The sequence below is a fragment of the Mesorhizobium sp. C372A genome (genome assembly GCF_030323245.1).
Taxonomy (GTDB): domain Bacteria; phylum Pseudomonadota; class Alphaproteobacteria; order Rhizobiales; family Rhizobiaceae; genus Mesorhizobium.
Window position 1 is genome coordinate 2,785,056 of record NZ_CP100475.1, and the last position, 450,866, is coordinate 3,235,921.

The following is a 450,866-nucleotide window of genomic DNA, read 5'->3' on the forward strand; positions in this document are numbered from 1 at the left end:
CGAGCAACAATCCCATGACAAGGGAGTGGCTTGAGGCTGGGTTCGAGACCGAATCCGTCAATATAGGGAGTGGGAAACTGGTATTTCGCCGCGTTCGCAAAGTACCCATTTCGGCGCCGCCCAGTGGTAGCGTGCCTGCCGCGCCAAAGGAGGCGCGCGCGGATCGCCACCCCGGTTTTGGTTTCATGAAGGGCCTGATAACAATCGAAGCCGGATTTGATATCACCAAACCTTTCGATGACGAGCCATGGGACCGGGGCTATCTGGGCGGTGAGGCTGACGCGCGTGACGGCAAACTTGCGGTGCGTAAATGAGCGAAGAGCCAAACCTGCTTCTGGATACATGTGCGATGATCTTTGTCGCCAACGATAGTCTGATCGATCCGCACGCAAGCCGGGAGATTTCGGAAGCGGCCTATGACGGCCGTCTGTATCTTTCGCCGATGTCGGCATGGGAGATCGGAATTGGCGTAGCCAAGGGCCGGCTCAATCTGCCATTGGCGCCACTCGACTTCGTGGAGAGATTCATCGAGCGAATGTCGGCAAAGCTCAGCGCTATCTCACCAGCCATTCTGATTGCGTCATCCAACCTGCCCGGTCCGCCCCATAGTGATCCCATGGATCGGATACTGATGGCAAGTGCGAGAGCGTTGGACATGGTTCTGGTGACGCGTGACGAGCCCATCCTTCGCTATGGCCGCAATGGCCATCTGCGCACCCTAGCCTGCTAACTTGGAGTATCCTTTGGAAACCGTAAAACTCAAATCGCCCATCGATGGTTCGATTTACGCCGAGCGGCCGATCGCGACCGACCAGGCGATCAATGCCGCGGTCGAGCGCGCCAAGGCGGCGCAGGAGAAGTGGGCGCTGACACCGATCGTCGAGCGCGGCAAATTTATGCTGGCGATGCTCGAAGCGCTGGTCGCGATGACCGACGAGATCGTGCCGGAGATCGCCTGGCAGATGGGGCGACCGGTGCGCTATGGCGGCGAGTTCGGCGGCGTCAGGGAACGCACCAATTACATGGTCGAGATCGCTGAAGCCGCGCTGAAATCCGTGCCGGCATCCAACCCGAAGGACGGCTTCCGACGCTATGTGAAGAAGGATCCGCTCGGCGTCGTCATGGTGATCGCGCCGTGGAACTATCCCTATCTGACCGCCGTCAACACCATCGTGCCGGCACTGATGGCCGGCAATACCGTTATCCTCAAACATGCGGCGCAGACGCTGCTGGTCGGCGAACGGTTCCAGCAGGCGTTCGACAAGGTTGGGCTGCCCAAGGGCGTGTTCCAGAATGTCGTGCTGAACCATGCCCAGACCGAGAAGCTGCTCGGCTCGGGCAAGATCGACCATGTCAATTTCACCGGTTCGGTCGGCGGCGGCCGCGCCATCGAGAAGGCGGCGGCCGGCACCTTCATGACGCTCGGGCTCGAACTCGGCGGCAAGGATCCGGCCTATGTGCTGCCCGACGCCAAGCTCGACCATGCGGTGGCCAATCTGGTCGACGGCGCCTTCTACAATTCCGGCCAGTGCTGCTGCGGCATCGAGCGCGTCTATGTGCATGAGAAGGTCTACGACCAGTTCGTCGAAGGTTTCATCGCCGAGACGAAGAATTATGTCGTCGGCAATCCGCTGGAACAGGAGACGACAATGGGGCCGATGGCGCAGGCGCGCTTTGCCGACCTGATCCGCGAGCAGAAGGCCGAGGCGCTGCGCAAGGGTGCAATCGCACACATCAATATGAAGGTGGCTAACGACAAGGCCGGCTCGCCCTATCTGGCGCCGGAAGTGCTGACCGGCGTCGACCACCAGATGAGCGTCATGCGCGAGGAAAGTTTTGGCCCGATCGTCGGCATCATGAAGGTGCGTAACGACGAGGAGGCTATCGCGCTGATGAACGACAGCCCCTACGGGCTGACCGCTTCGATCTGGACCGGCGATATCGAGCATGCGGTGGCGATCGGCGACCGCGTCGAGACCGGCACCGTGTTCATGAACCGCTGCGACTACCTCGATCCGGCGCTGGTCTGGACCGGCGTCAAGGACACCGGCAAAGGCGTCGCCCTTTCGGCGCTCGGCTACGACAATCTGACCCGGCCGAAATCCTTCCATCTGCGCGAAGCCATCTGATTTTTTGAAAGACAAGACATGTCCAAGCTGATCTCCAAATGGAACTACCCGACCACCGTCCGCTTCGGTGCCGGGCGCATCAAGGAACTGCCTGAGGTGCTCGCGGCCACCGGCATTAAGCGGCCGCTTTTCGTCACCGATCCGGGGTTGGCGAAACTGCCGGTCGTCGCTTCGACGCTGAAAATCCTCGACGACGCCAAGGTATCCTATGGCGTGTTCTCCGAGGTGAAGCCGAACCCGGTCGATTCCAACCTCACCGCCGGGATCGCCGTGTTCAAGAAGGGCAAGCATGACGGCGTCATCGCCTTCGGCGGCGGTTCAGCGCTCGATCTCGGCAAGCTGATCGCGTTCCAGGCTGGCCAGACGCGGCCGATCTGGGACTTTGAGGATGTCGGCGACTGGTGGACGCGCGCCAATTCGGATGCCATCGCGCCGATCATAGCCGTGCCGACCACTGCCGGCACAGGCTCGGAAGTCGGGCGTGCCGGCGTCATCACCAATGAGGCGACGCACACCAAGAAGGTGATCTTCCATCCGAAGCTTTTGCCGGCAATCGTCATTGCCGATCCGGAACTGTCGGTCGGCATGCCCGGCTTCATCACCGCCGGCACCGGCATGGATGCGCTGGCGCACTGCCTCGAAGCCTATTGCGCGCCGGGCTATCACCCGATGGCCGACGGCATTGCGGTGGAAGGTGTGCGCCTGGTGTTCGAGAACCTGCCCAAGGCCTACGCCAACGGCAAGGACCTTGTCGCGCGCGCCCACATGATGAGTGCGGCCGCCATGGGTGCTGCCGCCTTCCAGAAGGGTCTTGGCGCCATCCACTCGCTGTCGCATCCGATCGGCGCGCTCTACGACACCCATCACGGCATGACGAATGCGGTGTTCATGCCCTATGTCTTGGCCTTCAATCGCGACTCCATCGAGGAGCGGATTGCCCGGCTCGCTGCCTATTGCGGCATCAAGGGCGGGTTCAACGGTTTTGCCAAAGCGATCGTCAAGCTGCGCAAGGAATTGAAGGTGCCGCATGCACTGCCCGGCCTGATCAAGGGGCTCGACATGGACAAGAAGCGCAAGGGGCTGATCGCCGACATGGCGGTGGTCGATCCGACAGCCGGCGGCAACCCGGTCAAGCTGACCAAGAAAGCAGCGCTGACGCTGCTCGAAAACTCTATCGCCGGTACGGTCTGAGGCGGTTTCCTGTGCCGGAATTGATCTGGAAACGAGGGGAAAGGAAAGGGCAAAGGGGCAAGAGACAAGGCTATAAACCATTAGCCGGGAAATTAAGTGCAGGCTAATTGCTACAGCCTGTTAAAAAGAGTTAACTTTTCGTGCCGCCGGGCGCCTGTTTCAAAAAGCTTTCATCTGGCTGTCACACGAAATCGATACCGCATCGCAGGCGTCCAGGACGCCAGTTCAACGGAGAGAACACATGTTCAAGTTCACAGGGAAAGTGCTTTCCCTTTCGGCCGTCGCCCTCATGGCGACCTCTGCTATCTCGTCGGCCCAGTCCATGGATGAACTGGTTGCCGCAGCGAAGAAGGAAGGCCAGCTCACGACCATCGCGCTGCCCCATGACTGGTGCGGCTACGGCGCCGTCATCGACGGCTTCAAGGCAAAGTATCCTGAGATCACCATCAACGAACTCAACCCCGATGCCGGCTCCGGCGACGAGGTCGAGGCGATCAAGGCCAACAAGGACAACAAGGGCCCGCAGGCGCCCGACGTCATCGACGTTGGCCTGTCCTTCGGCCCGACCGCCAAGGCTGACGGCCTGATCCAGCCCTACAAAGTGTCGACCTGGGACTCGATCCCCGACAGCGCCAAGGATGCCGATGGTTACTGGACCGGCGACTACTATGGCGTGCTATCCTTCCTGGTGAACAAGGACCTCGTCAAGGAAGCGCCGGCTGACTGGGCTGACCTGCTGAAGCCGGAATTCGCCAACACCGTGGCGCTTGCCGGCGACCCGCGCGCCTCGAACCAGGCCATCCAGGCCGTCTACGCGGCCGGCATTTCCGGTGGTGCGGCTGCCGGCGAAGCTGCTGGCACTGCTGGTCTCGACTTCTTCAAGAAGCTTAACGCCGCCGGCAATTTCGTGCCGGTCATCGGCAAACCGGCGACCCTGGCACAAGGCCAGACGCCGATCCTGGTGACCTGGGATTACAATGCACTTGCCGGTCGCGACACGCTGAAGGGCAATCCGCCCGTCGACGTCGTCGTGCCGAAGACCGGTGTCGTTGCCGGCGTCTATGTGCAGGCGATCAGTGCTTTCGCACCGCATCCGAACGCTGCCAAGCTCTGGCTGGAGTATCTCTACTCCGACGAAGGCCAGATCGGCTGGCTGAAGGGCTATTGCCACCCGATCCGCTTCAACGATCTTGCCAAGAACGGCAAGCTCCCGGCGGACGTGATGGCCAAGCTGCCGCCGGCCGAGGCTTACGCTGCCGCGGTGTTCCCGACGCTGGACGAGCAGGGCAAGGCAAAGGAAGCCGTCACCAAGAACTGGGATGCCGTCGTCGGCGCCAACGTCAAGTAAGGCTTGAAACCAACCGGGCGGCCTCGCGGCCGCCCGGTGTTCCTCGGAGACGGTAGCCGGCGCATGACAGATATCTCGCTTTCCGATCACGCAGTTGCCGGGAAGACCGCGCCCCCCAGCGAGGCGCGTGCAATGCGACTGCCGACGCAGTGGCTCGGCGTTGCGCCATTCTTCATCTTCGCCATCATGTTCCTGATCCTACCCACGCTCTATCTGATGCTGGGTGCATTCCAGAACGATGCCGGCGAATTCACGTTCGAAAACATAGCAGCACTGGCGCAGCCATCGATTGTCGCCGCCTACTGGATCTCGCTCAAGGTCAGCCTTTCCTCGTCGCTGATCGGCGCCTTCGCAGGTCTCGGCATCGCCATCGCCATCGTGCGCGGCGGCCTGCCGGAGTGGATACGTTCGGCGACGCTGACATTCTCCGGCGTGGCTTCCAATTTCGCCGGCGTACCGCTGGCCTTCGCCTTCATCGCCACGCTCGGACGCCTCGGTCTCGCCACGGTGCTGCTCAACACCGTGTTCGGCCTCAACATTTATGCGCACGGCTTCAACATCCTATCGTTCTGGGGCCTGACGCTGACCTATGTCTATTTCCAGATTCCCCTAATGGTGGTCATCATCACGCCGGCGATCGACGGCTTGAAGAAGGAGTGGGGCGAGGCTGCGGCGACGCTTGGCGCCACCCAGACGCAATACTGGCGCATGGTGGTCATCCCGGTGATCTGGCCGAGTTTCCTCGGCACGGTCATCCTGCTCTTCGCCAATGCCTTCGGCGCCATCGCCACCGCCTATGCGCTGACCGGCTCTTCACTCAACATCGTACCGATCCTGCTCTATGCGCAGATACGCGGTGACGTGCTGCACAATGCCCATCTCGGCTATGCGATCGCCTTCGGCATGATCGTCATCACCGGGCTGGCCAATGTCTTCTACATTTGGTTCCGGACGCGCTCGGAGAGGTGGCTGAAATGAAGTCCGGAAAATTCTGGGCCTGGGTCGTCTTCGGGCTGGGCGCGGCCTATTTCTTCATTCCGCTGATCGCGACGGTGGAATTTTCCTTGCGCATGCGGCGCGGCGCTTATTCCTTCGACGCCTATCAGATCGTGCTTGGCGACCCTCGTTTTCAGGCGACCTTTGGCTACTCAGTGCTTGCCGCAATCTTCACCATCATTCTGGGCGTGTTGATCGTGGTGCCCGCCGCCTACTGGATTCGACTGCGCCTGCCGCAACTGCGGCCGATCGTAGAGTTCATCACGCTGCTGCCGCTGGTCATTCCCGCCATCGTCATCGTCTTCGGCTATATCAGGATGTACGGTTCGAATTCGCCGCTGCCGTTCCTGGCGACCGACATGGGCACAAATGCCTTGCTGGTCATCGGCTATGCAATGCTGGCGCTGCCCTACATGTATCGCGCGGTCGATACCGGACTGCGCACCATCGACGTCAGGACGCTGACCGAAGCGGCGCAGATCCTTGGCGCCGGTTGGGGCACGATCATTGGTCGTGTGATCCTGCCCAATGTGCTGATCGCCGTGCTGTCGGGCGCCTTCCTTACCTTCGCCATCGTCATTGGCGAATTCACCATGGCCAGCTTGCTCAACCGGCCCGCCTTCGGCCCCTATCTGCAAAACGTTGGCGCCAACCGCGCCTATGAGCCGGCGGCGCTTGCCATCATCGCCTTCGCCATCACCTGGGGCTGTATGTCGCTGATCCAGATCCTGTCCCGTTTCGCGCCGAGATCGGCGAACCGCCCGAACTGATCGACAAAGTACTGATCGAAAGAAAAAGCCATGGCCGAACCATTCCTCTCCATCCAGCATGTGCGAAAATCCTTCGGCGCCACCACCGTGGTCGAAGATTTCAATCTTGATGTCGAGCCGGGCGAGTTCGTATCCTTCCTTGGGCCATCGGGTTGCGGCAAGACCACCGTGCTGCGCATGGTCGCCGGTTTCGAAGAGCCGTCGGCGGGCAAGATCGTCGTCGCAGGCAAGGACATCACGAGGCTAAAGCCCAACCAGCGCAATGTCGGCATGGTGTTCCAAGCCTATGCGCTGTTCCCCAACCTGACGGTGGCGCAAAACATCGGCTTTGGCCTGAAGGTCGCCGGCATGCCCAAGGCGGACATCGACAGACGCGTGGCCGAGATGCTCGACATCATCAAGCTGCCGCAGATGGCCGACCGCTATCCCTACCAGCTTTCCGGCGGCCAGCAGCAGCGCATCGCGCTGGCGCGTGCCATCGCGCCGAAGCCGAAGCTGCTTTTGCTCGACGAGCCGCTGTCGGCGCTCGACGCCAAGGTACGTGTGTCGTTGCGCGAGGAAATCCGCTCGATCCAGAAGAAGCTCGGCATCACCACCATCTTCGTCACCCATGACCAGGAAGAGGCGCTGTCGATCTCCGACCGCATCGCGGTGATGTATGGCGGCAAGGCCGAGCAGGTCGGCACGCCGTTCGAGATCTACAACCGGCCGGCGACCAAGTTCGTCGCCAACTTCGTCGGCACGCTGAACGTGCTCGAAGGCAAGGTCACTGACGCCGCGGCCGGCACGGTGCAAGTCAACACGCAGGAAGTCTCGCTCAAGGGCAAGCTCAACGGCTCGAAGTCGGGCGACACGCTGTCGCTGGCGCTGCGTCCCGAGGCGATCTCGCTCGGACGCCAGCCCGGTCGCGATTCAAGCCTGTCGGGCGAAATCTCCGAAGTGCACTTCCTCGGCTCGGTCATTCGCGTTCGCGTCGGCATCGGCGGCAACACGGTGTCGCTCGACACCTTCAACAGCCCGGCCACACCACCGCCGGCTGTTGGCGAGAAGGCGGAGATATCGTTTTCATCGAGCGACATGCTGGTGCTGCACTAGTAAAAGCAGCATCCCAAGGGAACCGAGACGGTCGAATCAGGCCAGCGCGATGAACGGCCGTATCCTGCCAAGGTCGGGCGTTTGCTGGACAATCAACAGCATCTTGCCATCCAGCCACTGCCCATGATGCCGCTTCGCCGCTACGATGGGCCATGGCGCTATTCGAACTTACCCTCATCCTGCTTCTGGCTGCCGTCGCGCTGACGGCGCTGTCGCGGCGGCTGGAAATTCCCTATCCGTCCCTGCTGGCTCTGGCCGGCGTCGCGATTGCCTTCGTACCCGGTGCGCCGACGATCGAGATCGATCCGGAGCTGGCGCTTGCCCTGTTCATCGCGCCGGTGCTTCTCGACGCCGCCTATGACACGTCGCTGCGCGACCTCAAGCGCTACCGGCTGTCGCTCGCGTTGCTCGCGCTAGGCGCCGTGGTCTTCACCACCGTGGTGGTTGCCTTGGTCGGCTGGAAGATGGCCGGCCTGCCGATCGCGGCGGCAATCGCGCTTGGCGCCATCGTCGCGCCACCGGATGCGGTGGCCGCATCCGCCGTGCTCAGCCAGTTCAAGGTACCGCACCGCATCACCGCCATCCTGCAGGGCGAGAGCCTGCTCAACGATGCCACGGCGCTGCTGATCTACCGGCTGGCGGTTTCGGCGGCGCTTGGCACGATCATGCTCAGCAACGCCGTTCCGGTGATCCTGCTGGCAACGATCGGCAGTGTGATCGCGGGCTATCTGTTTGGCCGCGTCTCGCTGCTGGCGCTCGGCCGCATCGAGGATGCGGCGAGCAGCACGGTGGTGCAGTTTGCCGGAACCTTCGCCGTGTGGATCATCGCCGACAGGCTCGGCCTTTCCGCCATCATCACCATCGTCGTCTATGCCATGACCATTGCGCGCAGGGCGCCGCGCCAGTCGTCGGCGAGACGCCGCGTCAGCACCTATTCGGTCTGGGAGTCGGCGGTGTTCGTGCTCAACGTGCTGGCTTTCGTGCTGATGGGCCTGCAGGCACGCACGATCGTTGGCAGGCTGGCCGGCGACGGGCAAGGCGAAGCATTCCTTTTCGCCGCAACGGTGCTGGTCGTCGTTATCGTCGCGCGCCTTGTCTGGGTGGCGAGTTACGTCGCGATCATCCGGTGGCTTGCCCGCTTCGGCAGCCAAGAGGCAAGGCGGGAATTGCCGACGTTCGGCGGCGCCGTCATTGTCGGCTGGTGCGGCATGCGTGGGTTGGTGACGCTGGTGGTGGCCATTGCGCTGCCGGCCGATTTTCCCGGCCGCGACCCGATAGTGCTTGCCGCCTTCGCGGTGGTGCTGGGCACGCTGGTGCTGCAAGGCATGACGCTGAAGCCGCTGCTGCGCTGGATCAACTTCGACCCCGATAGAACCGTCGACAATGAGGTGGCGCAGGCGCGCGTCGCCATCATGCAGGCAGCACTGGACGTGCTGAGCCGCAAGACATCTGCGGCCGCCGCCGTCGTGCGCGAACAGTATGAAGCGCAGCGCCTGATTGCGGAAAACCCGGAGGACGCTCAGGCCGCGACCGAATACGACCGGCTGCGCCTCTATGCCATCAACCGCCAGCGCGACACGCTCGAGGAGTTGCGCAGCAACGGCACGATCGGCGACGAAGCCTACCACCGGCTGGAGGAAGAGATCGACTGGGCCGAACTGGCGGCATCGCCGGCGGGCCGGTTCCAGCCGCTGACCACATCATAGACGCTGGCCCAGTTCCGCCGTCGTGCCGGTACATTGCAACCCGTCTGCCGAACCGCTACTGCCAAAGCGAAATTGAGCCGGATAAGCAATGAAGCTGGTCAGCTACAACATCCAGTACGGGTTCGGCGGCGATGGCCGTTACGATCTTTCGCGCTGCACCAAGCTGGTCGACGGCGCCGATATCATCGCGCTGCAGGAGGTCGAGCGGCATTGGCAGCGCACCAATGAGGACGACCAGCCGGAGGTCCTGTCCAAGCTGCTGCCTAGCTATTACTGGGTCTATGGCCCGGCCTTCGACATGGACGCCAGTGAGCAGCGCGACGGCCGGGTCGTCAACCGCCGCCGCCAGTTCGGCACCATGCTGCTGTCGAAGCTGCCGATCGCCTGGTCGCGGCTGCACGCGCTGCCCATGCGCCGCACGCTGCGGCCGCTCAACACGCGCAACGCCGCGCTCGAATGCATGATCCGCACGCCGGCCGGACCGGTAAGGGTCCTGTCGCTGCATCTCGCCCATATCGCGGCGGAGGAGCGTCTGGAGCAGATCGACTATCTCTTGGCCGAGCATCGCCGCGCGCCGTCCGAGGGCGGCCCGTGGAGCGGCGCGGACGATGAGCCTTCGCGCAACTGGACCAGTGGCGAGGCCGAGCCGGAAAACCCGACAGCTGCGATCTGGATGGGCGATTTCAACATGGAGCCGGGCAGCGCCGAATACAGCCGCATCGTCGGCAGCACGCCCTATCATCGCGGGGCAGCTTATCTCGACGGCTTTGTTGATGCCGCTGCCGTCGCTAGCGAGCCGGCTGCCGATTTCCACACCCATGTGAAAACGATCGACGGGAAAGTGGCAAAACGCCGGCTCGACCATTGCTTCGTCGGCGGTATGTTCGCGGACCGTGTGCGCTCGGTCAGTGCCGATATAGGCGAGATCGCTTCAGACCATTTTCCGGTCCGGATCGATATCGATCTCGAAACGCCTTTGAGCTCAGGAGATCGGTGAGCCCTCAATGACGCTTTTCGTCTTTTTCGCGGTGCTTGCCGCCGCCGCCATGCACGCGATCTGGAACGCGCTGGTCAAGGTGCATCTCGATCGCTTCCTGTCGATCACGCTGATGACACTGGGCATGGGGTTTGCCGCGCTTTTCGTGCTGCCCTTCGTCGAGTTTCCGAAGGCCGAAGTGTGGCCTTTCATCATCGCCTCGGTGATTTTCCACATGGGCTACCGGACTTTCCTGATCGGCGCCTACAAGGCCGGCGATTTCGCCCAGACCTATCCGCTGGCGCGCGGCACGGCGCCGCTTTTGACCGCCCTCGGCGGCGTTGTCGTGGTGCAGGAGATGCCGGCGCCTTTCGCCATCCTCGGCATCCTGCTGCTGTCGGCCGGCACGTTGGTGATGTCGTTTCGCGGCGGCGCGCATCTGGAGCGGATCAATGTGCGGGCGGTCGGCTTTGCGCTCGGCACTTCGATCTTCATATCCAGCTACACGCTCTCCGACGGCAGCGGCGCGCGGCTGGCCGCAACGGCAACGAGCTATGCCGCATGGCTGTTCATCTGCGATGCCACGTGGGCGCTGGTGCTGTGCCTCATCTTTCGCGGGCCCAAGGCGCTGCCCGTGCTGGCGCGCGACTGGAAGGCAGGCCTGTTCACCGGCGTGCTCAGCGGCGCGGCCTACTGGATCGTCATGTGGGCGATGACCAAGGCGCCGATCGCCTCGGTGGCGTCGTTGCGCGAGACGTCGATCCTGTTTGCCATGATGATCTCGGTTTTCGCGCTCGGCGAGAAGATGACAGGCTGGCGCGGCGCCGCCGCGCTCGGCATCGTCGCCGGTGTCGTGGCCCTCAGACTGGGCTGAGAGCCTGATACTTCAGCCGAGCACCGTCATCACCTGTCCGCGCCGTTCCGTACTGAAGCGGATGACGACGATGATGCAGACGGCGACCACGCCGGCAAACAGCGCCAGCGCGTAGCCACGAGATTGGGCGAGAAGGCAGCCAGCGCGCCGATCACCGAATAGCTTACGATGTTGAGCATCAGAATGGGCTTGCGGCCATATTTGTCGGCCAGCCTGCCGAAGAAGAAGGCGCCGATGAAGCGTGTCGCCAGCGTCAGGAACAACGCTTTGGAGACTGCCGGGACGTCAGTGTTGGATTCGGTTGCGATATCGGTGAGCAGGAACGTCAGAAGGAAGAAATCAAAAGCGTCGAGCGTCCAGCCGAGGAAGGAGGCAAGGACGGTTTTCTTCTTCTGCGCGGTGAGAGCCACGACGTTCCTCCTAAACGCCCCCGGGGAACGATATGTTCCTTGGGGCGCAAAAGAGAACAGGCGTCAGCCGGCTTTCGAAAGAAGCGCGGTCACTTTTTCGTAATGTCGAGATCGAACACCATCAGCCCGTCGGTGCCGCCTTCGAGCGCTGCGACCAATCGGGCGCCGGCGCGCTGATGCGCTTCATGCACGAGATAGGCGTCGCGGGCGGCGGCATCGCGGAAGTCGATGGTGAAGGCATGGCTGAAGCCGCGCGCGAACGGCTCCGGGCTGACATTGGTGCTGAAATGGACCGTGTCCATGCCGTCGACAACAGAGCGCAGTGCTTCGAGATCGGCGTGGATTGCCGTGCGCTCGGTGGCGGGCACATCGCTGCGGAAGCGTACGAAGACGCAGTGTCTGATCATTGGTTCGTTCTCCTAAGTGGCTATGCGGCCCGATTGCCGGAGAACACCGCCGGCGGAAGCGGCTCGCGGCCGAGGATGATGTCGGCGCCTTTTTCGCCGACCATGATGGTCGGCGCATTGGTGTTGGAGGAAGGCACGCGCGGCATCACCGAGGCATCGCAGACGCGCAGGCCCTCGATGCCGCGCAGGCGCAGGTCCGGTGTGACCACCGCCATATCGTCATGGCCCATGCGGCAGGTGCCCACGGGGTGATGGTCGGTCTTGGCGGTGCGGCAGGCATAGTCGATCAGCTCGTCGTCGCTGGCGAGCGATGGTCCGGGCAGCACCTCGCGCAACACGTAAGGTGCAAGCGCCTTCTGCCGCATGATCTCGCGCGCAAGCCTGAGGCCCTTGATCGACATGGCGCGGTCATAAGGGTCCGACCAATAGTTGGGATCGATCAGCGGGTGGTCGGCCGGGTCGGCGCTGCTCAGCCGCACCGTGCCGCGCGAGCGCGGGCGCAGGAAGGCCGAGTTCAAGGTCACGCCGGGGTTCTTCAACCTCTCGACGCCGGCCTCGATGCCGGAGCCGAGTCCCAGATGGAACTGGATGTCGGGCGAGGCGGCGGTCGGATCGGCGTACCAGAAGCCGCCGGTCTCGAACAGGCTGGAGGCGACCGGCCCTTTCTTCAGCAGCAGATACTGCAAGCCGGCCCACGCGGTGCGGTGCAGCTTGGCGTAGTTGTCATAGGTGTGGTCGCCGGTGCATTCGGCGATGACGAACAAATCGAGATGGTCCTGCATGTTGGAGCCGACACCGGGCAGATCATGCACCGGCGTCACGCCGACCGATTTCAGGTGATCAGCCGGGCCGATGCCCGACTGCATCAACAGCTTCGGCGAACCGATGGCGCCGGACGAGACGATCACTTCGCGCTCGGCGCGCATGATGGTCTTCTCGCCGCCGGGTTTGTCGACGATCTCGACGCCGGTGGCGCGGCCTTTCTCGACGACGATGCGGGTGACCAGCACATCGGTTCGGACCGTCAGGTTCTTGCGGGCGCGGATGGGCTTCAAATAGGCGACCGAAGCGGATGAGCGCCGGGCGTCCTTCTGGGTCAGCTGGTAGTAGCCGACGCCTTCCTGGCTAGCGCCGTTGAAATCCGGGTTGAAGGGGATGCCCATCTCTTGGCCGGCGCGGAAATAGGCTTCGCAAATCGGCAGCGGCGAAATAGGGTTCGACACGCCGAGCGGCCCCTGGTCGCCGTGAAAATCGTTGGCGAAGCGCTGGTTGTTCTCGGCGCGCTTGAAATAGGGCAGCACGTCGCGATAGCCCCAGCCCGCGAGGCCCTCTTCCTTCTCCCATGCGTCGTAGTCGCGAGCGTTGCCGCGCGTGTATATCTGGGCATTGATGGACGAGCCGCCGCCGACCACCTTCGCCTGCGTATACCAGAAGACGCGGTCCTGCATGTGCCTCTGCGGCACGGTCGACCAGCCCCAGGAAGCGATGCCCTTGGTCATCTTGGCAAAGCCCGCCGGCATGTGGATGTAGGGGTGCCAGTCCTTGCTGCCGGCCTCGAGCAGCAGCACGGAATTCGCTGGATCCTCGCTCAGCCGGTTGGCCAGAACGCAGCCGGCCGGGCCGGCACCTACGATGATGTAGTCGGTCATAACTCTATCCACCTACAGTCGAGGCACGGAGAGCGCGCCGTCGACATTGATAATCGAGCCTGTGGAAAAGCCGAGCTTGCCGGCGGCAAGCGTCGCCACCACGGCGCCGATGTCCGATGCTTCGCCCCAGCGTTTTGCCGGCACCAGGCCGCTGTCGATAAGCGCGTCGTATTTGGCTGATACGCTCGCGGTCATGTCGGTGCGAATGATGCCGGGCCGCAGTTCGAACACGCCGATGTTTTCCGGCGCAAGCCGTAGCGCCAGGTTCTTCACCCACATCGAAAGGCCGGCTTTCGAGATGCAGTAGTCGGCGCGTTCCGGCGAGGCCATATCGGCGCTGACCGAGGTGATGGTGATGATCGAGCGCGGATGATTGCTGGGAGCCGCCAGCATCGCCTTGGCGACGGCCTGGCTAAGGAATACGGTGCCGCGCAGATTGATGCCGAGCGCACGGTCGAAGTTTTCGGGCGTCAGCTCCAGCAGATCGCCGCGCACCACGGCGCCGACGCCGGCATTGTTGACGAGGCAATCGATTCGGCCGAAAGCGCGTGTGGCGGCGTCGATAAGTGATGCGTGATCGGGAAGGCTGGCAATGTCGCATCGGTGGTAAGCGAACTTTGCGCGGCGCGCGATGATGTTTTCAACAAGCCGTTTGGCGGGGTCGTTGGCCAGGTCAGCGACGAGAATGTCGAAGCCTGCATCGGCCAGCGCCTCGGCGCAGGCCAGTCCAATGCCGCGCGCGCCGCCGGTGACGATGGCTGCGGGGCGGATCATGCCGCGAGGTCCGTTCGGCGAATATGCTCGGCCACGCGCAACGCCTGGGCGGCAATCGACAGCGCCGGATTCACAGCAGCCGAGTTCGGCAGGAAGCTCCCGTCGACGACGAACAGGTTCTGGTGATCGAACGCACGGCAATACGGGTCGAGCGGCGACGTCGCCGGGTCATCGCCCATTTTCACCGTGCCGCACTGGTGCGAGGGCGTGCGCTTGTCGAAGGGACGCGACAGCACGATGGGATAACCGCAGGCGCGGAAGTTCTCACGCATCACCTTGGTCAGCCCGTCCAGCGACTGCATGTTGGAGCGCCGCCATTGCATGACGATGTCCTTGCCGTCGACCATGATGCGGCTGTCCGGATCGGGTAGATCCTCGCACATCAGATACCAGTCGACGGCGTGACCGGCCATGTAATCGAGCGCGAATTTCGGCACGCGTTTGACGTTGGCCTTCAACATGTTGCCGTCGATCTTGCCGAGCAGCTGGACGTTGCCGAGCGGCTTGCCGCCTTTGCCGTCGGAGAGATAGTAGTCATTCAGCATCAGCGTCTTCTGGTAGACGCTGTCGTTCCTGCGGCGCGGATCGATCGCCAGCATGGCGCTCGAATTATGGTTCATGAAATTGCGGCCGACCTGGTCGGAGCTGTTGGCGAGGCCTTTGCCGTCTGATGACGGCGAGCGCAGCAGGATGACGGCGGAATTGACCGCGCCGGCGGACAGGATGACCAGCTTCGGCGCGACTTTCTTCAGCTCGCCATTCTGACGGTAGTGAACGGCAGCGATGCTTTTGCCGTCGGACGACGCTTCGAGATATTCGACATGGCAGCCGGTTTCGAGTCGGATATTGCTGTCCTTGAGTGCAGCCGTCAGCGGTCCGGTCTGCGCATCGACCTTGCCCTGGGCGGTATTGGGGAATGCGTCCCAGCCGGTCTTGCCCTCTTTCAGCCAGGTGTCGATGTCGACGCCGAGCGGCAGCGAGGCCGGATGCAGGCCGAGGGCTTTCAACTCAGCGCGGGCGCGGGCAATCGGCGCTTCGTCGGGCACCGGCTTGAAAGCATAGGGGATCGAGTGGAACGGTTCGGTCGGGTCCTCGCCGAGCGAGCCGCGGACGCGAAACAGCTGCTCGGCTTTCGAATACCAAGGCTCGAATTCATCGTAGGAAAACGGCCATGCCGGCGAGACGCCACCGAAGTGCTCCATGGCGGCGAAATCCTCTTTGCGGTAGCGGATCAGCACCGCGCCGTAGAATTTCGAATTGCCGCCGACATAGTAGTAATTGCCGGGGTTGAAGGCCGCACCGCCGGCCTCGCGCCACATCTCCTTCGGACGGTAGTGGCCGTCGACGAAGATGGAGCGCGTGTCGCGGGCATGCGGCGTTGCCGTCAAGGGCTCACCGCGCTCCAGCATCAGGATCGAGGCACCGCTGCCCGCCAGACCGGAGGCGATCGTAGCGCCGCCGATACCGGAGCCGATGATGACGATATCGGGGCTGACCATCTCGATCAGCGGATGCGGTGTTCGGTCGCCGGATCGAAGAACACGGCCTTGGTCAGGTTGAAGGCGAGCGGCGTGCTGGTGCCCGGCTGGATGTTGGCGTCGGCCCGCAACCGCGCCACCACGCCCTTGCCGCCGAGGTTGGTCACCGCGAACGTGTCGGACCCTGCCGGCTCGACCACTTCGATGTGCAGGTCGGCAGTGGCAATGTTGGAGGCGTTGCGTTCCGCACCTTCCGGATCGGTCAGCGCTTCCGGGCGCACGCCGAAGATGATCGGCTTGCCCTGGAATGCCGAAAGACCCGCCGGCGCGTTGGCCATCGGCAGCGTGATCGGCTCGCGCGCCTCGCGCTCCAACACGACGGACAGCGCATTGCCCGACGTGGCAATGGTCGCCGGGATCAGGTTCATCGCTGGCGAACCCATGAAGTCGGCGACGAACAAATTGGTCGGGTTGTTGTAGATCTCGGCCGGGGTGCCGAACTGCTGCACCTCGCCGTCGCGCATGACGGCGATCTTGGTAGCCAGCGTCATCGCCTCGATCTGGTCGTGGGTGACGTAGACGATGGTTGTGCCGGTGGTGGCATGCAGGCGCTTGATCTCGATGCGCATGTCAACGCGCAATTTGGCGTCGAGGTTGGACAAAGGCTCGTCGAACAGGAACAGCTTGGGGTCGCGCACCAGCGCCCGGCCCATGGCGACGCGCTGGCGCTGGCCGCCGGAAAGCTGGCTCGGCTTGCGCTGCAGGAGGTGGCCGATCTGCAGGACCTTGGCCACCTTGTCGATCGCCTTTTGGCGTTCGTCGGCCGGCACGCCGCGCATCTCCATGCCGAAGGAGATGTTTCCGGCCACCGTCATGTTCGGATAGAGCGCATAGCTCTGGAACACCATGGCGATGTCGCGCTTGGATGGGTGCAGATCGTTGATGGCGCGGCCGTCGACGCGGATTTCGCCCTCGGTGATCTGCTCCAGGCCGGCAATCGTGTTGAGCAAGGTGGACTTGCCGCAGCCGGACGGGCCGACCAGCACCAGGAAGCCGCCCTTTTCGAGCTCGACATCGATGCCCTTCAGGATCTCGACATTCCCGAAGCGCTTCTTCAGCCCATCAATTTCCAGAAAAGCCATGGTCGTTCCTTCCGAATTGATCAGCCCTTGACCGCGCCAGCCATCAGCCCGCGCACGAAATAGCGGCCGGCGACGACATAGACGATCAGGGTGGGCAGAGCCGCGATCATCGCGGCCGCCATGTTGACGTTGTATTCGACGACGCCGGTCGAGGTGTTGACGACGTTGTTGAGCGCCACCGTCATCGGCATGGAGTCGCCTGTGCCGGCGTAAGCCGAAGCGAACAGGAAGTCGTTCCAGATGTTGGTGAACTGGTAGATGACGGTGACGACGAAGATCGGCATCGAGTTCGGCAGCATGATGCGGCGGAAGATCTGGAAGAAGGAGGCGCCGTCGACCTGTGCGGCCTTGATCAGCTCGTTCGGGAATGCCTCGTAATAGTTGCGGAAAAACAGTGTGGTGAAGCCGATGCCGTAGACGACATGGACGAAGACCAGGTTGACCGTCGGATTGCCGAGACCGAAACTCGTACCCGTCGCATTCTGCAGCTTCACGCCGAAACGTCCCAGGCTGCCGAGGATGGTCGCCATCGGCAGCAGCACCGACTGGAACGGAATGAAGCAGGCAAACAGCATCAGCCCGAACACCAGCGTGGCGCCGCGAAAACGCCATTTGGTCAAGACGTAGCCGTTGAGCGCGCCGAGCATGGTCGAGATCAGTACGGCTGGAGCCACCATCTTGATCGAGTTCCAGAAATAGCCCTTGATGCCGGCGCAGGTGAGGCCGACGCAGGTCTCGCCCCAGGCCTTCAGCCACGGGTCGAAGGTCGGCGCCGTGGGCAACGCCAGCATGTTGCCGTTCTGGATCTCGTCCATGGTCTTGAACGAGGTCACCAGCATGACGAACAGCGGCATCAGATAGAACAGCGCAAACAGCGCCAGAAGCCCGTAGATGACGATGCGGTTGAGGGTCTTGGTGCTGATGCCGCCGGAGGCCTGCCGGGAAGCAGCGGGGCGGGCAGGGGTGGCGACAGCGCTCATCGCGGCTTCTCCCGCAGTTCGGAATAGAGATAGGGCACGATGATGGCGACGATGGTCATCAGCATGATCACGGCACTGGCCGAGCCGACGGCCATTTCGTTGCGCTTGAAGGTGTACTCATACATGAAGTTGGACGGCAGCCAGGCCGAGCCACCGGGGCCGCCGCTGGTCAGCGCCACCACGAGATCGTAGGACTTGATGGCAAGGTGCGCGAGCACGATGAAGGCCGACAGGAAGATTGGCCGCAGCAGCGGAATGACGATGCGGCGGTAGAGCTGGAAGGTGGTGGCACCGTCGATCTGCGCCGCCTTCATGATCTCGCCGTCAATGCCACGCAGGCCGGCCAGGAACATCGCCATGATGAAGCCGGAGGCCTGCCAGACGCCGGCAATGACCACCGTGTAGATGACGAAATCCTTGTTCTTGATCCAGTCGAAATGGAAGCTCGTCCAGCCCCACTGATGCAAGGTCTGCTCAAGACCGAGGCCGGGGTCGAGGAACCATTTCCAGGCGACGCCGGTGACGATGAAGGACAGCGCCATCGGGTAGAGATAGATCGGCCGCAACACGCCTTCGCCGCGAATCTTCTGGTCGAGCAGGATGGCCAGGAACAGGCCGAGCGCCAGGCAGATGGCGATGTAGAGAAAGCCAAAAATGCCCATATTGACGATCGACGTGTACCAGCTCGATGGCGGGTCGGAGTCGAACGTCCAGCCCCACAGCCGTAGATACGCGCGTGGTCCGGTAATGACATAGGACGGGAAGGTCTTGGAATTGGTGAAGGACAGATAGACTGTCCACAGGATGAAGCCATAGACGAAGACGATGGTGATGGCGAAGCTCGGCGCCAGCACGATCTTCGGCAGCGCGTCCTGCAGTCGCGCGCGCACGGAGGGGCGAGACCGCTCGGGTGTCAGCTTGATCTGGGTCGTCGCTACACTGCTCATGAGGCTCCTCCCGTTCGGGTCGTCCGAGCTCTGCCGTCAGGCGGCAAGGCGGCCCCGTGCATACGGGTCTCTGGTCGGCATGGTGTTCAAGAGTGCTTTCACCGTTTCACGGAAACGGCGAACCTCTCTAACTCTTTCTTTTACGCAATTCCGGCCGGAAAACCGCTCACACTTTTCCTGGAATTGCGCCAGCTGGCCAATCCTTAGGTGACACCTTCCCCGCCGAAGCGGGGAAGGTGTATTTCTGGCCAGCGCTTACTTGGCGTCGTCGATTGCCTTGACCAGTTCGGTCACGGCTTCGTCCGAGGTCTTGATCTGACCGTGGACGAACTTCGAAACGACGTCCTTGTAGGCATTGGCGACCGCCGGAGGCGCGCCATAGCCCTGGGCAAGCGAGCCGAACAGTGTGCCGCCTTCGTTGGCAGCCTTCAGGTCGGCGATGCCCTTCTTGCCGCACGCGTCGAAGTCGGTGTCCGGAACGTCGGTACGGGCGGGAACCGAACCCTTGACGACGTTGAAGGCCGACTGGAAGCTCTTCGACAGGGTGGCGGTGGCCAACGCGACCTGGGCGGCCTTGCGGTCGTCCGGAACGTTGAACATGCCGAACATGTCGGAGTTGTAGACCACCGAGCCTTCCGTGCCCGGGAAGCGATAGCACAGGAAGTCGGTGCCCGGCGTTTTCTTGGCGGCGTTGAACTCGCCCTTGGCCCAGTCACCCATCACCTGCACCAGGGCATCGCCCTTGATGACCATGGCGGTGGCAAGGTTCCAGTCGCGGCCCGAGAAGTTCGGGTCGACATAGGTGACGAGCTTGGCGAGGTTATCGAACGACTTCTTCATCGTGTCCGACTTGAGGGACTCGTCGTCGAGGTCGTTGAAGGCCTTCTTGTAGAACTCAGGTCCGCCGGTCGACAGCACAACCGAGTCGAACATGGTGGCTTCCTGCCAGTTCTGGCCGCCAAGGGCGAGCGGAATGACGCCAGCCGCCTTGGCTTTGTCGAGCAGGGCGACGAAGTCGTCGAAGGTCTTTGGCTCGGTGCCGCCGATCTTGTCCATCACCGCCTTGTTGATCCACAGCCAGTTGACGGAGTGGACGTTGACTGGAGCAGCGACCCACTTGCCGTCATAGACGGAGAACTTCTGCAGGGCTGCCGGAACCGACTTGTCCCAGCCTTCCTTCTTCGCCGTCTCGGTCAGGTCGCCCATGACGCCGGCCGCCGCATAGTCGAGCACGGTGTAGCCGAGCATCTGCGACGCGGTCGGGTAATTGCCGGCCGCGACCATCGCCTTCAGCGCAGTCATGGCGGCGTCGCCGCCACCACCGGCCACCGGCACGTCCTTCCAGGCATAGCCTTCCTTGGCAAGGTCGCCCTTGAGGACGTTGAGAGCAGCCGCTTCGCCGCCCGACGTCCACCAATGCAGCATCTGCACTTCCTTGACGTCCTCGGCATGGGCCGAGAAAGCAAAGGCCGTCGCCAGAGCCGTTCCGATAAGCAGTTTGCGCAACATGTTCTACCTCCCTTGTTGCATTACACGACCGGTGGAAGCCCACCGGGTTCTTCCAAACTCAGCCGACCCACCAACCGGTGCGCTGGCCGCGATGAAACTGGATTGTCTTTTCCTCGGTATAATCCTCGACAGCGCGTTTGCCGAGTTCGCGTCCGATGCCGGACTGCTTGTAGCCCCCGAATGGCAACTCGGGAAAGCCTTCCATGAATGTGTTCACCCAAACGGTCCCCGAACGCACACCACGCGCCACCGACATACAAGTGTCGATGCTGGCGCTCCACACCCCTGCCGACAGACCATAGGGCGTGTTGTTGGCGATGTGCAATGCCTTTTCAATCGATCCAAAAGTCAGCACGGTGAGCACCGGGCCGAACACTTCCTCGCGCGCAATAGCCATGTCTTCGGTAACGCCGCGGATGATGGTCGGATCGAGATACTGGCCGGCATTGGACGCCAGCTGGCCGCCACCGCAATAGACATTGCTGCCGTCTTTTGCTGCCGCCACGACGTAATCCGCCACCTTGGTCAGATGGTCGGCGGAAATCATCGCGCCAACCTTGGTTCGGTCGTCGAGTGGGTCGCCGACCGTTACCTTGGCGGTCAGGGCCTTGACAGTGGAGAGGAAATCGTCGGCGATGGCTTCATGCACGATCAGCCGGCTGCCGGCATTGCAGCATTCGCCGGCGTTGAAGAAGCCGCCGAACACTGCTGCGTCAGCGGCCGCCTCGAGATCGGCATCGGGGAAGACGATCTGGCCGTTCTTGCCGCCGAGCTCCATCGAGACTTTCTTCAGCGACTGCGCGGCGGAAGCCATGGTCATCTTGCCGACGCGGGTAGAGCCGGTGAACGACACCATCTCGACCAGCGGATGGCTGACCATCGGCCCCCCGACATCGGCGCCGAGGCCGGCCAGGATGTTGACGACGCCCGCGGGCAGGCCGGCCTGCATCAGGATGTCGCCGAGCACGAAGGTCGAGGCCGAGGTCATTTCGCTCGGCTTGACCACCGCGGTGCAGCCGGCGGCGAGCGCGAAGGGCAGTTTCTGGCTGACGATCAGGAACGGGAAATTCCACGGGGTGATGATCGAGACGACGCCGATCGGCTCGCGCAGCACCACGCCCAGCATGGCGTCGCCGAGATTGGCGTAACTCTCGCCGTGCAGCGTGCGGGCGAGCGAGGCGGCATAGCGCCAGATGTCGACGGCGCCGCCGATCTCGCCGCGCGCCTGGGCGATCGGCTTGCCGGATTCCAGCGCATCGAGGCGGGCGATGTCTTCGAGCTGGGCCTCGATCAGGTCAGCCGTCTTGAGCAAGATCGCGGCGCGCTCGGCCGCCTTCGTGCGCGGCCACGGGCCGGTCTCGAATGCCTTGTGCGCGGCCTGCATGGCCGCCTCCACCTCGGCCTCGCCGGCCTGCGCATAGCGCGAAACGGTGAAGCCATGGCCGGGGCTGTTGCGCGCAATCGTGCGGCCGTCACGGGCATCGACATGCTTGCCGTCGATCAGGAGCTTGTAAGCCTTCGGCGCCTTGGACGCCTCGGCCGGCATGGAAATGTTGAGCGGTGCGTTCATCATGCTTTCTCTAGGATCTTGAAAAGGCCGGCTTCTGCTTGGCCTTGAAGGCGCTCACGCCGGCTTTGACGTCGCCGGTCAGCGCAACGAAGCCGCTCGCGAGCGCCTCGGTGGCGGCCGCACTTTCCTCGCCTTCGGCGACTGCGATCATCAGCTTGGCGGCTTCGGTTGCGAGCGGCCCGCGCCCGGCGATTTTTTCGGCCCAAGTCCTGGCCTCTGCCAGCGCCTGGCCGGTCTCGACCACGCGGTCAACGACGCCGAGGGCAAGCGCGTCGGAGGCGGCAAAGAGCTCGCCGCCGAGTGCCATGCGGCGCACGATCTGGGCCCCAAAGCGGCGCACGGCGCGCTGCGTGCCGGACCAACCGGGGACGACGCCGATCGATGTCTCGGGAAAGCCGAGCTTCACCTGCGTTTCGGCGACACGGAAGTCGCAGGCGACCGCCAGCTCCAGCCCGCCACCCAGCGCATGGCCGGAAAGCACCGCGATGGTCGGCTGCCGCAGCCGCGCCAGTCGGTCGAAGACACGGTGGCCGTAGCGCACCCATTGCACCTGAAAGTCGGCAGCGCTCATTTGTGCCCAGGCTTCGACGTCGCCGCCGGCGCAAAAGCCTTTGCCTTCGCCGCGGATCAGCACGACGCGCACGCCTTCAGCCATTTCGGCTTCGTCGAGCGCTGTCTCGAGCGCGCGCAGCATCGGAATGTCCAGCGCGTTGAACTTCTCCGGCCGGCGCAGCGTGACGATGCCGATGGCGCCGTCCTGCTCGAAGGTGACGAGGCGCTCAGCCATGCGCGCCTCCGAGCGAAGCGCCACCATTCAGCGACAGGCCGATCGGCCGGTCCTGATAGAGAGCCGCCGGCGTGACCTTGAGATCGTTGGCGATGCCGAGCGGAATCTCTGACTGCGCCAGCACATCGCGTTCGAGGTCGATGCCGGGCGCCAGTTCCGTCACCATCAGACCGTCCGGCGTCAGCTTCATCACGCAGCGCTCGGTGACGTAGGTGATGTCCTGCCCTTGCGCGACGGCGCGCTTGCCGGAGAAGGAGATGTGTTCGACCTCGTTGACCACCTTCTTGACCTTGCCTTCTGCATCGATGCGGATGCCGCCATCGGCGAGCGACAGTTTTGCGCCGGCATTGAAGAAGCCGGAGAAGACGATCTTTTTCGCCCGTGCCGTGATGTCGACAAAGCCGCCGGCCCCGGCGGTGACATGTGGCCGGGCCGAGAGTTTCGACACGTTGACGGAGCCATGGCGGTCGATCTGCAAGAAGGAGAGCAGCGAGGCATCGAAGCCGCCGGCCTGGAAATAGATGAACTGGTGCGGCGAGGGCATGATCGCCTCGGCATTGGAAGCGCAGCCGAACTTGAAGTCGAGCAGCGGCACGCCGCCGACGGCGCCCTGCTCGATCACCCAGGTGACTTTGCCGTGCTGGCCTTCCTCGAGAAGGATACGCGGCACGTTTGCCGAGATGCCGAAGCCGATATTGACCGCCATGCCGTCGCGCAATTCCATGGCGACGCGGCGCGCGATTACTTTCTGGACGTTCATCTCAGCGTTGCGGAAGCTGGACAACGGCCGGAAGATCTCGCCCGAAATCGCCGGGTCGTAAGGCGTCAACGTCGTCTGCAACTGGTCCGGCGCCACCACGATGTGGTCGACCAGGACGCCGGGCACGCGCACGTCATGCGGCTTCAGCGTGCCGTTCTCGACGACGCGCTTGACCTGCGCAATGACGATGCCGCCATTGTTGCGGGCGGCGAGCGCCTGTTCGAGGCCGCCCAAATAGGCGCCTTCATGCTCGTAAGTGAGGTTGCCGCGCTCGTCGGCGGTGGTGGCGCGGATGATCGAAACGTTGGGCACGATCGAGCGGAAATAGAGCCATTCCTCGCCGTCGAACTGCTGCACCGAGACGATCGGCTCGCTTGCCGCCGCGTTCATGGCGCAGCCCTGGTGGCGCGGGTCGGCAAAAGTGTCGAGGCCGACCTTGGTCAGCACGCCCGGCCGCTTGGCGGCGGCCTCGCGGTGCATGTCGAACAGGATGCCGGAGGGCACGTTGTAGGCGGCGACCGAATTGTCGCCGATCATCTTCCATATCTGCGGCGGCTCGGACGAGGAGGGGCCTGAGGGATAGGAGCCGCAGAGCGTGCGCTTCAACAAGCCGGGCTTGGCCAGATGGTCGATGCCCTTGATGCCATACATGTCGCCGGCGGCGATCGGATGCAGCGTGGTGATGTCTTTCGGATGGCCTTCGGCGTCGAAGCGCTCGCCGATGGCAGCCAGGACGGCGTCAGGGCAGCCAAGGCCGCTCGACGACGAGACGGAGACGGTCATGCCGTCCGTGATGAGGCTTGCTGCTTCAGCGGCGGAGACGAGCTTGCTCACACAACACCTTTCGGATCGATAGTGACGGCCTTGCCGGACTTTGCCGACTGCAACGCTGCTTCGGCTGAGGCCAGCGACCAGACGCCGTCCTCGCCGGTGGCGGAGGGCTGGCCTTCTCCACGCATGGCGGCATGGAACTGGCGCAGCGACCTGGCGTAGAGGTCTTCTCGGTCGAAGCTCAGTTCTTCCTCGCCTTTGGCGGTGCGTAGCAGCACCGAGCCGACTGGCTTCTGCGTCATCACATTTTTTGCGATCAGCGAACCTTCGGAACCATGCACCTCAAAGCCGGTATCGGCGAACTTGGTTGTGAAGCCTTCATGCGACTGGGCAATCAAACCGGACCTGAAGCGCCAGATGCACATGGCACCGTCTTCCAGCCCGCTGCCGGCCATGCCGGCCGACTGGGTGAAGGCCGAAATCTCGATCGGGTCGTCGCCGAGCACGAAGCGCAGCGTGTCGGCATCGTGCACGGTGATGTCGAGCACCACGCCGCCGCCGGCTTCCGGTCTGGTGATGCGCCAGCCCTGCAGGTTCTCCGGCAGATAGACGGCATGGAACACACGCGCGGCAATCGGCTTGCCGATGCGGCCGGCTGATATGGCGTCGCGCATGGCGTGGTGGGCGCCGGCATTGCGCAGATGATGGTTGGTGCCAAGCACCACGCCGGCTTCCTTGGCGGCGGCGACCATCGTGCGCGCATCAGTGCTGTTCAGCGCCAGCGGCTTTTCGCACAGAACATGCTTTCCCGCCTTTATCGCGGCCAGCGCCTGTTCGAGATGCAGTTCATTGGTGGTCGAGATGTAGACGACGTCGATGTCGGCGCCGAGCAAATCGTCAAGCGTCGAGACGGCGAGAGGAATGTTGTTTTCTGCGGCATAGGTCTTGGCGCGCTCCGGGTTGGAGCTCATCACCGCTGATATCTCGCCATCCTTTTGTGCGCGGATGGCGTTGATCATGAACTGTTTGGCGATCGTGCTGGCGCCGATCAGTCCCCATCTGACGCTCATGCCGCGTCTCCCATTCCTGCTGATGTGTTCTGGGCGCGGCGACCGGGACCGCAGCTGTCCCTGACGACCAGATTGACGGCGCCGATATGGTCCTCGGCATGCGTGGTGCGCGACTGGATCATCTTCAGCATGACGTGGGCGGCGCGTTCACCGAGGCCGGGTGTGTCGACCGAGACGCTGGTCAGCGCCGGCATATAATGCCCGGCCTCGACCACGTCGTCGAAGCCGACGACGGCAAAGTCCGCGCCGGGCTCCAGCCCGCGCTTGCGCAGCGCCAGCATGACGCCGAAGGCGACGGCATCGTTGAAGCACAGTGCCGCCGTCGGCGGCTCGGCCATGGCAAGGGCGGTTTCCAGGCACGCGATGCCGCCCCTGCGGCTGGTCTCGCCTTCGACGACAAGCACGTCGCGCCTGGCAATGCCCAATGTTTCGCAAGCTTCACGAAAACCGCCCAGGCGCTCCTGATAGACGACCAGGTCGGAGGTGCCGCCGAAGAAGGCCAGCCGGCGATGGCCCTTGCCGATCAGATGGGCGGCGGCGAGATACGCGCCGCGATGGTTGTCAGGAGCGATCACCGGGATGCGGCTGTCCGGCAGGCGGCGCATGGCGAAGACGACCGGCACGCCCGCCATCTCGAGGCGACGGAAGGCGCCCGGCGTGGTGCCGCGTGCCGGTGACACGATCAGGCCTGCGACGCCCTGTTCCATCAGCGACTTCAGCACTTCTTCCTGGCGCACCGGGTTCTCCGCCGTGTTGGCGATGAAGGGCACGATGCCGGCCGACTGGAAGACGCGCTCCATGCCGACCGCCAGCTCGGCGAAAAAGGGGTTGGTGAGATCGTTGATGACCATGCCGATGACGTTGGAATGGGCTTTGCGCAGATTGGCGGCGCCGCGGTTGTAGACATATCCGACATCCTCGATCGCCTTGCGAACCTTGACCGCGGTTTCAGGCCGGATCAGCCCTGAGCCTTGCAGCACAAGCGACACCGTCGATTTGGACACGCCAGCCTCGCGGGCGATGTCCAGGATCGTTGCCTTGGCCCGGCTGGCCATGTCGGTGGTTTCCTCCGCCTGAATGAGAAAATCTATTGGAACGTTCTAATCACTCTGCCAAACGAGAGTCAATCGGGATTCTTGCGGAGATCGAAAAGGTGATGAATGTGGTTCCTAGCAAGGACTCTTAGCCTTCTTCAACGTTTGGCCCAGTTCAATCGCCGGAATCATAAAGTTCCTTGATTTATTGGAACGTTCCATTTATAGGGTGCCGAAAACGGAGGTTGCCATGGATATCACCCTGCCTACGCAGAATGGCGGCCGCGTCAGCTACAAGCTCGCGGGCAGTCCGGTCGAGCCCGTAATCGGTGCAGTTTTCCCGCGCATCGCCTATGCCGCGGCCCATGTCGTCGCCGACCCTTTCGCGATGACCGACCCCTGGTCGAAGCCTGCGGTCGACTGGGACAAGACGATGGCGTTTCGGCATCATTTGTGGCGGCTTGGCTTCCGCATCGCCGAGGCGATGGACACCTCGCAGCGCGGCATGGGTTTCGACTGGGCGAATGCGCAGGAATTGATCCGGCGCTCGATCGCCGAGGCGCGCAGCGTCGAAGGCGCAGACCTCGCCTCGGGCGCCGGCACCGATCATCTGGCGCCGGCCAATTCGAGATCACTCGAAGATGTGATCGCCGCCTATGAGGAGCAGTTCGCTTTCATTGAAGGCGAGGGCGGCAAGGCGATCATGATGGCCAGCCGGGCGCTGGCAGCGGTCGCAAAGGGTCCGGACGACTATATCAGGGTCTACGATCGCATCCTCAGCCAGGCATCCGGCAAGGTCATCCTGCACTGGCTGGGCGACATGTTCGATCCTGCACTGAAAGGTTATTGGGGCAGCGGCAATTTCGAGGCCGCGCTCGACACCGTCGTCGCCATCATCGAGCGTCATGCCGGCAAGGTCGAGGGGATAAAGATTTCCCTGCTCCATGCCGGCAAGGAAGTTGCCTTGCGCAACCGGTTGCCGGAAGGCGTCGTCATGTTCACCGGCGACGATTTCAACTATCCCGAACTGATTGCCGGCGACGGGAAGCGGCACTCGCACGCCTTGCTCGGCATATTCGACGCCATCGCGCCGGTCGCCAGTGCGGCGCTCGCGAAACTGGCTGACGGCGACCGCGCCGGCTTTGACGCGCTGATGGCGCCGACAGTGCCGTTGTCGCGCAAGATCTTCGAGGCGCCGACGGAGTATTACAAGGCCGGCATCGTCTTCATTGCCTGGCTCAACGGCCATCAGGACCATTTCGCCATGGTCGGCGGCATGCAGTCGGCGCGCGGCATCCTGCACTATGCCGACATCTTCCGCCTTGCCGACCAGGCAGGGTTGCTCGCCGATCCCGAGCTTGCGCTGGCCAGGATGAAGCATTTCTGCGCGGTTGCAGGTGCCTGAGAACGACACAATCGCTGGCTGAAACCTGTCCCCCGTATGGGGGATTTGCGTTCTCGCGCCAAATCTGTATTCGGTTGCCGGGATTGGATGCGGACGGAGCGGCAATGACGGAAAAAGTGGCGCTCATCACCGGGGTTACCGGGCAGGACGGGGCCTATCTCGCAGAATTGCTTCTGCAGAAGGGCTATATTGTCCATGGCGTCAAACGCCGCTCGTCCTCGTTCAACACCGAGCGCGTTGACGACATCTATGTCGATCCGCACGAGCGCGGTGCGCGTTTCTTCCTGCATTATGGCGACCTGACCGACGCGACCAACCTTATTCGCCTGGTGCAGGAGACACAGCCCGGTGAGATCTACAATCTCGGCGCCCAGAGTCATGTCCAGGTGAGTTTCGAGACGCCGGAATACACCGGCAATGCCGATGCGCTGGGAACACTCAGGCTGCTCGAGGCGATCCGCATCCTGCGCCTGGAGAAGTCGGTGCGCTTCTATCAGGCATCGACGTCGGAGCTTTACGGCAAGGCGCGCGAGGTCCCGCAAAGCGAGGCGACGCCCTTCCATCCGCGCTCGCCCTATGCCGCGGCCAAGCTTTACGCCTACTGGATCACGGTCAACTACCGCGAGGCTTACGGCATGTTCGCCGCCAACGGAATCCTGTTCAACCACGAAAGCCCGACACGCGGCGAAACCTTCGTCACCCGCAAGATCACGCGGGCCGTCGCCTCGATCCATCACGGCCTTCAGGCCACGCTCTATCTCGGCAATCTCGACGCCAGGCGTGACTGGGGCCATGCGCGCGACTATGTGGAGGGCATGTGGCGCATTCTGCAGCACAGCGAAGCCGACGATTTCGTGCTGGCGACCGGTGAGGCGCATTCGGTGCGCGAATTCGTCGAACTGGCTTTTGCCGAGACCGGGCGCACCATCCGCTGGCAAGGCGAGGGTGTCGATGAAGTCGGTGTCGATGCCGGTTCGGGCACTGTCCTGGTGCGCATCGATCCGCGCTATTTCCGGCCGACCGAGGTCGACCTGCTGCTCGGCGACTCCGCCAAGGCCAAAGCCAGGCTGGGGTGGTCGCACACGACCGGCTTCAGGGATCTGGTGGCGGAAATGGTGCAGGCCGATCTGGCGCGCACCGCCGGCGGCACGCGGCAGAACAGCCGTTCTGCGTGAGGCAGGCCGATGGACGCGACATTTGAACTGAAGGGCAAGCGTGTCTTCGTCGCCGGGCATCGTGGCATGGTCGGTTCGGCCGTCGTGCGCCGGCTGGCGAGCGAGGACTGCGAGATACTCACCGTATCGCGCGACAGGCTCGACCTGCTCGACCAGGCAGGGGTGCGGCGCTGGATGGCCGAGCACAGGCCGGATGCGGTGGTGATGGCGGCCGCCAAAGTCGGCGGTATCCTGGCCAATGACCGGTTCCCTGTCGATTTCCTGCAGCAAAACCTGGTTATGCAGGGCAATGTCATTGACGGCGCCTTTCGCAGCGAGGTCGGCAAGCTTTTGTTTCTCGGCTCGTCCTGCATCTATCCAAAGCTCGCGCCGCAGCCGATCAGGGAAGACGCGCTGCTGACCGGTCCGCTCGAACCCACCAATGAATGGTATGCGATCGCCAAGATCGCCGGGCTCAAACTGTGCCAGGCCTATCGGCGCCAGCATGGCGTCGACTACATCTCGGCGATGCCGGCCAACCTTTACGGTCCTGGCGACAATTTCGATCTCCAGTCCAGCCATGTCGTGCCGGCCCTGATGCGAAAGGCGCATGCACTGGCGCTGAGCGGCGGCAACAGCCTCGAGGTCTGGGGCTCGGGCACGCCACGGCGTGAATTCCTGCATGTCGACGACGCCGCCGATGCCTTGGTCTGGCTGTTGAAGAATTATGCCGGCGACAGCCACGTCAATGTCGGTTCGGGCGAGGATGTCACCATTGCCGAGCTTGCCCAGACCGTCGCATCGGTCGCCGGCGTCGAGGCTGATATCGCCTTCGATACGACCAAGCCAGATGGCACGCCGCGCAAGTTGATGGATGTTTCGCGGCTGTTTGCGACGGGATGGCGCCCGCGCTACGCGCTTCGCGATGGATTGGAACAGACATATGCGTGGTTTCTCACCCATATTGAGAAGGGTGATGTCCGCCTCGGCGCGGCCTGATTCCAATTTTCCTTGAACCATTTCGCTGCCGCCCGCGACCAAGCGGTGTGTAGCAAACACGGTCCATCAAGGAGAACGTCAATGTTTATCACTTCAAGAAACGCATTTCTCGCCGCCATCGCGGTTTCGGTGCTGGCAGGGTGTCAGACGGCACCGCCGAGGGAATGCGAGAAGACCAAGCCCGGTGTCACCTACAACGGCAAATGCTGCGGCATCGGCACACCGTGCCGTGAAGGCAACAACACCCCTCATGACAAGCCCGACAGGCCCGATCCGCGGCCACAGTGATCCGCGAGCCAGAAACGTCCCGGCACGTGCCGGGACGTTTCGCCCCGACAGGGTGGATTTACGGATCGGAAGGCCGCTACCCGGTTCCTTGCTGGCCGGCATTTGAATACGAAACGGGACGGCGGGGCAGTAGACGATGCGGTCGCGCAGATCGCGCGAAAACTTCCCGCCGGATCTGTACTTCAAGGGGCTGTTCGACTGTTCGAAGGGAAGGTCCCGTAGAAACTCAGATTTCGCTTTCCGTCGATGCGAAGGATGCTACTAAAAAAAATTCGAGATGCTCTTGAACTCATTTGGGGCGCCTCCTAATTCGATTTCCGCCAAGGCCATAAGGCTCGGCAAAAAATGGCGGCGCCGCTGGGGCGGCGCCCTTGTACCCATGTTGCTTCAAGGAGGATGTGGCTATGAGAACCTTTGATACCCTCTATCGGACCACCGTCGGTTTCGACCGGCTTTTCGACATGCTCGACAGCGGCACGCGTCCAGACTGGCCGCCCTATAACATCGAGAAGGTCGACGAGAACGATTACCGTATCTCGATGGCCATCGCAGGCTTCAGCCAGGATGAGGTTGAGCTGACCCAGCATGGACCCGAACTGGTCGTGGTAGGCCAGAAAGCTGATGATCAGAGCGGACGCCAGCTGCTGCACCAGGGCATCGCCTATCGCAGTTTCAGGCAGACGTTCAAGCTTGCCGACCACATGAAGATCAAGGCAGCCAAACTGGAGAATGGCCTCCTCTCGATCGACATCGTCCGTGAGATTCCCGAAGAGCTGAAGCCGCGCCGCATTAGCATCGGCGTCGGCGACACGCCGACGGCCGCCACTCAGATCACGCAAGACACGGACCGCGCGCGTAAAGCCGCGTAATCCTGTCGAGATCTGTCACTTTGAACTGCGGGTCCGCCTCCCGGTTTCGGCCGGGAGGCCGTGATTGCGGAGAAACGAAGATGATCACTGCAGGACGTACTGGCGCGCCTCTGTAGCGCGCCCGCAGTTGGCCTAGACCGCGCAAACCATGAAACTCAATGGTTCGTTCGATTTGGAGGATCATATGAACGATCGGATGTTCGACAGCGCCGTGTTCGTGAAAAGCGGCGACAACCTTGTTCAGGAAATCACGTGTCTCGAGGATGCTCTGGAGTTCCTCTATGAATGGCCAAAGGACAGGCGCGGCCCCATTCACCAAACCGCATTGCGGGCCTGCCAGCGAGCTTTCGATAGCGATTATCCGCTTTCCGCAGCCAGAGAAGCGTTCAGCGGTTTTGCGAAAGCAGCCAGAATCCTTGAAGAAGTATCCACGACAATGCCGTGGATGATGGGCAGAGGTGGCGAAGGCGGAGGAGTGACTGCCTAAGCGCGTCGCGCTGAAACGGATTCATGCGACACGCTTTAAGTCTTTGTTTTGATGCATGTCGTTGTCCCAGAACCGCGGCACACTTCTGGGTGACATGCATTAGGAAAGGAGGTCATGATGCTATCGAAACCTTTTGAAAAGCCAGTCCGGGTGTGGGTGGGATTGGGCTTTCCCCGCCAACTCAACACGGTCGCGGATGCTTATCAATTCGCAGCCGAATGGTGTGGCAACAGCCCGGAGCAGAGAGCTGCTATTCGCGCTTGCAAAGCCGCTCTGATTGGTGATGTGGAACCCGAGACAGCACGAGGCGTCTTCGTCGCGTTCGCTCGCAAGAAGGATATTCTTATGGAGGACGGCATCGAGCCTGCGCCTTCAAGGACGCTAAGCCCGCACCACGTCTAAAGCGCGTCGCGTTTGAACGAGGCGGCTGCCACAAGCGGTGGCCGCCTTACCGGCTAAGTTGTCGAAGGGGTGCGCCAAGAACGGGCTTGGCCAAGTTATCGAAAGGATGGTGGGCGTGACAGGGATTGAACCTGTGACCCCTGCAATGTCAATGCAGTGCTCTCCCGCTGAGCTACACGCCCATCCGAAGCCGCGCATACACCATTTTTGGTCCAGCGCGTCAATAGCCGGAAAAGGGAAAGAAAGGCTCGTTTTGTCGCGCCGCCGACGAAGCGGCGAGATCACACTGTGCGCGCTTCAGGCGGCCTGCAGCATTTTTTCGACCTCGTTGACGAGATCGCGCAGGTGGAAGGGCTTGGACAGCACCTTGGCGTCTTTCGGCGCCTTGGAATCGGGGTTAAGCGCGACGGCCGCGAAACCGGTGATGAACATCACCTTGAGGTCGGGATCGATCTCGGTGGCGCGGCGGGCGAGTTCGATGCCGTCCATCTCCGGCATGACGATATCGGTCAGCAGCAGGGAGAAAGGTTCTTCGCGCAGCCGCTCGTAGGCGCTGGCGCCATTGTCGAAATCGCTGACGTGGTAGCCGGCCCGCTCCAGTGCCTTGACCAGGAACCGGCGCATGTCGTCGTCGTCTTCCGCCAGCAGAATGCGTGCCATCTTGTCCCGTCCGAATCACCCCAGCCAAGCCTGCCGTCCGGCAAGCCCGTTAACCATCCTGTATATGAGGAGCTGACGGTAAACATCAAGTGAACGTTGGCGGCATTAATCCTGATTTGACGCGGTTCCTGACATGCCGAAATGCTGGACATGCGGCCGATGAGGTGGCAGTTTCCCATCATGATGCATTGCTGTTTCCGGGTTCGTTCAAATTGACGACGGCAGCCGAAGATTTTTCGGTCGTTCCACCCTTCGAAATCCGATCGGGCGCCGAGCAGCGCGTTCCCTTCGTCTTCAACTCACCGCATAGCGGCCGCTATTATCCAGACCGCTTCCTGGCCATGGCGCGGCTCGACCGGAACGCCATCCGCCGCTCCGAGGATTGCTATGTCGACGAGCTGTTCGGCAGCGCGGTGGTGCTGGGCGCGCCGATGCTGGCGGCGAATTTTCCGCGCGCTTACCTCGACGTCAACCGCGAACCCTGGGAACTCGACCCGCGCATGTTCGCCGAGCCGGTGCCGTCCTTCTGCAACATCCGCTCGGCGCGTGTCGCCGGCGGGCTCGGCACCGTGCCCAAGCTGGTGGGCGAGGGGCTCGACATCTATTCCGGCCGTCTGCCGCTGGCGGAGGCCGTCCAGCGCATAGAGGCGGTCTACAAACCCTATCACGAGACGCTGAAGCGGCTATTGACCAGAACCCATGCCAGGTTCGGCTATGCCGTGCTGATCGACTGCCATTCGATGCCGGCGAGCATCAGGGTGGGCGACAGCGGCCTGCGGCCGGATTTCATCGTCGGCGACCGTTTCGGCATCTCGGCCACGGCGGCCCTGACCGAGACGGCGATCGGCCTGCTCATCGGCATGGGCTACACCGTCGCCCACAACAAACCCTATGCAGGCGGTTTCATCACCGAGCATTACGGCCGGCCGGCGCGCCATCTGCATGCGCTGCAGATCGAGGTCAATCGCGGCCTCTACATGAATGAGCGGACGTTCCAGAAATCGGCCGGCTTCGATGCGCTGGCCGACGATATGGCGCGCTTTTCGGCCGACCTGATGGCGATGCCCGACCACCACTTCATCGACCTGCCGCTGGCCGCCGAATGACGCCGGAGCGGCGGCTGTTCATGCAATCCCGCGCTGGCCATCCCGCAGCGTAAAAAAAGACCGCATCGTTTGCACGACACGGTCGAAGTCTAGGGAGGAAACGCCCAAGGAGGGCATGGACAGGAAAACCTGTCCGAGAACAAATTTATTGTGCGATGCACAAATGTCAATCGATCCCACGCTTTTTTAATTCACTCTGATGTGGAAATGCGTTTCGATGGTCCCGATGTGTGACATTTCGGCAACGCTGATGTCTCTGATAAATCGATAAACCGGCTTGTTTTGGCGGGAAAGTGCCGGCAGACCGGGTTGGCACTCTGTAATGCGGGAGAATCACGTGGACATCAGCATCGATTTCATGCGCCGGATCGCGCAAGCGGCGGCGGCTGAAACCTTGCCGCGTTTCCGCGTACAGGGCGCGGTGGCCAACAAGGAAAAAGGCAGTTTCGACCCGGTCACCGAGGCCGACCGCGAGGCCGAGCGCGCCATTCGGGCGCTGATCTCGGCTGAGTATCCCGATCACGGTATCCTTGGCGAAGAACATGGCAGCGAAAACATCTCCTCAAGGCATGTCTGGGTGATCGATCCGATCGATGGTACCCGCGCCTTCATCTCAGGCTTGCCGGTGTGGGGAACGCTGGTCGGATTGACGGTCGACGGTGACGCCGTCGCCGGCATGATGGCGCAGCCGTTCACCGGCGAGCTGTTCTACGCCAACGCTTCCGGCTCCCACTACGAAGGCCCCGGTGGGCCGCGGAAGCTGTCGACCCGCAAGAGGACGAAGCTTGACGAGGCGACCTTGTTCACCACCACGCCGGCGCTTTTCAAGGGCGAGGCGCGCACCCGCTACGACGCGTTCGAGAAACAGATCCAGCTCGCCCGCTACGGAGCCGATTGCTACGCCTTTGCCATGATCGCGTCCGGCAGCGTCGACATCGTCGCCGATCCCGGATTGAAACCCTACGACATCGTGGCGCTGATCCCGATCATCGAAAAGGCCGGCGGCGTCGTCACCACATTCGAGGGCGGTCCGGCGGAAAAGGGCGGCGACATCCTGGCCGCCGCAACGCCGGAGCTTCATGCGGCTGCAATGGCAGCCCTGCGGGGCTGATAGTCGACCCGATCAGCGCGGCTTGATCGAGCGCTGGAATTCCGCCGGCGTTCGCCCGTAGACCTGCCTGAACGCTGAGCTGAAATGGCTGTGGCTGGAGAAGCCGAGGTCCAGGCCGAGCGTGGTCAGATTGTCGTAGCGGCCAAGCAGGTCGAGCGCGCGCGCCAGCCGCAGGCGCAGATGGTAGCGATAGAGCGGCATCGCCTCGACCTGCTGGAAAACCTGCGTGAGATAAACCGGTGATACCCCGACTTCAGCGGCGATCTCGGCCAGCGTCCAGCGCCGCGAAAGATCCGAGGACAGGACGAGCTTGGCGCGATCGACCAGCTTCTGCCGGCCAGCGCTGGCGCCGGCGGCATGCGAGGTGCGCTCGCCGAGGGAGCGCCGCACCAGCGTCAGCGCCAGGGTTTCGGCCTCCAGCGTTTCGGCAATGTTGCGGCTCAGGCTGTGGCGCAGCACCGCCACCAGCGCCTGAGCCCGCGGGTCGATGCGGCGGCGCTGACGACGAAACGCCACGGCGCTGCCCGAGCGCAACTGCTCCTTCGGCGTCAACTCCTGCAGTTGCGCCTCCTCGATAACGAGATCGAGGCAGGAATCGCCACCCTCGACGGGATGGCTGATCCGGTAGCCTTCGGCGTTGTTGAAGAACAACAACTGGTTGGCTTCGGCGACCGCATCGTTGCGGCCGACATGGCGCACGAAGACGCCGCGATAGGGAAACACAAGATGCGTGGCAGCGGTGCACTCTTTTTCGCTCTTGTGCCGGCATTCGCCGCTGCAGAGGACATCCCTCACCCTGACGGTGCCGGTGTCCAGAAGCGTCTGTACCGTGAACTGCGACATGGTGAGCTGAGACATGGCCGTTGCATTCTACCCTTGCGCCGAAAGCTGCTCCGGCACATTAGGCGATTGGCTTGTCCAAACCTGTCAGGAGACTTCACCTGTCGGGCCCTTCGTAACGGCCATGGCTCAGTCCCACAAACGGCGCATGTATTCGCAGTGAGCGTCGCTGCGCGACAGGCCGATGTCCTTGAGCTGTTCGTCGGTCATTTCGAGCAAGGCAAGGCGGCTTCGGCGCCTTTCCAGTTGACGGCCGATCCAGTTGGCCGCCGCGATGCCTTGTGTCCGCAAGGACCGCCGGAACGTCGCGGTTTGAGTTGTCGGCTGATGTGCGAGGCATTGCGCCGCCGCTGCATGATCGGGGCGCATCGCTCAGGCTTCCCCGTTGCCGGCCACTGATGCGCCGGCCACTGAGGCGCCGGCTTCGTTCAGCGCAATCGCGCATTCCTCGCAGCAGACCTCGACGGTCTTGCCGCCGACCTTGACGCGGATCGGGTTGGCGTCCAGCTGGCAATCGCAGGCAGCGCAGGTTTTCTCGGTCATGACGTCATCCCCTTGGCGTTCAGTATGCGGAGAGATGAGCATTCCGGGGCGGCACCGGCTGTCAGAATCTTTAGCTCTTTGGGTGCTGCCGGCGCTGCTCCTGACAGAAGGCTGTCAGCAGGCGCAAGCTCAAGGCGCCGCAACATGCAGCGCCGGCGGCATCAGGCTGTTGGGTCGTCGTTGCCGGGTATGAAGGCGTCGAAGGCGGCGAGCAACTGCTCGCGATAGACATCGGCCTCCTGCAGGATCTCGTGTTTCGAGCCATCGATCATCAGCAGCGAGCCGAGGCGCAGACGCCTGGCATAGGCTTCCACGGCCTTGGTCGAGACGACCTGATCGGCGCCGGCGGCGATCATCAGCAGCGGCACCTGGATCCTGGCCATGAAGTCGGGCTCACTGATGGCTTCGCCTGCCTTGATTGCCGCCTGCAGCCAGCGGATCGTCGGCCCGCCGAGCGCCAGTTGCGGATAGTGCTCGTAGATTTTCGTGTTGCGCTGATAGCGCCCGGGGTCCGATGTCACCTTGTTGAGGGCGAAGGGCAGGGTTTCCCTGGGACGCGGACCCCAGGCGGCGTAGAGCCGGCCGAGGCCGAGAAAGCACAATATCGAGCAGACGCGGCGCGCGGTTTTTGCCGACACGGGCGAGTCGGGCACCGTCAGGAAAGGCGCAATCAGCACCATGCGACGCACCCGGTTGACCATCGACGGCGCCGCGAGCAGCGCGATCACGGCGCCCATCGAATGGGCGAGGATGTAATACGGGCCGCGGCAGTCGGGCAGCACGATATCCTCGAAGAACTGTTCGAGGTCGCCGGTGTAATCGTAGAAAGAGCGGACATAGCCGCGTTGCGGATCGGCGATCAGCCGGTCGGAATCGCCCTGGCCGCGCCAGTCGAGCGTGGCGACGCCGAGGCCGCGGTCGGTCAGGTTGCGGATGGTTTCGAAATACTTCTCGATGCACTCGTTGCGGCCGGGCAGCAGCACGACGGTGCCTTTCAGCGGCCGGGTGATCGCGGCAAACAGGCCGTAGCGGATCTTCTTGCCGTCGCGCGTGGTGAAAAAGCCGCCGGCGACATTTTGCGGCGGCGGATTGCCTGGCGTGGGATGGAAGAGATCCGTCATTAGGCGCTTGCGTCTTCGTGGTGTCTCACCCGGCAGGGCGTCGGCATGGTGATAGACGCCAATGGATGAAAAGCAAAGGGAGGACGCCAAGGGGGCGGACGAACGACAAGCAAGGCCGGAAGCAGCCTGCGGCGGCGTGCTTCCGGCCTCTGTCGATCCGGGAGGAAGGGACGTTACACCCGGTCGGCCTCGTCGCGGCGCTTTCATCCGGCGCCGCCTGGTTCTTTATCCTGGGGGCACTCTAGCGCCGGCCGGCTGAACGGGCGCCGAAGCAGCGGTTCATCTGCCGTTCATCGACGCCTCGATTGGCGCTCTTCAAAAATCCTTGAAATGCGCTTTTGCGCTCCCCAAATGTCGGATGCAGCCGCCGATGTCGGGGCTGCTGGTCCACCCGAAACGCCTTTCCAGGGTTTCGCACCGGCCACACGCAAACATGTTGCTCAACAGGAGAACACCTCATGCGTCACGTTGATTTTTCCCCGCTCTATCGCTCGACCGTCGGCTTCGACCGCCTGTTCACCATGCTCGACTCGCTGGCCCAGCCCGATGGCGCGCAGACCTATCCGCCCTACAACATCGAGCGCACCGGCGAGGACGCCTATCGCATCTCGATGGCGGTTGCCGGCTTCTCGGACGAAGAGATTTCGATCGAAGCCCACCGCAACGTGCTGACCGTCAAGGGTGAGCGCAAGGAAGAGGGCAATGGCGAAGGCTCCGAGCTGCTCTACCGCGGCATTGCCTCGCGTTCGTTCGAGCGCCGCTTCCAGCTTGCCGACCATGTCGAGGTCGTCGGCGCCACCCTGAAGAACGGCCTGCTTTTCGTCGACCTTAAGCGCAACATCCCCGAGGAGCTGAAGCCGCGCAAGATCGCGATTACCGCCTCTTCGGCCAACGCCAAGCAGATCGAGGCCAAGAACGCCGCGTGATCAAGACGGCGGCGTCACAACGCCCAAGGTTGAAAGCGTCTCCTCCCGAGACGAAAGCGGCGCCGCGAGGCGCCGCTTTTTTTCGCCGCAGCCTCTGTCACCCCAACCGAAGAGTTCTGGCTCTTTTGCGGCGGGCGCCGTCTTCCCATGAAGGGCGATGTCTGATCTTTCGGCTGATTTTTCCCTGGCCCTAACGGCAACCATTGCGGTGACCTTCCTGCTGGCCGGCATCGTCAAGGGCGTTACCGGTATGGGACTGCCGACGTTGGCGATGGGGCTGCTGGGCACAATCATGCCGCCGGTCGCCGCGGCTTCGCTGCTGATCGTGCCGTCCTTCGTCACCAATATCTGGCAGCTGTTTGCCGGCCCGAGCTTCGGATGGATCCTCAGGCGGCTGTGGCTGATGATGGTCGGCATCGTCGCCGGCACGCTGGCCGGCTCATGGCTGCTGGCCAGCGACAATGTCAAATGGACGACGGCCGGCCTCGGGGCGGCGCTGATCGTCTATGCCGTCTATACGCTGCTGGCGCGGCAGTTGACGGTTCCCGCGTCAGCCGAGCGCTGGTCGTCGCCCATCGTCGGTTTCCTTACCGGCATCGTCACCGGCGGCACCGGCGTGTTCGTCGTGCCCGCTGTACCTTACATTCAGGCGCTGGGCTTGAGCCGTGACGATCTGATCCAGGCGCTCGGCCTGTCCTTCACCGTGTCGACGATCGCGCTCGCTGCCGGCCTTGCCTCGCACGGCGCGTTCCAGGTCGGGCATGTCGCCATGTCGTCGCTGGCGGTTGCGCCGGCCTTGCTCGGCATGTGGCTCGGACAGTTGCTCCGGCAGCGGATCAGCCCGGCGACCTTCCGGCGCTGGTTTCTTGTTTTCCTGATCTTGCTTGGCCTCGAGCTTTTGGCGCGGCCTTTCCTTGCTTAGCGACCGGTGCCGGTTGCGAGAACGGCCTCGATGTTTTGCCGGTGGACGGGCTCGTACAGCGCGAAGTACTCGACCGCGCCCGTGGCGAATATGTCGGCGCCGAAGGTTTTCAGATCCTGCTTCGCAAGATCAGGCTCACGCCGGCAGCGAAGCAGTTTTTGAACGTAGGCTTGCGTGGCGGCGATGAGGCCTTTGTCGTAGCCGCCTCGCTCAATCGCTTCGAGCGAGCCGTGATTGGGCAAGATGCGGTCTATCGGCCACCCGCTCATGCGTTCGAGATCGACCAGATGTTGCGCCAGCCGATCCGCCTCGCTGACATAGGTGATCGGATCCTCGAGCGTGTCGCCCGCCAGGAGCAGGCCGGTTTCGGGCATGAACAGCACCGTGCCGTCATGGCTGTGGATTTCGACCTGACGCAGTTCGACGGCGATCGATCCAACGGCGAGGTCAAGACTGCCTGCGAAGGTCCTGTTCGGCAGCACGAGAGGCTTGATCGGTGGAACACCGCTTTCGATCTCAGCCCGGTTGTTCGCGAGCGCCGAGGCGGTGAGCGTGTTGGCGATAATCTCGCAATCCTGAAACACCTCATTGCCGGCAATATGATCGTCATGCCAGTGGCTGAGCACGACCCGGATCGATGTTGCGCCCATGTCTTCGAGCGTCTGCCTGATGAAGCGCGCGTGAGGCAGCGAAATATGCGTGTCGTAGACAAGCGCCTGCGAACCATCGACGATCGCATAGGTGCAGATGCCGAGGGCATAGGCGCCGTCGTCCAGCCAGTTCGGCTCGTCCGACCAGGCGCGAACGCCGTCAACGCGGCCATCGTAGAAGCCGAGCACGTTTGGCGCCGGGCGAACCAGCCGCATGGTTGAGCCGAGAGGTGGCTTTGTCATTGGCGCGGTCTCGCGGGTTCAGGCGATCATCTGGCCGAAGCGATCGACCTCATCTGAAGTCGTGGCAAAGCTGGTGACGAAGCGATAGAGCAACTCGTCCTCGCCGACATGGCCGTCGAAGCCGTGCGGCCTGTGCCAGTCGTAAAAGGCTGCGCCGACGGATTGCAGCCTTTCGGCTTCCGCCTTTTTCATCACCGCGAACACCTCGTTGGCCTGCGGCAACCAGGCGAGCTTCGCCGTTGCCGAATCCTCGATCGCAGCCGCCAGGCGCGCGGCCATGGCATTGGCATGACGGGCCGTGTCCAGCCACAGGCCGTCCGTGAAGTAGGCGTCGAACTGCGCTGCGATGAAGCGCGACTTGGAGAACAGCTGTGCGGCGCGCTTGCGCAGGAAGGACAACTCCTTGGCGCGGTCTAGATCGAACAGCACCACCGCTTCGGCGCACCAGCAGCCGTTCTTGGTGCCGCCGAACGAGACGATGTCGACGCCGCGCTTCCAGGTCATTTCGGCCGGCGTCGTCTCAAGCGCGACCAATGCGTTGGCAAAACGGGCGCCGTCCATATGCAGCGGCAGGGAAAAGCGTTTGGCGATCTCCGAAATGGTGGAAATGTCGTCGAGCCCGTACACTGTGCCGACTTCGGTCGATTGGGTGATCGAGACGGCCGTCGGGCGTCCCCAATGGACGATTTCGGGTGCGAAACGGGCGACGGCGCGTTCAAGGTTGTGCGGATCGATCTTGCCCAGGGCGCCGTCGACAGCATGGAGACGCGAGCCGCCGCTGAAATATTCCGGCGCGCCGCATTCGTCCTCGATGATGTGCGATTCGCGGTGCGCAAAGGAAATGCCGCCGGGCTTGTTGTAAGCGGCCAGGGACAGCGAGTTGGCCGCCGTGCCGGTAGCGACGAAGAACACCGCGACCTCGCGTTCGAAGATCTCGCTGAAACGCTGGTAGACGGCCCGGTCGAGATCGCCATCGCCATAGGCGGTCGAAAAGCCGCCAGCATTGGCTGACAGCCCGGCGGCAATGTTGGAATGGACGCCCGCCCAGTTGTCGGATGCAAAGAACATCAGGAAAGTCCCTGCCTGGTTGAGAAAGTCTGGTTGCGACAAGAGCGCGACCATGGCCGTTTCGGGGTTTGACGCGCAAGGGCCAAGGGCTGAAAAAGCGGTAAAGCCAAAGGCGATCACGAAGGAGTGCCGGGACCGAAATTTCGTTTCAACAGCGCCCGACGTAATTTTCTGTCGCCAAACGTCCAAGAATTTGGTGAATCGGTCTTGTGTGCGCCCAGGATTTCTGCCATAAAAATTTAGGACAGTAGTGCTGTCTTATTTTGTCGCACAAGTCAGGCTGGATTGGCGTATCATTTGGGCCACTCCGGCCGTTGCCGCGAGCGACGGGTAGACGGCTCGGCTGTGGCCTGTACGATACCGGATACGAACCGGCGGTGCACCGCACGGTCCGCCAAGGATTTCGAAAAGACGTGCCGCAAGAATGAGAGCGGAAGCCAGTCGCTTCCCAAGGTAGACCAGCGCCCCAAATGCTAGACGTGCAAGGGGCCGGATCGGAGGACAGGACGATGACGGAACTGACGCCATCTGCGATTATCGGCCAGGCCGCGCAGACGAAAGCGGCAGCCGTTAAAAATACCGTTCTGACCAAAGAAGGCCGAACCACCAACGGCCTGACCGGCAACGGTATGGCCGCGCAGGGTCTCTACGATCCGCGCAACGAGCATGACGCGTGCGGCGTCGGCTTCATCGTCAACATGAAGAACGTGAAGTCGCACCAGATCGTCAAGGACGGGCTCTTCGTGCTCGAAAACCTGACGCATCGCGGCGCTGTCGGCGCCGATCCGCTGATGGGCGACGGCGCCGGTGTGCTCGTGCAAATCCCCGATCGTTTCTTCCGCGAGGAGATGGCGGCCCAGGGCGTCGAACTGCCGGCGGCAGGCCAATACGGCGTCGGCCACTGGTTCATGCCGCAGGATGCGGCACTGCGCGCCCATATCGAAGAGATCATCGCCGAATCGGCGCTGTCAGAAGGGCTGCCGCTGCTCGGCTTTCGCGACGTGCCGGTCGACAATTCATCGCTGTCGAAGGCGCCCGATATTGCGGCCTCCGAACCGTTCCATCGCCAGGTCTTCATCGGCCGCACATCGGACATTCCAGATGACGAGGAATACGAGGCCAGGCTGTACCTGCTGCGCAAGGTGATTTCCGGCCGTATCTACGCCGAGAACAACAACAAGGATATCGGCGCCTACTGTGTGTCGCTATCGGCGCGTACCATCGTCTACAAGGGCATGTTCCTGGCCTACCAGGTCGGCGCCTATTACAAGGATTTGTCGGATCCGCGTTTCGAGACCGCGCTGATCCTCGTCCACCAGCGCTTCTCGACCAACACCTTCCCGTCATGGAAGCTCGCGCACCCCTACCGCATGGTCGCGCATAATGGCGAGATCAACACGGTGCGCGGCAACAACAACTGGATGGCGGCGCGCCAGGCCTCGGTCGATTCCGAACTGTTCGGCAACAACATCTCGAAGCTGTGGCCGATCTCCTATGACGGCCAGTCCGACACGGCGTGCTTCGACAATGCGCTCGAATTCCTGTTCCAGGGCGGCTACAGCCTCAGCCATGCCATGATGATGCTGATCCCCGAAGCGTGGGCCGGCAACAAGCTGATGGATGCCGACCGCAAGGCTTTCTACGAATACCATGCAGCGCTTATGGAGCCGTGGGACGGGCCGGCCGCGGTCGCCTTCACCGACGGCCGCCAGATCGGCGCCACGCTCGACCGCAACGGGCTGCGCCCGGCGCGCTACATCGTCACCGACGACGACCGCGTCATCATGGCGTCCGAAGCCGGCGTGCTGCCGGTGCCGGAGGAGAGGATCGTCAAGAAGTGGCGGCTGCAGCCCGGCCGCATGCTTCTGATCGACCTCGCCAAGGGCCGCATCATTTCCGACGAGGAGATCAAGTCGGAGATCGCCACCAGGCATCCCTACAAGACCTGGCTCAACAACACGCAGCTGATCCTCGAGGATCTGAAGCCGGTCGAGCCGCGCGCGCTGCGCAAGGATGTCAGCCTGCTCGATCGCCAGCAGGCTTTCGGCTACACGCAGGAAGACACCAAGCTGTTGATGTCGCCGATGGCGACCACCGGCCAGGAAGCCGTGGGTTCGATGGGCACCGACACGCCGATCTCGGCGATGTCGGACAAGTCGAAGCTGCTCTACACCTATTTCAAACAGAATTTCGCCCAGGTCACCAACCCACCGATCGACCCGATCCGCGAGGAGCTGGTGATGAGCCTGGTGTCGTTCATCGGGCCGCGGCCGAACATCTTCGACCTGGTCGGCAATTCGCGCCGCAAGCGGCTCGAAGTGCGCCAGCCGATCCTGACCAATGGCGATCTGGAAAAGATCCGCTCGATCGGCCACACCGAGGACCGTTTCGACACCAAGACCATCGACATCACCTACGGGTCGAGCGAGGGCGCGGCCGGCATGCAGGGCGCCCTCGAGCGTCTGTGCGAGCGGGCGGAAGCCGCTGTCGCCGGCGGCTACAACATCATCATCCTGTCCGACCGCCAGGTGGGTCCCGACCGTATCGCCATCCCGGCACTGCTGGCGACGGCTGCCGTGCACCACCACCTGATCCGCAAGGGTCTGCGCACCGCGGTCGGCCTGGTCGTGGAATCCGGCGAGCCGCGCGAAGTGCATCATTTCTGCTGTCTCGCCGGCTACGGCGCCGAGGCGATCAACCCCTACCTTGCCTTCGATACGCTGCTCGACATGCACAAGCGTGGCGAACTGCCGGCTGAGGTCGACGCCTACGAGGTGGTCTCGCGCTACATCAAGTCGATCGGCAAGGGCATCCTCAAGGTGATGTCGAAGATGGGCATCTCCACCTACCAGTCCTATTGCGGCGCGCAGATATTCGACGCCATCGGGCTGAAGTCAGATTTCGTCGAGAAGTACTTCACCGGCACAGCGACGCTGATCGAAGGTGTCGGCCTGGACGAGGTCGCGGCCGAGACGCTCAGCCGCCACACCGACGGTTTCGGCAACGATCCGGTGCTGCGCAACAGCCTCGAGGTCGGCGGCGAGTACATGTACCGCATGCGCGGCGAAGCCCATATGTGGTCGCCCGACGCCGTCGCCACCTTGCAGCACGCCGTGCGCCAGGGCTCGTGGGAGACGTTCAAGGAGTATTCCGCGCAGATCGACAGCGAGACGGCCCGTGCCCAGACCATACGCGGCCTGTTCAGGATCAAGCTTGCGGAAGAGACCGGCCGCAAGAAGGTCGTGATAGAGGACGTGATGTCGGCGGCCGATATCGTCAAGCGCTTCTCGACCGGGGCGATGTCGTTCGGCTCGATCTCGCGCGAGGCACACACGACGCTGGCGCGCGCCATGAACCAGATCGGCGGCAAGTCGAACACCGGCGAGGGCGGCGAAGAGGCAGACCGCTATCTGCCGCTGCCCGGCGGCGGCAAGAACCCCGAACGTTCGGCGATCAAGCAGGTCGCCTCGGGGCGGTTTGGCGTCACCGCCGAGTATCTCGTCAATTCCGATGTCATGCAGATCAAGGTCGCGCAGGGCGCCAAGCCCGGTGAGGGCGGCCAGCTGCCCGGCCACAAGGTCGACGCCACCATCGCCAAGGTCCGGCACTCGACGCCCGGCGTCGGCCTGATCTCGCCGCCGCCGCATCACGACATCTATTCGATCGAGGATCTGGCGCAGCTGATCTACGACCTGAAGAACGTCAACCCGGCGGCCGACGTATCGGTCAAGCTGGTGTCGGAAGTCGGTGTCGGTACGGTTGCGGCCGGCGTCGCCAAGGCACGCGCCGACCACATCACCATCTCCGGCTATGATGGCGGCACCGGCGCGTCGCCGCTGACCTCGCTCAAGCATGCCGGCAGTCCATGGGAAATGGGCCTTGCCGAGACGCACCAGACGCTGGTGCTGAACGGGCTGCGCTCGCGCGTTGCACTGCAGGTCGATGGTGGCTTGCGCACGGGGCGCGACGTCATCATCGGTGCGCTGCTCGGTGCCGACGAGTTCGGCTTCTCGACCGCGCCGCTGATCGCGGCCGGCTGCATCATGATGCGCAAGTGCCACTTGAACACCTGCCCGGTCGGCGTCGCGACGCAGGACCCGGTTCTGCGCAAGCGTTTCAAGGGCACGCCCGAGCATGTCGTCAACTTCTTCTTCTATGTTGCGGAAGAGGTGAGGGGGCTGCTGGCCGAGATGGGCTACACCCATATCGACCAGATCATCGGCGACAGCGACCTGCTGGAGAAGCGCGAGATGATCCAGCATTGGAAGGCGCGTGGGCTCGATTTCGGCAAGATGTTCTTCAAGCCGGACGCGCCGCATGAGGCGGTGCACTGGACCGAACGGCAGAAACACCCGATCGACGATGTACTCGATCGCAAGCTGATCGAACTGGCGAAGCCCGCGCTCGAAAGCAAGCAGCCGGTCAAGATCGAGGTCGACATCCGCAATGTCGATCGCTCCACGGGCGCCATGCTGTCGGGCGAAGTCGCCAAGCGCTTCAGGCACAAGGGCCTGCGCGAGGACACGATCCAGGTGAAGCTGACCGGCACCGCCGGCCAGTCGTTCGGCGCCTTCCTGGCGCGCGGCATCTCGTTCGATCTCGTCGGTGCGGCCAACGACTATGTCGGCAAGGGCCTGTCGGGCGGACGCATCGTCATCCGGCCGCCGGAGGAGTCCAGGATCGTCGCGGCGGAATCGATCATCGTCGGCAACACCGTCCTCTATGGCGCGACCGAGGGCGAGGCCTATTTCGCAGGTGTCGCCGGCGAGCGCTTCGCGGTGCGCAATTCGGGCGTCGCCGCCGTCGTTGAAGGCGTCGGCGATCATGGCTGCGAATACATGACCGGCGGCATCGTCGTCGTCATCGGCCAGACCGGTCGCAACTTCGCTGCCGGCATGTCGGGCGGCGTGGCCTATGTTCTGGATGAGGCCGGCGATTTCGCCGCGCGCTGCAACATGGCGATGGTCGAGCTGGAGCCGGTTCCGGAAGAAGACGATCTGATGGAAAGGCTGCTGCATCATGGCGGTGACCTCGACCACAAGGGTCGCGTCGACGTCTCGGGCGACATGACCACCCATGACGAGGAACGGCTTTACCAGCTTATCTCGAACCACGTCCATTTCACCGGTTCGGTACGCGGCCGCGAGATACTCGACGACTGGACGACCTTCCGGCCGAAATTCCGCAAGATCATGCCGGTCGAATACCGCCGCGCGCTGATCGAGATGGAACGCATGCGCATGGGCGTGGCGGCGGAATAGGTTTTTCGACTTGCCGGGAGGCGCAGGCTTCCCGGCGGAACTTTCAGCGACAGTTTGACCTCGGATGCAAGGTTGCCACGGCTGCCTCAAGGGGTTAACGGGTGCGAAAACCGCACCATCTGGACAGCAGGAACTGGACTATGGGCAAGGTAACAGGCTTTCTCGAAATCGACCGGCAGGTGCACAAGTACCAGCCGGCCTCCGACCGCATCCGGCATTTTCGTGAATTCACGCTGCCGATGTCGGACAAGGAGGTCGAGAAACAGGCGGCGCGCTGCATGGATTGCGGCATCCCGTTCTGCCACGGGCCGACCGGTTGCCCGATCCACAACCAGATCCCGGACTGGAACGACCTCGTCTACAATGGCGACTGGGACAATGCGATCCGCAACCTGCATTCGACCAACAATTTCCCCGAGTTCACCGGCCGCATCTGCCCCGCGCCCTGCGAGGAAGCCTGCACGCTGAACCTCGAGGACATTCCGGTTGCCATCAAGACTGTCGAACAGGCAATCGCCGACAAGGCTTATGAAACCGGCCATATCCGGCCTTATCCGCCAGAGAAGAAGACGGGCAAGCGGGTCGCTGTCATCGGCTCCGGCCCGGCAGGGATGGCGGCGGCGCAGCAGCTTGGCCGCGCCGGCCACGAGGTCAGCGTTTATGAGCGTGAGAGCCGTCCCGGCGGGCTGATGCGCTACGGCATTCCCGACTTCAAGATCGAGAAGCACTATATCGACCGCCGCATCGAGCAGATGCAGGGCGAGGGCGTGACCTTCCATTGCGGCGTCAATGTCGGCGTCGACAAGCCGGTGGCAGAGTTGCTCGCCGGATACGATGCGGTGCTCTATTGCGGCGGTTCGGAATCGCCGCGTCCGGCCAATATTCCGGGCGACGATCTCGGCGGCGTCTATGACGCCATGCCCTATCTGGTGCAGCAGAACCGTCGCGTCGGCGGCGAGCCGATCCAGTCGGTGGCCTGGCCGTCGCATCCGATCATCGCCGGCGGCCAGCATGTCGTCGTCGTCGGCGGCGGCGATACCGCGTCCGACTGCGTCGGCACCGCCTTCCGCCAGGGCGCGGTGCGCGTCACCCAGCTCGACATCCGCCCGCAGCCGCCGGAGAAGGAAGACAAGCTTTCGGTCTGGCCTTACTGGGCGACCAAGATGCGCACCTCGTCCTCACAGGCCGAAGGTGCGGAGCGCGAATTCCAGGTGGCGACGCTCGAATTCATCGGCGAGGACGGCCAGCTGACCGGCGTCAAATGCTGCGAAGTCGACGAGAAGCGCAAGCCTATCCCCGGCACCGAATTCGTCATCCGTGCAGACCTCGCCTTCATCGCCATCGGCTTTGCCGGACCGGCTGCCGCCGGCGTCGCGAAAGAGCTGGACGGTGAGATGAAAATCACCACCGACAGCCGCCGTTCCCGCAATGTCGAAGCCAACGATCGCGACTACAAGACCAGCGTCGACAAGCTCTACGCCGCAGGTGATGTGCGCCGCGGCCAGTCGCTGGTTGTGTGGGCGATCCGCGAAGGCCGCCAGGCCGCGCGCTCGATCGATGAAGCGCTGATGGGGTCGACGGTACTCCCCCGTTAACGGTTGATCGCCGTCGTCGTATCCGTCGCGGCAGCGGCCTTGGGCGGCCAGGAGAAGTCGTCGGCGCGACCGGGCGAGGCCTCGGGCGCCTTGCCTTCGAGGATTAGTTTTTCGCCGGGCAGATCCGGATTGGCTTTCGGCGCCGCCGCCGCACCGAGAAGCTCGGTCCCGCCGTCGAGCGCCGGATCGTTGAGCAGCATTGGAACGGTGCGGTCGACCACGATCGGGGCGGCGGGCAGCGACGGCGCCTCGACCGGGGCGCCGGCCGGTGCGGCAGCCGTCACCACGCTTCCCGGCGCTGCCAGGCCGAGGATCTTGGCCAGCGGCTTTTCGGTGTAGAAGGCGAGCTTTCGCTTGCCGGCTTTCGAGACGTTGATGCCGTCGTCGGAGCGCAGCCGCACGGCCTGGCCGTTAATGTCGGGGCCGGTCGAGACAAAGGCGCCGTTCTCGTCGACGAACCCATCCCAGACATCGACGAATTCGCCGCCGTTCTTCTCGGCAGCCGAGTGGTAGATGTCGTTGAATGCCAGCATGTCGGAGGTCATCTTCGGCGTCTTGAAGGCTGGCATGCCGACCCACAGATAAGGCACCTTGGTCGCCGCCAGTGCCTTTCCCAAGGCTTCGGTCCGGCGTTCGTATTCCTTGGTCCAGTTCTCGGAGCGCGGCTGCTCGCGCACATCGTTGACGCGCATCTGCTGGCGGTCGTTGGAGCCCAGCATGACGACCACGGCGGCGGGCTTCTCGGTCTCGACCAGCGATTTGACCTGTTCGGGCCAGTTGTAGACATCATCGCGCACGAAACCCGAAGAACCGTTGGCGCGCTCGACGATCCTGACGTTGGCATTGTCGGCAAAGGCTGTTTCGAGGCCTTCGGCCAGGCCGTTGGCCATGAAATCGCCGATCACCAGAACGACGCGGGCATCCGGTGTCTTCTCGACAATCGGAGCGGAAGGTTCAACGGGTGCACGGGGCTTCTTCTTGACCTTCGGCTTTGCCTTGCGGACGTCGAGCGGCGGCTCGATGCGTTCGCTGCGGCGCGGGAACAGAAGGTCGCGCAGCGACCAGCCGCGGTTCTGCGGTTGTTCCTGCGCCAAAGCCGGTGTGTGGAAAGTGCCGGCGAGTCCCGTCGCCAGGACAACGATGGCCAGAACGAGGATCGGCAAGCGGAAAACGATCACACGGATACGCGTTGCCGAAACCAAGCACCCTCTCCATCCCTTGGTGCATGGCCCTCGCAGGGGATCATGCACAGACCGATGCTACGGCATCCCCTGCGCGTCACAGATGCGCGCTGCCGTCGCCGGCTCTATTTCTTTCTGAGCCATTTGAGCACTTCCATGCTCGGATACCCGTCCTGGGTCAAGCCGACCGTTGCCTGATAGGTCATGATGGCGGTTTTCGTGCCGTCACCGATCTTGCCGTCGAACTTGCCGTCGTAAAGTCCGTGCTGCGAAAGCCGCTTCTGCAACTCCTGCCTTTCCTCGAAGGACAGTTTGGTGAAGGGCCGCTTCCAGTCCTGCACCAGACCATTAGAGCCGGCGATTTCGTCGGCAAGAAGGCCGACGGCCAGGGCATATTTGTCGGCGTTGTTGTAGGCCTTGATGACGGAGAAGTTCTTGATCATCAGGAAGGCCGGTCCGCCGCGGCCGTCCGGCACTTTCAGGGTCGCCTTGTCGGTTGCGTTCTTGAACGGCTTGCCATTGGCCCTGGCGACGCCGAGCGCCTGCCACTGCGCCAATGTCTTCGAGCCGGCCGGCAGTTTGCCCGCCGGAATGGTGACCTCGTAGCCCCAGGTCTTGCCGCCCTGCCAGCCATTCTTCTTCAGCAGATTGGCTGATGTCGCCAACGCATCGGGGATCGAATTCCAGATGTCGCGCTTGCCGTTGCCGTCCATGTCGACGGCATAATGCTGGTAGCTGGTCGGGATGAACTGGGTCTGGCCCATGGCGCCGGCCCAGGAGCCCATCAGGTGGCTTTCGTCGATGTCGCCGGTCTGCAGGATTTTCAGCGCGGCGACCAATTGGGTGCGGGCGAATTTCGAACGCTTGGCGTCGCCATAGGCGAGGGTTGCCAGCGAGCGGATGACATTGCGCATGATGTCGTCGCGCTTGAGGATCTCGCCATAATTCGATTCCATCGACCAGATGGCGAGCAGGATGTAGCGGTCGACGCCGAACCTGGCTTCGATCCGGTCCAGCCACGGCTTCCATTTCCTGGCCATCTGCTGGCCGACGGCAACGGACTGGTCATGGACGCGGTTGTCGAAATAGTCCCAGGCGGGCGCGGTGAACTCGGGCTGGGTGCGTGCCTTTTCCAGCACCACCGGGTCGGGCTCATTGATGCCCCGGAACGCTCGGTCGTAGACCGCGCCGGAAACGCCGCCCGCCACGGCCGTGGCGCGGAAGCCGGCGACCCATTGCCGAAAACCGGCATCGGCGAAGGCCGGTCCGGCCGGCATCAGCAAGGCGAGCGAGAGGCTGGCCGCCGTCAGCACGCTGGTAAAGAGTTTTGCGGCACTGCGAACGGACATATTTTCCCCTTTCTCTATCTCAGGAAAGACCATTCATCGCCGAACCGGGTTAGCAATTGGTTTACCATAGGCGGCGCCTGGAACGAAAAGACACCTGGATGCTTTACCGGTTGATGTTTCCCTCAATGGCCCGATAATCCACAATTCCGGCGCGAAAATGTCGCGAGGCGGGATTGCCGGGCACGCCCTCAAACGGATAATTGACGCATGAAGCGAGTTCGCAAGGCAGTTTTCCCGGTCGCCGGTCTCGGCACACGGTTTCTCCCGGCCACCAAGGCCATTCCCAAGGAGATGCTGACCGTCGTCGACCGGCCGGTCATCCAGTATGTCGTCGATGAGGCGCGCGAGGCCGGCATCGAACATTTCATCTTCGTCACCGGCCGCAACAAGGCGGTCATAGAAGACCATTTCGATATCCAGTTCGAGCTCTATGATACGCTGGCACAGCGCGGCAAGGACGACCAGCTGGCCCGCTTGCAGCGGCTGCAGCCGGCCCCGGGGCAGACCTCGTTCACCCGCCAGCAGGTGCCGATGGGTCTCGGCCACGCCGTCTGGTGCGCCCGCGAACTGGTCGGCGACGAACCCTTCGCGCTGTTGCTGCCCGACATGATCATGCAGTCGGAGAAGAGCTGCACGAAGGCCATGGTCGAGCTCTACGAGGAGACCGGCAACAACATCATCGCGGTGCAGGAATGCGATCCGGCCGAAACCCACAAATATGGCATTGTCGGCCGCGGCGAGGACACGCATCACGGCTTCCGCATCACCGAGATGGTCGAAAAGCCGAAGACCGGCACCGCGCCGTCCAATCTCTACATCAACGGCCGCTACATCCTGCAGCCCGAGATTTTCAAGATCCTCGAAAGCCAGGAAAAGGGCGCCGGCAACGAGATCCAGCTCACCGACGCGATGCTGAAGCTGGAAAAGCAGCAGCCCTTCTTTGGCTACCACTTTCAGGGCCGCACCTTCGATTGCGGCTCGCCGGAAGGCTTCGTCGAGGCCAATGTCGCCTTCGCGCTGTGGCGCAGCGACATGAACGAGAACATGGCCGGCGTCATCCGCACGCTGCTCGATGAGATGAAGCCGTCCGAGCGTCGCGGCGCTGCTTTTTAGCTACCGCTGCAGCTTCAGCCCCAAATAGATGCTGTTGGCGGTGTAGTTGCGCCCGGGCAGATTGCTGGTCAGCTTTTCGGTGCGGGCGCGGCTGGTGAGGCCGACATAGCGGTTCAGCCACCAGGTCAGCCCGGCCTCTGCACTCAGCGTCATGTCATGGCCGTCGGAGCCGGTGTAATTGCGCCAGTCGAGCCCAAGGGCTGCGTTGCCGGTCAGGTCGGCGCGGATCTGCCGCTCGCCGGTGAGGCGGCCGGAATAGAGGATGTCGCCGCTCTTACCGGCATTCGTCGTGCCTTCGACCGTGGTTCGCCCGGTGAGGCCGATGATGGTACCGCGCTCGGGCGACCATTTGAGGTCGGCATTGATGGTGGCTCCCGAAATCGCCTCCAGGTTCTTGTCGTCGATCGCCTCCCTCAGCCAGCCGGCCGAGAACTCACCCTTGAGCTTCTCGCCCATGTCGACTTCGATACCGGCGCGCGCGCCAAGCCGGGTCGAAGAGCGCTCGAAGCCCTTGTTGTCGATCCGTTGGTCATATACCCGGCGGCCGAGCTCAATCTCAGCAAAGGGCGTCAGAGCCGGGGAAATTTCATAGCCGGTCCGCAACGTTGCGGTGTAGAGCGTGTTGTCCTGGTCCTTCTGCGACAGCGAGGTGCCATCGGTAAGTTCGGCATCGCCATAGATGTCGTGGGAGACGGCGCCGGTCAGCGCAAAGCGCATCTTGCCGACGTCCTTCTCGACGCCGAGGCTGCCGTCGACCGTCTGGCGGATCGGCTGCGATTTGACGCCGGCAATGGCGTCGGGCGCGGAGGCCGATTCCGGTGCAATCTCGTAGCCGAGCTTGGCGATGGCGCGCAGTTCATTGTCGAGGTCGACATTGTACGTGCCTTGGATACGGCCGCGTGCCTCATTGATCTTCTGGCCCGAAATGGTGTTGCGGAAATTACCGTAGCCGTCGATGACCGCCGAATTCTCGCGCCAATCGGAGGCGGCGGAGAAACGCAGCGCCGTTTCGGACAGCACCGCCGACTTGCCGCCAGCGCTGGAATCGGCGTTCGACGTGACGGCAACGCCCTGCTCGAGCGCCGGCCGCAGCAGGAACGAGCCGACCTTGATGCCGGTTGCCGCGTACGGGTCGTCCTCGAGCTTCTTCTTCAGGCCCTCGATGGCGTCGGTGCGCTCGGCGCCGGGGTCGAGCTTTCGTCGGTCGACGCCGTCGACGGTGAGGACACGGCGGTTGGCTATGTCCTGATCGGCGTCGCCTGCCGCAGTGCCGTCCGGAGTCGTTCCGGTGGTGGTCTGGTCCGTGGCTTTGCCAGGCTTCTTCTTGTCGGCAGCCTTGGTTTTGTCCTTGGCCTTGTCTGCATCCGCGTCGGCGCGTTGCTTTGCCGTCGACGGGCGGCGTGGCAGGACGGTTGGCGGCTTGTCGGCGAACGAATCGTCGATGGTCGCCGGCGGGTCGAAAATGCTGTTTGCGCCGGCCTGTGACGGGTCGGTGTCATCAGGCAAGGCGCCATCGCTGGCCGGCACATAAGCGGTTGGCGTGTTTCCCGTGGGGGCGGTGTCGGCAGGGGCGGGCTTGACCTGCGTGTTGGCCTTGCTCAATTGCCTGGCCCGGCGCTGCTGGTCGGACAGGATCGCCGATTCCGAAACTTCGCCGCGCAGCTCGGTCTCCTGGGCATGAAGCGCAGTTGGCCGCAGCAAAGCGAGCACGCTCGTCGCCAGAAGCAGAGCGCAAAACGCTCTGCCCGTTCGACCTTTTTTCTCTTGAGGTTGGGCCCGCGACATCGTCACCACTGCTTGCGCGGCGCAAGCGCGCCATCCTTACCGAACCGTAAACGGGGATGGTTAACGGAGGGTTGAAGGGGTGCCTGTCGGACATGGCTGGACGGCAATTCTGTTGGACAGGCGAACGGCAAAGCGCTAATCGCATCAGCCATGCATGCGGGATCCCAAGAAAAGAAGCCTTTGGAGGCTTCGATCGCCTCGGCGCTGAGAACGGTAGCCACGGAACAGGCCGGCGTGGCGGCATTGGCCGCCGCGCTGGAGAACGAACTGGCCGAACCTTTCGCCCGCGCCGTCGACATGGTGTCGCGCATCAATGGCCGCGTCATAGTCACCGGCGTCGGCAAAAGCGGCCATATCGGCACTAAGATCGCGGCCAGTCTGGCTTCGACCGGCACGCCTGCCTTCTTCGTCCATCCGGCGGAGGCCAATCATGGCGACCTTGGCATGATCGCCAGAGACGATGCCATCATCGCCATGTCATGGTCCGGCGAGAGCAGAGAATTGATGGGCATCGTCGCCTATTCCAGGCGCTTCTCGATCCCGCTGATTGCGATTACCGCGGGCGCGGCCTCGGCGCTGGCGCGCGCGGCCGACGTGGTGCTGCTCCTGCCGTCCGTGCCGGAAGCCTGCCCGCACGGCCTGGCGCCGACGACATCGACCCTGCTGCAACTGGTGGTCGGCGATGCGCTGGCTATCGCGCTGCTCGAAGCGCGCGGCTTCACGCCCGACCATTTCCGCACATTCCACCCCGGCGGCCAGCTCGGCGCCAATCTCACGCAGATCCACGAGATCATGCATGTCGGCGAAAGGCTGCCGCTGGTGGCTTCCGGCACGGGCATGCGCGAGGCGATCCTCGAATTGTCGAACAAGGGCTTCGGCTGCGTGGCGATCGCGACGGCGGATGGCGCGTTGGTGGGCATCATCACCGATGGCGACATCAGGCGTCACATCGGCAGCAATCTCATGGAAATGAGCGTCGATCAGGTGATGACGAAAAAGCCGAAGACGGCCACACCGGACACGCTGGTGGCGACGGCGCTGCAGATTATCAACAATTCGGCCATTACGAGCCTGATGGTGGTCGAAGGCAGGCGGCTCGTGGGACTGGTTCATCTGCACGACCTGCTGCGCATCGGCGCCGCCTGAAAAAATCAAAGGACGCGTCGCGTTCGGGAAGCCCTAGGCGACGCGGCCTGATTTTCCGGATCGAAAGCGCCATGCGCTTTCGAAATGTCAAACTGCCTCGACGGTCAGTTCCAGATCGGTGTCGGCCGAACTGACGACGCGCACCTGCGTGCCGGCCGGCAGGTCGGGACCGGAGACGCGCCACAGTGTGTCGCCGAGTTTGATGCGGCCGCGACCGTCCTTGATCGGCTCGGCCAGCGTTGCCATCCTGCCGACCAACTGCGCGCCGCGCCGGTTGAGCAGCGGCTGGTCGCTAGGGGTATTACGCCCACCAACCAGCTTCTTTCCGGCAAAGGCCGAGACCAGCGACAGGGCCAGGAAGGCGAGGACCTGGACTTCCCAGGCCCAGAAGCTTGCGTCCCAGACGAGCAGGGAAATCACACCGATCACCAATGCGGCGATGCCGATCCACAGCATGAATATTCCTGGCGCGATGACCTCCATCACCAGGAGGACGAAGCCCAGAACCATCCAGTTCCACGGACCAAGTTCGGAAATGATGCGGTCGAACATGGGAGTGCGCTCCTACTTCCTGTGGAGCATGATCTTTTCCGAAAACCGGTTCCCACTTTTCGGGATCATGCTCGCGACCTCAGTTCTCGTCAGGTCTCAGTTCTCATTCGGGCGAACCACCGGAGGGCGGGCGGCTTGCCTGGCGGCGCCGGCGGTACCTTCGCTGCGGAACACCTCCCTGGCGATCTCGCTTATGCCGCCGAGCGTGCCGATCAGCGCCGAGGCTTCCATCGGCATCAGCACGACCTTGCTGTTGTTGGCGGTGCCGATCTTGCCCATCGCTTCAGTGTATTTCAGCGCCACGAAGTAGTTGAGTGCCTGCACGTCGCCCTTTGAGATGGCTTCCGATACAACCTGGGTGGCTCGCGCTTCGGCTTCGGCCGAGCGTTCGCGCGCCTCGGCGTCGCGGAAGGCGGCTTCCTTGCGGCCCTCGGCCTCGAGGATCTGCGACTGCTTGAGGCCTTCGGCGGCGAGGATCTGCGCACGCTTGTTGCGTTCGGCGGTCATCTGACGGCCCATCGATTCGATGAGGTTGGCCGGCGGATTGATGTCCTTGATCTCGACGCGGGTAATCTTGATGCCCCACGGATGCGCCGCTTCGTCGACGACGCGCAGCAGCCGTTCGTTGATGGCGTCGCGGTTCGACAGCAGTTCGTCGAGGTCCATCGAACCCATGACGGTACGGATGTTGGTCATCGTCAAATTGAGGATGGCGTTCTCCAGGCCGGCGACCTGGTAGGCGGCCTGGGCCGCATTGAGGATCTGGTAGAAGGCGATGCCGTCGACGCCCACAATGGCGTTGTCGCGCGTGATGATTTCCTGGCTCGGAACGTCGAGCACCTGCTCCATCATGTTCATCTTGGCGCCGATTCGGTCGACGAACGGCACGATGAGGTTGAGGCCGGGGCTTAGTGTTTTGGTGTAACGACCAAAGCGCTCCACCGTATAATTATAGCCTTGCGGGATTGTCCGGATGCCTTTGATAAGAAGCACCAATACCAGAAAGGCAAGCGCACCAATCGCAATACCGAAACCACTGAAGTCCATTTGAATCTCCCTCAGATGCCGGCCATGGCGTTGATTCCATGCAACCGACTTCACCAAACACTTAGGTGTGTTTCAATAATGTTACAATCAGGTGATCGTTGATTATTAGTGCATGGAATAGCGCAACTGCGGCGATCGATCGCCGCAACGTGGCGGCCTCAGACCCAGCCCGACAGCTCGCGCCGCACCATCGCCTCGATCACCGCCATGCCTTCTGCACTGTCGTTGAGGCACGGGATGTGGGCGAATTTCTCGCCGCCGGCGTGATGGAAGGTCTCGGCCGCCTCGCGGCCGATTTCGTCCAGCGTCTCGATGCAGTCGACGGAAAAGCCTGGGTTGACGATGGCGATCGATTTCACGCCGTCCTTCGCCAGTTTCTCGACCGTCTTGTCGGTGTAGGGCTGCAGCCATTCCTGGGCGCCGAAGCGCGACTGGAAGGTGATGATCAGCTTCTTTTCATCCCACCCCAGTCGTTCACGCAACAGCCGTGTCGTCTTCTGGCAGTGGCAGTGATAGGGATCGCCCTTCTCGAAATAGGGCTTCGGGATGCCGTGATAGGAGGTGATGACCACCTCGGGCTCGAAGTCTAGCGTTGCCAGATGCCGTTCGATCGAATGGGCGAGCGCCTCGATGTAGACCGGCTCGTCATAGTAGGGCGGAACACTGCGCACGGCAGGCGCGCGGCGCATCTTCATCAAGGCGCGAAACAGCTGGTCGTTGGCGGTCGCGGTGGTGGTCGCGGAGTATTGCGGGTAGAGTGGGAACGACAGGATGCGGTCGCAGCCTTGCTCGACCAGCCTTTGAGCGACGCTCGCGGTCGAGGGGTTGCCGTAGCGCATCGCCCAGTCGACCACGACATCGGGTAGGTCGATGAGCGCTGCGGCCAGCTTTTCGCCCTGCGCGCGGGTGTAGGTGCGCAGCGGCGACTCGTTCCTCTCGCGGTTCCATATCCTGGCGTAATTGGCGCCGGACTTCTTCGGTCTGGTGGTCAGCACCAAGCCGTAGAGGATCGGATACCAGATCGCCTTGTTGAGTTCGATGACGCGCGGATCGGACAGGAATTCGCGGAGATAGCGCCACATCGGCTTGAAATCGGTACCGTCCGGCGTGCCGAGATTGACCAACATGACGCCGATCTTGCCTGCCTTTACCGGCGGATGTCCGGCCGGCAGCGGGTCGAGCGCTTTCGCGGCTTTGGGGTCGACAGGCGTGGAAAGCGTCATGAAGGTCTCCCGACACCGCGAAACCGACGATGTCGGGCGAACCTAGCGATGTGGCGCGAGTTTTCAATGCCGCGTCTGGCCGCACCTTACCCTGAAAGCCAAAAACCCGTCCGGTTACCCGGACGGGTTTTGCTGGTCGCAAGTGCGAAGCGAGGTTACTTCGCCGGAATGGTCAAGGTCGCGCCGACAGGAAGCCGGCGTGGTTCGTAGCCTTTGTTGGCCTCGGAGATCACCTTCCACTTGGCGCCGTCGCCGTAGGCCTTCTTGGCGAGATCCCAATAGGTATCGCCGGCGACGATGACATGGCTGGCTTCGGCCGGGGCGGCGTCAGCCGGCTTTGCCGGAGCAGGTGCGGCTTCGGCCGGTTTTGCCGGTTCGGCCGGAGCCGGCGTTGCCGGGGCGGTTTCCGCCGGGACAGTCGGCGGCGTGGTGGTGATGTCGCCGGAGCCTGCCGGCAATGCGGGCATCGCCGGCTCCGCCGGTGCAGCCTCGGCCGGTTTTGCCGGTTCCGCTGGAGCAGGTGCCGGTTCGGCTGGTTTTGCCGGCTCGGCGGCCGGGGCAGCCGCTACGGTTGCCGCGACCTCGGTGATGCGGCCGTCGAGCTTCGGCGTATAGGGCCGGTGCGCCGCGAGATAGTCGGCAACCACCTGTTCGAGGCCGGGGCCGTAATCGTAGGCGTTCTTGGCCTTCTCGGCGAAGACCTTGTAGCCGTCGCCGCCCTGGCGGACGTAATTGTTGGTGGCGACCAGATAGTCCTTGTCCGGATTGATCGGCGCCCAGGCACCGTTCTGCATCACCTCGACCGACTTGACTCGGCCGGCATTGGGCGCGACCGACTTGTCGAAGGAGTATTTGAGACCTGCCACCTGCGGGAAGCGGCCGCCGCCGTCCTCGACCTGGCTGACGCCGTTTTCCAGCCCGGCAACCAGATCCTTGCCGGAAATCTGGAAGGTCGCCAGCGTGTTCTGGAAAGGCAGCACGGTCAGCACCTCGCCCATGGTGACGGTGCCCTTGTCGATCGAAGCACGCAGGCCGCCGCCATTGGAGACGACGATCTCGACGCCCTGTCCCTTGACGCGGTCGAGAATGGCGTCGGAGACGAGATTGCCCATCGCGCATTCCTTGGTGCGGCAGCTTTCGCGGCTGCCGTCGATGGCCTCGGTGGTCTCGGCCACTTCCTTGTTCTTCAGCGCCTCGATCGGCGCGCCGAGCTCCTTGATGCGGGCAAGAACGGCCGGATCGGGGATGATCGACTTGTCGAGGAAGATCGGGTCGCCGCTGGCTTCCTTGACGTTGCCGTTGTCGTCGAACACGACCTTGAATTCGCCGAGATATTTCGAATAGGACGCGGCCTGCACGACAGGCACCTTGGAGCCGTCGGGGTTGTCGACCATCGTCGGATAGGGGCCTTCCCCCTTCGGGTCGGTGTTGGACAGAAGCGAATGGCTGTGGCCGCCGACCACCACATCTATGCCCGGGATCTTGGCGATGACATCGCGCTCGCGCCTGTAGCCGATATGGGTGACGGCAATTATCTTGTTGACGCCTTGCGCCTTCAGCTTCTCGACCTCGGCGGTGATCGACTTGACGTCGTCCTCGATGGTAATGTTGGGGCCGGGAGAGGCGAGTTCCGGTGTGTCGTTGGTCACGGCGCCGACAATGCCGATCTTCTGGCCGCCGACCTCAAGCACAATCGACGGCTTGATCTTGCCTGCGGCGCCGGACTTGTCGTTGGGCACGACATTGGCGCTGACGATCGGGAACTTCGCCTTGTCGAGATAAGGCACCAGCGCGCTCTCGCCATCGTCGAATTCGTGGTTGCCGAGCGTCACCGCGTCGGGCTTGATCTGATTGAGGAATTCCTCCTCCGCCGTGCCCTTGTAGGTGATGTAGAACAGCGATCCCTGAAAGCTGTCGCCGGCATTGAGCAGCAGCACGTTCTGGCCTTCGAGCTTCTTGCGCTCCTGTGCGATCGCGGTGACCAGCCGGCCGGCGCCGCCGATGCACTCACCCTTGGTCTCTTCCTCGGCCGAGCAGGTCGACTCGTATTTGTTGTTGCCTTCGATGCGGCTGTGCCAATCGTTGAAATGCAGGATGTTCAACGTGTAGTCGGCAAAGGATGGTGCGGCCGACAGGCCGAGTGTCGAGGCAGAGAGGGCGGCAATGGCGGCGAGCTTCTTCATCTTCGTCTCCCGGATATGATCAAAGGCGTTTAACGCTCTTGCCCGACTGCAGGATAACAGCCAGCATTTCGGGTATGTTCACATCGCGGTTGTGGCGATGCAAGAAGAATCAGGGCGGATAACCGGCATCGGTTTGCCGGCATAAAAAAGGCGGCGGCATCGCGGCGCCGCCATCCGCAAAGCCGCATGGGAAAGGTTCAGCCGCGCCTGGTCAGCACGAAGTTCTGCCCGGCGGAGCTGGTGCAATTCAGCTGGTTTATGGACACCAGCAGGCAGTTGAAAGCGATTGGCTGCTGCCGGATCAGCGAGGTTCCGTTGATCTCGACCGAGGTGGCGCCGGTCTTGGTGTAGCTGCCGTCAGCGAATTTCTCACCGGTCTCCGCCGAAACGGTGGTGAAGACGCCGCCGTTCAATGTCGAGACCGCCTTGCCTTCGGCGTTCAGCCATGAGCCTTCGACGCCTCGCGCCTGCGATGAGATCGGTGGCCCGTCGGAGCCGCCGGTGGTGCAGGCGGCAAGCATCGTCGCAAGAACGCCCGCCGCGCCCGCAGAAAGAATTTTGCGCACAATCGTCATATCAAATCCTCTCCTGACGCATCGGCCCAATCGTCAAACGACGTTTTGGGGAACACGATGTGCGTGGCCTCAAGTTTCCAGAGCCGTCCCTCGTGCGTCCAAATGGATGCACACTGCTCTCGTCCGCATCCCTTCAATCGCCCGATTTCCGGGCGATTGCAAGGCAGTGAGGCAGGGGTATGGAACCGCTATCGAACGAGGATGTTGCGGAATTGCCACGGGTCGCTTTTGTCGAGGTCCTCGGGAAACAGGCCCGGACGGTTATCGAGCGGCGTCCAGTCGGTGTAGTAGCCCTTGACTGGTCCGAGATACTGGGACTGCACTTCCAGGCAGCGCTTGTAGTCCATCTCGTCGGCCTCGACGATGCCGGCTTCGGGGTTTTCCAGCGCCCAGACCATGCCGGCGAGCACGGCCGAGGTGACCTGCATGCCGGTAGCGTTCTGGTAGGGCGCCAGCTTGCGGGCTTCGGCCAGCGACAGCTGCGAACCGTACCAGTAGGCGTTCTTGGCATGGCCGTAGAGCAGCACGCCAAGCTCGTCCACGCCGTCGACCAGCTCGTTTTCGTCAAGCACATGGTGGACCGGCTGCGGCTTGCCGGCAGCGCCGAACATTTCGTGGAGTGACAGCACGGCGTCGTTGCAGGGGTGATAGGCATAGTGGCAGGTCGGGCGGTATTGCACCTTGCCCTTCTTCGACCGCACGGTGAAGAAGTCGGCGATCGAGATCGCCTCATTGTGCGTCACCAGGAAACCGTATTGCGCGCCCGGCGTCGGGCACCAAGAGCGCACGCGGGTGTTGGCGCCGGGCTGTTCGAGATAGATCGCAGCCTTGGAGCCATGCTTGTGCTCCTTGCCGTTCTTCGGCATCCATCTCTCATGCGTGCCCCAGCCGAGCTCGGCCGGCTGCAGCCCTTCCGAGATGAAACCTTCGACCGACCAGGTGTTCCAGAACACGTTCATCGGCTTCGGCTTCTTGGTGCGCTGGGTGTCGCGCTCGGCGATGTGGATGCCCTTGACGCCGGCCTTCTTCATCAGCTTCGCCCAGCCGTCACGGTCGTCCTGCGCGGGTTCGGAAAACTCGAGGCCGAGGTCGCCGGCAAGGTTCAGCAGCGCCTGCTTGACGAACCACGAGACCATGCCCGGATTGGCGCCACAGGTCGAAACCGCGGTAGCGCCGCCGGGCTTGTCGTGCTTCTCCTTGATCAAGGCTTCGCGCAGCGCGTAGTTGGTGCGGCTGGCATTGCCGGCCTTGGCGTCGAAATAGAAGCCGAGCCACGGCTCGACGACGGTGTCGATGTAGAGCACGCCGAGCTTGCGGCAGAGCCGCATCAGGTCGACCGAGCCGGTATCGACCGACAGATTGATGCAAAAGCCCTGGCCGCCACCATTGGTCAAAAGCGGCGTCAGCAGTTTCTTGTAGTTCTTCTCGGTCACGTGCTCCTGCACGAAGGCGATGCCGCGCTCGTCGAGCAGCTTGCGGTCGGTGTCGAGCGGGTCGATGACCGTCATGCGAGACTTGTCGAATTTGAAATGGCGCTCGATCAGAGGCAGCGTTCCCCGTCCGATCGAACCAAAGCCGATCATCACGACAGGGCCGGTGATTTCACCGTAAACGGGCCAGTTTTCATTCGCCATTTTATCGAGCACTCCTTCAAGCAACGCGCCAAAACGGCCGTTCGACCGCCGCGCGACAAACCATAGATCATTGTCACAATAAAGCGAAAAGCAGGGATAAGGTTAGTTCCCGACGGCGCAGATGCGCCTACGGTTCGAGCAGTTTCGCGAATTCCGGTGTGAACAGCGCTTGTGCTTCGGAGACCGGCATTTCAACGAGATCGTCGCCGCAAGCCTGGATGACGTTGGGCAAACCTTGCAGCCCGAAGACCAGAACCTGCCTGTCGCCATCGCGCTTCAGGCTGGCGCCGAGATAGTCGCTGATCAAATCGTCGATGCCGCATTCGGCCTCGTAATCCACCTCGGTCTGGTCGCTTGGCTTCTTGCGCTTCTCCTTGACGAAGGTGGCCAGCGAGGGGCCTGGCTTGCCGTCGACCGTATCGGAAAACATGTCCTGAAGGGTAAGCAAGGCGCCACGGCGCACGTCCATGACATAGGCGTCGGAATAGTTGTTCGGATGCGCACCGCCGCAATAGAGGCTGCCGGATTCCGACCAGCTCATCAGCTTCGGCGTCAATGACGTAACTTTGGACGTCGTGTCTTCATAGCCGCCAAGCGAATCGTCGTCCATGCCCTCCATCGGCGGCCCGTCGTGGAAACCGGCATATTGCAGCGCCGCGCACGTCAAGGCGCTGAGGCTGTCATGCCAATGGCGGTTCTGCAGCAAGGCATTGGCGGCTTCGATCGGCGCACTGCCGGCGAGATCGACGATGCGCGGCCTGGCGAATTTGGTGCGCGGATCGGTGACATAGTTGTAGGCTGCATCCGGCCAACCTTCCTTGGCGTCTGCCTTGGGCGCGAAATCCAGCTTGAGATAGTCGTAGGGCGATGCCGCCATGGTGATCGGCGCATCGTCACCCGAGAATGTCATGTCGGTGAAATCATAGAGATCGCGTGGCGTCGTCGCCGGCGTCTCCGTCTGGGCACGGCTGGCGATCCTTGTCAGCTTCAGCGGCAGGGTCTTTTTGGCCGTCCAGGTGCCTTCCAGCGTCTTGCCCTTGTCGGCGGAACTCAACCGCCAGACGGCGCCGATGGGTGGAGCCTGGCCGTCGCCGCACTTCTTGGCATCGCAGGCTTCTTCCTCGGCCAATTGAAAGGTGGCGCCCTTGCTCGACTTCGCCTGCAGAGGAATATCGACGCCCTTGGAGCGGTAGAAATAGCGCGCCGCCAGTGCCTCTCCAGCCGTCGCCGGATCACCGGTAAACTCGACGACGATGTCGATGTTGCCGAGCTTCCCCGCATAGGTCACCGGTTCCGCATGCGCTGTTGCCGGCAACGCCAGGAATGCACCGAGCAGGACGGCTAGCTTCAGAACATGTCGGACCATCGTCACTCCTGAGCCATGGTTTGCAGGCGTTGCACCAGCCGGTCACGGTCTGATGTCATCCCCTTGTAGTCGAGTTGAGCCTCATCCAGCGCCTGCAATTGCGCCGCGAAAGAGGCGGCAAGCGTTGCCCGGTCGGGATGCCGCGCCAGCACTTTCAGCGGGTCGAGATGGATGCGGATGGTGAACAGGATGTCGCGCGACAGAGGCAGTTTGCGCAGCGTCTGGCGCTCCACGCGGATGAAGGCGTGGGTGTTGACGTCGCCGTCGGGAAATCGCGAGGGGCGCCTGGTGGCGCGGTCGATGCGCTCGACATTGGAGAGCGGATGATAGAGCGCGTCGCCGGCCTGGATCGACCAGTTGAAGCGTTCGACGGCCTGGCCCTGCAGGCCGTCGAACATGCGGTTGATGAGCTCGGCCGGCCTGGTGCCCGGACCGAAGCCCGGCACCGGTGCGTGGATCTGCTGCAGCGGCCGGCCGAATTTTTCGACCAGCGACCAGGATGACGGGAAGCACAGCGAGCCGGCGGCGAGTCGCCAGCCCGTGTCGTCACGGCGCATCAGGATCAGGTCTTCCTGGACGAGCAGCGACGCTGCGACCAGCGGGGCATCGGGGAAGGTGGCGTCAGAGTCGGCTTTGGCGCCAATGACCTCAACCCCGGCATTGGTGCGCCGGTACATCCCGGGAAATGTCGACAGCAGATGTGCTTCGATGAGGCCGCGCACTTCGCGCTGGGTGTCGCGCGTGCCGTCTTCCTCGACAAACACCTTGTCGGGAATTTCGGCATAGAGCCGGCGCTTTTCGGCGAGATGGTCGAAGAGATACCGGTCGACCTCGATCCACTTGTCGAGCTCGAGCGGCTTCAGCCCGATGGTGAAGAGCTTTGAGGAGCCATCATAGGGCGTGTGCGTGGGCTGACGAGAATTCATGCTTCGCTAGAAAGTGTCCAATGCCGGCGGTTATTCTCGCAGCCGCTTCGTATCAGGCCAATGTTGCCGGGATCAAGCCGCGCAGAGAATTGCCGACGAACAGTGTTTTGGCGGATTTCAACTCGTCATAGCTGTAGATCGCCTCCTGGGCGCGGCCTTCGTCCAGCAGCTCGGCGCGCAATACGCCAGGCAGCAGGCCGCAGTCGAGCCTGGGTGTCATCAGCATGCCATCACCGAAATCGGCGAAGACGTTGGTGATGGTGCCTTCGCAGATTTCACTGCGCTCATTTGCGAGCAACACTTCGTCGGCCTGGGTGATCAGATATTCGGAGCGGGCGTGAGTGTAGACTTGCCGCCGGCCGGTCTTGTGGCGCAGCAGCGTGTCGGTGGAGGAGAGCCGCACCCGTGCCAGCTGCAGCCGCCAGACCTTGTCGGCGGCGAACGGCTCATAGGGCTGGACCGAGGCGGTCACTTCGCCATTGCGCTGCAGGACGAGCCGGGTGCGCAGCGCCGTCAGCTGCGCCCCGATAGTATTCGCCAGCACCTCGCCGATCCGCTGCGGATCGCAGGCAAAGCCGAGTTCTTCCGCCGAGCCGTAAAGGCGCGCGAGATGGCGTTCGAAGCGCAGAAAGCCCTGGCCGGGCTCCCAGCGCATGGTCTCGATCAGCTCGAAATCGGCGGTGTCCCCGTCGCGAAGCGCGCCTTCAGCAGACACTCCTGATACTCCTCTTGCGCCGTCGAATCGAAGACGACGCCGCCGCCGACATTGTAAACGGCCTCGCCACTGGAAAAGAGCGATATGGTGCGGATCGCCACCGAAAAGCGCATCATGCCGCCAGGCGCGATCCAGCCGATGGCGCCGCAATAGACGTCGCGCGGTGTGTCTTCCAGCTCGTGCAGGATTTCCATCGCGCGGATTTTCGGCGCGCCTGTGATCGAGCCGCAGGGAAACAGCGCGCCAAAGATTTGGCGGATGCCGAGATCAGGCAGAAGCTTCGCCCGCACACGGCTCACCATCTGGTGGACGGTCGGGTAGCTCTCGATGCGGAACAGTTCCGGGACTTCCAGCGTGCCGACCTCGCTGATCAGTGAGATGTCATTGCGCAGGAGATCGACGATCATCCGGTTCTCGGCCTGGTTCTTTTCGTCGCTGCGCAAGAAGGACTTCAACCGCGCGTCCTCGGCCTTGGTCGCGCCGCGCGGTGCGGTGCCCTTCATCGGATGGGTTTCGATCATGCCTTCGGCATTGATCTCGAAGAACAGCTCGGGCGAACGCGACAAGACGATGGGATCGCCGAGCGAAATCAGCGCGCCATACTTGACCGGCTGGCGTCCTGTCAGTGCGTCGAAGGCAGCAAGCGGATCGCCCGACCATTGGGCACGGACCGGAAAGGTCAGGTTGCCTTGGTAGCAATCGCCCTTGCGGATGTGGTCGTGAAGGCGCGCGAAGCGTTTGGCGTAGTCCTGAGCGGACCAACTGGCCCTGGCGTCGAAGATGGGGCCATTGGTGGCCGGCGCATCGTTGCGCGGCACGGCCTCTTCGGCCGGAGCATCGAAGACACCCAGACAAACCAATGGCGCGCGCCGGCCTTCAGGCAGCAGCGGCACCAGTTTCGGTTCGAGCAGATAGCCCGCTTCGTAGGAGAAATAGCCGGCCAGCCATTTGCCGGCATCGCTCGCCGCCTGCGCGGCCACCAGCGCTGGCAGAAAATCCTTGGCATCATAGGCAATGATGATGTCGGCCGGGTGGTCGAAGACCAACTGACGGCCGCTTTCATCATTGCGGAAAATGGCAGAGGGCAGGGGCATGGGGCTCGGGTACTGCGGTCGATGACGCCAGAACCGCTCTATATAGGGGCCGGGCGGCGTGCAATCGAGGGAGCGGCGTCGCAGGGCGCAAAGACAGTGGCGAATGCAAAAACAAAGACGGCGCCCGAGAGCGCCGCCTTCTGGTTATGTTGCCGATGACAGATCAGCTGTTGTTGGCGGTCCCGGCGCTCGGGAATTGGCGTGCGAACTCCTTTTCGTCGCCGGCGGCAAGTAGCTTGGCCTGCTCGACCCACTTTTCGCGAGCGATGCGGCCGTCGAAATTCAGCGTGTCCTCGATGCGCTTGACGTCGGCCGCGGTCCAGCCGGCGATCTGCGCGTAGGTCGTGACGCCAAGGCCCTTGAGCAGTTTGTCGTTGACCGGGCCGATACCGATCAGGCGACGCAAATTGTCGGCCTTCCCAGCTGCCGGGGCGGCCTTCTTCGGGACGGCGGCGGGCTTTGAAGCCGCGGCTTTGGGCGCGGCCTTGGCGGCGGCAGGTTTGCTGGCCGCTGGTTTTGCGGCCGCGGATTTGGCCGCAGCTGGTTTGGCCGCGGCGGGTTTGGCGGGGGCCGGTTTCGCGGCCCGGGCGGACTTGGCCGTTGCCGCTGTCGATACCAGCGCAGCCGGCGCCGAACTTGAAGGCTTGGTGGATGGAGCCGATGTTTCACGCAGCCGGCGTTCGAGATCGGTGCGGGTCTTGCCGCAGGCGTCGAGTTCGCCGGTCAGGCGATCGGCGTCGGCGCGCAGTCTGTCACGCTCGCTGCGGGTGCGGTCGAGATCACCCCGCAAGCTGTCGAGTTCGCCGCGCAGCCGGCCCCAGATAAACCAGCCAACCAACACGCCTACAAGGAACGCCAGGACAATGTAAAAGAAGGTCATCGTCTCTCTCCAGTCGGATCCGTCCGCCGCCGTCCCAAGTCATGACCTTGGCAGATCGGATCATCCAATGTGGTTCGGCGGCTCAGGGAACAGCCGGTCTGTCGTCGACTGTCGGCGTTCGGCTTTCCCGCCCATTGCCAACCGTCGCTGTCGCATTCGTCAGACCGCTGCCATGGGCCGGGATGCTGTCCGGCCTTAAGCCGCGCGCCCGGCTGAGCTTCGGTCGGAAAGCTATCATACGGCTTCGGGAAAGCTAACGGAAAATTTCGCCGGAGAGTTATTCAAGAACAGATATTTAGAACAAGAACAACGCTGCCGTCACATGCATTCCGGCTAAACTGTTCTGCGATTCCGCAAAGTCGAGACCGCTCCTGAACCTGTCACTCTGCGCCATCGGTCCAATGGGTGCGCGCATTAACTGTCGAGCGCTTCCAACTCGTCGATCAGGCCGCCGATCACGCCAAGCCCGATCTGCCAGAAGGCGGGGTCGGTGGCGTCGAGGCCGAAGGGGGCGAGAAGCTCCGAGTGATGCTTGGTGCCGCCGGCGCGCAACATCTCGAAATACTTGTCCTGGAAGCCATGCTCGGCGTTCTGGTAGACCGCGTACAGCGAGTTCACTAGGCAGTCGCCAAAGGCATAGGCGTAGACGTAGAAGGGGGAGTGGACGAAGTGCGGGATGTAGGTCCAGAAGACCTCATAGCCCTCGCGCAGCTTGATCGCCGGCCCCAAGCTTTCTGCTTGCACCTCGAGCCAGAACTGACCGAGCTTGTCGGAGGTCAGTTCGCCGTTCTTGCGCTCTGCATGCACCTTGCGCTCGAACTCGTAGAAGGCGATCTGGCGCACGACCGTGTTGATCATGTCCTCGACCTTCTGGGCGAGCATCGCCTTGCGCTCGCGCTTGTCGGTGGTCTGGTCGAGCAGCGAACGGAAGGTCAGCATCTCGCCGAACACCGAGGCCGTCTCGGCCAAAGTCAGCGGCGTCGAAGCCATCAGGGCGCCCTGGCCGCCGGCCAGCACCTGATGCACGCCGTGGCCGAGTTCATGCGCCAGCGTCATCACATCGCGCGGCTTTCCCATGTAGTTTAGCAGCACGTAAGGGTGCGCCGAAGGCACGGTCGGATGCGCGAAGGCGCCGGGCGACTTGCCGGGCCTGACCGGCGCGTCGATCCAGTTGCGGTCGAAGAAGACGCGGGCGATCTCCGCCATATCGGGGGAAAAGCGCTGATAGGCCGACAGCACGGTGTTCCTGGCGTCGTCCCAAGGGATCACGGCCTGCGGCGTCTCGGGCAAGGGGGCGTTGCGGTCCCAGTGGTTCATCACCTCCATGCCGAGCCAGCGCGCCTTCATCGCGTAGTAGCGATGCGACAGGCGCGGATAGGCTTCGCGCACGGCCGACGCCAGCGCATCGACCACGCTGCGCTCGACGCGGTTGGCGAGATGGCGTGAATCGGCGATGTCCTCGAAGCCGCGCCAGCGGTCGGAAATCTCCTTGTCCTTGGCCAGCGTGTTGGTGATCAGCGTGAAGGTGCGCAGGCTCTTGCGGAAGGTTGCGGCCAGCGCTTCGGAGGCGCGGCGGCGGACCTCCCCATCGGCGTCCTGCAGGCGGTTCAGCGCCGGCTCCAGCGTCAGTTCCTCGCCGTCTATGTCGAAGCGCAGATCGGTCATCGTCTCGTCGAACAGCCGGTTCCAGGCACCGCGTCCGGTGATCGATTTCTCATGGAACAGCTGCTCGACCCGGTCCTCGAGCTGGTAGGGCTTGTCCATTCTGAGGTCGAGCACCCAGGGGCGGTAATGGGCAAAGCCGGCGTCGGCGGCGAGGGCTGCTTCGAGCGCCTTGTCGTCGATCAGGTTCAGCTCCAGCGCGAAGAACAAAAGATGCGCGCTGGCGTCGGTCATCTTCTCCTGGATGTCGCCATAGAGCTTTGCGCGCTGCGGATCGGCGGTGTTGCCGGCATAGATCAGGCCGGCATAGGAGACGATGCGGCCGATCAGTTCCTCCAGCGCCTCATAGGCTGTCAGCGCCTCGCCAAGCCTGCCGGCGCTGCCGCGCTCGGCCTCCGCAGCCAGCGTGCCCTTCCAGCGGTTCTCGAAGGCGACGGCATCGGCCGCCGCCTTGGCAAGGTCGCGCTTCAGTTCGGGTGCTTCCATGCCGGAATAGAGGTCGGCGAGATTCCATTCCGGCAGGTCGCCGAGTTCCGCCGCGCCCTGACCGGACGCTACCGCCGTAAGCTGCCGACCGAGAATCCTGCTCATCAACAATTACCTTCTGGAATCAAGGGGAAAGGACAAGCCGGTCAAATCCTAAGGAATTCGTTCACCGGGTTTTTTGAAACATTGTTTAGAACCCTGTGCCAAGATGATCCATGGGAATTTCCCAGGCGGGCAACTCAAATCAGTCATGACAGGTTCCATTCTTATAGTCGATGACGATCCCGTGCAGCGCCGGCTGCTCGAGGCGGCGGTGACGAAATTCGGCCACAGCGCCATCGTTGCCCATGGCGGCGAGGCCGGTCTGAGCGCGCTTGACGGACCCAATGCGAGGGATATTTCGGCAGTCATCCTCGACCTTGTCATGCCGGGCCTCGACGGCATCGGCGTGCTGAAGGCGATGCGCGAGCGCGGCATCACTGTTCCCGTCATCGTGCAGACTGCGCAGGGCGGCATCGAAACGGTGGTTTCGGCGATGCGCCACGGCGCCTTCGATTTTGTCGTCAAGCCGGCGTCTCCCGACCGGCTGCAGACCGCGGTCGGCAACGCGCTCAAGGTCGAGGCGGTCGAGGACGAGGTCAAGCGCACGTCGCGGCGTCGCGGCGGCCACCTGACCTTCAAGGACATGATCACGCACAGCCCGGCGATGGACCGGGTGATCCGCCTCGGCCAGAAGGCTGCGGCCTCCAACATCCCGATCCTGATCGAGGGCGAATCGGGCGTCGGCAAGGAATTGGTGGCGCGCGCCATCCAGGGCAGCGGCGAACGCCGCACAAAGCCGTTCGTCACCGTCAATTGCGGCGCCATCCCCGACAATCTGGTCGAATCGATCCTGTTCGGTCACGAAAAAGGTTCGTTCACCGGCGCCACCGAAAAGCACACCGGCAAGTTCGTCGAGGCGCATTCGGGCACCCTGTTCCTGGATGAGATCGGCGACCTGCCGCTCGACGTGCAGGTCAAGCTGTTGCGCGCCGTGCAGGATGGCGAGGTCGATCCGGTCGGCGGCCGTTCCACCGTCAGGGTCGACATCAGGCTGATCTCGGCCACGCACCGCAACCTTCTGCAGCAGGTCAAGGACGGCAAGTTTCGCGAGGACCTGTTCTACCGGCTCAACGTTTACCCGATCGTCGTGCCGCCGCTGCGCGACCGCCGCGACGACATCCCCTATCTGGTCAAGCATTTCATGGACAAGGTGGCGCCGGCGGGCAATCGCCTGCACGGCATCTCGGATGCCGCACTGGCCATGCTGCAGGCCTATGATTGGCCGGGAAACATCAGGCAGCTGGAAAACGCCGTGTTCAGGGCCTCGGTGCTTGCCGAAGGCGATGTGCTCACGACTGACGAATTTCCGCAGATCCGGGCGCAGGTCGACGGCACCGTCAATCTCGACGCCGATGCGTCCTTGTCGGACCCCGGCATGGCCTTGAGCACCGGATCGCAAGGCGATGGCGCGCAGACTGATGATGCCGGTACTGCAGCTGCCGAGCTCGCCCCTCCGGCCAGGTTGCTTCAGCGTTTCGGCACATTGAGGGCGCTGGACGAGCGTGGCAATGTGCGTGCGCTGGCCGATGTCGAACTCGAAATGATCAAGCTCGCCATCGACCATTACAACGGCCAGATGAGCGAGGTCGCACGGCGTCTCGGCATCGGCCGCTCGACGCTCTACCGCAAGCTCAAGGAATACGGCATCGACCCGGAAACCGGCCGCCTCGACCGCCTTGCCTCCTGAACGCCGAATTCCACAGCTTGCCAACGCAAGGCCGGGACCAGCTTGCCATGCCACATCCGGCGCTGCATAAGGGTTGGGGCGGGAATATGGCTGATGCGGACAGCGTTGTTCACGCATTAAGGCCAGCGGTAACAGATCGTGTAGCGGGAAAAGGCTGAATCTTGATCTAAACCAGCAGTTTACCAAGAAATCCTGTGTATTATTTTTGACGGGATATCGCCACGGTGTTACCGCATTTCGGCTTCAATAAGCGATGATTAACCATTAGGATCGATATTCGGATGTGAGAACCACGCATCCGTTTGGACAAATCCGGGGACAAACGGCAGCCTGCAAGGCCTTTTGATTTGAACAAAGTCGAACGACACAGAAACGGGCGGCGCGATCACATGGGCGTCTGGCCGAGATGGCTGGCAGCGTTGATCGTTGCGTTCGCTTTCCTCGCCGCAACTGCTGCCGGCGCCAGCGCTGAAACGCGCTCGCTCAAGCTCTATCACCTCCACACGCACGAAAAGGCCGAGATCGTCTACAAGCGCAATGGCCGCTACGATCCGGCAGGCCTCAGGAAGATCAACATCATCCTGCGCGACTGGCGTCGCAACGAACCGACCAAGATGGATCCGCGCCTGCTCGATCTGGTGTGGGAAGCTTACCGGCAGGCCGGCGCCACCGACTACATCCAGGTCGTTTGCGGCTATCGCTCGCCGTCGACCAATTCGATGCTGCGCAGCCGCAGCCGCGGTGTCGCCAAGGAAAGCCAGCATATGCTGGGCAAGGCGATGGACTTCTACATTCCGGGTGTGCCGCTGAAAAAGCTGCGCAACATCGGCCTGAAGATGCAGGGCGGCGGCGTCGGCTACTATCCGTCGTCGGGTTCGCCCTTCGTCCACATGGACGTCGGCAATGTGCGGCATTGGCCAGGCATCAGCCGCCAGGAACTGGTCAGCCTGTTCCCCAATGGCAAGACGCTGCATGTGCCGAGCGACGGCAGGCCGTTGCCGGGTTATGACCAAGCGCTCGCCTCCTACAAGGCGCGCAAGGGCGCCGGTTCTCCTGCCATCATGATGGCCAGCGCAGGCGGCAGCACCAAGAAATCCGGTGGCTTCCTGTCCGCGTTCTTTGGCGGTGGCGGTGAAGACGAAGCCGACGACAGCGCCGATGTCGCTACCGCCGCGCCGCCGCCGAGAAGCGTGAAGCCGGTGCTGGCTGCCACGAGCAACAACAACAGCAATCTGCCTGGCATCGCGATCGTGTCGCCGCAGAACGCCAAGCGCGCCAACATTCCGCAGCTTGCCGACGACAGCGCTGACGATTCGGAGCCGCAGGACACGCCGGAGACGATCATCGCCGCGCTGCCCGCCAAGGAAGTGCCGCTGCCCGCTTTCGCACCGCGGCCGAAGGCCGATGTCGGCGCGCAACAACCTGAGACCGTGCCGTTCGGCGTGGCCGATGCCACCACCGAACAGACGGTGGCGACGGCGCAGGCGCCGGCCAATGTGCCGTTCGGCACGGCCGATGCGAGCAATGCCGACCAGGGGGCCGATCAAGCTGCCGCTCCGGCGCAGGTCGCGGTCAACGTCCCGTTGCCGACCTGGCGTCCCGACCGCTCTTCGCCGCCGGCTGAGCTTGCGCCGCAGGACAAGGGCGTTCTGCTGGCGCTGGCCGATACGGCTGCCCACAAGCAGACCGCAACCGACGCGTTCTCGGTGCTGCCGTCGCAGCGTCCGGACGAGGTCAAGGCGGTTCTCGAACAGGCCAGCGCCGCCGATACAGCCGGTGCTACCGACGACTATCAGGTTGCGTCGCTCGAGCCTCGCTCGGCGTTCAACGATCCGTCAGGTGTCGATGCCGCATCGCCGCGCGGTGCTATTGCTGCCCGTCCCGCCGGTACCGATCCAGCCTCGGTGATCGGCGCCGGCGTCAAGACGACACGCAAGGAAGCAAGGGCTTCGGCTCGCGACCTGAAGCCAGGACCGAAGGCAGTGGTGGTGGCGGCCGAACCGCAGGCGACGCGCTGGGCGCTGAGCAGCGGCGACAACATCGCCACCGTTTCCAGCCCGACGACTGCGCCGCGCTATGCCTACAACATCGTGCATACGCCGCCGAGCGAGGTCTACACCGCAGGCTTCCAGGCGGACAACCAGATGGCCGATGCCAACCGCTTCACCGGCAATGCCGTAAAATTCCTTTCGGTCGCCCGCTTCCAGACGAAGTAAGGGCGTGACCGGGGCGTTATCGACTCGAAGCCGCGCTGGGCAACCCGTGCGGCTTTTGTTTTTAGCGAGATCTCGAGCACTGGCTTCCATCGCCACAGAATGCTAACCACCAAGCTGCATTCCCGCTTCGTCTAATGGTAGGACAGCGCCCTTTGAAGGCGTGAATCGAGGTTCGAGCCCTTGAGCGGGAACCAAAATCTCAACGCGTAGCAAACCCGGTCGGCGCAGCTGGCGGGTTTTTGTGCCGAGTGCAATTCCGGGAACACTGTGATTTTCCCGGGAAAGCGCGGAGCGCTTCCCTTGGGATTGCGCAAAGATAAAGTAGCGGAGGTTATTTTCCGAGCTTGCTCGCGGTCTGTGCGAGCGCCTCGATCTCATCCCACTTGCCGGCCTTGACCAACTCGTCCGGCGCCACCCACGAGCCGCCGACGCAGATAACGTTGGACAGGCTGAGATAGTCGGCGGCGTTCTTGGCCGAGATGCCGCCGGTCGGGCAGAATTTCACGTCGGCCAGCGGCGAGGCAAAGGCCTTCAGCGAGGCGATGCCGCCGGATTGTTCGGCCGGGAAGAATTTCAGGAACCGCAGGCCGGCCTCGCGGGCAGCCATGATCTCGCCGGGCGTGATGGCGCCGGGCAGCAAGGGAACGTCGCTGTCCTTGGCCGCCGCCAGCAACTCGCGCGTGATGCCGGGGCTGACGATGAACTTCGAGCCAGCCGCCGCTGCCTGGTCGAACTGCTTGGCATCGAGAATTGTGCCGGCGCCGACAATGGCGCCCTCGACCTCACCGGCCACGCGGCGGATCGCTTCCAGCGCATCGGCGGTTCTCAACGTGATCTCGATCGCCGGCAGGCCGCCGGCGGCCAGCGCCCGGGCGAGCGGGACGGCGTCCGCGACATTGGCGATCTTCAGCACCGGAATGACCGGCTGGCCATTGAGCAGCGACAGGAGCTTTTCGGTCTTGCTGGGCATTGGCTTTTCTCTCCCTGGGTGATTTCAACCGATTAGCAGAAGGCCGATTCCGAGTCCACGAAACTCGGCCTGCCGCAATGTCACATGTCGGCCAACGAGCCTGCGGGCGAATACCGACGAAGTGTCTTTAGCTCTGCCTTGAATCCGCTTTGACCACGGTCTAGTGGCTTGGCGATGACCAACCATGAACCCGTGCGCGTCGCCGCGCTCTACAAATTTGCGAGGCTGGGCGACTTCGACGCGCTGCGGGTCTTGCGCACGCCGCTTGCCGCCTTCTGCTGCGGGCGCGGCATCAAGGGCACGCTGCTTCTGGCGCAGGAGGGCATTAACGGCACGGTCGCCGGCAGCGAAACCGACATAGCCGACCTGATCGCTTATCTCGAGGCCATCGAGGGTCTTGCCGATCTCGAGGTCAAATACAGCACTGCCGCCGAAATGCCGTTCCATCGCATGAAGGTGCGGCTGAAGCGCGAGATCGTCACCATGGGCGTCGAAGACCTCGACCCGGCGACGGGTGCGGGGACCTATGTCGCGCCGGCCGACTGGAACGCGCTGATCTCGGACCCCGGCACCATCGTCATCGACACACGCAACGCGTACGAAGTGTCGATCGGCACGTTCGAGGGCGCGGTGGACCCGCGCACGTCGAGCTTTCGCGAATTCCCGGCCTGGGTGGAAAAACACCGCGACCAACTCGACGGCCGCAAGGTTGCGATGTTCTGCACCGGCGGCATCCGCTGCGAAAAGGCGACGGCCTATGTGAAGTCGCTCGGCTTCGAGGATGTGTTCCATCTCAAGGGCGGCATCCTCAGATATCTCGAAGAGGTGCCGGCCGAAGACAGCCTGTGGCAGGGCGAGTGTTTCGTCTTCGACGAGCGGGTCTCGGTGTCGCATGGGTTGACCGAAGGCGAGGCCGAACTCTGCCGCGCCTGCCGGCATCCGCTGACGCCGGAGAACCGGCTGTCGCCGCATTTTTCCACCGGCGTGTCATGCCCGCATTGCTACGAGGCACGCTCGGATGAGGATCGCACCCGCTATGCCGAGCGCCAGCGCCAGGTCGAACTTGCGCAGGCGCAGGGCAGGGGACATATCGGCAGTTAAGTGCCGCCGACGCCCTGACTGGATCACCACACGACAGAATAGCGGTCGATCACCCACAGCCATGTGCCGTCGGCCTGCCGGCGCGCGACCTCTGAGGTTATCGAGCCGTCGGCAAGCCTGGTCGACGTCAACGCGAGTTCGCCGCTAATGGCCGCCGGGCGCTGCTCGCCGCGCTGGAATTTTCGCCAGCTCGCGGCAAAGGCTTCGAACAAAGCGCGGATCGCCTCATGGCCACGCGTCAATTCGGCTGCTCCGGTGTCGATGACGGCATCGGGTTCGAACAGCGCTACCATGCCCTCAATGTCTCCCGCCCATTGCCGATCAATTAGCAGGCGCTCCAGATCCTGGGGATCTCGTGCTTGGTCGCGGTCTGGCTGATCGGTCACGGCAAAACTCCTCCCTCGCCGACGTTGCGGCGACACTAACCGAAGCCGAGGCGGGTTTCGACACATCGAATTTGATTTGCGGCATTGCCGGCGCCGATAGCAAAGCGCCGGTCCGTCATTGTAATGTCAACAATCGGGACCTACGTCTGCAACGTCCAAAACCTGCCCGTCCACGTTGGCGCGGGCCCTTTTCTGGAGGCACCATGTTCGACCCCAAGAAGCTTCTCGACGATCTGCTCGGCTCGCAAGTTCCCGGCACAACCGGCACCGTTCGCGACAAGGCCGGGCAGGCTGTGCAGATGGCCAAGGACAATCCGCTGGCCGCCGGTGCGCTGGCCGCGGTGCTGCTTGGAACCGGCACGGGACGGCAGGTCACCGGCACGGCCGTGAAGCTCGGCGGACTGGCTGCGATCGGCGGTCTCGCCTACAAGGCCTACCAGAATTACAAGGCCGGCAATGCACCCGAGCAGGCGCCGGCGGCCGGCCAGCCGGAATTGCTGCCGCCGCCCGCCGACACCGGCTTTCATCCTTCACAGGCGCCACAGGGGGAGGACGAGTTCACGCTGACCCTGGTGCGGGCGATGATCTCGGCGGCCAAGGCCGATGGCCATGTCGATGACGCGGAACGCCAAAAGATCGCCGGCAAGCTCAGTCTGGCCGGCATCGGCACGGAAGCGGAAAAGTTTCTGATGGCCGAGCTGGACAGCCCGCTCGACCTCGATACGCTGGTCGCAGGCGCCAAGACCGATGAGCAGAGGCTCGAGCTCTACACGGCGTCCCGACTGACGATCGACCCCGATACGCGCGCCGAACGCGGCTATCTCGACCTGCTCGCCGGCCGGCTCGGCCTGCCGGATGCGCTCGTCGATCATGTCGAGGCGACGGTGTCGGCGGCCAAGGTGCCGGTTCCGTCAGGCACGGCGCCGAACCCGCGCTGGTAGACAACGCAGCCGCGCGCCTGGGGCAGGGGCGCCGAGGCCGGAAAAAATGCGTTAACGTCTCGTTTACCGAGGAAGCGCATGATTTTAGTCAGTCGGATCGGCTTTTCCTCCTCCCAAGCCCGGTTCAGATCAGGGGGCGGTCGCCAATGACCGCCCTTTTTGTCGGACCGATCACATAAAGCGCGTGGCGCTTCATGTTTTTGTCCTGATGCATGTCGTTCTCTCAGAACCGGGGCCACTTTTGAGCGACATACATTAGTGTCCGGCTTGCCATGATCGCCCTCATTTGCGATGGGTCGGTGCATTCGGATGCACCCCGATCTGTGCCGGGGATGCGCGGCGCGCAGGAGCAAAATCATGACAGTCCTCACAGAGAAAACCGCCATTGTTACCGGCGCCGGCACCGGCATCGGCAAGAGCGTCGCCACGGCGCTGCTCAAGGCGGGCTGGAACACGGTGTTTTGCGGCCGCCGCAAAGCGGTGCTCGATGCCGCCATTACCGAGGCCGGGAAAACGGACGCCAAGGCGCTGGCGGTTGCCTGCGACATCAGCAAGGCCGGCGAAGTCGATGACCTGTTCGAGACGGTGGCCGCAGCCTTCGGCCGCGTCGACCTGCTCTTCAACAATGCCGGCATGAGCTACAAGTCGACGCCGATCGACGAGATCCCGGTCGAGGTCTGGAACGATATTGTCGGCGTCAATCTCACCGGATCGTTCCTATGCGCCCGCGCCGCCTTCGGCGTCATGCGCAAGCAAAAGCCAATGGGCGGCCGCATCATCAACAATGGCTCTGTGTCGGCCTATGCGCCACGGCCGGGCTCGGTGCCCTACACCGCGACCAAGCACGCCATATCGGGGCTGACCAAGACGCTGGCGCTCGACGGCCGGCCCCATGACATCGCCTGCGGCCAGATCGACATAGGCAACGCGCTGACCGATATGGCGCACGCAATGACGGTCGGCGTGCCGCAGGCCAATGGCACCATCGCCGCCGAAGCGGTGATGGACGTCCAGCGCGTCGCCGACGCCGTCGTCCACATGGCCAGCCTGCCGCTCGATGCCAATGTGCTGTTCATGACGGTGATGGCGACCAAGATGCCGTTCGTGGGGCGTGGGTGAAGAGCCGAAGGCCTACCTCTTCAAAAACGACTCGATCCGCTCCAGCGCGCGCAAGATGTTCTCTTCGGAATTGGCGTAGGAGAGCCTGATGTAGCCTTCGCCGAGAATGCCGAAATCGGGGCCGCCGATCAGCGCCACGCCGGCCTCCTCGAGCAGTGCCGAGGCGAGCTTCTTGGCCTTCCAGCCGGTCTTCGAAACATTCGGGAAGGCATAGAATGCGCCCTTGGGCGTGATGCAGGAGACGCCGGGCAGCGCGTTCAGCCCCTCGACCACGATCTTCCTGCGGTTGTCGAAGGCGCGCATCATCTTGTCGACATCGTCCTGGGGGCCGTCGATGGCGGAGATGCCGGCGAACTGGCTCGGCGCGTTGACGCAGGACCAGCAATTGACCGCCAGCTTGCGCACCTTGTCGTAGAGATGCGCGCCCTTGTCGCCATTCGGCCAGATCGACCAGCCCATGCGCCAGCCGGTCATCGCCCATGTCTTCGACCAGCCGTTGAGCACGATCAGCCGGTCGCGAATTTCCGGAAAATTGAGCAGCGAAAAATGCGTCTCGCCGTCATAGGTCATGACGTCGTAGATTTCGTCGGAGAGGATAGCGACCTGCGGATGCGCTTGCAGTCCCTTCACCAGCTTCTCGATCTCGGCGCGCGGCGTGACGCCGCCGGTCGGGTTGGCCGGTGAGTTGAGGATCAGGAGCCTCGTCTTCGACGTGATCAGCGCCAGCGTCTCTTCTGCCGAGAAGGCAAAGCCGTTCTCCTCGCGGATCGGCACCGGAATGGGCGCGGCGCCGGTGAACTCGATCATCGAGCGGTAGATCGGAAAGCCTGGGTCTGGATAGAGGATCTCGGCGCCGGGTTCGCCGAACATCAAGATGGCCGCGAACATGGTCGGCTTGCCGCCGGGCAGGATCATCACATTTTCCGGCGAGACCTCGACGCCGGTGGTGGCCAGCGTGCGCCGCACCACCGCTTCGCGCGTCGCCAGCAGGCCGTTGGCCGGGGTGTAGCCATGGTGACCGTCGCGCAGCGCCTTTATCGCTGCGTCGACAATGTGCTGCGGCGTTTTGAAGTCGGGCTGGCCGATGCCGAGATTGACGATGTCGCGGCCCTGTTGAGCCAGTGCAGTGGCGCGCGCCAGCACGGCAAAGGCGTTTTCCTCGCCGAGGCGGTCGAAGGCCGAAATCGTGTGGAGCATTTTTCCCGTCCGTGTGGTTCTTGCTGTTAGGTCGCGTTTTTGTGAGCGTCTGCTCACAAAAGTCAAACGGATTGGAGTTTTGCGTGTCGGAAAATCTCAAAGATTGGCAAGCGCGTCCGCGGCCCGAGCGCAAGCCCATTGACGGCCGCTATGTCCGGCTCGAACCGCTGAGCGCCGACAAGCACGGCGATGGGTTGTACGAGGCGTCGTCCGTGCCCGACATCGATGGACGCTTTGCCTGGCTGCCCGACTACCCGCCGCAAACCCGCGCCGATTTCCAGCCATGGCTGGACAAGGTCGAGGCGAGCGAGGACCCGCTGTTCTTCACCGTCATCGACAAGGCCAGCGGCAAGGTCGCCGGGCGACAGACGCTGATGCGCATCGATCCCACCTATGGCGTCATCGAGATCGGCAACATCTATTGGGGGCCGCTGATCTCGCGCAAGCCGGCAGCGACCGAGGCGCAGTTCCTGTTCATGAAGTATATTTTCGACGGGCTCGGCTATCGCCGCTACGAGTGGAAATGCAACAACCGCAACGAGCCGTCAAAGCGCGCGGCGGAACGGTTCGGCTTCAAGTTCGAGGGCATTTTCCGCCAGCATCTTGTGGTCAAGGGTGAAAACCGCGATACCGCATGGTACTCGATCATCGACAAGCAATGGCCGGCGCTGCGCAAAGCCTATGAGGCATGGCTCGATCCCGCCAATTTCGATGGCGAAGGCCGGCAGAAGCGGCGGCTCGAGGATTTCCGCGCCGAGTTCGGCGCGTAACAGGAGTTTTTTCCGATGGCGCACAGCCATGATCATGGTTCGCTTGCTGGGCATGGCGCCAGCCACCTGCATGGCTCGACCGACAAGAAGCGTGTGCTGATCGCAGCCTGCCTGACCGCCGGCTTCATGGTGGCCGAAGTGCTTGGCGGCCTTTTGACGGGATCACTGGCGCTGCTGGCCGACGCCGGCCACATGCTCGCCGACTCGATCGCGCTTGGCCTTGCCTGGTACGCCTTCCATCTTGGCGGACGGCCGGCGACAGTGCGCCTGACCTATGGTTTCGGCCGGGTCAAGACGCTGGTCGCCTACACCAACGGCATCGCCATCTTCGCCATTGCTTTGTGGATCGTCTACGAAGCCTGGGGCCGGCTGATGACGCCGGCGCCGGTGCTGGGCGGGCCGATGCTGGTGGTGGCGATCGCCGGCCTTCTGGTAAACTTCGCCTCGTTCTTCGTGCTGCATGGCGGCGACCACGACAGCCTCAACATGCGCGGCGCCATCCTGCATGTGCTGGGCGACCTGCTCGGTTCGGCGGCGGCGATCGTGGCGGCGCTGGTCATCCTGGCCACCGGCTGGACGCCGATCGACCCGATTCTGTCGGTGCTGGTCTCGGTGTTGATCCTGTCCACCGCATGGTCGCTGATGCGCGAAGCCGCCCACGTCCTTCTCGAAGGCGTACCGGCAAGCCTCGACCGCGACATCATCGCCAAGGACATTGCCGGCACCGTCAAGGGCGTGCGCGAAGTGCACCATATGCATGTCTGGTCGCTGGACGGCTCCAGCAACATGGCGACGCTGCATGCCTGCCTCAACGATGGCGTCGATCCGCACCAGGCGGTCAGCGCCATCAAGAAGCGGCTCGCCGCCGAACACGGCATCAGCCACGCGACGGTCGAACCGGAATTCGGCCAGTGCGCCGACAGCCATGACGAGCACGATCATGACCACGACCATGGTGCGCCACCGCATCACGGCCATTATCACTGACAGGGAATTTCATGGCATTGGCATCCGAGTTGACGAGTTCCCGCTGTGGCGGGACGGCATGATGGATCGCGACACGCGAAACGCGCTGATTGCCGCAGCCTGGATCATGCTGCTGTTCGGCATCGCGGCGTTCTATCTGCCGACGGTGATGCTGGCTGTCGGCAATATCTCGACCGTACTTGCCGGCATCGTCGGCATCGCCTTCGTGCTGGCATTCTTTCTGGTGTTCTGGTTGCGGGGTCGCAGCCAGAACAAGGGCAAATAAGAGGCTTTGAAATGCGCATCCTGATTACTGGCGCCGCCGGCATGGTCGGCCGCAAACTTGTCGACCGGCTGGCCAAGGACGGCACGCTCAACGGCCGCAAGATCACCGGGCTCGACCTGCACGACATCGTGCCGCCGCAGGCGCCGGCGATGGACGGCGTCAGCATCGCCACGCATACCGGCGACCTTGCCGACGCCGGTGCTGCCGAGAGCCTGGTGGCGTCACGCCCCGACGTCATGTTCCATCTCGCCGGCATCGTGTCGGGTGAGGCGGAAGCCAATTTCGATCTCGGCTACCGCGTCAATCTCGACGGCACACGGGCTCTGTTCGATGCGGTCCGGCTGGCGGGCTTTTCGCCGCGCCTCGTCTTCACCTCGTCGATCGCGGTGTTTGGCGCGCCGTTCCCCGATGTGATCCCGGACGACTTTCATCCGACGCCGCTGACCTCCTACGGCACCCAGAAGCAGATGAGCGAGGCGCTGCTGGCCGACTATTCCAGGCGCGGCGTCTTCGACGGCATCGGCATAAGGCTGCCGACCATCTGCGTGCGGCCCGGCAAGCCGAACAAGGCGGCGTCAGGTTTCTTCTCCGGCATCATCCGCGAGCCGCTGAGCGGCCACGAGGCGATCCTGCCGGTGCCGCGCTCGGTGCTGCACACCCATGCCAGCCCGCGTTCGGCGGTGAACTTCCTGATCCATGCCGCCGGGCTCGACGGTGCCGCTGTCGGGCCGCGCCGCAACCTCACAATGCCCGGCGTTGCCGTCACCGTCGGCGAGCAGATCGAGGCGCTGGAGCGCATTGCAGGCGCCGACGTCGTGAAGCTGATCCGCGAACAGCCGGATGAGACCATCTGGGCGATCGTCAAGGGTTGGCCGACGCGCTTCGAGGCGCGCCGTGCAAGGGACCTCGGCTTCAGCGCCGAAAACAGTTTCGATGAAATCATCCGCGCTCATATCGAGGATGAGTTGGGCGGAAAGATCGCGGGTCAGGCCTGACCCGCCGAGGTCATACAGTTCCGGACAGGCTCGCCGACAACAGCAACAGCCCGAACAGGAAGACGAACGCGGCGCCGCCGATTTCGACGAATGTGTGGATACGGTTGCCCATGCGGCCATCGCCGGCGAAATAGACCGCCCAGTTCTTGGCTGTCGCAGCGATCGTCGCCAACGCCGAGACTGTGATGGCGGTGCCGATAGACATCGCCAGCACCGACAGCAGGCCGCCGAGCCACAGGCCGTTGAGCAGCGCGAAGCTGAGCACAATCAGCGCGCCGGAGCAGGGGCGGATGCCGACGGCGGCTACAGCCGACCAGGCCGTGCGCCAGTCGAAGCGGTCGCCCGACAGCAGCGCCGGATCAGGCGCATGCGAATGGCCGCACGTGTCGCAGACCTCGCCGGCCGGTTGATCGTGAGCGGCGTGATTGTGATGAGCGTGGTCGTGATGGGAATGATCGTGCGTGTCGTGGTCGTGCGCGGCGTGATCGTGATGATCATGCGAATGGTCGTGATGCACATGCAAGGCATGCGCCTGCGCCGCGTGGCTGTGACCGGCATGCGAATGGCCGCCATGGCCGGCGTGGGCTGCCGACAGGCTGTAGGCGGGCGCCCTGCCGAACCAGCGCTGGACCGTGGGCCCAAGCTTGCGCCACAGCAGCCAGGCGCCGAACAAAGTGACGAAGACATAGCTCATGATCTCCATGAACCAGGCTGCGTCGGTCATCGAGATGGCGGTGCCGCGCAGGACGAAATAGGCAAGCAGCATCACCAGGATCGCGGTCAGGCCCTGCAGCAGCGCCGAGACGAAGGACAGCAGGATACCGCGCCTGAGCGCCACTTCATTGGCCACCATGTAGGACGAGATCACCGCCTTGCCGTGGCCGGGGCCGGCGGCGTGGAAAATGCCATAGGCGAAGGACAGGCCGATCAGCAGCCACATCTTGCTGCCGTCCTCGCGCATTGCTTTCATCGCCGTGGCCAATGCGCGGTAGAATTCCTGCTGGCGCAGATTGATCCACATCAGGATGTGGGCGAACGGGCCGGTGGTGGGCGCCATGCCGTCATTGACACCGATGCCGAGTGAGCTCTGGGCATGGGCCTGCCCGAGAAAGTGCGTCATCAGCAGGGCAGCGGCCACGAGGCCGAATGCCAAACGCAGGGACGGTTTCATCACCGGATCTATCCTTCTGGCGGGCAATTCAGTTCGAGCTTGGTGGCGAAGATCTTGCTCATGTCGGTGCCTGTCGGGTCGTTGAAGAACGCGTCCGTCAGGGTCTTCTGGTTTTCCTTGATCGCCTCGTCTGGATCAGGCCGGATGACGCTCTTGGTGCAGCTCGAGGGCAGGCCTTCCACCGTGATGTTGCTATCCTCGGTGAAGTCGATCGCTGTGTAGAAGGTTGGATCGTAGACGCCGAAATCGATCTTGCCGGCGAGCTTGATCGGCACCTTGGGTTCGGATTCGAACAGGATGATCAGCTGGTCGTTTTCGAAATTGGCCATAAGATGCGGTGGCGGCGTCATCGGCACGTCCTTGCCGTCGACGGTGACGAGCTGGAAATAATTGAACTCGGCCAGCGAGGCATGAACGGTGTCGGCGACATCCTTCAGCTCCTTGTCGTCAAGCTTCAGGTCGGAGTTCTTGTCGAACTCCATCATCACCGTACTCGAAAACAGATCATCGAAACGCCAGAGGTGACGCAGCGCTTTCACACTTTGGTGATCCGGAGAGAGGATCACGTCGAGGCGGGCCTCGGCGAAGACATGAGGATGCGCGCCAGCCGCTCCGACGGAGGCAAAAGTCGTCGCCAGGGCCGAAGCCAGCATGATTGCGTGCCGTTTCAGATGCATTCTCGGTCGCTGTTCCATCGGCCTCGGAGAGATTTCGAGAGGTTACCAGAAACGGGGCGAAATTGGGACCGCGGCACGGCAGGACCGGCTCAAGCGCTCTCGCGGTTCTTGAACCATTGCACCAGGAAATCGACGAAGACACGGACCTTGGCCGGCAGATAGCGACGGTGCGGGTAGACGGCGAAAATGCCGCTGCCCGACTGGATGCGGTCGTCGAGCAACGACACCAGAAGCCCGGATGCGAGGTCGGGCGCGGCGATGAAATCCGGCAGGATGGTGAAGCCCAGACCGGACACGGCGGCGGCTCGCGCGGCCATCGGGCTGTTGACCTCGATGGGACCCGATACGTTGACACTGACTGACTCCTCGCCATCGCCCCTGAAGCGCCAGTTGGCGAGCGAGCGGCCATTGGTGTCGACGATGCAGGGCAAGTTGGCGAGATCCTGCGGGCGCGTCGGCTTGCCGTGCTTGGCGATCAGCTCCGGCGAGGCGCAAAGCTTGATCGAAAACGGCCCCAGGCGGCGGGCGATCAGCGATGAGTTCTCCAGGCGCGAGATGCGCACGGCAAGATCGAAACCTTCCTCGACCAGATCGACAAAACGGTCGTCGAGATGGATGTCGAGCACGATGTCGGGATGCTGTTTGGCGAAGTCGATGAGCGACTGGCCTATCGGCGCGTCGGCGAAGGTGCGCGCCGCGGAGAGCTTGATCCTGCCGCGCACGTCGCCGGAGGATTCGCGCACGGCGTCGGCTAGGCTGTCGACCTCGCGCACGATTTCCGAAGCGCGGCTGTAATAGGTATGGCCGGCCTCAGTCAACGAGAACTGCCGCGTGGTGCGGTTGAGCAGCAGCGCGCCGAGTTCGTCCTCGAGTTCGCGCACATATTTCGACAGCAGCGCCTTGGAGCGACCGATCTTGCGCGCGGCCGCCGAAAAGCCTTCGGCCTCGACGACGTCGATGAAGGCGCGCATGCGGGTCAGTGTATCCATCATCAGGCCTTTCGTGCCGCATCGAGAATTCGCCGGCCGAGCCGTATCAGGGCAATGTCGCTGCCGGGAGGGCCGAGCAGCGAGAGGCCGAAAGGGGCACCGTCGACCGAGCCCAGCGGCAGGGTGATTTGCGGAAAGCCTGAAAGACCCGAAAGGCACAAAAGATGCAAGGCCCTTTCGCGGTAGGCCTGGAGCTGCTGCGGCTCGCGTTTGACCAGAGGTGCGGGGCCTGGAACGGTGGGCAGGACAAGAAACCCGTCTTGGCCGAGCAAGGCAGCCAGCTCGGAGCGGAAGGTCAGGCGGCGCACCGCCTCGGCCCGCGCGGTCTTTTCGTCGATTGTCCTGCCAAAACCAAAGCGCTCCTCGACGCCCGGCCCGAGATTGCGCTCGCCCGAAATGATCCAGGCGCCATGTTGCTGCCAGGCCTCGGCGGCCTGGAGGCGGCGAAAGCACCAGTAGAGCTCGTCGGGGAAGGAGGCGAAGCTGTACTCTACCGGCGCCGGCTCACCGACAAGACTGGCGGCCAGCGCTCTCATCCTGGCATATTCGGCTGCCTCGGCCGGGCCGGCGACGAAGGCGTCCAGCCAGCGGATCGACAGCGGCCGGTTGAGCGGATGCTGATGCGGGTCGCGGCCAAGCAACAGCTTGCCGATCGTCTCATAGGTTTCGATGTCGTCGGCGAACCAGCCGAACGTATCGAAGCTCGGCGCCAGCTTCATCGTGCCTTCGAGCGAGATGCGGCCATGCGTGGTGCGCAGCCCGATCAATCCGCAAAAGCTCGCCGGGGCGCGGATCGAGCCGCCGGTGTCCGAGCCGGTGGCGATGTCGGCGAGCTTGCCGGCCACCGCCGCGGCCGATCCGGAGGACGAGCCGCCGGTGACGCGGTCGGGGGCAGCCGGGTTCACCGGAAACGGAAAATGCGCGTTCTGGCCCATCAGCGAGAAGGCGAACTCGTCGGTCTGCGTCTTGCCGATGAAGCGCGCGCCGGCATCGAGAATCACCTGTACGGCCGGTGCGGTGCTCGACGCGGCGTGGGACTCGGCGAACTTCACCGGATTGCCGCAACCGGTGCGATAGCCGGCGACGTCGTAAATGTCCTTTACCGCCAGTTTGAGCCCCGCCAGCGGCCCCAGTTCCGCATTGGCGACCGGCATGCGGCGCAGGTCGAGAAAGGCGTTGAGCGGGCCGTGTGTGCCTGGCATCGTTCGATATCCGTATACAGTAGGCCAGCATTGTTCGATGCCGGAAATTTTACAACCTGGGATACGATTTTTATTGATTGTGAAATCTTTCGATCTTATATCGCGCTTGCCCAAAGTCGCACGTGCCTGTGGGTGTCCGCCGATCCTCGAATGGTGAGGGAAATCGGTAAGGTAACTGGAGCTAACCCCTCCAGTCGGTCTAGCGGCCAACCGCCAGCCCGAGGACACCTTGAAGCAACGACGGTGCGGGCCTTTCTGGTGTTCTGCCGGTCGTCCAAAGACCGGGGTTACTGAAGAGGCACACCTTCATTGCCGGCAGTGCGGACGGGTCTCCCATCCAAGCCAAGGCAGACAAAGCGAACCGAGGCCGGGCAAGGCCAAGGTTCACCGCCGCGAGACGGCGTTTCATGGTTCCGGGGTCTCCACCGGCTGGTTCCATGGATTTCCGTCCCGCCTTTGTTTGACCGCGTGTTCGCGAGGCCGAAAGCCCGCGTCCCGCAGCCTTATTGCGCGCCGCAAGGCGTTAATGGAGAGACCCCGATGGCCACCCAGCGCATCCTCGACTTCCTCGCCACCCGACGTCCGTCCGGCCCCTGCCTCGTCGTCGACCTCGATGTCGTGCGCGACAATTTCCGTGCCTTCGAGAAGGCGCTGCCCGATTCCAGGATCTACTATGCGGTGAAAGCAAACCCTGCGCCGGAGATCCTGCGCCTGCTTGCTGCGATGGGCTCGTCCTTCGACACCGCTTCCGTTGCCGAGGTCGAGATGGCGATGGACGCCGGTGCGCCGGCGGACCGCATCTCCTTCGGCAACACCATCAAGAAGGAGCGTGACATTGCACGCGCCTACCAGCTCGGCATTCGGCTGTTTGCCGTCGACTGCGTCGAGGAGGTCGACAAGATCGCCCGCGTCGCTCCCGGCGCGCGCGTGTTCTGCCGCGTTTTGACCGACGGCGAAGGCGCCGAGTGGCCGCTGTCGCGCAAGTTCGGCTGCGTGCCGGCGATGGCCGTCGACGTGCTGCGCCATGCCAGGACGCTCGGCCTCGACGCCTATGGCGTGTCGTTCCATGTCGGCTCGCAGCAGACCGACCTGACGGCGTGGGACCGTGCGCTGGCCGACGCCAAGAAGGTGTTCGCCACGCTCGCCGACGAAGGCATCGTCCTCAAGATGGTCAATATGGGCGGCGGTTTCCCGACGCGCTATCTGCGTGACGTGCCGGCGGCCCAGGCCTATGGCCAGGCCATCTTCTCGGCGCTGCGCAAGCATTTCGGCAATGCGATCCCTGAGACCATCATCGAGCCGGGCCGCGGCATGGTCGGCAATGCCGGCGTCATCAAGTCGGAAGTCGTGCTGATCTCCAAGAAGGCCGAAAACGACAATGTGCGCTGGGTGTTCCTCGACATCGGCAAGTTCGGCGGTCTGGCCGAGACGATGGACGAGGCGATCCGCTATCCGATCGTCACCCGCCATGACGGCTCGGAGACAGCACCTTGCGTGCTCGCCGGCCCGACCTGCGATTCGGCCGACGTGATGTACGAGAAGACGCCGTATCCGCTGCCTCTGTCGCTGACCATCGGCGACGATGTGCTGATCGAAGGCACCGGCGCCTACACGACCACCTACTCGGCGGTCGCCTTCAACGGCTTCGAGCCTCTCCGATCCTACGTGATCTGACGGCTTCGGCCTTCAGATCACCTCAGGCGGACGTTTGCGTCCGCTCGGGTTCGCCTGTGGAACAAGCTCCGCTCGTGAAGGATCGCGGAAATGGACATTGTAAATTACATTGATGGTGCCGTGGGAATCTCCCCCCTTGAGGGGGAGATGGCAGGCAGGCCAGAGGGGGTCGTCTCGCGTGAAGCGCCGGCATCCCTCGTCCACGACGCGGTGTCGCGTCAGGTCGTGCCGACCCCCTCTGTCGCCTTCGGCGACATCTCCCCCTCGAGGGGGGAGAGTGCCCGCGCCATTCCCATCGTCGCCGAAACTGCGGCAGACATTGCATCGCGTGAAGCGTTGCTCGATCGCGCCATGGGGCCGATGCGGCGCAAGAAATCGTCGGAGAAGCTGCGGCGCGGCCGCCGGCCTTCCGAAGGCCTCGCTTTTGTCGTGCGGGATGCCGCCGGCGCGGTTGCCGGCACGGTGCGGCTGTGGGACGTGCGTCTTGGCGAGGGCGGCCCGGGAGCACTTCTGCTCGGACCGCTCGCCGTCGATCCTGCGCTGAAGAACGCCGGCATCGGCTCGGCGCTGATGCACCATGCTTTGGCCGAGGCCGCGCGTCTCGGCCATGCCGCGGTGCTGCTGGTCGGCGATGCGCCTTACTATGGCCGCTTCGGCTTCTCGGCGGAGAAGACCGGCGCGCTTGCCATGCCTGGTCCGTACGAGCGGCACCGCCTGCTGGCGCTGGAACTGATCGATGGTGCGCTCGACGGCGCGCGTGGCACGCTGAGGGCTGCAGGTCGCAAGCTCAAGGCGCAGAGGCTGTCGCTGGCCGCCTGATTGGTCAAAAACAAACGCCGCCGGTCCTTTGCATTTCAGCGAGGGCGGCGTTTTGTTTTTGCGAAGGGCTCAGCCGATCAGTTGGCTGAGCGCCATGGCGACCGACATATCGCCTTCGACCTTTATCTTGCCGGACATGAACGCCATGGTCGGGTTGAGGTCGCCGGCGATCAGCGAATCGAGATCGTCGAGCGACAGCTTGATGGTGCAGTCGGTCGGCGCATCGGTGGTCGAGACGGTCGCGCCGTCGATGACGATGACGCCGTTGCTGCCGGTATCGAACTTCACGGAATGTTCGAACCCGGCGCTCGCCACGCGCGACCTCATCTTCTCGGCAATGTCCTGAACGCTCATGACTGTTCTCCTGGTCTCGTTGCGTTTTGCCGCGCTTCAGTGACCGGCGTCCGCCGAGTCGCTGTCTCGCGCGTGCCGCGATCCTGGTCGCTTGGCGCATATAGCTTCGAGTTGACGTAAACGTCAACGCGCGATGCGTCATCTCGTTTCAGTCGGAAGGAATGCGGCAGAGAACATTCGCCCTGCGACGAAGGTTAGTGTTCAGCAGCGGGCTTCGCCGCCTCGGCCTGGGCCGATTCCGCCGGGGCCGGTTCGGTCGGCGTGGCCGGATCCTTGCGGCGGCGCATGGCGTTGTCGCGGATTTCGTCCTTGGTCAGGAAGTTGACCTGGTCGATCAGCACTTCATGCACCAGGTCGGCGCCGACGCGGGCGTTGACGGTGTCGCGTATGGCCTTGCGGAAGGCATCGAGATCGATGGTTTCCTTCTTGGTGAAGTCGATCTGAGGATTGGAGTAGAGATAGGAATAGACCTGATCGGTCATCAGCGCTTCGGCCGGAATCGACATCTTCTTTATCTCGGCCGGCTCGACCGTGTAGACGAGCTTGGTGAGGAAATAGCCGTCGATCTTGGAATCGCGGATCAGCGGCACCGAGATGATGTCGGTCTTGACGTAGTCGAGGCCACCCAGCATCGGTTTCGGCGTCTCGCCGACGCCGCGCTCACCGGCCGCCTGGAACGAATAGAACACCGCGCCAAGCGTGGCGGCGCAGATCCAGATCGCGGCAGCGATGAATTTGATCACCGGTTGTTCCCGCCTGTTGCCGAGATCATCAGCTCGCCCAACCGAATTCGCCGGCCGAATAGGTGCCGTCGGCTTCGGCGCGCTGAATGGCGTTCTTCAACAGCGTGGCGACTTCGTTGACCGCGTTGAGGTGGGCGAGGATTGCAGCCTCGTTTTTCGCGAGCTTCTGGCGCAGCCGCGCCAGACTGTCGCGATGCTGTTCCAGGAATTCGATCTCGTTGGCGCCCTTCATGGCGCGGGTCAGCTCATAGAGGTAGCGGCTCTTGCGGGCGTTGGAGGCCTTGAGGTCATAGCTGGTGTCGTTCTTCAAACCGGCCGTCTCTTCCTCGACCGCTTCCTCGATGCGGCCGATGATGGCGGCAAGGTTGCCCGGCCGTGCAAACGGGATCGGCGCTTCGGACGTACGCGCCGGCAGGTTGGAAGAGTATTTTGAAAAATCGGCCATTGAAAATCCTGGTCTAGATCTTGATTTCGGTTTTGATGGTCGTCTCGTCGCCGGTCATCGACCGTGCGGCCTTGCGCTGCAATTCCTCGACCAGCGAGGTGGACAGCCGGGTCTGCTGGTCGATCTCGGTCTTGTGCGGCCCGGTTGACACCGGGCCGATCGGCACGGTGCGCTTGCCGTCCTTGTAGTGGTCGGCGAGCAGCGATTTGGCGATGCCGATCCCGCCGCGCTCGGCCATGACGTCGGCGACACGCTCGGCAAGCTGCGATTTCCACATGTCGCCGGCCAGCCCCTTGCCGTAGACGCCCTCGGTGTCCTTGGGCAGCATGTTCTGGATGAAGGTCTGCAAGACCATCGCCTCGAACTTCTTGAACTTGCTGGCGGGATCGGCATTTGCGGCGGCCTTGTCGGCGGTAGCGCGCGACAGGATCGAGCCGGCATCGACCGAAGCAGCCATGTCGACAGAAAAATTACCGCCAACGCCGTTGGCCCGCTTGGCCAGCGCGGCACGGGCAGCCTCGATATCCGCCGGGTCGACGGCTCGGGCAACATCGAGAACGATGTCACTGGGTGGAGAAATCGCCAAGAAAGTCCGCCTCTTTGCCGGGTTTCCTGAGCGACCATGCCGCAACAAGCTTGTGGCAGGCTTGCCGGCTCGAAATCCTTCGCCGGATGCTAGGCCATTGCTATCAGCAGCGGCAACTCCGGCTGGGTCGATGCGATCTGGTCGTTTGCGGTGGGCGCTGCCGGCGTCGCCATGGTCAGATCGTAGGTGGCGTAGGCGCAGAGGCCGAACACGGCGCCGTACACCCAACACAGCCCGCCGCACGGAACGAAACCGAACGCCGTCCGCAGGTGACCCGGCTCTAACTTCCGATTATTCCTGCCCTCGCCTCTGCGCGATCAGATCGAGCCGGTCGCGGTCGGAGCGTTCGCGTTCGTCCTGTCGGCGCACGTCCTTGTAGGCACGTTCGACCATGTTGGTGCGCGCCGTCGCAGTGGCGATGAGCGTGATCTCCTGCCTGGCGCTTTCCAGGCTCGCTTCCTGCCGGACCAGCGCATTGGCGATGCGGCGATGGTAGAGGTCAGGGAACAGCACCGCCATCGACTGGTCGGCGTCGAAATGCTGGACAAGTTCCCTGGCCTCGGTTTCGGCGGTTGCCGCTGCCGCCAGGAAGGCCGCATGGCGCGTCTCGTGCAGGGCCTTCAGCTGCTCCTGCACCTTGACCAGTTTCTTCAGCCGTTCCTTGCGCGTGCTCATCTCACCTCGCCAGCGTCAGATCGACAAAGCCGTCGACGAACAGCGACAGCATGGTGCCGATGGCGAAGTAGAAGATGATCATGCCGCCGGCGATGACGAAAGGCAGTGAGATGAAGTAGACCGGAATCTGCGGCGTCAGCTTGTTGACGAAGCCGATCGTCAAATTGACCAGGATGGCATAGGCGATGAACGGGCTGCCGAGCCGGATGACCAGGAAGAAGGCGTCCGACACCGTGTCGGTGAGATCGACCAGGGCGGCCTGCGGATTGAAGAAGACGTTGACCGGCGCCACCGTGTAGGAGGCGACCAGAGCGCGGATGATCTCGTGGTCGAAATCGAAGACGAAGAGCAGCAGCAACGCTGAAAACGAGATGATGGCGGCGAGGGCCGCCTGCGGCTCTGGCTCCTCGATGGCGGGGCCGCCGGTGCCGCCATAGCCGATCAGCATGGCGATGGCCGAACCCATGAAGCGCAGCGCCTCCATGTAGAGCCTCGTCATCGCGCCGATCAGCCCGCCGACCAAAAGTTCGGAGATGATCATCGGCGCCAGCACCTGCGGACGCGCATCGACGAAGGGAAAGATCTTGTCCCACAGGAAGGCGAGCAGGCCACCGGTGGCGGCGATCGACACGAACAGCCGGACCTGGACCGGCACGCGGGCGCTGGACAGGCCCGGCATCAGCATGAAGCAGGCGCCGATGCGACAGAAGGCGAGGAAGGCGGCGATGACGACGCCTTGCGACAGTATGTTCACGAGATCGTCCCGAGCACCTTGATCTCGACGCCCTTGGCGATTTCGACATGGGAGAGAACGGGAAGCGTCGTGAACAGGCGCTCGATGATCATGCGCACATAGGGGCGAGCATCGGGCGCGGTGACGAGGACAAAACGCTCGCCGGCCTCGAGATGCTTGCGGATCGCCTTGGTCGCGTCCTGGCCGAATTCCTCCAGCTGGCGCGGGTCGATGTCGAATTCGCGCACCTCGCCCTTGGCGTCGCGCTTGAGGCTCTGGTGGAAGGCGAGGTCCCAGCGGTTGCCGAGGCGCAGCACCTTGAGCATGCCGCCCTCGGAGAGATCGCCGCAGATCTGCTGGGCCATGCGGATGCGGACATGCTCGACGATCTGCTCGGTGCGGCGCACATGCGGCGCGATCTCGGCGATAGCCTCGATGATCAAATGCAGGTTGCGGATCGATACGCGTTCGGCCAGCAGCAATTTCAGCACCGCCTGCAGGCCGGGATAGGAGATGTGCGAGGTGCAGATCTCGTCGGCGAGCTTGCGGTATTCCGGATCCTGGCGCTCGAGCAGCGCCTTCATGTCCTTGTAGGACAGAAGCTGCGGCAGGTTGTTGCGGATCACCTCGGACAAATGGGTGAGCAGCACCGACATGTTGTCGGCAAAGGTATAGTTCTCGCGCTTCAGATCCTCGGCGAAGGTTTCGAGCACCGAGAAGGCGCGCATGCCGAAGGCCGGCTCGCGGATTTCCTCGCCGGGAACGTCGGGCAAATCCCGGTTGCCGAGCAGCACCATGATCTCGCCGACGCGCATCTGGTATTCGGCGACGACGGTGCCGTGGACCTTGATCTGATAGCTTTTCGGCGGGATGCCGAAATCGTCAGCGACGCGCACTTCCGGCACGACGAAGCCATATTGCGTGGCAAATTTCTTGCGCATCTTGGCCATGCGGAACACCAGTTCCTGATGCGACACCAGCAGCCGCGTCGACAGCTGTTTGCCAATCAGAAGCTCGATCTCGGCGGTGGTCAGCGAAGCCTTGACCGAGTTCTTCTCTTCCTCGACCTTGTTCGCCTTCTCCAGATCCTTGATCGCTTCGGCGGCGGCAGCCTCTCGGTTGGCGCGCATCGGGATGACGTAGCCAAGGCCGGCCATGCCGGCGGCCAGCGTGAAGAACGGGAAGAACGGCAGGCCGGGCATCAGGCCGAGCAGGACGAGCAGCGAGGCCGCGACATAGAGCGCGCGCGGATGCGCACCGAGCTGGCCGAACACCGCCTGGTTGGTCGAGCCGCGCGTGCCGCCCTTGGACACAAGCAGGCCGGCGGCGAGCGAAACGATAAGCGCCGGGATCTGGGTGACGAGGCCGTCGCCGACCGACAGTTTGATGAAGACATCGGCGGCTTCGCCCATGCCCATGCCGTGCCTGATGTAACCGATGGCGATGCCGCCGACGATGTTGATGGCGGTGATGATAAGGCCGGCAATGGCGTCGCCGCGGACGAATTTCGAGGCGCCGTCCATCGAGCCGAAGAAGGAGGATTCCTCTTCTAGCTCGCGGCGGCGCAGTTGCGCTGTCTTGTCGTCGATCATGCCGGCGGACAGGTCGGCGTCGATCGACATCTGCTTGCCGGGGATGGCGTCGAGGGTGAAGCGGGCGCCGACTTCGGCAATACGGGTGGCGCCTTTGGTGATGACGATGAAGTTGACCACAATCAGGATCATGAAGACGATCAGGCCGATGACGAAATCGCTGGCCATCACAAGTTTGGAGAAGCCGGCGATGACATAGCCGGCGGCGTGCGTGCCCTCATTGCCGTGCGACAGGATCATGCGCGTGGTGGCGATGTTGAGCGATAGCCGTAGCATGGTGGCGATCAGCAGCACGGTCGGGAAGGACGAGAAATCGAGCGGCCGCTGGATCCACAGCGCCACCATCAGGATCAGCACCGACAGTGCGATCGAGAAGGCGAGGCCGATGTCGATGAGGAAGGCCGGGATCGGCAGGAACAGCACGGCCAGGATGATGACGATGCCGATGGCGAAGAAGACATCGCGGCCGTTCTTGGCCACTGTTCCTGTCGCTAAGCTTTCGCTGACGGCCATATCGTCCCCAATCACAAGCCTGCCGAGCACGCGACAGCCCTTCGAGCCTAACCGGTCAAGCTTGCGCGAGGGTGGGAGGACTGGTTACTTGCCAGGACGACAGAGGCCTTGAGGAGAGAGATCATGCTGGTGATCATCGGCACCATTCGCCTGCCTGCGCAACGGCTCGACGAGGCAAGGCCGGCCATGCGGCGCATGATACTGGGCAGCCGTGCGGAGCCCGGCTGCATCGAATACTCCTACGCGCAGGACGTGCTCGACGCCGGGCTCATCCATGTAACCGAGGTGTGGAGCGACAGGGCCGCGCTCGACGCGCATTTCCGCTCGCCTCACATCGCCGATTGGCGGGCGAGCTGGGCATCGCTCGGCATAGGCGAGCGCAACCTCATGCTCTATGAGGCCGGCGAGCCGAAGCCGATCTGAGGACCGGGCACAGTCAAGAAGGCGTGGGCCCAAGAAAGTCTAGCAGGCGTTGACCTGTCTGCAGGACCATCCGCCGCCATCGGTATCGTGGCAGTCTTCATAGCTGCCGTAGCAGGTGTTCGTCGAATTGCGATACCAAGGGTAGCCGCCAGGACAGCAAACATCTTGTTGTGCAGTCTGGATAAATTCCTTTGCCGGCCGGCTTTGGTTTTCCGGATTGCCTCCCGCCAAAAGAGACATCGGGTGCGACACAACAGACCCAAACGGCATATCCATGCTTGAATTGCTCACCGCAGACGAGCTCAAAAAAATCATGCCAACAGCTAATGAAAAAAGTCCCCGCGCACTCATCTTCTCCTCCTTGAGGGACGGGCAAAAATAACACAGCTGCGTCGATTGCGTAAGCGACCGCTCATATACCTCGACACGCTCGCGGGGAATTGAAGCGGGGCGGGAAGCCTGACTGCGCCTCAGCGCCAGAATGGCGCCGCAAGCAGCCGGCATTATGTCGGCGTGCTGATCGTCGCCGAACTGCACAGCGATCCGTCCGATGGTGAGACGCCGGTGCTGGCGCCGGCCAAATTCCGGCATGCGGTGCTGGTGCCGACCATGAACGTCCAGTCCACCGGCGAAACCATCCAGCGCGCCGTCGCCGAGGAACTGGCGGTGGTCGAGAATTTCGACAACCGGGCCGTTGTCGGGCTTTTGACCGAGGGCCATCTGATACGGCGCTACGCCGAGGAACTCGACAAGGCGCGGCGCGACCTGTCGGGCGAAGACTAGGCCTCGGCCCGCATCTTAAATGTCCCTACTCGGCGCTTGCCACGTCGACGGCAGCGATGCCAAGCTGCTGGCGGACGACGCAAGCGCCGACACCACACTCACCTGATTCCATCTGGCCTGATCCCATCTGGCCTGATCCCATCTGGCCTGATCCCATCTGAAAGTCATTCCATGCAAGCCAAGCGCAATGGCGACAAATCGTTCTGGTATGCGGATCTGGGGGCGGTTCCCGTTCCGCGCCCGCCCTTGCCTGGAAACATCGAGGCCGATGTCGCCATTGTCGGCGCCGGCTATACCGGCCTGTGGACCGCCTACTATCTGAAAAAGGCGAAGCCATCGCTGCGCGTCGTGATCGTCGAGCGCGAATTTGCCGGCTTCGGCGCTTCGGGGCGCAATGGCGGCTGGCTGTCGGGCGGCTTCAGCTGGTCGCGCGAAAAATATGTCAAGACATCGAGCCGGCAAGGCGTGATGGCGATGCAGGCTGCGATGGCAGGCTGCGTCGACGAAGTGATCCGGGTCGCGACCGAGGAAGGCATCGACGCCGACATTCGCCGCGTCGACAATCTGACGGTGGCCACCAACGCAGCGCAGTTGGAGCGTGTGCGCGAAGAATGCGAGACGATCCGTTCCTGGGATGTCGACCCGAACCGCGTCGAGATGCTGGACGCCGCCTCAACGCGCACGCGCATCAACATCCGTAACGTCATGGGCGGCTTCGTCGTGCATGGCCAGGCGCGGGTGCAGCCGGCCAAGCTGGTGCGTGGGCTTGCCGATGCCGCCGAGCGGCTGGGCGTGCCGATCTATGAGAAGACGACGGTGACAAGCATCGCCAAGGGCAGCGTGACGACAGACCGCGGTACGGTGCAGGCGGAGACGATCATCCGCGCGACCGAGGGTTTTACATCAGGCATCCCCGGCGAGGAGCGGACCTGGCTGGCGCTCAACAGCGCGCAGATCGTGACCGAGCCGCTGCCGCCCGACCTGTGGCGCGACATCGGTTGGGAAGGGCACGAACTGCTCGGCAATGCGGCGCATGCCTATTGCTATGCCCAGCGCACGCGTGAGGGACGCATCACGATGGGCGGACGCGGCGTGCCTTATCGCTACGGCTCGCGCACCGACGTCAACGGCCAGACGCAGCAGGCCACGATCGACCAGCTGCACACGATCCTGACGACGCTCTTGCCGCAGACCAAGGGATGCCGCATCGATCACGCCTGGTGCGGCGTGCTCGGCGTGCCGCGCGACTGGTGCACCACGGTCGGCCTCGACCCCGCGACCCGCATGGGCTGGGCCGGCGGCTATGTCGGCCTCGGCGTGTCCAGCTCCAACCTTTCGGGGCGCACGCTGGCTGACCTTGTTCTCGGGGCAAACACCGAGCTGACGAAGCTGCCCTGGGTCAACCGCAAGGTCAGGCCATGGGAACCGGAGCCCTTCCGCTGGCTGGGCGTGCATTCGATGTACCAGCTTTATCGCATTGCCGATGGCCGCGAGGCGGCAGGGCTTGCGCACACCTCGAAGCTGGCCGCGTTGGCCGACAGCATCACCGGCCACTAAAGCCATTTGTTCTCACGCAATTCCGGGGCAGACCGCTTTCCTGGAATTGCTCTTATCCATGGAGCTAGACTTGATCGATCTTTCGACCTTCCGCGATCTCGCCAAGGCCGAGATCGGCGCGTTCTCTCCTAAGCCAACCTCGATTGAAGGGGATCAGGTCGAGGCCGTGCGCTCGTTCTTTCAATCGCCGGACGGGACTGTCGATGTCGGCATCTGGGAATGCACGCCCGGCCGCTTCACCGCCGATCGTTCGGACTCGTCGGAGATCTGCCACATCATTTCGGGGCGCGTGGAACTGAGCCGCATCGATGGCGAGGTGCGGGAACTCGGTCCGGGCGATCTCCTCGTCCTGCCGCAGGGTTGGAAGGGCGAGTGGCTGATACGCGAGACCACGCGCAAGCTCTACATGATCCAGAGCGCCGGCTGACCGGCGCTACGGCTATGGCGAGCTCAGTGATCGATCGGCCCCTTCGGCGAGACCAGCGCGGTGCCGGCGGTCGTCGGGCGCTCGATCAGGCGGCGCACGCGCGGCGGTTCGTCGCCGCTGTGCAGCGCCCGCACCCGCTCGCCGACGACGGCGTCGGCATGGGTGGCGCGCCGGTTGTGGCGGATGTATTCCAGCCAGGTTGGCGTGTGGTAGTGTTCGATCCAGACTGCGGGATTTTCTAGGTCCCGAGCCAGCGTCCAGTTGCGGGCGCCGTCGCGGCGGCGGATGCGCCCGCGCTCGGCCATGGTGGCGAGGAATTCGGGCACATCTTCGTCGCGGATAATGTACTCTATCATGATGGCGATGGGGCCGCTGCGCGGCTTCAGGTCGAGGCCGAGATGCGGCTCCTTGAAGCGGTTGAGCGGGTCGAGGTTGAGAGTCGTCTGCTGCGGCAGCGGCAGGAACAGGCCGATGGCGCCGCCAACAAGCATCGCGATGGCCGCCGCAATCAGCGCGGTTTCGGCGCCATGCGCATCGGCAACGACGCCCCAGATCCAGCTGCCCAGCGCAATGCCGCCGAAGGTCGCCGTCTGGTAGACCGACAGCACCCGGCCGACGACCCAGCGCGGCGTCGACATCTGCACCGTGACGTTGAAATGCGACAGCGCGATCACCCAGCAGGCGCCGCCGATGAGCAAACCCGCCGCAGTCTGCCAGGCATTGAGGCTGATGGCGGCATTGAAGGCGCAGACGGCAAAGCCGGCGAAGGCCATCCGCACCATCGTCTCGCTGGACAGCAATTGTCTGAGACGCACGCTTATCAGCGCGCCGCCGACGGCGCCGATGCCGAAGGCGCCGAGCATGATGCCGTAGGTCAAGGCATCGCCCTTGACGACGTCGCGCGCCACCAGCGGCAGCAGCGCCAAAACCGCGCCGGCGCTGAAGCCGAAGGCGGAGCCCCTGACCAGCACCTTGCCGATGTTGGGCGACATGGCGACATAGCGCAGGCCGGCGCCCATGGCGGCGCCCAGCGTCTCGCGCGGCAGCGTCGAGACCGGCAGCTCCGGCTTCCAGCGGAAGAGCACGATGATAAGACCTATATAGCTCAGCGCATTGGCGGCGAACGCAGCAGCCGCACCAGCGGCGGCAACGATGATGCCGCCGATCGCCGGGCCGACGCTGCGTGTCAGGTTGAAGCCCAGTGAATTGAGTGCAACCGCGGCCGGCAGCTTGTTGCGCGGCACCATGTCGCCGACCGATGCCTGCCAGGACGGGTTGTTGAGCGCCGTGCCGCTGTCGATTAGGAAGGTGAAGGCAAGCAGCGTCCACGGCGTCATCCAGCCGTTCCAGGTGAACAGCGTTAGAAGTGCAGAGACGACCAGCATGAAGATTTGGGCGATCAGCATCACCTTGCGCCGGTTGAAGCTGTCGGCGATGGCGCCGGCGACGAGTGCAAACAGCATGATCGGCAGAGTGGCCGAGGCCTGGACCAGCGCCACCTGATAGGGCGACGTGGCGATGGTGGTCATCATCCAGGCGGCGCCGACGCCCTGGATCAGGCCACCGAAATTCGACACCAGGCTGGCCGACCAGACGGCGCGGAAGATGCCGTGCCGGAACGGCGCCAGCGCCGAAACGCGTTCGCTGTCCGGCTCGTCATCGATCATCAGACCTGTCCCACCTTAACGTGCTGGTTTCGTCCGCCGGGACGACAATCATGGCATCCGTTTGAGATAGAGCACGACATCCAAAAGGGCGAACGCGTCTTCGAAAAAGATCATGGTCCAACAACAGGATAGCAAGGCGAAAATACGTCAGCCGGGAAGGGTTCGCTACCCAGAGCGATGTTCTCATTGGTCCACTGCTCGGGGCTGTCGGCCGCGCGCGAAGTCAGCTTCTGTCCCGGGCAGCGGTATGCAAGGCTTCGGTCAGCGTGCCTGTCGTCTCGCCGCCGGCGTGAAGGCGCAGGAAAAGCTCCATGCCGACAAGCCGCAGCCTGGACGGTTGCTCGCGCCGCGCCAACTGGACCATGTCCTCCAAATTCGCGGCGGGCCATTTCAAGGCATCGCGCAGGAAACCGCCGCGTAGCAAAGTCTCCGTGCCGGCCGAAAATTGCGACGACATCTCGAAGCCGATCTTGCGCGCCTGGACGTTCTGGCGCGGAATATGCTTTTCAGCGACCTTTCGCAAAAGCCATTTTCCTGTCTTGTCGCGGTATTTCTGCCGCCTCGGCAAATGGATGGCGAAGTCGATCAGGCGGTTTTCCAGGAACGGGACCCGCAGTTCCACGGACGCCGCCATGCTCAGCCGGTCGTGCCGGTGCAGTATGTCCTGCAGATGCGAATAGAGGTCGTAGAGGCAACTACCGAGAAAGGCGCGATCCGCGGGCGGCATAACCGGCTCCAGGCGGTCGAAGATCTCGGTTTGCAGGAAATTCAGCTCCGGCGACAAAGCACGCAGGACCATGCTGCGATCCATTTGTGAGTGGCTTCCAGCCGAGACCTTGTAGGGGGCATGACGCTGTTGCTCGAATCTCCGGTCGAGCGAGCGTTTCGAATGGACCAGGCGCCGGGGCCACGACCAGGAACGCCACTTCTTCATGCTCAAGGCCTGCAATGGGTAGCCGCCAAACAATTCGTCTGCGCCTTCGCCGGTGAGCAGCACCTTGACGCCATCGGCCCGGCATCGTTCGGCAAGCGCCAGCAGCGCGACATGGCTGGCGTGCCAGCCATCGCTTTCAAGATGCCAGATTACCCTTGGCCAAAGTTCGAAAAACCGGTTCCTGTCGACCTGCACCCGGCGCAAGGGCACGCCCACATGGCGGCCGGTGCGTTCGGCGTCTTCGGCCTCGCTGTGACCGAGCTGCGGGTCGACGACATAACCATGGACTTCCGGCCTGAACCGCTTTGCCAGCGCCGTTATCAGGCCGGAATCGACACCGCTGCTGCAAGCGGTGGCAACGCTGGTATCGGCGATGCAGTGAAGCCCGACGCTGTCCTTGAGCAACGCCTCGAGCGTCGCCATGTGTTCAGCATCAGCGGATGCATCGCCGGTAATGCGCGCGGTCTCCAGCACGTCCAGCACATGCCAGAAGCGGCGCTTCTCGATAACGCCATCGGTGATCTTCCACAGGCCGGCGGGCGGCAGGCGCTCGATGCGGTCGAACAGGCTGTAGCTGGAATCGCGGCTCTGCCAGGCAAGCCGCAAGGTGATCTCGCGGCTGTCGATGTCGCGCGGAAAACCGTCGCAGGCGAGGATCGCCTTGTCCTCCGAGGCGAACAGGATTCGCTCCGGCGTGTCGGCCACCGACATCGGCTTGATTCCAAGACGGTCACGCGCAAGCCACAGCGCACTGCTGCGAGCGTCGAAATAGGCGAAGGAAAACATCCCGTCGAACAGCGGCACGGCTTTTTCGGGACCCCAGTGATGCAAGGCTTCGAGAACCACTTCGGCATCGCAGATGGTTCGAAAGACGACGCCTTGCGCCTGCAGCGTTTCGCGCAACGAGCGGTAATTGTAGACCTCGCCATTGTAGACGAGAACGCCATCGCCGGAAGAAGTCAGCATCGGCTCACGGGCGGCGGGCGAGGGATCGATGATGGTCAGTCGGCGGTGACCGAGGGCCAGCCGATTGTTGTGCCAGCTGTCATGATCGTCGGGGCCGCGATGTACCAGCGCCTGCATCATGCTGGCGACATCCGACAGGTCGTTGGCGTCGATCGGGTTTCGTTTGCGCCAGACGCCGGCTATTCCGCACATGGCCTGCCGGTGAGTTCTGCCTGAGTCATGGCCTGCAATCTAGCCGGAACACAGCCGCCTGCAAGCGCTGCCTAGAACCCGTTTTCAATGCGCTCGAAGATGACGTTGGTGAAGGCCGAGATCTGGCTGCCGATGAACGGACCGGTCAGCGCCACGACCAGCATGATGGCGACGATCTTGGGCACGAAGGTCAGGGTGATTTCCTGGATCTGGGTCAGGGCCTGGATCAGGGCGATGCCGATGCCGACCACCATGGCGACCAGCACCACCGGCGCGGAAGCAACAAGCACCGTCCATACCGCGTACTGGACGATGTCGAGTGCGTCGGCCTCGTTCATGTGAGCGCGCCTCTATGGAACTGTCTAGCTGGCCGGCTTTATCGAAACGCCCGCGCCGACCGGCACTTCGGTGCCGTTCTGCAACACGGCGATCACGCCGTTGCTTGCAAGCTTGACCGAGGCCACGACGCCGGTCGTCTTGCCGTCGGCCGAGGTGATCGAGCGGCCGATCAAGGCATCGGCCTGCGACAGCGCCGAGGACTGCATGATCTGGTCGAGCTTGGTGTTGGTCTGCACCGATTGCTCTACCTGCGAGAAGGTGGCAAGCTGGGCGACATACTGTGTCGAATCCATCGGTTTCGTCGGATCCTGGTTCTTCATCTCGGCGATCAACAGCTTCAGGAACGACTGGTAGTCGACCGCTGTCTTCGACGTCTGCTGGGTGCCCTGGTTGGCGCCCGTGGGGATCGTCGTCGTCATGTCCACATTCATCAGTATTGTGCTCCCAAGGCCAGCGGGCGCTTCGCACCCAGAACATCGTCATTGCCGCCAAGTGCGCGACGTTCGAGCGGATAAAGCGCGCGGATAGCCTTCAGCGCTTCATAGATATGGTCTTCGCCGACCATGCGGTCGATCTGCTTCAGCGCGCCACTGATCTGCTCATCCTCGAAGCTTGCCAAAAGCAAGGGCAGCGAGCGGCGGAACATGGCGCGCGCCTCGATGGCGCCGGCCGGGTTCATCAGCATCACCTGCAGGATGAAATAGAGCTGCTTGAGCGGCGTCGAGGCATCGTCGGCCTGGATGACATGGTTCTCGAGCAGGAACTGTACGTCGTTCATTAGCTCGACGGTGACCTTGCGGTCGACGCGGATGACGGCGCCGTTGATGTAGATCTTCTCGTTCGGCTTCAGCGATATCTTCAGCGTGTTGGTCATTGAATGCCGTCCCGGATGATCTGGGACACTTCGATCAGCCCTTCGAAATTGTCGGTGCGGCCCTGGCGGATGTCCTCGGCCTCGCGCAGCAGCCACAGGCCGATGGAGATGAGGTTGGCGCGCAGTTCCTTGGGCAGGACATTGTCGCTGGAACCGAGATCCTCGACGAAGGTGGTCCAGACCCGGTTGGTGAAGTGCAGCGCTTCGACCGCCTCCATCGAGGTGTGGCCGACCGCCGCCGCCGCCGCCAGCATTTCGATCGAGCGGGTCAAAAGCTGCCGCTCGCGATCTTTCGCATCGGCAACGGAGTCGGTCTGGATGTCGGCGTAGGAGAATTGGTACATCGTTTGGCTCTACCGTTGCGGTTGAGATTGTCAGGTCAGGTAGTTCAGCAGGCTCATCTGCTGCAGGCGCGCCGTCAGCGCGAAGGACGTCTCGATATGCTGCGTCAGATCCGCGACGCGGGTGGCGGCCTCGGCCGGATCGACGCCCTCCAGATCGAGGATATGGCGCTCGAACAGGTCGACCTGCGTCTTCATGCGGTCGCTCGCGTCGGAAACACGCTTCTCGGCAAGGCCGGTCTCGGCCTGCAACTGGCCGAGTCCGCCCAGCGCCTCGCCGACCATCGCCTGGGCGCGACCGACGACGGTGGTCTTCGCCGCCTGGCTGATGTTGCCGGAGAGCAGGCCGGTGACCAGGGCGGAAGCCATGGCGAGCTTGCGGATGCTGTCTTCATTGGCGCTGGCCGAGGTCTGGGTGGTTTCGCCCAGCGAAATGCGGCTGACGATCTGCTGGTCGGTGGCGTTCGACCAGTTGGCCTGCCAGCCGGCGCCCATGAACTGCGGCAAGACATTGCTGGTGATGAAGCCGTCCATCTGGGCGGCGGTGATGTTGGCGGCGAGCGGATCGGTCTGCGTGAAGCCGAAATACGACGAGAAGGAAGCGTCGAACGCCGCCTTGGCCGGCGAGCCGGCGGCGGTGAAATCGTCGATCGGCTTGACGTCGGTGTTGGTGCCGGCAAACAGATATTCGCCGTTGACGCTGGCATTGAGGATAGAGGTCATCTGCTGCACGGCGGCCTTGCCGGCTTGCTGCGTGATGGTGCTCGAGGAATTGCCGGCGGCGGTCAGTGCGGTCAGCAAATTCTGCGCAGTGTCGGAAAGCTGGCCAAGCGCAGCCTGCGTCGAGGACAGCCGAGCGGTGACCAGCGAATTGGAATCGATGATGACGTTCAACCGGTCGAGGTCGCGCGAGAAGGTGACCGCCTGCGAGGTGCGCGCGCCGAGCGCCAGACCGACATCGGCGACGGTGCCGGTCGTCGATTCCTTGGTGGCTTTGACCAGTTCGGCCTGCATGCGCATCTGCTGATAGCGCGCGGCGTTGGAGAGGGCGGCTGATGAGACAGATGTGGCTTTCATGGCTTATCCTACGGCATCGAGCAGGGCTGACAGCATGTCGTCCACGGTTTTCATCATGCGCGCCGAGGCCTGATAGGTGTGTTCGAGGTCGAGCAGCAGCGACATCTCCTGGTCGACATTGACGCCGGTGTCGTTGGACAGCGCCTCGGCGGTGCGCGATGCCAGCGCTTCCTTGGCGTCTGCATTGCTCGAGGCCTGCTGGCGCTGGCCTTCGAACCAGCCAATGGCATTGGCGGCGTAGTCGGAGACGCTGGACGTCACGGTGATGCCGGCCGCAGCGTCGAAAGGCATCGGCTTGTCGAGCTTGTCGCCATAGCCGATCAAGAGCTGCGAATAGGAGGCGTTGCCGGCGGTGTTGGCGATATACGCCGCACCATTGGCGCCGCCGTCGCGCAGCAGCACCGGATTGCCGCCGACGCTCGGGTCCATTGCGGCGTTGACCTTGATCGAGCCGGCAAGCCCGTCGATCAGCGTGCCGGCGGCCGGAATGGCGGGCGCACCCGACCAGGTGAACAGGCCGGTTCGGTCGGGCTGCGAAGGTGCTGTTTCGGCAAAGGCGGTGATGAGGCCGCGCGCCACTTCGTCGAGCTGGCTCTGCATCGTCGCCGCGACGCCGTCGCGCAAGGTGATGAGCCCGGCGAGCTTGCCGTCGGCGCTGGTGTTGCCGCCAGCCCCGGCGCTGACCGGCACATTGTCGATGTAGATGGTGTTGCCTGGTGTGCCGGCCGTGTAGCCCGCCGACGGGGTGAAACTTACCGAGCGCGGAATGGTCTCGAACAGTGTCGTGCCATCCTTGGTGGTGATGACCATGTCGTTGTCGCCCCGCGTGAAGGTTGACACCGGCACATAGTCCGCGATCTTCTTCAGCAAAGCGTCGCGCTGGTCGAGCGCGTCGGATGCGTCGGTACCCGAACGGGTTGCGGAGATGACCGCCTTGTTGGCGTCCTGGAACTGACTAAGCAGCGAGTTGAGATCGTTAACCGCCGTTGATATCTCGCCATCGGCCTGGGTGCGGAAATCCTGGATCGCGTTGGTGCCGTCGTTCAGAGCGCGCACCACCTGCTGGGCCGCGTCGATGACGCTGGAGCCGAGGTTCTGGTTGGATGGCGTAGCGGCGTAAAGCTGCAGCGCGTTCTGCAGCTTGCCGATCGCGGTCGAGGCAGAGGAGGCGTTGTCGACGCCGTTGACGGCAACGGCGAGGCGGTCAATTCCGCTGTAAAGCGTGCTCTGGCCGCTCCATGCCGATTGCGCGCTAAGGTTCTGGCGAAACAGCAGGGCGTTGGTGGCGCGCTGGATCTCGACCGAGCGGGCGCCGGGCGCGCTGCTGACGACGACCGCCGTGCGGCGGGCATAGTCGGGGTTGCTGGCGTCGGCAATATTGCGGGAAAGGACGCTGGTCTGCTTCGATGTGGTCTGAAGCGACTGTTGGGCTATGGTCAATGCGGAAGTCAGCGACATGCGGGTCTTTCACGAGGCCAGTGGGGAGGGGATGACGTCTCTGCCCTGTCGGCGGCGTCGGCGTTCGGAAACCTGCAATTCCAGACCACCCCGGCCGGTTTGCCGGTGTGGCCTTGAATTCGAAATCCGCGCACCGCGCTGCTCTGGTTTGGGTTCATCCCACTAGTGCCCGTCGTTTATCTCTTCAGGTTGACAAGGACATCCATGAGGTCGGAACCGGTCTGGAACACTTTCGAGTTAGCGGTGTAGCTGCGCTGCGCCGCGATCATGTTGGTCAATTCCTCGGCGATATCGACGTTGGAATTTTCCAACGCGCCGGAGATGATGCTACCGAGCTTGCCTTCATTGGCGAAGCCGATGCGCACGGTCCCGGAGTCGGTGGACTGTGCATAGACATTGCCCGGCAGTGCGGTGAGGTTATCGGCGCTCTGGACGTCAGCCAGCGGGATCTTGAACAGCGGCTTGGTCGAGCCGTCCTGATACTGGGCGTAAATGACTCCGTCCTCGCCGATCTGGATCTTTTCGATCGTGCTGGGCGCGTTGCCGTTGACCTTGGCTTCGGAGACTGTGAAGCCGGTGCCGAGCTGAGTCAGCTTGGACAAATCGAGGTCGAGCGACGCACCGCCCGGTACGGGGATCGTTATGCTGTCGACCGCGCCGGTTAGCTTGCCGGTGGTGGTGTCGAAGGTCAGGTTGGCCGTGGCCAGCGCGCCGCCCGTATAGGGGAAGGATGTGCCCGGCGTCGCCTGGGACTGGTCGAACACAGAGACCGACCAGGCGCCGGTGCCGGTGTTGGTGAAATAGACGTCGAGCAGCTTCTTGTTGCCGAGATTGTCGTAGGTGACCATCGAGGACTTCGACGTGTATTCGGCGGTCGGGCTGTTGGTGGAAGGCAGCGGACCGGCGGGCGGCGTGGCGCCAGCCGGCAGATTGGCGTTGAAATTGCCTGTGGTGCTGGGCGTCGCCGTCATTTCCTGGTCGGAGATCTGGACCGGAACCAGCCCTTCGAAGCCGTTGGCGGTGGCTGCCGGCGTGCCGTTGGCGTAGCTGTATGCCATCAACTGGTAGCCGGCGGCGTTGACCAGCCTGCCCTGAGCGTCGGGAACGAATGCGCCGGCGCGGGTGAGGAAAGGCGTTCCGCTGGGGTCCTGGACGACGAAGAAACCGTTGCCGTTGACCGCAAGGTCGGAAACCGAGGTCGTGTACTGCAGCACGCCCTGGGCGCTGATGGCCGAGCGGATGGTGGTGTTGACGCCGCCGGAATTATAGGCGCCGCCGACCTGCGGCATGATCAGCGTCGAAAACTCGGCCGAGGATCGCTTGTAGCCGGTGGTGTCGGAATTGGCGATGTTGTCGGCTGTCGCCGAAAGGCGGTTGGCCTGCGCGTTCATGCCGGAAACGCCGGTCCGCATCATTCCGTAAAGGCTCATCGAACGTCTCCTCAATGCCCAACATCGTTGGGCCCATCTGTGGTCGCGAGGATATAATTTCTGTCTTGCGCGAGGCTGGCGCAGACCGCCATCAGAACACCAGCCGGTAGCCAAGGAAGCGCTTGGAATCTATCGGGTCCTGGCCGAGCTTTTCGCGCAGCTTCTTGCGCAATTTGGAGATGTGGCTCTCGACCACGTTCTCCTCGACCTCTTCGTCGAAGATGCCGTAGATGGCGTTGAAGACCTGGGTCTTGGTGACCCGGCGTCCGCGGTTGCTCGCCAGATATTCGAGGATGCGGCGTTCGCGACGCGGCAGAGGCAGCGGCTGGCCATCGATCTCGGGATCGCGGCCATCCATGAAGATGCGCATGGCGCCGATCTCGGTGTAGCTGACGTCCTCATGGGCGCGGCGGCGGATGGCGGTGATGCGGGCCAGGATCTCCCGAATATGGACCGGCTTGCGGATGACGTCGTCGACACCGCTCTCGAACAGCCGCAGCGTATTCTCGAGCGAGTGCTGTTCGCTCAGCGCAATGACCGGAGCGCCGGTGCGGTCGCGGATCTGGCGTGGCGAGATGGCGCCTTCGCGGCAGTCGCCGATGAGGAAGGCTCGGACCGATCGCAAATCCGTGTCGGCGGCCGATGTCACCCACTCGCCGAATTCACCGGACGCGAAGCCTGCACAGGCGACGCCCTCACGATCGAAAAGTGAATTATAGCCTTCAGTTACGAGCTCACGCTCGTCAACGATTACAATCATCGGCCCCGCCTCCGAATCAGATCATCTGCCCCGTGGGAAGAGCCGTAACCGGTGCCGGGAATCCTGAACAACCATCATTTCTTGTAGCTATTTTCTTGGGAGTTATTTCGAGTTTCGAAATAACCGCAATCAGGAGGTTGTATCGTTGGTTGCCGAACGGGTGACGTGGCACGTCACCCGCCGGGCGTGGATTTGCAGCCGTTCGCAAGAGCTGATTCACCTAAGGGTTGCAAAAGTTGCGGGCATTCGGGGTCCATTTGCCGAAGCCGGTGGCGACCATATTGGCGATGACGCGGCAGACATAGAATTTCTGCGCGGGATCATTGTCGGGGCCGGCGTGGTAGCGGGCGACGGCCATCGACCAGCTGACATGACGCGCATGCAGGCTGGCCAGGAAGCGTGCGGCATAGTCGACATTCTGGCGCGGGTCGAGCATGTCGTCGACGCTGCGGAAATGCGCGGCGTGATAGTGATGGTTGATCTGCATGCAGCCGAGATCAATGAGTGTCTTGCCGTCGCGCCGGGCTGCTTCGAAGGTGGCCAGGGCCTCGGTGCGGTTCCTTGGAAATACCGCTTTCCCCTCTATATTCAACGCATTAGGTTGCAAGCTACCCTTCTTGCCGGTCTCGGTCAGCCCGACCGCATAGAGGATGCCGGCGGGCACGCCATAGCGGTCGGCGGCACGCAAAATCTCGGGCTCGCAAGGGTTGGTGGCGGCGGTGGCCGGCTTGGTGGCGAGGCTAGATAAACATATCGTCGCCAGCGCGCTCGCCAGCAGGCGCGCCAGCGCGGCCGAATTCCTGGGCATCGTCATTGCGGTTTCTTCCCGACTGCTGGCCGCCCGAACCCGTATTGTTGCCGCTCGAGTTTCCGGGCTGAAAAGCGGACTGGTCGCGGCCTTGCGGCATTGGATGCGAGTTCGCTGCATCGCTGCGGGCCGCTGCGTGGATCGCTATCGAGGGTTGCAGGATGGTGACCTTGTCGATATCGAAGCCGAGCCCGCGCAACGACTTCACGATGGCGTCGCTGTCGGTGGCGAGACGGCGGTAAGCCTCATGGGTTTCGGGCTTCAATTCTATCGAAAGTTGTTCTCCGGAAAGCCTGAGACTGGCGGTGACCATGCCGAGCTCTGCCGGGTGAAGCTCGATCTTCAATATATGTGTCGGAACGGCAACAGAACCGGCCGTCTGGGCGGTCGTCGACGGCGTCGAAACCGCTTGCCGCAGGCCGTTATCCGAAGCCAGCGCGTCGATAAGCGCCGAGGTCGTCTGGTTCATCGGGCTTTGCGCCGGGGCCGGGAAACTCTGCTCGGCGACAATGTCGACGCGCGCAGCGGATAGCGCCTGTTTCCCCGGTGTGGACGATGCCGCGGAACGGGCTCCATCGACGGCCTTCGCCGACGGCGCGGACCGTTTTGCCTCGGGTGCCGAAACGTCGCTTGCCGTCTGGTCCGCCGGTAGAGGAGGCGTCGGACGATCCTGATGCGGCAGTTTGCCGGACTGGAGCCCGATCGCGGGCAGCTTTTGCCCCAGATCCCGTGCTGATACGCCGGTACCGGTCTTGGCCCGTTCGGATCGCGTCGTCGTGTCGAGTCTGTCGTCAATGCCGGAAGCTGCGCGGTGTCTCTTCAGAGGCGACGTCTGTGCAGAAATGGCCTCGCCAGCGGGCGCCGGTTGTCCAGTCTGTCCATTCGTCGCGATGCCGTTCCCGCTTGTCCGGACCGTTGAGAAATGCCTGATATCGTGCAGCGCCAGCACCAATGGCAAATGATCCTGCAGCGGTCCTGCATCCGCGTCTCGTCCGGCCACTTCAGCGTCGTTGGATGGTTTGTCCGGGCCACTGTCGGCATGTTCTTTTGCGGCCTTGCCGGCAGCGGACTTCGCCACCGTCTTGCCAGACTGGGTGTGTGGGATTTCGCTTTTGCCGGGACCGGCAGGGCTGCGTTTGGCCCAATGCGGCTCGTGCGACGCGGCCTCAATTGCTCCCTGGCCTATCGGTGTCGGGGCATCGTCGTCGCCGCGCACCATGTCGCCGAAGCTTTTGTCGCCGCCCTTGGCGTTTGAGGCCGACTGCTTCGATCCGGCGTGCGCGGGAGCCGGCAGGGCCTGGCCAACACTGGTGGTCATTTCGGGGCTGCTCCAAGCATCTGGTCGATCAAATCGAGCTGGCGACGCGTCCTCGCCATGGCGGCGTCGGTGGGATCGGCTGGCTCTACGGCGGCGGGGGCCGGCGCCGATGCCGGCACGACCGGAGCCGCATCGCTGGCGGAGGCGACTGCAGGCGTTTCCGCCGCCTTTGCCTCTGGCGTGCTTGGTGCCTGCGCGGCCGGTTCACTTGCCGCCTTCGGTCGGTCGGTTGCTGCCGGTTCACTCGATGTTGTGACGGCTGGCTGTTCCGGCATCGCGCCTTCGACCGGCGGCAGCTCTGGCTCGTCGGGTTTTTCCACTGCCGCGGCCTTGACCGGCTCCTGCTTGGCCGCGGCAGGTGCGGGCTTTTCGGCAGGCAACGGCGCCGGCGGGGCGATGACTTCACCGGCCACGGCCTGCGCGGCATCGAGCAGGTCGCGGTCGCTTTGCGAAAGCTGGTTGCGATCGATCTTGTCTAGCTTGGCGCGGACCTCGCCGATGGTGCCGGACGTTACCGTGGACAGGCTGGAATAGAGCTGGGCGCGCGGATCGTTCTGATTGTGGATGCCGTCGCGGCCCCGTTCAGCCCTGGCCGAGGCAAAGGCGGAGAGATCGGCAAAGCCGTCGATCGCGGCGCGGCGGGCGATGCGCAGATAGATCACCTTCTCGCGTTCTGGATCCATCATTGCGGTGATGTCGGCGAGCTTGTCCTGGCTGATTGCCATGTGCAGCGTAATGACGCCGGAGACGAAGGCGTCGGCGAACTGGCTGGCATAGGGCGAATAGAGGTAGTCTTCGACATATTGGGTTGAGGCAAGCGCGAAACGCGCACCGTCGCCTTGCGCGGCGGCGATGCCGACCGAGCGGCGCAGCGCTGCTTCCTCGACCAGCGTGCCGGGGCTGAGCAGGCGAGCATCGTCGAGCAGCGCAAGCGCGCTGACCGGTTGCTCGGTGGCGAGAAGCGAGCCCTTGACCAGCGCCAGAAAGGCACCGACATCGGGGGGCAGGGTCATCGGATCGATCGGCTTCAGCGCCTCGATCGCAGCCGCCTGCCGGCCGTTCAGATAATCGACAATGCCCTTGGCGATGGTCAGGCTTTGCGGGTCGGTCTTGGCGCGCGACACCGCCGCCTCGACGGTGACGGGGTTGCCGCCACTCATGCCATAGACCAGCAAGGCGCGAAAATTCTTCGGGTCGCTGAAATCATCTGCGTCCGCCGCGCGCAGCCTTGTGTCGGCCATTTCGAGCAGCTTGGCCTGCATCGGCAGCGCGGCGTGATCGCCGGCGGCGATGCGGTCCTGCACAAGCTGCAGCGAGCGCACCAGCTGATAGGGCTGCAAGCCGTCCTCGGCGAAGGCCGATGGCGGATGGACAGCGCTCAGCAGCAGCAGCCCGACGGCGCGGCCGATGATCGCGGCGCGCCTCATCCGTCGGTCGCCATCAGGATTTCGATGCGGCGGTTCGCGGCCGCCATCGGGTCGGCTGCAATTTTCGGCTCGCGATCGGCGAAGCCGGCGACCTCGGTGATGCGGCGCTCGTCGACGCCGCCGCGCACCAGCATGTAATAGGCGGAATGGGCGCGCGCCGTGGACAGCCGCCAATTGTCGTAAGTGTCGCTGCGGAACGGCCGCGCGTCGGTGTGGCCGTTGATGCTGATCGTGCCTTTCTGCTCGTTGACGATGCGGCCGATCTTTTCCATCGCCAGCACCAGTTCACGCCTAGGCACAGCCGATCCGATCTCGAACATGCCGAAATCGAACTGGTCCGTGATCGAAATGACGACACCCTTGTCGGTGGCTTCGACGGAGACGCCATCATGCAATTTGTCGCCTGGCTTGAAGGCCTCGGCCAGTTCCTGCTTGACCTGCGCCGCGGCTCTAACAGTGGCGGCCGTCGGCGCTTTTTCTGCGGCTTCGGGTTTGGGTGCGGGTTGTGCTTCGGCGGCTTCGGCCTTTGCAATTTCGGCCTTCGCTGCTTCAGCCTTGGCCTCTGCTTTGGCTTCAGCCTTGGTCAGCGGCTTATCGGAAACGGATTTCGCCAGCGGCTCGAGCGGCGCCGCGGCCACTGGCGGCGCGGCCGGCACGGCCTTCACCTCCGCCACTTGCGTCTGTGCCGCCTTGTCACCCGGCTTCAGGGGATCGCCTTCGATCTTGGTGCGTTCGGCGGTGGCTTCGGCGCCTGGTGCAGCCACCTGCTGCGACCAGAAATCCGGCGCGAACGGGTCGCGGTAGGATTGGCCGCCGGATGCGCCGGTAGCCGGGCCGGACGCCTGCGCGCCGCCATCGCCCTTCTCGCTGACATTTTGCATGACGCCGGTGTCGGTGGCGATTTCCGACAGCACAGCATAGGGATCGGCAAACAGATGCTCGTCGGAAAGATCGGTCTTCGGCGCCGATTCCTTCGATTGCTTCTTGTCCGAGGTGCCGGCGCCGCCGATGCCGTCCTGTCCGGCCTTGCTGGTCTTGTCCCGCGGGTCGTCGGCCGTCAGCCCGACCTTGCTCGGGCCATCGCCGAGGTCTTCGAGGCCCTTGCGGCTGGCGTTGCGATCGACCAGCTTGACCGGATTGAAGTAGCTGGCAACGGCCGCCTTGGTCTGCTCGTTGGCGGCGTTGATCAGCCACATGACGAGGAAGAAGCACATCATGGCGGTCATGAAATCGGCAAAGGCAATCTTCCAGACGCCGCCATGGTGGGCGTCGTCGTGGTCGTCGTGATTGCGCCGCACGATGATGATCTCGTGCCTGGCGTCTGCGGCCTCGACAACGCTCATGACGTCCACTCGTTCATAATAGGGCCCCCGCTCATGATAGGGCCTCCGACAAGGCGGCCGACCATTCGGCAATGCGGGTTTCGAACACCGCCTCGTCAATGGAGACGGTAAGGTCGAAGCCGGGCGCCTCGATGAAATCGAGATTGGCCGCGCGTGGGCCGAGCGAAGCCTTCAGTGCCTCGAACAATGACAGCGGTCCGCGCACGGCGATGCGCACCGCCTCGCTGTCGCCGACGGCTTCGCGGATCGTGCCGGCAAGGGCTTCCAGCGAACGCTTCTGCAGATCGTCGCTGACAAGGCCGCCAATGATGCGCGCAATGGTGGCGCCGACGAGGTCGCTGACCTTGGCCTCCATGATCTCGATACGGGCAGTGACGACCGCGCCGAGATCGCCGCCGAAACTTTCCAGAAAGGCCTTTGCTTCATCGGCATTGGCCTGTCTCTGCGCCTCGAGCGCTGCCTGGTGGGCGATGGCAAGGCGGGCTTCAAGGGCGGCTTCGGCATCGATGACCGCTTCGGCGATCAGCGCGCCGATGTCGGCCTGCGGCGCCGACGTCTCCGGCCTTGGCTCGGCCATGGCCGCGAGCGAGGGCTGGCCGGCACGCTGGCTGCGTGCGCCGAAATCCGGCAAAAGGTCGAAAAGCGCTGCCGAGGCCATGGTCTATACCGCTGCTTCCTGGGCCGCCCATTTGCGCAGGATCTGCGCGGTGCGCTCCTCATTGATGTCCACCATGCGGGCAAGCCGCTCCTGCGGCGCCGGCCTGATCTTCTGGCGAAGATCGTCGAGTGGAGTCGGGCCGGGGCGGCTGCCGGGCAAGGCAGCCGGCGCCGGTTCGGCGCTGGCGGCTTCGGGTGTCGGCAGTGAACGCTGGACGTCGTCGAAGCTCGGACCGGCAAGTGCCGGCGTCGGCCGCGCGCTCAGCGCGGTGGCCATTGGCCTCAGGCCGAAGAAGGCGACCAGGAACACCACGACGATGAACGCGCCGGCATTGATCATCGTACCGGCATGGGTTCCGATCGACGCCATTATGCCCGGCTGCTCGACCGCCTCGCCGTCGAGCCCGTCGATGAACTCGACCGCCGAGACATCGATGATATCGCCGCGCTTGTCGTCGAAGCCGGTGGCCGAAGCCACCATCTTCTGGATGTCGGCAACGCGCTTGGCGATCTGCTCGGGCGTTGCGTCCTTGCCGAGGATGGTCATCAGCCGCTGCTGATTGACGACGACGGCGATCGACATCTTGGTAACGGAATAGCCGTTCGATACTGTGGCGATCTTCTTGGAGTTGATCTCGTAATTGGTGATCTCCTCCTTGCGGTCGTTCGCCGATGACGTCTGCGGACCATCGGTGCTGGTCGCCTGGGTCTCGGGCAGGTTCTGCTCGACGGTGGCCGGGGTCGAGGCCTGCCTCTGATTGCTGTTTTCGTTGGCGCGCACCGACTGCACGGAACGCTCGACGCGCGACTCCGGATCGAAGATTGTCTCTTCGGTCTGGCGGGTGTCGGTATTGACGTCGGCTTTGACGCTGGCGCGGAAATTGTCGGGGCCGAGATAAGGCGTCAGCGCGCGGCGGATGTTGTCGCCGATCTGCGCCTCGACGGTCTGCTCGACGCCGAGCGTGCGGGCAGCACTTGTGTTGGAGGGATCGTCGCCGGCGGCGAGAAGATTGCCGTTGGAATCGAGCACGGTAACCTTGTCGGCCGACAGGCCCGGCACGGCGGCGGCGACGAGATGGCGGATCGACATGGCGCTCTTTTCAGCATCGATGCCGGAGTAGCGGATGACCACCGAGGCGGAGGGCTGCTGTTCGTCGCGGCGGAAATTGGCGCGCTCGGACATGACGATGTGAACGCGGGCCGCCTTGATGCCGGATATCGACTGGATGGTGCGGGCGATCTCGCCTTCCAGCGCGCGCACGCGGGTGATCTGCTGCATGAAGGAGGTCAGCCCGAGCGAGCCGACATTGTCGAACAGTTCGTAGCCGGCATTGGCGCTGGTCGGCAGGCCCTTTTCGGCGAGCAGCATGCGCGCCTGCGCGGTGGTGCCGGCCGGCACCAGCACGGAGGTGCCGTCGGAGCCGACGTCGAAGCCGATGCCGGCCTCGCCGAGCACCAGGCCGATCTGGTTCACGTCGGAGCGATCGAGCCCGACATAGAGCGTCTCATAGGCAGGGCGGTTGAGATAGACCGAGCCGATGCCGATGACGGCCATCACCAATGCGGCAATGCCGGCCAGCATGGCAAGGCGCCTGACGCCAAATGCCCTGAGATTCGAGATGATGCTCTGGATCTGTTGCGGCACGATTCAAGCGCTCCCAGCATGATATTCCGTGGGAACACTAGACCGCGAAGCTTGTGCGAAGATGATAGAGCATGTCGCCCGGAAGTGCAGCGGTTCCGTGTCAACGACATGCGTCAAAACACAGCCACAAAGCGAAAGGGCCGCGCTGTCGGCGCGGCCCTTCAATTCAAGAAGGAGAAAGCCGGGTCAGGCTTACTGCTTGAACAGCGCCAGGATCGACTGCGAGTTGCCGTTGGCGATCGACAGCGACTGGATGCCGAGCTGCTGCTGGACCTGTAGGGCCTGCAGCCGCGTCGATTCCTTGTTCATGTCGGCGTCGACCAGCGCGCCGACGCCCTTGTCGATGGAGTCCGACAGGTTCGACAGGAAGCTCTTCTGGGTATCGATGCGCGACTTGGCGGCGCCGAGATAGGCAGCGCCCGTGGACAGCTTGGCAAGCGCCGTTTCAACGGCGCCAAGTGCGGTGTCGATGGCTGCCGGAAGGACCTGGGTTGTGCTGGGATCGAAGAAGGTCGTCGCCAGCAGAGCGCCGACGATGCCGCCAGTGCCAGGAAGATCGAGAACCTGCGTGTCGGCCGCCTTGACGTCGATGGTGTCGATGGCGACGGTCGTGCCGGTGCGGTTATAGGACGCGACGATCTTCAGGTCGGAGGTCGCAGCAGCGTCGTTCTGCAGCAGGTTCGAGCCGGCATAGGAGGCGTTGGTGACCGACGACTTGATCTGGTCCTGGATGGCCTTGATTTCGGTCGCGATCTTCTGCTGGTCGTCCTTGCTGGCGCTGCGTGCAGTGACCAGCTTGGCCTTGATCAGGTCGACCTGGTCCTTGATGTCGGTGATGGCGGTGTAGGCGGTGTCGACCTTGCCGGCGCCGAGGCCAAGCGCGTCCTGAACGGCCGAAAGCGCCTTGTTGTCGGACTTCATCGTGGTGGCGATCGACCAGTAGGCGGCGTTGTCGCTGGCGGTGGCGACGCGGTAGCCGGTCGAAATGCGTGACTGGGTGGTTTCAAGCTGCTTGTTGGTGTTGTTCAGGCTCTGCAGCGCGGTCAGAGCCGAAGCGTTCGTCATGATGCTAGCCAAGATATTTACCCCTTTTCAAACACTGGCGTGTCCCGAACACGCCGGATCAACTTCATCAAGGGGGTAGGCATAAGCCCATCGACCGTATGGTCTGCCCGCCATGGAATGGTTAACCATGACTACCCGGATATGGTTAACGGCCTGTTAAACCAAGCCATTCAGGGCGCTGGCCAAGAGCAAAAATCGGCAGCCATTTAGCAAGAAAATCAACAGCCGCAAAAAGAAATCGGGCCGCGCTGTTGGCGCGGCCCGACGGATGGTGTCAGTCGTAATGTCGAGAGATCAGCCGCGGAAGAGCGACAGGATCGACTGCGAGTTGCCGTTGGCGATCGACAGCGCCTGGATGCCGAGCTGCTGCTGGACCTGGAGGGCCTGCAGACGGGTCGATTCCTTATTCATGTCGGCGTCGACCAGAGCGCCGACGCCCTTGTCGATCGAGTCCGACAGGTTCGACAGGAAGCTCTTCTGGGTGTCAATGCGCGACTTGGCGGCGCCGAGCGAGGCAGCGCCGGTGGACAGCTTGGCAAGCGCGGTTTCAACAGTGCCGAGCGCGGTGTCGATGGCGGCGGGGGTAACCGCCGTGGTGCTCGGGTCGAAGAAGGCAGCGGCGAGCAGGCCGCCGACGATGCCGCCCGTGCCGGCGACATCGAGAACCTGCGTATCGGCAGCCTTGACGTCGATGGTGTCGATGGTGACGGTCGCGCCGGTACGGTTGTAAGCCGCAACGATCTTCAGGTCGGACGCAGCGGCAGCGTCGTTCTGCAGCAGGTTCGAGCCGGCGAAGTTGGCGTTGGCGACCGAGGACTTGATCTGCGCCTGGATGGCGTTGATTTCGGTCGCGATCTTCTGCTGGTCTTCCTTCGAGGCGCTACGGGCAGTGACCAGCTTGGTCTTGATCAGGTCGACCTGGTCCTTGACGTCGTTGATGGCGGTGTAGGCGGTGTCAACCTTGCCGGCGCCGAGGCCGAGGGCGTCCTGCACGGCCGAGTTGGCCTTGTTGTCGGACTTCATCGAGGTCGCGATCGACCAGTAAGCGGCGTTGTCGGAAGCGGTGGCAACGCGGTAGCCGGTCGAGATGCGGGCCTGCGTCTGCTCGAGGGATTTGTTGGTGTTGTTCAGGCTCTGCAGCGCGGTCAGCGCCGAGGCGTTCGTCATGATACTGGACATGGCTACTCGTACCTTGATTTTTACAGGGTGTTTTTGACATACCGGCTTTTCCGGTATGACGGAGCGGCATCATGCCAATGATCGTGAGACCCGATCACCCGCCATCTGCGAGCAATATGCGGGCAAGTCCCTACCAAAGGGCTAAACGGGACGGTTAACCGGAAATATATTGCATAAAATTTTAGCAAGGCGCCAAGGGCGCGCGGACGGTCAGGTGAAGGAGCGAACCAGGCTGCCGACAAGCAGGTTCCAGCCGTCGATGAGGACGAAGAACAGGATCTTGAAGGGCAGCGAAACGACGGTCGGCGGCAGCATCATCATGCCCATGGCCATGGTGATGGTGGCGACGATCAGGTCGATGACGAGGAACGGCAGCACGATCAGGAAGCCGATCTCGAAGCCGCGGCGGATTTCGGAGATCATGAAGGCCGGCACCAGGATGCGCAGGTCGACGGTGTCCCTGGCAACGACCTGGCCGCGTTCGCGGGCGAGATCGGCGAACAGGTCGAAGTCCTTGTCGCGGACATTGTGCAGCATGAAGGTGCGGAACGGGTCCGAAATCTTTTCGAACGCCTCGGTCTGGCTGATCTGGTTGTCCATCAGCGGCTTGACGCCGGTGTTCCAGGCCTGGTCGAAGGTCGGCGCCATGACGTAGAAGGTCATGAACAGCGACAGCGAGATCAGGATCAGATTGGCCGGCGTCGACTGCAGGCCGATGCCGGCGCGCAGGATCGAGAAGGCGATGACGAAGCGGGTGAAGCTCGTCACCATGATCAACAGGCCCGGCGCCACCGACAGCACGGTGAGCAGACCGAACATCTGGATGATATAGCCGACGGTGGCGCCGTCGGCCTTGCCGATGCCGCCGAGATCGAGCTGCTGGGCGGCGGCGACAGAGGTGGCGGCGACGACGATCGCGGCGGCGAGGACGAGTTTTCTCATTCGAGCAGCAATGTCCTGATCAGAACCTGTTTGGCATGGCCACCGCTGCGGATTGCGGCGCGCTCCTCGAGGTCGGCTTTCAAATGCTGGTAGCCGCTGGCGCCTTCGATCTGATGCATCTTCAGGGTGCGGACCATGGCAAGCAGGTCCTGGTGAATGCTTTCGGTAAGTTCCGGCGGCTGCGGCGCATCGTAGACCACCGACGCTTCCAGCCTTATCCAGGTGTCAGCAGGCGAAGCCAGATTGGTGGTGATCGGCGCCAGCTGGACAAGCGTCGGCCCGGTGCCGGGAGCATGTTCGGCCGCCTTGCTCGGTTGCTCGGCATTGGACTGGTTCTCCGGTGCGGCGGGCACAGGCACCGGTCCCCCGACGCCCTTGAGATAGCCGCCGGACATCCAGCCCATGCCAATCGCGGCGCCCGTCACCGCCAGCAGCATCGCAAGCTGGATGACAAGCGACGGGCCCTTTTTTTGCTGAACCTGTTCGACATTTGCCACGGCGCCGTTCTCCAGTCCTAAAAGGGGAGGACTTGGTCGAGGATCTGCTGACCGTAAGCGGGCTGCTGGATTTCGCTGACGCGGCCGCGGCCGCCATAGGAGATGCGCGCCTCGGCGATGCGTTCATAAGAGATGGTGTTTTCAGCGCCGATATCGGATGGACGCACCATGCCGGCGATGGTCAGCACCCTGAGCTCGTAATTGACGCGCACTTCCTGCGAGCCGCGGATCATCAAATTGCCGTTGGGCAGGACTTCGGTGACGACGGCGGCGACGTTGAGCTCGAGGTTCTCCGAGCGCTTGATTTCGCCGTCCGCATTGGTTTCGGTGGTGGAACTCAAGCCGGCGTCGCCCTTGCCGCTGGTGGTGGCACCTTCCCATCCGAGGTTGACGTCATAGCCGAGCTTGCGACCGGCGGTGCGGCTGCGGTCGTTCTGGTTCTTGAAGTTGGCCTTGTCGTTGAGCTTGATCCTGACGGTGAGGATGTCGCCGTCGCGCAGCGCGCGTGGGTCGGTGAACAACCGGCTCTGGCGATCATCCCACAGCGAGAATTTCTTCACCGGCGCGGCTGGCGTTTCGGGATAGGAGTAGGGCGCATTGACGCTGCCGGTGATGCCGGTGCCAACCGGCGACAGCGCCGGCTCCCTGCCGATCTCCCTGGGGTCGGAGGCGCATCCGGCAAGTGAAGCCGTGGCGACCAGGGCGAGAATATGCGACTTCATGACGGATCTACCCTTCGGGCCGCGCTGGCCATGATGCCGGTGAGTGTGGCCGCTGCCTTCTGGTCCATCTCGTTGAGAATGACGCCGGCTTTGCGCGAATCGAGTTTCATCAGGATGGCGGCGGCGAGATCGGCGTTGACCATGGCCAGGCGCTCGGCCGCGGCATCCGGTTTCATGCCGGCATAGATCTTGACGACGCCATCCTCGGCGCGGGCCAGGAAGACTTCACGCCGCTTCAGCCATTGCTCGTATTCGGCGCGCTTGTCGTCCAGCGCCTTCATGCGGAGGTCGATGCCGGCCTGCAGCTGCTTCAGCTCTTCGGCCTGCAGCGCGTAACGGCGGTCGCGGGCGGCGTCGGCGATGTTGGAGCAGAAGCGCTGGATCTCGCTTTCATCGGGCACCTTCTCGCGGACCAGCTGCTGCATTGCCGCCGGCTGTTGCCCGCCAGGCAGAACCTGCCGCACCGCTTCTTCCGCGCGGACAGTGCCGCCGGCAAGGACGGTGGCGGCGATGACGCAAGCTGCCAAGGCTGCGCTTCGGCGGTGCTGCTTTTGGGAAAAGAAATCGATCATCGGCATGGCCTATTGGAGAACCAGATCGGCCTGCAAAGCGCCGGCCGACTTGATGCCTTGCAAAATGGCAATGATGCCGTCCGGCTTGACGCCGAGACGGTTGAGGCCCGACACCAGCGTTTCGAGGTTCGGTCCGTCGAGCACATTGACGCGGGCGTCAGGCCGCGTGGCATCGATGGTGGTGAAGGGTTCCTCCGCTGTCACGCCCTTGGAGAACGGTTCCGGCTGGACGATCTTCGGCTGTTCGGTGATGCGCACGGTGAGCGTGCCGTGGCTGATCGCCACCCGCGAGATCTTGACCTCGTTGCCGATGACGATGGTGCCGGTGCGTTCGTCTATGACGACGCGTGCCGGCGTGTCTGTCTCGACCACCAAATTCTCGATCTCGGCGTAGAAACGCGCCGCCGAAACATTCTTCGGCCGCCTGATCTGCACGGTGCGTGCATCGCGCTCCGCCGCCACGCGCGTGCCGAAGCGTTGCGAGGTGTAGCCGTTGATGGCGTCGGCGATGCGGACGGCAGTGGAGAAATCGGGATTGCGCAATTGCAAGGTGAGCAGCGCCTGGTCTTCGAATTCGGCGCGCACTGTGCGCTCGACGATGGCGCCGTTGGGCACGCGGCCGGCGGTCGGCACGCCTTGCGTCAGCTTTTCGGCATCGCCCTGGGCAGTGAAGCCGGAAACAATGACCGAGCCTTGCCCGACAGCATAGATTTCGCCATCGGCCGCCTTCAGTGGCGTCATTATCAGCGTGCCACCGGCAAGCGATGTGGCGTCGCCCATGGAGGAGACGTCGATGTCGATGCGGGCGCCCGACTGCACGTAAGGCGGCATGTTGGCGGTGACGATGACGGCGGCGACGTTCTTGGCCCGCGCGCTGCCGCCTTCGGTGGCGATGCCGAGATTTTCGAGCATGGCGCGGATCGACTGTTCGGTGAAGGGCGAATTGCGCAGGCTGTCGCCCGATCCGGCGAGGCCGATGACGAGGCCGTAGCCGACGAGCTGGTTGTCGCGCGAAGCCTGCAGCTGCGCAATGTCCTTGATGCGCGATGCGACCTGGCCGGGTGGCAGAGAGCTTGGGCCGTTGGAGACCCTGAACATGCGGTTGGTGGTGGCCGGATCGTATTCGGGATCGACAAAGGCGCCGCCATTCTGGCCGGCAAGATCGCGCTTTTGGTTCGGCGTAAGACCGTCGGCCAGCGCCGGCTGCAGGCCGACAACGGCCGCGAGCAGAAGGGCAGCTCCGCGTCTCATGACGCGCTGACCCGGATGGTGCCGTCAGCCATCACCGTGCCGGAAAAGATCTTGCCGCTGTCTGTGTTGCGGACCTTTATCAAATCGCCGGCGGCACCCGGCTGCAGCGACACCGCCGTGGCCGAAATGGTGAGGTCGCCCGCGATGAAATAGACCTGCACGGCGGCACCCTGTTCGACCAGCCAGGCGTCGCGGATGGCGGCGACCTGGATATAGCGGCCGGGCAGCAGCGTGCGCTTGGCGACCTTGCCCTGGAGTTCCATGGCCCGCGTGGCGACCGCATCCGGCCTGTGCTTGCCGGGGAGCAGCGTCACCGGTTTCAGCGCGCCGGTGTCGATCATCTCGCCGGGATAGATGACCCGGTTGGGGATCAGCACGATCTCGCCGGTTGCCTGACTGCTTGCGACCTGGGTGGTGGTCTCCTGATTTGCCGCTTCCTGCGCAAACGCCGGCACACCGCCGGCTACCAGCGCGAGCATCAGCGCGGTGCGGCAAAGCGCGGAGCGGGAGGCCGGAGAGACCATCAAACCTTACCTGATGTTCTTGGACACGACCGAGGCCATGTCGTCGGCGGCCTGGATGACCTTGGAGTTCATCTCATAGGCGCGCTGCGCCGAGATCAGCTCGGTGATTTCCTTGACCGGATCGACGTTGGAGGCCTCGAGATAACCCTGCTCGACCGAGGCGAAGCCGGGATCGCCGGGCACGCCGACATTGGCCGGGCCGGAGGCCGGCGTCTCCTGGAACAGATTGTCGCCGAGCGGCGCCAGGCCGGCTTCATTGGCAAAGTTGGCGAGCTGCAGCTGGCCCAGCAGCTGGAGGTCGGTCTGGCCGTCGATGCGGGCAAAGACCTGGCCGGTCTTGTTGACGACAACTTCGATGGCATCGGTCGGCACGGTGATGGCCGGGATGACATTGGCGCCGTCGACGGTCACCAACTGGCCGGTGGCGTTGGTGTTGAAGGCGCCGGCGCGGCTGTAGAGCGTGCCGCCGTCGCCGCCCTCGATCTGGAACCAGCCGCGGCCCGTCAGCGCCATGTCGAAACTGTTGCCGGTCGAGGTCAGTTCGCCCTGCGTATGGACGTTGCGCACCGCCGTCGTCTTGACGCCGAGGCCGATCGACACGCCTTCCGGCACAAGCGATGAATTGGAGCGGTTGGGCACGCCCTGCGTGCGGTCGACCTGGTAGAGCAGGTCGGAGAATTCGGCGCGCGCGCGCTTGTAGCCGGTGGTGTTGATGTTGGCGATGTTGTTGGCGATGACTTCCAGATTTGTCTGCTGGGCATTCATGCCGGTCGCTGCGATGGCGAGTGCTTTCACGGCAAGTTCTCCTCAGATGCCCATACGGCTGATTTCGAGATAGGCGGAGACGACCTTGTCGCGAATGGCGATCGTGGTCTGCAGGGCCTGCTGGGCGCTCATGACGGCGTCGACGACCTGGCGGGTGTCGGCGTCGCCCCTCAGCGCCTGGATCGACACCTGCTCGGCATTCTGCAAGGTGTTGACGGTCTTTGAAGCAGCCTGGCTCAGCGCTTCGGCGAAGGTGGTGCCGATTTCGCTGCCGGCCATCGGCGCCCTGGTGCCCTGGAACAGGTCGGTCGTGGTATCGGCGCCACCGATCTCCGGCTTGAGGGGAAGCGATCCGATACCGCCAATGCCGCTGATCATTACTGGTTCCTCATCAGGTCGATGGTCATGGAGATCAGATCACGCGCCTGCTTGATGACCTGAAGGTTGGCTTCGTAGGAGCGGTTGGCCTCGCTCATGTCGGCCATCTCGACCAGCACGTTTACATTGGGCATCTTGACGTAGCCCTTGTCGTCGGCGGCCTCGTTGCCGGGCTGGAATTCGACGGGAAAGTCGCTGGGGTCGCGGTCGATGGAGTTGACCTCAACTGTCGTGCCACCCGAGGCACGGTCGAGTTCCGAGACGAAACTGATGGTCTTGCGGCGATAGGGGTCAGCGCCCGGGGTGTTGCCGGTCGACTGCGCGTTGGCGAGATTTTCCGAAACGACGCGCAAACGGTCAGACTGGGCGCTGAGGCCGGACGCGGCGATCTTGAGGGCTGAGGTCAAGGCGTCCATTGTCAGCTCTTCACCGCCATCATCATCATCGAATGGAAGGCCTTGACGATCGCGGTGTTGAGCTCGAAGGAGCGGCGGACCTCGCCGGCCTTCATCAGTTCGTTCTCGACCACCACCGTGTTCTTCGAGGGCATGATGGCGCCGGTCGTCTCTTCTGGCTTGACCGTGAAGCCGGCATTAGTGGCGGCAGTGCCGAGGTGGCCTGCCTGGGTGGCGGTCAGCGACACTGCCGTGCGGTCGAGCACCTTCTCGAACGGCTCGACATCGCCGGCGGTGTAGCCGGGCGTGTTGACGTTGGCGATGTTGCCGGCAATTGCGGACTGGCGCACCGACAGCCATTGCGACTGCTTGGCGGCGAGATCGAAAAGGTTGATGGGCTCCATGGGGATCTCCAGGCTGGTACGTACAAGACTAGGCTGCCAGTCTTGCGCGGACCTTGCGCGGGCCAGGCGTAAGCCGGTGTGCCGCTATTTGGAGAGTTCGATCACCTGGTCGGTGCTGGTGACCATGACCCACTTGCCGCCGCGTTGCTCGATCGACGAGACGACGCTGGAGTCGGGCAGCTTCGAGCCGCGCTGGACAATCCACAGGCCGGCATCGTCCTCGATCATGGCGCGGCCATTGGCGACATGAACCATGCGAAATTTGGGATCCGCCGGGAAGGGCTGCTCGTCGACGCCGGGAGGCCGGGTCTTGTCCTCGGGGTCCTGCAGCGTGCCGGTGGCGAACAGGTCGACATCGGGAACATCGTTTGCCGTCAGCGGCTGACCGCTGTTCTCCATCTGCGAGCCGCCGCTGACCCGCCCTGCATTGGTGCCGCTGCCGCCGAACTTGATCGCCTGCACGCCGAACTGGTCCTGATTGAAGAAGATATACCAGGGAAACAGCGCGCAGATCAGGCCAAGCGTGATGCCGAGCGCGGCAAAGACGATATCGCTGCGGCGGTCGGATTTCTTGTCGAGCCTGGGATATTGCGGCCTTGGCGGCTGCGGCCATTCGGTGACCGGGAACAGCCCGTCGAGAAGCGAGTCACGACTGGTCTCGATCGCTTCTTTGGGGCCGGCGCGAGGGGTCCTTGGCAATTCAGGCTTGACGACGCTGGGCAAGGCAGGCTCGGCCAAGCGAGGCACAGTGGACTCGACTACGCTGGCTACCCTGGGCAAGAATGGCCTGGCGGCCCTGGCCAGAATGGCCTCAGCCTTGGCGGCCTTGTCGAGATCGGCCTTTGCCCTGACAGCTCTCGCTTCGTTGGCCCGGGCTTCCTCGGCGGCACTGGCCTCTGCGATCATCTCGCGCAAAAGCCGCTCGGTGTACTGAAGCTCAGTCTCCTGCATCGACACTTTGCTTGCCTTTCAGATGACGGGCGAGGTCGGAGAATGCGTCGCTCGAGGCGCGATCCCTGGGCGACTGCGTCAGCGCCTCGTAGATCAGCGGCACCTGGCGCACGGCAATATCGAGCTCGGCATCGGCGCCGCCCTGATAGGCACCGAGCAGGCGGATGTCGCGGGTGTCCTCGAAGCGCGAGATCATCGATTTCAGCCTGGTCACCAGCATGCGTTGCTCGGGGCTCCATGCCTTGTCGGCGAGGCGCGAGATCGACGACAGCGGATTGACCGGGGGGTAGCGGCCCTGTTCGGCAATGGCGCGGTCGAGCACGACATGGCCGTCGAGGATGCCGCGTACCGAATCGGCGACCGGGTCGTTGTGGTCGTCGCCGTCGACCAGCACCGAGATGATGGCAGTGATTGATCCCTGTCCTTTGATACCGGGGCCTTCAGCGCCCGGGCCAGCGCGTTCGAGCAGCTTGGGCAGATCGGTGAAAACCGAAGCGGGATAGCCGCGGGCGACCGGCGGCTCGCCGGTGCCGGTCGCTACCTCGCGCAGCGCATGGGCAAAGCGGGTAATCGAATCCAGCACCAGCAGCACGCGATGGCCCTGGTCGCGAAAATGTTCGGCAACGCGCATGGCGGTATCCGGCGCGCGCCGGCGCATCATGGCGCTCTCGTCGCTGGTAGCGACGACGGCGACCGTCTTGGCCATGCTCTCTGCGCCGATCGTGTCTTCGAGGAATTCGCGTACCTCGCGGCCGCGCTCGCCGATCAGCGCCACGACCACGGTGTCGAAGGCGTCGGCGCCGGCCAGCATAGCGAGCAGCGTCGACTTGCCGACGCCGGAACCGGCAAAGACGCCGAGGCGCTGGCCGAGGCAGAGCGGCGTGAAGATGTCGATGACCTTGACCCCGGTCGTGAAGGCGGTGCCGACGCGCTGCCGCGCCATCGCGCCGGGCGTTGTGCCGTCGCCGCTCGCAGCCTCGCCGATCCTGATCAGCGGCGGGCCGCCGTCGATGACGCGGGTCAGCGCGTCGATGGCGCGCCCGCGCCACGAAGCATGCGGCGTTACCGTCAGCGGGCCGCGGCGAAACACGGCGTCGCCGATGCCGGCGTCGGCGCTGCGTTCGAAAGGGGCGATGACGACTTCGTCGCGGCCGATCCTGACGATCTCGCCGCGGCGCGTGCCGGCATTGCCGCGCTGTTCGACGAGGTCGCCAAGCCTGGCGACTTCAGACAGGCCGCGCACCTTGTAATGCGTTGGCGAAACCTCCGAAACACGGCCGCCGCTCCGCAGCAACGTCTCGGTGTCATCGAAGCGGCGCCAGATCCGCTCCAGCGCAGCCAGCCGGTTTTCCGGTGCTGTCTCCGGTTGCCGTTCAAGCGCGCGTATCGATGATTTGCTGCTCGACATGCTGCTACGACTTGGAGCCGAGCGTCTTGATGGCGTCGTCGGTCGAGGCATCGGTCTGGCGCATCAGCGCCGCCGTGTTCTCGAAGGCGCGCTGGACCATGATCAGGCGCGTCATCTCCAGCACCGGATTGACGTTGGATTCCTCGACATAGCCCTGCGCGACGCCGAGATCGGAACGGTCGGTGACCGGCTCCGGCGCACGCGCGGGCACGATGCCAGAATTGCCGTAGCGGACGAAATTCGGGCCGGGATCGAAATTGAACAGGCCGATGGCGCCGACGAGCTTGTCGCCCTGGCGCAGCGAGCCGTCGGCGCCCGCCTTGGGTGGGCCGTCGCGCGGGTCGAGCTGGATCGGCGCACCGCCGGCGTCGAGCACCGGATGGCCTTCGAGCGACATCAACTCGCCGTTCTCGTTCATCGAAAAGCGTCCGTCGCGCGTCATCACGGTGCCGGCCGGGGTGTCGATGCCGAACCAGGCATCGCCCTGGACGGCGAAGTCGAACGGGTTGCCGGTCTGCGTCATCGCGCCATGCGCGCCGGACAAATAGGTCTTGCCGGAGGAGGCGAAGGACACCGATTTGGGGCCGCTGCCGGAGACGACATCCTCGAACTTCACGCCGGTGGCGCGAAAGCCGATGGTCGAGGCGTTGGCGACATTATCGGCGATGGTGTCGAGACGGCGCTCAAGCGCGATCTGCGAGGAAAGGGCGACGTAAAGGCTGTCCTGCATGGTGTTCTCAGAATCTCAGTTTCTGCATGGCCATCATCAGATCGGTCGAGATGCCGACGGTGGTCGGCTGCGCAAACAGCACACCGATCGATGTCTGGGCGGTCGAGGTCGGATGATTGATTTCCCAAAGGCTGGTGAAGCGGGTGAGGAATTTCTCGAGCTTGGCCGGGTCGGTGAAATCGGTGAGGTCGAGCTTTGCCTCGAAGGCCTGCGCCTGCTTGTCGATATCTGCGGCAGCGAAGGAATCGGGCAGGCCGATGGCGGTGCGTACCACGCTGGCCAGGGCCGTGTCGGCCAGCACGTCATACCAGTTGGTGATGGTCGAGGCCTTGCGCTCGAAATAGAGCGCCAACCGCACGCCGTCATTGGTCTTGCCGGCGTCTTCTTCCAGGGTCTGGCGCATGTATTTGTCGACCACCGGCTGCTGCGACGGGCTGCGGGTCGTTGCCGCTTCGCCGTAGGCCTCGAAATTCAACGAGGTGGCGAGCCTGGCATAGGCCTTGTTGGAGAGCTTGTTGGCGACACTGGCGGGATCGCGGACACCGCCCTCAAGGACATCACGGACGAGATCCTTGTTGGTGGTCGCCGGATCGAGCCCGCTTGCGGACAGAGCATAGTTATAAAGGCGGCTGTCGGCCATCAGGTCGTCGACCGATTTCACCTTGGTGATGTTGGCGAGGTAGTAGCTGGTCTCGGCCTGGACGGCGTCCGCATTCGGCTTGATGAGGCCAAGACTGGACTCGGTCGTGTAGAGCTTCGGCGTGGTCTTCAGCACCGCGTCGCGCGTGGTCGTCTGATCGCCATACTGGGCAAAATCAAAGGCGCTGACGAAGTTGGCGTAGCTCTTGTCGGTCAACAGGTTGGCGGGACTCAACGGATCGGTGACGCCGCCATTGACCATGGTGCGGATCTGCTTCGTCGTCTGGGTCGATGCATCAAGCCCATAGGCAGCCATGGCGAAGGTCAGCAGGCGCTTGTCCTTCAGCAGGTCTTCGATGGACTTCACCTTGGAGATGTTGGCTGCGTAGTAGTCGGCCTCGCCCTTGATGTATTGCGCGGTCGGCTTGACGAGCAACAGTCCGGTTCCGCCGATCACAGCCTTCGGCACCGCCTGCTGGACGGCGTCGCGCGCCGTAGCCTGGTCGCCATATTGGGCAAAGTCGAAAGCCGCGACGAAAGCCGCATAGCCCTTGTTTGTCGACGTGTTTGCGGGGCTGTTCGGGTCGGTGACGCCGCCTTCCAGCATGGCCCGCACGGTCGCAGCCGGCTCGGCGTCGGCGTCCAGGCCGAACGCGGCCATCGCATAGGTGAGCAGGCGATCGTTGCCCATCAGGTCGTCGATCGATTTTACGTTGGAAATGTTGCTCAGGTAGTACGAGGTTTCGCCCTTGTAGTAGGTGAAGCCGTTCTGCGAAGGGCCGACCGAGACCTGGAGACCATAATTGTTGGTCACGCCCTGCTGTGCCGAATTGTAGCTCGTGGCATTAGCGCCAAGTGCGGCGAAATTGAAGGCCGACACGAACTCGGCATAACGCTTGTCGCTCAGTTTGTTGGCGAAGCTGTCGGAATCCGACACCCCTTCCTTCAGGGCTTTGACCATGAAGGCCTTGGCGTAAGCCATGTCGCCGAGACCGAAGGCTTTCATGGCATATTTGAACAGCCGGTCGTTCTTGACGAAATCGTCGATCGATTTCACGCTGCCGATGTTCGCGAGATAGTAGTCGGTGTCGCGCTTGGTGATCGGCTCCGCCTCGATGCGGTCGATCGCCTTGGGGATGTCCCTGGCGATGAGCTGGTAGCTGGTAAAAGTGCTCAACACGACATGCCTCCGGTCGCAGCTTCAAAAGCAAGACTATGCGGACTTGCTTGCGCGAGGCTGAATCGCCTCACCTTGCATGATTCAAGCCTCACACAAGGCACGGGGGCTATCGGTTAGGCCTGACGTGATGCGGAAGGATCTGGCGTGGGCATTCTGATCGGACTTGTGGTGACGCTCGGCTGTGTTCTCGGCGGCTTCATGGCGATGGGCGGCCATCTGCATGTGCTGATGCAGCCTTGGGAAGCGGTGGTCATCTGTGGCGCCGCACTTGGAACCTTTCTCGTCGCCAACCCGATGAAGACGGTCAAGGACACCGGCAGGGGTATCCTCGAAGCGTTCAAGCAGGCGGTGCCGAAAGAGCGCGACTATCTGGAGACGCTGGGCGTGCTGCACAGCCTGATGCGCGAACTGCGCTCGAAGTCGCGCAGCGAGGTCGAGGCGCACATCGACAATCCGGAGGAGTCGGCAATCTTCCAGGCGTTCCCGACCGTGCTCAAGAACCACGACCTGACGAATTTCATCTGCGACTACTGCCGCATCATCATCATCGGCAATGCCCGCTCGCATGAGATCGAGGCGCTGATGGACGAGGAAATCCAGACCATCAAGTCCGACAAGATGAAGGCTTACCATGCGCTGGTGGCGGTGGGCGATGGTCTGCCGGCGCTCGGCATCGTCGCCGCCGTGCTCGGCGTGGTCAAGGCGATGGGCGCGCTCGACCAGTCGCCCGAAATCCTCGGCGGCCTGATCGGCGCCGCCCTTGTCGGAACCTTTCTCGGCATCTTCCTGTCCTATGCAGTGGTCGGGCCGGTCGCCACCAAGATCAAGACGGTGCGCGAGAAGAAGAACCGCCTCTATATCATCGTCAAGCAGACGCTGCTTGCCTACATGAACGGCGCTCTGCCGCAGGTGGCGATCGAGTTCGGCCGCAAGACCATCTCGTCCTATGAGCGGCCGACGATCGATGCCGTCGAGCAAAGCACGATGAACACAGCTTCCGCCGAGAAGAAAGCGGCTTGAGCCATGCATGACGACAGACAGGACCGCACGCCGTCATGACAAGTCCTGGCAGCCCCTCGCAAGCCCGCTCGCTGATCATCGAGCGTCTGGTCGGTGACAGCGGTGAGGCCGCTCACGTCATCGGCACCGGGGCGCTCGATGGGCGAGCGCGCACTGCCGCTGCTGCAGAAGAGCCTGGCCGGCGAGCTCGGTGCACCGGTCACCGTCGACCTGCGCACGGTCGAGATCAGCCGTGTTCCCGATGCCCGCACGAATGCCGGCGATGCCTTTGCCATGGCCATCATAGCATCGCCGACGTCTTCGGATGCGATGACGCTGGTGGCTGATGCGCCGGCCATCGCCGTGATGGTGTGCGCGCTGTTCGGCGGCGATCCGGATCAGCCGGTTTCGCCGATCGAGCGCGCTCTGTCGCAGATCGAGACCGATGTCGCGACCACGGTCTTCCAGGAAGTTGCGCAGGCGTTGAACGGATCGGGCCGGCGCTCGCTCGAGCTGCGGCTGCCGGTGCCGCGGGCGCTTTCGGGCAGCGAAGCCAAGCGCCGCGTGCTGCGCGATGGCGCGGCGGTGCGCATCGTCTTCGGCATCTCGACGCCGACCGACAGCGGAACGGTCACGGTGATGATCCCGCAGCGCATCCTGCTGGCCACACGCGGTATCGCCGATGTCCACGACAGCGAAGGCACGACCTCCGACTGGCGGGCACGTTTTTCCGAAGAAGTGATGCGCTCGACGGTGACGCTCGAAGCGACCATGCCGCTGGCCCGCCTGACGCTCGGCGACCTCGCCGGCTTCGAGCCGGGCCAGATCATCGAGCTCGAGGAGACGGCGCAGTCCCAAGCCAAGCTGAGCGCGCGCGACAAGACGCTGTTTGTCTGCGAGTTCGGTAAACTCGGGCAGAACTACACCGTCCGGATCAGGCATCCTTACGATGCCGGTCAGGATTTTATCGATGGGCTCATGCCGGGCTGACGCCGGGCAAGCCCAAGCATTTGGAGACGACTGATGGCCAAGACCAAGGTGGAAGCCAATATCGACCAGCCGGACGAACAGCTCGACCGCGCCATCGAGGAATTGCGCGGTGTCCTCCAGGAGGAGGAAAAGCGCCCCGACGCCGCCTTGCGGGCTGCCACGTCCGGCGCCAATTCCAACATCATCATGAGCATCCCGGTCGATGTGCAGATCATCCTCGGCAGTACGGAAATGCCGGTGTCGGACCTGATGGCGCTGCAGAAGGGCTCGACGGTGGCGCTTAACCGGCGCATCGGCGAACCGGTCGATGTCGTGGTCAACGGCCGCAAGATCGCCCGCGGCGAGATCACCGTGCTGGAAAGCGATCCGTCGCGCTTCGGCATCAGGCTGACCGAAATTATCGCGGCGACCAAGGGCGCTTGAGCAATGAATGACATGCGGTCTCAGCAGGAGCTTATGCCATGACGACGCCGGTGACGCTCACGCGCCCGCAAAAGGCCGCCGCCATCCTGGTGGCGATGGGCAAGCCTTCGGCCAGCCGGCTGCTGAAATTCTTCAAGCAAGAAGAACTGAAGGCACTGATCGAAGGGGCGCGGCTGCTGCGCACCATTCCGCAAAGCGACCTCGAACGCATCGTTGCCGAATTCGAGGCCGAGTTCACCGAAGGTGCGGGCCTGCTCGATTCCGCCGACCGGATGGACACGATCCTCAATGAATCGCTGTCGCCCGAAGAGATGAGCGCCATCATGGGCGACAAGCGCTTCGAGGTTGCGCCGGAAGGACCACCGCCGATCTGGCCGGAGCTGGAAAAGCTCGAGCCGACGCGTCTGGGCACATTCCTTGCCGCCGAGCATCCCCAGACCGCGGCCATGGTGCTGTCGAAGCTTGCGCCGCAGGCCGCCGCCAACATTCTGCTGACGATGGAAAAGCCGATGCGCAGCCAGATCATCAAGCGCATGGTGACGATGGCGACCATTCCGGACGCGGCGACCAGGATCATCGAGAACCAGCTGCGCGCCAGCGTGCTGGCGCAGACAGCGACCAAGGACATCTCGGCGGGACAGGCGCGCGTCGCCAGTATGCTCAACGAGATGGACAAGCCTCAGTTGGAAGAGGTCATGCAGGATCTGGAAGAGGCCGGCACGCCGGACCTCGGCGGTGTCCGCTCCAGGTTGTTTGCCTTCGACGATCTGCCGCTTTTGACGCAGAAGGCGCGGGTGCTTCTGTTCGACGGGCTGTCGACCGAACTGATTACGCTGGCGCTGCGCGGTGCACCACCCGCATTGACGGAATCGGCGCTCTCGGCGATCGGCGCACGGTCGCGGCGCATGATCGAGTCCGAGCTCGGACAGGGCTCGGAAGGCATTCAGCTTGCCGACATCATGACGGCGCGCAAGAACATCGCGGTGGCGACAATCCGGCTTTCGCGCGAGGGGGCTTTCGAACTGCCCTCATCGCAGCAGAGCGAAGCGGCTTAACGCCGAGCGCTGAATGGCTGAAGCGGCGGACAAAGACTCCAAAACCGAAGACGCGACCGAAAAGAAGATCCGCGACACCGTCGAACAGGGCAAGCTGCCCCATTCGCGAGAGGCCGCACTTCTGGCGTCCTTCATCGCCATACTGGTGTTCACCGTCTTCTACGCCAAGGACGCGGTCGTTGATCTCGGCATGTTCCTGTCGATGTTCCTGGAAAAGCCCGAGGCGTGGCCGATGGACACCGAGACCGACGTCATCGCGCTCTACAAGACCGTGATGATGGAGATCGGCCATGCCGTTGTCAGCCTGCTGGCGCTGCTGGTGGTGGCCGGCATCGGCGCCTCGGTGCTGCAGAACATGCCGCAATTCGTCGGCGAGCGGATCCGGCCGCAGCTGTCGCGCATCTCGATAGCCAAAGGCTGGACCAGGATGTTCGGCATTCAGGGCTGGGTCGAGTTCCTGAAATCGCTGGGCAAGCTCGGCTTCGCCAGTATCGTGCTCTACTTCACGCTGTCGCAGGACTACCGCCAGCTCCTGGCCGGCATGATCACCAACCCCGTCGCTTTCGGCCTCGTCATCAAAAGCATCACCGTCGACATATTGGTGGCGATCGTCTTCGTCATGGGGCTGATCGCGGCGGTCGACGTCGTCTGGTCGCGCTTCCACTGGAAGCAGGATCTGCGGATGACCAAGCAGGAGGTCAAGGACGAGTTCAAACAGTCCGAGGGCGACCCGATCATTAAGTCCCGGCTGCGCTCGCTGGCGCGTGACCGGGCGCGCAAGCGGATGATGACGGCGGTGCCGCGCGCGACGCTGATCATCGCCAATCCGACGCACTTTTCCATCGCGCTCAGATATGTCCGCGACGAGGATTCAGCACCCCTGGTGCTGGCCAAGGGCCAGGACCTGGTTGCGCTCAAGATTCGCGAGATCGCCAAGGAGCACAACATCCCGATCTTCGAGGACGTGGCGCTCGCCCGCTCCATGTACAAGCAAGTTTCGGTTGATAGCGTGATCCCGTCGCAATTCTACCAGGCCGTCGCCGAACTGGTGCGGATCGTCTACTCCAAAAAGGCTGAGCGGAGACAAATTTCATGAACCGCCAACCGCACGCAAAATCCCGCGAACTCATCGTTGCCAAGGCCATCGAGCAGGTGGTCGACGAGTTGCGGCTGATCGATGTCGCCGACTACATCGCCTTCATCCGGCTTGAGCATTTCGCTTGCCTGTCGGATCTGGTGGATTCGGCGGTGGAGCTGTTCTTCCTGCCGGGCACGCTCAGGCTCGGCCATGGCGGAGAGGCACATGTCGACTGGAGCGGCAGCCCGCGCATCGTGCTCGATCTCGAGCTTCGGCCGCCGGGCGTCACCGTCTATTTCCAGCTGACGCTGAGCGAGGAGAGGTCTTCGGTCGCGGTCAACTATGTGTCGTTCGAGAAGCCCGGCGAAGACCCCGAGCACAACACCGCCTTGCTGGAGACGGTCATCGAAGAGGCGCGCATTCGCCGGACCGAGCCGCTCGCCTATCGATGATCTTTTGTCTTATCCCAATCGCCGGACGCGGCTTTGATCACTCGATCAGACCCAGGCGCAGCGCCTTGGCCACCGCCTGGTTGCGGTTGACCGCGTTGAGCTTCTGCGTCGACTGGGTGAGATACTGGTTGGCGGTGTGGACCGACAGCTTCAGCAGCCTGGCGATCTCTTCGCTGGTGTTGCCGTTGGCGGTCAGCTTCAGGCACTCCAGTTCACGCTTGGAGATCGACCGCATCCGGCCGGCATCGTTCGGACGAATGCGGGCGACGGCGGCGAACAGCGAAAAACAGCGGGCGTGGATTTCGTAGAGCGTGTCCTCCGGCAGAGCGATCGTCGAGCCGAGGAACACCACCAGCCCGCAATGGCCGCGATCGGCATGGACGGGAAAGGCAATGCCGTTGGTGCCCGGCGCCAGCGGCGCCGTCCGCTCCGCCCAGGCGAGGTTCTGGAAGACGGCGTCCGAGCCGGCGATGCCGTCATCGGCCCACCAGCGCGGCGCTGTCGAGGCGCCGCTGTGGCGCACCATCTCCTCGCCATTGGCGCCGGCGATGAATTTGGTCGCAACAGCAGTGGCTGGATAGTCGGAATCGAAGCTCGGCACCAGGCGCGCCCGTTCCGGCGAGGGGCTGACGAAATAGAGGCCAAACGCCGACGCGTTGATGTCGACGGCGATCCAGCGGCAGCGGCGCACCGCGTCCGGGATGGTGACGGCATGGTGCGTCTCGGAACCGATGGAGAAGGCGCCGAACGGATTGCGCTGCTCGTTGAAAAGGGCTTCGGCCGCCGCCTTGATGTCAGCATGTTTCAAATGATGCCGCTCCTGATCGCCGTGGCGATGGCCATCGCGCGGTTCGACGCCGCGAATTTCTGGATGGCGTGGGTGATGTAGCTGTTGACGGTGTTGGACGAGACCCCGAGGATCACTGCGACCTCATCGGTGGTTTTGCCTTCAGACACCCAGAACAGGCATTCGCGCTCGCGGTCGGACAGCGGGTCCTGCATGGCGACGGCGGCGATCAATTGCGGGATGGCGGACAGCGCGTAACAGCACTTCAACTGAGCCTTCATCAGCGCCGGCTGGTCGATACTGCCGGCCTCGGCCGCCGAGAAAAGCGCAAACAGCCGCTGGCGGCCGACATTGAGCCGCAGTGAATAGACTTCGGCATGTCCAAGCACGTCGAGCAGGCGCGCCTCTTCGCCTGTGAGCAGTCCGCCGGCGTCGGGTGCCGCGGCGGCGACCAGGGGCCTCGGGCGGATGCCAGGTGCAACGGTCAGCGGTCCCTGGGCAAGGCCGGCGATCAGCCGCTTGCCGATCAGTTCAATGGCGTCGAAGATCCAGTTGGATGAGACGATGCGGGCGTCGTTGCGGTCCTGGTCGTGGACGATGGCGACGAGCATGTAGCTGTCGGCGCCGATCTCGGCGGCAAGCTGCATGAAAAAGGAGGTGAGATCGCCGCGCGATTCGAGGCGCGAGCCTAACGTATCGGATTGGAGAAGCGCGGCGGAACTGCTCATTGGATGCTTTGGTTGTATGTCATGGCCGGAGTCTTTTCTTGAGCCCGGACGCTGGGGTTAGCAGCGGCCGAACTTGAAGACGCATCACGTTTACGAAGCACTCACACGGCGCGGCGGTCGCGCTGATCGCCGAATCCATTCAGGGAACGCGAAGCCGTCCGCGTCTGGTGCCGGTCATTGGCCGGAACTTGAGACTTTGGGTGGTCGCCGCGCCCCCCAAGGACCGGCTGATTCGGGTCTAATCTACCCGCAGATGAATCCGACATCAAACGCGATTTGACAAAATCAATATTATTGGACTCAAGCGACTCAGGGGCTGCTTTCGCGGCCTTTTCCGCCGCAAAAGGCCTGAAACGCCGACACGAAAAAGCCAGAGGGTGTTGCGATACTGCCGTATCGAGGGCCGATCGATTCCGATAGGGTCTCGGCAGCCGGCAGGGGTGGGCATCCCTTCGGTCATACGGCGGATTTGGCGGCGCTTGCTCGCGGCCATCAGCATCGGGGGTCATGATGAAGCAGGTTTTCCTGGCGTTCACGGTGGTGCTTGCGGCTCTTGCCGGCATGGCAGCGCCCGCCAAGGCTGAGCCGACCGTTACCTATGCGCTCGACAACGGGCTGCAGGTGGTGCTGGTGCCCGACCATCGCGTGCCGAAGGTGGTGATGAACCTGCGCTACCGCGTCGGGTCGATGAATGAACCCGCGGGACGCTCGGGCTTTGCGCATCTGTTCGAACATCTGATGTTTTCCGGCACGCCGGCCTGGCCGAACGTGTTCGGCGCGCACGCCGCGCTCGGCAACGAGATCAATGCCTGGACCACCGAAGACGGCACGGTCTATTACGTCGACGGGCTGTCGTCGTCACTGCCGATGATCCTGTCGCTGGAGGCCGACCGCATGGCCAATCTCGGCCGCTCGGTGACTCAGGCCAAGCTCGATCTGCAGCGCTCGGTGGTCAAGAACGAGATGCGCCAGAACGTGCTCGACAAGGCCGGCGCATCCGGCTGGGAAGCTTTCTGGTCCGGGCTGTTCCCGAAGCCGCATCCCTATAGCCGCATGGTCATCGGCTCGGTCGCCGATCTCGATGCGGCGACGCTCGACGATGTCAGGGGTTTCTTCAACAGCTACTATCTGCCCAACAATGCGGTGCTGGTGCTGGTCGGCGACTTGGAGATCGACGACACCAAGGCGCTGATTGCCGACACGTTCGGCCGCGTGGCGCGCGGCGCCGATGTGGCGCGGCCCGCCGTGCCGGAACCGACGCAGGCCCGGCTCAAGCTGGTGCTCGAGGATCGCGTGCCAAGCCCCATCGTCGTGGTCGGCTTCAGTGGCCCGGTGGCGCAGTCGCCCGACAATGGTGCGCTCAGCATTGCCGCCGAACTGCTCGGCAACGGCGAATATGGGTTTTTGCGCAACCGGCTGGTTTCGCAGTTGGGCATTGCCACCTATGCCAGCGCGAGCTGGACCGGCGGTCTGCTCGGTGGCCGCTTTACCTTCGAGGCGGGTGCCGCCGAAGGTGTGGCGCCGGAAGCGCTGGAAAGCGCGATGAAAACGGCGTTCGCGAATTTCCTGAAGACCCCGCTCGATCCGGTCGATGTCGAGCGTGCGCGCACCGGCATCTTGCAGGCAGCGCGGCTCGGCAGCGAAGCACTGAAGGATCGCGCCGGCGTCGTCTCCTACAATGCCGACGTGCTCGGCGATGCGCAGAGCGCGCTGGTCGACGCCCCGCGGGTGAAGGACGCCAGCGTGGCGGATGTCGAGGCAACGATGAAGCGGCTGTTGAAACCGGAAGATGCCAGCGTACTGATGCTGAAGCCCGGCCCGCGGGGCAGCTATCCCGATGCACTGATCGGCTCGTCCGGCACACCGCAGCCGTTCACCGCACCGGAGCGAGCGGCGATCGACATTCCGAAGCATGCGGCCGGGCAAGCGCCTTCGGCAACACTGCCCGCCATGGAAACGGCGACGCTCTCGAATGGCATCAAACTCGTCCACTACACAATGCCGGAAGCGCCGATGGTCTATGTCGCGGCCAGTGCCGCCGGCGGCTGGAACAGCGTGCCGGAAGGCAAGGAGGGATTGCTGGAGCTTGCAGCAAGCATGGCGACACGCGGGGCCGCCGATCGCGGCTCGGCTGATTTCGCCAAGGCGGCCAGCGACATCGGCGCCGGCGTCAGCCACCAGGCCGGAACGCTGACCACGATGATGACGCTTGGCGTGCCGCCGGAAAAGCTCGACCAGGGTATTGGCCTGCTCGCCGACGCGGTACTGAAGCCTCGTTTCGACAAGACCGAATGGACGGTGCTGATGGCGCAGACGGTCGACTGGCTAAACGCCCGCGAGGCGGATCTGCCCGGCGTTGCCGGCCGCATGGCAAAGGCGACGCTGATCCCGCAGGTGCCGGGCAAGGCAGCGGTGGACTGGTCGGCAAAGGCGCTGACCTCGATCTCGCTCGACGAGGCGAGGGACGCATTCAAGGCGGAGTTCACGCCGAAGGCGGTGACCTTCTACAGCGTCGGCCCGATGCCGGTCGCGACCGTCGCCGCCAGCCTTGAAAAAGCATTCGGCGCGTGGACAAGCGACACCGCCGGCTATGCCGTCGAGCCGTCGCCGGCGGCGCATTTCAACGGGGGACAGAAAGTGCTGCTGGTGCCCGAACCCGGCGCCAGCCAGTCGGCGCTGTTCGTGGCGCGGCCGGCGCCCGGCACCGACGAGAGCGAGCGCGCTGAATCGACCGCGGTCTCCAACCTGCTTGGCGCCGATTTCTCCAGCCGGCTGAATTCGGTGATCCGCGAGGAGAAGGGCTACTCCTATGGCGTGTCGAGCTATCTGATGAGCCCGATGAAGGTCGGCTCGGGATTGGTCGTGGCAACCACCGTCGAGCGCGCCAACACCGGGCCGGCGATTACCGAAATCCTGAAAGGATTTGCCGGCCTGACCACCTTGCCGGTGGCGCAGGACGAAGTCGACCGCACGGTGACTGTCTATCGCCGGGCGCTGGCTGGATCGGCCGAGACGTCGGCTGGTCTGTTCTCCTCGCTGATTGGCGCGGTCGGCAGCGGATCGACGCTGGAGGACCAGCAAACCCGCATGGCGGCGCGCACAAAGCTGACGCTCGATGCGGTTCAGAAACAGGCGCTGGCCCTGGCGTCGCTCGATCCGTCGCTGATCGTGGTGGCGGGCGACCCCGATGTGGTGATGCCGCAGCTTGCCGCGATCGGCCTCAAGGATGTCGAGATCGTCAAGCGTGACGAGGCTGGTGAAGAGACGGCGATGCGGGCGCTCGATCTTCTCGGGGGCAATCGCCAGGCGCCGCTGTCTGCCTCGCCGTGGCGGGTTGGCGATGGCGGCACGACACGGGCGGTGCACGCCTGCGCCGGCGACAGGGATTGCGGCGCGCAGATCCACGCCGATTGACGGGTTAAACACGCGGCCGCCGGCCGCGTTGTAATTTTGGGATAACTTTGTTTCGGGGGAAACGATGAGCGATTCATTTCGGGAAGTCACATCCGTCTCGTGGTTCGGGCGGATCAAGCGCGCGGTCGGCGGGGTCATCTTCGGCCTTATCCTGATCGTGCTGATGGTGATCGGGCTGTTCTGGAACGAAGGCCGCGCCGTGCAGACGGCGCGCTCGCTGGCCGAAGGTTCTGGAGCGGTGGTTTCGGTCGGCGCCGACAGCGTCGATACCGCCAATGACGGCAAGCTGGTTCATGTCAGCGGACTGGTGACGGCGGACAGCGGCCTGGCGGATCCGGATTTCGGCATTGCGGCGCAAGGGCTGCGGCTGTCGCGCAGCGTCGAGATGTATCAGTGGAAGGAAGAGTCCAAGTCGGAGACGACCAAGAAGCTCGGCGGTGGCGAAGAGACGGTGACCACCTACAGCTATTCCAAGGTGTGGGACGACAGCCAGATCGACTCGTCGGACTTCAAGAAGCCGGACGGCCACCAGAATCCGCCGATGGAAATCCACGGCCGGACCTTCCAGATTCCCGAGGGCAAGCTTGTCGCCTTCGATCTCGATACGCCGGTGCTGGACCGTATCGAGGGTGACAAGGACTATTCGCTCTCAGCCGACCAGTCGGCGGCGATAAAGGCTGCCTATACCGGAACGAAACCGCTCAGCATCGTCGATGGCAAGATTTTTCTCGGCAATGACAACACGACGCCCGCTTTGGGTGACTATCGCATCGGCTACGAACTGGCGCCGCTGGGCGTGATCAGCATCGTCGCGCGCCAGGCCGGCAGCCGCTTCGAGCCCTACCAGACGCAAGCCGGCGATGCGCTGCTGATGGTCGATACCGGCAACGTCCCGGCCGAAAAGATGTTCGCCGACGCCGTCAGCGCCAACACGCTGATCACCTGGCTGCTGCGCGGCGCCGGCTTGCTGTTGCTGACCATAGGCTTTGCGCTGTTCCTCAGCCCGATCGGGGTGATCCTCGACGTCATACCCTTCCTCGGCAGCATGGCGCGGATGGGCACCGGCATCATCGCCTTCGTTCTGGCGATCCTGGTCGGCACGGTGACGATCGCGATTGCCTGGTTCTGGTACCGGCCGTTGCTGGCGCTCGCCATCCTGGCGGCAGGCGTGATTGCGGCGGTGATTGTCTACCGCATCGGCCGGTCGCGAAGGCCAGCCGTTCCGGTGGTTGCACCCAACCCGGCTGCGGCCGCCTAGATGGTCGGGGCGGCCGGAGCCGCCCCATATCTCCTTGGCGCAATTCCGGCCGGAAAACCGCCTCACACTTATCCTGGAATTGCTTTCCTATTTGTCCTCGAAGCCGGTGAGCACGCCGACGGCGTTGATGCCGATCTCCTCGACGGCGTAGCCGCCTTCCATCACGAACAGCGTCGGCAGGCCGAGCTTGGCGATGCGATGGCCGATCTTCGGATAGTCCGGGCTTTTCAGCTTGAACTGGCTGATCGGGTCCTTCTCGAAGGTGTCGACGCCGAGCGACACGATGACGATATCGGGGGCGTAGGCGGCGAGCTTGGCGCAAGCGTCCTCCAGCGAGGCGTTCCAGGCGTCCCAATTGGTGCCGAAGGGCATGGGATAATTGACGTTGAAACCTTCGCCGGCGCTGGCGCCGCGTTCATCGGCATGGCCGAGGAAGAACGGATACTCCACCATGGGATCGCCATGCAGGTTGAGAACCTGCACGTCGGCGCGTTCATAGAAGATCTCCTGCGTGCCATTGCCGTGGTGATAGTCGACGTCGAGGATCGAGACGCGTTTTGCGCCCTGATCGAGGAACCACTGCGCGGCGACCGCGGCATTGTTGATGTAGCAGTAGCCGCCCATGAACCCGGCACCGGCGTGATGGCCGGGCGGGCGGCAGAGCGCGAAGGCCGACCGCTCGCCACCCTTGACCAAGGCCGCCGCCGTCAGCGCCACGTCATAGGACGATTTGATCGCGGTCCATGTGCCTTCGACGAAGGTGGCGCCGGCGTCGAAGGAATAGTAGCCGAGCAAGGCGTCGACGCGCTTGGGTGGCACGTCGCCGCGCAGGCCGCGCGTCGGCCAGGTGAAGGGCATCGCCGTGCCCTCGAAGCCGGCGGCCTTCCACGCCGGCCAGACGGTGGGCAGGAAGTCGATATAGTCGGCCTTGTGGATGCGCTTGGCCGCGGTGAGATCATGCTCGACCGGTCCGAGGATCGGCCCCAGCTTCTCGCTCTCGACCCGCGCCCTGATGAACTCGGCCCGCGACGGCTTTTCGAAACCCGGCACGATTGCCGACGTGACCAGTTCCATCTGGCCGGCATGGCCGGCATGAAGCGGCGAATAGACAGTCTTCATGAATTTCCTCTCGAAATAGCGAAATCAGTCAAGGTTGAGATAGGGGGTGACCAAAGCGAGCCACATTCTTTCCACATCGTCCTCGATGAGGTCGTATGTCTTGCGATCCCGCTTCAACCCCACAAGCCGGCAGGCGTGCCCGACATCCATCATCAGCACGCCGAGCCGGCTGGCGATCTTGTCTTCAAGGGCCGGGTTCACATGCTGCAGCCACGCGGCGTAAAGCGCGATGATCTGCTCGTCATATTCGTCCTGGATCGGCCTGAGGTCGGCATTGCCGGATATCGCCTCGATCACCGGCATCAGGGTGGCGTTTTCGAGATATATTCTGGAGGTATCGATGAAGAGCTTGCGCACCTCCTGCCGAAACTCGTCGCGGTTGGTGGGTGGGGTGACCTCGATGCGCCTGGCGATCACCTCGGGAAACGACGACAGCCAGCGCCGGGCGAGGTCGAGGAGAATGGCTTCCTTGTTGGGAAAGTACTGGTAGACCGAACCGACCGACAGGCCCGCGCGCCGGGCAATGGCGAGCGTCGTCGGCGTCTTGGTTCCCTGCTCCCGCGTCAGGATCAAAGCCGCGTCGAGTATCCGGTCGACCACCTTGCTCGACCGTTCCTGCCGCGGCTGCTTGCGCGGTTCGAGCGCCATCCTGGTTTCGCGGCTGAGACTGCGCTTCACGGATTGATGCCTTCGTTCCCTGCCGGTTTCAACACAGGTCCCGGTCTCAACATTGGCGTGGTGTGTTGTCCACAATACATTCGAAATTCGGCACGTTGACAAACGCGAATAATTAGTCGCATTCTTTTATCCACGCTGTTTTGAGAGATCACAAGGGGAATTTCGAAGCAGCGCACTGGCATCAGTCTTCGTCCGATAACGCCGCTCCAGCGGAGTGGCAGCTTGTCGGACAAGAGGGTTGTCGGTCTCAGCCAGTCGTCAAAAGCGCGGAGTCGCGATGTCTGTCACGGGTGCGGGTCAAAATGCTGATCTGATCGTCATCAATGGTCGCGTGCGGACCATGGACGATGACAATCCCGCCGCCGAGGCGATTGCCGTCAAGGACGGCGCCATCATCGCCATCGGCAACCACGCCGCCATCGAAAAACTCAAGGGAACGACCACAGAGGTGATCGACGCCAAGGGCGGTTCGGTCCTGCCCGGTTTCATCGAAGCCCACATGCATCTGTTCTCGGGAGGGGCCGAGCTCGCGCATCTTCAACTCGGCGGTATCCATGGCTTCGAGGCGCTTCAAAGCGCCATCCGCGACTACGCAACGACGCGGCCCGAGGCGAAAATGCTTGTGGGCCAGGGCGTCGACTACACCGTGCTCGGCGACGAGCGGGTGACACGCCATCATCTCGACGCCATCCTGCCCGACCGCCCCTTCTGCATGGCAGCGCCCGACCACCATACGATGTGGGCCAACACCAAGGCGTTGGAGATAGCCGGCATCCTGAAGGGACGCACGCTCGGTCCGGGCAACGAGATCGTGATGGGTGGCGACGGCCTGGCCGCGGGCGAATTGCGCGAGGGCGAGGCCTTCGGTCCGGTGCTCGACCTTGCCGGCGAAAGCCGGGTGCGGCTGGGGCTGTCGACCGGCGGTGAGCCCGACCCAATGACGTCGGCCGCCGAGCGGGCCGCTGACCGTGACATCATGCGGCGCGGGCTTGCATGGTGCGCGCGCCACGGCATCACCTCGATCCAGAACATGGACGGCAATCTCTACCAGCTCGAACTGCTTTCCGAGATCGAGGCCGAGGAGGGATTGCCCTGCCGCGTCAAGATCCCGTTCCACTACAAGAATTTCATGACACTCGACATGCTCGAGAAGGCGTCCGTCATGGCCGAGCGCTACCACAGTGAGTGGCTGTCATCGGGCATGGTCAAGGTGTTCTATGACGGCGTGCTCGATTCCTGGACCGCTGTTATGGTCGAACCCTATGCGGATCGTCCCGACTGGGTCGGCGAGCCGCTGTTCACGCCGCAGCAATTTATCGATCTCGCCGTGGCTATCGACAAACGCGGGCTGCAGATCGCGGTGCACTCGATCGGTGACGGCGCGGTGCGCGCAGTGCTCGACGGTTACGAGGCGGCGCAGAAGCTCAATGGCAAGCGCGACAGCCGGCACAGGGTTGAGCACATCGAGGTCACCACAGCAGCCGACGTGCCGCGTTTTGCCGAACTCGGCGTCATCGCCTCGATGCAGCCGTCGCATCCGCCCGGCGCCATGGATTTTCCACTGGAGCCGACGGTGTCACGCATCGGACCGGCCCGCTGGCCGCTGAGCTATGCCTGGCGCACCCTGAAAAGCGCCGGCGCCCATGTCGTGTTCGCCTCGGACTGGCCGGTGGCGGCGATCGACCCGATCCTGAGCATTCAGGCGGCAGTGCAGCGCAAACCATGGGCAGAAGGCGATCCTGACCAGAGTTTCTCGCTGCAGGAAGCGATTGCCGCCTACACGGTCGAGGGCGCCTATGCCGAATTCGCCGAGCATCGCAAAGGCGTTCTGAAACCCGGCTACATGGCGGATCTGGTGGTTTTGTCGGCCGATATCGAGAAGACGGCGCCCGCCGATCTGCACAAGCTGCGACCGGTGACGACGGTCTGCGGTGGCAAGGTCACCTACCAGGCCTGACAATGGCATGCGGCTTGCACAGCTTGCCGCTTGCAAGACGAAATGACCGACTGAACTGTGATTCAATGCCGGACTTGCCAACCTACCGGCCGTGTGGTCACATCGAACAGGGGAAAAACTCCGCCAGCAAGAGCGGGGTCAACAGTGAGGCGTATCGTGCCGGAAAAACCGGATCGGAATGCAATTGAAGTCGTAAACGTCAGTAAAATTTTCGGATCGGGTGAGGGGCAGGTCGCTGCCCTCGATACGGTCTCGGTATCCATCCGCGAGAATGAGTTCTTCACCCTGCTGGGACCATCCGGCTGCGGCAAGACCACGTTGCTGCGGCTGATTGCCGGCTTCGACTTTCCAACCGCCGGCGAAATCCTCCTCTACGGTCAGGACATCGCGCCGTTGCCGCCCTTCAAGCGGCCGGTCAACACCGTCTTCCAATCCTACGCGCTGTTCCCGCATATGACGGTCGCCGACAATATCGGCTTTGGCCTGGAAATGCTGGGCAAGCCGAAGGCCGAGATCAAGGCGCGCGTCGCCGAGATGCTGAAACTGGTGAAGATGGAGGCGCTGGCGGGTCGCCGAACCAGCCAGATCTCCGGCGGCCAGCAGCAGCGCGTGGCGCTCGCCCGGGCGCTGGCGCCGCAGCCCAAGGTGCTCCTGCTCGACGAACCGCTCTCGGCGCTCGACTACAAGCTGCGCAAGGAAATGCAGATCGAATTGAAGCGGCTGCAGCACGAGACGGGCATTACCTTCATCTTCGTCACCCACGACCAGGAGGAAGCGCTGACCATGTCGGACCGCATCGCGGTGATGTCGTCGGGCAAAATCCTGCAGGTCGGCTCGCCGCGCGACATCTACGACCGGCCGGCCGAGCGTTTCGTCGCCGACTTCATCGGCGAGTCGAACTTCCTCAAGGCGGATGTGGTTAGCGCGACTGGTGGCCGGGCGACGGTGAAGCTGCCGTCTGGTGTGGAAATCCCAGCCTCGCTGCCGGAAGGCTTCAGCCCCAGCGGCAAGGTCACCATCGTCGTGCGTCCAGAGCATGCGCAGTTGGGCACGGCCAGCCCGATCGCTTCGCTGTCCGGCACCGTCGAAAACATCGTCTATCTCGGCACCGACACGCACTTCCATCTGCGCCTTGCCGGTGGCGAGCCGTTCATCGTGCGGCGTCAGAACAGCCGCGGCGCCGGTGACGGCTTCGTGCAGGGCGGCCAGATCGGCATCATGATCGGCAACGACGCCGCGCAAGTGCTGAAGGACTGATCATGGCGGCCGCGGAACAAGTCGCCAAGGCAGCGGAGCGGCGCGATGTGCGCGACCGCTGGCTGCTGTCAGCGCCAGCCTTGCTGGTGATCTTCCTCGCCGCGACCGGCCCCTTGCTGATCGTGCTGATCTACTCGTTCCTGACGCCTGGCCCCTATGGCGATGTGAAGTGGCAGTTTTCGCCCGATGCCTGGCTGTCGGTGTTCATGGAACGCGACATTTTCGACGATACGCTTTCGCTTGCGGCAGCGCATGTCACCATCTTCTGGCGCTCGATCAAGCTGGCGGTGATAACGACGATCGCCACTTTGGCGTTGGGGTTTCCAACCGCCTATTTCATGGCGACGCGCAGCGAGAAAACCAGGGATCTCTGGCTGTTCCTGATCACCATTCCGTTCTGGACCAACCTTCTGATCCGCACCTTCGCCGTGCTGCAGATCATCCGCAACGAAGGCATCATCAACACCATCCTTATGAAGCTTGGTATCGTCTCAGCGCCGGTGCAGATTCTCTTCACCGACACGGCGATTCTGATCGGCATGGCCTATGTCTATCTGCCGCTGATGGTGCTGCCGATCTATGCCAGCATGGAGAAGCTTGATTTTCGCCTCGTCGAGGCGGGCTACGACCTCTACGCGACCCGTTTCAATGTATTGCGGAAGATCATTTTCCCGCTGGTCAAACCCGGCGTCATTGCCGGCTCCATCCTGGTCTTCATTCCAGCCCTTGGCGCCTATGTGACGCCGAGCGTGCTTGGCGGCGGCAAGAATATGATGCTGTCCAACCTGATCGAATTGCAGTTCGGCCAAGGCCGCAACTGGCCGCTCGGCTCGGCGCTGTCGATCACGGTGATGATCATCGTCATGGTGGCGCTGCTTGCCTATGTGCGCAATGCCGGCAAGTCGGGGGCGCGGCATGGCTAAGAACTTTTCCATCAAGCACCAGACCGGCTTCACGGTGATCGCTGCGACCTGTTTTATCGTGCTCTATCTGCCGATCATCGTGCTGGTCGCCTATGCCTTCAACGCGGCGAACTCGACGTCCGAATGGGGCGGCTTTTCGATGCGCTGGTTCCAGTCGGCTTGGCAGAACGTGCAAGTTATCGACGCGACGCTACGCTCGTTCCAGATCGGCGCCGTCGCTGCGGTGCTGTCGACAATCTTTGCCACCATGGCCGCGCTCGCCACCACGCGCACCGCGTCCTATCCGGGCCTCACCTTCAAATATGCGGCGATCAACCAGCCGCTGATGGTGCCCGAGATCGTCACCGGCGTGGCGCTGCTGATCTTCTTCTCGCGCATCAAGATCTTCACCGGCTATTCCGGCATTGGCTATCTGATCGCCGCGCACACGGCGTTCTGCATCCCGTTCGCCTATCTGCCGATCCGGGCGCGGCTGGAAAACATGGACCTGACGCTGGAGCGCGCGGCCGCCGATCTGTACGCGACGCCTTGGAAGACCTTCCGCCGCATCACGCTGCCGCTTTTGTGGCCCGGCATACTGGCCGGACTGATGCTGGCCTTCGTCATCTCGCTCGATGACGTCGTCATCACCGAGTTTGTCAAATCGGGCGGCCAGGATACGCTGCCCACCTACATGCTCGGCCAGATCCGCCGCGGCATCACGCCTGAGATCAACGCGATATCGACCGCCTTCCTGCTGCTTTCGGTCGCGATCGTCACGTTGTTTTTCTTCGTCAGCAGGAAAAGAGACTGAACCGACAAATGGGAGCTAAAACCATGAACTGGAAAACAACGACAGCCGCCATCGGGTTGGCGCTGCTCGCAACGACGAGCCTGGCCCGCGCCGATGGCGAGCTGAACATTTACAATTGGGGCAACTATACCAGCCCCGATGTGATCAAAAAGTTCGAAGCCAAATACAACGTCAAGGTGACGATCACCGATTACGATTCCAACGATACGGCGCTCGCCAAGGTACGCCAGGGCGGCACCGGCTTCGACATCGCCGTTCCGTCGCAAACCTACGTGCCGATCTGGATCAAGGAGGGCCTCGTGCAGGAGACCGATCCGGGCAAGATGGAGAACTTCAAGAACGTGGCGCCGGAATGGGCCAATCCAGACTTCGACCCCGGCCGCAAATATTCCGTGCCGTGGGCGCTGGGCACCGTCGGCGTCGTCGTCAACACCGATGCCTACAAGGGACCAGCCGACAGCTGGGGCATCATCTTCAACACGCCGGACGAGCTGAAGGGCAAGACCAATGTCGTTCCCGAGATGAATGACGTTATCTTCGCGGCGATCAAATATGTCGGCGGCCAGCAGTGCACCGACGACAAGACGGTGCTGAAGAAGGTGCGCGACACGCTTGTCGCGGCCAAGCCGAACTGGATCGCCATGGAATACAACACCATCGAAAAGATGGGCGCCGGCGACTTCAAGGCGACCAGCGACTGGAACGGTTCGGCGCTGCGTCAGCGGCTGGCCAATCCGGCCATCCATTACAATTATCCGAAGGAAGGCTACGGCCTGTGGAGCGATAACGTCGTCGTTCTCAAGGAAGCCAAAAATGTCGAGAACGCCAAGCTGTTCCAGAACTTCATCATGGATCCGGAAAACGCGGCCGGCCTCTCGGCCTTCCATCGCTACGCAAACGCCATTACCGGCTCGGACAAGTACATGCCGGCCGATATGAAGGATGCCCCGGAAGTCGTCATTCCGGAGGCTGCGAAGGCACAAGGCGAATTCCAGAAGATGTGCGCGCCTGAGATCCAGGACATCTACACCAAGATCTGGACCGAACTGCAGAAATAACCGCAGTCTGACAGACCCGGCGGCATGCGCCGCCGGGTCTTTTCTTTTCCGGAATGGCTTTCATGGACTCCTATCGCAACAGCGATCCGCGGCCGTCGATCATGCAGGGCTCGCCGCCTCAAATGGTGCTGCCGAAGCTCGACTGGGACCGGCCGCCATGGAATCGCTGGGCCTTCCAACACATCCGCGAATTCCTGCCGACCATCGAGGTCTGGCGCGGTAACGGCCATCGCCATCGTCTTGAGCGCGCAGAGACCGATCTCGACGCGCTGCCGGTGGAAGACAGCAAGGGCCGTCCGACGACGCTCGTTGGCCTGCTCGACGAGACCTACACGGACGGCTTCCTGGTGCTCAAAGACGGCAAGGTCGCCTATGAGCGCTATTTCAACGGCATGGCCGAGCGCACGCTGCATCTGTCGCAGTCGATGGCGAAGTCGGTAACAGGCACCGTGTTCGGTATTCTGGTTGGGCGCGGCTTGATCGACCCGGCCAAACCGGTGACCGCCTATCTGCCGGAGCTCGGCGCGACCGGCTGGGACGGCGCCAGCGTGCAGCATGTGCTCGATATGACCACCGGCGTGCGCTTTTCCGAGGAATACACCGACCGTTACTCCGACATCGGCCAGGTTGATGTCGCCACGGGCTGGAAGCCGGTGCCGCCGGACAGCGATCCGGATTTCCAATGGCCGCCGCATCTGTTCGAGTTGATCCTGCAGCTGAAGGACAAGGTGCGGCCGCATGGCGCCGCGTTCGAGTACCGCTCGATCGAGACCGACGTGCTTGCCTTCATCATGGAGCGGGTCACCGGTAAACGGCTGGCGCAGCTGGTGTCCGAGGAGCTGTGGCAAAAGCTCGGCGCCGACGAAAGCGCTTGCTTCACGGTCGACAGCGCCGGCTATGCGCTGGCCGATGGCGGCTTCAACGCGACGCTGCGCGATTACGCCCGCTTCGGCCAGCTGATCCTCGACAAGGGCCGCGGCATCGTGCCGGCCGACTGGGTCGAGGCGACGCGCAACGGCAGGCATGGGCCGGACTTCAATCCGAGCCTGCCCGAAGGCAGCTATCGCAACCAGTTCTGGATCGAAGACCCGCGCTCACGCGCGCTGATGTGCCGGGGCGTGTTCGGGCAGATGATCCATATCGACTGGGACACCGGCATGGTCGTGGTCAAGCTTTCAAGCTATCCGGATTTCAGCAATGTCGCCTATTCGGTGGCAACGCTGAAGGCGGTGCACGCCATCGCCAAGGCGCTTGGTTGACCCACAACAAATCATCCCTCCGAGGAAACGTTCATGACTGGCAAGACTGCGTTCGAGATCCGCTACGGCTTTGCCCGCAATGAGGTGCTGCTCTCCAACTGGCGCGAAAACCCCTTCAACCGCTGGTCATTCCAGAACCTTGGCGAACTGGTGCCGACCGCTCCCGTGGCGGCGACGCCGGGAAGCGTCGAAGCGCCGGTGCGGGACCTGAGCGGCCTGCTCGGCGAAAAGGTTTCGATCGCCAGCGCCCCGGAAACGGTGGCCGAATTCCTCACACGTTCGACCAGCGACGCGCTGACGGTGATGAAGGCTGGCAAGGTCATCGGCGACTGGTTCGCGCCCAATATGGATTTCGGCGCCCGTCACATCATCTTTTCGATCAGCAAATCGGTCACCGCGATCATCGCCGGAATACTGGAAGGCGAGGGCGTGTTCGACCCGGAAGCGCCGGTGACCCAGTACATTCCGGAAGCCGTCGGTTCGGCCTATGCCGATGCAAGCTGCCGGCATGTGCTCGACATGAGCGTCAGCCTCGACTTCGAGGAGGCCTATCTCGATCCCGAAAGCGCCTTTGCCCGTTACCGTCGCGCCACCCTGTGGAACCCGGGCGGCGGCACTGAAAGCTTGCGCGAATTCATTCTGACCTTGCAGCGGCTCGAAGAACCGCACGGCAAAACCTTCCGCTACCGTTCGCCCAATTCCGATCTGCTCGGCCTGCTGCTCGAACGAGCTTCCGGCCAGCGCTTCCCGGACCTGATGCGCGAGAAACTGTGGCTACCGCTGGGTGCTGTCAGCGAGGCTTCGATCGGCGTCGACATGGAAGGTACGGCGCGCACCGCCGGCGGCATTTCGGTGACGCCGCGCGACCTGGCGCGTATCGGCGAGATGATGCGGCAGGGCGGCACGGCCAATGGCCGGCGCATCGTGCCGGAAGGCTGGGTGCGCGATACGACCGTTGCCGGCGGCAGCGCGGAGGCCTGGCAGCGCGGCACGATGGTGCATCTGTTCCCGAAGGGCCGCTATCGCAACAAGTGGTACCAAACGGGTGCGGCAAACGGTGCTTTCTGCGGCATCGGCATCCACGGCCAATGGCTCTACGTCGATCCGAAGATGGAAGTGGTGATTGCAAAAATGGGGTCGCAGCCGGTGCCTGAAGATTATCCGCTCGAACGCGAGATCGTTGCCTTTTTCGAGGCGCTGAGCGGGATGGTCTGAGGACGAGCCAAAGCAAGGCGCTTTCCTGTGGACCTCTTTGACGCTTGAGAACACTGCGGTTGGCGTGACGGACATCAGCGCCTATGGTCGCCGCTCTTTGCGACAGGGACCAGCATGGCAGCAGACAGCAAACGCATCGCATCCATCATCGCGGCAGAGATCGGGGCGCGGCCGGAGCAGGCATCAGCAGCTATAGGGCTGCTCGATGAGGGCGCGACGGTGCCGTTCGTGGCGCGCTACCGCAAGGAGGTCACCGGCGGGCTCGACGACACCCAATTGCGCGACCTTGCCGAGCGATTGGCCTATCTGCGCGAACTCGATGCGCGCCGCGACACCATTCTCGGTTCGATCCGCGAGCAGGGCAAGCTGACCGAGGAACTAGAGGCCAAAATTGTGGCTGCCGCCACTAAGGCTGAACTGGAAGACATCTACCTGCCCTACAAGCCCAAGCGCCGCACCAAGGCCGAGATCGCCCGGGAGCGCGGGCTGGGGCCATTGGCGGAGGCTATTTTGGCCAACCGGTCGTTGGTGCCCGCCGAGGCGGCGCTGGCTTATGTGACCGAGGATGTGACCGACGCCAAGGCCGCACTGGAAGGCGCACGCGACATCCTGTCGGAACAGTTTGCGGAAAATGCCGATCTGGTCGGCAAGCTTCGCACCTACATGAAGGAGCGCGCTTTCATGCGTGCCCGTGTCGTCGACGGTAAGCAGGAGGCCGGGGCGAAATTCTCCGACTATTTCGAGCATGTCGAGCGTTGGGCAAATGTTCCGAGCCACCGCGCGCTGGCCATGCTGCGCGGCCGCAACGAAGAGGTGTTGTCGCTCGACATCGAGGTCGATGCCGACGATGCCTCGCCGGTGAAGCCGGTCGAGCGGATGATCGCCAATGCCTACGCCATCGGCGGCAGCCTGCCGGGCGACCGCTGGCTGATGGAAGTGGCCGGCTGGACCTGGCGGATCAAGCTTTCGCTGCACCTGAAGCTCGATTTGATGCGCGACCTGCGCGAGCGTGCGGAGGAAGAGGCGATCCATGTCTTTGCACGCAACCTCAAGGATTTGCTTCTGGCAGCACCCGCCGGCTCGCGGCCGACCATGGGACTCGATCCCGGCATCCGCACCGGCGTCAAGGTCGCTGTCGTGGATGGCACCGGCAAGGTGCTGGCGACGACGACCGTCTATCCATTTCCGCCGCGGAACGATGTGCGCGGCACACAGGCCCAGCTCGCAGCACTCATCCGCCAGCATAAGGTCGAGCTGATTTCGATCGGCAACGGCACCGGCAGCCGCGAGACTGAAAAGCTGGTCGCCGACATGCTGTCCGACATGCCTTCGGATGGTGGGCCAAAGCCGCTCAAGGTGATCGTCAGCGAGGCCGGCGCCTCGGTCTATTCGGCCTCGGCGACAGCGGCGGCTGAGTTTCCCGGGCTCGACGTGTCGCTGCGCGGTGCGGTGTCGATCGCCAGGCGCCTGCAGGACCCGCTCGCCGAACTGGTCAAGATCGAGCCGAAATCGATCGGCGTTGGCCAGTACCAGCATGATGTCGACCAGTACCGGCTTGGCCGCTCGCTGGAGGCGGTGGTGGAGGACGCGGTGAATGCTGTCGGCGTCGATCTCAACACCGCCTCGGCGCCGCTTTTGGCCCGCGTGTCAGGCCTAGGCGCGTCGCTTGCCGATGCCATTGTCGCGCATCGCGATGCGACCGGGCCGTTCGCCAGCCGCAAGGAACTGCTCAAGGTGGCGCGGCTTGGACCGCGCGCGTTCGAACAATCCGCAGGCTTCCTGCGCATTGCCAATGGCAGCGAGCCGCTCGACGCCTCGTCGGTCCATCCGGAAGCCTATGGCGTGGCCAAGAAGATCGTCGCTGCCTGCGGCCGCGATGTGCGCTCGCTGATGGGCGACAGCGCAGCGCTCAAGGCGCTCGATCCGCGAGTCTTCGTCGACGAACGCTTCGGCCTGCCGACGGTGCGCGACATCATTGCCGAGCTGGAAAAGCCCGGCCGCGACCCGCGCCCCGGCTTCAAGACGGCGACCTTTGCCGACGGCGTCGACGATATCAAGGATCTGAAGCCCGGCATGCTTCTCGAAGGCACCGTCACCAATGTCGCGGCCTTCGGCGCTTTCGTCGATATCGGCGTGCACCAGGACGGGCTGGTGCATGTCTCGCAACTGGCCGATCGTTTCATCAAGGACGCGCATGAGGTGGTGAAGGCGGGCGATGTGGTGAAGGTGCGGGTCGTCGATGTCGACATCAAGCGCAAGCGCATCGCGCTGTCCATGCGCAAGGACGGCGGCGAGGGCGGGACGCCGAAGGGGCCGCGCGACAATGGCGGCGGCAAGCCGGCGCAACCTTCGCCGATGCCGCAGCGTCAGCCGGAAGGACCGGCACAGCGAGGCGCGTTTGGCGCTGCACTGGCCGATGCCTTGAAGCGGAAGTAGCCTCGAATGGTTCCTTGCAATCGCTAGAGCGTTATCTACCATCCTTGTGTGGAGATACGCGCGATATGGCAAGTTTCGAGAAAGTGAGTGTCCAAGAGTTGGGGCGTCTTTGGGACGAGGGCATGGCGAGTGGCAGTTCGGTCGATGGAGACCAGGCTTTCGCCCGGATCAAAAGCAAGCTCGATGCGAAAGTTGCCGAACGCAAGTCGCAAAAACGCTGCGCTTCCAGCCGGAAACCGAGCCGATGAAGCGGAAGTAGCTACCAGGCCAGAACGGCCGGTTCCTTCTCAACCTGGCCCAGCAGCCAGTCGCGAAAGCTGACGACGGGCGGGTGGCCGCGCTTGTCGTTCGGGACGACGAGGTAGTAGGCGCTGCGGCTTTGCATCGGCTGTCCCGGCGCCGGCACGAGCTGACCGCGCTGCAATTCGCCGGCGATAAGAACTTGCGGCAGGAGCGCGACGCCAAGCCCCGCCATGCAGGCTTGGGCAACGGTGCCGAATTGCTCGAACTGCATGCCGGGTCCGATCGGTGCGCTCAAGCCCTGTTCCTCGAACCATTCGCCCCAGGCCCCGGGACGCGTCGCCATGTGCAGCAGCGGCAGGCGGCTGATCTCGGCCGCCGTGGTGATATCGCGGCTGGCAAGGAAGTCTGGCGAGACCACCGGCATCACGGTTTCGCGCATCAACAATGTGGAATCTGCGTCCGGCCAGTCCGGCTGGCCATGATGGATGGCGGCGTCGAGCCGCTCGCGGGCGAAGTCGAAGCGGCCTATGCGGGTGACGAAGTTGATGGTGATGTCAGGGTTCTCTGCGACGAAATCCGGGATCAGCGGCATCAGCCAGCGCGTGCCGAAGGTCGGCAGTATGGCGAGGTTCAGCATGCCGCTATGCCGATTGCTCATCAATCCGAGCGCGGCGTCGCGCAATTGCCCGAGTGCCGCCCGCACGGCTTCGGCATAGATTTCGCCCGCCGTGGACAGCCGAACATTGCGGCTGTCGCGCTCGAACAGCCGGCGGCCGAACTGTTCCTCCAGAAGTGCTATCTGGCGGCTGACGGCCCCTTGGGTCAAATCGAGTTCCTGGGCGGCAGCGGTGAAGGAGCTAAGGCGGGCCACGGCCTCGAAGGCGGCAAGGGCGCTGGTGCTGGGTAAAAGCCGGCGTTGGACGTTCATGATCCATTACTAAACCTCATTGACCTGTGATGCAATTTTGTTTGATTTTTCCGAAGCGAAGGCGGATAAGCCCGAGCACTTCAAGATTTTGGGAGAGAGCGAAGCCATGGCCGCCGACAAGAACGCGTTCGTTTGGGAAGACCCCTTCCTGATCGAGAACCAGCTTTCCGAGGATGAGCGCATGGTGCGCGATGGCGCGGCCGCCTTTGCCGCCGACAAGCTCGCGCCGCGCATCGAGGAGGCCTATCTCGAGGAAAAGACCGATGCCGGCATCTTTCGCGAGATGGGCGAGGCCGGCCTGCTCGGCATCACCATCCCTGAGGAATATGGCGGGCTCGGCGCCAATTACGTCACCTACGGGTTGGTGGCGCGCGAGGTCGAGCGGGTCGATTCCGGCTACCGGTCGATGATGTCGGTGCAATCGTCGCTGGTGATGTACCCCATCCATGCCTATGGCACGGAAGAGCAGCGCAAGAGATACCTGCCGAAGCTGGCTTCGGGCGAATGGATCGGCTGTTTCGGCCTGACCGAGCCGGATGCGGGTTCCGATCCCGGCGGTATGAAGACGCGGGCCGAGAAGACCGCGAACGGCTACAGGATTTCCGGCTCGAAAATGTGGATATCCAACGCGCCGATCGCCGACGTGTTCGTGGTCTGGGCGAAGCTGAAGGGCGACAACGGCAAGGACGAAATCCGCGGTTTCGTGCTGGAGAAGGGCATGAAGGGGCTGTCGGCGCCGAAGATCGGCGGCAAGCTCAGCCTTAGGGCCTCGATCACCGGCGAGGTGGTGATGGAAGGCGTCGAAGTCGGCGAAGACGCGCTGCTGCCCAACGCCAGGGGCCTCGGCGGCCCATTCGGCTGCCTCAACCGGGCCCGCTACGGCATTTCCTGGGGCGCGATGGGCGCCGCCGAGGATTGCTGGCACCGGGCCCGGCAGTATGGACTCGACCGCAAGCAGTTCGGCAAGCCGCTCGCCGGCACGCAGTTGTTCCAGAAAAAGCTCGCCGACATGCAGATCGAGATTGCGCTCGGCTTGCAGGGCTCGCTGCGCGTCGGGCGGCTGATGGATGAAGGCAAGATGGCACCGGAGATGATCTCGATCGTCAAGCGCAACAATTGCGGCAAGGCGCTCGACATCGCCCGCCAGGCCCGCGACATGCATGGCGGCAACGGCATCCAGATCGGCTACCACGTCATGCGCCACGCGCAGAACCTGGAGACGGTCAACACCTATGAAGGTACGCATGACGTGCATGCGCTGATCCTTGGCAGGGCTCAGACGGGGATACAGGCGTTTTTCTAAAGCTGTGCCGATGTTCAGGTGAGGCCGGCCTGCAAATGGCCGATGCCTGCGCTTCCGGTGCTCGCGTACGAAAAGTACGCTCTGCTCCGGTTCTCGGTATCAGCCATTTTCGACTCGGCCTGACCTGAATCTCGACACAGCGTAGCCGGCTTCGGGTGCTTAATTTAGGTGCAGCGCAACATCTCTGCTTGGAGAATGGCCAATAGATGTGTCAGGGTTCGGCTGAAGAAACGCCGATCTCCGGGGCCCCATGGCAATACTGGCAGCCGTCTACCACCTGACCCATTACAAATATGACCGGCCGGTGGTTCTCGGGCCCCAGGTCATCAGGCTGCAGCCGGCACCGCATTCCCGCACCAAGGTGCTCAGCCATTCACTGAAGGTCGGGCCGGCGAACCACTTCGTCAATCTGCAGCAGGACCCCTACGGCAATTTCCTCGCCCGCTTCGTCTTCCCGGAACCGGTGACGGAATTGAAGATCGAGGTCGACCTCGTCGCCGACATGACGGTCTACAATCCGTTCGATTTCTTCGTCGAACCATCGGCCGAGACCTTCCCGTTCGAGTACCCCGAACACATCAGGGACGATCTCGCCATCTACCGCACGCCGGAGCCGGCGGGGCCGCTGCTGTCTGCTTTCCTCGCAAACATCGACCGTAGCGCCACCAACACCGTCAACTTCGTCGTCGACCTCAATGCGCGGCTGCAGCGCGAAATCGCCTATATCGTGCGGATGGAAACCGGCGTGTTCTCGCCGGAGGAAACGCTGGCCGCGAAAAAGGGATCGTGCCGGGATTCGAGCTGGCTGCTGGTGCAAATCCTCAGGAATCTCGGCATCGCCGCTCGTTTCGTCTCCGGCTATCTGATCCAGCTGAAGCCCGATCTGGTCGCGCTCGATGGCCCAGCCGGGACCGCCGTAGACTTCACCGACCTGCACGCCTGGTGCGAGGTCTATCTGCCGGGCGCCGGCTGGATCGGCTTCGATCCGACGTCCGGCCTGCTCACCGGCGAAAGCCATGTGCCGCTGGCGGCCACGCCGCATTTCCGCAACGCCGCACCCATTTCCGGCATGGCGAGCTTCGCCAATGTCGAATTCGGCTTCGACATGCGTGTCGACCGCATCGCCGAACATCCGCGCATCACCAAGCCATTCTCGGACGAAAGCTGGCAGGCGCTGGATGCGCTGGGCAACAAGGTCGACGCCGCACTTCAAGCGGGCGACGTCAGGCTGACCATGGGCGGCGAGCCGACCTTTGTCTCCATCGACGATTTCGAGTCCGCCGAGTGGAACACCGCCGCCGTCGGCCCGACCAAGCGCGAAAAGGCCGATGCGCTGATCCGCAAATTGCGCGAACGCTTCGCGCCGGGCGGCTTCCTCCACTACGGCCAGGGCAAATGGTATCCGGGCGAGAGCCTGCCGCGTTGGACCTTCTCGCTGTATTGGCGCACCGACGGCCAGCCGGTGTGGAGCGATCCGTCGCTGATCGCACACGAAAAGAGCGATGCGGAGGTCGGGCCGCAGCAAGCCGAAAGCTTGCTGACGGCAATCGCCGGCGAACTCGGCATCGACAAGGCGATGGTCAGCGAGGCCTATGAGGACCCGGCCGAATGGCTGCTGAAGGAAGGCAAGCTGCCCGACAATGTCGATCCGTCCAACTCCAAGCTGGAAGACCCCGAAGAGCGCAGCCGCATGGCGAAAGTGTTCGAGCGCGGGCTGACCAAGCCGTCCGGCTACGTGCTGCCGGTGCAGCGCTGGAACAGCCAGGCTTCGGACCCGCGCTGGCGCTCGGAGAAGTGGAAGACACGGCGCGGGCGGCTGTTCCTGGTGCCGGGCGATTCCCCTGTCGGTTACCGCCTGCCGCTGGGCACGCTGCCCTATGTGCCGCCGGCGCAGTTCCCCTATATCGTGCCGGTCGATCCGTCGCTGCCGCGTGGACCGCTGCCGGCGCGGGAAGCCATACTGCCAGAACCGGCTCCGGCCGAACTGGAAGGCGCCGACGAGATGGCGCGGCGCCAGCAGGCGGTATCGTTCACTGCGACGACCGGTCAGCAAGACCGGGTCGAGCAGGAGATCACCGAGATCGGCGGCGCGGTGCGTACAGCACTTTCGGTCGAGCCGCGCGACGGCAGGCTGTGCGTCTTCATGCCGCCGGTCGAGGCGCTGGAAGACTATCTGGAGCTCGTCGCAGCCGCAGAAAACGCGGCCAAGGCGATCGGCCTTCCCGTGCATATCGAAGGCTATGGACCGCCGCACGATCCGCGCCTCAACGTCATCAGGGTGGCACCCGATCCCGGCGTCATCGAGGTCAACATCCATCCGGCTGCCAACTGGCAGGACTGCGTGGCGACGACGACGGCGATCTACGAGGAAGCACGGCAGACACGGCTTGGCGCCGACAAGTTCATGATCGATGGCCGCCACACCGGTACCGGCGGCGGCAACCATGTCGTCGTCGGCGGCGCAACGCCCAATGACAGCCCGTTCCTGCGCCGGCCCGATCTGTTGAAGAGCCTGGTGCTACAATGGCAGCGGCGCCCGTCGCTGTCCTATCTATTCTCCGGCCTGTTCATCGGCCCGACCAGCCAGGCGCCGCGCTTCGACGAGGCGCGGCATGACTCGCTTTACGAACTCGAGATCGCGATGGCGCAGGTGCCGCATCCCGACCAGGGCAACGCACCGCTGCCTTGGCTGGTCGACCGACTGTTCCGAAATCTGTTGACTGACGTCACCGGCAATACGCACCGCTCGGAAATCTGCATCGACAAGCTGTTTTCGCCCGATGGCCCGACCGGCCGGCTTGGGCTTGTCGAGTTCCGCGGTTTCGAGATGCCGCCCAATGCGCGCATGTCGCTGGCGCAGCAATTGCTGGTGCGCGCCATCATCGCCCGTGCGTGGAAGAACCCGCTTGATGGCCGCTTCGTGCGCTGGGGCACCTCGCTCCATGACCGTTTCATGCTGCCGCACTATGTCTGGGCGGATTTCCTCGACGTGCTCGACGACCTCAAGCTCAACGGGTTCGAATTCCGGCCGGAATGGTTCGATGCTCAGCTGGAGTTCCGCTTTCCGTTCTGCGGCGAAGTCCAGCATGCCGGCATCAAGCTGGAACTGCGGCAGGCGCTGGAGCCGTGGCATGTGATGGGTGAGCAAGGCGCCATCGGCGGCACCGTGCGCTTCGTCGATTCCTCGGTCGAACGGCTGCAGGTCAGGACCGAAGGCCTCAACCCGGAACGTCATGCCATTGTCTGCAATGGCCGAATCGTGCCGATGAAGGTCACCGACAATCGCGAGGTCGCGGTGGCCGGTGTGCGCTTCAAGGCCTGGCAGCCTTCGTCGGGCCTGCATCCGGCGCTGCCGGTCAACACGCCTTTGGTCTTCGACATTTACGACCGTTGGTCGGGGCGGGCGGTGGGCGGCTGCGTCTACCATGTCGCGCATCCAGGTGGGCGCAGCTACGACACGTTCCCGGTCAACGGCAATGAGGCCGAGGCGCGGCGTCTCGCCCGCTTCGAGCCTCGCGGCCATACGCCGTCGGCCTATGTGCTGCGCAATGAAGAAGCCTCTGAAGACTTCCCCATGACCCTTGACCTCAGGCGGCCAGCAAGACTCTGATCAGCGATGGCAAAGGGGAATCAGAAAAAGGTCCGCGGCAAGCCGCTGAGGCACAGTCTGCTGGAGCACTACCAGCCGATTGACGGCGTCGTCGACGAGATGGTCGATGCTTCGGGCCATCCGCGTCCGGCCTGGGCGCCCTTCATCGAGGCGCTGGAGGAGCTGGGCCCGGAAAAGCTCGGCCAGCGCTTTGCCCGCGCCGACCAGTATCTGCGCGACGCCGGGGTTTATTACCGCGTCTATGACAAGGCCGGCGCCAATGAGCGCGAATGGCCGCTGGCGCATATCCCGCTGCTGATCGAAGACAAGGAATGGGCCGGGATCAGCGCCGGTCTCGTCCAGCGCGCCGACCTTTTCGAGGAGATAGTCGCTGATATCTATGGCCCGAACCGGCTGATCGAGAAGGGAATCTTGCCGGCAGGCCTGATTGCGGCGAGCCCCGAATTTTTGCGCCCCGTCGTCGGCACCATGCCGGCCAGCGGTCATTTCCTGCATTTTTGCGCCTTCGAGCTTGGCCGTGGGCCGGATGGAAGCTGGTGGGTGCTGGGCGACCGCACGCAGGCGCCGTCGGGCGCCGGCTTTGCGCTGGAAAACCGCGTCGCCACGACGCGGGCTTTGTCCGACATCTATGGCGAGATGCATGTGCATCGCCTGGCCGGTTTCTTCCGTCGCTTTCGCGATGCTCTGATCGGCATGGCGAAGGAGAATGACGGCCGCGTCGCCATTCTGACGCCGGGGCCGCTCAACGAGACGTATTACGAGCACGCCTATATCGCCCGCTATCTCGGCATCATGCTGCTCGAGGGCGAGGATCTGACCGTCGCCGGCGGCAAGCTTATGGTGCGCACGGTTTCGGGGCTGATGCCGATCAGCGTGCTGTGGCGGCGGCTCGATGCCGCCTTCGCCGATCCGCTGGAACTGCGGCCAGACTCGCATATCGGCACCCCGGGGCTGGTCGAGGCGACCCGCCGCGGCACGGTTTCGACGGTCAATGCGCTGGGTTCGGGCTTGATGGAAACCCGGGCGCTGCTCGCCTTCCTGCCGAAGATTTCGCGCGCATTGCGCGGCGAAGAACTTCTGTTGCCAAGCGTCGCCACCTGGTGGTGCGGGCAAGCAACCGAACGGGCCCATGTGCTTGCCAATATCGATCGCATGGTGATCGGTCCGGCGCTGTCGACGCGGCTGGCCTTCGAGGATGACGGCCAGACCAGGCTCGGTTCGGCACTGACGCCGGAGGAACGCATCGCGCTGATCGCGCGCATCGAGAGCGATGGCAGCGGTTTCGTCGGCCAGGAAGCGGTGACGCTGTCGACGACGCCGGTCTATGTCGGCGGCTGGCTGGAACCGCGACCGGCAAGCCTGCGCGTTTATCTCGCGCGCACGCCCGATGGCTGGACGGTAATGCCGGGCGGTTTCGCCCGTGTCGGCCTTTCGCTCGACCCGACGGCCATCGCCATGCAGCGCGGCGGCCAGGCGGCCGACGTCTGGGTGGTCAGCGACCGGTCGGTCGAGCGCGAGACGCTGCTGCCGCAGGAGCATGACAGCTTTGTCCGCACCATGCCGGGCAGCCTGCCCAGCCGCGCGGCGGAAAACCTGACCTGGCTCGGCCGCTATATCGAGCGCTCGGAGGATACGGTTCGCATCCTGCGCGCCTATCATGTGCGGCTGGCCGAGACGTCCGATCCTGACATGCTGCTGCTCGCCGATATAAGGGACTATCTCGAACCCTTCGGCGTCGATCTCGAAGCGGCCATTCCGCCCGGATTGATCGGCACGCTGGACAGCGCCGTCTACAGCGCCGGACAGATCCGCGACCGCTTTTCGCCCGATGGCTGGCTGGCGCTGAAGGACCTGTCGAAGACCATTCATCAGTTCGCCACCACGGTGGCGCCGGGTGACGACGCGACACGGGCGATGACGGTCATGCTGCGCAAGCTCGCCGGCTTTTCCGGCCTGTTGCACGAGAATATGTACCGTTTCACCGGCTGGCGTTTCCTCGAGATCGGCCGGCGGATCGAGCGCGGCATCCAGATCGCCCGTACGCTAGCCCGACTGACAAGGTCTGGTGCGCCGGACGGCTCGCTCGACATGATGCTGGAGATCGGTGACAGCGTCATGACCCACCGCCGGCAATATCCGGTGCGGGCCGGACGGCGCACGGTGATCGACCTCTTGGCGCTCGACCCACTCAACCCGCGCTCGATCCTGTTCCAGCTCGAACGGCTGAAGGCGGAGATCGGCCTGTTGCCATCGGTTGGGCCGGAGGGGCATATGTCGGTCGCGGCCAAGGAAATCCTGCAGCTCAACACGGCAATTGCCGTCATGGAGCCATCGGAGATGTCGGCGGAGGTGCTGGACGATCTCGCAACTGAGATCGGCAACCTCTATAGCAGCCTGGCTAAAGCGTATTTCGGTTAACATGCTGTACGATATCAGGCTTCATCTCAGCTACGATTATGACGCCGCGGCCGGTGGCAGCCGGCATCAGGTGCGTGTATTGCCGCCGACCATTGCCGGCGTGCAGCGCGTGATCGCGGCCTCGCTTTCGTTTGTGCCGGCCCCATCGGAGCGCACGGATTTTGCCGATTTCTTCGGCAACAATGTCACCGCGATCGCCTTTCGCGACGTCCATGACGGGCTCGACATCAGAATGAGCGCGCGCGTGTCGGTGTCACGGCCGGAGCCTGGGCTCGACGTGTCGCCCGATCTGCAGCGCCTGCGGGAAGAACTCGGCGCCGTACGGTCACTGGCGCCGGATGCACCGCATCACTTTCTCGCCGCCAGCGATCATGCCGGCATCGATGCGGCGATCACCGCCTATGCCCGCGACAGCGCCGGCGGCTCGACGGTCGGCATGGCCATCGATCTGTGCAACCGCATCCACCGCGACTTCACCTATGACGGGGAAGCGACCACGGTGCGTACCGGGGCCAGCGATGCCTTCCGTTTGAAGCGGGGCGTGTGCCAGGACTTCTCCCACATCATGATCGCCGGCCTGCGCGGGCTAGGTATTCCTGCGGGTTATGTCAGCGGCTTCCTGCGCACCATTCCCCCGAAAGGGAAGCCGCGGCTCGAAGGCGCCGATGCCATGCATGCCTGGGTCAAGGTGTGGTGTGGGCGCGATGCCGGCTGGCAGGAATTCGACCCGACCAATGGCATGCGGGCCAGCAACGACCACATCACCGTTGGCTATGGCCGCGACTATTCCGACGTGGCTCCGATCGTCGGCGTGCTGAAAACCACCGGCGGCCAGGTCGGCGACCAGGCCGTCGACGTCATCCCGGTCGCGCTCGAAAAAGCTTGAGCGCGGAACCAGCAGTCGGCCTGGCGCTTATCTACGAGAAAAATCTCGTGGAGCGGGCATGCTGGACAAATCTGGGACGCCATCCGGCCGGTCGGCTGCCGGACAGGGGGACGATGGAGCGCCGAAGAACGGCGCGCAGACCGCTGCCGAACAGGCCTCGCTCACCTATATCAGCGACAGCGAGCCGGGGATCCGGCGCCTGAAGGCGGGCGAAGGCTTTTCCTACAAGGGCGCGAAAGGACAGGCCGTCGGCGCGGCAGCCATTGCCCGCATCAAGGCGCTGGCCATTCCGCCGGCATGGACGGATGTGTGGATCTCGCCCGATCCCGCCGGCCACATCCAGGCGACCGGCCGCGACCAGCGCGGGCGCAAACAGTACCGCTACCATCCGCTGTGGGCCGCCGAGCGCGACGGCGCCAAATACTCCAGCCTTGTCGCCTTTGCCGAAAGCCTGCCGGAACTGCGCCGCCGGATCGATGCCGATCTGCGCCGCCGTGGCCTGCCGGCCGAGCGCGTCGTGGCGGCAATTGTCTGGCTGCTCGACAACACGATGATCCGAGTCGGCAATGCCGCCTATGCCCGCGACAACAAGAGCTTTGGGCTGACGACGCTACGCGACCGCCACGTCGACATCAAGGGATCCAGCCTGCGCTTTGCCTTCAAGGGCAAGTCCGGCAAGGAATGGAAGTTGAAGCTGGTCGACCGCCGCATCGCCCGGGTCGTGCGCGGCGCGCAGGATATTCCGGGGCAGCAACTGTTCCAATATCTCGACGAGGACGGCGAGAGGCATGGAGTGCGCTCCGACGATGTCAACCGCTATATCCGCGACGCGATCGGCGCCAATTTCAGCTCCAAGCATTTCCGCACCTGGGGCGGCACCATCCATGCCGCGTCGCTGTTTGCGCGGACGGAGCTTCCCGAAAGCCAGGCGCAGACCAAGCGTGTGATGAACGCGGTCATCGACAAGGTGGCCGAGCGGCTCGGCAACACACGCGCCGTCTGCCGCAAATGCTACATCCATCCACAGGTTTTCGAAGCCTGGGTGGAAGGGCGGCTGCTTAGCGAAATGACCGAGGCCAACAAGCGCAAGCGAGCGATCGACGGTCTCGATGATGAAGAGGCTCTTGTGCTGAGATGGTTGAAGGCAAGCGAAGGCTGACAAAAATGGCGTAACTTTTTTGTCGACGCCATGTCGGCACAGGCCCTACTGTTTCGTCCTTTGAGACAGAAAAGGACGTCCCATGCTCTACGCTATCCTCTGCTATGCCTCCGAAGATGTCGTCTCCTCCTGGAGCAAGGCACAGGATGACGAGGTCATGGCAAAGCTCATGCATGTGCAGGAAAAATATGCTCAAGCCGGCCGGCTTGGGCCGGTGGCGCGGCTTTTGCCCACCACCGCCGCGACGACGCTGCGCAAGGTCAAGGGCGAATCGGTCGTCATCGACGGCCCGTTTGCCGAGACCAAGGAACAGTTCCTCGGCTTCTACACGCTGGAATGCGCCGATCTCGACGAAGCCGTCGACTTCGCGCGCGAGCTTTCCGAGGTCAATCCCAGCGGCGGATCCTATGAGATCCGACCGGTTTCCGTCTTCAACCCAACCAGAGTAGCCACATGACAGACCTCGCCTGGATAAGCTCGGCGATCAGCGCTGCCCGCCCGCAGGCTATGGGTGCGCTGCTGCGCTATTTCCGCAATCTCGATACGGCGGAGGAAGCTTTCCAGGACGCGTGCCTGAGGGCACTCAAGAACTGGCCGCAGAACGGGCCGCCGCGCGATCCTGCGGCCTGGCTGATCTTTGTCGGCCGCAACACCGGCATCGACGCGGTGCGCAAGCGCGCCAAGCAGGCGCCGATGCCGGAAGAGGACCAGATCTCGGACCTGGAAGATGCCGAGAGCGATATCGCCGAACGGCTGGACGGCGCGCACTACCGCGATGACATATTGCGGCTCTTGTTCATCTGCTGCCATCCGGATCTGCCGCCTACGCAGCAGATCGCGGTGGCGCTGCGCATCGTCTCCGGTCTCACCGTCAAGCAGATCGCGCGTGCGTTCCTGGTCGGCGAAAGCGCCATGGAACAGCGCATCACGCGCGCCAAGGCGCGCATCGCCGATGCCGGCGTGCCGTTCGAGACGCCCGGCGCGGTCGAGCGCTCGGAGCGGCTCGCCGCCGTTGCCGCCATGGTCTATCTGATCTTCAACGAAGGTTATTCCACCAACAGCGGCGAGGCGCCGGCGCGTGCGCCGCTTTGCGAGGAGGCGATCCGGCTGGCGCGCCTGTTGCTGCGGCTGTTCCAGACCGAACCGGAGATCATGGGCCTGACGGCATTGCTTTTGCTGCAGCATGCGCGCGCGCCGGCCCGCTTCGACGAGAATGGCGAGATCGTGCTGCTCGACGACCAGGACCGCTCGCTGTGGAGCCGCAAGATGATCGACGAAGGCCTGGCGCTGGTCGACAAGGCCCTGCGCCACCAGAAGCCCGGACCCTACCAGGTGCAGGCGGCGATCGCCGCCCTTCATGCGCGGGCGGCAACCCCCGAGGAGACCGACTGGACCGAGATCGACCTGCTCTACAGCCTGCTGGAGGCGATGCAACCTTCGCCGGTGGTGACGCTGAACCGCGCGGTTGCGGTCGCCAAGGTGCGCGGGCCGGAAGCTGCCCTTGCCATGATCGAGCCGCTTGGCGAGAGGCTGTCCGGCTATTTCCACTTCTTCGGCCTCAAGGGCGGTCTGTTGATGCAGCTCGGCCGTGGCGAAGAGGCGCGTGTCGCCTTCGATCGCGCCATTGCGTTGGCCAACACGGCAGCGGAAGCCGCCCATATCCGCATGCATATCGACCGGCTGATGCGAGACGGAGCCGTGAAGGCGCCGGCGAAGACAGCGCACTAAGCCTGTTCCTCCTCTGGCTCAATCGTGCAATCTCGGCTTGGACCATGCCGGGGTGGCGATTTTCCCCTGAAACGAGTAATGGCACGCCATGACAGCGCCTGCGGCATGCGGGCGATAATGGCGCCAAGGCTCGACCGCCGCCCTATGATGGCGAGCGGATCTGAAAGGGACAAAAATGACGATAGCGAAGGAAACGGCCGAACTTCTGGCGAAACTGGGTGTGGCCAAGGACGCGCTGACCGGCGGCGACCTCGTCGTGCGCAGTCCGGTGACGGGTGAACAGATCGCGGCGCTGAAGACGATTTCGCCGGCCGATGCGGCCAAGACCATCGATGCCGCGCACACGGCGTTCCAGGCCTGGCGGATGGTGCCGGGTCCCCGGCGCGGCGAACTGGTGCGGCTGCTCGGCGAGGAGTTGCGCGCGCACAAAACCGAGCTCGGCCGGCTGGTGTCGATCGAGGTCGGCAAGATCCCGTCGGAAGGCCTCGGCGAAGTCCAGGAAATGATCGACATCTGCGATTTCGCCGTCGGCCTTTCCCGCCAGCTCTACGGTCTAACCATCGCCACCGAGCGTCCGGGACATCGCATGATGGAGACCTGGCATCCGCTCGGCGTCATCGGCGTCATTTCGGCCTTCAACTTCCCGGTCGCGGTGTGGTCGTGGAACGCGGCGCTCGCGCTGGTCTGCGGCGACGCCGTGGTGTGGAAGCCCTCGGAAAAGACGCCGCTGACGGCGCTCGCCTGCGAGGCGATTTTTGCCGGCGCGGTCAAGCGCTTCGGCGCAGATGCGCCGCAGGGCCTGGCACCGGTGCTGATTGGCGACCGCTCCGTCGGCGAGATCCTGGTCGACCACCCGAAGGTGGCGCTGGTTTCGGCCACCGGCTCGACCCGCATGGGCCGGGATGTCGGCCCGCGTCTGGCCAAGCGCTTTGCCCGCGCCGTGCTCGAACTCGGCGGCAACAATGCCGGCATCGTCTGCCCGACCGCCGATCTCGACATGGCGCTGCGCGCCATCGCCTTTGGCGCCATGGGCACCGCCGGCCAGCGCTGCACGACGCTGCGGCGCCTGTTCGTGCATGACAGCGTCTATGACGCGCTGCTGCCGCGGCTGAAGAAGGCCTATGAGAGCGTCTCGGTCGGCAATCCGCTGGAGACGTCTTCGCTCGTCGGGCCGCTGATCGACAAGGCGGCCTTCGACGCCATGCAGAAGGCGCTCAAGGAAGCCACCGCTCACGGCGGCAAGCTGACCGGCGGTTCGCGGGTCGAGAATGGCCATCCCGATGCCTATTACGTGCATCCGGCGCTGGTCGAAATGCCGAAGCAGGTGGCTCCCGTCACCGAAGAAACCTTCGCGCCGATCCTCTACGTGATGAAATATTCCGATTTCGATGCCGTGCTCGACGAGCACAATGCGGTCGGCGCCGGACTGTCGTCGTCGATCTTCACCCGCGACCTGCAGGAATCCGAGCGCTTCCTCGGCGTCGATGGTTCGGATTGCGGCATCGCCAACGTCAACATCGGCACGTCGGGCGCCGAGATCGGCGGCGCGTTCGGCGGCGAGAAGGAAACCGGCGGCGGCCGCGAGAGCGGCTCCGATGCCTGGAAGGCCTATATGCGCCGCGCCACCAACACGGTGAACTATTCCAAGGCGCTGCCGCTGGCGCAGGGCGTGTCATTCGACATCGATTGAGATGCTGCGCCCGGCTTTTGACCAGTTGATCCACCCGAACCCGTCGGGCGGATCGCTGCCGCTCGCGCGGATCGTTCCGCTTTCAGGCTTCGCCCCCGCTGTCCAGATGTCCGTATCCCGACGGCGGAAAGGCCACCTCGGCCATGCGCCCGGACGGGTCCTCGCGGTCGGCACGACCGGCTGCGCAACAGCGTCTGCGCCGAACGTTCAGCCAGCGTGCGGCGACGCCGGTCGGCAGGCCTCGAACGCGGCATCGATAACGGCAAGCTTGGCGGCCTGCACGGTCATGTATTCCTGGTAGAAGCTGTTCGAGACCCACATTACCGAATGCCCGCGCTTGCCCATCCAGCCGACGCTGCCGAGCTTTTCGGCGTCGCGCAATTTGCGCGCAAGATGGGTGCGCGAGAGTTTTAGCCAACTGGCGAATTCGCCGATCGAAACCACGCTGGTCGGGATCCGGTCGAGGCCGGCATTGTCGGGATCGATGCCGGACATCAGCCAATCCATGACGATGCCGCCATTGTTGAGCCAGATGAACAGCGAAAACGTCTGCTTGGGCTCACGCACAGGGTTGGAGGAGAGCAAGCCTTCCGCCACCAGCGGCTGCAGCCTGGCAATCATGCCGTGCTGCTCGAGAAACGCGGCGAGGCGGTTGCCGCTGTCGAGACCGTCGAGCGTGCGCAGATGCGCAACCACCCAGCCGTCGAATTCCTTCAGCGTCGCTGCCGTCACCTGAAAGGGATGGGCTCGTCCATCACCGGTGTGCGGCAGGTATTCGATGATGTGATAGTATAGCATCTCCTTGATGAAGGCTTCGGCCGTGTTGCGGCTAGCGACGGAATAGTGAAGCACGGCATCGATGAAGCGGGCCAGTGTCAGTTCCGTGCGGGGATCGCGCGGGTCGCGGGCGAAATGCAGGGCTAGGCCGGTGTGAGCCAGCAACCAGCGCTGTTGCGTGGCGAACACGGCGGCCAGGCGTGGGCTCGTTTCATAGATATGCAGCAACGCCTTCGACTGCGCCTCGACATGACGGTGCAGCGCCGGATGGCCGGCAATATATTCGAAATTCAGCGCCATCCTCCTCGTCCTCCGGCCAGCCCCCCGGCAGCGAAGACGTGCAATCACATTTCCAGCCTTAGCCGCCCGTGTCCGGCCATGCCAACCCGGACAAAAGGCCTAGAGCGATCAACCGTTCTACAGACACGTTGAAACCCCCGTCATCTCTTGATTTCGAGGCAAATTGCTTGAGAAGCGCCGCGCGCTTGTGCAGAGAAAACCGTGTCACACTTTTTTGGAAACGCTCTGGTCCGTTCGCGCCTAGGGCGTGTCGGAAAACGCTAAGCCATTGCAACCGTTGAAAAACCTACCGCAATAATAGTCAGCCCGGCAGCCTGCGGTTGAATTTGCCTTAAGATCGCCAGCACGTTGCGCGCGGTCCGTTTGTATCCAGGCGGTTCGCCACGTCGGAGCGCCTGGGCTATCGTTCCGGCTATTACGGCCGCAAGCGCGAGGTGATGGAGAGCCATCGCGTCCTAGCCACGAAGACCACATCGTGGCAAACTTCTTGTTAACCACATGCCCGGTGAAATTATCGGATTAACCCCAGATGCCACTATCGAGGTTATGTTCCGTACCTTAGCGTTCAATATGAGTTCAAGGGATGTGTGGATTCGGGGGTTATTTCGGGTCAATCCGGGATGCGGAAGCTTTGCTCACGCACATGGTAGCCGCAATTGCCCATCGTGGGCCGGATGAGCAAGGGAAATTCGTAGCACCCGATGCCGGGCTCGGGCATGCGCGGCTGTCGGTGATCGGCATCGGCGATGGCCAGCAACCGATGTCCGACGAGGCCGGCAATTTGACGATTGCGTTCAACGGCGAGATTTTCAACTACATAGAACTGCGCGAAGGGCTGATCGCCAAGGGCCGGGACTTTCGGACGTCGAGCGACACAGAGGTCATCCTTCAGCTCTATGAGGAGATGGGCGAAGACTGCTTGTCTCTCCTGAACGGTGATTTCGCCTTGGCGATATGGGACAATCGGCAGCGACGAATGGTGCTTGCACGAGACCGCATGGGTGTCCGGCCGCTGTTCTACACAAGCAAGGACGGGGTGCTTTACTTTGCCTCGGAGATCAAAGCCCTGCTGAAGGTCCCGGGCGTCTCCGCTGAAATTGATCCGGTTGCGCTGGATCAGATCTTTACGCTGTGGGCGCCGATCGCTCCGCGCACGGCGTTCCGCAATATCCACGAGTTGGAACCGGCAAGTGTGATGATCGCGACGCAGGGGCAGGTCACGGTCAAACGGTACTGGCACCTGGACTATCCGCATCGTGATGAGCCGTCGAAGATCACGAACGAGGACCACGCGGCAGAGGAATTGCAAGCCCTTCTGACCGATGCGGTGAGGCTTCGCATGCGGGCCGACGTGCCGGTCGGTTCCTATCTTTCCGGAGGGCTCGATTCGTCGCTTGTTTCGGCGCTTGCCGCCGGCATGACTCCTCGGAGACTGGAGACATTTTCCGTAACCTTCGACAGCGCCGAGCATGACGAAAGCGCCTTTCAGACCGAAATGGCCTCGGCGCTCGGCACGCGCCACCACGCCATAGAATGCGGCGCCCGCGATATCGCCAGCGTCTTTCCTGAGGTCATCCGCTTTACCGAGCGGCCGATCATCCGCACGGCGCCAGCGCCACTCTACAAATTGTCCGCGCTGGTTCGCCAGGCCGGCCTGAAGGTGGTGCTGACGGGTGAAGGCGCCGACGAGGTCTTCGCCGGCTATGACGTCTTCAAGGAGGCGCGTGTCCGCCGGTTCTGCGGGCGGCAGCCCACATCGCGCATTAGGCCGCAGCTGTTCCGCCGGCTTTACCCGTATCTGCCGGGCCTGCAACAGCAATCGGTGGAGTATCTGGCTGCCTTCTTCGGCACCAGCAACGCTGCCCTCGACGATCCGCTGTTCTCGCATCGGCCACGCTTCAAGACAACGGCGGCGGCGAAAATCTTCTTTTCCGGCGACCTGCGCGCGACGTTGAAGGGTTATGACGCAGCTGAAGAGCTGACCAGCCGCCTACCCGAGGCGTTTTCCCTATGGCATCCGCTGCATCAGGCGCAATATCTCGAAACCCGCTTCCTCCTGCCCGGCTACATCCTCTCCAGCCAAGGCGATCGGATGGCCATGGCGCACGGCATCGAAGGGCGGTTTCCTTTCCTGGATCATCGCGTGGTAGAGTTCGCGGCAAGACTTCCGCCGGAGATGAAACTGAAAGGCTTGATGGAGAAGCACATATTGCGCAAGGTGGCCAGGCACCACCTTCCGGCGGCGATCGGTAAACGCACCAAGCAACCTTACCGCGCCCCGGAGGCCCGCTCCTTCGTCCGGGCGGAGGAACTAGACTATGTTCGTGACTGCCTGGGCGAGGCGAGCATTACTGCCGGCGGCCTGTTCAACGCCAAGGCGGTGGCCAAGCTCCACGAGAAATGCCGCATGGAGACCGCGACCGGATTTCGCGACAACGCCGCCTTCGTCGGCATTCTGTCGACGCAGCTGTGGCAGAAGAATTTCGCCGGCCAAGCGGTCGGCGCGGCAAGAGCGGCCTGAGACGGCGAGGAAAAGGAAAGACATGATGACGGCAATCAAGGACAGGGTCAGAAGCTTTATCGTCGATAACTTCCTGTTCGGCGACACCTCCTACAAACTGTCGGATTCAGCCTCGCTGATCGAGAACGACATTATCGACTCGACTGCGGTACTTGAGCTGGTGGCCTTCATCGAGGACAATTTCGGCATCGCGATGGTGGACGCCGACATCGTTCCGGCCAACCTGGACTCGCTTGACCGCATCTCGTCCTTCATCGAGGCGAGAGCACAAACGCTGGCAGCGTAAGCGCCAACGGCGAGGAACGTCCCGTGCGGATCGAGCATTTTCTGGTGGCGAAGGCTGCTGCCCACCCGGCCAAGACGGCATTGGTCACCAAGGGCAAAAGGCTGAGCTACGAAGAACTCGACGACCTTTCGAGCCGGCTGGCCACCGCTCTCTTCATGAATGGGATCAGGCGCGACGACCGCGTCCTGATCTTCATGGACAATTGCTGGGAGGCCGCCGTATCGATCTTTGCCGCACTCAAGGCAGGTGCGACCTTCAGTCCGATCAACCCCTCCACAAAGGCCGACAAGCTCGGTTACATCATCGCCGATTGCGACGCCAGGGCGGTCCTGACGCAGGCGAAGCTGATGCCCGTGGTCACCGAAGCCTGCGCATCGCAAGGCAAGACCGGCATCTTCGTGGCTTCCACTCCTGAGGCCGATGGGCAATGCCCGGCAGGGGCCGCGTCCCTGACTGACTGCCTGACGTTCGATAGCGCGGAGGTGAACCATCGCGGCATCGACGTCGACCTTGCGATGCTGATCTACACGTCAGGTTCGACCGGCCGGCCCAAGGGTGTGATGATGACGCATCGCAATTGCGACGCTGCCGCGGGGTCGATCGCCACCTATCTGCGCAACGCGCCGGACGACATCATCCTGAACGTCCTCCCGCTTGCCTTCGACTATGGCCTCTACCAGTTGCTGATGGCAGTCAGGCTCGGGGCCACGCTGGTGCTCGAGAAGTCCTTCGCCTTCCCGCACGAGATCTTCGAACGCATCCGCAAAGAGGGCGTCACCGGCCTTCCGCTGGTGCCCACCATGGCGGCGATGATCCTGCAGATGCGTGATCTGGCGCCGGGTTTCCTGCCCAGCCTCCGCTATATTTCCAACACCGCGGCCGCCTTGCCGCCAGCCCACATAGAACGCCTGCGCTCACTGCTGCCCGGCGTCCGGATCTATTCGATGTATGGGCTGACCGAATGCAAGCGCTGCACCTATTTGCCACCCGAGGAACTTGACCGCCGGCCAGGGTCGGTCGGCATAGCCATCCCCAACACGGAAGCCTTTGTCGTCGACGACCTTGGACAACGCGTGCCGGCGGGCGTGGCAGGTGAGCTCGTTATCCGCGGTCCGCACGTCATGCAGGGCTATTGGCGCAACCAGGCCGCGACGGAACGAGCGCTCCGGCCGGGGCCTAACCCTTGGGAAAAGGTGCTCTATACGGGCGACCTGTTCCAGACCGACGAGGACGGCTTTCTCTATTTTGTCGGGCGTAAGGACGATATCATCAAGACGCGTGGCGAGAAGGTCGCCCCCAAGGAAGTGGAGGCAGTGCTCCACGCCCATCCAGGTATCGCGGAAGCGGTGGTCGTCGGCGTGCCGGATCCGGTGCTGGGGCATGCGATCGGCGCGCTCGTCGTGCGGTCCGATCCGGCGCTTGGCGGAAAAGACATCATTCGTCACTGCGCGCGGCACCTGGAGGATTTCATGGTCCCCAAAATCATAGAGTTCCGCAGCGAATTACCGAAGACGGAGTCGGGCAAGGTCAGCCGCCGGCTCGCGGCTGAGATGATGGAGGCCGAGCAATGAACATCGGCTCAACCCAGGATGCGCGGGCCTTCACGCAAGCCCTGGTCATCGATCCCGCCGCCGAAACGGACAGGATCGTGGCGGCCCTGCGCGAGCAGTTGCGCGGCATTCGCAAGCGCGGCCTCGTGCTCGGTCTTTCGGGCGGTATAGATTCCAGCGTTTCGGCTGCATTGGCCGCGCGTGCCGTCGGCCACCAGAATGTGCTGTGCGTCCTCATGCCGGAAAGCGATTCCGACCCCGAAAGCCTGCGACTCGGCCATCTGGTCGCCGACACTTTCGGCGTCGAGGCCGTTGTGGAGGATATCGGGCCGACCCTGCGGGCAATGGGCTGCTATGAACGCCGCGACGCCTTCATCCGCGAAATGGTCCCGGACTATGGCAAGGGCTGGGCCTCAAAGATCGTGATCGCGAACGTGCTCGAAGGCGAGGGCTACAACATCTCCTCGCTGGTGGTGCAGGACCCGCAAGGCAAGCAGACGAAACTGCGGATGCCGGTGGCGGTCTATCTCGGCATCGTTGCCGCCACCAACATGAAGCAGCGCACCCGCAAGCAGATCGAATATTATCATGCCGACCGGCTGAACTTCGCCGTGCTCGGCACACCGAACCGGCTGGAATACGATCAGGGGTTCTTCGTCAAGAACGGCGATGGCGCCGCCGACGTCAAGCCGATCGCGCATCTCTACAAGACGCAGGTCTATGCGCTAGCCGCCTATCTCGGCATTCCGGAAGAGGTCCGCAACCGGCCGCCGACCACCGACACCTACTCGCTGGCGCAGACGCAGGAAGAATTCTACTTCTCCCTGCCTTACGATCGGATGGATCTGTGTCTCTACGGCCTCAACAACGGCGTGTCCGCCGAGGTGGTAGGGCAAGCGGCGGGATTGACCGCCTCACAGATCGAACGCGTCTGGGTCGACATCGCCGCCAAGCGAAAGGCAACGCGCTATCTGCACCTGCGCCCGCAGCTCGTTGACGGCGTGGGCGAAGTCGGCTCCTGACCTATGCATATCGAGCAAAAGTGATCCGGTCTTGCGATACGACATGCATGAAGAAATACTAAGCTCTTGTCTTTACGCAATTCCGGACGGAAAGCCGCGCACCCTTTCCTGGAATTGCTGTAGGCGGAACGCTTCAGGTGAAGCGGCCGCCGATCAACTGGCTCCACTGCTCGCCCGCAAGCCCGTTCAGAAAGACCTGCGCGTTCTTCATGGCATCGAGAAGCTCGGGATCGCGTGAATGCACGACGGTCGAGGCGACCGGTATGAAGGCTATGCGTCTTACAAGCATGGCGTCCAGAAGCGCGGGCTGGACGCGGCCGCGCAAGCCGGAGACACCGCGCCGGGCGGCATGCTCGACCAGGCAATCGATCACCGGCCCGGCCTGGCCGGGAAGAGCGAGGACCTGCAGCACGCGGCCGATCCCGTCCGGTCGCGCGTAATAGGCGAAAGCGCCGACATTGGCGCCGTTCGGCGATGCCACCGACACGTAGACAAGCTCTCCGAAATCCGGCTTTTGCGCCGCATCGCCCAGAATATGGTTGAGCTGACCTTCCGCCCACTGCGGACGTAGCGGAAATTGGGCGCAAAGCGGCTCCAGCAGCCCCGCAAAGCTGCCGCTGTCGATCTCGGAGGTCCGAAATGCCCCCCGGCTCGATGCGTTGGCGACGACGCCGGTCCAGCGTCGTTGACTGCCCTTCATTTTGCGAAGGTAGAGCCGGTCGACGATCCGGGCGAGCGGGTTGAACATCCAGGCAAGCTTCATGTGATTGGCAAAAAGGCTGAGCATGAAGGTCGCCGGCCGCATCACGCGAACCCAGTCAAGGCTGTATTGCGGCAGCACAACGCCGCGAAGCCGCGTCCACAGTTTCACGGACGTATCATTGGCGGTTTCGCTGAAGGAGATGTCCTGCGGACCATCGAGGAAGGCCTTCAACAGGCGGGCACCGGCCATCGGATCGGTCTCGTGATCCTCGACCATCAGCGAGCTGCAGATGGCAGCGTAGAGCTGCCGGCCGTTGAATTTCATTGGCAGCGCATGAACGCCGACGAACCCGGAAACCTGGCCGGCGTCATTGACATGGACAAGCGAACGGAGCCCGCTGCCCCAGTCGGGTGCGTCCAGATAAAACCGCCTCATGTAATCGACGAGGGAGGCCGGCGCTGGCCCCCGCTTCTTGCGCAGCATGCGTTGAAACATGCCCGCGACGGCCGCAAGGTCGGCCTGATCGAGGGCGCGGACGACGCTCACGCCGGGCTCCCGGTTCCGGGAACCCGGCCACCATGTTTGCGCGCCATGGCGACACGGGGCTGGCCGTCGGCCGTCACGGCAAAGGTTGGGGTTTCGTAGGATTTCGTTCTCGATAAAAGGGTTGCTATCTGCCGATCTTGACCTTCGCCGAACTCAAATAGCAGCCATCCGCCTGGCTTGAGGAAAGCTGCGGCATCCCGGACCAGCCTTTGGAGGATCGAAATACCGTAAGGGCCGCCGTCGAAAGCTTCCCGAGGTTCGTTCTCCAACAGATGCGCGCTTTCGCTATCGAGACGGGATGAGGAAATATAGGGCGGGTTGCACACAACCATGTCGGCAGCGCCGCGGAGGCCGTCACCCTCGATCGCGGCAAATAGGTCGCCTTGCCGGACCTTGATCCTGTCCTGCCGGGCGAGGCGCACAACATTGCGGCGGGCAAGCGAAACCGTGCTGTCGGTCAGGTCCGCCGCCCATGCCCGAGCCCGAGGACATCCGCTGACGATGCCCACGGCAAGATTGCCGCTGCCGCAGCACATGTCGATCAGGATCGTTTCGTGCGCCTGTTCGCCAAGAATGGCCGCGGCCGTCCGGCCAAGCAGTTCCGTTTCGGCTCGCGGCACCAGGACGTCAGGCGCGAGTTCCAGCTCAACCCGCATGAAGCGGTGCAATCGCGGCCAATTGCGATCGTTTGCACGGCCGGCAGGAAGGCTGTGATGCTGCGGCAAGGAAAATCCCTATCCTGAGGATAAAACGCGGGTTCCCTGTTGTTACCAACTCCGGGTAAATTGATGTTAAAGATCATGATTGGATTGGGAGTAACCGGCCTATGTTGGCGGCGTCCTGTCCCATCAATGGCGAATTCCTGTGCCGCCGCAAGCCGATCCATGCGCTAATTCAGAGCAACGCCTCGTACCGGTCTCCGATCTTTTCAATTTCGAAATCCGCCGCCCTGCTTTTCAGGATCGCGGCGGTTGTCGGCTGGTCGAGCATTCTGGCCATCGCCACTGCCAGAGCCGCGGCATCGCCGACCGGCACCAGGGCGCCGAAGCGGCCGTCATCAAGTATTTCGCGCGGGCCGTGCGGCGCGTCCGTGGAGACCACCGGAATCCCCGCTGCCATGGCCTCGACCAGAACATTGCCGAAGCCCTCGCTGGTCGATGATAGGACGAACAAGTCAGCTACTGCGTAGCAGGCCGCCGGATCATTGACATAGCCCGCAAACAGAACGTCTGCGCCGATACCGGATTCTTCGGCATAGGCGCGCAGCTCGTCGGCCAGCGGACCCTCGCCGAAGATGACAAGCCGGGCCCGGCGGCCGGCGCGCAGCACAGCGAAGGCCCGCAGCAACGTCCAATGATCCTTAACCGGCACCAGGCGTCCGGCGGTGATGATGACGGGGCCGTCGCCCATCGCCGCGAGCTCTGCCTGCCAGGCGTAGGAGCGTTGCTGGGATGCCGCAGCCGGCGGCAGCGGGTTGTTGATGACCACGACCTTGGATTTCGGGAAGCCTCGGGCCACAAGATCGCCGCCGACACCCTCAGAAACCGCGATGGCCCTGGTGGCGCGGGCCGCAACCAGGGCCGAAAGCCAGACCGCCATTTTCGCGCCAAGGCTGCCGGAAGGCAATGAGGCGGCGGCGTGGAAACTCGGGAAGAACCGCGCCCTGCTTCGCGCGAGGGAAAGCGCCAGCGCCACGACCAGATTGGCGAATTCCGGGGCGCTGTAGATCGCGTCGGGAGAAAGGCGGCCAAGCAGGCCCGCGCTTCGCACGATGCCTTTCAATGTCGCCCACTTGCCATAACCCTCGCCGCGAATGGGGAGGCCGAAATCGACCAGATGCACGGCAGGCGAAAGCAGGGCGGCATTGGGCCCCTGCGCGTTCCAGGTAAAAAGCGTGACGTTGTGGCCGCGCGATGCCAGCTCGTTCGCTATCAGGACGAACACACGCTCGGCGCCGCCGCCCCTGAGGCTGGCAATGTGAAAGACAATCCGCTTCGCCATTTCAGGCGCGGCTGGCAATGACATCCGGGCGGTTCGGCGGAAGCCGCATGTCGCGCACGATACCCAGGGTAATGGCGAGCAACATGCCGAGGATCATGCCGCCAATGGCCCCCAGGCCGATCATCACGACGGTGCGCGGGGGCCATGAACGGCCCTTTGGCGGCACTGCGGTGGAAATCACCTGCACATTGGTGCTGTCGATCTGTTCGCGCTCGGTTATCTGGCGTGCCCGCGACAGGAAGCTCTCATAGATAGCCGTCTTCGACGCGGCGTCACGTTCAAGCTCACGCAAGGCGACCTCGGAATCGCTATCCGAGAACACGTTGCCCTTCAAGTCATTCATCTTGGCATTGAGGGAGGCCGACGAGGTTTTGGCGGCATCGAGATTGACCTTCGCCAGGCGCAGGGTGCGCGCGTATTCGGCGCTGAGTTGCGCGCTGACCGTGTTGTACTCCGTCTTAAGCCTGACGATCGACGGATGACGGGGGCCAAAGGTCATCGACTGCGAATCGATCTGCTGGCGCAGGCCGTTGGCCGTTGCGCGCAGTGCCACAAGCGCCTCCGACGTGGCGGGACCGGAATTGGTGCCGTTTGCGCCGGCGGCAAGCAGGGCGTCGTAACTTGCCTGCGCGGCGATGACGCGCGATTGCGTCTCCACGATCTGGCCGTTGAGCTGGGTCATGGTTTGCGAGGAAACAAGCTGCCCATTGCTGGTGGCCAGATTGTGGCTGCGCCTATAGGCCTCGACCTTCTCTTCGGCCGCCTGCACATCGCTCTTGAGCTGGCCCAGCCGCCCGTCCAGCGCGGCCGCGGCACGGCTGGCGCCGGAAGCCTCGGCGCTGGCCAGCTCTTCCTGGAAAGTCTTGACGATATCCTGCGAAATCAGGATCGCCTTAGCGGGGGTTTCCGCCGATACCATCAAGGTCGTGACAAACGACTTTTCATCCGCGATGCTGCTAACCCGTTCCGCCAGGTTCTTCAGGGCGGTAAGCTTTGGGTCGGGTTTGGCGCCGTCCGTCCCTGTGCGGCTTCGGTCCGCGTCGAAGAACTCCGGGTCACTGGCCAGGTCAAGATCGTCTACAACACGTGAAAGCACGCTGCCCGAGGTCAAGATGCGCTCTTTGCTGCGCGCGCTGAGCAGCTGTCCATCGACCTGGGCCGATTGCGGGTAAAGATCATTCGGAACAACCTGAAGATTGGCGGGATTGATGAGGATGTCCGTGGTCACGGTGTAGCGCTGCTTGCTCAGCAGAGCGTAGGCACCGCCGATGATCCCGCCGGCTATTGCCAGCAGGCATACCAGAGCGAGGCCGGCGCGCAGCCAGACAAACAGACGCCCGAAATCGAGTTCGAGAAAGGTTCCGATCTTGTTGAGCGTCACCGTCGTGACGGGCTCGGCTACAGGCGGCGCCACGGGTGCAGGCGACACAGGGGCCGACGTTACAGGGGCCGACGTTACAGCGGGTGCCGCCGCATGTGCCATGATCGGCGCGGTTTGTTGCGGCTTTGGCCTGCTGGCGCGCCGCGCATTTTCGATCCGTTCATAGGGGCTAATGCCGGCGGCGGCCGCGGCTGGAGGAGGACCGGAAGCGGCGGACATCATGCTAACCCTTTAATATTCAATACGCACAGCCTGCTTTACGGAAACATCGTTAACATTTCATTTTCCAGGCGTGTCAGGCGCGTTCCGGAACAGCGATCTATCCACCCTTGGTCGGTATTCTGCCACGCCCGTCGTAGCCTGGCAAAGCGTGCAGGCGTTTCAAATGGAAATACAAGAGGTCGTCGCGAGGGCACCCGCAAGGAGCGGGCTTGGCGTCATGTCGCTGTTGATGCTGGTTGGCCTTGAAGGGGCGTGCCGGTTTGGCGCCCATCCGGCTTTCGATAAGCGAGCAACAAGATGACGAGCAGCATGATATCCGGCGCCTTCGAAGAAAGGGCATTGTTTGACAATGCCGCGAGAATGGACGCGGCCGCTGCGATATGGGCGGCCCGAGGCGTATTGCGCAGGAGCTTGAAAAGGAACCGGAAGAAAGCAAAGGCGAAGAGCAGGGCGATCGGCAGGCCGAACAAAAGCGTAAGAACGACCGGCGTGCTTTCGATGAAGGGGAGGTTGAGCTTTTCGTTGACGATCTTCAACAACTCGTTGGGATTCATGCCAAGCAGGATGTCCCTCCATTCAACGAACTTGAATACATCGTAGATCTTGACGCGCGCGTCGTAATTTTGATCAAAGAGCGTGTTGCTGAAGCGGTTCAGCAGCCCCGCCGAAAAGAGTATCGCAATCATTATGGCGCCACCGGCCAGCGTCAGCATCAGCACCAGGAGTTTGGCCTGGCGTTGATGTCTGGGTGACAAGTCCGGCCAAGGCAGGAACACGAGCAGGAACAGGATCTCGCCGCAAGCGAGCAGCAGGGCGGTGCGCGCGCCCGAAGCGGCCGTGCCGATGAAGAGAATGAAGATGCAAAGCGCGCACACCCAGATACGCCACCGCGTCAATGCAACGAAACCTATGGCGGTGGTGCAAAGCGCGCCCAGCGCCAGCGGATGGGCCGACAGTCCGATCGGCCGAAAGTCCAGCTCAACGAGGGGATAGGGCAGGAATCGATGCTGGGTGACGGCCTCGATCGTTCCGATGATGGCGCTGAGGACGATCATGCCGACGATGACATTGCCAAGCGCCCTGCGCACATGGTCACCCAGGGCAAGCATGATCATCGCCGCGGCACAAGAGACCAGATAGGAATCGATTATGAAGCCGGCCGAGCCGGCACGGCCTATCACGAAGAGATAAGGCACCAGCCACAACAGCAGCAGCGAATATAACAATGTCGCCTTGAACAGCCTGACTTCATCGCCTTCGAGCCGAATTGGCCGGGTCGTGGCGATGACGACAAGCAGCAGAAAGATCGCATAGGTCCCGATATGCAGCTTTTCGGGAAACGACCCCCCCTCCGTCGAATAGGACATCACCATATTCATCAACTGCGGAGAGATGGTCGAGCGGAGCAGGAAAGCGAAGGCCGCGAGGAGAAAGAACAGGAGTGTGAGGGCGTCTTGGCGGCTGGCCTGCGCGGTCACGAACTGTTGCTCTGTGGGGGTGACACTCACGATTATCTGACCAGCGTTGCGGCTTGCGATTGAGATGGCAGGGGACGAACGCACCCCGGGTACATTTTCCTGCACGAACGTAAAGGAATATGGATAACCCGATCTTAACAGTGGCGATGCCGGGCATGGGCCGCCACATGTCAGCTTTGCCGAAAAGCCGGACACCGCTCATTGAAATCTCACCAAAGTGCGCCGCGTGGGAACGAATGCACGCAATGCACTTGCGCGACATGCATCGGCAGCCGGATTTACGCTATTTCGTGAACTCGGTAACCCACACTTAATTGGCCGGTCGTATTGATGGCGATGCTTTGCACGGCGCCCGACGCGCTGCCTGTGGACGGCACAATGGCATCAGGCGCCGGCAAAGCGCAGGAGATCAAGGTGAAGAAATTCTATTCGATTCAGTATCTTCGCGCCTGCGCCGCCTTGCTGGTTCTGTTCGCACACGCCTTTTCCTATCAGATTGGCGTGGACAATCTGATTATTGTGACGGCGGGCCGCCTGGGCGTCGTTCTGTTCTTTGTCATCAGCGGTTTCATAATGGTCCATATTACGGGAGATGGTCCGTTTTCCGCTGCCACCTTCCTGAAACGCCGAGCAATCCGGATCATCCCCCTTTACTGGCTTTTCACCAGCCTCGCCGCGGTTCTGGCGGCGCTCGCGCCAAGTCTCTTCCAGAAGACCGTCTTTACATGGCCTCACTATCTCCAGTCGCTCCTCTTCATTGTTCACGAAGCGCCTGGACGGGATAGCGCCAGTCCAATCCTCTCACTCGGCTGGACGCTCAATTACGAGGTATTTTTCTATATCGCTTTTGCGGTGTTCGCATTCCTGTCCGTGACCTCGCGCGTATTTGTGCTGACGGTCTTTTTCATTGCGATGTGGATAGCCGGGCTGTGGCTGGCTCCCACCAACCCTGTTATCCAGTTCTATCTCAACCCTTCTCCGGTGGCATTCGTAATCGGCATGTGGATAGGGCGGCGCTATTTGGACGGTGATTTCACTTCCGACATACGCCATGCCTGGATATTCGGCGTAATGACCGCTGCAGGCGTGGTGCTTTCATTCGTCGATGACGGTACGCCGCTCTTGGGTCAGATCAGCTTCGCGGGACAAGCAATGTGGGCGGCGGGCCTGCTTCATCTCAGCCTCATTCTGGAGCCGAAACTCAAGCACTGGAGCCTTCTCGAGCAGTTGGGCGACGCTTCCTACGCGCTTTATCTGTCGCATATCTTCGTGATCGGCGCTGTGGCGTACCTGGCCAGACGCACCGTCGGATTCGAGCATCCGACAACGGTATTGTTGGTGTCGGTGGTCAGCATCGTGGCAGCCTGCCTCGTCAGTCTGGTGATTTACGAGATGATCGAGAAACCGATTCTTCAGACCCTGAACGGCAGAAGGAAGACGAGAAACACACCGCTTCCTCATATTGCCACGGAGAACAAATAAGCAGGCCACGCAACGGGACGCTCACGGCTTTCAGCGCTTCAGTCAGCCCGCGCTGTCCACGACCTCGACATTGCCGGCGCGGTTAAGCGTATGAATGCCCGTGCGTGCCCATGCCGGACCCGCGCCGATCGGCCGGGGCGAGGCAAAACAGACATCGGACGCGTCGAGTCGCTCAAGCCGCATCAGCCCCAGACCACCGCCATAGGCCCTCGATCCGTTCTGCACCGGCAGCACCAGGGCATCGTCGTGGCGGATAAAGGCGCCGCCCGGCCGGGTGGCCGAATGATCGACGGCAATGGGATTGAGCGGATGGGCGACCCATGGCCCGCGCAGCGAGGGTGCGCAATAGACCGCCATCGTGTCCGACGCGCTGCCGTAGCCGAACCGCTCCGTTCCAACCAGCCAGAAGCGACCGTCGGATTCGAGCAGCGTCGCGTCGTTGAAATCCCTGTCCGCCATCAGCACCGTGTCGCGGACCCAGCGGTCGGGAAACTGCGCGGCGCGATAGAGCACAAGTTCGCGAGCCGAACCACTTTCGGGGATCATGAAAATCTCGCCATCGTGTGCGAACACCTGCGGATACGACAGGTGGTGCGCTTCCTCCAATACAACCCTTGGAACACCGAAAGTGCCATCGTCACCGAGCTCGGCGACGGAAATCACGCCGCGACTCGTCGCGTAGGGGAATTCCTCGACAAACAGATGATGGCGGCGGTCGGCCTCGAAGACGAACGGGTCGGCATAGAAGCGTTGGCCATCGTCCGGCAGGACTGTGAACGGTTTGCCGTCGAGTTGCCCGGTTTCGGCGATGCCTGGTCCGTCGATCACCCGATAGGCAACCTGCCAATAGAAGGGGCGTCGTCCCCGCCTGATTTTTTGCACGGCGCGATCGATCAAAGCCCTGCCAAAAAAGGGCACATAGTGTCGAACAAAACTGTCGTTCTTCAGGATGGGCACCGGGTTGTCGCTTACCGGCACAAGCTTGCCCGCAAAGAAGCGGGCGACGGTTTGCATGATCAGCGACATGGCGCCGGCGAGCAGGTCGTTGCAGCTTCGAGATAGCCAGAGCCTGTCTGCCAGCATCGGTCTAGCCTGGGCCACGACAACGCCATCGAGGCGAGCGCCAAGTTCAGGCAATTGTCCGCTCGCCAACATTGCGGCAACGCCGGCTGGAAAGCTGTTGCGACCGCAAAATTCGAGCCTCAGGACTGGCGCGTCTTGCCCCGTTGCGCTGGCAGTGAGATCTATGACGAGGTCCGGAGGGCCGCGATCGATGGGCGGCAACGGCTCGGACCGGCCCGCCAGCGAGGGACCGAAACGCCGGCTCTCGATCGCCAAGACAGTGTCCAGCCCCCGAGCGGTTGGCGCCGGCGCCGGCGCGTGGCAACTCGAGACCACATAACCTGCCGCACCCAACCGCATGAAAAGCTCATTTTCCCAGCGCCGGGATGCGACGGCGTGGCCGATGATTAGAATATTAGTCAACCCAAGTTATTCTCGTTAAAGCAAAAGATGGCTTTGCTCTGGTATCTTTCCCCACAGTTCCTGGCAAGGGTTGCCCAAGGGGGGCTGCGGACTCTAGCGTTAATCATACGTTAATTTTTTTGAATACGAAGGCGGTTCAGGGCGCTATTGTTAGGCTGAAAGCACATGTCAGCCGGGCGCCCACGCTTTCGGTGACCAGGGTCAACCATGAACGCCGTTTCACATCCGAACTTGCCCTCAAGGCGAAAACTGCTGATCGTGTTCGGCACGAGGCCGGAGGCGCTCAAATGTTTTCCGGTGGCGCGCGCCGCGCTCGCCCATCCAGGCTTTACCACGGAAATATGTGTGACGGGCCAGCATCGCGAGATGGTCGATCAGGTCATTGAACTGACGGGCCTGCCGGTGCACTACGATCTTAACATCATGCAACCAGGTCAGACTTTGTTCGACGTGACCTCGCGCGTGCTCCTCGGAATGGCGGGGGTGCTGGAGAAGGCGAAGCCGGACGTCGTCATCGTCCAGGGCGACACAACCACCGCAATGACCGCGGCTCTAGCTGCCTTCTACAAGCGCATTCCGGTTGCCCATATCGAGGCGGGATTGCGCAGCCACAACATCAACTCTCCCTTTCCGGAGGAACTGAACCGCAAGATTGCCGGCAACATCGCCACCTGGCATTTTGCGCCGACCACCGAGGCGCGCGACAATCTCATCGCCGAAGGAAAGGCTGCGAACACCATCTTCGTAACCGGCAATACCGTGATCGACACGCTGCTGCATTTCTCCAGCGAGATCGATGCCGACAAGTTGATGAACGCCAAGCTCGCCGCTCGTTTCCCCTTCATCGATCCGACCAAGAAAATGATACTCGTCACCGGTCATCGCCGTGAGAATTTCGATGGCGGCATCCAGAGAATCTGCACCGCGCTGAAGGCATTGTCGGCGCGCAGGGATGTGCAGATCATCTACCCGGTCCATCCCAACCCGAATGTGCGCTCCGTGGTCGAGGCCGAAATCGGGACGGTGCCGAACATCCACCTGATCGACCCGCAGGACTATTTGCCGTTCCTGTACCTGCAGAAACAGAGCTACCTGGTGTTGACCGACAGCGGCGGCGTGCAGGAAGAGGCGCCTTCACTCGGCAAGCCGGTGCTGGTGATGCGGGAAAACACGGAGCGACCCGAAGGGATCGCCGCTGGTACTGCCCGGCTGGTCGGCACCGATATCGAAAAAATTCTGGCCAATGCCAATAGCCTGCTCGATGATGAGAGCGTCTATCGCGGCATGGCGGAGAGGCACAATCCATACGGCAATGGCCAAGCTGCGAGCCGGATCGTTGAGGAATTGCTGAATCATGGCTGAAATCAAAACCGTTTCCGTTATCGGCATGGGCTATATCGGCCTGCCGACCTGTGCCATTTTTGCCAGCCGCGGACTCGATGTCATCGGTGTCGATATCAACGAGGCGGTGGTCGCGAAGGTCAACCGCGGCGAAATCCACATCATCGAACCGGACCTGGATGGTTTGATCCAGAAAGTCGTCGCCAATGGCAAGCTCAAGGCATTCAGTACGCCTCAGCCGGCCGATGCCTATATTATCGCCGTTCCAACTCCGATCACCCCGGACCGCAAGCCGGATGTCAGCTACGTGCTTGCGGCAGCGCGAAGCATCGCTCCGGTGCTAAAACGGGACGACCTGGTGGTGCTGGAATCAACATCGCCGGTCGGTACGACGCGTGTCATGACAGCGCTGCTCGCTGAACTGCGACCCGATCTCAAATTTCCCGTCGCACATGGCGAGGAAGCTGACGTCCTGGTCGCCTACTCTCCTGAGCGCGTGCTGCCGGGAAAGGTGCTGACCGAACTGATCAACAATGATCGCTCGATCGGCGGGCTGTCCCGAAAGTCTTCGGAGCGGACAGCGGCACTCTATTCAAGCTTCGTCGCCGGCGACCTGTTCATAACCCAGGCCGAAAGCGCGGAACTGGTTAAGCTGACCGAAAATGCGTTCCGCGATGTCAATATCGCCTTCGCCAATGAGCTTGCGGCGGTGTGCCAGGATCTGTCGCTCAACGTCTGGGAGGTAATCGATCTCGCCAACCGGCATCCTCGCGTGAACATCCTGCAGCCGAGCCCGGGCGTGGGCGGCCACTGCATTGCGATCGATCCGTATTTTATCATCGACGCCGCACCGAACAATACGCGGCTGATCAGTTCGGCACGGCGCATCAATTCCGAGCGACCCTTGTCGGTGGTCAGGGACATCGAGGCATTGCTCGACCCGACCCGCAAGCAGACGATCGCCTGTCTTGGCCTCAGCTTCAAACCCAATATCGACGATATGCGCGAGAGCCCGGCTGTCGAGGTTGTTAAGCTTCTGTCCAAGATTCCCAATATCAAGATCGTCGCTGCCGAGCCCAATGCGCGTCAGTTGCCACACGAGCTCGAGGGCAGCGGCGTCATGTTCACCGATGCACTTTCCGCTATTGACCAATCCGATATCGTCGTCCTGCTGGTCGACCATCGACAATTCAATCTGATCGATCCCGAAGCGCTCAAGGACAAGAAGCTCGTCGACACACGGGGCCTGTGGACCTGGCGCAAGGCGCGCAAGCCCGACGCCCGCATCGAAGGCAAGAAATCCGAAATGGAACGCTCGCAGTCTCTCGCTCGCACCGGAGAAGCGGCATGAACTCGCATGACCCGGCATGGGCGCAACACTCCCTATTGGCATCACGCCGCCGCGAGTTTCTCGGTGCGACCATCCATGCGCTGACCATGGCCGAGACGCTGGCCATCGCAGACGAGGCGATGGCGACGCGGCGGCCGCTTCATCATGTTGTCGTGAACGTCGCCAAGCTTGTGAACATGCGCAAGAATGCCGAACTGCGCGAGGATGTCGTCGGGGCGGATATGGTCAATGTCGACGGCAAAGGCGTGCTTTGGGGCGCACGGCTCTGCGGCGTCGAGTTGCCGGAGCGTGTGACGGGCGTCGACGTCATGATCAACCTGCTTGCGCTGTGCGCCAAGCGTGGCTATCGCCCCTACCTGCTGGGCGCTGAACAGCACATTCTCGACGCAGTTGAAAGCCGACTTGCCAGAGATCATCCGAGCCTGGCCATTGCCGGCCGGCGCAATGGGTATTTCAAGGCGGAGGAAGAGGCCGCGATCGTCGAGGCCATCAACGCTTCAGGTGCCGACTGCCTGTTTGTGGCGATGCCCACGCCGAGCAAGGAGCGCTTTCTCAAGCGCTATCGCGACGTACTCGCTCCGAGTTTCGTCATGGGCGTGGGCGGCAGCTTCGACGTCTATGGTGGAAAGGTCGCCCGGGCACCGAAACTGGTTCAGGCGGCGGGCCTGGAGTGGCTGTTTCGCGTGGCGCAGGAGCCGCGACGCTTGTGGCGCCGCTACTACGATACCAACACCGCCTATGCACTGCTGCTGTGGCGTGAGTTCTGGTCTCGCCGGGGACGCCGAAACGTCAATCCGTAGGCTCGCGACTTTCAGACAAGCATGCCTCATTGCGCGGGATTTATGCGATCCGGAGCCGTGCCCTTAGCTTGCCGATGAACTGCGTCACGGCCGCGGGGTGAAACAACCAGGTCAGTCCCAGGAAAGCCGCAGCGCCGGCGACACCGCCCGCCGCGAGCGGAAAGATCGCCGGCATATTGCCCAGCGCAGTGCTGGCAACGCTGGCGGCCAGTCCGGTGCAGATAGAAATGATGGCCGAGACAGCGATGTCGCGCCAGGGAACCGGCACCGGCGTGAGCCTCTCGGCGATGACGATGCAGGCTGCAAGACCTGCCAGCGATCCGCCCGCCAACGCCAACGCCGCGCCAACCTCCGCCATGGTGGGGATCAACAGAAAAGACAGTGAAATCGTTGCCACCGAGCCGAAGGAATTGGCGATGATCAGCAACCACGGCCGCTTATGTGCGTGCACCACGACGCCATAAACGAAGCTTGTGAGATTGGCACAAAGAACGCTGAAGGCGATGATCGGAAACAGCAGACCGAAGCGACCATGATATTCCGCGGTCAGCAGGAGTCGCGTGATGTCGCCGCTGAGCGCGATAAGCATTGCTGCGACCGGCAGGCAAAGGCGTATCATCAAGGCCATGAGTTGCGACAACAACCGCCCGGACGCCTCGGATCCCTCTTCGTCGAAGCGGCTGACCACTTCTGGAAATGCGCCCATGTTGATTGCGTTGGCGACCATATCGATCGGCTGCCGAGCCAATGCGTAGGCGGCTGCGAAGACAGCCACCGCGCCGGCATCGTAGTAGAGCTTGAGGAAGACGCGTTCAGCGCTGTTGAGACCGAAACCGACCAGCGCCATGATGACGAGGGGCACGCCGAGGGCAAAAAACTCCTTGTGGGTGAAGCGCGGCGGGCCGCCAATAACGCGCCCGGATGCCACCACGCACGCCACGATGCCGGCAATCAGCACGGCGAGGCTCGAGCCGAGCGATACCGTCAGAAACGAGCGTTGGAAGATAAGGATGGCGGCGATCGGCAAGGCCAGTTGCAGCAGGCCGCGCAGATATTCAAGCATCGAATAGAGGGAATGACGCTGCTGCATTTGCAGCACCGTCAACGCGAACCGGCTGATGGAGCCGGCAATCAGATAGCTGCAGACGGCGATTGCAAATTCGATCCAGCGCTCCGGCACGATCACCGCCGAGGCGATCACGGATATGATCAGGGCCAGCACCGTGGTGGCAAGCAATACCTGTCCGGCAAGCATCAGGCTGCCACGGCTGACGTCGCCTTTTCCACCAAGCCGCAGCAAGGCAATGCGCAGCCAGTTGGTAACGGCAACATCCGTCATTTCGCCCACGGTGACCACCAGGGTCAGCAGGCCATACTCGGTCTGGTCGATCAACCGCGTCATGACGACCAGCAGGAGCAGAGCGGAAACCCGCGTCAGCAGAATAGCTGGGCCATAGATGAGTGTGGAACGGAGCAGCAAAGGGTTGTCCCGGAAAATTTTGCCGTCGATTAACCGTTGACCGACGGGTATTCCAGCATGATGACGGCAAAGGGTGAACGGATACAGTTTGAACCAAAAGATTTGTCGTAAACCTTTTTTGGAACCTTTGCTTTACGGTCACCCGGCATCCGCAATCCAAATGGTGTCATGTTGCAGCGTCTCGCCCACAATAGAAAAATACATGTCCTGGTCGCAACGCCCTCGGGCGTTTCGGGACAAGGCGGCATTGACCGGATCATGGGGGCGCTGAAGCAGGAGTTCGAACGGCAAGAGATCGCCGACATCGATCTGAGCTTTCTTTCCAGCCGTGGCCCGGGACATGTCGGGCTTTCGATCTTCTACATGCTTGGTTTTTGCGCGCGGATGCTTGCGGCCCGCCTCGACAGACGCGCCGACGTCATTCACATCAATATATCGGTCTCCGGCAGCACCTATCGCAAGATGATGATCGCCGCCTGCGCCAGGCTGTTGTCGATACCATATGTCCTTCATCTGCATGGGGCGCAGTATCAGACATTCTGGAAAGATGATCATAGTTTCATGAGCCGCCGTATCAGGGCTCTGTTCGAGCATGCCGGCCGGGTGATTGTCCTGGGGGGGCTTTGGCGCGATTTCGTCGCCAGCCGGGCACCGGCGAACGGCGGCAATATTGTCATCGTTCCCAACGCCACGGCAGTTCCTTCCCTGGCGCATGTCGGCGGAGGCGATCACGTGCACATCCTGTTCCTCGGCCGCATCGGCGAGCGAAAGGGCGTGCCGCAGTTGGGCGAGGCGCTGGAGCGGATGAAACATCTCAGGGGTTGGCGTGCCACGATCGCCGGCGATGGTGAGGTCGAGCCGGCACGAGCGAGGTCGGTCGCTCTAGGGATTGCCGACCGTATTGCTTTTCCGGGCTGGGTGGGACCTGACGAGGTCGCATCACTGATCGCTTCGGCCGATATTCTGGTGCTCCCCTCGTTCGCCGAAAATCTGCCAATGTCGGTGATCGAAGGCATGGCGGCCGGCCTGGCTGTCGTGGCCACCCCGGTTGGCGCGGTCGAGGACATCATCACCCACGAACAATCCGGTCTGTTGGTGCCGCCCGGCGATGTGGCGGCGTTGACCGAGGCGTTAACTCGGCTGGTCGAGGATACGGCGCTGCGCGCGCGGCTTGGCGCCGCCGCCATGGCGGTGCACCGGGAAAGGCTTGAGCTTGCACCGTTTGTCGACGCGATCTGCGATGTCTGGAGATCGGTCGCGTCCGAGGCGCGATCGGTCAAGCGCTGACGCTGTCCTTCATTGTCGTCACTGCGGCGGGCCAAGCGCGAATTCGCGGTGGAATATCTCCAGGTTCAAAAGCGCCCATATCAGTTTTTCGTGGTCCGCGGCGCGCTCGGCGTGCTCCGTGACAATCTGGTCCAGCTTCTTGGCGCTCAAATAGCTACGGATGACCGAATGGGACGAACACAGATGGTCTCGTACATAATCGCTCATCGACCCGCGGAACCATTCGGCGACGGGCACCTTGAAGCCGATCTTTGGCCGGTTGAGGGCCTCGTCGGGAACCATGCCGGCCATGCAGTCGCGCAGGATCTGTTTGCTGCCCAGGAGACCGAGCCTGTAACGATCGGGCAGCTGGCTGACGAAGGAAACCAGATCGCGATCAAGGAATGGCATTCGCCCCTCGATTGAACCGGCCATCATCATCCGGTCGCCCCGTTCCAAGAGGTTGTCGGGCAACCACGATGTCTGATCAAAAAACAACACACGGCGCAGATGGGATTCCGTCACACTCGAAGAGAACGGGAAATCGTTGCGGTCATGGCCGCAAGTGGCCAACCCACCGAGGAGCGAATCGCGTTCCCGCGCCGTCATGGCTCCAAACCAGGAGATCATCCGGGTTGCAAAGTCCCGTTCACCCGCGCTTCGGGCAAATATGTCGAACTTGGCCGATGCGCCGGGCAATGCGCGCATCAAAGGGGCGAGGAGATTGTTGTGAAGCGACGCTGGAACAAGTGACCGGTAGACACCCGCCAGAGACTCTGCGCGATGTTTGGGGTAGCCGCCGAGTATCTCGTCCGCACCTTCGCCCGTAAGCACCATCTTGACGTCCTGCGAGGCTCGAACCGACATCAGGTAAATTGGAATGTCCGTACTTTGTGAAACAGGTGCCCCCCGATGGCGGACCATCTTGGGCAGATGATTCATCAGGTCATCCGCCTGGATGACGATTTCGCAATGATCGGTCTTGAAATGATCGGCGACGCGCCGGGCGAATGGAAGCTCGCTGTAAGCCTGTTCGCTGAAACCGACCGAAAACGTACGAATGGGGTTGTCGCTGTGCCTGGTCATCAGGGCAACGATTGCCGACGAGTCGAGGCCCCCGGACAGAAAGGCGCCAAACGGCGCATCACTGCGCATCCTGATCTCGACAGAACGGTCGAGCAATTCCAGAAATCGCCGCTTGGCGGTTCCTGGATCGATATCCGCTGTCAGATCGGTCTGATCCGGGGGCGCATAGTAGCGCGTTTCCGTTACTTCCCCTTGCGACCACACAGCGTAGCTTCCCGGGTTGAGCTTGCGGATCTGTTTGAAAAGCGTCCGCGGTCCAGGCACGTAACGCCAGGTCAGATACTCGCGCACTCCATCCAGATCGAGCTGCTGGCCATCTGGCTGCGCAGACAACAACGCGCTGATCTCCGAGGCAAACGACAGCAAATTTCTGCCTTGCATGAGGTAAAGGGGTTTTTTTCCAAAGGGGTCGCGAGCGAGGATCAATTCGCGCCGTTGAGCGTCCCACAGCGCAAAAGCGAACATCCCGCTCAATCGGTCGAACATGGCCAGGCGCCACTGGTCATAAGCCCTGAGCAGCACTTCCGTGTCGGAGCGTGTGCGAAAACGGTGGCCGAGACCGATCAACTCCTCACGCAACTCGATGTAGTTGTATATTTCGCCGTTGAAAATAATCCGGAGCCGTCCGTCCTCGGTCTGCATCGGCTGATTTGAATCGGCGTTTAAGTCAATAATCGCCAGGCGGCGATGCACCAATGCCAACTGGTCCTCGCCTGTGTTCAGGTCCAGGAGTTCGATGCCTTCGGCATCGGGACCACGATGCTGCAAGGCATTCGACATCCCGGCGGCCCGATCTTGTGGCTTCTCGACCCTGCGCCCAATCCAGCCGGCAATTCCGCACATTCTTTCCCTTGGCCCTCTTTCCCTTGTTTGCGTATGATCGAGGACACCAATCTACAGCGAATATATTAAATAGCTGCTCGGTGGAGTGATTTTAAAACTGAGCCTGATTTGGTTCGATCAGGCCCTCTCGGCTGCAACTGGAGACGACAGTCCTTGGGTTTCACGCGATTGATCGCCAGCAACCAGGCAGACCGCTCGAACCGATCCTGACCCGATGACGAGTTATGGCAGGCCCAGTGCCCGCAACATCTCCCGGTCCGGGATCGCAGGCCCCTTGGGTTGGATAACACTCATTCCGTAAGGATTGGAGAATTCCCAGGCCGACCACGGCATCGCGAAGCGTTCCGCCTCTCTGCGCACTGCCATGAGATAGCGCAGGCGATCAGCATCGAAAGCTCCCATGCGGCCATCCGCAGACATCAGGATAACGCCGAATTCGCCCACGAACAGGCGTCTGCTCGCTATGCCATGGGCTTCAGCCCAGTCGACCGCCTGACGGAAACCCGCTTCGAGCTGGCTCTGCCCCCAATTCTGCTCAAAGTATCGGGCGATCGTTTCACGCGCCGAGGCCATGTTCATCACCTCTTCGATCTGGCTCAAGCCGGCGGCGTCCATCTGCGCCTTGAGGGTTTCGGCGACCACTTCGGGCGTGCTGGCGTCGGCAGGCCAGGGAAGGCCGGAGGAGAAAGCGTTCTTGTCATCGGCCCGCTGGTGCGTGAAGCTGTGCGGATCATACATGTGGAAGCTGTAATAGACGTTGGGGTCGTCGAAGTTGGGGTCCAGGTTGACCAGTCCCGCGATGCTCCCGCCGCAGGCGCCGGTCGCGACGATGGTGAGTTCGCTGCTGACGGCGCGAATATCGCGAACCGTGCCTGCCATGATCCGCTGCCAGTCATCGCTGCCGCTTGAATCGCAAGGGTAGTAGGCGGGCTCGTTATAGGGCTCGAGGGCGACCTTGTCGGCGCCAATTTTGATCAGCATGGCAGCCACCGCCACTACCATTTTGCGATAGCGGGCAACACCCTCGCTGTCGGCCCCGCCATGGATTATTTCCATGCTGTAGGCCGGAACCTGGCTGACGCCATGCAGATCGAAAACCACCTTGAGCCCGCTTGAAACCACCCGCTGCACCGCAGCGGCAAGCATGTCCAGCGCCTGTTGTCGTTTGGCGCCCTCGCTGGCAAGCAGAGGGCCAGGGTCGACACTCAGCCGGACAAAGTCGAAGCCCATGGATCGAATGCGACCAAACTGGTCGCCGTCCGGCCAATCGGTGAGCGGCCTGCCGCCCGCAAGCCATTCCTTCTCGCTGCGATAGGGCGGCCATTTGTAGGAACCATCTTTCTCCACCGACGACCAGTTGAGCCATTCATGGACGCCAACGCCGCGCTCAAGCGGGATCGGCGCCGCCTCGGCTGACAAAGCCATGCCAAGCGCGCACGCTATGACGTAGACAACTTTTCTCATCGCAAAACTCCGCGTCATGGCCGAAGATATTAACCGCGGGAACGGAAAAGAGGATGCCGCCACACGCTTTTTCGACGGGATGGTGTATGAGGATCAAAATCTTGGCGGAGCGCGGATGAGGGTCGGGTGGTATTTCAACCGATTGCGCAGCATGGAGTTGGCCGAGATATTGCATCGGTTGGACGAGCAGCGCCGGAGGACCGTTTCGCGCCGCCGCGACAACGGCTGGCAGCGCTATGCGTCGCCGCAGTTGCACCCGGTGCTGCACGGATTGCGGAATGCTGTGCCGGCCGCTGCGACACCAGCCCAGCGGCAAGCTATCGAGGCGGCTGCGCAAAACACTCTTCGGGGCCAGTTTTCAGCACTTGGGCAGACCTGGCCACAGCGAGACCCCTATACTCTCTTTCCACCCGAGCTCTGGCGCCTTGATCCGGTGACCGGCCGGCTTTGGCCAGGCCCCAAGACCCATACTTTCGATATCGATTTTCGCCATGCCACCGGCCGTGGCGATGTAAAATATGTCTGGGAAATCAACCGGCTGCAGCAACTGCCGCCACTGGCTGCCCATCTGCTTCTCACCGGCGATGATCAATCCCGTGCGGCCATCGAGGCGGCGATCGAGAGCTGGCATTTCGCCAACCCACCATTTCGGGGCGTTGGCTGGGCCTCGGGCATCGAGGTCGCGCTACGAGCCATCAGCCTGATTGTCACGCTCGACCTCGTCGGCGACCGGCTTGGCGCGGCGACGCGAGAAAAAGTCGGTGAAATACTGGCGGCAAGCGCCTATTGGCTGCCGCGGTTTCCCTCCCGTTTTTCGTCCGCCAACAACCATCTCGTCGCGGAATTGGCTGGCGAATATTTGATCGGTCTGGCTTTCGGGGCCGAGGTGGCTCGCGAGTCGCTCCTGGCTGAGGTGCTCAAACAGATCCTGGCCGATGGCGCCGGGGCCGAGCAGACCCCGACCTACGCCGCCTTCAGTGCCGAACTTTTCCTGCTGTGCGCTGCGGCGGCGCGCCAGGCCGGACTGCCTTTTCCCCAGCCCGTCGAAGCGCGTTTGGCCGCTTTCGCCAATTTCGCAGGCTGGCTCCCGCCGAAAACCAGCGGCTTCGGCGACAATGATGAAGGCCGCGTGATCACGCTGGGGGGCGAAACCGATTATGTCGGATCGGTCGCGGCCGCCATCCGTGGTTTTCTACGGATGCCGGGCAGCGCACCGGAGCCTGGCGATTTTCGTGCGCTTTTCTTCGGCGCGCCACCGCGGCCGGCGCCGGTGCCGAATGGATTGCATACATTCACGCAAGGCGGGCTCTCCGTCTGGCGCGGCGAGATGAATGGTCGCAACGTCCATCTGACATACGACCACGGCCCGCTGGGCTACCTTTCGATAGCGGCGCACGGTCATGCCGACGCGCTGTCGCTCACCCTGTGCATTGACGGCGATCCGGTGCTGGTCGACCCCGGCACATGGCTCTATGGTTCGGGGGGAGGCTGGCGCGACTGGTTCCGCTCGACGCCGGCGCACAACACGCTGAACCTAGAGGGTAAAAGCCAAAGCATCATCTCCGGGGCGTTCAACTGGTCGCACAAGGCGGTTGCGACATTGGTGGAGAGCGAGCCGGGGCCGCACTGGAGGCTGTGTGCCCGACATGACGGGTACAAAGGCCGCTTCGGCGTTGTGCATCAACGCGCCGTGACACGCGATGGCGACGGCATCCTCGTGACCGACCAACTGCTCGGCGGCAGCCGCGTCGCTGAGATCGTCTTCCAACTCGCCGCCGACCTCCACGCCAACAGGGATGGAAACATTGTCACGATATTGCGCGGCGCTGAACCTTTGATGACTATCCACTTTCCAGACGCAGCGATCCACATCCGTTCCGGCGGCGACACACCGGGCCAGGGCGGCTGGGTTTCGCCGCGTTTTGGTGCAAGGCAGCCAGCCGAACGCCTCGCATGGCGTGGCCAAGTAGGCGAAAAGGGAGTAGTCATCCGGCTCGCGCCAAGTCCGCCGCAGACCCGATAACGGGCAGGTTGCAGGCGCAGCGTTCGACATTAATTACGTTCAGATATTTAGCGGTTTTGACACCGTTGATCTGCTAATTTGGCCATGATTGTTCTGCCAGTCGCATCCCGATACACAGTTGCGGGCAGCATATGATAGGCTTGGCAATATGTGCTTCGCGACGAGCCGGATCACCATTTCACCACCTAGGAGCCACTGCATCGATGTTTTCGGAATTCGCCAGAGTGATCGTGGAAAAACTCTCACACATCGATCTGCTGACACTCGGTCTCCTGTTGCTCACGGCGCTGGGGAGCGCGGTGGTCGCCTACTGGCGAACGGTCGAACAGAAATCCTTCCGGGACTTTTTCGACTTCGCCTTTCCCGCGGAAGTCATCATGCACCCATCGGCGCGAGCGGACGCATTGTTCTGGATCACGAAAAGGCTGGTGATGCCCTTCCTGCTCATTCCCGCCGGTGTCACCTTCGTTGCCGCCACGGGATATGCAACAAACCAGGCAGTCGGCTGGCTCTTCAGCATCTCGCAACCGCTGATACCCGGCCCCGCCGGCCCAGTGACGATCATCCTCTTCACCGCAACCATGCTCGTTGCTTACGATATCTCCTACTACCTATATCACGTTGCCCAGCACCGTTTCCCGTTCCTGTGGGAATTGCACAAGGTGCATCATTCGGCCGAAGTGATGGTTGGGATCACCAAGGACCGGGTTCACCCCCTGGACGATCTGATGAACCGGATCTGGGACGGCGTCATACCGGGGATCAGTTTCGGCTTGTGGAGCCTGATTGCGCTTGATCCGGTCGAGATCGCCATATTTGGCATCAACGTCTATGTCATTCGCAACATTCTCATGATGGACTTTGTTCGCCACACGCATCTGAAGATTTCCTTCGGCCGGTTGAACGGCGTCATCTTGTGTCCGCACTGGCACCAGGTGCATCACAGTGTCGACCCTCGCCACTACGACAAGAATTTCGGGCTGCTTTTTTCATTCTGGGATCGCATATTCGGAACGCAGTTCATCCCGGATCCGGACGAAGACCTCAAGTTTGGACTGATAGATCGCGACGTACGCGACTATCAGTCGCTTTTCGGACTTTACGTGCTGCCGCTCAAGAAAATGGCAAACCATATCATGCGACTTTTTCAAAAGCGCATCGATGTCGCGCAGCCGCAGGACCGTCTCCAACCATGAACAAAATGGCTTCGATTGACGCTGTTGGTGCGGAGCGACTGGAAATCGTCAGTTCGACGGATCGCCTGGCCGCCATCGAAGCCGAATGGGTAGACCTATGGCATCGTACCCATGCACTGATCTTTCAGAGCCATGCCTGGGTTTCGGCATGGTGGAGCACCGTGCGTGACCGCGACCGGCGCTCGCTGCGGATCGGCCTGGTATGGAGCGATGACAGGCTGGTCGCTGTCATTCCCCTGGCGATCGGCAGACGAAAAGGACTTCGGCTCCTCGAATGGGCCGCCAATAGCTATACGGACTATGGTGATATTCTTGTCGCGCCGGAATGCTCCCTATCGGCCCTCCAGAACCTCTGGAACCGGATCTGTTCGGCGGGTGGCTTCGATCTTGCTTTTATCAATCGTCTGTCGCCGGATGCGGCAGCCCGCAGGATTTTTACACCGGGCTCTTCCAGCGGCGTCAAGCTTCGCGCCAATCACCGGGAGGAAGTCAGTTATCGCGTCGCTGGACAGTGGGCCAGCGGAGCAGCATGGCTGGCGGACCAGCCGAAAAAGATGCGCCAGAACTATCGGCGCGGCATCAAGATACTGGAAGAAACAGGCGAAGTGAAATTCCGCCTCCTGTCGGCTGACGAGCCGCTGCAGCCATTGCTGGAGCGACTGTCGGCGCTGAAGCGCAGATGGCTGGAAAAGCACACGCGTGAATCCGACCTTTTCGAAGAGGGCGAGCCGGTTCTTGCCGCCCTGGTGGACGCGCTGTCACGCGCCGGTGTGCTGCGCATTTTCGTACTTGAATGCAATGGTGCGATGGTCGCGGTTTCCATCAACATCGTCCAGCACAACGTCATGATGGCATTCGTTACCACCTACGACCCTGACTTTAGCCGAGCGTCGCCGGGTGCGGTCCTGATTACGGAGTATATACAGTGGTCGTTTGATCACGGCTTGGGATTGGTCGATTTCCTCTGTGGCGGAGAGGCCTTCAAACATAGGTTTGCAACACAGGCCGTTACCCTCCAATCCGTTCTTGGGGCACGCACTGTGCAGGGCGCGCTCGCTTCTCTCGCTGATCGTATCTGTCAGACGATCCGCGTACGCTCACGCGGATTGGCGTCGGCGAATCCAGAGCGCCCGCCCGATGAGACTGCTTAATTTAGCTGGATAACTTGGGCATAAGCCGCCGAGCGTTGAGGGCTGGCGTGCGACATGGGCGCGCCATTCGAAAATCCGCGTCGATTACGCCTCGGAATCGGGACCGAATGGGTCCGCAGGTGGAGACTTCAGCCAATTCCCGCAAATCACGTCTCTCGAGGCACAGTTTGTTGTCTGCGAAGCGTCGCAACACGTTCGTTGGCGTCACAACGGTAGCAGGCTAGGTCCTGAAAATCATTGAAGATTTTTTCGGACAGGGCGCCTACCATAGGTCGGCGTTTTTTCTATAATTTCAGTAGCTTAAGGTAGGCTGGTAGCGGGAGAGGGACTTGAACCCCCGACCCCAGGATTATGATTCCCGTGCTCTAACCAACTGAGCTACCCCGCCAGGGCGGCGAAAGGCCCGAAATCCGCCTTAAATCGAAAGGCATTTCGAGGCGTTCGCCAAGGTCGCGCGGATATAAGGTTGGGAGGGCGAGCCTGTCAAGCATCGATGCGCGAGGGCGCCGGCATATTGTCGCCGGTAAAAGCTTTGCCGGGCTGGCATCTCCGGTAAGCCACCGGGGTTGAGTTCGACGGGGCACGCCGCTATGTCTCGGCCAAGAAATTAGAGTTTGAAGCTGATGAAGCCGCGCATTGCAGTCCTCGGTTGCGGATACTGGGGCAGCAACCACATCCGCACCCTCAAGGCGCTCGGCGCGCTACATGCGGTTTCCGATGCCAATCGGGCGCGGGCCGAAGGCTTTGCCAGCGAGCAGGACTGCCTGGCGATCGAGCCCGACCAGCTGTTCGTGCGTGATGATATCGACGCCATCGTCATGGCGCTGCCGCCGCAATTCCATGCCGATCTTGCCGTGCGCGCCGCTGAGGCCGGCAAGGACGTGCTGGTGGAAAAGCCGATTGCGTTGACCGTGCCCGACGCCGAGCGCGCCGTGCAGGCGGCCAGGGACAACGGCCGCGTGTTCATGGTCGGCCATGTCTTGCGATTCCATCCCGCCTTCGAGACGCTGAAGGCGCTGATCGACAATGGCGAGCTCGGCGAGGTTCGCTACATCCACTCGCACCGGCTCGGCCTCGGCAAATTCCACACCGAGAACGACGCACTGTGGGATCTGGCGCCGCACGATCTGTCGATGATCCTGGCCATCACCGGCACCGAGCCGATCGACGTCAGGGGCGAGGGGGCCGCACTCCTCGACAATCTCAGCGATTTCGCGCATCTGCACATGCGTTTTCCCAATGGCTTGCGCAGCCATCTCTTCACCTCGCGGCTCAATCCCTATCGCGAGCGGCGGCTGACCGTGGTCGGCACCAAGGCAATGGCGGTGTTCGACGATGTCGAGCCATGGGAGCGCAAGCTGGCCGTCTACCGCCACGCGGTGTGGCAGGACAGCGGCCAGTGGGCCTTCACCACCAACGAGCCGTCCTATGTCGCGGTCGGCCAGGGCATGCCGCTGACGCGCGAGCTCGAGCACTTCATCCAGTGTATCGAGACGCGGGCCGAGCCGCGCACCAGCGGCGAGGAAGCCATCAGGGTGCTCCGCATCCTGACGGCGGGTACAGTCACGCACACAAAGTCCTGAGACCGTTTCGAAACTCTGCCCTTAAGGCAGATCGAAACTAAAACTGTCTCCGAGAGGGGTAGTGTTTACTCTGCGGGAATCTGCGCCGGCCTGGCTGCGAGCCGGCTGAGCATGGCTTCGGCCTCGGCGCCGCGCTCGGAGCGCTCGATGAAGCCGCCGCCGAAGACGCGGGCTTCGTTGCCGTCGTCGGAATAGAGCACGCAGGCCTGTCCGGGCGCGATGCCGGACTCGCCGTCGACCAGTTCGACAAAGGTGCTGCCGGCGCGGTGATGCAGCACGGCCGGGCGCGGCGGCCGCGTCGAGCGGACCTTGGCGAACAGCTCCATGCCGGCGGCCGGAATGTCGGACAGCGCGCGATCGCCCAGCCAGTTCATGTTGCGCAGATAGATCTTGTGGGTCTCCAGCGCCTCGCGCGGGCCGACGATGACACGGGCCCGGTCGGCGTCGAGATGGACGACGTAAAGCGGCTCGCCCGAGGCGATGCCGATGCCGCGGCGCTGGCCGATCGTATAGCGCAGGATGCCGTCATGGCGACCGAGCACGCGGCCGTCGATATGGACGATGTCGCCTGGGTTGGCGGCAGCTGGCTTCAGCTTGGCGATGATGTCGGAATATTTGCCCTGCGGCACGAAGCAGATGTCCTGACTGTCCTGCTTGGCGGCAACGGTCAGCCCCATTTCTTCGGCGATGGCCCGCACCGCAGGCTTGGACAGCCCACCCAGCGGAAAGCGCAGATAGTCGATCTGCGCCTGCGTGGTGGCAAACAGGAAATAGCTCTGGTCGCGGTCGGCATCGACGGGCCGGAACAGCGCGCGGTGGGCGCCATTGGCCCCGGAGCGGATATAGTGGCCGGTGGCGAGCGCATCGGCGCCAAGGTCCTTGGCGGTGGCCAAAAGGTCGGCGAACTTCACCGTCTGATTGCAAGAGACGCACGGAATGGGCGTTTCGCCGGCGACGTAGCTTTCGGCAAACGGGTCGATGACCGCCTTACGGAAGCGCTCCTCATAGTCGAGCACGTAATGCGGAATGCCCAGTGTCTCGGAAACGCGGCGGGCATCGTCAATGTCCTGGCCGGCGCAGCACGACCCGGCCCGGTGCGTTGCGGCGCCATGGTCGTAGAGCTGCAGCGTGACGCCGACGACATCATAGCCTTCGCGCTTCAAAAGGCCGGCAACGACAGACGAATCCACACCGCCCGACATGGCGACGACGATGCGGGTGTTTTGCGGGCTGGCGGGAAGGTCGAGGCTGTTCATGGTTCTTTCGTTCTGCGCGGCGCTTCAATGGCAGTGGCGCGAATATAGGTCAACCACACCAGCGGCGCCAGCTTTGCGGCGGTGCCGATTTTGCGGGAAAATTGCGCGCCTGCCCGCCGTTGCCTCAAATGCCGACGAAAAGACTAACGCGGCGTTCATGATCCTTACCTACTCATTAGGGTTCGCTTAGGCAATTTTTAAAGCTGTGGCGGTAATGTGGTGGGGATTGGGTCTTTGAGTTTTTAGTAGAGAGTACGATGACCGATCTTGTTAGACCGCGAGTCAAATATGTTATTGGGCCTGACGGCAGCCCTCTTACGATTGCCGATCTTCCGCCGACGAATACACGTCGCTGGGTTATCCGGCGCAAGGCGGAAGTGGTTGCTGCGGTGCGCGGCGGGCTTTTGAGCCTCGACGAGGCATGCCAGCGCTACAAGCTGACCACCGAGGAATTCCTGTCCTGGCAAGCGTCGATCGACGAATACGGCCTTGCCGGGCTGCGCACGACGCGCATCCAGCAATACCGGCACTAGAGCCAGGACCACAATAGAAAAGGGCGCGGTAACCGCGCCCTTTTGCCTGTCGGTAATGCCTGCTGCTCAGACCGTCAGCACCACCTTGCCGATCGGCCTGGTGGCGAGAAAAGCGTGCGCGGCGCCCGCCTGTTCGAGCGGAAAGCTCTTTGCCACATGGACCGCAAGCTTTCCCGCATCGACCAGTTTGCCAAGTTCGACGAGGCCTTCACGGTCGGGCACGACGGACATGCGCTCGACGCGGATCCCACGCGCAGCAGCCTTGGCTCGGGTGGTGTCGTGGACATTGAGCAGCGACACCAGGACCCCACCGTCCTTCAGGACTGTCAGCGATTGGTCGGCATGGTCGCCGCCCATCGGCTCCAGCACCAGGTCGACGTCGCTGACCTCGGCGGCGAAATCTCCCTTGGTGTAGTCGACCACTTCATCGGCGCGGAGCGAGCGGACGAAATCGAGTTTCTTCGGGCTGGCGGTGGCGATGACATAAGCGCCGTGCGCCTTGGCGATCTGCACCGCCAGATGCCCGACGCCGCCGGCGGCGGCATGGATCAGCACGCGCTGGCCGCGCTTCAGGCCGCCATGGTGGACAAGGCCTTGCCAGGCAGTCAGGCCGGCCAGCGGCAGCGCGCCTGCATGAAAGTGATTGATGCCTTGCGGCTTCGGTGCGATTTCATCGGCCGGGGCGACAGCGAGTTCCGCATAGGCTGCGGCCTGCTTGGGAAAATGCGGCATGCCGAACACGGCGTCACCGACCTTGAGGCCGCCATCGACGCCTGGGCCCACCGCCTCGACCGTGCCTGAAATATCCCAGCCCAAAGTGAAGGGCGGTTCGCCCAGCAAAGGATAGTAACCGGCGCGCACCGAGCCATCGACCGGATTGATGCCGGCGGCATGCACGCGCACGAGCACTTCGCCTGACTTGGGCGAGGGCGCGGGGCGATCGGCGATGACGAGGACGTCGGGTCCGCCGACTGAATTCTGGACAACGGCACGCATGGGAGGCTCCTGCTGGGGTTTCTGTGCCACTATCATTTGGATAGTAATATTCCCTTGTCCAGTATGTACCTTTTCCATATATAGGCACCTCATGGATAGTGATAATGATTGCGGCTCCGGCTATGACGCCTTCCAGCGGACGTGTCCTTCGCACGCCGTGCTCGAGATGCTGGCCAGCAAATGGGTCTATCTGACGGTTTGTGCGCTGCGCCGTGGCCGGATGCGCAACGGCGAACTGGCGCGTAAGCTCGAAGGCATCACGCCTAAAATGCTGACGCAGACGCTGCGCGTCCTCGAGCGCGACGGGCTTGTGCGGCGCGAAATCTTTCCGGTGATCCCGCCGCGGGTCGAATATGAATTGACCGAACTTGGCCAGAACCTGGCGGGGCTGCTCACCCAGATACGCTCCTGGTCGGAAGAGCATGTGCCTGACATCAAGCAAGCGCGGGCGAGGGCGGCTGCGAACCTGGACAGGGATTTCGCACGGGCCTGAAGCTGCGGCCGCCTTACGGGCCGGATCAGCAGCGCCGGGGCTTTTTGGCGCGCTACACGCAAAGCAAAGCGCGGCGTCAGGCGGCGCCGGTCGGGTTAAAACTCTGCCGTCAGCCGATCATGGCGCTGCGACCGCCGAGTTCCGCGTCGCGGATCTTGGTGTCGCGCGATTCCAGCATCTCGGCCTTGGAAAGCTCCGCTTCAGCTTCGCCGAGTAATGATTCGGCAGCGCTTCGCTGCTGGGCGAGGTCGCTTTGAGAGTTTCTGAGGTTATCACGGCGCAGACGCGCCGCCTTGGCGAAGGTCGGATAGGCAAAATGATTGATGTCGGTGATGCCGGCCTTCTTCTCCTCGGCGGTGATCTGAAGCTCCAGTTCAACGGCCATGCGCTCGAACTCGGCGATCATCATGTCGAGCTGCAGCAGCTGCCGCCGCTTCTCATTCACCTGAAATTGCTTCAGCCGAACGAGGTTTTCACGTGACTTCATGATTCGGTACTCCCGGAAACGCACACCTGCACATATCGTCCAATCCGCCCGCCAGGGCCTGGCGCCGCCCGTATCCACCGGCATTCCCCGAACTATGGGAAACAAATCCCTAAAGTTTTTTGCCGGCGGTAACCATTCGTTTACGCGCATTGTTAATCATAAGGGCGAGGACTTAAGGCCGGGTAAAAATTCCGGCTCCCGATACGGAAGCCGGCCAGCGAGTCCCTTGAGTCACTTAGTCCGACTTATTAATGTGTTGCATTAGCGATTTGGTTCTGTGATTCATCATTAGATTCAAGAGGGTGTAGAAAGGGGTTAAAAAATCTGGTACCGTCCTTGGTGCGGAATTAGGTTTTGTTAACCATTCGATGGCAGCCTCTGTTCAGGCAATCACTGCTCCGGTCCCGGATGGGTCGTGACATGGTCCGGCGGCAGAAAAGGGGAATGAAATGCGCGTTCTGCTGATAGAAGACGACAGTGCAACCGCTCAGAGCATCGAGCTGATGCTCAAATCTGAAAGTTTTAATGTTTACACGACCGACCTCGGCGAAGAAGGTGTCGATCTCGGTAAACTTTATGATTACGATATCATTCTTCTCGACCTCAACCTTCCCGATATGTCCGGCTACGAAGTCTTGCGGACACTTCGCCTGTCCAAGGTGAAGACGCCGATCCTGATCCTGTCCGGCATGGCCGGTATAGAGGACAAGGTGCGCGGCCTGGGCTTCGGCGCCGACGACTATATGACCAAGCCGTTCCACAAGGACGAGCTGGTCGCCCGCATTCATGCCATCGTGCGCCGTTCCAAGGGCCATGCCCAGTCGGTCATCACCACCGGCGACCTGGTGGTCAATCTCGACGCCAAGACCGTCGAAGTCGGCGGCCAGCGCGTGCATCTGACCGGCAAGGAATACCAGATGCTGGAGTTGCTCTCGCTGCGCAAGGGCACCACGCTGACCAAGGAAATGTTCCTCAACCACCTTTATGGCGGCATGGACGAACCGGAACTGAAGATCATCGACGTTTTCATTTGCAAGCTGCGCAAGAAGCTCGACGCAGCATCCGGTGGCCAGAACTACATCGAGACGGTCTGGGGTCGCGGCTATGTGCTGCGCGAGCCGGAAGACATCCGCGTCAGCGCCTGAGCGAACATCATCCAATTGAATTTAATGAGAAAACCCGGCTCAGGCCGGGTTTTTTGCTGTCCTTCTTGGCCGAGGACGTGCCGAGTCAGGCGGCAACCTTCAAGGTACGAAAACGTTCGAGCAGTTGCGGCCGGTTGAACGGCTTCAACAGATAACCCTGGGCGCCGGCGCGCTTTGCCTTCATGATCGAGGCAACATCGACCTCGACCAGCGAGATCAGAATCTGCGGTTTGATCGTGCTCTCCATGGCGCGAACCTGGCGAATGACGTCGACCGCTTGCATGTCCGGCAGGGCGCCGTCGACGACAATCACATCAGGCATCTCGGCAGCGCACATCTCGACAGCATCAAGTCCAGTTGCCGCTTCGATCACCACCATGTCGGAGCCGCCAAGAATCCGTTTTGCAACCTTTCTGATGACGCTCGAATCGTCGACAAACATGCAGCGCTTCATTTCCGGGTCCTCTTTGCCATGGTGCGAACCGGCGGCATCCGGGTATCGGGATGCACACTAGGCCAATCTGGTAAAGAAGCAGAAAAGCCGTTAGGTAAAGTTTTTACAAACATGTCGTTTGCAGCCCCATTCGGCAGGGGCGTTGCCGGCAATGAAACTTGCTTGTTCTGAATTTCCGCAAATATCAGCGGGAAAAGATACTTGATTGTTCTTGATGCTCGGACGTCCTGCCGAGCGGCTTCGCTCAGGCCGCGGACAGCACGATCTCTTCGGCGGTAGCGTGAATCGAGATCGTCATGTTGGCCTCACGCGCCAGCAGCAGCGTGTAGTAGGGCTGGACGGTATGGGCGTCGATAGGCTCCTCGGGCTTGTTGCCGGAATGGAGTTCGAGGAATTTCGGCGGCACGCGCAGCATCGGGCCGCTTGCGGCAAGCGCAAAGCGCGGCTCTGTGTCGAGGTTTTCCAGCGTGACCACCAATCTGCCACCGCGCGGGATGGCGGCATTGGCGACAAGCAGCAAATTGAGCAGCAGCTTGACCTTGTTCTTCGGCAGCAGGGCGCGAACCCCGTTCCAGATCAATTCCGGCTTCTCGTTCTTCAGGAAGGCGATGGCGACGGACTCGGCATCGCCGGTGTCGATCATCATGCCCGCCGAACCGGCGGCACCGAAGGCGATGCGGGCGAATTGCAGGCGGGCCGAAGCGTTTCTGGCGCTCTGCCGGATCAGTTTCATGGCGTCTTCGTCGGCGCCGCCCTCGTCCAGGAGTTCAAGGCCGTTGTTGATGGCGCCGACCGGCGAAATGATGTCGTGGCAGACTCGGCTGCACAACAAGGCTGCGAGATCGGGTGCGGAGAGAGAGAAAAGCTCAGCCATCGGCGAAAAATCCCTGCTAAAATTCACATCCTGGTGGCCGCGCGGCCGACAGCCACGCTCACCACCCGAATCACGCTCTTTCCCCCAGGCATTCTGAATACACAGCGCCCGAGCGTGCAGCAACAATCCACAATTCTCGTGAGAAAAAACGGCATCTTTGCACAGGATGGGAGCCCGCGCAGACAGTCAGAAACAGCCTTCGAACCGCCATGTTCATGTGGGAGGTTAATGGTTGAAAAAGGATTACGGCATAGTTTGCCCGTAACAGTCATCCTTAACGGCCGCCTAAAGAGCCGGACGGGGTGCGAGGCGTCGGCGAAAGTGCTCCCTGACGGAGATTGGAAGCATGGTTTCCCGATTCTACGACCGGACGTTTGTCCGCGTCTTCTTCATGGCGATTGCCCTCATGGGCGCTCTCGCTTTCTCAACCTCTGCGTCGCGGGCACAGGAATACACCGCTCAGGAGATCGTCGATTCCGGTCACAAGTTCTTCGGCGCGACGTCGGGCGGTCTCGCCACCGTCGTCGAGAAGATTTTTGCCTCCTACGGCCTGCCCAATGGCTATCTGCTCGGCGAAGAGGGCTCCGGCGCGCTGATCGGCGGCCTGACCTATGGCGAAGGTACGCTCTACACCAAGAATGCCGGCGACCATAAGGTGTTCTGGCAAGGGCCTTCGCTCGGCTGGGATTTCGGCGGCGAGGGATCGCGGGTGATGATGCTCGTCTATAACCTCGACGACGTCAGCAATCTCTACAATCGGTTCGGCGGCGTTGCCGGTTCGGCCTATGTCGTGGCCGGCGTCGGCTTCAACGTGCTGCAGAACAACAGGGTGCTGCTGGTGCCGATCCGCACCGGCGTCGGCGCGCGGCTTGGCGTCAATCTCGGCTATCTGAAGCTGACGCAGAGGCCGACCTGGAATCCCTTCTGAGCGATTCCGACCACACTTCGACCCGATCAACAGATTCTGACCCGCTGCAGCTGCGGCAAACCCTTGCCGCAGCGCTGGATTTGCGTCATGCGAACATGGCAAAGTCCAGACTTGGCGGTTGCCGGATAGCGGCCCGCCCGTAACGGGTAGTCACCTTGGTTCAGTCGATCCTGTTCTTCGCCCTCGGCTTTCTGTGTGCAGGTTTTCTGGCACTGCTGGTCGCGCCGGCCATCTGGCGGAGGGCGGTCGCGCTGACACGCAAGCGTGTCGAGGCGTCGGTGCCGCGAACGCTGGCCGAGATCCAGGCCGACAAGGACAGCTTGCGGGCCGAGTTCGCCATGACGACGCGCCGGCTCGAAATCAGCATCAAGACGCTGCGTGAGCAGGCGAATGAGCAACTCGTCGAAATCAATCGGGGCCGCGAGGCGCTGAAAGGCCTGGCGGTCGAGCGCAAGGACAAGAAGCAGGCGCTTTCGGAGCTCGGGGAAAAAAACGAATTGCTGCTGCATCGCGAGCAGCAGATACAACAGCTGTCGGACAGGCTTGCACAAACAGAGCGCATGATGGAAAAGCGCGCGCTCGAGCTGGAAAAGCTCGAGCATATGTACGACGACGCGTCCTTCTCCTCCAGCAATCGTCAGATCGAACTGGTGGCTCGCGAATCCGAGCTGGAAAAACTTGCCAGCGACATTTCAGTGCTGCGCGGCCAGCGCAAGGAGGCCGTCAGGCGCCATCAGGAAGTCGTCGCCGAGGCCAAGGCCACGCGCGATGCCTTGAAGGCCGAAAAGAAAAGAACCGCCGACCTCGACAGAAAGCTCGAGCGTCTGCTCGCCACGCTTGCCGATCGCGAGGACAAGCTCGATCGCCGCGAAAAGGAACTGGCCCGGCTTCGCGAACGGGTGAAGGGCGAGGCTGCGGGAGGCGCCGCGGCTGCTGGCCTGGTTGGTGCGCAAGACAGTGCCCGCGCCAGAAACGAGGACATCGACAAGACGCTCGCCAAGCTCGAAGGCGACCGAGAGCGGCTCGAAGCCAGGCTGACGACGCTGGCCCGCGAAAACAAGCGGATGAAGGCGGAGCTTGGCGGTTCTGGATCCGCGAAGCCCGGGAATGGCCCCGGCAATGGCAATGATGCCGGTTCTGCCTTGCGCGAACAGATGAACAATCTGGCGGCTGAGGTCGTCCATTTGACGGCCAAGCTCGAAGGACCGGATTCACCGATCGCCAAGGCGCTGGCGGCGCCGCAGCAAACGCGGTCAGGAACCACCAGCCTCGCCGATCGCGTCCGGGCGTTGCAGAAGGCAGATTTGCCGAGCTGAGTTTCGAGCCCCCGCTTGGAATTGCCTGACTACGCCTATCAGGGCGAAAAATGATGCAGCGCGATGGCTGAGGCGGCCGCAACATTCAGGCTGTCGAACCCTCCCGACATCGCGATCCGCACCGTCCGCAGGCGAGTGAGCAGCCTCTCCGGGAGGCCCTCGCCTTCGGTGCCGAGATAGAGCGCCAGTCGTTTCGGTCGCGCAGCATCGCGAATGTCAGCCTCACCACGCGGCGACAAAGCGACCTGGCCGAAGTCCAACTCGCCGAGCTTCGCGATGAAAGCTTCAGTGTCGCCGAAGGACGCAAAGGGCACCTTCAACGCGGCGCCGACGGAGACGCGGATCGCCTTGCGATACAGTGGGTCGCAACAGGTGGCGTCGACGAAGACGGCATCGGCGCCGAAGGCGGCGGCATTGCGGAAGATCGATCCGATATTGTCATGGTTGGCGATGCCGATGAGAACGACGATCAACGCTTCGGCAGGCAAGGTGTCGAGCAAGGCCTCGGCGGGCTGTGGCGTGCCCTTGCTGCCGATCGCCAATATACCGCGATGCATGTGGAAGCCGGCGATCCTATCCATGACGGCGCTTGCCGCAACGTAGACCGGCAGGTCGGCAGGGGCCTTGCGCAGGATGTCGTCGAGCCCGACCAGCCGGTTTTCGAGGACCAGGACCGACTCCGCAGCAAAGCGTCCGGCTGACAGCAGGACGTCCAGCACCACCTTGCCTTCGGCGACGAACCGGCCATGGCGGCCGGTGAGATCGCGCTCGCGGATGTCGAGATAGGCGGCGACCCGCGGATCGCGCGCGTCGTCGATCTGGATCGGATCCATCAATACCTCGGCCGGCGAAAAATCGTCAGCGAGGTAAGGAGCGATCGGAGCCGCCAGTCAAGCCCTGCAGGTCAAGTCCCGGCGCGGCGCAGACGCGTTGCCATCTGGGACAAGTCGCCTATCCCGAAAATGCCGTCCAGCATGCGCAACAGTTCGCGCACCGCTTCGGACTTGCAGGAATAGTAGATCATCTGCCGGTCGCGGCGGGTCTCGACAAGATCGAGCGCCCTGAGCTTGGCCAGATGTTGCGACAAAGCGGACTGGCTGAGCATCACCTTTTCGGCGATCGCGCCGACCGACATTTCACCGTCGGCCAGATAGCTCATGATCAAGAGCCGCTTTTCGTTGCCCATAAGGGTCAGAAATGTCGCCGCCGATTCGGCATTGGCGATTAGTTTGGTCGAGACCATCGATGCCCCATGTTTTCCTGCTCATCCAAACGCTATGGGGGCAAATAGCGTTGGCTGCTATAATTCAGCTATGGATCACGCTGCTGATTCAGCGTCGCCTGAATCGTAGATCATTTCGCCCAAATCTCAAGACGTGCTTTTGATTCATGACGATTATCCTTGCGTAGCTGGCGCACGACCGGCTTTGGCCATGTCGACCAGAACCGGCCGCAGGTCGCGCGCGGTCTTCAACGGCTGCGGAAAATAGACCCTGCAAACGGTGTCGCCCGATGCCAGGTCCATGCCATCGGCATCGAAGCCGGTCATGGTCCAACCATCACCTTCAACCTTGGCGAAATGATGGGCATAGACGGCGATGGCGTCGAGATGGTCGGCATTCATGTGGTCGAGAGCGGATTGTTCGCTGGCGGCCAGCTCGTCGACGATCGGCCCCTCGGTGATGAGATCGCCACGGTCGAGCAGGTAGGCCTTGCCGAAGCCGCCATTCAGGCTGGCGCGCTCCGGCTCGAGGCGAAAGATCGAGAAATCGCCGAGCTCGGCATAGAGCTTTGCCTTGGGATTGCGGTTGAGATAGCGCCGCTCGGCGCGGGCATGCGCGCTCGACCCGCGTTCCAGCGGCTGCGCCCGGCAGACCAGCGTTATCCTGGGATGCGCCAGCGGATCGCCCTTGCCGGGTTCGCCGACAAGCAGCGAGCAGCGCGGCTCGGCAAGGATGGCGCCGGTATGGGCTGACAGCGCCGAGACAAGGATCAGAGGCGTGCCATCGATGTCGGTGGCGACTCCGACCCTGGAGGCCAGCGGTGCGCCGGTCGACGGCTCGATCACCGCGAGGGCGCCGAAACGGGCGCTGCGAATCAGCGTTGCGGCCAGCCTGATCGCCTCGGCGTCCGTCGCGCGAATGACGTCCTTCTTCGGCTGGTCCAAAATGCTCACCAGGTAAGTTGATTTTCTAAATCCAGTTACTGGCCAATCATGCCGGCTTTGACAAGCGCTTTGATCTCGGCTGTCGAAAAGCCGAAGCGCGCCAGCACAGTCTGGGGCAGCTGATCGTCATCTTCAGACATGCCGGCAAGCGCCGGCTGCGAGGCCGAGAAGCGTGGCGCGGGCGCGGGGCGCTCGAGCGCACCGGCCTTCACAAATGCGTGACGCGCCCGGTTGTGCGGATGATCCCTGGCTTCGGCCAGCGACAGAACCGGCGCCACGCAGGCATCGCTTGCGGCAAACAGCGCGTCCCAGTCGTCGCGTGTCTTCTGCCGGAACCGGTCGGCAATGGCCGCGCGCATGTCCGGCCACAACGCCTTGTCGTATTGGCCGCGGACAAAATCCTCGCCGAGCGGCAGCAGCCTTGCGAATGCGGCGAAGAAGCGCGGCTCAAGGCAACCGACCGCAACGTGGCGTGCATCCGCCGTCTCATAGGTGTCGTAGAAGGGCGCACCGGAATCGAGCAGGTTGGCGCCGCGCCGGTCGCTCCACAGACCTGCCGACATGAAGGCGTGTATGGGGGCCGCCAGCATCGAAGCGCCCTCGACCATCGCTGCGTCGATCACCTGGCCTTTGCCGGAGCGCGAGCGCTCGAACAGCGCTGCAAGCACCCCGGCGATCAGGATCATGGCGCCGCCGCCATTGTCGGCGATCAGATTCAGCGGCGGCACCGGCCGGCCTTCCTCCCGGCCGATGGCATGCAACACACCGGAATAGGCGAGGTAGGTGATGTCGTGGCCGGCGCGACCTGCGAGCGGCCCGTCCTGGCCGAAGCCGGTTATGCGGCCGTAAATCAGCGCCGGATTGCGCGCCAATGCAGCATCCGGGCCGAGACCAAGCCTCTCCATCACACCGGGGCGAAAGCCTTCGACAAACAGATCGGCCTTTTCGGCAAGGCGCAGCAGCAGTTCCGTTCCTTTGGCCTGCTTGAGGTCGACGTGCAGGATGGAGCGGCCGTGACGGTCGAGATTGTACGCATCGGAGAGCGGCAGCAGGGGTTGGTCCGAACCGGTGCGCTCGATGCGCAGCACCTCGGCGCCCATCTCCGACAACATCAGCCCGGCCAGAGGCACCGGGCCGAGCCCAGCCATCTCGATGACTTTCAGGCCGGCCAGCGGACCGGTCTTCACTGCGCCGGCCGCCATGGCCGTCTATTTCGGCGCCATGCGGATTGCCCCATCGAGGCGGATGGTTTCGCCGTTCAGCATCTGGTTTTCGACGATATGCAGGGCGAGCGCGGCATATTCGGACGGCTCGCCGAGGCGGGACGGGAAGGGCACGGCCGCGCTGAGCGAATCCTGCACCTCCTGCGGCATGCCGGCCATCATCGGCGTCTTGAAGATGCCGGGCGCGATGGTGCAGACGCGAATGCCGGAGCGCGCGAGATCGCGGGCAACCGGCAGCGTCATGCCGACGACGCCGCCCTTAGATGCGGCATAGGCGGCCTGGCCGATCTGGCCGTCATAAGCGGCCACCGACGCGGTATTGACGATGACTCCGCGCTCGCCGCCCTGCAGCGGTTCGAGTTTGGCGGCACGGTCGGCGACGAGGCGGATCATATTGAAGGTGCCGATCAAATTGATCTCGATCACCTTGCGGTACTGGTCGAGCGGATGTGGACCATCCTTGCCGATCGTCTTCACGCCGATGGCAATGCCCGCGCAATTGACCAGGATGCGCGCTGGCCCAAGTCTCTTTTCCACCTCGGCGAGCGCGGCCGCACCGCTGTCGGCGCTGCTCACATCGCACTGGATGGCGGCGCCGCCAATGTCGCCCGCCACCTTCGATGCCCGGTCGATGCCGACATCGAAAATGGCGACGCGCGCGCCCTTGTCGGCCAGCGCGCGGGCGGTTGCCTCGCCGAGGCCGGAGCCGCCGCCGGTTATGATCGCAATCTGGCCGTTCGGGTTCATGCTGCGTGCTCCGTGCTGTTCCGGTCATGCTACGGAGGTCGCCGCCATGGTGCAACCTGACCAATGCAACCTGACCAATGGGGATCCATCGCGACCGGTGCCGCGACCGATCCTGGAGCTCAGGCCATCATTGGTGCCTGCTCCGCGATCCTGGCAAGGCTGGCATGGCCGACCTCGCCGGAGAGCCGCGCCACGGCACCGGGCACGATCTCGTGCGACAGCAGCCGGTCGAGGTCGACCGGGCGCGGCATGGAGATCTGGCCGCGGGGGATCTTTCTGAAGCCGAGCGGGCCGTAATAAGGCTCGTCGCCGACAAGGATCACCGCCGGCGCGCCGGCCTTGGCGGCCGCCTCCAGCGCGATCGCCACGAGCCGGCGGCCGATACCGAGATTCTTGAAGGCGGGCCGCACGGCGAGCGGCCCGAGCATCAGCGCGCGTCCGGCGCCGGCGGCGATGCGGGTCATGCGCACCGAAGCAACGACGATGTCGCCATCCATGGCGACAAAGGATAGCGAGCGCTCGTGGCCGCCGGTCTCGCGAATCTTGTAGGCGGCCAGCACGAAACGGCCGGGGCCAAAGGCTTCGTCGTTGATGGCTTCGATTTCGGGATCATGCGCCGGAGTTTCCGGCAGGTATTTCACGTCGGCAAGGCTCATGGTCTTCGCGGTCCGATAAAGAGGAAAGGTTGCTGCAAGCGGCAGCGTTCGCCAGTCAGCGCTTTCTAAGCGCGGGCGCCCTTTCGTCGTCGGTCAAACCGGATCAAGCCAAGATCGAACATGCGGAGTGTCCGCTAGCATCAATTTCCGGCGGCTGCAATCGGCTGTTTTCATCCGGCGTTTCATACGAGTGACGCTCTGTTCAGCAGATGACGGCTTCGGCATTGCCGCCTTGCGACTACATTGGCCAAGGCACGCAAGGAGATTTCGTATGGGATTGCTGGTCGAAGGCAAATGGCAGGACCGTCCGGCCAATGTCGATAGCAGCGGCAGGTTCATCCGCGCCGAGACGCAGTGGCGTGACTGGATCACGCGCGACGGCGCGCCGGCGCAAGGTCGTACGCGCGGCTTCAAGGCCGAGCCCGGACGCTACCATCTTTATGTCTCGCTCGCCTGTCCGTGGGCGCACCGCACGCTGGTCTTTCGCGCGCTGAAGAAGCTAGAAGACATCATCCCGGTTTCAGTCGTGCATCATTTCCTCGGTGCTGAGGGCTGGACGTTTTTGGCCGAGGATGGCGCCACCGGCGACACGCTCTACGGCCTCGACTTCCTGCACCAAATCTACACCAAGGCCGATCCAGCCTATTCGGGCCGGGTTTCGGTGCCGGTGCTGTGGGACAAGAAGGAACAGACCATCGTCTCCAACGAATCCGCCGAAATCATCCGCATGCTCAATTCGGCCTTCGACGAGTGGGGCGATGCCGCTCTCGATTTCTATCCGCCAGGCCTGCGCGGCGAGATCGACAAGGTCAATGCGCTGGTCTTTCCAGCCGTCAACAACGGCGTCTACCGCGCCGGCTTTGCCACCACGCAAGCGGCCTATGAAGAGGCGTTCGGCGAGCTGTTCGCGGCGCTCGACACGCTGGAGGGCCGACTGTCAAAACAGCGCTATCTCACTGGCGAGCATATCACCGAGGCCGACTGGCGGCTGTTCACCACGCTGGTGCGTTTCGACCCGGTCTATGTCGGCCATTTCAAATGCAATCTGCGCCGCATCGCCGACTATCCGAACCTTTCGAACTATCTGCGCGACCTCTACCAGGTGCCTGGTATCGCCGGCACGGTGAACCTGCACCACATCAAAATGCACTATTACGGCAGCCACGAGAGCATCAACCCGACGCGCATCGTGCCGGTCGGGCCTGGGCTCGACTATGGCGCGCCGCACGACCGGGCGCGGTTCAGGCAGGCGGCGTGAGCATCGGATTGACAGCCTACCAGTACGGCGATACCGGCTGGCCTTCAAAAACCTCGGCAAGCCGCCGCAGCGTCGCCGGCGTCGTGCCATGCGGCAAGCGGTCGAGCGGAAAGAAGCCTGCTTCGGCGATCTCGTGGTCCGGCAGTTTCGGCGCGGTCTGGTTGAAGGTTTCGATGAGATAGAGGCCGACATGGTCGCGGCGGCTGGAGCGGCGGTTGAAATGCATCGACTTCAGCACCGGCGGGGCGGTGAGCGCGATATTGCCTTCCTCGGCCAGTTCCCGCGCCAGCGCTTCGCCAAGCGTTTCGCCGACCTCGACGCCGCCGCCCGGCAATTGCCAGCCGGGGACATAGGTGTGGCGGATGAGGAAGACGGTGTTCGAGGCGCGATCGTGGATCAGGCCGCGCACGCCCAGCGTCATCGGCCGCCGCAGCAGGAAATAGAGATGGAACAGCCTTGCCCTGAGGCCTGCCCAGCCGGTCTGGCGAAACGCCTGCTCCGGGTCCGATATAGCCATGACTAGCGAAACCGTGGATGGGCAGGAAACAGTGAGTGGAAAGCGGGGAGCGCGTCGCCTATGAAGGAAGGATGTTCAGGCTCGCGCATATTTCCGATGTCCATCTGGGGCCGCTTCCCGGTGTAACCTATCGCGAACTCGCGTCCAAGCGCGTCGTCGGCTACGTCAACTGGCAGCGCAACCGCCGCCGCCATATGCACGATGCCGTCATCGACACCATCGTCGCCGACATGAAGGCGAGCACACCCGACCACCTCACCGTTACCGGCGATCTGGTCAATCTGGCGCTCGACGGCGAGATCGAGATGGCCAAGCACTGGCTTGAGACGCTGGGTTCGCCGGAGGATGTCTCGGTGGTGCCGGGCAACCACGACGCCTATGTGCCGGGCGCCTTCGACAAGGTCTGCCGCTCCTGGGCGGCGTGGATGAGCGGCGACGGCGTGACTGCGCCGATCGACCGCAACGCTTTTCCCTATCTGCGCGTACGCGGCAATGTCGCGCTGATCGGCGTTTCGACGGCGCGCGCCACGGCGCCGTTCATGGCCAACGGCTTCTTCCTCGAAGGTCAGGCGCAAAGGCTGGCGACAGTGCTCGACGCAACGAACAAACGCGGCCTGTTGCGGGTGATCATGATCCATCATCCGCCGGTGCGCGGCGCCGTCGCCCAGCAAAAGCGCCTGTTCGGCATCTCCCGCTTCCACAAGACCGTTCATAGGCATGGCGCCGAACTCGTGCTGCACGGCCATTCGCATCTGCCGTCGCTGTTCTTCATCGGCGGGCGCGGCGCCAGGATTCCGGTCGTCGGCGTCGCCGCCGCCGGGCAGTCGCCAGGCAGCAAGAACCCGGCGGCACAGTACAATCTGCTCGATATTGACGGGGAGAAGGGCAATTGGCTGATTCGCCTGACGCGGCGCGGCCTGACCGGGCCGGCCTTGCCGCCATCGGACCTGCAGGTCATTGAACTCGGCGCGCAGACACCGAGGCCTTCAGATCGTTGATCAGAAGCTGATCTTCATCGCCATCAGGCGATCCCAAAACAGCGCGGCCGCCACCGCCAGGCCAACAAGCGCGCCGGCGGCGACCAAGCCGAGACCGGAAAGGAACGTCGACCAGCCCTTGCGGGGCACGGCTGCCTGCAAGGGCGGCTCAGCTTCCGGCACGGCGGCGCGTTTCAGGTCGGCGACGGCCGGCTCGACACCGCCCTCCATCATGCGCTGGCGCTCGACGATGCGCTCCGCCACATAGCGCGTGACCTGATCGGCGACCGGTTTCATATCGGTCGATTCGGCGAGCACGACGCGGCCGATGCGGGTATCCCTGAGAAAGCGGTAGGTGCGGCGGTCGCGCCCCATGGCGACATGGCTGACGGCGTCGATCCACAGGCGGGGCTGCAGGCCGGAGGAGATGACGAAGTCGAAATTGTCCATGTCGGCGGGCACGTCGGCAAAGACCGGGACGAGCTCAGCGGCGAGCAGATCAAGCCGCATCCGGTGCGCCTCGCGCATGTCGACCACGACATCGTCGCGATCGGCGAAGGCATTTTTCACATCGCGAACGGCGTCGGACAGTTTGCGGGAGGTGTCGATGGGGGTGATGTTTTCGCCAGTGTCCTTCATCGGCGTCGCCTCGCTGATATGGTTAATTGCGAGTTAACACAGGCGGCGGCAAAATGCACTGGCGAGGTGCGGGGCGCAAGTAAGTTAGCTCGCCGCGGCCTCGAATGTCGGACGCAGGCGCCTGCCGCGGCGTGCCATGTTTCGGCGCACGGCCTGGGCGACCACATCAGGCACTTCCTCGACCAGCATATGGCCGGCATCGAGCACGTGATGAATATGAAAATGCGCCGGCAGACAATCAGCCTGGGTAAAGGGCAGCACCGGATCGTCCGTTCCCCAAACCACCATCACCGGCATGTCGAGCGTGTCCAGCTGTTCGCGGGGTATGACCCCCTGCCGCTCGTTCCTGGTCATGACGGCCGATATCTCAATCAGCTTGCGCAACTGGCCGGGGCGACGGCGTACGTCCGCCAGGACGCCAACGATGCGTTCGGGCGGCGGGCTTCGCGGTCCCGACATGGCGGCAAGGCAGGCGCGGATTTCCCGTCTGTCGGCGGCCGCGGCGTAGCGGCGCAACAGCGGTCCGTTGATCTCGGGGCCAACACCGCCCGGCGCCAGAAGCGTCAGCGAGCCTATCCTTTCAGGCTCGGCAAGCGCCATCAGGGAGGCGACCGCGCCGCCCATCGAATGACCGGCGACATGCACCCTTGCTATCCCGCGTGCGGCGATATCGGCGAGAACCGCTCGCGCCGCTGTTCTGGCCGGGCCGCTGCCAGGAAATACGAGAGACAGTCCGTGTCCCGGAAGATCGTAGGCCAAGGTCCTGACATCGGGCCCTAGCGACGCGGTCACCTCGCGCCAGATATCATGGCAACCACCGAAGCCATGCAGCAGGACGACCGTCTTCGGCCCGGCGCCCCGCTCGGCAACATAGAGGGATGAGACCATGAAAATGTGCGATTATTGCAAGACTGGAGAGGAAATTCGAATCGAGGCTGGATTGCTCCCAGTCCAGACCGATGGCCAGTAAAGTTTTCGCGATCCGGAAAGACTAGCTCGCGTTGCCGAGGCCCGCGGCGCGCAGCGCCTCAACCAGCCGGTCGGTCAGATCGGCGGGATATTTGCGCTCGGCGAAGGCCGCGCGCGGATCGGCGGCGAATTTCGGGAATTTGGTGGTCAGCTCATCCAGAAGCTTGGCTGCCAGCTGTTCGCGGCCGGCAGCCTTGGCGCCGATCAGCCGCGCCGCCAGATAATGCGATTTCATCGCCGTCGTGCGCAGCGACTCGCTGGCTATCGCGGCCTTGTTCATGTCGCCCAGCATGAATTGCCCGGCGAAAAGCCCAAAATCCCACCATGTCGGATGGCCGCTGAACGTCTCGACGGCATGGGTCAGGATGGGTGTTCCCTCGGCATATTTGCCGGCAAAGATCAGGCCATAGCCGTAAGCGGCAGCCATGCCGAGGTCGTAGGGGTTGAGCTCATAGGCCTTGCGCATCCAGCGGATCGATTCCTCGGTGTTGCCGAGGCGCGAATTGAGGTAGCCATAGGCGCGGTGCGCATAGGGGCTGGTCGGTCCCATCTGGATGGCGCGATGGGCGAAAGATATTGCCTGTTCGACCGTCGCGCCAGGCGGATAGGCGTAATGATCGGTGGCGGCCTCAAGGGTCAGGGAGGCCAGTTCCGAATAGACCAACGACGATTTCGCACCCTGGCCGACGAGGTTGTCCAGGCAGCGATAGGCGGCCTCGTGCGTCCTGGTGCTCTGGTCGAGATAGTATCTGTCGTTGAGGATCAGGCAGCTCGTCAGCCCGGTCTGAATGCCGTTCTGTTCGATGTAGCTGTAGAGCGGGCCGGAGGCGGGAATGGTCGAGCTGAGGATGGCGGCGATACGATCCTCGACGGTGCCAGGTGCGCTGTCGGCGGCCGTCAGACTGCGGGACAAAAGCACGCGGCCGGTCGCCACGCTCTGCAGTTCGAGCGTCACGTCACCTGCCATTGGTCCCGGCAGGACATCGAAAACGAAGCTGGTCGGGTCGGTGCTCGGATCGCGCTTGCTGTCGGCGTCGCGGCCGATGAAGTCGATCGTGTCGAAACCGGCAAGGCCGGCGCGCAGCGAAGCGGCGACGCGGCCGGCCTCGGGGCCGGTGGCCTTCACCGCGATGTAGACGAGGGGCAGGGCCTCCATCGACGGCGATGCGATGCTGCTCGTTACGCCTGCGGTCTCGACCACCGCGGTAGGATCGCTGCTGGCAAGCAATGCGCCGCTGCCCTGGCGCAGGATGAGCACGCCCAGCATGAGAATGACCAGCGTCATGGCGACCCAGAAGAACTGGAGATGGCGCGCCAGCGAAGGCCCAGGTTCTGTAACCCCCGAAGCTGTCGCGGCAGCGGGAACGGCGTCAAGAGCCGCCTGGTCGGGCGATCCGGGCAAGGCGGCTACCGCCGCCGCAAGCGGCTCCTGCCCAACCGGCAGGCGTATGGCGTTGAGCTCATAGGACGGCACGTAGCCGCCGCGCGGAATGGCAATGCGAACCGGTTCGGCTATGCCTTCATTGGCGAAATAATGCTGGAGAAGTTCGCGCAGCCGGCCTGCCTGCACCCGGACAACGGCGTCGGTCGACGAATCGAAATCGCCGTCCTTGCCGAAGACGTCCATGGCGATGGAGAAACCCTTGAGCCTGTCGGCTTCGCCGGCCTGCTCGCGCTCAACAAGATAGCGCAGCAACTTGCGCGCGCGCTCGGAACGTCCGAACGTTTCGCTGGCGAGCAGTCGCTCCAGTGTCTCGCGCACTGCGGGGGCGGCAGGCGTGGCATGCTGCAAGTGTCGATCCTCTCGAAGTCGGCACAGGTTGAGGCGCAATCATATAGAGCCTGCACTTCCATACAAGCATGCTTATGTTATGCGATCGCGTAACACACCGGATAGTTGCCGGTGGTTGACACAAAAGACCGGAATTTCCCTCGGCAAATGGGGGATTTCCGGGCGCCGCGGACATTCGGCGCCCGGGAAAATATCAGCCGGCCTTGCGGCCGATTATCCGGTTGGCGGCCGAAACAACGGCTTCCAGCGAGGCGGCGACGATGTTGGTGTTGATGCCGGCGCCGAACAGCTTGCCGCCGGGATATTCCATCTCGACATAGGAAATCGCCGAGGCGTTCGAGCCGCGCTGGAGCGAATGTTCGGAATAATCAAGCACCGACATGTCGACGCCAACATGACGCGACAGCGCATCGACGAAGCCGTCGATCGGGCCGGTGCCGGAGCCGGCGATGGTCGTCTCCTTGCCGTTGTCGAGGATCACCGCCTCGACCACGCGCCGGCCCTTTTTCTCGGTATCGGGATAGGTGTGATGGTCGAGGAACTTCAGTCGTGCGCCGGGCTGGTCGACATAAGTTTCGATAAAGCGGTCATGGATGCGTTTTGCCGGCACTTCCTTGCCTTCGGCGTCGGTGATCGCCTGGATCTCCTGGCTGAACTCGATCTGCAGGTTGCGCGGCAGATTGAGGCCGTAATCGGCCTGCAGTACATAGGCGATGCCGCCTTTGCCTGACTGTGAGTTGATGCGGATGATCGCCTCGTAGCTGCGCCCGACATCGGCCGGATCGATCGGCAGATAGGGCACTTCCCAGACCGGCGTGTTGGCCTTCTTCAAGGCCTTCATGCCCTTGTTGATGGCGTCCTGGTGCGAGCCGGAAAAGGCGGTGTAGACCAGTTCACCGACATAAGGATGGCGTTCGGATATCTTCAGCTGGTTGGAATATTCGTAGACGTCCTTCATCCGGTTGATGTCCGAGCAATCCAGGTGGGGATCGACGCCTTGCGTGTACATGTTGAGCGCCAGCGTCACGATGTCGACATTGCCGGTGCGCTCGCCATTGCCGAACAGCGTGCCTTCGACGCGGTCCGCACCCGCCATCAGGCCGAGCTCGGTGGTGGCGATGCCGGTGCCGCGGTCATTGTGGGGATGCAGCGAGATCAACAAGTTTTCACGGTTGTCGAGGTTACGGCACATCCACTCGATACGGTCGGCGTAGATGTTGGGCGTCGACATCTCGACCGTCGAGGGCAGGTTGATGATCAGCTTGTTGTCGGGCGTCGGCCTGACGATCTCGGTGACGGCGTTGCAGATCTCCAGCGCCACGTCGAGTTCGGTGCCGGTAAAGCTCTCCGGCGAATATTCGAAGCGATAACCGCCGCCGGCCTTGGCCGCCATGTCGGTGATCATCTTGGCCGCGTCGGTGGCGATGCGCTTGATACCGCCGACATCCTTCTCGAAGACGACGCGACGCTGCAACTCGCTGGTCGAATTGTAGAAATGCACGATCGGGTTGGTGGCGCCCTTCAGAGATTCGAAGGTGCGGGTGATGAGTTCGGGACGGCACTGCACCAGCACCTGTAGCGAAACATCAGCCGGCACATTGCCTTCCTCGATGCACCAGCGGGCGAAATCGAAATCGGTCTGCGAGGCCGAGGGGAAACCGATCTCGATCTCCTTGAAGCCCATGTCGAGCAACAGGGCGAACATGCGCGCCTTGCGCTCATGACCCATCGGATCGATCAGCGCCTGGTTGCCGTCGCGCAAATCGACCGAACACCAGATCGGTGCCTTGTCGATGACCTTGTTGGGCCAGGTGCGGTCGGTGAGACCGACCGTCGGGTAGGGCTGGTATTTTCGGGCCGCGCCCGGCATGTGGCCGGCCGCGCGTTTTACGCTTTCGGCTTCGCCGGCGCGGATGTCTTCTCGTGCGTTCATCGTCTTGTTCTCCCGGCGGCTCGCGGATCGGTCTTCGGACGGATTCCAGGGCGAGCAGCGCCTTATCAGATTTTCGTTCGCTTGATGTGAATTGCCAATTTCTGAACTGGCCAAGGAGCGTGCGCGTAAGCGGCGGTTCGACCGCCGGGCGCTCCTTCAGCGAACCCGGCGATCGCCGATAAGGCCGAGAAGAAGCAGGGTCGATGCCAGCGCGCGCACGGTCTCGCCGGCAAAGCCGGTCGGACGGGAAGCGACGGAGGAGACGCGCGTGTTCATGGCGGGGTTCATACAGGAGCCGCCATGGACAGGCAAGTGGGCTGCCATTCCACCACTCGCGAGCACTCTTCCCCATGCGCGGCAAATGCGCCAGACTTGCGTGTAGCCGGGGCCGCAATGCTTCGCCGTCGGAGGGGTCATCCGTGAATTTTGTTTTCTTCTCGCCGCATTTTCCCGCCAACGGCGCCGATTTCTGCGACCGGCTGAAAAAGGCCGGCGCTACGGTGCTGGGCATTGGCGATGCGCCTTATGAGGCGCTGGACGGCAAGCTGAAGGCGGCCCTGTCGGAATATTACCGCATCGCCGACATGGAGGACTACGATCCGGTGTTCCGGGCGATGGGTCATTTCATCCACAAATGGGGCCGGATCGAGCGCTTCGAGTCCCTCAACGAGCATTGGCTGGAGCTGGAGGCCAATATCCGCACCGACTTCAACATCTACGGCACCAAGCTCGATTTCGTGAAGAATTTGAAGCGCAAGAGCCGCATGCGTGCATTCTTCCGCAAGAGCGGCGTCGACACCATCGCCCAGCGCAAATGCTCCGACCGGGCCGGCGCCATGACCTTCATCCGCCGCGTCGGCTATCCCGTGGTGGTGAAGCCCGATTCCGGGTCCGGCGCCTCGAACACCTTCAAGATTTCCAACGCCAGGGAGCTTGACCAGTTTTTCAGAGACAAGCCCGAGGACGTGACCTTCGTCATGGAGCAGTTCATCGAGGGGCTGGTGGTGACCTTCGATGGGCTGGTCAACCGTGACGGCGAGGTGGTGCTGGCGGCCAGCCACCGCTACGACCAGAGCATCATGGAAGTGGTCAACAAGGATCGCCACATGAGCTACACCTGCTTTCCCAAGGTCCGACGGGCGATCGAAGAGGCCGGCCGCAAAATCCTCAAGGCGTTCGACGTGCGCGAGCGCTTCTTCCACATCGAGCTGTTCGAAACCAAGGACGACCGCGTCATCGCGCTTGAGGTCAACATGCGGCCGCCCGGCGCCTGGATGACCGATGCGATCAACTACACGTTCGACATCGACGTCTACGCGGCCTGGGCGGACATGGTGGTGAAGGATGCCACCGGTGGTCCTTATGAGGGCAAGTATTTCACCGCTTATGCCAGCCGCAAGCAGCACCTCCACTATTTGCACAGCCATGAGGACGTGCTAGCCGCGCATCGCGACAAGATCGTCCATCATCAGCCAATTGAAGAGGTTTTCAGCCGCGCCATGGGAAATTACGCCTACCAGATGCGCTCGAAAGACGAAGCAGCACTGCGCGCGGCCGTCGCCTACATCCACGCGGAAAAGGCTTGAACGCGATGGACATCTCCTATCACAAGCATTTCTCCGGCAATCTCGGCCGCGACATGGAATACAAGCGCTACGGCCATGCCGGCCGGCCGGTGGTGGTGTTCCCGACGTCGCAGGGGCGGTTCTACCAGTTCGAGGATTCCGGCGGGGTAGGAGCGCTGGCCGAATTCATCGACACCGGCCGCATCCAGCTGTTCGCGGTCGACGGCGTCGATTCGGAATCGTTCTTCAACAAGCATGCCGGCGCCGCCCACCGCATCGGTCGCCACGAGGCTTATTTCCGATATGTGCGCGAGGAGGCGCTGCCGGAGTTTCTGGCGACCGCTGAGCAAGCCAATGGCGGGCGCAAATTAAAGCCGCTGTTCACCGGCTGTTCGATGGGCGGTTATCATTCCACGAACTTCGTCTTTCGCTTTCCCGAACTCGCCAGCGGCGTCATCGCGCTGTCGGGCGTCTATTCGGCGGGCGACTTCTTCGGCAAGGCGCTGGAAGGTGATATCTTCTACAATTCACCGCTCGACTATCTGCCCGGCACCGTAGACCCAAAGCTGCTTGCCCGGCTGAAGTCGCTGAGGATGATCTTCTGCTGCGGGCAGGGCGCCTGGGAAGAGCGGATGCTGGTCGAGACCCGCAGGCTGGAACAGATCCTGCGCGACAAATCCATTCCCGCCTGGGTCGACTATTGGGGCGGCGATGTCAGTCATGACTGGCCATGGTGGCACAAGCAGCTGGTCTATTTCTTCGGCCGCTGGCTGGATGATGATCTGATGCACCGGCTCGATTGATGACCACACCCGAACCTATCCGCCGCTTTATCGAGGCCACCAATGCGGGTGATAGCGAAGCCGTTCTCCACACGTTCACAGCCGACGCGTCCCTGACCGACTGGGGGCGGTCCTTCCAAGGCCGCCAGCAGATCGCGCGCTGGAACCAGTCGGACAATATCGGCGTGAAGTCCAATCTTCGCATTGTCCGCATCGCCGAGGTCGAGGGCAGCTACCGCGTCCGCATTGCCGTGAAAGGCAATGGCTTCAACGGCGAGGGTGACATGACCTTCGTGCTGGACGGCCACCGCATAGCGAGCCTCGTCATCTCCTGACGCGGCTCAGCTACCCTTCCTGGCAAACCGGCAGAGCAATGGTCTCGTGTTCCACCGCCGATCCACGGCGCAAGCCGAGAAAGACGACAAGGGCGGTGACGATGGTGATTGCCGCCAGCACGATCAGCAGCCTGTCGAACGCGATCTCATAGGCCTGGACCAGGACCGTGGCTCCGGCACCCGGCAAGCGGGCTGCCGCTTCGCCGATGTTGCCGGTCACCAGCAGCTGCGCGGCGGCGGTTGCATCCAGGGAAGACGCCGTTCCCTGAGCCGCCAGTTGGGCTGCCGTGAAACCCGACAGGACTGCCATGACGATCGCCAGCGCCACGCCTTCGCAAGCGACGCGGGTGGTGTTGAAGATGCCGACCGCCATGCCGGCACGCTCTTTCGGCACGACGCCGACGGCAAGTCCGTCCATCAGCCCCCAGGGCAAGGCGATGCCGACGCCTATGAGGATCAGCGGCGCCACCAGCGCTGCGACGACAGGCGGTGTCAGGCTCAGCCAGACAAGGCCGCCGGCGGCCACAAGCAGGCCGACACCGCAGATCGTTGCCGGAGCGATCCAGCGCGCTACCTGGCCGGCGAGCAGTGGCAGGATCAACAGCGGTCCCGACAGGCAGATCATCAACTGCCCCCCCTTGATCTCGCTCATCCTCTCGATGCCGATGAAGCGGATCGGCAACAGCACCAGCAGGACGACGAAGCCATAGGCGGGAGCGGCCGCCAGGAACTGGGCGCCGACGAAGCGGGGAAAGCGGAACAGCGAGAGATCAAGCATCGGCCGGCGCACGCGCCGCTCGACGACGACGAAAGCGGCAAAGCAAAGGGCGGCCGCCACGAGAAGCGCGATCACCAGGGGATCGGTCCAGCCGCTCTGCGGCGCTTGCAGCACGCCGTAGGTCAGCGATGCCAGCGCGATCGTAAAGGTGCCGGCTCCCGCCCAGTCGAGGCCGGTCGCATCCGGATCGCGCGATTCCCTGATGGTGCGCAGGCCGAGCAAAGCGGCTGCAATCGCGAGCACGGCCACCAAGACGAAGATCGATCGCCAGCCGAAAGCATCTATGAGCAGGCCCGACGCGATCGGCCCAAAAGCGAGGCCGATGCCGAAACTGGTGCCGAGGAAGGAGAAGGCGCGCAGCCGCAATGGCCCATCGAATTCCTGGGCAAGAGCGGAGGCGCCGCCGGCAAAGGCGGCGGCACTGCCGAGCCCTTGCGCAGCCCTGAGCACATCGAACCAGACGATATCAGGGGCAAACATCGATCCCAGCGATGCCAGCACATAGGTGGCGAGGCCAACAAGGAAGAGCCGCTTGCGGCCATGATTGTCGGCCAGCGCGCCTGATGCCATCAAGGTGGCGGCGAAGGTCAGCATGAAGGCGTTGGTCACCCAGTTGAGCGCGATCGGGCTGCCGCCGAGGTCGGCCGCAATGCGGGAAAGCGCGACGGCCGGGCCGGTGAAGGTCAAGGGCATTGTCATGGCGGCAAGGCATACCGACAACAGGACAAGCCATGGCGCGACCGCGCCGTTTGTGGTCTTCGAGGTCATGGATTTCCTATCTGAACCAGGATCCGCCGGCCTGCCGCAAGCTTGCTGCGCCGGTCGTAACGGGAAGATAGGCTCGCGACACTTCGAGAAAAATAGTGTTAGATCTCCAGATATACCGGACTGAAACGCTCGAATGGAGAGATGCGATGGAACGCCTCAATGGGCTCCTGGCCTTTGCCCGCACGGCTGAGTTCGGCAGCTTCATCGCTGCGGGCCGCACGCTCGGCATCTCGGCATCGGCCGTCGGCAAGAGCATCGCCAGGCTCGAGCAGGATCTCGGCGTAAGGTTGCTTCAGCGCAGCACGCGCCGCATCGGCCTGACCGAAGAGGGCAAGCTGTTCAACGAGCGGGTGCGGCGCATCCTCGACGACATCGACGATGCCGAGGCGATGCTGTCGCGGAGCCGCGAAACACCGCATGGGCGGCTGCGCGTTTCGACGCCGATCGTGACCTATCATTTGCTGTTCCCGGTGCTGTCCGAGTTCATGGCGCGCTATCCCGAAATCGAACTCGACATCGACTTTAACGACCGCATCGTCGACCTCATCGACGAAGGCGTCGACATCGCGATCCGCAGCGGCGACCTGCCGGATTCGCGCCTGGTGGCGCGGCCGCTTGCACCCTTCCGGCTGCTGTTGTGTGCGGCACCCTCCTATATCGAGCAGCACGGCAACCCGAGCCGCCCGGACGATCTCGTGAACCATTACGGCATCCGCTTCCGCTTTCCCAACAGCGGCAAGCTGCAAGGCTGGCCGTTCATCGGCGGCAGCGCCGAGCCGCAGGTCCGCTCGATGCTGACCTGCAACAACACGGAGGCGCTGAAGGGCGCCACGATGGCCGGGCTCGGCATCAGCTCGATGCCCGATTTCTTGGTCCGCGAGGCGCTGCGTGACGGCCTGCTGCGCACGGTGCTGGACGACCATGTCGACGGCCGCGGCCAGTTCCGGTTGCTTTGGCCGTCCAATCGCCATTTGTCGCCGAAGGCTCGCGCCTTCGTCGACTTTCTTCCCGACCGGCTTGCCGCGACGCTGGGCGGCTCTTGAATTAGTCCTTCGCGGCCGACGGCGATAACGAAGACAGCGAGGAATAGCTCTGCTTCTCAGTAGGTGGCGCGGCCGCCGGACAGGTCGAAGGTCGCGCCGGTGGTGAAGGAATTTTCGTCCGATAGCATGAAGGCGATCATCGCAGCCGCCTCTTCGACTTCGACGAACCGGCCTCGCGGCACCTTGCCCAGCATGTAGGCGACCTGGGCCTCAGTGAGCTGTTCGAGGATGCGGGTGCGGGCGGGCGATGGGGTCAGCGCGTTGACGGCGATGTCGTGGCCGGCCAGTTCCTTACCGAGCGATTTTGTCAGCGCGAGCACGCCGGCCTTGGCGGCGGAATAGGCGGCGGCATTCGGATTGCCTTCCTTGCCTGCGACCGAGGCGATGTTGACGATGCGGCCGTAGCTGCGCGCGATCATGCCGGGCACCAGGCGCTTGCAGCAGTAGAAGACGCCGTTGAGGTCGATGTCGATTATCTGACGCCAGGCGGCAGGATCATAATCCGCCACCGTCGCTGCCGGTCCGGCGATGCCGGCATTGTTTACCAGCAGATCGACCGGACCAAGCGAGCGCTCGGTTTCGGTCGCGGCGCTGTCGACGGCCTCCATCAGCGATTGATCGCACAGCAAACCCTCGACCCGGCCGAGCGGGGCGAGTTCGGAAACGGCCTTCGCCATGGCGGTCTCGTCCACATCCCAGATGGCGACGCTGGCGCCCGATGACAGCAGTCGCCGGGCGACAGCAAGGCCGATGCCTTGCGCGCCGCCGGTCACCACGGCGACCCGGCCTGAGAGATCGACGGCATTCACACGACGTTTCATGGGCACTTTTCCTCTTCCCTGGATATTTGAATCTCAGTCCCTGACGGCTCTCGCCACCAGCCGCGCTATGCTCGGCCCGGCGATGAGCACGACCAGGAAGCGGGTCGACTGCAAGGCCATGACGAAGGATATGTCGACGTTCTGCGCGGCGGCGGCAATGATGGCGACGCTGTCCATGCCGCCGGGGCTGGTCGCGAGGTAGGCGGTCAGCGGATCGATGCCGAGGACGTGGCTGATCAGCCAGGCAAGCCCGCCGCAAAAGGCGATCAGCACGACGATAGAGCCGACGATCTGCGGCAGCGCCCGTGTCGCATGGCGCAGGATCGCCCGGGTAAAGTTCAGCCCTATCGACCAGCCGACCATCGCATAGGAGAGCGCCAGCAGCCATGGCGGCAATTGCATCGCCGCGCCGAAGCCGAGATGGACTATGGTGCCAAAGATGAAAGTGCCGAGGAAGAAGGGTGACGGCAGCCGGCACAACCGGCCAAGCAGGCCGCCGACCAGCGCCACGCCGAGCGTGGCGGCAAAGGCTGCCGGTTCGATCAGCGGGAACCAGACGATGGCTGGTACCTCGATGCCCGACGTGTCGACCCACATCTTGGCGACGAGCGCCGCCGTCATCGAGACGAAGATGACGCGCAGATACTGCATGAAGGCGACGAGGCGCTGATCGGCGCCGAAGGCACCGGCCATCAGCACCATGGCAGTGGCAGCACCCGGCGACGAGCCCCAGACCGCGGTGGTGCCGGGCAGGATGCGCCAGCGGCTGATCAACCAGCCAAGCAGGCTGGACGCCGCAAGGGTCGCCAGCACCACGACAAGGACCAGCGGCCATTCCTTGTAGAACACCGAAAAAATGTCGGTGGAGATCGACGCCGCGACCAGACAGCCGACCAAGGCCTGGGCGGCGGCGGACAGCGGCCGCGGCACGCGCACCGTGGCGCCATTGGTGCCGGCAAGGATCGCCGCCAGCATCGGGCCGATCAGCAGCGCCGCCGGCAGTGCGGCGTATTCCAGCGCGCCGGCGAACAGCAGCGAGACGATCAGCAGCACCACCCACTGCCGAACCGGACGCATGCGCGCCATGCGTTCGACGGCCGGTTGGTCTGGCGAAGAGTCCATGTTTGGGTCTTAGACCTGGAAGAGAAAAATGCGAACGCTGTCTCGGACGAAATTCACGACCCCGACCCCGCGTTGGGATGTCACTCGTTCTTGATGGCGGGCAGGCCGAAACCGCCGGCCGGATGGGTCTCGACCTGGAATTCGAAGCCGGCGATGATCGGCCGGGCCTTGGCGATCGCTGCCTGGACCTCCGGCAGCTGCAGCGAAGCCTTGTGGCTTGCGGCGTCGGTCCACACTTCGGTCACCCAGATCGCGTCGGCATCGGCCGGGTCGCGGGCGATGACATAACTCAGGCAACCCGGCATGGCGCCGGTCGAGGCGAGCAGCACATCCATGATCGCGTCGCGCTGGCCGCGCGCCGCCCGCATCTTTCCGATCAATCCGTACATTGCCTCTCCCCTTTCTTCCAACCTCAGCAAACGTGCGCACGACATGCATGGTTGCGAGACGCAGTATGCAATTGCCGGCTCACGGCATCAACTGGCCACCGTTGACCTCGATCACCTGGCCGGTGATGTAACCACTCAGGAGATCGGAGGACAGGAAGAGATAGGCGCCGACGCAGTCTTCGGCCGTGCCGGCACGCCCTTGAGGAATGGTGGCGACCATGCCCTTCATCTGCTCGTCGGTGGAATAGCGCTCATGGAAGGGTGTCGCGATGGTGCCCGGCGCCACCGCGTTGACGCGGATGCCGAAGCCGATCAGTTCCTTGGCCATGCCGCGCGTCACATTGGAGACAAAGGCCTTGGCCGAACCGTACAGCCCGGCGCCGCCGCCAGCGCCGTTGCGCGCCGCGATCGACGAGGTGTTGACGATGAAGCCGCCCTGCTTCTTCAGCCATGGCATCGCCTTGCGCGAGGCCGTCAGCACCGAGCGGGCGTTGAGGTCCATCACCGCGTCGTAGTGCGCCTCGGTCTGCTCCGCATAGGGCACGCGGCCGAGCATGCCGCCGGCATTGTTGATCAGCCCGTCGAGCCGCCCGAATGTTTCGGCGCTCTCCTCGACTACCCGCTCGACATCGGCTGCCTGTGAGAAGTCGCCCTGTGTCAGGAACACCTCACCGCCGCTGTCGCGGATGTTTTTGGCCAGCGTTTCTGCGGCCTCCCGGCTCGAATTGTAGTGCAGGGCGACCCGGCATTTCTGGGCGGCGTAGGCCAGTGCAAGGGCGGCACCGATGCCGGTCGAAGCGCCGGTGACCAGCACCGCTTTGCCGGCAAGATCGGGGATGACGAGGGTGGTCGCGGTCATGAGCACTTTCCTTCGGGCTGTTTGGCCACCCTTCGTAGGCTCTCATGGCCTTCACGTTCAAGCCCGTGGCGGCTCAGGGCCGGAGATAGGCGTAGCCCTGGCGCTGCAGTTCGGCGAGCTTGACGACGCCGCCCTTGTCGGCGGCGTGGAAGCCCTCGAGCAGGTCGGCAAGCGTGATCTCCATGCCTTGCATGGTGTTGCCGCAGGCATGCGGCTCAAGGCCCTGCTGGACGAGGCCGGCAAAGCGTCCCGAGATCGCCGCCGATATGCCTTTCGAGTTGAAGCCGGCGAGGGCCGGACCATGCACGACCAACACGATGTCGACATTGCCGCCGGTGCCTTCATAGTGGTTCTTGATGTTGCCGAGCACGAAGTTGACCTTATCGAGGTCGCTGAGGTGATAGGCGACCTTCGGTCTGTCTTCAGCGGCGGCGGCCCGGCTCAGCCCGAACAGGCCGGCGGCACCGGCAAGGCTGGCCCGGAACATGTCGCGTCGACGCATGGCATCCTCTCGGCTTGGCGCTCCCCGCAAATTGCGTGGCTGCGGCCATGATACTAGCATAAATTCACGTTACGTCCTGTCGATGCGAGGAGGGGGTCACATGGCGTTCAGGAAGTGGAAGGTTGTTGCCAGCGCTGGATTTGGCGCCGTGCTGCTCGGCGCGCTTGCGGGTTCGGCCGCGGCCGACGATGTGCTTAAATTACCCGAACTCAGCCCGAATGGCGCCGATGCCTGTTTCGGCCGCGTCTATGATGCGGCGCACCTCAAGGCGCATCCAAAGCAGAAGGTGGCGCGGATCTTCTTCCTCTATGGCCATGATCCGGTGAGCCATCCGAACGAGGAGCCGATGGCAAACGCCGACACCTCCTACAACGGTTTTCTCACCACCATGGTGCGCGGCGCCAAGGCGCCGCAATGGGCCGGCGGCTGGTGCAATCACGAGTCCGAGGACGGCAAGTCAGGTCCGATCCGCTGCGGCATGGACTGCGACCGCACCATGGCGTCGCTGAAGCTCGATGACAAAGGCCGCCTGATCCTCACCGACGTCTCGTCCGATCTCTATCTCGACGCCGGATCGGAAGACGAACTGGGCGAAGCCGAATATGACCGGCAGGCTCTGGGCTCGGAGGACAACAATTTCCGCCTCGACCCGATGCCGGCCGCAACCTGCCAGGCTGAATTCGCCAAGATCGACCCGATCGATCCGGCGCTTGGGGCTCCCTTGCGCGAGCGACTGAAGCCGGACCAGCCTTTCTGTTTCGGGCGAGACTACGATGCCGCGCATCTCTCCTCGCATCCCGACCAGGTGACGCAGTCGATCCGGGTCTTCCGCGGGCCGGTCGAACTCGCCTCCTTTGCCTCAGGCGATGTCGCCAACTGGCCCGACGGCTCCGATGTCGCCGTTTCGGTGACCACCAGGAAGAACGGGGCGAAGGTCACGCAGACCTATTCCTGCCAGGGTGAAGCGGATCAATGGCGCTGCGCGGCCAGTTCGAAGATGAGCAACTTTTCCTGCGATATCGCGCAAAAGGAAATCTTCCTCAAGCGCGGCGCCAACGGCACCCTGATGCTGGCCAACCCCAATAGCAGCCTGGCGATTGTCGATCTGTGCTCGGCGGATGGCAAGACCAAGTCCGATGACAAGGTCTACCGTTTGGAGGCTATGCCGCAGACGGCCTGCACTCGTTGAGTTCGATCTTGTCTATGACGCTACCATGGTATATATCTTTGCTATATCTCATTTGAGGATAGCACATGGACAAGGCAAAGGTGTTCTGGTCAGGCCGGTCACAAGCTGTGCGCTTGCCTAAGGAGTTTCGGTTCGAGGCAGATGAGGTTTCGATCCGTCGTCATGGGCAAACTGTCATCTTGGAGCCGCTTGCGCAGGATTGGGCATGGCTCGACCAGGTCATCGGACCGGTTGACGACGATTTCGTCCAGGGAGCGCTGGAGCGTCAGGATGGTCAGGATCGACCTGCTTTGGATGACCTCTTTAAGTGACCTACCTGCTCGACACCAATGCCGTCATAGCGATCATCGCGGGCGACGAGGGTCTGCTGGCATTGCTCAAACGGCATGCACCACAAGACTTTGCTCTCTCGGCGGTCGTTTTGCATGAGCTGTACTACGGCGCTGAAAAGAGCCAGCGAAAGGTCCAAAATCTGGCGCGCATCGAAGCTTTGCAGTTCCCGGTACTTGAATTCGACCGAGACGACGCGAGACATGCCGGCGAGATTCGTGCTGGGCTTGCGGCACTGGGAACCCCGATTGGTCCCTACGATGCGCTGATTGGCGGGCAGGCACGTGCTCGGGACCTCACGCTGATAACCCGCAATATCCGGGAATTCGAGCGGATCAAAGATCTCACTATCGAAACGTGGTAACTCGCCTCACGCGAACGGCACCGCCGTCGTGCCTTTCGGCAGCTTCGCCTCGTCGTCCGGCTCGACATGGATGGTGACGCGCACCGAGGGGATTTCGGCCTTCAGCGCGTCCTCGATGCGGTCGCAAATGACGTGGCTGGCGCCGACCGTCATGTCGGCGTCGACGACCAGGTGGAACTCGATGAAGGTGGCGCGGCCGGCGATGCGGGTCTTGAGGTCATGAACCTCCAGCGCGCCCTTGCAATTGGCCGAGATGATGTCGCGAATGTGGATGTGTTCGGTCGTGTCCACTGCGCGGTCCATCAGCCCGTTCATCGACGAGCCGATGACGTGCCAGCCCTGCCACAGGATGTTGAGCGCGACGATGACGGCAAGCGCCGGATCAAGGATCTGCCAACCGGTCAGGATAGCGCCGACGAGGCCGCCGAAGACGCCGACCGAGGTCACGACGTCGGTCATGATGTGCCGGCCGTCGGCGACCAGCGCCGGTGATTTTGCGCTGCGCCCGGCGCGGATCAGCGTCCAGGCCCAGAAGGCGTTGATGACGGTGGCGACGCCGTTGATCGCCAAGCCCTCCCAGGGTTGTTCGAGCGGGGTCGGCGTCTGCCAGGAGCGCCAGACCTCGTTGAGGATCAAAAGCGCGGCGAGCACGATCAGCACGCCTTCCAGCACCGCCGAAAAATACTCGGCCTTGTGGTGGCCGAACGGATGGTCCTGGTCGGCCGGCTTGTAGCTGACCAGGACCGCCCAATAGGCGGCGGCCGAGGCTATGACGTTGACGATCGATTCCAATGCGTCCGAATAGAGCGCAACGGAGCCGGTGACGTACCAGGCGGCAAGCTTGAGCGCGAGCACCACGCAGGCGATGACAATCGACCAGAAGGCAAGGCTGGCGATCCTTTGCCTGGCCGCTGCCTTCGCTGCGATCGCCGCCATGTTGTCCGTTGCCGCCATCTTTTCTAAGCGGCCTTTTCCTTGGCCTTGCGCGGCAGATGCGCAACGATGTTTTCGATGATGCGCATGCCGGCATTGTGGCCGAGCGTCATGATCGATTCCGGATGGAACTGGACGGCGGCGATCGGCTCCTTGCGGTGTTCGAAGGCCATGATGATGCCATCCTCGGTCTCGGCGGTGACGATGAAATCGTCGGGCAGCCGCACCGGATCGGCAAAGATCGAGTGGTAGCGGCCGACGGTCACTTCCTTGGGCAGGCCGGAGAAGATGATTCCGGGCTTGGAGACGCGGATGCGCGACGGCTTGCCGTGCATCGGCACGTGCAACTGCCTGAGTTCGCCGCCATAGGCCTCGGCCAGCGCCTGCAGGCCAAGGCAGACGCCGAAGATCGGCAGGTCGCGGGCGCGGGCGTTCTTGATGGTCGCGGCGCAGTCGAAATCCTTCGGCGTGCCCGGTCCGGGCGACAGCACGACGAGATCGGGCTTCAGCCGTTCGAAGACTTCTTCCGGCACCGGCGAACGCACGGTCGAGACATTGGCACCGGTCTGGCGGAAATAGTTGGCCAGTGTGTGGACAAAGGAGTCTTCGTGGTCGACGAGCAGGATGTTGACGCCGTCGCCGACGCGCGCGGTGGTGCGTTCGGCGCCTGCGGCATTGCCCAATTTGGCGTCGCGAATGGCGGAGAGCATGGCGGATGCCTTCAGTTCGGTTTCGGCTTCTTCTTCCTCGGGGATGCTGTCGAAGAGCAACGTGGCGCCGGCTCGCACCTCGGCAATGCCGTCCTTGATGCGGATGGTGCGGAGCGTCAGGCCGGTGTTCATGTCGCCGTTGAAATTGACCATGCCGATGGCGCCGCCATACCAGGCACGCGGGCTCTTTTCGTTCTGCTCGATGAAGCGCATCGCCCACAGTTTCGGCGCGCCGGTGACGGTGACCGCCCAGGCATGCGACAGGAAGGCGTCGAAGGCATCCATGCCTTCGCGCAGGCGCCCTTCGATGTGATCGACGGTGTGGATCAGGCGCGAATACATTTCGATCTGGCGGCGGCCGATGACGCGCACCGAGCCCGGATCGCAGACCCTGGACTTGTCGTTGCGGTCGACGTCCGAGCACATTGTCAGCTCGGATTCATCCTTCTTGGAGTTGAGCAGCTTCAGGATCTGCTCGCTATCGGAAATGGCGTCGTCGCCGCGCTTGATGGTGCCGGATATCGGGCAGGTCTCGACGCGGCGGCCATTGACGCGCACGAACATTTCGGGCGAGGCGCCGATCAGATACTCGTTTTCGCCGAGATTGATGAAGAAGGAATAGGGCGACGGGTTGATCGACTTCAGCTTGCGCGAGATTTCGGAAGGCTGCGTCTCGCAGCGTTCGTAGAACATCTGCCCGGGCACGACCTCGAACAGGTCGCCGCGCTTGAAACTATCCATCGCCTTGCGCACCAGATTGGCGTATTCGCCAGGCTCATGGTCGCCGCGCGGCGGGATGCGGTCGGCGGTCTTGAACGGTTCGGCGATTTCGTCGCGCGGCAGCCCCTCGGTTGAAAAACCGTCGCCGGAATAGTCGTAGCGGTCGGTCCAGGCCTTGGTCGAATAATGGTCGACGACCAGGATCTCGTCAGGCAGGAGCAGCACGAGATCGCGCTGGCTCTGTTTGCGCTCGAGCTTGTAGTCGACTGGATCGAACTGGAAGGCGAGGTCGTAACCGAAGGCGCCGTAAAGGCCGAGATTGGCGTCTTCATCGGTCTTGAACAAAGCGGTGATGGCGCGCAGCACAGTAAACACAGAGGGGACGCGGCTGCGCTCTTCCTCGGTGAAGACGCGGCCGGGCTTGGCGACATCGAGGCGGATCAGCTTTTTCGAGGTTTCAGCAATCGTCACCTCGGTAATGCCGGCCAGCGTCTTGCCGATCACCGGCAGCAGCACTTCGCCACGGCCGTTCAGCGCCTCGATGCGCATGGCGCGGCCACGCGCGGAAATCACCAGCGGCGGATCGATGATGGCCGTATCCCAGCGTGTGTAGCGGCCCGGATATTCGTAATTCGAGGAAAACACCGCACCCCGGCGCGAGTTCAAGCCGTCGACATAAGCGTCGATGGCACCGGCGTAAGGCTTGTCGTGGCGTTCGCGGGTGATGGTGACACCACCTGCGGTCACGAAGCTTTCCGCGCCGTTTTCCAGAGCCTTGATCGTCATTGCCGTCTCCATATGGCTTGTTGGGCAACGGACCCGGGACTGGCTTTGAAAAAACAAATGGCCGCCCGGACATTCCGTTGCGGCCACCCTCTATTTTCACGCGCACGCGTTCGAACAGGCCGCTGTCAGCGAGCCCACCACCAAATGGTCTTGATCGAGCGCATGTTCATGGGCGAAATCCATAGCGGCGAAAAGCCGGATGCGCAACAGGTTTGAAAGGCCTGTTTGTGGCCGCCGCTTCCGCAGCCCATGGTACATCGCCAAGGCTTGGGGTCCTGCCTAGACTGTTCGTCCAACATCGGAAAGACGGGAAGACAGCAATGACCGAGCAGATCGAGCGCGCACGCAGGTTCCATGCGCTCCACGTCAGGGGCAACCCGATCGTTCTCTACAATGCCTGGGATCCGGGCTCGGCCAAGATCGTCGAGAAGGCGGGCGCCAAGGCGATCGCCACCGGAAGCTGGCCGGTCGCGGCTGCTTTTGGTTATGCCGATGGCGAGAAAATTCCGCTGGAGCTGGCACTGGACAACATCAAGCGCATCGTGGCGGCAGTCGACCTGCCGGTGACCATGGACCTCGAAGGCGGCTACGGCGTCGAGCCGGTGACTGTCGCCCAGACGGTGACACGTGCCCTGCAGGCCGGCGCCATCGGTTTCAATTTCGAGGACCAGATCGTCGGCGGCGCCGGTCTGCACGACATCGCCATACAGGTGAAGCGCATCGAGGCGGCAGCGGCGGCGGTGAAGGCTTCCGGCATTCCCGCCTTTATCAACGCCCGTACCGACATTTTCCTCAAGGCCAAGCCGGATGTGCATGACAGCGTGCTGCTCGACCAGGCCATCGAGCGGGCGCACGCTTATGAAAAGGCAGGAGCGAGCGGCTTCTTTGCGCCGGGGCTCGGCGACGAGGGTCTGATCGAGGCGCTGTGCAAGGCCACCGTGCTGCCGGTCAACATCATCGCGCTGGCGCATGTGCCGCCGCGCCAGCGCCTGGCCGAGCTTGGTGTCGCCCGTGTCAGCCACGGCCCGGTGCCGTACCGGCAGATGGCCGAATGGCTCGAGGCCAAGGCGCGGCTGGCGATTTCGGGTTAGCTCAGTCCTCCAGCGTGCCTGACCTCGCGTCGGCGCTCTTCTTGTCGCCGACCAGCTTCAAGAGATCCTCGCCGGCGCGGATGATGCGGCGCGAGCGGCGGGTCAGGATGACGCCGTCCTGCGGTGCCAGCACCTCGGTGCGGCCGCCGGCCTCGCCCGGTGTGTGGACGATGGTGGCGAGGCGCGCGCCCTTCGCGACGCGGTCACCGGGCTTGACGTCGTAGAGGATGGCGCCGGCCCGGGGCGCCGGCATCATGTCGATGTTTTCGAGCGGCGCGACGAGGCCCTTGAACGGGCTGGGCGGGGGAAGGGCGGTGTCGGCGATGACGCCGCGCGCCACCAGCAGCCGGTAGAGGCCTGCGGCATCGGAATTTGCCAGCGTGCCGTCGACATCCAGCATGCCACGGTATTCTACCGTGGTGGCAACGCGGCGGTCGAGCTTCGCCACGTTGGCGGGGACGTTCTGGTAGGGCATGATCGTGGCGCCCTCGAAGGTGCCGTCCGTGTCCTCGCTCCACAACACCACGGCGTCGATACCCATGGCGGCGGCGCAATCGGCCATTGCCGGCCACAGGCTGGCGTGGACGTAGAGATAGGCAAGGCCCTCGTCGTCGCAATGCAGGTCGAGCACGATGTCGTGGCCGAGCGACAGCTGCACCAGACGGGTCTTCAATCGCTGGTCGGGGGTGCCAAGCGTGGTGTCGGGCAATAGCTTGGCGTCGGGCGCGGCGAGCAGTGGAAAGCCGCGGTTGAAATTGTTGCGGGTGCCGAGATGGAAGCGGCCCTGGTGCTCGCCGAAATGATATTGCGCGCGGCCGATCGGATTGGCCCAGGGCACGACCGTGATGTTGCCCTTGATGCGGCCTTCGGCTTCGGCCTTGTTCAGCGCCGGTATCAAGGCGTCGATGGCGACGACACCAGGCAATTCACCGGCGTGGAGTGCTGCCTGCAGATAGGCCGAAGGTGCTGCCGCGTCGGCGCCGGCGAAGCGGAACACCGGGAATTCGTAGGAAACGCCTTCGGTATCGCCGGCGATGCGTTCGATCGATTTCTGCATGGGATGCCTCCAGGATAAGAGGCAGAACACATGCACGTTTGCCGAAGGGCTGTCGATTGGTCCAGTTCGAGCCGCCATGGGCGCAATGGAATTATTCGGCGGCGGCCGGAACCGTCGCTATCGGCGCCGATCCTTCGAGCGCCTGCGAGACGACGGCGACGCTGACCGCCAGCAGGGCCAGCGCCGCGCCGACCAGCGGCAAATGAGCATAGGAAACGCCGGCCGACAGAGCCACGCCGCCGATCCAGGCGCCGCTGGCATTGCCGACATTGAATGCGCCCTGGTTGAGCGTGGCGGCGAGGTTCGGCCCTTCCGAAGCCGCTTCGACGACGCGGATCTGCAGCGGCGGCACGACGACGAAGATCAGCAGTCCCCACAAGAAGACGACGCCGATGGCGACGCTGGCGATAGCGCCGAACTGCATGAAGCCGACAAACAGAACTGCCATCAAAAGCAGCGTGCCGATGACCGTCGGCATCAATTTCCAGTCGGCCAGCCGGCCGCCGATGATGTTGCCTATGGTCATGCCGGCGCCGAACAGCAGCAGGACCCAGGTGACCGCGGAGGTCGACAGGCCGGAGACATCGGTAAGGTAGGGCTTGATGTAGGTGAAGACGGCAAACAGGCTGGCCGAGGCCAGCGAGGCGATCAGCATGGCGAGCCAGACCTGCAGCTTGCCCAGCACGCGCAGTTCGCTGCGCAGGCCGCCGCCGCTCGGTTCGACGACATTGGATGGCACCAGCCAGGCGATGGCGGCAACAGAGATCAGGCCGATGCCGACGACGGCAAAGAAGGTGGAGCGCCAGCCGAAGGCTTCGCCAAGCGCGGTGCCGGCAGGAACGCCGAGAATGTTGGAGAGCGTCAATCCCGCGAACATCATCGCCATGGCGCTGGCGCGCTTGTTGCGCGGCACCAGGCTGGCGGCAACGACGGAACCGATGCCGAAAAAGGCGCCATGACCGAACGCGGTGAAGACGCGCGCGGCCATCAGGAGCCAGTAATTGGGCGCAATGGCGCAGAGCAGATTGCCGACGACGAACATCGCCGTCAGCGCGACCAGCACTGGCTTGCGCGGCAGATGCGCGGTGGCCATGGCGACGATGGGTGCGCCGAAGACGACGCCCAGCGCATAGCCGGTAACCAGCAGGCCGGCCGAGGGGATCGACACGCCGAGATCGGCCGCAACCTCCGGCAACAGGCCCATGATGACGAATTCGGTGGTGCCGATGCAAAAGGACGCAATGGCAAGCGCAAGGATCGGCAAAGGCATGGAAAATCCAGACTGAATCGGTTCAATTCAGACTGAACGAGAAGCCTTGCCGCGCGCAATGCACATTGCTGCAACGCACCAATGCAGAAAGCGCCGAGCTTGACGCGGGGCTATGTCAGGCGAGCGGCTTCAGCTCCTGGGCGATGGTTGGCAACAGCTCCGAGACGTTGGGGTGGATATGCACGGCGCGCGCCAGCGTATCGACCGGCGCCTTGGCGTACATCAGGTCGAGCACGCAGTGCACTGCCTCGTCGCCGCCGGGGCCGAGCACGGAGCAGCCGAGGATTTCCCTGGTGTCGGCATCGACCAGGATCTTCATGAAACCTTGCGTCTCGCCCTTTTCGATGGCGCGGCCGACGCGGGTCATTGGTCGCTGGCCGACCAGCGCCTTGCGCCCGGATTTCTTCACCGCCGCCTCGGTCATGCCGCAGCGGCCGAGCGGCGGATCGATGTAGAGCGCATAGGCCTCGATGCGGTCGCTGACCTTGCGCGGATCGTCGTCGAGCAGATTGGCGGCGACGATCTCATAGTCGTTGTAGGAGGTGTGGGTGAAGGCGCCCTTGCCGTTGCAGTCGCCCATCGCCCAGATGCCGGGCACGCTGGTGCGCAACTGGTCGTCGACGGTGACGAAGCCGCGCAGATCGACCGTGATGCCGGCCTTGTCGAGGCCGAGGTCGTCGGTGTTGGGGGTGCGGCCGAGTGCCAGAAGCACATGCGAGCCGACCGCCGGCGGCTTGCCGGATGAGAAGGTCACGGCGATGTCCTTGCCCTGTCTGGCAAAGCGGATGTCGTCGGCGCCGACATGGACTTCTATGGCTTCGTTTTCGAGGATCGACAGGATGGCCGCCGACACGTCCTCGTCCTCGCGGCCGGTCAGGCGCGAACTCTTCTCGATGACGGTGACTTCAGAGCCGAAGCGGCGAAACATCTGCGCGAATTCAAGAGAGATGTAGCTGCCGCCGACGACGATGAGATGGCGCGGCAAAACGTCGAGGTCCATCATCGAGGAGTTGGTGAGGTAGTCGACGTCGTTGACGCCGGGCAGGTCGGGCACCGAGGCGCGGCCGCCGGTGTTGAGGAAGATCTTTTCGGCGGTCAGAAGGTCGTCGCCGACACGCACCGTGTTGGCGGATTCGAAGCGGGCATGGCCGCGATAAAGCGTGCAGCCCTTCATGCCGGCGATCCACGTCTCCAGATTGCTGCGGGAGTCATTGGTGACCTTGTCCTTGCGCGCCTTGATCCTCTTGTAGTCCACGCCGACAGGGCCTGAGAACGTCACGCCATAGTCCGCGGCACGCCGCGCCAGATGCGCGGCATAGGCGCTGGCGACCATGGTCTTGGTCGGCATGCAGCCGGTGTTGACGCAGGTGCCGCCGACCAGCTTGCGCTCGATCAGCGCCACGCTCATGCCGGCTGACGTCAGCCGGCCGGCGAGAGGAGGGCCGGCCTGTCCGGCGCCGATGATGATGGCGTCGTATGTCTTGGCGTCTGAGGCTTGGGCAGTCATACCACCGCCGCCACGATCAGCAGGCCGCCGATGATCGCCACCGCGTCCTCGAGGAGGGCGGCAGGCAAATCCTTGCCGAAGGCGGCGGCCAACCGGCCGCGCGCTTCGGCGCCGCCATAGGTGCCGATGACAGCACCGATGGCGCCGGCAATCAGGCCGCCAATGGTGGAACCGGCAGTGGCGCCGATCACCGCGCCGCTGAAGGCGCCAAGCAGGATGCGGGCGCCGAATTGCTGCGGCACCTTGCGGCTCGGCGTCGAGGGCAGCTGGTCGGTGACCAGTTCGACGATGGCGAGGATGGTGAAGATACCGACGGCGGCCCAATGGCCCATAAAACTTGCCCAGGTGCCGGCCACCGGCAGCCAGCCGAGATAGGCGCCCCAGGCGATCGCGCCCGGCGCGGTCATGGCGCGAAGACCGGCAATCACGCCGATCAGAAGTGCAAGCAAATAGAGCATGTCGATCCCCTCGAAAGCAGGCCCGGGACTGGCCTACGAGGGCAAGCTAGCATAGGTCCTGCGTTTGACGAGAGTAGGCGATGGTGCTTCTTCCATCAGTGAGCATTGTACTTTGGTAACCAGTCGAACATGACGAACGGACGGAGTCGCTGTGATGGCCGGAAGCGAACGCACAAGGATGATTGCAGGCGAATGGTACATCTGCATCGACGACGAACTGGAGGCGCTGCGGGAGATCGCGCGCGATGCGGTGTTCGAGCATAATACGCTACGGCCCCAGCAACGCGGCAATATCGGCCCGGCGCTATTGGCGCTGCTCGGCAGCGCGGGCGCAGGCTCCCGGATCGAGGCGCCTTTCCACTGCGCCTACGGTTTCAACATCCATCTCGGCGACGGCGCCTTCCTCAATGCCGGCTGCACCATCCTCGACCCCGCGCCGGTGCGTATCGGCAGGCGGACGCTTCTCGGCCCCAATGTGCAGATCTACTGCGCCGAGCACCACAAGGAGGCCGCGGGCCGTCAGTCGGGACTGGAGATTGCCCGGCCGGTCACCATCAGCAATGACGCCTGGATCGGCGGCAGCGCCATCATCCTCGGCGGCATCAGCATCGGCGATGGCGCCATAGTCGGCGCCGGCGCGGTGGTGACGCGCGACGTCCCTGACAACACCACGGTGGTCGGCAATCCGGCGCGGGCGGTCAAGCGGGGCTGAACTCGTCGTGGGCGGTCAGTATGAAGCCGTGCGTGCCATGCGCTCGTCCGGACCGGCTCGCCGCGAGAATTCACGCCGGTATTGGGCCGGTGACGTCTTGAGCCGTGCGGCGAAATGCTGGCGCAGCGAGGTGGCGCTGCCGAAGCCGGCTTCGAAGGCCACCATGTCCATCGATTTTTCCGTCGCCTCCAGCAGCCGTTGCGCCAGTTCGATGCGTTGGCCGGCCAACCATTCGCCAAAGCTGGTGCCGATCGATTTCTGGAAACGGCGGGTGAAAGTGCGCCGGGTCAGGCCCGCGGCCTCCGCGACGCGGTCGAGGTTGTGCGTTTGTCCGAGCGTTGCCCGCACCGTGTCGAGCGCCAGGGTGAAGCGGTCGGTGGCCGGGGTTTTCGCCAGCGGGCGCTCGATGAACTGCGCTTGCCCACCCTGCCGGTGCGGCGACAGCACGATGTGCCTGGCCAGCCGCAGCGCTACCTCTGCGCCATAGCGGGCGCGCACAATGTGCAGGCAGCAATCGAGCCCGGCGGCGACGCCGGCCGAGGTGACGATGTCGCCGTCGTCGACATAGAGCACGTCGGCGTCGACTTCGATGTCCGGGTATAATGTTTGCAGCCGGTCGGTGGAGGCCCAATGTGTCGTCGCACGCCGGCCCGCAAGCAGCCCGGCGGCGGCAATGGCGAAGGTGCCGAGACAAAGGCCGACGATCAGCGCACCGCGCCGGTGCGCGTGGGTGAGCGCTGCCAGGAGCGGCGGCGGAAGTGGGGCCTCGAGATCCTTCCAGCTCGGAACGATGACGATGTCGGCATCGTCGAATGCGGAAAGGCTATACGGCACCGCGATGGTCAGCCCGGCATGGGTGTGGATCGCTCCATCGTCGAGCGCGCAGACGCGAAAGTCGAAACGCGGCAAGCCAAGCTTGGTGCGGTCGGTGCCGAACACCACGCACGGCACGGAGAGGTGGAACGGGCTGATGCCGTCAAAGGCGAGAACGGCAATGATCGGGTCGGCCATGCGTGTTTCCAGCAAGCGAAAAGCAAATTGTCCCAATTCTTTCGAATGATGTCAATCGGGCCACTTTTGGCAGTCGGGCGCTCCGCCTATTTTCGACCTGTCCCATTCAAGCCCGAAGGAGAACACCATGTCCGCCAATATCACGCCGCGCCGCGCACTCATCGTTATCGATGTCCAGAATGATTATGATGGCGGCAACCTCGCCATCCAGTATCCGCCGTTCCGCGACAGCGTCGTCAATGTCGCGCGCGCTATGGATGCCGCCGCTGCGGCCGGCGTGAAGGTGGTGGTCGTCAAGCAGATGGCGCCCGAGACCTCGCCAGTCTTCGCCAAGGGCAGCCATGGCGGCGAACTGCATCCCGAGATCGCCCGGCGAAGCCGCGACCACTATGTCGAGAAGTCACTGCCTAGCGCCTTTGCCGGCACCGACCTCGAGGCGTGGCTGCGCGCCAATACCATCGATACGATAACGGTGATCGGCTACATGACGCACAATTGCGACCTGTCGACCATCATCCACGCCGCGCATGTCGGCTTTGCGGTCGAGTTCCTGTCCGACGCCACCGGTTCGCTGCCTTACGCCAACAGCGCCGGCTACGCCTCGCCTGAGGAGATCCACCGCGTGGTGTCCATCATCCTGCAGTCGCGCTTTGCGGCCGTGCTCAAGACCGCCGAATGGATCGATTGCCTGAAGACCGGTGCTTTGCCCGAACGCGACACGCCCTATGCGTCCAACCAGCGCGCGCTGGCGCGCTACGCTGCATAGGCAAATTGCCGCGAAGGAACAGGGGCGCCGCAGTCTGCGGCGCCCCTTGGCGTTCCTGATCACGAACACCGGGGCGTGGCCTCGTTTGGAAGTCTTTTCGGCTGGGCCCGGATGATGAGCCGGCTAAACGCAAGAAACTCAGATCGGGCTCTATCTCAGGATGGGGAACTGGAGAACAGAGTGAAGTCTTTCACAGACGAAGGCCTCTCTCCGAGGAACGGTATATCTGGATCAAGGGGTGGGACGGGGTAGACTTCCCCGGGAGAAACAAGTGAAAGCGCGAATTGCACGAACTACAGTCGTTCTCGCCTTGGCTGGTGCCGCGGCACTCTTGCCATGGCCCGCTTTCGCCCAGGTCCCTTCGCACGCGCCGGGGACGATCTGCTTCACTCAATCCTTCTGGTGCTGGGCGCAGCCGCCCGGCCCGCCCGGATATCCGTGCGGGTGCCCGTCGCAATACGGCTATGTGCCGGGGTATCTAGGGTAGTCGTCAGGCGGGGGGATTTCACGATGACGACGACACCGGCCGACCCTCTCGTTTCTGGACTCATCGCGGACGCCAAGCTGGTCGCCAACTACGGCCGCTACGGTGTGTTCAAGGACAGTTCCCTGTTTGCGGCCATCGGCAATGCCGAAAAGCTCGACGATGCGACGGCCAGCCAGCCTGAGGTCGTCAATCTTCAGACGGTTTTCAACGATTGTTCCGGCACCGTGCCATTTGCCACCCTGGCGGCACTGCGATCGGGCTGGTCGCCCGGTGACATGTCGCGCAAGACCGCGCTGGCGACGTACTTTCTCGTGGCTCTTTCCGTGCTTTTCATGGTTGTAACCGGAAGATTGACGTACATTTACAACAAGGGAGTCGCGATAAACTCCGAACTCATAGAAATCGACAACAATGATTTCAGCGCACGGTTCGGACAGGCGATACGCCAGGTTTGGGCGACGAAGAAACAACTGAGCTCGGCATCGTCCGAGCAGGCTTCGACCACGGATCTGACGCTTCTGAAGGACGCCTATTACAATTCGGAAGATAGCCTTCACGCTCTCGACCAGCGCTTTTCCTCCCTGGTGAGAAGAGCGCAAGGGTTCATGACTGAGGACGCGCAATTCCCGATCTGGGGAATGCAATGGATGTACTGCAAATTTTATTCAACCTCCACGGCAGATGGCGTAGCGGCGGGCCAGGCTCAGTATTCCCAGCAAGGTGCCATAGACCAGTTCTGTGACCAGCCGCTGGGGGTGAGTAAATCCACGCCTCCAGACAAGCTCAAGGAGCTCCCCAATCAGCCGGATGCCTATTGCGCGCAGATAAACACCGAAAAGAAAAACCCGAACAATCTTGAAGGTACGTCTTCGGAAAAAGTGACGGACGTGAATGCCGATTTCGACGAGGCAACGCGCAGCCTGCAGTGCGACGGAGTGATCACGATCGCGCCGAACTCGATCTACACGCTGACCGCGCAGATAAAGACGCTGGACGAGGTTCTCAGCCCATATGCCTTGTGGATACTCCCGGCCTTCTACGGCGCGCTCGGAGCCATCATGTTTCACATGCGGATGATCCTCAATCCGCTGCTGCCCAATCCACCGCTGTCGCGGCTGATCCACAGGATCGCACTGGGGGCGCTGGCCGGCATGGTGCTTGCCTGGTTTGTAGCACCGGGCACCAAGCTTGGAGAGGAGGCTTCGGGAATAGGCTTCAGCCTCTTCACCTTCTCCTTCCTGTTTGGGTTCAGTCTGGATATCTTCTTCACCATTCTCGACCAGTTCGTCAGCATGTCGGTCGCCGGGATCAAGAAGTTCGGGTCCTCGACAGTGGCGTGAGAAGCCCGGCAAGCAAAAGGGCGCCGCATGGCTGCGGCGCCCTTGGTTGTCGAGACAAATCTCAGAACAGGCCTTCGATCTGGCCGGCCTCGTTGAGGAAGATTTTTTCCGAGGACGGCGCCTTGGGCAGGCCGGGCATGGTCATGACCTCGCCGCAGATGACGACGACGAAGCCGGCGCCCGCCGAAAGCCTGACCTCGCGCACCGGCACGGTGTGCCCGGTCGGCGCGCCGCGCAGGTTCGGGTCGGTCGAGAAGGAATATTGGGTCTTGGCCATGCAGACCGGCAGGTGCCCGTAGCCGGCCTGCTCCCAGGCATGCAGCTGGTCGCGCACCGACTTGTCGGCGATCGCCTCGTCGCCGCGATAGATGCGCTGGACGATGGTGTTGATCTTCTCGAACAGCGGCATTGCGTCGGGATAGAGCGGCGCGAACTGCGAGGCGCCGGATTCGGCGATCTCGACGACCTTGCGCGCCAACTCCTCAATGCCGGCAGAGCCATTGGCCCAATGCTTGCACAGGATCGCCTCGGCGCCGAGCGAGGCGACGAAATCCTTCATCGCCTGGATTTCCACCTCGGTATCGGTGGTGAAATGATTGATCGCCACGATCGCAGGCACGCCGAACTGTTTCACATTCTCGATGTGGCGGCCCAGATTGAGGCAGCCCTTCTTGACTGCCTCGATGTTTTCCTTGCCGAGATCTTCCTTCTTGACGCCGCCATTCATCTTCATGGCGCGCACGGTGGCGACGATGACGGCAGCCGCCGGCTTCAAACCCGCCTTGCGGCACTTGATGTCGAAGAATTTTTCGGCTCCGAGGTCGGCGCCGAAGCCGGCTTCGGTGACGACGTAGTCGGCGAGCTTCAGCGCCGTGGTGGTGGCGACCACCGAGTTGCAGCCATGCGCGATGTTGGCGAACGGGCCGCCATGCACGAAGGCAGGGTTGTTCTCCAGCGTCTGCACCAGGTTTGGCTGCATGGCGTCCTTCAGCAGCACCGCCATGGCGCCGTCGGCCTTGAGGTCGCGGGCATAGACCGGCGTCTTGTCGCGGCGGTAGGCGACGATGATGTCGCCGAGGCGCTTTTCCAGATCCTTGAGGTCGGTGGACAGGCACAGGATAGCCATCACTTCAGAGGCGACGGTGATGTCGAAGCCGGCCTCGCGCGGATAACCGTTGGCGACGCCGCCGAGCGAGCAGATGATTTCGCGCAGCGCCCGGTCGTTCATGTCCATGACGCGGCGCCAGGCGACGCGGCGGGTGTCGATGCCGAGCTCATTGCCCCAGTAGATGTGGTTGTCGATCAGCGCCGACAGAAGATTGTGCGCCGTGGTGATGGCGTGGAAGTCGCCGGTGAAGTGGAGGTTCATGTCCTCCATCGGCACGACCTGCGCGTAGCCGCCGCCGGCGGCACCGCCCTTGACGCCGAAATTCGGGCCGAGCGAAGCCTCGCGGATGCAGACGATCGCCTTCTTGCCGATGCGGTTGAGGCCATCACCGAGGCCGACGGTGGTGGTCGTCTTGCCTTCGCCGGCCGGCGTCGGGTTGATGGCGGTGACGAGGATCAGCTTGCCGTCCTTGTTGCCCTTCACCGATTTGATGAATTCGGCCGAAATCTTCGCCTTGTCGTGGCCGTAGGGCAAAAGGTGCTCGGTCGGGATGCCGATCTTGGCGCCGATCTCCTGGATCTGCTTTTTCTTGGCGCCGCGCGCGATCTCGATGTCGGACTTCACTTCGGCCATGACGGCTTTCCTTCGGATTGGACGGTGGAGGGGACGGGTTTGATCTCACTCGCAGGCATGTTGAACCAGGGCGCGGGCATGTTCTAACCCTGTCGCTCCCGCGGCGTCAACTTGCATGCAACTATGTTTCCTATGAAGAAAGTGTCTCCGCGGCCGGCCGACCTGTCGCCGGTTCTTCCTGGCTCCGTTGCCGCGCCGTATAGAAGCCAGAGGACGCGACGTTCCGCCGTCTCAAAACAGCCGCCCAATGCACGGAATGCGACAGAGGCGACGGCGCAAATTCGCCATCGCTCGCCGGGAAAGCTGTGGACGCTACTGAGTCAGGACGTTGCTGATCTCGACCATGTTGGAGCGCACGCGAAGCACGTAGAAACCCATCGTCGTCAGGTGCGTCGGCATGATCCAGCCATCCTCGCGGCCATTGGCGATGATGAAGGGCTGGATGCGCAGGGCCGAGACGAATTGCGCATCCATCGTGTCCCACAGATTGCCGAGATGCTTTTCCTTGATGACGTCCTCGAAGTCGGCCTGGGCGCCCTTCATCAGGCCGTAATAGGCATAGAGCTGGCCATAGGCGAACCAGAAGCGGTCGTCGGCGCGGAAGTCGAACCAGCCATTGTTATGGTTTTCGGCGCGCTCCTTGAGGATCGCGGAGGTGGAACCGATGTCGGAGGAGATGCGGTCGATATACTGCTTCAGATTGTCGGCGCGGGCATCGAACGTCGCCTGGCAGCTGCCGAGGCGGGCGTTGAAGGAGCGTAGCTTGGTGACGGCATCGCGATAATAGCTCGGCGTCGGCGTCTTGGGGCCGAACGGGTTGAGGCCGAAATACCAGGTCTCCTCGTCGAACTGCAGATTGCCGCGCGCATCCTGCAGGTCGCCGTCGATCTGCGATGTGGTGCGAACACGGCCGAGATTGTCGGCAAGCTCGGTGGCGGTACGCCGCACCGCCTGGTTGATGCCGCGCTGGAACGAGGCCTTGTTGTCCATGAACGGCGTGTTGTCCCAGTCGATGCCGAACAGGCCGAGTTTGTAGAGGATCATCGACGAGATCCAGGCATTCTGGTTGACGTTGAAGTCCGTCAGGTCGGCCGCCACCTGGGCGATGCCCGAATTGCCGCAGGTCTTGGCGGTGTCGGTGCCGGCGCCGGCGGCGACCTGTTCGCCGGCGGAAATGTTGCGGTTCTCGAAGGTGTATTTGTCGACGTAGTTGGGATCGAACTTGTTCCACCACTGGGTGGCGTAGAAGAAATTGGCGTAGAGGCCGATCAATACCAGAAGCGCGAGGCCGACCACAGCCTTCAGGATCCAGCCGCGCTGCGTATACCAGCGCCCAGCCCAGAGGAACGGCCACAGGATCGCGCCAATGACGAGGCCGATGCCGCGGCCTATCCATTGGAAGATGCGGGTGAAGAAATTCACGATCGGATCAAGCATGGCTCTCGTTCACCCCTCAGTCAGTCAGGCCGTAAAGGCGCGTGCGAAACGCCACTTTGTCTTTCAAATATGTGGTTTTCAGAACGTCCACAACATGCGACCGCCAGGCGTCGCTGTAGCCGTCATAGTCCTTGTAGAAGCCCGGCTTGTTGAAGACGTAACGCGAGACAAAGTCCTGCTGCACGAAATCCGAGATCAGCTGGTTGGTCAGCCAGGCGTCGGGATGGTCGGGCTTGCCACGCACGACCAGGAAGCGCTGTTGCGGAAACACATCCTCGATCTTGAGATGGCCGAGCTGGGCGATCTCACGCTTGGCGGCGTTGAGAAAGGGGAAATTGCCGTCCTTGGTGATCAGATCGGCATGGCCATGGATCCAGGTCTGCAGCCAGACCTTGTCGACCTCGGTCAAATTGCGGTTCGGCTCTGTGTCGCGGATGAGAGAGCGCACCACCATCTCGGCGCGATGCTCGAGATAGCCCGAGCTTTCGACCCATGACGCGCGCGGCAATTCGATGCGGCCGGTGCTGGCCAGGAACTTGAACACCTTGTCGGCATCGTTGATCGAGAGATAGCTGACCTGCCAAGGCCGCGAACGGCGAAAGCCGGGGGCGGCCGGGTCGCCGATGACGGTAGTCATATCAGGATCGACGAAGACGTAGACGCCGCCGAAATGGCTGGTCCAGTAGGCGTTGTGGCGGAAGATCACCTGGTCGGGCACCAGCGCATTCTCACGGATATCGCCGCACACCTTCGCCAGTTCCACCATACGGCTCAGCATGGTGTTGTCGCGCCAGGCATCGGGCTCCTGCTTCAGCCGGTCGACCAGCTTGCCGAGTTCGGCGGCCTTGCCCAGCACGTCCTCGGCCGAAAGCACCCTGAACTCGACCTGGCTGATCGACAGCAGATCCTCGATGTCGTTGACCAGGGGAACGGAATCCTCGATCTCCCCGTAGATGACATCCTTGATGGTCAGCGCATCGATGGCGCGCTGGTTCTTGGACATGAACTCGAACATCAGCTGCGAGGTGTTGGAAAAGGCGGTGTGCACCACCGGCAGATCGATCTGCGACGGCGTCAGGATGATGAAGCGGCGGTTGACCTCATTGGGGTCGAGATAATCGTAATCGCCGCATTCCTCGGCCACTTCGGGCGAGAAGCCGGTGCGGTCGATCTGGAAGCTCTTCAGCTTGGTGGGCTTGAGGCCAAAGGCAACAAGCGCCTTGTTGTAGCGCTGGATGAGGTGCGACTCGTCGACGGTGAGCAAGCGACCGTAGATCAGCTCATTGTCGCGGAGAAGGTCGGGCTTTTTGGCGTGGCTCATGCAGAACGTTCCGAGTGGCGTTGCCTGTTGTGGCGAAGCGCCAACGCTGACGCCTCCCTCTCCCCGTTCTTCACGGGGAGAGGGTAAGGGTGAGGGGCAGCGCTAGCATTCAAGGACATGTCTCCCCATGGCCTTTGGCGTCAATAAATCGAAGATCATTGGTCCGGATGTGCCGATCGAGGCGCTGTTCGATAGCTGCCAGTATGGTCGTAGCGATCTCTGGTCCACGCATGCGCCGCCCCTCACCCTTACCCTCTCCCCGTGAAGGACGGGGAGAGGGGGGCGTCAGCGTTAGCGCCAAGCCTTTCAGCACCCGCGGGCAGCGAAGGAAGCTCACGCATTCCAGAGCCCCTTCTTCTTCATCTCCTCCATCTCGCGCCCCGCCCGTTCGCGCAGGCGTGCGTCGCGCAGCAGCTTCTCCACCGCGGCGTCGTCGGATTTGTCGGAATAGCGGAACTCCGAGTCGGCGTAGCGGTTGATCTCCTGCATGACCATGTCCATCGAGAACGGCCCACGCAGTTCCTCGATCATGGCTTTCTTTTCGTCGTAGCCCTTGTGCATGAAGACTTCCGGCTTCTCGAACCAGTCGTCGGGCAGCTCGATGTCCATGGCGCGCATCTTGATGGCGTCGGTGACGTTCTTGATGGCTCGGCCGGTGAAGCGCGGCTCGGCATCCTTGATCAGGTGCAGATAAGTGCCGATGTCGGCCATCGATTTCGGCGCGCCATTCTCCTTCATGTAGCGCTCATAGACCTTCATCAGCCCGTCTTCCTGAGGCTTCTCGTGCTCCTCATAGGCTTCGGTCACCGCGCGCTGGATCTCCTGCGCGGCGTAGAGCTTGTGGTCGCCGAGTGGGATCTTGTGGTTCTTGCCGGCAAGCAGGACGAAGATGTCGATATAGTCGTCGCGGCTCTGTGGGCCGTCGACCAGCCAGCGGGCGCCGGCGCGCTGGCGCAGCGCATCGTCGACATTTTCGGGATAGTTGGAAAACATGCCGAACGAGCAATTGCCGCGCACCACCGTGCCGGCGCCGGCAAAGGCGTCCATCAAGACGCCGGTGATTTCCTGTTGGCCGGCCGAGGCGCGGTCGTCGGAGCGGCGGGCCGCCACCTGGTCGATGTCGTCGACGGTGCCGAAGCCGATGACGCGTGGGTTCAAGACATTGTTGATGAACTGGCGGCAGTTCTGGCCGGATTTGCCCTGGTAGGACGAGATCTGGTCGACGCCGAAATTCTCATAGGCGAAGGGATAGCCGGCAACCTGGCAATAGCCGTTTACGAGGCCGGCGATCATCTGGATCAGCGTCGTCTTGCCGGTGCCCGGCGCGCCATCGCCGATGAAGGTGAAGAGGAAGCCGCCGAGCTCGACGAACGGGTTCAGCTCGCGCTCGAAATCATAGGCCATCAGCATCTTGGCGAGCTTGACCGACTGGTATTTGGCGATGTGGTTGCCGACGACCTCTTCGGGCTTCTTGAAGGTCATCACCAGCGGCTTGGAGCGCTTGCCGGGCGCGACGTCGAAGCCGTCGAGGGTGAAATCGTCGGCGTCGATGCGGATATGGGCGTTCTCGAACGGGCCGATGCCGTCGAAGCGGCCCTTGCGGGCCAGCAGCCCATCAATGGCAACACGGGCGAAAGCACGCGCCCGGGTCGTCAGGTCGCCATCGTCCTTCGACCCGGTGATCGCCCTGTCCAACCCAGCCACGATCGACTTCACCGCGTCCTGCGGCGTGTCGAACAGGAAGTCGGGTTCGGGGATATCGTTGGGCGCCTCGCCATCGCTGTCGATCAGCTGGAACAGATAGGAGGCAAGGCTGAAGGCCGAAACGTAAGCAGAGGCTGACAGAAGCTTCTTGAAGGTCGCGGCTTCATCGCCTTCGAGCGGTGCGCGGGTGTTCTTGGCCTGCAGGCTTTCAAGGTCGGAGCCTTCGGCGAAGACATCGGAAATGGCGAGCGCAATCGCCAGGCCGCGGCGGGCGCGAAACAAAAGCGTGTGCTGCGGGATGCTCATCAACTGGTCGTCGGGATGGATCGCGGCGACGGTCTTGGTAAGCTCGACCTCGCGTGTGCGGCGCACCGAGCCGACCGAGACGGTGGAGACGAAGCGGCGGTTGGTGCCGGCAAGCGCGGTGCCGGATTCGCGTGAAGGATCCTCCAGCACGACGACGCGAGTGATGAAGCTTTGCGCGGTTGCGCGGTGCTTTTCGATAGCCGCTTCCGGAATGGTGGTCAGGCCGGTGTCCATGAAGGATGCTCCGCGATGTGACGGTCAGACATCTGAAATCACCTGCCCATTTGACAGGATGTGAACCTTGTAGCCGGAAAAGATCTTTTGAGCTTCGCCGGCGGCGTAGAGTGCTTGATAGGCTTCGTGCGGGATCAGGGCGTGGTTCTCGTAGCTCGACACACCCTGGCGCGCGGCTTCGAGATCGTCGGTGTTGATAAAGAATTCCTGCGTCGTCTTCTCGCTCGAAAACAGGCCCTTGCGGCCGGGTTTCTCGCCCTTGGAGTAGACCTCCTGGATGGTCCAGGTGAGCAGCCAGGCATTTTCCGGTTTGCGCACCTTGGCCAGCACCTCGGTCACGGTCGAATTGTTGTCCGTAATGCCTGCGGAATAAAAGGGGCCGAGCACGACGCGGCGCAGCTGCTTAGGGTGCAGCGGCTCGAAATCCTTGTCGAGATTGACCGCAATCGTTGCGGGCGAAAGCGTGTAGGCGGAATTCTTCTCGGTGAAATCGTCGAAGCGATGGGCGAGTTCGGGGTTGAGCAGGCCGTCCACCGGCAGCGGGATGTCGACCCGTTCATTGAGCTTGCCGCTGCTGTCAACGAGCTGCCGGATCATGCTTTCGGAGGAATCCTCCACCGTCACCATGTAGACCAGCGGCAGGTTGGCGCTGCCGTCGAAGCTCGCCCAGTGCACGAGGTAATAGGGACGCCCGGTCTTTGGATTGACCGAGACCTTGGCCGTCTGCGCCAGCGAGAACGGGCCAAAAGTCTGTTCGCTCTTGACGTCCTCGAGATAGAGCCGCTCGGCCATCGACTTCTGCAGCGCTTCGGGGAATTCCTTGTGGCGCAGGATGAAGTCGGCCATTTCCTCGCGCAATTCGCCGGCCAGCGGAATGTTGGCCAGCCGCGCCTCGGCCTGGCGGCGGTCATTTTCCAGTTCGAGCAGGTTCTGGAAGACGGGATAGCCGCTGTCGGCGCGCGAAATGCGGAACGTGTCCATGAAGCCGAGCCGGTTGCGCCAGCAGGAAAACGATTTGTCCAGCCGGGCAATGTATTCGGCGACGATCTTGGCAACGATGCCGTGCCGGTAAAGCGGCGAGCGGTCGTCGCGCATGAACACTTCAAGGCCGCTGAGTGCCGCCGTGATGGCGGAAAAATAGCGCGCCGCCGCTTCGTTTTCGGGAGTCATGCCGGTGTGCCCGCGTGCAGCCGCTCCTTACGACTGCACGTAGTTGGCCGAATTGTGCTTCTTCATCACGTCGTCGAAACGGCGGGCGAAGGCGTCGTCGGCGAGCTTCTTGCGGCGCTGGATGTCGGAGCTGGCGACCATGTTCTTCTCGTGCATTTCGAGAAGATCGCCGATGTGCTTTTGCGAGGCGGCGCCAATGCCGGCCATGGTCTCTTCGGCGGTGTTGTCGACCTGGCTGCCCAGCGTGTTGATCTTGTGGGCGACATCCTGCTGGGCGGCGGTCTTCAAGGAATCTTCCAGTGCCTTGTAGAGCACGATGCGCTGCTCGGTATCGATGGTCAGCTTGTTGATAAGCGTCGACTGCGCTGCGATCTGATTGTTGAGCGAATCGACGAAGGTCTGGAACATCGAGGTGTAGCGTTCCAGCGTCTGGCTTTCGGCCAGAAGCTCCTGCTCCTTGGCCTGCTTTTCATTGTATTCGGTCGCCAGTTTCGAGCGCTCGCCCTCAAGCTGCGTGCGCTCCTTCTGACTGGTAGAAGCGGCGATCTTGTTTTCGATGTCGAGCAGCAGCGGATTGACCTCCTCGATGCGCTTCTGCACCGCCTCGAGGTTGGTCATGGTGACCTTGCGGCGCTCGATCACCTGCGACAGGCTGTTTTCCGAGGTCTTGTAGCGCTGGTCGAGGACCTCTTTCTGCGCTTTCAGGATGCCGACGATGGTGTCGGACTTGACCAGAAGCTCCTGCAGATTGCCGGCCAGCGACATGTTGCGGACGCGGTCGGTGCGCATGCGCTGCTTGCGTTGCGCCGAGAAGACGCCGACGAAGCTTTCCCAGCCGGTGTAGTTCTTCATGCTCTCGAATTCGGTGCCGAAGACGTTGGTGGCGTCTTCCAGCCCGATGATCAGGTCGGCAATGTTGCCTTCCATCACCTTCTGCTGCTTCAGCACGTCCTCAATGCGGGCATTCTCGATGTCGAAATTGGCGTCGCCGATCTTCTTGTCGGCGGTGGCCAGCGTATCAAGCACCGTGCCCGACTGCTCGATCTTGGAGCGCATGTCCTGCACGACCTGCCTGGTCTTGGCAATTTCGGCATCGAAATTCTGCAATGTCGCCATAGGGGCCTCCCGCTTCGGCTTCCGGTCGCTGGCTGCGAACAGCGGCGAATATATGTGGGGTATCAGGGGATTGAAAGACGCAAGACAAGACCCGCCCCGAAAACAAAAAAATGCCTGGTCGTCTTGAAAGGCAATGAAGGCGGGGTCATGGCGTGATTAACCAGCCGGCCAAGTATTGTTCAGTTGTCATTGAACTTTGACGGCTGCGAAGAAGTCGATCTCGGACAGTGTGGGTGTGCTGAATTCGACAGAGGGCTCAATGAGTTGCAAGTGCGAGACAGCTGGCGGAAGCCGTCGCCATCACGCTACGCATCGCGCTGTTCAAGGCTTCGGATCGGCCTTCAGATAGGCGATGACGTTGGCGATGTCCTCGTCGCTGCTCAGGCCGGAGAAGCCCATCCTGTTGCCGGGTACTTTCAGCTTGGGAGCGCCGAGATAGGCTTTGAGGTTGGCTTCGTCCCAAACGAGGCCGGCCGCGCCGGCGTCCTTCATGGCCTGCGAATAGTTGAAGTTCTGGGCGGTGCCGGCGGTGCGGCCGACGATACCGAGGAGATGCGGGCCGACCTTGTCGCGGTCGCTTGCCGCCTCGTGACAGGCCATGCAGCGGTAGAACACTTTCTTGCCAAGTGCTGCATCGCCGTCGGCCAGCGCGGCGAGGATACCGGCCAAGTAAATGACAAGGCCTGATGAAATGGCTCGAAGCATGGCGGTTCCCGGCTGGCTCTGGCTGAGGGCAAAATAGGCTGCAGGCCTTAACAAACGCCGTATGCCGGTGGATAGCAGCCGGGCTCAATCCGTGCGCGGGATCGCCGCGACCGCCTGCTTGACCTGCTTTTCAATCGCCGCCGACGAATGATTGTCGCGCACGAAAGCGCGGCCGATCTCCGCCATCTCGGCGGCCGCTTGCGGGCGTGTCGCGAGATCGATGATTTTCAATGCCAACTTGCCGGCATCGTCGCTGGACAGGAAATGCCTGCCCGCCTGCAGGCCAAGCCCTTCGACGGCCTTTTCGGTGGCGGCGACGACAAGGCCCGCCGCCATCGCCTCCAGCACCTTGATGCGGGTTCCGCCGCCGAAGCGCAGCGGGATCGGCGCATAGCCGGCACGCCCAAGCAATTCCGGCAGATGCGGTGGGTTCTCGATCAACCGCAGACCATGCCTGGTGCATAGACCGCGCACGACATCGCGCGGGTTTCTGCCGGCGACGGTGATCGACCAGGGCCGGCCGGAGGCGGCGAGGCGCGGCGCCATCGCGCGGCCGATCTGCTTGACGGCGTCGATGTTTGGGAAGTAGCCGAGATGCCCGATGAAGCACAGGCTGAGCTCACTGAAGCGCTCGGCAGCAATCGGCAGGGAAAGCACGCTCTCGTCTGGAATGGGGTTGGCGACGAACCTGACGTCGTTGACGGGGCCGAGAGCGGACAGAAGCGCTTCGTCGGCCCGCGAACAAACCCAGACCTGGTCGGCCAGGGCAGCCGCACACCTGTCGGCTTCGCGCGCCTCTGCCTTCCTTCGCCTGTTTTGGCGCCAGTCTCGAATTTGCTGCCACAGCGTCAGGCCGGCGATCCGGTCGGACACCGTCCGGGAATCAATGTTGTGCTGGTCAAGGACGGTGCGCGCGCGATGCTTCGGCGCCAGCGTCAGCAGCTGCGAAAGCACGATCTCCTCGATCACCACGAGATCGGGCGCGAATTCCCTCCAGATGGCGTCGGCTTCGGCCAGCTCGTCGTCCGGCATCATATGCACGGTCGGGTGCGGGCTGCGCCTGCCCCAAGGCGCCCTGCCGCGCGCTGCCTCGATGATCCGGTGACGGATGTTCGGCGGTGTGGAGGGTGCCGGGGCGCCGCCAGTCAGGCTTACCGTCAGGACCTCGCCCATCGATGCCAGGGCGCGTGCATTGGCGGCGTTCCGGATCTCTCCGCCGGAGACCGGCGGAAACGGGCAATCGACTGTGAACTGCAGAATTTTCATGTTGTCCCGGCCGTTCAGCCTCTGGTGAAGCCAATGAAATCGTCGGGCGCGGCGCGGCCCATTTCCTCTTCCCAGTGGCGGCGGCAGAGCGAGATATAGACGTCCTTGCCGATCGCCACCTGTTCGCCTTGTCTGGCCACCTTGCCGTCAGAGCCGAGACGCACGACCATCGTCGCCTTGCGGCCGCAGCGGCAGATGGTGCGCACTTCGCGCAGATCGTCTGCGATGGCCAGAAGCGCTCGCGAACCGGAAAACAGATTGCCCCGGAAATCGGTGCGCAGGCCGTAGCACATCACCGGGATGTTCAGCCGGTCGGAGATACGGGCGAGCTGCCAGACCTGCTCTTCCTCGAGAAATTGCGCCTCGTCGACAAAGATGCAATGCACCGTCGTATGTTCGTGATGCTCGGCGACGCGAGCGTAGAGATCGTCGCCGTCGCGGAACATCTCGGCCTCCGTCTCCAGGCCGATGCGCGACGAGATCAGCCCGGTGTCGCCCTTTCTGTAGTGGCCGGCGACGAACAGCATCGTCGTCATACCGCGTTCGCGATAATTGTAGGACGCCTGCAGCAGCATTGTCGTTTTGCCGGCATTCATCGTCGCATAGTGGAAGTAGAGCTTGGCCATGCCGTCCTTTTAAGCCGAGTTGGCGCGGCGCGGGGAGAGGGCACCGCTGCATTTGATGGGAAAAGCCGTCTGCAATCGAAAAAGCGGCGGGCGTGTCGCTGTTTGGCCAGTCCGCGCCGTTGATCGTGATTGTCTTAGCGCTTGAAACCACACCAGAATGGTGTTTGGCTGACGAAACAAGGCGGGCAGAGAAACCGTAACTACGCTTCGCCAAAGAATCACAATGGGAGACTGCCAATGTCGCGTATGAACACCTTCGTCGCCGGCCTCGGCCTGGCGACTTTTCTGTCCACGAGCGCTGCACTTGCCGGCGATCCGGAGAGCTGCAAGGCGGTGCGCCTTTCCGATGTCGGCTGGACCGACATCCAGGCAACCACCGGCGTCGCTTCGGTGCTGCTCACCGCGCTCGGCTACGAGCCGCAGACGATCCAGCTATCGGTACCGGTGACCATGGCGTCGCTGAAAAACAAGGATCTCGACGTCTTCCTCGGCAACTGGATGCCGTCGATGACCAACGACATCAAGGACTACACCGCCGATGGTTCGGTCGAGACGATCGGCACCAACCTGACCGGCGCCGGCTACGGCATCGTCGTACCGACCTATGTCGCGGAGGCCGGCGTCAAGTCGCTGACCGACATCGGCAAGTTCAAGGACAAGTTCAACGGCAAGATTTACGGCATCGAGGCGGGCAATGACGGCAACCGCATCATCCTCGACATGATCAAGAACCCGAAGGACAATCTCGAAGGCTTCGAGCTGGTCGAGTCCTCGGAAGCCGGCATGCTGACGCAGGCCGAGCAGTCGATCAAGAACAATGAGTGGATCGCGTTCCTCGGCTGGACGCCGCATCCGGTGATGGGCGCCATGAAGCTCACCTATCTCGACGGCATGGGCGACAGCGGCTTCGGCGCCGCCACCGTCTACACCAATGTGCGCAAGGGCTACACCACCGAATGCCCGAATGCCGGCAAGTTCATCGCCAACCTGAAGTTCAACCTGGACATGGAAGGCGAGATGATGGACGCGATCCTGAAGGGCGGCGACGCCAACACGGTCGCAGCCGACTGGCTGAAGAAGCACCCTGACGCGGTTGCGCCGTGGATTGCCGGCGTCACCACCTTCGATGGCGGCGATGCGGCAGCGGCGGTCAAGACCGCGCTCGGAAGCTGAGCCGACTAATTCGGCCAAGCCGAACCAGGAAGGGCAGCCAATCTAGAAAAGGCTGCCCTTTTTCATATCCTGTGAGAAGATGACCTAATGAGAGCGGAGGCCGGAAGCAGGCGGTCTCTCGCATGAGAGGGGCGATATGGATCCGATTTCGAAATTCATGGTCGATCACAAGATACCGATCGGCGCCTGGGGAAAGGCGTTCTTCGGTTTCCTCACCGACAATTTCGACACCGTGTTCAGGGCCTTCTCGAATGGCCTCAATTTCCTGCTCGACGGGCTGGTTGGCATCCTTTTGATGGTGCCGCCGGTGCTGCTGGCGCTGATCATCGCCATCATCGCCTGGCTGCTGCAGCGCTCGCGCCCGCTGGCCATAGGCGTCTTTCTCGGCCTGATCTTCATCATCAACCAGAACCTCTGGAAGCAGACGGTGCAGACGCTGGTGCTGGTCGTGGCCGCCGCCGCCATGGCGATGGCCATCGGCGTGCCGCTCGGCATCTGGGCCGCGCACAAGCCGAAGGTCTACCGCATCATGCTGCCGGTGCTCGACCTGATGCAAACGCTGCCGACCTTCGTCTACCTGATCCCGGTTCTGACCCTGTTCGGTCTCGGCAACGCGCCCGGCCTCATCGTCACCATCATCTTTGTCATCCCGACCGCGGTCCGGCTCACCCATCTCGGCGTCGTCTCGGTGCCGAAGTCGATCATCGAGGCCGGCGAGGCGTTCGGCGCCACCAAGCAGCAGCTGCTGTGGAAGGTCGAGCTGCCCTCGGCCTTGCCGACCATCATGGCCGGGCTGACGCAATCGATCATGCTGTCGCTGTCGATGGTGGTGTTTGCAGCACTGATCGGCGCCGGCGGCCTCGGCACTGAAATCAACCGCGCGCTCGGCTCGCGCCGCATCGATCTCGGGCTCGAGGCGGGCCTGGCGATTGTCGTACTCGCCATCGTGCTCGACCGAATGACGCGTATCGGCGTTGGAGGCAAGAAATGACCGTCGCCGTCGATTTCAAAAATGTCGATATCGTCTTCGGGTCCGACCAGGCCGGTTCGCTAGCGCTGATCGATGGCGGCGCCACGCGCGCCGAAATCCTCGAAAAGACCGGCAATGTGCTGGGTTGCGCCGGCGCCAGCCTGACCGTGCATGAGGGCGAAATCTCGGTGCTGATGGGCCTGTCCGGCTCGGGCAAGTCGACGCTGCTGCGGGCGGTCAACCGGCTCAACGTGGTGTCGCGCGGCCAGGTGCTGGTCAAGGACGGCGACAATATCGTCGATGTCGTGACCTGCGATCAGGCGACGTTGCGGCGGCTGCGCCAGAAGCAGGTGGCGATGGTGTTCCAGCAGTTCGGCCTGCTGCCTTGGCGTACGGTGGAGGAGAATGTCGGCCTCGGCCTCGAACTCGCCGGCGTGCCGGAGCAAGAGCGCAAGGAGCGCGTGCAACGCCAGCTGAAACTGGTCAATCTCGACCAGTGGTCGAAGAAATACGCGCATGAGCTGTCCGGCGGCATGCAGCAGCGCGTCGGCCTGGCCCGTGCCTTCGCCACCGAGGCGCCGATCCTGCTGATGGACGAGCCGTTCTCGGCGCTCGATCCGCTGATCCGCACCAAGCTGCAGGACGAATTGCTGCAGCTGCAGGCGGAGCTGAAGAAGACCATCATCTTCGTCAGCCATGATCTGGAAGAGGCGCTGAAGATCGGCACCCATATCACCATCATGGAAGGCGGGCGCATCGTGCAGACCGGGGCGCCGGAAGACATCGTGCTCAAGCCCGCCAATGACTATGTCCGCGACTTCATCGCCAATGTGAATCCGTTGTCGGTGCTGACCGCCTGGAACGTCATGCGCGACAGCCGCGACCTCGAGCACGGCGATAATGGCTGGGTGTGGCTCGACCGGCGCAAGACGACGCGCTTCAAGATCGACGAGCACAGGCTGGTGGCGGCGGCGGAACGCGACGGCAAACCGGCGGTATGGGTTTCATGCGCCGATGTCGAGGCGCAGCCGGAGGAGACGGCGCAAGTGTTCTGGGCCAATCCCGGGACCTCGCTGAAGACGGTGATGCTGGCCATGCACCGCTCGCAGACGGCACCCGTGGCGCTGTTCGACGACCAGTCGCGCTTTGTCGGGGCGATCGGCATACGCGACGTGCTGAGCGCGGTGTTGCGGCGCTGATCATGATGAGATTTGGTTGAAATCTCATCATGATCTAACCCTTTGTTGGAGCATGATCTTTCCAAAAACCGGTACCCACTTTTTGGGATCATGCTCTAAGCCAGACCGATGCGCGTGGCGCCGAGCTTGAACAGGGCTGTGGCATCCCGGTCGAAGCGGAAGGTGTGGATGAAGTCGTCCGCACGGTAGTCCGGAAGCGTCTTGCGGATGGCGGCGGCGAAGTTTTTCGCCTCGTCCAGCCGCCCAGCCAACGCCAGGCAGTGAGCGGCGATCGACAGGATGATGACATGGGCGTTGGGGCGGGCAGCCGCTTTCAGCGCCCATTCGGCTGCCTCGTCGAACTGGCCGAGGCGGACATGCGCCATGGCGCGTGCGCCCAGCATGCCGAACAGCATCGGGTCGAACGGCGACAGATGGCGCGAATGATCCGACGATCCGATCGCCGCGTGCGGGTCGCCCGACTGAGAATGCACGAAGGACAGCGCATAGTGGCCAAGCGCGAAGTTCGGGCTGAGGTCGACGGCTCTTTGCAGTTCGAGCACGGACGCGTCACCCTCGCCGCGCAGCCACAGCGCCCGGCCCATCGCCCAGTGCGCGGCGGGATTATGATCGTCGACCAAAAGGCTCTGGCCGGCCGCCTCAAAGGCAAGCACGCTGTCCTGGTCGCGGTCGCCCCAGCGCTGGAAGGCGCTCTGCCAGTGGGTGAAGGAGAGGCCGGCATAGGCGCGGGTGAAGGTCGGATCTTGCCTGACAGCAATGTCGAAGAAATGCCGTGCGAGGTCGTTCTCGCTGCGAGTGAAGCGATACATGTGCCAGAGGCCGCGATGGTAGGCCTCCCAGGCGTTAAGTGAATTTGGCGCTTTCAGCATGGCGCGGTTGCGCTCGACGGTCTCGATCTCGGATGAGACCGAGGCCACGATGCTGTTGCCGATATCGTCAAGCACGGCGAAAAGATCGTCGGGCTTGCGCTCGAAGGTCTCGGCCCAGACGATCCTGGCTGTGCGGACCTCGACGAGCTCGACGGTGACGATCAGGCGGCCGGTCAGGCTGCGCACCGTGCCGGTGGCGACATAGTCGACATTCAGCCTTCGGCCGGCATCTTCCGGCGCGATGTCCTTTTCCGCCAGCGCAAAGACCGAGCCCCGGGCGATGACAAAGAAGTCCCTGAGCTTGGCGAGGCGGGTGATGATGTCGTGGGTCAAGCCATCGGCCAGCCCGCCACGAACGCCGCTAGCGGCGTCTTCGGCAAATGGCATCACGGCCAGCGAAGCCCTGTGCGGCGTCGCGGCTTCTGAACCGGCAAGCATGATTGACGCCTTGTTCGGCCCGGGCGGAGCTGCCGGTTGTGCCGGCAAAATCGCGCAGGGCCGTTCGCTGCGGATGGACAGCCACGCATTGCGCACCGGGCCGAAATCCAGTTCTTCCGACTGGAACAACTCCGCCGCAGCGGCAAGATGATCTTCGCAGGCGCCGAACTGGCCGCGCCGCGCCAGCCTCACCAGGAGTGCGACATGGGCGCTGCTGTCGAACGGGGTCAATTCCAGCCATTTTTCGAGATGAGCGGAGACGTCTTCGGAATCGGCCGGGAGCGTCTTGACCAGACATTCCAGTATAGCCGCGTGGCAGGAACCGAAACGGCGGCGCTGCGCGGTCAGCCAGCTGTTGAAGAGAGGGCAGCGGTCGATCTCCAGCCCTTCGAGGAAGTCGCCGACGAACAGGTCGGAGAGCAACTGCAGTCGCGTCGGCTCGAGCGTTTCGATGCCTGCGGCAGCCGCCGCCGCGACATCCAGAACGTCGACTGAGATGCCGTCGAGATCGAGCGCGATCGTATCGCCCGATGTTTCGATCCTGCGGCGGCCCGGTTCGTCGAGCGCGGCCCGCAGCTTGCTCAGGCACCAGCGCAGCTCACCCCTGGGATCATTTGGAACATCCCACAGCAACTCGCAGAGCTTGCCACGTCCGACCGGATGGGGCGCCAGCGCCAGATAGGCCAGCAGCGCGCGCAGCTTGCGCGATGCCGGCAAGACCACCGGGACGCCGTCGCGCGCAATTGTCGGCGGCCCAAACAGGCGCACGACAACACCTTGATGGCTGCTCGCCAGGCTCGATTCCACGCCAGATACCACGCCTGCTCCCACGCTGACCTGCCGGCCCCTGCTTTACCACCGAGCACGACAAAGTGCACCCGGCTGGCAAAATTTGTGCGCCGAATGTGGTGTTTACCACACTGCCGCACGTCAAGGACCTGTAGTGCGGCAAGGTGTCGAAATCTCGCCGCTCAAACCGCCGGTGTGTAACCGGCCCGTGAGCAAGAACCAGGAGTCTACCATGTTGCATCAGCAGAAAATCAGAACCACGGCCGGCCGCGGCCGCCTGTTCGACAGCATTCTCGACACCATCGGCGACACGCCGGTCATCCGCGTCAATAATCTCGGACCGGCGCACGCCACCATCTACGTCAAGGCCGAGTTCTTCAATCCGGCTGCGTCGGTGAAGGACCGGCTGGCGCTCAACATCATCGAGGAAGGTGAACGCACCGGCGCGCTCAAGCCGGGACAGACCATCGTCGAGGCGACCAGCGGCAACACGGGCATCGGTCTTGCCATGGTCTGTGCGCAGAAGGGCTACAAGCTGGTGGTGACGATGGCCGACAGTTTCTCGGTCGAGCGCCGCAAGCTGATGCGGATGCTGGGCGCCAAGGTGGTGCTGACGCCGCGCGCCGAGAAAGGCTTCGGCATGTACAAGAAGGCGGTGGAACTGGCCGAAGCCAATGGCTGGTTCCTGGCCCGCCAGTTCGAGACCGAGGCCAACGCCGACATCCATGAAGCAACCACGGGACGCGAGATCGTCAACGATTTCGCCGGCTCGCGGCTCGACTATTTCGTCACTGGCTACGGCACCGGCGGCACCGTCGCCGGCGTGGCGCGGGTGCTGCGCCGCGAGCGGCCTGAGACTCGGATCGTGCTCACCGAACCGGTTAATGCGCAGCTTGTCGGCAGCGGCAAGCCGCAGATGCGTGGCGCCGGCGGAGCGCCGGCCGCCAGCCATCCGGCTTTCGAACCGCACCCGATCCAGGGCTGGACGCCGGATTTCATCCCGCACGTCCTGCAGGAGGCCATCGATGGCAACTTCTATGACGAGGTGATGCCGATCGCCGGGCCGGAGGGCATGAAATGGGCCAAGGCGCTGGCGCAGCAGGAAGGCATCTTCACCGGCATTTCCGGCGGTTCGGCTTTTGCCGTGGCGCGCCAGATCGCCGGCACGGCACCGGCCGGATCGGTGATCCTGTGCATGCTTCCCGATACCGGTGAACGCTACATGACCACGCCTTTGTTCGACGGCATCGAGGCCGAGATGAATGCGGAAGAGCTTGCTCTCTCGCGCTCGACGCCCGGTTGCCAGTTCCCGGCATGATGACGCGGGAGCAAATTGCATGGACGCGATGCCTGGACACTCGGCTACCAGTACCGAGGAAACGCTTGACCCCTCGGACTGGGCCGATGTGCAAAGCCTGTCGCATCGGATCGTTGACGATGCCGTCGCTTACCTGCGCGATGTCAGGCAACGGCCGGTGTGGCAGGAGATGCCTGGAGATGTGAGGGATTTCTTCACCGCCTCTCTGCCGCAATCGCCGACCCCGCTTGCCGACATCTATGGCGATGTCGTGGACAAGGTGATGCCCTATCCGATGGGCAACATCCATCCGCGCTTCTGGTCCTGGTATATGGGGTCGAGCAATTTTACCGGCGCGATCGGCGATTTCCTGGCGGCAATCCAGGGCTCCAATCTCGGCGGCGGCAACCATGCCGCCGCCCTGATGGACGGCCAGGTGGTCGACTGGTGCAAGCAGATGACCGGCATGCCGGCTTCGGCCAGCGGCACGCTGGTCAGCGGCGGTTCGATGGCCAACATCATCGGGCTGACCGTGGCGCGCAACACCAAGGCCGGCATCGACGTGCGCGAGCACGGCGTTGCCGCCATCGAAAAGCCGTTGCGTTTCTATGGCTCGGACCAGGTCCATTCCTGTCACCGCAAGGGGATGGAAGCGCTCGGCCTCGGCAACAAGGCGCTGCGGCGCATTGCCAGCGACGCCGGACTTCGCATCGACATCGAAGCTTTGCGGGCGGCGATATCGGAAGATCGCGCGGCCGGGTTCAAGCCGGCCTGCATCATCGGCAATGCCGGCACTGTCAACACCGGCGCCATCGACGATCTGCAGGCGCTGGCCAAGCTGACGCATGAGGAGGATCTCTGGTTCCATGTCGACGGCTGCATCGGCGCGCTGATCGCGATCGCGCCCGAGAATGCGCATCGCGTCGCCGGCATCGAATGGGCCGATTCCATCGCGCTCGATCCGCACAAATGGCTGCATGCGCCGTTCGAGGCAGGCTGCGCGTTGGTCAGGGATGCCTCGGCGCATCGCAAGACCTTCGCGGTGACGCCGGAATATCTGGAATCGACACCGCGCGGCCTCGCCTCCGGCCAATGGCTGCACGACTATGGCCTGCAGACGACACGTGGCTTCAAGGCACTCAAAGTGTGGATGGCGTTGCGAGAACACGGTGTCGAAAAATTCGGCCGCCTGATCGACCAGAACATTGCGCAGGGGCAGTATCTCTCAGGGCTGATCGCGGCCGAGTCAGCGCTCGAACTGACGGCGCCGACCAGCATCAACATCGTCTGCTTCCGCTATCGCGCGGATGGTCTCGATGGCGAGCGCGCGAAAGCGCTCAACACCGAGATCATGCTGAGGCTGCAGGAAGACGGAACCGCCGCCATTTCCGATACCACGGTGCAAGGCCGGCATTGCCTCAGGGTGGCGATCAACAACCACCGGACCCGGCGCGAGGATCTCGACCTTCTCGTCGCCGAAACGGTCCGCCTGGGCAACGAGATCGCTTCTGCCTGACCGGCCATGGGGTAGTTCTCAGCCGCTGGCGGCCTCCTTTAAATCGCTCTCCGTAGCGGGAAACGTCACGCCGGGAAGGTAAAATGTGATCGGCCGGATTTCGTAGACTGCCGAGGGATTCACGCGGCGCAAGTCGCGCGCAGCCGCAATCGCCGCCTCCTGCGTGGCGCAGTCGAGGACATAAAGACCCAGCAATTGTTCCTTGGTCTCGGCAAACGGCCCGTCGATGACGATGCCGTCTCCCGGACCACGCAGCGTGACGGCGTCGGCGGTCGCGCCCAGTCTTGCCGCCGGCCCGAGCTTGCCTTCGCGGGTCAATCTGGCATTGACCTCGAGCAGGTCGTGCATCAGCGCCGCATCCTGCTGCGGCGTCAGGGACTGGATGGTCTGTTCGACGTGATAGGCCAGGATGGCGTAAAACATGCGGCGATCTCCTCCTGTTCGAGCGGCCGCACTATTGCAAGGGCGGGTTGGTTGATCCACCCCCGGTGCCAGCGAGACGCTAGTCTGCTGCCTTATGCCGCCAGCGGCAGGCTGAGCTCCGTCAGCAGGCCGCCGCGAGGATGGTTGGACAGGTTGACATCGCCGCCGGCGGCACGCGCAATGTTGCGGGCAATGGTCAGGCCTAGCCCGAGACCGCCGGTCTGGCGGTTGCGCGATTGCTCCAGCCGCACGAAGGAACCGAACACCTGGTCGAGCTGCGCCTGCGGTATGCCCGGCCCCTCGTCGCGGATAACCAGCGTGACCGTGCCGTCCGACTGCCGCAAGCTGACATGGGCTTTCTTGCCGTAGGTCACGGCATTCTGGACCAGATTGTTGACGCAGCGCTTGAGCGCCACCGGCCGCGCCATGCAGATCATGCCACGCGGCCTGGCGCCGTCATGGTCGAACGTGACGTCCTCGAAACTGTCGGCGATCGATTCCACCAGCGACCAGAAATCGATCCGCTCGCTCTTCTCCTCGGTGACTTCGAAGGTGGCGAAGTCGATGACGGAGCTGGCGATGCTCTCGATGTCGGCGAGGTCGTGGGCGAGCGCCTCGCGCGCCGTCGATCTGCGCAACAGTTCCAGGCGCAGCCGCATGCGGGTCAGCGGCGTGCGCAGATCGTGGGCGAGCGCGGCGGCCAGATGTTCGCGGTCCTCGACATAGTCGCGCAGCCGGACCTGCATGGCGTTGACGGCTTTGGCCGCGGCGCGGATTTCGCGGCTGCCGGTCTCGGCGATCGGCGGGCTCTTCAGATCCGTGCCGATCCGGTTGACCGCCGTTTCCATCATCCGATAGGGCGCCGTCAGCCGGCGCAGCGACCAGATCGACATGATCACCACCAGGGCCGCGATCAGCGAATAGAGCGGCAGGCTGTCGAAGCTCAATATCGGTCCGACCGGCGTGTTGGGCTCGGTGAAATTCAGCCATTGGCCGTCGGCGAAGCGGACAGATGCCGTCAGCTTGTCGCTCTGGGCGAAGCTGGCCGCCAGCGATAACAGGTCGCGCTCCACCGCGCCGACATCCTTGGTCACGGCCACACCGCCGGGCGCGTTGGCTGCCTGGGTTGCCGGATCGCGCCGGACGCGGGCGTCGGTGATGCCGAATTTCGACAGCCGCCCGACCAGGATGTCCTCGAGTTCGGCCAGTTCGTCGTCGCCGGCGATCGACGAGGTGACCGCGGGCGTGTCCGAAACGGTGAGCGCATAGGTGGCGTTGAACAGACCGGAGGCCGTCAGCTTGCGCTGCTCCGGCGTGTCGTCATGCATCAGCTGCACCAGCGAATAGGCGCGGTCGTTAAGCCGGTAGAGATCGACCTCGTCATTGGCGACGGCGCGATCGCGCGAGACGATATAGAGCGTAGCGACCTGGCTGATCAGCAGGCCGGCAATGACGATGAGCAAAACCCAGACCGGCAGGGTTTGCGGCAGGAAACGTCTCATTCGGAGGTGGTCTCGGGCAGAAACTGGTAGCCTCCGCTGCGCACGGTCAGGATCAGTTTCGGCGTCTTGGGGTCGTCTTCCATCTTGCGCCTGAGGCGGCTGACCAAGATGTCGATGCTGCGATCGAAGGAATAGTCGCTGTCGCCGCCGGAAAGCTCGATGAGCTGGTCACGGGTGAGCACTCGCTGCGCGCTTTTAACGAAGGTCTGCAACAGGTTGAACTCCGCCATCGTCAGCTCGACCCTGACGTCGCCCGGCGCCATCAGCCGGCGGCGCGAGCAGTCCATCGTCCAGCCGGCGAAATGATAGATCTGCTTGGTGGTGGCGCGCTTCGGCTCGGCAGCACCATTGCGCCTCAAAACGGCGCGGATACGGGCCAGCAGCTCGCGCGGATCGAAGGGTTTGGGCACATAATCGTCGGCGCCCATTTCCAGGCCGACGACGCGGTCGGTGGTCTCGGTCACCGCCGTCAGCATGATGATCGGCGTCGAGTAGCTGGCGCGCAGGTCGCGGCAGAGCTCCAGCCCGCTCTTTCCTGGCAGCATCACATCAAGCACGATCAGGTCTACCTGCGTGCGGCGCAGTATGTCTTCCATCTCGACGCCGTCGGCGGCAACCGTGGTGCGCAGGCCGCGCTTCTGGAAGAATTCCTGAAGCAGGTCGCGAATGCCCTTGTCGTCGTCGACGATCAGTATGTGCGCATCGGATTTCACGGCGATCCTGTCATTGCTGGCGGCCGGTCGGCGGCTGCCTTCTGAGTCTGCTTCTGTGGCGTCACCCACACGATAGAATTCTGGCCACATGTTGGCCAGCGGCGATGATCGCCCGCAAAGCCGATTTGCCAGAAACAATTCAGAAACAAAATTCTATAGTCCGGAAAAACTCCCGAAAAAAATCAAGGGCATAAAGGGTGCCGTGGCGGTCAGGACATCGGCTGCGACGCGAAGTCTCCGGAGTAACGGACATCACCAATGCACAGGTTCACGATCAGCTTGATGGGTGCGCTGCTCAGCATTCCGCTCGTCACAGCCGCGGTCGGAGCCACAACCGCAAAGGTGACGCCGATCACAAGGAGCGAGCGCTGCATCGATCTCAATCGCCAGGTAGACGAAGCCCTTGAAACCCATGCCGCGGCAACGCAGGTCACCGCGGCGAAAGCACTGCAAAGAAAGGGAAACCGGTTCTGCGCCAACAAGAAACAGGCACAGGGTATCCGGATGCTCGCGAACGCTTTGAAGCTGCTTGGAGTGACACCGATCGACCCGGTTCAGTGACACTCGAAACTGACCCGCACAAAGAAGTAGATGAAGCCATGAAAAAGTCCATCCTCTCCGCCACCGGTCTCGCCGTCGCTCTCGCTTTCGCAATGCCGGCTCTGGGCAATGCCGCTGCCACCACGACCGCTGCTCCGGCTGCTTCCACGACCACCGCTCCGGCGACCACGACCGCCAAGCCCCCGGTGAAGAAGGTCGTCGCCAAGAAGCCCGTCAAGAAGCACAAGAAGGCGAAGAAGGTCGTCAAGACGGACGCCCCGAAGGCCTGATCCAGACAGCCAACAGGCTTGTCTGTAACAAGGCCGCTCCAGCACCCCCCCGGCTGGAGCGGCCTTGTCGTGTGAGTGCATGATTACCCGTTGATGGGTGCCGGCCACCCAGGACTTTAACCCGTTTGCAATGCCGGTCCGGTAGGATAGCCCGCATGAAGAAGCGGCTTTCATCCATTCTGCGCTCGATGGCCATCGGCGGCCTTGTGGCCTCGGCAATGGTCAGGGTGCTGATCCAGTTCACCGCCAGCCCGGTGCCCGATCCGGTGAGCGGGCGCACGGAGCCGTCGCTGTTTGCACCGGCAATCTCCAGCAGCTGGCAATACATCACACCATGGCAAAGCCTGCTGCTTACCGTGATCACCGGCGCGGCGCTGGCCTGCTTCTTCGGCTGGCTCGCGGTCGCCTGGGTCGAATACAAGGCGGCCGGATCAAGGCCGGATGCGGCATCCAGCGCACGGCAATTCCAGGCTCGTCGCGTCGCCGATCGCCAGAGCCGTTGAACCGCAGCGTACAGTTCCTAAATTTGTGAACGGCAGCACTTCCGGGAAGCCGGTTTGGCGCGCCGATCAAAATGGACGACGGCTTTCCCCCATGACAAAGTGAGAGCGACCCCTAGCGCGATACCGGTTCCCGATGCCTGAAATCAGTTCCAAACCCCGCACCAAGACGAAGCCGCGGACCGAGCGGCCGAAGCTCTATAAGGTCATCCTCATCAATGACGATTTTACGCCGCGCGAATTCGTGGTGACGGTGCTGAAGGGCGAGTTCAAGCTCAGCGAAGACCAGGCTAATCGGGTGATGATCACCGCGCACCGGCTCGGCGTTTGCGTCGTTGCCGTCTTCACCAGGGATGTCGCCGAGACCAAGGCGACACGGGCCATCTACGCGGCCAAGGCCAAGGGGTACCCGCTGCTGTTTACGACGGAGCCGGAGGAGTAGGTTGAGCGTCTTTCTCCCCGTATAGTGACGGAGAAGGGATCCTTACCTTCCCTCTCTGTACCACATCGCGCCCATGGCCAGCAGCAGCAGGCAAAGGCCGAGGAAGCCGCCGAACAGGGGTACGCGCGAGACGGCTTTGAGCACGCTGTCGTCGGTGCTGCGCAGGCCGATCCAGTCTGCGCCCGAGGCCGCACCGGAGGCGCGGACCGGGACGATGGAGGGCAGGGCGACGCTGCCGGTGAGCTGGCCAAGGGTGGAGGAGGCCGCCAGCCGGCGCACGCTGCCGCCGGTGGCCTCAGTCGGAGCCTTCAAGCGGTCCTCGGTAGAGACGACGTCGGAGAATTCCGGCGCGTTGACCGGGCCGACATGGGCGAGTGCGGTCAGGTCACCATTGCCGATCTGGTAGAGGCCGATCTCCTTGGTCTCGATGCTGCCCAGGAAAACGCCGGGTTCGGACTTCTCCAGCTTGACGATCAGCGCCTTGCCCGAAGGGGTGATCACCTGCGCCGGGCCGGGATCGTCGCTCATCGTCTGGCGGCGGATTTCCAGCATCATGCCGCGGCCGTCGGCGGTCAGCCGCTCTTCCTCGAGTTCAGGTTCCTTCATCAGCCAGTGGGCGATGCGGCGGTAAAGCTGGACATGCGGCCCGCCACCCTCGAAGCCGCGCGCCCATAGCCAGCCCTGATCGGACAGAAGCATGCCGACGCGGCCTTCGCCCTTATGATCGAGCAGAAGCAGCGGGCGGTTGTCGGCGCCCTTCATCACCACTTCGCCTTCGGGGTTCTGCACGCCGATGGTGCGGAACCAGCGGCTCCAGCGCGGCGGCTCGGTCGCCGAGCCGTCGAGGCCGCGCGTCACCGGATGACGCTGGCCGAGATCGGTGAGGCGCGGATAGAAGGCCTTGTCGATGACTTCGCCGGTCGGCATTGCCGGCAGCGACGACATTAGCGGGGTGCGGGCAATCGAGGAGTCGCCGGCATATTCCGGCCCGGCGGCGATCAGCAGCGCGCCGCCCTTTTCGACGTATTCGGAGATGTAGTCGTAATAGAGGATCGGCAGCACGTCGCGGTGCTGGTAGCGGTCGAATATGATGAGATCGAAATCCTTGATCTTCTCGACGAACAACTCGCGGGTCGGGAAGGCGATCAGCGACAGTTCGTTGATCGGCGTGCCGTCCTGCTTTTCCGGCGGCCGCAAAATGGTGAAATGGACGAGATCGACCGAGGCGTCGGATTTCAGCAGATTGCGCCACGTGCGCTCGCCGGCATGCGGTTCGCCGGAAACCAAAAGCACGCGCAAGTTCTCGCGGATGCCGTCGATCAGCGCGATGGCGCGGTTGTTGGCGTCGGTCAGTTCGCCCGGCTCGCGGTCGATGGAGAGTTCAACGATGTTCCGGCCGGCGCCGGGGATGGTCACCTGCAGCGGCATCGCCTGGCCGATGGTCGCCTCTTCGACCGCGACCTGCTCGCCATTGACCGAGACGCGGACATCGACCGGGCCGGTTTCGCCGTCGGTGGCGATGACGCGGTAGGTCATGTCGAGCGGCTTGCCGACGAGGCCGAAGCGCGGCGCGTTCTCGAAGCGGATGCGGCGGTCCTTCTCGTGCTCGTTGCCGGTGATCAGCGCGTGCAGCGGCGCATTGAAGTCGGGGGCGGCCGGTGCGTCATGCACCTCGCCATCGGTGATCATGATGGCGCCACCGATGCGCGAGGGCGGCACGTCGCGGAAGGCGCCTTCAAGCGCTGCAAAAAGCTTGGTCTCGGTGCGCTCGTCGGCGGCTTCCGACTTGCCGGCCTCGACGACGCGGACGTCGAACTGCTTGAAGCGGCCAAGGCGCTGCTGCAAACCGGCAAGCGCTTCGTCGGTCTGTTTGGTCCGGTCACCGATATCCTGGCTCTGGCTGCGGTCGACGATGACGGCAACGACGCTCTTCAGCGCCTCGCGCTCCTCATCGAGGAAGACCGGATTGAGGAGTGCTGCGCCCAGCGCAATCAGCGCCGCGAAGCGGAAGATCGCGCCGCGCTGGCGAAACCACAAGCCGACAGCCGCCAGCACCAGCAGCGGTGCGAGCACCAAAGCCAGCAAGGGCCAGGACAGCAGCGGTTCGAAGGAAATCGACCAGTTCATCGTTTACCCTCCCCCTTGTGGGGAGGGTCGATCCGCGTAGCGGAGCGGGGTGGGGGTAGGCGACAGAGCGCTAGCGCTGCACCCCCACCCCGGCTCACTGTCTTCGCTTCGCTGCGGCAGCGAGCCGACCCTCCCCACAAGGAGGAGGGTGAGGCTGCGCCGCCGGCGCCAGACAGGATCGAGACGAAATTAGCCAATACCGCCATTCTACTGCCCCAGCCGTTCGAGCAGGATCGGCACGTGCACCTGGTCGGATTTGTAGTTGCCGGTCAGCATGTACATCATGATGTTGACGCCGGCGCGCAGCGCATAGATGCGCTGCATCGGATCCGATGGCACGGTCGGCAAAAGCGGGTCACCATTCTCGTCGACGGCCCAGGCGCCGGCAAAATCATTGGCGGTGATCAGGATCGGCGAGACGCCGTCGCCGACGCGTACCGGCCGATTCTCGGCATTGCTGGCCTCCAGCGAGGCTTCCACCCAGAGCGGGCTGCCGGAGAAGCGGCCGGGAAATTCGGGCAGGATGAAGAAGGATTTGGTCAGCACATGGTCGGCGGGCACCGGCTCCAGCGGCGGCACGTTGAGATTGCCGAGAATGTCGCGCAACCGTTCCGTCGCCGGGCTCGCCGAATCCGCACCGATGCCGTTGGCGAACTGGTCGCGCGTGTCGAACAGCACCGTGCCGCCCTGCTGCATATAGGCGTCGATGCGGGCGATCGCGGCTTGGCTCGGCATCGGCGCGGAAGGATCGATCGGCCAGTAGATCAGCGGATAGAAGGAAAGCTCGTCCTTCGAGATATCGACGCCCGCCGGCGCGCCCGGCTCGAGCGCGGTCTTCTCGATCAGGAAGCGGGTCAGGCCTTCGAGCCCGGCGCGGCTGATCGAATCGTCACCGGGCACACCGGTCAGCACATAGGCGATGCGGGTCTTGGCAATATCCTCGATAGCCGCGGCATCGCCGGGCTTGGCATCGTCGGCGCGGGCGAGGTCGGCATGGCCAAACAGCATGCCGAGGCCAAGCAGCAGCGCAGCCGTCGTTGCTGCGGCCGATCGGGCGCGGCGCGGTCGGCGCGACATCAGCCCGCCCATCCAGAACACCGCCAGCGTGTCGAGCAGCATAAGCACAAGTGCCGCTGTGACCAGCGATCCCTTGAGGTCGCGCGATTCATCGAAAGCGTACTGGATATTGGTCACCGGCACTGTGAATTGCGGGCGCACCAGCGGCGCGAAGGCGGTGGCCGGGTCGAGCAGATTGTGGGCGAAAACGCCGGTTTCCGAGCCATAGAGGCCGGGCGGGTTCTCGAACGTCACCGGCAGCGAGCCGGCGCCGGGGACCAGCGGTCGTGCGTCCGGCGTCGGCGGCACCAAAGTGCCGTCGGCGGCTATCATGCGATAAGGCGCCAGCGACGTAGCAGCGGCTTCGGCGTTGGCGACCGCCGCACCCTGGTTGCGCGACAGCTGCACGATGCGCCGCAGCATCTCGACGAAGCTGCCGGAGATCGGCAGCGTCGACCATGTCGCTTCCGGGGTGATGTGGAACAGAACCAGCGTGCCCTTGCCCTTCTTCAACCCGGTCACCAGCGGGGTGCCATCGGCAAGGGTTGCCCAGGTGCGTTCGACGATGTCCGGGGTCGGTTCGGCCAACACCTGCCGGCTCACCGTGACCTCGGCCGGCGGTGCGAGGTCGGCGAACGGGCCGTTCTTCGGGAATTCGGTCACCGCTTGCGGCGTTGTCCATGACAGCGCGCCGCCAAGCGAGCGCTCGCCGGTGCGCAGCCTGACCGGCAACAGATCATCGTCATTGCCGGCGGCGGCCAGCCGCGAACCGGCAAAGCGCACCAGCGTGCCGCCATTGTCGACCCAGTCGACCAGCCGCTGATGGACCTGCGGCGGAATGGTACCGATATCGGCCATGACGATCATCGCCGGTTTCTGGTCGAGAAGCTGCGGGATGGCGTCGGCGAGATCGACGCTCGACGGTTCGACCAGATCGGCGAAAGGCTGCAGCGCGCGCCTGATGTAATAGAGCGGCGACAGAAGCGGCTGCGCCTGGTCGGCCTCGGCCTGCGATAAAAGTCCGACGCGGCGGCGCTTGGAGCTTTCGTCGAGCACGCGCACCGCACCTGCCTGGCGTTCGCCGTCGAGCGCGATCGAGGCGAAGTCGTTGCGCAGTTCGAACGGCACCGCCATCGTGCCGGTGGCGGTGGTCTCACCCGGCGCGAAGGTCAGCGTCGCGTCGGCGATGCGGCGGCCCTTGTCGTCGAAGGCGCCGGCTGTGACTTGTGCCGGCGCCGGATCGCCGGGCGCGCGAATGGCGGTCAGGGCGAAGCCGTCGACCTCGTTCTCGGCGCCGGTGAGCCCAGTCAGCGCCAGCCGGTCGGAATTGGCCCAGACGACACGGGCGGCATTTTTCGACAGCAGTGTGTTGAAGGCGGCCTCGTCGCCCTTTGCCGCAAGGCCGTCGGCGAGAACGGCAACGCTGGCGCCGGGCAAGGCTTCCAGCACGCCGGCGACGCGGACATAGACAGCGGGTCGGTCGGTCGGGATCGGCCTCGGCTTGGCGGCGCGCAGCCGGTCGAGGGCAGCCGCCGCATCGAAGGGGCCGATCTCGGCGTTCGGCTTTTCGGCCGTGAAGGCGATGACGACCGGTACGCCGTTCGAACCGGCATCGGCGATCAGCCGCTGGGCGGTGGCGACGCGCTTGCCCCAGTCGGCGGCACTCGCCCAGTCATTGTCGATGACGAGCGCCAGGGCGGCGCCCTCGGCCGGCAATTTTTCGCGCGGATTGAAAACGGGTTCGGCTAATGCCGCGACGACAAGGGCTGCCATCAACAGCCGCAGCAGCGTCAGCCACCACGGGCTCTGCTGCGGCGTTTCCTCGCGCTTCAGCACGCGAGCGAGGATCTTCAGCGGCGGAAACATTTCGGACTGCGGCTTGGGCGGTGTGAGCCTGAGCAGCCACCAGATCACCGGCAGCGCCAGCAGGCCCCACAACACCATGGGAGCGCCAAAGGAGAGCGGCAGCCAGCTCATGCGCCGGCCCTTCCCACGAATGCGCCATCGGCGGTCATCGCCATGTGGATGCGCACCAGCGCCTCGGAAGCGAGACGGTCGGTGTGGTTGACGGTATAGCTCCAGCCGAGGCGCTTGCACCAGCTGGCCAGCTCCTGGCGGCGGGCGGTGTAGAGCAGGCGATATTCGTCGCCGAGCATTTCGGCGCGGCCGGCGGTCAGCTTGTCGCCGGTCTCGGGATCGGTGAATTCGGTGCGGCCGGCATAGGGAAAGGTCTCCTCCGCCGGATCGGCAACCTCGATCAGATGCGCACGCACGCCATGCCGCGCCAGCACATCGAGCCATTCCATGGTCTCCTCGACCGGGTCGAGGAAATCGCTCACGACGACGATGTCGCAGAAGCGGCGGATGGCGGACAGGTCAGGCTTTGCTGGCAGGTCCGCGGCGTGCATCAATTGCGCTGCGATGCGCTCGGCGCCGTTGCGGGCGGTGAACGGATCTGTCAGGCCAGGCCATGCGATGCGCTCGCCGCTGCGAGATAGTAATTCGGCCATGGCCAGTGCCAGCACCAGCGCGCGCGATTCCTTGGAAACGCTGGCGCCAGTCGATTTGTAGAGCATGGAGGGCGAGGGGTCGGCCCAAAGCCACACCGTGTGGGCTGCTTCCCATTCGCGGTCGCGCACATAGGTGTGGTCGTCCCGGGCCGAACGGCGCCAGTCGATGCGCGAGGAATCGCCTTCGACATAGGGGCGGAACTGCCAGAAATTCTCGCCGATGCCGCGCTTGCGGCGGCCATGCCAGCCGGCAATTACCGTATTGACGATACGGCGTGCCTCGACCAGCAGGTCCGGCACCAGCGAAGCCCGCAACCGGCCCCTGGCGAGCGCGTCGCGCGTCGCTGCCGGTGCCTGGACTTCGCCGATACGCGCCATCAGATTCCTTTGGCCAGTTTCGCTACCACGTCGCGCACGGTCGTGCCCTCGGCGCGGGCGGCAAAGGTCAGCGCCATGCGGTGCTGCAGCACCGGTTCGGCCAGCGCGCGGATGTCGTCCACCGACGGCGCCAGCCGCCCGTCATAAAGCGCGCGCGCACGGGCGCACAGCGTCAGCGCCTGGCTGGCGCGCGGGCCGGGACCCCAGGCGACATGCTTGTCGGTCTCGGCATTGCCCTGGCCGGGACGCGCCGAACGCACCAGTTTGAGGATGGCGTCGACGACGGTTTCGGGCACCGGCATACGGCGGATCAGCGTCTGGATTTCCCTCAGCCGCGCCGGCTGCAGCACGTTTTGCGCCTTGGCGTCCTCGATGCCGGTGGTTTCGAGCAGGATGCGCCGCTCGGCCTCGATTTCGGGATAAAGGATGTCGACCTGCATCAGGAAGCGGTCGAGCTGCGCTTCGGGCAGGGGATAGGTGCCTTCCTGCTCCAGCGGGTTTTGCGTCGCCAGTACATGGAAGGGCGCGGGCAGGTCGTGGCGAATGCCGGCGATGGTGACGTGATATTCCTGCATCGCCTGCAGCAGCGCCGACTGGGTGCGCGGCGAGGCGCGGTTGATCTCGTCGGCCATCAGCAATTGCGCGAAGATCGGGCCGGAGATGAAGCGGAAGGAGCGCTTGCCGGCCTCGTCCTGTTCCATCACCTCTGAGCCGAGAATGTCCGACGGCATCAGGTCGGGTGTGAACTGGATGCGGCGCGAATCGAGGCCGAGCACGACACCGAGCGTTTCGACCAGCTTGGTCTTGGCAAGGCCGGGCACGCCGACCAGCAGCGCATGGCCGCCGGCAAGCAGCGCCACCAGCGTGCGCTCGACCACCACTTCCTGGCCGAAAATGACGCGGCCGACGCCGTCGCGCACCCTGGAAATATCGGCCAGCGCCGTCTCGGCCTGGGCGATCATGTCCTTTTCGCTGATTGGGCTTTCCTTTACCATTACGCTCATGCCGCATCGATCCTTGTGCTGGAAGTACCGGCTTGCACTGTAGTGCCTTAGAATGCCGCGATTCGGCTTCGCCTGGCGCCTACGAATGAATTTAAATCACAGACTTAGGCTGACAAGCGGAACAACAGTGACTATTTCGTGACCATGACGGAACGCTCCGAACATCGCGAACACAGCCTTGCTGCCGCAACCGAGGCGCGCGGTCTCGAAGCGTTGATCTCGCGTGCGGCTCGCGCCGGCAAGGGCGCGGCGCCGGTGGAGCGCTGGAATCCCGACTTCTGCGGCGATCTCGACATGGAGATCAAACAGGACGGAACGTGGTTCTATCTCGGTACGCCGATCGGCCGCATGCCGCTGGTGCAGCTGTTTTCCAGCGTGCTGCGCAAGGACGAGGATGGCAGGACCTATCTGGTGACGCCGGTCGAACGGGTCGGCATCCGCGTCGTGGACGCGCCTTTCATCGCGGTTGAAATGGATGTTTCCGGCGCCGGCGCCGAGCAGACCATCACTTTCCGCACCAATGTCGGCGATGTCGTCGAGGCCGGGCCTGGCCATCCGCTGCGCTTCGTCGACGAGAACGAGACCGGCGGCCTGAAACCCTATGTGCTGGTGCGCGGGAGGCTGGAAGCGCTGGTGGCGCGGCCGGTGATGTACGAACTGGTCGAGCATGGCGAGGAGATCGATATCGGCGGCAAGACGATGTTTGCCGTGCGCTCGAAAGGCGAAATCTATCCGATCATGCCGGCGGAAAAACTGAAGCGGCTGAGCGCATGATGGATCAGGTGAGGCCGCCGCCGTTTTCCACAGCGGATTTTCGCGCGCGGGTTGCGGCGCAAGCTGAAGCCCATGCCGGCGACGATTATGGCGATCATCGCTTCAACCCCGGCCATCCACGGTTGACGCAGCTCAAAGCGCTGCGCGACGCCGCGGTGCTGATCCCGGTCGTCGATCATGGACGCGACGCGACCGTGCTTTTGACGAAGCGGGCGGAAAAACTGCGCAGCCATTCCGGGCAGGTGGCTTTTCCCGGCGGCACCATTGATCCCACCGATGCGACCCCGGAAGCAGCGGCCTTGCGCGAAACCTTCGAGGAGATCGGGCTCGGCCAGGACCGCATCGAGATCATCGGCCGCATGCCCGATTATGTCGCCGGCAGCGGCTATCGCATCGCGCCGGTGCTGGCGATCGTCGAGCCCGGTTTTACGCTGTCGCTCAATTCCGACGAGGTCGACGCCGCCTTCGAAGTGCCGCTTTCGTTCCTGATGGATCCGGCCAACCACACCAGGGACAGCCGCATGTGGAACGACCTGGAATGGTTCTTCTACGATATGCCCTATGGCGGCCAGCGCATCTGGGGCGTCACCGCCGGCATCATCCGCACGCTCTATGAAAGGCTCTATGCTTGAGTGATCCGATATCGCTGGCGGGCAGAGCCGACTGGCTGGGTGAAAAGCATCTGCAGCGGCTGCTTGCCGTGCTGGCGCAGGGCGGCGAGGAAGCCCGCATCGCGGGCGGCGCGGTGCGCAATGCGCTGATTGGGCAGCTGGTCGCCGATATCGACCTTGCTACCACTTGCCTGCCCGAGGAAACCGTTCGCCGCGCCGAGGCGGCGGGCTTCAAGGCGGTGCCGACCGGCATCGAGCACGGCACGATCACGGTGATTGCCGGCGGCGCGCCCTATGAGGTCACCACGCTGCGCGCCGACATCGAGACCGATGGCCGCCGCGCCAAAGTGTCGTTCGGCCGCGACTGGAAGGCCGACGCCGAACGGCGCGATTTCACCATCAACGCGCTCTATGCGGAGGCTGACGGGACGGTCGTGGACCTGGTCGGCGGCGTCGGCGATATCGAGGCACGAAGGCTGCGCTTCATTGGCGATGCCGAGCAGCGGATCCGCGAAGACTATCTGCGCATCCTGCGTTTCTTCCGCTTTTTCGCCTGGTATGGCGAGGGTCGGCCCGATGCCGAGGGATTGAAGGCCTGCGCCCGGCTCAAGGACGGTCTCGCCCATCTCTCGGCCGAACGCATCTGGTCCGAGCTGAAGAAGTTGTTATCGGCCCCAGATCCGTCGCGCGCCTTGCTGTGGATGCGCCAGGCCGGCGTGCTCACCAGCGCCCTGCCGGAAAGCGAGAAATGGGGCATCGATGCCATTCATGGGCTGACCAAGACAGAGAAGGATCTGGGCTGGGCGCCGGACCCGCTGCTCAGGCTGGAGGCGATCGTGCCGCCCGATGCGGCGCGGATGAAGACAGTGGCCGAGCGGCTGAAACTTTCGACCACTGAGGCGGAGCGCCTGCGCCACTGGGCGCTGACGGCTGCCGTCGAGCCCAAGACAAGCGAAGCGGAACTGGCCAAGAAACTCTATTCCGGCGAGCGCCAGGGTTTTCTCGATCGCCTGCGGCTGTCGCTGGCGTCGGCGCGAGCGCGGGCTCTCGAGGACAATGACGCGCTGGTTCAGGCCGGCGGGTTTTCGCGCCTGCTCGCTTTTGCGCTGAAATGGGAAAAACCGGTGTTCCCAGTCAAGGGCGGCGATCTGACGGCGCTTGGCGCGTCGCCGGGGCCAATACTCGGTGCGATCCTGAAAAACCTGGAAAAGGAATGGATCGGGTCCGGCTTTGCGCTCGATCGCGACGCGCTGCTGGAGCGCGCCGCGGAAGCCTTGAAGGCCAGATAGGACTGCTCAGGCCGCGTCGCGAACTTTCTCGATGCGCGAGCGGATCGCCTCGATCATCGTCTCGCGAATGACCGTTTCGCCATGTGTCTCGCGCATATGGTCCACGGCGCGGCGCATGACCTCGGCTTCCTCACCGGCACGCGTGTGCCACTCACAGCCGGGAACCAGCGAGCCGCAATGGAATTCCTTCATGGGATTTTCTCCTTTCCTCCTTGGAGCCTGTGTCTCTCATGGGCACACGAAGCTCCGCCATCTCTGTTCCGCGCCCCGTCACAGCAGTCGGTTTCGGGGGCACGCACGGGGGAGCTAGCATAACACGGTTCGACCATTTTGGTTGCCGTGGGTGCGAAAAAGGCGGAGCAGCGCTGCTCCGCCCCTCTTGCCGGGCTAAGCCAAGGCGAGAACGTTCGGTCTTGTCCCGGTCACTTCTCGATCTTGACGGACTCGGCAACCTTGTTCTTGCCGCTCATGTCCCAGGAAACGCGGACCTTTTCGCCGGCCTTCAAGCCTGGATCCTTGAAGGTCTGGGGCAGCGTGAAGGTGGATCCATCGTCCAGAACAAGGCTCATGGCCGTGCCATCATAGGTCTTGACCGTACCGGTGGTGTGCTTGACCGCGGCAAAGGCGACCGAACCGGAAGCGAGAAGGGCAGCGGCGGCTGCCGAAACAATGAGCTTTCGCATGTAATACTCCTGGAAATGCGGGCATCCGTTTGGAAAATGCTCCGCCTTGTTCAGGGCCGTCCGGTAGCGTCGTGTCGCGGTTCGGGACTGAACCGCCGGCGCTTCCCGGCCCGAAACGACAAATAGTCTTTTTATTTCAATTGCCTATTAGACGAAAAAGATAATGGCGATGCCACATTGGCTGCCCAGATTCGGCGAATGGGACGTCAATGCGGCTCACGTTGCGCTCACCGATAGTTTACGGCCACCTGACCTCCGGCGGCAGGCTGGACAGGATCGAGGCGACATTGCCCCCGGTCTTCAGGCCGAAAATGGTGCCGCGATCGTGAAGCAAGTTGAATTCTGCGTAACGGCCGCGGCGAATGAGCTGCTCGTCGCGGTCGTCGTCGGTCCAGTTCTCGTTGAAATGGGCGCGAACCAGGTGGCCGTAGACGACAAGGAAAGAACGCCCGACATCCTGGACGAAGTTCAAATCGGCATTCCAGCCGCCTTTCTCCTCCCCCGAATGCAGCCAGTCGAAAAAGATGCCGCCGACGCCGCGCGGCTCGTGGCGGTGCGGCAGATAGAAATACTCGTCGCACCAGGCCTTGAACTTCGGGTGGTCGGCGACACCGGCATTCTTCTCGCAGGCGAACTGCATGGCGCGGTGGAAGGCGATGGTATCGGGGTCGTCTTCGGTGCGATGGCGATCAAGCACCGGTGTCAGGTCAGCGCCGCCGCCAAACCAGTGGCGCGACGTCACGACCATGCGGGTGTTCATGTGCACGGCCGGCACGTTGGGGTTCCAGGGATGCGCAATCAGCGAAATGCCTGATGCCCAGAAGCTCGGGTCTTCCTCGGCGCCGGGCATCTGCTTCCTGAATTCGGGCGAGAATTCGCCATAGACGGTCGAAGTATGGACGCCGACCTTCTCGAAGACGCGGCCCCGCATCATAGACATGGTGCCGCCGCCGCCCTTTCCATTGTCGCGTTCCCACGGCGTCTTTTCGAAGCGGCCGGGCGACCATTCGGCCAGTGGTCCCTGCAGTTCCTGTTCGATCTGCTCGAAGGTTGTGCAAACGCGCTCACGCAGCGTCTCGAACCAGAGCCTGGCCTTCATCTTCTTCTGTTCGATGTCGGCTGGCAGGCCTGCCGGTATTTCTGGTCGTTCCAAAATGCTGTCTCCGGTCGCAGCCGACAAAGGACCTAGTGGAGTGAATTTGACATTTGCAGACAGCGTGGCGCAGGGCACGACGCAAATGTCAAATTCGAAAACTCTGCTAGAAACATAAACTTGCTAGTGGTCCTTGTGATTCCAACATTCGCAACGGCGCCTGGGGATTAGGGAGGCGAATGTTGGAATCGGACCACTAGCCTTTTCCGGGCGCGATCCCTAATCTCTTAGGGGCAAGGGTCAAGTGTCATCTGGTTCGGCCCAGGAGTTCTTTCATGCGCACGCCGGCAAGACCGCCGCTGCATGGCCTGAAGAAAAGGCTCGATCGTTCACGCGCCGAGCGCGAGCGCATGCCGCGTGACGGGTTTTTGCGGGAGACCTTTGTCTTGCCGCGCCCCGATGCGCGGCTCAAAGCCAAGGAATGGTTCGAACGCTTTCCCAAGCAGGCCTACTGGACCGAGATCGAAAGCTGGTTCGAACGGCCGGGCGATGTCATAGAATTCACCATACGGCGGCTGCCGGCGGCGGATTAGGATCCCACCAGCAGTCGCCTTGCGCCCGGCCCTTGCGCACTCAAGCGATCTTCCCTGTTTCGCAGCGGGCATTTGTCGATCGACATGCAGCCGCAGCCGATGCAGTCGGTCAGGCCGTCGCGCAGCTTCTTTAGCTGAGTGATCTTGCGATCGAGGTCGTCGCGCCAGCCGGTCGACAACAGGTTCCAGTCCTCGCGCGTCGGGGTGCGGCCTTCTGGGAGCGATTCAAGTGCGGCGCCGATCTCGGCCAGCGAAATGCCGACCTCCTGGGCGATCCGGATGATCGCCACCCGCCGCAGCACGTCGCGGCCATAGCGCCGCTGGTTGCCCGACGTGCGGTGGCTGCGGATCAGCCCGCGCGCCTCGTAGAAATGCAGCGCCGACACCGCCACGCCGCTGCGCATCGCCACCTGGCCGACCGTCAATTCCTTTACCGGAGCCATCTCGATTTTCCGCTTGACCTCAACTTAAGTTGAGCTTGTAGCCAGGAAACGTCGATAGGCCAACTGAGGAGAAGGCGATGTGCGCCTGGGTGAGAATGATGCAAGACGCAACGGCCGTTGGCGATGACGACAACGCGCTGAAGGTCTAGCCGAGCTGCCGGATGGCTTCACCGGCGACCATGGCGACGGACAGCGCGACGTTGATGCTGCGCGTGCCCGGCTGCATCGGGATCGTCAGCCGCTCATCCGCCGCCTGATGGACAGGATCCGGCACCCCAGCGGATTCGCGGCCGAACAGCAGGATGTCGCCTTGGGCGAAGCTGAAGCCCGCATAGGGGGTCGCGGCTTTGGTGGTGAGCAGCACCAGCCGGCAGGCTTCGCCCTTGCGCCAATCCTCGAAGGCGTTCCAGTCGACATGGCGGGTCAGGGCAGCCATTTCGAGGTAGTCCATCCCGGCGCGCTTGAGCGCTTTGTCGGAGAGCGGAAACCCGGCTGGTTCGATGATGTCGACGCCAAGGCCGAGGCAGGCGGCGAAGCGCAGGATAGTTCCGGTGTTGCCGGAGATGTCAGGCTGGTAGAGGGCGATGCGGAGACGGTGGTTCATTTCCGCGTCTTTCTAATAAGTGGCAGATCGGCCACAGCGGGTGGCTGGTTTTGGAAATTGCTGGACCTGCGGGTGGCCATTTTCTGCGAAGTCGATTATACCGCACGCATTGTCAACCCGAACCGATGGAGGGGTATTTCATGATGACCATGCACATCCAGCGCCCCTCCCGTGGGCTTACCTGCCTGCTGGCGGTTTCGGTACGACGATTTACCTGATTTCTTGGATCTGATCGCACCGATTCCCGCCGAAGCCAATTTTCGGCTCTCGAAGGAATCCTGCGATGTTTTTCAACCGGTTAAAGGGGCCAAGCGCCCCAGCTGAGCATGTCGCGACCGAGGCCTATCCTCGTGTCTCGACGGATACAATCCGTGCCTCCGGCCGAACGCCGGCGCACGACATTGCTTCGCCTTTTTATGTCTATTTTCACACGGAGGACGGACCGATGTTCGATCCCTATAAGATACCGGGTTCAAGAAGCCTGCACGAACGCAAGACGGCGACCTGGGCGTTGCTGGTCGGCGAGACCTATTCGTCGGCGGTTCACGCCCAGACGCGCCGGCGTCCGCATCGCGGCATGTTGCCGGATGTCGATTTCTCGCGTGCGGTTCCCGACCACAGCCGGCCGTCGCTGGTGCGCCGGATCATCCGGCTGATCCGGCCGGGCGCGAAAAACCGGACTGGCGGCGGCGTGCCGTCAGCTCAGTCGAAGGCTTCTGTCGGTGAAAAGCCCGCAAGTCCCTATATTGCGCGAAGCAGGACCGATGGCCCGGGTGATTCCGGGCCGTCGGTCCCCGCCGACGTACGGTCTGGGGACGCGGAGCGCCCCGGGGATTTTTCCCGCGCCGCATGAGCGGACAAAAGTTTTGTGAGCATCACTATGTTTAGCTGGTTTGAAAGAAGGCTCGATCCGTTCCCCGCAGCGGAACCGGTCGAGCCGCCGAAGACGCTGGTTGCCTTCTGCGTGCATTATACCCGCGGCGCCTGGCCATACATCATCCTCGACGCGGTGCTGGTGACGGCGATTGCCATCGCGGAAGTGTGGATGTTCGGCTTCATGGGCCACATCGTCGACTGGCTGTCCGGGCAGAACCGCGAAACCTTCCTGCAGACCGAGAGCTGGAAGCTCGCCGGCATGGCCTTCGTCGTGCTGTTCGCGCTGCCAGGTACAGTATGGCTGCATTCTTTGCTCAACCAGCAGACGCTGATGGGCAACTACCCCATGCGCATCCGATGGCAGGTGCATCGTTATCTCTTGAAGCAGTCGATGAGCTTCTACCAGGACGAATTCGCCGGCCGCATCGCCACCAAGCTGATGCAGACGGCACTCGCCGTGCGCGAATGCGTCATCAAGGTGATCGAGGTGCTCAATTACGTAATCGTCTATTTCCTCGGCATGCTGTTCATCGTCGGCTCGGCCGACTTGCGGCTGGCGGCACCTCTCGGCGTTTGGCTGCTCGGCTATATCGGGTTGTTGCGCTATATCATCCCGAAGCTGGGCAAGGTCGGGGAGGCGCAGGCCAATGCGCGCTCGACTATGACCGGCCGCGTCGTTGACAGCTACACCAACATCCAGACGGTCAAGTTGTTTTCCCATGCACGGCGCGAAGCAACGTTCGCGAGAGAAGGCATGGCAGGCTTCCTCGACACGGTCTACCGGTCGATGCGGCTGGTGACGGTGCTTTACGGGCTGCTCTATATCCTCAACGCGCTGCTCCTGTTTTCGGTGACGGCGCTGGCGCTGTGGCTGTGGCTCGGCCAGGCGGTGACGATCGGCGCCGTCGCCGTGGTCATCGGCCTCGTGCTCCGTATGTGGGGCATGTCGCAGTGGATCATGTGGGAAATGTCGAGCCTATTCGAGAACATCGGCACGGTGCAAGACGGTATCGCCTCGATCTCGCTGCCGCGCCTGGTCGAAGACCGGCCGGGGGCGAAGGACATTGCCGTCACCAAGGGCGAGATCCGCTTCAACGACATTCGTTTCCACTATGGCAAGCAGAAGGGCGTCATCGAGAACCTGTCGCTGACGGTGAAGCCCGGCGAGAAAGTCGGCATTGTCGGGCGCTCGGGCGCGGGCAAGTCGACGCTGGTCAATCTCCTGTTGCGGTTCTACGACCTCGAGGACGGCCGGATCCTGATCGACGGCCAGGAGATCGCTTCGGTGACGCAGGATTCGCTGCGCGCGCAGATCGGCATGGTGACGCAGGACACTTCGCTGCTGCATCGTTCCGTGCGCGACAACATTCTTTACGGGCGGCCCGATGCGACGGAGGAAATGCTTGTCGAGGCAGCCGGGCGGGCCGAGGCGCTGGAGTTTATCGGCAGGCTTTCGGATCACACCGGACGTAAAGGGCTCGACGCTCATGTCGGCGACCGCGGCGTCAAATTGTCCGGCGGCCAGCGGCAACGCATCGCCATTGCTCGCGTTATGTTGAAGGACGCACCGATACTTATCCTTGACGAAGCGACGTCGGCGCTGGATTCCGAAGCCGAGGCCGCCATCCAGGAGAATCTCTACAAGCTCATGCAAGGCAAGACCGTCATCGCCATTGCGCACCGGCTGTCGACCATCGCGGCGATGGACAGGCTCGTCGTCCTCGACAAGGGCCGTGTCATCGAGGAGGGGTCGCACGAGGAACTCGTCGCCAGCGGCGGGCTCTACGCGCAGCTCTGGCAGCGCCAGTCGGGCGGGTTCCTGCTCGATGACGGTCCGGTCGATGCCGCCAATGACGCTGTTGCCAACGACATCGGCGTGAAGGGTGAAGCCGCAGAGTGATGACGTCAGCATGATGACAGCCGTCTATCGCTGGTTCGAGGACTGGGTCTATCCGTTCAGGGAGCCGGCGGACCTTCGGCCACCGTCAAGCGTCGGCGGCTTCCTCTGGCACTATGTCGGCCAGGCGAAGTTCGCCTTCTTCGCCATGCTGGTCATCGGCGGCATCGCGCCGCTGATCGAGGCCGGGCTGTTCTACTTCGTCGGGCGGCTGGTCGATATTCTCGACCAGCTTCCTGGCGAGCGCAGCTGGAATGCGCTGTGGACCGCCGCCGGTCCTGAACTGGTGTTCATGATCGTCGTGGTGGCGGTCATCCGCACAGTCGTCGTCGGCCTGTCGGCGCTGGTCAACGAACAGACGATCACGCCGGGCTTCTACAATCTGGTGCGCTGGCAGGCGCACCGGCATGTGTCGCGGCAGTCCTACACCTTCTTCCAGAACGATTTCGCCGGCCGTATCGCGACAAAAGTCTGGCAGGCCGGGCAGGCGACCGGCGACCTGATGGAGAGCTTCATCGAGGTCATCTGGTTCATGCTCATCTATACGGTGACGACCTTGGCGCTGGTCGCCGGGCTGGATCTGCGCCTGGCCGTGCTGGTGGTGATCTGGATCCTCGCGTTCGCCTGGCTGGCCAAGCTCTATCTGCCCTCGATCCGCAGGCATGCCGAGGCCACGGCTGAAGCTGGCTCGATGATCAATGGGCGCATCATCGATTCCTATTCCAACGTGCAGACGCTGAAGCTATTCTCGGCCGACGGCGACGACCGCTACATCAAGAACGGCTTCGACATCTATCTCGATGCACTACGGCCCTTCACCCGCCGGCTGACCGGCGTGCGCATGGCGCTGACGACGCTGTCGGGCATCATGATCACCGCGATTGGCTGCTTTGCCGTCTATCTCTGGGTCGAAGGGTCGATCACCGTCGGCGCCGTCGCGTTCACGCTGTCGCTGGTCTTGCGGCTCAACATGCTGCTCGGGCGCGTGATGATGCAGCTCAACGGCATATTGCGAAATCTCGGCGTCCTGGAAAACTCCAAGGCGCTGATCTCGCAGCCGCTTGGCCTTGTCGATGCGCCGGATGCGAAAGAGCTTGTCGTCGCCGGCGGCCGCATCGAGGTGAAGAATGTCGAGTTCCACTACGGCAAGGGTTTTGGCGTGCTGAATGGCATCGACCTTGTGGTCAAGCCTGGCGAGAAGGTCGGGCTGGTCGGGCCGTCCGGTGCGGGCAAGACGACCTTAGCCAATCTCATCCTGCGCCTCTACGACCTCGAGAGCGGGAAAATCCTGATCGACGGGCAAGACGTCGCCGAGGTGACGCAGAACTCGCTGCGCGCCAATATCGGCGTGGTCAGCCAGGACACGGCGCTGTTCCACCGCTCGCTACGCGACAACATCAAGCTCGGCATGCCGGATGCAACTGACGCCGAGGTGATCGCGGCGGCGAAGAAGGCCGAGGCGCACGAGTTCATATTGGGCCTGCGCGACAACCGGGACCGTACCGGCTACGAGGCTTTTGTCGGCGAGCGCGGCGTGAAACTGTCGGGCGGCCAGCGCCAGCGCGTCGCGATCGCCCGCGTCTTCCTCAAGGATGCGCCGATCCTGATCCTCGACGAGGCGACCTCGGCGCTCGATTCCGACATCGAGGCGGCGATCCAGGAGAATCTGGCCAGGCTGATGGAGAACAAGACGGTCATCGCCATAGCGCACCGGCTGTCGACCATCGCCGCGCTCGACCGTCTTGTGGTGCTGGACGGAGGCCGCATCGTCGAACAGGGCACGCATGACGAGCTGGTGGCGCTCGACGGGCTCTATGCGCGGCTGTGGAAGCGGCAGTCCGGCGGCTTCCTCTACCACGAGGAAAGCGTGCTGGAAGAGACACGGCCGGCGGAGTAGGGCATGGCAGCGTCGCCTGATATCGGCTACGTCCTCAAGCGGCTGCGGCCAACCGCGCCGGCCTTCGATGCGCTGAAGGAGGAGAGCCGGCTGGAAGGCTACTGGATGCTGGTGCGGCTGGCGGATGGCTGGGCGGGCGCCGCAACAAGTTCCTGAAACGAGGCGAGGCGCTGTTTGGTGCATGGCATGGCCGAGAACTCGCTGGTGTGTGCGGGTTGAACATCGATCCTTATTTCGAAGGCAGGGACCACGGCCGGGTCAGGCACCTGTTCGTCAGCGCGCGTCATCGCCGCAGCGGCATTGGCCGCATGCTGGTCGAGACCGTCATTGACAGGGCACGTCAGCATTTTGCCGTGCTGAACACCCGCGCGCCACAAGAAGCCTTTGGGTTCTATGAACGGCTTGGTTTCCAGCCGGTGGTGAGCGAAGAATTCGTCACGCACCGCATGATGCTCTCTCAAGACAGAAAAGGAGGCTGAGATGTCACTGCGTCCGCCATCCCTAGGCGCCTCGGCTGCCGAAGCCGCGTTCGACGCCCTCGGCCATGAGATACTGGCTGAAAAGGCCGCAGCGCTCGGCCGTGCCGGCCAACGGGTCGAGGAAACGCTGGCCAAGCTCCGTCAGAACAACGGCGACGAGGAGCAGCGACCGCGGCTGCTCAAGGAGGCTGCCGCGGCGGTGCACGCCTATTTCATCCAGCGTGAACTCTGCGGCCTGCGCCGGCATGAGTCGGCCATCCGCGAATACGATATCCCAAGGGCCGTGCTGGTCAGGCTCGGTGCAAGCTAGAGGTCACCAGCCGGCAACAATCATTCCAGCCATTCGGTGATGAAGCTGCCGTTTTCGTGGATGTCGGTCGTTTCGAGCGGGCCTGGGCCAAGATTGGTGAATTTGTGCGGCGTATCGGGCGGCACGATCAGGATCTGGCCGGCCGTGGCCTCTATCTGCTGGTCGCCGATCGTGAACAGGCCGGCGCCTTGCCGGATGATGAAGATTTCACAATAGGGATGCGTGTGCAGGCGCGGGCCGCCGCCAATCTCTTCCTGATAGTTGAAAATCAGGCAGGAGTTGGAGTCGTAGGCGCCGCATTGCAGTTCGCCCTGCCAGCGGCCGGGCGTCCTGGTCCAGGTCTCGCGGTCGATAATATGTGCCATGCCGGCGAGACTAGATCACGGCAACCTGTCCTGTCGAGAGAGGCGGGGAGCCTCGGATTTGCTGATATTTCCCTGTTGTTTAGCCGCCTTTGCCGACCTTTGGGCATCTGGCCAACTGACGCGCTGTTCTGTCCCCGCGACAATCTGCCCTTGTGGCTTCAGCCCGCTGGACAAAAACGGGCTTCACGCATAAACCGAAATCCAAATGCCGGAGGAATTCGCTAGCTTGTTCGCCATGCGCTGTCGGGCCGGCGCGATGGAGCGGGGACAAAGCTCGGCCGCCGGCTCGGAAGAGGCGAAAGGATCAGGCACCCGTGAGCGCAACCGACACCCAGGATCCCAACCGTCGTGATTTTCTCTACGTCGCCACCGGCATGGCCGCAGTGGTTGGCGCAGGCGCCGTTGCCTGGCCCTTCATCGACCAGATGCGCCCCGATGCCTCGACGCTGGCGCTGGCCTCGGTCGAGGTCGACGTCGCCTCGCTGACGCCTGGCATGTCGCTGATCGTCAAATGGCGCGGCAAGCCGGTCGTGGTGCGCAACCGCACCGAGCAGGAGATGAAGGACGGCGAGGCCGTGAACCTTGCCGACCTCAAGGATCCTATTGCCCGCAACGCCAATCTGCCCGCCGATGCGCCGGCGACCGACGCCAACCGCACCACGCCCGGCAAGGAAGCCTGGATGGTGATGGTGCAGGTTTGCACGCATCTGGGGTGCATTCCGCTTGGCCAGGAAGGCGATTTCGGCGGCTGGTTCTGCCCGTGCCACGGTTCGGTGTACGATACCGCCGGCCGCATCCGCAAAGGCCCGGCGCCGGAAAATATGGCCGTGCCGGTATTCAAGTTCATTTCCGATACCAAAATCCTTATTGGTTGAGGCAGGGGATAATTCGATGAGCGAGGGACACTCGACCTATACGCCCAAGACCGGTATCGAACGCTGGTTCGACGCCCGCATGCCGCTGCCGCGCATGGTCTATGACAGCTTCATCGCTTATCCGGTGCCGCGCAACCTCAACTATGCGTGGACCTTCGGCGGCATCCTCACGATCATGCTGGTGGCGCAGATCCTGACCGGTATCGTGCTCGCCATGCACTATACCGCCGACACCAATCTCGCCTTCAATTCGGTCGAGAAGATCATGCGCGACGTCAATTCCGGTTGGCTGTTGCGCTACATGCATTCCAACGGCGCCTCGTTCTTCTTCGTCGCCGTCTACATCCACATCTTCCGCGGGCTTTATTACGGCTCCTACAAGGCGCCGCGCGAGCTGCTGTGGATCCTCGGCTGCATCATCTATCTGCTGATGATGGCGACCGGCTTCATGGGCTATGTGCTGCCCTGGGGTCAGATGAGCTTCTGGGGCGCCACCGTCATCACCGGCTTCTTCAGCGCCATTCCGCTGGTCGGAAACTGGATCCAGGAACTGCTGCTCGGCGGTTTCGCCGTCGACAACCCGACGCTCAACCGCTTCTTTGCGCTGCACTATTTGCTGCCGTTCATGATTGCCGGCGTCGTCGTGCTGCACGTCTGGGCGCTGCACGTGGTCGGCCAGTCGAACCCGACCGGCATCGAGGTGAAATCGAAGACCGACACCGTTGCCTTTACGCCCTATGCGACCATCAAGGATGCATTCGGCATGATCGTGTTCCTGTTCTTCTTCGCCTATTTCGTCTTCTACCTGCCGAACTTTCTCGGCCATCCGGACAATTACACGATCGCCAACCCGCTGAAGACGCCGGCCCACATCGTGCCGGAATGGTACTTCCTGCCGTTCTACGCGATCCTGCGCGCCATCACTTTCAACATCGGGCCGATCAACTCCAAGCTCGGCGGCGTGCTGTGCATGTTCGGCGCCATCGTCATGCTGTTCCTGGTGCCGTGGCTCGACACCTCCAAGGTGCGCTCGGCGGTCTACCGGCCCTGGTACAAGCTGTTCTTCTGGCTGTTCGTCGCCGACGCTGTCCTGCTTGGCTGGCTTGGCTCGCAGCCGGCGGAAGGCGGCGGTCTGTTGACCCTCCTGATAGGTGAGGTCTCGGGCAACTACATTGGCTACGCTCAAGCGGCGACACTGTTCTACTTCGCCTTCTTCCTCGTCATCCTGCCGGTGCTTGGCCTGATCGAGACGCCACGCAGACTGCCGAATTCGATCACCGAGGCGGTGCTGGAGAAGAACAAGGGTGCCGGAGGGGGACATCCGGCCGGTGCGACCGCCGCGCCGGAAACCAAAGGCTGAGTGAGAATCTAAGGGGATTTGGCATGAAAAAGATTCTCACCTCGCTCGCCCTGCTAGGCGTGTTTGCCGCTGGCATCGGAGCCGTCGGCAGTGTGGCGATCGCCGCTGAAGAGGCGCACAACGCGGCGGCACCGACGCATTTCCCGATCCACGAGCCGAAGGAGATGGACTGGACTTTTGCCGGTCCGTTCGGCACCTACGACAAGGCGCAGCTGCAGCGTGGCTTGAAGGTCTACAAGGAAGTCTGCTCGGCCTGCCACTCGATGAATTTGGTGGCGTTCCGCACGCTGGAGGACCTCGGCTATTCGGAAGCGCAGATCAAGTCCCTGTCGGCCGAGTACACCATCCATGATGGACCCAACGATACCGGGGACATGTTCGACCGCCCGGGCAAGCCGTCCGACCATTTCCCGGCGCCGTTCGCCAATGAGGAGGCGGCTGCCGCTTCCAACGGCGGCGCTGCCCCACCGGATATGTCGCTGCTGGCCAAGGCGCGCGGCGTCGAGCGCGGCTTCCCGCGCTTCGTCTTCGATATCTTCACGCAATATGCGCAGGGCGGCCCGGACTACATCCATTCGCTGCTGACCGGCTACGACGAGACGCCACCTGCCGGCATGGTGATCCCCGAAGGCACCCACTACAATCCATACTTCATGTCCGGCGTGTCGCTGAAGATGCCCAAGCCGCTCTCCGACGGCCAGGTGACCTACGATGACGGTTCGCCGCAGACGATCGACCAGTATTCGCGCGACGTCTCGGCGTTCCTGATGTGGGCGGCCGAGCCGCATATGGAAGACCGCAAGAAGACCGGCTTCCGCGTGCTGGTGTTTCTGCTTCTGTTCGGGGCGCTGATGTATCTGACCAAGCGCAAGGTGTGGGAAGGCGTGGCGCACTAAGCCGCATCTTATTCCTCGGAAATGGAAAGGGCGTCTTCGGACGCCCTTTTTGCTTGCCAAACCGGGCATGGTTCGCATCTTGGCGCAGCAGCCGTCCAGTAAGAAGTCCGTTGGCACGGCGCCATGCGATTGGTATTGCACGCGCGCCCGGCGGATCGCGGGCTAAAGGGGCATTTGGGATCGATGATGCGGCTACGCGACTGTCACAACTTTTCCGATTTCCGGCGCATGGCCCAGCAGCGGTTGCCTGGGCCAATCTTCAACTACATCGATGGCGCGGCCGACGACGAGGTCACCTATCGCCGCAACACCGAGAGCTTCGAGCGCTGCGACCTCGTTCCCAACGTGCTGCGCGGGGTAAGCGAGATCGACATGTCGGTGACGGTGATGGGCCAGAAGCTGGCCATGCCCGTCTATTGCTCGCCGACCGCCTTGCAGCGGCTGTTCCATCATCAAGGCGAGCGCGCGGTGGCCAAGGCTTCGGCCAAATTCGGCACGATGTTCGGCGTGTCCTCGCTCGGCACTGTCAGTCTTGAGGAAGCGCGCAAGATCAGCAGCAGCCCGCAGGTCTACCAGTTCTATTTCCACCGGGATCGCGGCCTCAACCGGGCGATGATGCAGCGGGCGAAAGCGGTTGGAGTCGAAGTGATGATGCTGACCGTCGACAGCATCACCGGAGGCAACCGCGAGCGCGACAAGCGCACCGGCTTTGCCATCCCCTTCAAGCTCAACCTTGCCGGCATGCTGCAGTTCGCGCTGAAGCCGGGCTGGGCGATCAACTATTTCACCCATGAGGGGTTCAAGCTGCCGCAGCTCGACGAGCATGTCGACATGGGCGGCGGCACGATGTCGATCAGCCGCTACTTCACCGAGATGCTCGATCCGTCGATGACCTGGGACGATGTTGCCGAGATGGTCAGACTGTGGGGAGGTCCGTTCTGTCTCAAGGGCGTCATGTCGGTGGAGGATGCCAAGCGCGCCGTCGAGATCGGCTGCAGCGGCATTGTGCTGTCCAACCATGGCGGCCGGCAGCTGGACGGCTCGCGGGCGGCGTTCGACCAGTTGGCCGAGATCGTCGATGCCGTCGGCGACAGAATAGACGTCATCATGGATGGCGGCGTGCAGCGCGGCACCCATGTGCTGAAGGCGCTGTCGCTCGGCGCCAAGGCTGTTGGCGTCGGCCGCTATTACCTGTTCCCGCTAGCGGCGGCCGGACAGCCGGGCGTCGAGCGGGCGCTGGAGCAGATGCGGATCGAGATCGAGCGCGGCATGAAGCTGATGGGCTGCAGTTCGATCGAACAATTGTCGCGCAACAACCTCCGTTTCAGGTAATCTCGACCCATGAAATCCTCGCTCGAAGACACGCTGCTCGCCGCGATCCGCACCATTCCGGACTACCCCAAGCCCGGCATCCTGTTTCGCGACATCACCACTTTGCTCGGCAATGCGCGCGCCTTCCGCCGCGCCATCGACGAGCTGGTGCATCCCTATGCCGGGCAGAAGATCGACAAGATCGCCGGCATCGAGGCACGCGGCTTCATCCTCGGCGGTGCGGTCGCGCACCAGCTTTCGGCCGGTTTCGTGCCGATCCGCAAGAAGGGCAAGCTGCCTTACGAGACGGTACGCGTCGCCTACAGCCTGGAATACGGGCTGGACGAGATGGAGATGCACAAGGACGGCGTTGCGCCGGGCGAGAAGGTGATCCTGGTTGACGACCTGATCGCGACCGGCGGCACGGCGGAGGCGGCGGTCAAGCTGCTGAGGCAGATCGGCGCCGATATTCTTGCCGCGTGCTTCGTCATCGACCTGCCGGATCTCGGCGGACGGGCGAAGCTCGAAGCGCTGGGCGTGCCGGTGCGGACGTTGATCGGGTTTGAGGGGCATTAGGGAGTAGGGAGTAGGGAGTAGGGAGGAAGCTCCGCATTCCGTGCAAGGCGCAGCACCCACTGCTGCCTAATCCCTACTGCCTAAACCCTAGCCCTACCCAGCCTTCACCAGCACCGCGCTGTCGAACTCCAGCACCTTGTCGCCCGTCGAATCGAATCCTTCCGAGCGCAGCGCGAGCAGCCGCCAGCCGGGGCGATTGGCCAGCGGGCGGTGGGAGACGGCCGTGCGGGTGAAGGTGACGGTTTCGCCGGCATAGACCGGCTTTGGCCATTTCAGGTTCCTGAAGCCGGGGGAGGGGCCGAATTCTGGTACCGGGCCGGGTCCGGTCCATTGAGAAGCGTCCATAGGATTTTTGAGATTGAGCTTCATCCAGGTGGCCGCGGTGTGCCAGCCTGAGGCGCAGAGGCGGCCGAACACGCTTTTCTTCGCCGCCTCCTCGTCGACATGAAAGACCTGTGGATCGTATTTGCAGGCGAACGCCTTGATCGCCTCGGTTTCGAATGTGTGCGAACCGAGGTTGATGGTATCGCCGATGCGGAAGAACGCGTCGAGGCTCATGCGCCGGCCTCGCGGGTCAAGAACATGACAGTGTTCTCAAGTTCGAAGACGCTTTCACCGCGCTGGTTGAACAGTTCGCTGCGCAAGGTGACGAGGCCGAGCTGAGGCCTGGATTTCGACAGGCGCCTGGCAAGCACGCTGGTGCTGCCGGCCAGTGTGTCGCCGGCCAGCACCGGCTTCTTCCATTTGACCTGGTCGATGCCGGGCGCGCCTTGCGCGGTCGAGTCGAGCAGGAAGGCGTCGCACAGCATGCGCATGAAGATCGCGCAGGTGTGCCAGCCGGAGGCGGCCAAGCCGCCAAGGATGCTGGCCTTGCCGGCGGCTTCGTCGAGATGCATCGGCTGCGGGTCGAATTCGGTGGCGAATTCGATGATTTCGGCCGCACTCACCTGCTTGGCGCCGAGGTCGATCGATGCGCCCTCGGTGAAATCCTCGTAGGCCCAGCTTTTTGCGGTCATGATCTCAATCCGGTTGTACGATCACCGGGCATCCGGATGCCGTCCGGGCGGCGTTTGGTCAAGCGAATTCTATTGGGCCTACAACCAGCCGCGGCGGCGGAAATACCAGAACGGCAGGATCGCCGACAGGATCATCAGGCCGATGGCGAAGGGATAGCCGAGCTCCCATTTCAGCTCCGGGATGACGTCGAAATTCATGCCGTAGATCGAAGCCACCAGCGTCGGCGGCAGGAAGATGACGGCGGCGACCGAGAAGATCTTGATGATGGCGTTCTGCTCGATCGAGATCATGCCGAGCGTCGCGTCGAGCAGGAACGAGATCTTCTGCGACAGGAAGGTGGCATGGTCGGCGAGCGACAGCACGTCGCGCGATACTGTCTTGATGCGGGCGCGGACGTCCTTGCTCATCTTGATCTGGGTCGCGACGTGGGCAAGGAAGCCGGTGAGGCGCTGCAGCGAGATCAGGCTGTCGCGGATCGAGGAGGCAATGTCTTCCTTGCGGCCTATGGCCTTGAGCAGTTCCTGGAAATCGCGATTGCGCTTGTTCACCTTGGTCGACCGCGCCTCGAAGATGTCGCGCGAGATCGTCTCGATGTCACGGCCGGCGCGTTCGAGAATATCGGCTAGGCGATCGACGATCGCCTCCAGCAGGCCGATCAGGATGGTGTTGCCGGTGGTGCAGCCTGTCGCCACCTTCTCGGCGCGCAGCGGAAAGGTCTTGAACGCCTTCGGCTCATGATAGCGGATGGTGACCAGTCTCGGGCCGGCAAGCACAAAGGTAACCGGTGACATCAAGGGATCATCGATTTCGGTCTGCGCCGGCAAGGTGGCGGTCATGAAGTAGGCGCCGTCCTCGATGTAGAGGCGGCTCGAAATCTCGATCTCCTCCATCTCCTCGCGCGTCGGGATGGCAACACCGAGCCAGGTCTCGATCGTTGTTTCTTCTTCCTTGGTCGGGTTGAGAAGGTCGGCCCAGACGACCTGATCGCCATTGGCCACGAGATCGTCGGCGAGGCGCAGGCGATCATTGTCGACGACGAAGGCCTTGATCATCGCCGGTCTCCGTTGGTTGAGCCCAAGGTTTCGTTTAATAGCGATGGGTCTTGCACGCGCCGCCGTTCCCACGGGGACGGCCAAGTCGCATGCAAACGGCCATAGACCCGGTGCCAAGGGCAGTCAAGCGAAGCGGCATGCCGGCTCCTCCACTTGACGAAGCCATGATCGGCCGCCGTCAGCGCGCGAGCCGCGAGATGCCTCGGCGTCTCAGGTGTTGAACTTGAACAGCAGGACGTCGCCGTCCTGGACGACATATTCCTTGCCTTCGTCGCGCGCCTTGCCGGCTTCCTTGGCCGCCACTTCGCCGCCCAGTGTGATGTAGTCGTTGTAGGCGATGGTCTGCGCGCGGATGAAGCCGCGCTCGAAATCGGTGTGGATGACGCCGGCCGCCTGCGGGGCCTTGTCGCCCTTGTGGATCGTCCAGGCGCGCGTCTCCTTCGGCCCGGCGGTGAAATAGGTGATGAGATGCAACAGATCATAGCCGGCGCGGATGACCTTGTTGAGGCCAGGCTCGTCGAGCCCGAGCGAGGACAGGAACTCCATCTCTTCCTCGTCCGAGAGCTGGGCGACTTCGGCCTCGATCGCGGCCGAGATCACCACGGTGCCGGCGCCTTGGGCGGTCGCCATCTTTTCCACGGCCCTGGTGTGCTCGTTGCCGGTGGCGGCGTCGGCTTCGGCGACGTTGCATACATAGAGCACGGGGTGCGAGGTCAAGAGGTTCAGTCCCTGCAGGATGCGCAGGTCTTCCGCTGAAATGCCGTTGAGCAGGATGCGGGTCGGCTTGCCGGCCTGGAGGAGCTCGAGTGCGGCCTCCATCATCGGCAGCACGGTGGTTGCTTCCTTGTCCTTGCTGCCGGCGCGCTTGCGGATCTGCACGATGCGGCGCTCGAGGCTGTCGAGGTCGGCGAGCATCAGCTCGGTCTCGACCGTATCGGCGTCGGCGACAGGGTCGATCTTGCCCTCGACATGGGTGATGTCGTCATCCTCGAAACAGCGCAGCACATGCACGATGGCGTCGACCTCACGGATGTTGGCGAGGAACTGGTTGCCCAGCCCTTCGCCCTTGGAGGCGCCGCGCACCAGGCCGGCGATGTCGACGAAGGAGATGCGGGTCGGGATGATCTCCTTAGACTTGGCGATCGCGGCGATCTTCTGCAGCCGCGGATCAGGCACCGCCACCTCGCCGGTGTTCGGTTCGATGGTGCAGAACGGATAGTTGGCGGCCTGCGCCGCCGCCGTCCTGGTCAATGCGTTGAAAAGCGTCGACTTGCCGACGTTGGGCAAGCCAACGATGCCGCATTTGAAACCCATGTGTCCGGTCCTATCGGGAAACTAGAAATTTGATGAGGGCTATGGGCGATAGGGGTGAGCAACGTCAAGCCCCGCGGTCCCGATCCTATCGACGCTCAGTCCTTCTTGCCGAACAGTTTCTTCAGCATGGCGGCCATAGGGCCGCTTTCCGGCAGCTTGGCCGGCGCCTGCTGTGGCCGTGCCTGGCGGATGTGGCTTTGAGCTTTCGGGCCCTCAGCCTTCGGCGCCTTTGGCGGCGGCCGGTCGTCGTCGCCGGTTGGCGTTAGTTTGTCGCGCAAGGCCAGCGTCACCCGGTTCATGAAAGAACTGTCGTCGCCCTTGGCCAGCAGCCCGGCATCGTCGGCGATGGTGTCGAGCAGCACGTCCAGCCATTCGCGGTCGGCCTTGGCGAAATCGCCGAGCACATGGGACTGCACCATTTCCCGGACGCCGGGATGGCCGACGCCGATGCGCACGCGGCGAAAGTTCTTGCCGACATGCTGGTCGAGCGAACGGATGCCGTTGTGTCCGCCGGCGCCACCGCCGACCTTGACCCGCAATTTGCCGGCCGGCAGGTCGATCTCGTCGTAGAAGACGGTCAGCGCCTCGGGGCCGAGCTTGTAGAAGCGCAGGGCTTCGCCGACCGGCTGTCCCGACAGGTTCATGAAGGTCTGCGGCTTGATCAGAAGAATCTTTTCGCCGGCAATCGTGCCTTCGGCGATCAGGCCCTGGAACTTCTTCGACCAGGGCGAAAACGAATGGCGGCGGGCAATTGCGTCCGCCGCCATGAAGCCGACATTGTGCCGGTTATCAGCGTATTTCGCGCCCGGATTGCCGAGGCCTGCAAAGACAAGCATCGTGAACTCCGGGCCCGAAAATTACTTCTCTTCGGCAGCAGGAGCCGCCGCTTCGGGGGCTGCCGCTTCCGCCGTCTCTTCCGTCTCCGGCTTCATCGCCGAGGAGCCGGCAATGGTCGCGATGGTGAAATCGCGATCGGAGATCACCGGCTTGACGCCGGCCGGCAAGGTAACCGCCGAGATGTGGATCGAATCGCCGATGTCGGCGCCGGTGAGATCGACGGTGATGAATTCCGGGATCGCATTGGCCGGGCAGTGGAACTCGACTTCGTGACGCACGATGTTGAGCACGCCGCCGCGTTTGATGCCGGGCGACTTGTCTTCATTGATGAAGTGGACGGGCACGTCGACGTTGACCTCGGTGTCCTTGCCGATGCGCAGGAAGTCGACATGGACCGGGAAATCCTTGACCGGGTCGAGCTGGAAATCCTTGGGCAGAACCTGGATTTTCTTGCCGTCGACATCGATCGTGGCGATCGTGGTCAAAAACCCGCCGCCATGGATTTTGTAGAAGACGTCCTTGTAGTTCAGCGCAATCGCCAGGGGAGGCTGTCTGTCGCCGTAAATAACTGCAGGCACTTTACCGTTGCGGCGAACTGCACGGGCGGACCCCTTACCGACCTGTTCGCGCGCTTCGGCCTTGAGCTCGTAAGTATCGTGGCTCATGGCATTTCCTTTCGCGTTTTATGGAGCGTTTGCGGTGGCAGTGTGCCTGGACCGTAAACGTCGAAAGCCGCCAGGCCTGGATGTCCGAATGCCAGAAACCGCATACGCGGAGCTTTGTTCGGATCACAAGGGAAGGCAGCCTTCCGCCGCGTTGCCTCCAAGGGTGTCTACGCGGGTGGCGGCTCTATAGCGGAAGGCGGGAAAGGGTGCAAGCCATGGCGGGCAAGGGCGGCCGATCCTGCGTTGGGCGCCGCATTGCGCTCAGGCCGGCAGGTCGGCGGGCGGATTTGATCCGTTTCCCTTGGCGCCACCGAGCGTGGACAGCGCGCTCAGCAGTTTAGTCCGGTCCTTGCCGATCATCAGCACGCCGCTGTCGGGCGCCAGCAGCGCCGAGAACGGCAGCATGGCAGCGCCGATCGAGGAGGCCTCAGGGCCGAATTGCCCCGACACGATCTCCGGCGCCACGATGCCGATTGCGCTGGCCTGGTTGAACTGGGTCTGCACCCTTGCCAGCAGTTCGAGATGGATCAGCCTGGGCAGGATCGAGTCGAGAACGATGGCCTCGATGTCGATGATGGAGGTGATGGCGATGATCGCCTCGACCAGCGCGCTCGCGCAATCGTCGATCCATTCGAACAGCGGCAAGCGCGCTTCGGGTGGCAACGGATCGAGTTCCCGCACACGATTGATCACCACGCCGCGCGACCTCAGGTGATTGACCAGCACATAGATCGAGGCGCGATGCAGCAGGCTCTGGTAGCGCGCAGGCTTCGCCGCCACCGAATCGAGGCTTGAGGGCGAGACCGGCAAGGGTCCGAGGGCAGCGCTGTTGCCATGCGGCCCGGTATGGACCCTGCCGCCTTGCACCAGGCCGCCGCCGACAAAAGTGTCGATCGAGATGTGCATGAAATCGCGAAAGCGGGCGCCGGCGCCCTGGACGAGTTCGGCCAGCGCCGCCGACGTGGCGTCGTTTTCCACGAACACCGGCGTCTTCGCCGGCGTGGCAAAGCATGTCGTCAGGTCGATCGCCTCCCAGCGGCTGCCGAGATCGTCGGGAAAGCCGAGTTCCTCGCTCCAGCCGCCGAGGAAATAGGGTGAGGCAATGCCGACGCCGACTATGCTGGCATCGCCAAGCCCATCCACCAGCTTTTCGAAGGTGGCCAGCGCCATGTTGCCGGCCTTCAGCACCAAATCAGGATCGGGGAAGCGGTATTCGTGCGACTCTCTTGCGCGGATTTCACCGGCGAAGTCGACCAGAACGGCTTCAAGCGCACGCCGGCCGATCTTGATGCCGACGCTGTAGATGCGCTCCGGCGTCAGCCGGTACAGCGTGGAGGGCGAACCGCGCTGCCCGAACCTTTTTCCCACTTGCTTTACGAATCCGGAAGATTCCAGGCCGTCGACGATGGCAGCGATGGCCGCCGGCGTCAGGCTTGCCGCGCGCGCCAGATCGGACTTGGAGGCTTCCTTGAGGCGACGGATGGCGTCGAGCACGAAACGCTCATTATAGTGCCGAACTTTGACAGAATTGCTGCCTTTCCCTGACAAAACCCGCACACTCCCCAAATGTCCCGTTCCCGGCGCGAAGCCCGCAAACCACCTGCGGCCGAGCGCACCTGCGGTGCCTATGTTGGCGGCGACAGTGCGCGTCGGAACCATGGAAGTCAATTTTGCCGTTGCGCCTTTGCGCTATTTAATATAGCAAATTGAAAAAATAACTAGTCAGGGAGGAGACGTGCTGCACTCGAGCACACAAAGCGAAGCCGACGCTGCGGTGGTGCGGGCTGTTCCTGTTGCCCTGGTTCAGGCGACGAAGGCTTTCGGCGGCACGATTGCGCTCAAGGACGCCTCCTTCGAATTGCGCTCCGGCGAGGTGCTGGCGCTGCTTGGCGAAAACGGCGCCGGCAAGAGCACCTGCGTGAAGCTTCTGGCCGGTGTGCATTCTCCCACCAGCGGTCATGTCGAGGTTGACGGCAAATCAGCCGTCTTCCATTCGCCGCATGACGCGCAGGCGGCCGGCATTGCGGTCATGCACCAGCATCCTGGCCTGTTTCCCGATCTGTCGGTGGCGGAGAACATCTATCTCGGCCACATGCCGCGCGACCGCTTTGGCGGCATCGACAATGCCGCCATGCTGGCCGGCGCCCGCAAGGTGCTGGCGACCGTCGGCCTCGACGTGCCGGCGGCAACGCGGCTGGGAACCCTGCGTACCTCAGAACAGCAACTGGTCGAAATAGCCCGGGCGCTATCGCTGGATGCGCGCGTGCTGATCATGGACGAACCGACGGCGGCGCTGTCGCAGCGCGAGGTCGAGCGGCTGTTTTCCGTCGTTGCCGATCTCAGGCTGCACGGCGTGGCGATGATGTTCGTCGGCCACCGTATGGACGAGATCTTCCGCATCGCCGACCGCATCGCGGTGCTGCGCGACGGGCGCCTGATCGGCGTCAAGCCGAAGGCCGAGCTTGGCCGTGCTGCCGCCATCAGCATGATGGTCGGGCGTGAAGTCACCGACCTCTATCCCGAACGGCGCCATGCCTCAGGCGCGCTGGTGCTGGAGGGGAAGGGACTTTCGCGCGCCGGCGGCTTTACCGGTATCGACCTCAAGCTTCACGCCGGCGAGGTGCTGGGGCTTGGCGGCCTGGTCGGCAGCGGACGCACCGAGATTGCGCGCGTGCTGTTCGGTATCGACCGGCCCGACGCCGGCGAAATCCTGATCGACGGCAAGCCCGTGCAGTTCGCCTCGGCGCGCGACGCCATGGATGCGCGCATCGCCTATGTGTCGGAAGATCGCATGGGCCAGAGCCTGGTGATGGATTTCTCCATCCTCGACAATGCGGTGCTACCTGTTCTCGACAAGGCCGCACAACGCGGTCTCTACGGCACCGACCGCGCCATCGGTCTGGTGGCGGACTGGCTGAAGCGCATGAAGCTGCGCTTTTCCGGCTACGGGCAGCCGGTGAAAGAGTTATCCGGCGGCAACCAGCAGAAGGTGGTGCTGGCCAAATGGCTGCGCACCGAGCCGCGCGTGCTCATCCTCGACGAGCCGACGCAAGGCATCGATGTCGGTACCAAGGCGGAAGTGCATGCAATGATCGCTGACCTTGCCGCGCATGGCATGGCGATCCTGCTGATCTCGTCAGAGATGCCCGAGCTGATCGGCATGTGCGACCGCATTATCGTGCTGCGCGAAGGCCGCCAGACTGCTGAGTTTTCGCGCGGACAAGCCACGCAGGAAAAGGTACTGGAAGCGGCGACCAGGACCGATGAACGTGCCGGCCAGGCAGCGCAGATAGAACGCGCCGCCGAGGAGGAAAAGGCAAAAGGACCGTTCGATTTTCTGAAGCGGCGGGAATTCGGCCTGCTTGCGGCGATGCTCGCCGTCGCCATTCCGGTCACCATCATCAACCCGCGCATGGTGAGCGCTGCGAACCTCACCGCTGTGTCGATGGACGCCGCCTTGCTGATTGTCGCCGCACTGGCGCAGATGCTGGTGCTGATCACCCGCAACATCGACCTGTCGATCGCAGCTGTGATCGGCCTCTCCGCCTATATGGCGGCCAGCATGGTTCAGGCCTATCCCGGATTGGACATCGGCATCGGCCTGATCACCGCCTGCGCGGTCGGCGGCTTTGCCGGACTGCTCAACGGCCTTGTCGTTACCAGGGGAAAGATCCCGGCCATCGTCGTTACGCTGGCTTCGATGTCGATCTTCCGCGGTTTCAACTCGATCTGGGCGGCGGGCGACCAGGTCAGCGCCGACGAAGTCACGCAAGCCTGGCTCGACATGACCGGGCTGAAGATCGCAGGCGTGCCGCTGATCGTCATCATCGCTATTGTCATCCTGTGCGCCGGCTATGTGCTGCTCTATCGCACCGCAACCGGGCGCGAGCTGTTTGCCACCGGTTCCAACCCGGACGGCGCAAGGCTGATCGGCATTCCGGTCGACCGGCGCATCCTGCTGGCCTTCGGCATGGCCGGCCTGCTAGGCGGCCTGTGCGGCGCCCTGTGGGCTTCGCGCTACGCCACCATCGATGCCCGCGTCGCGCTCGGCTTCGAACTCACGGTGATCGCCTCTGCGGTGGTCGGCGGCGTCGCCATCCGCGGCGGCTCGGGCACGCTGCTCGGCATCATCCTTGGCGCGCTCACGCTCTTGGTCATCAAGAACGGGCTGACGCTGGTGCGTGTCGACCCGCTCTGGTTGCAGGGCGTCTATGGCCTGGTGATCCTGGTTGCCATCGGCATCGACACCTTCATCGTGCGGCGTGCCGAACAGGCAAGACAGGCGAGGGCGAGATGAGAAAGTTTATCCGCTCGATCGACTTCTGGGATCTGCTGCTGGCGACCGCCTGCCTCGCCGTCTTTATCTATGCGGCGGTCTTCGTGCCGAATTTCGTTTCCGGCTTTAACCTTTCTCAACTGGCGGCGAGCGCCTCGGAAAAGGCGTTGCTGATCCTGCCGATGACGCTGCTCATCATCACCGGCGAGATCGATCTGTCGATCGCCTCTGTGCTGGCGCTGACATCCGTGGTGTTTGGCCTGCTCGTCCAGGGCGGCGTGCCGACGCTGGCGGCCATTCCGCTGACGCTGGTCTTCGGCGGCCTGCTCGGCGCCTTCAATGGCTATCTGGTTTCAGGGCTGGGGCTGCAGTCGCTGGTGGTGACGCTCGGCACCATGGCGCTCTATCGGGGCATTGGCTACATCCTGCTCGGCACCGGTTCGGTCAACATATTGCCGCCGGCGGTCGTCGATTTCGGCATCAACAATCTGCCGGGCACACAAATCCCGTGGACCATCGTGCCGTTCCTGCTGCTGGCGCCGATCTTCGCGGTGGTGCTGCAGAAGACGCCGACCGGCAAGCGCATCTATGCGCTCGGCGGCAGCCCCGAAGTGGCGCGTTATTCCGGCATCGATACGCGCAAAATGGTGCTGAAGCTGTTCGTCGTTTCGGGCATGGTCGCGGCCATCGCCGGCATCGTCTATACCGCGCGCCTCTCCAACGCCCGCGCCAACAATGCGCTCGGCATGGAGCTCGATGTCATCACCATCGTGCTGCTCGGCGGCGTCAGTGTCTTTGGCGGCAAGGGGCGGCTCACCGGCGTCATGCTGGCGCTGCTCTTGATTGCCATCATCCGCAACGTGCTGGCGCTCAACCAGATCGGCGGCGACGCCCAAGGCATGATCATCGGCCTGCTCCTGATCGGCTCGCTGCTGGTCTCCAACTACTGGCGCTCCCTGGAGGAGCGGCTGTCAAGATCGCGCGTCCTGCGCGAAACCAAGGGGTGATCTCGGGCCCCTTTCTTCAAGCCCGAATTCTGACGGAGGAGACACAATGAAAGCGTTTAGAATAGCCCTGCTCGCATCCGCGGTTCTGCTTGCGCCGGCCTCGCTGGCATACAGCCAGGAATGCGCCAAGGAACCTGTAACGGTCGGCTTCCTGCCCAAGCTCGACACCGATCCCTACTTCAAGGTGGCTTTCGGCGGCGCCGAGGAGGCTGCGAAGGAAATTGGCGGCACCGCCACCCAGGTCGCCCCGTCGCAGGCGACGGCCGAGGCACAGATCGAATTCATCAACAGCCTTGTGTCGCAGAAGGTCGGGGTCATCGCTATCGCCGGCAACGACGCCAATGCGGTTGCGCCTGCGCTGAAGCGCGCCGTTCAGCAAGGCGTCCGGGTGATATCGTACGATTCCGACGTCGCGGCCGATGCGCGCGCGGTGTTCGTGAACCAGGTGAAGGGCGACAGTCTGGCCGAAATGATGCTGGAAAGCGCATTCAACCTCAGCGGCGGCGAAGGCGAGTTCGCCATCCTGTCGTCGACGCCGACGGCGACCAACCAGAACGCCTGGATCGACTTCATGAAGGCGAAGATGGCGGCAGAGCCGAAATACGCCAAGATGAAACTAGTGCAGGTCGCCTATGGCGAGGAGAGCGAGCAGGTCAACCAGCAGCAGGCCTTGGCGCTGGTGCAGGCGTTTCCGGATCTCAAGGTGATCATCGTGCCGGCAGGCATTGGCCTTCCGGCGGCCGCGCGCGCACTCGAGGAAGCCGGCATGATCGGCAAGGTCAAGCTGACCGGCCTTGCGCCGGCCACTTTGATTTCGAAATACATCAAGGATGGCGCTGCCCAGGATATCTGGTGGAATGTCACCGATCTCGGCTACCTGACCTATCAGGCGGCCCAGGCGCTGGCGCAGTGCAAGATCACCGGCAAGGAAGGTGAGAAGTTCACGGCGGGCAGGCTCGGCGAATACACGATCGGGGCCAGCGGCGAACTGATCCTTGGCCCGGCCAAGATCGTGACCCCGGAAAACCTGGCCGAGTTTAAGTTCTAAGCCTCCCAAGGCCCGGCGGGCGCCGGTTCAAGCCGGCGCCCGCTCGTTCAATTGTCAGTCGAAAAGCGTGAGGGCGACGATGAAACTCTTGCTGGCAGGCGAGACCTTCGCGGCGACGACGTCGGTCGCTGCCGGCGGCGACGTTCTGACAAGTGCGACATGGGTGAATGGCGCGACGGCCTTCAATGCCGCCCTTGCCGCAGAGGGCATAGCGGTGACGCAGATCGGTGGCGATCGCTGTGCGGCCGAATTTCCGTATGACCTCGACGCGCTGGCCGAATACCAGGCGGTGGTGATCTCCGATGTCGGCGCGCTGACCTTGCTGGTCACGCCGGAGGCCCGCGCCGGGCGCATCGGCGTCAACCGCCTCGACGTCCTCAAGGCCTATGTCGAAGGCGGCGGCGGGCTGATGCTGGCCGGCGGCTATATGGGGTTCCAGGGCATGTTCGGCACGGCGCGTTTCCACGACACCCCGGTCGAGGACGTGCTGCCCGTGCGCTGCCTGCCATTCTCGGACGGGCTGGAAGTGCCGCAAGGCCTGCAGCCGTCGATCCTTCAGGCGTCGCATCCGATCCTTGCCGGTGTCGCGGGTCCGTTGCCGCCGATCCTCGGCATGAACAAACTCGATTTCAGGCGCGACGGCTCGTCCCAGCTTCTGGCGACCTGCCAGTATCGCGGCACGGACTGGCCGCTGCTTGCGGTTCGTGAGCATGGCCGTGGCCGCACCGTCGCGTGGGCGACCGACATCGGCCCACACTGGCTGTCGCAGGACTTTTTGGGATGGCCGCTCTACGGCAAGCTGATGGGCAACGTCGTGCGCTGGCTGGCCGGCAAGGATTAAGCCTGGCGTGTTTGTAGGGCAGCTAGTCCGGCTTGCTGCTCAACGCTTCGCGCAGCGCCTGGATCCGCCGATTCAAGGCATCGAGATCAGCCATCGTCATGCCCGAGCGTTCGATCAGGGTTTCGTTGAGGCAGTTGCACTGGACGAGCAGCGCGCGGCCGGCAGGCGTCAGGTCGACCTGCACTTGGCGCTCGTCCGTCTGGCTGCGCTGGCGGGTGACGAGACCGGCCTGTTCCATGCGCTTCACCAGCGGCGTGATGGTGCTCGATTCCAAAGCGAGCCTGTGCGCAATCGAGCCGACCGACATCCCGCCGGCTTCGGCAAGTGCGTTCAGCACGAGATATTGCGGATAGGTGATGCCCATCTCGTCCAGCATGGGCTTGTAGGTGCGATTGATTGCCATGCTGGTGGCGTAAAGCGTGAAGCAGAGCTGGTTGTCCAACGGGAGAGGCACGAGGCATTCCTTTGCCGACTGAGCACATCAATATGTACCACGAAAATGATATCGCGATATATTTTTCTGTAGACAAGGATTTGGACCTGCGCTAATCTTATGGTTATCGCGATATTGATTATCGCGGAAGCAATCAATGGAGAGCGAGATGACCAAGCCCGGCAGCAGCACGATCACCACCAAGGACGGCACCGAAATTTTCTACAAGGATTGGGGAACGGGACAACCCATCGTCTTCCATCACGGCTGGCCGCTGAGCAGCGACGACTGGGACGCCCAGATGCTGTTCTTCCTTTCCAAGGGCTACCGCGTCATTGCCCATGACCGGCGCGGCCATGGCCGCTCGACCCAGACCGATACCGGCAACGAGATGGATACGTATGCCGCCGATGTCGCGGAACTTGCGGCGCATCTCGACCTCAGAGACGCCATCCATGTCGGCCATTCCACCGGTGGCGGCGAAGTGGCCCGTTATGTCGCGAAGTACGGCTCCGGTGGCCGTGTCGCCAAGGCCGCATTGCTCGGCGCGGTGCCGCCGATCATGCTGAAGACGGCGGCCAATCCGGGTGGCCTGCCGATCGAGGTGTTCGATGGTTTCCGCTCCGCCCAGGCAGCCAACCGCGCCCAGTTTTTCCACGATGTTGCGGCCGGCCCGTTCTACGGCTTCAACCGCCCCGGCGCCCAGGTGTCGCAGGCTGTCGTCGAGAATTGGTGGCGCCAGGGCATGATGGGCGGCACCAAGGCGCATTACGATTGCATCAAGGCGTTCTCGGAAACCGACTTCACCGACGATCTGAAGGCCATCGACGTGCCGGTGCTGGTGATGCATGGCGACGACGACCAGATCGTTCCGATCGCCGACTCCGCGCTGCTGGCTGTCAAGCTGCTCAAAAAGGGCGAGCTCAAGGTCTACAAGGGCTTCCCGCACGGCATGGCGACGACCCATGCCGATGTCATCAATGCCGACCTCCTGGCCTTCTTCAAGGCGTAGAACCGTTCAGTTGAATAGACATCGTCCAGTCGGATAAGCAAGGCACCCGCCGCCGGGCGGGTGCCTTTGCTTTCATCGAAATGTCAGCGAGGCGGTGCCTTATTTATCGAGAAAACCAGTGATCACTTTGACGGTCGCGTCCGGGTTTTCCTCCATGATCCAGTGTCCGGAAGCGGGCACGATGCCGCCCGTGACATCGGTCGCAACAAGCCGCAGGAGATCGGCCTGCGTAGTGCCAGCGGATTTTTCACCGCCGACAGCCAGTACCGGCATGGTCAGTTTGCCGCCGGCGGCGAGCATCGCCTGGTTGTCGATCGCATCCTGGTCGAAGGCTTTGAACTGCTCGAAAGCATCATGCATCGCATGCGGACGGGCATAGAGCTTGGCGTAGTGCTTGCGCGTGGCCTCGTCGATCTTCTTGGGGTCAGCCGACAGTTCGTTGTAGAAGCGATCGAGATAGATGCGCTCGCGCCCTGCGACCAGCCGCTCCATATCCGGGCCGCGGAAGTTGAAGTGCCAAAGCAGTGGGCTTTGCTTGATCTTTTCCCAGTCGCCTATGCCGGGCAGCGGCGCGTCGATGATGACCCATTTGGTGATGCGCTTGGGATACTGAGCGGCGAGCGCATAGCCGACCATGTTGCCGATGTCGTGGGTGACGAGATCTGCCTTGTCGATCTTCAGGGCATCCAACACGCCGGCGATGTCGACGGCCTGGTTCTTCTTGGCGTAGCCCGCTTCCGGGTGGGCCGACAGACCCATGCCGCGCAGGTCCGGCACGATGACGGTGTGGTCCTTTGCGAGGGCGATGGCCGCGGCGCCCCACATGTCTCCGGTATCGGCAAAGCCGTGCAGCAGCACGACGGCGGGACCCTTGCCGCCGACGCGCACATAGAGTTTGGTGCCGTTGGTTTCGACGGACTGCGTCTTGAAACCCGGCGGAAAAGGAACGATGCGCGCCGTAGCGGGCAAGGTAACAAGAAGCACGCCCAACACGGCCAACACGATCTTGCGCATGTCATCATCCCCCAGAGACGTCGAAGGCCCCAAGCCTTCGTTGATGACTATCTCTAGCAGGCTTTTCAACCAGCGCATGCTGAAAGAATCACAGAGGGCGCAGCAATGCCGCGCCCTGCGTCAAATCCGCAAAATCGACCGGTTTTATCTGGCCGCCGCTTGCGCCTTCCTGGCTTCCTTCATGTTGGGTAGGAACACCGTCAGCAGGCCGAGCAGCGGCAGATACGAGCAGATCTGGAAGACGAAATCGATGCCCTTCATGTCGGCGACGACGCCGAGCACTGCGGCTGCAATGCCGCCCATGCCGAAGGCGAAGCCGAAGAAGATCCCGGCGATGGTGCCGACACGTCCCGGCACCAACTCCTGCGCAAACACGACGATGTTGGAGAAGGCCGAGGACAGGATCAGGCCGATCAGCACCGTCAGCACCATCGTCCATTCGAAATTGGCGTAGGGCAGCGCCAGCGTGAACGGCAGCACGCCGACGATCGAGAACCAGATCATCGCCTTCTGGCCGTAGCGGTCGCCGAACGGTCCGCCGAGCAGGATGCCCAGCGCCGAGGCGCCGAGGAACAGGAACAGCATGACCTGGCTCATCTGCACCGACACGCCGAACTTATGGATGGAATAGAAGGTGTAGTAGCTGGAGAGCGAGGCGATGTAGGCATTCTTGGTCAGCACCAGCAGCGTCAGGACGATGAGCGCACCCATCACTTTCTTGCGCGGGAAGGGCGAGACGAAGCTTGCCGCCTTGCGATTGCCCTGCGCGGCGCGCATCCGGCTGTACCAGCCGCCGACCCGCGACAAAACGATGATGCCGATCAGAGAACCGACGGCGAACCATGAAATGCTGGTCTGGCCGAAGGGCACGACGATGAAGGCAGCGAGCAGCGGCCCCATCGACTGGCCGAAATTGCCGCCGACCTGGAACAAAGATTGCGCCAGGCCAAAGCGGCCGCCGGAGGCAAAGCGGGCAATGCGCGAGGATTCCGGATGGAAGATCGCCGAGCCGATGCCGATCAGCGAGGCGCCGACCAGAAGCAGCGCATAGTGGCCGGCATAGGCAAGCACGATCAGGCCAATCAGCGAGGACGCCATTCCGTAGGGCAGCGAATAGGGCATTGGCCGCTTGTCGGTGATCATGCCGATGACCGGCTGCAGCAGCGACGCCGTGACCTGGAAGGTGAAGGTCAAAAGACCGATCTGCCAGAAATCGAGACCGTAGTTCTCTTTCAGCAGCGGATAGATCGCCGGCAGCAGCGATTGCATGATGTCGTTAATGCCGTGGCAAAAGCTCACCGCCAGAATGACGGTGAAGGCGGTCGCCTGGGCTGAAGGGAGGCTGGCGCTTGGCTGCGGTGCAATGCTGGTGGCTGTCGTATCGGTCAAGGCAGGCTCCGAGGTCTTTTTGGCGGGTGTTTGCCCGCGGGCAGGCTTGGCGGCCGCTCCCGCGGACCGCCTTAAGGACGCTCGTCTGAAGCGCTTGGGCGACGCCCCTGCGGAGCGCCTTGGGGATGGCTGCCTTATAAGCCGCTTGCGAGGCGACTTCTTTCGTGGTTTGGTCCAATAGTTTCGCAAGTGGGCCATAGCCGATGCCACATCGCAGGGATATCTTCCGCGCCGGCAATGCCGATCTCGGCCGATTGCACGAAAGCCGCTGGCAGTGGCTGGAGGAGGTTTCCGGGCCGGCGGTGGCTTTGCCGACCGAATATCCCGACGGCTACCACGTTCCGCAACACCGCCACAGCCGCTGCCAGTTGCTGCATGCGCTGGTCGGTGTCGTGCTGGTGACGACCAGGTACGGGCGCTGGATGGTGCCACCCGACCACGCAATGTGGATACCGGCCGGCACCGAGCATTCCGTCGAAATGCTGGGCGATGTCTCGATGCGCTCGGTCTATGTCATGCCGGGCGCGATCCCGGGCCTGCCGGAAGGTTTGCGCGTCGTCGCCATCACCGAGCTGATGCACAGCCTGATCGTCGAATCGGAAAAGCTGCCGCAAGGCGGCGAACTGGAAGGCCGCGGCGGGTTGATCATGAACCTCTTGCTGCACGAGATCCCGACCTTGCCGGAACGGCCGCTCGGCCTGCCGTTCCCGTCTGATCCCAGGCTGGCGGCGCTCTGCCGACGCTTCGTGGCGGCACCGTCGCCGCATGCCACGATCGACGAGTGGGCCGATGCCGCGGGGATGAGCCGGCGCTCCTTCACCCGTGCCTTCCACCGCCAGACCGGACTGTCCTTGTCGACATGGCGCCAGCAGGCCTGCCTGTTCGCGGCACTTCCCAGGCTCGCCGACGGCGAGCCGATCACCAGGGTGGCGCTCGACCTCGGTTATGACAGCGTGCCGGCATTCATAACCATGTTCAAGCGCATGCTCGGCGCCTCGCCGCGCGGCTATATGCGCGGCGCCCGCGACGAAGGCATGCGGCGGGCTCAGCCTCGGCTTGAGGCCCCGGCGCCGTAGCGCCAGGAAAAGCCCGCAGCACTTTGTCGTAGGCCCTAGTCCAGCTGAACGCCGCTGGCCTTGACGATCGGTTCCCATTTGGCGAGTTCGGCCTTCACATGCGCTCCAAGCTCTTCCGGGGTGGAGGCCACGATCGAGGCGCTGAACTGGGCCATGCGGGCGATCACATCAGGGTCTTTCAGGGCTTCAACTGCCGCCTTCTGAAGAACGGCGACGACCTCCGGCGGCGTGCCTGCGGGCGCGAACAGAGCGTTCCAGCTGTAGGTTTCATAGCCGGGAATGGTTTCGGCAATGGCCGGTATGTCGGGGAAGGAGGGAACGCGCTCCTTGGTGGTGACGCCAAGCGCTCTCAGCGTCCCGCTCTTGATATGGCCCGATGAAGAGGGGAGGTTGTCGAACATCATCGGCACCTGATTGCCGATAACGTCGTTCAAGGCCGGTCCGGCGCCCTTGTAGGGAATGTGCTGCATACTGACGCCGGCCATCGTCTTGAAAAGCTCGCCGGAGAGATGCAGCGGGGTGCCATTGCCTGATGAGGCGTAGGCATATTTGTCCGGGTCCTTCTTCAGCATCTCGATCAGTTCCTTGACGTCCTTGGCGGGGAATTCAGGGTTTACGACCAGGACGTTTGGCACCAGCACGAGCAACGATATCGGCGCAAAATCCTTCTCCGCGTCGTAGGGCTTTGTCTTCAGGATCAGCGGGTTGAGCGCGTGGGTTGCGACCGTGCCCATCAGGATCGTGTAGCCGTCCGGTTCGGCTCGGGCGACCTGGGCAGCGCCGATGCTGCCCCCGGCGCCGCCGACATTTTCGACGACAATCTGCTGGCCCAGCTTTTCGGATATCTTGTTGGCGACTAGGCGCGCGACCAGATCCGTCGAGCCACCGGCGGAAAAGGGGACAACCATGGTGATGGTCCGGTCCGGAAAATCGGCGGCCCAGGCCGCCGGTACTGAAAGGGTGGCTGCGATGGAAACCGCGAGCCCGAGCAAAGTCCTACGCCGCATCTGCTACTCCTCCGTTGATTGGAGGGGCAGTATGGCCATGGTGAACTCCTCGCACAATGCAACCATGGACTGACTGCCCGCCTCAGGAGATCGGGCTTGACACCGATGCTTCGGTTGGCGTGCGCGAGAACGCCTCACCCCTCAGTTCAATCAGCCTTGGTCCAGCTGAAAACAAGCCATTTGTATCGTGACGTCTCTTCAGGCTCGGCCGTGTAGGTCATCTGCATGTCGCCGCCCTCGGTGTAGATGTCAAGCCTGGGTGCCGTGTCCAGTTCGAGCCACACGGAATCGTTCTTGAACGACCATGTCCCGCACCAGACGCAAGGCCCCGATGCCGGGTCACCCGGTTGGTGAAAATTGTAGCGGCCGTCCGCCGTGATCTCCAGATAGTCGAAGGCGCCATAAAAGGCGGTCACAGTCTGCTGAAATTCGGTCGCAGCCGCTTCCTGGTCGGGCTTCGCCGGCTCTTTCAGATCACGCGGTGGCCGGATTGCGGACCCTGCGATGCTCCATTTGCCGATGAAATCCTTTTCGGTGGGAAGATATTCCGTTTGCGCCTGCGCGGTCGAAACCGGAGCGATTGTCGGCGCATAGGCCGCGCTGGCGATGCCGATTGCGAGAAGCATTCCTGCGATGCCTGCAGCCTTGATTCGATTGCGCATCAGCTGCGCTCCTTCCGCGACGGGTTTGGGCAGATTCCAAAAACGAGATCACCCCCCGAGCTAGGGCCCGTGGGCACGCTTTTGGGCAACATGGATCAATCGAACAGGCTCGACACGGACTCTTCGGTCGCTGTGCGCGAAATCGCCTCGCCCATCAGGTCGGCGATGGAGATGACGCGGATATTCGGGGCGTCGAGCACGCCTTGCGTCGGCTGGATGGAATCGGTGATCACCAGTTCCTGCAGCTTCGAGCCGCTGATCCGGGCGACCGCACCGCCCGACAGCACGCCGTGGGTGATATAGGCGGTGACGCTGGTAGCGCCGTTGGCGAGCAGCGCATCGGCGGCGTTGCACAGCGTGCCGCCGGAATCGACGATGTCGTCGATCAGCAGGCAATCCTTGCCGGCGACCGCGCCGATGATGTTCATCACTTCGGATTCACCGGGACGTTCGCGGCGCTTGTCGACGATGGCCAGTTGTGCGTCGAAGCGTTTGGCGAGCGCGCGGGCGCGCACCACGCCGCCGATGTCGGGCGAGACGACGACGACATTGGCAAGCTGTTTGTATTTTGCCTTCACGTCACGGGCCATCACCGGCACCGAGAACAGATTGTCGGTCGGAATGTCGAAAAAACCCTGGATCTGGCCGGCATGGAGGTCGAGCGTCAAGACGCGGTCGACGCCGGCGCGGGTGATCATGTTGGCGACCAGCTTCGCCGAGATCGGTGTGCGGCCCGAGGCCCGGCGATCCTGCCTGGCGTAACCGAAATATGGGATGACCGCGGTGATGCGCTTGGCCGAGGAGCGCATGAAGGCATCGATCATGATGAGCAGTTCCATCAGATGATCGTTGGTCGGGAACGAGGTCGACTGCAGGATGAAGACATCCTCGCCGCGCACGTTTTCCTGGATTTCGACGAAGATTTCCTGATCGGCGAAGCGTCTGACGCTGGCCTTGCCCAGCGGGACATTGAGATAGCGGGCGACCGCTTCGGCCAGCACCCGGTTGGAATTGCCCGCGAAAAGCTTCATGCACCGTTCCTGGCGAAGGATGGGGAGGTCCTCTTAATCGGGCTTGTAGCGAGCCGTGCCGGTATTGCAAGCCTCGTTGACGGGAATCCGCCGGCTAATCTCAAAAACGTCAACAGTGAACGGAAGCCGGTAACAGGCGGATCAGCCGGCGCTGCCGCCGAGCCAGGCCGCGAACTGGTCGATCGTCTGGTCGGCGATCGCCTGCATGGTAGCGGGTGCAACCGCGGGCCAGCCTTCGGCGGCATTGACCGAGGGCGCCTTCTGCTGGCCATTGATGCGGTGTAGCCGGTTGCCGGCGGGGTCATAGACGTCCCAGACATAGATAACGGTGGTGTCCTTGCCTTCCGTCATCGTCGAGAAGTAGCCCTTCAGCACATGGGTGGCGGCTTGGTCGGCGCTGCCGGCAAGGGTGATGCCGCGCTGCTTGGCGCGTGTCTGCAGTTCGGCCGTCAGCGGCGTTGCCGCTTCCACCGAGGCGCCGACGATCGGCGCGATCTGCAGCCGGGTCTTCGACAAAGCGGCGGCGCTCTGCGCGGGATTGGCGGGTGTCGTGGCGCCGACGGCCGGCGCTGGTGTGGCGGCGGGCGCGATGCCCGGGGCAGCCAAGGGCTGAGCCGGTTGGGCCGAGGCTGCCGGCGGCGTGATGGCGGACGGCTCAAGGACGTCCTTGGCATTGGTGCAAGCGGCCAGCACAAGCGCTGCGAGCAATGACACGGTCGTCACATGCGATCGTCTCATCTGCCCGAAAACTCCTTAGTCGCGAACGCCCCCGCGTGGACCAACCATTATGGATTCACTGTACGATCAAGTCGAGATCATGGCGTGAAAGCGGCTTCGGCTGGGATTCGGTGGTCAGGTAGGTGCGGCCAAGCGTCATCGCCGTCTCGGTTTCGGAGTCCATGATGATCATGTGCGCGAACAATGTCATGTTGGGCGCGATCGGCTCGGGATTGCCCTGGTAGAACATCGGCATGTCCATCCAGGACGGGGTGAAGCGGGCGCCGACGGAATAGCCGCAGGCATTCAACCGATGCTTGGTCAGGCTGTGCGCCTCCAGCGTGCGGGCATGCGCGTCGAAGACGTCGCCGAAGGTGTTGCCGGGCGTCATCGCCTTCTCGACCGCCAGAAGAGCCGCGCGGGCGGCGTCGAACAGCTCCTGATGACGCTTCGACGCCTTGCCGGTCAGCACGGTGCGCATCATCGGCGCGTGATAGTGATGGAACACGCCGGCCCATTCGAGCGTCAGCTGATCGTTCTTGGTCAGCTTGCGGCGCCCGGCCTTGTAGCGGCAGAGCAGCGCGTCGATGCCCGAGCCGATGATGAATTCATTGGCCGGATAGTCGCCGCCGCCGGCAAACACCGCGCCCTGCATGGCGGCAAGGACCAGCGCTTCGTCGCCGCCCTGCTTGATCAGCGGCAGGGCCGCTTCGAGCGCGTCGTCGGAAAGGTTGGCGGCCTTTTCGGCCTTGGCGATTTCAGCCGGGCTCTTGAACAGGCGCAGACGGCCGACAATACCGGAGGCGTCGGCGATCTGGCCGAAGGTCTGCAGCTGCTCGTCGACGCGGCGGCCATTGAAGGCGGTCAGGCCATGGGTGTCGTATTCGACGCCGATGCGAGCGCCGAGGAGATTGAGGTCGTTGAGCAGGTTGCGCAGGTCGACCGCCGGGTTGGCGCCGTCGCGGTCGGTCCACAGCACGATGTTGTCGATGATCGATGTGTGGCGCGCCTGGCGCAAATCGGCCGAGCGGGTGAGCAGCACCATAGAGCCGTCAGCCTTCATAACCAGGCACTGGAAGAAACAGAAGCCGAACGTGTCGTAGCCGGTTAGCCAGTACATGCTCTCCTGGGCGAAAAGCAGTACAGCATCGAGCTTCTTTTCCGTCATCTCGATCATCAACCGGTCACGCCGGGCGTCAAATTCCGACCGTTCGAAATGCAGCGCCATTATCCGTTCTCCAAAACAATTGCCGAAACCTGCCGACCGTAGTCCGGTTCCTTGCGATGCGTCGCGCGCCGGTAGGAAAAGAAGAGATCCTCCTCGGCATAGGTGCAGCGGCCAAGCCCCTGCGCGGTCACGCCAGCCTTCTTCAGCCGGTCGACCGTATAGAGGTTGAGATCGAACATTGCATGCGCCGGATTGGCCGAAGGCGCGAAATAGCCGATGTTTTCGGCATCGGCTTCGACGAAACGGGCGACGAATTCCGGCCCGACCTCGTAATTGTCGGGGCCGATCGAAGGACCGAGAACCGCAATGATGCGCTCACGGCGGGCGCCGAGGCTTTCCATCGCGGCAATGGTGTTTTCAAGCACACCGGTGAAAGCGCCCTTCCAGCCGGCGTGTGCAGCGCCAATGATGCGCGCTTGCGCATCGGCGAACAGCACCGGGCCGCAATCGGCCGTCGAGGCGCCGATGGCGATGCCCGGCCGGTCGGTGACGATGGCGTCGGCCTTGGGCCGCGGGCCGGGAAAGGGTTCCCTGGCAATAACGACATCGGGCGAGTGGACCTGATGCGCGGTCAGGAGATGGCTGGCCGGCACACCCATCCAGGCAGCGACGCGGCGGCGGTTCTCGGCGACCAGCATCTGATCGTCATCCGACCCGGTGCCGATGTTAAGTCCCTGATAGATGCCGCCGGAGACGCCGCCGATACGGGTGAAATAGCCATGGCGGATACCTCGCGGCTTGGCCGCTTCCAGCAGCGGCGAGCGAACAGGATCCGGTTTGGTCTGATTCAGCATGGATGGGTTTGTTGTCCGCGCCGGCGTTTTCGTCAAGGCGAAGTTCGGCCGAGTGATTGCGACAGTGCTGCTGCGTCGACTTTGCATTGGCCAAAAGCAGGCATGCGACCACAAGCGACATGGCGGGACGGCTTGTAACGATCTCTGAGGGTCAGACTGGCTGATGCGGCAGGATTTGCAGGATTTTGAACAGCGTGCCCATGCCGTCGGGTCCGGCCAGGCGCTCGACGGCATCGGCAATGGTTTGTCGTGCCTCTTGGCTTGCCTGGCTGCCCAACTGGCCAGCTCGCTCAAGCAATCCCATGCCAAGCAGAAAGTCGCCCTGCGTCGCCAATTCCACATCGAGGCCATGCGCCCGCACGACGGCGGCCAGTGCCGCGAAGTCGACATGGGCGGTGAGATCGGCTTCGCCGGGATTGGCCAGCACATCTTCTGGGGCGTGCCTGCGCACGGCCTGCAATGTGTCGCCGAAACCGGGCTGGAGGTGGCCGTAATCAGGGAACAGCCCGGCGCCGCCGTGGTCGGCTATGCGTTCGGCAATGGTCGCCATCAGTGCCGCGCGGGCCGGTGCTATTTCGAAAATAGAGCCTTGTGGCGCCTCGGTGGCGTCTTCCGGCAGCAGCGTCGCCTCGACCGAGCCAGCGCCGGCGAAGAAGCTCAACTCGTCTGAGACATCGAGGCCGATCACCCGTTCGCGCCAGCCGGCGCCGGCGCGGATGAACTGGCGGATCGGCACGGCATCGAACAATTCGTTGCCGACGATCAGCAATGGCGCCTGCGGTAGCGTGGCGATGGTTTCGTGCCAGCCGAGCTCAACCGAACTTTCGGCAAGCGTCTGCTTCTGGATTTCGGTTAGCCGCGGGCTGGTCTCGACCAGAGCGAAGGACGCTCCGGCGGCGATAGCCGGATCGAGCCGCGTCAGGGTGCGAAGCATGTCCTTCATCAGCGTGCCGCGGCCAGGCCCGATCTCCGCGATGGTGACCGGCAGCGATCGGCCGATCGCCAGCCAGGCCTGATAGAGCCAGACGGCGACGAGTTCGCCGAACATCTGGCTGATCTCGGGTGCGGTGACGAAGTCGCCGGCGGCGCCGAACGGCTCGCGCGTGGTGTAGTAGCCGTCGCTGGGATCGAAAAGGCAGAGCGCCATGTACTCGTTGACGGGGAGGGGCCCGAGCGCGCCGATCAGGTCGACGATGCGGGTCTTCAGCCGTGTCATGCCGGCTGTGGTTGCGGCGCCGGTTTGGCGGTGGCCATCGCCCAGATGCCGGCCAGCACCATCGGCAGCGACAGCACCATGCCCATGGTGAGCCAGCCGCCGAGGAGGTAGCCGAGCTGCTGGTCGGGCTCGCGGAAGAACTCGACGAAGATGCGTGACAGGCCGTAGCCGCAAATGAAGGCGCCGCCGACAAAGCGCGACGTCTTCAGCTTCAGCCGCGAATGGGTGAGGAAGCGCAGGACCAGGAACAGCACCGCGCCCTCGAGCAGCGCTTCGTAGAGCTGGCTCGGATGGCGAGGCTCCAGGCCCGCGACACAACCCGCCACGGTCTGCTGGAGACGCTCGTTGCAGAAGACGACGCCCCACGACACGTCGGTCACGCGACCCCAGAGTTCGGCATTGACGAAGTTCGCGATGCGGACGAGGCCGAGCCCGACCGGCACGCCGGCTGCCACCACGTCGAACAGCGTCCAGGTGCGGATGCCGCGCTTGAGGGAAAACAGCGTCATGGCGAGGATGACGCCAAGCAGGCCGCCATGGAACGACATGCCGCCCTGCCAGACGGCGAAGATGTCGAGCGGGTGGTCGATATAGCGCTTTAAATCGTAGAAAAGCACATAGCCGGTGCGTCCGCCGAGCACGACGCCGACGGCGGCCCAGACGATGAAATCGTCGAGGTCGATCGGCTTCATCGGCAAGACGCCATCAGGCCACAGCCTTGTGTTGGTGACGAGCCGCTTGGCGTACCACCAGGCGAACAGGATGCCGACGATATAGCCGATGCCGTACCAGTGCACAGCCAGCGGGCCGATCTGAACCAGGATCGGGTCGATGTTGGGGAAGGACAGCGACGCCATCGGCAGCGGGAAATAGTCGTTCAACAGGATCTCCTGGGAGGGCTCGCGTTAGGGCGCGGACCATGCGGCAGGGTTTTGGCTGGGTCAAGGCAAGGTGACGACAGCCTGATCGTCAGAGATAATGGGCTCAACCCTGCGGCTTGCCGGCGACCAATTGCCTGAGCGCATCGTTGATCCTGTCTTGCCAGCCGGGGCCATCTTCCTGGAAATGGTCGAGCACGGCGCGATCGATCCTGATCGAGACAAGCTCGCGAACGTTTGGTGCGGCGGAGGGTTCGCGAATGGGAGGCGCGGGTTTCTTGACCGGCTTGAAGGCCGCTTCAGCGGCTTCCATCGGATTGGTCGGTCGGCGCGGGGGCGTTGCCATTGGTTGATCCTGAATGAGAGTGACTCTTGCCTGAGCAAGTCGTGAGGAAAACTAGGCCGCTGGTCTGCGAAGACCAGTAACTTCACTTGGTTCTCTCTGCCATTGCCCTGTATTTGGCTTCAAGCCTGTCCAGCACCTCGTCGCCAGGCTTGACCCGGCCCGCATCGGCATCCGAAATGCCCTTTGCGAGTGCTGCATCGAGTGCTGCAAAGCGCTTCTCCAAGTCCGCACTGTCCGTCACGGCAACCGTCGTTCCAAGAATCCATTTGCGATAATAGCAATCTGTCGGCCGGACCGTGAGCCAAATCGCGTCCGACATGAAGCCGCACCAGCTTCAACGTTCTTGCATTCCGCAGGCAGTGCCACTACGTCAATTCGAGCAAGCGAGGATTTGCCATGTCAACCGGACCGAACCGCATTCTCGATGAATTCGCCAAGCTGATGACCGATGCTGCGGGTGCCGCACAAGGCGTGCGCCGCGAGGTGGAGACTGCCTTCAAGGGGCAGGCCGAGCGCATCCTCAACACCATGGATGTGGTGCAGCGCGAGGAGTTCGAGGCTGCCCGCGACATGGCTGCCAAGGCCCGCGAAGAAAACACCAGGCTGGCCGCCCGCATCGACGCGCTCGAGGCCAGGCTTGCCGAATTGACCGGACAGGCCGCACCTGCGGCTGCGGCAAAGCCCAAAGCAAAAAAATAAAATTTAAACTTTTCCACAAAGCACAATCCGAAAAAGTGCTTTGCCGTGAATCGTTTACCGGCAATGCATGAATCTTTGTGACAGCGCCTTTCCACATGCTGATGACGCAGTGCGAAAAATTAGGCTGTTCACGCGACTCCCGATCAATAGACTGAATTTGTTGCATGATTCGGAGCAGGGTCATGCGGCCGGGCGGTGGGGTCCGGTCCGGGGTCTTTGTGTCGTGAAGTCCTGGCCGTCCGAGTTCAAGACAAATTGTTCGTCGTGTGTGCCCCGCGGAGCGTGTGGCGCTCCCCTGAACACAGGAAGCATTCCATGGAACTTCTCGAACTCGAATTCTCCCGCGAAATCCATCCGGTGGATGTCATCGAGCAGGTCGCCCATAACAATGACTGGTCCTTCGAACGGGCCGGCGATGACGAAATCTCGATCTCGGTTGCCGGCAGCTGGACCGACTATCACGTCTCCTTCTCATGGATGGAGGATTTCGAGGCGCTGCATCTGGCCTGTGCTTTCGACATCAAGGTGCCGGAAGCCCGCGCGCTGGAAGTGATGCGGCTGTTGTCGCTGATCAACGAGCAGATGCTGTTTGGCCATTTCGATCTCTGGGAGCAGGAGGGCGCGATCATGTTTCGCCAGTCGCTGCTGCTTGCCGGCGGGGTCGAACCGTCGAGCCAGCAGGTCGAGGTGCTTTTGTCGTCGGCGCTTGAAGCCTGCGAATGCTATTTCCAGGCCTTCCAGTTCGTTGTCTGGTCGGGAACCTCGGCCAAGGATGCGCTGGCCGGTGTCCTGTTCGAGACCTATGGCAACGCTTGAGCTTCCATGAGTTCGAGCAGCGCGCGCAAGCCCGAGATCAGCTTTGCCGATTTTGATCGTGTCGACATCCGTGCCGGCACGATCGTCGAGGCCGAGCCTTTCCCCGAGGCGCGCAAACCCGCCTTCAAGCTGAAGATCGATTTCGGCCCTGAGATCGGCGTGAAGAAATCCTCGGCACAGATCACGAAATACTATGCGCCGGAAACGCTGGTGGGACGGCAGGTGTTTGCGGTGGTGAATTTCCCGCCGCGCCAGATCGGTCCGTTCATGTCCGAAGTGCTCACGCTCGGCTTCCCTGATGAGGAAGGCGCCGTGGTCCTTGGCGCCATCGAGCGCAAGGTGCCGGACGGCGGCAGGTTGTTTTAGGAAGATTGCGTCAGGCGGCCAGCTTGCGCCTTGTGCTCAGCGCCTCTTCGACCGTGTCCATGAACATTTCGGCGCAGGCTTTCCAACTGTAGCGCATGGCGCGTTCGCGCGCCTCGGCGCGGTCGACATTGAGCGCGGCGAGCGAGGCCTCGCGCAGATCGGTCGACACCGCGCCGCCGATGCCGTCGCCGACAATGTCGATCGGTCCGGTGACCGGATAGGCGGCCACCGGCGTGCCGCTGGCCAGCGCCTCGATGATGACGTTGCCGAACGTGTCGGTGCGGCTGGGGAAGACGAAAACATCAGCCGAGGCGTAGATCTCGGCCAGCTCATCGTTCGGGCGATGGCCGAGGAAATGCGCCTGCGGGTACTTCGCCCTGAGCCTGGCCAGTTCCGGTCCTTCGCCGACGATCACCTTGCTGCCGGGCAAGTCGAGATCGAGGAAGGCGCTCAGGTTCTTCTCGATGGCGACGCGGCCGACGCACAGGAATACCGGGCCAGGGAAGCCGAGGTCCTTCTTCTTGTCGGGGCGGAAGTGATCGGTGTCGACGCCCCGCGTCCACGGCCTGAGCTTGGTGAAGCCTCGCGACGCAAGGTCCTCCGCCAGCGACTGGGTGGCGACCAGCGTGCCTTGTCCGGAATTGTGGAAATCACGCAGCCAGCGATAGGCCCAGCTCTCCGGCACCGGCAGGCGGGCGCTGAGATATTCGGGAAAGCGGGTGTGATAGCTGGTGGTGAAGGGACGGCCGGCATTGCGGCAATAGCGCCGCGCCATGATGCCGAGCGGGCCTTCGGTGACGATATGGATATGGTCGGCCTTGCGAGCCTCGATCAGCCGCGCGACATGGCCGGGCGTGGTCAGCGCCAGCCTGATGTCGGGGTAGGTCGGCAACGGCAAGGTGCGAAAGATGTTCGGGGTCAGGAAGTCGACCGCAACGTCGAAGGTTTTCAGCGTTTCGGTGAGCCGCTCCAGCGTGTGGACGACGCCGTTGACTTGCGGCCGCCAGGCGTCGGTGACCATCAGGATGCGCATGGCGGTCCTTTGCTCGGGTCGACGGTTGCCTTGATGCGATAGCGGTACGGCCCGGCTGCCCTCGCTTCGCTCCACCGCACCCGGGCAGGCACGAGGTCGAAGTAAGGCGGCTGAGCCGAATCAACTGAGGTCGCGCGCTTCATGCGCGCTCTTGACCATGGTTTCATGACGCGCGGATGAAGGTGGTTTTTGGCCGAGCCCGACTTCCAGATCATGCTTTGGTCAGGCGGGCACTTTGATCACCGCCCGCAGGCCGCCGAGCGGGCTGTCTTCCAGCATGATGTCGCCGCCATGGCTGCGGGCAATATCGCGGGCGATAGAGAGACCAAGGCCGGTGCCGCTGGCGTCGAGGTTGCGCGCCTCGTCGAGCCGCACGAACGGTTTGAACACGTCCTCGCGCTTTTCCGGCGGGATGCCCGGACCGTCATCGTCGATGGTGACGACGAGTGAGCCGCGGCCGTGATCGGCGCTGATCTCCACCGTCTTGGCATAGCGCAAGGCATTGCCGGCGACATTGGACAACAGCCGGGCGAAAGCGTGCGGGCGCACATGCACGTCCGGATCACCGGCAAGCACGGTCGATAGCTTGCGCTTGTGCAGCGACGCCTCCTCGCCGAGCTTTTGGAAATAGGCCTCGAGATCGAAATGGCCGGCATCTTCCGACGCTTCGCCGCGGGCAAAAGCGATATAGCCTTCCAGCATCGACTGCATGTCGTCGATGTCCTGGTTGAGCGCGGCCTTGGTCTCGGGCTTGCCGCCGGCCAGCGCCAGCTGCAGCTTGAAGCGGGTGAGGATGGTTCTGAGATCGTGGCTGACGCCGGTCAGCATGGCGGTGCGCTGTTCCAGCTGGCGTTCGATGCGCTCGCGCATCTGGATGAAGGCAAAGCCGGCCCGGCGAACCTCCTCGGCGCCGCGTGGGCGGAAATCGCGCGGCATCGGCCGGCCCTTGCCGAAGCTTTCGGCGGCCTCGGCCAGAGACAGGATCGGCCGGATCTGGTTGCGAAGGAAGGGGATGGCAATCGTCAGCAGCACCAGTGACGTCCCGACCATCCAGATCAGGAAGATGTGGGTGTTGGAGGCATAGGCCTGGCTGCGGCGCACGAAGACGCGCAGCACCTTGCCCTCGAGCTGGATGCGGACCTCGACGATGTTGGAATTGCCGACCGTGTCGATCCAGAACGGGCGGTTGATCTGGCGGGTGATCTCGGTGGAAAGGACGTCGTCAAGGATCGAGAAGAAGGGCTTGGGTCCAGGCGCCGGCAACGGGTCGGGCGGCAAGAGGTCGACCTTCAACTGCATGCGGTCCTGGGCGATGCGGATGATGTTCGCGTAGTCGCCATCGTGCGGATAGGTCTCGATCATGTCGATGATCGCGGCGATGTCGCGCACGGTGGCCTGCGACAGGCGCTGCGTCACGGTTGCCCAGTGGCGTTCCATGAAGTCGAAGGCGACGACCGACTGCAGAAGGATCATCGGCGCGATGACGATGATCAGCGAGCGGGCATAAAGCCGCTTGGGCATATAGAACGCAACCAGCCGCCAGAACCGCTTCCAGGCACGCGGCATTGCTTTCAGCGCGCGTGATACGCGCGCGCCAAAGCCGCCCTGTTCCGGCCGTTCCAGTTGCGTGGTCGCCATTTGTCCTTTCGCTGGGTCAATGGCCGCTGGTCGATGCCGCTGGTCGATGGCCACACATCTATGGCCAAGGGCGGCCGTCAGCGGCATTCTATTCCACGCTGAGCCGATACCCAATACCGCGCACCGTCTGCAGCCAGACCGGATTGGACGGATCGCGCTCGATCTTGCGGCGCAGGCGGTTGATCTGGACGTCGATGGTGCGCTCGCCGACTTCCGAATCGTCGCCGACAAGCTCGTGACGCGGGATCGTTTCGCCGGCCCGCGCGGCAAAGATCGCCAAGATCTCCTGCTCGCGGTCGGTCAGCTTCAGCGCCTCGCCGCCCCGCTTCAGCTCGCGCCTGGCGATCTGGAAGGTGTAGGGGCCGAAGACCAGCTGCTCGACCTTGGGCGTCGTCGCCGGGCCGCCGCGGCGCAGAATGTTATTGATGCGCAGGATCAGTTCGCGCGGGTCGAAGGGCTTGGGCAGATAGTCGTCGGCGCCGGCCTCGAGCCCAGTGATGCGGCTGTCGGTTTCCGATAGCGCGGTGAGCATCAGGATCGGTACGTTCTTCTCCGCCCGCAGCGCCTTGGTGAGGTCGACGCCGGTCTCTCCGGGCATCATGACGTCGAGGACAAGGAGGTCGAAGTCGAGTCCTGCAAGCTTTCGCCTGGCCTCGCCGGCATTTCCGGCGACTGTGACGCGAAAACCATTTTCGGTCAGATACTGCTTGAGCAAATTGCGAATGCGGGTGTCGTCGTCGACCACAAGCAGATGCGGCGCGTCATCGTCCGGCGCCGTCGGCTGGTCCACCCTCTCAATGGTCTCCATGGCTTTTCCCTGACATGTTTGCAGGCACAATGTCGATCTGCGCCCTTAGTTCCGGATTGACCATGGCTTCCAGGAATCGTTCGATCAAGGGACGCTCGCTGGCTCCGGAATCTTCCAATGCAGCACGGATGCGGCGTGACTGTGGCCGCGCCAGGGCCAGCGCCAGGGCGCGCCCCTTGGCTGTCGGATAGAGCTCCCGCTGGCGGCGGTCGCGCGGACCCTGCAATTGCACGATATGGTCGGTGTCGATCAACTGCTTGAGCACCCGCGCCAGGCTCTGCTTGGTGATCTTGAGCACGTCGAGCAGTTCAGCGACCGTCAGTCCCGGCCGGCGGTTGACGAAATGCAGCACCCGGTGATGGGCGCGGCCAAAGCCGTAATCGGCCAGGATCTGGTCCGGATCGGAAGTGAAATCGCGATACGCAAAGAAGAACAGTTCGATGATGGCGAAGTCGATGCCGTCCTCGTCGGTGATCGGCGTCTTGATCGGTTTTCCGGCAGCTGGGCTTCGATCCGTCATCATTTCTCCGTCCATAGAGGGAAATTATGTCAGTACTATTGACGTAATTTCCCCGCAATGGTAATTTTTGACAAGCTTTTCGGCTGAATGCGAACGAAAAGGCAAGGGAGTGCGGTTTTTCCGGAACTTCCTGAGTTTGCCAGAGTTCGATTCTCCGCTTACGCTTCAAGGGCCGCCCGACGCGGCTGTCGCGCAACAAGAACAACACTAATGATGTGCGGGTCGCCGCCCGCGGGAGGTTTCCATGGCATCCGTTCCCTTCGACCAACTGGACGGCTTCATCTGGATCAACGGCGAGTTCGTCAAATGGGCCGATGCCAAGATCCACGTGCTGACCCACGGCCTGCACTATGCCAGCGCCGTCTTCGAGGGCGAGCGCGCCTATGGCGGCGCCATCTTCAAGCTCAACGAGCACACCGAGCGTCTGCATGAATCGGCGCGCCTGCTCGGCTTCAATATTCCCTATTCCGTGGCCGAGCTCAATGACGCCTCGACCACGCTTCTGAAGAAGCAGGGTTTCCAGGACGCCTATGTCAGGCCGATCGCCTGGCGCGGCAGCGAACAGATGGGGGTGTCGGCGCAGAACAGCCGCATCAACTGCGCCATCGCCATCTGGCAATGGCCGAGCTATTTCGACCCGGCGCAGAAGCTCAAGGGCATCCGTCTCGATCTGGCGGAATGGCGCCGGCCCGATCCGCGCACCGCGCCGTCGAAGTCGAAAGCCGCCGGCCTCTACATGATCTGCACCATGTCCAAGCATGCCGCCGAGGCCAAGGGCTATGCCGATGCCATGATGCTCGACTGGCGCGGCCAGGTCGCCGAAGCAACGGGCGCCAACATCTTCTTCGTCAAGGATGGCAAGATCCACACGCCGAAGCCCGATTGCTTCCTCGACGGCATCACCCGCCGCACCGTCATCGGCCTCGCCAAGGACCGCGGCCTTGAAGTCGTCGAGCGCGCCATCATGCCTGAGGAACTCGAAGGCTTCGAACAGTGCTTCCTCACCGGAACGGCAGCGGAAGTGACGCCGGTCTCCGAGATCGGTCCGTACCGATTCGAGGTCGGCGAGATCGCCAAGACTTTGATGAACGACTATTCTGCTGCGGTGCAACCTAAGCATGCGATAGCCGCAGAATAACGAAAGTCACAGCTTTTTTCGCAAGCAGGGGCGGTTTTGAGGCCGGCCCCTTTATTTCAGCATCTGTGCATTTGACTTTCGTACAATTCAGCGTCTCATGATGGTGTCGGCCCGGGAGGCTGGCAGCTATGGAGGGACTAGGTACATGGATACGAATACGCTCATTGCGCTCGTTGTACAGGTAATTGCAGGTGTTGTCGGTGGTCAGGCGGTCGGCGTTGCGCTGAAGAATGCGGCGATGGGCCAGTTGACCAAAATCCTCGGCGGCGCGGTTGGCGGCGTTGGCGGGGCGGCGATCCTCGGCAGCCTGCTCGGCGGCACGGCCGACCCGGCAGCGGCTGCAACGGCAGCGGGCGGATTGGGCGATACGCTGAACCTCAAAAACCTGCTCGGCGGCGCCGGCGGCGGCGCCATCCTGACCGGCATCATCGGTGCGGTCATGGGCGCGATGAAGAAGTAAGCCTCTAGATCATTCACCGTTTCACGGCGAATGATCTAGTTTGTTGTTTTACCCAATTCCGGACGGAAAACCGCTTTACACTTTTCCTGGAATTGCTCGAGACTCAGGCTTCGTCAAATGGGCGGCCGTTGGGCCGCCCATTTCTGTTTTGGGACGGACTGTTTGCCTTTCAGCAGTGGACGGCCTTCGCCCGCGCCTCTACATCACGCTGGAACAGCGAAAGGACAATCATGGGTCAGCTCAATGCCGGCATCGTGCCGGTCACGCCTTTCCAGCAGAACTGCACCATCCTGTTCGACATGGATGACAAGCATGGCGTCGTCGTCGATCCGGGCGGCGACATCGACAAGGTGCTGGCGGTGCTGAAGGACAATGCGATCACCGCCGCTGCGATCTGGATCACCCATGGCCACATCGATCACGCCGGCGGCGCCATGGAGCTGAAGGAAGCACTCGGCATCGAGATCATCGGCCCGCACGAAGCCGACAAGCTATTGCTCGACAATCTCGAGAACCAGGGCCAGCGCTACGGCATTGCCGGGGCGCGCAACTGCGTGCCCGACCGGTTTCTCGCAGAGGGCGAGACGGTTTCGTTCGGCTCACATATGTTCGAGGTGCTGCACTGCCCCGGCCATGCGCCCGGCCATGTCGTATACTACAATCGCGCGGCGAAGTTCGCTCATGTCGGCGACGTGCTGTTTCGCGGCTCGGTCGGGCGCACCGACCTGCCGGGCGGCGACCATGCGGCGCTGATCGCCTCGATTAAGAACAAGCTTTTGCCGCTCGGTGACGAGATCGGCTTCATCTGCGGCCACGGCCCGGGTGGCCGCTTTGGCGAGGAGAGGCGGACCAATCCCTTCCTGACTTAGCGATGTCTTTCTGCCAAAAAAAAGCGCTGGCCTTGCGGTCAGCGCTTTTTGTGGAAGCTCAATTCGCGACGCAGAAATGCTGCTCACCGTCATTGCCGGTGAACGTGCCGCTGCGGGCATTGAAGCTCCGGTAGCGGTCCGAGCAGTATTCGTACCAGTCGCGGGTCCACGGCTCGGCATAGCGGTCGGCATAGACGACCCGCGGTTCGGCATAGTAACGGCGCACCGGCGCCGGCCGCACTTCGCGGTAGTCGTAATCGTCATCATAGCTGCTGTAGCGCGGCTGCGGGTTGCTCAGCGCACCGGCGATCAGAGCGCCGGCCGCAAGGCCGACGACACCGGCCGCAAGCGCGTCGCCATTATGATGACGACCATGGCCATGATGCCAGCGGTTCCAGTCCTTGGCATTGGCGGCAGGCAAGGTGGCGAGGGTGGTCGCGGCGAGAGCGGCGCCCAGGATGGCGGTCTTGAAAATGCGATTCATTTTGGTCTCCTTCGTGCCGGCCCGGATAGTTTTCGGGGATGCGGTCCAGCCTAGGGGACGATTAATAGAAGACCGTGGCTGAACGGGGGCTGAACGGAATTGGCTGATACGATCCAGTTCTTGCGGCAAAACCAAGCGCGTACGCAAGGCGCTCCGCCTCGTCAATCTCCGTCCGGACTGTCTTGAGCCGGCTTAGCCGACCGACAGGTTGACGGCCTTCGGACCCTTGCCGCGCTTGTCCGGCTCGGTGTCGAATGTCACTTTCTGTCCATCCTCCAGACCGGAAAGACCCGAAGCCTGCACGGCCGAAATATGAACGAAGACATCCTTCTGCCCGTCGTCGGGTGTAATGAAGCCGAAGCCTTTGGCATGATTGAAGAATTTGACGGTGCCGGTCTGCGGCATGGGAAGCTCCCTTTGATCCCATAAAGTCCAGTTTCGGGCCGGCAAATGCCCGAAGGGAAATTTGTCCTTTATTTTAGCGCTATCGGCAAGAGAAAGTTTTGGCCAGGGCGGCAACGCTGAAGGCTGGTCAAATAGATTGTTGCACCGAAGGCAATTCGCGCCAGACGATTGCTCCGGCGATCAGCCACGCCATGGACCGGTAGAGCGTCCTTTGCCTGCGGCGACGGCGGACATGAAAAAGGCGCGACCAGAAACGTCGCGCCTTCGAAACTCTGGACGGCTGACAAAGCCGGTTCAAACACGCTTGAGGTGCTTTTTCGAGCGCCCTGACGGGCGCGCGGGCACCGCCGGTTCAGGCCGCGCGGAGGTTGACCGCCTTCGGACCCTTGCCCATGCGGTCGGGTTCAACGTCGAAGGTGACCTTCTGGCCGTCGACGAGGGTACGCAGGCCCGAGGCCTCGATCGCGGAAATGTGGACGAACACATCCTTGGCGCCGCCGTCGGGCGTGATGAAGCCGAAGCCTTTGGTCGCGTTGAAGAATTTAACGGTGCCGGTCTGGGCCATTGGGGAAACTCCTTCACCCGTGTCAGTCTTATGGTTTGCCCGCCGCCTGGCATCGTGGGCAAGTCCCGGTGGTTGCTTCGGCAGTCCTGCATTTGCGCATGGTAAAACCCCCCGCCGAAAACGGGGCCGTCAGAGATTCACAGTATCGGGGAAAGGTCGTCCAAAACGTTCCGCTCTCCGGGTCGCAAATGCCCGAACACAAAATTTATCGCACGGAAACGTGATAGTTGCAAGATAGCGCCGCGGGCCGCGTCCATCGACGCATCCCAACGAAGGCGCTTCGATAAACCTGGGTTCTTAAGAGTTCATCAGCCAGAGCCCGGCCACGCATGGTCCAGCGGTCTGGTCCAGGGCCAAACCAATGCGCGGGCCGGGCATCGCATGGCTCCCGCGCCGCAAACGGGGGTTGCATTTGGCAAGGCAATGGCGAGGATCGACAGGCGCGTTTTGCGCCGGGGACGGGGGTCTCGAGGGAGGCATATTCATGAGATTTCTTGCGACGATCTTCTCGCGCCAGGGTTTTACTATTCTCTTCCTGTCGGGTCTTCTTGCGGCCTGCACCGTCGTCGTCGATGACGGGCCGGGACCACGTCCGCGCCCGCCACGGCCGGAACCGGAATTCTGCACCAGGCAATACGAGCCGGTCTGCGCGCGGCGCGGCGGTGACCGCCAGACCTTCGCCAATGCCTGCCTTGCCGAACGGGAAGGCTACCGCATCGTTCGCGACGGCCCTTGCCGCGACGGCGGCGGTGGTGGCGGTGGTGGCGAAGAGCCGACATTCTGCACGCGCGAATACGCCCCGGTCTGCGCCCGCCGCCATGGCGAGCTGCGCACCTTTCCCAACGCCTGCGAGGCCCGTGCCGCCGACTACCGCGTCGTCGAGGACGGCCCCTGCTGATTTTTCCTTCTCCCCTGTCGGGTGAGTCCGCCGGAGGCGAATTCACCGTCCCACTGACACGATAAAAAAGGCGGCGAATGCCGGGACCCTGCGAAGCAGCGGGGACCGGGCGGGTGGACCGGACCACCCTTGGTCCTTCGCAGGCTCAGGGCGTTCGAAACTCGAAAAGCCAACAATTGGCTTTTCGTCTGCTGCGCGGACCGCTTCTCACCTCCAAGGGAAGAAGGATACCTTGTCGAGCGTGGCTTCGTCGACGTCGCGCGAGCGGCTCGACGAAGAACGTCAAGCAAGCCTCCGTTGCAGAGTTTTGCGCGAGATCGTCAGTCCATTGCTGGCAGGTACGCCAGGCGCGTCCCTGCCTTGTCAGCCCTTCGACTTCGGCTTCAGGCTGCTCTCGGCTTGCTTGACCGAGGAACCGAACGGGGAGGCGGCCTTGGCCACCACCTTGTCTTTCTTGGGCTTGCGAGTTTCGCGATTGCTGCGCTGCTGACCCTTGGCCATCTGTCTGCTCCTTCGTACGTGCTGGGTGGGTGCGGTGTCAGACGGCCGGGCTGTCGGGGACAGCCGGGGCGTCCGCCACTTCGAGGTTGTCTTCCGTGGTGACCCGCTCATAGGTCTCCTGCTCGCTGCGGATGCGATATTGCGGCGAGCCATCCTTGACCGGCAATCTGCTCTTGATCTGAAACAGCTCGGCGGTCTTCTGGGCGAGCCCGCTGCGGCTCTTCATGCGCACGGTCTGGCCGACGGCGAAGAGGTGCGAGGGCGTGTCGGTGCGCGGACGCGCATTCTGCTGGAAGCGGATCATGCTGCGTTCTCCTGGTCGCGCCTCAGCGCTGTTTCGAGTTCGAGGTAGTCGATGGCGACAAGCTGGCTGGTGGCCGGGTTCTTCACCGCCCTTGCCGGCAAATGGATGAAGGTGGCGACGCGACGCCAGGCAAGCCGCGACATGCCCTCGATCAGCTCTTCGTCGTGATCGATGTCATAGTCGCCGGCCGGCAGTTGCCCTTCCAGCCCGCTAAGCACGAAGGGTGCCGCGAAATGGGCGATGGAACGGGTGGTGCGATCCGGCATTGGCTTGGCTCTGGTTCGTCGATGCTTTCCGGCATCAACCGGGAACTCAACCATCGGCGATTGGAATGAGTTTGGCGGGTCGAGTATCTCCGACGCCGCTATATGCCAAGCTTGACCCAAAAAACGATCTCAGATCAATAATCCGAAATTGTTGGCTATTCAAGCTGATTTCCGCCACGGCTCGACCGGTATAAAAAATTTCTCGTATAAACCCCTAATAAATCTGCTATCGTGGAACAATATCAGCCAATTTCTTATTTAGAGCGCATCGGAATAATTATTCCGGTGCCCCTAAGATTATTTTTTACGAAAGGCAAAAATATATGAGATTCATGAAAACGCCGGATCGTCCGACCGCAACAATCGAGCCAATCGTCCTCTTCCCCAAGGCAATGTCAGTGCGCCTGACGATAAGAAGCGACGAAGCGGCACGGCGCAAGATTGCCGACACCGACGGCACGCAACGGCGGGAGCGCCGGCTCGCCGAGAGCAACCGGCTGATTTGAACGCTACATTTTCCTGGAATTCCTCTAGAGTTTCGAAGAGGTCCGCGCCCTTGGCGAGCCCACTCTTCCCTTGAACCTGCAGCGCCGATGGCCTAGATCGCGGCAAGCGGACAAAACACGGCAGGTTTCCCATCAACAGAGATCAGAGAAGAGCGGCGGGTGCTGGAGCTGGCGGACAGCCGCCGCTGGGCCTCGACCAATATGTGCAGCAGGCGCTGCAGCTGCATCAGGCCGGGCGCCGGCAGGAGGCCGAGACGCTGTACCGGCAGGTGCTGGCGCGCAAGGCCAATCACCCGGCAGCGGCGCATTTCCTGGGCCTGTTGCTGCACCAGACCGGGCGCAGCCCCGAAGGGCTGGAGCTGATCGAGCAGTCTGTGCGTCTGCAGCCGAAGAATCCCGATTTCCTCAACAATCTCGGCACGGTGATGCGCGATCTCGGCCGCGTTGCCGCGTCCGCCGATTTCTTCCGCGGCGCGGTCGATCTCAAGCCCGACCAGCTCGCGGCACGCGACAATCTGGGTTCGGCGTTGAAACAGCTCGGCCAGTTCGAGGCTGCGGAGGACATCTATCGCGGCACAATCGGGCGCAATCCCTTCCATGTCCGCGCCCGCATCGGGCTTGCCGAAACGTTGCAGGAAGCCGGTCGTCTGGATGAGGCGCTGGCGACCTTTCGCGAGGCGCTGACGATCCGGCCCAAGGATGCCGACCTGTTGCATGGGCTCGGCGTCGGGCTGATGGAAAAAGGCAAGCTCGATGAAGCGGCAGACCTGTTTCGGCAGGCGTTGGCGATCACGCCAGGCATGGCAAAGGCCTGGCTGATGCTGACGCAGGTCAAGCGCCAGAAGGAGCGCGACGCCGAACTCGCCGGCATGGAGGCCCAGCATGCCAAGGCGCCGGCCGACAGCCTGGCGCGCATGCAGCTGTCCTTCGGTCTCGGCAAGGCCAATGACGATTTGAAGGACTACAACAGGGCCTTCGACTATTTCGCTGAAGGCAATGCGATCCGCCGCAAGGGCATCGATTATGATCCGGTCAGGACGCGGGCCGAATTCGAGGCGATGAAGACGGTGTTCAACGCCGGCTTTTTCGAAAAGCACAAGCCAAGTGCAATCTCCGACGACACCCCGATTTTCGTCGTCGGCATGCCGCGCTCCGGCACCACGCTGGTCGAACAGATCATCGCCAGCCATCCACAAGTCTATGGCGCGGGCGAGCTCAGCATGTTGAAAACCGCGGTCGGCAAGCAATTTCCGCTGACCATGCCGGGAGGTTTCCCCTGGGGACTGGTCGATGTATCCGACGCGGAGTTTGCGGAGGCGGGCCAAGCCTATCTCGACATGCTGCATGAGCGCTATCCCAACTTCAGGCATGTCACCGACAAGATGCCCGGCAACTTCCTGCTCATCGGCTTCATCCATATGATGCTGCCGAAAGCCAAGATCATCCATTGCGCGCGCGATGCGGCGGCGACCTGCCTTTCGATCTACAAGGTGCATTTCCGCGGCGACAACCACCGCTACGGCTATGATCTGGGCGAGCTCGCCGATTTCCACAATATCTACACCGACATCATGGCGCATTGGCACGATGTTCTGCCGGGCGTCGTGCATAACGTGCGTTACGAGGATTTCGTGGCCGACCAAGAGGGACAGACGCGGGCGCTGATCGGGCATCTCGGCCTGTCCTGGGACGACAAGGCGCTGTCGTTCCACGAGACCGACCGCCCGGTGCGCACGGCCTCGGCCGCGCAGGTGCGCCAGCCGATGTATCGGGGCTCGGTCGATCTCTGGAAGCGCTATGGCGACAGGTTGAAGCCGCTGCTGGACAAGCTGGCCTGAGCAGCGGCTAAAGCTCGATGAAGGGCTGGAAGCCGCCGAAGATCATGCGCTTCATATCGAAGGGCATGGGCCCCAAATCGGGTGTCAAACGGGGATCGGCCATCACCTTGGCATTACCGCGTCGCGGCTTTGCCTGGACGAATAGACGGCCCAATCAAAGACGACGATCTCGTCGTCTTTTGCCTGAACGGCACGCGGAAACGAGGTCAACTCACCATAGGGCACGTCGTCGGCGGTACATTCGACATAGGCGAGCGCTCCGTGTTCCTTCCATATCGGGCCTGCGAGGTTGGCCAGCTTCTTGTAGTCATCGATATTTGCCTTCGGCACGGCGAGCACGAAACCATCGACATAGGACATTGGGTTTTCCTTGGAGTATCTCACAAAGCTCCTTACCGGCGTCAGCCGGTGAGGAGCTTTGTCAGCGGTGGTCAGTCTTTCTTCGCCGGCGCGTTCATCGCCCATTCGACCCCGAAGGGATCGCGCATGTTGCCCCACTGGTCGCCCCAGAACATCAGCTGCAGCGGCACTGCGACTTCGCAGCCGGCATCGACCGCGCGCTTCCACCAGCCATCGATCTCGTCGGCGCCGAGATGGAGCTGCATGGTATAGCCCTGCGGCTTGACGGCAGGCATGCCGTTTTCGGGGTAGAAATCGGAAATCATCAGCGTCGAGCCGTTGATGTGGAGATGGATGTGCATCGTGCGGCCCTGCTCATCGGGCGGATAGAAGAACACCTGTTCGGCGCCGAAAGCCTTCTTGTAGAATTCGGCGGCCTTGAAGGCGCCGTCCAGCTGCAGATAGGGGGTCAATCCACCGAGAACTTTCGCGGCCGGCTGAATGGGGGTCTGGTCGGTCATGTCTTGTTCCTCTTTGGGTTTGGTCTGGGCATTTGGTTTGGCCTTGCGAACCCTAGGACGAACGAGCCGGCCGCGATCCTACATGTCTGATGCGATTTTCTGGCGAAACGAACTTGCGTCGGCGGCGCCCAATCAGAGCGCAATGCTCGCTGTCAGCAGGCTAGAAAGGGGACTGCTCCTTTAACCCCGCTGAGACGACAATGATCCTCTATTACCAGACCCATTCGCCCTTTGCGCGCAAAGCGCTCGTCTTCGCCCATGAGGTCGGGCTTGCCGACCGGCTCGAGGTCATTCATCACGAGACCAGCCCGACCTTGCGCAATGCCAGTGTCTACGCCGAAAACCCGCTCGGCAAGGTGCCGGTGCTGCTGCGGCCGGATGCGCCGCCGCTCTTCGATTCCGATGTCATCTGCGCCTATCTCGATACGCTGCATGACGGCCGCAAATTGCTGCCGCAGGACGGCGAAGCGCGCTGGCAGGCGTTGCGGTTGCAGGCGGTCGCCCAAGGCCTGGCGCAGACGGGCATAGGCCTGCGCTGGGAGACGGAAAGGCGGCCCGAACAGTTGCGCTATGCAGCGCTTGCCGAAGGCTACCGGGAAAAAATCGAGGCCAGCTATGACTGGATCGAAAGCGCGCTGGACGACGAGACACCGCTCCATGTCGGCCATATAGCGCTTGCCACCACGCTGTCCTGGATGGCGTTCCGCCAGCTGCCGTCCTTTCGCGCGCGGGCGCGGCTGACGCGCTGGTTCGAGGCGTTCGAAAAGCGTCGATCGATGCAGGCGACGCCGCTGTCGGGCGATACGCATGACTGAGCAACGGTCGCCCCGCGGCGGCCTGCATCGATCTTTCCCGACCGCATGGTCAGGGCGCCCTGCAGATCCGCGGGCCGTTTTGCGCGTCGATGAGGATTTCCGGCCAGCCGATATCCTTGCGCAGTTCGATCGGCAGGGCCAGAAGCTCGCGCTCGCTGCGATAGCGGGCGCGGTTCTGTGCGTAACGGGCGGCGACGCGGCCTATGGATGACAGAATGGACATGATGCGTTCTCCTCAGATGAAGCCGGCATCATCGTGTCGGCATCCCAAGGACGCAGCAGGTTCAGGCGATCCGACAGAGCGCTGAAAATATTTGCGGGAGATGCGAAAGCATGGGCCGCAACACGGTACGGCCCATGGTGGTAGTTCCTCAGCCCGCCGTTTCAGCCACCGAGCGGAAGAAATCCTCGGGGTCTTCGACTTCGGTCAGCTTCCGCTTGTCGATCAGCCAGAAGCGGTTGCCGATGGCGCGGATGAAGGAACGGTCGTGCGAGGCGAGCAGGCAGCTCGCCTGATGTTCCAGCAGTTCCGCTTCCAGCGCTTCCTGGCCGTCTATGTCGAGATGGTTGGTCGGCTCGTCGAGCAGGTAGAAGTTGGGGTTGGCGAGCCTGAGCGCCAGCATCATCAGCCGCGCCTTCTGGCCACCGGACAGCACGCCGATCTTTTTCTCCTGCATCTCGATGACAACGCCGGCGCCGGCAAGCAGCGAGCGGGCGCGTTGCTCGCCGACATCGTAGCGGTGCGAGACCAGGGCCAGCGGCGTGTCGTCGCCACTGATGCCGGCCAGCGCCTGGTCGCTGTAGCCAAGCACCGTCGACGGCGTCACCTTGACGTTCGGCACCGTGTCCGGCTCGGCGATGGCGTTGCGGATCAGATCGACGAAACGCGACTTGCCGACGCCGTTGCGGCCGAGCAGCACGATGCGGTCGCCCTGGCAGATGTGGCGCTTGCCGGTCTTGAACAGCAGCGTGCGGTCCGGCGTTTCCACTGCGGCGTCATCCAGCGTAATCAGCACCTTGGCATGGGTGCCGCGGTTGGCCAGCCGGATCGCGCCGGCCGATTTCTCGCGATGCGCCGATACCGCGGCGTCTTCCAGCTTCTCCGCCCGTTCCCTGAGTTGCTTGGTCTTCACCGTCAAAAGGTCGCTGCCGGAATTGATGCCGATGTTGTTGAGCTTGGCGGCCTGCTTGCGCAGTTGCTGCGCCACCTTCATGTCGCGCTCGAACCGGCGCGCCGTCGAGGCGTCCAATTCGTCCAGGGCCTGCCGCGCCCTGGAATAGGGCAGTGCAAACACCGGCGAGTCCTCCGGGCGCAAGAACAGCGTGCGGTTGGTGACGGCGTCGAGAAAGGCGCGGTCGTGACTGGCGATGACCACCGGCACTTCGCGCGGCAGGGCGTTCAGCCAGCTTTCCAGCTGGCTGATCTTGGCGAGGTCGAGATGATTGGTCGGCTCGTCGAGCAAAAGCACATCCGGATCGGTGACCCAGACGCGGGCGATCAGCGCCAGCCGCTGCCATCCGCCGCTCAGCGCCTGCATCGGCCGTTCGCGCATCGGCTCGGGCACGTCGAGCGAATCCAGCACCACGTCGACGCGCCACATCTCGCTGTCGGCCTGCTCGGCCGGCAAGGCATCGGCCACCACCTGATGGAAGCTGCGGCTGAGAAGGGCTGGCGGAACCGACTGCTCGACATGGCCGACACGCAGGCCGCGCGTGCGAGAAATGTCGCCCGAGGTCGGCTCCAGCGCGCCGGTCAGGCATTTAAGCAAGGTCGACTTGCCGCGGCCATTGGCGGCGACGATGCCGAGCCGGTCGCCGGCGCCCATGGTGAGGTCGAGATTGGAAAACAGCGGCGCACTCATGGTGACGCCGAGGGATTTGAGGCTGATCAGGGCCATTGCGATTTCTCTGGTCTTGCCGGAGACAACTCCGGATGCACTTTGACGGTGTGCTTGCCGGCCGTCAGGCTCAGCTTTGCGCACCACGAAGGGCAGACCAAAAAATCGAAACGGGAAAAAACCGTGATGTCCCTGGTCAGCCCTGCAAGCGAACTCGCAGGGCAGAAATCGGGCCACGCTGACGATGGTGATCGATAGACACGCAGCCCTCCTTTCAAGACAAAACTTTGAGTGTGTGGAGCGATTACACCAAAGGCGGGGGTGGAGGCAAGTGGGCGACGGATGCGGCGGTGGTGGAGCGCTCTTCCCTTCTCCCACAAGGGGAGAAGGAAAGAGGTGCTATTTCCCCGGCCGTCCCGTCTTCCCCGGCCGCCGCTTATCACGACGCGCATCGCCTGGGTCCTCGTAGGAGCCGATGCCAGCACGCTGGCGAATGATTGGCTTGGGGGAATCGTCGCGATCCTTCGCGCCCCCCTCTGTCCTGCCGGACATCTCCCCCAGCTGGGGGGAGATTGGGTTTGGCTTGGCCGGCACTTTTCCTTCGACCGGCTTTTCGGTCCGCCGCACGGTCATCTCGTCCAGCGAGTTTTTCTTGAACAGCGGCTTGGTGGCATCGCCCGGAATGCCGAAGTCGGAGCCGTGCGCTTCCTGCGCCGACTGTTTCTTGAACAACGAGCGCGACACCGCGCCTGACGGTGTCGGCATGTCGGTACCAGGCCCCATATCGTCGATCGACGGCTTGGCAAACAGCGGTTTCTTCACCGGCACGGCGCCGTCGGCACCCATTTCGTCGAGCGCCGGCTTGCGGAAGAGGTTGGACCGGGCAGCCCTGGCCGCCTCTTCAGCCGCGCGTGCGTCGTCGAACTTGCGAAAACGCTCCTGTTCCTCAGCCGTACGGTGCTTGGCCACGCCCTTGTTGTGCTTGCCCTTCTCGCGGCCGGAGACCGGGCTTTCCATGTCGGCGTATTTGGCCAGCGGGTCTTCCGAGATGGACAGTTCCATCTCGCGCAGCCGCTTGATCTCGTCACGGATGCGGGCGGCCTTCTCGAAGTCGAGATTGGCGGCGGCGTCGCGCATCTGCTTTTCCATGGCGTCGAGATGAGCCTTGAGATTGTTGCCCATCATCGCACCGGCGCCGTCGGTGAACTGCGAGATATCGGCGCGGACATGGTCCTTCTCGTAGACCGAGTCCAGAATGTCGGAGATGCGCGACTTCACCGATTCCGGGGTGATGCCGTTGGCCGCGTTCCATTCCATCTGCTTTTCGCGGCGGCGGTTGGTCTCGGCCATCGCCCGCTCCATCGAGCCGGTGACCTGGTCGGCATAGAGGATGACCTTGCCGTCGACGTTGCGGGCGGCGCGACCGATGGTCTGGATCAGCGACGTCTCGGAGCGCAGGAAGCCCTCCTTGTCGGCGTCGAGGATGGCGACGAAACCGCATTCAGGAATGTCGAGGCCTTCGCGCAGCAGGTTGATGCCGACCAGCACGTCGAAAGCGCCGAGGCGGAGATCGCGTAGAATCTCGATGCGCTCCAGCGTGTCGATGTCGGAGTGCATGTAGCGAACGCGCACGCCTTGCTCATGCAAATATTCGGTCAGGTCTTCGGCCATGCGCTTGGTCAAAACGGTGACCAGCGTGCGGTAGCCGGCGGCCGTGGTGTCGCGGATTTCGCCGACGACATCGTCGACCTGGCTTTTCGCCGGGCGGACTTCGACCGGCGGATCGATCAGGCCGGTCGGGCGGATGACCTGCTCGGCGAACACGCCGCCGGCCTGTTCCATCTCCCAGGCGCCGGGTGTCGCAGAAACCGCGACGGAGAGCGGACGCATGGCGTCCCATTCCTCGAAGCGCAACGGGCGATTATCCATGCAGGAGGGCAAGCGAAAACCATACTCCGCCAGTGTCGCCTTGCGCCGAAAGTCGCCACGATACATGCCGCCGATCTGCGGCACGGTGACGTGGCTTTCGTCGATGAAGACCAGCGCGTTGTCGGGGATATATTCGAACAAAGTCGGCGGCGGATCGCCCGGCTGGCGTCCCGTGAGATAGCGCGAATAGTTCTCGATGCCGGCGCAGGAGCCGGTGGCTTCCAGCATCTCAAGATCGAAGCGGCAGCGCTGTTCGAGCCGCTGTGCCTCCAGCAGGCGGCCGGCGCGCTCGAGCTCGACCAGCCGGTGCTTGAGCTCCTCCTTGATCGACTTGATCGCCTGGTTGAGCGTTGGACGCGGCGTCACATAGTGCGAGTTGGCGTAGATCTTGACGCTCTTCAGCTCGCCGGTCTTCTGGCCGGTGAGCGGATCGAATTCGGTGATCGCCTCGATCTCGTCGCCGAACATCGAGATGCGCCACGCCCGGTCTTCAAGGTGAGCCGGGAAGATTTCGATCGTGTCGCCGCGCACGCGGAACGAGCCGCGGACGAAATTGATGTCCTGGCGTTTGTATTGCTGGGCGACGAGATCCGCGAGCAGAGCCCGCTGGTCGAGCCGGTCGCCGATCTGCATCTGGAAGGTCATCGCCGTGTAGGTCTCGACCGAGCCGATACCGTAGATGCAGGACACCGAGGCGACGATGATGACGTCGTCGCGCTCGAGCAGCGAACGCGTGGCCGAATGGCGCATCCGGTCGATCTGCTCGTTGATCGAGGATTCCTTCTCGATGAAGGTGTCGGTGCGCGGAACGTAGGCTTCCGGCTGGTAGTAGTCGTAGTAGGAGACGAAATACTCGACCGCATTGTCGGGGAAGAATTTCTTGAACTCGGAATAGAGCTGCGCGGCCAGCGTTTTGTTGGGCGCCAGGATCAAAGCAGGGCGCTGCGTCTGCTCGATCACCTTGGCCATGGTGAAGGTTTTGCCGGAGCCGGTGACGCCGAGCAGCACCTGAGTGCGATCATTGTTGTCGACGCCCTCGACAAGATCCTTGATGGCGGTCGGCTGGTCGCCGGCCGGCTCGAAATCCGACACCATCTTGATGGCGATGCCGCCTTCGGATTTTTCCGGGCGGGCAGGGCGGTGCGGCGTCCACAGCACGCCGTCCTTGTGCAGCGGGTTGCCGGATTCGATCAGCGCCGACAGCGCCGCGACCGTCGCGGTGACGCTGCCCGAGGCCATCGTCTCGGCGTCTTCCAGCGAGATGTCGAGACCGGCGACCGGGTTGAGGCCGGCGGCGGTGCGCTCGCGGGCCGTGGCCGCGCCGCCCATCGAGGTGCCGCGCGAACTGCGGCCGGGGGAGGTTGAGCGTTCCGGAATCTTCTTCGCCACCTTCGGCGGCTTGGCGCCGCCGGAACTACGCCCTTCCTTCTCGGCCTCCTGCTCTATCTGCTCTGCCCAGTCGGCAATCGAGCCGCTCAGCGGCGTGCCGGTGAAGTCGGCCTGCGGCGCCTCGGCGAAGCCGCCTCTGTGCAGAGGCTCCGAGGCATCGAGGAAATCGGTCAGCGGGCTGCGCCGCTTCGGCGGCGAAGCGCCGTTGTCACCCGCCGGAGACGGTGTCTTTTTGTCAGGGAGTTTGGCCATGCCCCAAATATGGGCAGAGTCCGCCAAAATGGAAAGAGTGCAGTGGCGAAGGGCGCTAAGCGGGTCGAAGCTCCTGACACAAGGGTGTCAGGAGATGTGTTACGCGAAGCCAGGCCGCCTGCTCAATTGAACCACAGCGCGAAGGTCAAAAACCCACCGCCACCGAACTGGCGCTGGATCTGGTCGAACTCGCCGCTGGTTACGATCTCACCGCTCTCGAGGTAGGGCGCGATGGCCGGGCCGGTAATCGACAGCACTAGGTCGAAAGGCTTCGGTTCTTCGAAGAAACGCTTCATGTTGATGCCCTGGCCGGTGCTGACCGTGATGCGGAAATGCGGCAGCAGCTTGCGGCCTTCCAAAAGGTCTTCGGCCATGGTCAGAGTGGCGAGCCAGGCCTCGACCTGCTCCTCGCCGACTTCGAGCCCGGTGAGCGGGTTCTCGCCCTTCTGCTGCGGTCCCGGCAGCCATTCGCGGTCATTGTCGGTCTCGGCGCGGATCGCCTTCCAGTCCTGGCGCGACAGCCGGATCATTTCGAGCAGATGGCGGCGCGCCGCTTGACGTCGCTCGGGCTCGACCACCGGCCAGTTCACGAGGTGAACCATGGAGATGAAATCCGCGATGCGCCATTCCGATGAGAAGATGCTGCTGCCCATGTCCCCGGCGGGAGGCACCAGAACGTCCTGCAGCGGCAGTTTGGCGCGCGGGAACAGCATGTGGAACGAGCCGTCGAACATGGTCCTGAAATCATGCGCCAGCCAGAAATCGGCCTGCGCCATCAGGAATTCGGCATAGCCCTGCAGCCAGAAACCGTCGGCCCGGTCGAAGCGGAATGTGAGCGAGGGAGCGGCGCCGTCCGACGAGATACCGCCGCGCGACAGCGAGGCCATGATCGCGGCCATGCTTTCATCCGGCGCGATGGCACCGTCTTCGTTGAGATCGATGCCGGCATGGGTGAGGTCGACGACCATGCCGATATCGGCATCGGCGGGTACCGAGCCCAGAGTGGCCGCGGATGTCTCCAGCCGGTCGCGGAAGGCGACCAGAATGGCGCGGAACTGCTCATAGGTCAGCGGTTCGGGATTGGGATTGTCCGGAATCGGCAGCCGCATCAGCGGCAGCATGAATGATTGCGGGCTTTCGAACCCGTGGCGGTGCAGACCGCCGGCGAGGATTTCCAGCGCGGTGAAGAATTCGCCGGCCCCGGCGGCATAGGCTGACGCCGGATCGCCCTGGGCTGCAGCCTCGAGCGTGGTAAGCGCGGCGTTGCGCTCGGTCACCGTTTTGGCCTCGAACAAAGCGGTTGCCGCTTTGGGCGCGGCAGCGCGGGCCGAAGATAAAGGCAGCAACAGGAGGAGGGCGGACGCCAGCAGGCCTGCAAAACGTGTCATCTCATCCCTCCACTATGCGATGCGCAGACATTACACGCATTTGGCGCCGTGTCTGCCGGCGGCAGTGTTTCAAGGACTGACGGTCGACACTTCCCGGGCAGACCGTCTACACAAGCTAACCGATTGGGCAAACGATTGGGCGTCGCGTGTCGAACTATCCGCTTTCCTACAAACTGTCATGGCTGCCGCGCTTCCTGAAACCGTCTCTCGGCGGCGATGTCAGGGATCTCGCACCGAGGGCGGCGACGACGATCATCGATCCGCCGCCGGGGCGGAAGGTGCGGCTGGCCTTTGTCGGCGATATTTCGGCGGTGGCCAACCGTAGTGCGCCGGAGTGCGATCCGGAAATCGCAAAGCTCTTGGGCTCAGCCGATCTGGTGATCGGCAATTGCGAAAGTCCGGTCGTCGAGCGGCCGAGCGTGGCGTTTGGCACGCGGCTTGGCACGCACCATGCGATGAGCGAGCGGTTTCTTGCCGCGGCGCTTGCCGCCGTAGGCATCGCGCGTGAAAAGCTCGTGCTGTCGCTGGCCAACAACCATGTGCTCGACCAGGGCGTCGCCGGTTTCGACGAGACGGCTGCGGCGCTGAAGCGGCTTGGCATCCGCACCATCGGCACCGCGAAAAAAGGACCGGTCGAGCAGGTCAAGGCCGGGCCGCTGACGATCGGCTTTGCCGCCTTCACACTGTGGCGCAATGGTGACGCCGGGCCATTCACCGAGCTTGTCTCGATGCAAGGCGATCCGGCGGCATGGCCGAGAGGCGCGGCCGACAAGAACATCGATCTCACCTGTGCGGTGCCGCACTGGGACTGGGAGTTCCGGCATTTTCCGCAGCCGCAAACGCAAACGCTGGCGAGGTTGCTGGCCGGTCACGGCGTGGGGCTGATTGCCGGGCACCACGCCCATGTCGTGCAGCCGGTGCAATGGGTCGGCAAGACGCTCGTGGCTTACGGGCTTGGCGACTTCCTCGGCACGGCGCTGGCGCGGCAGCCCTGGCCCGGCCGCATCGCCGGCATTTTCGTCGTCGATGTCAGCGCCGATCTCGGCATGCGCGGTGCGATCGCCGGGTACCGGATGCATCCCTTCATGCGGCTGCGCGCAGGCGGGCATGAGCGGCTGGTTCCGGTCGAGGCGCTGACTGGCCGGGTGAAGGGCAAGGTCCAGGCCAGGCTGAAGGCGATCTTTGGCGACTGACAACTTTCCCGTTATCATAGGTATAATAGGATTTTGCGAGGGGGCGATGGAAGCAGCTGAGTTCATGCCTGATGAAGCGGTGGTCGCCGGCATCAGGAAGAATATCGAGATCTATGAGGCTGGACGGGCTTCGGCCTGCCGCCAGGTGCGCTGGCGGGTGCCGGTGTTTCTGGGGCTGCTGCTGGTTTTTGTCGTGCTGGTGGCCTGGCTGTTCAACAAGGTCGCCGACTTGAACGAGCAATGGTTCTCGACGCCGCATGTGTTCCTCTATGCCGGCGGTTTCTTCGCGGCGCTGCTGCTGTACTTCCTGGCGATCAGGCCGGCGACGCGGCTGCAGCAATCGTTCCGTGACACGCTGCTGCCGATCATCTTCGGCTTCATCAGGGATGTGCGCTATCAGCACAGCGTGACGCCGAATTCCTTCGACCGGCTGCCGCGCGCCGTGGTCGGCGCCTTCAACCGGCAGAGCTTCGACGACATCGTGTCAGGCCGCTACGAGGATTTTCCGTTCGAGCTCTACGAGGCGGAGTTGCGCCAAGGTTCGGGCAAAGGCTCGTCGACGGTCTTCAAGGGCGTCATCGTTGCGTTCGAAACGATCGCGCCGTTCCCCGGCATATTGGTCGCGACGCGCCGCAGCAACGCGGTGGTCGGTTTCTTCCGCGGCATCTTCGCCGGCAAGATGCAGGAACTGTCCAGCGGCGATCCAATGCTCGACGGCGACTACGAATTTCGCACCGACAATGTCGCCGCCGCGCAGCCGCTGGTGAGCGGCCGGTTGGCGCAGGCGCTGAAATGGCTGCACGAGACATGGCGCGATGATCCGGCGCGGGTGGCACTTAATGGCAGCGATGGTTTCCTGCTTTTGCCGCAGCCGAAGAATTTCTTCGAACTGCCCGCCATTTCCGTGCCGCTCGATTACACCAAGCACATCGCGCCGATGATCGCCGATATGGGCGCGATCCTGGCGACCGCGGCTCTGGTGCGCAAGATCGGCGCGACGGATGGCGAGGCCTAAAGCGCCGCGCGTCGAAACGAATTCATGCGACGCGCTTCAGGTCTTGTTTTCATGCATTCGTTGCCCCAAAACGGCGGTCCTGTTTGGGCGCATGCATTAGTCAGGCTGCCGCGCGTCAGCAGTCGAAGCCGTAGTTCTGGCAATAATATTCGACGTCTTCTTGCGCCATCGTCTTGAACATCACGCAGACTGTGAAGCTGCCTACCTGGCGACCGTTTCTAGTGTAGCCCCAGTCGGAAATATCGTCCCGGTTCAATTCGAGTTCCTGGCCGGCCACGACATTGTGCACCGCTTGCGGCTCATTGGCCAGTGTTCCTGCAAAGCCGGTCGCGGTCGTGTGGAAGGGGATGATCCAGAAATGCTCCGAGGCGTCTCCGTCCCTGACCTCGACTTTCAATTTGTAGCTGGTTGTCCCGGCTGGCGGCGCATCCGACAAGGACAGGAATTCATCGAGGCTGGCGCGCGCCTGCGCAATGGCCGCCGCCATGTCCGGATCGTCCCTGGCGACGCCTACAACCTTGTCGCCGCCCTGGCCGGAATCCTGCGCACCGGTCGGAATCGGCGCCAAGGCCGCACCGGGACAGCACGGTTCGAACTGCATGCTTCATGAAATGGCGCTCCTGCGTGTCGATGCCTGACACCATCATGCATCTATCTGGAGTTTTCAACGGCAGTGCGATAGCGTGGTATGGTCCGAACGGCAGGCCGCTCACAACCCGCTCGGCACCAGCCCTGCCAGCCAGTTCGCGGACCGCTTGGCAATGCCGACCGTTGCCGACGCGACGCGGCCGAGATCTGTCTTGACCACGGCGTAGCCGTTCCTGGTGCGGTAGAGCACGCCTGTTCCGCCATCGACCACTTGCTCGTAGGCGACGGGCCGTACCGCTGCTGCCTCCATGGCCGTCGTCGGGGAGCCGACGGGAACGCTCGGCCGATGGCTCAGTTCCGGCGGCAACGGGGTTTGGACATTCCGGCTGGCGGGCTTCAGTTCCGGGCGGGATGCGGCCGCCGCCAGTTGCGAAGAAGACGCCGACCCCTTGCTGCGGCAGATGCCAGAGACCAGCGGATAGTCGAAGTTCTTCTTGTGCAGCATCTGGCTTTTCATCGCCGCTTCGCAGTCGGCGATGGTCGCCCACTTCGCCGGCGTCTCGCCGATATATTCGCAAAGCTTGGCGTCGCAGTCGCAGCCGACAATGGTCATGGCGACAAGGGCGGTCTTGATCACGGTCTTGTCCTTCGGATTGCCCCCCGGCAGCCAGTCCTTCCATCGCGCGCGAACAAGGCGGGATTTTGGCCGCGATCACGCGATGAGCCGGGGGATGCGTTTTTCGGGTACGGCTCACTATAGGTGGATTTCGAGACACCCGGTAGCAGATAGGGCGGGAGCGTGATGCATTTGCAGGAAGAAGCCTGAATAAATCTTGTCGGCTATGGCCGCGACAACTGTTTCTTGGCCCGGTTTTCTACTACGATACTCACGGGGCGATACAACAATATAGGAGGGGGTTGTCATGGGAAGAATTGTCCGGTCCGCTGAGCCTGTGCCGAAAAGGGATTCAACGCTCGAGGGCGTTCCAGGCGATGCTCCGCTCGGCGTCGACGATGACAAGAAAGAAGATCAAGGATCGAAAGGCGGCGACGGCTATCTCGACCGGGTTGCGAAGTACGTGCCTGCCGAAGTCGTGGCATTTTTCATCTTCGTCAACTCCATCCTGGTCAATGCCACCGAGCAGCCGGTTGCCAAGGCGTTGACCGATGCGGTGGCGGAAGAGACCAAAGGCAATCCGGGGGACATTCCGGGTAAGGTGCAGGCAGCCATCTATAAGATTGAAATGGCCGGTATCAGCGTCTGGACCATTTCATGGATCATGTTGATCGTCGCGCTGGCGATGACGCCGGTGTATCTGAAATCGGTCAGCGATTCAGCCGACAATGCGGAGGCTCCGGGAGCCAACATCGTCATGTCGATGCTCGCCTTCCCATTCTGGGCCTATGCCGTCAACGCGCTGGCCCTCAGGCCATGGCATGACGGTGCGCTGGCCAGCATCATGCTCGCCACCTTCACGCTCATCAGCGGCGCCATACGGCCGGAATATATAAACGCTGGCCTCAATTTGGTCCCGGGCATCGGCCCGAAGAAGTAGCTCGGCCCGCCGGGCAGGCCGCGTGCAGGGCGCGGCTTCAGTTGTAGACGCGCTCAAGCCTCGCGCCTGCTTCGAACAGCGCCGGCAGCACGATGTGCAGCTTGCGCACGGCGACGATCAGCCCGGTGCGACGGGTGGCCGGATCGATCGGAAACGGTTGGCTGAACAGCGCCCGGGCGCCTTCGGGCGGAGCGAAGTCTGCCGCCGAAACACGGTGAGCATGATCGCGTCGTTGCCACCGATCTCGACGAAGGACACGCCTCTGTCGATCAGGCGCGGGATCATGTCGGTGAATTGCTGACCGCGCCTGGTGATGAAGTGGTGCCGTCAGCGCCGAAATCGCGTTCCAGCAAAGTATCGGCTTCTTACGCGTCGCTTCGCCGACCGGACCCTTGGCCCAAAAGACAGTCGGCGCCGGGATTTCTCCCAGCGCCTCCCTGTCAGATCAGGACACGGTCGCGGCAGCAACTTCCGCAAAGTCGTCGCGCCATGCCGGCCTTGATTTTGACGGTCCTGCCAGTCACCGCCGAAGGCAGTGCCCGTTCCAGACCACGCCGTTCTCCACCCTTGCGAGCTTCGTTCGGCGCGCCATCGAAGGTTTTCGCCGTCCTTCATGGCAGCATCGGTCCGCCGTTGGCGTTCGCACGCTTTCCGCGGCCCCGTAGGTCTCGGCATCCGTCCCTCGAACAAGCAAGCCTGCTCTCGCTTCGGGCCGTACGGGCCTCAGGAAATCCGCCTTTTCGCTTTGCCTTTCGGCGTGGCGATCGGTAGCCGCCTGAGATGGGTTAAACTTACGCCGGGTAAGGGTTTTGGGGAATGGGCGTGAGCCTGTGGATAACGGGATTATCGGGGATCGTTTGCCACAAAGCTCGGAATTTCGACTCCAGCTGCATTAGACAGCCCGCCCGCTTTTTGCGCCTGATCGGCTGTGCCCCTTGCTCCGCCGGCTGGCGCGGGCTTCAATGCCGGCAAAGCATCGAGCCTATCGGCTCGGTGCGGGGAGGGTGCGCATTGAAAGTCGGGGTGGTGCTCAATCCGATTGCCGGCGGCGGCCGGCTGAAACGGCATTGGCCGGAGGTCGCTGCTTCGCTGAAAAAGCATTTCGGCGAATTCGAGCTGCGCGAGACGCAGGCCGAGGGCGACGCCGAAAGGCTGGCGCTCGACCTCGCGGCAAGCGGCTTCGAGCTGGTGATCGCGGCCGGCGGCGACGGCACCGCCAGCGAGGTGGCCGACGGATTGCTGCAGGCATTCGATGAGAGCGGCCGGACAACCGAACTTGGCTTGCTGCCTTGCGGCACCGGCATCGATTTCGCGCGCGGGCTCGGGCTGCCGAAAGAGGTGGATGCGGTGCTGAAGCGGATCGCCGAAGCCAAGGCGCGCAAGGTCGATGCCGGGCGCATCTGCTACATCGACGACCACGGCGCGCTGGCCAGCCGGCACTTCATCAATATCGCCAGCCTCGGCCTGTCCGGCGCCACGGACCGTGCGGTCAATGCCGACAAGCGCAAGGGCAGGATGTCGGCCAAGGCGCTGTTTTTCTGGCGCACCGTGGTCGAGTTCATCCGCTACCGCTTCCAGGATGTCCGGATCACCGTCGACGATGGCACCCCGGTCGAGGCGCGCATGGCGCTGGTGGCGGTCGCCAACGGAAAGTTCTTCGGCGGCGGCATGATGATCGCCCCGGACGCCGAACTCGCCGACGGCCAGTTCGACATCGTCGTCCTGCGCGCGGCCGGCAAGCTGAAGCTGATCTGGGATATTCGGCTGCTCTATGGCGGCCGGCACCGCAACCATCCGGCCATCACCATATTGCGTGGCCGGAAAGTGGTGGTCGAACCTATCGGCGATGTCGAGAAGAACGGCGCGCTGGTCGACATAGATGGCGAGTCGCCGGGGCGTATACCGGCGACCTTCGAGATCCTGCCCGGAGCGCTGACGCTGAGATATTGAATCAAGGCGTTGAGGGATTGATTCAGGTGGTTTGAGCGGCGATTCCGGCGAACCGGCCAAGGGCCTGAAATCGCAGGACATAATTACCCGGCTTAGCTTTCCAGCTTGGCTGGGAAACCGGGCGCGCGCAGATCCATGTCGACGGCATCCTCGAGCAGTTTGACGATCTGGGTCGACCAGGCGCCGCCGCCATATTCCTGTTTGCCCATCAGGAAAATCTCACTCACAAGCGGCGCCAGTTGGAGTGGCAGTCTGAACTCCCTGCCCATCGCAAGCGCAAAGCCGAGGTCCTTCAGTGCCAGGTCCATGGTGAAGCCAATGTCGTAGGAGCCGTTGAGGATGAGCTGGCTTTCGGTCTCATGGACGAAGCTGTTGCCGGAGGAGGCGACGATGGCGTGGTAGGATTGCGCGAGGTCGAGGCCGCCTTGCTTGGCCAACATCAGCGCCTCGCCGGCGGCGACGAGATGGATGAAGGCCAGCATGTTGGTGATCACCTTGATCACCGCCGCCGAGCCGACCGGACCCATCAGGAACGACTTTGCGCACATCGCTTCGATGGCGGGACGATGGCGCTCGTAAAGCGCAGCATCGCCGCCGACAAGCGCGGTGATCTTTCCGACCGCGGCCAGATGCACGCCGCCGGTGACCGGGCACTCCAGCGTCTCGATGCCTTTGGCCGCGGCGAGGGCGGCGAGGCGCAGGATCTCGTCGCGGCCGTTGGTCGACATCTCGATCCAGGAGCCGCCCCTGGGCAGACCCTCGAGCAGGCCGCCGGCATTCGCCAGCACCGCTCCGCTGACCTTGGGCGAGGGCAGGCAAGTAATGGCATTGCCGGCCTGTGCCGCCGCTTCGGCCGGGCTGGTCGCGGCCGTGGCGCCGAGCGCCACGAGGCGCTCGACGGCGGCGGGGTCGCGGTCGAAGACGATGACGACAAAACCGTTGCGCAACAGGCTGGCGGCAAGGTTGCCGCCGAGATGGCCAAGGCCGATGAAGGCGTAGCGTTCGCTCACGGCATCAGCGGCGTTTGCATCATCTGCAAATGCAGTTCTTTGCCGGTGTAGGGATGCGCGTCGCAGACCGCTTCGTCCAGCACGACGCCGAGGCCCGGCTCCTTCGATGGAATGACATTGCCGTCCTGCCATTCGATCTTCTTCTTGAGCAGTGTCGCGTGGAAGCCGTCCCACTGCTTCAGCGATTCCAGGATGAGGAAATTGGGCAGCGTCACCGCCAGCTGGATGTTGGCGGCGCCAACGATCGGCCCACAATAGCAGTGCGGCGCGATCTGGATGTGGTATGCCTCGGCCATGGCGGCGATCTTCTTGGTTTCGAGAATGCCGCCGGAACGGCCAAGGTCCGGTTGCAGGATGGTGGCGGCGCGGTTCTCGATGATTCGGGCGAATTCGAACTTGGTCGTCAACCGCTCGCCGGTGGCGATCGGGATCGACGTGCCTCGCGCCACCTGAGCCATCACTTCGGGCATGTCCGGCGGCACCGGCTCTTCGAACCACAAGGGATCGTAGGGCTCGATGGCGCGTGCCATGCGCAGCGCACCCGACGCGGTGAACTGGCCATGCGTGCCGAACAGAATATCGGCGCGGGTGCCGACGGCTTCGCGGATCGCCTTGACCATGCGGGTGGAGACATCGATGTCGATCAGGCGCGGCTGGTGGCCGTCGAAGGCGGTGTAGGGGCCTGCCGGGTCGAGCTTGACGGCGTTGAACCCCTGCTCGACATATTCAAGCGCGCAGGCGGCCGCCAATTCGGGGTCATTGTAGACGTTCCGGCCGTCCGGCGCGTCCTCCGAATGGACGCTGCCGGTGTGCGGATAGAGATAGGTGTAGGAGCGCAGCGTCTCGTGCACCTGGCCGCCGAGCAGTTTGTAGACCGGCTTGTCGGCTTCCTTGCCGACAATGTCCCAGCAGGCCATTTCCAGCGCCGAGAAACAGCCCATGCCGGTAACGTCGGGGCGCTGGGTAAATCCTGAGGAATAGGCGCGGCGGAAGAAGGTCTCGATGTCATGCGGATCGTGGCCGATCAGGTAACGCTCGGCCATGTCCTCGACCAGCTTCGCTGTTATGTGAGCCGAGAAGGTGGCGTTGTAGGCCTCGCCGTAACCGACGACGCCGCCATCGGTGGTCAGCTTGACGAAGATGAAATACTTGCCGCCGATGCCCGGCGGCGGATTGCCGACTACCCAGGTCTTGACGTCGGTGATCTTCATTTTTGGTCCTCCAGAACCAGTTCGGCGCCCTTCCATCCGGTCATGACCGAGGCGGCGTTGGTGTTGCCGGTGATGTTGGCGGGAAATATCGAGGCGTCTATGACGCGCAGACCTTCGAGCCCGTGCACTTTCAGGCGCGGGTCGACGACGGCGGCCCCGGCGTCCGGCCCCATGCGGCAGGTCGAGACCGGGTGATAGACGGTGCCTGAGCGCTTCCTGAAATCCTGGATCAGGTCAGCATCCGACTGGATCGATGGGCCCGGCAAAACCTCCTCAGTGATGATCTCGGCCATGGCGGGCATCGAGGCAATCTTGCGCACGAACTTCACCGCCGCCAGCATCTCGTCGACATCGGCGTTGGTGGAATAGGCGTTGGCGAAGATCCTGGGATAATCACGCGGATTGCTGGAGCGGATCATGATCTCGCCGCGGCTGGACGGGCGGCAGTTGGAGAGGCCGATGGAAAAGCCCGGCCACGGATCTGGCGTCAGGATCGGGCGCTCGCCGCTCTTCGGGATGACGGTCGAGAAAGCCTGGAAATAAAGCTGCATGTTGGGGCGCGAAAACGCCGGGTCGGTTCGGAAGAAGCCGCCGCCATGGTTCATCGACAGCGACAGCGGGCCGGAGCGGGTGAGGATGTACTGCATGCCGACCAGCAGCTTGCCCCACCAGGGCCGCAGGATCTGGTTGAGCGTCGGCACGTTTCCCTTGAAGGTATAGTTGATGCCGACATGGTCCTGCAGATGCGCGCCGACATTTTCGTTGGCGTGGACGACCGGGATGCCAAGCCCCTTGAGCAGTGACGAGGGGCCGACGCCGGACAGTTGCAAGAGCTGCGGCGAGTTGATCGAGCCGGCGGACAGGATCACCTCGCGGCCGGCCCGCGCCGTCTTGGTCTCGCCGTTCTGCAGATATTCGATGCCGACGGCGCGCTTGCCCTCGAACAGGATCCTGCTCGCCAGCGCATTCGTCTCGACGCGGACGTTTTTGCGCTTCATCGCCGGGCGCAGGAATGCGCGCGCGGCCGACATGCGGCGACCATTCCTGGTCGAGATCTGGTAGGTGCCGACGCCTTCCTGGGCGGCACCGTTGAAGTCGGGGTTGAGCGGCAGCCCGGCTTGCTGGCCGGCGGCGAGGTAGCGCCTGGTCAGCGGATGGACGGCGTTCGTCGTGTCGGTGATATGCAGCGGCCCGCCGGTGCCGCGCCATCTATCGGCGCCGGCCTCATTGTCCTCAAGCGCCTTGAAGCCCGGCAACAGATCGTCATAACCCCAACCGGGATTGCCGGCATCGCGCCAGTCATCAAAATCCTCGCGCGCGCCTCGGATCCAGACCATGGCGTTGATCGAGCTTGAGCCGCCAAGCAGCTTGCCGCGCGGCCAATGGTCGACATTGCCGGCAAGGCCGGGGTCCGGCTCGGGCTTGTAGTTCCAGTTGACCGCGGGGTCGAAGAAAGTCTTGCCGTAGCCAAGCGGCATCTGGACATAGAAGCGGCGGTCGCTGCCGCCGGCTTCCAGCACCAGCACGGAGTAACGGCCGGAAGCCGACAGCCTGTCGGCGAGAACCGAGCCGGCTGAGCCGGAGCCGACGATGATGAAGTCATAGGTCTGCATGATTGGTGTTGGCGGCTCCGCAAAACTGGCTGCAGCCTATCCGCGGCAGGCTTCCGAAGTCGCGGTGCCTTCCGGCATGCGTTGTGAAAAATGCGACCGTGAGACGCCTGGCCGGAAAAGCTGCCATGGAACCGACATTGCGCCGGGAGCCTCGCCCGTCGCGTTGACCTCTTGGGTCCATGACGCTAGGGGATCGAGGGCAATCGTTTCAGGGGATCCGGCAGATGGTGCATTACGCGGACGGACGGCCGATCGGCGATCTGACCTTGCGTACGCTCGCCATGCCGGCCGATGCAAATGCGGCCGGCGACATCTTTGGCGGCTGGGTGATGGCGCAGATGGATCTTGCCTGCGGCATCCGTGCGGCCGAGCGGGCCAAGGGCCGCGTGGTGACGGCGGCGGTCAAGGAAATGTCCTTCGCCAAGGCGATGAAGATCGGCGACACGCTGTGCATCTACACCCATGTCGAGCGCGTCGGCCGCACCTCCATGACGCTCAAGGTCGAGGCCTGGGCGCAACGCTACCTCTCCGACCTGATGGAGAAGGTCACCCACGCCGATTTCGTCATGGTGGCGCTGGATAGCGACGGCAAGCCGAAGCCGATTCCAACCGAAAGTTGACATCGTCGATTCTGCCAAGCTTGCGCTTATGTAACATCCCCCGCGCGGGCGATGCGCTGCGCGACATCCAATGGTTGCCTTCACATCCGATTCTGCGGGCGGCGGAGGGAAGACAATGCGTCAACACATGCTGAACGGCTGGCTCGTGGCGGCCCTCGTCGCGGTGATCTGCCTGCTTGGCACGACCGCTTATACCGAGATCAGGAAAGAGCTTCCAAGCGTTGCCTGCACGCACGACCGGACCGTTGGCAACGAGCGGACTGCCCAGCGGTCTGCAAGGGCAGAGACGTGCGGCGCAGTGTGTTGCAGCAACCCTGCGTCAAAGGCCTGAGGGCTCGTCAGCGGAAGACCTCGTCAGCCTCAAAATGATGATGCGCCGGCGAACGAAACGCTGCAGCTATGTCGCCATGGCGTGACCAACGATGCAAGGGCGGATCCAGTTAAACCCGGGTACGCGTCGTCGACGGCAAAATCCGTAAACTATTGCTGGGCAACGGTTTTCAGGCGTGCACGCCATCGAATCTTTCACGCGCCGCCTGGACCCGCGAGGTGTTCTTCCGCGCCCATTCGCCGAGCGCGCCGACCGGCACCAGCAGCTCATGGCCGAGCTCCGTCAGCTCATAGTCGACGCGTGGCGGGATGGTCGGGAACACGGTTCGGGTGACGAAGCCGTCGCGCTCAAGACCGCGCAAGGTGGTGGTCAGCATCTTCTGCGAAATGCCGCCGACAGCGGCGCGCAACTCATTGAAACGCAGCGGTCCGCCGCCCAGCTTGCCGACGACCAGAACGGTCCATTTGTCGCCGACGCGCTGCAGGATTTCCGAGACGGCGCGGCAGTCTTCGGTGTTGTGCGGGTGCCTCAGTAACATAACGGTGCCTCCTTGCGCTGCCATTTGTCAGTATCTCATATAGCGCCGGTATCCAAACGATACCAGCTTTTGCATATATGGAGAGCCCCATGTCCAAGCCCAAAATCGCCATCGTCGTCGGTTCGACACGCGCCGCGCGTTTCGCCGATGTGCCCGCCCAGTGGATCGCCAAGATCGCGAAATCCCATGCCGACATCGACGTCGAGACCGTCGACCTGCGCGACTGGCCGCTGCCCTTCTTCGACGAGGTCGCCTCGTCCGCCTGGGCGCCGTCGCAGAACGAAGTTGCCCAGCGCTGGCAAAAGAAGGTCGCCGAATTCGACGGCTTCATCTTCACCGCCGCCGAATACAACCATGGCCCGACGGCCGTGCTGAAGAACGCCATCGATTACGCCGCCAATGAATGGAACAAGAAGCCGGCCGGTTTCGTCGGCTATGGCAGCGTCGGCGGCTCGCGCGCTGTCGAACATTTGCGTCTTGCCGCGGTCGAATTGCAGATGGCGCCGGTCAAATCCGCCGTTCACATTGCCTGGAGCGATTTCCTGGCGGTGCGCCAGGGCGAGAAGAAGCTCGAGGAGATCGAGCATCTGAACCAGGCTGCCACGGCGCTGGTCAACGACGTTGCCTGGTGGGCCCGCGTGCTCAAGGCAGCGCGTCAGGCCGACGCGATTGCCGGCGAAGCCCAGGCGGCCTGAGCCTTATCCTCCCAAGGATCGATGATTTTTCCAAAGGGCGGCGTTTGAGCCGCCCTTTTTCATTCACGTGAAGAGGCGCTCTCGGCTCCCTTGGCCGGATGGTGGAGTCGGACCGGCAAGGTCGCGCTGATGCCTTGACGATCCGCGCGAAGGATCGCCGCCTGTCACAGCCACCCGCCGGAAAACCCGGCCCGGCGCAGTCCTGTGGTGATGGCCGGCACGCGGCGCATCAATCGCCACAGGAAGTCGGACCGGTAGTTCTCGATCATCAGGGCGATCGGCCCCTGGTTGATGCCGACATGGTCCGGCGATACCCAACCGCAGGCGCGGCCGTCGTCGGCAGCGATCGTCGGGTTGAAGCTCGCGGTGAAGCCGTAAGGGTTGCCGTCGCGCAGGTCCATCTCGTGGAAATGGCGCAGCGCCGGCAGCACGATTTCCGGCGCAAAAGGCAAGGAGGCGATTGCCGCCCATGGCGACAGCGTGCCGTCATCGGGGCCAAACGGTGCGCCGCGGGCGAGATAACCGAAGAAGCGGCGTCCATCGGCTCGCCGCGCGATCGGACCTGGGCCGTCGCTGGCGGTGACGCCCCAGCAATTCTCGCCATAGCCCGCGAACCCCCTCGGATTGCGGATTGCGTAATCGCGCTGCAGATACGTCGCCTGGCGGCTGTTTTCGAAATAGTCGCTGTCGTGACCCTGCATGAAAGCATCGCGGATGTCGCGAAAATCGATCCAGATATGCGAGAACTGGTGGATGAAAAGCGGGCCGGCATAGACCATCTCGCGGCCGTAGATTGTCTTCCACTTATAGGTGGACAGCCAGGCCGCGTAGCTCTCGGGCGGCAGCGAGTGGGTCGGCGAACCGAGACCCAGAACGTACAGGATCAGCGCCTCGTCAAATCCTTCCCAGCGGTAGCGCAGAAAGCCTTTTCCAGGCCGCCAGCCATGGGTGACGGTGGCGCCGCCGTTCTGCGCCCAGCGCCAGTCGGCACGGCGGTAGAGCGCATCGGCAAGCTTGCGGATTTCCAGTTCGAGCTCATCGTCCTCGTCGAAATAAGCGCCGGCAGCCAGAACACCGGCAAGCAGAAGTGCGGTATCGATCGTGGACAGTTCGCAATTCCAGACGCGGCGGCCGGTCTTCATGTCGAGGAAATGATAGTAGAAACCCTTGTAGCCGGTGGCATCGGGCTCCGGCCCGTGCGGGGCGTTCCAGAAGAAGCGAAGCGTGGCGAGCGTCCGCTCGATTGCGGCATCGCGCGTCATGAAACCGCGCTCGACACCGACGGGATAGGACGACAAAGCGAGCCCGACAGCGGCTATGCTGGCAGGCGACGCCTGCGTGTTGCGGTCGGCGACCAGGCCGTTGGCAGGGTTGGCCTCGTTGAGAAAATACTCGAAGGACAGGCGCTGGATATCTTGGAGAAGCTCGTCGTTTAGCGCGTGTTCGTTCGATGCATCCATGACAATCGATATAGAGGCTTTGGCTGCTTTTGCCATTCTTCCAGCGGATCAATCATGGGTGAGGGCAGGCTGGGGCCGATAGCGAAAGGCGCTGCCGACGCACCGAATTCAAATCGAGGGGCTGCGAAGATCGGTTGGACCGCCATATGCACGGCCCTGCCATCTGGCCTGGCCGTCCTCCCCTGATATATCCGGCTGCGATCCATCACATGAGCATGCCCCGTGAAGTCACCCAGCCTGTCAGGCGTCGTTTCCCCCATGACCCCGGTGCTGGTCTGTGCACTTGCGATCTTCCTTCTGTCCGCCATGGATGCGGCGATGAAAATCCTGGTCATCGCCGTCGGTGTCCACAACACGGTGCTGTGGCGAAGCATGCTTGCGAGCGTGGTCGCGGGCACGGCCTGGGCGGCGGGGCCGCGTTCCCTTCCCACGCCTTCCGTGCTGCGGCTACACGCGCTGCGCGCCGTGATCGTGGGCATCGTTCTGCTGTCGTTCTTCTGGGGCCTTGCCAGATTGCCGCTAGCGGATGGGATCGGGCTTAGTTTCGTCGCGCCGCTGTTCGCTCTCCTGCTGGCGGCGCTGCTTTTGGGCGAACGCATACAGCGCCAGGCGATCTGGGCGTCTCTGGCGGGCATCGCCGGCGTCGTCATCATCATGGCCGGACAGTTCGGGCAAGGGAACTATACCGGGGATGCCCTGCTTGGCACGGTGGCGGTGCTCGCATCGACGGTGTTCTACGCCTACAATCTGATCCTCTCGCGGCGGCAGGCGCTGGTAGCCAAACCAGTCGAGATCATGCTGTTCCAGAACCTGTGCGTTGCCGCCGTCCTTCTCCCCGCCGCTCCCTGGCTCGCGGTTGCCCTGCCGGGCAATCTCTGGCTTCCACTGGCCGGGGTGACGGCGCTGTCGCTCTCCGGCCAGTTCCTGATGAGCTGGTCCTACGCGCGGGCCGAAGCGCAATATCTAATCCCGACGGAGTATTCCGCCTTCATCTGGGCGATCGTGTTTGGCTGGCTGTTCTTCGACGAGGCGGCGACCTGGACCACGCTGGCTGGAGCGGCCCTGATTGTGGCCAGTTGCCTGATCGCCTCGCGCTCCAATCCGAAGCTTGCCGAACCGATCGAAGCCGCGGTCTGAGGGCGCTATTCGCTTTGACGGCAGAGCGTCAACGCACCACTTCGCGATGGCCGCTGGGCAGCCGGGTGGCGATCAGCTTGTCGATACGGCGGCCGTCGAGGTCGACGACCTCGAAACGCCAGCCTTGCGCGTCGACGCATTCGCCGGTCGCCGGCAGATGGTGCATGTGCGACAGCACATAACCGGCGACGGTCTCGTAGTCGCGGTTTTCCGGCAGGTCGATACCGAGAACGTCAGCCATCTCGTCGGCTTGCATGTATCCCGCGAGCAGCCATGAGCCGTCCTCGCGCTTGACGGCGTTTTCCTCGTCGCCGGCGTCGGTATCGGCCCGGAAGACGCCGGTGATGGCCTCGAGAATGTCGGCAGGTGTGACGATCCCTTCGAAATGGCCGTATTCGTCATGCACCAGCGCCATCGGCACGTCGGATTCCTTCAGCTTCTGCAGCACATCCAGCGCGTCGGCCTGGTCGTAGACGATGGGGGCGGCGCGCACATGCTTGCGCGGATCGAGTGCGCGGCCGGCGAGCAGGGCGGCCAGCACGTCGCGCGTCTGAACAACGCCAACCATGACGTCGACGCCGCCGTCGCCGGCCGGCAGGCGCGAATGCTGGGTCTCCATCAAGAGCTTGCGGATGGCACCCTCATCGGACTGCAAATTGATCCAGTCGACCTCGGTGCGCGGCGTCATCACGGCGCGCACGGCGCGATCGCCGAGCCGCATGACGCCGGCGATCATGCGCCGCTCGTCAGATTCGATGGTGCCGTGGTGCTCGGCCTCGGCGACCAGCATCTTGATCTCTTCGTCGGTGACTTTTTCCTCGCTCTCGCCGCGCTGGCCGAGCAACCACAATATGGCGCGGCCGGAAATGTCGAGCAGGAACACCAGCGGCGCCGAGACGGTGGCGAGGATGGTCATCGCAGGCGCTGCGCGGGCCGCAACACGCTCGGGATCGCGCAGCGCGATCTGCTTGGGCACCAGTTCGCCGACGATCAGTGAGAAATAGGTGATGATCGCAACGACAATGCCGACGCCGAGCGGATCGGCGATGTTTTCGCGCATGCCGGTCGAGGCCAGGTACACCGACAGCCTGTCGCCCAGCGTGGCGCCGGAGAAGGCGCCCGACAGCACGCCGACCAGAGTGATGCCGATCTGCACTGACGACAGGAATTTGCCGGGATTGGAGCCGAGCGTCAGCGCACGCCCGGCGCCATTAACGCCGCGGTCGATCATCGCCTTGAGCCGCGCCGGGCGCGACGACACGATGGCGAGCTCGGACATCGACAGAAGGCCGTTCACACAGATGAGGACGACCACGGTGGCGATTTCGACGTATAGCATCAGGGCTCAATAGCATTGCGGCGGGCCGCAGGAAAATAGTCCGCGATGATTTTTGGAAAATGACAGTGGTTCAGGGGAATTGCCTGAGCACCCCGACAACAGCCTTGCCGTCGGTGAAATAGGGATCGCCGCCGCCGTTGCGTCCGGTCCTGGTGGCGCCGATGCCCGGGATGTCGCTCACCGAGATCACCATGCCGGCCGCCGACAGGTCGTGGATCACGAGATCGCGCTCGGCGTCGATGTCAGGGGCGATATGGTGGGTGATGGCGCCGGTATCGTGGCTGAGACCAACGCCGCGGTCGAAGCTGGCCGAGCCCATCCAGAGCGTTCGGCCGTCGTCGCCGGTCGCATCGCTGCGCCAGAAGCGGACATGATGGCGCCGGTCGGCGCTCCCGCCGACCGGCTTTTCGAAGGCGAGATCCTGGGCGCGGCCTTCGAACAGCAGCCGGCTGACCGGGGCGTCAGGATAGGGATGGTCGAACAGCACGCTCTCACCGATTTCGATCGCGGTCTTTAGCGTCACGCCATCGGCCGTATCCCATCCGGTCATGGCGAGGGCATGGACCATCTCTTTTTCGGTACCGACAAGGCCGATATTGATCGGGTCGCCGGGAATGCCTTGCGGCGTGTGTGTCACCATCTCGAAAGTCTGCGTGCGAAAGCCGCGGTCGCGAACCGTCCAGAATTCCGGCGCAGCGACATAGGCGAGGGCCAGCCAGACCGCCAGAAGAGCGGCGAGCCAGGTCAATGCGCGTCGTTGCAGGCTTCGTCGGCTCATGAAAGCGGCTCGATCCGTGCGGTATCTGTGCCTGACGGACCCTGGAAATCAATGGCCAGCGGCGAGCAGCCGTTCTATCGTCGGCCATCGTTTTTGCGGGGGGTGAGCAGGAATGGATAAGAAGCCGGTGGGTCGCAGCTCGATGGCATTGACCGCGGACCTTGTCGCAAGGGTCGAGCGTGTCGAACCGGATCCGGGTCCCGAGCCCGGAACAACCGAGCATACAGACGCGGAGTTCGATAGTCTTGTCGAGCAACTTCTGTCGGAGCATCGGCCTGAAGCGCTATGGGTCTTTGCCTACGGGTCGCTGATCTGGAACCCCGAATTTGCCCATGTCGAGCAGCGCCCGGCCACGGCGCCAGGATGGCACCGCTCGTTCTGCCTGACGCTGACCCGTTGGCGCGGAACCCGTGATTTGCCGGCGCTGATGCTGGCGCTCGATCGAGGCGGCAGCTGCAACGGCATCGTCTATCGGCTGCCCGCGGAAGACCATGTCGGGCAACTTGGCCAGTTGATGCGCCGCGAGATCGATGCCAATCCGCCGACTAACGTGCCATGCTGGATCAAGGTCAAGACCAAGGATGGGCCGTTGCGGGCCTTGGCTTTCGTCGCCGCGCCAGACGGCAGGGCCTATGCGGGCCGGCTGCCATTGGAGCAGGTTGCCGACACGCTGGCGCGGGCTGCCGGGCATTGGGGCTCGTCGGCTCAATACCTGTTCCGAACCGTCAGCAAGTTGGAAGAGAGCGGTATCCGCGACAGGAACCTTTGGCGCATCCAGGATCTGGTGGCCCAGCAAATCATCGCTTCCACCAGGAACGCCAATCCCGACTGATTTCTGAACGGTGAAACGCCTTAGCGGCAGGCGCGGTAGCCGCTTTTGCGGTTCTTGATGTCGAAATGGAAATGGTTGCGGTGATCGTAATTGTAGCCGGGACCGAGCACGGTGGTGAAATACTGGCAGCCGTCGGCACGCACATTGTTGAGGAAGCCGCGGGTGCGGAAGGCAAACAGGCCGGGCTTGCGCACGTCGATGTCGTCGCCGTTGTTGAGCTCGATGCTCATGACGTCGAGGGCGTTGCCCTTGCCGTGCTCGGACAGGACACCTTCGCCGGCGATGTTGCGGCAGGAATAGCTTGAGCCCTGGTGGATGGTCTTGACGCCCGAGAAATAGCGCCAGCGGGCGGAGGGAACCAGTTCGTTGCTGGTCCAGGCGGCGAAACTTGCGGCCATGTCGCAGGTCAATGTTGCGGCGGGCTTCATCTGGATGCCGCCGATGGCGGAGACCTTGACCGGCCAGTCTATGCCGCACTGTCCCTCGTGGATCGGCTGGACATCGGTGTAGACGACGCGAAGCCGCTTCAGCTCGCCACGGCAATCGGTTTCGCTGGCCGGCATCTGCTGCGGCTCCGACTCCGACATCGGCTCGTCCATGTGCGGATAGGCGGCAGTCATATAGGGATTGGACGGGACGAGCTTCTGCATGCCTTCATATTGCGGCACGGCCGCGGTCTGCGAGCCGACATCGACGGCCGGCTGCAGCGACAGCACGCTGCCAGTGTTGCAAGCCGAAACGGCGGCCAGCGCAAGACCGGCGGCCAGTATCGCTGCGCTTTTTGCCTTCGCGGCGCGAAATATTGCGGCCATGGGCGGAATCCTGTCCTTGATCGGTGGGATTTTAACGATCAAGGGTAAAGGAAAACTCAGCGTTCCCGTTCATGCCTGCGGCCGAAATGCGGCAGCCAGACCATCACCGGCATGACGATCACTGAAGGGCCATCACTGGCAGAAAGTGCCACCATTCCGGCGCGGTTCGAGATCGAGATGGAAATGCAGGGAATGGTCCGGGTCCGCGCCCGGTCCAAGCACGGTCTTGAACGGTCCGCAGGCGGCCTTGCGCACCGCATTGAGGAATTTGCCGTCCTTCTCGGGCGGCGTTGGACCGACTTCGACCTTTCTGCCATCTGACAACGTGAAGCTGGCAATATCGAGCGCGTTGCCGAAGGCATGTTCCGACAGATGGCGCGTGCCGTTGCGCGGCCGGCAGACAAAGGCCGATGCCTGGTTGATCGATTTCAGGTCGGCTCCGAACTCGGCTTTCGCCGCCGGCTGTATGATTTCGGCGGCAAAGCGGGCTGCAGCCTCGGCCATTGGGCAGTTGAGTTCGGTCGCGGGGCCGATGGCGATGGATTTTCCGAGCGACTTCAGCACCAGGGGATAGGGGATCGAGCAGCCGATGTCGGGATTGCTTTCCGCCTTATGCTCCTCGAATTCGACACCAAGGGCCGTCAGCCGCTCGCGACAGGCGACTTCCGCCGCCGGCATTTTTGCATCGGGCAAATCGGCCGAGCGCGCATCGGGCAGCATCTTCTTGTCGCCGGCATCGGGTTTTTCAGGTGGTTGCGGAGCAACGGCCGGCGGCTGAGCTTCAGGTTCCGAAGTGTCTGGCTTTTGTGTCGGAATCGGCGCCGCGGCCGGCGGCTCGGGCTCGCTTTGCCTATCGGTCGATGGCTTCGGGGCTGACGGTCCGGGCCGCGCCTGCTTTTTAAAACCGGATTTTTCTTCGTTGAATCGATCGTCATTGGACCGGTTGGGCGCGCCAAGGGGGTTCGGACCTTCGGCCTTTTGCTTTTCGATCGGTGCCGCGCCGGTCTTCGGCGCCTCTGAAGGACGCGCCTCGGGCAGCGGGACAACGCGCGAGGGCTGCACCGGAACATCGGCGGGCGAGGGCTTTTTATCCGGGGTCTTTTGTTCCACCTGCTTTGGCGTGATGTGCCGCTTTGGACTGGGCTTCTGGCGGTGCTTGCTGCGCGGCTTAGGATGCGAGTCGACCTGCGGTGAAAACAGCTGCTCCAACCGCTGTGACAGCGGCGTGTAATGCTTTTTGCGCTGTTTGGCGTCGGCTTGCGTCAGCAGGGGCGTCAGCAGCAGAGCCGTGACGACCATGACCAGTGCAACCCTGGATGTTCGGGAAAGTACAAGCGACCCCATCGTCCTCAACGGCGCGAACGCCCGGAGGTTGCCTGCGGCCCATCACGAACGGTAACGACGTCGTTACGCGCCAATCGCTTCCAGCCCTTCTTCCAGCCAGTCGGCCAAAAGCGGCATGCCGAGCAGGTATTTCGCCGTGCGCTTGTTGGCGCGGTCGCGCGCGGCGGCAACCGCATCGGACCATTCCGCTGCGTCATAGTCGCCGCGGCCGACCCAGGCCAGCGCGATCAACTCGGCCGCTTCGTCGACGTTGAGGTCGTTGATCAGCTCGCGCAGCTCTTCCTCGGTGAGGTCTTCCGCGCTTTCCTCCGCCAGACCGTCATGGTGGTGATTGGCATGTGATTCACCATCGAGCTCGACCTCATGCTCGGCACCGTCGGCATAGTCTTCGTTGACGGCAGCACTCAGTCCCTTTGCCTTGAGAATGAACAGGCGCACGGTGTCCGGGCCGATCGATAGCTCCCATTCCCGCTCACGGCGCTGTTGCACTCTCGGGCACCCCCGCTGATCATTTCCCGAATGATAGCGGATTTGCAGCGCGCGTCACGTCATGTTCTGATCCCTGGCTCCCGCCTTTGACCGAATTCAGGTTAGGCACGGCCGCACAAATAGTTTCGGCGGCTGCGGGTTTCCGGGATGAAAAGTCTGCATCCCGGCGTTAGCTTTTCATTATCGTCATTTTCCCTCAAGATCGTCATTATCCCTCAAGGAGGCTTCGATGCATAAAAGAGTGTTGATCCAGGCGGCTGCGGCGCTTGTGGCGCTGCAGTTCTTTGCGGTTCCGGTGTTTGCGGCCGGCGGCGGTGGCGGTGGTACCGAGACCACCACCCAGTGCAAGAAGGGGCAGGTCTGGGACAAGAAAAAGCAGAAATGCGTCGCGCCGAAGTACGGCATGCTGGACGACGATAACATCTATGATGCTGGTCACGACCTGGCCATGGCCGGGCGTTATGACGAGGCGATCGCCGTGCTCAGCCTTGCCGCCAACAAGCAGGATCCACGCATCCTCAACTATCTCGGCTATTCGCATCGCCATTCCGGCCGTGTCACCGTCGGCCTCGGCTATTACGAGGAAGCGCTCCGCATCAACCCGGATTACACGCTGGTGCGCGAATATCTCGGCGAGGCCCATCTGCAGATCGGCGATCTGGTCGGCGCCCAGGCGCAGCTGGCCGAGATCGAGAAGCGGACGGGCAAAGATTCGCGCGAATACGGCATGCTGGCCGAACAGATCTACCATTTCATGAGAAGCTGACCCCACCCCAACGGCTTTTCTGGGCCGGCTGCGAGCAATCGCAGCCGGTTTTTGTTGTCGCAACTGCAACACGCTGCACATGCCGTGACGGCAATTGCGCAAGTCGGCTCATGATTTTTCAAAAAGCCTGCTTTTTCAGCGTGAAAAACGCGCGAGGATCGCTATATTGGGGAAAATTGCGGTGAAACGGTTCCGTTAGCCCGAGGCTGCCGGACCCGTTTTCTTTTTATACCCATCGACAAGGCTTTCCCCGAAATGCGGGGGTGGCGGCAGGAAAGGTCAGGCATCATGAACAAGGTCCCGATGACAGGCGAGGGGTTCGCGTCATTGAAGGAAGAACTGCGCTGGCGCCAGCAGCAAGAGCGGCCGCGTATCATCGAGGCGATCTCCGAAGCGCGCTCGCATGGCGACCTGTCCGAAAATGCCGAATATCATGCCGCCAAAGAGGCGCAGAGCCTCAATGAGGGCCGTGTCAACGAACTGGAAGACTATATTGCTCGGGCCGAGGTGATCGACGTCACCAAGCTTAGCGGCGACAAGGTCAAGTTCGGCGCCACGGTGGTGCTGGTCGACGAGGACACCGAGGAAAAGAAGACCTACCAGATTGTCGGCGACCAGGAAGCGGATGTGAAATCGGGCCGTATTTCGATCTCCTCGCCGATCGCGCGCGCGCTGATCGGCAAGGAAGTCGGCGACGCCATCGAGGTCAACGCCCCCGGCGGCGCCAGGGGTTATGAGATCGTCCAGGTGCAATTTATCTAGCACCTCAGAATTGCTGGAAGGTCCTATGCCGAAGCTTGGAGCTTAAGGGCTAATAGCTTTTCTGCTTCCGGCACCACCTGTGCCGGCATGAGGCGCTCCCCCGCTGCGGCCAGCAACGTTGAGGCATATTGCCCGCGCGGGCCGGTCAAACCCGGCTCGGTCGCCAGGAACACCGCGACCGTCGGCAGGCCGAAGGCGCTGGCGAGGTGGGTCAGACCGGTGTCGGCGCCGATAACCAGCGTCGAGCGGCCAAGGATCGCGGCAATGTCTGCCAGCGGCGATCTCGGCACCACGATCGTTGACGGCACGGCTTTCGAGATCGCCTTGGCCACCGCCTTCTCACGCTCGTTCGACCAGGTGGTGACCGGCGTCATTCCGCTACCAACCAGCAGGCGAGCCGTTTCGATCCAGTCTTCGGCGGGCCATTTCTTGTCCTCGCGGCTGGTGCCGTGCAGCAGGAAGGCCGTCTTGCCGTCAATGCCGGCCAGGCCGCCGGGAGGCGGCACAATCCCGGATGCGAGCGCCGAAAGATCGGGCTCGTAGCCGAGCGCCAGCCCGAACAGCCGGCGCGTGCGTTCGATGGCGTGCAGGTTGCGCGGCACGGCGTATTTGCGCTGGTAAAACAACGTTGCCGAGGGCTCCCGCGCGCTTGCGCGGTCGAAACCTGCGATTGGTGCCGCTGCCTGTTTCGCAACCAGGGCCGATTTCAGCAGCCCCTGCGCATCGATGACGAGGTCGTACTCGCCTGCTTGCAGAGCGCGGCGCAAGCTTGTCGCCTCCCGCCATGTGCCGGCGTTGAACAGATGCTTGCGCCAGCGCCGGATGGCGACGGTATGGATCTTTGCTATCGCCGGATGCAGCGCGACGATGCCGGCAAAGGCCTCTTCGACGCACCAGTCGAAGGCGATATCGGGGCGCTTGCGGCGTGCATCTTCGACGGCGGGGAAGGTGTGGATGACGTCGCCCATCGAGGAGGTCTTGACGATCAACACCTTCATGCGGCGGCCGGGAGTTCCAGCAACCTGTCCGCCGCCGCTGCCACTCGGGCAACGTCCAGCGTCTTCAGGCAGTTGAGGTGGCCGAGCGGACAGACCTTCCGGTGGCAGGGCGAACAGGACAGATGCAACCAGATCAGTTCGCGCTGTTCAGCCAACGGCGGCGTGTTTTCCGGCGAGGTCGAACCGTAGACGGCAACGACCGGCGTGCCGACGGCGGCCGCGACATGCATCAGCCCGCTGTCGTTGGACACCGCCAGCCTGGCCGCGGCGATCAGGTCGATGGCGTCCTCCAGCCGTGTCTTTCCTGCCAGATCGACGACACCGGGCGCGAGTGCTGCGATCTCGGCGGTGACGTCGCGATCGTTCTTCGAGCCGAACAACGCGACCTTGAATCCTTTCGCCATCATCTCTCCGGCGAGGCCGGCATAGCTTTCGCTAGGCCAGCGTTTGGCCGGACCGAATTCGGCGCCGGGCATCATGGCGACGAATTTTCCCGGCTGCACTGCGAAGCGAGCGAGCAGATCTTTCTGATTGCCGGCGTCGACGGTGAGCCGCGGCGGCCGGAAATGTCCGCCTTGGGCGAGGCCAAAATAGGCCTGCGCGGTGCGCCGTTTGACGGCATCGGGCAGCGGCACGATGTCGGTCAGCAGGCCGTAGCGCATTTCCCGGAGATTGCCGAAGCGGCGGGGGATGCGGGCAAAGAACGGGATCAGCGCCGATTTCCAGCTGCCCGGCAGGACGTAGGCCATGTCGTAGCGGCCGCGCAGCAGGCGGCCGAAGCGGCGGCGAATGGTGAATTCGAGCGCGCCCGGTTGCAGCGGGAAATCGATCTGCTGGCGAATCTCGGGCATGCGCTTGACCAGCGGGGCCGCCCAGGCCGGGGCCAGCACGTCGATGGCGGCGTTGGGATGGACGTCCTTCAGCGCTGAAAACAGGCACTGCGCCATGACCATATCGCCCACCCAGCGTGGGCCGATCACGAGGATCGTTGGGCTTTCAGCCATTCGACATAGTCTCTGACGCCGGTTTCCACGCTGCGGAATTGCCCATTATAGCCGGCTGCGCGCAAGCGGGACATATCAGCTTGGGTAAAACTCTGGTAGCTGCCCTTGAGGTGATCGGGGAATTCGATGAACTCGATCTCGCCCTGGCCCAGCGTATCGATCACGGTCTCGGCAATGGCGCGGAACGGCTGGGCGCGGCCGGTGCCGCAGTTGAAGATGCCGCTCGAGCCGCGCTTCCACAGCCACAGATTGACGTCGGCGACATCGCCGACGTGAATGAAGTCGCGGCTTTGTTCGCCGGGGCCGAAGCCGTCATGGGCGCCGAACAGCTTTGGGTTTTCGCCGCGCCCGACCTGATTGAACAGATGGAAGGCGACCGAGGCCATGGCGCCCTTGTGCGCCTCGCGCGGGCCATAGACGTTGAAGTAGCGCAGGCCCGCGACCTGCGAATGATCGGTGTCGAACACGGTGCGCCTGACATAGTCGTCGAATAGTTTCTTCGAATAGGCGTAGACGTTGAGCGGCCGCTCAAGTGCGGGATCCTCGCGAAACTCCGAACCGCCGCCGTAGACGGAAGCCGAGGAGGCATAGAGGAACGGTATGCGCAGCGAAAGACAGCCATGCAGCAAGCGCTTTGAGAAGGCGTAGTTCACGTCCATCATGAACTTGCCGTTCCATTCCGTGGTGGTCGAGCAGGCGCCCTGGTGGAAGACGGCCTCGACGCGGCCTAGGTCGCCGGCTTCCAAGGTGGCCAAGAATTCGTCCTTGTCGAGATAGTCGGCTATCTGCAAATCGGCCAGGTTGGCGATCTTGTGGCCGTCGGTGAGGTCGTCGACGACGAGGATGTCATCATGGCCTTCGGCATTGAGTGCGGCGACGATGTTGGAGCCGATCATGCCGGCCCCGCCCGTGACGATGATCATGAAGGCCTCTGGTTGCTTGCGATTCCGGTCCTTATAAGGGAGGCCAAGCGTACTGTCGATGAAGCACCACGACGCCACAGTGAGACCGCGAAGCGGCCCGCTTTATTCGAGGCCCGCAAGCTAGGGGACAAAAAATGCCGTCGACCGAACTGCTCATTGCGTTTTTCGCCACCACGGCGATCTTTGCCTATATTCCAGGACCGGCGATGCTCTATGCCGCCGCGCAGACCATGGCGCGCGGGCGCTGGTCGGGGCTGACGGCGGCACTTGGCATCCATCTTGGCGGTTATTTCCATGTCTTTGCGGCTGCCGCCGGGCTGTCGGTGCTCTTCCATGCGGTGCCGCCGCTCTACATGGCGGTCAAGCTCATCGGCGCGCTCTATCTGATCTGGCTTGGCGTGTCCTTGTTCCGCAAGCGCGGGGACGGTGACACGGCGCTGCCGGCGATCGAGCGCAAATCGGTGCGCCGGGCATTTTTCGAGAGCATCACGGTCGAAGTGCTCAATCCGAAGACGGCGATCTTCTTCATGGCGTTCCTGCCACAGTTCATCGATGCCTCGGCGGGTTTCCCGGTGTGGCTGCAATTCGTCGTGCTGGGCACCATCGTCAATTTAATGTTCTCTTCGGCAGATATTGTCTGCGTGTTGCTGGCAGGCATGGTGATCGCCCGGCTGAAGCGCTCCAGCCGTGCGCAGCGCATCATGCAGAGGGCGGGCGGGGCGGTGCTGGTCGGACTGGGCGTCCACGTCGCGTTGCAGAAGAGCTGACGGCCGCCCTGACGTTGCGCTGCGCGGATTTGCGGTATATCGGCTTCGCCATGAACGATCCGGCCCGTAAATTGACAATTTTCAGCGTGATTGAGGTCGGCCTTTCCCTCGCATTGCCAGTGACATGATCAAGCACAATCCGCCTTCGCCCGAACCTTTGCACCGCGCCATTGCCCGCTTTGGCGACGTTGCCGTGCTGGTGGTCGGCGACTTCATCCTCGACCGTTTCGTCAACGGCGTCATCGAGCGCATCTCGCCGGAAGCGCCGATCCCGGTGCTGCACGGGCGCGGCGAGACCTCGACGATGGGCGGCGCAGGCAACGTTGTCGCCAACATCGTCTCGCTGGGTGCCAGCGCTATTCCCATATCGGTGATCGGCACCGATGTGGCCGGCGACAATCTGGTGCGCATGCTGCGCGAACTCGGCGCCGATACGGCTGATATGGCGCAGGAGCGCGGTCGCATGACGTCGTCGAAGAGCCGCTTCAGCGCGCTCAATCAGCAGGTGCTGCGCTTCGATGAGGAAGAGATCAAGCCGCTCGACGACAAGGAACGGGCGGACCTGGTCCGGCATTTTCGCGCCGCACTCACGCGCGCCGACATCGTCATTCTGTCCGACTATGGCAAGGGCATCTTGCTCGACGGCGTCGCCGCCGACCTGATCGCCATCTGCCGCGAGGCGGGAAAACCGGTGCTGGTCGATCCCAAGGGCCGCGACTATGCGCGCTATGCCGGCGCGACCGCCATCACGCCCAACCGCAAGGAGCTTGGCGAAGCTGTCGGTCGCCCGGTTTTCGCCGACGACGAGATCGTCGCGGCGGCACGCCAGCTGATTTCGGCACATGGCTTCGACTTCGTCGTCGCCACCCGCAGCGAAAAGGGCATGAGCGTCGTCGGCGCGGATGAGGCGCGCCACATCGCCACCCAGGCGCGCGAAGTGTTCGACGTTTCGGGCGCCGGCGATACGGTAATCGCGAGCTTCGCGCTGGCTCTGGCCGCGGGCGCCGATCGCGTCATGGCCGCCTCCATCGCCAATGCCGCCGGCGGTGTGGTGGTGGGCAAACGCGGCACCGCGCGGCTGACCGTGGAGGAACTCACCGGCGCGCTGTTCCGCTCGCACGGCCCCACCGCCCATAAGGACGCCATCCTCGATGCCGCATCGGCCGCGCGCATGGTGGCGGCGTGGAAGGACGAGGGCCTGAGCGTCGGCTTCACCAATGGCTGCTTCGATATATTGCATGCCGGCCATGTCAGTCTTCTCCACGCGGCGCGCAGCCAGTGCGACCGGCTGGTGCTCGGCCTCAACAGCGATGCCTCGGTGCGTCGGCTGAAAGGCGCAGGGCGCCCGGTCAACGATCAGCATGATCGTGCCTGCGTGCTCGCCGCCCTGGCCTCGGTCGATGCGGTCGTGGTGTTCGAAGAGGATACGCCGCTGGCGCTGATCGAGGCGCTTCTGCCCGACATTCTGGTCAAGGGCGCCGACTACACGGTCGAAACCGTTGTCGGCGCCGATGTGGTGCAGAAGGCGGGCGGGCGCGTCGTCCTGGTCGACCTTGTCGCCGGCAAGAGCACCACCGGCACGATCGGCAAATTGCGCGCCGGCGGCGGTACCAACTGAGGGATTTCATGTCCGGACTGAATGACTATCTGGTCCGCTCGGCGGCCGCGATCACCGCGACAGTCGAGCGTGACCTGACCGCCGAGATGGAACGTGCTGTGAGTGCGGTCGTCGCCGCGCTTTCCTCGGGCAAGGCGCTGCTGGTCTGCGGCAATGGCGGCTCGGCCAGCGACGCCATCCACATTGCCACCGAACTGGTCGGCCGCTTCCTTAAGGAGCGCAAGGCCTACAATGTGATTGCGCTGCCGGCCAACGCGGGCATGCTGACCGCCTGGGGCAATGACTATGGCTTCGACACCGTGTTTTCGCGCCAGGTCGAGGCGCATGGCGCGCCCGGCGGCGTGCTGCTTGCCATCTCGACCAGCGGCAATTCGCCGAGCATTCTGGCTGCCGCCGAACAGGCTCGGATGATGGGCATGACGGTGGTCAGCCTCACCGGCGACAGCGGTGGCAAACTCAAGCCGCTCACCGACATACTGCTCAACGTGCCCTCGACCTCGACGCCGATCATCCAGCAGGGACATCTCTGCCTCTACCACTATCTCTGCGAGGTGGTGGAAGACCGTCTGTCGAATGGCTGACACCGGGGCCTACGGTCCATACCCGCTGGCTGAGCCCGGCCTGTGGGTTGAGCGGGTGGGTTCGCGGGTGTTTCCAGCCAACGCGCCGGCGCTGTTCCTCGACCGCGACGGCACCATCAATGTCGACACCGGCTATCCCGACGATCCAGCCAAAATGGCGCTGCGCGACGGCATCGTGCCGGTCATCGCGGCGGCCAACCGGGGCAACATCCCGGTGGTCATCGTCACCAACCAGTCCGGCATCGCGCGCGGCTATTTCGGCTGGAAGGAATTTGCCGCGGTCAACGGCCGGGTTCTCAAGCTGCTTGCCGCCGGCGATGCCTTCGTCGACATGGTTCTGGCCTGCGCCTACCACGAGGCGGGCAGCGGGCCACTGGCGGTCGCCGACCATCCAATGCGCAAGCCCAATCCGGGCATGCTGCTACAGGCCCGGCAGCGTCTCGGCCTCGATCTCAAGCGCTCGCTGATAGTCGGCGACAAGGCCGCGGATATGCAGGCCGGACAACGTGCCGGCCTGCCGCGCGGCTGGCTGGTGGATGGCGAGGGAAGTAATGAGCCGGGCTTCGAGGTTCTGCCGCTGCGCAACCCCGATGATCTGGAACGGCTTTTGAGAGCTGTCGAGTCGCTCGGATCGAGACTGAACTAGCTTTCCGGATCTGTTGCGACGCAATCTCAATGGGTTAGCTTGAGCGTTTCACCGTTTCGCAGAAACGGCGAGCCGATCCATTTCTTTGCTTTGACGCTATTCCCCAGGAAAGCACCACGCTCTTTTGCGGAAAAACTGCAGAGATCAGACATCATTCAAGCAAGAAATTTGCAGATGTCATTCCATCGAAGAACGAGGGGAATTCATTGAAGAAAGCAATCTCTGTTGCCGTTGTCTTGTTGATATTGGCTGTGCTTTCAGCCGTGGGGTATGTCTGGCAAAAACACGGCGTGTATGGGCTCAATGCACTTCTTCGCCGCGGCGGAAGCTACTGGATCGCCGTTGCACCCGACGATGCGCGTCTCTCGCCTGCCATGCAGCTTGCGTTGAAATCGGAAATTCCTGATGTGACCGCTGGAGCCAGCTCATGGAATGAAACCGAGCCTGGATTCCAGGTCAGAGAAATCCCCGTCATGGCGGGCGACCGTGAAATTGACCGGCTCTATCTCAACCGTTTCGATCCAGCCAAATTCCGTTTCGTTGCCCGTAACGAGCCCAGTGGTGCCAAGGACATCGACCAGTGGGAAGCGGCACTCAATCCACAAGGCACAGGCGGCACCGTTCTGATCGTCAATGGCAGTTATTTCGGACTGAAGGGCGAAGCCGACACGCCCTTTGTCAGCATGGGTGCGAGGCTCGGGCCGGATGAATACGATGCGAAGGCCGGCGCCTGGTTCGTGAATGCCTCCGGCACGCATGTGGTCGATCTCAATTCACGTGACTGGCGCGCAGTCACGGAGAATGCCGAAAACGCTATGGTTTCCTATCCATTGCTTGTCGGTGAGGACGGCCGCAACAATGTACGCGCCAAGAGCAACTGGTTGGCCAACCGCACCTTTATCGCGGAAGATCGTCAGGGCTGGATCATCGTCGGTTCGACCAAGGACGCTTTCTTCTCGCTGGACCGGCTAGCAAACTTCCTGTTGCAGACCGACCTCGATCTCAAGACGGCGCTAAACCTCGATGGCGGGCCTGTTGCCTGCCTCAGCGTCCGCTCCGGGAACTACCGGTTGAAACACTATGCCAAGTGGGAAGCCCAGGTCGCGGATGGCGACGTCTCACTGCTTCAAGCACCGCTAGATGTGCCCTGGGGATTGCCTGTTGTTCTCACGGTGGAGCGCAGGTAGCAGATCCTGCCCTTGGCAGGGTGGGTCAAAGTACTCCCGATTCCGTAGCTGAAACCGGATGGCATATTCAACCTTGGCCGCTCATGTTCACGCAATCTGACCCGGAATACCCTACGATTTCGGCGCCAGAATTCGCTTTCTGGCTCATATTCGTCGTCAACATGATTGTGATCGGCGCGGCGTTCTCGCGTCAAAAAACATTTTCCGTCTCAAATGGTTGCCGCATGTCATCACATTCGTCTGGCTTGCTTGCTCACCTATTTTGCTAGCCTTTTTAGCTTTGCCGGAGATGTCCCCTGGTGAGAGCCCCGGCCCTGGGGACGGCTTCATTCTTTTGCCAGTTGTCGGAGAGGTAGCAGTGTGTCTGTTGGGGTATGTCTTGGTCGGCGTCGCACATGCTTTTTCGAAGTTAATCTCGCTTATCAGGCGCTGAACGCCACCAGCCCTTCGTCCTTGACGCGGCGGATGGTCAGCGCGGTGCGCACCGTGTCGACATTCGGCGCCGAAGCCAGTTCTTCGATGACGAAGGTCTGGAAGGTGCCGAGATCACTCGCCACGCAATGCAGCAGGAAGTCGGATTCGCCCGAGACCATCCAGGCGTCGCGCACGATCGGCCAGCCGCGAGTGCGCTCGGCGAAAGCTTTGAGCTCCGCGTCGGCTTGGTGATGCAGGCCGATCAGGCAGAAGGCGACGACATCCATGCCGAGCGCCGGCGCGTTGAGCAAGGCGCGATAGCCTCTGATGATGCCGGTTTCCTCCAGCCGCCGGACACGGCGCAGGCAGGGCGGGGCGGAAATGCCGACACGGCTCGACAGTTCGACATTGGTCATGCGCCCGTCGGCCTGAAGCTCGCGCAGAATCTTCCAGTCGATGGCATCGAGGTCGGCTTTCAGGGGCATGGCGGTCTCGGCTTAGCGCAAGAATCTTTCGCGCTCTCGTCCTTAAACGACTTTTGTGTCGATGCCAGCCCTTTGGTCGGGCGATTTCGCAACCGTAACGAAAGCGGCCATTGCGCGAATAAGCCTGTAGGCCGAAGCTTTCCGGGGACGACGGCCTGATCGTCTTGCTGGTGTGGTTGGCAACCCTTACATTACCAGCAACATTTCACGTCGTTTTCCAAGGCACACTCGATTGTCTGCCCCGCAGAGGCTTTAGATGACCACCAAGCACGCGCCTGTCCTTATCATCGGTTCCGGCCCGGCCGGCTATACCGCCGCAGTCTACGCCGCGCGCGCCATGCTCAAGCCGATGCTCGTAGCAGGCTTGCAGCAGGGCGGGCAGCTGATGATCACCACCGATGTCGAAAACTATCCGGGCTTCGCCGATCCGATCCAGGGCCCGTGGCTGATGGAGCAGATGCTGAAGCAGGCCGAGCATGTCGGCACTGACATCGTCAACGACATCATCACCGAGGTTGACCTCAATGTGCGGCCGTTCCGCGCCACGGGCGATTCCGGCACCACCTACACGGCCGACGCGCTGATCATTGCCACCGGCGCGCAGGCGAAATGGCTGGGCATCCCCACCGAACAGACCTTCATGGGCTTCGGCGTGTCGGCCTGCGCCACCTGCGATGGTTTTTTCTATCGCGGCAAGGATGTCGCTGTCATCGGCGGCGGCAATTCGGCGGTGGAGGAGGCGCTCTATCTCTCCAATCTGGCGAAGAGCGTGACCGTCATCCACCGGCGCAACGATTTCCGCGCCGAGCGCATCCTGCGTGAGCGGCTGTTGAAAAAGGACAATGTCCGAGTCATCTGGGACACGATCGTCGACGAGATCACCGGCCGGCCCGGCAAGACGCCGCTGCCGCCTTCGGTCGAAGGGCTGAAGCTCAGAAATGCGGTGACCGGCGAGGTCACCCATCTCCAGGTGGACGGCGTGTTCGTGGCGATCGGCCATGCGCCGGCGGTGGAATTGTTTGTCGGCAAGCTGAAGCAGAAGCCGAACGGCTATCTGTGGACGGCGCCGAATTCGACCCGCACCGATGTGCCCGGCGTGTTCGCCGCCGGTGACGTAACCGACGACATCTACCGTCAGGCGGTGACCGCCGCCGGGCTCGGCTGCATGGCCGCGCTCGAGGCGGAAAAATACCTGGCCGGCATCGAGGTGCACCGCGAAGCGGCGGAATAAAATCTATCAAGACGGCGTCGCAAGCCGTTCAAAAGCCTGATTTTTCATTCAGACGCCAAGAACAGAACGAGGGGAATTCAATGGCGTTGGACTGGGACAAGCTTCGCGTGTTTCACGCAGCGGCGGAGGCTGGGTCGTTTACCCATGCCGCCGAGACTTTGCACCTGTCGCAATCGGCGATTTCACGCCAGGTCAGCGCGCTCGAGCATGACGTCGGGGTGCCGCTGTTCAATCGCCATGCCCGCGGCCTGGTGCTGACCGAGCAGGGCGAAATGCTGTTCCGCACGGCGCATGACGTGCTGATGAAGCTGGAGACCATCAAGTCGAAGCTGACCGAGGCCAAGGACCGTCCCTCAGGCGTGCTGAGGGTAACGACCACGGTCGGGCTCGGCGCCGGCTGGCTGACCGAGCGGGTGCAGGAATTCATCGAGCTCTATCCGGAAATCAGCCTGCAGCTGATCCTGGCCAATGAGGAACTCGACCTCACCATGCGCCAGGCCGACTGCGCGATACGGCTGCGCCAGCCGCAGCAGCCCGACCTTATCCAGCGCCGCCTGTTCACCGTGCATTTCCACCTCTATGCCTCGCCGTCCTATGTCGGCAAGCACGGCAAGCCGACCTCGGTCGCCGATCTGAAGAACCATCGCATCGTCACTTTCGGTGTGCCGGTGCCGTCGCATCTGTCGGAGCTGAACTGGCTGGAAACGATCGGCGATTTCGACGGTGGGCAAAGGGTGCCGACGCTGCAGATCAACGACATCTTGTCGATCAAGCGCGCCGTGCAGGGCGGCGCCGGCATCGCCATGCTGCCCGACTACGTGATCTCCAAGGAATCGGATCTGGTGCAGCTTTTGCCGGAGACCGAGGTGCCGTCCTTCGACACCTATTTCGCCTATCCCGATGCAATGAAGAACCAGGCCAAGCTGCACGTCTTCCGCGACTTCATCATCGCCAAAGCGCGCAGCTGGTCATTTTAAACATGCCCTTGGGAGGTGCTGGTCACCCCCGCCAAGGCGTCAGCCGTGGCAGCCAGCCGGGAACATTGCGGCGGTAGGTCTCGTATTCGCCACCGTAGCGGCGGGCGAGAGTCGGCTCCTCATAGAACCTGACGAAAGAGCCCATGACGATCGCGCCGATGGCGGCATAGGCAGCGACGCTCCAGCTTGAAAACAGCAACGCCTGGCCGAGGATGATCGACAGCACGGCGACGTACATCGGGTTGCGGACATGGCGGTAGACGCCGCCGATCACCAGTCTCTCGGTGGGTGCTACAGGCGCCGGCGTGCCCATGCCTTCGAGCGCGAAGCGGGCAAAGGAATGGACGAGCAGGGCGATGGCCGCGACGATTAGGATGGAGCCAGCCGGCACGAAGCCGGGCACCGTCGACAGCGGCAGACGGTAGCGGTCCGTCAGCAGCCAGGGCACCAGCCCGGCCACGACACAAGGTGCGGCGATGAAGAAGACCGCGCTGCCGGCGATCGCCTGGGGTGTCCGCATGTCAGGTCTCCCTTCTTCCGGCCGACCCTTCCCATCCCGCTGCCGCAAAAATAAACGCCTGCTGCCCGATTCAACGTCATTCGGCTTTTTGCCCGCGAGCGCGAGAATCAGCCCGACTTGCGGTTCTGCGAAGGCAACCGCACGGTCGCGCCATTCATTTGGCAACTTTTCGTGGTCCTATGGCCCCTAGACATGGGTTAGACCACAGCCTGTACCTTTTTGCATGCGTGTGTTGCAAAATAGATGCTTGTTTCTTGGGCATGAACAGCACATATATAGATCATCTCCTGGGCGCGTTCTCCTCCCATTAGCGCCCTCGAGTGTTCCCCTCTGGAGGTTAGCCTTAACAGGCACTTCCAATCAAACTCAGCCGGATCTTCATTGATCCGGCTTTTTTGTTTCCGGGCCTGCCGTAGCCAGCGAAAAATCGAGCAAAATCGCCGCGTAACAGTGACATGTAACCTCAGGTAACATGCCGCAGGCGCGATTCATCGTTTAAGCAGATCATAGGACGCGGTGTGGTTCGACCGGGAGATGGGGGCATCACTCGGAAGATCCGGGCTCAGGCGGCTACCGCGTCCGAACCTATTCGTCTGTCAGTGCCGCATGGCGCGGCGGATACGTGCGGCGGACCTGCCGTTTTCCTCCCAAGAAGACGGTCCGCAATAAGAGCGGCGTCCGGGTCATCCGGGCGCCGTTTTTTGTGCGGATCATCCTTCGGCCTGTCAGGCAGCCTTGCCGTTGGCGTTCATCGCCTCGTCGGCCAACCGACCGGTCAGCTCGGCCATGTGATCGAAGGCGCAACGATAGCTGGCGACGCCGGAGGTCGCCGAGCGCAGTTCGATGATCAGGTCGCCGATCTCGGCCTGCGGCATGGTCGCCTCCACGACATCCCATCCCGGCCAGTCAGGCCGCGCGTCGTAGCCAAGGATCTGGCCGCGCCGTTGCGGGATCAGCGCGATGATCTTCGAAGTGGCTTCGGACGGCGTGACGATCTCGACCTTCATGACCGGCTCGAGCAGCACCGGCGAGCAGGCCGCCATGCCTTCCTTCATGGCCAGCTTGGCCGCCATCTGGAAAGCCATGTCGGAGGAATCGACGGCGTGGTAGGAGCCGTCGGAGAGGTTGACGGCGACATCGACGACAGGGAAGCCGAGCGGGCCGGATTTCAGATAATCGCGCACGCCGGTTTCGACCGACTGGATGTAGGTCTTGGGCACGACGCCGCCGGTGATGGTGTCCGAGAACTGAAAGCCGGAGCCGCGCGGCAGCGGCTTGATCTCGATCACCACATCGCCGAACTGGCCATGGCCGCCGGACTGCTTCTTGTGGCGGCCGCGCTGCTGCACCGTCTTTCGGATCGTCTCGCGATAGGGGACGGCAGGCGCATGGCCTTCGACCGGAATCTGATTCTTGCCTTCCAGCCGCTCGCGCACGACCCGCAGATGCATCTCGCCATGGCCGGACAGCACGGTCTCGGCCGAGTCCTGGTTGTGGCGCAAGGTGAGCGAGGGATCTTCCTCGGCCAGGCGCTGGATGGCCGCCGACATTTTGACCTCGTCCTTGCGCTCCTTCGGCCGTAGCGCAAAGGCAAAGACCGGCTGCGGCGGCGTAAGCGTGACCAGCGGCTTGATACCGCCCTTCGTGGAACTCAACGTCTGGCCGGTCTTGACCTCGTCCAGCTTGCCCAACGCCACCGTGTCGCCGGCCTTGGCAGCGGTGAGCTTGGACTGGTCCTTGCCGAGCATCTTGTAGATGCCGGAGACCTTCGCCGTCTCGCCATTCGACAAATAGAGTTCGGCTGCATCGGCGATCTGGCCGGAGAGTACGCGCGACACGGACAGCTTGCCGCCATGCGCGGTGTGGATGGTCTTCATCACCTGGACCACGGTGTGATTGCCGTCGGGGACGCCGAGCCGTTTGCGCGTCGCCTCGACATCCGGTGCGTCATGGCGGATCGCCTTCAAAAGGCGCAGCACGCCGTTGCCTTTTTCGGCGGTGCCGATAAGCACCGGCGTTATGGCGCCGGCGCGCAGGTCGGCGGACAGATCGTCGAAGACCGCGTCTTTCGGCGGCTCGATCTCCTCCAGCAACTGCTCCATCAACTGGTCGTCATGGTCGGCAAGCGTCTCCAGCATGGAGAAGCGAGCCTCCAGTTCGCGCGCCTTGTCGTCAGTTGGAATTTCGGCAACCTGGCTTTCGGCATATTCGCGGTAGATGTAGGCGCGCTCTAGCGCCAGGTCGATGGAACCGATCACCACATTGTCCTTGCGCAGCGGAATCTGGCGCAGCAACAGCGGCGCCGCGCTCGTCGGCTGCAGCATCTTCAGCGTATCGCGTACGCCGGCGATTGCCTTGTCGACCTTGTTGAGGAACAGGATGCGCGGCACGCCGAGATCGTCGAGCTTGCGCATGATGAGCTGCAAGGCTGGGATCTTCTTCTCGTCGGCCTCGGCGACGACCACCGCGAGATCGCAGGCTGCCAGCACCGGCTCGGCCTCGAAGGAGAATTCGATCGATCCGGGACAGTCGACGAAGGTGATCTGCTCGCCCATGAATTCGGTGGTGGCAAAGGTCGCCTCGACGCTCATGGCGTGCGCCCGCGCCTCGGGCGAATGATCGGAAACGGTGCTTCCCGATGAAACGGGATTTTGGCGGGGGATGGCGCCCGTACGGGCGAGGATGGCTTCGAGAAGTGTCGTCTTACCGCTTGCAAAGGGACCGACTATGGCAATGCATTTCGGTCCCGTGCGTCGTCCTCCGGCGCGAGTACCCATGGCTGACCTCCACTCAGGCGTTGCCCTTGGAGTGCGATCAGCAAAAGTGGAAACGGTTTTGCGCCGATCGCACCCTGTCGTGAGCGGCGGCCGGCCTGTTCGACCGTCGCGGGCGGGGTTGTTTTCATTTAGCCACCTGCCCAACCCATCGTCCCACGGGTTAGCCGGGAGGGCAAGGAAAATAGAAATCGCGCCGCCGTCAGGCGGCCGAGGCAAGACCCGGGGATCAGAACCGTCGGGCGATTTCAGCTTGCCTGGGTGCGGCGCGTGGGCGTGGCGGCTGCACTCTGCTTCACCACCATCTCGGCGTAGCGCGACAGCAACGGGTTGAACAGGTCCGGACGTTCCCAGAAGGGCGCATGGCCGGCGCCTGGTATGACATGGCACTGTTCCCACAGCGAGCTGTAGGCGACGGTCTCGAAATAGCTTAGCCGCACCAGCGGATCATGCTCGCCATTGATCACCGCGACGGGGAACGGAGCGTGCTCGACCACCTGTTTCTGGTCGGCGCCCTTGCCCGCAAACATGGAGCGCGCCACGCCGGCGCGAAGCCGACCGTCGGTGCGCCTGATGGCTTCGCGGAAAGACGGACTGGCGGTGTCGCCGTAGCACAGAGCCTCAAAACGCTCGATGTCGCGTTCGGAGTAGACCTTCTTGGAGGCGAGCAGCATGTCCCAGTTGGCGTGAAAGCCGCGCAGCATGCCAAGCGGCCCCCGCGACACCGGCGGCGCTCCGGTCAGCACCAGGCCGCTGACCGCATGGTGAAAGCTGGCCAGTTCGACCGCCACATGGCCGCCGAGCGACCAGCCGAAGATGATGGCGTGGCCGATGCCCAAAGCGTCGAGAAGCCGGGCTGTGGTCTGGGCAAGGCCGGTAATCGTATAGGCGGTCGCCGGGTCGCGGGCATCGGAGGACTCGCCGTGGCCGGGAAGGTCGAAGGCGATCAGCCGATGGCCGTCGGCAAGCGGGCTATCGAACTGACGGGCAAACACGGCGCGCGAACTGCCCGACCCATGGATCATGACGATGGGCATGCCGGACCCAGACGACTGGCTGAGGCGCAAGTCGGCCTGCGGCGTGCGGATGGTGCGGTGAGTGATGCTCATGCTGGATTAGACCTTGAGATTTGCCTGACCGCCAACATCGCATCGCTGGCTCTATATGTTCTTTAAACATGTGGTTAAGAAAGGATTTCTAAAGAGATAGCCGGCACGATCGCTGGCTCCATGGCAATCACGCGCGGAATCCCGACAATGGAACCAGTCCTCGATCTTCTTGTCTCGATCTGCAGCATCGCGATGCTTGGCCAATATGTCTGGTCGATGCGGGCGCATTTCCAATCGCAGGCGATGTCTCCAGGCGCCATGGTGATTTCGGCGGCGGTCATCGCCACGGCGCTGTTCTTTCTCGCCACCCTTTGGATCCAATCGCAGCCGGGTTCGGCAAAGCTCACCGGACTTGCCGTCGAACTGGCGAGCTCTGCCCTGTTCTGGTGGGCGATCGTCACGTCGCGCAAGGTGCGGCTGCGCTTCGTCTTCGCACCCGACGATCCGCACAGCCTGCTGACCCACGGCCCCTACGGCCATGTCCGCCACCCCTTCTATACGTCCTACATCGTCTTCTGGATCGGCTGGGGGATCGCGACCTGGTCGGTCTGGGCGTTGGTGCCGGTCGCCGGGATCGCTATCCTCTATGTGTTTGCGGCGCTGGACGAAGAGAAGAAATTTTCGCGCACGCCGCTGGCCGGAGCCTACGCGGACTATCGCGTACGTGCCGGCCTGTTCTGGCCTCGGCTGGGGTGGTAGCGAGCACCGGGGCAGGGTAGGTTCTACTGAACTCAGGGGTCACCAGAGATGAAGATCATTGCCTGCGGCAGCGTGCCGACCATCATCGCACCGGAGAAGTATTTCACCGGCCGCGTGCTGCAGACGCCCATCATCGAGAAGGAAGCGCCGGCGCGGCTGCGGGCCACGCTGGTCAGCTTCGAGCCTGGCGCGCGTACCCACTGGCACACGCATCCGCTCGGCCAAACGCTCTATGTCACGTCGGGCGCCGGCCTTGCGCAGACATGGGGCGGGCCGATCCAGGAGATCAAGGCGGGCGACGTGATCTCGTTCGAGCCGGGCGAGAAGCACTGGCACGGCGCGGGTCCAAAGACGACAATGACCCACGTCGCCATGCAGGAAGCGCTGGACGGCGTCCACGCAGATTGGATGGAAGCGGTCACCAGCGAGCAGTATGGCGGCTGAGGTCTGCTCCTGACAAAAACCCGGCTCGAAGCCGGGTTTCATGTCTCGGTGCCGCCAGTTCAGGTCAGCGATGCCGTGAACCGCTGGATGCGCGTGCAGGCTTCCTCCAGCAGCGTCTCCGACGTGGCGTAGGAGATGCGGAAGTTGGGGCCGAGGCCGAAGGCAGAGCCGAACACCACCGCGACACCCTCGCCTTCGAGCAATTCGGAGCAGAAAGTCTCGTCGGTGTCGATTATCTTGCCGGCTTTGGTCTTCTTGCCAATCAGCTGGGCACAGGACGGGTAGACATAGAAGGCGCCTTCCGGCGACGGGCAGGTTATGCCGCGCGCCTGGTTGAGCATCGACACGACGAGGTCGCGACGGCCCTGAAAGATCGCCTTGTTCCTGGCGACGAAATCCTGCGGGCCGTTGAGCGCCTCGACCGAGGCCCATTGCGCGATGGTGCAGGCGCCCGAGGTCTGCTGGCCCTGGATCATGTCCATCGCCTTGATCAGCTGGACGGGACCCGCGGCATAGCCGATGCGCCAGCCGGTCATGGCGTAGGCTTTCGAGACGCCGTTCATGGTCAGCGTGCGCTCGTAGAGTTTCGGCTCGACCTCGGCGATCGTCCTGAAGACGAAGTCGCCATAGGTCAGGTGCTCGTACATGTCGTCGGTCAGTGTCCAGACATGCGGATGCTTCAAGAGCACGTCGGCCAGCGCGCGCAGCTCGGCTTCCGTGTATGCGGCGCCGGACGGGTTCGACGGCGAGTTCATCAACAGCCATTTGGTCTTCGGCGTGATCGCCTTTTCCAGCACGGCGGGAGTGAGCTTGAAACCATTGTCGATCGAGGTGTCGGCGAACACCGAGGTGCCGCCGCAGATCGCCACCATTTCGGGATAGCTGACCCAATAGGGGCGGGGGATGATGACCTCGTCGCCTGGGTTCAGCGTCGCCATGAAGGCGTTGAACAGGATCTGCTTGCCGCCGGTGCCGACAATGGTCTGCTCGGGCTTGTAGTCGAGATTGTTCTCGCGCTTGAATTTTTTCGCGATCGCCTCGCGCAGCGGCGCGATGCCCGAAACCGGCGGGTATTTGGTCTCGCCGCGGCGGATCGCCTCGATCGCCGCATTCTTGATGTTGTCGGGCGTGTCGAAATCCGGTTCGCCAGCGCCGAGGCCGATAATGTCGCGGCCGGCATTTTTCAGCTCGCGGGCTTTCTGCGTCACCGCGATGGTGGCGGAAGGCTTTACGCGGGCAAGGGCGTCGGCAAGAAAGGCCATGACCAGATATCTCCAGAGGGGTCGGCGCAACCGCAAACAGCTGCGGCGCCTCTCATGTCGCATCGACCCGGCAAGTGCAAGCATTGTCGGATGAGCCAGGGTCAAGGACCCGTGGAGATCGGCTTTTTGGAGCGCGTGCATGACGGTTTCACTCTGCGTTGCGGCTCTGCAATCGACGCCTATCCCCGGCAAGACTAAATTCATCAACGGCCGCTAAAACCTTTGACGGCAGGATCGCCAGCCATTTCGCCTGTCTCGCGGAGCGAGGGACCCTTGTCGCGCAGCACCGGGCTTGCCCACATCATCCGTCACGATGACGGCACCGCTTCAGGTGTCTGGGGTCCCTACACGCTGCAGAGCGCCTTTCAGCCGATCTTCGCCTTCAAGGACGGCAAGCTCTCGATCGCAGCGTTCGAGGGGCTGATCCGGCCGTTTCGCGACGGCGAGCCGCAATCGCCGATGAACTTCTTCCGCACCTGTCCGGCCGGCGACCGCCTGCATATCGAGGCGCTGACGCGCACGCTGCATTTGCTCAATGCCGGCGCCTGCCTGCCGCAAGAGGCTTCGATCTTCGTCAATTTCGATCCGTCGGTGTTTACCGAGCGCTCCATCGCCGACAACGCGTTGCGCGACATGCGGCTGGTGCTGCACGAAGCCGGGATCGATCCGCGCCGCATCGTGTGCGAGGTGACCGAGCAGAAGTCGGCGTCGCAGGAAACGCTCTACAGCTTTGTCGAGGCGCTGCGGGCCAATGGCTTTCGCATTGCCGTCGACGATTACGGCGCCGATGAATCCGACATCAACCGCATCAAGGAGCTCAAGCCCGACATCGTCAAATTCGATGCGCACTGGATCACGCAGCTCATGGAATCGGGCGCCGGCTTTGCCCTCTTGACTGCCATGGTGACGAACTTCGAACTACAGGGCATCCGCACGGTGTTCGAAGGCATCGAGGAAGGCTGGCAGCTTGAATTGGCCGAGAAATCCGGCGCATCGATGGTGCAGGGCTTCGTGCTGGCGAAGCCGGAACTGGCGCCGACCAGCTTTCGCGCTTTCGGCAAGGATGGGCAGCCGTCTGTCGCGGCGGCCGAGCCTGGCAAGACGCCTGCCGGCCCGACTGCAGCGCCTCCGGCGCGGCCGGGCAGGGTGTTCGGGCGCAGGACCGGGCCATGACCGGGCAGCGCGAGAGGCGTCGCGATATCGGCGAAGCGATCTTTGCCGACGAGGTCGGCATCGAATACGGCGTCTACGGCGCGTTCCGGCTGAAGAGCGCCTACCAGCCGATCTTTGCGCCACGCGGTGGCGCGTTGGCCGCGGTTGCCGTCGAGGCGCTGATCGAACCGCAGCGCGCCTCCATGCCGGTTGCACCGGCCATGTTCTTCGACAGTGTTGCGCCGGGCGACCGCCTGTTTGTCGAGACGATGTGCCGGATGCTGCATCTGAAAAACTTCCGCAACATCGGCGTCGACGGGCTCGACCTGTTCTTCAATTACAATCCGATGATCAACGATCATCTCGGGCGGGCGCTGGCCGAGATCCGGCTGATGACGCGGCATCTCGGCGATCTCGACCTGCATGCCGCCATGCTGGTCTGCGAGATCACCGAACAGGCGGCCGACGATAATGTGCTGGCCCCGCTGGTGCGAGAGATGCGGCGCCACGGCATCCGCATCGCCATCGACGATTTCGGCACCGGCCACTCGACCGCGGAGCGGATGAGCCTGCTTCAACCGGATATTGTGAAGATCGACGGCGGCTGGTTCGCCGAATTCTGCCGCCACGCTGCCGCCGAGCGCTTCTTCCGGCCGCTCGTCTCGTCGCTGCACGATCGCGGCGCCAAGGTGCTGGTGGAAGGCATCGAGCAATCCGTGCATCTGCGCGTCGCGCTGGATGGCGGCGTCGACCTGCTACAGGGTTTCCATCTCGGCCGCCCGGCGCTGGCCGGCACGATCTTCAACCGGGAGCCGCTGTCGATCGAGGCGCTGCTTGGCGCCGACAACAAGGTGGTGCCGCTGCATCTGCGGCGCTGATTTGTGCTCGCGCTTGCCGCCGCTTCGCGGCTCGTTCCGGACCGGACGCCAACGGGCGCGATGCCCGGTTGGGCTTGCGGCCTTCGGCCGTAGCGCGCATTCAAAGAGGGCGAACTCGGCCCGCGTGAAGTTCAGCCAAAGCCTGCTCGGCAAACTTATCCAGCCGGCCAGCCTTGGCGTCCGCCTCGATCTGCATATCCCACACCTCTGCCTGATACGCTGCGAACCATTTGGTAAAGGCCTTTAGTTCTTTGGTGTTCAGGGCTGCGATGGATCTTTCAATCTGTTCGAGCTTGGTCATGGGGCGAAACTAGCATGGCCATCGTCCAATTCCAGACAAACAAAAAGGCGGGATAAATCCCGCCTTCCCATTTTCGGTAGCCTGATCGGAGCTTTAAGTCCGGGCCGGCAGCTATCTGCTGATCCAGCTTGTCGGGTCTTTCCGCTCCAGCGCGCTTCTCGCGCGACCGTCAGTACATCCGTGACTTGCCGCGCGCCCCGAACTCTCGTCCGGCGCGCGCTATCGCAAAATCAGGCTGCCTTGCTCAGAGAACCAGCGGACGACTTGCCTGTGCGGCGGTCCTGCTCGATCTCGAAGTTGATTTTCTGGCCTTCGACCAGGGTCGACAGTCCAGCGCGCTCAACAGCGGAGATGTGAACGAAAACGTCCGCACCGCCCGAATCAGGCTGAATGAAGCCGAAGCCCTTGGTGGCATTGAACCACTTGACCGTACCAGTTGCCATATGAATAGTCCTCGCATTTGCTTTGGTTTGACCGAACCGAGGTTCAGCCGGTTTGTATCGAGATTTTGGAGATAGACGTCAGCAAACGCGAAGATCGCGAGGCCCGGATCGATCGGCCGAAATATCAATGGAGCTGATATAGGCGGGTTTCGCACCAAAAACAAGATGGCTCGAAAAATGGCGTTGCGGTGGCGCCGCCCAAAGGCCGCCCCAATCGCATGAAAGCGTCGAGCAATCGGGAAGATCGGGACGCCCGACGGCGTTAGTCCGGTTTTGGGAGACTGTCATGAAAACGGTTGTGAAAACCATTCTGCTTGCCGCCTGCCTGACGCTGGCGGCCGCCGAGGCGCAGGCGATCTCGCGCTACGACCCCACTCGTATGAGCTGCGACAGGGTGCAAGGCACGATCGCCCGCCAGGGCGCGGTCATCCTGCGCTATCAGTCCAGGCGCGTGCCGGGGCTGCCGCTCTTCGACCGCTATGTGCAGAGCCAGCAATTCTGCAATGTCGGCGAGGTCAGAAAGCGCGCCTATGTGCCGAGCGCCGATACCGAATCCTGCCCGGTCTATCTCTGCAAGCGGGTCGAGAACGACCATTTTCACCGCCGCTTCCTGCGCCGTCATTAGGCATATTGATATTCAGGTGAGGCCGGCCTGCGAACGGTGGTCTTCTGCGCGTCCGGTGCCCACGTACATTAAGTACGCTCCGCTCCGGTTCTCGAAGACCATAGTTCTCGGTGCGGCCTGACCTGAATCTCAACATACCCAGCCGGCATACCATTCAAGCTCTTAGAACCCGAACGAGACCTGCGCCGCCGGCGGCGGGCCGACGCGCACGCCTTCCATGGCCAGCATCTTTTCCTTGGTGGCCGAGCCGCCGGGCGCCGAGAAGCCGCCGATCTTGCCGCCCGCGGCTAGAATCCGATGGCAGGGGATGACCAGCGGCACCGGGTTGGCGCCCAGCGCTGCCCCGGTTTCGCGCGGCAGGCCGGCTTGGCCGGCGCGCTTGGCCAGTTCGCCATAGGTGGTGGTTTCGCCGTAATGCAGTTTCCGCGCCGCGTCGTAGATGGCGAGACGGAAGTCGTCGACGCCGTCGAGATCGACCGGCACACCGGAGAAATCGACGTCCTCGCCTGACGCATACGCCTTGATCGAGGCGATCAGCTCGACCACCCATTGCGGCTGCCCAATGTTCGCAGTGGTATTGGCGGCAACACCGGCTTGCCGCATCAGCCGGCGCTCCACTGCTTCGCGGCTCCTTTCGGGCAGGCAGAGCCGGATCAGGCCCTTTTCGCTCCAGGCGATGCCCATGAAGCCGATCACTGTTTCTAACACTGCGTGGCCGGCTGTGATCGAAGATGCCGTTTCCATGATGCGCTCCTTTCCGCAAAGCGGCGAAAACCGGGATACCGACCGGTACATATGCAGAACAATATGGCATCTGAGCCCGGCTCTCGCCACCCGAAAACCACCAGATGGTCCCGATTGCCCACCAGGAATCGCTGGTGTAAGGACTTCTTAACAAACGACAAATCGGACCCGCGCGGCTTGCCAGCAAAATTCAACCTTTTCGCGATCTCTGTGATCGTCGGCGCAGCTGCCCTCAGCGGCTGCCAATCGACCTCGCAGATGAAGGCCACGCCTGCGCTGACCGAAACCGCGACCGCTGCCGGCAGCGATGCCGGCTTTACCGTGCCGCTGCCCGATACGGTTTCGGTGCTGCCGCAATCCTCGGGCTTAACACCCGTTCAGTCGGCCGAAGCGACGCCGGCCACGCCAGCGCTCGATGCCGCTGCGCAGCCGGTTGCCGCGACCGCGGCCTTTGCCGGCGCGACGCCCACGGCCCCGGCCGTGCCTGCGGTGATGGCCGCCAATGCTTGGCAGGCGCCTGCGCCCGCCAACGCCGGACAGCCGGTCGCGGCGCAATATACGACTGCCAGCCTTGTCATGCCGGCGACCGCCAAGGGCGGCCAGAACGCCATGCCCGGCGTGCAGCAGGTGGCCTATGTCGTGCCGCAGAACCCGGCTTCCTTGGGCCAGTTCCCCGCCGCGCCGCTCGGTCTCCCGGAAGAAGAGCATGCGACCGGCATGCGCGGCGACGTCGACCGGCTGATCCAGAAATACGCTGCTCTCTACGAGGTGCCGGTCGATCTGGTGCGCCACGTCGTCAACCGCGAAAGCACCTACAATCCCAAGGCTTACAATAACGGCCATTGGGGGCTGATGCAGATCAAGCACGCGACGGCGCGCGGCATGGGCTATGACGGGCCGGCCAAGGGCTTGTTCGACGCCGAAACCAATCTGAAATACGCGGTCAAATATCTGCGTGGCGCCTGGCTGGTGGCGGGTGGCAACGCCAAGAAGGCCGATTGGCTCTACCAGACCGGCTATTATTTCGACGCCAAGCGCAAAGGCCTGCTCGAGGCCACCGGCCTCGGTGTCGACCGCAAGCGCCGCCGGCTGCAGCCCGACGCCTGAGCGCGATGCCTGAACCGCGCCCGCCGGCTCCAAACGACATCCGGCTGCGCAAGATCCTCGACGAGACGCTCGTTGCACCGCACTGGCCGGACGGCTTTACCATGCGCTGCTTCGAACATGGTGACGCGCAGCCCTTGCATGCGCTTTTGACCGAGGTGTTCGAGGACGGCGCTGACGGCCCGTTCGACCAATGGTGGCCGCGCATATCCAGCGATGCCGAATTCGACCCGGCGCTGTGTTTCCTCGTCATCGACGCCAAGGGACGGCTGGCGGCGGCAGCGCTGTGCTGGACGAGGGCCTTTGTCAAGGACCTCGCGGTCCATCCCGAAGCGCGCGGCAAAGGCATTGGCGAAGCGCTGATGTGGCAGGCTTTCAACACCTTTCGCGATCGAGGCGCGGCCCATGTCGACCTCAAGACCAACACGGTCGAGAACGCCGCCGCGCTCCGGCTCTACGAGCGGCTGGGAATGATGCCTGTCGCATGGGAAGGGTAAGGGCTTTTTTCTTGCCGCAATTCCCTGGGGAAAACGCTACGCGCTTTTCCCGGGAAAACCGGTTCCCACCTTTCCTGGAATTGCTCGAGCGCTGTTGAAAACCTCCGGATTGTGAACTGCTTCACATTGGCCGCCGCAACCGGATGCTACCTCACCATCCATGCCTTTCGACCGATGGCGGATCGACGACTGGCAGATGTGGGGCGGCTGCACCGGCATGTGTTCAGCCACTCCTTGGCGGGTCCCAGGCGGGGGTTTGGGGCCCGCCAGTCGTTTTACGGCAGCCCTCAGATATCGGGCGCATTGCCGATCTTCTTTTTGAGCTCAAGCGCCCAGGCGCGGCCCTCGTCGCCGCCCCACAGCAGCCAGGCGATATGGCCGGCCGATGGATTGTCTTCATTGCCGTAATTCTTGCCGCGCTTGTCGACCTCGTGGCGGGCGAAATAGCTGACCATGCGGCGGATAGTGGATGGCGCCAGCTTTTCGCGGTTCTTGAGTTCCGTCGCCCGCACCACGCCGATCTCGGTGCCGCCCCGGCCGAATTCTCTTCGCAGCCTCAACCCCTTGGCGGCATTGTCGGCCACCACTTGCGGGCAGCGCAGATCGATCTCTTCATCCTCTTGCATGTGTCTCCCCAGCTCCGGAAATCTAACCTGCAGACGCAATACAGGGAAGTGCAACCGGCTCCCAATGCAGCGCCGTCCATTAGGATCAGCGCGCCATCGGCATCTGCGCGATCCTGTGGAACCTTATGGATTTCACGCCTGAGGGTCGGCCGAACTGGAACGAACAGCTGCAATATGGCGAGGCGTGCTGTCCTGAGGTTTGTCCGCCAGGGGCTCGGGACGGCTCTTCGGCAGATGGTCGCTGACGAATAGTTCTCCGGACGCAACCCTGCCGCCAATGCCGCGTTTGATTAGCCGAGGGAAATTTTCAAATCGGAGACTTCAGATGAAAACGCTTCTCACCATTGCCGCCGTCGCCTTGTTCGCCGGTGCCCCTGCCGCCCTTGCGGCCAACTCGACTGCGGTCGCGCCTGCCATGGCCGCCAGCAAGGTCGATACCCCAACCTTCGTCAAGACCGTGCCTAGTTCCAACGAATTCGAAATCCAGTCGAGCAAGCTCGCCGAGGAGAAATCCAAGGCGGCTGACGTCAGGAAATTCGCCAAGCAGATGGTCAAGGACCACACCAAAGCCGGCAAGGAGTTCAAGGCGGCGCTGAGCCAGGGCCAGACCACCGGTTCGACCAAAGCCGCGGGACCGGCCCTGCAGCCGAAGGAGCAGGCAATGCTCGACGAGTTGAAGAGCGCAAGCGGTAAGGATTTTGACGCCAAGTACATCCAGATGCAGACGGACGCGCACAAGGAGGCCGTTGCCCTGTTCAGCACCTATGTCAACTCGGGCGACGACCCGGCGATGAAGGAATTCGCCAAGAAGACGCTGCCGACGCTGAAGATGCACGAGAAGCACGTGAAGGAACTCGCGGCCGCGCATCAGGGTTGAGGGCTGGTGACTGGCCAGCAATAGCATTCTACGGCGCCCCCCTCTGTCCTGCCGGACATCTCCCCCACGAGTGGGGAGATCAGCAGCGTCGGCGCCGTGCATTTTCTTGCGGTGAAAATTGGCGAAGGCTGAGGCGACAGCCAATCTCCCTCCTTGTGGGGGAGATGTCCGGCAGGACAGAGGGGGGCGCCGTAGAGTGCGACGGCCGATGCCAGCCGTTGGCAAGGCATTGCGGCAAAGTGGCTCTGTGGCTGCGCCGGCAGTGACATACACTGCCGCCACCAATTCAATGGAGCTCCCATGCCCAAGATCGACCTGTCCACCGTGCCTGTCCGCAAGGGCTCCGGCTACCCCGCACCCTTCGACGCCCCTTGCGCCGAGCGCACACGCCACCGCCTCGGCGATGCCGGCGGCCTGACCGATTTCGGAGTCAACTTGATGACCCTGCCATCAGGCGGCTGGTCGAGCCAGCGCCACTGGCACAGCCATGAGGATGAGTTCGTCTATGTGCTGGAAGGCGAACTGGTGCTGGTCGAGGATGGCGGCGAGACGCTGCTCAAGGCCGGCGATAGTACTGCCTTCGCCAAGAACAGCGGCAACGGCCACCACATGATCAACCGCTCGTCCACAACGGCGCGCTATCTCGAGGTCGGCTCGCGCAATCCGGATGATCTCATCACTTGCTCCGACATCGACATGATGAGCCCGAGTTCGGATGGCAGGTTTCTGCACAAGGACGGGACGCTGTATCCGGGGCAGGGGTGAGGGCTGGACCATGCTTCGGCGCTGGTGTTCGCTGGGTGGGGGGATAAGTTCCTCACGATTAAAGGTGGCGCCGGCCCCCTCATCCGACCGCTTCGCGGCCACCTTCTCCCCGCTGGGGAGAAGAGGGAAGCGCTGGCGCTGACCGGCTCCTCTCCCCTCGGGGAGAGGTCAGCCGAGCGAAGCGGAGGCTGGTGAGGGGGCCTTGGCGCCAGCTTGGCAAACAAAGGGAGCATCACCGTGAAAAAAGAAGTCATCGAAGTGCCCGTCATGTCGGCCAAGGTACGGGCGCTCGGGCTGCCCTGCTCGACGGCGGTGAGGGCCAATGGCTTCGTGTTCATCTCGGCGACGCCGCCTGTGGACATGGTGACCGGCGAGATGGTGCGCGGCGACATCGAAACCCAGACCGAGGCGTCGCTGAAGGCGCTGAAGCATTGCCTGGAAGCGGCCGGCACCTCGCTGGACAATGTGGTGATGGTGCGCATCTACGCAGTCAATTCCGGCTTCTACAACGCCATCAACCGGGTCTATGCTAGGTATTTCAGCGTCAACCCGCCGGCGCGGAGTTTCGTGCCGGTGGCGTCATGGCCGATGGAGTTCGACATCGAGATCGAGTGTGTGGCAGTGGGGTGAGTTTTCCTCCTCCCTTGTGAGGGAAGCTGGATCGGCGCATCGTCAGCCTTTGCCTTCCGCCGCCCTCATCAAGCCAACTGGGGTCGCTGTACAGAAATCGGTCCCAAATTTTGTAGGTGTTATTGAATCACTTAAGCAAATTCACCAGCCTACATTTTTGGAGTTTTCTAAGCAGGTTGAAATTGTAGGTTGATCTGGAGAATCAGGTGTTGCCAGGCGCCGATGGACGCGTGGGCTGGGCGCAAGGTTTCCACAGAGGCGCGATGTTTGCTGGACCTGTGCCGTCCTTCGGCCTACCTTTTGTCTCCTCACAGTGAGAGATAGGCATATCGCCTACGCAAAATACTCTTGCAGCGGCCTGACCTCGAGGCTCCCCGCCTTCAGCGCCGCAATCGCCTCGGCCACTGCGGCAGCACCCGACAGCGTCGTGTAATACGGCACCTTCTGCATCAGCGTGGCGCGCCGCAGCGACTTGGAGTCCGACACCGCCTTCTGGCCGTCCGTGGTGTTGAAGACGATCTGGACCTGGCGGTTGCGGATGGCGTCTTCGATGTGGGGGCGGCCCTCCAGCACCTTGTTGATCTTCTGGGCGTCGACGCCGTTTTCGGCGAGGAAGCGGGCCGTGCCGGATGTCGCCAACACCTTGAAGCCCTGGCCGGCGAGGCGCTTGACCGCCGGCAGGATGCCGGCCTTGTCCTCGTCGCGCACCGATACGAACAGCGTGCCGGAACGCGGCAGGTCGACGCCGGCGCCGAGCTGGCTCTTGGCGAAGGCCAGCGCAAAATCGCGGTCGAGGCCCATGACCTCGCCGGTCGAGCGCATTTCCGGGCCAAGCAGGATGTCGACGCCGGGGAAGCGGGCGAAGGGGAAGACGGCTTCCTTGACGGCGATGTGGCCGGGGTTCCTGGGGTCGGGCATGGCGCCGTAATGGGCGAAGGCGTCTTCCAGCTTTTCGCCGGCCATGATGCGGGCCGCAATTTTCGCAATCGGACGCCCGATGGTCTTGGCGACGAAGGGCACGGTGCGCGATGCGCGCGGGTTGACCTCCAGCACATAGACCGTGCCGTCCTTGATCGCATACTGCACGTTCATCAGGCCGCCGACGTTGAGCGCGCGGGCAAGCGCCGCCGTCTGGCGCTCCAGCTCGTCGACCAGCTCGGAAGGCAGCGAGTGAACAGGGAGCGAGCAGGCGCTATCGCCGGAGTGGATGCCGGCCTCCTCGATGTGCTCCAGAATGCCCGACACGAAGGTCGACGTGCCGTCGCACAGGCAGTCGACATCGACCTCGATGGCGCCCGAGAGATAGGTGTCGAACAAAAGCGGGTTCTTGCCCAAGAGCGTGTTGATCTGGCCGGTCTTGTCGTTGGGGTATTTCTGCTTGATGTCCTCCGGCACCAGGCCGGGCACGGTGTCGAGCAGATAGGATTGCAGCATGCCCTCGTCATGGATGATCTGCATGGCGCGGCCGCCGAGCACGTAGGAGGGGCGTACCACCAGCGGGAAGCCGAGCTCGCCGGCGACGAGGCGGGCCTGCTCGACCGAATAGGCGATGCCGTTCTTCGGCTGGGTCAGGTTGAGCTTGTGCAGCAGCTTCTGGAAACGGTCGCGGTCTTCGGCGAGATCGATCATGTCGGGTGACGTGCCCAGGATAGGGATGCCGGCCTTCTCCAGCGCATCGGCCAACTTCAGCGGCGTCTGGCCGCCGAACTGGACGATGACGCCGACCAGTTCGCCCGAGGCCTGTTCGGCGCGCAGGATCTCCAACACGTCTTCGGCCGTCAGCGGCTCGAAATAGAGCCGATCGGAGGTGTCGTAGTCGGTCGAGACCGTCTCGGGGTTGCAGTTGATCATGATCGCTTCATAGCCGGCGTCGCGCAGAGCGAAGGCGGCATGGCAGCAGCAATAGTCGAACTCGATGCCCTGGCCGATGCGATTGGGACCGCCGCCGAGGATGACGACTTTTTTTCGCGACGACACTTGCGCTTCATTGGCCAGCGCGCCGGCGAAGGGCACTTCATAGGTCGAGTACATATAGGCGGTGGGCGAGGCGAACTCGGCGGCGCAGGTGTCGATGCGCTTATAAACTGGATGAACGTCGAGCTTTTCGCGAACCTTTTGAATCACTTCGGCGTCGGTCTTCGTCAGCGACGCGAGGCGGGCATCGGAGAAGCCCATCGCCTTCAGCATGCGCAGATTGACGGCGTCTTGCGGAATGCCGTGCTCGCGGATGCGGGCTTCCATGGCAACGATGCCGGCGATCTGTTCGAGGAACCACGGGTCGATCTTGCACATTGCGTGCACGTCTTCCAGCGAGGTGCCCATGCGGATCGCCTGCGCCACCATGCGCAGCCGGTCGGGCGTCGGCGTGCCGAGCGCTGCGCGGATGGCGTTGCGGTCGTCGGCGTGGTTGGCAGCTACGGCGCCGTGGCCGAGGCCGGGGATCTCGATCTCGTCGAGGCCGGTCAGGCCGGTCTCCAGGCCACGCAAAGCCTTCTGCAGCGATTCCTGGAAGGTGCGGCCGATGGCCATGACTTCGCCGACCGACTTCATGGCGGTGGTCAGCACCGGCTCGGCGCCGGGGAATTTCTCGAAGGCAAAGCGCGGGATTTTGGTGACGACGTAATCGATCGACGGCTCGAACGAAGCAGGCGTGGCGCCGCCGGTGATGTCGTTCTCCAGCTCGTCCAGCGTGTAGCCGACGGCAAGCTTGGCCGCGATCTTGGCGATGGGGAAGCCGGTCGCCTTCGAAGCCAAGGCGGAACTGCGCGAGACGCGCGGGTTCATCTCGATGACGACGAGGCGGCCATCGGCCGGATTGACGGCGAACTGCACATTGGAGCCGCCGGTCTCGACGCCGATCTCGCGCAGCACCGCGAGCGAGGCGTTGCGCATCATCTGGTATTCCTTGTCGGTCAGCGTCAGGGCAGGGGCGACGGTGATGCTGTCACCAGTATGCACGCCCATCGGGTCGATGTTCTCGATCGAGCAGACGATGATGCAATTGTCCGCCTTGTCGCGGACGACCTCCATCTCATATTCCTTCCAGCCGAGCACGCTTTCCTCGATCAGCACTTCGGTGGTCGGCGAGGCGTCGAGGCCGGACTGGACGATGTCGTAGAATTCGGCACGGTTGTAGGCGATGCCGCCGCCGGTGCCGCCCATGGTGAAGGACGGGCGGATGATGGCTGGCAGGCCGACATGGTCGAGCGCCTGCGCGGCGATCGCCATGCCATGGCTGATGTAGCGCTGCTTGCGGTCGCCTTCGCCGAGGTTCCAGCGGGTTTCCAGCGCGTCGAGCGCGGCATCGAGGTCGGCAGGCGCCTCGGCCTTGACGGCGGCGCGCTCGGCCTCATGGGTCTTGCGGTCGGCGTTCTTGACGTCGGTGGCATTGGCCAGCATCGACTTCGGCGTTTCCAGGCCGATCTTCTTCATCGCCTCGCGAAACAGCGCCCGGTCCTCAGCCTTGTCGATCGCCGTGGCGTCGGCGCCGATCATCTCGACATTGTAGCGCTCGAGCACGCCCATGCGGCGCAGCGACAGAGCGGTATTGAGCGCGGTCTGGCCGCCCATGGTCGGCAGCAGCGCGTCGGGCCGCTCCTTGGCGATGATCTTGGCGACGACTTCAGGCGTGATCGGCTCGATATAGGTGGCGTCGGCCAGTTCCGGGTCGGTCATGATGGTGGCCGGGTTGGAATTGACCAGGATGACGCGGAAGCCCTCTTCCTTCAGCGCCTTGCAGGCCTGTGTGCCGGAATAGTCGAACTCGCAGGCCTGGCCGATGACGATGGGGCCGGCCCCGATGATCAGGATCGACTTGATGTCGGTGCGTCTTGGCATCGTTGTGAGTTCCGTTCGGCGAGCGGCTTGCACGAAAAACCGGGACGGGAAGACCCGGCCGGTTGTGCTTGCGATTCTGGTATCAGGCTAGGAGGGCCTTATAGGGAAGAGTTTTGGGAGATGTAACCCCGAAAATGAGGCTAGGCAGTAGGGATTAGGCAGTAGGGATCAGGCAGCAGGGATTAGGCAGGAGCGAGGTTAAGGCGCCTATTGCCCATTCCCTACTGCCTGACACCTAATCCCCCAGCGCGAGCTGATCCGTAATCTCAAACCGCTCGGCAGCGCCGATCCGGATCATGTTGAGGCTGCCTTCCCTTGTGAAGCGGAACTCGCTGGGCGAATCCGAGTTGGCCGGCATCCCGGCAGAGAAGGAGATGACGCGGGTGCCGCCATCGGGCCAGGTCACGGTGATATCGGCCTTGTCAGTGCCCTTGTGGACGATGTTGACGGCGCAGCGGGTCATCGGCTGGCCGACATAGCGCGCGCAGGGGATGTCGGCGGTGGCGCCGGGGGCGGGCGGGGGTTCCAGCCGTGCAACGGTTTGCGTAGCGGTCGCAGCTTTGGCCTGGTCTGGCCGTGGCGTCGGGGATAGTACCCCCGGCGCGGACGCTGTATCCGGCGCTGCTCCCGCAGACGCGGCGGCGGCGAGTTCCGGCGTCCCTGTGGCCTCCGTTGCCGGAGCCTCTGTGGCAGGGATTTCATCCGTCGGCGGACTTTCATTCGCTGCGAAGGCAAGGCCGTAAGCATCCTGCATGGCGGTCCTGCCGATCTCGGCGGCGGACTTCGGCGCGCCTGGATTCGTGCCGCCAAGGCGCTCCGTCAGGTCGAGTGGAGCCGGCGCGGGTGCAGCCGGGGTGGGTGGAGCCTGAGTGGGTGCAGCCGGAGCGGCAGAGGCGGCGGGTGCAGTCGTCCGGGGCGCTGCGGCCACGTCGGCCGGCTGCGTCGACATGTCGGGCGCGAGCGTCGGGCCGCCGGCTTCAGCGCTGGCGGTCACCTGGGGCGGCGCGGCGTCAACTTCGACCACGGTCGGATTGTCGGGGATAAGATAGCGCGCGGGCGCCCAGCCTTTGACCAGTGGATTGTCGATCTCCTCGACCTTGCACCAGCGGTGGCCGTCCACTTCGTTGCAGCCGAAATTCCTGACGCTCGAGCCGATCGGCAGGCGCGCCTGAGTTCTGCCCACAGGCGACGGCGTGGCGCGGATGTTGAGGAGATCGCCTGGGCCGAGCTCGGTCACGATGGAAACGATGTCGGCAGGCGCGTCCTCGGCATTGGCCGGCAAGCTCACCAACAACGGGCCCACCACCAACGGACCCGCCAACAACCGGGCTGCCCGCAGGAGCGGAGCGCCAGTCAGTCGATGCAAAATGGTTCGGATTGTGCGCCTCATCATTTGGCCGTGCGCCGATTACCCTTGCGGCAGCAGTCCTGCCGTATGCCAAGGCGGTTTTATAAGGGACGATACGCGGCCATGTAAGTCTGAAAATGCGTCCGATGTTTGGTGCCGCGAGGCCGAGGCAGGGCGCAGCCATGCGGTCAAGCGGAGCCTTGCCAAGAGGGTTTGGGCATGAAGCCGGTCCTCAGCGCATGCGCCCATTCCGGTCGGCCCGCCTGTGCGGCCTGTCTCGCCGCCGCTTCGTGGTCGTAGTCGACGGCGATGGTCTCAAAACGGTCGGGTTCTTCGCCATCCAAGGTGAGGATGCCGTAGCGCGCATGCGGGCTGCCTTGCTCCGAAACGTGCGCCGGGGGCGTGTCATCTTCATAGGCGGGGGCGCCGACGCTGCCGGGATTGAAGAGGATGGGGCCGCCGGGGATACGGACCAGTTCCGCGCGGTGGCTGTGGCCGCACAGCACGATGCGGCAGGCCGGGTCCAGCGCCTGCAACCGCCGCTGAATAGCGGCAAGCGGCGCGCGCACCAGTTGGCCATCGACGATCGCGTCGAGCAGGTATTTCTCGTCATGGTCGGGCCGCGCATGGAAAGCGACCACGCCGGGAACAATCTCCAGCGTGAAGGGCAGGGCGAGCAGGGCTTCGCGCTGCGTCTCCGTCAGCCGCTCCTGGGCGTACCGGTCAGAAGCCCACATCGTATCGTCGGCCGGATCGACGGCGACGCGGCGGTCATGGTTGCCGCGCACCGTCGGCAGGTCGAGCGCTTCGAGCCGCTCGAACGTCTCGCGCGGCCACAGTGGGCCGGAGACGCAATCGCCCAGGTTGACGGTGAGATCGGCGCCGCCGCGTCTCTCGAGATCGGCGAGGACGGCATCCAGCGCCAGCACATTGCCATGGATATCGGCGAGAACGGCAATGCGCATGCGAGGGCTCCCTTGATGCAGCCCGTTGAGGCTTGCGGCCCGGCTTCCTATCAAGCCGCTGCCTTCATTATCAAGCCCTTGAGGCCGTTCGAGACAGCCGGGAGCTGGCTATCGCGGAAGCACTCCATCTGCTAGCGTCCATGACGTTCCAGAGTTCATCAGGGGGAGGACAGGCGATGACCCGCGACCAGATGGTTGCCCACCTCCGCGCCGCCAATAACGTCGCGCGCGAGACTGCCGCGCATGGGCACCATCCTTTCGGCTGCGTGCTCGTCGGCCCCGACGATCGCATCCTGATGCGGCAAGGAAACATCAACACCGTGCGCCATGCAGAAACCGAGCTCTCCCGGCGTGCCTCGGACGCCTATCCGCCGGATTTCCTCTGGTCCTGCACGCTGGTCACAACCGGCGAGCCCTGTGCGATGTGCACGGGAACGCTGTACTGGGCCAATATCGGCCGGCTGGTCTACGGCTTCGAGGAGACCAAGCTTCTCGCGCTGACCGGCAACCACGCGGAGAATCCGACGATGAACCTCTCGTCGCGCACAGTCTTCGGCTCCGGGCAGAAGCCGGTCGAGGTCCACGGCCCTTTCCCCGAGATGGACGAGGAACTCCTCGCCCCGCATATCGGTTTTTGGCAGCGCTAGGAGCGGCCTGACTTCGGCACCAGCTACGCCGGCATTTCGATGTCGTGGCCGCCGACGATGGGTAGAGCCGGGTCATCTCCGGCCGCCGCAATCACGCTGTCGAGCAGGCCGGGGAAGCGGGCGTCGAGGTCGGCGCGGCGCAGCGTGATCATCCGGTTGGTGCCGGCCACTTCGGCGCGGGTGACGCCGGCCTCGCGCAGTTTGGCCAGGTGATAGCTGAGATTGGTCTTGGAGCCGAGGTCGAGGAACCGGCTGCAGTTCAGCGGCACGCCTTCCTTGCTGGCGAGATAGCGCACGATGGCGAGCCGGGTCGGGTCGCCAAGCACGCCGAGCACAACCGGCAGGCTGATCTGGTCTGTATTGGGGTGCGGCAAAGTCATGGCCCGAAACTAAGCACAGTCGGTGGCGATTTCAACGCGTCGATCTTTCGCGGGCATGCACAGTCCGTTTCGCGATTGGCCCAATGGCTGTCCTGACACAGGGCTGTCAGCAGGCTTCAGCTATTTTCACCTGGCTTCATTGACATCATGTCCTGTTATGTCCAATTGTTCAATAAGTTTTGAACTAAGGACACGCCCTATGGACAAGCGCCTCTTCTGGCTTGCGCTCGGATCGTTCACGATCTCGACCGAAGGCTTCGTCATCTCCAGCCTGCTGCCTGATATCGCCACCGACGCCCGCATTTCCATTCCGCTCGCCGGCACCCTGATCACCGCCTTCGCGCTGGCTTACGCCATCGGCACGCCGATCCTGGCAACGCTGACCGGCGAATGGGACCGGCGCCGCGTCATCTTGTGGACGCTGGCGTTCTTCGTCATCGGCAATGTGGTGGCGGCGCTGAGCTCGTCCTTCGAGCTGCTGCTCATTGCCCGCATCATCATGGCGCTGTCGTCAGGCCTGTTTGCCGCGACCGCTCAAGGCACGGCGGTGGCGCTGGTCGATGACCACCACCGGGCGCGGGCCATTGCAGTCGTCGTCGGCGGAACCACGGTGGCGGTTGCGCTGGGTGCACCGCTCGGCGCGCTGGTTGCCACGATAGCCGGCTGGCGCGGGACCTTCTTTGCCATTGCCGGGCTCGGCGCGCTGGTCGGCGCCATCCTGTGGTACCGGCTGCCGCGCGGAATTGTCGGCACCAAGCTGCCGCTCAGGCGGCGGCTGGCTGCGGCGCTGCGCCCCGGCGTCATGCCGATCCTGCTGACCACCGCTCTTGCCCTGATCGGCGCCTTCTCGGTGTTTTCCTATATCGCGCCGCTGGCCATCCAGAGCGGCGGCCTCAGCCCGATTGCGCTGCCCGGCATGCTGCTCGCCTTCGGTGTCGGCGCCGTCATCGGCAACATAGCCGGCGGCCAGGCGGCCGACCGTTTTGGTGCGACGCGCACCGTCGGCTGGTCGCTGGCGCTGAGCGCCGTCATGCTGGTGATGCTCTCGGTCATCCCGACCTTCCTGCCGCAGCATCTCGCCGGGCCGGCATTGATGGCCATGATGGTGCCGTGGGGCATGGTTGGCTGGGCATTTCCGCCGGCGCAGGCCAGCCGCATCATCAAGCTGGCGCCCGACGCCGCCCCGATCGTGCTGTCGCTCAACGCTTCGGCGCTCTATCTCGGCGTGGCGCTGGGTGCGGTGGTCGGCGGCGCCGTGCTGCGCTACGGCGTGCCGGCCGACCTCGGCCTGGTCGCCGCCATCTTCCCGCTGATCGGGCTTGGCGTGGTGCTGGCCGGCCGCTGGGCGGCCCGGCCGGTCGCCATGCCGGCGGAATAGACCTTTGCAAATCACTGGCGGCCGCTCTTTCAGCTTGAAGGGGCGGCCGCGGGCACGTCGTAGTCCAGCGCCGCGACTTCATCCAGCATAGCGCGCAGATCTGCCGCTCGTTGCGGGCCGACCAGCGCCTCGAAGCGCTGCTGGGCAATGGTCCACAATTTCGTCGTCTCCTCGAGCTTGGCCTGGCCTTGCGGCGTCAGCCGCACCCGCTTGACGCGGCGGTCGTCCTTGTCGGCGAAGGTGTCGACATAGCCGTCGCGGATCAGCGGCTTCAGCGTATGGCCGAGCGCCGAGAGATCCATGACCATCGCTTCGGCTATCGTGCCCATCGCCGGCTCGTTGCTGACATGGATCTGGTAGAGCAGGCCGTACTGCGTGCCCTTCAGACCCGAAGGCGAGATTACATCGTCATAGAAGCGGCCGAGCTTGCGCGCGGCCCGCCGAAGCGTGGCGTTGTTGCAAAGGCTAAATCCCGGCAGCGCGGTCTTGGTCATCACGACTCCTTGCCGGCAAAACCGCTGCCGGCCTGCCGCAGAAATAGTTTCTGCCGCCTCCGTTGACAAGATGGTGGCATATGCCTACTTCCGGGAAAGTGGCATATGCAACTAATTAGAAATCAGGCCGGGGCGAGGGTCATCGACCTGTCTCGCCGGGCAGAAAAAAGGAACAAGACAATGAGTGGACAGGACAACAAGGGTACCGCAGTCGTCACCGGCGCATCGGCCGGCATAGGTGCTGTCTATGCCGACCGGCTGGCCGGGCAGGGCTACGATCTGGTGCTGGTGGCGCGGCGCGCCGACCGACTGGAGGAACTGGCTGAAAAGCTGCGTTATGCCTACAAGCGCAAGGTCAGCGTGATATCAGCCGATCTTGCTGACGACAATGATGTGCGCCGGGTCGAGCAAGCGATCGCAGCCGACGATAGCGTCACGCTGCTGGTCAACAATGCCGGTATCGGCGGCCAGCAGGTGGTGGCAACGGCCGACGCCGACGAGGCCGAGCGCATGATCAAGGTCAACGTCATCGCCTTGACCCGCCTGACCCGCGCCGTTCTGCCGGGGCTTCTTGCGCGCAACCGCGGCGCCATCGTCAACATCGCCTCCGTGCTCGCCTATGATACCTCGTTCGGCGGCATCTACAGCGGCACCAAGGCCTATGTCGTCAACTTCACCGAGGCCCTGCACCGCGAAGTCGCCGGCACCAATGTGAAGGTGCAGGCGGTGCTGCCGGGCGCGACCCGGACCGATTTCTGGGAGCTTGCCGGCGGTGATATCGACAATCTGCCGAAGGAGATCATCATGTCCGCCGACGATATGGTCGATGCCGCGCTTGTGGGCCTATCCAGGGGCGAAGCCGTCACCGTGCCGGCACTTGCCGACACAGCCAAGCTGGACACGTTCCTCGGCGCAAGGCAAGTCTTCTACGGCAGCCTGCACGCCGACAAGCCGGCTGCCCGCTACGCGGCTTGAGGAGAGAGCTGGTTCGCTTCGCGAACCAGGACCCCCACCCCGCTCACTACGTTCGCGGCCCTCCCCACAAGGGGGAGGGTAAAGTGCGCGCTCCCCTACCTCCCCTTTGTGGGGAGGTCGGACCGCAGGTCCGGGTGGGGGGTACTGGCGCCGACCTCTGCGTTTACGCTCCCCGCCACATCGGTATGATCGATGCAGCCAGCACCAGCGCCAGCACGATGTTGAGCGCGCGCCATTGCCATTCGGTCTCGAGCAGCCGTGCCAGCACCATGCCCGCCACGCACCAGATCGACAGCGAGACGGCTGCAGTGAGGCCGAAGGTCGAGCCGAGCAGCAGCGCGAGTTGTCCCGGCCCGTCGGCAAGGGCTGCGAACGAGGCCGCCGCCCCCAGTCCCATCGCCCAGCCCTTCGGGTTCATCCATTGAATGCCGGCGCCGCCGAAGAAGCTGTTGGGTTTTGCCATCGCCACATCGAGATTGGGCGGCCCGGCGCGGCCGATCTTGATTGCCAGCCAGATGAGATAGAGCGAGCCGATGATTTTCATCGCCAGTTGCAGCGAAGGCATAGCCAGCAGCAGACCGGCGAGCCCGGCGGCGGCAGCAGCGGTCACGGTGGCGAGGCCGGCAGCGCTGCCGATCAATAGGGGAACGGAACGGCGAAAACCGAACTGTGCACCTGAGGCAGTCGACAGGGTGGTGGCGATGCCGGGCGTGACGGTGGCCACGAAGGCAAACAGGATGAGCGGAAAGATGGGCTGCAACATGAGGCGTCCTTCATCAAAAGCCCAATGGTAGACTTCCGCATACTTCAGTAAATGCAATGTTTGCGATGGTTGGCATTAGCAGATATAATGCCAACCATGATCCGCAACCTCGACACAGCGCTGATCCGCACCTTCGTCACTGTCGCCGACAAGGCCAGCATGACGGCGGCGGCGAACGCGCTGCATCTGACGCAAGGCGCCGTAAGCCAGCAGATCAAGCGGCTGGAAGAAGCGCTCGGCTGCAGCCTGTTCGAGCGCGACCGGCGTGGCTTGCGGCTGACGCGGCCCGGCGAGCGGCTGTTCGGCAAGGGCAAACGGTTGCTTGGCCTCAATGACGAGATCTGGGCCGAGATGGCGGGCACCGAGGTCGCCGGCCAGGTGCGGCTCGGTGTTCCCTATGACCTTGTCGGCACTTTGCTGGCGCCGGTGCTGAAGGCCTATGCCGAGACCTATCCGCAGGTCGAGATTTCACTGCTCTGTGCGGCTTCGCCGGACCTTGCCGCGGCCCTCGCGGCCGGCACCATCGACCTTGCCGTCATCGAGGAACGGGTCGGCCCGTCGGCCGGTGAGTGCCTGACCATTGACCGGCTGGTCTGGGTGGGGGCCAAGGGCGGCGTCGCCCGCGCCAAGCGGCCGCTGCCGGTGTCGATCGTCGCCGACACCTGCGCCTTCCGCCCGGTGGTGCTGTCGGCGCTGAACGAGCACGGGCTGGAATGGCGCACCGTGTTCGAGAACGGCAACATCGACGCCACGACCGCGACGGTGCGCTCCGACCTTGCCGTCACCGCCTGGCTGGCCTCCACCGTGCCCGCCGACCTCGACATCCTGCCTTTCGATGCCGGGCTGCCGCCGCTGCCGAATTTTTCCATCAATCTGCATTTGCCGAAGTACGGCACGGCGCCGGCAGCGCAGGAGTTCGCGCGGTATATCCGGGGTGGGTTGGCACGGCGGGCTGTGGCGGCTTGACAGAACTTGCATTTCCTCTCCCCCGTCGATCGGGGGAGAGGAAAGGTGCCAAGCCTGTCCCTGTCACTTCCAGTTCTTACGGCGCTCGAGCTCGGCCTCTGACGGCTCTTGCGTGGCGAACGACCCGACCTTGACCTCACCCCCGCGTTCGTAGGTCGCCATGATGACGCCGGTGGTGGTAGCCTGCGACTTGACGAGCTTGAAAGCGGCCGGCATCGCACCACCATCGAACAGCCGCTTGCCCTTGCCCAGCAGCAGCGGGAAGATCATCAGCCGGATTTCGTCGATCAGACCGTTGGCCAGCAAGGTCTGGATCAGTTCGCTCGAACCCTGGATGAGCAGGTCAGGCCCATCTTCCTTCTTGAGGCGGCGCAACGCCGCGACGATATCTTCCTCAAGCCATTGCGTGTTCTCCCAGGTGAGCGAATCCGGCCGATGTGTCGCCACATATTTGATCGCGGGGTTGAAGACGTCTCCGATCGCATCTTTCTGGTACGGCCAGTACGCGGCGAAGATGTCGTAGGTTCTGCGGCCGAGCAGCAGGGCGAAGGGCTTGGAGAACAATTCCTCCATGGCCACGCCCGCCACCTCGTCGAAGTAGTGGAACGTCCAGCCGCCGAACTCGAAGCCGCCAACCGGGTCTTCTTCCGGGCCGCCTGGCGCCTGCATGACGCCATCGAGGCTGACGAAGGTGGCGGCGATGATCTTTCGCATTGGATTTTCCTTTTCCAGGATCCGCGCCGTCAGGGCCGGATTTCTATCTAAGGACGGACAGGCCTGCGGCCGCCCGACAGGCGTTGGCAAAAAAACGCTGCCGGCCGACAAGAGTACCTACCGCCGTCGCCCGCCGCCAAGCGCCTGCGACGAAAACCAGACATCGCCGATGATGGCGGTGGCGGTCCGGTCCGGCGCCCTGTCTGATGTCAGCCAGATCGAACGGCTGCGCGCGGCCTTCTGGAGGTCGGGGATTTTGGCCGCCGAACCGGCGACCGAGGCGCCGACGCAGGGGATGAACCACGAGCGCATGAAGGGGTCGCAGGCAAAACCTTGTTTGGTGCGGGTCACCATCACGGCCAGGCCGACGCTCTGGGACGGGCGCCAGGGAAAGATCATGCGGCCACCGGGTTTCAGCGCCCGCAGCCAGGCAGCCGGCGGTGCGACGACACCGGCATTGACATAGATGATGTCGGACGGCGGCACATCGCCGGTGACGGCATCGCCGTGGATGACGCTTACATTGCCGTAGGTCTCGAGATTCTTTGTCGCTCTGGCAGCAAGATCGGCCTCCATTTCGAAGGCGGTCACCGGGCCGGGCGCAACCAGCCGGGCCAGCAAGGCGGTGTAGTAGCCGGTGCCGGCGCCGATATGGGTGACGGCCTCGTCCGGTCTGGGAGCGATCCTGCCTATCCACATGGCGTGCAGGGAGGGTTCGCCATTGTTGATGCCCTTGTCGGCATCGAGCGCCACCAGCACGTCCTGATAGATGTGAACAGGATCGGCGCTCGGCGTCATGATCTTGCCGTTGCCGGTGGTGAGCGCCCTGCCGGCGACTACCGCCCAGGGTCCGGGACCGAGAAAAGCCTCGCGCGGAACGGTGGCGAACGCCTCTTCGAGGCGCGGATCGGCCGAGCCGGCATTGGCCGCCATCAGCTGCGCGTAAAATTTCCTGGCGTCTTCGACACTTGTCATGATGGCCGGTAAGATAGCGCAAGCCACCGGTTTGTCGCCGTCTTGAGCAATTCCAGGAAAAGTGTGAGGCGGCTTTCCGCCCGGAATTGCGTCAAAACAAGAGATAGAGCAGTTCGCCGTTTCGGCGAAACGGCGAACTGCTCCAGAAGAAACTCAGCCGACGCCGAAGACGGTGTCGTAGAGCAGCTTGAAGTTGAGCACCAGGATGACCGCCGCGACGACCCAGGCGAGGACCGCCACGCCGCGGGGAATGGCAAGGTTGCCCATCTTCTTCTTGTCGGAGACGAACTGCACCAGCGGGATGACCGCGAAGGGCAGCTGCATCGACAGTACCACCTGGCTGAAGACCAGCAACTGGCCGGTGCCCTTTTCGCCATAGAGCGCGGTGACGACCACCACCGGGACGATGGCGATGCCGCGCGTCAGCAGCCGGCGCGCCCATTGCGGAATGCGCAGGCGCAAAAAGCCTTCCATGACGATCTGGCCGGCAAGCGTTGCCGTAACCGTCGAGTTGAGGCCGGAGGCCAGCAGCGCCACCGCAAACAGGATGGAGGCGATGCCGAGGCCGAGCAGTGGCGACAAGAGCTCGAAGGCTTGGCCGATCTCGGCGACATCCTGATGGCCGGTGCCATGGAAGGCCACCGCCGAGACGATCAGGATCGAGGCGTTGACGAACAGCGCCAGGACGAGCGCGATGGTCGAGTCCGTCGTCGCCCATTTAATGGCGTCGCGCTTGCCTTTTTCGGTCCGTTCATAGGCGCGTGTCTGTACGATCGAGGAGTGCAGGTAGAGATTGTGCGGCATCACCGTGGCGCCGATGATGCCGATGGCGATGTATAGCATCGCCGGATTGGTGACGATCTCCGTCGACGGCACGAACATCGAATGCAGGATCGAGCCGACCGGAGGGGCAGCGGCAAAGATCTGGATGGCGAAACAGCCGAAGATGATGATCAGAAGCGCGATGACGAAGGCTTCGAGATAGCGGAAACCCTTGTTCATCAAGAGCAGCACGATGAAGGCGTCGAGCGCCGTCAGCAACGCGCCGCCGATCAGCGGAATGCCGAACAGAAGCTGCAGCGCGATCGCCGTGCCGATCACCTCGGCGAGGTCGCAGGCGATGATGGCGAGTTCGCAGGCGATCCACAGCACGAAACTGACGGGACGCGGATAATAGGCGCGGCAGGCCTGGGCGAGGTCGCGGCCGGTGGCGATGCCAAGCCGGGCGGCAAGCGCCTGCAGCAGGATCGCCATCAGGTTGGACAGCATGATGATGAACAATAGCGTGTAGCCGAACTGGGCGCCGCCGGCGAGGTCGGTGGCCCAGTTGCCCGGATCCATATAGCCGACCGAGACCATGTAGCCCGGTCCCATGAAGGCGAACAGGCGACGGAACCAGACGCCGGACTGTGGCACCGCGATCGTGGAGTTCACCTCGCGCAGGCTGGGAGGATTGTCCTCCGGCCTGTCAAATCGCCAGGATGATCCCAAGGTAGCGTCAGCTTCGGACATGGAGGGCTTTCCACTGGGTGGATCGGTTGACGTCATCCTATCTATGCCAGGGCTCAACATTATGCAATAGGCTATATTTCATTGTATGTGCTTCCTGTTGCGCCGACCGGCAGGCCGGCAGGGGATCGCAAACGCCGGTTGCGCCTGCCATGGAATGGAAATAAACGGCTGGAATAGTTAAGCCCGTGCTATGAATGGCAAAGGGCGATTGCTTTGCCCAAAGCCGATTCTTGTCAAAAGATAGGAAGGAGCGCGTGTTGGCGCTGAAGCACAGACGGGTTGGACGCGAGGAGCCGCTGCCGGACGCCGAGATTCATTCGAAAGGGTTCCGGCAGCAGCGCGAAGCGCGCCGCGGCGCGCTGGTCGAGGATTATGTCGAGCTGATCGCCGACCTGATCGAGGACGGCAATGAGGCGCGTCAGGTCGATATTGCTGCGCGGCTGGGTGTCGCCCAGCCGACGGTGGCCAAGATGCTGACCAGGCTGTGCGCCGACGGGCTCGTTTCCAGAAAACCCTATCGCGGTGTGTTCCTGACCGACGCCGGGCGCAAGGTGGCGGAAGAGAGCCGCATCCGCCACCAGACGGTAGAAGCGTTTTTGCGTTCGCTCGGTGTCAGCGCCGAGACGGCGCGCATCGATGCCGAGGGCATCGAGCATCATGTCAGCGCCGAGACGCTGGAAGCCTTTCGCAAGGCGATGATCGCGCCGCGCTGAGGGGTGCCGGGGCCGCACCACTGGAACCTCCGCACGTCAGGCTCGTTGCTCCTGACGTTGCGCGTGATTGTTGCGCGCCAAGGAGGAAAACATGGGCGTCGAACAGGCACCGACCGCGAAGGGCAAGCAGGCGGCCGAGGGTTTGAGGCAGGCAGCGGCAAAGGACGAACGCAAGACCGAGGTCGAAACCGGCCATGCGCTGAAAAAGGGCGCCGCGCGTTTCGAGGAACGCTCCAAAAGCTCGGACGGCAAAAGCGCCGGCACCAAGCAGAAGATCTGAGTTCTGTTCGCAAGCGGCAACCTGCCGCTCATTCCTCGGTGTCCTGCACCCAACTGCGCGGATGGCCGTCGACGCGGAACTGGAAGATGAAATAGGGCGGAATGCAGGAGCCCTTGCCAGGCTTGGCTGCGGCCAGATCGTCGTAGCCGGCGGTGCAGATATAGTCCTCGCGGCAGGGATGCGCCTTGTCGCAGGCGCGCAGGCCGGCGGTCTTGGTGAATTCCTTGGTGCAGAATTTGTGGTCCTTGCCCGACGCGATGCAGTCGTTGAAACCGGTCTTGGCGAGGCGGCCGCAAGTCGCCTCGTCGGGAAGCTTGTCGCAGCTTGCCTTGCGCAGCATGCCCCCGGGAAAGCCACCGGTCTTCTGCTCGGGGTTGTCGTAGCGTTGGCGCGCCGCGCCATAGCCGGCGAGCTTGATTACCGGTTTCTTGTCGCGCGCCGGATCGATGGCGCAGGCTTTTGCGGTGGCCGGCGACAGGCGGCAATATTTGTCGCTGCCCCAGCTCGACATCTTGATCTCGCCAAACTCGACGGGGTCGCCGACTTCGGTGGCCGCCTCGCTGACGCAGGTGCCGAAGCCCGGATGGATGTCGCTTTCATGGACGCCGGCGCAGCGCAGGCTTTCGCCGCAGCTCCAGTCCTTGAAGCTCGCATCCTCGCCGCTGTAGCAGATCGAGCCCCAGCCATTGTAGAGATCGGTGCCTTTCAGCGCTTCGGCGAGTTTGGCGTCCGGACGGGCGGCGAAGCCGCGGGAGAAATCCGGATGGCCGCCTGTGGCGAAGTCCTCGACGATCGCGCGGCGGCGCGGCAGGTCGGCGAAGAACACCGCCGAGCCGGGGACGAAGACGGCGTTGCGGCGCGGCTCATTGGCCGGATCGGCGCCTGTATAGTGGAAGCCGGCAATGCCGTGCGTCTGGTGGCAGCCGGTGCAGGTCATTTCGTTGAGACGCAGATTGAAGCCGGCCACCGATTTCACGCTGCGCAGCGTGTTGCCCCTGGCGACATAATCCTGCAACGCCCTGTCGATGTCAGCATCATCGAGCAGCCCATAGGCGATGTTGTTTTGCGATCTGGCCATGCCGCCGGGTGCGACCGAGACGGCGCTGGTCGCCAGGAATTTGTCGCCGATGACCAGCCGGCCGCGGTCGAGATCGTAGATGTTGCGGTCGGTGAGCAGCCATTTGGCGAAGGCCGGCCGGTCGGCCAGAACCACTTTCCGGTCGATCTGGTTCTCCATCTTCGATTCCTGGAAGGTGGACGTCGTTGGGTCCCATTTGAAAATCTTGAGGAGATATTCGGCGTGGCCACCGAAGTCGCGGCGGCTCGAGGCCGACAGCCGGAGAACCTGCATGTTCAGCTCAAGCCGCATGATCTGCGACGAATTCAGCATGGCGTTGGAGAGCGGCCCTTCGTCGGAGCGCAGCCAGGCTGCCAGTTGCTCGGGCGCAAGGTTCTTCTGGCCGGCGGCGAGCCAGCGCTTGGCGATTTCGGCACAGGAAACGGCGGTGGCGCTTGGACGGTCTCTCGAAGCGCGGGGGCGAGCCTCGCCGGGCCTGGCGTTGAAGACCAGACTCATGGTCAGCGGCAGCCGCGACGAGATGCGTTGCGCTGTCTTTCCCTTCGTGGGCTTCTCCGCCACCGAATAGTGGAAGCGGTAGATCAGCCTGATCTCGCCGCATTCGGTGTGGCCGAGATAGCCGCGGTCCATGCGGTTGACGACGCCGGTCAGGTCGAGCGTCGAGCCGTCATCGTCGATGTATTTCGGGTTGAATTTCTGGCTGGTGTCCTTCGACTTGGCCATGGCCGCGACGTAAGGATCGGGGCTATTGGCAGGCTCGTCGGCGATCTCCTGCTTGACGGCGTTGCGCACAGGGGTCAGCGCGCGCACCGAAAACAGGCCGCGATTGTCGACCTCGCGCGTGAGACCCAGCGCCGGGCCGAGCAGGCGGCTGATCGACAGGCCGCCACGCTCAAGCGCCTGCAATGTCTCGGGGTCGGTCACGGCGACGCTGGAATCGAGCGTCACGGCGCGCGCCGGCGACGGGCCGAGGCATAGCACCACGGCCAGCAGCAGAAATCGACCGATCGTCCGCAAGTCCCCGACACCCCGTTCGAACCGGATGCTACAGCGCGCATGCCGCCTCGACCAGAGTGCGAACGCGATGCCGCCGCCACGAAAAATACTGTGACTTGGCGCAACCATTGCGATAATTGTCTGTTGGGTCGGACTGGGCCACGACAATCGGCCAGGCCAGCCGAAAATTTGCATACGGGGAGTTGCCATGCTCTGGAAGGGCCGCCGTCAGAGTGACAATGTCGAGGACGAGCGCAGCGCCAGCGGCGGCGGTGGTGGTTTCGGCGGCGGCAGCCCTGGCCAGTTCCGCATCCCGATCGGCGGCCGCACCGGCGGCGGCGGCAGCATCCTGCTGGTCGTCCTCGTGGTGCTGGCCGGATGGTATTTCGGCTTCGACCCGTCGCAGATCCTGGGCAGCGGCGACGGCGGCGGCGTGCTGCCGGGTGGCGGTGGCCAGATTACCGACAACAGCGGCGGCCAGGACGACGGCGCCGGCACGCCTGCTTCCGACGAGATGAAGCAGTTCGTGTCGACGGTGCTGGCCGAGACCGAAGAGACCTGGACCGGCATCTTCCAGTCGCAGGGCCTGAAATATGAGGACCCGAAGCTTGTGCTGTTCAGCGGCCAGATCCGCTCGGCCTGCGGCTCCGCCTCGACGGCAGCCGGACCGTTCTATTGTCCCGGCGACCACAAGGTCTACCTCGACACCACCTTCTTCCAGCAGCTCGACCAGCAGTTCGGCGCCTCGGGGGATTTCGCCCAGGCATATGTGATCGCCCATGAAGTCGGTCACCATGTGCAGAACCTCACCGGCATCCTGCCCAAGTTCAACCAGATGCGGCAGTCGATGGGTGAGGCGGAAGCCAACCAGATGTCGGTGCGCATCGAGCTGCAGGCCGACTGCTTCGCCGGCGTTTGGGCGCATTTCACCGCGCAGAAGGGCATTCTGGAACAGGGCGACATCGAAGAGGCGCTCAACGCCGCCAAGCAGATCGGCGACGATACGCTGCAGAAGAAGATGCAGGGCTATGTCGTGCCGGAAAGCTTCAACCACGGGACGTCGCAGCAGCGGCAGACCTGGCTGGCGCGCGGCTACAAGAGCGGCAAGCTGTCGGATTGCAACACGCTGACCGGTCCGGTTTGAGGCGCTCGCAAGTTCCAGCCGACCGCGGTCCAAAGCGCATCCGTCGGCGGGCCGATTCACCACCGGCAACAGATGTCAGGAGGAGAACGCCTGAGGCGTTCTCCTATTGTTCCAAAGTGGCGCCTCGCCTATAACGGGCGCCCGCCCAAGGGCGGTCTCAGGGAGCAGACGCCATCATGATCAACCCCAAAACCGCCAGGCGGGGCCTTGCGCTCGTCTTCACCACGCTGCTGCTCGACATTATCGGCTTCGGCATGATCATGCCGGTGTTGCCGGCCTTTCTCAGGGAGCTTTCCGGCGTCGGCATCAGCGAAGCGGCGATCGAAGGCGGCTGGCTGTTCTTCGTCTATGCGGCGATGCAGTTCTTCTTCGCGCCAATCATGGGTGGATTGAGCGACCGCTTCGGGCGGCGGCCGATCCTGCTTGCCTCGGTGCTTACATTCTCGATCGACAATCTGATCTGCGCCATCGCCTGGTCCTATCCGATGCTGTTCATCGGCCGCGTGCTGGCCGGCATTTCGGGCGCCAGCTATTCGACGACGTCGGCCTTCATTGCCGACATCTCGAACGATGACAACCGGGCGAAGAATTTCGGTCTGCTCGGCATCGCCTTCGGCGTCGGCTTCGTCATTGGGCCGGTGCTGGGCGGGCTGCTCGGCACGTTCGGGCCGCGAGTGCCGTTTTACTTTGCCGCCGGGCTTGCCTTCGTGAACTTCCTCATCGCCATGTTCTTCCTGCCTGAAACGCTCGATGAAAAGCACCGCCGCCGCTTCGAGTGGAAACGCGCCAACCCGGTCGGCACGCTGCTGCAGATGCGCCAATATCAGGGCATCGGCTGGATCGGGCTCGCCTTCTTCCTAATGACGCTCGGCCACATGATGTATCCGGCGGTGTGGTCGTTCGTGTCCAATTATCGTTATGGCTGGAGCGAGCAGCAGATCGGCTTCTCGCTCGGCGCCTTCGGCCTGTGTGGGGCGATCGTCATGGCGACGGTGCTGCCGCGCGTGATCCCCAAACTTGGCGAATGGAGGACGGCGGTCATCGGCCTGACATTCACGGCGGCCAGCGCCTTCGGCTACGCCTTCGCCTCGCAAGGCTGGATGATTTATGCGGTGATCGTCGTCGGCTGCCTGGAAGCACTGGCCGATCCGCCGCTGAGAAGCCTTGCCGCCGCCAAGGTGCCGCCGTCGGCGCAAGGCGAATTGCAGGGCGCGATGACGTCGATCTTCTCGATCACCTCGATCATCACGCCGCTGCTCTACACCGCGATCTTTTCCTGGTTCACCGGACCGAATGCGCCCGTGGTGTTCGGCGGCGCGCCCTATCTGGTTGGCGCGTGCTTCCTGACGCTTGCGGTCATTGTCTTTGTGACGAAAGTTGCGAGGCCGACGGCGGTGAGAAGCGTTGCCACCGGCGCTGCGGAAGACGGAGCCCAGATATGAGCCATGACAGCCGCATAGAGCTGACCAAGGACGGAGTGTCGCTGTCGCGGCTGGTGTTCGGCGCCTGGCGCCTGCTCGACAACGCCGCGCGCCCGGACGCCGACCAGATCGCGCGGCTGATCGGCACTGCGGTCGATCTCGGCCTGACCAGCTTCGACCATGCCGATATTTACGGGCATTACCAGGTGGAAGCTGCCTTTGGCGCCGGCTTGTCGCGCTGGAAGGGCAAACGCGACAGCATCGAGCTGATCTCGAAATGCGACATCATGCTGGCATCGGCCAACCGGCCTCAGAACCGGCTGAAGCATTACGACACCAGTGCGGCCCACATTGCCGCCTCAGTCGACCGTTCGCTCGCCAATCTCGGCACCGACTATCTCGACCTGTTGCTGCTGCACCGGCCGGATCCGCTGATGGATGCCGACGAGACGGCGGCGGCCCTTGCCGGGCTGGCCAAGTCGGGCAAGGTGAGAGCGGTCGGGGTCTCCAATTTCACGCCGTCGCAGTTCGACCTTCTGGCTTCGCGGCTGCCGTTTGCCTTGGCCACCAACCAGATCGAGATGTCGGTGCTGAAGACCAATGCGCTGATGGATGGCAGCCTCGATCACGCGCAACGCCTCGGCTATGCGCCGATGATCTGGTCGCCGCTCGGCGGCGGCTTGCTGTTCACCGGCAAGGAAGGGCGCGAGGCGCGGGTCAGGGCGGCAATCGCGGCGGTGGCTGCCGAGATCGGCGCCGGCGATCTCGCCGCCGTCGCCATCGCCTGGTTGCTGCGCCATCCGGCCCGGCTGGTGCCGGTGCTGGGCACGATGAAGCCCGAGCGGCTGGCCGCCATGGTCAAGGCACTCGATATCGCGCTCGACCGCCAGCAATGGTTCGCCATTTTGGAAGCCAGCGAAGGCCGGCCGGTGGCATAAGGTTACCCAGGCGCGAACTTCGAACCCGCCATAGGTGTGTGCTTCGTCCGTTAATGCGGCGCGCAAGCGAAGCGATGAGGGGGGCTTGGGCTCAGGGGATGCCGTCGGCGCTCTCGAAGCCTTCGTCGCTTCGCGCCGTCACAAACAGACCGGTTGACCGGTTTATTCCATTGACCCAAGACAAGGGCAATCGCGCCGCGTTTGTAACTCCGGCTATTCGGAGCATCACGATCTGGGCAACGGCTAGACGAAGACCTGTAAAATCAAACCCGTTCGGCCAGCAGTTCCTCGCCGCGCTTTTCGCGGATCAGGTTGACGAAGCGGCGGAACAGATAGTGCGAATCCTGCGGGCCGGGCGAAGCCTCGGGGTGGTGCTGGACCGAGAACACCGGACGTCCGGTCAGCGCGATGCCGCAGTTGGAGCCGTCGAACAGCGAGACATGGGTTTCCTCGACGCCCTCGGGCAAGGAGTCGGCATCGACGGCAAAGCCGTGGTTCATCGAGACGATCTCGACCTTGCCGGTGGTATGATCCTTGACCGGGTGGTTGGCGCCGTGATGACCCTGGTGCATCTTGGCGGTCTTGCCGCCGAGCGCCAGGGCCAGCATCTGGTGGCCGAGGCAGATGCCGAACACCGGAATATCGGTCTTGAGCAGGTCCTGGATGACCGGCACCGCGTAGTCGCCGGTGGCTTCCGGGTCGCCGGGGCCGTTGGAGAGGAAGATGCCGTCGGGCTGCATGGCCAGGATCTCTTCCGAGCCGGTGCCGGCCGGAACCACGGTGACCTTGGCGCCGAGGCCGGAAAGCAGGCGAAGGATGTTACGCTTGACGCCGTAGTCGATGGCGACGACGTGCATCGACGGCTCGGCCTGTTCGCCAAAGCCTTCGTTCCACACCCAGGGAGTTTCACGCCAGACCGAGGACTGGCCGGAGGTGACTTCCTTGGCGAGGTCAAGCCCGATCAGGCCCGACCAGGCGGCGGCCCGCCGCTTCAAATCGTCGAGGTCGAAGATGCCGTCGGGCGCGTGCGCAATGACGGCATTGGGCATGCCCTTTTCGCGGATCAGCGCGGTCAGCGCCCGGGTGTCGATGCCCGACAGCGCGACGATGCCGCGCTTCTTCAGCCACTGGTCCAGCCCGGTGCCGGCGCGGTAGTTGGACGGGTTGGTGACATCGGCCTTGAACACCGCGCCAACGGCGCCGGCACGGGCGACCGGGTTCAAGTCCTCGATGTCCTCGTCATTGGTGCCGATGTTGCCGATATGCGGGAAGGTGAAGGTGACGATCTGGCCGGCATAGGATGGGTCGGTGAGAATTTCCTGGTAGCCGGTGAGCGCGGTGTTGAAGCAGACTTCGGCAACGGCGGAACCGGTGGCGCCGAGGCCGCGACCCTCGATGACGGTGCCGTCGGCCAGCACCAGGACGGCGGTCGGCTTTTCGGTTGCCCAAGGCGGGGTCAGTTCGGGGGTCATCTCGGCCATGGCGACGCTCCTGTCACGCTGCGCGCTTCGATGGCGGGCCATCTGCGCAGCAAACGGCGCGGCCGATCTCTCGAGCCTGCGCGCATCAATTCTTTGTCTTGTGCAAGGCCGAGTACATAGGGGAAGGCGCCAGAGCGGTCAATGATGCCCGTGCCAAAAACGGCGAGCATTTGTTTCGCCGAACGATATCAGGGCTTTGGCGCGTTTGCTTTGCGGATGGGCCGCGGTTATTGTCCGCGCCGTTCGAAGGAGAAAGCATCATGCGCGCAAAAATCGCCGAATCCCTGAAAAGCGCGATGAAGGCGCAGGACAAGCACCGGCTGCCGACGCTCAGGCTGATCCAGGCCGCCATCCACGACCGCGACATCGCCAATCGCGGCTCGACCAAGGACCCCGCCAGCGACGAGGAGATCCTGCAGATCCTGGCCAAGATGGTGAAGCAGCGCGAGGAATCGGCCAAGGCGTTCGAGGACGGCAAGCGCCCGGATCTGGCCGCACAGGAGCGTGGCGAGATGGAGATCATCCGCGGCTTCCTGCCGACGCAGCTGGATGACGCCGCCGTAACAGCTGCGGCGCGCGAGGCGATCGCTGCGACCGGTGCCGCCAGCCAAAAGGACATGGGCAAGGTGATCGCCGCGCTGAAGCAGAAATATGCCGGCCAGATGGATTTCGGCAAGGCCAGCGGCATCGTCAAAGGCCTGCTGCAGTAAGAGCCGACACCGCTTCAGTGGCGAAGGAGAGCAGGGGGCGGGACATCACCTCTGGGCAAGAAACGGTCCGCACCGGCTTAAGCGAGCCAAGCCTTGACCTGCCGGAGAGACCCACCATGATCGAGATCGTCAAACCCACGCTCGAACATCTGCCCTCCTACAAGGCGGCGCTCGAGCGTGGCTGGTCGCCGGACAATGTCCGGCTGATGGAAGCGACGCGCGAGCAACTTGCGGCGATCGACGAGGATCCTGCGGCGTTCCTTGCCAGCCTCGACGATCCCGAGGCCAAAGGAGGCCCGATTACCTTGCCTAATGGCACGAAAGTGCCGCGGCTGCCCGGCTTCCGGCGCTGGATCTGGGACGGCGAGGCCGCCGGCTCGATCGGCTTTCGCTGGCAGCCCGGTACGGCCGCACTGCCGTCGCATGTGCTCGGCCATATCGGCTATGCCGTGGCGCCGTGGAAGCGCGGACGAGGCTATGCGACCGAGGCGCTGCGGCTGATGCTGGACGAGGCGAGGGCTGTTGGTTTGCCATATGTCGAGCTCACCACTGACCTCGACAATCCGGCCTCGGAGAAGGTGGTGCTGGCCAATGGTGGCCGTGTGGTCGGTCCGTTCATCAAGGACGCCGCGTATGGCGGCGCCGAGAGTTTGTTGTTCCGGATCGATTTGTAGTCCGACGCTATTCGGCCGGTGCCGGCAGCGGCGGCGCTGCCCGGCTGCGCCCCTCCCAGATGTAGGAGGCAAGTGCCACCACCACCGCCACCAGCATGGCGGCAGCGCCCACAACCGGCAGGCTGCGATAGCCGTAGCCGGCATTGAGCATGGCAGCGCCCAGCGACGCGGCGAGCGCGATGCCGACATTGAAGCCGGAGGGGATGAGCGAGGAGGCGAGGTTGGAGGCGTCCGCCGTCCAGGCCAGGATGCGGGTCTGGATCGGCGTGCCGATGGCGAAGTTGAGGCCACCCCAGACGACGATGGCGATGACCATCGGCACGGGGTAGGGGCTGACGGCATAGATCACGCCCAACATCACCGCGTGCAGCGCAAGCATGGTGATCAGCGACGGCATCAGCTTCCAGTCGGAAAGCTTGCCGCCGAGAAAGACGCCGACGGTGGCGCCGACGCCGTTGAGCAGCAGCACCCAGGGGATCAGGCTCTCGTCGAGATGGGTCACCTCAAGCAGTGTCGGGGTGATGTAGGTGAACAGGCCGAACTGGCCGATCATCAACGTCAGCATCAGGATCAGCGAGGTCCAGACTTGCTGGCGCGCCAGCACGCGAACCTCGCTGCCAAGGCTGGTGGATGGGCTCGATGCGCCCGTTTTGCGCGGCAGGAGGGCGGCCATGGCGGCAAACGCCACCACGCCCAGCGCGCACATCACCCAGAAGGTGGCGCGCCAGCCCCAGAGATTGCCGATTGCGGTGCCGGCCGGCACGCCGATGACATTGGATACTGTGAGGCCGGAGAGGATCACAGCCACGGCCATGCCGCGCTTGTCCTCGGGCACGAGGCCGACCGCCACCACCATGGCGACGCCGAAATAGGCGCCGTGTGCGACGGCGACCGCAATGCGCAAGAGCAGCATCGAGGTAAAATCGGGCGCCAGCGCGCAAGCGGCCTGGCCGATGGTGAAGGCGACGGTCAGGCAAAGCAGCAGCGTCTTGCGGGAAATGCCCTTGGTGGCGAGCGCCAGCAATGGGCCGCCAACCGCGATGCCGCCGGCATAGCCGGAGACGAGGTAGCCGGAGGTCGGGATCGAAACGCCAAGGCCGTCGGCCACTTGCGGCAGCACGCCGGCAATGACGAATTCGGTGGTGCCGAAAGCGAAGGCGGCGATGAACAGGGCAATGAGCGGAAGCATGGCGCGGAAGCGATCCTTGAACGAGTTGGCCTCAAATCATGGATGGCGCTTGCCGGCAATGCAGAAATTTTTGCGGCCGGTTTAGGTTTTCTTGATCAGCTCGCCTTCAACCTGGAGCCGCCGAGCAGGCCGCGCTCTTCCAGCACCGGGTAGGCCATCGACGCCAGCAGCGAGTTGATCTGCTTCAGGTCGCGGATGGTGTCGAGGTGGATGGAGCTGGTCTCGACGCTCTTGGCGGTGCCGTCGCGCAGGCGCACGAAATGGCTGGCGCTGGTTTCCTTTTCGCGGTCGCGCAGCCGGTCCTTTTCCAGCACCAGCTGGCGGGCAGTCTCAGGGTCGCGCGACACCAGCACGTTGAAGGCAAGCCTGGCATTGGCCAGCACCGAGGTGTGAAAGGCGAGCAGCTCGCTCCAGCCCTCGGGCGTGAACTCCAGCCCGCGCTCGAACTTCTTCTTCACATGCACCAGCATGTTGCGCACGATGATGTCGCCGACCTGCTCGAGCTTGACGCAGGCGCCTATCAGCTCCTGGCAGCGCAGCGCCTCGTCCTCTGTGAGCGAGTTCCTGGTCAATTTGGCCAGATAGAGCTTGATCGCCGCGTGCTTCCTGTCGACGCGGTCGTCAAGGGCGGCCAGCGCCTTGATCTTGTCGCCGTCGGCGCTTTCATACAGCTCGATGATGCGCTTGAGCATGATCTCGACCGTCTCGCAGACGCGCACCACCTCGCGGGTGGCGTTGGCCAGCGCCTGGCTCGGAACGTCGAGCGCGCCGTCGTTGAGGGCGGAGAGTTCGACCACATCGAGCTCTGTAGCCGGCCCTGGCTTGGTGCCCATTGCGACGATCTTCTCAGAGGCACGATAGATCAGGCTGGCAAGCGGCAGGCCGGCGAGCAGGATCAGCACATTGAACAGTATGTGGGCGTTGACGATCTGGTCGGGCACGGTGGCGCCGAGGAAGGCGACCGGCGGCTTCAGCGTCATGAACAGGATCAGCATCACCAGCGAGCCCATGCCGCGCATCAACAGATTGCCGATCGGCACGACGCGCACGCCAGGTTCGGCACTTCGGGTGAGCAGCGGCGCGATGATCGACGAGCCGAGATTGACGCCGAGCACCAGCACGATGCCGAGTTCGGGCGGGATGAAGCCGCGGCCGGCCAGCGTCACCATCAAAAGAACGGCGGCGATCGAGGAATGGAACAACCAGGTGACAAGCGCGGCGAGCAGATAGGCGGTGACGTAGTCGCTGGAGAAATATTCGATGATGAGCGGCATCAGCGTGCTCTGCCGCAGAGGCTCCGAGGCCTGACCGATCATCTCCAGCGACAGTACCAAAAGGCCGATGCCGACCAGGATGCGGCCGAACTGGCGCCAGTCGCGCCGCTCGGTGGCCATGAACATGACCGTGCCGGCGACGAGGCAGATCGGCACCAGCAGCGTCAGATCGAAGGTCAAGAGCTTGACCACCAGCGCCGAGCCGATCTCGGCGCCGCGCACCGCCAATTGGCCCGACATGCCCGAGACGATGCCGGCGCCGGCGAAGGAGCCGACGAGAAGCGTGACGGCGGTCGAGCTCTGCAGTGCGATCGACAGGCCGCAGCCAGCCAGCACCGCCATGATCGGATTGCGCATGGTGGAGCGCAGCCGGTGACGCAGCACGTCGCCATAGGCGCGCTCGACGCCTGTCTTGACCATGCGGGTGGCAAACAGCATCAGCGCCACCGCGCCCGCCAGATGCAGCAGGACGACGGAGCCGCTCATTTCGAAACCCGCACGCAGACAGCTACCGCGACGCGGAGGGCGCGCAGTGCAGGGAGGAAAACGGGGCTGCGAATCATGGTCATGACAGTCTTGAACAATATCCGGAATATTTTAGCCGGGTAATAAAATCTTGTCGATTTCAAGAGCCGTCGCGGCGCGACAGGGCGTGTCGGAAAATGGACGGATGCGCAAATGGTTGCATGGCGGATCCCTGGTGATGGCAGCGGATCGTCCCGGTTTGCCGGACTCCCGGCAATCGCCTTTGCGATGATGTTCAAATATCCAGGATAAGCACCCGATTTCATTACGTAAATGTAATGCTAGTGTTCAGTTTCGGTTCATCCTTCGGGCGCTATTCCCTAGGCATCGACAACCAAGGAGCCCCGCTATGAAACGTATTGTTCTTTCCGCCCTCGCTTTCTCGATGCTGGCCGCCACTTCGCTTACCGGCCAGGCCGCACCGGTGAACGCACCGGTCGCACCGCAGTCGAATTACACGCAGGTCGACTGGCAGAGGCCCGGCAAGCATGTCGATATCAGGAAGCGCGTCGTGAAGAAGACGGTGGTCGTCAAGCGCAGCCATTGGCGCAATGGCCAGAAATATTCCAGCTGGAAGCGGCACCAGCCGATCCGCGATTATGGCCGCTATGGCCTGCATCGCCCCGGCCGCGGCCAGGAATGGATCCGCGTCGGCAACGACTATGTGCTGGTCAGCGTCCTGTCCGGCATCATCTTCGGCGCCATTGCCGCGCATTAAGCCCGGCCTCGCCGGCGCAATGCAGAGACTTGAAAGGAGGCGGCCCGAAAGGGCCGCCTTTCTTTTGGCTGTAGAAACCGGGCTTTTTGGCTGTGGAAACCGGGTATGGTCCGCAATAAGGGTCGTCGGATTCCGCGAGCATGATTATATGAGGGACAAACGAGTTCCCCAATGCGCTTTCCGCCCGCCTTTCTCGATGAGATACGCGACCGTGTGCCGATTTCATCGGTCATCGGCCAGCGCGTCGCATGGGACAGGAAGAAGACCAACGCCTCGCGCGGCGACTATTGGGCCTGTTGTCCGTTCCATGGCGAAAAGAGCCCCTCCTTCCACTGCGAGGACAAGAAGGGCCGCTATCACTGTTTCGGCTGTTCGGTGTCGGGCGATCATTTCAAGTTCCTGACCGAGCTCGACGGATTAAGCTTTCCCGAAGCGGTCGAGAAGATCGCCGACATGGCCGGCGTGCCGATGCCGGTGCGCGACGAGCGGGAAGAACAGCGTGAGAAGGAACGCGCCAGCCTGACCGATGTCATGGAGATGGCGACTGCCTTCTTCCAGGAGCGGCTGCAAGGACCGGAGGGTGCAAAAGCCCGCGCCTATCTCAGGGATCGCGGGCTGACGCCGGCGACGCAGCAATCGTTCCGGCTGGGCTTTGCGCCCGACAGCCGCAATGCGCTGAAGGAACATCTTGCCGCCAAGGGTGTGCCCAAGGCCGACATCGAGGCCTGCGGGCTGGTGCGTCATGGCGACGACATCCCGGTCTCCTATGACTGGTTCCGCGATCGCATCATGTTCCCGATCCCGGATTCGCGCGGCAAGATCATCGCCTTTGGCGGCCGCGCACTGGCGCCCGATGCGCTGGCCAAATACATGAATTCGCCCGACACAGAGCTCTTCCACAAGGGCAACGTGCTCTACAATTTCGCCCGAGCCCGCAAAGCGCTGGCGAAAGGCGGCACGGTGATTGCCGTCGAAGGCTATATGGACGTGATTGCGCTGGCGCAGGCCGGCTTCGAGAATGCCGTGGCGCCGCTCGGCACCGCGCTCACCGAAAACCAGCTCGAACTTCTGTGGCGCATGGCGCCTGAGCCGATGCTGTGCTTCGACGGCGACCAGGCCGGGCTGAAGGCGGCGTGGCGGGCCGCGGATCTCGCGCTGCCGTCGGTGCAGGCCGGGCGGTCGGTGCGCTTTGCACTGTTGCCGGAGGGCAAGGATCCCGACGATCTGGTCAAGGCAGAAGGGCCGGACGCGTTTCGTGCCGTGCTGGCGGAAGCGCGGCCTCTCGCTGATTTGTTGTGGATGCGTGAGACATCCGGTGGCGTCTTCGACACGCCGGAGCGGCGGGCGGGGCTGACAAAGACGCTGCGCGAACTGACCAGCCGCATCCGCGATGAGAGCCAGCGCTACCACTACCAGCAGTGGATGCGCGAGCGGGAGCTGACCTTCTTCAGCGCCCAGCGCGAAGTGCGGCAAGGTCGCCAGGACTGGAAACCTGGGCAGGGCAAAACGCCCGCACCCGGCGGACAGTTCGCCAAAGGCAGCGGGGCAGGCGCGCGCGCCGCGATCACCGAAAGCCTCGGCCGCTCCGCCATGGTCAAACGCGGTGGCGAGATGATGTCGGTGCGCGAGGCGACGATCATCGTAGCCCTCGTCAACCATCCGGCGCTGATCGACGAGAACTTCGCCCATGTCGAGTTCCTCGATCTCGCCAACACCGATCTGCAGCGGCTGCACGCCGCCATCCTCGATGCGATGGCGCACGACATGGCCAATGACCGTAGCGCGGTGATCGCCACCATCGAACGTGCCGGCTGCAGCGATATCTGGGGGCGCGCCGTGGCGCTCATCCAACGGGCCAGGCAATGGCCCGCGCTGGAAACCGCAGCGCTTGACGATGCCCGCGACGCCTTCAACCAGGCGCTGCACTTGCAGCGCAGCGCGCGCACCTTACATAAGGAGCTGAAACAGGCGGAAGCAGCGCTCGCCAGCGATCCCACTGACGAAAACTACCGGCACCTCATCGAGATTCAGGCGCAATTCCGTGATGTACAAGCAACGGAAGCGCTGATCGAAGGGTTCGGTGTATCCTCGGGCAGGGGTGGGCGCGTCTAGGTCGAAACCTGCGCAAGAATGAATGTTGTACGTGCTGCGCGTCGAATCGACGCCTCTAAGTCGGGTAATTGATTCGCTTTTTTGATGCGAATCATGCGAGAGGCGCTTGACCTTCTGGCAGAATGACGGAATCAGGACGATTCGAAACCTTAGCCCGCGCCGGCGTCGATGGAAATGCACTGACGCGAGGTGCTGATCACTGGACAGGCTGTCAGCCTGCCACAGATATCAGGGTTAATCTGGACTTAATGCATATCGCCCAAAAGTGAAAACCGGTTTTGGGGGCACGATATGAACAAACAAAAGAGTTGATTCGGTTACCGGCCCGGTTAAGCGCCACCAGCGCATGTAGTTTGACCGGTGCGGCAGCTACGCGGCTTCGATGCTCGGCCGCTAGGAGAAGATAAAGACTATGCCGACAAAGGAAAAGGAAGAGGTCGAGACCGAACGTGAAGGCGCCACCGATGGGCCTCTGCTCGACCTTTCCGATGATGCTGTCAAGAAGATGATCAAGGCCGCCAAGAAGCGCGGCTATGTGACTCTCGACGAACTGAACGCGGTGCTGCCGTCGGAAGAGACCGATCCGGATCGCATCGAAGACATCAATGCGATGCTGTCCGACATGGGCATCAACGTGGTCGAGGACGACGATCAGAGCGAGGAGCCCGAGGCCGCCGACAGCAATGCCGACGCCGAGGAAGACGCCAACGAGCTGGCCGAGCAGACCGGCACCGCCGTCGCCGCCACGACCACCAAGAAAGAGCCGACCGACCGCACCGATGACCCGGTGCGCATGTATCTGCGCGAGATGGGCTCGGTCGAGCTCCTGTCGCGCGAGGGCGAAATCGCGATCGCCAAGCGCATCGAGGCCGGCCGCGAGACGATGATTGCGGGCCTCTGCGAAAGCCCGCTGACCTTCCAGGCCATCATCATCTGGCGTGACGAGCTCAACGAATCCAAGATCCTGCTGCGCGAGATCATCGACCTCGAAGCCACCTATGCCGGCCCCGAAGCCAAGCAGGCGCCGGTGGTCGAGCGCATCGAGGAGGCGCCCAAGGCCGAGGACAAGCCGAGGCGTGGACGCGACGAGGAAGACGACATCACCAATGTCGGCGCCGACACGCGCGGCCTGGTCGATGACGACGAGGAAGACGAGGACGAGGCGAGCCTGTCGCTGGCGGCGATGGAAGCGGAGCTGCGCCCGCAGGTGATGGAGACGCTCGACGTCATCGCCGACACCTACAAGAAGCTGCGCAAGCTGCAGGACCAGCAGGTCGAGAACCGTCTGGCCGCGACCGGCACGCTGTCGCCAAGCCAGGACCGCCGCCTGAAGGAGCTGAAGGACCAGCTGATCAAGGCGGTGAAGTCGCTGTCGCTCAACACGGCGCGCATCGAGGCGCTGGTCGAGCAGCTCTACGACATCAACAAGCGGCTGGTGCAGAACGAAGGCAAGCTGCTGCGCCTGGCCGAAAGCTATGGCGTGCGCCGCGAGGAGTTCCTCAAGGAATATCAGGGCTCCGAGCTCGACCCGAACTGGACGCGCTCGATCGGCAACCTGACCTCGCGCGGTTGGAAGGAATTCACCAAGAACGAGAAAGACGCGATCAAGGATCTGCGTTCGGAAATCCAGAACCTCGCAACCGAGACGGCGATCTCAATCCTGGAATTCCGCAAGATCGTCAACCAGGTGCAGAAGGGCGAGCGCGAAGCCGCGATCGCCAAGAAGGAAATGGTCGAGGCCAATCTGCGCCTCGTCATCTCCATCGCCAAGAAATATACCAATCGCGGCCTGCAGTTCCTCGACCTGATCCAGGAAGGCAATATCGGCTTGATGAAGGCGGTCGACAAATTCGAATACCGCCGCGGCTACAAGTTCTCGACCTACGCGACATGGTGGATCCGGCAGGCGATCACGCGTTCGATCGCCGACCAGGCGCGCACCATCCGCATCCCGGTGCACATGATCGAAACGATCAACAAGATCGTGCGCACGTCGCGCCAGATGCTGCATGAAATCGGCCGCGAGCCGACGCCGGAGGAACTGGCAGAAAAGCTCGCAATGCCGCTCGAAAAAGTGCGCAAGGTCTTGAAGATCGCCAAGGAGCCGATCTCGCTCGAAACCCCTGTGGGTGACGAAGAGGATTCGCATCTGGGCGATTTCATCGAGGACAAGATGGCGATCCTGCCGATCGATGCGGCGATCCAGGCCAATCTGCGCGAGACCACCACGCGGGTGCTCGCCTCGCTGACGCCGCGCGAGGAGCGGGTGCTGCGTATGCGCTTCGGCATCGGCATGAACACCGACCACACGCTGGAAGAAGTCGGCCAGCAGTTTTCGGTCACGCGCGAGCGTATCCGCCAGATCGAAGCCAAGGCGCTGCGCAAGCTCAAGCACCCGAGCCGGAGCCGCAAGCTGAGGAGCTTCCTCGACAGTTGATACCGGCAACAGACCAGCATTCGAAAAGGGCGCCGATGGCGCCCTTTTTGTTGCCGGGTGAAGGCTCTTGTCGCCCATCTCCGTCGGGAGGATACTTGCCTGGTCGGATGCATGTTCTGGGCGAAAAACCGGATGTCCGCCCCGGCTGATGTCCTCAGCCGTGCTCCGTGGCGCCGGAGGGAGGTGTGTGATGACAACCTACATCCTGCTGATGAACTGGACGGAACAGGGCGCCAGAAATATCCGAGAGTCGCCGAAGCGGCTCGATGCCGCCAAGAAGCAACTGGCCGACATGGGCGGCTCGTTCAAGGCGTTTTACCTGACTATGGGCGAATACGACATGGTGGCGATTATCGAGGCGCCCGACGATGCTGTGCTTGCTCGTTTCGCCCTGATGCTGGCAACGGGTGGCAGCGTCAAGACGCGAACGCTCAAGGCTTTCCCGGAATTTGCCTATCGCGAGATCGTCACTTCGCTTGGATAGCGCTGAGCGCGGGTCCGTGCGGCTCGGCGTCATATTGCGGGGCCGTGCCGTCAGGGTGATAGTCGCGCCATGTCCAAGCCTGCGCTGACCGTCTGGTACAACACACGCTGCCCGGTTTGCGATGGCGGCATCACCCGGCAGAAACGGCGGCTGATCGAGGCGATCAAGGCCGGGCGGATCGAATTCCGCGACATCAACCTCGAACCGGCGGCGCTCTCTGGCTACAGCGCCTCGCTGGAGGACATACGCCGCCGGCTGCATGCCACCGATGCCGAAGGCAGGCTGCTGGTCGGCGCCGATGTCGCGGTTGCCGTCTGGCGGGCGACGCCGGGCGACGGCTGGCTGGCGACGCTCTTCGGCAATCCGGTCGCGCTGCCGCTGACGCGCTTGGCCTATGATCGTTTCGCCGATCTTCTCTATGTCTGGAACCGGCGCAAGGGCCGCTGGTAGCGAGGCAAGGCCCGAAGAATCTGCGGGCCTTACCGTCATGGGCGTTACCGGGACGCCGGCTCGCAAAGCCAGCCGACAATGCGGCGCACCGCCGGCAGCACCATGAGCAACGTTGGGAACGCTACCAGCCAGGACAGGCCCCAGGCAGTGAGCCAGACAGCCGGCAAATCAGGTTGCAGTCCAAGGGTTTTCAGCGTCGATATGAACGAGACTATGAAGGTCATCAGCAGCGACAGCACCAGCGGACTGACGATCGCGGCATAGCGCGCCGGCAGCTTGCCGCGCTTACGGGTCGTGGTCATTTTTGGATTTTCCTGAAACATCCGGTCCGTCGCATTTGGCATCCATTGCGCCGGGTTTCCGGCGGAACTGCCCGGAAAGACCGGGGTGGATGCGTTGCTTGACGTCAGACGCTTACGGAGAGGTTTTGGCCCTCACGCGCTTTCTAGCTGCCGGCGGCGGCGAAATCATCCTTCTGGCGCCGCCTTTAGATACATCGTAAGATATATCTTGACTCGTCGGCGGGGCAAGCCTAATTAAGATGTATCGTAAGATATAACTCAAGGAGCAATTCATGCACAGACATCATCCCTTTGGCGAGCGCGCCGAGCGCGCATTCCTGCACATGGCAGGCAAATTTGGTGGAAGAGGGGGCAGCGGCTTTGGTCCGTTCGGCCACGGCGGACGTGGCGGTGGACGCGGCGGCCCGGGCGACATGTTTCGCGCCGGGCGCATGCTGGCCGACGGCGATCTCAAGCTGATCACGCTGTCGCTGCTGGCCGAGGCGCCTCGCCACGGCTACGACATCATCAAGGCGCTGGAAGAGCGCACCAGCGGCATCTACAGCCCGAGCCCGGGCGTCGTCTATCCGACGCTGACCTTCCTGGAAGAGGCCGGCTATGCGGCTTCAGCCGCCGACGGCAACAAGAAGGTGTTTTCGATCACCGAGGCGGGCCAGGCGCATCTCGCCGAGAACCGCGAGATGATCGACGGCGTGCTGGAGCATCTCGAGCGCTTCGGCCGCAAGATGGCGAAAGCGCGGGACTGGTTCGGCTGGAACGACGACGGCGAGGAAGGCGGACGGCGTGGTGGACGGGGTCGCTCGGATGCCCGCGAGGAGTTCCGCGCCGTGCGCCACCGGCTGCGTGCCGCGCTCGGCGATCTCGTCGACGCGCCGGCTGAAAAGCAGGCCGAGGCGATTGCAGTCCTGGAAGCCGCCGCTGAAGCCCTGGAAGCGCTATCGCGCGGTTGACCCCTGGCGAGAACGCTTGCCCGTTCGACTGAGGAACGGTACTGAAAATCATCCTGCACCGCGAGACGTGGTGCAGGATGATTGCCGTTGGAGGAAGCCCCATGTCTTTTCTGAAGCGTCTTTTCGGTGGTGGCGGTGAGGGGGGCGAGCCCAAGAGCGCAGCACCGGCAAAGCAGGTTGAGCACAAGGGATTTTTGATCAGCGCCACGCCCTACAAGGCGGAGGGGGGCCAATACCAGACCTGCGGCGTGGTTTCGAAGGAAGTCGACGGCGTGATGAAGGAACACAAATTCATCCGCGCCGATCGCTTTGCCGGACTGGGCGACGCCGTCGACATCTCGATCAAGAAGGGCATGCAACTGGTCGACGAGCAAGGCGAGAGGATGTTCGGGTAAGGGCCGAACTGGTCGAGGCGCCGAACATAGGTTTTGCGCCGGTCATCCGTCGCCAGAATCTCGAATAACGGCAGTGGGCGGCAAGCAGAAAGTATCGACAATTGAGCGTAGCGTTTGCCAAGGAGGAAAGCGCCGAGGCAGCATCGGAAACCATCCTGCCGGCTCGCCCTGTCTCCGATCGGGTCAACCTTGTCACGGAAGCGGGCCTCAAGACGCTGCAGGTTGAATTGACTCGCGCCCAGCAAGCTCTCGAGGCCGCTAGCGTGCTGGAAGATGTCAATGAGCGGCGACGCCAGTCAGCGGTTCCGGTTCGAGATATGCGTTACTATGCCGAGCGCGTCCGTACGGCACAGCTTATGCCGGTGCCCACCTCTAATGAGGTGATCGCCTTCGGGCACACCGTTACCTTCAAACGTGATGATGGCCGCACTCAGACCTTCCGCATCGTCGGAGAGGATGAGGCCAACCCGTCTGAAGCTTCCATATCGCATGGTTCGCCGGTTGCCATCGCGCTGACCGGAAAAACCGTTGGCGACTTTGTCCAGCTAGGGCCGCGCGAACTTGAGATCCTGTCCATTTCCTAGGACGCAGGTATGATGCGCGACCGAGGCCGGTGCACCTTGAGACGTGATCAGATGCCCGCAATTGCCAAAAGCCAAGCCAGGATGTCGAGCAGCAGAAAAACCAGCGCAATCTGCAACGCCAGCCGGAGCCGCTGGATAATTCGCCAGTTGCCGGCCATGTCCGCCTTGATCCGAAGGGCAAGCGCGCGGCGCATGGCCGACATTGTCGTCGGCCTGTCGCTGTCGACATATTGATCAAGCAGATCTTCCGGATCGAAGCGGAATGTATATTGGTGATAGGGCCAAAGCATGAAGACGATCAGCCCGCCGATGCCGAACAACAGGGCCACTGCGGTCCAATCCCAAAGCCCAAGCCCGTTGGAAAGCGCCGCACCGCCGAGTAGCGAGTTGGCAAATGCGGTGGCCAAGACAAGGCTGCCGGCGCGGGTGCTCATGTTCTCCACAAGCGTCTGCTGTTGAGTGAGACCTCTCACCGCCTCCTGATAGATGAACGCGAGACGCGGATCGTCGTCGGCAACAGCGCTTGCGACAATTCCGTTGTTCTCTCCTCCACTCGGACATTCGGCCATAAGTTGCCTCTCTGTTTTGACAGGGTTGCACGAGTTTAGCCCGATCCGTCGGTGCAAAAACAGATTGGCCGTGGACCAACGGCAAATCCGATGGCGATGCCGGGGGCTCCAAGCCTATGAGGGCCAGCTGATGAACGGGCAAGAATAGTTGGCAGCCATCGAAAACCCCGCCACGAACACCACGCCATCTGCCGGTGGACCCTGCTCTCGGCCCCGGACAGCAAGAAGGCAGGCGCCGAAGCGCCTGCCTTTTCAATGCGAATGACGGGGTGTGCTTACGCGGCGATTTGCGCGCTCGCGGTCTTGGCCACCACGGCATCGACCTTGGCGGTCGCATTGGCGAGCGCGGCGGTCACGGCGTCGGGACCCATGCCGACGCCTTCGATCCGGATGACGTCGACGTCGGTCATGCCGAGAAAGCCGAGCACGCCGCGCAGATAGGGGATGGCGTGATCGAACTGCACGGCCGCACCTTCGGAATAGATGCCGCCCGAGGCGAGTACGATATAGACCTTCTTGCCGGTGACGAGGCCCTTGGGACCACCCTCGCCATAAGAGAAGCTCTTGCCGGAGCGGGAGATGTGATCGACCCAGGACTTCAGGGTCGAGGAGATGTTGAAGTTGATGAAGCCGGTGGCCAGGATCACGGTGTCGGCTGCGAACAGTTCGTCAAGCACGATGTCGGAGACGCCGACGACTTCGGCCTGGCGCGGCGTGCGGGCTTCAACGGGGGTGTAGATGCCGGTCGCATAATCGGTGTCGATATGCGGCAGCGGGTTGGCCACGAGGTCGCGTACGACGAGCGTATTCGACGGGTCGGCGGCGACGAGCTTTTCAGCGAATTCGGTAGCGATACGGGTCGAGTGCGAGGCAGCGCCGCGCGGGCTCGAGGTTACAAGCAGGATAGACATAGCGGTTCTCTCCAGTGGGAATTGATTTCTCCCGCCTGATATGGGCCTACCGACCCATTCAAAAAACTGGTATATTTTCTATACGATCCATCCATAAAGTAGGTATGCCGTGCAGCCCAATCCGACGCTCGACCAATTGCAGATCCTGGTTGCGGTCGCCGACACCGGCAGCTTCTCAGCCGCCGGCCGCAAGCTTAACCGCGCGCAGTCCGTCATCAGCTACGGCATCGCCAATCTTGAAGCGCAGCTTGGCCTGAAACTGTTCGAGCGCGAGGGCACGCGCGAGCCGCAGCTGACCGAAATCGGCCGGGCGATGCTGGAGGACGCCCGGCGCATGGTCGGCGTGCTGCAGCGCATCCGTTCGCGTGCCGACGGTCACCATCAGGGGCTGGAGGCTGAAGTTGCGCTATCGGTTGACGCGGCGCTGCCCTCGCCGGTGCTGGTGCGGGTGCTGAAGGCGTTCGAGGCGCAGTTCCCGACCGTGATGATGCGACTGCATATCGGCACGCTCGGTCTGATCCCCGACCATGTCGTCAGCGGACAGTCGGATCTTGGCATCGGTGGCTTGCTGGGCGAGGTCGACGTGCATCTCGTGCGCATCGGCTTCATGTCGATCGTGCTGGCTGCCGCCCCCACCCACCCTCTGGCACTGCTGCCGAAACCGGTGGCGCTCGAGGATGCGCGAGAGCACACCCAGCTGGTTGTCAGCGACCAGTCGGAACGCACCAAGGGACGCGACTTCGGCGTCTTTGCCTATCGTACATGGCGGCTGACAGATGTGCGTATCAAGCATACGTTGATGCGCGAGGGGCTGGGCTGGGGCGGGTTGCCGCGCTGGCTGATCGCGGACGATTTGGCCAGCGGCAGGCTGGTCGAACTCGACCTTGAACCCTTTAGCGAGGTGCGCTCATCGCTCTATGCCATGCACCGCGCCGACCGCAGCCCGAAACCGGCGGCGGCCTGGCTGATCGACCAGTTCAAACGCCAGCTCGGCTGCTTCAACGAGTTCGACCCGGACGACCTGCCTGAGGATGAGCCGGAGACAGCCCATCGATCAGAGCCATGAGCACGGCGCGATAGTCTTTGGCCGAGGCGCCGGCCTCGACGGCAAGTGCTGCGCGGTCGAAGGCAGCGGCGAGCAAAGCGGTCAGCGCATCGGCCGGCAGTCTGGTCATCGACTGTTCGCGCATTGCCGCAACCAGGCCTTCGCGCAGCGACCGGTTGCCGTGGCGATTGTCGATCGCATCCATGGCGGCGCGGCCAAGCACGGCCGGCCCGTCGAGCAGCAAAAGCCGCGTGCGGCCGGGCGCGCGCATGGCGGCGAGATAGGCGTCCGAGCCGGCAATCAGCGCATTGCGGGCAAACAAAGAAGGCGGCGAGGCGCGCTCGATCTCTTGCGCCACCGCCGCCGCCTCCTGCTCGACCACGGCGGCAAACAGCGCCTGCTTGTCGGCAAAGTGGTGATAGAGCGCGCCGCGGGTGACGCCGGCGGCCGCAACGATCTCCGGCGTGCCGGTCTCGGCATAGGACTTTTCGATGAACAGTTTGCGCGCCGCAGCGATCAGGTCGGCGCGCGTCGCTTCGGTGCGGTCGCGGTTGGAGCGGCGCGGGGTTTCTCGTTGCATACATGCAGCCTGTATGTTATTTCGAATTACATGCAAACTGTATGTTGGCTAACGGGAGAAAGAAAGATGAAGACGACGAGCTATTATCCGGTGCTGATGACGGGCGACGTAGCCGGCACAAAAGCCTTCTATATCAATCACTTCCGCTTCAAGCCGCTGTTTGCGAGCAACTGGTATGTGCATCTGCAGTCTGCCGAGGATCGCCGGGTCAATCTCGGTATCGTCCAGGGCGACCACGAGACGATCCCCGAGGGGGGGCGCGGCCGCACATCGGGGCTGCTGATCAATTTCGAGGTGAGGGATCCTGATGCTGTCTATGAACGGATCGTTGCGGCCGGCCTGCCGATCCTGTGCCCGCTGCGCGACGAACCCTTCGGCCAGCGCCATTTCATCACCAGGGATCCCAATGGCGTGCTGATCGACGTCATCAAGCCGATCCCGCTCAGCCCGGAATTTCAGGCGCAATTCGCGGCGGGCGCGGCGGGCGCCTGAACAATGGCAGCAAATGTCGGCAGCGGCTCCGGCCGCTGTGGCCGGACCCGCACCATGCGGTCTATGTTGGTGATGTTGAAGCTGGGCCTGCCGCATGCGTGACATCTGCCTTGTTCGTGCGCCATCCAATCTCGGCCTTCGGCCCTTGGAGCCGGGCCATGTGCCCGGCACCTGGCGTGCGCCGCAGGCGCTGAGCGAAGCTGGTTTGATCGAGTCGCTGGCGCCGGGGCGGGTGGTCGATCTCGACAGACCCGCTTACAGTACCGAACCGCAACCGGGCACTAGGCTGCGTAATGGTCCGGCGATCCGCTGCTTCAACCTCGATCTTGCCGAGATCGTCACCGGTGCGCTTGGGCAAGGCGAGTTCCCGCTGATCATCGGCGGCGACTGCTCGATCCTGCTTGGCGCACTGGTCGCCGCGCGGCGCTCGGGCGCGGTCGCCCTGGTCCATGTCGATGGCCACAGCGATTTCCGCCATCCCGGCAACTACGATGTCAATGCCTCACTCGGCTCGGTTGCCGGCATGGATCTGGCACTTGCCACCGGACGCGGCGAGGCTTTGCTGGCGCAATGGCCAGGTGTTGTCGGTCCGCTCGTCGCCGACGAGGCGGTGGTTCAGATCGGCGAACGCGAGAGCCGCGATGCCGATTTTGCCTGGCCCGACATCAATGCGACCGCCGTGACGCGCATCGACGTCTTTGCCGCGCAGGAACTCGGCGCGGCTGGAGTGTTGCAAAAGACAAGAGCGACGCTGGCGCGCGCCGGCTGTCCCTACTGGCTGCATCTCGATGTCGATGTGCTCGACCAGACGGTGATGCCGGCGGTGGATTCGCCCGGCAGCCCCGGCATCGACCCCGATGAACTCGTTGCCATTCTGTCGGCGCTGACAGCGGACCAGCGCTGCACCGGCTTGGACATGACGATCTACGATCCCGACCTCGACCCGACCGGTGACCTTGCGCGACTGCTGGTGTCGCTGCTCGGGCGGGTGCTCAACCCTCGATAAGGGCTCAACTCGCCCTTGCTACCGGCGTCACCGTCACCTGGCTGACGCCGGTGCGGCGCACCACGGTGCACAGCGTCTCGCGGCCGATGCGTTCGGCGTCGAGCATGCGCACGAGGTCGTCGACGCCGGTGACCGGGCGACCGTCTATTGACGCGATGATGTCGCCTTCCCTGAGGCCGGCCTTCGCCGCGGGTCCGTCTTTCTCGACGCTGCGCAGCCGTACCGCCGTACTGGTGGTCACTTGCGACAGAAGGGCGGCGCGGCGCGGCAGGTTGGTGGTGTCGGCGGAGATGCCGATGAAGGCACGGCGCACGCGGCCGAAGCGGATGATCTCCGAAATGACGAAATTGGCGGTGTTGGAAGCGACCGCGAAGGCGATGCCTTGCGCGCCGTGGATCATGGCGGTGTTGACGCCGATGACCTCGCCTGCCGACGACACCAGCGGTCCGCCGGAATTGCCGGGATTGAGCGCGGCATCGGTCTGGATGACATCGTCGATCAGCCGCCCGGTCGAGGCGCGCATCGAACGGCCAAGTGCGGAGACCACGCCTGACGTTACGGTCCATTCGAAGCCGAGCGGATTGCCGATGGCAATGGCGATCTGGCCGCGCCGCAGCCGCTTGGAATCGCCGAGCGGCGCGACTTCGGTGAAGCTGCCATCGGCGCGCACCAGCGCGATGTCGGTGTCGGGGTCGCGGCCTAGCACACGGCCTTCGCTGGAGGCGCCGTCGGGCATAGAGACGCGCACCGTTTTGGCATCGCCAACGACATGGAAATTGGTGACGACCAGCCCGTCCGGGGTGATGACGAAGCCGGAGCCATGGCCACCTTGGCCACCGACGCGCTCGATGCGGCAGACGGCTGGGCCGATGCGGTCGACGGCGTCGGCGACTGTCGTCGAATAGGCGTCGAGCAGTGTGTCGTCGGTTTCGAATTTGTGGGCGGCGAGGGCCATTGGCGGGGCTCCGTGTTTTCAGGCGCGATGATGACTATATGTGCGGAGCGGCTCGAACTGCCGCGACCTGACCAGATGGCCAGTCAAACCAGTAACTAGCCGTCAGACGAGTACCTCCGGGCGCACTGCCGAGCGATATCTGGGGCATGAGAAAACCCAGGAGATCATCATGAGTGACTTCAACCTTAATGCATTTTCCGAGGCCATCGCCGATCTCGCCGCCAAGGCTGCGCCGGCAACGGCAAGTTTCGCCACCCATCACCATCGCACCGCCAGCGCCTTCCACTGGCGTGACGGCTATTTCGTCACCGCCGAGGAAGCTGTCGAGGCCGGTGAGGAGATCGAATTGACATTGGCTTCGGGCGAAGCGGTGAAGGCCGAACTGGTCGGTCGCGATCCGTCGACCGGCGTAGCGCTTCTGAAGCCGGCCGGCGCGGTCGCGGGGCCTGCGCTCGCCAAGGCTGACGCGGTACGGCCCGGCAATCTTGCCATCGCCATCGGCAGCAGTCAGGGTTCGGCGCTGGCCGTCTCGGGTTCGGTCGGCGAGGTCGGCCCCGCCTGGCGCTCGATGCGCGGCGGCAGCATCGATCGGCGCATCAATCTCGCCGTTGATGCCGGCGGCCGTTTCGAGGGCGGGCCGGTGCTTGACGCCAAGGGCGCGCTGATCGGCATGCTGCTGTTCGGGCCGCGTGCTCGTGCGCTGGTCATGCCTTATGAGACGGTCGAGCGGGCCGTGGCGACGCTGCGGGAAAAGGGCCATGTCGCGCGCGGCTATCTCGGCGCCGGCCTGCACCCGATCCGTGACGGCGCGGCGCGCGGCGCCATGGTCATGAGCCTCGACGACAATGGTCCGGCCAAGGCCGCCGGCCTTGCGCTGGGCGACATCATCGTGGCGTGGAATGGCGAGGCCGTGCACGGCCCGCGCGAACTGATCCGAAAGCTCGGGCCGGATAGCGCGGGTGCCGCGGTGGCGCTCGGCGTGGTGCGCGGCGGCGAGCAGCGCGATGTCGCGCTGACCGTCGGTGAAAAGCCGCTGAGCTGAGAGGGCCGATGGAAAGCGACACGCTGACAAGGCCGGAGCCGGGTGGGCCGGAGGTGGGTGGGCCGGAGGTGGCGGGCGGCGGACGCCAGCTCGTGGTGCTGATCGCGCTGCACGATGCCGCGCGTGCCGAGCGCCTGTCGGCTTCGCTTGCCATGGCGGACGATCTGCTTCCGGTCGTGGCCGGCAGCGGGATTGCCGACGTCGCTGTCGTCGATGACGCTGTTGCGAACAGTGCGGCCTGGCTCGATCGGGCCGATGGTGGCAACAGCGCAATCCCACGGGTGCTGCTATCCGCGAGCGCTGGCCGGCCGGAAAACCGGGTGCTTGCCGTGCTGCCTTTGGCGTCGGATGCGAATCTGATCGCGGCTGCCGTCAGACTAGCGGCGGCCGGCTACCGGGTGTCCAGGGATGGGCGTTCGACGCCCGCTCGCCACGACGATTTCGATGGCGCCGCCAACGGCGGAAGCCATAGCGGGCTGTTCGGCGAGGAGCCGTTGGACGATGGCGCTACCGCCCGTCCGGCGCTGTCGCCGCGCGAGGCCGAAGTGCTGGCGCTGCTGGCCGAAGGCGCGCCCAACAAGGTGATCGCGCGGCGGCTGAACATCTCCGTGCACACGGCAAAGTTCCACGTCGCCGCGATCCTGATCAAGCTGGGTGCTGCGAACCGCACGGATGCCATCGCGATCGCGATGCGGCAGGGCCTGGTGCTGGTCTAACCCCCTTATCCATTTGAGCCTACGTTGCGTAACCCGTTGCAGGCTGCCGAGGCCTTGCGCAGTGCATTGCCGCCGCGCAATGGTTCGCGTCAGTGATGTAGCAAGGGAGGTGCCAAGACATGTCGCTCAAGGGAAAGACGCTGTTCATCTCCGGCGGGTCGCGCGGCATCGGTCTTTCGATCGCGCTGCGAGCTGCGCGCGACGGCGCCAATGTGACGATCGCGGCCAAGACCGCCGAGCCGCATCCGAAGCTGCCGGGCACGATCTACTCGGCAGCTGAGGAGATCGAGCAGGCCGGCGGCAAGGCGCTGCCTGTTTTGTGCGACATCCGCGAGGAGGCGCAGGTGGCTGAGGCGGTTGCCAAGACCGTCGAAAAGTTCGGCGGCATCGATATCTGCGTCAACAATGCCAGCGCCATCCAGCTCACCGGCACGCTGGAGACGGACATGAAGCGCTACGATCTGATGCACCAGATCAACACGCGCGGCACCTTCCTGGTGTCGAAAATGTGCATTCCGCACCTGAAGTTGGCAAGCAATCCTCACATCTTGAATCTGGCGCCGCCGCTCGACATGAAGGCCAAATGGTTCAAGAACCATGTCGCCTACACCATGGCCAAGTTCGGCATGTCGATGTGCACGCTGGGGATGAGCGCCGAGTTTGCCAAGGACGGCATCGCGGTCAATTCGCTGTGGCCGATCTCGACCATCGACACGGCTGCGGTGCGCAATCTGCTCGGCGGCGCGACGGTGGCGGCGATGAGCCGCTTACCCGACATCATGGCCGATGCCGCACACGCCATCTTCATGCGCTCATCGCGCGAGACATCAGGCAATTTCTACATCGATGAAGAGGTGCTGCGGGCCGAGGGCGTGACCGATTTCGCGGTCTATGCGCCGGGCGCGACCGGGCCGCTGGCCGGCGACTTTTTCGTGCCGGACGCGGTATTTGCCAATTCGCCGACGAACGTCAAAAGCATCTACTGACGGAAATCACGGGCCGACGGCGCTGCTTCCTCATCCACCTGCCGGCGTTTTTCGAAAAACCAAGCAATTGGCTTTTCGCCCGCTGTGCGGACCAGCCTCACCTCCCCATGAACGGGGAGAAAGGGGCTCATCACTCCTCGCCCTTCTTGCCTTTGCTCAGTCCCATCAGCCGGTCGATATAGGCCAGCATCAGCGCCGAGACGACGAAAGCGAGGTGGATGATGGTCAGCCACATCAGCTGGTCGATCGTATAGGAAGACGAATTCAGGAACACCTGCAACAGGTGGATCGAGGAAATAGCGACGATGGTCGAGGCGACCTTGACCTTCAGCGAACCGACATCGATCGTACCCAGCCAGTGCACACCGCCATCCTGGTCGTCGAAGCGGCTGACGAAATTCTCGTAGCCGGAGATGATCACCATCACCACCAGCGAGGCGACAAGTGCGGCGTCGATGAGGCCGAGCATCTTCAGGATGGTGTCGGTGTCGTCGAGTGTGAAGGCGACCATGACGAACTCGTAGAGTTTTTTGCCGAAGGACAGCGCATAGACGGCGAGCGCCAGGGCCAGCCCGATGTAGAAAACCACCAGCAGCCAGCGTGAGGCGAGGATGATCGATTCGATGGCGAGTTCGAGACGTTTCATGCAGCGGTTCCGGTCAGCTTTCTGAGGTCGACTGGGGTATTTCGATCAGCTTGCCGCAGTTTGCAAGGCAAATTGCGACGCAAAAAAACCCCGCCGGGAGGGCCGGCGGGGTTCAATGCATCCCGCTGGAGTCGGGACGGGGCAGGGAACGCCCAGGCTTGAATCTGGGGAGGGCGGCCGCTCTATTCAATGAGCCGGTTCTAATACCAGTACAATTCTTGCTGAACCGGGATTGCTGTCCGCAGCTCGACCCATCCCGATCTGCCGGGATGGGTCCTTGTTGTCGATCTGATTCCAGAAAGCTGCTCAAGCCATTGGAAAGCAGATCAATTGTTACTCGCCACCGGTGCCACCAGCGAGGTGATGCGACGGATGCCGACACGGCGGTTCTCGCGGTTGGGCGCCGTGGTGTTGACCTTCAGGTATTCCTCGCCATAGCCCTGAGTGGTCAGGTTTTCCGGCGGGATCCCGAAGGCATTGGTCAGCGCTTCGGCGACAGACTCAGCGCGCCGGTCGGACAGAGCAAGGTTTGCTTCCGGCGTGCCAACCGCATCGGTGTGGCCTTCGATCAGGAAGGTTTCGGCCGGGTTCTTCTTCAACAGTTTCTCCATGGCCGTGGCGACGCCTTCCAGTTTCTGCACTTCGGTGTCGGATATCGAGGCCGAGCCGAACTCGAAGTTCAATGTATCGAGGTCGACGCGACGGGCAATGTCGCGCACGCGCGCCGAACGCTTCACTTCGTCGATGGAATAGAGGCGCTGGACCTTCTCCACCGGCGGTTGTTCGAGGAACTCGTAATAATCGTCCGGGCTTTCGACATCTTCCGAATCGAGGATGTACTCGCGGCGCGGGATGGTGAGCCGCATCGGCGGCAGGTCGTCACCGGGATCGCGCCAGTCATTGTCGTCGTCATAGCTGCGCTCGTCGACATAGCTCAGCACATATTCGTGCCCATCCGGCGTGATGCGCGATCGCCTGATGACGTCGCCATTGCGGTTGCGGATGGTGACGATCTGGATGCCATTGTCGCGCTCGACGATTTCCCGAGAGCGATCGCCCGACAGTTCCTCATAGTAAACATTCCTGGCGCCGCGGTGCATGCGCGGAGCGTCATTGCTTTCCACGATCGTCTGGTTGTTGAACTGCAGGATGACGCGGTCGCCGAGTTCCTTGACGACGTCGACGCCTTTCGGACGCCGGCGGTCGCGGACGTTCTCATCGGGTGCGCGCTCGACGCGTTTGCCTTTTTCCTCCGTCACCGGGGCGATCTTTTCTGGCTGAATTGCCTGCTGAGCTGACTTGTCGTCGGTGGGCGGCGGTCCCTGGTCGACCGGAGCCGGCTTCGGGGCTTGCGCCTCGGTGCCGCCCTGCGCGGGCTGCTCGCCCGTCTGGCCGCCAGCATTCTGGCCGTTCCCATTTTGGCCGTCGCCATTCTGGCTGTTGCCGCCCTGGTCCTTGCGGTGCTTGCGCCTGGCATCCTTCTGGCTGTCCAGGATGGGTGCTTCGTCGGGGTTGGCCGTGGCTTCGCCTTGCGCCGGCGTCTCACGTTGCGCGGGCTGCTCGGCATTGGCCGGTTGCTCCGCAGGCTGTGGTTCACCGGTCGCAGGCTGCTGTTCGCCCGTCACCGGCTGTTCGCCGACAGTTTTTTTGCCGTGCTTTTTCGCCTGATCCTTCGGCTGTTCACCTTCGGCGGGAGCCGCTTGCTGATCGGCCGGGGGCTGAATCGGCTCGGCCTGCGGCGCGGGCTCTCCGGCAGGCGCAACTTTGACGTCTGGCGCTTTGTCGGCAGGCGCGGCCTCAATCTGCTGATCCTGCTTGCGCTTTTTCTTGCCCGACTTGTTGTCGTTTGCCGGCGCCACCTGTTCGGTGGGCGCTGCCTGCTCGGCAGGCTGCTGGGCCGGCTGTTCAGCGGGCGCCGCTTCGATCTGCTGTTGGTCGCGCTTCTTCTTGCGTGGCTTTAGCGGCTGTTCTTCATTTGCCGGAGCTACCTGTTCGGCCGGTTGTTCAGCCGGTGCTGCCTCGATCTGCTGCTGGTCACGCTTCTTCTTGCGTGGCTTGAGCGGCTGCTCATCGGTCGCCGGCGCTGCCTGGGCGCCGCCCTCATCCGCAGGCGCCGCCTCGATCTGCTGCTGTTGATTGCGCTTCTTTTTGCGCGGCTGCTGTTCCTCGGCGGCAGGTGCGGCCTGTTCGGCCGGGGCCTGCTCGGTCTGCTGCTGATCCCGCTTCTTCCTGCGCGGCTGTTGTTCCTCGGCGGCAGGGGCGGGTTGCTCTGCAGCCGGTGCAGGCTGCTCGGCGGCCGGCGCTGCCTGTTCGGCCTGCTGGCGTTTCTTTTTGCGCGGCAGTTCCTGGTCGGTCTGCTGACCATCTGCAGCAGGGTCGTCCTGGACCAGGATCAGTGGCGCGGCCGTGTGCTGCAAGGGGCCGAAAACGGCGTTGCCCTGCAACGGGGATGCGCCCAACGGCGCGGATGCCATAAGCAGGCCAAGTGCCGTACCTGCCAGTACCCGTGGTTGGCGTTTCATCTTAAATTCTCCTTGTGGGGTCCCATCCCTGCCCAAACTGTCCTTGACCGGATTGGTTCCGGTTTGCGGGCATTACCCGCACCCAAGGACGATTGACCGGCGTTTTGAAGGCAACTTCATGTTTTTCCTATGGTGCGGCCGGAATTTGAAGTCACACAACAGCTTGACCTTGCCGCATGCGGAGGCCACATCTCGACCCATAATGGAAACGCCGTTCTGGAAGACCAAGACGCTGGAAGCGATGACGCCCACCGAGTGGGAATCGCTGTGCGACGGCTGCGGAAAATGCTGCCTGTCTAAACTCGAGGACGAGGATACCGGCGAGATCTACTGGACATCAGTCGGCTGCCGGCTGTTCGATGGGCAAAGCTGCCGCTGTTCGGACTATGCCAACCGGCTGGCGCGCGTGCCGGACTGTGTCGGGCTGACGCCGCAGAATGTGCGCACCATCACGTGGCTGCCGAAAACCTGTGCCTACCGGCTGGTTGCCGAGGGGCACGATCTCTATTGGTGGCACAGGCTGGTGTCGGGAAGTGCCGAGACCGTTCATGATGCCGGCATCTCCATGCGCGGCCGCGTCCGCGCCAGTGAGACCGATCTGGCCGAGCCGGACGACTATTTCGACTATATGCTCGATGACGAGCCCTGAGCATTCTGGAACGGACGCTGCCATAGGGCGTTCTGCGCCATTGGACGTTTTTGACGGTCAGGATCGTTTGCAGCGGTGGAAGGGGCGGTTGCTTTCAACCTGTCGGGCAGATTAACCGAAAATGAACGGCCGGTTCGCGAAGAGTTCAGATTGCAAGGAGCATTCTCCCCCCATCGGTTCGACCAAGACGGGCGCAAGCCCTCAACAAGGAGAGAAGACAATGTTCAACTCATTCAAGACAGCAGCCCTTTCGGGTCTCGTAGCTCTCGGCACCCTTGCCGCAGTGCCCGCCCAGGCGGACTCGATCTATCTCGGCTTCGGCAACAACCATGACCGCCGCGTCGGCGTCTACACCGGCGACGATGAGGACGGCTTTCGCCGTGACCGCAATTGGCGCCGCTGCTCGCCGGATCGCGCCCTCGACAAGGCCGAGCGCATGGGCCTGCACCGCGTCCGCATCGTCGATGTCAATCGCCGCGTGGTGAAGGTCGCCGGCCGCCAGTATGGCGATCGCGTAGTGGTCGTGTTCGCCAATGAGCGCGGCTGCCCGGTTATCTATCGCTAAGAGAACCAGACTGATCTTCTGCGAAGATCAGTCTGGGATACGACCTTCTGCGAAGGTCGATCCGGAGGCATGCTCCTCTGCGAGGATCAGCCTGGAGTAGCGGCATGACCCTTCTAGGGTCAGCCAGGAGCCCCTTTCCCTCCGCGGAAAGGTGCGGCTCGAAAAAACCCCGGAGGCCAGTCCTCCGGGGTTTTTCACGTCGGAAATCTGCGGTTCCGGCCGACGGCCCGGCCCGGTGGCCTGCTACTTAAGCTCGAATGTCACTGTTACCTGCACGGCGTAGGCATTCTCGCCGGCCTGCACGGGAACCGCGGCGCCTGCCGCATCGAAGGCCTTGGCATTGATCGGCATCGGCGCCGGCGCAACGTTCTGGTCGGTGATTTCCAGCACCCGGCCGATGCTGACGCCGGCGGCTTCGGCCAGCGTCTTGGCCTTGGCCATGGCATCGGCGACCGCCTTCTTGCGGGCTTCGGTGACGGCAGCTTTCGGGTCTTCGTTGGAGAACGAAATGCCGCCGCCCTGGTTGACGCCGAGCGACACAGCCTTGTCGAGAATCTCACCTGTTTTGTCGATGTCGCGGATGCGCACCGAGAGTGTGTTGGTCACCTGGTAGGCTACAAGCTCGGCTTCCTGGCTGCCGTCCGGTTTGTTGGTGTAGTTGTAACGCGGGTTGATCTGGATGCCGGCGGTCTGCAGGTCGCGATCCTTGATCCCTGCCGACTTCATTGCCGCGATCACGGCGGCCATGGCGTCGTTGTTGGCGTCGAGTGCCGCGCGTGCGGTCTTGGCCTCGCGCATGACGCTGAGCGTCAGCAGCGCCAGGTCAGGCGCCACGGTCGACTGGCCTTCACCCGACACGATGATGCGGGGCGGGGGCAGCGAATCGGCAGCGCTTGCCATCGCCGGAAAAGCGATCGCGGCGGCAAGTGCGAGCGGCAAAATATGTCTGGTCATGAAAATCTCCTCGGTGTGCGATCCAGTCGCGCCTGTCGACTAGGGCGCGAATATGGGCTGATTTGGGCGATCTCGGCCAGCCCGTCCGGAAAGCCTTGTGCCGCGCAAGGAAAAACACTAATCCAGCGCGCGTGGGGCCTGTAGCTCAATGGTTAGAGCCGGCGGCTCATAACCGCTTGGTTGGGGGTTCGAGTCCCTCCGGGCCCACCAGTCGCCTTGATGCATAAGGCTTTGCGTCGAGGGTAGACGACCCGGTTAGACATCGGTTAGACAAACCGCTTCAGAAGCTTCGCCATGCCATCCACGGCGAGCCGCTCCTGCTCCGTCCTTGCTGTAAAGCTCTACGTGGTCCAGGTCGTCGTGGCCGAGAATGCCTGCCGATTGTTTCGGGGTCGCGCCCTTCTTGGCCAGGTACTTCCCCAGCGTCTTCCGAAGTCCATGCAGCGTGCAGCCGGGCCCCATGCTCGCCACCTTGCTCCAGTGCGCCATCATGCCGGTCAGCGACCTCTCCGAGAAGGAATTGCCGTAGGCGTTCAAAATCACCGTGTCGGCCGAGCCCCAATGCTTCGGTGAGCACATAGGTGATCGTTAGCGGACTTCAAATGCGATCCGCTGCTCACTAAATACTTGATCCCGTAAATTACATGATCACGTACCGACTTTTTTATTGAAATCCCGAATTCGGTGGCCTCATAAGACCGATGTTGCCATTGCTCGTAGGTCGGCTGTGATGGATAACGTGGTTCCATTCCGCAAGGCCGTGCCTTGCGTCGAAGTGACAGAAACCTGCGGCGAATGGTTCGTCCGCGTGGTTGAGAAAGATCAGGAAATTGCCCGGTCATTCAATCAGGAATCGTTCGCGTTGTCCTTTGCAGAAGGCCAGCGGACACGCCTAGGGCTAGCGAAGGTCGTGCGCCTGTAGGGCGCTGTGGGGCGGCATTGTAGGCATTCAAGCATGAGCGGAACCTAATTTGCAGCCGCAAATTAATGTCCAATGAATGAACTCCCAAACCGGAAAAAACTCGTGCCTGACCCTCAACCTCGGCGGGGCTCCAACAAAGGTGTGTTGCTAGCGGCTGCAGCGCTGCTGTTTGCCTTTCTCGCTCTTATTCTGTTTGGGTTTTTTCAGTAAGTGCGCGCGGCGCCGGCTTCCCAGAGAGGGCAGAGCACCTGCCGACGTGATCTTCGATCCGCTCGCGTCCTTGCGGTTGGGGCGACTATCCAAGCCGGCTCGGTTCGTCGCTCCTGACGGGTTCGGTGGTCCCACCACAGCAGGATGATCATTCGGCAATTCTTGGCAGCGCCGGTATTCAACTCACGCCCAAAGCGATTGAACTGAAGCTGGCCGTCGATTTCGTGACTGACGCAGCATGAGCCGAACAGGCGAGGCAAGCGCAAGCCTTGGGGCCTAACCTCAGACAGACGAATCACGCTCGTGCAGTCTGGAGACAGCGCAACGAGTTATTCATTCGGGCGCCTTCGCATCACCAGCGGAACGAAAGAGTTAACTGGCGGTTTACTAGGGAAGGATTGCAGGACGAAAAACATTGAGGATTTCTGCCATGACAATGTTGTTCGAACCACTCGACTCTGAAGGTTACAAGCGCAGCGTGGTCTACCATGCCGCACGCTTGTCCATGCTCCACAATCGAATGCTGAAGCGTTTCGACAAGGTCGATAAAGCGGCTGAAAAGGTTGAAGCCGAGGTGGAGCTGTTTGATGAAGCTGTTCGCACTCTCTACGAATGAGCGGCATGTTGACCGCCGACGTTCCTGCTAGCGCGTATATGGGCGCGGGGTTCACCGTTGCTCCACCAGGCGATGTCGCGCCGCGGATTTGGGCTTGATAAGCATGATCTAATGTATACGATTCACCCAGCCGGCCTGGCTCCCCCGCCATCGGGCCGGTCAGGCCCGACGGTTCAACGCACCACCCCAAACGACTGTCGGGCCGCCAGGACGCTCACTGCGCAGCCGGGTTCATGCTTTGCCTTTTTTTCTCGAAAAGCGCGAGCTTGGTCATATAACCAATTCTGATTTTTGCATGGCATTGGGTGCAGTTGAAGTTGGATATCACCTTCAACCACGATCCCTTTTTTATGATGACATGAGAACAGTTTGGACATTCCAGTTCCAGGTACTCGTCCCCCATATCGTTTGAAATCGGCACTACGACACTCCCCAACAGTTGCCCGTGAAACTTGCGCTTCGAGATCGGCCGGCACCTCCGTGCTCAAACCCCGAACGTGGGTCCTTGGCAGATGTTCCGCAATCCGACCTCTGGCGACCGGGATCGGACCTAAGTCCAAATCGCCGCCAACAGGCCGAGAAGTGGAACCCCGGCGGATGCTTTTTGAACGCTGAATTTCCGTCCTCGCCGGTCGTAGTCCGCCGTCCTCATGGCCAAAGCGCCAATGTTGCCCTTTGTGAGACTGACCTCGTCCGGCCTACCAGGTCGCCGGGGCGCAACTCCGGTCATAATGCGGCGGAGCGAATGTCAGCGCGAAGCTGTGCGCAGGGACGCCAACTCGCTGACAGCAGCAAGGATGACAGCATCGGTTGCCGGCTTCGGCAGGAATCTGCAGTCGCGGAAAGCTGCGGGAACGTCGGCGGGGCCAAATCCCGACAAGAAGGCAAAGGGGATGCCTCGCGCCTGCAATATCCTCGCCACCGGCAGACCCGTTTCACCGTTCAGCTGGATGTCTAGCAACGCCACGTCAATCTTGTCCGATTCGACAAGACGCAGAGCGGCGGATACCGACGGCACAGGTCCGACCACCTGATAACCGGCGCGACGCAGCCGCGCGGCAGTGTCCTGCGCGACTAGCCATTGATCCTCAACAATCAGAACACTCACGCTTTCGCTCACGGCCCCTCTCTGCGATTGACCGGAAATGAGATGTCGATCCGAGACCTTCGGACAGTTGTTTCGACATGTCCGCAAACCTATAGGTAACCTCTCCATGCAGCAAGGTGAGGCTGATGCTGGAGCGGAGGCGCTTCCACCGACCACTTGCTGAATTACCGGAGCCGAAGATTAGCGCGTCAATGGAGCTGCGGTCCGCGCCTCCGCTCCATCAGAGTTGGATAGGCGTTTACCCCTCTCCACGATCCACAAAATCTAAAAGCCGCCGTACCGCGCCATTGGCTCTTCAAGCATGAGCAGCACCTCTCTCTCCATCTTGGGCGACCTGAGATTGCAATCGGTCAATGAGCGTCAGAAGTGCGATGCACCGAGTTTGTGCCTGCAGTTTTTCGAAGGAAAGGCTTGAGAATTCATGATTTCGGAGCAGGTTTGGCTGGCGCATGAGCGCCGCAGATCTATACTGGGGAGATCAAGCGATGGGGTCGGCCATGAGCAAAGAGTTCAGTGTAGCTGATGCCTATGGCGCCGGCCGCGCCATGTTCATGGGACTTGAACTGCTGGTTTCGCCCGGTGCGCTCGTCCCCAGACCTGAGACCGAGTTGCTCGGCAAGACCGCGCTTGGTGTGTTGCATCAGATGAACCTGCCGGCTCCGCGCATAGTTGATATGTGCTGCGGCACTGGGAATCTGGCGTGCGCGATCGCCTACCATGTGCCCAGCGCCCTTGTCTGGGCAAGCGATCTCACCGATGAATGCGTCGAAACGGCACGCCGCAACACCTCACATCACGGCATGGCTGAGCGTCTTTCGGTGCTTCAGGGCGACTTGTTCGACTCTCTCATCGGCCTTGGGCTAGACGGAACTATCGACGTAATCGTCTGCAATCCGCCTTACATTTCTGAAAAGCGGCTCGAGGGCGACCGCGCCCATCTGATCGAGCTTGAGCCGCGCGAGGCGTTCGCAGCCGGCCCTTACGGCCTGAGCATTCATATGCGCGTGCTGAAAGACGCACCGCGATACCTGCGGCGTGGCGGCATCCTGCTCTTCGAGGTCGGGCTTGGCCAAGACCGACAGGTAGCGGGTCTGCTGGAACGCAGCAAGGCATTCGAGAACATCCGTTCGGTCTCGAACGAAGCGGGCGAGGGCCGGGTGGTTCTGGGGCAAGTCAAGACGCAGGCATGAATCCTGCGACAATCAGACCAAATACGGGGCTGCTCTGGGCGTTACGCTTACTCATCAGTTCATTTTGCGGATGATGTATTGCTCGATCCCCTGGATGGAATCGAGGTTTTCAGGCAGAAGTTCGCTATCCTCGACGGTAATGCCAAAGGTCTCCTCGATGAAGCCGATAATCTCAAGCACACCCGTCGAGTCGACAATGCCTTGATCGAGCAAGGATGCGTCATCCAGCAATGCCTTGACGTCGCTGACGTAGAAATTCGAAACCAAGAAACTACGAATCTGCTCGCTGTAGATTCCGGTGCGTTCCTTGATGGTCAACATGAATTCGTCCTCCGTGGCGTCACCATTAAATCAGCGACTTGGTTCTGGCCCCGCATCATGACAGCGCCGTTTTCTTGAGTTTTCCCGTGTCCGTCATCGGCAGGTTCGCCACAACGACGATGGATTTCGGGACCATGAAGTTTTCCAGACGCTTCTGGCACTCCTTCTGCAGTTCCCTTTCGCCAATGGCTCTTCCATGCTCCATCACCACAAAGGCTTTCACCGCTTGCCCGAGGAGCTCGTCGGGAACACCGATGACAGCCGCTTCTCGGACTCCTGGAATGTCCATGAGTACGTTTTCCACTTCCCTTGGCGCCACCTTCTCGCCTCGCGACTTTATGATCTCATCCCCACGGCCAACGAAGTAGAGGTAACCCTCCGTATCCATCCGGCAGTAGTCGCCGGTGTATAGGACCTGCTCGCCGGGCAGCGGGCCGGGTTTGAGCTTCCTGGCCGTTGCCTCGGGCTTGCCCCAATACCCCTTCATCACCGTTGCGCCGCGAATGACGAGTTGGCCGACAACGCCTGGGCCTATCCGCCTGTCATGCTCGTCAACGATCCACATCTCCGTATTCGGGATTGCGATCCCTACGCTCAATGGCTTTCGCTCGAGGTCCTCTGGCGGCAAATAGGTGCAACGTTTGCATTCGGTGAGACCGTACATCGAATAGATGCGTGCACCCGAAAACAGCTCGCGAAGCATGAAAATATGCTTGAGGGGTAGGGCTGCCGCAGTGTTTGTGACGTAGCGGATGCTCGAGAAATCCTGGTCTTTGAGGGACCTGAGTTCGGAGAGTGCGGCAAAGATTGTGGGCACGCCGGGAAAGCCCGTAACTCCCTCCTGCCTGATCAACCCGAGGATCTGTGCCGGGAAAGCGAACGAGCGTTCGAGCACCAGCCGGGCGCCGGTACGAAAAGCCATGATCATCTGGTACAGTCCATAATCGAAGGCGAGGGGTAGGACATTGAGGATCACCTCGTCCTCGGCAATCGCCAGGTAGGAAGCGACAGACGCGCACGCGGCCATCATGTTTCTGTGCGTCAGCATCACGCCCTTGGGTTCGCCCGTCGACCCGGACGTGTAGATGATGGCTGCCAGATCAACATCGATGCACTGCCGTGCCGGCGGCGTATCCGCGCCATTGGCGAGGGCGGCGTCCCAGCGCACGGCAAACGGCAGCTGGGCGAGTTCGACGTCGTCGATAGGTCCCGATACGATCACCCGCAGAAGTGACGGGCAGCCGCGCGCCGGCTCGCGGAAGATCGCTTGCAGATGGCCGTCCGTGATGAGCGCCGTCGGCCGGCAGTCGTTGAGCAGATAATCGAGCTTGTCGCTCTTGGTGAGCGGGTTGACGATGCACACCACCGCATTCGCCTTTAGCACCGCCCAGAAGCTAACCACCGTCTCGACGGTGTTGTCGGCGAAGATCATCACGCGATCACCGCGAACGACTCCGCATGCGGCCAGGTCCCGGGCGATCGCGTTGGCTCGCGTTTCGAGTTCGAGGTAGGTGACACGCTGCTTGTTGCACACCAGCGCCACCTTACTTCCGTGTCGGACGGCGGAATGGGCGAGGTAGTCATGCAGCAATGGTACGGCATCATGCAACATACAGGCGCTCTTCCCGATGTTCGCAGTCGACGTCGACGCTGAGCGTGCATTCGAGCGTTGCACTGGGACAACCCGCGACGAACTGCTGATGAAGAAGTTGGGTCGACAACACGCCGACCAGCGCCATGTTGTCGGCATTGGACAGGTCGCCACCGCCAGTTCTGGCCTGGCATTTGGCAAGCAGGTGCGTGACCCCCTTTGGATCGAAGACATTCGCCTCGCGCAGGGCCGTCTGCGAAACGGCCTCGCGAGCGTAATCCGGAGCGTCTGCGCCGACGAAGCAAAGCGCGTTGGGCGCGCGGAAGGGCTGCTTCTTGCGGGCTACGATCTCGGAGGGCAGGATGGGTGCCGCCATGCGCTTCAGCACGTGCTTTTCGTCGAGGCCGCGGAGTTTGAAGGAGGGTGGCAGCGAATTCGCGAGCCTCACAAGTTCATCGTCCAGGAACGGGAAGCGCCCCTCGACGGAGTGAGCCATCAGCATCCTGTCGCCTTGCGAGGAGAGCAGATAGCCCGACATCAGTGTTTGCACCTCGAGATACTGGTCCTGCGCAAGGGGACTCCAACGGGCAAACTGCGCGGGCAGACGGGCGAGCAACTCGGACACGGCGTCGCGGCCCTGCGTTCGAGCCCGCATATCGGCCGTAAACAAGCGCTTGATGGCCCTGGTGGTTTGCCAGCGGGTTTCATGAGCAAAGCCCGGCGCGTCGTAAGCCTGAATATTTCGCCCGAAGAACTGACGCGCCATCGCCTGCTGTTGCACCGGCGAGCGGGTGAGATAGGGGTAAAGGCGTTCCAGGAGCCGAGAGCGTCGTGTCGAAGTCGGGTGGCGCCCCCAGAAGCGGCGGACCTTGCCTTCGCGGAACAGGTCGTAGCCGGCGAACATTTCGTCAGCGCCTTCGCCGGTCAGCACGACCTTGATTCCACGCTCACGCACCAGGCGCGAGAGCAGGAAGAGTGGCGCCGGGGCAGTCCTCAGTATCGGGCGTTCGGTGTGTCGGATTACCTCCGGAAAGGTTCCGGCTATATCTCTGCGCGAAACGACCACTTCATGGTGCTCACTGCCGGTCGCCTCGGCAACTATTCGCTGGAAGCGGGTCTCGTCATATTCGGCGTCGGCAAAACGCAAGGAGAAGGTTTGGAAGCGCTCGCCCGCGAAGCGCCTCGCGAGCGCGGCCACAAGCGAACTGTCCAGCCCTCCGGAGAGGTAGCACCCGACAGGCACGTCGGCGCGCACCATTCTGAGCGCCGTCGCGGCCTCAAGAGCGCTAGACACGCGGTCCACCGCGTCATCGCTGGACCCGGTGAACTCGCCCTGCCGCGATCCGAACTTGTCGGGATAGGAAGGCTGCCAAAAAATCCGCTCACGAACGGTGCCATCCTGATAGATGCGGACATGACCCGGCTCGAGTTCGTTGATTCCGTGGAAAACTCCTTGCGGCGGAACGACCGTCCAGAGCGTGAACGTCTGATCAATGCCGGCTGGATCAAGGGCGCGAGGTATGGTTCGATCGGCCGCGAAAATGGCTTTCACTTCGCTGGCGAAATAAAGCCGGTGCGCATGCTCGCTGAAATACAGCGGGCAAATGCCGAAGCGGTCGCGCGACAATATGAGACGATTGGCCACTGAATCCCAGATCGCAATTGCCCATTGGCCGTTCATCCGCTCGAAGGCCGTTTCTCCCCACTCACGATAGGCGTGCAGCGCGACCTCCGTGTCGCTGCGGGTTCGGAAGCGGTGGCCGAGTGCCGTGAGTTTTTCACGCAATTCGACGTAGTTGAATATCTCGCCGTTGAACACGATCCACGTCGTATCGCCTGTATCCGCCATCGGCTGCTGGCCACTGGAAAGATCGACGATGGACAGGCGCACATGCGCCAGCCCCGCGCGTCTGTCCCGGTAGAGACCGCGCCCGTCGGGACCGCGATGCGCCAGCGCGCCCATCATCTGCATCAGCGCCTGCCGCGAAGGAGAAGCCGCTGTGGCATTCAGCGCCACGATTCCAGCGATGCCGCACATGCTCGGTCAATCTCCGCCTTCCGCGGACAGCAAAGGCCGCGCGTGAAGATAGTGGGCCGCCCTTCGTTTCGCTTCGATGTCCTTGAACACTTTCTGAAGCTGGGGCTCGGTGAGGCCAGCAACCGCCGCGAGCTCATTGCTGGCGACCCCGTGGTTCAGGCCGTAGAGGCATAGATCCATCAGGTGATAGGGCAGCGCGAAATAGAATTCTTCCTGGCTTTGGGTCATGGAAAAGGTGTCGGTGGTCGGTGGCCGCTGCCGGATTTCATCATCCACCTCGAGATATTCCGCGAGTTGATAAACCTGGGTTTTGTAAAGGTGAACGATCGGCATCACGTCGGCGGCTCCGTCGCCCTGCTTGACGAAAAAGCCCTGGTCGTACTCGAGGCGATTTGGAGTGCCGACAACCGCGTATTTGAGGCGGTCGGCGTGATAGTATTCCGTCATCTTGCGCAGGCGCTGCTTGCAGTTTGTCGCAGCAACGATCTGCAGATAGGCAGCTGGCGGCAGACGCACGGTATCTACTTTACCCTGCGGATCCTGGACCGTGAGGCGGGTTATATTGAGCCCGCTGCTCTCCAGAACCGACGCGATCACCAGCTTGCATTTCCACCCTTCCCCATAGTCGGGAACGACGGTCTGGATCGCATCGATCTGCCGGCGGTAGGCCCCAATGGCCTCCAGTGCCGGTGCTATGTCCTCAAGGACGCTTTCAATGCCAAGCTGTGCCGCGACGCGGCGGCCAAGTCTCAGGGAGTCGCCGGAAGAATCCCGCTCCGGCATGAACAGTCCCAGGACCTTGTCTTTCCCGAACGCGCGCATGCACAAGGTCGCGACGACGGAGCTGTCGATACCGCCGGAAAGACCGACAACCACGCCGCGACGATGCAGGGTGCCGAGAACCTGAGTGCGCAAGGTGTCAACGATGCGATCGACCTCCGCGCGGGCATCGAGCGTCAGCATGTCCTTGCTGAATTCCGGAATTATGTCGATGACAAGTCCTCCCTTTTGCGAGATTCGGCGGGGGAATAGGTCCGCACGATGGCCGTCTCGATAAGCGGACGGTTGGTGGCAAGGTTTGGTTCGACGACAAGGTCGATGTGGCTGCCCGTGATCGAAATGACGTCCAGGTGTGCCAAGACGCTGTCCCAGCCCAAGGCCCGCGGCATTCCCTCCCTGCGACATCGGAACAAGGTACCGGAGAGGGGCAGAGCCGGTTTCGGTGCCTCAAGCCACTGGAAGAATGACTTCGCCCTTAAAACCTCCTGCAGTTCCAGTTTGGTCCTGAAGATAGTCGGGTTGAACTCTCCATTGGCAAATCTGTCCAGAATCCTGGCCAGACGCGCTTCGCCGCCCACGGCGACGGTGATCTTCGCAAGGGCTCTGCAAGCCATCCGGTGCGCGGATATGCGGTTGGTGCGAATACGATAGAACGTACGGGTAACTGTCTCCCAATGGTTGCTCGGCTCGTCCAGAAGGCTCGTGTCGAGGATGCCCAGGAACCGCACCGTTCGCCCGGCCTTCATGAGCCGTGCGGCAACCTCGAATGCAACCGCGCCACCCAGAGAATGGCCGAGAAGTCGCACGGGGCCCGCAGGTTGGATGCGGCTTATCTGCTCGAGTGCGGCGCCAGCCATGGCGCTGAGGGTGTTGTGTCCGTCCAGTATCGCCGCAAGGCTCGGATATCGGATGGGGTTTACACGGGCGACTTTCCCCATGGCGGCTGCGAACGCAGCCAGGCTCGGACCATAGCCAACGGACCCTGGAAACAGGAAAAGAATCGGGGGGTGGTGCTTCTTTTCGCGCCCTTCGCCTAACCGTGCAGAGACGACCGCCTCAACCATCTCGTCCAAGCTCATGCCGACGGTGAATGCCTCGAGGCCCAGCTCTTGCCCGATGGCGTTTTCGATCGCCATGACGCAGTGCAGCAGCTGCAGCGAATCTCCTCCAGCATCATCCCAGTTTCCCGTGGCAGTGCCTGTGTTGAGAACCTGCGTCCACGCGTGCTGCACTATTTGACGCGTGTCCTTTGCTCCTCCGGCGGGCGGAGCATCGAGAGTGGACGACCGGGCGGCTCGCGCCCTCCTTCCGTGCGAACGATCTATCTCGGCCAGTGTTGCCAAATCGACCTTACCTCCCGACAGGCGTGGGATTGCGTCAACGGTGTGCAATCGCAAGGGACGCAATGGTGCCGGCAAGGTCATTCTGAGGAGCTTGCGAAGGTCGTCTGCAAAAGCGCCGCCTGCGAAGCGCTGGGGAACCGCGAAGGCGATGAGCTCCTGCGCGGCAGTTACCATCACCACGGCATCCGCCACCGAAGGCGCGCAGCGCAAGACCCGTTCGAGTTCGGCGGGCTCGATGCGTCGACCATTGATCTTGATCTGGCGCCCTTTGCGGCCGACGATCCTCAAGATGCCATCATCGTCGAGCCGAACGAGGTCCCCGGTCGAAAAAAGCCGAGCCTCGGGATCGTCGGGGTCCGGCTGCGCGGGAACGACCACACCGTTCTCCCAATGACCAAGCAGGACATAGCGGCTTTTGATAAGAAGCTCTCCACTTTCGCCTGGCCCTACATTGCGCTCCGCTTCGTCGACGATAGCGAATGTCATACCAGGGAGCAGCCTGCCGACGGGAACCGACGCGTCTTGCTCGGGCCAGTCAGGCGGCAAGAACCATTGCGAACCGATGGTTTCAGTCGATGAGTAGCCGATCTGGATCAGACACTGGTCCGAAACGGCTTTGCGCAGCAAAGCGATGTCCGTCCATGACACTTTCTCCCCACCGATCCGCGCCACTCTGAGCGGCCAGGAAGCGTCGGCGGGCGCCTCAGCCAGGAGGGCTCGAAGCAGTGCCGGCACAAGATAGGCGATCGTCACACCTTCGGACTGCAATCGAGCGCGCGTAGCGCGCAGGCCGACAGCCTCCACCTCGAGAAGATGCAACGTGGCGCCCGTCAGCAGCGCCGCAAAGATCTCCCGGCAACCGGCGATCGTGGCTGGCCCGGTCAGCGGCAGGAAAACGTCATCCGCGCTGATATGGCACGCATCGACATATTGCCGGACCCGCCATAGCAGGCTGCGTTGGCTGTTGACGATTCCCTTGGGGCGCCCGGTGCTGCCCGAAGTGTAAAGCACCAATGCGGGCGCATCGACCGAAACCATAGGGGGCTTATGCTGCTGTTCTGGGTGTTGATCGTTGGACGCCACGGCGGCCGCAATTTCGATCCAGACGATCTCTTGGGCCAATTCGACCGGGCGAACATTTTCGGCGCCTATAATCGCGCCGAGCCCCGCGGCACTGACTATATCGAAAATGCGAGAGGCGGGATCTCTTGTGTTGAGCGGGACCGAAGGCCGTCCCGCCGCCATGGTCGCCAACATCGCCACAGGATACCAAGCGGAGTTTGCTTGCAGGATGCCGATGGCCTGCCCTTCGGGGACGACGGCAGCGATATGAGTTGCCAGCGTCTCGACCGCCCGGAAAAGCTCAGAAAAAGTCAGGCGGTTCGCGCCGTCGCTGATTGCGAGCTTGTCAGGATACCGCCTGGCGACATCTCCAAGGTGGTCGAAGATTGGAGTGTCCGCAAATTTGGCACCCATCTGTCGGTAACGGCGCCAGACTGGCCCCCCTTGGTCAAGATCATATTCGGGAACGACTGACCACTTTCGGGTGGGTCGCAGATCCACCTGTAGGTTTTGATTTGCCACTTCCGAATGCAAACACACTGAGGACATTCAGGGCCCCGCCAAGCTGACGGTCGAACATCGCTCGCCGCGGAGATCTTTTCATCAATCATTCGGATGATGCCTCGATCTTGCCTAGCCAGCGCTTCCCGAGCGTCCTTCAGAAGTTTTGCCATCTGTGTCCAGCACCGGTCGTTTTTCCTTGCAAGCTCCGTCGAGCGCAAGACGGCTTGCCCAGGCGAACGGAGCGATCGGCATCTCCGCTAGAATCCGGGCTCGGTGCCCAGATTCACTGACTGGAACAATCATTCAAATGAACGTTGGTGTGATCTGAAATCCGGCTAAGCTTGATCCGTAGGGGAATGACTGCTCGTTCGGAGACGCTTGAGCATATGATCATCGAGTTGTTTGGGCCGCCTGGCGCGGGTAAAACCACGCTGCTTCGCGGCCTCTGCCAAGGGCTGGCGAGACACGGCATCAATGTGAAGACAGTAAATGGGTATCGCCTGATTGAACCTGGATCGGCTCAGGATGACGCTCCGGAAATCCGCCATGGCATAGGAAGAATTGGCAAAAAGATTGCCACATCCGGTCCTATCTTGCTGTCGACCTTGCCAAAGGACAGTGTCGCGGCCCGGCTTCTGGCATCGATCCCTCTTCGAAGCCGCGTGTGGTCATGGCGAATGAAGGTCGACATCGCCCAACTGTGCCAGTCCTGGCGCCAAGCGCGGGAGTCGCCCGGTTGCTTCATCTTCGAAGAGGGCATGATTCAGGCTTTGTGTGCGCTGGGTGTGCTGGCTAGAACTCCAAGCCTCGACGCGGTCCGCGAGTGCCTGGCGTTCCTGCCGCGGCCGGATCTCGTTGTGCAACTCGACGCGCCCCAGGAAACGTTACGCCGCCGTCTTGTGGATAGGCATGCGCAGCAACCGCTCCTCGAGGTTATGCTGTTCGAACTTGGCGTGGACAAAGGATTAAGGCAGGCCGAAATCTCAAGAGAGGTCGGCGAGTGCCTGCGCCAGGACCGATGGCCGTTGATACAAGTCAATGGTGCTGAACCTCACGACGTGGACGGGGTCGTCGCGCGCGTTCTGGGAGAGCATGTTGGTCATGCTGCCTAGGCTGGCCCATGACCTATGATCCATGACACATTTATGCATTTGGCGCCAAGCCGGGCAGCATCTGCCGCCAAGCGCGCAATCATGTCGAATCGTGCTGATCGAGCACTTCGAGCATGGTCGTCAACATGCTTCCGACTTCCTCAGAGATTTCCTCGGGGCGGATTCCCGCTCTGATGGCATCCGCCGTTGCTTGGTCCGCAAGTTTCGCCGCAAGAGCCGGATCGGCCTTGGTGTAGAGTGGGATCTTATCCTCTACCCATTTCTGCAGGAATTCGATGCCGCGCGCGCTCATACCAAGTACAAGCTCGGCGGGGCTTCTTGGTTCCGTCAGCCATATTCAAGAACGTCAGACCATCTTGCTCAGGCTGACGTTCCCACGGTCACGTCACGATGAACGAGGACGCCGTCAGAGCCAGGTGTGGCGATAGAGTGGCAAATTGGATCTGATGTGCGCCGCCCGAGCCGTCGCTGTCAAAGGAAAGCGCGCCGGTCGAGCTGTTATAGACGATGTGATCGCCGCTGTCGTGCGCGGCCCTGCCGGCGTAGAACGCCGAAGAGGGAAGGGTGCCGGTATGCAGGCCGGCAAACACAGTGTGGTCGAGTTGGATCTTGTCGTGGCCCACTTTGAAATCGGTGACCTTGTCGATATTGCCGACCTTGAGAGCCGAATCGAAGACAAAGACGTCGTTGCCGCCATGTCCGGTCAGAACGTCTCTCCCACCACCGCCGTTGATAGTGTTGCTCCCGGAATTGCCATCGATGGTTTGGGCGAATTCGTTTCCCGTGAGCTTGATAGCGGCAGTTCCCAATTTGCTGGTGGTCGCAAGATGCTCGACCTGCGAGCCGGCCGACAGCGCGTAGCTCACCGATGCCAGCACGCTGTCGTTGCCGCTGTGCCGCAGTTCCACCACTTTGTCGCCGGCGTTGTTGACATAGTAGGTGTCGTTGTAGCCGCGGCCCATCATCGTGTCCGCGCCAGCGGTGCCGCGAAGCACATCCGCGCTACCCGTGCCGTAGAAAATGTGATCGCCGGTGCTGGTCGGAGGGACACTTGTGGGCGGAGGCGCTGTGCTGGTAGGCGGCGGCGTTGGTTCGCTGGCCGAAGGACCGCTTGCGGTGCTCTGGTTGTGTTGAAGCAACAGAGCCTGCAGCGTCGGCGAGCTCTCAAGCGCCGTGTCGCCCTGTTGAGAACCCCAAGCATAGGCATAGTCGAAGGCCGGCGAAGGCGCTACCTTGGCCCAGTGGTCCAACATGGTCTTTTCCTGAGCAACGCTGGGCAGGACATAGCGACCGCCCGTGTCGGTCGTCCAGTCGCCGCCGCCGAAGGTCTGATACACGGGAACGACCTGACTGAGCGGGATGCCCGAGGCGACGGCCGCCGCCACAGTCCTGTCGATCATGTTGTAGTCAATCGTGCTTGTTCCGGTCCGTACCGGGTAGGGATCCAAGCCGTAATAGTCGATATGCGTGTTGGCAGGATTGAAGGTGTTTGAAAAGTCGGGGTTAGCGGAAGACCCCATGTTCATCATTGTTATGAAGGTCTTGGCGCCGGGCAGGTGGCTGTGGATCCAGTCTGACTCCGCCTTCAGATCAGCGGCGGTGGCATAAGTTCCCCATTTGCCGGTCGGGTCCGGCTCATCGACGAGGAAGAAGCCAAACACTTTCGGATTGCCGATGAAGGGCGTGACCTTCTGGATAAAGGAGGAGGTTGCACCATCTGCTTCATTGAGCCACACCAGGCCTTTCTGGCCGGCCGGCAAGGCGTTGAGCTGGTCCAAGGAAGATACATCAACAAGATTGAATCCGGCTTTCGCGACCTCGGAGGCCGACCCGCCCGAGGCGTAATGGAGTGTTGTCATTGACATACCCTTCGTCCGATTCGGTAGGCGCCCCACACCTGCCTAGGGAAAGGATCCATTAGCGACAAATCAAATACCGGCGTCCCTTGATAGAATCTTTGATCATGGTCCGGAAAACACAACAGCCTCGATGCTACGCTTGCGTCAGAGGTTTGTAGATGATCCAAGTATGTCGGGCGCTCAAGCCTGCAACGAAAGCATTGCAGCGAAGTCTGCCGGAGCGCTTGCGCATTTGCAGTGGCGGCAATCGGCCAATGCGCGCTTCGGTTGCGCGAGCCACCGCCCAAATGCGCGCTTCCGCAGGATTTATTCGAGCTCAGACCGCAAAGGAACCGCGTCCTCGCGAAGCCTCCCATTGCAGCCGCTCGATGCTCCTCAACGCGGTCGCCTAGCCGCGGGAAGATGCGGCTGGTGGGTCCGACCATATCCAGAGACCGGGTGAAAGCCTGCTTCCAGACGAAGCGGTCGGGAGAACTGCCGGTGCGAGTCATCACACCATCTGGGCGCGATGTTGATCCGGCGTGAGAAGGCGGGCGGAGATTGCTTTGAACGCGAGCGCGCGGACCTTCGAACACAGCCCTCTTTTTCTA

438 protein-coding genes, 4 tRNA genes and 1 pseudogene (1 of these 443 only partly in view) are annotated in these 450,866 nt (G+C 63.0%); 199 read left to right on the forward strand and 244 right to left on the reverse strand.

All coding sequences use genetic code 11. The annotated features are described in order from the left end of the window. The 11 genes from NLY42_RS13240 to NLY42_RS13290 form a co-directional block, all read left to right on the forward strand. Nucleotides 1–314: the 3' portion of a DUF7662 domain-containing protein gene (locus tag NLY42_RS13240; protein ID WP_023695631.1), read on the forward strand. It extends 142 nt beyond the left edge of the window; only the last 314 of its 456 coding nucleotides appear in the window; its start codon lies beyond the left edge, outside the window; it ends in the stop codon at nt 312–314. A 35-nt stretch (nt 315–349) separates the two neighbouring features. Further along, a complete protein-coding gene (locus NLY42_RS13245) occupies nt 350–730 on the forward strand; it encodes a type II toxin-antitoxin system VapC family toxin (protein WP_245263563.1) in 381 nt (126 codons plus the stop codon). A gap of 13 nt (nt 731–743) precedes the next feature. Next, the gene (locus tag NLY42_RS13250; protein WP_023756310.1) at nt 744–2,129 is read left to right on the forward strand and encodes an aldehyde dehydrogenase family protein; all 1,386 of its coding nucleotides are present in this window, start codon (nt 744–746) and stop codon (nt 2,127–2,129) included. Nucleotides 2,130–2,147: 18 nt separating this feature from the next. After that, a complete protein-coding gene (locus NLY42_RS13255) occupies nt 2,148–3,320 on the forward strand; it encodes an iron-containing alcohol dehydrogenase (RefSeq protein ID WP_023755042.1) in 1,173 nt (390 codons plus the stop codon). Nucleotides 3,321–3,561: 241 nt separating this feature from the next. Then, complete coding sequence (locus tag NLY42_RS13260; protein ID WP_023671169.1) at nt 3,562–4,668, forward strand: ABC transporter substrate-binding protein; 1,107 nt, start codon at nt 3,562–3,564, stop codon at nt 4,666–4,668. A 63-nt stretch (nt 4,669–4,731) separates the two neighbouring features. Then, nucleotides 4,732–5,646 carry an ABC transporter permease gene (locus tag NLY42_RS13265; RefSeq protein ID WP_023671170.1) on the forward strand — a complete coding sequence of 305 codons (915 nt, stop codon included), beginning with the start codon at nt 4,732–4,734 and terminating at the stop codon, nt 5,644–5,646. After that, nucleotides 5,643–6,434: an ABC transporter permease gene (locus tag NLY42_RS13270; protein ID WP_023671171.1), complete on the forward strand. Its 792-nt coding sequence runs from the start codon at nt 5,643–5,645 to the stop codon at nt 6,432–6,434. The genes NLY42_RS13265 and NLY42_RS13270 overlap by 4 nt, the downstream gene beginning before the upstream one ends. Nucleotides 6,435–6,464: 30 nt before the next feature. Beyond that, nucleotides 6,465–7,529 carry an ABC transporter ATP-binding protein gene (locus NLY42_RS13275; protein ID WP_023683214.1) on the forward strand — a complete coding sequence of 355 codons (1,065 nt, stop codon included), beginning with the start codon at nt 6,465–6,467 and terminating at the stop codon, nt 7,527–7,529. Between the two features lie 152 nt (nt 7,530–7,681). Further along, the gene (locus NLY42_RS13280) at nt 7,682–9,235 is read left to right on the forward strand and encodes a cation:proton antiporter (RefSeq protein WP_023704038.1); all 1,554 of its coding nucleotides are present in this window, start codon (nt 7,682–7,684) and stop codon (nt 9,233–9,235) included. An 88-nt stretch (nt 9,236–9,323) separates the two neighbouring features. Next, complete coding sequence (locus NLY42_RS13285) at nt 9,324–10,232, forward strand: endonuclease/exonuclease/phosphatase family protein (protein ID WP_023671173.1); 909 nt, start codon at nt 9,324–9,326, stop codon at nt 10,230–10,232. Nucleotides 10,233–10,239: 7 nt separating this feature from the next. After that, nucleotides 10,240–11,085 (forward strand): EamA family transporter, encoded by an 846-nt coding sequence (locus tag NLY42_RS13290; protein WP_023755041.1) that lies wholly within the window; start codon nt 10,240–10,242, stop codon nt 11,083–11,085. A gap of 29 nt (nt 11,086–11,114) precedes the next feature. On the opposite strand, the gene NLY42_RS13295 is transcribed toward NLY42_RS13290, so the two are convergent. The 14 genes from NLY42_RS13295 to NLY42_RS13360 form a co-directional block, all read right to left on the reverse strand. Then, nucleotides 11,115–11,495 carry an MFS transporter gene (locus tag NLY42_RS13295; RefSeq protein ID WP_023683218.1) on the reverse strand — a complete coding sequence of 127 codons (381 nt, stop codon included), beginning with the start codon at nt 11,493–11,495 and terminating at the stop codon, nt 11,115–11,117. Between the two features lie 89 nt (nt 11,496–11,584). Next, nucleotides 11,585–11,902, reverse strand: coding sequence for a Dabb family protein (locus NLY42_RS13300; RefSeq protein ID WP_023683219.1), 318 nt, complete (start codon nt 11,900–11,902; stop codon nt 11,585–11,587). Between the two features lie 20 nt (nt 11,903–11,922). After that, nucleotides 11,923–13,551 (reverse strand): GMC family oxidoreductase, encoded by a 1,629-nt coding sequence (locus NLY42_RS13305; RefSeq protein ID WP_023755040.1) that lies wholly within the window; start codon nt 13,549–13,551, stop codon nt 11,923–11,925. Nucleotides 13,552–13,563: 12 nt separating this feature from the next. Then, complete coding sequence (locus tag NLY42_RS13310; RefSeq protein ID WP_023755039.1) at nt 13,564–14,325, reverse strand: 3-ketoacyl-ACP reductase; 762 nt, start codon at nt 14,323–14,325, stop codon at nt 13,564–13,566. Continuing rightward, entirely contained in the window at nt 14,322–15,824 is a 1,503-nt protein-coding gene (locus tag NLY42_RS13315) for a GMC oxidoreductase (protein ID WP_023755038.1), read from the reverse strand. The genes NLY42_RS13310 and NLY42_RS13315 overlap by 4 nt, the downstream gene beginning before the upstream one ends. A 5-nt stretch (nt 15,825–15,829) precedes the next feature. After that, entirely contained in the window at nt 15,830–16,945 is a 1,116-nt protein-coding gene (locus NLY42_RS13320) for an ABC transporter ATP-binding protein (RefSeq protein ID WP_023671180.1), read from the reverse strand. 20 nt (nt 16,946–16,965) lie between these two features. Continuing rightward, nucleotides 16,966–17,925, reverse strand: a complete 960-nt coding sequence (locus NLY42_RS13325; protein ID WP_023755037.1) for a carbohydrate ABC transporter permease — start codon at nt 17,923–17,925, stop codon at nt 16,966–16,968. Then, nucleotides 17,922–18,872: a carbohydrate ABC transporter permease gene (locus tag NLY42_RS13330; RefSeq protein WP_023671182.1), complete on the reverse strand. Its 951-nt coding sequence runs from the start codon at nt 18,870–18,872 to the stop codon at nt 17,922–17,924. The genes NLY42_RS13325 and NLY42_RS13330 overlap by 4 nt, the downstream gene beginning before the upstream one ends. Nucleotides 18,873–19,127: 255 nt before the next feature. Beyond that, nucleotides 19,128–20,381 carry an ABC transporter substrate-binding protein gene (locus tag NLY42_RS13335; protein ID WP_027049809.1) on the reverse strand — a complete coding sequence of 418 codons (1,254 nt, stop codon included), beginning with the start codon at nt 20,379–20,381 and terminating at the stop codon, nt 19,128–19,130. Between the two features lie 58 nt (nt 20,382–20,439). After that, on the reverse strand, nt 20,440–21,951 hold the full coding sequence (locus NLY42_RS13340; protein WP_023755036.1) for an aldehyde dehydrogenase family protein: 1,512 nt from the start codon (nt 21,949–21,951) through the stop codon (nt 20,440–20,442). Between the two features lie 10 nt (nt 21,952–21,961). Continuing rightward, nucleotides 21,962–22,738: an enoyl-CoA hydratase/isomerase family protein gene (locus NLY42_RS13345; protein WP_023755035.1), complete on the reverse strand. Its 777-nt coding sequence runs from the start codon at nt 22,736–22,738 to the stop codon at nt 21,962–21,964. Next, nucleotides 22,731–24,281 (reverse strand): acyl CoA:acetate/3-ketoacid CoA transferase, encoded by a 1,551-nt coding sequence (locus tag NLY42_RS13350; RefSeq protein ID WP_502882208.1) that lies wholly within the window; start codon nt 24,279–24,281, stop codon nt 22,731–22,733. The genes NLY42_RS13345 and NLY42_RS13350 overlap by 8 nt, the downstream gene beginning before the upstream one ends. 47 nt (nt 24,282–24,328) lie before the next feature. Beyond that, a complete protein-coding gene (locus NLY42_RS13355) occupies nt 24,329–25,339 on the reverse strand; it encodes a Gfo/Idh/MocA family protein (protein WP_023755033.1) in 1,011 nt (336 codons plus the stop codon). Further along, nucleotides 25,336–26,394: a LacI family DNA-binding transcriptional regulator gene (locus NLY42_RS13360; RefSeq protein WP_023755032.1), complete on the reverse strand. Its 1,059-nt coding sequence runs from the start codon at nt 26,392–26,394 to the stop codon at nt 25,336–25,338. The genes NLY42_RS13355 and NLY42_RS13360 overlap by 4 nt, the downstream gene beginning before the upstream one ends. Before the next feature lie 229 nt (nt 26,395–26,623). Here NLY42_RS13360 and NLY42_RS13365 point away from each other — a divergent pair, with 229 nt between their 5' ends. The 7 genes from NLY42_RS13365 (at nt 26,624) to NLY42_RS13395 (ending at nt 31,977) form a co-directional block, all read left to right on the forward strand. Next, on the forward strand, nt 26,624–27,778 hold the full coding sequence (locus NLY42_RS13365; RefSeq protein WP_023755031.1) for a dihydrodipicolinate synthase family protein: 1,155 nt from the start codon (nt 26,624–26,626) through the stop codon (nt 27,776–27,778). A 104-nt stretch (nt 27,779–27,882) separates the two neighbouring features. Then, on the forward strand, nt 27,883–28,953 hold the full coding sequence (gene gmd, locus NLY42_RS13370) for a GDP-mannose 4,6-dehydratase (RefSeq protein ID WP_023755030.1): 1,071 nt from the start codon (nt 27,883–27,885) through the stop codon (nt 28,951–28,953). A gap of 9 nt (nt 28,954–28,962) precedes the next feature. Continuing rightward, entirely contained in the window at nt 28,963–29,931 is a 969-nt protein-coding gene (gene fcl, locus NLY42_RS13375; RefSeq protein ID WP_023755029.1) for a GDP-L-fucose synthase, read from the forward strand. 81 nt (nt 29,932–30,012) lie between these two features. Beyond that, entirely contained in the window at nt 30,013–30,219 is a 207-nt protein-coding gene (locus NLY42_RS13380; RefSeq protein WP_023710933.1) for a hypothetical protein, read from the forward strand. Between the two features lie 404 nt (nt 30,220–30,623). Continuing rightward, nucleotides 30,624–31,088, forward strand: coding sequence for an Hsp20 family protein (locus NLY42_RS13385; protein WP_023671192.1), 465 nt, complete (start codon nt 30,624–30,626; stop codon nt 31,086–31,088). A 184-nt stretch (nt 31,089–31,272) separates the two neighbouring features. Further along, nucleotides 31,273–31,575: a DUF982 domain-containing protein gene (locus tag NLY42_RS13390; protein ID WP_023683230.1), complete on the forward strand. Its 303-nt coding sequence runs from the start codon at nt 31,273–31,275 to the stop codon at nt 31,573–31,575. 114 nt (nt 31,576–31,689) lie between these two features. Continuing rightward, the gene (locus NLY42_RS13395) at nt 31,690–31,977 is read left to right on the forward strand and encodes a DUF982 domain-containing protein (protein ID WP_245260022.1); all 288 of its coding nucleotides are present in this window, start codon (nt 31,690–31,692) and stop codon (nt 31,975–31,977) included. A gap of 107 nt (nt 31,978–32,084) precedes the next feature. Here NLY42_RS13395 and NLY42_RS13400 read toward each other — a convergent pair. Beyond that, nucleotides 32,085–32,159: transfer RNA gene (locus NLY42_RS13400), tRNA-Val, on the reverse strand. 115 nt (nt 32,160–32,274) lie between these two features. Further along, entirely contained in the window at nt 32,275–32,637 is a 363-nt protein-coding gene (gene cpdR / locus NLY42_RS13405; RefSeq protein ID WP_023671195.1) for a cell cycle two-component system response regulator CpdR, read from the reverse strand. 164 nt (nt 32,638–32,801) lie between these two features. On the opposite strand from cpdR, the gene NLY42_RS13410 reads away from it, so the two are divergent. Together NLY42_RS13410 and hisN are read left to right on the forward strand one after the other, a co-directional pair. Further along, nucleotides 32,802–33,743, forward strand: coding sequence for an N-formylglutamate amidohydrolase (locus NLY42_RS13410; protein WP_023704024.1), 942 nt, complete (start codon nt 32,802–32,804; stop codon nt 33,741–33,743). A gap of 337 nt (nt 33,744–34,080) precedes the next feature. Beyond that, nucleotides 34,081–34,854: a histidinol-phosphatase gene (gene hisN / locus NLY42_RS13415; protein WP_023704023.1), complete on the forward strand. Its 774-nt coding sequence runs from the start codon at nt 34,081–34,083 to the stop codon at nt 34,852–34,854. Between the two features lie 12 nt (nt 34,855–34,866). Here the strand turns inward: hisN and NLY42_RS13420 are convergent, their stop codons facing one another. The 4 genes from NLY42_RS13420 to NLY42_RS13435 all read right to left on the reverse strand — a co-directional run bounded on the left by NLY42_RS13420 (nt 34,867) and on the right by NLY42_RS13435 (nt 37,358). Then, nucleotides 34,867–35,697: a helix-turn-helix domain-containing protein gene (locus NLY42_RS13420; protein ID WP_023755027.1), complete on the reverse strand. Its 831-nt coding sequence runs from the start codon at nt 35,695–35,697 to the stop codon at nt 34,867–34,869. A gap of 126 nt (nt 35,698–35,823) precedes the next feature. Beyond that, a complete protein-coding gene (locus tag NLY42_RS13425; RefSeq protein WP_023686421.1) occupies nt 35,824–36,063 on the reverse strand; it encodes a DUF1127 domain-containing protein in 240 nt (79 codons plus the stop codon). A gap of 3 nt (nt 36,064–36,066) precedes the next feature. Then, the gene (locus tag NLY42_RS13430; protein ID WP_023683236.1) at nt 36,067–36,237 is read right to left on the reverse strand and encodes a hypothetical protein; all 171 of its coding nucleotides are present in this window, start codon (nt 36,235–36,237) and stop codon (nt 36,067–36,069) included. A 161-nt stretch (nt 36,238–36,398) separates the two neighbouring features. Continuing rightward, nucleotides 36,399–37,358, reverse strand: coding sequence for an alpha/beta fold hydrolase (locus NLY42_RS13435; protein ID WP_023686420.1), 960 nt, complete (start codon nt 37,356–37,358; stop codon nt 36,399–36,401). 458 nt (nt 37,359–37,816) lie between these two features. Here NLY42_RS13435 and NLY42_RS13440 point away from each other — a divergent pair, with 458 nt between their 5' ends. Next, nucleotides 37,817–38,284 carry an Hsp20 family protein gene (locus tag NLY42_RS13440; protein WP_023671202.1) on the forward strand — a complete coding sequence of 156 codons (468 nt, stop codon included), beginning with the start codon at nt 37,817–37,819 and terminating at the stop codon, nt 38,282–38,284. A 157-nt stretch (nt 38,285–38,441) separates the two neighbouring features. Next, nucleotides 38,442–39,206 (forward strand): sulfite exporter TauE/SafE family protein, encoded by a 765-nt coding sequence (locus tag NLY42_RS13445; protein ID WP_023686418.1) that lies wholly within the window; start codon nt 38,442–38,444, stop codon nt 39,204–39,206. On the opposite strand, the gene NLY42_RS13450 is transcribed toward NLY42_RS13445, so the two are convergent. Continuing rightward, complete coding sequence (locus NLY42_RS13450) at nt 39,203–40,099, reverse strand: MBL fold metallo-hydrolase (RefSeq protein WP_023686417.1); 897 nt, start codon at nt 40,097–40,099, stop codon at nt 39,203–39,205. The two genes, NLY42_RS13445 and NLY42_RS13450, sit on opposite strands and share 4 nt — an antisense overlap. Nucleotides 40,100–40,117: 18 nt before the next feature. Continuing rightward, complete coding sequence (locus tag NLY42_RS13455; RefSeq protein WP_023686416.1) at nt 40,118–41,167, reverse strand: threonine aldolase family protein; 1,050 nt, start codon at nt 41,165–41,167, stop codon at nt 40,118–40,120. Between the two features lie 509 nt (nt 41,168–41,676). On the opposite strand from NLY42_RS13455, the gene gltB reads away from it, so the two are divergent. Then, on the forward strand, nt 41,677–46,428 hold the full coding sequence (gene gltB / locus NLY42_RS13460; protein ID WP_023755026.1) for a glutamate synthase large subunit: 4,752 nt from the start codon (nt 41,677–41,679) through the stop codon (nt 46,426–46,428). Between the two features lie 140 nt (nt 46,429–46,568). Next, nucleotides 46,569–48,023 carry a glutamate synthase subunit beta gene (locus NLY42_RS13465; protein ID WP_023686414.1) on the forward strand — a complete coding sequence of 485 codons (1,455 nt, stop codon included), beginning with the start codon at nt 46,569–46,571 and terminating at the stop codon, nt 48,021–48,023. Here NLY42_RS13465 and NLY42_RS13470 read toward each other — a convergent pair. Both NLY42_RS13470 and NLY42_RS13475 read right to left on the reverse strand, forming a co-directional pair. Continuing rightward, nucleotides 48,020–49,225, reverse strand: a complete 1,206-nt coding sequence (locus NLY42_RS13470; protein WP_023755025.1) for an SGNH/GDSL hydrolase family protein — start codon at nt 49,223–49,225, stop codon at nt 48,020–48,022. The genes NLY42_RS13465 and NLY42_RS13470 overlap by 4 nt on opposite strands. A gap of 104 nt (nt 49,226–49,329) precedes the next feature. Next, nucleotides 49,330–50,553 (reverse strand): lytic murein transglycosylase, encoded by a 1,224-nt coding sequence (locus tag NLY42_RS13475; RefSeq protein ID WP_023744196.1) that lies wholly within the window; start codon nt 50,551–50,553, stop codon nt 49,330–49,332. 207 nt (nt 50,554–50,760) lie between these two features. On the opposite strand from NLY42_RS13475, the gene galU reads away from it, so the two are divergent. Beyond that, nucleotides 50,761–51,666 carry a UTP--glucose-1-phosphate uridylyltransferase GalU gene (gene galU / locus NLY42_RS13480; RefSeq protein WP_023671956.1) on the forward strand — a complete coding sequence of 302 codons (906 nt, stop codon included), beginning with the start codon at nt 50,761–50,763 and terminating at the stop codon, nt 51,664–51,666. Here galU and NLY42_RS13485 read toward each other — a convergent pair whose 3' ends face one another. Then, entirely contained in the window at nt 51,667–53,451 is a 1,785-nt protein-coding gene (locus tag NLY42_RS13485; protein ID WP_031201344.1) for an outer membrane beta-barrel protein, read from the reverse strand. Nucleotides 53,452–53,601: 150 nt separating this feature from the next. Between NLY42_RS13485 and NLY42_RS13490 the strand changes: the two genes are divergently transcribed. Beyond that, a complete protein-coding gene (locus tag NLY42_RS13490; RefSeq protein ID WP_023671954.1) occupies nt 53,602–54,597 on the forward strand; it encodes a KpsF/GutQ family sugar-phosphate isomerase in 996 nt (331 codons plus the stop codon). Nucleotides 54,598–54,684: 87 nt separating this feature from the next. Here the strand turns inward: NLY42_RS13490 and NLY42_RS13495 are convergent, their stop codons facing one another. The 12 genes from NLY42_RS13495 to NLY42_RS13550 form a co-directional block, all read right to left on the reverse strand. Further along, nucleotides 54,685–55,149 (reverse strand): NfeD family protein, encoded by a 465-nt coding sequence (locus tag NLY42_RS13495; RefSeq protein ID WP_023671953.1) that lies wholly within the window; start codon nt 55,147–55,149, stop codon nt 54,685–54,687. Nucleotides 55,150–55,245: 96 nt separating this feature from the next. Then, nucleotides 55,246–56,196, reverse strand: a complete 951-nt coding sequence (locus NLY42_RS13500) for an SPFH domain-containing protein (protein ID WP_023686408.1) — start codon at nt 56,194–56,196, stop codon at nt 55,246–55,248. A 158-nt stretch (nt 56,197–56,354) separates the two neighbouring features. Further along, the gene (gene hemH, locus NLY42_RS13505; RefSeq protein WP_023686407.1) at nt 56,355–57,419 is read right to left on the reverse strand and encodes a ferrochelatase; all 1,065 of its coding nucleotides are present in this window, start codon (nt 57,417–57,419) and stop codon (nt 56,355–56,357) included. 155 nt (nt 57,420–57,574) lie between these two features. After that, a complete protein-coding gene (locus tag NLY42_RS13510) occupies nt 57,575–59,602 on the reverse strand; it encodes a bifunctional metallophosphatase/5'-nucleotidase (protein ID WP_023744199.1) in 2,028 nt (675 codons plus the stop codon). Between the two features lie 197 nt (nt 59,603–59,799). After that, on the reverse strand, nt 59,800–60,177 hold the full coding sequence (locus NLY42_RS13515; RefSeq protein WP_023686405.1) for an Omp10 family outer membrane lipoprotein: 378 nt from the start codon (nt 60,175–60,177) through the stop codon (nt 59,800–59,802). A gap of 188 nt (nt 60,178–60,365) precedes the next feature. Beyond that, nucleotides 60,366–61,811 carry a homospermidine synthase gene (locus NLY42_RS13520; RefSeq protein ID WP_023686404.1) on the reverse strand — a complete coding sequence of 482 codons (1,446 nt, stop codon included), beginning with the start codon at nt 61,809–61,811 and terminating at the stop codon, nt 60,366–60,368. A 127-nt stretch (nt 61,812–61,938) separates the two neighbouring features. Then, nucleotides 61,939–63,177 (reverse strand): hypothetical protein, encoded by a 1,239-nt coding sequence (locus tag NLY42_RS13525; protein WP_023755024.1) that lies wholly within the window; start codon nt 63,175–63,177, stop codon nt 61,939–61,941. Nucleotides 63,178–63,179: 2 nt separating this feature from the next. After that, a complete protein-coding gene (locus tag NLY42_RS13530; RefSeq protein ID WP_023725182.1) occupies nt 63,180–64,103 on the reverse strand; it encodes a heme-dependent oxidative N-demethylase family protein in 924 nt (307 codons plus the stop codon). 52 nt (nt 64,104–64,155) lie between these two features. After that, the gene (locus NLY42_RS13535) at nt 64,156–64,818 is read right to left on the reverse strand and encodes an aminotransferase class IV family protein (RefSeq protein ID WP_031244337.1); all 663 of its coding nucleotides are present in this window, start codon (nt 64,816–64,818) and stop codon (nt 64,156–64,158) included. Further along, entirely contained in the window at nt 64,767–65,912 is a 1,146-nt protein-coding gene (locus NLY42_RS13540) for an aminodeoxychorismate synthase component I (RefSeq protein ID WP_023755023.1), read from the reverse strand. The genes NLY42_RS13535 and NLY42_RS13540 overlap by 52 nt, the downstream gene beginning before the upstream one ends. 163 nt (nt 65,913–66,075) lie before the next feature. Continuing rightward, nucleotides 66,076–66,792 carry a helix-hairpin-helix domain-containing protein gene (locus tag NLY42_RS13545; RefSeq protein ID WP_023755022.1) on the reverse strand — a complete coding sequence of 239 codons (717 nt, stop codon included), beginning with the start codon at nt 66,790–66,792 and terminating at the stop codon, nt 66,076–66,078. Between the two features lie 414 nt (nt 66,793–67,206). Beyond that, the gene (locus NLY42_RS13550) at nt 67,207–69,045 is read right to left on the reverse strand and encodes a M3 family oligoendopeptidase (RefSeq protein WP_023755021.1); all 1,839 of its coding nucleotides are present in this window, start codon (nt 69,043–69,045) and stop codon (nt 67,207–67,209) included. 145 nt (nt 69,046–69,190) lie between these two features. On the opposite strand from NLY42_RS13550, the gene NLY42_RS13555 reads away from it, so the two are divergent. The 3 genes from NLY42_RS13555 to NLY42_RS13565 all read left to right on the forward strand — a co-directional run bounded on the left by NLY42_RS13555 (nt 69,191) and on the right by NLY42_RS13565 (nt 73,139). Next, nucleotides 69,191–70,729: a sigma-54-dependent transcriptional regulator gene (locus NLY42_RS13555; protein ID WP_023755020.1), complete on the forward strand. Its 1,539-nt coding sequence runs from the start codon at nt 69,191–69,193 to the stop codon at nt 70,727–70,729. Nucleotides 70,730–71,118: 389 nt separating this feature from the next. Then, entirely contained in the window at nt 71,119–72,945 is a 1,827-nt protein-coding gene (gene mepK / locus NLY42_RS13560; protein WP_023671939.1) for a peptidoglycan L,D-endopeptidase MepK, read from the forward strand. Between the two features lie 120 nt (nt 72,946–73,065). Further along, nucleotides 73,066–73,139, forward strand: a tRNA-Gln gene (locus NLY42_RS13565). Nucleotides 73,140–73,276: 137 nt separating this feature from the next. Here the strand turns inward: NLY42_RS13565 and NLY42_RS13570 are convergent. Beyond that, nucleotides 73,277–73,915: a 2-dehydro-3-deoxy-phosphogluconate aldolase gene (locus NLY42_RS13570; RefSeq protein ID WP_023747148.1), complete on the reverse strand. Its 639-nt coding sequence runs from the start codon at nt 73,913–73,915 to the stop codon at nt 73,277–73,279. A 174-nt stretch (nt 73,916–74,089) separates the two neighbouring features. On the opposite strand from NLY42_RS13570, the gene trhO reads away from it, so the two are divergent. Then, a complete protein-coding gene (gene trhO, locus NLY42_RS13575) occupies nt 74,090–75,016 on the forward strand; it encodes an oxygen-dependent tRNA uridine(34) hydroxylase TrhO (protein ID WP_023704004.1) in 927 nt (308 codons plus the stop codon). A gap of 23 nt (nt 75,017–75,039) precedes the next feature. Here the strand turns inward: trhO and NLY42_RS13580 are convergent, their stop codons facing one another. Then, nucleotides 75,040–75,402 (reverse strand): YybH family protein, encoded by a 363-nt coding sequence (locus NLY42_RS13580; RefSeq protein WP_023755019.1) that lies wholly within the window; start codon nt 75,400–75,402, stop codon nt 75,040–75,042. A gap of 203 nt (nt 75,403–75,605) precedes the next feature. Here NLY42_RS13580 and NLY42_RS13585 point away from each other — a divergent pair, with 203 nt between their 5' ends. After that, on the forward strand, nt 75,606–76,343 hold the full coding sequence (locus NLY42_RS13585) for a tellurite resistance TerB family protein (RefSeq protein WP_023671935.1): 738 nt from the start codon (nt 75,606–75,608) through the stop codon (nt 76,341–76,343). A gap of 357 nt (nt 76,344–76,700) precedes the next feature. Then, a complete protein-coding gene (locus NLY42_RS13590) occupies nt 76,701–77,462 on the forward strand; it encodes an SDR family oxidoreductase (protein ID WP_023737654.1) in 762 nt (253 codons plus the stop codon). 12 nt (nt 77,463–77,474) lie between these two features. Here the strand turns inward: NLY42_RS13590 and NLY42_RS13595 are convergent, their stop codons facing one another. Continuing rightward, the gene (locus NLY42_RS13595; protein ID WP_023707642.1) at nt 77,475–78,659 is read right to left on the reverse strand and encodes a pyridoxal phosphate-dependent aminotransferase; all 1,185 of its coding nucleotides are present in this window, start codon (nt 78,657–78,659) and stop codon (nt 77,475–77,477) included. Nucleotides 78,660–78,742: 83 nt separating this feature from the next. Here NLY42_RS13595 and NLY42_RS13600 point away from each other — a divergent pair, with 83 nt between their 5' ends. Genes NLY42_RS13600 through denD form a run of 4 tightly spaced genes read left to right on the forward strand, consistent with a single transcriptional unit; the run spans nt 78,743 to nt 81,676 of the window. Beyond that, nucleotides 78,743–79,429 (forward strand): GNAT family N-acetyltransferase, encoded by a 687-nt coding sequence (locus tag NLY42_RS13600; RefSeq protein ID WP_023755018.1) that lies wholly within the window; start codon nt 78,743–78,745, stop codon nt 79,427–79,429. Nucleotides 79,430–79,444: 15 nt separating this feature from the next. Next, nucleotides 79,445–80,416 carry a cation diffusion facilitator family transporter gene (locus tag NLY42_RS13605; RefSeq protein ID WP_023683267.1) on the forward strand — a complete coding sequence of 324 codons (972 nt, stop codon included), beginning with the start codon at nt 79,445–79,447 and terminating at the stop codon, nt 80,414–80,416. 58 nt (nt 80,417–80,474) lie between these two features. Further along, entirely contained in the window at nt 80,475–80,681 is a 207-nt protein-coding gene (locus NLY42_RS13610) for a hypothetical protein (RefSeq protein WP_023683268.1), read from the forward strand. An 11-nt stretch (nt 80,682–80,692) separates the two neighbouring features. Further along, nucleotides 80,693–81,676: a D-erythronate dehydrogenase gene (denD, locus tag NLY42_RS13615; protein WP_023691747.1), complete on the forward strand. Its 984-nt coding sequence runs from the start codon at nt 80,693–80,695 to the stop codon at nt 81,674–81,676. A 10-nt stretch (nt 81,677–81,686) separates the two neighbouring features. Here the strand turns inward: denD and NLY42_RS13620 are convergent, their stop codons facing one another. The 4 genes from NLY42_RS13620 to NLY42_RS13635 all read right to left on the reverse strand — a co-directional run bounded on the left by NLY42_RS13620 (nt 81,687) and on the right by NLY42_RS13635 (nt 85,715). Next, nucleotides 81,687–82,847, reverse strand: coding sequence for a nickel/cobalt transporter (locus tag NLY42_RS13620; RefSeq protein WP_196814085.1), 1,161 nt, complete (start codon nt 82,845–82,847; stop codon nt 81,687–81,689). Between the two features lie 8 nt (nt 82,848–82,855). Further along, a complete protein-coding gene (locus tag NLY42_RS13625; RefSeq protein ID WP_023683271.1) occupies nt 82,856–83,524 on the reverse strand; it encodes a DUF1007 family protein in 669 nt (222 codons plus the stop codon). Nucleotides 83,525–83,613: 89 nt separating this feature from the next. Then, nucleotides 83,614–84,513 (reverse strand): LysR family transcriptional regulator, encoded by a 900-nt coding sequence (locus NLY42_RS13630; RefSeq protein WP_023671925.1) that lies wholly within the window; start codon nt 84,511–84,513, stop codon nt 83,614–83,616. A 2-nt stretch (nt 84,514–84,515) separates the two neighbouring features. After that, nucleotides 84,516–85,715 carry an amidase gene (locus tag NLY42_RS13635; RefSeq protein ID WP_023755017.1) on the reverse strand — a complete coding sequence of 400 codons (1,200 nt, stop codon included), beginning with the start codon at nt 85,713–85,715 and terminating at the stop codon, nt 84,516–84,518. 540 nt (nt 85,716–86,255) lie between these two features. Here NLY42_RS13635 and odc2 point away from each other — a divergent pair. Both odc2 and NLY42_RS13645 read left to right on the forward strand, forming a co-directional pair. Beyond that, nucleotides 86,256–87,389, forward strand: coding sequence for an ornithine/lysine decarboxylase (gene odc2 / locus NLY42_RS13640; RefSeq protein ID WP_023671923.1), 1,134 nt, complete (start codon nt 86,256–86,258; stop codon nt 87,387–87,389). 147 nt (nt 87,390–87,536) lie between these two features. Then, entirely contained in the window at nt 87,537–88,208 is a 672-nt protein-coding gene (locus NLY42_RS13645) for a GNAT family N-acetyltransferase (RefSeq protein ID WP_023683273.1), read from the forward strand. 69 nt (nt 88,209–88,277) lie between these two features. Here NLY42_RS13645 and NLY42_RS13650 read toward each other — a convergent pair whose 3' ends face one another. The 8 genes from NLY42_RS13650 to flhA form a co-directional block, all read right to left on the reverse strand. After that, a complete protein-coding gene (locus NLY42_RS13650; protein WP_023683274.1) occupies nt 88,278–88,562 on the reverse strand; it encodes an SCP2 sterol-binding domain-containing protein in 285 nt (94 codons plus the stop codon). A gap of 194 nt (nt 88,563–88,756) precedes the next feature. Continuing rightward, nucleotides 88,757–89,305 carry a hypothetical protein gene (locus NLY42_RS13655; RefSeq protein WP_023683275.1) on the reverse strand — a complete coding sequence of 183 codons (549 nt, stop codon included), beginning with the start codon at nt 89,303–89,305 and terminating at the stop codon, nt 88,757–88,759. A gap of 28 nt (nt 89,306–89,333) precedes the next feature. Then, nucleotides 89,334–89,750, reverse strand: a complete 417-nt coding sequence (locus NLY42_RS13660) for a hypothetical protein (protein ID WP_023671919.1) — start codon at nt 89,748–89,750, stop codon at nt 89,334–89,336. Between the two features lie 13 nt (nt 89,751–89,763). Next, on the reverse strand, nt 89,764–90,336 hold the full coding sequence (locus NLY42_RS13665; RefSeq protein ID WP_023671918.1) for a rod-binding protein: 573 nt from the start codon (nt 90,334–90,336) through the stop codon (nt 89,764–89,766). A gap of 89 nt (nt 90,337–90,425) precedes the next feature. Then, entirely contained in the window at nt 90,426–90,560 is a 135-nt protein-coding gene (locus NLY42_RS13670; protein WP_023691742.1) for a hypothetical protein, read from the reverse strand. A gap of 67 nt (nt 90,561–90,627) precedes the next feature. After that, nucleotides 90,628–91,011 (reverse strand): hypothetical protein, encoded by a 384-nt coding sequence (locus tag NLY42_RS13675; RefSeq protein ID WP_023755016.1) that lies wholly within the window; start codon nt 91,009–91,011, stop codon nt 90,628–90,630. Between the two features lies 1 nt (nt 91,012). Further along, complete coding sequence (gene fliR, locus NLY42_RS13680) at nt 91,013–91,765, reverse strand: flagellar biosynthetic protein FliR (protein WP_023691740.1); 753 nt, start codon at nt 91,763–91,765, stop codon at nt 91,013–91,015. Continuing rightward, complete coding sequence (gene flhA, locus NLY42_RS13685; protein WP_023671908.1) at nt 91,762–93,849, reverse strand: flagellar biosynthesis protein FlhA; 2,088 nt, start codon at nt 93,847–93,849, stop codon at nt 91,762–91,764. Before flhA ends, fliR begins: the two co-directional genes overlap by 4 nt. A gap of 123 nt (nt 93,850–93,972) precedes the next feature. Between flhA and NLY42_RS13690 the strand changes: the two genes are divergently transcribed. Continuing rightward, nucleotides 93,973–94,272: a putative quinol monooxygenase gene (locus NLY42_RS13690; RefSeq protein WP_023755015.1), complete on the forward strand. Its 300-nt coding sequence runs from the start codon at nt 93,973–93,975 to the stop codon at nt 94,270–94,272. A 39-nt stretch (nt 94,273–94,311) separates the two neighbouring features. Here the strand turns inward: NLY42_RS13690 and NLY42_RS13695 are convergent, their stop codons facing one another. Continuing rightward, nucleotides 94,312–94,623: a hypothetical protein gene (locus NLY42_RS13695; RefSeq protein ID WP_155922379.1), complete on the reverse strand. Its 312-nt coding sequence runs from the start codon at nt 94,621–94,623 to the stop codon at nt 94,312–94,314. A 162-nt stretch (nt 94,624–94,785) separates the two neighbouring features. On the opposite strand from NLY42_RS13695, the gene NLY42_RS13700 reads away from it, so the two are divergent. The 3 genes from NLY42_RS13700 (at nt 94,786) to NLY42_RS13710 (ending at nt 97,039) form a co-directional block, all read left to right on the forward strand. Further along, a complete protein-coding gene (locus NLY42_RS13700) occupies nt 94,786–95,055 on the forward strand; it encodes a hypothetical protein (RefSeq protein WP_023755014.1) in 270 nt (89 codons plus the stop codon). A gap of 171 nt (nt 95,056–95,226) precedes the next feature. After that, entirely contained in the window at nt 95,227–96,612 is a 1,386-nt protein-coding gene (locus NLY42_RS13705) for an NAD(P)/FAD-dependent oxidoreductase (protein WP_023755013.1), read from the forward strand. A gap of 58 nt (nt 96,613–96,670) precedes the next feature. Further along, the gene (locus tag NLY42_RS13710) at nt 96,671–97,039 is read left to right on the forward strand and encodes a cupin domain-containing protein (RefSeq protein WP_081730900.1); all 369 of its coding nucleotides are present in this window, start codon (nt 96,671–96,673) and stop codon (nt 97,037–97,039) included. Between the two features lie 23 nt (nt 97,040–97,062). On the opposite strand, the gene NLY42_RS13715 is transcribed toward NLY42_RS13710, so the two are convergent. The 32 genes from NLY42_RS13715 to NLY42_RS13870 all read right to left on the reverse strand — a co-directional run bounded on the left by NLY42_RS13715 (nt 97,063) and on the right by NLY42_RS13870 (nt 127,877). Then, nucleotides 97,063–98,706, reverse strand: a complete 1,644-nt coding sequence (locus tag NLY42_RS13715; protein WP_023671898.1) for an MFS transporter — start codon at nt 98,704–98,706, stop codon at nt 97,063–97,065. Between the two features lie 223 nt (nt 98,707–98,929). Next, nucleotides 98,930–100,798 carry an asparagine synthase (glutamine-hydrolyzing) gene (asnB, locus tag NLY42_RS13720; RefSeq protein WP_023728384.1) on the reverse strand — a complete coding sequence of 623 codons (1,869 nt, stop codon included), beginning with the start codon at nt 100,796–100,798 and terminating at the stop codon, nt 98,930–98,932. 71 nt (nt 100,799–100,869) lie between these two features. Further along, nucleotides 100,870–101,136, reverse strand: a complete 267-nt coding sequence (fliQ, locus tag NLY42_RS13725) for a flagellar biosynthesis protein FliQ (RefSeq protein ID WP_023671896.1) — start codon at nt 101,134–101,136, stop codon at nt 100,870–100,872. Nucleotides 101,137–101,160: 24 nt separating this feature from the next. After that, nucleotides 101,161–101,568 carry a flagellar hook assembly protein FlgD gene (gene flgD / locus NLY42_RS13730; RefSeq protein WP_023671895.1) on the reverse strand — a complete coding sequence of 136 codons (408 nt, stop codon included), beginning with the start codon at nt 101,566–101,568 and terminating at the stop codon, nt 101,161–101,163. After that, nucleotides 101,568–102,011, reverse strand: coding sequence for a flagellar biosynthesis repressor FlbT (gene flbT, locus NLY42_RS13735; protein ID WP_023755010.1), 444 nt, complete (start codon nt 102,009–102,011; stop codon nt 101,568–101,570). Before flbT ends, flgD begins: the two co-directional genes overlap by 1 nt. Then, nucleotides 102,008–102,355 carry a flagellar biosynthesis regulator FlaF gene (gene flaF / locus NLY42_RS13740; protein WP_023671893.1) on the reverse strand — a complete coding sequence of 116 codons (348 nt, stop codon included), beginning with the start codon at nt 102,353–102,355 and terminating at the stop codon, nt 102,008–102,010. Before flaF ends, flbT begins: the two co-directional genes overlap by 4 nt. 30 nt (nt 102,356–102,385) lie before the next feature. Next, nucleotides 102,386–103,429 carry a flagellar hook-associated family protein gene (locus tag NLY42_RS13745; RefSeq protein ID WP_023755009.1) on the reverse strand — a complete coding sequence of 348 codons (1,044 nt, stop codon included), beginning with the start codon at nt 103,427–103,429 and terminating at the stop codon, nt 102,386–102,388. A gap of 3 nt (nt 103,430–103,432) precedes the next feature. After that, on the reverse strand, nt 103,433–104,887 hold the full coding sequence (gene flgK, locus NLY42_RS13750; RefSeq protein ID WP_023701067.1) for a flagellar hook-associated protein FlgK: 1,455 nt from the start codon (nt 104,885–104,887) through the stop codon (nt 103,433–103,435). A gap of 176 nt (nt 104,888–105,063) precedes the next feature. Continuing rightward, nucleotides 105,064–106,317, reverse strand: coding sequence for a flagellar hook protein FlgE (locus NLY42_RS13755; RefSeq protein WP_023671890.1), 1,254 nt, complete (start codon nt 106,315–106,317; stop codon nt 105,064–105,066). 91 nt (nt 106,318–106,408) lie between these two features. Next, the gene (locus NLY42_RS13760; RefSeq protein ID WP_023683295.1) at nt 106,409–107,077 is read right to left on the reverse strand and encodes a response regulator transcription factor; all 669 of its coding nucleotides are present in this window, start codon (nt 107,075–107,077) and stop codon (nt 106,409–106,411) included. A gap of 220 nt (nt 107,078–107,297) precedes the next feature. Beyond that, nucleotides 107,298–107,885, reverse strand: a complete 588-nt coding sequence (locus NLY42_RS13765) for a transglycosylase SLT domain-containing protein (protein ID WP_023755008.1) — start codon at nt 107,883–107,885, stop codon at nt 107,298–107,300. After that, on the reverse strand, nt 107,818–109,203 hold the full coding sequence (gene fliK, locus NLY42_RS13770; protein WP_023755007.1) for a flagellar hook-length control protein FliK: 1,386 nt from the start codon (nt 109,201–109,203) through the stop codon (nt 107,818–107,820). Before fliK ends, NLY42_RS13765 begins: the two co-directional genes overlap by 68 nt. Next, nucleotides 109,200–110,630 carry a MotC family chemotaxis protein gene (locus NLY42_RS13775; RefSeq protein WP_023755006.1) on the reverse strand — a complete coding sequence of 477 codons (1,431 nt, stop codon included), beginning with the start codon at nt 110,628–110,630 and terminating at the stop codon, nt 109,200–109,202. Before NLY42_RS13775 ends, fliK begins: the two co-directional genes overlap by 4 nt. Next, complete coding sequence (locus NLY42_RS13780; RefSeq protein WP_023683299.1) at nt 110,627–111,973, reverse strand: MotB family protein; 1,347 nt, start codon at nt 111,971–111,973, stop codon at nt 110,627–110,629. The genes NLY42_RS13775 and NLY42_RS13780 overlap by 4 nt, the downstream gene beginning before the upstream one ends. Before the next feature lie 31 nt (nt 111,974–112,004). After that, a complete protein-coding gene (locus tag NLY42_RS13785) occupies nt 112,005–112,631 on the reverse strand; it encodes a hypothetical protein (RefSeq protein WP_023695748.1) in 627 nt (208 codons plus the stop codon). A gap of 3 nt (nt 112,632–112,634) precedes the next feature. Further along, nucleotides 112,635–114,275 carry a flagellar basal-body MS-ring/collar protein FliF gene (gene fliF / locus NLY42_RS13790; RefSeq protein ID WP_023695749.1) on the reverse strand — a complete coding sequence of 547 codons (1,641 nt, stop codon included), beginning with the start codon at nt 114,273–114,275 and terminating at the stop codon, nt 112,635–112,637. A gap of 192 nt (nt 114,276–114,467) precedes the next feature. Then, nucleotides 114,468–115,352 (reverse strand): flagellin N-terminal helical domain-containing protein, encoded by an 885-nt coding sequence (locus NLY42_RS13795; RefSeq protein WP_023683302.1) that lies wholly within the window; start codon nt 115,350–115,352, stop codon nt 114,468–114,470. A gap of 282 nt (nt 115,353–115,634) precedes the next feature. Beyond that, on the reverse strand, nt 115,635–116,519 hold the full coding sequence (locus tag NLY42_RS13800) for a flagellin N-terminal helical domain-containing protein (protein WP_023683303.1): 885 nt from the start codon (nt 116,517–116,519) through the stop codon (nt 115,635–115,637). A gap of 210 nt (nt 116,520–116,729) precedes the next feature. Further along, entirely contained in the window at nt 116,730–117,461 is a 732-nt protein-coding gene (gene fliP, locus NLY42_RS13805; protein WP_023710973.1) for a flagellar type III secretion system pore protein FliP, read from the reverse strand. Then, complete coding sequence (locus NLY42_RS13810) at nt 117,458–117,958, reverse strand: flagellar basal body-associated FliL family protein (RefSeq protein WP_023673655.1); 501 nt, start codon at nt 117,956–117,958, stop codon at nt 117,458–117,460. The genes fliP and NLY42_RS13810 overlap by 4 nt, the downstream gene beginning before the upstream one ends. A 17-nt stretch (nt 117,959–117,975) precedes the next feature. Next, nucleotides 117,976–118,680, reverse strand: coding sequence for a flagellar basal body L-ring protein FlgH (flgH, locus tag NLY42_RS13815; RefSeq protein WP_023691727.1), 705 nt, complete (start codon nt 118,678–118,680; stop codon nt 117,976–117,978). Beyond that, nucleotides 118,677–119,258, reverse strand: coding sequence for a MotE family protein (locus NLY42_RS13820; protein ID WP_031244340.1), 582 nt, complete (start codon nt 119,256–119,258; stop codon nt 118,677–118,679). Before NLY42_RS13820 ends, flgH begins: the two co-directional genes overlap by 4 nt. A gap of 3 nt (nt 119,259–119,261) precedes the next feature. Next, nucleotides 119,262–120,503, reverse strand: a complete 1,242-nt coding sequence (locus NLY42_RS13825) for a flagellar basal body P-ring protein FlgI (protein WP_023755004.1) — start codon at nt 120,501–120,503, stop codon at nt 119,262–119,264. Further along, the gene (gene flgA / locus NLY42_RS13830; protein ID WP_023755003.1) at nt 120,500–121,027 is read right to left on the reverse strand and encodes a flagellar basal body P-ring formation chaperone FlgA; all 528 of its coding nucleotides are present in this window, start codon (nt 121,025–121,027) and stop codon (nt 120,500–120,502) included. Before flgA ends, NLY42_RS13825 begins: the two co-directional genes overlap by 4 nt. Before the next feature lie 6 nt (nt 121,028–121,033). Then, nucleotides 121,034–121,822 (reverse strand): flagellar basal-body rod protein FlgG, encoded by a 789-nt coding sequence (gene flgG / locus NLY42_RS13835; protein WP_023673650.1) that lies wholly within the window; start codon nt 121,820–121,822, stop codon nt 121,034–121,036. Nucleotides 121,823–121,834: 12 nt separating this feature from the next. Further along, nucleotides 121,835–122,170, reverse strand: coding sequence for a flagellar hook-basal body complex protein FliE (gene fliE, locus NLY42_RS13840; RefSeq protein WP_023673649.1), 336 nt, complete (start codon nt 122,168–122,170; stop codon nt 121,835–121,837). Further along, nucleotides 122,170–122,586 carry a flagellar basal body rod protein FlgC gene (flgC, locus tag NLY42_RS13845; RefSeq protein ID WP_023686341.1) on the reverse strand — a complete coding sequence of 139 codons (417 nt, stop codon included), beginning with the start codon at nt 122,584–122,586 and terminating at the stop codon, nt 122,170–122,172. The genes fliE and flgC overlap by 1 nt, the downstream gene beginning before the upstream one ends. 2 nt (nt 122,587–122,588) lie before the next feature. Beyond that, entirely contained in the window at nt 122,589–122,969 is a 381-nt protein-coding gene (gene flgB / locus NLY42_RS13850) for a flagellar basal body rod protein FlgB (RefSeq protein WP_023691724.1), read from the reverse strand. 84 nt (nt 122,970–123,053) lie between these two features. After that, nucleotides 123,054–123,920: a hypothetical protein gene (locus tag NLY42_RS13855; RefSeq protein WP_031192940.1), complete on the reverse strand. Its 867-nt coding sequence runs from the start codon at nt 123,918–123,920 to the stop codon at nt 123,054–123,056. Continuing rightward, nucleotides 123,907–125,328 carry a flagellar protein export ATPase FliI gene (gene fliI / locus NLY42_RS13860; protein ID WP_023755002.1) on the reverse strand — a complete coding sequence of 474 codons (1,422 nt, stop codon included), beginning with the start codon at nt 125,326–125,328 and terminating at the stop codon, nt 123,907–123,909. The genes NLY42_RS13855 and fliI overlap by 14 nt, the downstream gene beginning before the upstream one ends. A 4-nt stretch (nt 125,329–125,332) precedes the next feature. Continuing rightward, nucleotides 125,333–126,058, reverse strand: a complete 726-nt coding sequence (gene flgF, locus NLY42_RS13865; RefSeq protein ID WP_023671749.1) for a flagellar basal-body rod protein FlgF — start codon at nt 126,056–126,058, stop codon at nt 125,333–125,335. A 7-nt stretch (nt 126,059–126,065) separates the two neighbouring features. After that, nucleotides 126,066–127,877: a DUF1217 domain-containing protein gene (locus NLY42_RS13870; RefSeq protein WP_023755001.1), complete on the reverse strand. Its 1,812-nt coding sequence runs from the start codon at nt 127,875–127,877 to the stop codon at nt 126,066–126,068. Nucleotides 127,878–128,021: 144 nt separating this feature from the next. Here NLY42_RS13870 and motA point away from each other — a divergent pair, with 144 nt between their 5' ends. The 6 genes from motA to NLY42_RS13900 all read left to right on the forward strand — a co-directional run bounded on the left by motA (nt 128,022) and on the right by NLY42_RS13900 (nt 132,874). After that, nucleotides 128,022–128,897: a flagellar motor stator protein MotA gene (gene motA, locus NLY42_RS13875; protein ID WP_023671751.1), complete on the forward strand. Its 876-nt coding sequence runs from the start codon at nt 128,022–128,024 to the stop codon at nt 128,895–128,897. Nucleotides 128,898–129,035: 138 nt separating this feature from the next. Beyond that, nucleotides 129,036–129,866: a FliM/FliN family flagellar motor switch protein gene (locus NLY42_RS13880; RefSeq protein ID WP_286497568.1), complete on the forward strand. Its 831-nt coding sequence runs from the start codon at nt 129,036–129,038 to the stop codon at nt 129,864–129,866. Nucleotides 129,867–129,899: 33 nt separating this feature from the next. Then, the gene (fliN, locus tag NLY42_RS13885) at nt 129,900–130,289 is read left to right on the forward strand and encodes a flagellar motor switch protein FliN (protein ID WP_023683477.1); all 390 of its coding nucleotides are present in this window, start codon (nt 129,900–129,902) and stop codon (nt 130,287–130,289) included. A 38-nt stretch (nt 130,290–130,327) separates the two neighbouring features. After that, a complete protein-coding gene (locus tag NLY42_RS13890; protein WP_023728370.1) occupies nt 130,328–131,344 on the forward strand; it encodes a flagellar motor switch protein FliG in 1,017 nt (338 codons plus the stop codon). Between the two features lie 13 nt (nt 131,345–131,357). Next, nucleotides 131,358–132,440: a flagellar biosynthesis protein FlhB gene (gene flhB, locus NLY42_RS13895; RefSeq protein ID WP_023755000.1), complete on the forward strand. Its 1,083-nt coding sequence runs from the start codon at nt 131,358–131,360 to the stop codon at nt 132,438–132,440. Beyond that, complete coding sequence (locus NLY42_RS13900) at nt 132,437–132,874, forward strand: BspJ family T4SS effector nucleomodulin (RefSeq protein ID WP_023671756.1); 438 nt, start codon at nt 132,437–132,439, stop codon at nt 132,872–132,874. Before flhB ends, NLY42_RS13900 begins: the two co-directional genes overlap by 4 nt. A gap of 37 nt (nt 132,875–132,911) precedes the next feature. Here NLY42_RS13900 and NLY42_RS13905 read toward each other — a convergent pair whose 3' ends face one another. Both NLY42_RS13905 and NLY42_RS13910 read right to left on the reverse strand, forming a co-directional pair. Beyond that, a complete protein-coding gene (locus tag NLY42_RS13905) occupies nt 132,912–133,682 on the reverse strand; it encodes a helix-turn-helix transcriptional regulator (protein ID WP_023728367.1) in 771 nt (256 codons plus the stop codon). Next, nucleotides 133,679–134,389 carry a helix-turn-helix transcriptional regulator gene (locus NLY42_RS13910; RefSeq protein ID WP_023683473.1) on the reverse strand — a complete coding sequence of 237 codons (711 nt, stop codon included), beginning with the start codon at nt 134,387–134,389 and terminating at the stop codon, nt 133,679–133,681. The genes NLY42_RS13905 and NLY42_RS13910 overlap by 4 nt, the downstream gene beginning before the upstream one ends. A 507-nt stretch (nt 134,390–134,896) precedes the next feature. On the opposite strand from NLY42_RS13910, the gene NLY42_RS13915 reads away from it, so the two are divergent. Both NLY42_RS13915 and NLY42_RS13920 read left to right on the forward strand, forming a co-directional pair. Beyond that, nucleotides 134,897–137,803 carry a M16 family metallopeptidase gene (locus NLY42_RS13915; RefSeq protein WP_286497570.1) on the forward strand — a complete coding sequence of 969 codons (2,907 nt, stop codon included), beginning with the start codon at nt 134,897–134,899 and terminating at the stop codon, nt 137,801–137,803. A gap of 64 nt (nt 137,804–137,867) precedes the next feature. After that, nucleotides 137,868–139,061 carry a TMEM43 family protein gene (locus NLY42_RS13920; RefSeq protein ID WP_023754998.1) on the forward strand — a complete coding sequence of 398 codons (1,194 nt, stop codon included), beginning with the start codon at nt 137,868–137,870 and terminating at the stop codon, nt 139,059–139,061. An 87-nt stretch (nt 139,062–139,148) separates the two neighbouring features. Here NLY42_RS13920 and NLY42_RS13925 read toward each other — a convergent pair whose 3' ends face one another. Continuing rightward, nucleotides 139,149–140,180, reverse strand: coding sequence for a histone deacetylase family protein (locus NLY42_RS13925; protein ID WP_023754997.1), 1,032 nt, complete (start codon nt 140,178–140,180; stop codon nt 139,149–139,151). A gap of 24 nt (nt 140,181–140,204) precedes the next feature. Further along, complete coding sequence (locus tag NLY42_RS13930) at nt 140,205–140,858, reverse strand: TetR/AcrR family transcriptional regulator (protein WP_023686329.1); 654 nt, start codon at nt 140,856–140,858, stop codon at nt 140,205–140,207. Nucleotides 140,859–141,135: 277 nt separating this feature from the next. On the opposite strand from NLY42_RS13930, the gene NLY42_RS13935 reads away from it, so the two are divergent. The 9 genes from NLY42_RS13935 (at nt 141,136) to NLY42_RS13975 (ending at nt 152,004) form a co-directional block, all read left to right on the forward strand. After that, nucleotides 141,136–142,815, forward strand: a complete 1,680-nt coding sequence (locus tag NLY42_RS13935) for an amidohydrolase (protein WP_023754996.1) — start codon at nt 141,136–141,138, stop codon at nt 142,813–142,815. 156 nt (nt 142,816–142,971) lie between these two features. Beyond that, a complete protein-coding gene (locus NLY42_RS13940; RefSeq protein ID WP_023683467.1) occupies nt 142,972–144,072 on the forward strand; it encodes an ABC transporter ATP-binding protein in 1,101 nt (366 codons plus the stop codon). 2 nt (nt 144,073–144,074) lie between these two features. Further along, nucleotides 144,075–144,995, forward strand: coding sequence for an ABC transporter permease (locus NLY42_RS13945; protein WP_023754995.1), 921 nt, complete (start codon nt 144,075–144,077; stop codon nt 144,993–144,995). Continuing rightward, nucleotides 144,988–145,788, forward strand: a complete 801-nt coding sequence (locus NLY42_RS13950) for an ABC transporter permease (RefSeq protein WP_023671766.1) — start codon at nt 144,988–144,990, stop codon at nt 145,786–145,788. The genes NLY42_RS13945 and NLY42_RS13950 overlap by 8 nt, the downstream gene beginning before the upstream one ends. Before the next feature lie 23 nt (nt 145,789–145,811). Next, entirely contained in the window at nt 145,812–146,846 is a 1,035-nt protein-coding gene (locus tag NLY42_RS13955; protein WP_023671767.1) for an ABC transporter substrate-binding protein, read from the forward strand. 62 nt (nt 146,847–146,908) lie between these two features. After that, nucleotides 146,909–148,105 carry a serine hydrolase domain-containing protein gene (locus NLY42_RS13960; protein ID WP_023754993.1) on the forward strand — a complete coding sequence of 399 codons (1,197 nt, stop codon included), beginning with the start codon at nt 146,909–146,911 and terminating at the stop codon, nt 148,103–148,105. A gap of 33 nt (nt 148,106–148,138) precedes the next feature. Next, entirely contained in the window at nt 148,139–149,320 is a 1,182-nt protein-coding gene (locus NLY42_RS13965; protein ID WP_023754992.1) for a serine hydrolase domain-containing protein, read from the forward strand. A gap of 114 nt (nt 149,321–149,434) precedes the next feature. Beyond that, nucleotides 149,435–151,756: a Tex family protein gene (locus NLY42_RS13970; RefSeq protein WP_023754991.1), complete on the forward strand. Its 2,322-nt coding sequence runs from the start codon at nt 149,435–149,437 to the stop codon at nt 151,754–151,756. Nucleotides 151,757–151,821: 65 nt separating this feature from the next. Further along, on the forward strand, nt 151,822–152,004 hold the full coding sequence (locus NLY42_RS13975) for a hypothetical protein (RefSeq protein WP_023671771.1): 183 nt from the start codon (nt 151,822–151,824) through the stop codon (nt 152,002–152,004). Nucleotides 152,005–152,015: 11 nt separating this feature from the next. On the opposite strand, the gene NLY42_RS13980 is transcribed toward NLY42_RS13975, so the two are convergent. Then, nucleotides 152,016–152,927: a LysR family transcriptional regulator gene (locus NLY42_RS13980; RefSeq protein ID WP_023754990.1), complete on the reverse strand. Its 912-nt coding sequence runs from the start codon at nt 152,925–152,927 to the stop codon at nt 152,016–152,018. A 106-nt stretch (nt 152,928–153,033) separates the two neighbouring features. Here NLY42_RS13980 and NLY42_RS13985 point away from each other — a divergent pair, with 106 nt between their 5' ends. From NLY42_RS13985 to amaB, 8 genes are all read left to right on the forward strand, one after another. After that, nucleotides 153,034–154,230 (forward strand): acyl-CoA dehydrogenase, encoded by a 1,197-nt coding sequence (locus NLY42_RS13985; protein ID WP_023754989.1) that lies wholly within the window; start codon nt 153,034–153,036, stop codon nt 154,228–154,230. 250 nt (nt 154,231–154,480) lie between these two features. Further along, entirely contained in the window at nt 154,481–157,840 is a 3,360-nt protein-coding gene (locus NLY42_RS13990; protein ID WP_023754988.1) for a transglutaminase family protein, read from the forward strand. Nucleotides 157,841–157,846: 6 nt separating this feature from the next. Then, nucleotides 157,847–160,258 carry a circularly permuted type 2 ATP-grasp protein gene (locus NLY42_RS13995; RefSeq protein ID WP_023754987.1) on the forward strand — a complete coding sequence of 804 codons (2,412 nt, stop codon included), beginning with the start codon at nt 157,847–157,849 and terminating at the stop codon, nt 160,256–160,258. A gap of 1 nt (nt 160,259) precedes the next feature. Continuing rightward, nucleotides 160,260–161,144 carry a transglutaminase family protein gene (locus tag NLY42_RS14000; protein ID WP_023754986.1) on the forward strand — a complete coding sequence of 295 codons (885 nt, stop codon included), beginning with the start codon at nt 160,260–160,262 and terminating at the stop codon, nt 161,142–161,144. A gap of 58 nt (nt 161,145–161,202) precedes the next feature. Continuing rightward, nucleotides 161,203–162,303, forward strand: coding sequence for a DNA topoisomerase IB (locus tag NLY42_RS14005; protein ID WP_023686314.1), 1,101 nt, complete (start codon nt 161,203–161,205; stop codon nt 162,301–162,303). 82 nt (nt 162,304–162,385) lie between these two features. Continuing rightward, a complete protein-coding gene (locus NLY42_RS14010; protein ID WP_023671781.1) occupies nt 162,386–162,760 on the forward strand; it encodes a YciI family protein in 375 nt (124 codons plus the stop codon). After that, nucleotides 162,757–164,031 carry an RNA polymerase sigma factor gene (locus tag NLY42_RS14015; protein ID WP_023707663.1) on the forward strand — a complete coding sequence of 425 codons (1,275 nt, stop codon included), beginning with the start codon at nt 162,757–162,759 and terminating at the stop codon, nt 164,029–164,031. Before NLY42_RS14010 ends, NLY42_RS14015 begins: the two co-directional genes overlap by 4 nt. Before the next feature lie 175 nt (nt 164,032–164,206). After that, a complete protein-coding gene (gene amaB / locus NLY42_RS14020; RefSeq protein ID WP_023754985.1) occupies nt 164,207–165,721 on the forward strand; it encodes an L-piperidine-6-carboxylate dehydrogenase in 1,515 nt (504 codons plus the stop codon). 207 nt (nt 165,722–165,928) lie between these two features. Here the strand turns inward: amaB and NLY42_RS14025 are convergent, their stop codons facing one another. Next, nucleotides 165,929–166,798, reverse strand: a complete 870-nt coding sequence (locus tag NLY42_RS14025; protein WP_023754984.1) for a hypothetical protein — start codon at nt 166,796–166,798, stop codon at nt 165,929–165,931. 583 nt (nt 166,799–167,381) lie between these two features. Between NLY42_RS14025 and asnB (NLY42_RS14030) the strand changes: the two genes are divergently transcribed. From asnB (NLY42_RS14030) to nadE (NLY42_RS14045), 4 genes are read left to right on the forward strand one after another with little or no spacing between them, the layout of a single operon-like run. After that, nucleotides 167,382–169,319 (forward strand): asparagine synthase (glutamine-hydrolyzing), encoded by a 1,938-nt coding sequence (asnB, locus tag NLY42_RS14030; protein WP_023747181.1) that lies wholly within the window; start codon nt 167,382–167,384, stop codon nt 169,317–169,319. Between the two features lie 22 nt (nt 169,320–169,341). Then, nucleotides 169,342–169,605, forward strand: coding sequence for an acyl carrier protein (locus NLY42_RS14035; RefSeq protein WP_023671787.1), 264 nt, complete (start codon nt 169,342–169,344; stop codon nt 169,603–169,605). A gap of 23 nt (nt 169,606–169,628) precedes the next feature. Then, a complete protein-coding gene (locus tag NLY42_RS14040) occupies nt 169,629–171,176 on the forward strand; it encodes a class I adenylate-forming enzyme family protein (RefSeq protein WP_023754983.1) in 1,548 nt (515 codons plus the stop codon). After that, entirely contained in the window at nt 171,173–172,177 is a 1,005-nt protein-coding gene (nadE, locus tag NLY42_RS14045; protein ID WP_023754982.1) for an NAD(+) synthase, read from the forward strand. Before NLY42_RS14040 ends, nadE (NLY42_RS14045) begins: the two co-directional genes overlap by 4 nt. Before the next feature lie 133 nt (nt 172,178–172,310). On the opposite strand, the gene NLY42_RS14050 is transcribed toward nadE (NLY42_RS14045), so the two are convergent. The 5 genes from NLY42_RS14050 to NLY42_RS14070 all read right to left on the reverse strand — a co-directional run bounded on the left by NLY42_RS14050 (nt 172,311) and on the right by NLY42_RS14070 (nt 178,508). Next, on the reverse strand, nt 172,311–173,426 hold the full coding sequence (locus NLY42_RS14050) for a hypothetical protein (RefSeq protein ID WP_023696870.1): 1,116 nt from the start codon (nt 173,424–173,426) through the stop codon (nt 172,311–172,313). Continuing rightward, nucleotides 173,423–174,151, reverse strand: coding sequence for a N5-glutamine methyltransferase family protein (locus NLY42_RS14055; protein ID WP_023683444.1), 729 nt, complete (start codon nt 174,149–174,151; stop codon nt 173,423–173,425). The genes NLY42_RS14050 and NLY42_RS14055 overlap by 4 nt, the downstream gene beginning before the upstream one ends. A gap of 169 nt (nt 174,152–174,320) precedes the next feature. Next, nucleotides 174,321–175,451, reverse strand: a complete 1,131-nt coding sequence (locus NLY42_RS14060) for a glycosyltransferase (RefSeq protein WP_023686306.1) — start codon at nt 175,449–175,451, stop codon at nt 174,321–174,323. Continuing rightward, nucleotides 175,429–177,027, reverse strand: a complete 1,599-nt coding sequence (locus tag NLY42_RS14065; protein ID WP_031243977.1) for a GumC family protein — start codon at nt 177,025–177,027, stop codon at nt 175,429–175,431. Before NLY42_RS14065 ends, NLY42_RS14060 begins: the two co-directional genes overlap by 23 nt. Nucleotides 177,028–177,245: 218 nt before the next feature. Next, on the reverse strand, nt 177,246–178,508 hold the full coding sequence (locus tag NLY42_RS14070) for a VpsF family polysaccharide biosynthesis protein (protein WP_023754981.1): 1,263 nt from the start codon (nt 178,506–178,508) through the stop codon (nt 177,246–177,248). 378 nt (nt 178,509–178,886) lie between these two features. Between NLY42_RS14070 and NLY42_RS14075 the strand changes: the two genes are divergently transcribed. Next, nucleotides 178,887–179,990: an acyltransferase family protein gene (locus tag NLY42_RS14075; RefSeq protein WP_196815211.1), complete on the forward strand. Its 1,104-nt coding sequence runs from the start codon at nt 178,887–178,889 to the stop codon at nt 179,988–179,990. 42 nt (nt 179,991–180,032) lie between these two features. Here the strand turns inward: NLY42_RS14075 and NLY42_RS14080 are convergent, their stop codons facing one another. Continuing rightward, nucleotides 180,033–181,073 carry a glucosamine inositolphosphorylceramide transferase family protein gene (locus NLY42_RS14080; protein ID WP_023754978.1) on the reverse strand — a complete coding sequence of 347 codons (1,041 nt, stop codon included), beginning with the start codon at nt 181,071–181,073 and terminating at the stop codon, nt 180,033–180,035. A gap of 609 nt (nt 181,074–181,682) precedes the next feature. Between NLY42_RS14080 and wecB the strand changes: the two genes are divergently transcribed. From wecB to NLY42_RS14095, 3 genes are read left to right on the forward strand one after another with little or no spacing between them, the layout of a single operon-like run. Continuing rightward, nucleotides 181,683–182,837 (forward strand): non-hydrolyzing UDP-N-acetylglucosamine 2-epimerase, encoded by a 1,155-nt coding sequence (gene wecB / locus NLY42_RS14085; RefSeq protein ID WP_023754977.1) that lies wholly within the window; start codon nt 181,683–181,685, stop codon nt 182,835–182,837. Next, nucleotides 182,830–184,167 carry a UDP-N-acetyl-D-mannosamine dehydrogenase gene (wecC, locus tag NLY42_RS14090; RefSeq protein ID WP_023686301.1) on the forward strand — a complete coding sequence of 446 codons (1,338 nt, stop codon included), beginning with the start codon at nt 182,830–182,832 and terminating at the stop codon, nt 184,165–184,167. Before wecB ends, wecC begins: the two co-directional genes overlap by 8 nt. After that, nucleotides 184,164–184,967, forward strand: a complete 804-nt coding sequence (locus tag NLY42_RS14095) for a WecB/TagA/CpsF family glycosyltransferase (protein WP_023725122.1) — start codon at nt 184,164–184,166, stop codon at nt 184,965–184,967. The genes wecC and NLY42_RS14095 overlap by 4 nt, the downstream gene beginning before the upstream one ends. Nucleotides 184,968–185,007: 40 nt before the next feature. Here NLY42_RS14095 and NLY42_RS14100 read toward each other — a convergent pair whose 3' ends face one another. Continuing rightward, nucleotides 185,008–186,447 carry a lipopolysaccharide biosynthesis protein gene (locus tag NLY42_RS14100; RefSeq protein ID WP_023754976.1) on the reverse strand — a complete coding sequence of 480 codons (1,440 nt, stop codon included), beginning with the start codon at nt 186,445–186,447 and terminating at the stop codon, nt 185,008–185,010. A gap of 168 nt (nt 186,448–186,615) precedes the next feature. Here NLY42_RS14100 and NLY42_RS14105 point away from each other — a divergent pair, with 168 nt between their 5' ends. After that, nucleotides 186,616–187,734, forward strand: a complete 1,119-nt coding sequence (locus NLY42_RS14105) for a glycosyltransferase family 4 protein (protein WP_031244345.1) — start codon at nt 186,616–186,618, stop codon at nt 187,732–187,734. 18 nt (nt 187,735–187,752) lie between these two features. Here NLY42_RS14105 and asnB (NLY42_RS14110) read toward each other — a convergent pair whose 3' ends face one another. Together asnB (NLY42_RS14110) and NLY42_RS14115 are read right to left on the reverse strand one after the other, a co-directional pair. Beyond that, nucleotides 187,753–189,642 carry an asparagine synthase (glutamine-hydrolyzing) gene (gene asnB, locus NLY42_RS14110; protein ID WP_023754974.1) on the reverse strand — a complete coding sequence of 630 codons (1,890 nt, stop codon included), beginning with the start codon at nt 189,640–189,642 and terminating at the stop codon, nt 187,753–187,755. A gap of 222 nt (nt 189,643–189,864) precedes the next feature. Then, a complete protein-coding gene (locus NLY42_RS14115; protein WP_031244346.1) occupies nt 189,865–191,106 on the reverse strand; it encodes a glycoside hydrolase family 5 protein in 1,242 nt (413 codons plus the stop codon). 16 nt (nt 191,107–191,122) lie between these two features. Here NLY42_RS14115 and NLY42_RS14120 point away from each other — a divergent pair, with 16 nt between their 5' ends. The 3 genes from NLY42_RS14120 to NLY42_RS14130 all read left to right on the forward strand — a co-directional run bounded on the left by NLY42_RS14120 (nt 191,123) and on the right by NLY42_RS14130 (nt 195,476). Beyond that, a complete protein-coding gene (locus NLY42_RS14120) occupies nt 191,123–193,129 on the forward strand; it encodes a heparinase II/III family protein (RefSeq protein WP_023671805.1) in 2,007 nt (668 codons plus the stop codon). A gap of 203 nt (nt 193,130–193,332) precedes the next feature. Then, nucleotides 193,333–194,325, forward strand: a complete 993-nt coding sequence (locus tag NLY42_RS14125; protein WP_023686296.1) for a sterol desaturase family protein — start codon at nt 193,333–193,335, stop codon at nt 194,323–194,325. Then, entirely contained in the window at nt 194,322–195,476 is a 1,155-nt protein-coding gene (locus NLY42_RS14130) for a GNAT family N-acetyltransferase (RefSeq protein ID WP_023696861.1), read from the forward strand. The genes NLY42_RS14125 and NLY42_RS14130 overlap by 4 nt, the downstream gene beginning before the upstream one ends. Before the next feature lie 311 nt (nt 195,477–195,787). Here the strand turns inward: NLY42_RS14130 and NLY42_RS14135 are convergent. Then, nucleotides 195,788–195,864, reverse strand: a tRNA-Met gene (locus tag NLY42_RS14135). A 235-nt stretch (nt 195,865–196,099) separates the two neighbouring features. Between NLY42_RS14135 and NLY42_RS14140 the strand changes: the two genes are divergently transcribed. Then, a complete protein-coding gene (locus tag NLY42_RS14140) occupies nt 196,100–197,059 on the forward strand; it encodes a Gfo/Idh/MocA family protein (protein ID WP_023699712.1) in 960 nt (319 codons plus the stop codon). 65 nt (nt 197,060–197,124) lie between these two features. Here the strand turns inward: NLY42_RS14140 and mnmA are convergent, their stop codons facing one another. After that, nucleotides 197,125–198,315, reverse strand: a complete 1,191-nt coding sequence (gene mnmA / locus NLY42_RS14145; protein ID WP_023683624.1) for a tRNA 2-thiouridine(34) synthase MnmA — start codon at nt 198,313–198,315, stop codon at nt 197,125–197,127. Between the two features lie 257 nt (nt 198,316–198,572). Between mnmA and sciP the strand changes: the two genes are divergently transcribed. Beyond that, nucleotides 198,573–198,848, forward strand: a complete 276-nt coding sequence (gene sciP, locus NLY42_RS14150; RefSeq protein ID WP_013529904.1) for a CtrA inhibitor SciP — start codon at nt 198,573–198,575, stop codon at nt 198,846–198,848. Nucleotides 198,849–198,914: 66 nt separating this feature from the next. On the opposite strand, the gene NLY42_RS14155 is transcribed toward sciP, so the two are convergent. Beyond that, a complete protein-coding gene (locus NLY42_RS14155) occupies nt 198,915–199,844 on the reverse strand; it encodes an NADP-dependent oxidoreductase (protein ID WP_023754971.1) in 930 nt (309 codons plus the stop codon). Between the two features lie 91 nt (nt 199,845–199,935). Here NLY42_RS14155 and NLY42_RS14160 point away from each other — a divergent pair, with 91 nt between their 5' ends. Continuing rightward, the gene (locus NLY42_RS14160) at nt 199,936–200,337 is read left to right on the forward strand and encodes a winged helix-turn-helix transcriptional regulator (RefSeq protein ID WP_023728297.1); all 402 of its coding nucleotides are present in this window, start codon (nt 199,936–199,938) and stop codon (nt 200,335–200,337) included. 109 nt (nt 200,338–200,446) lie between these two features. Here the strand turns inward: NLY42_RS14160 and NLY42_RS14165 are convergent, their stop codons facing one another. Beyond that, entirely contained in the window at nt 200,447–200,824 is a 378-nt protein-coding gene (locus tag NLY42_RS14165) for a flagellar export protein FliJ (RefSeq protein WP_023669945.1), read from the reverse strand. Nucleotides 200,825–201,273: 449 nt separating this feature from the next. On the opposite strand from NLY42_RS14165, the gene ctrA reads away from it, so the two are divergent. Then, complete coding sequence (gene ctrA / locus NLY42_RS14170) at nt 201,274–201,969, forward strand: response regulator transcription factor CtrA (protein WP_006203583.1); 696 nt, start codon at nt 201,274–201,276, stop codon at nt 201,967–201,969. A gap of 85 nt (nt 201,970–202,054) precedes the next feature. On the opposite strand, the gene NLY42_RS14175 is transcribed toward ctrA, so the two are convergent. Next, the gene (locus NLY42_RS14175) at nt 202,055–202,423 is read right to left on the reverse strand and encodes a response regulator transcription factor (RefSeq protein ID WP_023669946.1); all 369 of its coding nucleotides are present in this window, start codon (nt 202,421–202,423) and stop codon (nt 202,055–202,057) included. 244 nt (nt 202,424–202,667) lie between these two features. Next, nucleotides 202,668–203,297, reverse strand: a complete 630-nt coding sequence (gene chpT, locus NLY42_RS14180; protein WP_023669947.1) for a histidine phosphotransferase ChpT — start codon at nt 203,295–203,297, stop codon at nt 202,668–202,670. A gap of 391 nt (nt 203,298–203,688) precedes the next feature. On the opposite strand from chpT, the gene NLY42_RS14185 reads away from it, so the two are divergent. Both NLY42_RS14185 and NLY42_RS14190 read left to right on the forward strand, forming a co-directional pair. Next, nucleotides 203,689–204,225, forward strand: coding sequence for a DUF1134 domain-containing protein (locus NLY42_RS14185; RefSeq protein ID WP_245259859.1), 537 nt, complete (start codon nt 203,689–203,691; stop codon nt 204,223–204,225). Between the two features lie 155 nt (nt 204,226–204,380). Beyond that, nucleotides 204,381–205,541 carry a coiled-coil domain-containing protein gene (locus NLY42_RS14190; RefSeq protein WP_023754970.1) on the forward strand — a complete coding sequence of 387 codons (1,161 nt, stop codon included), beginning with the start codon at nt 204,381–204,383 and terminating at the stop codon, nt 205,539–205,541. Nucleotides 205,542–205,579: 38 nt separating this feature from the next. On the opposite strand, the gene NLY42_RS14195 is transcribed toward NLY42_RS14190, so the two are convergent. The 6 genes from NLY42_RS14195 to NLY42_RS14220 all read right to left on the reverse strand — a co-directional run bounded on the left by NLY42_RS14195 (nt 205,580) and on the right by NLY42_RS14220 (nt 210,334). After that, nucleotides 205,580–206,374 carry a TrmH family RNA methyltransferase gene (locus NLY42_RS14195; protein ID WP_023754969.1) on the reverse strand — a complete coding sequence of 265 codons (795 nt, stop codon included), beginning with the start codon at nt 206,372–206,374 and terminating at the stop codon, nt 205,580–205,582. A gap of 71 nt (nt 206,375–206,445) precedes the next feature. Continuing rightward, complete coding sequence (locus tag NLY42_RS14200; RefSeq protein WP_023669951.1) at nt 206,446–206,784, reverse strand: ArsR/SmtB family transcription factor; 339 nt, start codon at nt 206,782–206,784, stop codon at nt 206,446–206,448. 153 nt (nt 206,785–206,937) lie between these two features. Further along, nucleotides 206,938–207,708: a HugZ family pyridoxamine 5'-phosphate oxidase gene (locus NLY42_RS14205; protein WP_023754968.1), complete on the reverse strand. Its 771-nt coding sequence runs from the start codon at nt 207,706–207,708 to the stop codon at nt 206,938–206,940. 35 nt (nt 207,709–207,743) lie between these two features. Next, on the reverse strand, nt 207,744–208,910 hold the full coding sequence (locus NLY42_RS14210; protein ID WP_023754967.1) for a CaiB/BaiF CoA transferase family protein: 1,167 nt from the start codon (nt 208,908–208,910) through the stop codon (nt 207,744–207,746). A gap of 6 nt (nt 208,911–208,916) precedes the next feature. Next, complete coding sequence (locus NLY42_RS14215; RefSeq protein WP_023754966.1) at nt 208,917–209,678, reverse strand: 3-hydroxyacyl-CoA dehydrogenase; 762 nt, start codon at nt 209,676–209,678, stop codon at nt 208,917–208,919. Nucleotides 209,679–209,797: 119 nt separating this feature from the next. Continuing rightward, nucleotides 209,798–210,334, reverse strand: a complete 537-nt coding sequence (locus NLY42_RS14220; protein ID WP_023754965.1) for a GNAT family N-acetyltransferase — start codon at nt 210,332–210,334, stop codon at nt 209,798–209,800. Between the two features lie 271 nt (nt 210,335–210,605). On the opposite strand from NLY42_RS14220, the gene NLY42_RS14225 reads away from it, so the two are divergent. After that, nucleotides 210,606–211,592, forward strand: coding sequence for a glutathione S-transferase family protein (locus tag NLY42_RS14225; protein ID WP_023754964.1), 987 nt, complete (start codon nt 210,606–210,608; stop codon nt 211,590–211,592). 16 nt (nt 211,593–211,608) lie between these two features. Here NLY42_RS14225 and NLY42_RS14230 read toward each other — a convergent pair whose 3' ends face one another. Then, on the reverse strand, nt 211,609–212,109 hold the full coding sequence (locus NLY42_RS14230) for an NUDIX domain-containing protein (protein WP_031197573.1): 501 nt from the start codon (nt 212,107–212,109) through the stop codon (nt 211,609–211,611). Nucleotides 212,110–212,180: 71 nt separating this feature from the next. On the opposite strand from NLY42_RS14230, the gene NLY42_RS14235 reads away from it, so the two are divergent. After that, on the forward strand, nt 212,181–213,107 hold the full coding sequence (locus tag NLY42_RS14235) for a metallophosphoesterase family protein (RefSeq protein ID WP_023695843.1): 927 nt from the start codon (nt 212,181–212,183) through the stop codon (nt 213,105–213,107). Here NLY42_RS14235 and NLY42_RS14240 read toward each other — a convergent pair whose 3' ends face one another. The 4 genes from NLY42_RS14240 to leuA form a co-directional block, all read right to left on the reverse strand. After that, entirely contained in the window at nt 213,108–213,725 is a 618-nt protein-coding gene (locus NLY42_RS14240) for a hypothetical protein (protein ID WP_023754963.1), read from the reverse strand. It abuts the gene before it with no gap. Between the two features lie 84 nt (nt 213,726–213,809). Further along, the gene (locus tag NLY42_RS14245) at nt 213,810–214,613 is read right to left on the reverse strand and encodes an alpha/beta fold hydrolase (protein WP_023695841.1); all 804 of its coding nucleotides are present in this window, start codon (nt 214,611–214,613) and stop codon (nt 213,810–213,812) included. A gap of 103 nt (nt 214,614–214,716) precedes the next feature. Then, nucleotides 214,717–216,486 carry a tetratricopeptide repeat protein gene (locus NLY42_RS14250; protein ID WP_023754962.1) on the reverse strand — a complete coding sequence of 590 codons (1,770 nt, stop codon included), beginning with the start codon at nt 216,484–216,486 and terminating at the stop codon, nt 214,717–214,719. Nucleotides 216,487–216,679: 193 nt separating this feature from the next. After that, nucleotides 216,680–218,356, reverse strand: coding sequence for a 2-isopropylmalate synthase (leuA, locus tag NLY42_RS14255; RefSeq protein ID WP_023744262.1), 1,677 nt, complete (start codon nt 218,354–218,356; stop codon nt 216,680–216,682). 482 nt (nt 218,357–218,838) lie between these two features. Here leuA and NLY42_RS14260 point away from each other — a divergent pair, with 482 nt between their 5' ends. The 3 genes from NLY42_RS14260 to NLY42_RS14270 are packed head-to-tail and all read left to right on the forward strand — an operon-like array spanning nt 218,839 to nt 221,101. After that, entirely contained in the window at nt 218,839–220,005 is a 1,167-nt protein-coding gene (locus NLY42_RS14260; protein ID WP_023754961.1) for an ATP-grasp domain-containing protein, read from the forward strand. 5 nt (nt 220,006–220,010) lie between these two features. Continuing rightward, entirely contained in the window at nt 220,011–220,787 is a 777-nt protein-coding gene (locus NLY42_RS14265) for an esterase family protein (RefSeq protein WP_023724999.1), read from the forward strand. Continuing rightward, nucleotides 220,787–221,101: a nuclear transport factor 2 family protein gene (locus NLY42_RS14270; RefSeq protein WP_031192978.1), complete on the forward strand. Its 315-nt coding sequence runs from the start codon at nt 220,787–220,789 to the stop codon at nt 221,099–221,101. The genes NLY42_RS14265 and NLY42_RS14270 overlap by 1 nt, the downstream gene beginning before the upstream one ends. A 10-nt stretch (nt 221,102–221,111) precedes the next feature. On the opposite strand, the gene NLY42_RS14275 is transcribed toward NLY42_RS14270, so the two are convergent. Then, nucleotides 221,112–222,647, reverse strand: coding sequence for an MFS transporter (locus NLY42_RS14275; RefSeq protein WP_023724998.1), 1,536 nt, complete (start codon nt 222,645–222,647; stop codon nt 221,112–221,114). 146 nt (nt 222,648–222,793) lie between these two features. Between NLY42_RS14275 and NLY42_RS14280 the strand changes: the two genes are divergently transcribed. Beyond that, a complete protein-coding gene (locus tag NLY42_RS14280) occupies nt 222,794–223,690 on the forward strand; it encodes a LysR family transcriptional regulator (protein ID WP_023754960.1) in 897 nt (298 codons plus the stop codon). Nucleotides 223,691–223,746: 56 nt separating this feature from the next. On the opposite strand, the gene NLY42_RS14285 is transcribed toward NLY42_RS14280, so the two are convergent. The 5 genes from NLY42_RS14285 to NLY42_RS14305 all read right to left on the reverse strand — a co-directional run bounded on the left by NLY42_RS14285 (nt 223,747) and on the right by NLY42_RS14305 (nt 227,383). Beyond that, nucleotides 223,747–224,499 carry an SDR family NAD(P)-dependent oxidoreductase gene (locus NLY42_RS14285; RefSeq protein WP_023669968.1) on the reverse strand — a complete coding sequence of 251 codons (753 nt, stop codon included), beginning with the start codon at nt 224,497–224,499 and terminating at the stop codon, nt 223,747–223,749. 45 nt (nt 224,500–224,544) lie between these two features. After that, the gene (locus NLY42_RS14290; protein ID WP_023754959.1) at nt 224,545–225,633 is read right to left on the reverse strand and encodes an AbrB family transcriptional regulator; all 1,089 of its coding nucleotides are present in this window, start codon (nt 225,631–225,633) and stop codon (nt 224,545–224,547) included. An 80-nt stretch (nt 225,634–225,713) separates the two neighbouring features. Beyond that, complete coding sequence (locus NLY42_RS14295; protein ID WP_023691624.1) at nt 225,714–226,022, reverse strand: putative quinol monooxygenase; 309 nt, start codon at nt 226,020–226,022, stop codon at nt 225,714–225,716. A 79-nt stretch (nt 226,023–226,101) separates the two neighbouring features. Beyond that, nucleotides 226,102–226,881: an SDR family NAD(P)-dependent oxidoreductase gene (locus tag NLY42_RS14300; protein WP_023686180.1), complete on the reverse strand. Its 780-nt coding sequence runs from the start codon at nt 226,879–226,881 to the stop codon at nt 226,102–226,104. A gap of 73 nt (nt 226,882–226,954) precedes the next feature. After that, nucleotides 226,955–227,383, reverse strand: a complete 429-nt coding sequence (locus NLY42_RS14305) for a DsrE family protein (RefSeq protein WP_023754958.1) — start codon at nt 227,381–227,383, stop codon at nt 226,955–226,957. A gap of 100 nt (nt 227,384–227,483) precedes the next feature. Here NLY42_RS14305 and NLY42_RS14310 point away from each other — a divergent pair, with 100 nt between their 5' ends. From NLY42_RS14310 to NLY42_RS14320, 3 genes are all read left to right on the forward strand, one after another. Beyond that, nucleotides 227,484–228,572, forward strand: coding sequence for a hypothetical protein (locus NLY42_RS14310; protein WP_023754957.1), 1,089 nt, complete (start codon nt 227,484–227,486; stop codon nt 228,570–228,572). 65 nt (nt 228,573–228,637) lie between these two features. After that, nucleotides 228,638–228,883 carry an antitoxin gene (locus NLY42_RS14315; RefSeq protein WP_023724992.1) on the forward strand — a complete coding sequence of 82 codons (246 nt, stop codon included), beginning with the start codon at nt 228,638–228,640 and terminating at the stop codon, nt 228,881–228,883. Then, the gene (locus tag NLY42_RS14320; protein ID WP_023724991.1) at nt 228,880–229,266 is read left to right on the forward strand and encodes a type II toxin-antitoxin system VapC family toxin; all 387 of its coding nucleotides are present in this window, start codon (nt 228,880–228,882) and stop codon (nt 229,264–229,266) included. The genes NLY42_RS14315 and NLY42_RS14320 overlap by 4 nt, the downstream gene beginning before the upstream one ends. A 6-nt stretch (nt 229,267–229,272) precedes the next feature. On the opposite strand, the gene NLY42_RS14325 is transcribed toward NLY42_RS14320, so the two are convergent. Continuing rightward, the gene (locus tag NLY42_RS14325) at nt 229,273–230,202 is read right to left on the reverse strand and encodes a cation diffusion facilitator family transporter (RefSeq protein WP_196813813.1); all 930 of its coding nucleotides are present in this window, start codon (nt 230,200–230,202) and stop codon (nt 229,273–229,275) included. A gap of 23 nt (nt 230,203–230,225) precedes the next feature. Then, nucleotides 230,226–232,415 (reverse strand): anthranilate synthase, encoded by a 2,190-nt coding sequence (locus NLY42_RS14330; protein WP_023754955.1) that lies wholly within the window; start codon nt 232,413–232,415, stop codon nt 230,226–230,228. Nucleotides 232,416–232,735: 320 nt separating this feature from the next. Between NLY42_RS14330 and NLY42_RS14335 the strand changes: the two genes are divergently transcribed. Further along, nucleotides 232,736–233,506 carry an isocitrate lyase/PEP mutase family protein gene (locus tag NLY42_RS14335; protein ID WP_023695831.1) on the forward strand — a complete coding sequence of 257 codons (771 nt, stop codon included), beginning with the start codon at nt 232,736–232,738 and terminating at the stop codon, nt 233,504–233,506. Nucleotide 233,507: 1 nt separating this feature from the next. Here NLY42_RS14335 and NLY42_RS14340 read toward each other — a convergent pair whose 3' ends face one another. From NLY42_RS14340 to NLY42_RS14355, 4 genes are all read right to left on the reverse strand, one after another. Beyond that, nucleotides 233,508–234,563, reverse strand: a complete 1,056-nt coding sequence (locus NLY42_RS14340; protein WP_023754953.1) for a succinylglutamate desuccinylase/aspartoacylase family protein — start codon at nt 234,561–234,563, stop codon at nt 233,508–233,510. Nucleotides 234,564–234,654: 91 nt separating this feature from the next. Continuing rightward, nucleotides 234,655–235,833, reverse strand: a complete 1,179-nt coding sequence (locus NLY42_RS14345) for an MFS transporter (protein WP_023754952.1) — start codon at nt 235,831–235,833, stop codon at nt 234,655–234,657. A 115-nt stretch (nt 235,834–235,948) separates the two neighbouring features. Then, a complete protein-coding gene (locus tag NLY42_RS14350; protein WP_023754951.1) occupies nt 235,949–237,340 on the reverse strand; it encodes an FAD-containing oxidoreductase in 1,392 nt (463 codons plus the stop codon). Then, on the reverse strand, nt 237,337–237,798 hold the full coding sequence (locus NLY42_RS14355; protein ID WP_023754950.1) for a membrane protein: 462 nt from the start codon (nt 237,796–237,798) through the stop codon (nt 237,337–237,339). The genes NLY42_RS14350 and NLY42_RS14355 overlap by 4 nt, the downstream gene beginning before the upstream one ends. Before the next feature lie 154 nt (nt 237,799–237,952). Between NLY42_RS14355 and NLY42_RS14360 the strand changes: the two genes are divergently transcribed. Beyond that, on the forward strand, nt 237,953–238,510 hold the full coding sequence (locus NLY42_RS14360; RefSeq protein WP_023754949.1) for a sugar O-acetyltransferase: 558 nt from the start codon (nt 237,953–237,955) through the stop codon (nt 238,508–238,510). Between the two features lie 15 nt (nt 238,511–238,525). Here the strand turns inward: NLY42_RS14360 and NLY42_RS14365 are convergent, their stop codons facing one another. After that, nucleotides 238,526–239,521: a GlxA family transcriptional regulator gene (locus NLY42_RS14365; RefSeq protein WP_023754948.1), complete on the reverse strand. Its 996-nt coding sequence runs from the start codon at nt 239,519–239,521 to the stop codon at nt 238,526–238,528. A 127-nt stretch (nt 239,522–239,648) separates the two neighbouring features. Between NLY42_RS14365 and NLY42_RS14370 the strand changes: the two genes are divergently transcribed. Further along, nucleotides 239,649–240,287, forward strand: coding sequence for an isochorismatase family protein (locus NLY42_RS14370; protein ID WP_023754947.1), 639 nt, complete (start codon nt 239,649–239,651; stop codon nt 240,285–240,287). A gap of 510 nt (nt 240,288–240,797) precedes the next feature. Further along, nucleotides 240,798–242,114, forward strand: a complete 1,317-nt coding sequence (locus NLY42_RS14375) for a hypothetical protein (protein WP_023691612.1) — start codon at nt 240,798–240,800, stop codon at nt 242,112–242,114. A gap of 61 nt (nt 242,115–242,175) precedes the next feature. On the opposite strand, the gene NLY42_RS14380 is transcribed toward NLY42_RS14375, so the two are convergent. The 3 genes from NLY42_RS14380 to NLY42_RS14390 all read right to left on the reverse strand — a co-directional run bounded on the left by NLY42_RS14380 (nt 242,176) and on the right by NLY42_RS14390 (nt 246,613). Continuing rightward, nucleotides 242,176–243,855, reverse strand: a complete 1,680-nt coding sequence (locus tag NLY42_RS14380; RefSeq protein WP_023683662.1) for a formate--tetrahydrofolate ligase — start codon at nt 243,853–243,855, stop codon at nt 242,176–242,178. 312 nt (nt 243,856–244,167) lie between these two features. Beyond that, entirely contained in the window at nt 244,168–245,292 is a 1,125-nt protein-coding gene (locus NLY42_RS14385; RefSeq protein ID WP_023686165.1) for a DUF2333 family protein, read from the reverse strand. Between the two features lie 16 nt (nt 245,293–245,308). Then, the gene (locus NLY42_RS14390) at nt 245,309–246,613 is read right to left on the reverse strand and encodes a DUF6638 family protein (RefSeq protein ID WP_023754946.1); all 1,305 of its coding nucleotides are present in this window, start codon (nt 246,611–246,613) and stop codon (nt 245,309–245,311) included. Between the two features lie 127 nt (nt 246,614–246,740). Here NLY42_RS14390 and NLY42_RS14395 point away from each other — a divergent pair, with 127 nt between their 5' ends. Continuing rightward, on the forward strand, nt 246,741–246,878 hold the full coding sequence (locus NLY42_RS14395; protein ID WP_023749803.1) for a hypothetical protein: 138 nt from the start codon (nt 246,741–246,743) through the stop codon (nt 246,876–246,878). Between the two features lie 68 nt (nt 246,879–246,946). On the opposite strand, the gene NLY42_RS14400 is transcribed toward NLY42_RS14395, so the two are convergent. The 6 genes from NLY42_RS14400 to NLY42_RS14425 form a co-directional block, all read right to left on the reverse strand. Then, nucleotides 246,947–248,857, reverse strand: coding sequence for an ATP-binding protein (locus NLY42_RS14400; protein WP_023754945.1), 1,911 nt, complete (start codon nt 248,855–248,857; stop codon nt 246,947–246,949). Nucleotides 248,858–248,881: 24 nt separating this feature from the next. After that, nucleotides 248,882–250,027, reverse strand: a complete 1,146-nt coding sequence (locus NLY42_RS14405; RefSeq protein ID WP_023669989.1) for a hypothetical protein — start codon at nt 250,025–250,027, stop codon at nt 248,882–248,884. A 27-nt stretch (nt 250,028–250,054) separates the two neighbouring features. After that, nucleotides 250,055–251,143, reverse strand: coding sequence for a hypothetical protein (locus NLY42_RS14410; RefSeq protein WP_023669990.1), 1,089 nt, complete (start codon nt 251,141–251,143; stop codon nt 250,055–250,057). A 321-nt stretch (nt 251,144–251,464) separates the two neighbouring features. Further along, complete coding sequence (locus NLY42_RS14415; RefSeq protein ID WP_023669991.1) at nt 251,465–251,848, reverse strand: c-type cytochrome; 384 nt, start codon at nt 251,846–251,848, stop codon at nt 251,465–251,467. Between the two features lie 84 nt (nt 251,849–251,932). Further along, nucleotides 251,933–253,114, reverse strand: coding sequence for a glycosyltransferase (locus NLY42_RS14420; protein ID WP_023728274.1), 1,182 nt, complete (start codon nt 253,112–253,114; stop codon nt 251,933–251,935). 14 nt (nt 253,115–253,128) lie between these two features. Continuing rightward, nucleotides 253,129–253,740, reverse strand: a complete 612-nt coding sequence (locus tag NLY42_RS14425) for a thymidine kinase (RefSeq protein WP_023754944.1) — start codon at nt 253,738–253,740, stop codon at nt 253,129–253,131. A gap of 237 nt (nt 253,741–253,977) precedes the next feature. Between NLY42_RS14425 and NLY42_RS14430 the strand changes: the two genes are divergently transcribed. From NLY42_RS14430 to choV, 3 genes are all read left to right on the forward strand, one after another. Further along, entirely contained in the window at nt 253,978–254,913 is a 936-nt protein-coding gene (locus tag NLY42_RS14430; protein WP_023686157.1) for a choline ABC transporter substrate-binding protein, read from the forward strand. A 136-nt stretch (nt 254,914–255,049) separates the two neighbouring features. Next, a complete protein-coding gene (gene choW, locus NLY42_RS14435; protein ID WP_023669995.1) occupies nt 255,050–255,904 on the forward strand; it encodes a choline ABC transporter permease subunit in 855 nt (284 codons plus the stop codon). Beyond that, nucleotides 255,901–257,082, forward strand: coding sequence for a choline ABC transporter ATP-binding protein (gene choV / locus NLY42_RS14440; protein ID WP_023754943.1), 1,182 nt, complete (start codon nt 255,901–255,903; stop codon nt 257,080–257,082). Before choW ends, choV begins: the two co-directional genes overlap by 4 nt. A 95-nt stretch (nt 257,083–257,177) precedes the next feature. Here the strand turns inward: choV and NLY42_RS14445 are convergent, their stop codons facing one another. Beyond that, on the reverse strand, nt 257,178–259,208 hold the full coding sequence (locus NLY42_RS14445) for a transcriptional regulator (protein WP_050591120.1): 2,031 nt from the start codon (nt 259,206–259,208) through the stop codon (nt 257,178–257,180). Between the two features lie 202 nt (nt 259,209–259,410). Between NLY42_RS14445 and NLY42_RS14450 the strand changes: the two genes are divergently transcribed. Both NLY42_RS14450 and NLY42_RS14455 read left to right on the forward strand, forming a co-directional pair. Continuing rightward, nucleotides 259,411–260,496 carry a PLP-dependent cysteine synthase family protein gene (locus NLY42_RS14450; RefSeq protein WP_023754941.1) on the forward strand — a complete coding sequence of 362 codons (1,086 nt, stop codon included), beginning with the start codon at nt 259,411–259,413 and terminating at the stop codon, nt 260,494–260,496. A gap of 19 nt (nt 260,497–260,515) precedes the next feature. After that, entirely contained in the window at nt 260,516–261,991 is a 1,476-nt protein-coding gene (locus tag NLY42_RS14455) for a pyridoxal phosphate-dependent decarboxylase family protein (RefSeq protein WP_023754940.1), read from the forward strand. Between the two features lie 18 nt (nt 261,992–262,009). Here NLY42_RS14455 and NLY42_RS14460 read toward each other — a convergent pair whose 3' ends face one another. The 3 genes from NLY42_RS14460 to NLY42_RS14470 all read right to left on the reverse strand — a co-directional run bounded on the left by NLY42_RS14460 (nt 262,010) and on the right by NLY42_RS14470 (nt 264,629). Further along, nucleotides 262,010–262,414: a YciI family protein gene (locus NLY42_RS14460; RefSeq protein ID WP_023754939.1), complete on the reverse strand. Its 405-nt coding sequence runs from the start codon at nt 262,412–262,414 to the stop codon at nt 262,010–262,012. A 92-nt stretch (nt 262,415–262,506) separates the two neighbouring features. Then, complete coding sequence (locus NLY42_RS14465; RefSeq protein ID WP_023670001.1) at nt 262,507–263,916, reverse strand: ATP-binding protein; 1,410 nt, start codon at nt 263,914–263,916, stop codon at nt 262,507–262,509. Then, nucleotides 263,913–264,629: a response regulator gene (locus tag NLY42_RS14470; protein ID WP_023670002.1), complete on the reverse strand. Its 717-nt coding sequence runs from the start codon at nt 264,627–264,629 to the stop codon at nt 263,913–263,915. The genes NLY42_RS14465 and NLY42_RS14470 overlap by 4 nt, the downstream gene beginning before the upstream one ends. A gap of 258 nt (nt 264,630–264,887) precedes the next feature. On the opposite strand from NLY42_RS14470, the gene NLY42_RS14475 reads away from it, so the two are divergent. The 4 genes from NLY42_RS14475 to clpS all read left to right on the forward strand — a co-directional run bounded on the left by NLY42_RS14475 (nt 264,888) and on the right by clpS (nt 266,401). Next, nucleotides 264,888–265,190 carry a hypothetical protein gene (locus NLY42_RS14475; protein WP_023683677.1) on the forward strand — a complete coding sequence of 101 codons (303 nt, stop codon included), beginning with the start codon at nt 264,888–264,890 and terminating at the stop codon, nt 265,188–265,190. A 38-nt stretch (nt 265,191–265,228) separates the two neighbouring features. Continuing rightward, complete coding sequence (locus NLY42_RS14480; protein WP_023670004.1) at nt 265,229–265,459, forward strand: hypothetical protein; 231 nt, start codon at nt 265,229–265,231, stop codon at nt 265,457–265,459. Nucleotides 265,460–265,614: 155 nt separating this feature from the next. After that, nucleotides 265,615–265,962, forward strand: a complete 348-nt coding sequence (locus NLY42_RS14485) for a hypothetical protein (protein WP_023670005.1) — start codon at nt 265,615–265,617, stop codon at nt 265,960–265,962. Between the two features lie 133 nt (nt 265,963–266,095). Beyond that, a complete protein-coding gene (clpS, locus tag NLY42_RS14490) occupies nt 266,096–266,401 on the forward strand; it encodes an ATP-dependent Clp protease adapter ClpS (protein ID WP_023754938.1) in 306 nt (101 codons plus the stop codon). A 42-nt stretch (nt 266,402–266,443) separates the two neighbouring features. On the opposite strand, the gene NLY42_RS14495 is transcribed toward clpS, so the two are convergent. The 4 genes from NLY42_RS14495 to NLY42_RS14510 all read right to left on the reverse strand — a co-directional run bounded on the left by NLY42_RS14495 (nt 266,444) and on the right by NLY42_RS14510 (nt 273,476). Further along, complete coding sequence (locus tag NLY42_RS14495; protein WP_023754937.1) at nt 266,444–268,528, reverse strand: membrane protein; 2,085 nt, start codon at nt 268,526–268,528, stop codon at nt 266,444–266,446. Between the two features lie 207 nt (nt 268,529–268,735). Then, the gene (locus NLY42_RS14500; RefSeq protein ID WP_023754587.1) at nt 268,736–271,561 is read right to left on the reverse strand and encodes a DUF4159 domain-containing protein; all 2,826 of its coding nucleotides are present in this window, start codon (nt 271,559–271,561) and stop codon (nt 268,736–268,738) included. Continuing rightward, complete coding sequence (locus tag NLY42_RS14505; protein WP_023695816.1) at nt 271,558–272,472, reverse strand: DUF58 domain-containing protein; 915 nt, start codon at nt 272,470–272,472, stop codon at nt 271,558–271,560. Before NLY42_RS14505 ends, NLY42_RS14500 begins: the two co-directional genes overlap by 4 nt. Further along, nucleotides 272,472–273,476, reverse strand: a complete 1,005-nt coding sequence (locus NLY42_RS14510; protein ID WP_023754586.1) for an AAA family ATPase — start codon at nt 273,474–273,476, stop codon at nt 272,472–272,474. The genes NLY42_RS14505 and NLY42_RS14510 overlap by 1 nt, the downstream gene beginning before the upstream one ends. Before the next feature lie 144 nt (nt 273,477–273,620). Between NLY42_RS14510 and NLY42_RS14515 the strand changes: the two genes are divergently transcribed. Genes NLY42_RS14515 through NLY42_RS14525 form a run of 3 tightly spaced genes read left to right on the forward strand, consistent with a single transcriptional unit; the run spans nt 273,621 to nt 276,150 of the window. After that, nucleotides 273,621–274,250 (forward strand): DUF1285 domain-containing protein, encoded by a 630-nt coding sequence (locus NLY42_RS14515; protein ID WP_023670010.1) that lies wholly within the window; start codon nt 273,621–273,623, stop codon nt 274,248–274,250. Then, the gene (locus NLY42_RS14520) at nt 274,250–274,882 is read left to right on the forward strand and encodes a CoA pyrophosphatase (protein WP_023724971.1); all 633 of its coding nucleotides are present in this window, start codon (nt 274,250–274,252) and stop codon (nt 274,880–274,882) included. Before NLY42_RS14515 ends, NLY42_RS14520 begins: the two co-directional genes overlap by 1 nt. Next, entirely contained in the window at nt 274,879–276,150 is a 1,272-nt protein-coding gene (locus tag NLY42_RS14525) for a CCA tRNA nucleotidyltransferase (RefSeq protein WP_031196468.1), read from the forward strand. Before NLY42_RS14520 ends, NLY42_RS14525 begins: the two co-directional genes overlap by 4 nt. A gap of 6 nt (nt 276,151–276,156) precedes the next feature. On the opposite strand, the gene NLY42_RS14530 is transcribed toward NLY42_RS14525, so the two are convergent. From NLY42_RS14530 to hemF, 3 genes are all read right to left on the reverse strand, one after another. Continuing rightward, the gene (locus NLY42_RS14530) at nt 276,157–276,342 is read right to left on the reverse strand and encodes a DUF1059 domain-containing protein (RefSeq protein ID WP_023670013.1); all 186 of its coding nucleotides are present in this window, start codon (nt 276,340–276,342) and stop codon (nt 276,157–276,159) included. 230 nt (nt 276,343–276,572) lie between these two features. Then, nucleotides 276,573–276,833, reverse strand: coding sequence for a DUF1344 domain-containing protein (locus NLY42_RS14535; RefSeq protein ID WP_023754584.1), 261 nt, complete (start codon nt 276,831–276,833; stop codon nt 276,573–276,575). A 238-nt stretch (nt 276,834–277,071) separates the two neighbouring features. Further along, a complete protein-coding gene (gene hemF, locus NLY42_RS14540; protein ID WP_023754583.1) occupies nt 277,072–277,986 on the reverse strand; it encodes an oxygen-dependent coproporphyrinogen oxidase in 915 nt (304 codons plus the stop codon). Nucleotides 277,987–278,261: 275 nt separating this feature from the next. On the opposite strand from hemF, the gene NLY42_RS14545 reads away from it, so the two are divergent. Next, complete coding sequence (locus NLY42_RS14545) at nt 278,262–278,519, forward strand: hypothetical protein (RefSeq protein WP_023683688.1); 258 nt, start codon at nt 278,262–278,264, stop codon at nt 278,517–278,519. Here NLY42_RS14545 and soxR read toward each other — a convergent pair. Both soxR and NLY42_RS14555 read right to left on the reverse strand, forming a co-directional pair. After that, complete coding sequence (gene soxR, locus NLY42_RS14550) at nt 278,516–278,962, reverse strand: redox-sensitive transcriptional activator SoxR (protein ID WP_023683689.1); 447 nt, start codon at nt 278,960–278,962, stop codon at nt 278,516–278,518. The two genes, NLY42_RS14545 and soxR, sit on opposite strands and share 4 nt — an antisense overlap. Before the next feature lie 145 nt (nt 278,963–279,107). Next, on the reverse strand, nt 279,108–279,566 hold the full coding sequence (locus tag NLY42_RS14555; RefSeq protein WP_023754582.1) for a tRNA (cytidine(34)-2'-O)-methyltransferase: 459 nt from the start codon (nt 279,564–279,566) through the stop codon (nt 279,108–279,110). Between the two features lie 445 nt (nt 279,567–280,011). On the opposite strand from NLY42_RS14555, the gene NLY42_RS14560 reads away from it, so the two are divergent. Genes NLY42_RS14560 through NLY42_RS14585 form a run of 6 tightly spaced genes read left to right on the forward strand, consistent with a single transcriptional unit; the run spans nt 280,012 to nt 285,025 of the window. After that, nucleotides 280,012–280,419 (forward strand): hypothetical protein, encoded by a 408-nt coding sequence (locus NLY42_RS14560; RefSeq protein WP_023670019.1) that lies wholly within the window; start codon nt 280,012–280,014, stop codon nt 280,417–280,419. 27 nt (nt 280,420–280,446) lie between these two features. After that, nucleotides 280,447–282,342: an ABC transporter ATP-binding protein gene (locus NLY42_RS14565; RefSeq protein WP_023754581.1), complete on the forward strand. Its 1,896-nt coding sequence runs from the start codon at nt 280,447–280,449 to the stop codon at nt 282,340–282,342. Nucleotides 282,343–282,352: 10 nt separating this feature from the next. Next, nucleotides 282,353–284,236, forward strand: a complete 1,884-nt coding sequence (locus tag NLY42_RS14570) for an ABC transporter ATP-binding protein (protein ID WP_023754580.1) — start codon at nt 282,353–282,355, stop codon at nt 284,234–284,236. Nucleotides 284,237–284,239: 3 nt separating this feature from the next. Continuing rightward, entirely contained in the window at nt 284,240–284,392 is a 153-nt protein-coding gene (locus NLY42_RS14575) for a hypothetical protein (protein ID WP_245261279.1), read from the forward strand. 50 nt (nt 284,393–284,442) lie between these two features. Beyond that, nucleotides 284,443–284,715, forward strand: a complete 273-nt coding sequence (locus NLY42_RS14580; protein WP_348528058.1) for a GNAT family N-acetyltransferase — start codon at nt 284,443–284,445, stop codon at nt 284,713–284,715. 1 nt (nt 284,716) lies between these two features. Continuing rightward, nucleotides 284,717–285,025 (forward strand): DUF6665 family protein, encoded by a 309-nt coding sequence (locus NLY42_RS14585; RefSeq protein ID WP_023670023.1) that lies wholly within the window; start codon nt 284,717–284,719, stop codon nt 285,023–285,025. Nucleotides 285,026–285,045: 20 nt separating this feature from the next. Here NLY42_RS14585 and NLY42_RS14590 read toward each other — a convergent pair whose 3' ends face one another. Further along, a complete protein-coding gene (locus tag NLY42_RS14590; RefSeq protein ID WP_023754579.1) occupies nt 285,046–285,390 on the reverse strand; it encodes a cupin domain-containing protein in 345 nt (114 codons plus the stop codon). Between the two features lie 374 nt (nt 285,391–285,764). Here NLY42_RS14590 and petA point away from each other — a divergent pair, with 374 nt between their 5' ends. From petA to NLY42_RS14615, 5 genes are all read left to right on the forward strand, one after another. Beyond that, nucleotides 285,765–286,265, forward strand: a complete 501-nt coding sequence (petA, locus tag NLY42_RS14595; RefSeq protein WP_245259858.1) for a ubiquinol-cytochrome c reductase iron-sulfur subunit — start codon at nt 285,765–285,767, stop codon at nt 286,263–286,265. Between the two features lie 16 nt (nt 286,266–286,281). Further along, nucleotides 286,282–287,625, forward strand: a complete 1,344-nt coding sequence (locus tag NLY42_RS14600) for a cytochrome b (RefSeq protein WP_023754578.1) — start codon at nt 286,282–286,284, stop codon at nt 287,623–287,625. A 23-nt stretch (nt 287,626–287,648) separates the two neighbouring features. Then, a complete protein-coding gene (locus tag NLY42_RS14605) occupies nt 287,649–288,521 on the forward strand; it encodes a cytochrome c1 (RefSeq protein WP_023754577.1) in 873 nt (290 codons plus the stop codon). A gap of 186 nt (nt 288,522–288,707) precedes the next feature. Further along, nucleotides 288,708–289,853: an alpha-hydroxy acid oxidase gene (locus NLY42_RS14610; RefSeq protein WP_023670030.1), complete on the forward strand. Its 1,146-nt coding sequence runs from the start codon at nt 288,708–288,710 to the stop codon at nt 289,851–289,853. A gap of 9 nt (nt 289,854–289,862) precedes the next feature. Next, nucleotides 289,863–290,408, forward strand: a complete 546-nt coding sequence (locus NLY42_RS14615; RefSeq protein WP_013529989.1) for an adenine phosphoribosyltransferase — start codon at nt 289,863–289,865, stop codon at nt 290,406–290,408. Nucleotides 290,409–290,501: 93 nt separating this feature from the next. Here the strand turns inward: NLY42_RS14615 and NLY42_RS14620 are convergent, their stop codons facing one another. From NLY42_RS14620 to NLY42_RS14650, 7 genes are all read right to left on the reverse strand, one after another. Beyond that, the gene (locus NLY42_RS14620) at nt 290,502–290,966 is read right to left on the reverse strand and encodes a MaoC family dehydratase (RefSeq protein WP_023748156.1); all 465 of its coding nucleotides are present in this window, start codon (nt 290,964–290,966) and stop codon (nt 290,502–290,504) included. Continuing rightward, nucleotides 290,963–291,424 carry a MaoC family dehydratase gene (locus NLY42_RS14625; RefSeq protein WP_023670033.1) on the reverse strand — a complete coding sequence of 154 codons (462 nt, stop codon included), beginning with the start codon at nt 291,422–291,424 and terminating at the stop codon, nt 290,963–290,965. Before NLY42_RS14625 ends, NLY42_RS14620 begins: the two co-directional genes overlap by 4 nt. 78 nt (nt 291,425–291,502) lie before the next feature. Further along, nucleotides 291,503–292,477: a magnesium/cobalt transporter CorA gene (gene corA / locus NLY42_RS14630; protein ID WP_023701569.1), complete on the reverse strand. Its 975-nt coding sequence runs from the start codon at nt 292,475–292,477 to the stop codon at nt 291,503–291,505. Between the two features lie 210 nt (nt 292,478–292,687). Then, nucleotides 292,688–293,791 (reverse strand): redox-regulated ATPase YchF, encoded by a 1,104-nt coding sequence (ychF, locus tag NLY42_RS14635; protein WP_023754576.1) that lies wholly within the window; start codon nt 293,789–293,791, stop codon nt 292,688–292,690. 95 nt (nt 293,792–293,886) lie between these two features. Beyond that, a complete protein-coding gene (pth, locus tag NLY42_RS14640; protein WP_023701571.1) occupies nt 293,887–294,627 on the reverse strand; it encodes an aminoacyl-tRNA hydrolase in 741 nt (246 codons plus the stop codon). Between the two features lie 21 nt (nt 294,628–294,648). Then, on the reverse strand, nt 294,649–295,293 hold the full coding sequence (locus tag NLY42_RS14645; protein ID WP_023686131.1) for a 50S ribosomal protein L25/general stress protein Ctc: 645 nt from the start codon (nt 295,291–295,293) through the stop codon (nt 294,649–294,651). Nucleotides 295,294–295,554: 261 nt separating this feature from the next. After that, nucleotides 295,555–296,787: an ROK family transcriptional regulator gene (locus NLY42_RS14650; protein WP_069202677.1), complete on the reverse strand. Its 1,233-nt coding sequence runs from the start codon at nt 296,785–296,787 to the stop codon at nt 295,555–295,557. 241 nt (nt 296,788–297,028) lie between these two features. On the opposite strand from NLY42_RS14650, the gene NLY42_RS14655 reads away from it, so the two are divergent. From NLY42_RS14655 to NLY42_RS14670, 4 genes are all read left to right on the forward strand, one after another. Then, a complete protein-coding gene (locus NLY42_RS14655; RefSeq protein ID WP_023754574.1) occupies nt 297,029–299,590 on the forward strand; it encodes an ATP-binding cassette domain-containing protein in 2,562 nt (853 codons plus the stop codon). Next, nucleotides 299,587–300,576: an ABC transporter permease gene (locus tag NLY42_RS14660; RefSeq protein WP_023754573.1), complete on the forward strand. Its 990-nt coding sequence runs from the start codon at nt 299,587–299,589 to the stop codon at nt 300,574–300,576. Before NLY42_RS14655 ends, NLY42_RS14660 begins: the two co-directional genes overlap by 4 nt. Nucleotides 300,577–300,622: 46 nt before the next feature. Next, nucleotides 300,623–301,624, forward strand: coding sequence for a rhamnose ABC transporter substrate-binding protein (locus tag NLY42_RS14665; protein ID WP_023701576.1), 1,002 nt, complete (start codon nt 300,623–300,625; stop codon nt 301,622–301,624). Nucleotides 301,625–301,703: 79 nt separating this feature from the next. After that, nucleotides 301,704–302,465, forward strand: coding sequence for a glutamine amidotransferase (locus NLY42_RS14670; protein WP_023701577.1), 762 nt, complete (start codon nt 301,704–301,706; stop codon nt 302,463–302,465). Between the two features lie 22 nt (nt 302,466–302,487). On the opposite strand, the gene NLY42_RS14675 is transcribed toward NLY42_RS14670, so the two are convergent. Beyond that, nucleotides 302,488–302,919, reverse strand: coding sequence for a MarR family winged helix-turn-helix transcriptional regulator (locus NLY42_RS14675; RefSeq protein ID WP_023670043.1), 432 nt, complete (start codon nt 302,917–302,919; stop codon nt 302,488–302,490). A gap of 148 nt (nt 302,920–303,067) precedes the next feature. Between NLY42_RS14675 and NLY42_RS14680 the strand changes: the two genes are divergently transcribed. Beyond that, nucleotides 303,068–303,910 (forward strand): alpha/beta fold hydrolase, encoded by an 843-nt coding sequence (locus NLY42_RS14680; protein ID WP_156933717.1) that lies wholly within the window; start codon nt 303,068–303,070, stop codon nt 303,908–303,910. Between the two features lie 99 nt (nt 303,911–304,009). On the opposite strand, the gene NLY42_RS14685 is transcribed toward NLY42_RS14680, so the two are convergent. Together NLY42_RS14685 and NLY42_RS14690 are read right to left on the reverse strand one after the other, a co-directional pair. Further along, entirely contained in the window at nt 304,010–304,924 is a 915-nt protein-coding gene (locus NLY42_RS14685) for an alpha/beta fold hydrolase (protein WP_023754571.1), read from the reverse strand. A 144-nt stretch (nt 304,925–305,068) separates the two neighbouring features. After that, nucleotides 305,069–306,313: an MFS transporter gene (locus NLY42_RS14690; RefSeq protein WP_023733351.1), complete on the reverse strand. Its 1,245-nt coding sequence runs from the start codon at nt 306,311–306,313 to the stop codon at nt 305,069–305,071. A 203-nt stretch (nt 306,314–306,516) separates the two neighbouring features. On the opposite strand from NLY42_RS14690, the gene NLY42_RS14695 reads away from it, so the two are divergent. Continuing rightward, on the forward strand, nt 306,517–307,389 hold the full coding sequence (locus NLY42_RS14695) for an AraC family transcriptional regulator (RefSeq protein ID WP_023754570.1): 873 nt from the start codon (nt 306,517–306,519) through the stop codon (nt 307,387–307,389). A 35-nt stretch (nt 307,390–307,424) separates the two neighbouring features. Here NLY42_RS14695 and NLY42_RS14700 read toward each other — a convergent pair whose 3' ends face one another. The 10 genes from NLY42_RS14700 to NLY42_RS14745 form a co-directional block, all read right to left on the reverse strand. Continuing rightward, nucleotides 307,425–308,396, reverse strand: a complete 972-nt coding sequence (locus tag NLY42_RS14700; RefSeq protein WP_023754569.1) for a Bug family tripartite tricarboxylate transporter substrate binding protein — start codon at nt 308,394–308,396, stop codon at nt 307,425–307,427. 146 nt (nt 308,397–308,542) lie between these two features. After that, entirely contained in the window at nt 308,543–309,058 is a 516-nt protein-coding gene (locus NLY42_RS14705) for a hypothetical protein (RefSeq protein WP_023670049.1), read from the reverse strand. A 95-nt stretch (nt 309,059–309,153) separates the two neighbouring features. Next, complete coding sequence (locus NLY42_RS14710; protein ID WP_023686119.1) at nt 309,154–310,089, reverse strand: ribose-phosphate pyrophosphokinase; 936 nt, start codon at nt 310,087–310,089, stop codon at nt 309,154–309,156. Between the two features lie 141 nt (nt 310,090–310,230). Then, the gene (locus NLY42_RS14715) at nt 310,231–310,827 is read right to left on the reverse strand and encodes a hypothetical protein (RefSeq protein ID WP_023686118.1); all 597 of its coding nucleotides are present in this window, start codon (nt 310,825–310,827) and stop codon (nt 310,231–310,233) included. Nucleotides 310,828–310,882: 55 nt separating this feature from the next. Further along, nucleotides 310,883–312,034, reverse strand: coding sequence for a M24 family metallopeptidase (locus NLY42_RS14720; protein ID WP_023754568.1), 1,152 nt, complete (start codon nt 312,032–312,034; stop codon nt 310,883–310,885). Continuing rightward, nucleotides 312,034–312,828 (reverse strand): peptidoglycan editing factor PgeF, encoded by a 795-nt coding sequence (gene pgeF, locus NLY42_RS14725; protein ID WP_023695793.1) that lies wholly within the window; start codon nt 312,826–312,828, stop codon nt 312,034–312,036. Before pgeF ends, NLY42_RS14720 begins: the two co-directional genes overlap by 1 nt. 151 nt (nt 312,829–312,979) lie before the next feature. Then, nucleotides 312,980–314,044 carry a class I SAM-dependent methyltransferase gene (locus NLY42_RS14730; protein WP_031244353.1) on the reverse strand — a complete coding sequence of 355 codons (1,065 nt, stop codon included), beginning with the start codon at nt 314,042–314,044 and terminating at the stop codon, nt 312,980–312,982. Beyond that, nucleotides 314,041–314,925 carry a prolipoprotein diacylglyceryl transferase gene (gene lgt / locus NLY42_RS14735; RefSeq protein WP_023713942.1) on the reverse strand — a complete coding sequence of 295 codons (885 nt, stop codon included), beginning with the start codon at nt 314,923–314,925 and terminating at the stop codon, nt 314,041–314,043. Before lgt ends, NLY42_RS14730 begins: the two co-directional genes overlap by 4 nt. Nucleotides 314,926–315,028: 103 nt before the next feature. After that, a complete protein-coding gene (locus NLY42_RS14740; protein ID WP_023683720.1) occupies nt 315,029–315,268 on the reverse strand; it encodes a BrnA antitoxin family protein in 240 nt (79 codons plus the stop codon). Nucleotides 315,269–315,350: 82 nt separating this feature from the next. Next, a complete protein-coding gene (locus NLY42_RS14745) occupies nt 315,351–315,509 on the reverse strand; it encodes a hypothetical protein (protein ID WP_245259839.1) in 159 nt (52 codons plus the stop codon). A gap of 155 nt (nt 315,510–315,664) precedes the next feature. On the opposite strand from NLY42_RS14745, the gene NLY42_RS14750 reads away from it, so the two are divergent. From NLY42_RS14750 to NLY42_RS14760, 3 genes are all read left to right on the forward strand, one after another. Beyond that, nucleotides 315,665–315,967 carry an accessory factor UbiK family protein gene (locus tag NLY42_RS14750; protein WP_023711152.1) on the forward strand — a complete coding sequence of 101 codons (303 nt, stop codon included), beginning with the start codon at nt 315,665–315,667 and terminating at the stop codon, nt 315,965–315,967. A 315-nt stretch (nt 315,968–316,282) separates the two neighbouring features. After that, nucleotides 316,283–316,783: a type III secretion system chaperone family protein gene (locus NLY42_RS14755; RefSeq protein ID WP_006202532.1), complete on the forward strand. Its 501-nt coding sequence runs from the start codon at nt 316,283–316,285 to the stop codon at nt 316,781–316,783. A gap of 6 nt (nt 316,784–316,789) precedes the next feature. Continuing rightward, nucleotides 316,790–317,149 (forward strand): tRNA-binding protein, encoded by a 360-nt coding sequence (locus NLY42_RS14760; RefSeq protein ID WP_023672028.1) that lies wholly within the window; start codon nt 316,790–316,792, stop codon nt 317,147–317,149. Between the two features lie 10 nt (nt 317,150–317,159). Here the strand turns inward: NLY42_RS14760 and NLY42_RS14765 are convergent, their stop codons facing one another. The 4 genes from NLY42_RS14765 to NLY42_RS14780 all read right to left on the reverse strand — a co-directional run bounded on the left by NLY42_RS14765 (nt 317,160) and on the right by NLY42_RS14780 (nt 321,148). After that, on the reverse strand, nt 317,160–318,182 hold the full coding sequence (locus NLY42_RS14765; protein WP_023683722.1) for a glycosyltransferase family 4 protein: 1,023 nt from the start codon (nt 318,180–318,182) through the stop codon (nt 317,160–317,162). Nucleotides 318,183–318,404: 222 nt separating this feature from the next. Next, nucleotides 318,405–319,820 carry an ATP-binding protein gene (locus NLY42_RS14770; protein ID WP_023672026.1) on the reverse strand — a complete coding sequence of 472 codons (1,416 nt, stop codon included), beginning with the start codon at nt 319,818–319,820 and terminating at the stop codon, nt 318,405–318,407. 88 nt (nt 319,821–319,908) lie between these two features. After that, a complete protein-coding gene (locus NLY42_RS14775) occupies nt 319,909–320,628 on the reverse strand; it encodes a response regulator (protein WP_023672025.1) in 720 nt (239 codons plus the stop codon). Continuing rightward, a complete protein-coding gene (locus tag NLY42_RS14780; protein ID WP_023683723.1) occupies nt 320,615–321,148 on the reverse strand; it encodes a MarR family winged helix-turn-helix transcriptional regulator in 534 nt (177 codons plus the stop codon). The genes NLY42_RS14775 and NLY42_RS14780 overlap by 14 nt, the downstream gene beginning before the upstream one ends. Before the next feature lie 244 nt (nt 321,149–321,392). Here NLY42_RS14780 and NLY42_RS14785 point away from each other — a divergent pair, with 244 nt between their 5' ends. The 3 genes from NLY42_RS14785 (at nt 321,393) to NLY42_RS14795 (ending at nt 323,615) form a co-directional block, all read left to right on the forward strand. Continuing rightward, the gene (locus NLY42_RS14785; protein ID WP_023672023.1) at nt 321,393–322,286 is read left to right on the forward strand and encodes a branched-chain amino acid aminotransferase; all 894 of its coding nucleotides are present in this window, start codon (nt 321,393–321,395) and stop codon (nt 322,284–322,286) included. Nucleotides 322,287–322,431: 145 nt separating this feature from the next. Then, entirely contained in the window at nt 322,432–322,746 is a 315-nt protein-coding gene (locus NLY42_RS14790; protein ID WP_023672022.1) for a hypothetical protein, read from the forward strand. A gap of 230 nt (nt 322,747–322,976) precedes the next feature. Continuing rightward, nucleotides 322,977–323,615: an MBL fold metallo-hydrolase gene (locus tag NLY42_RS14795; protein WP_023695789.1), complete on the forward strand. Its 639-nt coding sequence runs from the start codon at nt 322,977–322,979 to the stop codon at nt 323,613–323,615. Nucleotides 323,616–323,673: 58 nt separating this feature from the next. Here NLY42_RS14795 and NLY42_RS14800 read toward each other — a convergent pair whose 3' ends face one another. The 3 genes from NLY42_RS14800 to NLY42_RS14810 all read right to left on the reverse strand — a co-directional run bounded on the left by NLY42_RS14800 (nt 323,674) and on the right by NLY42_RS14810 (nt 325,069). Beyond that, the gene (locus tag NLY42_RS14800; protein WP_023672020.1) at nt 323,674–324,099 is read right to left on the reverse strand and encodes a BA14K family protein; all 426 of its coding nucleotides are present in this window, start codon (nt 324,097–324,099) and stop codon (nt 323,674–323,676) included. 192 nt (nt 324,100–324,291) lie between these two features. Then, entirely contained in the window at nt 324,292–324,504 is a 213-nt protein-coding gene (locus NLY42_RS14805; protein WP_023672019.1) for a cold-shock protein, read from the reverse strand. 352 nt (nt 324,505–324,856) lie between these two features. Then, complete coding sequence (locus tag NLY42_RS14810; RefSeq protein ID WP_006202520.1) at nt 324,857–325,069, reverse strand: cold-shock protein; 213 nt, start codon at nt 325,067–325,069, stop codon at nt 324,857–324,859. Nucleotides 325,070–325,553: 484 nt separating this feature from the next. Between NLY42_RS14810 and NLY42_RS14815 the strand changes: the two genes are divergently transcribed. Continuing rightward, nucleotides 325,554–325,967 carry a Kazal-type serine protease inhibitor domain-containing protein gene (locus NLY42_RS14815; RefSeq protein WP_023672018.1) on the forward strand — a complete coding sequence of 138 codons (414 nt, stop codon included), beginning with the start codon at nt 325,554–325,556 and terminating at the stop codon, nt 325,965–325,967. A 363-nt stretch (nt 325,968–326,330) separates the two neighbouring features. Here NLY42_RS14815 and NLY42_RS14820 read toward each other — a convergent pair whose 3' ends face one another. Genes NLY42_RS14820 through NLY42_RS14830 form a run of 3 tightly spaced genes read right to left on the reverse strand, consistent with a single transcriptional unit; the run spans nt 326,331 to nt 327,038 of the window. Then, on the reverse strand, nt 326,331–326,468 hold the full coding sequence (locus tag NLY42_RS14820; RefSeq protein ID WP_023683725.1) for a hypothetical protein: 138 nt from the start codon (nt 326,466–326,468) through the stop codon (nt 326,331–326,333). Nucleotides 326,469–326,505: 37 nt separating this feature from the next. Further along, entirely contained in the window at nt 326,506–326,772 is a 267-nt protein-coding gene (locus tag NLY42_RS14825) for a hypothetical protein (RefSeq protein ID WP_023683726.1), read from the reverse strand. Continuing rightward, nucleotides 326,769–327,038, reverse strand: coding sequence for a hypothetical protein (locus NLY42_RS14830; protein ID WP_023701590.1), 270 nt, complete (start codon nt 327,036–327,038; stop codon nt 326,769–326,771). The genes NLY42_RS14825 and NLY42_RS14830 overlap by 4 nt, the downstream gene beginning before the upstream one ends. A gap of 323 nt (nt 327,039–327,361) precedes the next feature. On the opposite strand from NLY42_RS14830, the gene NLY42_RS14835 reads away from it, so the two are divergent. After that, nucleotides 327,362–327,544 carry a hypothetical protein gene (locus tag NLY42_RS14835; RefSeq protein WP_023705895.1) on the forward strand — a complete coding sequence of 61 codons (183 nt, stop codon included), beginning with the start codon at nt 327,362–327,364 and terminating at the stop codon, nt 327,542–327,544. A gap of 203 nt (nt 327,545–327,747) precedes the next feature. Then, entirely contained in the window at nt 327,748–329,382 is a 1,635-nt protein-coding gene (locus tag NLY42_RS14840; protein ID WP_023701593.1) for a tetratricopeptide repeat-containing sulfotransferase family protein, read from the forward strand. A 7-nt stretch (nt 329,383–329,389) separates the two neighbouring features. Here NLY42_RS14840 and NLY42_RS14845 read toward each other — a convergent pair. Continuing rightward, nucleotides 329,390–329,742, reverse strand: a pseudogene (locus tag NLY42_RS14845) (DUF1428 domain-containing protein). Between the two features lie 71 nt (nt 329,743–329,813). Continuing rightward, nucleotides 329,814–330,242 (reverse strand): VOC family protein, encoded by a 429-nt coding sequence (locus NLY42_RS14850; RefSeq protein ID WP_023705894.1) that lies wholly within the window; start codon nt 330,240–330,242, stop codon nt 329,814–329,816. A gap of 200 nt (nt 330,243–330,442) precedes the next feature. Here NLY42_RS14850 and NLY42_RS14855 point away from each other — a divergent pair, with 200 nt between their 5' ends. Further along, complete coding sequence (locus NLY42_RS14855; RefSeq protein WP_023672010.1) at nt 330,443–331,057, forward strand: glutathione S-transferase family protein; 615 nt, start codon at nt 330,443–330,445, stop codon at nt 331,055–331,057. A 49-nt stretch (nt 331,058–331,106) separates the two neighbouring features. Here NLY42_RS14855 and NLY42_RS14860 read toward each other — a convergent pair whose 3' ends face one another. The 4 genes from NLY42_RS14860 to NLY42_RS14875 all read right to left on the reverse strand — a co-directional run bounded on the left by NLY42_RS14860 (nt 331,107) and on the right by NLY42_RS14875 (nt 337,853). Continuing rightward, complete coding sequence (locus NLY42_RS14860) at nt 331,107–331,280, reverse strand: hypothetical protein (RefSeq protein WP_023672009.1); 174 nt, start codon at nt 331,278–331,280, stop codon at nt 331,107–331,109. Between the two features lie 148 nt (nt 331,281–331,428). Then, nucleotides 331,429–332,955, reverse strand: a complete 1,527-nt coding sequence (locus tag NLY42_RS14865; protein WP_023754567.1) for an ABC-F family ATP-binding cassette domain-containing protein — start codon at nt 332,953–332,955, stop codon at nt 331,429–331,431. Nucleotides 332,956–333,294: 339 nt separating this feature from the next. Beyond that, nucleotides 333,295–336,465 carry an excinuclease ABC subunit UvrB gene (gene uvrB / locus NLY42_RS14870; protein ID WP_023754566.1) on the reverse strand — a complete coding sequence of 1,057 codons (3,171 nt, stop codon included), beginning with the start codon at nt 336,463–336,465 and terminating at the stop codon, nt 333,295–333,297. Between the two features lie 122 nt (nt 336,466–336,587). Continuing rightward, complete coding sequence (locus NLY42_RS14875) at nt 336,588–337,853, reverse strand: hypothetical protein (protein WP_023754565.1); 1,266 nt, start codon at nt 337,851–337,853, stop codon at nt 336,588–336,590. Nucleotides 337,854–337,999: 146 nt separating this feature from the next. Between NLY42_RS14875 and NLY42_RS14880 the strand changes: the two genes are divergently transcribed. Together NLY42_RS14880 and NLY42_RS14885 are read left to right on the forward strand one after the other, a co-directional pair. After that, entirely contained in the window at nt 338,000–339,046 is a 1,047-nt protein-coding gene (locus NLY42_RS14880; RefSeq protein ID WP_023754564.1) for a CapA family protein, read from the forward strand. 46 nt (nt 339,047–339,092) lie between these two features. After that, nucleotides 339,093–340,061, forward strand: coding sequence for a DUF3137 domain-containing protein (locus NLY42_RS14885; protein ID WP_023754563.1), 969 nt, complete (start codon nt 339,093–339,095; stop codon nt 340,059–340,061). A gap of 115 nt (nt 340,062–340,176) precedes the next feature. Here NLY42_RS14885 and NLY42_RS14890 read toward each other — a convergent pair whose 3' ends face one another. Together NLY42_RS14890 and NLY42_RS14895 are read right to left on the reverse strand one after the other, a co-directional pair. Continuing rightward, nucleotides 340,177–340,629 (reverse strand): YegJ family protein, encoded by a 453-nt coding sequence (locus NLY42_RS14890; RefSeq protein WP_245263544.1) that lies wholly within the window; start codon nt 340,627–340,629, stop codon nt 340,177–340,179. Nucleotides 340,630–340,770: 141 nt separating this feature from the next. Then, nucleotides 340,771–341,286 (reverse strand): hypothetical protein, encoded by a 516-nt coding sequence (locus tag NLY42_RS14895; protein ID WP_023754562.1) that lies wholly within the window; start codon nt 341,284–341,286, stop codon nt 340,771–340,773. A gap of 286 nt (nt 341,287–341,572) precedes the next feature. Here NLY42_RS14895 and NLY42_RS14900 point away from each other — a divergent pair, with 286 nt between their 5' ends. From NLY42_RS14900 to NLY42_RS14910, 3 genes are all read left to right on the forward strand, one after another. Continuing rightward, the gene (locus tag NLY42_RS14900) at nt 341,573–342,205 is read left to right on the forward strand and encodes a hypothetical protein (protein WP_156933370.1); all 633 of its coding nucleotides are present in this window, start codon (nt 341,573–341,575) and stop codon (nt 342,203–342,205) included. Between the two features lie 22 nt (nt 342,206–342,227). Continuing rightward, the gene (locus tag NLY42_RS14905; RefSeq protein ID WP_156933718.1) at nt 342,228–342,506 is read left to right on the forward strand and encodes a hypothetical protein; all 279 of its coding nucleotides are present in this window, start codon (nt 342,228–342,230) and stop codon (nt 342,504–342,506) included. Nucleotides 342,507–343,216: 710 nt separating this feature from the next. Further along, the gene (locus NLY42_RS14910) at nt 343,217–344,155 is read left to right on the forward strand and encodes a diacylglycerol/lipid kinase family protein (RefSeq protein ID WP_023754560.1); all 939 of its coding nucleotides are present in this window, start codon (nt 343,217–343,219) and stop codon (nt 344,153–344,155) included. A gap of 92 nt (nt 344,156–344,247) precedes the next feature. Here the strand turns inward: NLY42_RS14910 and NLY42_RS14915 are convergent, their stop codons facing one another. From NLY42_RS14915 to NLY42_RS14925, 3 genes are read right to left on the reverse strand one after another with little or no spacing between them, the layout of a single operon-like run. Beyond that, on the reverse strand, nt 344,248–345,165 hold the full coding sequence (locus tag NLY42_RS14915) for an NAD(P)-dependent oxidoreductase (RefSeq protein ID WP_023754559.1): 918 nt from the start codon (nt 345,163–345,165) through the stop codon (nt 344,248–344,250). Continuing rightward, the gene (locus NLY42_RS14920) at nt 345,162–346,376 is read right to left on the reverse strand and encodes a mandelate racemase/muconate lactonizing enzyme family protein (protein WP_023754558.1); all 1,215 of its coding nucleotides are present in this window, start codon (nt 346,374–346,376) and stop codon (nt 345,162–345,164) included. Before NLY42_RS14920 ends, NLY42_RS14915 begins: the two co-directional genes overlap by 4 nt. Next, a complete protein-coding gene (locus NLY42_RS14925; RefSeq protein ID WP_286497573.1) occupies nt 346,373–347,989 on the reverse strand; it encodes a GMC family oxidoreductase in 1,617 nt (538 codons plus the stop codon). Before NLY42_RS14925 ends, NLY42_RS14920 begins: the two co-directional genes overlap by 4 nt. Nucleotides 347,990–348,213: 224 nt before the next feature. Between NLY42_RS14925 and NLY42_RS14930 the strand changes: the two genes are divergently transcribed. Next, the gene (locus NLY42_RS14930; RefSeq protein ID WP_023671995.1) at nt 348,214–348,609 is read left to right on the forward strand and encodes an acyl-CoA thioesterase; all 396 of its coding nucleotides are present in this window, start codon (nt 348,214–348,216) and stop codon (nt 348,607–348,609) included. A gap of 500 nt (nt 348,610–349,109) precedes the next feature. Here NLY42_RS14930 and NLY42_RS14935 read toward each other — a convergent pair whose 3' ends face one another. Continuing rightward, nucleotides 349,110–349,478 carry a winged helix-turn-helix transcriptional regulator gene (locus NLY42_RS14935; protein ID WP_023683744.1) on the reverse strand — a complete coding sequence of 123 codons (369 nt, stop codon included), beginning with the start codon at nt 349,476–349,478 and terminating at the stop codon, nt 349,110–349,112. 89 nt (nt 349,479–349,567) lie between these two features. Between NLY42_RS14935 and NLY42_RS14940 the strand changes: the two genes are divergently transcribed. After that, the gene (locus NLY42_RS14940; RefSeq protein WP_023671992.1) at nt 349,568–350,173 is read left to right on the forward strand and encodes an NADPH-dependent FMN reductase; all 606 of its coding nucleotides are present in this window, start codon (nt 349,568–349,570) and stop codon (nt 350,171–350,173) included. A 164-nt stretch (nt 350,174–350,337) separates the two neighbouring features. Here the strand turns inward: NLY42_RS14940 and NLY42_RS14945 are convergent, their stop codons facing one another. Beyond that, nucleotides 350,338–351,633 (reverse strand): glucoamylase family protein, encoded by a 1,296-nt coding sequence (locus tag NLY42_RS14945; RefSeq protein ID WP_023754555.1) that lies wholly within the window; start codon nt 351,631–351,633, stop codon nt 350,338–350,340. A 258-nt stretch (nt 351,634–351,891) separates the two neighbouring features. On the opposite strand from NLY42_RS14945, the gene NLY42_RS14950 reads away from it, so the two are divergent. Next, the gene (locus NLY42_RS14950) at nt 351,892–352,770 is read left to right on the forward strand and encodes a DMT family transporter (protein ID WP_050591106.1); all 879 of its coding nucleotides are present in this window, start codon (nt 351,892–351,894) and stop codon (nt 352,768–352,770) included. 28 nt (nt 352,771–352,798) lie between these two features. Here the strand turns inward: NLY42_RS14950 and NLY42_RS14955 are convergent, their stop codons facing one another. After that, nucleotides 352,799–354,109, reverse strand: a complete 1,311-nt coding sequence (locus NLY42_RS14955; protein WP_023683747.1) for a hemolysin family protein — start codon at nt 354,107–354,109, stop codon at nt 352,799–352,801. Between the two features lie 70 nt (nt 354,110–354,179). Further along, complete coding sequence (locus NLY42_RS14960; protein ID WP_286489186.1) at nt 354,180–354,887, reverse strand: LssY C-terminal domain-containing protein; 708 nt, start codon at nt 354,885–354,887, stop codon at nt 354,180–354,182. 112 nt (nt 354,888–354,999) lie between these two features. Between NLY42_RS14960 and NLY42_RS14965 the strand changes: the two genes are divergently transcribed. Then, a complete protein-coding gene (locus tag NLY42_RS14965) occupies nt 355,000–355,719 on the forward strand; it encodes a gamma-glutamylcyclotransferase (protein ID WP_023705875.1) in 720 nt (239 codons plus the stop codon). A 20-nt stretch (nt 355,720–355,739) separates the two neighbouring features. On the opposite strand, the gene NLY42_RS14970 is transcribed toward NLY42_RS14965, so the two are convergent. From NLY42_RS14970 to NLY42_RS14980, 3 genes are all read right to left on the reverse strand, one after another. Beyond that, nucleotides 355,740–356,531, reverse strand: coding sequence for an extensin-like domain-containing protein (locus NLY42_RS14970; protein WP_023695766.1), 792 nt, complete (start codon nt 356,529–356,531; stop codon nt 355,740–355,742). Nucleotides 356,532–356,663: 132 nt separating this feature from the next. Beyond that, on the reverse strand, nt 356,664–357,740 hold the full coding sequence (locus tag NLY42_RS14975; protein WP_023705873.1) for an extensin-like domain-containing protein: 1,077 nt from the start codon (nt 357,738–357,740) through the stop codon (nt 356,664–356,666). A 198-nt stretch (nt 357,741–357,938) separates the two neighbouring features. Next, nucleotides 357,939–358,364, reverse strand: a complete 426-nt coding sequence (locus NLY42_RS14980) for a DUF3775 domain-containing protein (RefSeq protein ID WP_023683751.1) — start codon at nt 358,362–358,364, stop codon at nt 357,939–357,941. Between the two features lie 229 nt (nt 358,365–358,593). Here NLY42_RS14980 and NLY42_RS14985 point away from each other — a divergent pair, with 229 nt between their 5' ends. Next, nucleotides 358,594–359,130: a tetratricopeptide repeat protein gene (locus NLY42_RS14985; RefSeq protein WP_023705872.1), complete on the forward strand. Its 537-nt coding sequence runs from the start codon at nt 358,594–358,596 to the stop codon at nt 359,128–359,130. Between the two features lie 288 nt (nt 359,131–359,418). Next, entirely contained in the window at nt 359,419–359,892 is a 474-nt protein-coding gene (greA, locus tag NLY42_RS14990) for a transcription elongation factor GreA (protein WP_023683753.1), read from the forward strand. A gap of 23 nt (nt 359,893–359,915) precedes the next feature. On the opposite strand, the gene waaC is transcribed toward greA (NLY42_RS14990), so the two are convergent. Genes waaC through rfaD form a run of 3 tightly spaced genes read right to left on the reverse strand, consistent with a single transcriptional unit; the run spans nt 359,916 to nt 362,817 of the window. Beyond that, on the reverse strand, nt 359,916–360,890 hold the full coding sequence (gene waaC / locus NLY42_RS14995) for a lipopolysaccharide heptosyltransferase I (protein WP_023683754.1): 975 nt from the start codon (nt 360,888–360,890) through the stop codon (nt 359,916–359,918). Beyond that, complete coding sequence (gene waaF / locus NLY42_RS15000) at nt 360,887–361,894, reverse strand: lipopolysaccharide heptosyltransferase II (RefSeq protein ID WP_023695762.1); 1,008 nt, start codon at nt 361,892–361,894, stop codon at nt 360,887–360,889. The genes waaC and waaF overlap by 4 nt, the downstream gene beginning before the upstream one ends. Continuing rightward, nucleotides 361,867–362,817 carry an ADP-glyceromanno-heptose 6-epimerase gene (rfaD, locus tag NLY42_RS15005; protein WP_023683756.1) on the reverse strand — a complete coding sequence of 317 codons (951 nt, stop codon included), beginning with the start codon at nt 362,815–362,817 and terminating at the stop codon, nt 361,867–361,869. Before rfaD ends, waaF begins: the two co-directional genes overlap by 28 nt. Before the next feature lie 134 nt (nt 362,818–362,951). Here rfaD and NLY42_RS15010 point away from each other — a divergent pair, with 134 nt between their 5' ends. The 5 genes from NLY42_RS15010 to NLY42_RS15030 all read left to right on the forward strand — a co-directional run bounded on the left by NLY42_RS15010 (nt 362,952) and on the right by NLY42_RS15030 (nt 367,616). Next, nucleotides 362,952–363,584: a LysE family translocator gene (locus NLY42_RS15010; RefSeq protein WP_023754553.1), complete on the forward strand. Its 633-nt coding sequence runs from the start codon at nt 362,952–362,954 to the stop codon at nt 363,582–363,584. 124 nt (nt 363,585–363,708) lie between these two features. Then, nucleotides 363,709–365,202: a D-glycero-beta-D-manno-heptose-7-phosphate kinase gene (rfaE1, locus tag NLY42_RS15015; protein WP_023671976.1), complete on the forward strand. Its 1,494-nt coding sequence runs from the start codon at nt 363,709–363,711 to the stop codon at nt 365,200–365,202. 8 nt (nt 365,203–365,210) lie between these two features. Then, on the forward strand, nt 365,211–365,783 hold the full coding sequence (locus tag NLY42_RS15020; RefSeq protein WP_023671975.1) for a D-sedoheptulose-7-phosphate isomerase: 573 nt from the start codon (nt 365,211–365,213) through the stop codon (nt 365,781–365,783). Then, a complete protein-coding gene (locus NLY42_RS15025) occupies nt 365,776–366,429 on the forward strand; it encodes a D-glycero-alpha-D-manno-heptose-1,7-bisphosphate 7-phosphatase (RefSeq protein WP_023754552.1) in 654 nt (217 codons plus the stop codon). Before NLY42_RS15020 ends, NLY42_RS15025 begins: the two co-directional genes overlap by 8 nt. A gap of 206 nt (nt 366,430–366,635) precedes the next feature. Then, the gene (locus NLY42_RS15030) at nt 366,636–367,616 is read left to right on the forward strand and encodes a phosphodiester glycosidase family protein (RefSeq protein WP_245260033.1); all 981 of its coding nucleotides are present in this window, start codon (nt 366,636–366,638) and stop codon (nt 367,614–367,616) included. Between the two features lie 422 nt (nt 367,617–368,038). Here the strand turns inward: NLY42_RS15030 and NLY42_RS15035 are convergent, their stop codons facing one another. Continuing rightward, a complete protein-coding gene (locus NLY42_RS15035) occupies nt 368,039–368,515 on the reverse strand; it encodes an Lrp/AsnC family transcriptional regulator (RefSeq protein WP_023689719.1) in 477 nt (158 codons plus the stop codon). Nucleotides 368,516–368,771: 256 nt separating this feature from the next. Between NLY42_RS15035 and trxB the strand changes: the two genes are divergently transcribed. Beyond that, nucleotides 368,772–369,746: a thioredoxin-disulfide reductase gene (gene trxB / locus NLY42_RS15040; protein WP_023689720.1), complete on the forward strand. Its 975-nt coding sequence runs from the start codon at nt 368,772–368,774 to the stop codon at nt 369,744–369,746. A gap of 80 nt (nt 369,747–369,826) precedes the next feature. After that, nucleotides 369,827–370,723, forward strand: coding sequence for a LysR family transcriptional regulator (locus NLY42_RS15045; RefSeq protein ID WP_023671970.1), 897 nt, complete (start codon nt 369,827–369,829; stop codon nt 370,721–370,723). Between the two features lie 22 nt (nt 370,724–370,745). Here the strand turns inward: NLY42_RS15045 and NLY42_RS15050 are convergent, their stop codons facing one another. The 3 genes from NLY42_RS15050 to NLY42_RS15060 form a co-directional block, all read right to left on the reverse strand. Next, complete coding sequence (locus NLY42_RS15050; protein ID WP_023671969.1) at nt 370,746–371,243, reverse strand: methyltransferase family protein; 498 nt, start codon at nt 371,241–371,243, stop codon at nt 370,746–370,748. A 725-nt stretch (nt 371,244–371,968) separates the two neighbouring features. Continuing rightward, entirely contained in the window at nt 371,969–374,020 is a 2,052-nt protein-coding gene (locus NLY42_RS15055) for an elongation factor G (RefSeq protein ID WP_023683761.1), read from the reverse strand. Between the two features lie 245 nt (nt 374,021–374,265). Continuing rightward, nucleotides 374,266–375,126, reverse strand: a complete 861-nt coding sequence (locus tag NLY42_RS15060) for an alpha/beta fold hydrolase (protein ID WP_023711179.1) — start codon at nt 375,124–375,126, stop codon at nt 374,266–374,268. A 147-nt stretch (nt 375,127–375,273) separates the two neighbouring features. Between NLY42_RS15060 and NLY42_RS15065 the strand changes: the two genes are divergently transcribed. Both NLY42_RS15065 and NLY42_RS15070 read left to right on the forward strand, forming a co-directional pair. Next, the gene (locus NLY42_RS15065; RefSeq protein ID WP_023683763.1) at nt 375,274–375,825 is read left to right on the forward strand and encodes a methyltransferase family protein; all 552 of its coding nucleotides are present in this window, start codon (nt 375,274–375,276) and stop codon (nt 375,823–375,825) included. Nucleotides 375,826–375,873: 48 nt separating this feature from the next. Continuing rightward, nucleotides 375,874–376,269, forward strand: a complete 396-nt coding sequence (locus NLY42_RS15070; RefSeq protein WP_023683764.1) for a (R)-mandelonitrile lyase — start codon at nt 375,874–375,876, stop codon at nt 376,267–376,269. 59 nt (nt 376,270–376,328) lie between these two features. Here the strand turns inward: NLY42_RS15070 and NLY42_RS15075 are convergent, their stop codons facing one another. Then, nucleotides 376,329–377,531 carry a pyridoxal phosphate-dependent aminotransferase gene (locus NLY42_RS15075; protein WP_023683765.1) on the reverse strand — a complete coding sequence of 401 codons (1,203 nt, stop codon included), beginning with the start codon at nt 377,529–377,531 and terminating at the stop codon, nt 376,329–376,331. 273 nt (nt 377,532–377,804) lie between these two features. Here NLY42_RS15075 and NLY42_RS15080 point away from each other — a divergent pair, with 273 nt between their 5' ends. Continuing rightward, nucleotides 377,805–378,704, forward strand: coding sequence for an EAL domain-containing protein (locus NLY42_RS15080; protein WP_023728195.1), 900 nt, complete (start codon nt 377,805–377,807; stop codon nt 378,702–378,704). Continuing rightward, nucleotides 378,701–379,561 carry an EAL domain-containing protein gene (locus NLY42_RS15085; RefSeq protein WP_023689726.1) on the forward strand — a complete coding sequence of 287 codons (861 nt, stop codon included), beginning with the start codon at nt 378,701–378,703 and terminating at the stop codon, nt 379,559–379,561. Before NLY42_RS15080 ends, NLY42_RS15085 begins: the two co-directional genes overlap by 4 nt. A gap of 100 nt (nt 379,562–379,661) precedes the next feature. Here the strand turns inward: NLY42_RS15085 and NLY42_RS15090 are convergent, their stop codons facing one another. Next, nucleotides 379,662–379,862, reverse strand: a complete 201-nt coding sequence (locus NLY42_RS15090) for a hypothetical protein (RefSeq protein ID WP_023671961.1) — start codon at nt 379,860–379,862, stop codon at nt 379,662–379,664. Between the two features lie 230 nt (nt 379,863–380,092). After that, a complete protein-coding gene (locus NLY42_RS15095) occupies nt 380,093–380,305 on the reverse strand; it encodes a cold-shock protein (protein ID WP_015316174.1) in 213 nt (70 codons plus the stop codon). Nucleotides 380,306–380,603: 298 nt separating this feature from the next. Here NLY42_RS15095 and NLY42_RS15100 point away from each other — a divergent pair, with 298 nt between their 5' ends. Next, complete coding sequence (locus NLY42_RS15100) at nt 380,604–380,930, forward strand: hypothetical protein (protein ID WP_023695754.1); 327 nt, start codon at nt 380,604–380,606, stop codon at nt 380,928–380,930. Between the two features lie 162 nt (nt 380,931–381,092). On the opposite strand, the gene NLY42_RS15105 is transcribed toward NLY42_RS15100, so the two are convergent. Beyond that, the gene (locus NLY42_RS15105; protein ID WP_023754551.1) at nt 381,093–381,674 is read right to left on the reverse strand and encodes a methylated-DNA--[protein]-cysteine S-methyltransferase; all 582 of its coding nucleotides are present in this window, start codon (nt 381,672–381,674) and stop codon (nt 381,093–381,095) included. Nucleotides 381,675–381,851: 177 nt separating this feature from the next. Here NLY42_RS15105 and NLY42_RS15110 point away from each other — a divergent pair, with 177 nt between their 5' ends. Together NLY42_RS15110 and NLY42_RS15115 are read left to right on the forward strand one after the other, a co-directional pair. Beyond that, nucleotides 381,852–382,781 carry a lytic transglycosylase domain-containing protein gene (locus NLY42_RS15110; protein ID WP_023754550.1) on the forward strand — a complete coding sequence of 310 codons (930 nt, stop codon included), beginning with the start codon at nt 381,852–381,854 and terminating at the stop codon, nt 382,779–382,781. A gap of 5 nt (nt 382,782–382,786) precedes the next feature. After that, nucleotides 382,787–383,275: a GNAT family N-acetyltransferase gene (locus tag NLY42_RS15115; protein WP_023754549.1), complete on the forward strand. Its 489-nt coding sequence runs from the start codon at nt 382,787–382,789 to the stop codon at nt 383,273–383,275. A gap of 287 nt (nt 383,276–383,562) precedes the next feature. Here the strand turns inward: NLY42_RS15115 and NLY42_RS15120 are convergent, their stop codons facing one another. Next, on the reverse strand, nt 383,563–383,901 hold the full coding sequence (locus NLY42_RS15120) for a hypothetical protein (protein ID WP_023754548.1): 339 nt from the start codon (nt 383,899–383,901) through the stop codon (nt 383,563–383,565). A 325-nt stretch (nt 383,902–384,226) separates the two neighbouring features. Between NLY42_RS15120 and NLY42_RS15125 the strand changes: the two genes are divergently transcribed. From NLY42_RS15125 to NLY42_RS15135, 3 genes are all read left to right on the forward strand, one after another. Then, on the forward strand, nt 384,227–384,778 hold the full coding sequence (locus NLY42_RS15125; RefSeq protein ID WP_023754547.1) for a DUF4142 domain-containing protein: 552 nt from the start codon (nt 384,227–384,229) through the stop codon (nt 384,776–384,778). A gap of 300 nt (nt 384,779–385,078) precedes the next feature. Further along, complete coding sequence (locus tag NLY42_RS15130; RefSeq protein ID WP_023754546.1) at nt 385,079–385,543, forward strand: cupin domain-containing protein; 465 nt, start codon at nt 385,079–385,081, stop codon at nt 385,541–385,543. A 237-nt stretch (nt 385,544–385,780) separates the two neighbouring features. Next, nucleotides 385,781–386,173 carry a Rid family hydrolase gene (locus NLY42_RS15135; RefSeq protein ID WP_023672419.1) on the forward strand — a complete coding sequence of 131 codons (393 nt, stop codon included), beginning with the start codon at nt 385,781–385,783 and terminating at the stop codon, nt 386,171–386,173. Nucleotides 386,174–386,506: 333 nt separating this feature from the next. On the opposite strand, the gene carB is transcribed toward NLY42_RS15135, so the two are convergent. From carB to NLY42_RS15150, 3 genes are all read right to left on the reverse strand, one after another. After that, nucleotides 386,507–390,010, reverse strand: coding sequence for a carbamoyl-phosphate synthase large subunit (gene carB, locus NLY42_RS15140; protein ID WP_023754545.1), 3,504 nt, complete (start codon nt 390,008–390,010; stop codon nt 386,507–386,509). 235 nt (nt 390,011–390,245) lie between these two features. Beyond that, nucleotides 390,246–391,298, reverse strand: a complete 1,053-nt coding sequence (locus tag NLY42_RS15145) for an SH3 domain-containing protein (protein ID WP_348528059.1) — start codon at nt 391,296–391,298, stop codon at nt 390,246–390,248. A 248-nt stretch (nt 391,299–391,546) separates the two neighbouring features. Then, entirely contained in the window at nt 391,547–392,323 is a 777-nt protein-coding gene (locus NLY42_RS15150; RefSeq protein ID WP_023754543.1) for a metallophosphoesterase family protein, read from the reverse strand. Nucleotides 392,324–392,499: 176 nt separating this feature from the next. Between NLY42_RS15150 and NLY42_RS15155 the strand changes: the two genes are divergently transcribed. Next, a complete protein-coding gene (locus tag NLY42_RS15155) occupies nt 392,500–392,970 on the forward strand; it encodes a nucleoside deaminase (RefSeq protein WP_023754542.1) in 471 nt (156 codons plus the stop codon). A 23-nt stretch (nt 392,971–392,993) separates the two neighbouring features. On the opposite strand, the gene NLY42_RS15160 is transcribed toward NLY42_RS15155, so the two are convergent. Next, on the reverse strand, nt 392,994–393,350 hold the full coding sequence (locus tag NLY42_RS15160; protein ID WP_023683780.1) for an ArsR/SmtB family transcription factor: 357 nt from the start codon (nt 393,348–393,350) through the stop codon (nt 392,994–392,996). A 199-nt stretch (nt 393,351–393,549) separates the two neighbouring features. On the opposite strand from NLY42_RS15160, the gene NLY42_RS15165 reads away from it, so the two are divergent. Then, the gene (locus NLY42_RS15165; protein ID WP_023683782.1) at nt 393,550–394,728 is read left to right on the forward strand and encodes an MFS transporter; all 1,179 of its coding nucleotides are present in this window, start codon (nt 393,550–393,552) and stop codon (nt 394,726–394,728) included. A gap of 29 nt (nt 394,729–394,757) precedes the next feature. Here the strand turns inward: NLY42_RS15165 and NLY42_RS15170 are convergent, their stop codons facing one another. Further along, nucleotides 394,758–395,222: a MarR family winged helix-turn-helix transcriptional regulator gene (locus NLY42_RS15170; protein ID WP_023754541.1), complete on the reverse strand. Its 465-nt coding sequence runs from the start codon at nt 395,220–395,222 to the stop codon at nt 394,758–394,760. Between the two features lie 180 nt (nt 395,223–395,402). Between NLY42_RS15170 and NLY42_RS15175 the strand changes: the two genes are divergently transcribed. After that, a complete protein-coding gene (locus tag NLY42_RS15175; protein ID WP_023754540.1) occupies nt 395,403–396,197 on the forward strand; it encodes an SDR family NAD(P)-dependent oxidoreductase in 795 nt (264 codons plus the stop codon). Nucleotides 396,198–396,360: 163 nt separating this feature from the next. Here the strand turns inward: NLY42_RS15175 and NLY42_RS15180 are convergent, their stop codons facing one another. Beyond that, complete coding sequence (locus NLY42_RS15180; RefSeq protein WP_023672428.1) at nt 396,361–396,960, reverse strand: LysE family translocator; 600 nt, start codon at nt 396,958–396,960, stop codon at nt 396,361–396,363. Nucleotides 396,961–397,047: 87 nt separating this feature from the next. Between NLY42_RS15180 and NLY42_RS15185 the strand changes: the two genes are divergently transcribed. Continuing rightward, nucleotides 397,048–397,926, forward strand: a complete 879-nt coding sequence (locus NLY42_RS15185) for a LysR family transcriptional regulator (protein ID WP_502882135.1) — start codon at nt 397,048–397,050, stop codon at nt 397,924–397,926. A 63-nt stretch (nt 397,927–397,989) separates the two neighbouring features. On the opposite strand, the gene NLY42_RS15190 is transcribed toward NLY42_RS15185, so the two are convergent. The 3 genes from NLY42_RS15190 to NLY42_RS15200 all read right to left on the reverse strand — a co-directional run bounded on the left by NLY42_RS15190 (nt 397,990) and on the right by NLY42_RS15200 (nt 401,127). Next, a complete protein-coding gene (locus NLY42_RS15190; protein ID WP_023754538.1) occupies nt 397,990–398,640 on the reverse strand; it encodes a dihydrofolate reductase family protein in 651 nt (216 codons plus the stop codon). 117 nt (nt 398,641–398,757) lie between these two features. Next, on the reverse strand, nt 398,758–399,615 hold the full coding sequence (locus tag NLY42_RS15195; protein ID WP_023754537.1) for a protein-L-isoaspartate O-methyltransferase family protein: 858 nt from the start codon (nt 399,613–399,615) through the stop codon (nt 398,758–398,760). A gap of 153 nt (nt 399,616–399,768) precedes the next feature. Beyond that, complete coding sequence (locus tag NLY42_RS15200) at nt 399,769–401,127, reverse strand: Nramp family divalent metal transporter (RefSeq protein WP_023672432.1); 1,359 nt, start codon at nt 401,125–401,127, stop codon at nt 399,769–399,771. A 257-nt stretch (nt 401,128–401,384) separates the two neighbouring features. On the opposite strand from NLY42_RS15200, the gene mntR reads away from it, so the two are divergent. Both mntR and NLY42_RS15210 read left to right on the forward strand, forming a co-directional pair. Beyond that, complete coding sequence (mntR, locus tag NLY42_RS15205) at nt 401,385–401,840, forward strand: manganese-binding transcriptional regulator MntR (RefSeq protein WP_023683789.1); 456 nt, start codon at nt 401,385–401,387, stop codon at nt 401,838–401,840. A 91-nt stretch (nt 401,841–401,931) separates the two neighbouring features. Then, on the forward strand, nt 401,932–402,120 hold the full coding sequence (locus NLY42_RS15210) for a hypothetical protein (protein ID WP_023672434.1): 189 nt from the start codon (nt 401,932–401,934) through the stop codon (nt 402,118–402,120). 28 nt (nt 402,121–402,148) lie between these two features. Here NLY42_RS15210 and NLY42_RS15215 read toward each other — a convergent pair whose 3' ends face one another. Continuing rightward, nucleotides 402,149–404,215, reverse strand: coding sequence for a hypothetical protein (locus NLY42_RS15215; RefSeq protein WP_032895888.1), 2,067 nt, complete (start codon nt 404,213–404,215; stop codon nt 402,149–402,151). 187 nt (nt 404,216–404,402) lie between these two features. Here NLY42_RS15215 and ypfJ point away from each other — a divergent pair, with 187 nt between their 5' ends. From ypfJ to NLY42_RS15230, 3 genes are all read left to right on the forward strand, one after another. Continuing rightward, on the forward strand, nt 404,403–405,338 hold the full coding sequence (ypfJ, locus tag NLY42_RS15220; protein ID WP_023754535.1) for a KPN_02809 family neutral zinc metallopeptidase: 936 nt from the start codon (nt 404,403–404,405) through the stop codon (nt 405,336–405,338). Between the two features lie 176 nt (nt 405,339–405,514). Then, on the forward strand, nt 405,515–406,780 hold the full coding sequence (locus NLY42_RS15225) for a TCR/Tet family MFS transporter (protein ID WP_023754534.1): 1,266 nt from the start codon (nt 405,515–405,517) through the stop codon (nt 406,778–406,780). Beyond that, entirely contained in the window at nt 406,777–407,697 is a 921-nt protein-coding gene (locus NLY42_RS15230) for an aldo/keto reductase (protein WP_023754533.1), read from the forward strand. Before NLY42_RS15225 ends, NLY42_RS15230 begins: the two co-directional genes overlap by 4 nt. 263 nt (nt 407,698–407,960) lie before the next feature. On the opposite strand, the gene carA is transcribed toward NLY42_RS15230, so the two are convergent. Beyond that, the gene (gene carA / locus NLY42_RS15235; protein WP_081731488.1) at nt 407,961–409,178 is read right to left on the reverse strand and encodes a glutamine-hydrolyzing carbamoyl-phosphate synthase small subunit; all 1,218 of its coding nucleotides are present in this window, start codon (nt 409,176–409,178) and stop codon (nt 407,961–407,963) included. Between the two features lie 260 nt (nt 409,179–409,438). Here carA and NLY42_RS15240 point away from each other — a divergent pair, with 260 nt between their 5' ends. Both NLY42_RS15240 and NLY42_RS15245 read left to right on the forward strand, forming a co-directional pair. Then, nucleotides 409,439–409,888, forward strand: coding sequence for a GatB/YqeY domain-containing protein (locus NLY42_RS15240; RefSeq protein WP_032894020.1), 450 nt, complete (start codon nt 409,439–409,441; stop codon nt 409,886–409,888). 116 nt (nt 409,889–410,004) lie between these two features. Next, on the forward strand, nt 410,005–410,562 hold the full coding sequence (locus NLY42_RS15245) for a GNAT family N-acetyltransferase (protein ID WP_023754530.1): 558 nt from the start codon (nt 410,005–410,007) through the stop codon (nt 410,560–410,562). Between the two features lie 7 nt (nt 410,563–410,569). Here the strand turns inward: NLY42_RS15245 and NLY42_RS15250 are convergent, their stop codons facing one another. Then, the gene (locus tag NLY42_RS15250; RefSeq protein WP_023754529.1) at nt 410,570–411,751 is read right to left on the reverse strand and encodes an MFS transporter; all 1,182 of its coding nucleotides are present in this window, start codon (nt 411,749–411,751) and stop codon (nt 410,570–410,572) included. 95 nt (nt 411,752–411,846) lie between these two features. Beyond that, on the reverse strand, nt 411,847–413,511 hold the full coding sequence (locus NLY42_RS15255) for a Na/Pi cotransporter family protein (RefSeq protein WP_023754528.1): 1,665 nt from the start codon (nt 413,509–413,511) through the stop codon (nt 411,847–411,849). A 388-nt stretch (nt 413,512–413,899) separates the two neighbouring features. On the opposite strand from NLY42_RS15255, the gene NLY42_RS15260 reads away from it, so the two are divergent. The 5 genes from NLY42_RS15260 to NLY42_RS15280 all read left to right on the forward strand — a co-directional run bounded on the left by NLY42_RS15260 (nt 413,900) and on the right by NLY42_RS15280 (nt 419,751). Continuing rightward, on the forward strand, nt 413,900–414,268 hold the full coding sequence (locus NLY42_RS15260; protein ID WP_023754527.1) for an RcnB family protein: 369 nt from the start codon (nt 413,900–413,902) through the stop codon (nt 414,266–414,268). A gap of 171 nt (nt 414,269–414,439) precedes the next feature. Then, entirely contained in the window at nt 414,440–416,380 is a 1,941-nt protein-coding gene (dnaG, locus tag NLY42_RS15265) for a DNA primase (RefSeq protein ID WP_023683795.1), read from the forward strand. Nucleotides 416,381–416,792: 412 nt separating this feature from the next. Further along, nucleotides 416,793–418,817 (forward strand): RNA polymerase sigma factor RpoD, encoded by a 2,025-nt coding sequence (gene rpoD, locus NLY42_RS15270; protein ID WP_023754526.1) that lies wholly within the window; start codon nt 416,793–416,795, stop codon nt 418,815–418,817. Between the two features lie 190 nt (nt 418,818–419,007). Further along, nucleotides 419,008–419,301 (forward strand): GYD domain-containing protein, encoded by a 294-nt coding sequence (locus NLY42_RS15275; protein WP_023672447.1) that lies wholly within the window; start codon nt 419,008–419,010, stop codon nt 419,299–419,301. A 69-nt stretch (nt 419,302–419,370) separates the two neighbouring features. Then, entirely contained in the window at nt 419,371–419,751 is a 381-nt protein-coding gene (locus tag NLY42_RS15280) for a thiol-disulfide oxidoreductase DCC family protein (RefSeq protein ID WP_023672448.1), read from the forward strand. 44 nt (nt 419,752–419,795) lie between these two features. Here the strand turns inward: NLY42_RS15280 and NLY42_RS15285 are convergent, their stop codons facing one another. After that, nucleotides 419,796–420,053 carry a DUF2798 domain-containing protein gene (locus NLY42_RS15285; RefSeq protein WP_023754525.1) on the reverse strand — a complete coding sequence of 86 codons (258 nt, stop codon included), beginning with the start codon at nt 420,051–420,053 and terminating at the stop codon, nt 419,796–419,798. A 272-nt stretch (nt 420,054–420,325) separates the two neighbouring features. Between NLY42_RS15285 and NLY42_RS15290 the strand changes: the two genes are divergently transcribed. The 3 genes from NLY42_RS15290 to greA (NLY42_RS15300) all read left to right on the forward strand — a co-directional run bounded on the left by NLY42_RS15290 (nt 420,326) and on the right by greA (NLY42_RS15300) (nt 421,982). Next, entirely contained in the window at nt 420,326–421,003 is a 678-nt protein-coding gene (locus NLY42_RS15290) for a PadR family transcriptional regulator (protein ID WP_023689755.1), read from the forward strand. Nucleotides 421,004–421,104: 101 nt separating this feature from the next. Next, complete coding sequence (locus tag NLY42_RS15295; RefSeq protein WP_023701148.1) at nt 421,105–421,398, forward strand: HlyU family transcriptional regulator; 294 nt, start codon at nt 421,105–421,107, stop codon at nt 421,396–421,398. Nucleotides 421,399–421,499: 101 nt separating this feature from the next. Further along, on the forward strand, nt 421,500–421,982 hold the full coding sequence (gene greA, locus NLY42_RS15300) for a transcription elongation factor GreA (protein WP_023683799.1): 483 nt from the start codon (nt 421,500–421,502) through the stop codon (nt 421,980–421,982). A gap of 47 nt (nt 421,983–422,029) precedes the next feature. On the opposite strand, the gene NLY42_RS15305 is transcribed toward greA (NLY42_RS15300), so the two are convergent. After that, entirely contained in the window at nt 422,030–422,608 is a 579-nt protein-coding gene (locus tag NLY42_RS15305) for a hypothetical protein (protein ID WP_245263542.1), read from the reverse strand. A 218-nt stretch (nt 422,609–422,826) separates the two neighbouring features. After that, on the reverse strand, nt 422,827–423,462 hold the full coding sequence (locus NLY42_RS15310) for an FMN-dependent NADH-azoreductase (protein ID WP_023672454.1): 636 nt from the start codon (nt 423,460–423,462) through the stop codon (nt 422,827–422,829). Between the two features lie 109 nt (nt 423,463–423,571). Between NLY42_RS15310 and NLY42_RS15315 the strand changes: the two genes are divergently transcribed. After that, the gene (locus NLY42_RS15315; protein WP_023683802.1) at nt 423,572–424,528 is read left to right on the forward strand and encodes a LysR family transcriptional regulator; all 957 of its coding nucleotides are present in this window, start codon (nt 423,572–423,574) and stop codon (nt 424,526–424,528) included. Here NLY42_RS15315 and NLY42_RS15320 read toward each other — a convergent pair. After that, nucleotides 424,461–425,087, reverse strand: a complete 627-nt coding sequence (locus NLY42_RS15320) for a TetR/AcrR family transcriptional regulator (protein WP_023701145.1) — start codon at nt 425,085–425,087, stop codon at nt 424,461–424,463. The two genes, NLY42_RS15315 and NLY42_RS15320, sit on opposite strands and share 68 nt — an antisense overlap. Nucleotides 425,088–425,153: 66 nt before the next feature. On the opposite strand from NLY42_RS15320, the gene NLY42_RS15325 reads away from it, so the two are divergent. Beyond that, on the forward strand, nt 425,154–425,579 hold the full coding sequence (locus tag NLY42_RS15325; RefSeq protein WP_023672457.1) for a VOC family protein: 426 nt from the start codon (nt 425,154–425,156) through the stop codon (nt 425,577–425,579). A 94-nt stretch (nt 425,580–425,673) separates the two neighbouring features. Next, on the forward strand, nt 425,674–426,585 hold the full coding sequence (locus tag NLY42_RS15330) for an arginase family protein (protein ID WP_023672458.1): 912 nt from the start codon (nt 425,674–425,676) through the stop codon (nt 426,583–426,585). A 4-nt stretch (nt 426,586–426,589) separates the two neighbouring features. Here NLY42_RS15330 and NLY42_RS15335 read toward each other — a convergent pair whose 3' ends face one another. Continuing rightward, nucleotides 426,590–427,540 carry a S1C family serine protease gene (locus NLY42_RS15335; protein WP_023672459.1) on the reverse strand — a complete coding sequence of 317 codons (951 nt, stop codon included), beginning with the start codon at nt 427,538–427,540 and terminating at the stop codon, nt 426,590–426,592. A gap of 169 nt (nt 427,541–427,709) precedes the next feature. Here NLY42_RS15335 and NLY42_RS15340 point away from each other — a divergent pair, with 169 nt between their 5' ends. From NLY42_RS15340 to NLY42_RS15350, 3 genes are all read left to right on the forward strand, one after another. After that, nucleotides 427,710–428,582, forward strand: a complete 873-nt coding sequence (locus NLY42_RS15340; protein WP_023754524.1) for a S1C family serine protease — start codon at nt 427,710–427,712, stop codon at nt 428,580–428,582. Between the two features lie 8 nt (nt 428,583–428,590). Then, on the forward strand, nt 428,591–429,298 hold the full coding sequence (locus NLY42_RS15345) for a helix-turn-helix transcriptional regulator (protein ID WP_156933719.1): 708 nt from the start codon (nt 428,591–428,593) through the stop codon (nt 429,296–429,298). A 119-nt stretch (nt 429,299–429,417) separates the two neighbouring features. Further along, nucleotides 429,418–430,284 (forward strand): SDR family oxidoreductase, encoded by an 867-nt coding sequence (locus NLY42_RS15350; RefSeq protein WP_023672462.1) that lies wholly within the window; start codon nt 429,418–429,420, stop codon nt 430,282–430,284. Between the two features lie 130 nt (nt 430,285–430,414). On the opposite strand, the gene NLY42_RS15355 is transcribed toward NLY42_RS15350, so the two are convergent. After that, nucleotides 430,415–430,930: a TIGR00645 family protein gene (locus NLY42_RS15355; RefSeq protein ID WP_023672463.1), complete on the reverse strand. Its 516-nt coding sequence runs from the start codon at nt 430,928–430,930 to the stop codon at nt 430,415–430,417. A 326-nt stretch (nt 430,931–431,256) separates the two neighbouring features. Next, nucleotides 431,257–433,452, reverse strand: a complete 2,196-nt coding sequence (locus NLY42_RS15360) for an OmpA family protein (protein WP_023691506.1) — start codon at nt 433,450–433,452, stop codon at nt 431,257–431,259. Between the two features lie 202 nt (nt 433,453–433,654). Here NLY42_RS15360 and NLY42_RS15365 point away from each other — a divergent pair, with 202 nt between their 5' ends. Beyond that, nucleotides 433,655–434,101 (forward strand): YcgN family cysteine cluster protein, encoded by a 447-nt coding sequence (locus NLY42_RS15365; RefSeq protein ID WP_023672465.1) that lies wholly within the window; start codon nt 433,655–433,657, stop codon nt 434,099–434,101. Between the two features lie 220 nt (nt 434,102–434,321). Then, entirely contained in the window at nt 434,322–434,666 is a 345-nt protein-coding gene (locus tag NLY42_RS15370) for a hypothetical protein (protein ID WP_023672466.1), read from the forward strand. A 243-nt stretch (nt 434,667–434,909) separates the two neighbouring features. Here the strand turns inward: NLY42_RS15370 and NLY42_RS15375 are convergent, their stop codons facing one another. Beyond that, complete coding sequence (locus tag NLY42_RS15375) at nt 434,910–435,620, reverse strand: SIMPL domain-containing protein (protein ID WP_023672467.1); 711 nt, start codon at nt 435,618–435,620, stop codon at nt 434,910–434,912. A 134-nt stretch (nt 435,621–435,754) separates the two neighbouring features. On the opposite strand from NLY42_RS15375, the gene NLY42_RS15380 reads away from it, so the two are divergent. Further along, nucleotides 435,755–435,830, forward strand: a tRNA-Ile gene (locus NLY42_RS15380). 45 nt (nt 435,831–435,875) lie between these two features. On the opposite strand, the gene NLY42_RS15385 is transcribed toward NLY42_RS15380, so the two are convergent. Further along, the gene (locus tag NLY42_RS15385; RefSeq protein WP_050591105.1) at nt 435,876–436,199 is read right to left on the reverse strand and encodes a tyrosine-type recombinase/integrase; all 324 of its coding nucleotides are present in this window, start codon (nt 436,197–436,199) and stop codon (nt 435,876–435,878) included. Nucleotides 436,200–436,350: 151 nt separating this feature from the next. Between NLY42_RS15385 and NLY42_RS15390 the strand changes: the two genes are divergently transcribed. After that, a complete protein-coding gene (locus NLY42_RS15390) occupies nt 436,351–436,542 on the forward strand; it encodes a hypothetical protein (RefSeq protein ID WP_023754523.1) in 192 nt (63 codons plus the stop codon). A gap of 640 nt (nt 436,543–437,182) precedes the next feature. Continuing rightward, nucleotides 437,183–437,368 carry a hypothetical protein gene (locus NLY42_RS15395; protein WP_023681021.1) on the forward strand — a complete coding sequence of 62 codons (186 nt, stop codon included), beginning with the start codon at nt 437,183–437,185 and terminating at the stop codon, nt 437,366–437,368. 173 nt (nt 437,369–437,541) lie between these two features. Here the strand turns inward: NLY42_RS15395 and NLY42_RS15400 are convergent, their stop codons facing one another. Together NLY42_RS15400 and NLY42_RS15405 are read right to left on the reverse strand one after the other, a co-directional pair. After that, on the reverse strand, nt 437,542–437,745 hold the full coding sequence (locus NLY42_RS15400; protein WP_155921622.1) for a hypothetical protein: 204 nt from the start codon (nt 437,743–437,745) through the stop codon (nt 437,542–437,544). 371 nt (nt 437,746–438,116) lie between these two features. Next, on the reverse strand, nt 438,117–438,488 hold the full coding sequence (locus tag NLY42_RS15405) for a response regulator (RefSeq protein ID WP_023670881.1): 372 nt from the start codon (nt 438,486–438,488) through the stop codon (nt 438,117–438,119). Nucleotides 438,489–438,973: 485 nt separating this feature from the next. Between NLY42_RS15405 and NLY42_RS15410 the strand changes: the two genes are divergently transcribed. Next, nucleotides 438,974–439,666, forward strand: a complete 693-nt coding sequence (locus tag NLY42_RS15410; protein ID WP_023689767.1) for a N5-glutamine methyltransferase family protein — start codon at nt 438,974–438,976, stop codon at nt 439,664–439,666. A gap of 54 nt (nt 439,667–439,720) precedes the next feature. Here NLY42_RS15410 and NLY42_RS15415 read toward each other — a convergent pair whose 3' ends face one another. Genes NLY42_RS15415 through NLY42_RS15435 form a run of 5 tightly spaced genes read right to left on the reverse strand, consistent with a single transcriptional unit; the run spans nt 439,721 to nt 447,350 of the window. After that, nucleotides 439,721–439,987, reverse strand: coding sequence for an acyl carrier protein (locus NLY42_RS15415; RefSeq protein ID WP_023670883.1), 267 nt, complete (start codon nt 439,985–439,987; stop codon nt 439,721–439,723). A gap of 55 nt (nt 439,988–440,042) precedes the next feature. Beyond that, a complete protein-coding gene (locus NLY42_RS15420; RefSeq protein WP_031244360.1) occupies nt 440,043–441,599 on the reverse strand; it encodes a class I adenylate-forming enzyme family protein in 1,557 nt (518 codons plus the stop codon). Further along, nucleotides 441,589–443,616, reverse strand: a complete 2,028-nt coding sequence (gene asnB, locus NLY42_RS15425; RefSeq protein WP_023754521.1) for an asparagine synthase (glutamine-hydrolyzing) — start codon at nt 443,614–443,616, stop codon at nt 441,589–441,591. Before asnB (NLY42_RS15425) ends, NLY42_RS15420 begins: the two co-directional genes overlap by 11 nt. A 6-nt stretch (nt 443,617–443,622) precedes the next feature. Then, on the reverse strand, nt 443,623–444,579 hold the full coding sequence (nadE, locus tag NLY42_RS15430) for an NAD(+) synthase (protein WP_023754520.1): 957 nt from the start codon (nt 444,577–444,579) through the stop codon (nt 443,623–443,625). A gap of 20 nt (nt 444,580–444,599) precedes the next feature. Further along, nucleotides 444,600–447,350 (reverse strand): non-ribosomal peptide synthetase, encoded by a 2,751-nt coding sequence (locus NLY42_RS15435; RefSeq protein WP_023754519.1) that lies wholly within the window; start codon nt 447,348–447,350, stop codon nt 444,600–444,602. Between the two features lie 341 nt (nt 447,351–447,691). On the opposite strand from NLY42_RS15435, the gene NLY42_RS15440 reads away from it, so the two are divergent. Continuing rightward, nucleotides 447,692–448,417, forward strand: a complete 726-nt coding sequence (locus tag NLY42_RS15440; protein ID WP_023670888.1) for an AAA family ATPase — start codon at nt 447,692–447,694, stop codon at nt 448,415–448,417. A 79-nt stretch (nt 448,418–448,496) separates the two neighbouring features. On the opposite strand, the gene NLY42_RS15445 is transcribed toward NLY42_RS15440, so the two are convergent. Together NLY42_RS15445 and NLY42_RS15450 are read right to left on the reverse strand one after the other, a co-directional pair. Then, nucleotides 448,497–448,709, reverse strand: coding sequence for a DUF768 domain-containing protein (locus NLY42_RS15445; RefSeq protein ID WP_023670889.1), 213 nt, complete (start codon nt 448,707–448,709; stop codon nt 448,497–448,499). Between the two features lie 88 nt (nt 448,710–448,797). Continuing rightward, nucleotides 448,798–450,276: a M10 family metallopeptidase C-terminal domain-containing protein gene (locus NLY42_RS15450; RefSeq protein ID WP_023754518.1), complete on the reverse strand. Its 1,479-nt coding sequence runs from the start codon at nt 450,274–450,276 to the stop codon at nt 448,798–448,800. Nucleotides 450,277–450,866: the final 590 nt, after the last annotated feature.

Bases quoted from the DNA above. Each gene is read 5' to 3' on its own strand.
- NLY42_RS14720 (WP_023754568.1), bottom strand. From the start codon at position 312,034: ATGGCGCTGCATTTCGAACGGTCGGAATTTGACGCCCGGCGTGACCGG.
- NLY42_RS15055 (WP_023683761.1), bottom strand. From the start codon at position 374,020: ATGGGTACTCGCGCCGGAGGACGACGCACGGGACCGAAATGCATTGCC.
- NLY42_RS13540 (WP_023755023.1), bottom strand. From the start codon at position 65,912: ATGCCCCTGCCCTCTGCCATTTTCCGCAATGATGAAAGCGGCCGTCAG.
- NLY42_RS14125 (WP_023686296.1), top strand. From the start codon at position 193,333: ATGTTTTCGGAATTCGCCAGAGTGATCGTGGAAAAACTCTCACACATC.
- NLY42_RS15185 (WP_502882135.1), top strand. From the start codon at position 397,048: ATGCCAACCATGATCCGCAACCTCGACACAGCGCTGATCCGCACCTTC.
- NLY42_RS13330 (WP_023671182.1), bottom strand. From the start codon at position 18,872: ATGAGCAGTGTAGCGACGACCCAGATCAAGCTGACACCCGAGCGGTCT.
- flgA (WP_023755003.1), bottom strand. From the start codon at position 121,027: ATGGTCTCTCCGGCCTCCCGCTCCGCGCTTTGCCGCACCGCGCTGATG.
- NLY42_RS14795 (WP_023695789.1), top strand. From the start codon at position 322,977: ATGGGTCAGCTCAATGCCGGCATCGTGCCGGTCACGCCTTTCCAGCAG.
- NLY42_RS14850 (WP_023705894.1), bottom strand. From the start codon at position 330,242: ATGACCGACCAGACCCCCATTCAGCCGGCCGCGAAAGTTCTCGGTGGA.
- NLY42_RS13630 (WP_023671925.1), bottom strand. From the start codon at position 84,513: ATGGATACACTGACCCGCATGCGCGCCTTCATCGACGTCGTCGAGGCC.
- NLY42_RS14830 (WP_023701590.1), bottom strand. From the start codon at position 327,038: ATGCCGGATCGCACCACCCGTTCCATCGCCCATTTCGCGGCACCCTTC.
- NLY42_RS15200 (WP_023672432.1), bottom strand. From the start codon at position 401,127: ATGTCCGAAGCTGACGCTACCTTGGGATCATCCTGGCGATTTGACAGG.
- carA (WP_081731488.1), bottom strand. From the start codon at position 409,178: ATGGCCGAGATGACCCCCGAACTGACCCCGCCTTGGGCAACCGAAAAG.
- NLY42_RS15290 (WP_023689755.1), top strand. From the start codon at position 420,326: ATGCACAGACATCATCCCTTTGGCGAGCGCGCCGAGCGCGCATTCCTG.
- NLY42_RS15105 (WP_023754551.1), bottom strand. From the start codon at position 381,674: ATGGAAACGGCATCTTCGATCACAGCCGGCCACGCAGTGTTAGAAACA.
- NLY42_RS14015 (WP_023707663.1), top strand. From the start codon at position 162,757: ATGACAGACCTCGCCTGGATAAGCTCGGCGATCAGCGCTGCCCGCCCG.
- NLY42_RS15075 (WP_023683765.1), bottom strand. From the start codon at position 377,531: ATGGCCTTTCTTGCCGACGCCCTTGCCCGCGTAAAGCCTTCCGCCACC.
- NLY42_RS14810 (WP_006202520.1), bottom strand. From the start codon at position 325,069: ATGGCCCAGACCGGCACCGTTAAATTCTTCAACGCGACCAAAGGCTTC.
- NLY42_RS13380 (WP_023710933.1), top strand. From the start codon at position 30,013: ATGTTTATCACTTCAAGAAACGCATTTCTCGCCGCCATCGCGGTTTCG.
- NLY42_RS14705 (WP_023670049.1), bottom strand. From the start codon at position 309,058: ATGCGCAATCGAATCAAGGCTGCAGGCATCGCAGGAATGCTTCTCGCA.
- NLY42_RS14130 (WP_023696861.1), top strand. From the start codon at position 194,322: ATGAACAAAATGGCTTCGATTGACGCTGTTGGTGCGGAGCGACTGGAA.
- NLY42_RS14805 (WP_023672019.1), bottom strand. From the start codon at position 324,504: ATGCCGCAGACCGGCACCGTCAAATTCTTCAATCATGCCAAAGGCTTC.
- NLY42_RS14240 (WP_023754963.1), bottom strand. From the start codon at position 213,725: ATGAAGGACACTGGCGAAAACATCACCCCCATCGACACCTCCCGCAAA.
- NLY42_RS13675 (WP_023755016.1), bottom strand. From the start codon at position 91,011: ATGAGCACGCGCAAGGAACGGCTGAAGAAACTGGTCAAGGTGCAGGAG.
- NLY42_RS14820 (WP_023683725.1), bottom strand. From the start codon at position 326,468: ATGGCCAAGGGTCAGCAGCGCAGCAATCGCGAAACTCGCAAGCCCAAG.
- NLY42_RS14365 (WP_023754948.1), bottom strand. From the start codon at position 239,521: ATGGCCGACCCGATCATTGCCGTTCTCGCCTTTGACGGCATCAGCCCG.
- NLY42_RS14350 (WP_023754951.1), bottom strand. From the start codon at position 237,340: ATGACTGCCCAAGCCTCAGACGCCAAGACATACGACGCCATCATCATC.
- NLY42_RS14610 (WP_023670030.1), top strand. From the start codon at position 288,708: ATGCGGCTACGCGACTGTCACAACTTTTCCGATTTCCGGCGCATGGCC.
- NLY42_RS15065 (WP_023683763.1), top strand. From the start codon at position 375,274: ATGGAACCAGTCCTCGATCTTCTTGTCTCGATCTGCAGCATCGCGATG.
- NLY42_RS14360 (WP_023754949.1), top strand. From the start codon at position 237,953: ATGGCCGGAAGCGAACGCACAAGGATGATTGCAGGCGAATGGTACATC.
- NLY42_RS15020 (WP_023671975.1), top strand. From the start codon at position 365,211: ATGTCCGGACTGAATGACTATCTGGTCCGCTCGGCGGCCGCGATCACC.
- trhO (WP_023704004.1), top strand. From the start codon at position 74,090: ATGACCAACCATGAACCCGTGCGCGTCGCCGCGCTCTACAAATTTGCG.
- NLY42_RS14715 (WP_023686118.1), bottom strand. From the start codon at position 310,827: ATGAGACGATCGCATGTGACGACCGTGTCATTGCTCGCAGCGCTTGTG.
- nadE (WP_023754520.1), bottom strand. From the start codon at position 444,579: ATGCTGACGCTCGATGCCCGCGCGGAGGTCGATCGCATCGTTGACACC.
- NLY42_RS14620 (WP_023748156.1), bottom strand. From the start codon at position 290,966: ATGAGCCTCGACGCGTTCTTCCGCATCGGCGATACCATCAACCTCGGT.
- NLY42_RS14535 (WP_023754584.1), bottom strand. From the start codon at position 276,833: ATGCGAAAGCTCATTGTTTCGGCAGCCGCCGCTGCCCTTCTCGCTTCC.
- NLY42_RS14140 (WP_023699712.1), top strand. From the start codon at position 196,100: ATGAAGCCGCGCATTGCAGTCCTCGGTTGCGGATACTGGGGCAGCAAC.
- NLY42_RS14885 (WP_023754563.1), top strand. From the start codon at position 339,093: ATGGAAGCAGCTGAGTTCATGCCTGATGAAGCGGTGGTCGCCGGCATC.
- NLY42_RS14305 (WP_023754958.1), bottom strand. From the start codon at position 227,383: ATGCGTCGACGCGACATGTTCCGGGCCAGCCTTGCCGGTGCCGCCGGC.
- NLY42_RS14750 (WP_023711152.1), top strand. From the start codon at position 315,665: ATGTCAACCGGACCGAACCGCATTCTCGATGAATTCGCCAAGCTGATG.
- NLY42_RS13345 (WP_023755035.1), bottom strand. From the start codon at position 22,738: ATGGCTGAGCGCCTCGTCACCTTCGAGCAGGACGGCGCCATCGGCATC.
- NLY42_RS14835 (WP_023705895.1), top strand. From the start codon at position 327,362: ATGAGATTCATGAAAACGCCGGATCGTCCGACCGCAACAATCGAGCCA.
- NLY42_RS15245 (WP_023754530.1), top strand. From the start codon at position 410,005: ATGATCGAGATCGTCAAACCCACGCTCGAACATCTGCCCTCCTACAAG.
- trxB (WP_023689720.1), top strand. From the start codon at position 368,772: ATGACCACCAAGCACGCGCCTGTCCTTATCATCGGTTCCGGCCCGGCC.
- NLY42_RS13515 (WP_023686405.1), bottom strand. From the start codon at position 60,177: ATGACGATTGTGCGCAAAATTCTTTCTGCGGGCGCGGCGGGCGTTCTT.
- NLY42_RS14710 (WP_023686119.1), bottom strand. From the start codon at position 310,089: ATGAAGCTTTTCGCGGGCAATTCCAACCGGGTGCTGGCCGAAGCGGTC.
- NLY42_RS15060 (WP_023711179.1), bottom strand. From the start codon at position 375,126: ATGAGCATCACTCACCGCACCATCCGCACGCCGCAGGCCGACTTGCGC.
- NLY42_RS14415 (WP_023669991.1), bottom strand. From the start codon at position 251,848: ATGCTTCGAGCCATTTCATCAGGCCTTGTCATTTACTTGGCCGGTATC.
- mepK (WP_023671939.1), top strand. From the start codon at position 71,119: ATGGGCGTCTGGCCGAGATGGCTGGCAGCGTTGATCGTTGCGTTCGCT.
- NLY42_RS14615 (WP_013529989.1), top strand. From the start codon at position 289,863: ATGAAATCCTCGCTCGAAGACACGCTGCTCGCCGCGATCCGCACCATT.
- NLY42_RS13585 (WP_023671935.1), top strand. From the start codon at position 75,606: ATGTTCGACCCCAAGAAGCTTCTCGACGATCTGCTCGGCTCGCAAGTT.
- NLY42_RS14380 (WP_023683662.1), bottom strand. From the start codon at position 243,855: ATGGCCGAAGTGAAGTCCGACATCGAGATCGCGCGCGGCGCCAAGAAA.
- flgB (WP_023691724.1), bottom strand. From the start codon at position 122,969: ATGGAGCCCATCAACCTTTTCGATCTCGCCGCCAAGCAGTCGCAATGG.
- NLY42_RS14515 (WP_023670010.1), top strand. From the start codon at position 273,621: ATGACGGAACGCTCCGAACATCGCGAACACAGCCTTGCTGCCGCAACC.
- NLY42_RS13270 (WP_023671171.1), top strand. From the start codon at position 5,643: ATGAAGTCCGGAAAATTCTGGGCCTGGGTCGTCTTCGGGCTGGGCGCG.
- NLY42_RS14375 (WP_023691612.1), top strand. From the start codon at position 240,798: ATGACGACGACACCGGCCGACCCTCTCGTTTCTGGACTCATCGCGGAC.
- NLY42_RS14465 (WP_023670001.1), bottom strand. From the start codon at position 263,916: ATGAGACGTTTCCTGCCGCAAACCCTGCCGGTCTGGGTTTTGCTCATC.
- NLY42_RS14385 (WP_023686165.1), bottom strand. From the start codon at position 245,292: ATGCTTGATCCGATCGTGAATTTCTTCACCCGCATCTTCCAATGGATA.
- NLY42_RS15085 (WP_023689726.1), top strand. From the start codon at position 378,701: ATGACCGGGCAGCGCGAGAGGCGTCGCGATATCGGCGAAGCGATCTTT.
- NLY42_RS13855 (WP_031192940.1), bottom strand. From the start codon at position 123,920: ATGCAGGAGACTGAGCTTCAGTACACCGAGCGGCTTTTGCGCGAGATG.
- NLY42_RS13320 (WP_023671180.1), bottom strand. From the start codon at position 16,945: ATGGCTTTTCTGGAAATTGATGGGCTGAAGAAGCGCTTCGGGAATGTC.
- NLY42_RS14865 (WP_023754567.1), bottom strand. From the start codon at position 332,955: ATGGCCCTGATCAGCCTCAAATCCCTCGGCGTCACCATGAGTGCGCCG.
- NLY42_RS14955 (WP_023683747.1), bottom strand. From the start codon at position 354,109: ATGCTATACGTCGAAATCGCCACCGTGGTCGTCCTCATCTGTGTGAAC.
- NLY42_RS14420 (WP_023728274.1), bottom strand. From the start codon at position 253,114: ATGAAAATTCTGCAGTTCACAGTCGATTGCCCGTTTCCGCCGGTCTCC.
- NLY42_RS14010 (WP_023671781.1), top strand. From the start codon at position 162,386: ATGCTCTACGCTATCCTCTGCTATGCCTCCGAAGATGTCGTCTCCTCC.
- NLY42_RS15355 (WP_023672463.1), bottom strand. From the start codon at position 430,930: ATGAAACGTCTCGAACTCGCCATCGAATCGATCATCCTCGCCTCACGC.
- NLY42_RS13430 (WP_023683236.1), bottom strand. From the start codon at position 36,237: ATGACCGAGAAAACCTGCGCTGCCTGCGATTGCCAGCTGGACGCCAAC.
- NLY42_RS13825 (WP_023755004.1), bottom strand. From the start codon at position 120,503: ATGAGACGCGGAGCTGCCCTTCTGCTCGCGGCCGTTGTCGGCCTGCAG.
- fliE (WP_023673649.1), bottom strand. From the start codon at position 122,170: ATGATCAGCGGCATTGGCGGTATCGGATCGCTTCCCCTCAAGCCGGAG.
- NLY42_RS15285 (WP_023754525.1), bottom strand. From the start codon at position 420,053: ATGACCACGACCCGTAAGCGCGGCAAGCTGCCGGCGCGCTATGCCGCG.
- NLY42_RS15390 (WP_023754523.1), top strand. From the start codon at position 436,351: ATGGATAACGTGGTTCCATTCCGCAAGGCCGTGCCTTGCGTCGAAGTG.
- NLY42_RS13300 (WP_023683219.1), bottom strand. From the start codon at position 11,902: ATGATCAGACACTGCGTCTTCGTACGCTTCCGCAGCGATGTGCCCGCC.
- NLY42_RS14035 (WP_023671787.1), top strand. From the start codon at position 169,342: ATGATGACGGCAATCAAGGACAGGGTCAGAAGCTTTATCGTCGATAAC.
- NLY42_RS14275 (WP_023724998.1), bottom strand. From the start codon at position 222,647: ATGACCTCGAAGACCACAAACGGCGCGGTCGCGCCATGGCTTGTCCTG.
- NLY42_RS15325 (WP_023672457.1), top strand. From the start codon at position 425,154: ATGAAGACGACGAGCTATTATCCGGTGCTGATGACGGGCGACGTAGCC.
- NLY42_RS14855 (WP_023672010.1), top strand. From the start codon at position 330,443: ATGATCCTCTATTACCAGACCCATTCGCCCTTTGCGCGCAAAGCGCTC.
- NLY42_RS14605 (WP_023754577.1), top strand. From the start codon at position 287,649: ATGAAAAAGATTCTCACCTCGCTCGCCCTGCTAGGCGTGTTTGCCGCT.
- NLY42_RS15175 (WP_023754540.1), top strand. From the start codon at position 395,403: ATGAGTGGACAGGACAACAAGGGTACCGCAGTCGTCACCGGCGCATCG.
- NLY42_RS14315 (WP_023724992.1), top strand. From the start codon at position 228,638: ATGGACAAGGCAAAGGTGTTCTGGTCAGGCCGGTCACAAGCTGTGCGC.
- dnaG (WP_023683795.1), top strand. From the start codon at position 414,440: ATGCGCTTTCCGCCCGCCTTTCTCGATGAGATACGCGACCGTGTGCCG.
- NLY42_RS13275 (WP_023683214.1), top strand. From the start codon at position 6,465: ATGGCCGAACCATTCCTCTCCATCCAGCATGTGCGAAAATCCTTCGGC.
- uvrB (WP_023754566.1), bottom strand. From the start codon at position 336,465: ATGGCCAAACTCCCTGACAAAAAGACACCGTCTCCGGCGGGTGACAAC.
- fliP (WP_023710973.1), bottom strand. From the start codon at position 117,461: ATGAGAAAACTCGTCCTCGCCGCCGCGATCGTCGTCGCCGCCACCTCT.
- NLY42_RS14970 (WP_023695766.1), bottom strand. From the start codon at position 356,531: ATGGCCGCAATATTTCGCGCCGCGAAGGCAAAAAGCGCAGCGATACTG.
- NLY42_RS14155 (WP_023754971.1), bottom strand. From the start codon at position 199,844: ATGCGTGCCGTTGTCCAGAATTCAGTCGGCGGACCCGACGTCCTCGTC.
- NLY42_RS13635 (WP_023755017.1), bottom strand. From the start codon at position 85,715: ATGCCAGGCACACACGGCCCGCTCAACGCCTTTCTCGACCTGCGCCGC.
- NLY42_RS14115 (WP_031244346.1), bottom strand. From the start codon at position 191,106: ATGAGAAAAGTTGTCTACGTCATAGCGTGCGCGCTTGGCATGGCTTTG.
- NLY42_RS14280 (WP_023754960.1), top strand. From the start codon at position 222,794: ATGGAACGCCTCAATGGGCTCCTGGCCTTTGCCCGCACGGCTGAGTTC.
- sciP (WP_013529904.1), top strand. From the start codon at position 198,573: ATGACCGATCTTGTTAGACCGCGAGTCAAATATGTTATTGGGCCTGAC.
- NLY42_RS13350 (WP_502882208.1), bottom strand. From the start codon at position 24,281: ATGACCGTCTCCGTCTCGTCGTCGAGCGGCCTTGGCTGCCCTGACGCC.
- NLY42_RS14185 (WP_245259859.1), top strand. From the start codon at position 203,689: ATGGCGATTGCCCTCATGGGCGCTCTCGCTTTCTCAACCTCTGCGTCG.
- NLY42_RS14740 (WP_023683720.1), bottom strand. From the start codon at position 315,268: ATGGCAACGCCCCCGCGCCGACCGACCAATCCGATGGAAGCCGCTGAA.
- NLY42_RS14545 (WP_023683688.1), top strand. From the start codon at position 278,262: ATGCGCACGCCGGCAAGACCGCCGCTGCATGGCCTGAAGAAAAGGCTC.
- NLY42_RS13570 (WP_023747148.1), bottom strand. From the start codon at position 73,915: ATGCCCAGCAAGACCGAAAAGCTCCTGTCGCTGCTCAATGGCCAGCCG.
- NLY42_RS13395 (WP_245260022.1), top strand. From the start codon at position 31,690: ATGATGCTATCGAAACCTTTTGAAAAGCCAGTCCGGGTGTGGGTGGGA.
- NLY42_RS13340 (WP_023755036.1), bottom strand. From the start codon at position 21,951: ATGAACGCACCGCTCAACATTTCCATGCCGGCCGAGGCGTCCAAGGCG.
- cpdR (WP_023671195.1), bottom strand. From the start codon at position 32,637: ATGGCACGCATTCTGCTGGCGGAAGACGACGACGACATGCGCCGGTTC.
- NLY42_RS15150 (WP_023754543.1), bottom strand. From the start codon at position 392,323: ATGCGCATTGCCGTTCTCGCCGATATCCATGGCAATGTGCTGGCGCTG.
- NLY42_RS14270 (WP_031192978.1), top strand. From the start codon at position 220,787: ATGACCACACCCGAACCTATCCGCCGCTTTATCGAGGCCACCAATGCG.
- NLY42_RS15340 (WP_023754524.1), top strand. From the start codon at position 427,710: ATGAGTGACTTCAACCTTAATGCATTTTCCGAGGCCATCGCCGATCTC.
- NLY42_RS13365 (WP_023755031.1), top strand. From the start codon at position 26,624: ATGGATATCACCCTGCCTACGCAGAATGGCGGCCGCGTCAGCTACAAG.
- NLY42_RS14060 (WP_023686306.1), bottom strand. From the start codon at position 175,451: ATGTCATTGCCAGCCGCGCCTGAAATGGCGAAGCGGATTGTCTTTCAC.
- fcl (WP_023755029.1), top strand. From the start codon at position 28,963: ATGGACGCGACATTTGAACTGAAGGGCAAGCGTGTCTTCGTCGCCGGG.
- NLY42_RS15440 (WP_023670888.1), top strand. From the start codon at position 447,692: ATGATCATCGAGTTGTTTGGGCCGCCTGGCGCGGGTAAAACCACGCTG.
- NLY42_RS14425 (WP_023754944.1), bottom strand. From the start codon at position 253,740: ATGGCCAAGCTCTACTTCCACTATGCGACGATGAATGCCGGCAAAACG.
- NLY42_RS14935 (WP_023683744.1), bottom strand. From the start codon at position 349,478: ATGTTACTGAGGCACCCGCACAACACCGAAGACTGCCGCGCCGTCTCG.
- leuA (WP_023744262.1), bottom strand. From the start codon at position 218,356: ATGCCGGGCGCGGCCCGAAAATACCAGCCCTACCCGACGGTCGGTCTC.
- NLY42_RS15070 (WP_023683764.1), top strand. From the start codon at position 375,874: ATGAAGATCATTGCCTGCGGCAGCGTGCCGACCATCATCGCACCGGAG.
- NLY42_RS14105 (WP_031244345.1), top strand. From the start codon at position 186,616: ATGTTGCAGCGTCTCGCCCACAATAGAAAAATACATGTCCTGGTCGCA.
- NLY42_RS13520 (WP_023686404.1), bottom strand. From the start codon at position 61,811: ATGGCGAATGAAAACTGGCCCGTTTACGGTGAAATCACCGGCCCTGTC.
- NLY42_RS14780 (WP_023683723.1), bottom strand. From the start codon at position 321,148: ATGACGGATCGAAGCCCAGCTGCCGGAAAACCGATCAAGACGCCGATC.
- NLY42_RS13965 (WP_023754992.1), top strand. From the start codon at position 148,139: ATGACTGGCAAGACTGCGTTCGAGATCCGCTACGGCTTTGCCCGCAAT.
- NLY42_RS14825 (WP_023683726.1), bottom strand. From the start codon at position 326,772: ATGATCCGCTTCCAGCAGAATGCGCGTCCGCGCACCGACACGCCCTCG.
- NLY42_RS14210 (WP_023754967.1), bottom strand. From the start codon at position 208,910: ATGGCGGCCGGCGCAGTGAAGACCGGTCCGCTGGCCGGCCTGAAAGTC.
- NLY42_RS13715 (WP_023671898.1), bottom strand. From the start codon at position 98,706: ATGATCGATGACGAGCCGGACAGCGAACGCGTTTCGGCGCTGGCGCCG.
- NLY42_RS14520 (WP_023724971.1), top strand. From the start codon at position 274,250: ATGGATCAGGTGAGGCCGCCGCCGTTTTCCACAGCGGATTTTCGCGCG.
- NLY42_RS13625 (WP_023683271.1), bottom strand. From the start codon at position 83,524: ATGCATCTGAAACGGCACGCAATCATGCTGGCTTCGGCCCTGGCGACG.
- hemH (WP_023686407.1), bottom strand. From the start codon at position 57,419: ATGACGCTTTCCACGCCTGTCGACCCCAAAGCCGCGAAAGCGCTCGAC.
- NLY42_RS15400 (WP_155921622.1), bottom strand. From the start codon at position 437,745: ATGTCCAAACTGTTCTCATGTCATCATAAAAAAGGGATCGTGGTTGAA.
- NLY42_RS13440 (WP_023671202.1), top strand. From the start codon at position 37,817: ATGCGTCACGTTGATTTTTCCCCGCTCTATCGCTCGACCGTCGGCTTC.
- NLY42_RS14900 (WP_156933370.1), top strand. From the start codon at position 341,573: ATGGGAAGAATTGTCCGGTCCGCTGAGCCTGTGCCGAAAAGGGATTCA.
- NLY42_RS15225 (WP_023754534.1), top strand. From the start codon at position 405,515: ATGATCAACCCCAAAACCGCCAGGCGGGGCCTTGCGCTCGTCTTCACC.
- NLY42_RS14940 (WP_023671992.1), top strand. From the start codon at position 349,568: ATGTCCAAGCCCAAAATCGCCATCGTCGTCGGTTCGACACGCGCCGCG.
- NLY42_RS14395 (WP_023749803.1), top strand. From the start codon at position 246,741: ATGGCCTTTGGCGTCAATAAATCGAAGATCATTGGTCCGGATGTGCCG.
- NLY42_RS14815 (WP_023672018.1), top strand. From the start codon at position 325,554: ATGAGATTTCTTGCGACGATCTTCTCGCGCCAGGGTTTTACTATTCTC.
- NLY42_RS14160 (WP_023728297.1), top strand. From the start codon at position 199,936: ATGGATAGTGATAATGATTGCGGCTCCGGCTATGACGCCTTCCAGCGG.
- NLY42_RS14215 (WP_023754966.1), bottom strand. From the start codon at position 209,678: ATGAACCCGAACGGCCAGATTGCGATCATAACCGGCGGCGGCTCCGGC.
- NLY42_RS14195 (WP_023754969.1), bottom strand. From the start codon at position 206,374: ATGGATCCGATCCAGATCGACGACGCGCGCGATCCGCGGGTCGCCGCC.
- NLY42_RS13255 (WP_023755042.1), top strand. From the start codon at position 2,148: ATGTCCAAGCTGATCTCCAAATGGAACTACCCGACCACCGTCCGCTTC.
- NLY42_RS13455 (WP_023686416.1), bottom strand. From the start codon at position 41,167: ATGTTCTTTGCATCCGACAACTGGGCGGGCGTCCATTCCAACATTGCC.
- rpoD (WP_023754526.1), top strand. From the start codon at position 416,793: ATGCCGACAAAGGAAAAGGAAGAGGTCGAGACCGAACGTGAAGGCGCC.
- NLY42_RS13880 (WP_286497568.1), top strand. From the start codon at position 129,036: ATGGGCGAGCGCGCACTGCCGCTGCTGCAGAAGAGCCTGGCCGGCGAG.
- ychF (WP_023754576.1), bottom strand. From the start codon at position 293,791: ATGGGTTTCAAATGCGGCATCGTTGGCTTGCCCAACGTCGGCAAGTCG.
- NLY42_RS13315 (WP_023755038.1), bottom strand. From the start codon at position 15,824: ATGGTCAGCCCCGATATCGTCATCATCGGCTCCGGTATCGGCGGCGCT.
- NLY42_RS13945 (WP_023754995.1), top strand. From the start codon at position 144,075: ATGGCGGCCGCGGAACAAGTCGCCAAGGCAGCGGAGCGGCGCGATGTG.
- NLY42_RS15025 (WP_023754552.1), top strand. From the start codon at position 365,776: ATGGCTGACACCGGGGCCTACGGTCCATACCCGCTGGCTGAGCCCGGC.
- NLY42_RS14390 (WP_023754946.1), bottom strand. From the start codon at position 246,613: ATGAGCCACGCCAAAAAGCCCGACCTTCTCCGCGACAATGAGCTGATC.
- NLY42_RS15120 (WP_023754548.1), bottom strand. From the start codon at position 383,901: ATGCAAGAGGATGAAGAGATCGATCTGCGCTGCCCGCAAGTGGTGGCC.
- NLY42_RS15280 (WP_023672448.1), top strand. From the start codon at position 419,371: ATGTCCAAGCCTGCGCTGACCGTCTGGTACAACACACGCTGCCCGGTT.
- NLY42_RS13265 (WP_023671170.1), top strand. From the start codon at position 4,732: ATGACAGATATCTCGCTTTCCGATCACGCAGTTGCCGGGAAGACCGCG.
- NLY42_RS13620 (WP_196814085.1), bottom strand. From the start codon at position 82,847: ATGAAACCGTCCCTGCGTTTGGCATTCGGCCTCGTGGCCGCTGCCCTG.
- NLY42_RS14860 (WP_023672009.1), bottom strand. From the start codon at position 331,280: ATGTCCATTCTGTCATCCATAGGCCGCGTCGCCGCCCGTTACGCACAG.
- NLY42_RS13955 (WP_023671767.1), top strand. From the start codon at position 145,812: ATGAACTGGAAAACAACGACAGCCGCCATCGGGTTGGCGCTGCTCGCA.
- NLY42_RS14475 (WP_023683677.1), top strand. From the start codon at position 264,888: ATGCACAGGTTCACGATCAGCTTGATGGGTGCGCTGCTCAGCATTCCG.
- NLY42_RS14920 (WP_023754558.1), bottom strand. From the start codon at position 346,376: ATGAAGATCACCGACGTCAAGACCTGGGTAGTCGGCAATCCGCCGCCG.
- NLY42_RS15345 (WP_156933719.1), top strand. From the start codon at position 428,591: ATGGAAAGCGACACGCTGACAAGGCCGGAGCCGGGTGGGCCGGAGGTG.
- waaC (WP_023683754.1), bottom strand. From the start codon at position 360,890: ATGAAGGTGTTGATCGTCAAGACCTCCTCGATGGGCGACGTCATCCAC.
- asnB (WP_023754974.1), bottom strand. From the start codon at position 189,642: ATGTGCGGAATTGCCGGCTGGATTGGGCGCAGGGTCGAGAAGCCACAA.
- NLY42_RS14670 (WP_023701577.1), top strand. From the start codon at position 301,704: ATGAAACTCTTGCTGGCAGGCGAGACCTTCGCGGCGACGACGTCGGTC.
- NLY42_RS14755 (WP_006202532.1), top strand. From the start codon at position 316,283: ATGGAACTTCTCGAACTCGAATTCTCCCGCGAAATCCATCCGGTGGAT.
- NLY42_RS13705 (WP_023755013.1), top strand. From the start codon at position 95,227: ATGCAAGCCAAGCGCAATGGCGACAAATCGTTCTGGTATGCGGATCTG.
- NLY42_RS15445 (WP_023670889.1), bottom strand. From the start codon at position 448,709: ATGAGCGCGCGCGGCATCGAATTCCTGCAGAAATGGGTAGAGGATAAG.
- NLY42_RS13445 (WP_023686418.1), top strand. From the start codon at position 38,442: ATGTCTGATCTTTCGGCTGATTTTTCCCTGGCCCTAACGGCAACCATT.
- NLY42_RS14005 (WP_023686314.1), top strand. From the start codon at position 161,203: ATGCTGGACAAATCTGGGACGCCATCCGGCCGGTCGGCTGCCGGACAG.
- NLY42_RS14340 (WP_023754953.1), bottom strand. From the start codon at position 234,563: ATGCAGAAATCGATCGAACGCATCGCCGGCGATACCGAAGGCGTTTCC.
- NLY42_RS13775 (WP_023755006.1), bottom strand. From the start codon at position 110,630: ATGAGGCGCGCCGCGATCATCGGCCGCGCCGTCGGGCTGCTGCTGCTG.
- NLY42_RS13280 (WP_023704038.1), top strand. From the start codon at position 7,682: ATGGCGCTATTCGAACTTACCCTCATCCTGCTTCTGGCTGCCGTCGCG.
- fliN (WP_023683477.1), top strand. From the start codon at position 129,900: ATGGCCAAGACCAAGGTGGAAGCCAATATCGACCAGCCGGACGAACAG.
- NLY42_RS14500 (WP_023754587.1), bottom strand. From the start codon at position 271,561: ATGAGCTGGCTGCCGCTCTCCTTTGGCGCTCCCATGGTGTTGTGGGGC.
- NLY42_RS13305 (WP_023755040.1), bottom strand. From the start codon at position 13,551: ATGACCGACTACATCATCGTAGGTGCCGGCCCGGCCGGCTGCGTTCTG.
- NLY42_RS13920 (WP_023754998.1), top strand. From the start codon at position 137,868: ATGAGCGATTCATTTCGGGAAGTCACATCCGTCTCGTGGTTCGGGCGG.
- NLY42_RS14760 (WP_023672028.1), top strand. From the start codon at position 316,790: ATGAGTTCGAGCAGCGCGCGCAAGCCCGAGATCAGCTTTGCCGATTTT.
- NLY42_RS13510 (WP_023744199.1), bottom strand. From the start codon at position 59,602: ATGAAGAAGCTCGCCGCCATTGCCGCCCTCTCTGCCTCGACACTCGGC.
- NLY42_RS14600 (WP_023754578.1), top strand. From the start codon at position 286,282: ATGAGCGAGGGACACTCGACCTATACGCCCAAGACCGGTATCGAACGC.
- NLY42_RS14555 (WP_023754582.1), bottom strand. From the start codon at position 279,566: ATGAACCACCGTCTCCGCATCGCCCTCTACCAGCCTGACATCTCCGGC.
- NLY42_RS14225 (WP_023754964.1), top strand. From the start codon at position 210,606: ATGGGATTGCTGGTCGAAGGCAAATGGCAGGACCGTCCGGCCAATGTC.
- NLY42_RS14770 (WP_023672026.1), bottom strand. From the start codon at position 319,820: ATGGCGACCACGCAACTGGAACGGCCGGAACAGGGCGGCTTTGGCGCG.
- flaF (WP_023671893.1), bottom strand. From the start codon at position 102,355: ATGTACCAATTCTCCTACGCCGACATCCAGACCGACTCCGTTGCCGAT.
- galU (WP_023671956.1), top strand. From the start codon at position 50,761: ATGAAGCGAGTTCGCAAGGCAGTTTTCCCGGTCGCCGGTCTCGGCACA.
- fliQ (WP_023671896.1), bottom strand. From the start codon at position 101,136: ATGAACGAGGCCGACGCACTCGACATCGTCCAGTACGCGGTATGGACG.
- NLY42_RS13525 (WP_023755024.1), bottom strand. From the start codon at position 63,177: ATGGTCCGACATGTTCTGAAGCTAGCCGTCCTGCTCGGTGCATTCCTG.
- NLY42_RS13500 (WP_023686408.1), bottom strand. From the start codon at position 56,196: ATGGACTTCAGTGGTTTCGGTATTGCGATTGGTGCGCTTGCCTTTCTG.
- NLY42_RS14330 (WP_023754955.1), bottom strand. From the start codon at position 232,415: ATGACGATCAAGGCTCTGGAAAACGGCGCGGAAAGCTTCGTGACCGCA.
- NLY42_RS14560 (WP_023670019.1), top strand. From the start codon at position 280,012: ATGTTCGATCCCTATAAGATACCGGGTTCAAGAAGCCTGCACGAACGC.
- NLY42_RS14370 (WP_023754947.1), top strand. From the start codon at position 239,649: ATGTCCGCCAATATCACGCCGCGCCGCGCACTCATCGTTATCGATGTC.
- flhB (WP_023755000.1), top strand. From the start codon at position 131,358: ATGGCTGAAGCGGCGGACAAAGACTCCAAAACCGAAGACGCGACCGAA.
- nadE (WP_023754982.1), top strand. From the start codon at position 171,173: ATGAACATCGGCTCAACCCAGGATGCGCGGGCCTTCACGCAAGCCCTG.
- gltB (WP_023755026.1), top strand. From the start codon at position 41,677: ATGACGGAACTGACGCCATCTGCGATTATCGGCCAGGCCGCGCAGACG.
- NLY42_RS14985 (WP_023705872.1), top strand. From the start codon at position 358,594: ATGCATAAAAGAGTGTTGATCCAGGCGGCTGCGGCGCTTGTGGCGCTG.
- NLY42_RS15410 (WP_023689767.1), top strand. From the start codon at position 438,974: ATGAGCAAAGAGTTCAGTGTAGCTGATGCCTATGGCGCCGGCCGCGCC.
- NLY42_RS13695 (WP_155922379.1), bottom strand. From the start codon at position 94,623: ATGAGTGCGCGGGGACTTTTTTCATTAGCTGTTGGCATGATTTTTTTG.
- NLY42_RS14480 (WP_023670004.1), top strand. From the start codon at position 265,229: ATGAAAAAGTCCATCCTCTCCGCCACCGGTCTCGCCGTCGCTCTCGCT.
- rfaE1 (WP_023671976.1), top strand. From the start codon at position 363,709: ATGATCAAGCACAATCCGCCTTCGCCCGAACCTTTGCACCGCGCCATT.
- NLY42_RS14530 (WP_023670013.1), bottom strand. From the start codon at position 276,342: ATGAAGGAATTCCATTGCGGCTCGCTGGTTCCCGGCTGTGAGTGGCAC.
- NLY42_RS13285 (WP_023671173.1), top strand. From the start codon at position 9,324: ATGAAGCTGGTCAGCTACAACATCCAGTACGGGTTCGGCGGCGATGGC.
- odc2 (WP_023671923.1), top strand. From the start codon at position 86,256: ATGGCCACCCAGCGCATCCTCGACTTCCTCGCCACCCGACGTCCGTCC.
- NLY42_RS13310 (WP_023755039.1), bottom strand. From the start codon at position 14,325: ATGATCCGCCCCGCAGCCATCGTCACCGGCGGCGCGCGCGGCATTGGA.
- NLY42_RS14450 (WP_023754941.1), top strand. From the start codon at position 259,411: ATGTTGCATCAGCAGAAAATCAGAACCACGGCCGGCCGCGGCCGCCTG.
- asnB (WP_023728384.1), bottom strand. From the start codon at position 100,798: ATGTGCGGAATAGCCGGCGTCTGGCGCAAACGAAACCCGATCGACGCC.
- flhA (WP_023671908.1), bottom strand. From the start codon at position 93,849: ATGGCCGTCAGCGAAAGCTTAGCGACAGGAACAGTGGCCAAGAACGGC.
- NLY42_RS15320 (WP_023701145.1), bottom strand. From the start codon at position 425,087: ATGCAACGAGAAACCCCGCGCCGCTCCAACCGCGACCGCACCGAAGCG.
- NLY42_RS13435 (WP_023686420.1), bottom strand. From the start codon at position 37,358: ATGACGGATCTCTTCCATCCCACGCCAGGCAATCCGCCGCCGCAAAAT.
- NLY42_RS14800 (WP_023672020.1), bottom strand. From the start codon at position 324,099: ATGAATCGCATTTTCAAGACCGCCATCCTGGGCGCCGCTCTCGCCGCG.
- NLY42_RS15180 (WP_023672428.1), bottom strand. From the start codon at position 396,960: ATGTTGCAGCCCATCTTTCCGCTCATCCTGTTTGCCTTCGTGGCCACC.
- NLY42_RS15255 (WP_023754528.1), bottom strand. From the start codon at position 413,511: ATGAGCGGCTCCGTCGTCCTGCTGCATCTGGCGGGCGCGGTGGCGCTG.
- flgF (WP_023671749.1), bottom strand. From the start codon at position 126,058: ATGCAGGACAGCCTTTACGTCGCCCTTTCCTCGCAGATCGCGCTTGAG.
- NLY42_RS15310 (WP_023672454.1), bottom strand. From the start codon at position 423,462: ATGTCTATCCTGCTTGTAACCTCGAGCCCGCGCGGCGCTGCCTCGCAC.
- NLY42_RS14400 (WP_023754945.1), bottom strand. From the start codon at position 248,857: ATGGACACCGGCCTGACCACCATTCCGGAAGCGGCTATCGAAAAGCAC.
- NLY42_RS14700 (WP_023754569.1), bottom strand. From the start codon at position 308,396: ATGCGGCGTAGGACTTTGCTCGGGCTCGCGGTTTCCATCGCAGCCACC.
- NLY42_RS14510 (WP_023754586.1), bottom strand. From the start codon at position 273,476: ATGAGCGTAATGGTAAAGGAAAGCCCAATCAGCGAAAAGGACATGATC.
- NLY42_RS14585 (WP_023670023.1), top strand. From the start codon at position 284,717: ATGTCACTGCGTCCGCCATCCCTAGGCGCCTCGGCTGCCGAAGCCGCG.
- NLY42_RS13960 (WP_023754993.1), top strand. From the start codon at position 146,909: ATGGACTCCTATCGCAACAGCGATCCGCGGCCGTCGATCATGCAGGGC.
- asnB (WP_023747181.1), top strand. From the start codon at position 167,382: ATGTGTGGATTCGGGGGTTATTTCGGGTCAATCCGGGATGCGGAAGCT.
- NLY42_RS14025 (WP_023754984.1), bottom strand. From the start codon at position 166,798: ATGGCGCTGAATTTCGAATATATTGCCGGCCATCCGGCGCTGCACCGT.
- NLY42_RS13555 (WP_023755020.1), top strand. From the start codon at position 69,191: ATGACAGGTTCCATTCTTATAGTCGATGACGATCCCGTGCAGCGCCGG.
- NLY42_RS13495 (WP_023671953.1), bottom strand. From the start codon at position 55,149: ATGTTCGACCGCATCATTTCCGAACTTGGTCCGTGGAACTGGATGGTT.
- ctrA (WP_006203583.1), top strand. From the start codon at position 201,274: ATGCGCGTTCTGCTGATAGAAGACGACAGTGCAACCGCTCAGAGCATC.
- ypfJ (WP_023754535.1), top strand. From the start codon at position 404,403: ATGCTCTGGAAGGGCCGCCGTCAGAGTGACAATGTCGAGGACGAGCGC.
- NLY42_RS14790 (WP_023672022.1), top strand. From the start codon at position 322,432: ATGGATACGAATACGCTCATTGCGCTCGTTGTACAGGTAATTGCAGGT.
- NLY42_RS15250 (WP_023754529.1), bottom strand. From the start codon at position 411,751: ATGCTTCCGCTCATTGCCCTGTTCATCGCCGCCTTCGCTTTCGGCACC.
- NLY42_RS13260 (WP_023671169.1), top strand. From the start codon at position 3,562: ATGTTCAAGTTCACAGGGAAAGTGCTTTCCCTTTCGGCCGTCGCCCTC.
- NLY42_RS14310 (WP_023754957.1), top strand. From the start codon at position 227,484: ATGGCGTTCAGGAAGTGGAAGGTTGTTGCCAGCGCTGGATTTGGCGCC.
- NLY42_RS14230 (WP_031197573.1), bottom strand. From the start codon at position 212,109: ATGGCTATATCGGACCCGGAGCAGGCGTTTCGCCAGACCGGCTGGGCA.
- NLY42_RS14095 (WP_023725122.1), top strand. From the start codon at position 184,164: ATGAACTCGCATGACCCGGCATGGGCGCAACACTCCCTATTGGCATCA.
- NLY42_RS15375 (WP_023672467.1), bottom strand. From the start codon at position 435,620: ATGACCAGACATATTTTGCCGCTCGCACTTGCCGCCGCGATCGCTTTT.
- NLY42_RS13780 (WP_023683299.1), bottom strand. From the start codon at position 111,973: ATGAGCGTTGTCGAGGCCGCAGACGCCAGGCACGAGATCATCATCGTG.
- NLY42_RS13290 (WP_023755041.1), top strand. From the start codon at position 10,240: ATGACGCTTTTCGTCTTTTTCGCGGTGCTTGCCGCCGCCGCCATGCAC.
- NLY42_RS14495 (WP_023754937.1), bottom strand. From the start codon at position 268,528: ATGAACTGGTCGATTTCCTTCGAACCGCTGCTGTCCTGGCCCTTGCTG.
- NLY42_RS14680 (WP_156933717.1), top strand. From the start codon at position 303,068: ATGACCAAGCCCGGCAGCAGCACGATCACCACCAAGGACGGCACCGAA.
- NLY42_RS14950 (WP_050591106.1), top strand. From the start codon at position 351,892: ATGACCCCGGTGCTGGTCTGTGCACTTGCGATCTTCCTTCTGTCCGCC.
- NLY42_RS14455 (WP_023754940.1), top strand. From the start codon at position 260,516: ATGGACGCGATGCCTGGACACTCGGCTACCAGTACCGAGGAAACGCTT.
- NLY42_RS14200 (WP_023669951.1), bottom strand. From the start codon at position 206,784: ATGGTCTCGACCAAACTAATCGCCAATGCCGAATCGGCGGCGACATTT.
- NLY42_RS15335 (WP_023672459.1), bottom strand. From the start codon at position 427,540: ATGGCCCTCGCCGCCCACAAATTCGAAACCGACGACACACTGCTCGAC.
- NLY42_RS14075 (WP_196815211.1), top strand. From the start codon at position 178,887: ATGGCATCAGGCGCCGGCAAAGCGCAGGAGATCAAGGTGAAGAAATTC.
- NLY42_RS15240 (WP_032894020.1), top strand. From the start codon at position 409,439: ATGCGCGCAAAAATCGCCGAATCCCTGAAAAGCGCGATGAAGGCGCAG.
- NLY42_RS13475 (WP_023744196.1), bottom strand. From the start codon at position 50,553: ATGTCCGTTCGCAGTGCCGCAAAACTCTTTACCAGCGTGCTGACGGCG.
- waaF (WP_023695762.1), bottom strand. From the start codon at position 361,894: ATGGCTGAAAGCCCAACGATCCTCGTGATCGGCCCACGCTGGGTGGGC.
- fliK (WP_023755007.1), bottom strand. From the start codon at position 109,203: ATGACCACCAGTGTTGGCCAGGCCCTGCCGGCTCCCGCGCACGCCGGA.
- NLY42_RS13645 (WP_023683273.1), top strand. From the start codon at position 87,537: ATGGCAGGCAGGCCAGAGGGGGTCGTCTCGCGTGAAGCGCCGGCATCC.
- NLY42_RS14460 (WP_023754939.1), bottom strand. From the start codon at position 262,414: ATGTTTTACGCCATCCTGGCCTATCACGTCGAACAGACCATCCAGTCC.
- pth (WP_023701571.1), bottom strand. From the start codon at position 294,627: ATGCTTGTCTTTGCAGGCCTCGGCAATCCGGGCGCGAAATACGCTGAT.
- NLY42_RS13530 (WP_023725182.1), bottom strand. From the start codon at position 64,103: ATGAATTCTCGTCAGCCCACGCACACGCCCTATGATGGCTCCTCAAAG.
- NLY42_RS13970 (WP_023754991.1), top strand. From the start codon at position 149,435: ATGGCAGCAGACAGCAAACGCATCGCATCCATCATCGCGGCAGAGATC.
- NLY42_RS14080 (WP_023754978.1), bottom strand. From the start codon at position 181,073: ATGCTGGCAGACAGGCTCTGGCTATCTCGAAGCTGCAACGACCTGCTC.
- NLY42_RS13450 (WP_023686417.1), bottom strand. From the start codon at position 40,099: ATGACAAAGCCACCTCTCGGCTCAACCATGCGGCTGGTTCGCCCGGCG.
- NLY42_RS14590 (WP_023754579.1), bottom strand. From the start codon at position 285,390: ATGGCACATATTATCGACCGCGAGACCTGGACCAGGACGCCCGGCCGC.
- NLY42_RS14300 (WP_023686180.1), bottom strand. From the start codon at position 226,881: ATGACCGCGACCACCCTCGTCATCCCCGATCTTGCCGGCAAAGCGGTG.
- NLY42_RS15170 (WP_023754541.1), bottom strand. From the start codon at position 395,222: ATGACCAAGACCGCGCTGCCGGGATTTAGCCTTTGCAACAACGCCACG.
- NLY42_RS14945 (WP_023754555.1), bottom strand. From the start codon at position 351,633: ATGGATGCATCGAACGAACACGCGCTAAACGACGAGCTTCTCCAAGAT.
- NLY42_RS15130 (WP_023754546.1), top strand. From the start codon at position 385,079: ATGCCCAAGATCGACCTGTCCACCGTGCCTGTCCGCAAGGGCTCCGGC.
- NLY42_RS14685 (WP_023754571.1), bottom strand. From the start codon at position 304,924: ATGCGCAAGATCGTGTTGGCCGTGTTGGGCGTGCTTCTTGTTACCTTG.
- NLY42_RS13765 (WP_023755008.1), bottom strand. From the start codon at position 107,885: ATGCCCAGGAATTCGGCCGCGCTGGCGCGCCTGCTGGCGAGCGCGCTG.
- NLY42_RS14355 (WP_023754950.1), bottom strand. From the start codon at position 237,798: ATGCTCTATTTGCTTGCACTTCTGATCGGCGTGATTGCCGGTCTTCGC.
- NLY42_RS15115 (WP_023754549.1), top strand. From the start codon at position 382,787: ATGCCTGAACCGCGCCCGCCGGCTCCAAACGACATCCGGCTGCGCAAG.
- NLY42_RS13355 (WP_023755033.1), bottom strand. From the start codon at position 25,339: ATGAGCGTCAGATGGGGACTGATCGGCGCCAGCACGATCGCCAAACAG.
- flgD (WP_023671895.1), bottom strand. From the start codon at position 101,568: ATGAATGTGGACATGACGACGACGATCCCCACGGGCGCCAACCAGGGC.
- NLY42_RS15045 (WP_023671970.1), top strand. From the start codon at position 369,827: ATGGCGTTGGACTGGGACAAGCTTCGCGTGTTTCACGCAGCGGCGGAG.
- NLY42_RS13985 (WP_023754989.1), top strand. From the start codon at position 153,034: ATGGCCGCCGACAAGAACGCGTTCGTTTGGGAAGACCCCTTCCTGATC.
- NLY42_RS14930 (WP_023671995.1), top strand. From the start codon at position 348,214: ATGGTGCATTACGCGGACGGACGGCCGATCGGCGATCTGACCTTGCGT.
- NLY42_RS14565 (WP_023754581.1), top strand. From the start codon at position 280,447: ATGTTTAGCTGGTTTGAAAGAAGGCTCGATCCGTTCCCCGCAGCGGAA.
- corA (WP_023701569.1), bottom strand. From the start codon at position 292,477: ATGATCAAGGCCTTCGTCGTCGACAATGATCGCCTGCGCCTCGCCGAC.
- choV (WP_023754943.1), top strand. From the start codon at position 255,901: ATGACCGTCGCCGTCGATTTCAAAAATGTCGATATCGTCTTCGGGTCC.
- NLY42_RS15420 (WP_031244360.1), bottom strand. From the start codon at position 441,599: ATGTTGCATGATGCCGTACCATTGCTGCATGACTACCTCGCCCATTCC.
- pgeF (WP_023695793.1), bottom strand. From the start codon at position 312,828: ATGCTGAATCAGACCAAACCGGATCCTGTTCGCTCGCCGCTGCTGGAA.
- NLY42_RS15295 (WP_023701148.1), top strand. From the start codon at position 421,105: ATGTCTTTTCTGAAGCGTCTTTTCGGTGGTGGCGGTGAGGGGGGCGAG.
- NLY42_RS15370 (WP_023672466.1), top strand. From the start codon at position 434,322: ATGTTCAACTCATTCAAGACAGCAGCCCTTTCGGGTCTCGTAGCTCTC.
- NLY42_RS13755 (WP_023671890.1), bottom strand. From the start codon at position 106,317: ATGAGCCTTTACGGAATGATGCGGACCGGCGTTTCCGGCATGAACGCG.
- NLY42_RS13325 (WP_023755037.1), bottom strand. From the start codon at position 17,925: ATGAGCGCTGTCGCCACCCCTGCCCGCCCCGCTGCTTCCCGGCAGGCC.
- NLY42_RS15415 (WP_023670883.1), bottom strand. From the start codon at position 439,987: ATGTTGACCATCAAGGAACGCACCGGAATCTACAGCGAGCAGATTCGT.
- NLY42_RS15450 (WP_023754518.1), bottom strand. From the start codon at position 450,276: ATGACAACACTCCATTACGCCTCGGGCGGGTCGGCCTCCGAGGTCGCG.
- NLY42_RS15365 (WP_023672465.1), top strand. From the start codon at position 433,655: ATGGAAACGCCGTTCTGGAAGACCAAGACGCTGGAAGCGATGACGCCC.
- NLY42_RS15050 (WP_023671969.1), bottom strand. From the start codon at position 371,243: ATGCGGACACCCCAGGCGATCGCCGGCAGCGCGGTCTTCTTCATCGCC.
- NLY42_RS15435 (WP_023754519.1), bottom strand. From the start codon at position 447,350: ATGTCCTCAGTGTGTTTGCATTCGGAAGTGGCAAATCAAAACCTACAG.
- NLY42_RS13610 (WP_023683268.1), top strand. From the start codon at position 80,475: ATGATGGATCGCGACACGCGAAACGCGCTGATTGCCGCAGCCTGGATC.
- NLY42_RS14245 (WP_023695841.1), bottom strand. From the start codon at position 214,613: ATGGTCTCATCCCTCTATGTTGCCGAGCGGGGCGCCGGGCCGAAGACG.
- wecB (WP_023754977.1), top strand. From the start codon at position 181,683: ATGAACGCCGTTTCACATCCGAACTTGCCCTCAAGGCGAAAACTGCTG.
- NLY42_RS14570 (WP_023754580.1), top strand. From the start codon at position 282,353: ATGATGACAGCCGTCTATCGCTGGTTCGAGGACTGGGTCTATCCGTTC.
- NLY42_RS14295 (WP_023691624.1), bottom strand. From the start codon at position 226,022: ATGTACGGATTGATCGGAAAGATGCGGGCGGCGCGCGGCCAGCGCGAC.
- NLY42_RS15195 (WP_023754537.1), bottom strand. From the start codon at position 399,615: ATGACAAGTGTCGAAGACGCCAGGAAATTTTACGCGCAGCTGATGGCG.
- NLY42_RS13710 (WP_081730900.1), top strand. From the start codon at position 96,671: ATGGAGCTAGACTTGATCGATCTTTCGACCTTCCGCGATCTCGCCAAG.
- NLY42_RS14175 (WP_023669946.1), bottom strand. From the start codon at position 202,423: ATGAAGCGCTGCATGTTTGTCGACGATTCGAGCGTCATCAGAAAGGTT.
- NLY42_RS13925 (WP_023754997.1), bottom strand. From the start codon at position 140,180: ATGAAGACTGTCTATTCGCCGCTTCATGCCGGCCATGCCGGCCAGATG.
- NLY42_RS15165 (WP_023683782.1), top strand. From the start codon at position 393,550: ATGGACAAGCGCCTCTTCTGGCTTGCGCTCGGATCGTTCACGATCTCG.
- NLY42_RS14925 (WP_286497573.1), bottom strand. From the start codon at position 347,989: ATGCAGACCTATGACTTCATCATCGTCGGCTCCGGCTCAGCCGGCTCG.
- NLY42_RS14120 (WP_023671805.1), top strand. From the start codon at position 191,123: ATGGCCGAAGATATTAACCGCGGGAACGGAAAAGAGGATGCCGCCACA.
- NLY42_RS13465 (WP_023686414.1), top strand. From the start codon at position 46,569: ATGGGCAAGGTAACAGGCTTTCTCGAAATCGACCGGCAGGTGCACAAG.
- NLY42_RS14875 (WP_023754565.1), bottom strand. From the start codon at position 337,853: ATGACACGTTTTGCAGGCCTGCTGGCGTCCGCCCTCCTCCTGTTGCTG.
- NLY42_RS13550 (WP_023755021.1), bottom strand. From the start codon at position 69,045: ATGAGCAGGATTCTCGGTCGGCAGCTTACGGCGGTAGCGTCCGGTCAG.
- NLY42_RS13900 (WP_023671756.1), top strand. From the start codon at position 132,437: ATGAACCGCCAACCGCACGCAAAATCCCGCGAACTCATCGTTGCCAAG.
- NLY42_RS14165 (WP_023669945.1), bottom strand. From the start codon at position 200,824: ATGAAGTCACGTGAAAACCTCGTTCGGCTGAAGCAATTTCAGGTGAAT.
- NLY42_RS13650 (WP_023683274.1), bottom strand. From the start codon at position 88,562: ATGAGCGTTCAGGACATTGCCGAGAAGATGAGGTCGCGCGTGGCGAGC.
- NLY42_RS14645 (WP_023686131.1), bottom strand. From the start codon at position 295,293: ATGAGCCACGATACTTACGAGCTCAAGGCCGAAGCGCGCGAACAGGTC.
- soxR (WP_023683689.1), bottom strand. From the start codon at position 278,962: ATGGCTCCGGTAAAGGAATTGACGGTCGGCCAGGTGGCGATGCGCAGC.
- NLY42_RS13390 (WP_023683230.1), top strand. From the start codon at position 31,273: ATGAACGATCGGATGTTCGACAGCGCCGTGTTCGTGAAAAGCGGCGAC.
- NLY42_RS13420 (WP_023755027.1), bottom strand. From the start codon at position 35,697: ATGTCGCAGTTCACGGTACAGACGCTTCTGGACACCGGCACCGTCAGG.
- NLY42_RS13595 (WP_023707642.1), bottom strand. From the start codon at position 78,659: ATGCTCCACACGATTTCGGCCTTCGACCGCCTCGGCGAGGAAAACGCC.
- NLY42_RS13485 (WP_031201344.1), bottom strand. From the start codon at position 53,451: ATGTCGCGGGCCCAACCTCAAGAGAAAAAAGGTCGAACGGGCAGAGCG.
- NLY42_RS13425 (WP_023686421.1), bottom strand. From the start codon at position 36,063: ATGCGCCCCGATCATGCAGCGGCGGCGCAATGCCTCGCACATCAGCCG.
- NLY42_RS13990 (WP_023754988.1), top strand. From the start codon at position 154,481: ATGGCAATACTGGCAGCCGTCTACCACCTGACCCATTACAAATATGAC.
- chpT (WP_023669947.1), bottom strand. From the start codon at position 203,297: ATGGCTGAGCTTTTCTCTCTCTCCGCACCCGATCTCGCAGCCTTGTTG.
- NLY42_RS13800 (WP_023683303.1), bottom strand. From the start codon at position 116,519: ATGTCCAGTATCATGACGAACGCCTCGGCGCTGACCGCGCTGCAGAGC.
- NLY42_RS15035 (WP_023689719.1), bottom strand. From the start codon at position 368,515: ATGCCCCTGAAAGCCGACCTCGATGCCATCGACTGGAAGATTCTGCGC.
- NLY42_RS14290 (WP_023754959.1), bottom strand. From the start codon at position 225,633: ATGGACTCTTCGCCAGACCAACCGGCCGTCGAACGCATGGCGCGCATG.
- petA (WP_245259858.1), top strand. From the start codon at position 285,765: ATGGCCGCAGTGGTTGGCGCAGGCGCCGTTGCCTGGCCCTTCATCGAC.
- gmd (WP_023755030.1), top strand. From the start codon at position 27,883: ATGACGGAAAAAGTGGCGCTCATCACCGGGGTTACCGGGCAGGACGGG.
- denD (WP_023691747.1), top strand. From the start codon at position 80,693: ATGCGCATCCTGATTACTGGCGCCGCCGGCATGGTCGGCCGCAAACTT.
- clpS (WP_023754938.1), top strand. From the start codon at position 266,096: ATGCCTGAAATCAGTTCCAAACCCCGCACCAAGACGAAGCCGCGGACC.
- NLY42_RS13745 (WP_023755009.1), bottom strand. From the start codon at position 103,429: ATGAAAGCCACATCTGTCTCATCAGCCGCCCTCTCCAACGCCGCGCGC.
- NLY42_RS13690 (WP_023755015.1), top strand. From the start codon at position 93,973: ATGCTGGTGATCATCGGCACCATTCGCCTGCCTGCGCAACGGCTCGAC.
- NLY42_RS14405 (WP_023669989.1), bottom strand. From the start codon at position 250,027: ATGACTCCCGAAAACGAAGCGGCGGCGCGCTATTTTTCCGCCATCACG.
- NLY42_RS13245 (WP_245263563.1), top strand. From the start codon at position 350: ATGATCTTTGTCGCCAACGATAGTCTGATCGATCCGCACGCAAGCCGG.
- NLY42_RS13890 (WP_023728370.1), top strand. From the start codon at position 130,328: ATGACGACGCCGGTGACGCTCACGCGCCCGCAAAAGGCCGCCGCCATC.
- flgH (WP_023691727.1), bottom strand. From the start codon at position 118,680: ATGAAGTCGCATATTCTCGCCCTGGTCGCCACGGCTTCACTTGCCGGA.
- NLY42_RS15210 (WP_023672434.1), top strand. From the start codon at position 401,932: ATGGGCGTCGAACAGGCACCGACCGCGAAGGGCAAGCAGGCGGCCGAG.
- NLY42_RS14695 (WP_023754570.1), top strand. From the start codon at position 306,517: ATGCCACATCGCAGGGATATCTTCCGCGCCGGCAATGCCGATCTCGGC.
- NLY42_RS15260 (WP_023754527.1), top strand. From the start codon at position 413,900: ATGAAACGTATTGTTCTTTCCGCCCTCGCTTTCTCGATGCTGGCCGCC.
- NLY42_RS15395 (WP_023681021.1), top strand. From the start codon at position 437,183: ATGACAATGTTGTTCGAACCACTCGACTCTGAAGGTTACAAGCGCAGC.
- NLY42_RS13785 (WP_023695748.1), bottom strand. From the start codon at position 112,631: ATGGCCTCGGCAGCGCTTTTCGACCTTTTGCCGGATTTCGGCGCACGC.
- amaB (WP_023754985.1), top strand. From the start codon at position 164,207: ATGACGATAGCGAAGGAAACGGCCGAACTTCTGGCGAAACTGGGTGTG.
- NLY42_RS14430 (WP_023686157.1), top strand. From the start codon at position 253,978: ATGTCGCGTATGAACACCTTCGTCGCCGGCCTCGGCCTGGCGACTTTT.
- NLY42_RS13995 (WP_023754987.1), top strand. From the start codon at position 157,847: ATGGCAAAGGGGAATCAGAAAAAGGTCCGCGGCAAGCCGCTGAGGCAC.
- wecC (WP_023686301.1), top strand. From the start codon at position 182,830: ATGGCTGAAATCAAAACCGTTTCCGTTATCGGCATGGGCTATATCGGC.
- NLY42_RS13605 (WP_023683267.1), top strand. From the start codon at position 79,445: ATGGCGCACAGCCATGATCATGGTTCGCTTGCTGGGCATGGCGCCAGC.
- NLY42_RS15275 (WP_023672447.1), top strand. From the start codon at position 419,008: ATGACAACCTACATCCTGCTGATGAACTGGACGGAACAGGGCGCCAGA.
- NLY42_RS14410 (WP_023669990.1), bottom strand. From the start codon at position 251,143: ATGGCGACATTGCAGAATTTCGATGCCGAAATTGCCAAGACCAGGCAG.
- NLY42_RS13590 (WP_023737654.1), top strand. From the start codon at position 76,701: ATGACAGTCCTCACAGAGAAAACCGCCATTGTTACCGGCGCCGGCACC.
- NLY42_RS13980 (WP_023754990.1), bottom strand. From the start codon at position 152,927: ATGAACGTCCAACGCCGGCTTTTACCCAGCACCAGCGCCCTTGCCGCC.
- NLY42_RS15090 (WP_023671961.1), bottom strand. From the start codon at position 379,862: ATGACCAAGCTCGAACAGATTGAAAGATCCATCGCAGCCCTGAACACC.
- flgC (WP_023686341.1), bottom strand. From the start codon at position 122,586: ATGGACGCCTTGACCTCAGCCCTCAAGATCGCCGCGTCCGGCCTCAGC.
- NLY42_RS14785 (WP_023672023.1), top strand. From the start codon at position 321,393: ATGGCATCCGTTCCCTTCGACCAACTGGACGGCTTCATCTGGATCAAC.
- NLY42_RS15125 (WP_023754547.1), top strand. From the start codon at position 384,227: ATGAAAACGCTTCTCACCATTGCCGCCGTCGCCTTGTTCGCCGGTGCC.
- NLY42_RS14665 (WP_023701576.1), top strand. From the start codon at position 300,623: ATGAAAGCGTTTAGAATAGCCCTGCTCGCATCCGCGGTTCTGCTTGCG.
- NLY42_RS13915 (WP_286497570.1), top strand. From the start codon at position 134,897: ATGATGAAGCAGGTTTTCCTGGCGTTCACGGTGGTGCTTGCGGCTCTT.
- NLY42_RS14660 (WP_023754573.1), top strand. From the start codon at position 299,587: ATGAGAAAGTTTATCCGCTCGATCGACTTCTGGGATCTGCTGCTGGCG.
- NLY42_RS14265 (WP_023724999.1), top strand. From the start codon at position 220,011: ATGGACATCTCCTATCACAAGCATTTCTCCGGCAATCTCGGCCGCGAC.
- NLY42_RS13360 (WP_023755032.1), bottom strand. From the start codon at position 26,394: ATGGCCAGCCGGGCCAAGGCAACGATCCTGGACATCGCCCGCGAGGCT.
- NLY42_RS15350 (WP_023672462.1), top strand. From the start codon at position 429,418: ATGTCGCTCAAGGGAAAGACGCTGTTCATCTCCGGCGGGTCGCGCGGC.
- NLY42_RS15155 (WP_023754542.1), top strand. From the start codon at position 392,500: ATGACCCGCGACCAGATGGTTGCCCACCTCCGCGCCGCCAATAACGTC.
- NLY42_RS13910 (WP_023683473.1), bottom strand. From the start codon at position 134,389: ATGAGCAGTTCCGCCGCGCTTCTCCAATCCGATACGTTAGGCTCGCGC.
- NLY42_RS14235 (WP_023695843.1), top strand. From the start codon at position 212,181: ATGTTCAGGCTCGCGCATATTTCCGATGTCCATCTGGGGCCGCTTCCC.
- NLY42_RS15330 (WP_023672458.1), top strand. From the start codon at position 425,674: ATGCGTGACATCTGCCTTGTTCGTGCGCCATCCAATCTCGGCCTTCGG.
- NLY42_RS15160 (WP_023683780.1), bottom strand. From the start codon at position 393,350: ATGACTTTGCCGCACCCCAATACAGACCAGATCAGCCTGCCGGTTGTG.
- choW (WP_023669995.1), top strand. From the start codon at position 255,050: ATGGATCCGATTTCGAAATTCATGGTCGATCACAAGATACCGATCGGC.
- NLY42_RS13335 (WP_027049809.1), bottom strand. From the start codon at position 20,381: ATGTTGCGCAAACTGCTTATCGGAACGGCTCTGGCGACGGCCTTTGCT.
- NLY42_RS14730 (WP_031244353.1), bottom strand. From the start codon at position 314,044: ATGACACGGCTGAAGACCCGCATCGTCGACCTGATCGGCGCGCTCGGG.
- NLY42_RS13660 (WP_023671919.1), bottom strand. From the start codon at position 89,750: ATGGCCGATTTTTCAAAATACTCTTCCAACCTGCCGGCGCGTACGTCC.
- fliI (WP_023755002.1), bottom strand. From the start codon at position 125,328: ATGTCGAGCAGCAAATCATCGATACGCGCGCTTGAACGGCAACCGGAG.
- NLY42_RS13975 (WP_023671771.1), top strand. From the start codon at position 151,822: ATGGCAAGTTTCGAGAAAGTGAGTGTCCAAGAGTTGGGGCGTCTTTGG.
- NLY42_RS13490 (WP_023671954.1), top strand. From the start codon at position 53,602: ATGCATGCGGGATCCCAAGAAAAGAAGCCTTTGGAGGCTTCGATCGCC.
- NLY42_RS14345 (WP_023754952.1), bottom strand. From the start codon at position 235,833: ATGCCTTTGCCGATCCTTGCGCTTGCCATTGCGTCCTTTTGCATCGGC.
- NLY42_RS15190 (WP_023754538.1), bottom strand. From the start codon at position 398,640: ATGCGAAAGATCATCGCCGCCACCTTCGTCAGCCTCGATGGCGTCATG.
- flgK (WP_023701067.1), bottom strand. From the start codon at position 104,887: ATGTCGCTGACTTCCGCATTGACCATAGCCCAACAGTCGCTTCAGACC.
- NLY42_RS14065 (WP_031243977.1), bottom strand. From the start codon at position 177,027: ATGTCCGCCGCTTCCGGTCCTCCTCCAGCCGCGGCCGCCGCCGGCATT.
- NLY42_RS13820 (WP_031244340.1), bottom strand. From the start codon at position 119,258: ATGCCGATGATCGATTTCTTTTCCCAAAAGCAGCACCGCCGAAGCGCA.
- NLY42_RS14325 (WP_196813813.1), bottom strand. From the start codon at position 230,202: ATGGCGGCGATCGCAGCGAAGGCAGCGGCCAGGCAAAGGATCGCCAGC.
- NLY42_RS14000 (WP_023754986.1), top strand. From the start codon at position 160,260: ATGCTGTACGATATCAGGCTTCATCTCAGCTACGATTATGACGCCGCG.
- rfaD (WP_023683756.1), bottom strand. From the start codon at position 362,817: ATGATCATCGTCACGGGCGGGGCCGGCATGATCGGCTCCAACATCGTC.
- NLY42_RS14960 (WP_286489186.1), bottom strand. From the start codon at position 354,887: ATGAGCCGACGAAGCCTGCAACGACGCGCATTGACCTGGCTCGCCGCT.
- NLY42_RS14625 (WP_023670033.1), bottom strand. From the start codon at position 291,424: ATGACCGCAAAAAGCTGGGCCTACGAGGATTTCACCGAGGGCGCATCG.
- NLY42_RS15385 (WP_050591105.1), bottom strand. From the start codon at position 436,199: ATGTGCTCACCGAAGCATTGGGGCTCGGCCGACACGGTGATTTTGAAC.
- NLY42_RS14485 (WP_023670005.1), top strand. From the start codon at position 265,615: ATGAAGAAGCGGCTTTCATCCATTCTGCGCTCGATGGCCATCGGCGGC.
- NLY42_RS15360 (WP_023691506.1), bottom strand. From the start codon at position 433,452: ATGAAACGCCAACCACGGGTACTGGCAGGTACGGCACTTGGCCTGCTT.
- NLY42_RS14220 (WP_023754965.1), bottom strand. From the start codon at position 210,334: ATGAGCCTTGCCGACGTGAAATACCTGCCGGAAACTCCGGCGCATGAT.
- carB (WP_023754545.1), bottom strand. From the start codon at position 390,010: ATGCCAAGACGCACCGACATCAAGTCGATCCTGATCATCGGGGCCGGC.
- asnB (WP_023754521.1), bottom strand. From the start codon at position 443,616: ATGTGCGGCATCGCTGGAATCGTGGCGCTGAATGCCACAGCGGCTTCT.
- flbT (WP_023755010.1), bottom strand. From the start codon at position 102,011: ATGACCAACACGCTGAAGATATCGCTGAAGCCGAACGAGAAGATCTAC.
- greA (WP_023683753.1), top strand. From the start codon at position 359,419: ATGAACAAGGTCCCGATGACAGGCGAGGGGTTCGCGTCATTGAAGGAA.
- NLY42_RS14775 (WP_023672025.1), bottom strand. From the start codon at position 320,628: ATGGAGACCATTGAGAGGGTGGACCAGCCGACGGCGCCGGACGATGAC.
- NLY42_RS14765 (WP_023683722.1), bottom strand. From the start codon at position 318,182: ATGCGCATCCTGATGGTCACCGACGCCTGGCGGCCGCAAGTCAACGGC.
- NLY42_RS15010 (WP_023754553.1), top strand. From the start codon at position 362,952: ATGCCGTCGACCGAACTGCTCATTGCGTTTTTCGCCACCACGGCGATC.
- NLY42_RS15230 (WP_023754533.1), top strand. From the start codon at position 406,777: ATGAGCCATGACAGCCGCATAGAGCTGACCAAGGACGGAGTGTCGCTG.
- NLY42_RS14965 (WP_023705875.1), top strand. From the start codon at position 355,000: ATGGATAAGAAGCCGGTGGGTCGCAGCTCGATGGCATTGACCGCGGAC.
- NLY42_RS14335 (WP_023695831.1), top strand. From the start codon at position 232,736: ATGACCGAGCAGATCGAGCGCGCACGCAGGTTCCATGCGCTCCACGTC.
- mnmA (WP_023683624.1), bottom strand. From the start codon at position 198,315: ATGAACAGCCTCGACCTTCCCGCCAGCCCGCAAAACACCCGCATCGTC.
- NLY42_RS14575 (WP_245261279.1), top strand. From the start codon at position 284,240: ATGGCAGCGTCGCCTGATATCGGCTACGTCCTCAAGCGGCTGCGGCCA.
- NLY42_RS13950 (WP_023671766.1), top strand. From the start codon at position 144,988: ATGGCTAAGAACTTTTCCATCAAGCACCAGACCGGCTTCACGGTGATC.
- NLY42_RS14505 (WP_023695816.1), bottom strand. From the start codon at position 272,472: ATGGCGCGTATCGGCGAAGTCCAGGCACCGGCAGCGACGCGCGACGCG.
- NLY42_RS13385 (WP_023671192.1), top strand. From the start codon at position 30,624: ATGAGAACCTTTGATACCCTCTATCGGACCACCGTCGGTTTCGACCGG.
- NLY42_RS15095 (WP_015316174.1), bottom strand. From the start codon at position 380,305: ATGGCAACTGGTACGGTCAAGTGGTTCAATGCCACCAAGGGCTTCGGC.
- NLY42_RS13760 (WP_023683295.1), bottom strand. From the start codon at position 107,077: ATGATTGTAATCGTTGACGAGCGTGAGCTCGTAACTGAAGGCTATAAT.
- NLY42_RS13935 (WP_023754996.1), top strand. From the start codon at position 141,136: ATGTCTGTCACGGGTGCGGGTCAAAATGCTGATCTGATCGTCATCAAT.
- NLY42_RS13545 (WP_023755022.1), bottom strand. From the start codon at position 66,792: ATGACCTTCTTTTACATTGTCCTGGCGTTCCTTGTAGGCGTGTTGGTT.